General features: G+C 62.5%; 382 protein-coding genes, 4 tRNA genes, 1 other RNA gene, 8 pseudogenes and 1 riboswitch (2 of these 396 cut by a window edge). Of the genes and pseudogenes, 200 read left to right on the forward strand and 195 right to left on the reverse strand.

What is annotated here, in order from left to right; genetic code table 11:
• Positions 1-3004, forward strand: partial view of a tandem-95 repeat protein gene (locus tag J7302_RS04920; protein ID WP_215371314.1) — the 3' portion only. Its footprint begins 791 nt before the window's first position; only the last 3004 of its 3795 coding nucleotides appear in the window; its start codon lies off the left edge, out of view; it ends in the stop codon at positions 3002-3004.
• 96 nt (positions 3005-3100) lie between these two features.
• On the opposite strand, the gene J7302_RS04925 is transcribed toward J7302_RS04920, so the two are convergent.
• Positions 3101-8017: an alpha-2-macroglobulin family protein gene (locus J7302_RS04925; protein ID WP_215371317.1), complete on the reverse strand. Its 4917-nt coding sequence runs from the start codon at positions 8015-8017 to the stop codon at positions 3101-3103.
• A gap of 119 nt (positions 8018-8136) precedes the next feature.
• Between J7302_RS04925 and J7302_RS04930 the strand changes: the two genes are divergently transcribed.
• On the forward strand, positions 8137-9483 hold the full coding sequence (locus J7302_RS04930; protein ID WP_215371319.1) for an MATE family efflux transporter: 1347 nt from the start codon (positions 8137-8139) through the stop codon (positions 9481-9483).
• Between the two features lie 51 nt (positions 9484-9534).
• Positions 9535-9987, forward strand: coding sequence for a DUF2214 family protein (locus J7302_RS04935; protein ID WP_215371321.1), 453 nt, complete (start codon positions 9535-9537; stop codon positions 9985-9987).
• A gap of 130 nt (positions 9988-10117) precedes the next feature.
• Here the strand turns inward: J7302_RS04935 and speA are convergent, their stop codons facing one another.
• From speA to J7302_RS04955, 4 genes are all read right to left on the reverse strand, one after another.
• Entirely contained in the window at positions 10118-12031 is a 1914-nt protein-coding gene (speA, locus tag J7302_RS04940) for an arginine decarboxylase (protein WP_215371323.1), read from the reverse strand.
• Between the two features lie 132 nt (positions 12032-12163).
• Positions 12164-12535 carry a translation initiation factor Sui1 gene (locus tag J7302_RS04945; protein WP_215371325.1) on the reverse strand — a complete coding sequence of 124 codons (372 nt, stop codon included), beginning with the start codon at positions 12533-12535 and terminating at the stop codon, positions 12164-12166.
• Positions 12536-12901: 366 nt separating this feature from the next.
• Positions 12902-13429 carry an NUDIX hydrolase gene (locus J7302_RS04950; RefSeq protein WP_215371327.1) on the reverse strand — a complete coding sequence of 176 codons (528 nt, stop codon included), beginning with the start codon at positions 13427-13429 and terminating at the stop codon, positions 12902-12904.
• Positions 13429-14499, reverse strand: coding sequence for a DUF2333 family protein (locus tag J7302_RS04955; protein WP_215371329.1), 1071 nt, complete (start codon positions 14497-14499; stop codon positions 13429-13431). The genes J7302_RS04950 and J7302_RS04955 overlap by 1 nt, the downstream gene beginning before the upstream one ends.
• A gap of 278 nt (positions 14500-14777) precedes the next feature.
• On the opposite strand from J7302_RS04955, the gene J7302_RS04960 reads away from it, so the two are divergent.
• The 13 genes from J7302_RS04960 to J7302_RS05020 all read left to right on the forward strand — a co-directional run bounded on the left by J7302_RS04960 (position 14778) and on the right by J7302_RS05020 (position 33135).
• Positions 14778-16394 (forward strand): diguanylate cyclase, encoded by a 1617-nt coding sequence (locus tag J7302_RS04960; RefSeq protein WP_215371331.1) that lies wholly within the window; start codon positions 14778-14780, stop codon positions 16392-16394.
• Between the two features lie 159 nt (positions 16395-16553).
• Positions 16554-18518 (forward strand): methyl-accepting chemotaxis protein, encoded by a 1965-nt coding sequence (locus tag J7302_RS04965; RefSeq protein WP_215371333.1) that lies wholly within the window; start codon positions 16554-16556, stop codon positions 18516-18518.
• A gap of 272 nt (positions 18519-18790) precedes the next feature.
• Positions 18791-20566, forward strand: a complete 1776-nt coding sequence (locus J7302_RS04970; protein WP_215371335.1) for a protein-disulfide reductase DsbD — start codon at positions 18791-18793, stop codon at positions 20564-20566.
• 120 nt (positions 20567-20686) lie between these two features.
• Entirely contained in the window at positions 20687-21130 is a 444-nt protein-coding gene (aroQ, locus tag J7302_RS04975; protein ID WP_215371337.1) for a type II 3-dehydroquinate dehydratase, read from the forward strand.
• Positions 21131-21155: 25 nt separating this feature from the next.
• Complete coding sequence (gene accB / locus J7302_RS04980; RefSeq protein WP_215371339.1) at positions 21156-21617, forward strand: acetyl-CoA carboxylase biotin carboxyl carrier protein; 462 nt, start codon at positions 21156-21158, stop codon at positions 21615-21617.
• A 17-nt stretch (positions 21618-21634) separates the two neighbouring features.
• Positions 21635-22984 (forward strand): acetyl-CoA carboxylase biotin carboxylase subunit, encoded by a 1350-nt coding sequence (accC, locus tag J7302_RS04985; protein WP_215371341.1) that lies wholly within the window; start codon positions 21635-21637, stop codon positions 22982-22984.
• A 130-nt stretch (positions 22985-23114) separates the two neighbouring features.
• Complete coding sequence (gene prmA, locus J7302_RS04990; protein WP_215371343.1) at positions 23115-23993, forward strand: 50S ribosomal protein L11 methyltransferase; 879 nt, start codon at positions 23115-23117, stop codon at positions 23991-23993.
• A 65-nt stretch (positions 23994-24058) separates the two neighbouring features.
• Positions 24059-25456: a DUF3426 domain-containing protein gene (locus J7302_RS04995; RefSeq protein WP_215371345.1), complete on the forward strand. Its 1398-nt coding sequence runs from the start codon at positions 24059-24061 to the stop codon at positions 25454-25456.
• A 233-nt stretch (positions 25457-25689) separates the two neighbouring features.
• The gene (dusB, locus tag J7302_RS05000; protein WP_215371347.1) at positions 25690-26688 is read left to right on the forward strand and encodes a tRNA dihydrouridine synthase DusB; all 999 of its coding nucleotides are present in this window, start codon (positions 25690-25692) and stop codon (positions 26686-26688) included.
• The gene (fis, locus tag J7302_RS05005) at positions 26685-27005 is read left to right on the forward strand and encodes a DNA-binding transcriptional regulator Fis (protein WP_215371350.1); all 321 of its coding nucleotides are present in this window, start codon (positions 26685-26687) and stop codon (positions 27003-27005) included. The genes dusB and fis overlap by 4 nt, the downstream gene beginning before the upstream one ends.
• Before the next feature lie 115 nt (positions 27006-27120).
• Positions 27121-28728: a bifunctional phosphoribosylaminoimidazolecarboxamide formyltransferase/IMP cyclohydrolase gene (gene purH, locus J7302_RS05010; RefSeq protein WP_215371352.1), complete on the forward strand. Its 1608-nt coding sequence runs from the start codon at positions 27121-27123 to the stop codon at positions 28726-28728.
• A gap of 223 nt (positions 28729-28951) precedes the next feature.
• Positions 28952-30241, forward strand: coding sequence for a phosphoribosylamine--glycine ligase (gene purD, locus J7302_RS05015; RefSeq protein ID WP_215371354.1), 1290 nt, complete (start codon positions 28952-28954; stop codon positions 30239-30241).
• Positions 30242-30357: 116 nt separating this feature from the next.
• The gene (locus J7302_RS05020; protein WP_215371357.1) at positions 30358-33135 is read left to right on the forward strand and encodes a hybrid sensor histidine kinase/response regulator; all 2778 of its coding nucleotides are present in this window, start codon (positions 30358-30360) and stop codon (positions 33133-33135) included.
• A gap of 100 nt (positions 33136-33235) precedes the next feature.
• Here J7302_RS05020 and J7302_RS05025 read toward each other — a convergent pair whose 3' ends face one another.
• Entirely contained in the window at positions 33236-34315 is a 1080-nt protein-coding gene (locus tag J7302_RS05025) for an exo-alpha-sialidase (protein WP_215371359.1), read from the reverse strand.
• A gap of 23 nt (positions 34316-34338) precedes the next feature.
• Positions 34339-34608: a MoaD/ThiS family protein gene (locus J7302_RS05030; RefSeq protein ID WP_215371361.1), complete on the reverse strand. Its 270-nt coding sequence runs from the start codon at positions 34606-34608 to the stop codon at positions 34339-34341.
• 142 nt (positions 34609-34750) lie between these two features.
• On the opposite strand from J7302_RS05030, the gene J7302_RS05035 reads away from it, so the two are divergent.
• The 12 genes from J7302_RS05035 to ureC all read left to right on the forward strand — a co-directional run bounded on the left by J7302_RS05035 (position 34751) and on the right by ureC (position 45511).
• A complete protein-coding gene (locus J7302_RS05035; RefSeq protein ID WP_215371363.1) occupies positions 34751-35347 on the forward strand; it encodes a MarC family protein in 597 nt (198 codons plus the stop codon).
• A 58-nt stretch (positions 35348-35405) separates the two neighbouring features.
• Entirely contained in the window at positions 35406-35693 is a 288-nt protein-coding gene (locus tag J7302_RS05040; RefSeq protein ID WP_215371365.1) for a hypothetical protein, read from the forward strand.
• Positions 35694-35777: 84 nt separating this feature from the next.
• Entirely contained in the window at positions 35778-37043 is a 1266-nt protein-coding gene (gene urtA, locus J7302_RS05045; protein WP_215371368.1) for an urea ABC transporter substrate-binding protein, read from the forward strand.
• A gap of 212 nt (positions 37044-37255) precedes the next feature.
• Complete coding sequence (gene urtB / locus J7302_RS05050) at positions 37256-38827, forward strand: urea ABC transporter permease subunit UrtB (protein ID WP_215371370.1); 1572 nt, start codon at positions 37256-37258, stop codon at positions 38825-38827.
• A gap of 11 nt (positions 38828-38838) precedes the next feature.
• The gene (urtC, locus tag J7302_RS05055; protein WP_394359078.1) at positions 38839-39915 is read left to right on the forward strand and encodes an urea ABC transporter permease subunit UrtC; all 1077 of its coding nucleotides are present in this window, start codon (positions 38839-38841) and stop codon (positions 39913-39915) included.
• A complete protein-coding gene (gene urtD, locus J7302_RS05060; RefSeq protein WP_215371376.1) occupies positions 39915-40775 on the forward strand; it encodes an urea ABC transporter ATP-binding protein UrtD in 861 nt (286 codons plus the stop codon). The genes urtC and urtD overlap by 1 nt, the downstream gene beginning before the upstream one ends.
• Positions 40776-40972: 197 nt before the next feature.
• Positions 40973-41671, forward strand: a complete 699-nt coding sequence (urtE, locus tag J7302_RS05065) for an urea ABC transporter ATP-binding subunit UrtE (RefSeq protein ID WP_215371379.1) — start codon at positions 40973-40975, stop codon at positions 41669-41671.
• A 68-nt stretch (positions 41672-41739) separates the two neighbouring features.
• Positions 41740-42579 (forward strand): urease accessory protein UreD, encoded by an 840-nt coding sequence (locus tag J7302_RS05070; protein WP_215371381.1) that lies wholly within the window; start codon positions 41740-41742, stop codon positions 42577-42579.
• On the forward strand, positions 42579-42881 hold the full coding sequence (gene ureA / locus J7302_RS05075; protein WP_215371383.1) for an urease subunit gamma: 303 nt from the start codon (positions 42579-42581) through the stop codon (positions 42879-42881). The genes J7302_RS05070 and ureA overlap by 1 nt, the downstream gene beginning before the upstream one ends.
• A gap of 8 nt (positions 42882-42889) precedes the next feature.
• The gene (locus J7302_RS05080) at positions 42890-43390 is read left to right on the forward strand and encodes a GNAT family N-acetyltransferase (RefSeq protein ID WP_215371385.1); all 501 of its coding nucleotides are present in this window, start codon (positions 42890-42892) and stop codon (positions 43388-43390) included.
• 5 nt (positions 43391-43395) lie between these two features.
• Positions 43396-43701 (forward strand): urease subunit beta, encoded by a 306-nt coding sequence (locus tag J7302_RS05085; protein ID WP_215371387.1) that lies wholly within the window; start codon positions 43396-43398, stop codon positions 43699-43701.
• A gap of 109 nt (positions 43702-43810) precedes the next feature.
• The gene (ureC, locus tag J7302_RS05090; protein ID WP_215372451.1) at positions 43811-45511 is read left to right on the forward strand and encodes an urease subunit alpha; all 1701 of its coding nucleotides are present in this window, start codon (positions 43811-43813) and stop codon (positions 45509-45511) included.
• Positions 45512-45568: 57 nt separating this feature from the next.
• Here ureC and J7302_RS05095 read toward each other — a convergent pair whose 3' ends face one another.
• The 3 genes from J7302_RS05095 to J7302_RS05105 form a co-directional block, all read right to left on the reverse strand.
• A complete protein-coding gene (locus tag J7302_RS05095) occupies positions 45569-45835 on the reverse strand; it encodes a DksA/TraR family C4-type zinc finger protein (RefSeq protein ID WP_215371388.1) in 267 nt (88 codons plus the stop codon).
• A 97-nt stretch (positions 45836-45932) separates the two neighbouring features.
• Positions 45933-46799, reverse strand: a complete 867-nt coding sequence (locus J7302_RS05100; RefSeq protein ID WP_215371390.1) for an isocitrate lyase/PEP mutase family protein — start codon at positions 46797-46799, stop codon at positions 45933-45935.
• A gap of 191 nt (positions 46800-46990) precedes the next feature.
• Positions 46991-47263, reverse strand: a complete 273-nt coding sequence (locus J7302_RS05105) for a PsiF family protein (RefSeq protein ID WP_215371393.1) — start codon at positions 47261-47263, stop codon at positions 46991-46993.
• Positions 47264-47392: 129 nt separating this feature from the next.
• Here J7302_RS05105 and J7302_RS05110 point away from each other — a divergent pair, with 129 nt between their 5' ends.
• The 3 genes from J7302_RS05110 to osmE (J7302_RS05120) all read left to right on the forward strand — a co-directional run bounded on the left by J7302_RS05110 (position 47393) and on the right by osmE (J7302_RS05120) (position 49716).
• On the forward strand, positions 47393-48658 hold the full coding sequence (locus J7302_RS05110; RefSeq protein ID WP_215371395.1) for an Hsp70 family protein: 1266 nt from the start codon (positions 47393-47395) through the stop codon (positions 48656-48658).
• A gap of 108 nt (positions 48659-48766) precedes the next feature.
• Positions 48767-49132 (forward strand): osmotically-inducible lipoprotein OsmE, encoded by a 366-nt coding sequence (gene osmE / locus J7302_RS05115; protein ID WP_215371398.1) that lies wholly within the window; start codon positions 48767-48769, stop codon positions 49130-49132.
• 245 nt (positions 49133-49377) lie between these two features.
• A complete protein-coding gene (osmE, locus tag J7302_RS05120) occupies positions 49378-49716 on the forward strand; it encodes an osmotically-inducible lipoprotein OsmE (RefSeq protein ID WP_215372453.1) in 339 nt (112 codons plus the stop codon).
• On the opposite strand, the pseudogene J7302_RS05125 reads toward osmE (J7302_RS05120), so the two are convergent.
• Positions 49713-49976, reverse strand: a pseudogene (locus J7302_RS05125) (AsmA family protein); the annotation flags it as partial. The gene osmE (J7302_RS05120) and the pseudogene J7302_RS05125 overlap by 4 nt on opposite strands.
• Positions 49977-50215: 239 nt before the next feature.
• Here J7302_RS05125 and J7302_RS05130 point away from each other — a divergent pair.
• The 7 genes from J7302_RS05130 to J7302_RS05160 all read left to right on the forward strand — a co-directional run bounded on the left by J7302_RS05130 (position 50216) and on the right by J7302_RS05160 (position 55261).
• Positions 50216-50575, forward strand: a complete 360-nt coding sequence (locus tag J7302_RS05130; RefSeq protein WP_215371399.1) for a phage infection protein — start codon at positions 50216-50218, stop codon at positions 50573-50575.
• A gap of 251 nt (positions 50576-50826) precedes the next feature.
• A complete protein-coding gene (locus tag J7302_RS05135) occupies positions 50827-51462 on the forward strand; it encodes a TetR family transcriptional regulator (protein ID WP_215371401.1) in 636 nt (211 codons plus the stop codon).
• A gap of 170 nt (positions 51463-51632) precedes the next feature.
• Positions 51633-52133 (forward strand): urease accessory protein UreE, encoded by a 501-nt coding sequence (gene ureE / locus J7302_RS05140; RefSeq protein WP_215371403.1) that lies wholly within the window; start codon positions 51633-51635, stop codon positions 52131-52133.
• Positions 52130-52804, forward strand: coding sequence for an urease accessory protein UreF (locus J7302_RS05145; protein WP_215371405.1), 675 nt, complete (start codon positions 52130-52132; stop codon positions 52802-52804). Before ureE ends, J7302_RS05145 begins: the two co-directional genes overlap by 4 nt.
• 14 nt (positions 52805-52818) lie before the next feature.
• A complete protein-coding gene (gene ureG / locus J7302_RS05150; protein ID WP_215371408.1) occupies positions 52819-53433 on the forward strand; it encodes an urease accessory protein UreG in 615 nt (204 codons plus the stop codon).
• Between the two features lie 102 nt (positions 53434-53535).
• The gene (locus J7302_RS05155) at positions 53536-54108 is read left to right on the forward strand and encodes a HupE/UreJ family protein (RefSeq protein ID WP_215371410.1); all 573 of its coding nucleotides are present in this window, start codon (positions 53536-53538) and stop codon (positions 54106-54108) included.
• A gap of 238 nt (positions 54109-54346) precedes the next feature.
• Positions 54347-55261, forward strand: coding sequence for a glycerophosphodiester phosphodiesterase (locus J7302_RS05160; protein ID WP_215371412.1), 915 nt, complete (start codon positions 54347-54349; stop codon positions 55259-55261).
• Here J7302_RS05160 and J7302_RS05165 read toward each other — a convergent pair.
• From J7302_RS05165 to amaB, 9 genes are all read right to left on the reverse strand, one after another.
• Positions 55239-56003, reverse strand: a complete 765-nt coding sequence (locus J7302_RS05165) for an SDR family oxidoreductase (RefSeq protein WP_215371414.1) — start codon at positions 56001-56003, stop codon at positions 55239-55241. The two genes, J7302_RS05160 and J7302_RS05165, sit on opposite strands and share 23 nt — an antisense overlap.
• A 535-nt stretch (positions 56004-56538) precedes the next feature.
• Entirely contained in the window at positions 56539-57477 is a 939-nt protein-coding gene (lhpI, locus tag J7302_RS05170) for a bifunctional Delta(1)-pyrroline-2-carboxylate/Delta(1)-piperideine-2-carboxylate reductase (protein ID WP_215371417.1), read from the reverse strand.
• Between the two features lie 102 nt (positions 57478-57579).
• Complete coding sequence (locus J7302_RS05175) at positions 57580-58296, reverse strand: ABC transporter ATP-binding protein (RefSeq protein WP_215371419.1); 717 nt, start codon at positions 58294-58296, stop codon at positions 57580-57582.
• Entirely contained in the window at positions 58293-59168 is an 876-nt protein-coding gene (locus J7302_RS05180; RefSeq protein ID WP_215371421.1) for an ABC transporter ATP-binding protein, read from the reverse strand. Before J7302_RS05180 ends, J7302_RS05175 begins: the two co-directional genes overlap by 4 nt.
• Positions 59165-60451 carry a high-affinity branched-chain amino acid ABC transporter permease LivM gene (livM, locus tag J7302_RS05185; protein WP_215371423.1) on the reverse strand — a complete coding sequence of 429 codons (1287 nt, stop codon included), beginning with the start codon at positions 60449-60451 and terminating at the stop codon, positions 59165-59167. The genes J7302_RS05180 and livM overlap by 4 nt, the downstream gene beginning before the upstream one ends.
• 2 nt (positions 60452-60453) lie before the next feature.
• Positions 60454-61368 carry an ABC transporter permease subunit gene (locus J7302_RS05190; RefSeq protein ID WP_215371425.1) on the reverse strand — a complete coding sequence of 305 codons (915 nt, stop codon included), beginning with the start codon at positions 61366-61368 and terminating at the stop codon, positions 60454-60456.
• Between the two features lie 374 nt (positions 61369-61742).
• Complete coding sequence (locus J7302_RS05195; protein ID WP_215371427.1) at positions 61743-62864, reverse strand: branched-chain amino acid ABC transporter substrate-binding protein; 1122 nt, start codon at positions 62862-62864, stop codon at positions 61743-61745.
• Between the two features lie 358 nt (positions 62865-63222).
• Positions 63223-64506, reverse strand: a complete 1284-nt coding sequence (amaA, locus tag J7302_RS05200) for an L-pipecolate oxidase (protein WP_215371429.1) — start codon at positions 64504-64506, stop codon at positions 63223-63225.
• 82 nt (positions 64507-64588) lie between these two features.
• The gene (gene amaB, locus J7302_RS05205) at positions 64589-66079 is read right to left on the reverse strand and encodes an L-piperidine-6-carboxylate dehydrogenase (protein WP_215371431.1); all 1491 of its coding nucleotides are present in this window, start codon (positions 66077-66079) and stop codon (positions 64589-64591) included.
• A 219-nt stretch (positions 66080-66298) separates the two neighbouring features.
• Here amaB and J7302_RS05210 point away from each other — a divergent pair, with 219 nt between their 5' ends.
• Both J7302_RS05210 and J7302_RS27105 read left to right on the forward strand, forming a co-directional pair.
• The gene (locus tag J7302_RS05210; protein ID WP_215371434.1) at positions 66299-67198 is read left to right on the forward strand and encodes a LysR substrate-binding domain-containing protein; all 900 of its coding nucleotides are present in this window, start codon (positions 66299-66301) and stop codon (positions 67196-67198) included.
• Between the two features lie 256 nt (positions 67199-67454).
• Positions 67455-67760, forward strand: a pseudogene (locus tag J7302_RS27105) (transposase family protein); the annotation flags it as partial.
• A 229-nt stretch (positions 67761-67989) separates the two neighbouring features.
• Here the strand turns inward: J7302_RS27105 and azu are convergent.
• Complete coding sequence (azu, locus tag J7302_RS05215) at positions 67990-68439, reverse strand: azurin (RefSeq protein WP_215371436.1); 450 nt, start codon at positions 68437-68439, stop codon at positions 67990-67992.
• Between the two features lie 118 nt (positions 68440-68557).
• Between azu and J7302_RS05220 the strand changes: the two genes are divergently transcribed.
• The 5 genes from J7302_RS05220 to J7302_RS05240 all read left to right on the forward strand — a co-directional run bounded on the left by J7302_RS05220 (position 68558) and on the right by J7302_RS05240 (position 71343).
• Positions 68558-69181, forward strand: coding sequence for a LysE family transporter (locus J7302_RS05220; RefSeq protein WP_215371438.1), 624 nt, complete (start codon positions 68558-68560; stop codon positions 69179-69181).
• 251 nt (positions 69182-69432) lie between these two features.
• On the forward strand, positions 69433-70020 hold the full coding sequence (locus J7302_RS05225; protein WP_215371440.1) for an LOG family protein: 588 nt from the start codon (positions 69433-69435) through the stop codon (positions 70018-70020).
• A gap of 52 nt (positions 70021-70072) precedes the next feature.
• On the forward strand, positions 70073-70504 hold the full coding sequence (locus tag J7302_RS05230) for a DUF3465 domain-containing protein (protein ID WP_215371443.1): 432 nt from the start codon (positions 70073-70075) through the stop codon (positions 70502-70504).
• A gap of 16 nt (positions 70505-70520) precedes the next feature.
• Positions 70521-70892: a thiol-disulfide oxidoreductase DCC family protein gene (locus J7302_RS05235; protein ID WP_215371445.1), complete on the forward strand. Its 372-nt coding sequence runs from the start codon at positions 70521-70523 to the stop codon at positions 70890-70892.
• A gap of 4 nt (positions 70893-70896) precedes the next feature.
• The gene (locus J7302_RS05240; protein ID WP_215371447.1) at positions 70897-71343 is read left to right on the forward strand and encodes a GNAT family N-acetyltransferase; all 447 of its coding nucleotides are present in this window, start codon (positions 70897-70899) and stop codon (positions 71341-71343) included.
• Between the two features lie 138 nt (positions 71344-71481).
• Here J7302_RS05240 and J7302_RS05245 read toward each other — a convergent pair whose 3' ends face one another.
• From J7302_RS05245 to J7302_RS05265, 5 genes are all read right to left on the reverse strand, one after another.
• Positions 71482-72330 carry a mechanosensitive ion channel family protein gene (locus tag J7302_RS05245; RefSeq protein WP_215371450.1) on the reverse strand — a complete coding sequence of 283 codons (849 nt, stop codon included), beginning with the start codon at positions 72328-72330 and terminating at the stop codon, positions 71482-71484.
• A gap of 172 nt (positions 72331-72502) precedes the next feature.
• Positions 72503-73438, reverse strand: a complete 936-nt coding sequence (locus J7302_RS05250) for a transglutaminase family protein (RefSeq protein WP_215371454.1) — start codon at positions 73436-73438, stop codon at positions 72503-72505.
• On the reverse strand, positions 73438-75936 hold the full coding sequence (locus tag J7302_RS05255; RefSeq protein ID WP_215371457.1) for a circularly permuted type 2 ATP-grasp protein: 2499 nt from the start codon (positions 75934-75936) through the stop codon (positions 73438-73440). Before J7302_RS05255 ends, J7302_RS05250 begins: the two co-directional genes overlap by 1 nt.
• Before the next feature lie 90 nt (positions 75937-76026).
• Positions 76027-79314 (reverse strand): transglutaminase family protein, encoded by a 3288-nt coding sequence (locus J7302_RS05260; protein WP_215371460.1) that lies wholly within the window; start codon positions 79312-79314, stop codon positions 76027-76029.
• 457 nt (positions 79315-79771) lie between these two features.
• On the reverse strand, positions 79772-82063 hold the full coding sequence (locus J7302_RS05265) for a YgiQ family radical SAM protein (protein ID WP_215371464.1): 2292 nt from the start codon (positions 82061-82063) through the stop codon (positions 79772-79774).
• A gap of 208 nt (positions 82064-82271) precedes the next feature.
• Between J7302_RS05265 and J7302_RS05270 the strand changes: the two genes are divergently transcribed.
• Positions 82272-84179 carry a diguanylate cyclase domain-containing protein gene (locus J7302_RS05270; RefSeq protein WP_215371468.1) on the forward strand — a complete coding sequence of 636 codons (1908 nt, stop codon included), beginning with the start codon at positions 82272-82274 and terminating at the stop codon, positions 84177-84179.
• A gap of 55 nt (positions 84180-84234) precedes the next feature.
• On the opposite strand, the gene alr is transcribed toward J7302_RS05270, so the two are convergent.
• The 8 genes from alr to rnr form a co-directional block, all read right to left on the reverse strand.
• On the reverse strand, positions 84235-85311 hold the full coding sequence (gene alr, locus J7302_RS05275) for an alanine racemase (RefSeq protein WP_215371472.1): 1077 nt from the start codon (positions 85309-85311) through the stop codon (positions 84235-84237).
• Between the two features lie 70 nt (positions 85312-85381).
• Positions 85382-86776, reverse strand: a complete 1395-nt coding sequence (dnaB, locus tag J7302_RS05280; protein ID WP_215371475.1) for a replicative DNA helicase — start codon at positions 86774-86776, stop codon at positions 85382-85384.
• Between the two features lie 112 nt (positions 86777-86888).
• Complete coding sequence (rplI, locus tag J7302_RS05285) at positions 86889-87335, reverse strand: 50S ribosomal protein L9 (protein ID WP_215371477.1); 447 nt, start codon at positions 87333-87335, stop codon at positions 86889-86891.
• A gap of 21 nt (positions 87336-87356) precedes the next feature.
• On the reverse strand, positions 87357-88250 hold the full coding sequence (locus J7302_RS05290) for a YybS family protein (RefSeq protein ID WP_215371479.1): 894 nt from the start codon (positions 88248-88250) through the stop codon (positions 87357-87359).
• 34 nt (positions 88251-88284) lie between these two features.
• Positions 88285-88515, reverse strand: coding sequence for a 30S ribosomal protein S18 (gene rpsR, locus J7302_RS05295; RefSeq protein ID WP_016495030.1), 231 nt, complete (start codon positions 88513-88515; stop codon positions 88285-88287).
• A 28-nt stretch (positions 88516-88543) separates the two neighbouring features.
• On the reverse strand, positions 88544-88951 hold the full coding sequence (gene rpsF, locus J7302_RS05300) for a 30S ribosomal protein S6 (protein WP_215371481.1): 408 nt from the start codon (positions 88949-88951) through the stop codon (positions 88544-88546).
• Positions 88952-89290: 339 nt separating this feature from the next.
• Positions 89291-90040 carry a 23S rRNA (guanosine(2251)-2'-O)-methyltransferase RlmB gene (rlmB, locus tag J7302_RS05305; protein ID WP_215371484.1) on the reverse strand — a complete coding sequence of 250 codons (750 nt, stop codon included), beginning with the start codon at positions 90038-90040 and terminating at the stop codon, positions 89291-89293.
• Entirely contained in the window at positions 90037-92745 is a 2709-nt protein-coding gene (gene rnr, locus J7302_RS05310; protein WP_215371486.1) for a ribonuclease R, read from the reverse strand. Before rnr ends, rlmB begins: the two co-directional genes overlap by 4 nt.
• Before the next feature lie 207 nt (positions 92746-92952).
• On the opposite strand from rnr, the gene J7302_RS05315 reads away from it, so the two are divergent.
• Both J7302_RS05315 and J7302_RS05320 read left to right on the forward strand, forming a co-directional pair.
• Positions 92953-93039: transfer RNA gene (locus J7302_RS05315), tRNA-Leu, on the forward strand.
• 109 nt (positions 93040-93148) lie between these two features.
• A tRNA-Leu gene (locus J7302_RS05320) sits at positions 93149-93235 on the forward strand.
• 141 nt (positions 93236-93376) lie between these two features.
• On the opposite strand, the gene J7302_RS05325 is transcribed toward J7302_RS05320, so the two are convergent.
• The 13 genes from J7302_RS05325 to J7302_RS05385 all read right to left on the reverse strand — a co-directional run bounded on the left by J7302_RS05325 (position 93377) and on the right by J7302_RS05385 (position 108423).
• Positions 93377-95197, reverse strand: a complete 1821-nt coding sequence (locus tag J7302_RS05325; RefSeq protein ID WP_349814425.1) for a methyl-accepting chemotaxis protein — start codon at positions 95195-95197, stop codon at positions 93377-93379.
• A 269-nt stretch (positions 95198-95466) separates the two neighbouring features.
• Entirely contained in the window at positions 95467-96762 is a 1296-nt protein-coding gene (locus J7302_RS05330; protein WP_215371488.1) for an adenylosuccinate synthase, read from the reverse strand.
• 103 nt (positions 96763-96865) lie between these two features.
• A complete protein-coding gene (locus J7302_RS05335) occupies positions 96866-98050 on the reverse strand; it encodes an ATP phosphoribosyltransferase regulatory subunit (RefSeq protein WP_215371491.1) in 1185 nt (394 codons plus the stop codon).
• Between the two features lie 34 nt (positions 98051-98084).
• The gene (locus J7302_RS05340; RefSeq protein ID WP_215372455.1) at positions 98085-98270 is read right to left on the reverse strand and encodes a DUF2065 domain-containing protein; all 186 of its coding nucleotides are present in this window, start codon (positions 98268-98270) and stop codon (positions 98085-98087) included.
• A gap of 105 nt (positions 98271-98375) precedes the next feature.
• Positions 98376-99245: a protease modulator HflC gene (gene hflC, locus J7302_RS05345; RefSeq protein ID WP_215371494.1), complete on the reverse strand. Its 870-nt coding sequence runs from the start codon at positions 99243-99245 to the stop codon at positions 98376-98378.
• The gene (hflK, locus tag J7302_RS05350; RefSeq protein ID WP_215371495.1) at positions 99245-100411 is read right to left on the reverse strand and encodes an FtsH protease activity modulator HflK; all 1167 of its coding nucleotides are present in this window, start codon (positions 100409-100411) and stop codon (positions 99245-99247) included. The genes hflC and hflK overlap by 1 nt, the downstream gene beginning before the upstream one ends.
• 96 nt (positions 100412-100507) lie before the next feature.
• Positions 100508-101809, reverse strand: a complete 1302-nt coding sequence (gene hflX, locus J7302_RS05355) for a ribosome rescue GTPase HflX (RefSeq protein ID WP_215371498.1) — start codon at positions 101807-101809, stop codon at positions 100508-100510.
• A 12-nt stretch (positions 101810-101821) separates the two neighbouring features.
• Positions 101822-102076 carry an RNA chaperone Hfq gene (hfq, locus tag J7302_RS05360; protein WP_003453015.1) on the reverse strand — a complete coding sequence of 85 codons (255 nt, stop codon included), beginning with the start codon at positions 102074-102076 and terminating at the stop codon, positions 101822-101824.
• A gap of 102 nt (positions 102077-102178) precedes the next feature.
• Entirely contained in the window at positions 102179-103153 is a 975-nt protein-coding gene (gene miaA, locus J7302_RS05365) for a tRNA (adenosine(37)-N6)-dimethylallyltransferase MiaA (protein ID WP_215371500.1), read from the reverse strand.
• A 2-nt stretch (positions 103154-103155) separates the two neighbouring features.
• Complete coding sequence (gene mutL, locus J7302_RS05370; RefSeq protein ID WP_215371503.1) at positions 103156-105027, reverse strand: DNA mismatch repair endonuclease MutL; 1872 nt, start codon at positions 105025-105027, stop codon at positions 103156-103158.
• Entirely contained in the window at positions 105024-106460 is a 1437-nt protein-coding gene (locus J7302_RS05375; protein WP_215372457.1) for an N-acetylmuramoyl-L-alanine amidase, read from the reverse strand. Before J7302_RS05375 ends, mutL begins: the two co-directional genes overlap by 4 nt.
• An 8-nt stretch (positions 106461-106468) precedes the next feature.
• Positions 106469-106936 (reverse strand): tRNA (adenosine(37)-N6)-threonylcarbamoyltransferase complex ATPase subunit type 1 TsaE, encoded by a 468-nt coding sequence (gene tsaE, locus J7302_RS05380; protein WP_215371506.1) that lies wholly within the window; start codon positions 106934-106936, stop codon positions 106469-106471.
• Positions 106924-108423, reverse strand: coding sequence for an NAD(P)H-hydrate dehydratase (locus J7302_RS05385; protein ID WP_215371508.1), 1500 nt, complete (start codon positions 108421-108423; stop codon positions 106924-106926). Before J7302_RS05385 ends, tsaE begins: the two co-directional genes overlap by 13 nt.
• Before the next feature lie 68 nt (positions 108424-108491).
• On the opposite strand from J7302_RS05385, the gene queG reads away from it, so the two are divergent.
• A complete protein-coding gene (queG, locus tag J7302_RS05390; protein WP_215371511.1) occupies positions 108492-109556 on the forward strand; it encodes a tRNA epoxyqueuosine(34) reductase QueG in 1065 nt (354 codons plus the stop codon).
• A gap of 9 nt (positions 109557-109565) precedes the next feature.
• On the opposite strand, the gene orn is transcribed toward queG, so the two are convergent.
• Positions 109566-110108, reverse strand: a complete 543-nt coding sequence (gene orn / locus J7302_RS05395; protein ID WP_215371513.1) for an oligoribonuclease — start codon at positions 110106-110108, stop codon at positions 109566-109568.
• Between the two features lie 97 nt (positions 110109-110205).
• On the opposite strand from orn, the gene rsgA reads away from it, so the two are divergent.
• Positions 110206-111237: a small ribosomal subunit biogenesis GTPase RsgA gene (gene rsgA, locus J7302_RS05400; RefSeq protein WP_215371515.1), complete on the forward strand. Its 1032-nt coding sequence runs from the start codon at positions 110206-110208 to the stop codon at positions 111235-111237.
• A gap of 305 nt (positions 111238-111542) precedes the next feature.
• On the opposite strand, the pseudogene J7302_RS27110 reads toward rsgA, so the two are convergent.
• From J7302_RS27110 to motA, 3 genes and pseudogenes are all read right to left on the reverse strand, one after another.
• Positions 111543-111844, reverse strand: a pseudogene (locus tag J7302_RS27110) (ISL3 family transposase); the annotation flags it as partial.
• Positions 111845-111962: 118 nt separating this feature from the next.
• Positions 111963-113003, reverse strand: a complete 1041-nt coding sequence (gene motB, locus J7302_RS05410; RefSeq protein ID WP_215371518.1) for a flagellar motor protein MotB — start codon at positions 113001-113003, stop codon at positions 111963-111965.
• A gap of 10 nt (positions 113004-113013) precedes the next feature.
• Positions 113014-113865, reverse strand: a complete 852-nt coding sequence (gene motA, locus J7302_RS05415) for a flagellar motor stator protein MotA (RefSeq protein WP_215371520.1) — start codon at positions 113863-113865, stop codon at positions 113014-113016.
• A 119-nt stretch (positions 113866-113984) separates the two neighbouring features.
• Between motA and J7302_RS05420 the strand changes: the two genes are divergently transcribed.
• From J7302_RS05420 to J7302_RS05440, 5 genes are all read left to right on the forward strand, one after another.
• Positions 113985-115508, forward strand: a complete 1524-nt coding sequence (locus J7302_RS05420) for an HDOD domain-containing protein (protein ID WP_215371522.1) — start codon at positions 113985-113987, stop codon at positions 115506-115508.
• Positions 115509-115553: 45 nt separating this feature from the next.
• Complete coding sequence (gene rhdA / locus J7302_RS05425; protein WP_215371524.1) at positions 115554-116369, forward strand: thiosulfate sulfurtransferase; 816 nt, start codon at positions 115554-115556, stop codon at positions 116367-116369.
• 25 nt (positions 116370-116394) lie between these two features.
• Complete coding sequence (gene asd, locus J7302_RS05430; protein ID WP_215371526.1) at positions 116395-117261, forward strand: archaetidylserine decarboxylase; 867 nt, start codon at positions 116395-116397, stop codon at positions 117259-117261.
• 148 nt (positions 117262-117409) lie between these two features.
• A complete protein-coding gene (locus tag J7302_RS05435) occupies positions 117410-119221 on the forward strand; it encodes a molecular chaperone (RefSeq protein ID WP_215371529.1) in 1812 nt (603 codons plus the stop codon).
• Positions 119222-119280: 59 nt separating this feature from the next.
• Positions 119281-121350 carry an EAL domain-containing protein gene (locus J7302_RS05440; RefSeq protein WP_215371531.1) on the forward strand — a complete coding sequence of 690 codons (2070 nt, stop codon included), beginning with the start codon at positions 119281-119283 and terminating at the stop codon, positions 121348-121350.
• A 327-nt stretch (positions 121351-121677) separates the two neighbouring features.
• Here J7302_RS05440 and serB read toward each other — a convergent pair whose 3' ends face one another.
• On the reverse strand, positions 121678-122892 hold the full coding sequence (serB, locus tag J7302_RS05445; RefSeq protein WP_215371534.1) for a phosphoserine phosphatase SerB: 1215 nt from the start codon (positions 122890-122892) through the stop codon (positions 121678-121680).
• A gap of 136 nt (positions 122893-123028) precedes the next feature.
• On the opposite strand from serB, the gene J7302_RS05450 reads away from it, so the two are divergent.
• The gene (locus J7302_RS05450) at positions 123029-124564 is read left to right on the forward strand and encodes an AhpA/YtjB family protein (protein WP_215371537.1); all 1536 of its coding nucleotides are present in this window, start codon (positions 123029-123031) and stop codon (positions 124562-124564) included.
• Positions 124565-125062: 498 nt separating this feature from the next.
• On the opposite strand, the gene J7302_RS05455 is transcribed toward J7302_RS05450, so the two are convergent.
• The 9 genes from J7302_RS05455 to J7302_RS05495 form a co-directional block, all read right to left on the reverse strand.
• Complete coding sequence (locus J7302_RS05455; protein ID WP_215371539.1) at positions 125063-125776, reverse strand: PqiC family protein; 714 nt, start codon at positions 125774-125776, stop codon at positions 125063-125065.
• Between the two features lie 143 nt (positions 125777-125919).
• On the reverse strand, positions 125920-128184 hold the full coding sequence (gene parC, locus J7302_RS05460; RefSeq protein ID WP_215371541.1) for a DNA topoisomerase IV subunit A: 2265 nt from the start codon (positions 128182-128184) through the stop codon (positions 125920-125922).
• A 7-nt stretch (positions 128185-128191) separates the two neighbouring features.
• Positions 128192-128716 carry a retropepsin-like aspartic protease family protein gene (locus tag J7302_RS05465; protein WP_215371543.1) on the reverse strand — a complete coding sequence of 175 codons (525 nt, stop codon included), beginning with the start codon at positions 128714-128716 and terminating at the stop codon, positions 128192-128194.
• A complete protein-coding gene (locus tag J7302_RS05470) occupies positions 128713-129696 on the reverse strand; it encodes an esterase-like activity of phytase family protein (protein ID WP_215371545.1) in 984 nt (327 codons plus the stop codon). Before J7302_RS05470 ends, J7302_RS05465 begins: the two co-directional genes overlap by 4 nt.
• Positions 129693-131582, reverse strand: coding sequence for a DNA topoisomerase IV subunit B (parE, locus tag J7302_RS05475; RefSeq protein ID WP_215371548.1), 1890 nt, complete (start codon positions 131580-131582; stop codon positions 129693-129695). Before parE ends, J7302_RS05470 begins: the two co-directional genes overlap by 4 nt.
• A gap of 14 nt (positions 131583-131596) precedes the next feature.
• Entirely contained in the window at positions 131597-132214 is a 618-nt protein-coding gene (locus tag J7302_RS05480; protein WP_215371550.1) for a YqiA/YcfP family alpha/beta fold hydrolase, read from the reverse strand.
• Positions 132215-132273: 59 nt separating this feature from the next.
• The gene (gene cpdA / locus J7302_RS05485; protein ID WP_215371552.1) at positions 132274-133089 is read right to left on the reverse strand and encodes a 3',5'-cyclic-AMP phosphodiesterase; all 816 of its coding nucleotides are present in this window, start codon (positions 133087-133089) and stop codon (positions 132274-132276) included.
• Between the two features lie 103 nt (positions 133090-133192).
• On the reverse strand, positions 133193-133648 hold the full coding sequence (locus tag J7302_RS05490) for a DUF1249 domain-containing protein (protein WP_215371554.1): 456 nt from the start codon (positions 133646-133648) through the stop codon (positions 133193-133195).
• Positions 133639-134256, reverse strand: coding sequence for an NUDIX domain-containing protein (locus J7302_RS05495; RefSeq protein ID WP_215372461.1), 618 nt, complete (start codon positions 134254-134256; stop codon positions 133639-133641). Before J7302_RS05495 ends, J7302_RS05490 begins: the two co-directional genes overlap by 10 nt.
• Positions 134257-134450: 194 nt before the next feature.
• Here J7302_RS05495 and J7302_RS05500 point away from each other — a divergent pair, with 194 nt between their 5' ends.
• Positions 134451-135194 (forward strand): DUF3298 and DUF4163 domain-containing protein, encoded by a 744-nt coding sequence (locus tag J7302_RS05500; protein WP_215371557.1) that lies wholly within the window; start codon positions 134451-134453, stop codon positions 135192-135194.
• On the opposite strand, the gene cytX is transcribed toward J7302_RS05500, so the two are convergent.
• A complete protein-coding gene (gene cytX / locus J7302_RS05505) occupies positions 135151-136449 on the reverse strand; it encodes a putative hydroxymethylpyrimidine transporter CytX (protein ID WP_215371559.1) in 1299 nt (432 codons plus the stop codon). The two genes, J7302_RS05500 and cytX, sit on opposite strands and share 44 nt — an antisense overlap.
• A gap of 84 nt (positions 136450-136533) precedes the next feature.
• The gene (gene thiC, locus J7302_RS05510) at positions 136534-138417 is read right to left on the reverse strand and encodes a phosphomethylpyrimidine synthase ThiC (protein WP_215371561.1); all 1884 of its coding nucleotides are present in this window, start codon (positions 138415-138417) and stop codon (positions 136534-136536) included.
• A 76-nt stretch (positions 138418-138493) separates the two neighbouring features.
• Positions 138494-138600, reverse strand: a riboswitch (TPP riboswitch).
• A gap of 218 nt (positions 138601-138818) precedes the next feature.
• On the opposite strand from thiC, the gene J7302_RS05515 reads away from it, so the two are divergent.
• Positions 138819-140267, forward strand: coding sequence for a TolC family outer membrane protein (locus J7302_RS05515; protein WP_215371564.1), 1449 nt, complete (start codon positions 138819-138821; stop codon positions 140265-140267).
• A 144-nt stretch (positions 140268-140411) separates the two neighbouring features.
• Here J7302_RS05515 and J7302_RS05520 read toward each other — a convergent pair whose 3' ends face one another.
• Entirely contained in the window at positions 140412-141527 is a 1116-nt protein-coding gene (locus J7302_RS05520) for an ABC transporter substrate-binding protein (protein ID WP_215371566.1), read from the reverse strand.
• Between the two features lie 161 nt (positions 141528-141688).
• Here J7302_RS05520 and J7302_RS05525 point away from each other — a divergent pair, with 161 nt between their 5' ends.
• The 3 genes from J7302_RS05525 (at position 141689) to J7302_RS05535 (ending at position 144687) form a co-directional block, all read left to right on the forward strand.
• Positions 141689-142039 (forward strand): cupin domain-containing protein, encoded by a 351-nt coding sequence (locus J7302_RS05525; protein ID WP_215371568.1) that lies wholly within the window; start codon positions 141689-141691, stop codon positions 142037-142039.
• Between the two features lie 26 nt (positions 142040-142065).
• Complete coding sequence (locus tag J7302_RS05530) at positions 142066-144027, forward strand: oxidoreductase (protein WP_215371570.1); 1962 nt, start codon at positions 142066-142068, stop codon at positions 144025-144027.
• Positions 144028-144090: 63 nt separating this feature from the next.
• Positions 144091-144687 (forward strand): cupin domain-containing protein, encoded by a 597-nt coding sequence (locus J7302_RS05535; RefSeq protein WP_215371572.1) that lies wholly within the window; start codon positions 144091-144093, stop codon positions 144685-144687.
• A gap of 31 nt (positions 144688-144718) precedes the next feature.
• On the opposite strand, the gene waaA is transcribed toward J7302_RS05535, so the two are convergent.
• A complete protein-coding gene (gene waaA, locus J7302_RS05540) occupies positions 144719-145993 on the reverse strand; it encodes a lipid IV(A) 3-deoxy-D-manno-octulosonic acid transferase (protein WP_215371574.1) in 1275 nt (424 codons plus the stop codon).
• 48 nt (positions 145994-146041) lie between these two features.
• On the reverse strand, positions 146042-146932 hold the full coding sequence (locus tag J7302_RS05545; protein ID WP_215371577.1) for a LysR family transcriptional regulator: 891 nt from the start codon (positions 146930-146932) through the stop codon (positions 146042-146044).
• Between the two features lie 96 nt (positions 146933-147028).
• Here J7302_RS05545 and J7302_RS05550 point away from each other — a divergent pair, with 96 nt between their 5' ends.
• The 4 genes from J7302_RS05550 to J7302_RS05565 all read left to right on the forward strand — a co-directional run bounded on the left by J7302_RS05550 (position 147029) and on the right by J7302_RS05565 (position 150427).
• Complete coding sequence (locus J7302_RS05550) at positions 147029-147361, forward strand: DMT family transporter (RefSeq protein ID WP_215371579.1); 333 nt, start codon at positions 147029-147031, stop codon at positions 147359-147361.
• 137 nt (positions 147362-147498) lie between these two features.
• On the forward strand, positions 147499-148674 hold the full coding sequence (locus tag J7302_RS05555; RefSeq protein ID WP_215371581.1) for an FAD-dependent oxidoreductase: 1176 nt from the start codon (positions 147499-147501) through the stop codon (positions 148672-148674).
• Positions 148671-149480 carry an aldo/keto reductase gene (locus tag J7302_RS05560; protein ID WP_215371583.1) on the forward strand — a complete coding sequence of 270 codons (810 nt, stop codon included), beginning with the start codon at positions 148671-148673 and terminating at the stop codon, positions 149478-149480. Before J7302_RS05555 ends, J7302_RS05560 begins: the two co-directional genes overlap by 4 nt.
• A gap of 41 nt (positions 149481-149521) precedes the next feature.
• On the forward strand, positions 149522-150427 hold the full coding sequence (locus J7302_RS05565; protein ID WP_215371586.1) for a metal ABC transporter ATPase: 906 nt from the start codon (positions 149522-149524) through the stop codon (positions 150425-150427).
• A gap of 91 nt (positions 150428-150518) precedes the next feature.
• On the opposite strand, the pseudogene J7302_RS05570 reads toward J7302_RS05565, so the two are convergent.
• From J7302_RS05570 to msbA, 5 genes and pseudogenes are all read right to left on the reverse strand, one after another.
• Positions 150519-150803, reverse strand: a pseudogene (locus J7302_RS05570) (acyl-CoA dehydrogenase family protein); the annotation flags it as partial.
• A gap of 42 nt (positions 150804-150845) precedes the next feature.
• On the reverse strand, positions 150846-151001 hold the full coding sequence (locus J7302_RS05575) for an acyl-CoA dehydrogenase family protein (protein ID WP_215371588.1): 156 nt from the start codon (positions 150999-151001) through the stop codon (positions 150846-150848).
• A 336-nt stretch (positions 151002-151337) separates the two neighbouring features.
• A complete protein-coding gene (locus J7302_RS05580) occupies positions 151338-153086 on the reverse strand; it encodes a carbamoyltransferase C-terminal domain-containing protein (RefSeq protein WP_215371590.1) in 1749 nt (582 codons plus the stop codon).
• Between the two features lie 151 nt (positions 153087-153237).
• The gene (gene hldE / locus J7302_RS05585; protein WP_215371592.1) at positions 153238-154662 is read right to left on the reverse strand and encodes a bifunctional D-glycero-beta-D-manno-heptose-7-phosphate kinase/D-glycero-beta-D-manno-heptose 1-phosphate adenylyltransferase HldE; all 1425 of its coding nucleotides are present in this window, start codon (positions 154660-154662) and stop codon (positions 153238-153240) included.
• A 146-nt stretch (positions 154663-154808) separates the two neighbouring features.
• Positions 154809-156617 (reverse strand): lipid A export permease/ATP-binding protein MsbA, encoded by a 1809-nt coding sequence (gene msbA / locus J7302_RS05590; RefSeq protein ID WP_215371595.1) that lies wholly within the window; start codon positions 156615-156617, stop codon positions 154809-154811.
• A gap of 149 nt (positions 156618-156766) precedes the next feature.
• Between msbA and J7302_RS05595 the strand changes: the two genes are divergently transcribed.
• Positions 156767-157426, forward strand: coding sequence for a phosphotransferase (locus tag J7302_RS05595; RefSeq protein ID WP_215371597.1), 660 nt, complete (start codon positions 156767-156769; stop codon positions 157424-157426).
• Positions 157427-157461: 35 nt separating this feature from the next.
• Here J7302_RS05595 and J7302_RS05600 read toward each other — a convergent pair whose 3' ends face one another.
• From J7302_RS05600 to glnE, 12 genes are all read right to left on the reverse strand, one after another.
• Positions 157462-158913: a hypothetical protein gene (locus J7302_RS05600; protein ID WP_215371599.1), complete on the reverse strand. Its 1452-nt coding sequence runs from the start codon at positions 158911-158913 to the stop codon at positions 157462-157464.
• A gap of 53 nt (positions 158914-158966) precedes the next feature.
• The gene (locus J7302_RS05605; protein ID WP_215371601.1) at positions 158967-159869 is read right to left on the reverse strand and encodes a glycosyltransferase family 2 protein; all 903 of its coding nucleotides are present in this window, start codon (positions 159867-159869) and stop codon (positions 158967-158969) included.
• Complete coding sequence (locus tag J7302_RS05610; RefSeq protein ID WP_215371603.1) at positions 159859-161616, reverse strand: carbamoyltransferase family protein; 1758 nt, start codon at positions 161614-161616, stop codon at positions 159859-159861. Before J7302_RS05610 ends, J7302_RS05605 begins: the two co-directional genes overlap by 11 nt.
• Positions 161617-161621: 5 nt before the next feature.
• Complete coding sequence (locus tag J7302_RS05615; RefSeq protein WP_215371605.1) at positions 161622-163079, reverse strand: lipopolysaccharide kinase InaA family protein; 1458 nt, start codon at positions 163077-163079, stop codon at positions 161622-161624.
• Positions 163076-163831 carry a lipopolysaccharide kinase InaA family protein gene (locus J7302_RS05620; protein ID WP_215371607.1) on the reverse strand — a complete coding sequence of 252 codons (756 nt, stop codon included), beginning with the start codon at positions 163829-163831 and terminating at the stop codon, positions 163076-163078. The genes J7302_RS05615 and J7302_RS05620 overlap by 4 nt, the downstream gene beginning before the upstream one ends.
• A complete protein-coding gene (locus tag J7302_RS05625) occupies positions 163828-164565 on the reverse strand; it encodes a lipopolysaccharide kinase InaA family protein (protein ID WP_215371609.1) in 738 nt (245 codons plus the stop codon). The genes J7302_RS05620 and J7302_RS05625 overlap by 4 nt, the downstream gene beginning before the upstream one ends.
• Positions 164562-165377 (reverse strand): lipopolysaccharide core heptose(I) kinase RfaP, encoded by an 816-nt coding sequence (rfaP, locus tag J7302_RS05630; protein WP_215371611.1) that lies wholly within the window; start codon positions 165375-165377, stop codon positions 164562-164564. The genes J7302_RS05625 and rfaP overlap by 4 nt, the downstream gene beginning before the upstream one ends.
• Positions 165374-166498 carry a glycosyltransferase family 4 protein gene (locus J7302_RS05635; protein ID WP_215371614.1) on the reverse strand — a complete coding sequence of 375 codons (1125 nt, stop codon included), beginning with the start codon at positions 166496-166498 and terminating at the stop codon, positions 165374-165376. The genes rfaP and J7302_RS05635 overlap by 4 nt, the downstream gene beginning before the upstream one ends.
• Positions 166498-167559 carry a lipopolysaccharide heptosyltransferase I gene (gene waaC, locus J7302_RS05640; protein WP_215371616.1) on the reverse strand — a complete coding sequence of 354 codons (1062 nt, stop codon included), beginning with the start codon at positions 167557-167559 and terminating at the stop codon, positions 166498-166500. The genes J7302_RS05635 and waaC overlap by 1 nt, the downstream gene beginning before the upstream one ends.
• Complete coding sequence (gene waaF / locus J7302_RS05645; RefSeq protein ID WP_215371619.1) at positions 167560-168603, reverse strand: lipopolysaccharide heptosyltransferase II; 1044 nt, start codon at positions 168601-168603, stop codon at positions 167560-167562.
• A gap of 93 nt (positions 168604-168696) precedes the next feature.
• A complete protein-coding gene (gene ilvE, locus J7302_RS05650) occupies positions 168697-169620 on the reverse strand; it encodes a branched-chain-amino-acid transaminase (RefSeq protein ID WP_215371621.1) in 924 nt (307 codons plus the stop codon).
• 42 nt (positions 169621-169662) lie between these two features.
• The gene (gene glnE, locus J7302_RS05655; protein ID WP_215371623.1) at positions 169663-172608 is read right to left on the reverse strand and encodes a bifunctional [glutamate--ammonia ligase]-adenylyl-L-tyrosine phosphorylase/[glutamate--ammonia-ligase] adenylyltransferase; all 2946 of its coding nucleotides are present in this window, start codon (positions 172606-172608) and stop codon (positions 169663-169665) included.
• 279 nt (positions 172609-172887) lie between these two features.
• Between glnE and aceE the strand changes: the two genes are divergently transcribed.
• The 4 genes from aceE (at position 172888) to msrA (ending at position 181477) form a co-directional block, all read left to right on the forward strand.
• Entirely contained in the window at positions 172888-175533 is a 2646-nt protein-coding gene (gene aceE / locus J7302_RS05660; RefSeq protein WP_215371626.1) for a pyruvate dehydrogenase (acetyl-transferring), homodimeric type, read from the forward strand.
• A 156-nt stretch (positions 175534-175689) separates the two neighbouring features.
• Positions 175690-177696, forward strand: coding sequence for a dihydrolipoyllysine-residue acetyltransferase (aceF, locus tag J7302_RS05665; protein ID WP_215371628.1), 2007 nt, complete (start codon positions 175690-175692; stop codon positions 177694-177696).
• 374 nt (positions 177697-178070) lie between these two features.
• Positions 178071-180767: a putative bifunctional diguanylate cyclase/phosphodiesterase gene (locus J7302_RS05670; protein WP_215371630.1), complete on the forward strand. Its 2697-nt coding sequence runs from the start codon at positions 178071-178073 to the stop codon at positions 180765-180767.
• A gap of 62 nt (positions 180768-180829) precedes the next feature.
• A complete protein-coding gene (gene msrA, locus J7302_RS05675) occupies positions 180830-181477 on the forward strand; it encodes a peptide-methionine (S)-S-oxide reductase MsrA (protein ID WP_215371632.1) in 648 nt (215 codons plus the stop codon).
• Positions 181478-181515: 38 nt separating this feature from the next.
• Here the strand turns inward: msrA and J7302_RS05680 are convergent, their stop codons facing one another.
• Positions 181516-182361, reverse strand: a complete 846-nt coding sequence (locus J7302_RS05680; protein WP_215371635.1) for a 23S rRNA (adenine(2030)-N(6))-methyltransferase RlmJ — start codon at positions 182359-182361, stop codon at positions 181516-181518.
• Positions 182362-182508: 147 nt separating this feature from the next.
• Between J7302_RS05680 and J7302_RS05685 the strand changes: the two genes are divergently transcribed.
• From J7302_RS05685 to arcC, 5 genes are all read left to right on the forward strand, one after another.
• Positions 182509-184311: an acyl-CoA dehydrogenase gene (locus J7302_RS05685; RefSeq protein ID WP_215371637.1), complete on the forward strand. Its 1803-nt coding sequence runs from the start codon at positions 182509-182511 to the stop codon at positions 184309-184311.
• Positions 184312-184768: 457 nt separating this feature from the next.
• Entirely contained in the window at positions 184769-186196 is a 1428-nt protein-coding gene (gene arcD / locus J7302_RS05690) for an arginine-ornithine antiporter (RefSeq protein ID WP_215371639.1), read from the forward strand.
• Between the two features lie 19 nt (positions 186197-186215).
• Positions 186216-187466, forward strand: a complete 1251-nt coding sequence (arcA, locus tag J7302_RS05695) for an arginine deiminase (protein ID WP_215371641.1) — start codon at positions 186216-186218, stop codon at positions 187464-187466.
• Positions 187467-187558: 92 nt separating this feature from the next.
• Positions 187559-188569: an ornithine carbamoyltransferase gene (locus J7302_RS05700; protein ID WP_215371642.1), complete on the forward strand. Its 1011-nt coding sequence runs from the start codon at positions 187559-187561 to the stop codon at positions 188567-188569.
• 167 nt (positions 188570-188736) lie between these two features.
• Positions 188737-189663, forward strand: coding sequence for a carbamate kinase (arcC, locus tag J7302_RS05705; protein WP_215371644.1), 927 nt, complete (start codon positions 188737-188739; stop codon positions 189661-189663).
• Here arcC and J7302_RS05710 read toward each other — a convergent pair.
• Complete coding sequence (locus J7302_RS05710; protein ID WP_215371646.1) at positions 189654-189869, reverse strand: hypothetical protein; 216 nt, start codon at positions 189867-189869, stop codon at positions 189654-189656. The two genes, arcC and J7302_RS05710, sit on opposite strands and share 10 nt — an antisense overlap.
• A gap of 110 nt (positions 189870-189979) precedes the next feature.
• On the opposite strand from J7302_RS05710, the gene J7302_RS05715 reads away from it, so the two are divergent.
• Positions 189980-191887, forward strand: coding sequence for a beta-ketoacyl synthase (locus J7302_RS05715; protein ID WP_215371648.1), 1908 nt, complete (start codon positions 189980-189982; stop codon positions 191885-191887).
• Between the two features lie 166 nt (positions 191888-192053).
• Here the strand turns inward: J7302_RS05715 and cysQ are convergent, their stop codons facing one another.
• Both cysQ and nudE read right to left on the reverse strand, forming a co-directional pair.
• Complete coding sequence (gene cysQ, locus J7302_RS05720) at positions 192054-192875, reverse strand: 3'(2'),5'-bisphosphate nucleotidase CysQ (RefSeq protein ID WP_215371650.1); 822 nt, start codon at positions 192873-192875, stop codon at positions 192054-192056.
• On the reverse strand, positions 192872-193438 hold the full coding sequence (gene nudE, locus J7302_RS05725; RefSeq protein WP_215371653.1) for an ADP compounds hydrolase NudE: 567 nt from the start codon (positions 193436-193438) through the stop codon (positions 192872-192874). The genes cysQ and nudE overlap by 4 nt, the downstream gene beginning before the upstream one ends.
• A 131-nt stretch (positions 193439-193569) precedes the next feature.
• Here nudE and yrfG point away from each other — a divergent pair, with 131 nt between their 5' ends.
• Positions 193570-194232 carry a GMP/IMP nucleotidase gene (gene yrfG, locus J7302_RS05730; RefSeq protein ID WP_215371656.1) on the forward strand — a complete coding sequence of 221 codons (663 nt, stop codon included), beginning with the start codon at positions 193570-193572 and terminating at the stop codon, positions 194230-194232.
• Positions 194233-194267: 35 nt separating this feature from the next.
• Here the strand turns inward: yrfG and lysM are convergent, their stop codons facing one another.
• Positions 194268-194708 (reverse strand): peptidoglycan-binding protein LysM, encoded by a 441-nt coding sequence (lysM, locus tag J7302_RS05735; protein WP_215371658.1) that lies wholly within the window; start codon positions 194706-194708, stop codon positions 194268-194270.
• Between the two features lie 136 nt (positions 194709-194844).
• On the opposite strand from lysM, the gene J7302_RS05740 reads away from it, so the two are divergent.
• The 5 genes from J7302_RS05740 to J7302_RS05760 all read left to right on the forward strand — a co-directional run bounded on the left by J7302_RS05740 (position 194845) and on the right by J7302_RS05760 (position 200630).
• Positions 194845-195747 (forward strand): LysR family transcriptional regulator, encoded by a 903-nt coding sequence (locus tag J7302_RS05740; protein WP_215371661.1) that lies wholly within the window; start codon positions 194845-194847, stop codon positions 195745-195747.
• 208 nt (positions 195748-195955) lie between these two features.
• Entirely contained in the window at positions 195956-196801 is an 846-nt protein-coding gene (gene fdhD / locus J7302_RS05745) for a formate dehydrogenase accessory sulfurtransferase FdhD (RefSeq protein ID WP_215371663.1), read from the forward strand.
• The gene (locus J7302_RS05750; protein ID WP_215371666.1) at positions 196798-199119 is read left to right on the forward strand and encodes an FdhF/YdeP family oxidoreductase; all 2322 of its coding nucleotides are present in this window, start codon (positions 196798-196800) and stop codon (positions 199117-199119) included. Before fdhD ends, J7302_RS05750 begins: the two co-directional genes overlap by 4 nt.
• A gap of 468 nt (positions 199120-199587) precedes the next feature.
• Positions 199588-200073, forward strand: coding sequence for a hypothetical protein (locus tag J7302_RS05755; RefSeq protein WP_215371668.1), 486 nt, complete (start codon positions 199588-199590; stop codon positions 200071-200073).
• A 170-nt stretch (positions 200074-200243) separates the two neighbouring features.
• Positions 200244-200630 carry a hypothetical protein gene (locus tag J7302_RS05760; protein ID WP_215371670.1) on the forward strand — a complete coding sequence of 129 codons (387 nt, stop codon included), beginning with the start codon at positions 200244-200246 and terminating at the stop codon, positions 200628-200630.
• Positions 200631-200977: 347 nt separating this feature from the next.
• Here J7302_RS05760 and sstT read toward each other — a convergent pair whose 3' ends face one another.
• From sstT to J7302_RS05780, 4 genes and pseudogenes are all read right to left on the reverse strand, one after another.
• The gene (gene sstT, locus J7302_RS05765; RefSeq protein ID WP_215371672.1) at positions 200978-202225 is read right to left on the reverse strand and encodes a serine/threonine transporter SstT; all 1248 of its coding nucleotides are present in this window, start codon (positions 202223-202225) and stop codon (positions 200978-200980) included.
• 319 nt (positions 202226-202544) lie between these two features.
• Positions 202545-202982 (reverse strand): acyl-CoA thioesterase, encoded by a 438-nt coding sequence (locus tag J7302_RS05770; protein WP_215371674.1) that lies wholly within the window; start codon positions 202980-202982, stop codon positions 202545-202547.
• 22 nt (positions 202983-203004) lie between these two features.
• On the reverse strand, positions 203005-204168 hold the full coding sequence (locus tag J7302_RS05775) for an iron-containing alcohol dehydrogenase (RefSeq protein WP_215371676.1): 1164 nt from the start codon (positions 204166-204168) through the stop codon (positions 203005-203007).
• Positions 204169-204201: 33 nt separating this feature from the next.
• Positions 204202-204889 (reverse strand): annotated as a pseudogene (locus tag J7302_RS05780) (acyl-CoA dehydrogenase C-terminal domain-containing protein); the annotation flags it as partial.
• Between the two features lie 180 nt (positions 204890-205069).
• Here J7302_RS05780 and J7302_RS05785 point away from each other — a divergent pair.
• Entirely contained in the window at positions 205070-206005 is a 936-nt protein-coding gene (locus J7302_RS05785) for a LysR family transcriptional regulator (RefSeq protein ID WP_215371678.1), read from the forward strand.
• A gap of 166 nt (positions 206006-206171) precedes the next feature.
• Here J7302_RS05785 and J7302_RS05790 read toward each other — a convergent pair whose 3' ends face one another.
• The 4 genes from J7302_RS05790 to hslO all read right to left on the reverse strand — a co-directional run bounded on the left by J7302_RS05790 (position 206172) and on the right by hslO (position 211622).
• A complete protein-coding gene (locus J7302_RS05790; RefSeq protein ID WP_215371681.1) occupies positions 206172-206774 on the reverse strand; it encodes a nitroreductase family protein in 603 nt (200 codons plus the stop codon).
• Between the two features lie 113 nt (positions 206775-206887).
• On the reverse strand, positions 206888-208831 hold the full coding sequence (locus tag J7302_RS05795) for a RecQ family ATP-dependent DNA helicase (protein ID WP_215371683.1): 1944 nt from the start codon (positions 208829-208831) through the stop codon (positions 206888-206890).
• A 158-nt stretch (positions 208832-208989) separates the two neighbouring features.
• Positions 208990-210534, reverse strand: a complete 1545-nt coding sequence (locus tag J7302_RS05800) for a phosphoenolpyruvate carboxykinase (protein WP_215371685.1) — start codon at positions 210532-210534, stop codon at positions 208990-208992.
• Positions 210535-210728: 194 nt separating this feature from the next.
• Positions 210729-211622, reverse strand: coding sequence for an Hsp33 family molecular chaperone HslO (hslO, locus tag J7302_RS05805; RefSeq protein WP_215371687.1), 894 nt, complete (start codon positions 211620-211622; stop codon positions 210729-210731).
• Positions 211623-211976: 354 nt separating this feature from the next.
• On the opposite strand from hslO, the gene J7302_RS05810 reads away from it, so the two are divergent.
• The 9 genes and pseudogenes from J7302_RS05810 (at position 211977) to J7302_RS05850 (ending at position 223098) form a co-directional block, all read left to right on the forward strand.
• Positions 211977-213329, forward strand: a complete 1353-nt coding sequence (locus J7302_RS05810) for a UDP-glucose dehydrogenase family protein (RefSeq protein WP_215371689.1) — start codon at positions 211977-211979, stop codon at positions 213327-213329.
• Positions 213326-214076: pseudogene (locus tag J7302_RS05815) on the forward strand (NAD-dependent epimerase/dehydratase family protein). Before J7302_RS05810 ends, J7302_RS05815 begins: the two are co-directional and overlap by 4 nt.
• A 29-nt stretch (positions 214077-214105) precedes the next feature.
• Entirely contained in the window at positions 214106-214336 is a 231-nt protein-coding gene (locus J7302_RS05820; RefSeq protein ID WP_215371691.1) for a hypothetical protein, read from the forward strand.
• Between the two features lie 157 nt (positions 214337-214493).
• A complete protein-coding gene (locus J7302_RS05825) occupies positions 214494-217565 on the forward strand; it encodes a type VI secretion system Vgr family protein (RefSeq protein ID WP_215371694.1) in 3072 nt (1023 codons plus the stop codon).
• Positions 217562-217966: a hypothetical protein gene (locus tag J7302_RS05830; protein WP_215371696.1), complete on the forward strand. Its 405-nt coding sequence runs from the start codon at positions 217562-217564 to the stop codon at positions 217964-217966. Before J7302_RS05825 ends, J7302_RS05830 begins: the two co-directional genes overlap by 4 nt.
• Positions 217967-218015: 49 nt before the next feature.
• The gene (locus tag J7302_RS05835; RefSeq protein WP_215371698.1) at positions 218016-219890 is read left to right on the forward strand and encodes a phospholipase; all 1875 of its coding nucleotides are present in this window, start codon (positions 218016-218018) and stop codon (positions 219888-219890) included.
• A 32-nt stretch (positions 219891-219922) separates the two neighbouring features.
• Positions 219923-221161 carry an SEL1-like repeat protein gene (locus tag J7302_RS05840; protein WP_349814426.1) on the forward strand — a complete coding sequence of 413 codons (1239 nt, stop codon included), beginning with the start codon at positions 219923-219925 and terminating at the stop codon, positions 221159-221161.
• Between the two features lie 25 nt (positions 221162-221186).
• Positions 221187-221812: pseudogene (locus J7302_RS05845) on the forward strand (phospholipase D-like domain-containing protein); the annotation flags it as partial.
• On the forward strand, positions 221812-223098 hold the full coding sequence (locus tag J7302_RS05850; protein WP_215371704.1) for an SEL1-like repeat protein: 1287 nt from the start codon (positions 221812-221814) through the stop codon (positions 223096-223098). The pseudogene J7302_RS05845 and the gene J7302_RS05850, both read left to right, overlap by 1 nt.
• Positions 223099-223128: 30 nt before the next feature.
• Here J7302_RS05850 and J7302_RS05855 read toward each other — a convergent pair whose 3' ends face one another.
• The gene (locus tag J7302_RS05855; protein ID WP_215371706.1) at positions 223129-223527 is read right to left on the reverse strand and encodes an RNA-binding S4 domain-containing protein; all 399 of its coding nucleotides are present in this window, start codon (positions 223525-223527) and stop codon (positions 223129-223131) included.
• 91 nt (positions 223528-223618) lie between these two features.
• Here J7302_RS05855 and rimB point away from each other — a divergent pair, with 91 nt between their 5' ends.
• The 5 genes from rimB to selO all read left to right on the forward strand — a co-directional run bounded on the left by rimB (position 223619) and on the right by selO (position 231973).
• Positions 223619-224083, forward strand: a complete 465-nt coding sequence (gene rimB / locus J7302_RS05860) for a retropepsin-like aspartic endopeptidase RimB (RefSeq protein WP_215371709.1) — start codon at positions 223619-223621, stop codon at positions 224081-224083.
• Positions 224080-224985, forward strand: coding sequence for a 30S ribosomal protein S6--L-glutamate ligase (gene rimK, locus J7302_RS05865; protein ID WP_215371711.1), 906 nt, complete (start codon positions 224080-224082; stop codon positions 224983-224985). Before rimB ends, rimK begins: the two co-directional genes overlap by 4 nt.
• Before the next feature lie 224 nt (positions 224986-225209).
• A complete protein-coding gene (locus tag J7302_RS05870; RefSeq protein WP_215371713.1) occupies positions 225210-226952 on the forward strand; it encodes a potassium/proton antiporter in 1743 nt (580 codons plus the stop codon).
• 177 nt (positions 226953-227129) lie between these two features.
• Positions 227130-230459, forward strand: coding sequence for a mechanosensitive channel MscK (gene mscK / locus J7302_RS05875; RefSeq protein WP_215371715.1), 3330 nt, complete (start codon positions 227130-227132; stop codon positions 230457-230459).
• Positions 230460-230512: 53 nt separating this feature from the next.
• The gene (gene selO / locus J7302_RS05880) at positions 230513-231973 is read left to right on the forward strand and encodes a protein adenylyltransferase SelO (protein WP_215371717.1); all 1461 of its coding nucleotides are present in this window, start codon (positions 230513-230515) and stop codon (positions 231971-231973) included.
• Positions 231974-232058: 85 nt separating this feature from the next.
• On the opposite strand, the gene J7302_RS05885 is transcribed toward selO, so the two are convergent.
• Entirely contained in the window at positions 232059-232751 is a 693-nt protein-coding gene (locus tag J7302_RS05885) for an aspartate/glutamate racemase family protein (RefSeq protein WP_215371719.1), read from the reverse strand.
• Between the two features lie 236 nt (positions 232752-232987).
• Between J7302_RS05885 and J7302_RS05890 the strand changes: the two genes are divergently transcribed.
• From J7302_RS05890 to J7302_RS05905, 4 genes are all read left to right on the forward strand, one after another.
• Positions 232988-234775 carry an SLC13 family permease gene (locus J7302_RS05890; protein ID WP_215371721.1) on the forward strand — a complete coding sequence of 596 codons (1788 nt, stop codon included), beginning with the start codon at positions 232988-232990 and terminating at the stop codon, positions 234773-234775.
• A 56-nt stretch (positions 234776-234831) separates the two neighbouring features.
• A complete protein-coding gene (trxC, locus tag J7302_RS05895; RefSeq protein WP_215371723.1) occupies positions 234832-235266 on the forward strand; it encodes a thioredoxin TrxC in 435 nt (144 codons plus the stop codon).
• 91 nt (positions 235267-235357) lie between these two features.
• On the forward strand, positions 235358-235801 hold the full coding sequence (locus J7302_RS05900; protein WP_215371726.1) for a YiiD C-terminal domain-containing protein: 444 nt from the start codon (positions 235358-235360) through the stop codon (positions 235799-235801).
• Between the two features lie 73 nt (positions 235802-235874).
• A complete protein-coding gene (locus J7302_RS05905; protein WP_215371728.1) occupies positions 235875-236699 on the forward strand; it encodes a universal stress protein in 825 nt (274 codons plus the stop codon).
• A gap of 109 nt (positions 236700-236808) precedes the next feature.
• Here J7302_RS05905 and J7302_RS05910 read toward each other — a convergent pair whose 3' ends face one another.
• From J7302_RS05910 to J7302_RS05965, 12 genes are all read right to left on the reverse strand, one after another.
• The gene (locus J7302_RS05910; protein ID WP_215371731.1) at positions 236809-237573 is read right to left on the reverse strand and encodes a ParA family protein; all 765 of its coding nucleotides are present in this window, start codon (positions 237571-237573) and stop codon (positions 236809-236811) included.
• A 112-nt stretch (positions 237574-237685) separates the two neighbouring features.
• Positions 237686-238753 carry a uroporphyrinogen decarboxylase gene (gene hemE, locus J7302_RS05915; RefSeq protein ID WP_215371733.1) on the reverse strand — a complete coding sequence of 356 codons (1068 nt, stop codon included), beginning with the start codon at positions 238751-238753 and terminating at the stop codon, positions 237686-237688.
• A 118-nt stretch (positions 238754-238871) separates the two neighbouring features.
• Complete coding sequence (locus tag J7302_RS05920) at positions 238872-240290, reverse strand: FAD-dependent oxidoreductase (protein WP_215371736.1); 1419 nt, start codon at positions 240288-240290, stop codon at positions 238872-238874.
• Positions 240291-240325: 35 nt separating this feature from the next.
• On the reverse strand, positions 240326-244771 hold the full coding sequence (gene gltB, locus J7302_RS05925; protein ID WP_215371738.1) for a glutamate synthase large subunit: 4446 nt from the start codon (positions 244769-244771) through the stop codon (positions 240326-240328).
• A gap of 250 nt (positions 244772-245021) precedes the next feature.
• Positions 245022-246665 (reverse strand): AAA family ATPase, encoded by a 1644-nt coding sequence (locus tag J7302_RS05930; RefSeq protein WP_215371740.1) that lies wholly within the window; start codon positions 246663-246665, stop codon positions 245022-245024.
• A gap of 8 nt (positions 246666-246673) precedes the next feature.
• Positions 246674-247777, reverse strand: a complete 1104-nt coding sequence (aroB, locus tag J7302_RS05935) for a 3-dehydroquinate synthase (protein ID WP_215371743.1) — start codon at positions 247775-247777, stop codon at positions 246674-246676.
• Between the two features lie 52 nt (positions 247778-247829).
• Positions 247830-248348, reverse strand: a complete 519-nt coding sequence (gene aroK, locus J7302_RS05940; RefSeq protein ID WP_215371745.1) for a shikimate kinase AroK — start codon at positions 248346-248348, stop codon at positions 247830-247832.
• Between the two features lie 5 nt (positions 248349-248353).
• Positions 248354-250489 carry a type IV pilus secretin PilQ gene (pilQ, locus tag J7302_RS05945; RefSeq protein ID WP_215372463.1) on the reverse strand — a complete coding sequence of 712 codons (2136 nt, stop codon included), beginning with the start codon at positions 250487-250489 and terminating at the stop codon, positions 248354-248356.
• 54 nt (positions 250490-250543) lie between these two features.
• Entirely contained in the window at positions 250544-251077 is a 534-nt protein-coding gene (gene pilP / locus J7302_RS05950) for a type 4a pilus biogenesis lipoprotein PilP (RefSeq protein WP_215371748.1), read from the reverse strand.
• Positions 251074-251697 carry a type 4a pilus biogenesis protein PilO gene (pilO, locus tag J7302_RS05955; RefSeq protein ID WP_215371750.1) on the reverse strand — a complete coding sequence of 208 codons (624 nt, stop codon included), beginning with the start codon at positions 251695-251697 and terminating at the stop codon, positions 251074-251076. The genes pilP and pilO overlap by 4 nt, the downstream gene beginning before the upstream one ends.
• The gene (gene pilN / locus J7302_RS05960; protein WP_215371752.1) at positions 251694-252299 is read right to left on the reverse strand and encodes a type 4a pilus biogenesis protein PilN; all 606 of its coding nucleotides are present in this window, start codon (positions 252297-252299) and stop codon (positions 251694-251696) included. The genes pilO and pilN overlap by 4 nt, the downstream gene beginning before the upstream one ends.
• The gene (locus tag J7302_RS05965) at positions 252299-253363 is read right to left on the reverse strand and encodes a pilus assembly protein PilM (protein ID WP_215371754.1); all 1065 of its coding nucleotides are present in this window, start codon (positions 253361-253363) and stop codon (positions 252299-252301) included. Before J7302_RS05965 ends, pilN begins: the two co-directional genes overlap by 1 nt.
• A 181-nt stretch (positions 253364-253544) precedes the next feature.
• Between J7302_RS05965 and J7302_RS05970 the strand changes: the two genes are divergently transcribed.
• Positions 253545-255968, forward strand: a complete 2424-nt coding sequence (locus J7302_RS05970) for a penicillin-binding protein 1A (protein WP_394359075.1) — start codon at positions 253545-253547, stop codon at positions 255966-255968.
• A gap of 95 nt (positions 255969-256063) precedes the next feature.
• Here the strand turns inward: J7302_RS05970 and J7302_RS05975 are convergent, their stop codons facing one another.
• The 4 genes from J7302_RS05975 to rpmE all read right to left on the reverse strand — a co-directional run bounded on the left by J7302_RS05975 (position 256064) and on the right by rpmE (position 259920).
• The gene (locus J7302_RS05975; RefSeq protein ID WP_215371760.1) at positions 256064-257332 is read right to left on the reverse strand and encodes a malic enzyme-like NAD(P)-binding protein; all 1269 of its coding nucleotides are present in this window, start codon (positions 257330-257332) and stop codon (positions 256064-256066) included.
• Positions 257333-257432: 100 nt separating this feature from the next.
• On the reverse strand, positions 257433-258884 hold the full coding sequence (locus tag J7302_RS05980) for a M48 family metalloprotease (protein WP_215371762.1): 1452 nt from the start codon (positions 258882-258884) through the stop codon (positions 257433-257435).
• Positions 258881-259681, reverse strand: coding sequence for a thermonuclease family protein (locus J7302_RS05985; protein WP_215371764.1), 801 nt, complete (start codon positions 259679-259681; stop codon positions 258881-258883). Before J7302_RS05985 ends, J7302_RS05980 begins: the two co-directional genes overlap by 4 nt.
• A 26-nt stretch (positions 259682-259707) precedes the next feature.
• The gene (gene rpmE / locus J7302_RS05990) at positions 259708-259920 is read right to left on the reverse strand and encodes a 50S ribosomal protein L31 (protein ID WP_215371766.1); all 213 of its coding nucleotides are present in this window, start codon (positions 259918-259920) and stop codon (positions 259708-259710) included.
• Positions 259921-260108: 188 nt separating this feature from the next.
• Here rpmE and J7302_RS05995 point away from each other — a divergent pair, with 188 nt between their 5' ends.
• The 10 genes from J7302_RS05995 to J7302_RS06040 all read left to right on the forward strand — a co-directional run bounded on the left by J7302_RS05995 (position 260109) and on the right by J7302_RS06040 (position 272895).
• Complete coding sequence (locus tag J7302_RS05995; protein WP_215372464.1) at positions 260109-262316, forward strand: primosomal protein N'; 2208 nt, start codon at positions 260109-260111, stop codon at positions 262314-262316.
• A gap of 211 nt (positions 262317-262527) precedes the next feature.
• Entirely contained in the window at positions 262528-264267 is a 1740-nt protein-coding gene (argS, locus tag J7302_RS06000) for an arginine--tRNA ligase (protein WP_215371768.1), read from the forward strand.
• Between the two features lie 6 nt (positions 264268-264273).
• Positions 264274-264960 (forward strand): SPOR domain-containing protein, encoded by a 687-nt coding sequence (locus tag J7302_RS06005; RefSeq protein WP_215371771.1) that lies wholly within the window; start codon positions 264274-264276, stop codon positions 264958-264960.
• A gap of 95 nt (positions 264961-265055) precedes the next feature.
• Positions 265056-265586 (forward strand): ATP-dependent protease subunit HslV, encoded by a 531-nt coding sequence (gene hslV, locus J7302_RS06010; RefSeq protein WP_215371774.1) that lies wholly within the window; start codon positions 265056-265058, stop codon positions 265584-265586.
• Between the two features lie 30 nt (positions 265587-265616).
• A complete protein-coding gene (gene hslU / locus J7302_RS06015) occupies positions 265617-266954 on the forward strand; it encodes an HslU--HslV peptidase ATPase subunit (RefSeq protein WP_215371777.1) in 1338 nt (445 codons plus the stop codon).
• A gap of 67 nt (positions 266955-267021) precedes the next feature.
• Positions 267022-267396 (forward strand): gamma-butyrobetaine hydroxylase-like domain-containing protein, encoded by a 375-nt coding sequence (locus J7302_RS06020; RefSeq protein WP_215371779.1) that lies wholly within the window; start codon positions 267022-267024, stop codon positions 267394-267396.
• 272 nt (positions 267397-267668) lie between these two features.
• Positions 267669-269348 carry a class II poly(R)-hydroxyalkanoic acid synthase gene (gene phaC / locus J7302_RS06025; protein WP_215371782.1) on the forward strand — a complete coding sequence of 560 codons (1680 nt, stop codon included), beginning with the start codon at positions 267669-267671 and terminating at the stop codon, positions 269346-269348.
• Positions 269349-269500: 152 nt separating this feature from the next.
• Entirely contained in the window at positions 269501-270358 is an 858-nt protein-coding gene (phaZ, locus tag J7302_RS06030; RefSeq protein ID WP_215371784.1) for a poly(3-hydroxyalkanoate) depolymerase, read from the forward strand.
• Positions 270359-270525: 167 nt separating this feature from the next.
• The gene (gene phaC / locus J7302_RS06035; RefSeq protein ID WP_215371786.1) at positions 270526-272208 is read left to right on the forward strand and encodes a class II poly(R)-hydroxyalkanoic acid synthase; all 1683 of its coding nucleotides are present in this window, start codon (positions 270526-270528) and stop codon (positions 272206-272208) included.
• Between the two features lie 72 nt (positions 272209-272280).
• The gene (locus tag J7302_RS06040) at positions 272281-272895 is read left to right on the forward strand and encodes a TetR/AcrR family transcriptional regulator (protein ID WP_215371790.1); all 615 of its coding nucleotides are present in this window, start codon (positions 272281-272283) and stop codon (positions 272893-272895) included.
• 98 nt (positions 272896-272993) lie between these two features.
• On the opposite strand, the gene J7302_RS06045 is transcribed toward J7302_RS06040, so the two are convergent.
• From J7302_RS06045 to J7302_RS06055, 3 genes are all read right to left on the reverse strand, one after another.
• Positions 272994-273851, reverse strand: a complete 858-nt coding sequence (locus tag J7302_RS06045) for a phasin family protein (protein WP_215371792.1) — start codon at positions 273849-273851, stop codon at positions 272994-272996.
• 10 nt (positions 273852-273861) lie between these two features.
• Positions 273862-274293, reverse strand: a complete 432-nt coding sequence (locus tag J7302_RS06050; RefSeq protein WP_215371794.1) for a phasin family protein — start codon at positions 274291-274293, stop codon at positions 273862-273864.
• 295 nt (positions 274294-274588) lie between these two features.
• The gene (locus J7302_RS06055) at positions 274589-274864 is read right to left on the reverse strand and encodes a polyhydroxyalkanoic acid system family protein (RefSeq protein ID WP_215371796.1); all 276 of its coding nucleotides are present in this window, start codon (positions 274862-274864) and stop codon (positions 274589-274591) included.
• Between the two features lie 141 nt (positions 274865-275005).
• On the opposite strand from J7302_RS06055, the gene ubiE reads away from it, so the two are divergent.
• From ubiE to J7302_RS06105, 10 genes are all read left to right on the forward strand, one after another.
• Positions 275006-275776 (forward strand): bifunctional demethylmenaquinone methyltransferase/2-methoxy-6-polyprenyl-1,4-benzoquinol methylase UbiE, encoded by a 771-nt coding sequence (ubiE, locus tag J7302_RS06060; RefSeq protein WP_215371798.1) that lies wholly within the window; start codon positions 275006-275008, stop codon positions 275774-275776.
• Positions 275776-276393, forward strand: coding sequence for a ubiquinone biosynthesis accessory factor UbiJ (locus J7302_RS06065; RefSeq protein ID WP_215371801.1), 618 nt, complete (start codon positions 275776-275778; stop codon positions 276391-276393). Before ubiE ends, J7302_RS06065 begins: the two co-directional genes overlap by 1 nt.
• Entirely contained in the window at positions 276390-277982 is a 1593-nt protein-coding gene (gene ubiB, locus J7302_RS06070; protein WP_215371803.1) for a ubiquinone biosynthesis regulatory protein kinase UbiB, read from the forward strand. The genes J7302_RS06065 and ubiB overlap by 4 nt, the downstream gene beginning before the upstream one ends.
• A gap of 81 nt (positions 277983-278063) precedes the next feature.
• Entirely contained in the window at positions 278064-278465 is a 402-nt protein-coding gene (gene hisI, locus J7302_RS06075; protein ID WP_215371806.1) for a phosphoribosyl-AMP cyclohydrolase, read from the forward strand.
• Positions 278458-278793 carry a phosphoribosyl-ATP diphosphatase gene (locus tag J7302_RS06080; RefSeq protein WP_215371807.1) on the forward strand — a complete coding sequence of 112 codons (336 nt, stop codon included), beginning with the start codon at positions 278458-278460 and terminating at the stop codon, positions 278791-278793. Before hisI ends, J7302_RS06080 begins: the two co-directional genes overlap by 8 nt.
• A gap of 22 nt (positions 278794-278815) precedes the next feature.
• Entirely contained in the window at positions 278816-279076 is a 261-nt protein-coding gene (locus J7302_RS06085; RefSeq protein WP_215371810.1) for a twin-arginine translocase TatA/TatE family subunit, read from the forward strand.
• Positions 279077-279082: 6 nt separating this feature from the next.
• Positions 279083-279514: a Sec-independent protein translocase protein TatB gene (gene tatB, locus J7302_RS06090; protein WP_215371813.1), complete on the forward strand. Its 432-nt coding sequence runs from the start codon at positions 279083-279085 to the stop codon at positions 279512-279514.
• The gene (tatC, locus tag J7302_RS06095) at positions 279511-280305 is read left to right on the forward strand and encodes a twin-arginine translocase subunit TatC (protein ID WP_215371816.1); all 795 of its coding nucleotides are present in this window, start codon (positions 279511-279513) and stop codon (positions 280303-280305) included. Before tatB ends, tatC begins: the two co-directional genes overlap by 4 nt.
• Positions 280302-281009: a 16S rRNA (uracil(1498)-N(3))-methyltransferase gene (locus tag J7302_RS06100; protein ID WP_215371819.1), complete on the forward strand. Its 708-nt coding sequence runs from the start codon at positions 280302-280304 to the stop codon at positions 281007-281009. Before tatC ends, J7302_RS06100 begins: the two co-directional genes overlap by 4 nt.
• Before the next feature lie 50 nt (positions 281010-281059).
• The gene (locus J7302_RS06105; RefSeq protein WP_215371824.1) at positions 281060-281482 is read left to right on the forward strand and encodes a UPF0158 family protein; all 423 of its coding nucleotides are present in this window, start codon (positions 281060-281062) and stop codon (positions 281480-281482) included.
• Between the two features lie 181 nt (positions 281483-281663).
• On the opposite strand, the gene J7302_RS06110 is transcribed toward J7302_RS06105, so the two are convergent.
• The 5 genes from J7302_RS06110 to pip form a co-directional block, all read right to left on the reverse strand.
• Entirely contained in the window at positions 281664-282398 is a 735-nt protein-coding gene (locus J7302_RS06110; RefSeq protein ID WP_215371827.1) for an amino acid ABC transporter ATP-binding protein, read from the reverse strand.
• Positions 282391-283353: an amino acid ABC transporter permease gene (locus J7302_RS06115; RefSeq protein WP_215371830.1), complete on the reverse strand. Its 963-nt coding sequence runs from the start codon at positions 283351-283353 to the stop codon at positions 282391-282393. Before J7302_RS06115 ends, J7302_RS06110 begins: the two co-directional genes overlap by 8 nt.
• 104 nt (positions 283354-283457) lie before the next feature.
• Positions 283458-284249, reverse strand: a complete 792-nt coding sequence (locus tag J7302_RS06120) for a transporter substrate-binding domain-containing protein (RefSeq protein ID WP_215371834.1) — start codon at positions 284247-284249, stop codon at positions 283458-283460.
• A 122-nt stretch (positions 284250-284371) separates the two neighbouring features.
• Entirely contained in the window at positions 284372-284809 is a 438-nt protein-coding gene (gene dtd / locus J7302_RS06125; RefSeq protein ID WP_215371838.1) for a D-aminoacyl-tRNA deacylase, read from the reverse strand.
• Positions 284809-285783 carry a prolyl aminopeptidase gene (pip, locus tag J7302_RS06130; RefSeq protein WP_215371841.1) on the reverse strand — a complete coding sequence of 325 codons (975 nt, stop codon included), beginning with the start codon at positions 285781-285783 and terminating at the stop codon, positions 284809-284811. The genes dtd and pip overlap by 1 nt, the downstream gene beginning before the upstream one ends.
• Positions 285784-285905: 122 nt before the next feature.
• On the opposite strand from pip, the gene J7302_RS06135 reads away from it, so the two are divergent.
• On the forward strand, positions 285906-286379 hold the full coding sequence (locus tag J7302_RS06135) for an NUDIX domain-containing protein (RefSeq protein WP_215371844.1): 474 nt from the start codon (positions 285906-285908) through the stop codon (positions 286377-286379).
• A 36-nt stretch (positions 286380-286415) separates the two neighbouring features.
• Here the strand turns inward: J7302_RS06135 and hutG are convergent, their stop codons facing one another.
• The 6 genes from hutG to hutC all read right to left on the reverse strand — a co-directional run bounded on the left by hutG (position 286416) and on the right by hutC (position 291800).
• Complete coding sequence (gene hutG, locus J7302_RS06140) at positions 286416-287219, reverse strand: N-formylglutamate deformylase (RefSeq protein ID WP_215371847.1); 804 nt, start codon at positions 287217-287219, stop codon at positions 286416-286418.
• A gap of 61 nt (positions 287220-287280) precedes the next feature.
• Entirely contained in the window at positions 287281-288147 is an 867-nt protein-coding gene (locus J7302_RS06145; RefSeq protein WP_215371851.1) for a quaternary amine ABC transporter ATP-binding protein, read from the reverse strand.
• Complete coding sequence (locus tag J7302_RS06150) at positions 288144-288995, reverse strand: ABC transporter permease (RefSeq protein ID WP_215371854.1); 852 nt, start codon at positions 288993-288995, stop codon at positions 288144-288146. Before J7302_RS06150 ends, J7302_RS06145 begins: the two co-directional genes overlap by 4 nt.
• 140 nt (positions 288996-289135) lie before the next feature.
• Positions 289136-290137 carry an ABC transporter substrate-binding protein gene (locus J7302_RS06155; protein ID WP_215371856.1) on the reverse strand — a complete coding sequence of 334 codons (1002 nt, stop codon included), beginning with the start codon at positions 290135-290137 and terminating at the stop codon, positions 289136-289138.
• Between the two features lie 368 nt (positions 290138-290505).
• A complete protein-coding gene (locus tag J7302_RS06160) occupies positions 290506-291093 on the reverse strand; it encodes a HutD/Ves family protein (protein ID WP_215371858.1) in 588 nt (195 codons plus the stop codon).
• Entirely contained in the window at positions 291090-291800 is a 711-nt protein-coding gene (hutC, locus tag J7302_RS06165) for a histidine utilization repressor (RefSeq protein WP_251701929.1), read from the reverse strand. Before hutC ends, J7302_RS06160 begins: the two co-directional genes overlap by 4 nt.
• A 225-nt stretch (positions 291801-292025) precedes the next feature.
• Between hutC and J7302_RS06170 the strand changes: the two genes are divergently transcribed.
• Positions 292026-293390, forward strand: coding sequence for a formimidoylglutamate deiminase (locus J7302_RS06170; protein ID WP_215371863.1), 1365 nt, complete (start codon positions 292026-292028; stop codon positions 293388-293390).
• Positions 293391-293534: 144 nt separating this feature from the next.
• On the opposite strand, the gene J7302_RS06175 is transcribed toward J7302_RS06170, so the two are convergent.
• From J7302_RS06175 to J7302_RS06205, 7 genes are all read right to left on the reverse strand, one after another.
• Positions 293535-294104, reverse strand: a complete 570-nt coding sequence (locus J7302_RS06175) for a lipocalin family protein (RefSeq protein ID WP_215371865.1) — start codon at positions 294102-294104, stop codon at positions 293535-293537.
• Positions 294101-294355 (reverse strand): outer membrane protein assembly factor BamE domain-containing protein, encoded by a 255-nt coding sequence (gene bamE, locus J7302_RS06180; RefSeq protein ID WP_215371867.1) that lies wholly within the window; start codon positions 294353-294355, stop codon positions 294101-294103. Before bamE ends, J7302_RS06175 begins: the two co-directional genes overlap by 4 nt.
• Positions 294356-294421: 66 nt before the next feature.
• Complete coding sequence (locus tag J7302_RS06185; RefSeq protein ID WP_215372467.1) at positions 294422-295024, reverse strand: DUF924 family protein; 603 nt, start codon at positions 295022-295024, stop codon at positions 294422-294424.
• Complete coding sequence (locus tag J7302_RS06190; RefSeq protein ID WP_215371869.1) at positions 295025-296035, reverse strand: class 1 fructose-bisphosphatase; 1011 nt, start codon at positions 296033-296035, stop codon at positions 295025-295027.
• A 123-nt stretch (positions 296036-296158) separates the two neighbouring features.
• Positions 296159-297847, reverse strand: coding sequence for a histidine kinase N-terminal 7TM domain-containing diguanylate cyclase (locus J7302_RS06195; RefSeq protein ID WP_215371872.1), 1689 nt, complete (start codon positions 297845-297847; stop codon positions 296159-296161).
• Between the two features lie 203 nt (positions 297848-298050).
• Entirely contained in the window at positions 298051-299433 is a 1383-nt protein-coding gene (locus J7302_RS06200; protein ID WP_215371874.1) for a DUF3999 domain-containing protein, read from the reverse strand.
• On the reverse strand, positions 299430-303029 hold the full coding sequence (locus J7302_RS06205) for a DUF2339 domain-containing protein (protein ID WP_215371877.1): 3600 nt from the start codon (positions 303027-303029) through the stop codon (positions 299430-299432). The genes J7302_RS06200 and J7302_RS06205 overlap by 4 nt, the downstream gene beginning before the upstream one ends.
• A gap of 275 nt (positions 303030-303304) precedes the next feature.
• Between J7302_RS06205 and J7302_RS06210 the strand changes: the two genes are divergently transcribed.
• On the forward strand, positions 303305-303700 hold the full coding sequence (locus J7302_RS06210) for a YkgJ family cysteine cluster protein (protein WP_215371879.1): 396 nt from the start codon (positions 303305-303307) through the stop codon (positions 303698-303700).
• A 201-nt stretch (positions 303701-303901) separates the two neighbouring features.
• Here the strand turns inward: J7302_RS06210 and J7302_RS06215 are convergent, their stop codons facing one another.
• Positions 303902-304816 carry a DUF808 domain-containing protein gene (locus J7302_RS06215; protein ID WP_215371881.1) on the reverse strand — a complete coding sequence of 305 codons (915 nt, stop codon included), beginning with the start codon at positions 304814-304816 and terminating at the stop codon, positions 303902-303904.
• Between the two features lie 79 nt (positions 304817-304895).
• Positions 304896-306668 carry a phosphoethanolamine transferase CptA gene (gene cptA / locus J7302_RS06220; protein ID WP_215371883.1) on the reverse strand — a complete coding sequence of 591 codons (1773 nt, stop codon included), beginning with the start codon at positions 306666-306668 and terminating at the stop codon, positions 304896-304898.
• Positions 306669-307256: 588 nt separating this feature from the next.
• Between cptA and J7302_RS26410 the strand changes: the two are divergent.
• Positions 307257-307967, forward strand: a pseudogene (locus J7302_RS26410) (IS4 family transposase); the annotation flags it as partial.
• Between the two features lie 288 nt (positions 307968-308255).
• Here J7302_RS26410 and typA read toward each other — a convergent pair.
• Both typA and thiI read right to left on the reverse strand, forming a co-directional pair.
• Complete coding sequence (typA, locus tag J7302_RS06235; protein ID WP_215371892.1) at positions 308256-310073, reverse strand: translational GTPase TypA; 1818 nt, start codon at positions 310071-310073, stop codon at positions 308256-308258.
• A gap of 127 nt (positions 310074-310200) precedes the next feature.
• Positions 310201-311655: a tRNA uracil 4-sulfurtransferase ThiI gene (gene thiI / locus J7302_RS06240; protein ID WP_215371895.1), complete on the reverse strand. Its 1455-nt coding sequence runs from the start codon at positions 311653-311655 to the stop codon at positions 310201-310203.
• Between the two features lie 334 nt (positions 311656-311989).
• Here thiI and glnA point away from each other — a divergent pair, with 334 nt between their 5' ends.
• The 5 genes from glnA (at position 311990) to ntrC (ending at position 317600) form a co-directional block, all read left to right on the forward strand.
• Entirely contained in the window at positions 311990-313393 is a 1404-nt protein-coding gene (gene glnA, locus J7302_RS06245; RefSeq protein ID WP_215371897.1) for a glutamate--ammonia ligase, read from the forward strand.
• Positions 313394-313715: 322 nt separating this feature from the next.
• Positions 313716-314267, forward strand: coding sequence for a DUF4124 domain-containing protein (locus J7302_RS06250; RefSeq protein WP_215371899.1), 552 nt, complete (start codon positions 313716-313718; stop codon positions 314265-314267).
• Positions 314268-314270: 3 nt separating this feature from the next.
• Entirely contained in the window at positions 314271-314885 is a 615-nt protein-coding gene (locus tag J7302_RS06255; protein WP_215371902.1) for a DUF4124 domain-containing protein, read from the forward strand.
• Between the two features lie 196 nt (positions 314886-315081).
• The gene (glnL, locus tag J7302_RS06260) at positions 315082-316167 is read left to right on the forward strand and encodes a nitrogen regulation protein NR(II) (RefSeq protein ID WP_215371904.1); all 1086 of its coding nucleotides are present in this window, start codon (positions 315082-315084) and stop codon (positions 316165-316167) included.
• Positions 316164-317600 carry a nitrogen regulation protein NR(I) gene (ntrC, locus tag J7302_RS06265; protein ID WP_215371906.1) on the forward strand — a complete coding sequence of 479 codons (1437 nt, stop codon included), beginning with the start codon at positions 316164-316166 and terminating at the stop codon, positions 317598-317600. The genes glnL and ntrC overlap by 4 nt, the downstream gene beginning before the upstream one ends.
• Before the next feature lie 1084 nt (positions 317601-318684).
• On the opposite strand, the gene J7302_RS06270 is transcribed toward ntrC, so the two are convergent.
• Positions 318685-319125, reverse strand: coding sequence for a hypothetical protein (locus J7302_RS06270; RefSeq protein ID WP_215371908.1), 441 nt, complete (start codon positions 319123-319125; stop codon positions 318685-318687).
• Here J7302_RS06270 and J7302_RS06275 point away from each other — a divergent pair.
• Positions 319124-319585 carry a tRNA (cytidine(34)-2'-O)-methyltransferase gene (locus J7302_RS06275; protein ID WP_215371910.1) on the forward strand — a complete coding sequence of 154 codons (462 nt, stop codon included), beginning with the start codon at positions 319124-319126 and terminating at the stop codon, positions 319583-319585. The two genes, J7302_RS06270 and J7302_RS06275, sit on opposite strands and share 2 nt — an antisense overlap.
• Positions 319586-319959: 374 nt before the next feature.
• Here J7302_RS06275 and secB read toward each other — a convergent pair whose 3' ends face one another.
• From secB to J7302_RS06290, 3 genes are read right to left on the reverse strand one after another with little or no spacing between them, the layout of a single operon-like run.
• Positions 319960-320445: a protein-export chaperone SecB gene (gene secB / locus J7302_RS06280; RefSeq protein WP_215371912.1), complete on the reverse strand. Its 486-nt coding sequence runs from the start codon at positions 320443-320445 to the stop codon at positions 319960-319962.
• 14 nt (positions 320446-320459) lie between these two features.
• On the reverse strand, positions 320460-320735 hold the full coding sequence (grxC, locus tag J7302_RS06285) for a glutaredoxin 3 (RefSeq protein WP_215371915.1): 276 nt from the start codon (positions 320733-320735) through the stop codon (positions 320460-320462).
• 1 nt (position 320736) lies between these two features.
• A complete protein-coding gene (locus J7302_RS06290; protein WP_215371917.1) occupies positions 320737-321150 on the reverse strand; it encodes a rhodanese-like domain-containing protein in 414 nt (137 codons plus the stop codon).
• Positions 321151-321316: 166 nt separating this feature from the next.
• On the opposite strand from J7302_RS06290, the gene gpmI reads away from it, so the two are divergent.
• From gpmI to J7302_RS06310, 4 genes are all read left to right on the forward strand, one after another.
• Complete coding sequence (gene gpmI / locus J7302_RS06295; RefSeq protein WP_215371919.1) at positions 321317-322852, forward strand: 2,3-bisphosphoglycerate-independent phosphoglycerate mutase; 1536 nt, start codon at positions 321317-321319, stop codon at positions 322850-322852.
• A 128-nt stretch (positions 322853-322980) separates the two neighbouring features.
• On the forward strand, positions 322981-324243 hold the full coding sequence (locus J7302_RS06300) for a murein hydrolase activator EnvC family protein (RefSeq protein WP_215371922.1): 1263 nt from the start codon (positions 322981-322983) through the stop codon (positions 324241-324243).
• Between the two features lie 31 nt (positions 324244-324274).
• Positions 324275-325594 (forward strand): S41 family peptidase, encoded by a 1320-nt coding sequence (locus J7302_RS06305; RefSeq protein WP_215371924.1) that lies wholly within the window; start codon positions 324275-324277, stop codon positions 325592-325594.
• Between the two features lies 1 nt (position 325595).
• Positions 325596-326393, forward strand: a complete 798-nt coding sequence (locus J7302_RS06310; RefSeq protein WP_215371926.1) for a divergent polysaccharide deacetylase family protein — start codon at positions 325596-325598, stop codon at positions 326391-326393.
• Between the two features lie 286 nt (positions 326394-326679).
• On the opposite strand, the gene J7302_RS06315 is transcribed toward J7302_RS06310, so the two are convergent.
• The 7 genes from J7302_RS06315 to hisB all read right to left on the reverse strand — a co-directional run bounded on the left by J7302_RS06315 (position 326680) and on the right by hisB (position 331627).
• Entirely contained in the window at positions 326680-327435 is a 756-nt protein-coding gene (locus J7302_RS06315; RefSeq protein ID WP_215371928.1) for a substrate-binding periplasmic protein, read from the reverse strand.
• 132 nt (positions 327436-327567) lie between these two features.
• A complete protein-coding gene (locus tag J7302_RS06320; RefSeq protein ID WP_215371930.1) occupies positions 327568-328323 on the reverse strand; it encodes a substrate-binding periplasmic protein in 756 nt (251 codons plus the stop codon).
• A 135-nt stretch (positions 328324-328458) separates the two neighbouring features.
• The gene (gene hisF / locus J7302_RS06325) at positions 328459-329229 is read right to left on the reverse strand and encodes an imidazole glycerol phosphate synthase subunit HisF (RefSeq protein WP_215371933.1); all 771 of its coding nucleotides are present in this window, start codon (positions 329227-329229) and stop codon (positions 328459-328461) included.
• Between the two features lie 125 nt (positions 329230-329354).
• On the reverse strand, positions 329355-330092 hold the full coding sequence (gene hisA / locus J7302_RS06330) for a 1-(5-phosphoribosyl)-5-[(5-phosphoribosylamino)methylideneamino]imidazole-4-carboxamide isomerase (RefSeq protein WP_215371935.1): 738 nt from the start codon (positions 330090-330092) through the stop codon (positions 329355-329357).
• A gap of 41 nt (positions 330093-330133) precedes the next feature.
• The gene (locus tag J7302_RS06335; RefSeq protein ID WP_215371937.1) at positions 330134-330391 is read right to left on the reverse strand and encodes a DUF2164 domain-containing protein; all 258 of its coding nucleotides are present in this window, start codon (positions 330389-330391) and stop codon (positions 330134-330136) included.
• Between the two features lie 4 nt (positions 330392-330395).
• A complete protein-coding gene (gene hisH, locus J7302_RS06340) occupies positions 330396-331034 on the reverse strand; it encodes an imidazole glycerol phosphate synthase subunit HisH (protein ID WP_215371939.1) in 639 nt (212 codons plus the stop codon).
• Positions 331034-331627 (reverse strand): imidazoleglycerol-phosphate dehydratase HisB, encoded by a 594-nt coding sequence (gene hisB, locus J7302_RS06345; RefSeq protein ID WP_137821381.1) that lies wholly within the window; start codon positions 331625-331627, stop codon positions 331034-331036. The genes hisH and hisB overlap by 1 nt, the downstream gene beginning before the upstream one ends.
• A 131-nt stretch (positions 331628-331758) precedes the next feature.
• Between hisB and J7302_RS06350 the strand changes: the two genes are divergently transcribed.
• The 11 genes from J7302_RS06350 to J7302_RS06400 all read left to right on the forward strand — a co-directional run bounded on the left by J7302_RS06350 (position 331759) and on the right by J7302_RS06400 (position 341355).
• Positions 331759-332157, forward strand: a complete 399-nt coding sequence (locus J7302_RS06350) for an acetyl-CoA sensor PanZ family protein (RefSeq protein WP_215371941.1) — start codon at positions 331759-331761, stop codon at positions 332155-332157.
• A 346-nt stretch (positions 332158-332503) separates the two neighbouring features.
• Entirely contained in the window at positions 332504-334732 is a 2229-nt protein-coding gene (locus J7302_RS06355) for an AsmA family protein (RefSeq protein ID WP_215371943.1), read from the forward strand.
• Positions 334729-335796 carry an A/G-specific adenine glycosylase gene (gene mutY / locus J7302_RS06360; protein ID WP_215371946.1) on the forward strand — a complete coding sequence of 356 codons (1068 nt, stop codon included), beginning with the start codon at positions 334729-334731 and terminating at the stop codon, positions 335794-335796. Before J7302_RS06355 ends, mutY begins: the two co-directional genes overlap by 4 nt.
• The gene (locus J7302_RS06365; RefSeq protein ID WP_215371948.1) at positions 335793-336065 is read left to right on the forward strand and encodes an oxidative damage protection protein; all 273 of its coding nucleotides are present in this window, start codon (positions 335793-335795) and stop codon (positions 336063-336065) included. Before mutY ends, J7302_RS06365 begins: the two co-directional genes overlap by 4 nt.
• A gap of 76 nt (positions 336066-336141) precedes the next feature.
• Positions 336142-336217 (forward strand) — tRNA-Phe (locus J7302_RS06370).
• A 356-nt stretch (positions 336218-336573) separates the two neighbouring features.
• On the forward strand, positions 336574-337347 hold the full coding sequence (locus tag J7302_RS06375; RefSeq protein WP_215371950.1) for an ABC transporter ATP-binding protein: 774 nt from the start codon (positions 336574-336576) through the stop codon (positions 337345-337347).
• 17 nt (positions 337348-337364) lie between these two features.
• The gene (locus tag J7302_RS06380; RefSeq protein WP_215371952.1) at positions 337365-338117 is read left to right on the forward strand and encodes an ABC transporter substrate-binding protein; all 753 of its coding nucleotides are present in this window, start codon (positions 337365-337367) and stop codon (positions 338115-338117) included.
• A 47-nt stretch (positions 338118-338164) separates the two neighbouring features.
• Complete coding sequence (locus tag J7302_RS06385; protein WP_215371955.1) at positions 338165-338860, forward strand: ABC transporter permease; 696 nt, start codon at positions 338165-338167, stop codon at positions 338858-338860.
• Complete coding sequence (locus J7302_RS06390; RefSeq protein WP_215371957.1) at positions 338857-339546, forward strand: ABC transporter permease; 690 nt, start codon at positions 338857-338859, stop codon at positions 339544-339546. Before J7302_RS06385 ends, J7302_RS06390 begins: the two co-directional genes overlap by 4 nt.
• A gap of 85 nt (positions 339547-339631) precedes the next feature.
• The gene (locus J7302_RS06395) at positions 339632-340846 is read left to right on the forward strand and encodes a methyltransferase (protein WP_215371959.1); all 1215 of its coding nucleotides are present in this window, start codon (positions 339632-339634) and stop codon (positions 340844-340846) included.
• Between the two features lie 433 nt (positions 340847-341279).
• Positions 341280-341355, forward strand: a tRNA-Thr gene (locus J7302_RS06400).
• Positions 341356-341440: 85 nt separating this feature from the next.
• Here J7302_RS06400 and nhaA read toward each other — a convergent pair.
• Positions 341441-342796, reverse strand: a complete 1356-nt coding sequence (nhaA, locus tag J7302_RS06405; protein ID WP_251701884.1) for a Na+/H+ antiporter NhaA — start codon at positions 342794-342796, stop codon at positions 341441-341443.
• Positions 342797-343444: 648 nt separating this feature from the next.
• Here nhaA and J7302_RS06410 point away from each other — a divergent pair.
• The 22 genes from J7302_RS06410 (at position 343445) to J7302_RS06515 (ending at position 369957) form a co-directional block, all read left to right on the forward strand.
• Entirely contained in the window at positions 343445-344104 is a 660-nt protein-coding gene (locus tag J7302_RS06410) for a S1C family serine protease (RefSeq protein ID WP_215371960.1), read from the forward strand.
• A gap of 1538 nt (positions 344105-345642) precedes the next feature.
• Entirely contained in the window at positions 345643-346077 is a 435-nt protein-coding gene (locus J7302_RS06415; RefSeq protein ID WP_215371962.1) for a low molecular weight protein-tyrosine-phosphatase, read from the forward strand.
• A 22-nt stretch (positions 346078-346099) separates the two neighbouring features.
• A complete protein-coding gene (locus tag J7302_RS06420) occupies positions 346100-348340 on the forward strand; it encodes a polysaccharide biosynthesis tyrosine autokinase (protein ID WP_215371965.1) in 2241 nt (746 codons plus the stop codon).
• A 203-nt stretch (positions 348341-348543) separates the two neighbouring features.
• The gene (gene rfaH / locus J7302_RS06425) at positions 348544-349050 is read left to right on the forward strand and encodes a transcription/translation regulatory transformer protein RfaH (protein ID WP_215371967.1); all 507 of its coding nucleotides are present in this window, start codon (positions 348544-348546) and stop codon (positions 349048-349050) included.
• An 868-nt stretch (positions 349051-349918) separates the two neighbouring features.
• Positions 349919-351310, forward strand: a complete 1392-nt coding sequence (locus tag J7302_RS06430) for an undecaprenyl-phosphate glucose phosphotransferase (RefSeq protein ID WP_251701931.1) — start codon at positions 349919-349921, stop codon at positions 351308-351310.
• 266 nt (positions 351311-351576) lie between these two features.
• A complete protein-coding gene (locus J7302_RS06435) occupies positions 351577-353040 on the forward strand; it encodes an MBL fold metallo-hydrolase RNA specificity domain-containing protein (protein WP_215371969.1) in 1464 nt (487 codons plus the stop codon).
• Between the two features lie 207 nt (positions 353041-353247).
• Positions 353248-354612: a lipopolysaccharide biosynthesis protein gene (locus J7302_RS06440; protein ID WP_215371971.1), complete on the forward strand. Its 1365-nt coding sequence runs from the start codon at positions 353248-353250 to the stop codon at positions 354610-354612.
• Positions 354609-355316, forward strand: coding sequence for a CatB-related O-acetyltransferase (locus J7302_RS06445; protein ID WP_215371973.1), 708 nt, complete (start codon positions 354609-354611; stop codon positions 355314-355316). Before J7302_RS06440 ends, J7302_RS06445 begins: the two co-directional genes overlap by 4 nt.
• A gap of 122 nt (positions 355317-355438) precedes the next feature.
• The gene (gene gmd / locus J7302_RS06450; protein WP_215371975.1) at positions 355439-356560 is read left to right on the forward strand and encodes a GDP-mannose 4,6-dehydratase; all 1122 of its coding nucleotides are present in this window, start codon (positions 355439-355441) and stop codon (positions 356558-356560) included.
• Positions 356561-356562: 2 nt separating this feature from the next.
• Positions 356563-357540: a GDP-L-fucose synthase gene (gene fcl, locus J7302_RS06455; RefSeq protein WP_215371977.1), complete on the forward strand. Its 978-nt coding sequence runs from the start codon at positions 356563-356565 to the stop codon at positions 357538-357540.
• A 90-nt stretch (positions 357541-357630) separates the two neighbouring features.
• Positions 357631-358368 carry a glycosyltransferase family 2 protein gene (locus J7302_RS06460; RefSeq protein ID WP_215371979.1) on the forward strand — a complete coding sequence of 246 codons (738 nt, stop codon included), beginning with the start codon at positions 357631-357633 and terminating at the stop codon, positions 358366-358368.
• A complete protein-coding gene (locus tag J7302_RS26780; protein ID WP_215371981.1) occupies positions 358365-358898 on the forward strand; it encodes an acyltransferase in 534 nt (177 codons plus the stop codon). Before J7302_RS06460 ends, J7302_RS26780 begins: the two co-directional genes overlap by 4 nt.
• Positions 358899-359032: 134 nt before the next feature.
• On the forward strand, positions 359033-360226 hold the full coding sequence (locus J7302_RS06470; RefSeq protein ID WP_215371983.1) for a hypothetical protein: 1194 nt from the start codon (positions 359033-359035) through the stop codon (positions 360224-360226).
• Between the two features lie 11 nt (positions 360227-360237).
• Complete coding sequence (locus J7302_RS06475) at positions 360238-361383, forward strand: glycosyltransferase (protein WP_215371985.1); 1146 nt, start codon at positions 360238-360240, stop codon at positions 361381-361383.
• Complete coding sequence (locus J7302_RS06480; protein ID WP_215371987.1) at positions 361380-362654, forward strand: glycosyltransferase family 4 protein; 1275 nt, start codon at positions 361380-361382, stop codon at positions 362652-362654. Before J7302_RS06475 ends, J7302_RS06480 begins: the two co-directional genes overlap by 4 nt.
• A complete protein-coding gene (locus J7302_RS06485; protein ID WP_215371989.1) occupies positions 362655-364067 on the forward strand; it encodes a mannose-1-phosphate guanylyltransferase/mannose-6-phosphate isomerase in 1413 nt (470 codons plus the stop codon).
• A 116-nt stretch (positions 364068-364183) separates the two neighbouring features.
• Positions 364184-364546 carry a hypothetical protein gene (locus tag J7302_RS06490; RefSeq protein WP_215371991.1) on the forward strand — a complete coding sequence of 121 codons (363 nt, stop codon included), beginning with the start codon at positions 364184-364186 and terminating at the stop codon, positions 364544-364546.
• Positions 364547-364790: 244 nt separating this feature from the next.
• Positions 364791-365897, forward strand: a complete 1107-nt coding sequence (locus J7302_RS06495) for a polysaccharide biosynthesis/export family protein (RefSeq protein WP_215371994.1) — start codon at positions 364791-364793, stop codon at positions 365895-365897.
• Positions 365898-365908: 11 nt separating this feature from the next.
• Positions 365909-366565 (forward strand): YjbF family lipoprotein, encoded by a 657-nt coding sequence (locus J7302_RS06500; RefSeq protein WP_215371996.1) that lies wholly within the window; start codon positions 365909-365911, stop codon positions 366563-366565.
• A 142-nt stretch (positions 366566-366707) separates the two neighbouring features.
• A complete protein-coding gene (locus J7302_RS06505) occupies positions 366708-367478 on the forward strand; it encodes a capsule biosynthesis GfcC family protein (protein WP_215371998.1) in 771 nt (256 codons plus the stop codon).
• Positions 367475-369565, forward strand: coding sequence for a YjbH domain-containing protein (locus tag J7302_RS06510; RefSeq protein WP_215372000.1), 2091 nt, complete (start codon positions 367475-367477; stop codon positions 369563-369565). Before J7302_RS06505 ends, J7302_RS06510 begins: the two co-directional genes overlap by 4 nt.
• Positions 369562-369957 (forward strand): VanZ family protein, encoded by a 396-nt coding sequence (locus tag J7302_RS06515; RefSeq protein ID WP_215372003.1) that lies wholly within the window; start codon positions 369562-369564, stop codon positions 369955-369957. Before J7302_RS06510 ends, J7302_RS06515 begins: the two co-directional genes overlap by 4 nt.
• A 1571-nt stretch (positions 369958-371528) precedes the next feature.
• Here the strand turns inward: J7302_RS06515 and J7302_RS06520 are convergent.
• Positions 371529-373469, reverse strand: a complete 1941-nt coding sequence (locus J7302_RS06520) for a phosphoethanolamine transferase (protein WP_215372005.1) — start codon at positions 373467-373469, stop codon at positions 371529-371531.
• Positions 373470-373715: 246 nt separating this feature from the next.
• On the opposite strand from J7302_RS06520, the gene J7302_RS06525 reads away from it, so the two are divergent.
• A complete protein-coding gene (locus J7302_RS06525) occupies positions 373716-375152 on the forward strand; it encodes an O-antigen ligase family protein (RefSeq protein ID WP_215372007.1) in 1437 nt (478 codons plus the stop codon).
• On the opposite strand, the gene J7302_RS06530 is transcribed toward J7302_RS06525, so the two are convergent.
• The 22 genes from J7302_RS06530 to rfaH (J7302_RS06635) form a co-directional block, all read right to left on the reverse strand.
• A complete protein-coding gene (locus tag J7302_RS06530) occupies positions 375134-375493 on the reverse strand; it encodes a VanZ family protein (RefSeq protein ID WP_215372474.1) in 360 nt (119 codons plus the stop codon). The genes J7302_RS06525 and J7302_RS06530 overlap by 19 nt on opposite strands.
• 54 nt (positions 375494-375547) lie before the next feature.
• A complete protein-coding gene (locus J7302_RS06535; protein ID WP_215372009.1) occupies positions 375548-376957 on the reverse strand; it encodes a mannose-1-phosphate guanylyltransferase/mannose-6-phosphate isomerase in 1410 nt (469 codons plus the stop codon).
• Between the two features lie 30 nt (positions 376958-376987).
• Positions 376988-377458: a GDP-mannose mannosyl hydrolase gene (locus tag J7302_RS06540; RefSeq protein WP_215372011.1), complete on the reverse strand. Its 471-nt coding sequence runs from the start codon at positions 377456-377458 to the stop codon at positions 376988-376990.
• Positions 377459-377544: 86 nt separating this feature from the next.
• Positions 377545-378522 carry a GDP-L-fucose synthase gene (fcl, locus tag J7302_RS06545; protein WP_215372013.1) on the reverse strand — a complete coding sequence of 326 codons (978 nt, stop codon included), beginning with the start codon at positions 378520-378522 and terminating at the stop codon, positions 377545-377547.
• Positions 378523-378524: 2 nt separating this feature from the next.
• Entirely contained in the window at positions 378525-379649 is a 1125-nt protein-coding gene (gene gmd / locus J7302_RS06550; protein ID WP_215372016.1) for a GDP-mannose 4,6-dehydratase, read from the reverse strand.
• Between the two features lie 55 nt (positions 379650-379704).
• A complete protein-coding gene (locus tag J7302_RS06555) occupies positions 379705-380472 on the reverse strand; it encodes a WecB/TagA/CpsF family glycosyltransferase (RefSeq protein WP_215372018.1) in 768 nt (255 codons plus the stop codon).
• Positions 380465-381730, reverse strand: a complete 1266-nt coding sequence (locus J7302_RS06560; protein WP_215372020.1) for a glycosyltransferase family 4 protein — start codon at positions 381728-381730, stop codon at positions 380465-380467. Before J7302_RS06560 ends, J7302_RS06555 begins: the two co-directional genes overlap by 8 nt.
• Positions 381731-382001: 271 nt before the next feature.
• Entirely contained in the window at positions 382002-383279 is a 1278-nt protein-coding gene (locus J7302_RS06565) for a hypothetical protein (protein ID WP_215372022.1), read from the reverse strand.
• 32 nt (positions 383280-383311) lie between these two features.
• Positions 383312-384412, reverse strand: a complete 1101-nt coding sequence (locus J7302_RS06570; RefSeq protein ID WP_215372024.1) for a glycosyltransferase family 2 protein — start codon at positions 384410-384412, stop codon at positions 383312-383314.
• A gap of 35 nt (positions 384413-384447) precedes the next feature.
• The gene (locus J7302_RS06575; protein WP_251701885.1) at positions 384448-385974 is read right to left on the reverse strand and encodes an oligosaccharide flippase family protein; all 1527 of its coding nucleotides are present in this window, start codon (positions 385972-385974) and stop codon (positions 384448-384450) included.
• Between the two features lie 84 nt (positions 385975-386058).
• Complete coding sequence (locus J7302_RS06580) at positions 386059-386475, reverse strand: GNAT family N-acetyltransferase (RefSeq protein ID WP_215372026.1); 417 nt, start codon at positions 386473-386475, stop codon at positions 386059-386061.
• 291 nt (positions 386476-386766) lie between these two features.
• The gene (locus J7302_RS06585) at positions 386767-387537 is read right to left on the reverse strand and encodes a WbqC family protein (RefSeq protein WP_215372028.1); all 771 of its coding nucleotides are present in this window, start codon (positions 387535-387537) and stop codon (positions 386767-386769) included.
• A gap of 201 nt (positions 387538-387738) precedes the next feature.
• Positions 387739-388854, reverse strand: a complete 1116-nt coding sequence (locus J7302_RS06590; RefSeq protein WP_215372030.1) for a DegT/DnrJ/EryC1/StrS family aminotransferase — start codon at positions 388852-388854, stop codon at positions 387739-387741.
• Positions 388851-389723 carry a glucose-1-phosphate thymidylyltransferase RfbA gene (gene rfbA, locus J7302_RS06595; RefSeq protein WP_215372032.1) on the reverse strand — a complete coding sequence of 291 codons (873 nt, stop codon included), beginning with the start codon at positions 389721-389723 and terminating at the stop codon, positions 388851-388853. Before rfbA (J7302_RS06595) ends, J7302_RS06590 begins: the two co-directional genes overlap by 4 nt.
• A gap of 342 nt (positions 389724-390065) precedes the next feature.
• Positions 390066-391436, reverse strand: coding sequence for an undecaprenyl-phosphate glucose phosphotransferase (locus tag J7302_RS06600; RefSeq protein WP_251701886.1), 1371 nt, complete (start codon positions 391434-391436; stop codon positions 390066-390068).
• A gap of 317 nt (positions 391437-391753) precedes the next feature.
• On the reverse strand, positions 391754-392518 hold the full coding sequence (locus tag J7302_RS06605) for a hypothetical protein (protein ID WP_215372037.1): 765 nt from the start codon (positions 392516-392518) through the stop codon (positions 391754-391756).
• Complete coding sequence (locus J7302_RS06610) at positions 392515-393240, reverse strand: tyrosine-protein phosphatase (RefSeq protein WP_215372040.1); 726 nt, start codon at positions 393238-393240, stop codon at positions 392515-392517. Before J7302_RS06610 ends, J7302_RS06605 begins: the two co-directional genes overlap by 4 nt.
• Positions 393241-393601: 361 nt before the next feature.
• The gene (locus J7302_RS06615) at positions 393602-395842 is read right to left on the reverse strand and encodes a GumC family protein (protein WP_215372042.1); all 2241 of its coding nucleotides are present in this window, start codon (positions 395840-395842) and stop codon (positions 393602-393604) included.
• A 100-nt stretch (positions 395843-395942) separates the two neighbouring features.
• Positions 395943-396482, reverse strand: a complete 540-nt coding sequence (locus tag J7302_RS06620) for a polysaccharide biosynthesis/export family protein (RefSeq protein WP_215372044.1) — start codon at positions 396480-396482, stop codon at positions 395943-395945.
• Between the two features lie 75 nt (positions 396483-396557).
• Positions 396558-397628 (reverse strand): outer membrane beta-barrel protein, encoded by a 1071-nt coding sequence (locus tag J7302_RS06625; protein ID WP_215372046.1) that lies wholly within the window; start codon positions 397626-397628, stop codon positions 396558-396560.
• Positions 397629-397825: 197 nt separating this feature from the next.
• Positions 397826-398557 carry a hypothetical protein gene (locus tag J7302_RS06630; protein ID WP_215372048.1) on the reverse strand — a complete coding sequence of 244 codons (732 nt, stop codon included), beginning with the start codon at positions 398555-398557 and terminating at the stop codon, positions 397826-397828.
• Positions 398558-399431: 874 nt separating this feature from the next.
• Positions 399432-399938, reverse strand: a complete 507-nt coding sequence (rfaH, locus tag J7302_RS06635; protein ID WP_215372480.1) for a transcription/translation regulatory transformer protein RfaH — start codon at positions 399936-399938, stop codon at positions 399432-399434.
• 357 nt (positions 399939-400295) lie between these two features.
• On the opposite strand from rfaH (J7302_RS06635), the gene rfbB reads away from it, so the two are divergent.
• From rfbB to J7302_RS06665, 6 genes are all read left to right on the forward strand, one after another.
• Positions 400296-401360 carry a dTDP-glucose 4,6-dehydratase gene (gene rfbB / locus J7302_RS06640; protein WP_215372050.1) on the forward strand — a complete coding sequence of 355 codons (1065 nt, stop codon included), beginning with the start codon at positions 400296-400298 and terminating at the stop codon, positions 401358-401360.
• Positions 401357-402229: a glucose-1-phosphate thymidylyltransferase RfbA gene (rfbA, locus tag J7302_RS06645; protein ID WP_215372053.1), complete on the forward strand. Its 873-nt coding sequence runs from the start codon at positions 401357-401359 to the stop codon at positions 402227-402229. The genes rfbB and rfbA (J7302_RS06645) overlap by 4 nt, the downstream gene beginning before the upstream one ends.
• The gene (gene rfbC / locus J7302_RS06650) at positions 402226-402771 is read left to right on the forward strand and encodes a dTDP-4-dehydrorhamnose 3,5-epimerase (RefSeq protein WP_215372055.1); all 546 of its coding nucleotides are present in this window, start codon (positions 402226-402228) and stop codon (positions 402769-402771) included. The genes rfbA (J7302_RS06645) and rfbC overlap by 4 nt, the downstream gene beginning before the upstream one ends.
• Positions 402768-403631 carry a dTDP-4-dehydrorhamnose reductase gene (gene rfbD / locus J7302_RS06655; protein WP_215372057.1) on the forward strand — a complete coding sequence of 288 codons (864 nt, stop codon included), beginning with the start codon at positions 402768-402770 and terminating at the stop codon, positions 403629-403631. The genes rfbC and rfbD overlap by 4 nt, the downstream gene beginning before the upstream one ends.
• Before the next feature lie 197 nt (positions 403632-403828).
• Positions 403829-405640, forward strand: coding sequence for a sensor histidine kinase (locus tag J7302_RS06660; RefSeq protein ID WP_215372060.1), 1812 nt, complete (start codon positions 403829-403831; stop codon positions 405638-405640).
• Positions 405637-407010 carry a sigma-54-dependent transcriptional regulator gene (locus J7302_RS06665; protein WP_215372062.1) on the forward strand — a complete coding sequence of 458 codons (1374 nt, stop codon included), beginning with the start codon at positions 405637-405639 and terminating at the stop codon, positions 407008-407010. The genes J7302_RS06660 and J7302_RS06665 overlap by 4 nt, the downstream gene beginning before the upstream one ends.
• A gap of 670 nt (positions 407011-407680) precedes the next feature.
• On the opposite strand, the gene J7302_RS06670 is transcribed toward J7302_RS06665, so the two are convergent.
• The 3 genes from J7302_RS06670 to ompR form a co-directional block, all read right to left on the reverse strand.
• Positions 407681-411463 carry a bifunctional diguanylate cyclase/phosphodiesterase gene (locus tag J7302_RS06670; protein ID WP_215372064.1) on the reverse strand — a complete coding sequence of 1261 codons (3783 nt, stop codon included), beginning with the start codon at positions 411461-411463 and terminating at the stop codon, positions 407681-407683.
• A gap of 182 nt (positions 411464-411645) precedes the next feature.
• Complete coding sequence (locus J7302_RS06675; RefSeq protein ID WP_215372066.1) at positions 411646-412959, reverse strand: ATP-binding protein; 1314 nt, start codon at positions 412957-412959, stop codon at positions 411646-411648.
• A gap of 43 nt (positions 412960-413002) precedes the next feature.
• Positions 413003-413734 (reverse strand): osmolarity response regulator transcription factor OmpR, encoded by a 732-nt coding sequence (gene ompR, locus J7302_RS06680; RefSeq protein WP_215372068.1) that lies wholly within the window; start codon positions 413732-413734, stop codon positions 413003-413005.
• A gap of 219 nt (positions 413735-413953) precedes the next feature.
• Between ompR and J7302_RS06685 the strand changes: the two genes are divergently transcribed.
• The 3 genes from J7302_RS06685 (at position 413954) to gshA (ending at position 418395) form a co-directional block, all read left to right on the forward strand.
• Entirely contained in the window at positions 413954-416272 is a 2319-nt protein-coding gene (locus J7302_RS06685) for a Tex family protein (RefSeq protein WP_215372070.1), read from the forward strand.
• Positions 416273-416276: 4 nt separating this feature from the next.
• Complete coding sequence (locus tag J7302_RS06690; RefSeq protein ID WP_215372072.1) at positions 416277-416660, forward strand: PaaI family thioesterase; 384 nt, start codon at positions 416277-416279, stop codon at positions 416658-416660.
• Positions 416661-416808: 148 nt separating this feature from the next.
• Positions 416809-418395 (forward strand): glutamate--cysteine ligase, encoded by a 1587-nt coding sequence (gene gshA, locus J7302_RS06695; protein WP_215372074.1) that lies wholly within the window; start codon positions 416809-416811, stop codon positions 418393-418395.
• Between the two features lie 347 nt (positions 418396-418742).
• Here the strand turns inward: gshA and argA are convergent, their stop codons facing one another.
• The gene (gene argA, locus J7302_RS06700; RefSeq protein ID WP_215372076.1) at positions 418743-420041 is read right to left on the reverse strand and encodes an amino-acid N-acetyltransferase; all 1299 of its coding nucleotides are present in this window, start codon (positions 420039-420041) and stop codon (positions 418743-418745) included.
• 124 nt (positions 420042-420165) lie between these two features.
• Positions 420166-421305, reverse strand: a complete 1140-nt coding sequence (gene argE / locus J7302_RS06705) for an acetylornithine deacetylase (protein ID WP_215372078.1) — start codon at positions 421303-421305, stop codon at positions 420166-420168.
• Positions 421306-421440: 135 nt separating this feature from the next.
• Between argE and J7302_RS06710 the strand changes: the two genes are divergently transcribed.
• The 7 genes from J7302_RS06710 (at position 421441) to J7302_RS06740 (ending at position 429583) form a co-directional block, all read left to right on the forward strand.
• Complete coding sequence (locus tag J7302_RS06710) at positions 421441-422805, forward strand: CYTH domain-containing protein (protein WP_215372080.1); 1365 nt, start codon at positions 421441-421443, stop codon at positions 422803-422805.
• Between the two features lie 15 nt (positions 422806-422820).
• Positions 422821-423504 carry a DUF502 domain-containing protein gene (locus J7302_RS06715; RefSeq protein WP_215372082.1) on the forward strand — a complete coding sequence of 228 codons (684 nt, stop codon included), beginning with the start codon at positions 422821-422823 and terminating at the stop codon, positions 423502-423504.
• A gap of 212 nt (positions 423505-423716) precedes the next feature.
• The gene (locus J7302_RS06720; protein WP_215372084.1) at positions 423717-426464 is read left to right on the forward strand and encodes a hypothetical protein; all 2748 of its coding nucleotides are present in this window, start codon (positions 423717-423719) and stop codon (positions 426462-426464) included.
• Positions 426457-426960, forward strand: coding sequence for a hypothetical protein (locus J7302_RS06725; protein WP_215372086.1), 504 nt, complete (start codon positions 426457-426459; stop codon positions 426958-426960). The genes J7302_RS06720 and J7302_RS06725 overlap by 8 nt, the downstream gene beginning before the upstream one ends.
• Before the next feature lie 57 nt (positions 426961-427017).
• Entirely contained in the window at positions 427018-427494 is a 477-nt protein-coding gene (locus J7302_RS06730; RefSeq protein ID WP_215372088.1) for a hypothetical protein, read from the forward strand.
• A gap of 197 nt (positions 427495-427691) precedes the next feature.
• Positions 427692-427943 carry a hypothetical protein gene (locus tag J7302_RS06735; protein WP_215372090.1) on the forward strand — a complete coding sequence of 84 codons (252 nt, stop codon included), beginning with the start codon at positions 427692-427694 and terminating at the stop codon, positions 427941-427943.
• Positions 427944-428317: 374 nt separating this feature from the next.
• Entirely contained in the window at positions 428318-429583 is a 1266-nt protein-coding gene (locus J7302_RS06740) for a hypothetical protein (RefSeq protein ID WP_215372092.1), read from the forward strand.
• Positions 429584-429735: 152 nt separating this feature from the next.
• Here the strand turns inward: J7302_RS06740 and J7302_RS06745 are convergent, their stop codons facing one another.
• A complete protein-coding gene (locus J7302_RS06745) occupies positions 429736-430203 on the reverse strand; it encodes an Lrp/AsnC family transcriptional regulator (RefSeq protein WP_215372094.1) in 468 nt (155 codons plus the stop codon).
• Between the two features lie 126 nt (positions 430204-430329).
• Here J7302_RS06745 and J7302_RS06750 point away from each other — a divergent pair, with 126 nt between their 5' ends.
• The 6 genes from J7302_RS06750 to J7302_RS06775 all read left to right on the forward strand — a co-directional run bounded on the left by J7302_RS06750 (position 430330) and on the right by J7302_RS06775 (position 436903).
• The gene (locus tag J7302_RS06750; protein ID WP_215372096.1) at positions 430330-430665 is read left to right on the forward strand and encodes a hypothetical protein; all 336 of its coding nucleotides are present in this window, start codon (positions 430330-430332) and stop codon (positions 430663-430665) included.
• 119 nt (positions 430666-430784) lie between these two features.
• A complete protein-coding gene (locus J7302_RS06755) occupies positions 430785-432569 on the forward strand; it encodes a GspE/PulE family protein (RefSeq protein ID WP_215372098.1) in 1785 nt (594 codons plus the stop codon).
• 114 nt (positions 432570-432683) lie between these two features.
• Positions 432684-433604: an SPFH domain-containing protein gene (locus tag J7302_RS06760; RefSeq protein WP_215372100.1), complete on the forward strand. Its 921-nt coding sequence runs from the start codon at positions 432684-432686 to the stop codon at positions 433602-433604.
• A gap of 3 nt (positions 433605-433607) precedes the next feature.
• Positions 433608-434054, forward strand: a complete 447-nt coding sequence (locus J7302_RS06765; RefSeq protein WP_215372102.1) for an NfeD family protein — start codon at positions 433608-433610, stop codon at positions 434052-434054.
• A gap of 125 nt (positions 434055-434179) precedes the next feature.
• Positions 434180-436489: a tetratricopeptide repeat protein gene (locus J7302_RS06770; RefSeq protein WP_215372104.1), complete on the forward strand. Its 2310-nt coding sequence runs from the start codon at positions 434180-434182 to the stop codon at positions 436487-436489.
• 105 nt (positions 436490-436594) lie between these two features.
• Complete coding sequence (locus J7302_RS06775) at positions 436595-436903, forward strand: DUF2388 domain-containing protein (RefSeq protein ID WP_215372106.1); 309 nt, start codon at positions 436595-436597, stop codon at positions 436901-436903.
• 485 nt (positions 436904-437388) lie between these two features.
• On the opposite strand, the gene gcvP is transcribed toward J7302_RS06775, so the two are convergent.
• From gcvP to J7302_RS06820, 9 genes are all read right to left on the reverse strand, one after another.
• Complete coding sequence (gene gcvP, locus J7302_RS06780; RefSeq protein ID WP_215372108.1) at positions 437389-440265, reverse strand: aminomethyl-transferring glycine dehydrogenase; 2877 nt, start codon at positions 440263-440265, stop codon at positions 437389-437391.
• Positions 440266-440328: 63 nt separating this feature from the next.
• Positions 440329-440718: a glycine cleavage system protein GcvH gene (gene gcvH / locus J7302_RS06785; protein WP_215372110.1), complete on the reverse strand. Its 390-nt coding sequence runs from the start codon at positions 440716-440718 to the stop codon at positions 440329-440331.
• A gap of 43 nt (positions 440719-440761) precedes the next feature.
• Positions 440762-441844: a glycine cleavage system aminomethyltransferase GcvT gene (gene gcvT, locus J7302_RS06790; protein ID WP_215372112.1), complete on the reverse strand. Its 1083-nt coding sequence runs from the start codon at positions 441842-441844 to the stop codon at positions 440762-440764.
• Between the two features lie 156 nt (positions 441845-442000).
• The gene (locus J7302_RS06795) at positions 442001-443620 is read right to left on the reverse strand and encodes an ABC transporter permease (protein WP_215372114.1); all 1620 of its coding nucleotides are present in this window, start codon (positions 443618-443620) and stop codon (positions 442001-442003) included.
• Between the two features lie 71 nt (positions 443621-443691).
• Positions 443692-444696 carry an extracellular solute-binding protein gene (locus J7302_RS06800; protein WP_215372116.1) on the reverse strand — a complete coding sequence of 335 codons (1005 nt, stop codon included), beginning with the start codon at positions 444694-444696 and terminating at the stop codon, positions 443692-443694.
• A 310-nt stretch (positions 444697-445006) separates the two neighbouring features.
• On the reverse strand, positions 445007-446230 hold the full coding sequence (locus J7302_RS06805; RefSeq protein WP_394359076.1) for a 2-octaprenyl-3-methyl-6-methoxy-1,4-benzoquinol hydroxylase: 1224 nt from the start codon (positions 446228-446230) through the stop codon (positions 445007-445009).
• Positions 446231-446276: 46 nt separating this feature from the next.
• Entirely contained in the window at positions 446277-447461 is a 1185-nt protein-coding gene (gene ubiH, locus J7302_RS06810; protein WP_215372119.1) for a 2-octaprenyl-6-methoxyphenyl hydroxylase, read from the reverse strand.
• Position 447462: 1 nt separating this feature from the next.
• Entirely contained in the window at positions 447463-448797 is a 1335-nt protein-coding gene (gene pepP, locus J7302_RS06815) for a Xaa-Pro aminopeptidase (RefSeq protein WP_215372121.1), read from the reverse strand.
• Positions 448798-448841: 44 nt separating this feature from the next.
• Positions 448842-449396 carry a YecA/YgfB family protein gene (locus J7302_RS06820; protein WP_215372123.1) on the reverse strand — a complete coding sequence of 185 codons (555 nt, stop codon included), beginning with the start codon at positions 449394-449396 and terminating at the stop codon, positions 448842-448844.
• 202 nt (positions 449397-449598) lie between these two features.
• Between J7302_RS06820 and J7302_RS06825 the strand changes: the two genes are divergently transcribed.
• The 4 genes from J7302_RS06825 to J7302_RS06840 all read left to right on the forward strand — a co-directional run bounded on the left by J7302_RS06825 (position 449599) and on the right by J7302_RS06840 (position 450946).
• Complete coding sequence (locus J7302_RS06825) at positions 449599-449805, forward strand: TIGR02449 family protein (RefSeq protein WP_215372125.1); 207 nt, start codon at positions 449599-449601, stop codon at positions 449803-449805.
• Positions 449805-450119 (forward strand): cell division protein ZapA, encoded by a 315-nt coding sequence (locus J7302_RS06830; protein WP_215372127.1) that lies wholly within the window; start codon positions 449805-449807, stop codon positions 450117-450119. The genes J7302_RS06825 and J7302_RS06830 overlap by 1 nt, the downstream gene beginning before the upstream one ends.
• Positions 450120-450153: 34 nt before the next feature.
• Positions 450154-450333, forward strand: a non-coding RNA gene (gene ssrS, locus J7302_RS06835) — 6S RNA.
• Positions 450334-450340: 7 nt separating this feature from the next.
• On the forward strand, positions 450341-450946 hold the full coding sequence (locus J7302_RS06840; protein ID WP_215372129.1) for a 5-formyltetrahydrofolate cyclo-ligase: 606 nt from the start codon (positions 450341-450343) through the stop codon (positions 450944-450946).
• 39 nt (positions 450947-450985) lie between these two features.
• On the opposite strand, the gene J7302_RS26785 is transcribed toward J7302_RS06840, so the two are convergent.
• On the reverse strand, positions 450986-451117 hold the full coding sequence (locus J7302_RS26785; RefSeq protein WP_285899527.1) for a hypothetical protein: 132 nt from the start codon (positions 451115-451117) through the stop codon (positions 450986-450988).
• 202 nt (positions 451118-451319) lie between these two features.
• Between J7302_RS26785 and J7302_RS06845 the strand changes: the two genes are divergently transcribed.
• A complete protein-coding gene (locus J7302_RS06845; protein ID WP_215372131.1) occupies positions 451320-451769 on the forward strand; it encodes an EVE domain-containing protein in 450 nt (149 codons plus the stop codon).
• Positions 451770-451820: 51 nt separating this feature from the next.
• A complete protein-coding gene (locus J7302_RS06850) occupies positions 451821-453665 on the forward strand; it encodes a sensor domain-containing diguanylate cyclase (RefSeq protein WP_215372133.1) in 1845 nt (614 codons plus the stop codon).
• Here the strand turns inward: J7302_RS06850 and J7302_RS06855 are convergent.
• A complete protein-coding gene (locus tag J7302_RS06855) occupies positions 453656-454072 on the reverse strand; it encodes a flagellar basal body-associated protein FliL (RefSeq protein WP_215372136.1) in 417 nt (138 codons plus the stop codon). The two genes, J7302_RS06850 and J7302_RS06855, sit on opposite strands and share 10 nt — an antisense overlap.
• A gap of 184 nt (positions 454073-454256) precedes the next feature.
• Here J7302_RS06855 and J7302_RS06860 point away from each other — a divergent pair, with 184 nt between their 5' ends.
• Positions 454257-455234 carry an NADPH:quinone oxidoreductase family protein gene (locus J7302_RS06860; protein ID WP_215372138.1) on the forward strand — a complete coding sequence of 326 codons (978 nt, stop codon included), beginning with the start codon at positions 454257-454259 and terminating at the stop codon, positions 455232-455234.
• Between the two features lie 128 nt (positions 455235-455362).
• Here J7302_RS06860 and J7302_RS06865 read toward each other — a convergent pair whose 3' ends face one another.
• The 4 genes from J7302_RS06865 to trxA form a co-directional block, all read right to left on the reverse strand.
• On the reverse strand, positions 455363-456331 hold the full coding sequence (locus tag J7302_RS06865; RefSeq protein WP_215372140.1) for a CDP-6-deoxy-delta-3,4-glucoseen reductase: 969 nt from the start codon (positions 456329-456331) through the stop codon (positions 455363-455365).
• Positions 456331-457797, reverse strand: a complete 1467-nt coding sequence (gene ubiD, locus J7302_RS06870; protein WP_215372143.1) for a 4-hydroxy-3-polyprenylbenzoate decarboxylase — start codon at positions 457795-457797, stop codon at positions 456331-456333. Before ubiD ends, J7302_RS06865 begins: the two co-directional genes overlap by 1 nt.
• Positions 457798-457927: 130 nt before the next feature.
• Positions 457928-459187 carry a transcription termination factor Rho gene (gene rho, locus J7302_RS06875; protein ID WP_215372145.1) on the reverse strand — a complete coding sequence of 420 codons (1260 nt, stop codon included), beginning with the start codon at positions 459185-459187 and terminating at the stop codon, positions 457928-457930.
• A 266-nt stretch (positions 459188-459453) separates the two neighbouring features.
• Entirely contained in the window at positions 459454-459780 is a 327-nt protein-coding gene (trxA, locus tag J7302_RS06880) for a thioredoxin TrxA (RefSeq protein WP_215372147.1), read from the reverse strand.
• Positions 459781-460144: 364 nt separating this feature from the next.
• On the opposite strand from trxA, the gene ppx reads away from it, so the two are divergent.
• Positions 460145-461373, forward strand: partial view of an exopolyphosphatase gene (gene ppx, locus J7302_RS06885; protein WP_215372149.1) — the 5' portion only. It continues 274 nt past the right edge of the window; the window shows 1229 of its 1503 coding nt (coding positions 1-1229); the start codon lies at positions 460145-460147; its stop codon lies beyond the right edge, outside the window.

A 461373-nucleotide genomic window follows, 5' to 3' on the forward strand; every position in this document is an offset into this window, starting at 1 on the left:
CCTGCCCAGCGCCAGTGACGTCGATGGCGACAGCGTCAGCTATGCCCTCGGCGCGACCACCGCCGCCCACGGCAGCGTCACCGTGCATGCCGATGGCACCTTCGACTACACCCCCGACGCCAACTTCAACGGCGCCGACAGCTTTTCCTTCATCGTCGACGACGGCCACGGCGGGACCAATGAATACACCTACGAGCTGACCGTCAACCCGGTCAACGATGCCCCGGAATCCGCCAACGGCAGCGGCGCCACCGACGAGGACACCCCTCTCACCGGCGCGCTCCTGCCCAGCGCCAGTGACGTCGACGGTGACAGCGTCAGCTATGCCCTCGGCGCGACCACCGCCGCCCACGGCAGCGTCACCGTGCATGCCGATGGCACCTTCGACTACATCCCCGACGCCAACTTCAACGGCACCGACAGCTTCTCCTTCATCGTCGACGACGGCCACGGCGGAACCAACGAATACACCTACGAGCTGACCGTCAACCCGGTCAACGATGCCCCGGAATCCGCCAACGGCAGCGGCGCCACCGACGAGGACACCGCGATCCTCGGCAGGGCCCTGCCCAGCGCCAGCGACGTCGATGGTGACAGCGTCAGCTATGCCCTCGGCGCAACCACCGCCGCCCACGGCAGCGTCACCGTGCATGCCGATGGCACCTTCGACTACACCCCCGACGCCAACTTCAACGGCACCGACAGCTTCTCCTTCATCGTCGACGACGGCCACGGCGGGACCAATGAATACACCTACGAGCTGACCGTCAACCCGGTCAACGATGCCCCGGAATCCGCCAACGGCAGCGGCGCCACCGACGAGGACACCCCTCTCACCGGCGCGCTCCTGCCCAGCGCCAGTGACGTCGACGGTGACAGCGTCAGCTATGCCCTCGGCGCGACCACCGCCGCCCACGGCAGCGTCACCGTGCATGCCGATGGCACCTTCGACTACATCCCCGACGCCAACTTCAACGGCACCGACAGCTTCTCCTTCATCGTCGACGACGGCCACGGCGGGACCAATGAATACACCTACGAGCTGACCGTCAACCCGGTCAACGATGCCCCGGAATCCGCCAACGGCAGCGGCGCCACCGACGAGGACACCCCACTCACCGGCGCGCTCCTGCCCAGCGCCAGCGACGTCGATGGCGACAGCGTCAGCTATGCCCTCGGCACAACCACCGCCGCCCACGGCAGCGTCACCGTGCATGCCGATGGCACCTTCGACTACATCCCCGACGCCAACTTCAACGGCACCGACAGCTTCTCCTTCATCGTCGACGATGGCCACGGCGGAACCAACGAATACACCTACGAGCTGACCGTCAACCCGGTCAACGATGCACCAACCAATTCACTCCCCGGCAAACAGACCACCGCCGAGGGGAGTACCAAGACCATCAGCGGTCTGAGTATCGCTGACCCAGACGCCGGATCTGGCAACATGACGGTGACGCTCCAGGTCGCCCATGGCACCTTGTCCGCACAGGCCCTTGCAGGAGGTGCAAGCATCACCGGCTCTGGCAGCGCCTTGCTCTCGCTGAGCGGCACCCTTGCCCAGATCAACGCAACACTCGCGGCCAACCTCAGCTACATGCCAAGCGGCAATTTCCACGGCGACGACACCCTGACCATGGCCACCAGCGACGGTGCCGCCAGCGACACCGATACCCTGACTATCGAGGTAACCCCGGTAAACGATGCGCCGGTAGCGGCCACTGACACGATTTACGTGTCCAGGAACACCAACGGCATCGTGATATCGGTGGCCGCACTGCTTGGCAACGATACGGATATCGATGGGTCATTCCTGTCGCTAACCGCCCTGGGTGGAGCAACGGGCGCGGTTTCCAATCTGCAGTTCGTTGCGGGGTCGAACAACAGCCTGATCAGCTTCGATGCCAGCAACGCGGGCTTGGGCGCATTCACCTACACACTCTCGGATGGTGCCGGGGGAACGGTCATGGGGAGTGTGACGGTTAACACCGTGTCCACTAACGGGGGTTCCGTCGTCGACCTGTCTACGTTCGCCACTTACCAGGCCTCCTATCTCGACGGTGGCAGCAACCAGGATGGCCTGACTGGCACCGGAGCGCCGGACGTCTTCATTGGTGGAGCTGCCAACGACACCCTCACCGGCGGCAACGGCGACGACCGTCTTCGCGGAGGCGCAGGCGACGACACGCTGGACGGTGGCGCAGGTGTCGACCTGCTCGACTTCTCCGATGCGTCAGGCGCGCTCAACTTCACCCTGGTTCAGAGCAGCAGCAACACCGTCGTCAATCTTTCCTCCATTGGATTGGGCAGCGATACGTACAGGAACATGGAAGGCGTAATCGGTTCGGGCAACAACGACACCCTCACCGGCAGCAGCGGCAACGACATCATCCGCGGCGGCGCGGGCAGCGATACGCTGGACGGCGGAGCTGGCAACGACCTGCTGGACCTTTCCGATGCCTCGGCTGCGTTAAACCTCACCCTGGTACAGAGCAACACCCTCACCGTTATTTCCGCCGGAGGCCTGGGCAGCGACAGCTACAGGAACATGGAAGGGATCATCGGCTCCGCATTCAATGACAGCCTCACCGGCTCCATCGGCAACGATGAACTCCGCGGAGGGGCCGGCAACGACACGCTCAATGGCGGGGACGGCGCCGACATACTGGTTGGAGGCCTTGGCGCTGACTCGCTGACAGGGGGCAACGGTGCTGACCTGTTCAGGTTCGGCAATCTCAGCGAGGCTGTGGACAACATCCTCGACTACAGCTTGGCGGAGGGAGACAAGCTCGATTTCTCTGCACTGCTCGGCACCAGCGCCCCATCCGGGGGATTGCTCTCCGAGTATGTCCAGGTGGTGCAGTCGGGGGCTGACATGGTCGTTCAGGTGGATGTCGACGGCAGTGCTGGAGGGACGACCTTCGTCGAGGTGGTCACCGTCACCGGCGTCAATCAGATACAGGCCTCGTTCTGGGGCAGCGACCACATATTGCCGAGCTGACAACGCAGGCGGGGGCGGAGTTACCCGCACTCTCCCCCGCCCCACTCCATTTAGGGGAGAGGCGGAGGGAGTGCACCGCTTAACAACGCCAGCCCCCTACTTCCCCTTCACCACCAAATCACCCGGCGTTTCGCCGATGGCCTGCCAGTTCGGCCGGTACATCGACTCCACCTGCGGCGGCGGCACGCGATAGCGGCCGGGCGTCACTGCACGGGCGAGGTACAGCAGATGGGTGGTGCCGTAGTCACTGACGTCCAGCGCCGCCACGTAGCGGTCGTCGCGAAACTCCTGGTGCTTGATGGCGGCGTTCTGCATCGACTTCTGCCACTCCTTCACCGTGCTGCTGGCGTTGTCCAGGCTGGCGGAGCTCTGGGCGAGGTTCTGGTTTTCCAGCTCCAGGCCGGCGGGTAGTAGATCCACCACCAGGGCATCGGGCACGCGTTCCTTGGCCTCGATGGCCAGGTGCACCAGCACCAGTTCGCCGCTTTCCAAACCGCCCTCGTTCAGGCGCTGGCCATCCAGGCCGAGGTATTCGCGGCGGATGTTCAGGTTCTCACCACTGGCAGTCGGGGCCGCCAGCGGATAGCCGGACAAGGTCAGTTGCTGGTACAGCGGCTCGCTGCTGCTGGAAGCGATGCTCAGCGGCTCACTGAGCAGGGTACCTTCCAGTTTGAGGCCGGGCTGCAGGTTGCTCAGTTCGCGCTGCTGCTCACCCACAGTCAAGCGCGCCAACCAGTTCGGCTCAGGCTTGACCAGGTATCCGCGACCAGCGAGGTAGAGCGCATTGCGCTCCTGAGTCGAAAGCCAGCGCTCGCCCGCCACCAGATCGGCCAACTCGAACAGCCGCTGCTCACGGGTACCAGCAGCCAGGTTGTGCTCCTCCAGCAGGGCGAGGATCAGCGCCTGGTCGCGCAGCGGGCTGCCATAGTCGGCCAGCCAGTCGCGGCTCTCGCGCCGCTGGGTCAGGCCCAGTTGCAGGGCCTGCTCGGCGCGCGGGGCGTCTCCCATCAGCTTGAAGGCCACCGCCAGTTGCACCAGGGGTAGCCCCGAGCGGGCGTCGGCGCGGCGCTCCCACAGGCTGCGCAAGGCCCCCAGCGGGGCCTGCTGGCTGCGCGCCAACACGTAGCCGGCGTAGGCCTGCACGGCAAAGCGGGTGTGGTCGGCATTCTGGCTGTAGCTGATCTCGATCAGGCTGCGCTCCTGCAGGTATCGCAGCAGGCGCTCGCTGGCCTTCTTCAGCGCCTCGGGCGGTACGGCGAGACCCTGCTCGCGAGCGCGCAGGAGGAAGTCCGTGACATAGGCGGTCAGCCAGTATTCCTCCTCGCCCTCGGCGCCCCAGAGGCCGAAGCTGCCGTTGTAGCGCTGCATGCTCAGCAGGCGCTCGATACCCAGTTCGATGGCCTTGCGCCGCTGCTCATCCGGTTCGCTTTCCAGCCCCAGGCGCTTGAGCAAGGCGGCATCGGCATAGAGCGAAGGGTAAAGGCCGCTGGTGGTCTGCTCGGCGCAGCCGTAGGGGTAAGCCTTGAGTGCGCGAATCTGCTCGCCCAGGTTCAGCGGCGGGCGGCTGGAGAGCTGCAGCAATGCCTCGCGGCCATCTGGCTCGAAGGCATCCAGGCTGCCAATTGGCAGGTTCCACGTATCGCCCTTGAGCACGGCACGGAACTGTTTGAGCTGGGCCGGATAAGCCGGGCGCACGCCGAGGGTCCATTCGCGGCTGAAGGGCGGCAGGTTCTCGCCGGGCAGTTCAAGGCCATTCACCGTCACCTTGATCTTGCCCTGCCCGTAGCCGCCGACGGCGCGTACCGGAATGTGCAAGGTGGTGCGCTGGCCCTCGGAAAGCTGGATCGGCGCCGTCTGGCCCCCTGCGCTTTGCCCGAGGTCGAGCTGGCCTTCGCTGCTCAGGTTCACGTCCAGGCGCTGTGGCTTACCAGAGAGGTTGGTCAGGTCCAGTGCCAGGGTGGTCAGGTCACCGCCGGCGAGGAAGCGTGGTGCGGCGATCTCCGCCACAAGCGGCGCGGCGACCACCGTCCTGGCTTCGGCCATGCCGTAGCGCTCGTCGGTCCAGGCCTGGGCCATCAGGCGCAGCTCGCCATTGAAGTCGGGGATATCCAGGCTGACCTGGCCCCGACCCTGTTCGTCCAGGGCCACCGGAGCGCTTTGCAGGGCGACGATGGTGACGCTGGTCTGCGGCCGCTTGCCGCCACCGGCCAGGGCTGCATCACCACCGAAGGCCAGGGAGGCCAGGCGGCCCTGCCCGGCTTCGATCAACTGGCCGTAGACGTCGAGCTGGTCGGCACCGTAGGCCTTGCGGCCGAACAACGCGGCGAATGGATCGGGCGTCGCGTAGCGGGTGATGTTGAGGATGCCCACATCCACCGCCGCCACCAGCACGTGCACCTGCTTGGGAATACTGCCGTCGGCGTTCTTCGCCTGCACCTGCACGGCGAGTGGTTGCTTGGGCCGCATCTTCTCCGGCGCGGTCAGGGTCAGCGCCAGCTTGCGCGGAGCACGCTCCAGCGGCAGGTGCAGCAGACCCACGGCACGCTTGGGCGTGACGTTGGCCTTACGCTCGCCGGGGCGGACCACCAGGGCGCTGACATACAGGTCATGCCGCGCCCAATCCTTGGCCAGCAGGATGTCGAAGGTCCTGCCTTCGACGGGCACGTCGATCGGCTGCCACCAGAGCGGACCATCGGCGGATTCCACCAGTAGGTAGCCGCTGCCCGGCGCCGGCGGAGTGATGGTGACCTTGGCCATGTCACCCGCAGCATAGGCCGGTCTGTCCAGCGCCAGCTTGACCTGGTCCGGGCGGACTGCGCCGCCTTCGGCGTTGTCCTGCCAGCGGTAACCGGCCCAGAAGCGCAGGCTGCTGGTGATGCCGGTCTGCGGATCCTCCACCTCCAGGCGATACGGGCCCCACTCCACCGGGAAGCTCACCTTGGCAGTGCCGCCGGCGGCGACCGAGACGCTCTCTTCGGCGAGGTTCAGGTACTTCTCATTGAAGTGGTAGGTCCAGCCATCGCTCTCGGAGTAGTTCCAGTAATAGTCGCGGCGCTCGCGCACCAGGCGCACCTTGAGGTCGTCGGCGGCCAGCTTGTTGCCGGCCGGGTCGGCTACCAGCAGTTCGAACTCGGCGACGCTGTCGGCATCGGTTTCCTCGCCCTCGAACAACGCACGCAGCCCCGGCAATCGCCCGGCCGGCCACACCGGCTGCACCAGCCGGCGGGTGATGGGGCGACCACCGGACTCTTGCAAGCTGGCCTGAAGAATGATTTGCAGCGGCGACTTGGCATCGCCCCAGCGAGTCTCGATGTCCAGCTGGGTCTTGCCATTGGCATCAAGGGTGGTTTCGTCCAGCTCGATGTCCTGGCTCAGTTCACCCTCGGTCACGGAGCCGAACTGATAGCCGGGCAGTGCCTGCACCGCTTCGCGCAGCGGGCGCACGTAAAGCTGCCCGGTCAGACGGTTGCCGGAAGCTGGCGCGCCATAAAGGTAGCGCCCCTCGATGGCGAATCGGGCGTTGTCAGTGGGCGTGAAAGGCTGGTCGCTACCCTTGAGATCCAGCGCCAGGCGCTCGGGAAGGAAGTCCTCGACGAGGAACTCATAGAGCTGCGGCTTGCCGTCACCCAGGTCGAAGAGCAGCTGCCACCGCCCGGTAGGGGCTTCGCCCGACAATTGCAATTGGTATTGGTAAAGCCCACCCTCCCCGGCTTCCCAAACGAAGCGGCGACTGACCTGCTCGTCTGGACGGCGCACTTCCACGGTAACCGGCTGGCCCTTCACCTCATGACCATCAGCATCGCGCAGCAGGGCGTTAAGCAGCACGGTCTCGCCGGGCCGATAGAGGTCGCGCGGACCGAAGACGAAGAATTGCAGGGCATGGCTGGCCGGTCCGGCGATGTCGAACTCGGCCAGGTCCAGCGCCGGGGCGGAAAGCCGCAGCAGGCTGGTCTGTTCGCCTTGGTGGGCGATCAGCACTTCTGCCTTGGTCGACAGTGGCAATTGGGCGTGCCCCTTGGCGTCGGTCTTGCCCTCGGCCAGCACGCGCCCGTCGCCATTCAGCAACTCCAGGGTGATATCGCCTTGGGCAGCGCCGCCCTCCAGGGCTTGGGCGAACACGTCCAGACGGTCGCGATAGCGGTGCGCGGAGAGGCCGATGTCGCTGAGGGTAAAGAGGGTCGCGGGGTTCGAATAGTCGTAGCTACCGGCCTCCTTCATCACCGCCAGGTAGACGCCCGGCTGCTTCATGGGCTCCAGGCCGGCAATGGGCAGCAGCAGGGTTTCGCGCGTATTACGTGCGGGGTTGAGGTCGAAGCGGCCGGTGTACACCAGGTCGGCCAGCTTAAGCAGCTCGCGAGACTGCCAGATGTCGAGACTGCCGCGCTTGCCCCAGCGGGCAAGGAAGGCGGGCAGCGCCTCGGCCTTGACCCGGAAGAAGTCGACATCGATCTTGTCGACGTTCAGCGCAATCACCGGCAGGCCTTCGGCCAAGCGCGTCGGCAGCAGCGAGCCGCGACTGGCGAAACCGACCGCGGCCTGCAGGTCGCGGGTTTCCAGGCGGGTGACGTGCTCCTCGGCGAGCAGCGCGTCATTCACCGCGCGCAGGCCCGGGTCGATGGTCAACACCAGCTTGCGCTTGGGCTCCAGATGACGCAGGCGCAGCTCCATCAGGTTGTCGGAGAGCTCCCAGGCGCCGTCCACCTTGCCACTCGTGGTGTCCACCAGGTGTAAACGTTCGGCGAACTTCTGCTCCGGATCCAGCGGTACCGAGAGGGTCACCGACAACGCACTGGCGCCATCGAGTTGCACTTCGGAAACATCGATGATCTTGAGCTCGCGGCCGGCATAACGCTTGGCCAGCAAGGCGGTATCGAGCACCGGGCGCGCGGCCTGTTGCTCAGCCTGTTGCTCGGCAACGGCCGGAGCCTTACTCACCGGCTGCTCGGGGGGGGAGGAATCGCAGGCGCTGAGCAGGCTCAGCACCACGGCCAGAAGTGGTCCTTTCTTCCGCATGGCAGGCTCTCGAATAGAGTGCATTCAAGCCGCGAACTATAGACCAGCGCGTCGCTTCGTGGCGTGCGGATAGCACCCTGCCGGGCCCGCTATACTGCGCAGCCGTTCTGGAGCCTTGCATGATTTCGTTCCTCGATGCCTGGCGGCACAAGCCAACCCATCGCAGGGTGTGGTCGATGGCCGCCCCCATGATCCTTTCCAACATTTCCGTGCCGCTGGTGGCTCTGGTGGACAGCGCGGTCATCGGCCACCTGCCGCATGCCCATCAGCTGGGTGCAGCGGCAGTTGGCGGCAGCCTCTATACGCTGCTGGTCTGGGCCATGGGTTTCCTGCGCATGGGCTCCACCGGCTTCGCCGCCCAGGCCGCGGGCCGGGAAGATGGCGGCGCGCTGCGCCAGGTGTTGCTGCAAGGGCTGTTATTGGCCTTCGGCCTGGCGCTGGTGCTCGGTGTACTGGCGGTTCCCTTCACCGGCCTTGCGCTCGGGCTGATGCAGCCGTCTGCCGAGTTGGATGCGCTGGCCCGCGAGTATTTCCACACCCGGCTGTTCGGTCTGCCGGCCGCGCTGGCGAGCTATGCGCTGGTGGGCTGGTTCCTCGGTACGCAGAACGCCCGTGCGCCACTGGCGATCCTTTTGACCACCAACCTGATCAACCTGGTGCTCGACCTCTGGTTCGTGCTTGGGCTCGACTGGGGCGTGGCCGGCGCCGCGCGTGCCTCGGTGGTCGCTGAATGGTCTGGAGCCCTGCTCGGCTTGGCGCTGACCCGCAGGGCCCTGCGCCGGCATCCCGGCCACCTCGACCCGACCAGGCTGATGCGCTGGCATAATTGGCGGCCTCTGCTGGCGGTGAATCGCGACATCTTCATCCGCACCCTGGCGCTGGAGTTGGTGTTCTTTCTGATCACGGTGCAGGGCACCCGCTTGGGCGATGCCACCGTGGCCGCCAATGCTCTGCTGCTCAACGGCCTGCTGCTCACCGCCCACGCCCTGGACGGTCTGGCACATGCGGTGGAGGCGCTGTGCGGTCATGCCATCGGCGCGCGCGATCGCCTTACCCTGCGCCGTTCCCTGATGGTCGCTGGGGCCTGGTCACTGCTGGCAAGCCTGTGCTTTGCCCTGTTCTTCATGGTCGGCGGCGGGCTGTTCATCGATTTGCAAAGCGATATCCCGGCGGTGCGCGACGTAGCGCACCGCTTCCTGCCCTACCTTGCAGTACTGCCGATGGTGGCCGTCTGGAGCTACCTGCTCGATGGCCTGTTCATCGGCGCCACCCGCGCCCGAGAAATGCGTAACGCCATGCTGATTGCCGTACTGCTGAGCCTGCCTGTCGGCTGGGCACTGCAGCCCTTGGGCAATCACGGCCTGTGGCTGGCCTTTCTGTGCTTTATGCTGATACGCGGCCTCAGCCTCGGCGCCATGGGTTGGCGACTGGGCAAGCGTGATGCCTGGTTCGGCGCGGTATGCTGACCCGGATGGAGAATGAGAAGAATCAGTCCGTGACGACCACAAGGAGATCCCATGGCCCAAGCCATTGCCGCGTACCTGCACTACCTTTCGATATTCGTGCTGTTCTCGCTGCTTACCCTGGAACACGTGCTGTTCCGGCAACCTCTTGATCTGGACCGGGCTCGCCGCCTGGTGCGGGTCGACATCTTCTACGGCATCAGCGCGGGCGTTGTACTGGCCACGGGCCTCGCGCGGGTGTTCTGGTATGGCAAGGGGCTGGACTACTACCTTAACAACAGCCTGTTCCACGCCAAGGTCGGGCTGTTCGTGCTGATCGGGTTGCTATCGAGCCTGCCGACCTTCGTTTTCCTCAACTGGCGCAACACGCTGAAAGCCGGCCAGGTACCCGAGATCAGCGCGCGCATGGCGAAACTGGTGATCATGACCATCCGCCTGGAACTGCTACTGGCGCTGGTCCTGCCGTTGCTGGCGGCGCTGATGGCGCGGGGGGTGGGGAGCTTTTAGCTGGAGGCTGGAAGGGTAGCGGAACGGGGTGAGCGCGAAATTCCATTGGCCGCCGTAGGAGCGAGCTTGCTCGCGAATGCCGCGCCGGGCCCTTCGCGAGCAAGCTCGCTCCTACAACGAGGTCCGCCCGTCAGGACGACAGGTACGAAGACCGCGTCAGACCCAGGCGCAGGGCATCGACGAATTGGGTGCGCTCGCGCGGGCTCAGCTTGGCGCTGGAGACCTTGTCGCGGTAATGCGCCATCAGCTCCTCCGGCGACAGATGCACGTAGCGCAGCATGTCTTCGATGGTGTCGTGGGTCTCGATGCCGGCGTGGTACACGCTGCCATCTTCGCGCTGGTAGACGTTCACCGAGTCGGTGTCGCCGAACAGGTTGTGCATGTCGCCAAGGATTTCCTGGTAGGCGCCCACCAGGAACACGCCCAGCAGGTAGTCCTCGCCCTCGCGCACTTCGTGGACCGGCAGGCTGGTCTCGATGCTCTGCTCGTCGACGTATTGCTTGATCTTGCCGTCGGAATCGCAGGTCAGGTCCTGCAGCACAGCGCGGCGCAGCGGCTCTTCGTCCAGGCGATGGAGCGGTAGTATCGGCAGCACCTGGCCGATGGCCCAGGTGTCCGGCAGGCTCTGGAACACCGAGAAGTTGCAGATGTACTTCTCTGCCAGCTTGTCGTTCAGCTCATCGAGCACCTGGCGGTGAGAACGCTGACGTGCCTTGAGCTGGTTGTGCAGGCGGCGGCAGATGGCGAAGTAGGTCTGCTCGGCCAGGGCCTTCTCGGCGAGGGTCAGCTTGCCTTCAGCGTACTGCGCAGCGGCATCGCTCATGTAGTGGGTGGCGCGCCAGTAGGTCTCGGTGACCATTTCAGCATCCGTCGGGCCCAGCAGTTCGGCCAGCCAGCGGACGATCTCTGGCTGCTCTTCAAGATTGGCGAACTTAGGCACTTCATCGTTGTGGCGCTCGACATCGGTCACCTGCATCACCAGCACCGCGTGGTGCGCGGTCATGGCCCGGCCACTCTCGGAGAAGATGTGCGGGTGCGGCAGGCCCTGCGCGTCGCAGAACTCCTTGAGCATGCCCACTACGACGCCAGCGTAGTCATCCATGTCGTAGTTGATCGAACTGGCGTTGCGCGAGTGGGTGCCGTCGTAGTCCACGCCCAGGCCGCCGCCGACGTCGATGTGATCCACCGGCAGGCCAAGGCTGCGCAGCTCTGCGTAGTAGCGGATGGCTTCCTTGAAGCCGTGCTGGTAGTCCGCCAGGTTGGCGATCTGCGAGCCCATGTGGAAGTGCAGCAGGCGCACACCCTGATCCAGACCGGCCTTGCGAAAGCGCTCGACCACCGAGAGGATCTGCGCGGCGGAGAGGCCGAACTTGGATTTTTCGCCACCGGTGTCGGCCCACTTTGACGACGCCAGGGACGACAGGCGCACGCGCAGACCGACCTGCGGCGCGACTTTGAGTTCGGCGGCAACGTCGATGACGAATTCGACCTCGGCTTCCTTCTCGATGACGATGAAGACGTTGTGGCCGAGCTTCTGGCCCATCAGCGCCAGGCGGATGAATTCGCGGTCCTTGTAGCCATTGCAGACGATGGTGCCGCCTTTCGGTGCCAGCGCCAGCACTGCCAGCAGCTCCGGCTTGGAGCCGGCCTCAAGGCCAATCGAGACGTTCTGGGTGGCAATGATGTTCTCCACCACCGCTTCCTGCTGGTTGACCTTGATCGGGTAGAGGGCGGTGTAGCGGCTCTGGTATTCCAGGCGCTCGATGTTGGCGTCGAAGGCGCCGGTCAACTGGCGCACGCGCTCCTGCAGGATGTCTGGAAAACGCACCAGCAGCGGCAGGCTGAGACCGGCCTCACGCAGGGCGTCGACCTGCTCGAAGAGGTCGATCGGTGCGCTGCCCGGGCCGCGCGGGCGCACTTCGACGCGCCCCGCCTGGTTGATCCCGAAAAAGCCGGCACCCCAGTGGCGAATGCCATAGACACTGCGGCTGTCGGCTACGGTCCAGCTGCTGCCATCGTCCTTGCGCGTGCGTCGTGCAGACATCGGTTTCCCCCTGTGGGATAGAAAAGGGCCAGGCCCGCCGGATCTGGCCGGGCGGGCATGAGCAAGTTAATTCGGTCGTATGACGTTGGAGTGTTGACCGCACTGGTAGCGGTCAGTTTAGAAAGCCGTGGCTCAGCCGCCGGATTTCTTGGCCTTGAAGCCGCGCTTGGCGAGCTCTTCGAGCAGCAGGTCCACGTGGTCGCCCTGGATCTCGATCACGCCGTCCTTCAATGCTCCACCGGTACCACAGCGACGCTTGAGTGCGCTGGCCAGCTCCTTCAGGGCGTCTTCGGCCAGCGGCACGCCGCTGACGCTGGTGACGGTCTTGCCACCTCGGCCCTTGGTTTCCCGGCGTACGCGGGCAATGCCATCGCCAGCAGGCACAACTGCTTGCTTGCAGATACAGGCATCTATGGGCTGGCGGCATTCCGGGCAGTGCCGGCCGCTGTCTGTGGAGTACACCAGGCCGCTGAGGGCGGCAAAGGACGAAGCTTTCTTGACCACCGGCTTTCCTCGTAGGGGTCAGGATAGCGACTGGCCGGCAGGAGCCGACCGCGAAGCCCCACTCTGGCAGGGGCAGCGCAACCTGGCCGGGAAGCCAGGGTTGAAAGGCGGCGAAATTTAGCAGCAATCGCGGCAAATGCTAAGTACGAAAATGCGCCATTGATCGACAAAATGGCGACTCCGTGCAGCATTCCGCACGAAATCGCCGGGAATCCTGCACAAAGCCGCGCCCGGCGTGGGTTTGGCGGGGGTGATTGTCCGATGAAAACAGCACTTGAACTGTAGGAGCGAGCTTGCTCGCGAAGGGCTTGCCCCCATATTCGCCAGCAAGAACTCGGCGTCCCCCTGGCTCCTATAGGGATGCCACTACGAGCACGAAGCCAGGTACAGCTTCAGCGCCTTGAGCGAATCGGGGCAGCAAGGCTGCTGCACCTGGGCCTGATCGACCGTCATGAAGCGTGCTTCCAGCACTTCCTCCGGCTGCAGCCGCAACGGCGCGTCGGAAATCGCAGAGAACACCGCGCCCCATAGACGGTTGCCCGGTTCGTCGAAGAAGAAGCGGCCATGCTCACTCAGGGGCACACCGGCAATGCCGAGCTCCTCTTCCAGCTCACGGGCAGCCGATTCGGCATAGTCCTCGCCTTCCTGCACCATGCCGCCGGCGGCAACATCCCAGTAACCCGGATAGAGCGCCTTGCTCAGGGTGCGCCGATGCACGCAGAGTTCGCCGCGGCTGTTGAACAGGAGGATGAAGGTGCCACGGGAAATCAGCCCCCGCTCGCGCAGCTCGGCACGTGGCAGGCCGCCGAGAGGGCGGTCCTGCTCGTCGACCCAGGCCACCTGCTCGGCATCGGAGGCAGCCCGGTGGGCCGCCTCGCGATCATCCATCGCCATCAGCCCTGCTCCAGCAGCTGACGCAGGTCGATGACGGCTGCGTTGGCGCGGGAGATGTAGTTGGCCATCACCAGCGAATGGTTGGCGAGGATGCCGTAGCCACTGCCGTTGAGCACCATCGGGCTCCACAGCGGTTCTTGGGCGGCTTCCAGCTCACGAATGATCTGGCGGACGCTGATGGTGGCGTTCTTCTTCGCCAGCACATCGGCGAAGTCGACCTCGATCGCACGCAGGATATGCGACAGCGCCCAGGCCTGGCCGCGCGCTTCGTAGAAGACGTTGTCGATCTGCAGCCAGGGCGTCTCGACGATCTCCTCGCTCACCGCCGGCACCTGGCCCTCGGCGACAGGAGCGCCACCGGTGACGTCAGTGTTCAGGCGCACGCGACCAACGCTGGCGGACAGGCGCTGGGACAGCGAGCCCAGGCGGGTGGCAACATCGCCCAGCCAGTTGTTGAGGTTGTCGGCGCGGGTATAGAACTGCGCATTAGGCTGGCTCGGATCGGAGAGTCGGGCCAGGTAGCGATCCAGCGAGCGGATGCCGTCCTGGTACTCGGCCTCGGCGGCCGGTAGGGCCCAGCTCTTGTTGTCGAAGTTGAAGCGCGGCTCGGCCTTGGCCAGGTCCGGGTCTTCAGTGGACTGCGACTGGGAACGGGCGAAGTCCTTGCGCAGGGCGCGGGACAGGTCACGCACCTGCACCAGCACGCCGTACTCCCAGCTCGGCATGTTGTCCAGCCAGAGGCCGGGCGGCGCCAGGTCGTTGGAGAGGTAGCCGCCGCTCTTGTCGAGCAGGGTCTGGGCCACGGTCTTCAGGGTCTCAACCGTGGTGTAGCCACTGACCATCTGGCGCTGGGCACGCTCGGCAGCAGCCTGGGCATTCTGCTGCACCGGGATCAGGTCGGGCTCCTGGCTCCAGTACCAACCCACCACCAGGGCCCCGATCAGGTAAAGCCCCAGCAGGCTGCCAAGGGCGCGGCTGACCCACAGGCCACCGAAGTAGCTGCGAGCATCATCCACCGAGTCATCGACGCGTTCGCGCGCCTCGCCCATCCGCTTCTTCCAGTCCAGCATGGCAGTGTCCTTCAATAATCATTCAGCACGGAAAGATAAGACCACAATCGCCGGCGCAGGTTGTGATCGAGCGCAGCACTATAAGGGAAGCGCGAGCGCTGCGCAGTGGCTCAAAGCCAAACCATAGGCCGGTCGGGCGACAGGGCCAAGTCCCAAGGAGGTGCGTTGTCGCATTGGAATTATTCAGCGTCGCAGGCACTGGCGTCGCCGACCTCAAGTGATAGCATGAGGCCACCATTCGATCGCTATCGAAGCGACGCCTAAAAAGAAGCCGGGCCATGACCGAGCACGACGATCCCAGCCGCGACCGCCTCAAGCATCATTTCGCCCAGCGCGTCATCCATCAGGCGCGACATGTGCTGGAGATCTGGCAACGTCTGCAGCGCAGCGAGTGGAGCAGCGCCTGCATGGCCGAGCTGGCCGAGGCTAGCCTCAACCTGCAGCGCCATGCCGAACGCTTCGAGCAGGCCGAACACGTCCGGCTGGCGTTGGCTATCGGCAACTGCCTCAAGCGGATCGAAGCGAACCGGGGCCGACTCTCCAGCGACCTGATTACCGAGCTCAGCCTGCTGATCCAGCGCCTTTCGCGCACAGGCCTGCGGCAGGGCGACCATTTCGAGCAGACCTTCCTTCCTCCGCTGCGCAAACCCATCTACCTGGCGCTCCAGGACCGGGAACGCGCGGAACGCCTGATCCAGCAGCTGGAATTCTTTGGCCTCAGCGCGCAGCTCTGCGACAGCGCCAACGCCTTTCGCTCAGCCATGTCCGAACGCCATCCGGCCGCGATCGTCCTGGAAGTGGATTTCGCCGGCCCCGGCACCGGGCTGACCTTGGCGCGGGAAGCACAGCAGGGCCTGGGGCAGAAACTGCCGATCATCTTTTTCTGTGAGAAGGAAACCGACGCTTCGGCGCGTCTGGCGGCCGTACGTGCCGGCGGCCAAGAGTTCTTCACCGGTACACTGGACGCCTCGATCCTGCTGGAAAAGCTCGAAGCCCTCACCCGCACTGCCCATTACGAACCGTACAAGGTGCTGGTCGTCGACGACTCCCGGGCCCAGGCGATCCACACCGAGATGCTGCTGAACGCCTCGGGCATCGTCACCCGGGCGATCACCGAACCGGTACGGGCCTTGGCTGAGCTGGCCGAATTCCAGCCGGACCTGATCATCCTCGACATGTACATGCCGGACTGCCAGGGGCCTGAGCTGGCCAAGGTGATCCGCCAGCATGAGCGCTACGTCAGCGTGCCGATCATTTACCTGTCGGCCGAGGACGACCTGGACAAGCAACTCGGCGCCATGAGCGAAGCCGGCGATGACTTCCTCACCAAGCCGATCAAGCCGCGCCACCTGGTCGCCACGGTGCGCAACCGCGCCGCCCGTGCGCGGAGCCTGAAAGCCCGCATGGTCCGCGACAGCCTCACCGGGCTGTTCAACCACACCCACACGCTGCAGTTGCTGGAAGACGCCGCCTCCCGCGCACGCCGCGACGGCAAGCCGCTCAGCTTCGCCATGCTCGACATCGACCATTTCAAGAGGGTCAACGACACCTTTGGCCACCCCGTGGGCGACCGGGTGATCAAGAGCCTGGCACTGTTTCTCAAGCAGAGGCTGCGCAAGACCGACCACATCGGCCGCTACGGCGGAGAAGAGTTCGCCGTGATCCTGCCGGATACCGACCTTGCAGCGGCGCACCGGGTGCTGGAGGATATCCGCCGGCGCTTCGCTGAAATCCGCTACCCGGCACAACCCATTGATCTCTCTTGCACCTTCAGCTGCGGGATCGCCGAACTGCGCGAAGACACCGACATCAGCAACCTGTCGAAACTGGCGGACGAAGCGCTGTACCGGGCCAAGCATAGTGGCCGCAATCGCATAGCCCTCCATCAGGACTGATGAAGAAGGGCCGCCTGCCCCATCAATCAAGCGCCTCCACTCTTCCTATCACGGGAGATGGCACTGGTTTCTGCAGCGCCAGCCCAGGTAGCGCGTCACAGGACTGTCATTAAACAGCAATATCATTTGGCCATCCCTCAGTTGCTTGTCGAGTCCAGGATGCGCCTGAAGTTGCTCACCAATCTCATCACCCTGCTGCTGGTCACGGTGTGTCTCGCCCTCGGCGCCACCCTGTGGTGGTCGCAGCGTGCCCTTGAGCGCCCTTACCAGTTGATGGAGCAGTACCTCGACCTGGCTCAGCGCTTTCGTGGCGAAGTGGCGGACAACATCCAGGCCTACCTCTCCAGCGGCGATGCCTTGCGCCACAGCAGTGCCAGCCAGGGTATCGACAGTCTGGAGCAGAGCCTCGGCAATCTGCCGAGCGGGTTCAGCGACTCGCTTCGACCCAGCCTCAACGAATTGCGCGAATTCACCCGCGACGAACTGCTCGCGGCCGGCAAGTTGGCAGGCGACCCGCAGGGACTGCTGATTCAGGCGGAGCGAGAAATCGCCGGCTCCCTCGACCGACTCGCCCAGTACACCGATAGTGCCAGCAACACCTCCGCATCCGAATATCGCCCGCTGCTGTTCCGTGCCGCCCAGCACCTCAGCCGCCTCAGCCAGGCACGCGACAAGCTGGTGACCAGCGGCCGCGACGAGCTGGCCGCCGATGTCGAGCGCGAACTGGCCGCCCTGGAACGCCTGCACGGGCAGCTGGAGCAATTGCCGCTGCTCGGCGTAACCGACAGCACCAGTTCGGCCTCCGACGATTTTGCCGCCCTGATGGGGCTGAACAGCGGCAGCGATGCCGGTCAGGCAGAAGACCGCGGCATTGCCCTCAAGCGCGAATTCGCAAGCCTGCTCAAACGCTACCCAGCCGAACTGGCGCGCACCCGCGATCTGATCCAGCGACGCGCAGCGCTCGCCACCAGTACCTCCGCCCGCGTCGATGCCTTGCAGCGGGCGCTGGCGGAACTGGAGCCGCAGGTGCGCGCCGAACATGGCCGCATCCAGGCCGAAGTCCGCGTGATGCAAGGCCTGATGATCGGCCTGATCCTGCTCATCGCCCTGTGCATCGACCGCATCCAACGTCGTCTGACCCACCTGCTCGGCCGCCTCGTAGGCGCCCTCACGGCCTGGGCCGCCGGCGACTTCAGCCGCCCGATCCAGCTCGACTCGCGTACGGCCGATCTGCGCCGCATCGAGGAATCTCTTAACCGCCTGCGCGCCTACCTCGGCGAACTGGTCGGCACCATCCGCCAACACGCCGAACAGGTCGCGGGCAGCAGCAACGTCCTGGCCGAATTGAGCAACGGCTTGCATGCCGGCGCCGAACGCCAGGCCGGCGGCACCGCGCAGATCCGCGATGCCCTCGGCGAACTGGAGACAACCATCCAGCAAGTCGCTGGCGACGCCAGCCACGCCGCCGACGCCACCCGCGATGCCGGCCGCGCCATCCTTCAGGGCCAGAGCGTGATCGACCAGAGCCTGGCCGGGCTGCGCCAACTGGTGGGCGAAGTGCAGAACAACGCCCAGGCAGTAGAAAACCTGGCGCAGGAAACCGAGACCATCGACAAGGTGCTGACAGTGATCCGTGGCATCGCCGAACAGACCAACCTGCTGGCGCTGAATGCCGCCATCGAAGCCGCCCGAGCCGGCGAAATGGGTCGGGGCTTTGCCGTGGTAGCCGAGGAAGTCCGCTCCCTGGCGCTACGTACCAGCGGCGCCACCGCAGAAATCCAGCAGTTGATCGCGCGCCTGCAACAGGCCGCCCGCCAGTCTGTGGACGCCATGCGCGTCCAGGTCGAACACGCCGAAGCCAGCGCCGAGCAGGCTGCTGCTGCCGATGGCGCGCTGGTGGAGGTAGTGACCTCGATCCGCACCATCGCCAGCATGGCCGAACGCATCGCCGACGCCACCGCCCAACAAAGCGGAGCGGTCAGCGAAATACGCGACTACAGCGAGCAGATCCACCAACTCGGCGGTGATAACCTGGAACGCATTGGTGAGAGCCGCAGCCAGGGCGAGCACCTGCAAAAGCTGGGTGGCCAGCTGCATACGGCGGTACAGGCGTTCCGCCTCTGAAGACGATCAATCGCACTTTGTACCCCTGTAGAAGCCAGCTTGCTGGCGAGCTGAGCACAACGCTTCGCGAGCAAGCTCGCTCCTACAGGGGGGCGGTAATCTTGTAGGAGCCAGCTTGCTGGCGAATGCGCGGCAATGCGCGGCTGGGCTTTGCAAGCTCGCTCCTACAGAACAACCTTACGCCTTGAGGACAAAACATCTTACAGCCTAGAACCTGCAGGAAAGGTCCAAGGTCCGCTATGATGCGAACGTTTTCTGATCAAGAGACCTCCATGCGCCGTCTGCTGAGCCTGATCCTGCTGCTGGTGGCCCTGCCCGCTGCCGCAGGGTTGCTGGACAAACGCCCCGACTCGACCCTGGGCGCCCCGCTGAACAACAGTGCCGACTTCCTGCCCGTGCGCGAAGCCTTCCGCCTGAGCCTGGTGGAAAGCACGCCCAGTTCGGTGAAGTTGCGATTCACCAATGCCGAGGGCTATTACCTCTACCGCCACCGCTTCCAGTTCCGCAGCGAGCCGTCCGACATCGGTCTGGGCCAGCCCACGCTGCCGCCTGGTACGCACAAGACCGACGAATACTTCGGCGACGTCGAGGTCTACTACGGCGTGCTCGACGTCGACCTGCCGCTCAACCAGCCGCAGCCGAAACCATTTGATCTGAAGGTCACCTATCAGGGCTGCGCCGACAAAGGCCTGTGCTACCCGCCGGAAACCGAAATCATCAAGGTCGGCGGCGGCCTGCCCAGCGACAGTTCCGATACAGCAGGCGGCTCGGGCTCGAATGCCTGGAGCTGGCACGAACTGGCCCTGTTCTTCCTGGCCGGCCTCGGCCTGACCTTCACCCCCTGCGTATTGCCGATGCTGCCGATCCTCTCCGGCGTGGTGCTGCGCGGCCAGACGGGTGGCAGCCGAGGCCTCGTGCTCTCGCTGGCCTACGTCTTGCCGATGGCCGCCTGCTTTGCGGTGCTCGGCGCGCTGATGGGCCTCTTCGGGGCCGAACTCAACCTCCAGGCTCGCCTGCAGTCACCCTGGGTGCTGGTTCCCTTCGCCGCGTTCTTCACCGCATTCGCCCTGGCGATGTTCGGCCTCTTCGAGTTGCGTCTGCCACATGCCATCAGCGGACCATTAGGCACCCTGGCCGGCAGCACCAAGGGCGGCTCGATCTGGAGCGCTGCGCTGCTGGGCGTGATTTCCAGCCTTTTGGTATCGCCATGCGTCTCCGCACCACTGGCGGGCGCCCTGCTCTATATCAGTGCGAGCGGCGATGCCTTGGGCGGCGGCCTCAAGCTGTTCGCCCTGGGATTGGGCATGGGGGCACCACTGGTGCTCTTCGCCACCGGTGGCGGAGCGCTGCTGCCGAAAGCCGGCCCCTGGATGGTGGCCGTCCGCAACGCCTTCGGCGTCCTGTTGCTGGCCGTGGCCGCCTGGATGCTAGAACGGGTCCTGCCGGGACCTTTGGCTCTGGCCCTGTGGGGCCTGCTGGCGGGTGGCGTGGCCTTGTTCCTCGGCGCGCTGGAGTTCACCGTCAAGGCTCCAAGTGGACGCCTCGCACAACTGGCCGGGCTGGTTCTGCTGGTGTATGCCGTCGCCGCCTGGACCGGCGCCCTGCGCGGCGAATCCGACCCACTCAGACCGCTGGGCCGTCCTGCGATGATCGGCACGCAGTCCAGTGCGCCAATAGCCAATCGCTGGCAGACCGTCACGACGCCCCTGCAGCTGGAGGCCGCCCTGCTGGACGCCCGCAATGCTGGCCAGCCAGTGCTGCTCGACTGGTACGCCGACTGGTGCATTAGTTGCAAGGTGATCGAGCGAGAAGTCCTGACGGCGCCGGAGGTCACCGCCCTGCTGACTGGCCATAGACTGATCCGTTTCGACATGACTGAAAGCAACGCCGAGCAGCGTGCCCTGCTCGATCGCTACAAGCTGTTCGGCCCGCCCGCCATCCTGTTCTTCGATGCACGGGGTGACGAATTGGTCGAAGCGCGTGTCGTAGGGGAAGTCGATGCCGCGACCTTCACCACCCGTCTGCAACGGGTAAATGCATCACGCTGAGGTCATGACGTCACATATTTGCCGCAAACACCGGGCATCTTGTCGACTATTGTTGACATCTGGACAGCCCACCGGCTCTCCGGCATAGTTTCGCCCGGCCTCAAATAAGGAAGACATCGCATGGCCACTCTCCTCGTGCTGCACGGCCCCAACCTCAACCTGCTGGGTACTCGCGAGCCCGGCACCTACGGCGCCACCACCCTGGCCGAGATCAACCAGGATCTCGAGCGCCGTGCGCGTGAGGCCGGCCATCACCTTCAGTACCTGCAGAGCAACGCCGAGTACGAATTGATCGATCGAATCCACGCCGCGCGCAGCGAGGGAGTGGACTTCATCATCATCAATCCTGCTGCTTTCACGCATACAAGTGTCGCCCTACGTGACGCGCTGCTCGCAGTGAGCATCCCATTCATCGAAGTGCACCTGTCCAACGTGCACAAGAGAGAACCTTTTCGCCATCACTCCTACTTCTCCGACGTTGCGGTGGGAGTGATCTGCGGTCTGGGTGCCACCGGCTACCGCCTGGCCCTGGACGCGGCGCTTGAACAACTTGAACGCCCCTGACCTCACCCCTGGGAGTTGATGATTAATGGATATCCGTAAAGTCAAAAAACTGATTGAGCTGCTGGAAGAGTCCGGTATCGACGAACTGGAGATCCGCGAGGGCGAAGAGTCCGTGCGCATCAGCCGTCACAGCAAGCAGGCCTTCGCTCACCAGCCGATCTACGCCGCCGCACCTGCTCCGGCCGCCGCCCCGGTTGCCGCCGCAGCCCCGGCCGCCGCTGAAGCCGCTGCCCCGGCCGCGCCCAAGCTGAATGGCAACGTCGTACGCTCGCCGATGGTCGGCACTTTCTACCGCTCGCCGTCCCCGACTACCGCCGCCTTCGTTGAAGTTGGCCAGAGCGTGAAGAAAGGCGACATCCTCTGCATCGTCGAAGCCATGAAGATGATGAACCACATCGAGGCCGAGGCCAGCGGCGTGATCGAATCCATCCTGGTGGAAAACGGTCAGCCGGTTGAGTACGACCAGCCGCTGTTCACCATCGTCTGAACCGCGGAGAGCCTGCGATGTTGGAAAAAGTCCTGATCGCCAACCGTGGCGAGATTGCCCTGCGCATCCTGCGCGCCTGCAAGGAGCTGGGCATCAAGACGGTGGCAGTGCATTCCACAGCCGACCGTGAGCTGATGCACCTGTCGCTGGCCGACGAGACCGTCTGCATCGGCCCGGCCTCGGCAGCCCAGTCCTACCTGAGCATCCCGGCGATCATCAGCGCCGCCGAACTCACCGGCGCTACCGCGATCCACCCGGGCTACGGCTTCCTCGCCGAAAACGCCGACTTCGCCGAACAGGTGGAGAAATCCGGCTTCGCCTTCATCGGCCCGAAAGCCGACACCATTCGCCTGATGGGCGACAAGGTGTCCGCCAAGGACGCCATGAAGCGTTCCGGCGTACCGACCGTGCCGGGCTCCGACGGCCCGCTGCCGGAGGACGAGGAAACCGCACTGGCCATCGCCCGCGAAGTGGGCTACCCGGTGATCATCAAGGCCGCCGGTGGCGGTGGTGGTCGCGGCATGCGCGTGGTCTTCGAGGAAGAAGAGCTGATCAAGTCGGCCAAGCTGACCCGTACCGAAGCGGGTGCCGCTTTCGGCAACTCCATGGTCTACCTGGAGAAGTTCCTCACCAACCCGCGCCACGTGGAAGTGCAGGTACTCTCCGACGGCCAGGGCAATGCCATCCACCTCGGCGACCGCGACTGCTCCCTGCAGCGCCGTCACCAGAAGGTCCTGGAAGAAGCACCCGCCCCGGGCATCGACGAGAAGGCCCGTGCCGAAGTGCTGGACCGCTGCGTCCAGGCCTGCATCGAGATCGGCTACCGTGGCGCCGGCACCTTCGAATTCCTCTACGAGAACGGTCGCTTCTACTTCATCGAGATGAACACCCGCGTGCAGGTCGAACACCCTGTCACCGAGATGGTCACTGGTATCGACATCGTCAAGGAGATGCTCAGCATCGCCGCTGGCAACAAGCTGTCGATCAAGCAGGACGACGTGGTCATCCGCGGTCACGCACTGGAATGCCGTATCAACGCTGAAGACCCGGACAACTTCATGCCCTGCCCGGGCAAGGTGACCTACTTCCACGCACCAGGCGGTAACGGCGTCCGCGTCGATTCGCACCTGTACAGCGGCTATACGGTTCCGCCGAACTACGACTCGCTGATCGGCAAGCTGATCACCTACGGCAACAGCCGCGACGAGGCTTTGGCGCGCATGCGCAACGCCCTCGACGAGATCGTGGTCGACGGGATCAAGACCAACATCCCACTGCACCGCGACCTCACTCGCGACAAGGGTTTCTGCAAAGGTGGTGTGAACATCCACTACCTGGAGAAGAAACTCGGCATGGATAAGCACTGATACCCTTCAGGGCTGACTCCACCACACAGGGGCTGCCATATGGCGGCCCTTGTGTTTTTCCGGCGTGGCCTCAAGTAAGCTTGCGCGCCTGCCGGAAGCGCCATTACGAATCGATCAAGAGGTTCCCGCCATGCCCTGGTTACAAGTCCGTCTCGCCATCACCCCGGAACAGGCGGAAACCTATGAAGATGCCCTCCTGGAAGTTGGCGCGGTTTCCGTAACCTTCATGGACGCCGAGGACCAGCCGATATTCGAACCCGACCTCGGCACAACGCCCCTGTGGACGCATACCCACCTGCTGGCGCTGTTCGAGGCCGACACCGACGAAGCGAGCCTGGTCGCGCACCTGGAGCTGCTCACTGGCGCCGCGCTGCCAGAGCACCAGATCGAGCGAATCGAGGACCAGGACTGGGAACGCAGCTGGATGGACAACTTCAAACCGATGCGCTTCGGCCGTCGCCTGTGGATTGTCCCCAGTTGGTACGACGCCCCGGAGCCGGATGCGGTAAACCTGCTGCTGGACCCGGGCCTGGCGTTCGGCACCGGCACCCATCCGACCACCGCACTCTGCCTGGAATGGCTGGATGGCCAAGACCTGGCCGGCCGCGACGTCCTGGACTTCGGCTGCGGCTCGGGCATCCTCGCCATCGCTGCGCTGCTGCTGGGCGCTCGCGAAGCCGTGGGCACCGACATCGATCCACAGGCCCTGGAAGCCTCCCGCGACAACGCCTTGCGCAATGGCATCGAACCCACCCGCTTCCCGGTCTACCTGCCTGCAGACCTGCCGGCCAAGCCCGCCGAAGTGGTGGTTGCCAATATCCTCGCCGGCCCGCTGGTCTCCCTCGCACCGCAGATCACCGCCCTGGTGGCGCCTGGCGGCCACCTGGCATTGTCCGGCATCCTCGCCGAGCAGGCCGAGGAAGTCCGCGCAGCCTATGCCGATGCCTTCGAACTCGACCCGACGGCGGAGAAGGAAGGTTGGGTGCGTATCAGCGGCGTACGCCGCTAGCGAGAACAGAGCCAGAACAGTGCCGGATTGAGTAAAATAACCCTTCGTTTCCACCGGATCACCGCATGACTGACAGCTTCGTCACCCAGTGCCCACATTGCCAGACCAGCTTCCGCGTAAGCCGTGCGCAGCTGGCAGTGGCCAACGGCGCCGTGCGCTGCGGTGCCTGCCTGCATGTGTTCAACGCTGCGCAGCAGTTGCTGGCGGCAGCCGGCCAAGCGGTACCACCCCAAAAGCCCGAGCCGCACCAGGAAGCCCCTCGTCCAGCGTCGACGCAGACCAAGCCGGCCCCGGCCCCAGCGGCCCCCCCGCTGCCGGCCAGCGCGGTTCCCAGCGTCGCCGCCGTCCTCAACCAGGCTATCCAGCCTCCGGCCGACAGTCCCAGCGACTCGCCGACCAGCGATACCCAGTGGATCCACGACGATCTCGACCTGGACAGCCTCGATCTCGACGAAGAGCTTGCCAAGCTGGAGCAGGAGGAGCGCCGGCTGTCCCGTGACCTCCTCGGCCACGAACCACCACTGCGCTCCGGTCTGGAAGTGCCAGAACCTGCCCCCACACCAGCACCAGCACCTGCGCCAGCCCCCGAAGAAGCAGCCGAGCAGCCTGCCGACGAAGGCTGGGCTGAGGCCCTGATCCGCGAAGTCGAGGAGCGCGGGACCCAGCGCCCCGAACCGCCTCTCGCCCCGGAACCCGTCGCCATCACCCCGACCGCCCTCAGCAGCTCGGCTACACCGACCCGCACCGAGCCCAGCCTGTCACTGGATATGGTGGAGGATGAACCGGGCCCGGACTTCAGCCTGGGCGGCGCCCGTGACGACGAGCCAGAGATTCTTGCCGACGACGATCACGACGACGAGCCGGAAGCACAACCCCGGGAGTCCGCACGCGCACAGCGCAGCGAACCCGGATTGCGTGATGACGGCCTGCTCAACCTCAACGACGAGCCCTTGCAACTCGACTGGCAGCAGCCGAAGCGCCCATGGGGTCGGTGGATCGGCTGGGGCCTGCTGAACCTGCTAGGCGCTGGCGCCCTGGCCACTCAGTACGTGTGGTACCACTTCGACGAACTGGCCCGACAGGACCAGTACCGCCCCTGGTTCGCGCAAATCTGCCCGGAAATCGGCTGCCAGCTGCCCTCCAAGGTCGATATCGACCTGATCAAGAGCAGCAACCTGGTGGTACGCAGCCATCCGGACTTCTCCGGCGCGCTGGTCGTCGACGCGATCCTCTACAACCGCGCGTCCTTCTCCCAACCCTTCCCGCTGCTGGAACTGCGCTTCGCCGACATGAGCGGCCAATTGCTGGCCAGCCGTCGCTTCAAGCCCGGCGAATACCTCTCCGGCGAACTGGCGGGCCAGGGAGAAATGCCGCCGCAGACGCCCATCCACATTTCCCTGGACATCCTCGACCCGGGCGCCAAGGCCGTTAACTACAGCCTCAGCTTCCATTCCCCCGAATAGCCTGCAAGCGCCGGAATTCCGGCGCTTCAGCGCTTCCCAAACGCTTGGTGATAAGAGCCTGGCTGCTCAGAATTTGTTCAAAACAGCCTTTATCCAGTCATCGAGAGCGGGTATCATGCCCACCCTTTTTCGAACTCCCCGGATATCACCAAGAGCCTGTTTTTGAATCCGCATGGCCGACGTGCCGCAGATCGAGTACAGGCTCCTAGCAGGCCCCAAAACAGGGAAGACTTATGTCGGCGGTACGCATTGGCCCTTACGCCTTGCCCAACCCCGTGATACTTGCCCCGATGGCGGGTGTCACCGATCGACCGTTTCGCCTGCTGTGCCGTCGCCTTGGCGCCGGCATGGTGGTATCGGAAATGGTCACCAGCGACGTGCGCCTGTGGAATAGCCGCAAGTCGCGGTTGCGCCTGCTCCACGAGGGGGATCCGGAGCCGCGCTCCGTCCAGATAGCCGGGGGTGATCCGGAGATGCTGGCGGAAGCGGCACGGGCCAATGTTGCTCTCGGTGCGCAAATCATCGACATCAACATGGGTTGCCCGGCGAAAAAGGTATGCAACAAGGCTGCGGGCTCCGCGCTGATGAAGGATGAGGCCCTGGTGGCTGAAATCCTCGAAGCCGTGGTCGGCGCCGTTGACGTACCTGTCACGCTGAAGATCCGGACCGGCTGGGACAGATCGAACAGGAACGGGACACAAGTGGCGAAAATCGCCGAGCAGGCCGGCATCCAGGCACTGGCTGTGCATGGCCGTACGCGGGCCGACCTGTATACAGGCGAAGCCGAGTACGACACGATCGCCGCGATCAAGCAGGCCGTGTCGATCCCGGTATTCGCCAATGGCGATATCGATTCGCCACAGAAAGCCCGGCAGGTCCTCGACGCTACAGGCGCCGACGCCCTGCTGATTGGTCGAGCGGCCCAGGGACGTCCCTGGATATTCCGCGAGATCGCGCATTACCTGGCGACGGGCGAACTCCTGCCGCCGCCGGGGCTGGTAGAAGTGGAACGAATACTGCTGGAACACCTTGCCGCACTGCACGCCTTCTACGGCGACGAAATGGGCGTACGCATCGCCCGCAAGCATGTCGGCTGGTACCTTGCAACCCTGCCCGGGGCCAGGGAGTTTCGCACCAAGTTCAATCGTTTGGAGTCCACGGACGCGCAGTGCGCCAACGTTCGGGAGTTTTTCATCGAACGTCACAACGAAGGAGAAGAGGTGGCCGCATGACGACGATGACCGAGAATTTTTTTGATGGGGCAACACCCGTGAGCGACAACGCCAACCTTAAACAGCACCTGACTGCAGCAACCGCCGAGGGCCAGACCCTGCGCGGCAGCGTGGAAAAGGCGCTGCACAACTATTTCGCCCATCTTGAGGGCGCCGCCGTCACGGACGTTTACAACCTGGTGCTCTCCGAAGTGGAAGCGCCGCTGCTGGAAACCGTGATGAATTACGTCAAGGGTAACCAGACCAAGGCTTCCGAAATGCTCGGCCTCAACCGCGGCACACTGCGCAAGAAGCTCAAGCAATACGATCTGCTCTGACGAGCCGGAGCCCGAGCCGGAAGCCTGAAGCTGGACTAGCCGCCAGCCCTTCGAGCTTCCGGCTTATCGCTTCCAGCTCACCCTCAATTCCTCTTCCCAATCGAATGGCTCCGAAATGACCGACCAGACCACCCGCCTCCCCGTTCGTCGCGCCCTGATCAGCGTTTCCGACAAGACCGGCATTGTCGACTTTGCCCGCGAGCTGGCAGCGCTCGGGGTGGAAATCCTCTCCACCGGCGGCACCTACAAGCTGCTCAAGGAAAACGGCATCGCCGCCGTAGAAGTCGCGGACTACACCGGCTTCCCGGAAATGATGGACGGTCGGGTGAAGACCCTGCACCCGAAGATCCACGGCGGCATCCTCGGCCGTCGCGACCTCGATGGCGCGGTGATGGAACAGCACGGCATCAAGCCGATCGACCTGGTCGCGGTCAACCTCTACCCCTTCGAAGCCACCGTCGCCAAGCCTGACTGCGACCTCCCCACCGCCATCGAGAACATCGACATCGGCGGCCCGACCATGGTTCGTTCCGCGGCGAAGAATCACAAGGACGTCGCCATCGTGGTCAATGCCAGCGACTACGCCAACGTCCTCGAAAGTCTCAAGGCCGGCGGTCTGACCTACGCCCAGCGCTTCGACCTGGCGCTCAAGGCGTTCGAGCACACCTCCGCCTACGACGGCATGATCGCCAACTACCTGGGTACCATCGACCAGGCGCGCGACACCCTCACCACCGAAGGCCGCGGCGCCTTCCCGCGCACCTTCAACAGCCAGTTCATCAAGGCCCAGGAAATGCGCTACGGAGAGAACCCGCACCAGAGTGCGGCATTCTACGTTGAAGCCAAGCCGGCCGAGGCCAGCGTTTCCACCGCCATCCAGCTGCAGGGCAAGGAACTGTCCTTCAACAACGTGGCTGATACCGATGCCGCGCTGGAGTGCGTGAAGAGCTTCGTCAAGCCGGCCTGCGTCATCGTCAAGCACGCCAACCCCTGTGGTGTTGCCGTGGTACCTGAAGATGAAGGCGGCATCCGCAAGGCCTATGACCTGGCCTACGCCACCGATACCGAGTCCGCGTTCGGCGGCATCATCGCCTTCAACCGCGAACTGGATGCCGAAACCGCCAAGGCGATCGTCGACCGTCAGTTCGTCGAAGTGATCATCGCGCCGAAAGTTTCCGCCGAAGCTCGTGCCGTCGTCGCTGCAAAAGCCAACGTGCGCCTGCTGGAGTGCGGCGAGTGGGCCGCCGAGCGCGCCCAGGGCTGGGACTTCAAGCGCATCAACGGCGGCCTGCTGGTGCAGAGCCGCGACATCGGCATGATCACCGCGGCCGACCTCAAGGTTGTGACCCAGCGCGCACCGAGCGAGCAGGAAATCCATGACCTGATCTTCGCCTGGAAAGTGGCCAAGTTCGTCAAATCCAACGCCATCGTCTACGCCAAGAACCGCCAGACCGTCGGCGTCGGCGCCGGCCAGATGAGCCGCGTGAACTCCGCGCGCATTGCCGCCATCAAGGCCGAGCATGCTGGCCTGGAAGTCAAAGGTGCAGTCATGGCCTCCGATGCCTTCTTCCCGTTCCGCGACGGTATCGACAATGCCGCCAAGGCCGGTATCACCGCGGTGATCCAGCCGGGTGGTTCCATGCGTGACAACGAAGTCATCGCCGCTGCCGACGAAGCCGGCATCGCGATGGTCTTCACCGGCATGCGCCACTTCAGGCACTGAGTAGGGACGCGCTGAAGCAGGCATCTGCTGTGTTGTCCGGCCCTTTCCCAATGCTCATTGCCAGAAGGCAAATCCGCTTGGTGAAGGACCGGACGCCTTGCATCTACCCGCTCCATCGCGCCCCCGACGGTCCGTCGTAGAAGATTCGTAGCTTTTGTAGGGTGGATAACGCTCTTCTTATCCACCGTTCGGGCGGAAGGCCCGCCTCCTCAAGGAGAACTCAATGAACGTACTCATCATCGGCAGCGGCGGTCGTGAACACGCCCTGGCCTGGAAAGTGGCCCAGGACCCGCGCGTTGCGAAGGTCTTCGTTGCCCCGGGTAATGCCGGCACCGCTACCGAGGCCAAGTGCGAGAACGTCGCCATCGACGTGCTGGCCCTGGAGCAACTGGCCGACTTCGCCGAGAAGAACGTCCAGCTCACCATCGTCGGCCCGGAAGCGCCGCTGGTGAAAGGCGTGGTGGACCTGTTCCGCAGCCGCAAGCTCGCCATCTTCGGCCCCACCGCCGGTGCCGCCCAGCTGGAAGGCTCCAAGGCCTTCACCAAGGACTTCCTGGCCCGCCACCAAATCCCCACCGCCGACTACCAGAACTTCACCGAAGTGGAGCCGGCCCTGGCCTACCTGCGTGAAAAAGGTGCGCCCATCGTGATCAAGGCCGACGGCCTGGCCGCCGGCAAGGGCGTGATCGTCGCCATGACCCTGGCTGAAGCCGAAGACGCCGTACGCGACATGCTCGCCGGCAACGCTTTCGGTGACGCCGGTTCGCGCGTGGTGATCGAGGAATTCCTCGATGGCGAAGAAGCCAGCTTCATTGTCATGGTCGACGGCCAGAACGTGCTGCCCATGGCCACCAGCCAGGACCACAAGCGCGTCGGCGACGGCGACACCGGCCCCAACACTGGCGGCATGGGTGCTTACTCCCCGGCCCCGGTGGTCACCGCCGAAGTGCACCAGCGCGTGATGGACGAAGTGATCTACCCGACCGTGCGCGGCATGGCCGAGGAAGGCAACGTCTACACCGGCTTCCTCTATGCCGGCCTGATGATCGACAAGAGCGGCGCGCCCAAGGTCATCGAATTCAACTGCCGCTTCGGCGACCCGGAAACCCAGCCGATCATGGTTCGCCTGGAGTCCTCCCTGGTGCTGCTGGTGGAAGCCGCACTGGCCCAGGCCCTGGATAAGGTCGAAGCCACCTGGGACCCGCGCCCGACAGTCGGCGTGGTGCTGGCGGCTGGCGGCTACCCAGGCGACTACGCCAAAGGCGATGTCATCGAAGGCCTGGCCGACGCCGCTGCTCTGGACGGCAAGGTGTTCCACGCCGGCACCGCGCTGAAAGATGGCCAGATCGTCACCGCCGGCGGCCGCGTGCTCTGCGCCACCGCCATTGGTCGCAGCGTCTCCGATGCCCAGCAGCAGGCGTATCGCCTGGCGGAGAAGATCCGCTGGAACGGATGCTTCTACCGCAAGGACATCGGTTACCGAGCCATCGCGCGCGAACGCGGCGAAGGTTGAAGGTAAAAAACAGGTAAAAGCCTGGATCAAGGCGGCCGACTGGCCGCCTTGATCATGTTCCGTACAGCCAGGCCTTGGCTATAATCGGGCCACTCACCCACGAAGGGACTTCGCCCGTGCGTCGGCTCAGGATTGCCACCGTCTTTCTTGTCAGCATGCTGCTGACCTCGCTCTTTCTGTTGCCTGCACAGGCTGCGGACGATCGGCAATGGAGCATTCTGCAAGACCCGTCCTCAAGCCTGCGCCTCGAAGACGTGCGCACCCAACAGGCCCTCTCGCAGTTCACCCCGATCGACCTCCAGCAACTCTATACCTCCGGCGGCGGCAGCGCAGTCTGGCTTCACTACCAGCTTCCCCCCAGCGAACACGAGCAACTGCTTCGCGTCTTCGCGCCCTACCTGGCCTTCCTCGACCTCTACGTCCTCAAGGGCGAAGAACTCATCGACCACACCCGCACGGGGAGCAGTCTGCCCTACAGCAACCGCCCCTTGCCCAGCCGCGACTTCCTGCTGCCGCTGCCGGTGGCGAAAGAACCGCTGGACCTCTACCTGCGCCTGTCCTCCAAGCATGCCCTGCGCCCGACGATCGACCTGCAATCCTCGGCGTTGATGGCGGCGGACGATACCCGGCCTCTGCTCTACGGCCTGCTGCTCGGCAGCTTGGGCATGCTGGTGTTCTACAGTCTCATGCGTTACGCCTACAGCCGCGACAGCAGCTGCCTGTGGCTGGCCGCCGCGCAAAGCTGCCTGATCGTCACAGGACTGAGCCTGCTTGGCGTCAGCTCGCCCTGGCTCGGCGAATGGCAAAGCGCCCAGCCGCAGATCGCCAACCTGTCGATGCTGGCGGCAATGGTCTGTGCCCTGGCCTTCACAGCCAGCTTCTTTCACAAGGTCTGTCCAAGCACGCCGCTGACCAAACTGCTGATCGGCGAGATCGTATTGATCTGCCTGATCGGTGTCCTGCTGATACTGGTCACCAGCCTGCAGTTCAATCAGCTGGTCTATATCCTCGCGGCCATCGCCAGCATCAGCATGTTCGTCGTGGCGGTATATCACTGGCGCCATGGCTATCGGCCTGCGGGGCCGTTCACCCTTGGCCTGGCGGTATTCTGTATCGCAATCCTCGGCGCCCTGCCTGCGCTGTTCGGTTACTGGCGCCTGGAGTCCGAATGGCTGGCCTACTCGCTCCTGGCAGTGTCTTCGTTCAGCGGCGTCATGCTCAGCCTCGCCCTCAGTGCGCGCCAGCGGCGAATCCAGCAGGAAGCCTTCATCGCCAGCCGGGAGCGTGCAGCCAACTCCGCCGAGCTCAAGGCCAAGGGCGAGTTTCTCGCCAAGATAAGCCACGAGATTCGCACCCCCATGAACGGCGTACTCGGCATGACCGAGTTACTGCTCGGCACTCCCCTTTCGGCCAAGCAGCGCGACTATGTGCAGACTATCCACAGCTCAGGCAATGAACTGCTTACCCTGATCAACGAGATTCTCGACATCTCCAAACTGGAGTCCGGCCAGATCGAGCTGGACGACGTGCAGTTCGACCTCAACGCCCTGATCGAGGATTGCCTCGATGTCTTCCGCGCCAAGGCCGAGCAGCAGCGCGTCGAACTGATCAGCTTCATGCAGCCCCAGGTTCCGCGGATCATTGGTGGCGACCCTGCGCGCTTGCGCCAGATTCTGCTCAGCCTGCTGGACAACGCGTTCAAGCAGACCGATGAAGGTGAGATCCTCCTGGTGGTCGCCCTGGACACTGCGGGCAGCGAGCCACGCCTGCGGATCGCCGTGCAGGACAGCGGCCGTCCCCTGGAGGCCGGCGAGCGCGACGCCCTGCTCAATGCCGAGCTGCAAAGCCGCGACTTCATGGCCGCCACCAAACTGGGCGGTCGCCTGGGACTGGTCATCGCCCGTCAACTGGTCCGCTTGATGAGTGGCGAATTCGGCATCCAGAGCGGCGGCGGCCAGGGCAGCACCCTGTGGATCACCCTGCCGGTCGATAGCCAGCGCCTCGAGCAACCCTCCACCGACCTCGACCAGCCGCTTGATGGCGCACGCCTGCTGGTGGTCGACGACAACGACACCTGCCGCAAGGTGCTGATCCAGCAATGCAGTGCCTGGGGACTGCAGGTCAGCGCCGTGTCCTCCGGCAAGGAGGCCCTCGCCCTGCTGCGCACCAAGGCGCATCTGCGCGAATACTTCGATGTGGTGCTGCTCGACCAGGACATGCCCGGCATGACCGGCATGCAGCTGGCGGCCAAGATCAAGGAAGACCCTAGCCTCAACCACGACATCCTGATCATCATGCTCACTGGTATCAGCAACGCGCCGAGCAAGATCATCGCGCGCAACGCCGGCATCAAACGCATCCTCGCCAAGCCGGTTGCCGGCTACACGCTCAAGACCACGTTGGCCGATGAACTCAACCAGCGCAAAGCCGGCGGCTCGACGCCGCTGCCAGGTTCCCAGGTCAGCGAGCCGCTGCGTGTTCCGGATGATTTCCGCATCCTGGTGGCCGAGGACAACAGCATTTCGACCAAGGTCATCCGTGGAATGCTGAGCAAGCTCAAGCTGGAGCCGGATACCGCCAGCAACGGCGAGGAAGCGCTCAACGCCATGAAGGCCAAGCACTACGACCTGGTGTTGATGGACTGCGAAATGCCGATCCTGGACGGCTTCACCGCCACCCAGATGCTGCGCACCTGGGAAGCCAGCGAGCACCGCCCACGCACGCCGGTGGTAGCCCTCACCGCGCACATCCTCAGCGAACACAAGGAGCGCGCACGCCAGGCCGGCATGGACGGCCACATGGCCAAGCCGGTGGAACTGTCGCAGCTGCGTGACCTGATCGAACATTGGGTCGCCGAGAAGGAACTGCGCGGCCAGCACGCGATGCATTCCTGATCCCGCATTTCTTCTCGGCCTGTCCGCACAGGGGACGCTTTTCCTATAAGGACGAAGTCATTCCCCAAGCAGGCCAACGGCCTGCCTGAAAAAAACCGGCCTACGCAAACCGCACCGCAAAGATCGGTGGCAGATACCCCGCCACCAGTTGCCAGCTATCACCCTGATCCTTTGATACCCAAAGGTGTCCGGTAGTTGAGCCCATGGCCAGGCACTGGCCGCTGGAATCCACATCCAGGCCGTGGCGGTACACAAGGTCATAGCAGTGCTGCTGCGGCAAACCTTGCTCCAACACATCGAAACTCTGCCCGCCATCGCGGGTGCGGGTCACGCGCAGGTGCTGATCCGCAGGCACCCGGCATTCATCCTTCACCGCCGGGACGAACCAGGCGCAGTCCGGATTTGACGGGTGCACCGCCACCGCAAAACCGAAAGTGGAGGGGCCGGCGTGTTCGATTTCCTTCCAGTTCAGGCCCCGGTCGGCGCTGACGAAAATCCCATTGTGATGCTGCACCCAGAGCCGTTCCGGTTCCACCGGGCAGGCCACCATGCGATGCGGGTCCTGGATATCGGGTTCCTCAACACGCTCTGGCGGCATGTAGGCCGCGCGCATGCCGCGGGTCCGGTAGTTCCAGCTTGCGCCTTCATCCTCGCTGTGCCACACGCCACCGCAGGACACGGCTAGCGTCAGCCTACGGCTGTCCCGCGGGTCGACGCTGATGGAGTGGATGCCCGGCTGGTCGTAGCCGCCACCGAACCAATTGGCCCGTTCCGGCCGCTGCCAGAGACTGTCGACCAGTTGCCACGAGTCCCCATGGTCACGGGAGCGGAATAGTCCGCCGGGAATGGTGCCCGCCCAGAGCGTTCCGGGTTGGTCGGTGCCGCCCGGCTCCAGGCACCAGATCATGTCTACCGAGGGACCGTCCTCACCTTCGTCAGCAGCCGCAAAGGCGGGGGCGGGAATCTCCTCCCACAGCTGCCCGCCATCTGCTGAACGCCAGAGCTTGGGCCCGAAGTGGCCGAGGTGAAGTGCCGCATAGAGGCGGCCATCGCGCGGATCGGCGAGTACCATGCTCACCGGCTCACCGAGGAAGTCCTGGCGCACCAAACGCCAGTCGTTGCCCGCCGGCTCGAACTGCAGCAGGCCCTTGCGGGTCGCCACATGGATGCGTTGCGACATCTGCGTATCCTCCTTGCGCAGCCTCAACCACCGGACAGTGCCTGCACCACGAATACATCGCTGCCGGCGGCAAGTGGGTCGGAGAGCCCGCGTCGATCATTGACCTGCCTGCCATCGACGAAGATCGCCACATGCCGCCGCAGGCGCCCCTGGTCATCGAGCAGGTAACTGCGCAGGCGCGGGTTGGCGGCAAAGGCCTCGGCCAGGGCGGCGGCCACCGTGGCGCCACCCACGTCCAGTTCGGGGACATCCAGGTGGCGTTGCAGGTTGGGGGTGAAACTGAGGTGTGCCATGGGTGACTCCCGATGCGACATCACGCCCCGGTGCAGGAAGGTATAGACGAAGCCTCCGGCGCGGTTATAGTTGAGCGCCCAATGGCAGGGCTGGCTCTACACTGAGCAGGCGGCCCTGGCAGTCACGAACGGATGCCCCACCATGCTTGAAAGCCTTTCCAGCCTGTATCTGAAGATGCTAGTGCTCTACAGCCCCTTCTTCGTACTCTCCTGCTTCATCGGCCTGACCCGCGGCTACACGGTGAAGGAGCGCAAGAGACTCGCCTGGAAAGTCGCCCTCGGCACCCTCGTGGCCAGCGCCCTGCTCTACCTGTTCGGCCAGGGGATCTTCAAGATCTTCGGCATCACCATCGATGCCTTCCGCATCGGTGCTGGCGCCGTTCTGTTCATCTCCGCCCTGGGCATGGCCCAGGGCAACTCGGCGGTGCAGTCGGATAACGTGCAGCAGGACGTCACCATCGTGCCGCTGACCATTCCCCTTACGGTCGGCCCCGGTACCATCGGCGCCATGCTGGTGATGGGCGCCGGCCATGTGCAGTGGGACGACAAGCTCGTCGCCCTGCTCGCCATCGCCGTTGCCAGCGCCACCGTGGGGGTCATCCTTTACCTTTCCGACCGCATCGAGCGGCTGCTTGGCGACCAGGGACTGCAGATCGTCAGCCGTCTGATGGGACTGTTCGTCTGCGCACTAGCGGCTCAGATCATCTTCACCGGGGTGAGGAACTACATGGTGCCCTGATGGGTGACGCCACACCGCCCGCCCCACCAACGATCACCGCCCGGCACTGAAACGGGACTTGCGCACCCCGATAGTGCGCAAGACACTCGATTCGAGCGCCGCCGGCTTATCGCCCCCGCCTCTGTTCCCTCCCTTCGCTGAACGCCACACGACGCATCGCGCGGGCGTCTTCACGCGCCAAAGCCCTATCCGCCCGGTGCTGCTACGGCGCATTTCCATCCATCCGGTCAACAAGGCACAGCAATTGCTGAGGACTCAACCCGAAGTCAGCAACCCTGAAGTGCGCAAGATCACCCTGCACCTGTTGCACAACGCGCGGCCAGCGCCGCAGCCCGACCAAGGGTGACGTGGAAGACCTTTGAATACTGCCCAGCACACCAGACCAATAAACGCAGTTATTTCAAATACTTGTGAGAATGGAGACCGACCCATGCAACGTCGCAGCCTGATCAAGGCCTTCACGCTTTCCGCATCCATCGCCGCCATGGGCATGTCCTGGACCATCCAGGCGGCCGAGACCATCAAGGTCGGCATCCTGCATTCGCTGTCCGGCACCATGGCGATCTCCGAGACCTCGCTGAAAGACATGGCGCTGATGAGCATCGAAGAGATCAACGCCAAGGGCGGCGTGAACGGCAAGCAACTGGAAGCCGTGGTGGTCGACCCGGCCTCCAACTGGCCGCTGTTCGCTGAGAAAGCCCGCCAGCTGCTGACCAAAGACAAGGTGGACGTGGTGTTCGGCTGCTGGACCTCGGTATCGCGCAAGTCCGTACTTCCGGTGTTCGAAGAGCTCAACGGCCTGCTTTTCTACCCCGTGCAGTACGAGGGTGAAGAACTCTCGCCCAACGTCTTCTACACCGGCGCCGCGCCGAACCAGCAGGCCATCCCCGCCGTCGAGTACCTGATGAGCGAAGAAGGCGGCAGCGCCAAGCGCTTCTTCCTGCTTGGCACGGACTACGTCTACCCGCGCACCACCAACAAGATCCTGCGCAGCTTCCTACACAGCAAGGGCGTGGCCGACAAGGACATCGAAGAGGTCTACACCCCCTTCGGCCACGCCGATTACCAGACCATCGTCGCCAACATCAAGAAGTTCTCCGCCGGCGGCAAGACTGCGGTGATCTCCACCGTCAACGGCGACTCCAACGTGCCCTTCTACAAGGAACTGGCCAACCAGGGTCTGGAAGCCACCGACGTACCGGTGGTGGCCTTCTCGGTCGGCGAGGAAGAACTGCGCGGCATCGATACCAAGCCGCTGGTAGGCCACCTGGCCGCCTGGAACTACTTCGAGTCAGTGGATAACCCGGTCAACGACACGTTCGTCGAGCAGTGGAAGGCCTATGCCAAGGCCAAGAACCTGCCTAACTACCAGACCGCAGTAACCAACGACCCGATGGAGGCCACCTACGTCGGCATCCACATGTGGGCCCAGGCCGTCGAGAAAGCCGGCACCACCGATGTGGACAAGGTTCGCGAAGCGCTGGCCGGGCAGACTTTCGCAGCACCGTCCGGCTACACCCTGACCATGGACAAGACCAACCACCACCTGCACAAGCCGGTGATGATCGGCGAGATCCAGGAAGACGGTCAGTTTTCCGTGGTCTGGCAGACCGAGGGCCCGCTGCGCGCCCAGCCCTGGAGCCCCTTCATCCCCGGTAACGACAAGAAGCCGGACTATGCGGTGAAGAGCAACTGAGCTGAATGAGGACGTCCGGGGAATCCGCGCCCGGCATGGCCTCCCTCCCCCCCGGCCCCTCTCCCAGGGGGGAGAGGGGTGACGCGGAGCCAAACTCCGAGCCGTCCCCGAGACGCCAGACGGTTCCCCTCTCCCTCCGGGAGAGGGGTTAGGGGTGAGGGCAGTGTCAGCCGACACGCTCCTCCAACCGCCCGATGAACCAGGACCACCCAATGCCGACAGTCCTCTACCGAATCCTCCTCGCCCTTACCCTGCTGCTCCCCCTCGCTGCCCAGGCCGGCGACGCCAATGACTTCGCCGCCGCCAACCCGGCGCAGCAGGCGAAACTCCTTGAGCGCTGGGCCGCTGAGCCCGATACCGCGCGCCAGCCACTGCTCGACGCCCTGCAGCAGGGCCGCTTCGCCAGCGACCGCGAGAAGCTCGCCTTCATCGAACAGGACGGCAACTACACCCCTGCCGAAGGTGAAGCCCTACCCGCCGGCACACCGAAGAAGCTGCGCCTGAACAACAGACTGCGCGGCCTGTTGATCACTGCCCTGGCCAGCCACCAGCTGCTGGCGACAGACAGCGCCGCGCGCCTGGAGGCCGCCCGCCAACTGCAAAAGAGTGCCAAGCCCGCGCAGCTGCCACTGCTCAACCAGCGCATGGTGGCCGAGCAAGACCCAGGGGTGCGCGACGCCATCAGCCTGGTCCTGGCCAACCTGCAAATGGTGGACCCGGACCCGGTGATTCGCCTGAACGCCGTGCGCCTGCTTGGTGAAACCGGTGACCCGCAGGCCCGCACCCGGCTGGAAGCCCTGCTGCAACCTGGCATCGAAGTCGACGCAGCTGTGCGCACCGCCGCGGAAACCAGCCTGGCCCAGGTCAAGCGCCGCCTGCTGGTGGGCGAACTGCTTGGGCAGGCGTTCAGCGGCCTGTCACTGGGCTCGATCCTGCTCCTGGCTGCCCTTGGCCTGGCCATTACCTTCGGCCTGCTCGGGGTGATCAACATGGCCCACGGCGAGATGCTCATGCTCGGTGCCTACGCCACCTACATCGTGCAGCTGACGTTCCAGCGCCTGGCACCCGACCTGCTGGTGCTCTACCCGCTGGTGGCGCTGCCAGTGGCCTTCTTCGTCACTGCGGCCATCGGCATGGCCCTGGAGCGCACGGTCATCCGCCACCTCTACGGCCGCCCCCTCGAAACCCTGCTAGCCACCTGGGGCATCAGCCTGATCCTGATCCAGCTGGTGCGCGTGATCTTCGGAGCGCAGAACGTCGAAGTGGCCAACCCGGCATGGCTCTCCGGCGGCATCCAGGTGCTGCCCAACCTGGTGCTGCCTTACAACCGCATCGTCATCATCGGCTTCGCCCTGTTCGTGGTGCTGCTGACCTGGTTGCTGCTGAACAAGACCCGCCTCGGCCTCAACGTCCGCGCTGTCACCCAGAACCGCAACATGGCAGCCTGCTGCGGCGTGCCCACCGGCCGCGTGGACATGCTTGCCTTCGGCCTCGGCTCCGGCATCGCCGGCCTGGGCGGCGTGGCCCTCTCGCAGATCGGCAACGTCGGGCCCGACCTGGGCCAGAGCTACATCATCGACTCCTTCCTGGTGGTGGTGCTGGGCGGCGTCGGTCAACTGGCCGGCAGCGTACTGGCGGCCTTCGGCCTGGGTGTGGCGAACAAGATCCTCGAGCCGCAGATTGGCGCCGTGCTGGGCAAGATCCTGATCCTCGCGCTGATCATCCTGTTCATCCAGAAGCGCCCCCAAGGGCTCTTCGCACTGAAAGGACGGGTGATCGACTGATGACTCAGCCACTGAACCAAACACTGCTGATGCGCGCTACCGCCACCCTCGGCCCCCGCGTCTCAATGGCCCTCGGCGGCCTGGTGCTGGTCCTGCTGCTGGCCCTGCCGCTGCTGCACCTGCTGCCGACCGACAACCCGCTGCAGGTCTCGGCCTACACCCTGACCCTGGTGGGCAAGGTCCTCTGCTACGCCGTCGTCGCCCTCGCCCTGGACCTGGTCTGGGGCTACGCCGGACTGCTGTCGCTCGGGCACGGGCTGTTCTTCGCCCTCGGCGGCTACGCCATGGGCATGTACCTGATGCGCGAAGCGTCAGGCAACGGCCTGCCAGCCTTCATGAGTTTCCTCGCCTGGACCGAGTTGCCCTGGTACTGGGCTGGCACCCAGCATTTCCTCTGGGCGCTGTGTCTGGTGGTGCTGGCCCCCGGCCTGCTGGCTCTGGTGTTCGGCTTCTTCGCCTTCCGCTCGCGGATCAAGGGTGTGTACTTCTCGATCATGACCCAGGCGCTGACCTTCGCCGGCATGCTGCTGTTCTTCCGCAACGAGACCGGCTTCGGTGGCAACAACGGCTTCACCGATTTTCGCCGCATCCTCGGCTTCGACATCACTGCGCCGGGCACCCGCGCCGTGCTGTTCCTCGCCACGGTGGCGCTGCTGCTGGGCAGCCTGCTACTCGGCTGGCGACTGGCGCGGAGCAAGTTCGGTCGGGTGCTCACTGCCCTGCGCGACGCGGAGAACCGCCTGATGTTCTGCGGCTACGACCCGCGCGGCTACAAGCTGTTCATCTGGGTGCTGTCTGCCGTGCTCTGCGGCCTGGCCGGCGCGCTCTACGTGCCGCAGGTGGGCATCATCAACCCCAGTGAAATGTCGCCGACCAACTCCATCGAAGCGGCCGTGTGGGTCGCCCTCGGCGGACGCGGCTCGCTGATCGGCCCGCTGCTCGGAGCCGGCCTGGTCAACGGCATGAAGAGCTGGTTCACCGTGGCCTTCCCGGAATATTGGCTGTTCTTCCTGGGCGCCCTGTTCATCGTCGTCACCCTGTACCTGCCCAAGGGTGTGATCGGCCTCGTGAAAAAGGGAGACAACTGATGCGTGTAACCCCGGTCCCCGAATTCATGCTCGAACCTGCCTACGACCCAAACAGCGATGCCGGAACCGGCCGGGATGCCCTTGGCCTCGGCCAAGTCGCCCAGCAAGGACTGGATGTGCGCCACGGCACTATCCTCACCCTGGAAGACATCAGCGTCAGCTTCGACGGTTTCAAGGCGCTGAACGACCTCAACCTTTACATTGGCGTCGGCGAGCTGCGCTGCATCATCGGCCCGAACGGCGCGGGCAAGACCACGCTGATGGACGTGATCACCGGCAAGACCCGGCCAAACGCCGGCAAGGCCTGGTTTGGCGAAACCCTCGACCTCACCCGCATGAGCGAAGTGGCGATCGCCCAGGCCGGGATTGGCCGCAAGTTCCAGAAGCCCACGGTGTTCGAGGCGCTCTCGGTATTCGAGAACCTGGAGCTGGCGCAGAAGACCGACAAATCCGTCTGGGCCAGCCTGCGCGCCCGGCTCAGCGGTGAGCAGAAGGACCGCATCGACGAAGTCCTCGCCACCATCAAGCTCGACGTCTCGCGCCATCGCCCGGCGGGCCTCTTGTCCCACGGCCAGAAGCAGTTCCTCGAGATCGGCATGCTGCTGATGCAGGACCCTCAACTGTTGCTGCTCGACGAGCCGGTAGCGGGCATGACCGATGCCGAGACGGAATTTACCGCCGAACTCTTCAAGCATCTCAAAGGCCAGCACTCGCTGATGGTGGTGGAGCACGACATGGGCTTCGTCGGCTCGATCGCCGACCACGTCACCGTGCTGCACCAGGGCCATGTGCTGGCCGAGGGCTCGCTGGCCGAGGTGCAGGCGGATGAACGGGTGATCGAGGTCTACCTCGGCCGCTGACCCAGTTGAAGGACGGATACCACGTAGGTCGGTGCAGAGCGAAGCGAAGCCCAACAACCGGCCCGCAGGACCGGCCATTGGGAATCCGATGAACACATGGGAGCGCTGCGCGCTCCACGTAGGGCTTCGCAGGCTCAAGCCAGCGTGGCCCGCACCAACATACGAATGGCCAGCGCCAGACAGAGGGGAACAGACACATGCTCCAAGTCGACAAGCTCCACCAGTACTACGGTGGCAGCCACATCCTCCGTGGTCTCTCCTTCGAGGCGAAGGTTGGTGAAGTCACCTGCCTGCTCGGGCGCAACGGCGTGGGCAAGACGACCCTGCTGAAATGCCTGATGGGCCTGGTGCCGGCCAAGGAAGGCGTGGTCAATTGGGAGGGCCGCGCCATCACCGGCCACAAGCCGCACCAGCGCGTGCACGCAGGCATCGCCTACGTGCCCCAAGGCCGCGAAATCTTCCCGCGCCTGACGGTGGAGGAGAATCTGCTGATGGGGCTTTCGCGCTTTCCCGCCGGTCAGGCCAAAGCGGTGCCAGAGTCCATCTACGAGCTGTTCCCGGTGCTGCGCGAGATGAAGCATCGCCGTGGAGGCGACCTCTCTGGCGGCCAGCAGCAACAGCTCGCCATCGGCCGCGCCCTCGCCAGCCAGCCGCGCCTGCTGATCCTTGACGAGCCCACCGAAGGCATCCAGCCGTCAGTCATCAAGGAGATCGGCGTGGTGATCAGGAAACTCGCCGCACGCGGCGACATGGCCATCCTTTTGGTTGAGCAGTTCTACGACTTCGCCGCCGAGCTCGCCGACCAGTACCTGGTGATGAGCCGCGGCGAAATCATCCAGCAAGGCCACGGCGAGAACATGGAAGCCGAGGGCGTGCGCGGCCTCGTGACCATATGAAGTACCCGTACCCCTGCACCGCGTGGGTTACGCCGCTTCGCGGCTAACCCACCCTACAGGAACGCCCCATGAATGCACCTGCCGACACTGACCTCCTCACCCCCTGCTGGCACGCCGAGCTGGAACTCGGCTACGCCCGCGATTGCGCCGCCACGCGCCCGTCGCTGCGCCGCCACAAGGGCCCGCTGCGGGTGCAGAAGCACCTGCACGCCGAAGGCCCGGAAGTCTGCCAGCACATCATCGTGCACCCGCCTGGCGGCATTGCCGGTGGCGACCGCTTAGGAATATCCGCCCGCGTTGGCGAACGGGCCTGGGCCCAACTTACCAGCCCCGGCGCGGCCAAGTGGTACCGCGCCAGCGGCCCTGCCTACCAGCGACTCGACCTGAAGGTAGAAGCCGGCGCCACCCTCGAATGGCTGCCGCAGGAGACCATCGTCTTCTCCGGCGCCCAGGCCGAACTCAGCACCCGTATCGAGCTGGCCGAAAGCGCCCGCCTGTTCTACTGGGACATGGTCGCCCTCGGCCGCCCGGCCAGTGGCGAGTGCTTCGCCGAAGGCCATTTCCAAGCCCACCTGGACATCCACCGGGGCGGCAAGCTTCTTTGGCACGAACGCCAGCGCATCACCGGCAACGATGGCCTGCTCGACTCGCCGATCGGCCTCGCCGGCCAGCCGGTGTTCGCGACCCTGATCGCAACCGGTACGATCGACTCTGAGCTGCTGGAGCGCTGCCGGGAACTGCCCTGCCAAGGCCGTGGCAACCTCACCCAACTGCCCGGCCTGCTGGTGGCGCGCTGCCTCGCTGGCCAAGCCCTGCACGCACGCACATGGCTGATCTCACTCTGGCGCCAGCTGCGCCCGGCTTTACTCGGACGCGACGCCGTCCCCCCAAGAATCTGGAGTACCTGATGGACCTGACGCCAAGAGAGAAAGACAAGCTGCTGATCTTTACCGCCGGCCTCGTTGCCGAGCGGCGCCTGGCCCGCGGCCTCAAGCTCAATTACCCGGAAGCCATGGCCTACCTCTCCGCCGCCCTGCTCGAAGGCGCCCGCGACGGCCAGACTGTGGCCGAGCTGATGCATTACGGCACCACCCTGCTCAGCCGCGACCAAGTGATGGAAGGCATACCGGAGATGATCCCGGAGATCCAGATCGAAGCCACCTTCCCGGACGGCACCAAACTGGTGACCGTCCACCAGCCCATAGCCTGAGGCCTGCCATGGCTTATGTGATCCGCAACGCCCAGGAACAGGACCTCGAAGGCGTCCTGGCGATCTACAACGACGCCGTGCAGAACACCACGGCAATCTGGAACGAAACCCTGGTGGACCTGGCCAACCGCCGTGCCTGGCTGGCCGAGCGCACAGCCGCAGGCTTCCCAGTGCTGGTGGCGGTAGACGACTCCGGCGCGGTGCTCGGCTACGCCAGCTATGGCACCTGGCGCAGCATCGAAGGCTTCCGCCACACGGTCGAACATTCGGTCTACGTGCGCAATGACCAGCGCGGCCAGGGCCTGGGCCCTGCGCTGATGCAGGCATTGATCGAACACGCCCGAGCCGCCTCACTGCACGTGATGGTGGCCGCCATCGAGAGCGGCAACGCTACCTCCATCCGCCTGCACGAGCGCCTCGGCTTCATTACCACCGGGCAGATGCCTCAGGTCGGCCGCAAGTTCGGCCGCTGGCTAGACCTCACCTTCATGCAGCTCATTCTGGAGTGATCCCCATGATCCCCGGCGAATACCAGATCCAGGACGGCGAGATCGAACTCAACGCCGGCCGTCGCACCCACACCCTGACCGTGGCCAACACCGGCGACCGCCCCATCCAGGTCGGCTCCCATTACCACTTCTTCGAAGCCAACGACGCGCTGACCTTCGACCGCGCCGCCGCCCGTGGCATGCGTTTAAACATCCCGGCCGGCACTGCCGTGCGCTTCGAGCCCGGCCAGAGCCGCGAGGTGGAACTGGTCGACCTGGCGGGCAAACGCCGCGTGTTCGGCTTCGCCGGCCGCGTGATGGGCGAGCTGTAGCACTCACTGAAATTCCTAGGATGGGTAGAGCGGAGCGAAACCCATCACCCCTAAAAAACGATGGGTTACGCCACTTCGCGGCTAACCCATCCTACGGACAGGACCCATGATGAAGATTTCCCGCCAAGCCTATGCCGACATGTTCGGCCCCACTGTCGGCGACAAGGTGCGACTGGCCGACACCGACCTGTGGATCGAAGTCGAGAAGGACTTCACCACCTACGGCGAAGAAGTGAAATTTGGCGGTGGCAAGGTCATCCGCGACGGCATGGGTCAAGGCCAGCTCCTCGCTGCCGACGTAGTCGACACCCTGATTACCAACGCCTTGATCATCGACCACTGGGGCATCGTCAAGGCCGACGTTGGCCTCAAGGACGGGCGCATCGCTGCGATCGGCAAGGCCGGCAACCCGGACATCCAGCCCAACGTCACCATCGCCGTCGGCGCCAGCACCGAGGTGATTGCCGGTGAAGGCATGATCCTCACCGCCGGAGGCATCGACACCCACATCCACTTCATCTGCCCGCAGCAAATCGAAGAAGCCCTCATGAGTGGTGTCACCACCATGATCGGCGGAGGCACAGGGCCGGCCACTGGCACAAACGCCACCACTTGCACTTCCGGCCCCTGGCATTTGGCGCGCATGCTCCAGGCCGCCGATGCCTTCCCGATGAACATTGGTCTCACCGGAAAGGGCAACGCCAGCCTGCCCGAACCGCTGATCGAACAAGTGAAAGCCGGCGCCATCGGCCTAAAGCTCCATGAAGACTGGGGCACCACGCCAGCGGCCATCGACAACTGCCTCTGTGTGGCGGACCAGTACGATGTGCAGGTGGCCATCCACACCGACACGCTGAATGAGTCGGGATTCGTCGAAACCACCCTGGGCGCGTTCAAGGGCCGCACCATCCATACCTACCACACCGAGGGTGCCGGTGGCGGCCACGCGCCAGACATCATCAAAGCCTGCGGCTTCTCCAACGTGCTGCCGAGCTCCACCAACCCGACTCGGCCCTTCACCCGCAACACCATCGACGAACACCTGGACATGCTGATGGTCTGCCACCACCTGGACCCGAGCATCGCCGAGGATGTGGCTTTCGCCGAAAGCCGCATCCGCCGCGAGACCATCGCCGCCGAAGACATCCTCCACGACCTCGGCGCCTTCAGCATGATCAGCTCCGACAGTCAGGCGATGGGCCGCGTCGGCGAAGTCATCACCCGCACCTGGCAGACCGCCGACAAGATGAAGAAGCAGCGCGGCGCCCTGCCCGAAGACGCGCACGGCAACGACAACTTCCGCGCCAAGCGCTACATCGCCAAATACACCATCAATCCGGCGATCACCCATGGCATCAGCCATGAAGTGGGCTCGGTCGAGGTGGGCAAATGGGCCGACCTGGTGCTCTGGCGCCCGGCCTTCTTCGGCGTCAAACCCAGCCTGATCCTCAAGGGCGGCGCCATCGCGGCCAGCCTGATGGGCGACGCCAACGCCTCCATCCCCACCCCGCAACCGGTTCACTACCGGCCGATGTTCGCAAGCTTTGCTGGCAGCCGTCACGCAACCAGCATTACCTTCATCAGCCAGGCAGCACTGGACGCCGGCATCCCAGAACAACTCAACCTGAAGAAGAAGATCGGCGTGGTGAAAGGCTGCCGCGGCGTGCAGAAAAAAGACCTGGTCCACAACGGCTACACCCCGACCATCGAAGTCGACGCGCAAAACTACCAAGTGAAAGCCGACGGCCAACTGCTCTGGTGCGAACCGGCCGACGTGCTGCCGATGGCGCAGCGGTATTTCCTGTTCTGACGCGCCGTTGGGCCTCGCTGCGCCCTGCGCAGCGGGGCCCAAGGCCAGGCCCCGGCCCTAACGCAACTGACTGTCCTTGCTCCCCCGCCGGTTGTACCCGGTGAAGGCGGCATTTTCCTTGTCATGCTCGGTCTGGCAGGCGACACACAGTCGCACGCCCTTGATTGCCTTGCGCCGGGCTTCGGGAATGGGCGCGTCGCATTCTTCGCAGTGCGTCAGGCTCTCGCCCGTCGGCAACTGGCTGCGCGCGCGCTGAATGGCATCTTCGATGGTGCTGTCGATCTGTTCCTGTACCGCACCATCACCTGCCCAACCACTGGCCATGCTGACCTCCCGCTTGCTTTCGGCCCTGAAAGAGATTTGGGCTTTCCTGTGGCGTTTTGCAAGGGGGCGGGTCGGCGAGCGACAAGTGGAGGTCGCGCTATTCCTTCACATTCATGAACTCTTCCGCCCAGACGATGTAGTCCTCCGGCAGGGTGTACTTGTGCGTCAGTTCGGTGGCGCTGAGTTCGGAGCCGGTGGCGACCTGGCGCTGGTCGCGCAGGCAGTCGTAGGTCGCCTTGATGGCGGCGAAGTAGGCGGCGTGGCCGTTGACCACGATGCGCACGCCAAGACGGGCGAGGCGCTCGTTGTCGCGCAGCTTGGGGTTGCCATAGGTGACCAGCATCAGCGGGATGTGGAGGTGCTCGGCGATCTTTTCCAGGTGATCGAAGTCGGCCACACCAACCATGCAGATGCCATCCGCCCCGGCTGCCTGGTAGGCCTTGGTGCGCTGGATCACCTCCTCGACATCGAGCACGCCGGCGTGGGTCCGGGCGATGATGGCGAGGTCCGGGTCAACGCGCGCTTCCAGGGCCGCGCGGATCTTGCCGACGCCTTCTTCCACCGGAATCAGGTCGGTGGACTTGCGGCCGAACTGGGCCGGCAACAGGGTGTCTTCGATGGTCAGCGCAGCGATGCCGGCGCGTTCCAGTTCGACTACGGTACGCATCACGTTGAGGGCATTGCCATAGCCATGGTCGGCATCGGCAATCACCGGCAGGCGGCTGACGCGGCCGATGCGGGTAGCCTGTTCAACGAACTCGCTGAGCGTGATCAGGGCGAAGTCCGGCGCCGCCAGCACTTGCAGCGAAGCGACCGAGCCGCCGAGGATGCCCACCTCGAAGCCGAGGTCCGCGGCAATCCGCGCCGACATGGGGTCGAACACCGAGGCGGAGTGGAAGCAGGATTCGGAGTCCAGCAAGGCACGAAAGGCCGTGCGCAACTGATGGTGAGAGGCTCTTCGCATAATGATTTCCAAGGCTGAGACAGGCTCGCCAGAAGCGGCCGGACGAACGGCGGCCAGGATTGCGGACGGGAAAAGCTCATCACTTTACTGCATCAATCTTTCACCTGCCTTTACCGAAAACGCGGAGCTGCTGTGCGTAATCGGCAAACTCTTCACCGCCGACGCGTAGCGAGTGCCTGCCAAGTCAGTCGCTACTTCGCCTTCAGGCACTCGCTCATGAAGCTCTTGCGCGCATCGCCCTTGAGCTCCTTGGTCGAAGCGGTCTTGTTGCAAGCGGTCATACGCTCCTGCTGGGTCATCTTCAGGCAACCGCTCATGAAGGTCTTGCGGGCGTCGCCCTTGAGCTCCTTGGCCGTGGCTTCAGCGTTGCAGGTCTTCATCTTTTCCTGCTGGGCGGTGTCCGCCACGCTGTGAGATGCCGCGAGCAATGCCAGTATCAGCAAAGGAAGGCGAATCGAGCTCATGGAATGATCTCCCAGGTTACCCATGCGTATTGCAGTCTAGCCGTCGCGACGAAGTGCGCTGGCCGACGGGAGCATTCACCGGCGCGCTCGCGTAAACTGCGCGGCCGTTTTTTCCGGAACACCCGCAGCATGAACAACGCCCTCCCCGCCCGCGCCCTGGGCATAGACTTCGGTACCTCCAACTCTACCGTCGGCTGGTGGCGTCCGGATGCCGAGCCATTGATCGCCCTGGAGGACGACAAGATCACCCTGCCCTCGGTGATCTTCTTCAACTTCGAGGAACGCCGCCCCGTCTATGGCCGACTGGCCCTGCACGAGTACCTGGAGGGCTACGAAGGCCGCCTGATGCGCTCGCTGAAGAGCCTGCTGGGCTCGCCGCTACTGAAAAGCGAAACCACAGTGCTGGGCAGCGCCATGCCCTTCAAGGATCTGCTTGGGCTGTTCATCGGCGAGTTGAAGAAGCGCGCCGAAGCTGCCTCCGGCCGAGAATTCGAGCAAGTGGTGCTGGGCCGCCCGGTATTCTTCGTCGACGACGATGCAGAGGCTGACCAGGAGGCCGAGAACACCCTGGTAGCCGTAGCGCAGAAGCTTGGCTTCAAGGACGTGTCCTTCCAGTACGAACCGATTGCCGCGGCCTTCGATTACGAGCGCAGCATCGAGCGCGAGGAACTGGTGCTGATCGTCGACATCGGCGGCGGTACCTCGGACTTCTCCCTGGTTCGCCTGTCACCGCAGCGCCGCGAGGTGGCGGATCGCCAAGCCGACATCCTGGCCACCGGCGGCGTGCACATCGGTGGCACTGATTTCGACAAGCAACTCAGCCTGCAAGGCGTGATGCCGCTATTCGGCTACGGCAGCCGAATGAAGAGCGATGCGCTGATGCCCACCAGCTACCACCTGAACCTGGCCACCTGGCACACCATCAACGCGGTGTACGCGCAGAAGGCGCAACTGGCGCTGAAGAACATGCGCTACGACATCGTCGACAGCACCGGCATCGACCGCCTCTTCAGCCTGATCGAACAGCGCGCCGGCCACTGGCTGGCGATGCAGGTCGAGGACAGCAAGATCGAGCTGACCCAGATTGAGCAGCGCACCATCGACCTGAACCGTATCGAGCCGGGCCTGGCCGTGGACCTGACCCGGCCGATCTTCGAGGACGCCATCGAGCCGCTGCTGGTACGTGTGCGCGCCAGCGTCGAGGGCCTGCTGGTCCAGGCGGGCGTCACGGCCGATGCAGTAGACACGCTGTTCTTCACCGGTGGCTCCAGCGGTATCCCGGCACTGCGTCACGGCGTGGCGGCGATGCTGCCCAATGCCCGCCAGGTCGAGGGCAATCTGTTTGGCAGCATCGGCAGCGGTCTGGCCATCGAAGCGATGAAACGCTACGGCTGAGCGGACGACCGTTCATCGGCACCCGGGCCGCTCCCCAGCGGTAGGCTCGGGAGCCGAACTAACCTGACTCCATCGCGGTTCAACCCGCGCGAACATGGAGGCTTCCTGATGAGCAAGCATGGGCTGGTCATCGCCTGCGCCCTGGCTACGCTGGCCGGCTGTGCGGGCAAGATGGAAAACCCCACGGATTACTACACCTACCGCGACGAGCCGCTGGTCAAGCAGGTGGAGGAAGGCATGACCGTGCAAGAGGTGAAGACCATTGGCGGTCCGCCCTCGTCGAGCACGCGCCGCAAGGTCAAGTCAGGTACCTGCAACAACTACATCCTCACCAAGGACGGGCATAAGCAGGCCTACCACGTCAGCTTCGATAGCAGCGGACGGGTCGAGGAGACAGGCTTCATGACCTGCGAGCAGCGGGAAACCGCTGATCGCGAAAAGGCGGAAGGAAGCGGAGGCGGTGGCGGCTACTGACGCGACGAAACGGCAGGATGGAGCAGGCGCATCAGCACCAATGGCATGGCTGCGCCCAACCTGTGCTGCCCGCCACACTCCACCCGAAAGCTGCGCTAGCCGTGGTTTGCAGGTAACGCTCCGGGCACTTTGCCAGTTACTGGCCGGTTGCCGTCCATCGTCTGCTCAGGACTCGGGCGAACTCTCCCCACTTTTCGATGTTCCAAGGGCCATGTTTCAGATGCGTTAACCCTTGAGGACCCATGATGTACAAGCAAGCGCTTGTCATGGCTTGTGCCCTGGCATCAATGGCGGGCTGCGCCAGCAAGATCGAGAACCCGACGGACTACCTGACCTTCCACGACCAGCCACTGGTCAGGGACGTAGAGCCCGGCATGAGCCGCCAGCAGGTGCTGATCATCGGCGGTCGTCCTTCGTCGATCGTGCAACGCAGCGTGCATCCAGGGTCATGCAACAACTACATCCTCAACGAACATGGTCACCAGCAGCCCTACCATGTCAGCTTCGACAGCAGCGGCCGCGTTCGCCACAAGGGCTTCATGACCTGCGGCCAACGCGAACAGGCCGAGCGTGACCGGCTCTAGCCCTGCTTGAGACGCTGCAACAAAGGCGCACATTCGCTCCCTTCTTCATTCCCACCGGCCGGTGCCACCAGCGCCAGCAGAGCCGCCGCCGGCGCCACCGCAACACCCAACGCCAGCATGCCCGCGCCCCGAACCGCCGGGGGTACCGGCTTCACCCCCGCTTCCGGCCGTTTGAAGGTGCCGCGCACATGGAGCGGCGAACGCAACGAAAAGACCCGCCCCCCCTTGGACTCCGGCTCGATGCCAAGGTCGAGGCTGGCGAAGGTCGGGCCTTTGGCCCAGCCCGGGTTGCCCAGGCGGACATTTTCTGCGGCGAAATGCGGCCAGGGCACCCAGGCATGCAGGCCTCCCTCACCCGGCTCGCGTTGCAACACCACCTGCAGGCTGCCATCAATGGTGTCGATGTTCTCTATCGCAACTGTTCACTTTTTAATCGACAGGCAATCCGTAACATAGGCCCCGTAGCCAGTTTCCAGCCCCCTACGAGGAGCTTTAGATCATGAAAGCACACGCCCTTGCCGCCCTGTTCATCACCGCTCTTAGCACCAGCGCCTTTGCCCTGCCGTCCGACCCCCAGCCGCTGCTGGGCGAATCCAAGGACGGGACCTTTATCCAGGTCCTGGACCCGGTAGCTGCAGAGGGTTCGTTCATGATCCTCGACCGCGTGGCCGAGGGTGGCGCTGACCGCACCCTGGAACGCATCGCTGAAGGTGGTGCCGACCGCGCCCTGGAGCGCATTGCCGAAGGCGGTGCCGAGCGCACCCAGGACCGTATCGCTGAAGGTGGTGCCGACCGCGCCCTGGAGCGCATCGCTGAAGGTGGTTCCGACCGTCTGCTGGACGATCAGCGCGTGATCTGACGAATAAGCGCTGTCACCCTCGAAGCCCGGCGGACGCCGGGCTTTTTCATGCCAAGTCACAAAACCTGAAGCACCAGGCTCCAGGCGTTTCTCCAACCCCACAGAACCGCAGCCGAAGCCCAACCCCTGTGGGCGCGAATTCATTGGCCAAGTAAGCCGCAGCTCTGCCCATTCGTTCCCCCTGGCAATCGACCTTCCCAAACCCCATTTGCTAGAGTGCCCGCCACCTCCGCCTCCGCCCTCTTCCAACCATGACGCCACGCTCCGCACAGAAGCAGCACACCCGCCATGCCCTGATGGACTCCGCGCGCCTTCTGATGGACAACGGCCGAGGCTTCGGCAGTCTTAGCCTGCGCGAAGTGGCCCGCACCGCCGGCATCGTTCCCGCGGGGTTCTATCGTCATTTCGAAGACATGGACCAGCTCGGCCTCGCTCTGGTGCAGGAGGTGGGCGAAACCTTCCGCGCCACCATCCGCGAGGTCCGACGCAACGAATTCGAACTGGGCGGCATCATCGACGCCTCGGCGCGCATCTTCCTCGCTGCGGTGGCAACCAATCGTGGCCAGTTCCTCTTCCTCGCCCGTGAGCAGTACGGCGGCTCGCTGCCGGTGCGCCAGGCTATTGCCGCCCTGCGCCAGGCCATTACCGATGACCTGGCCGCCGACCTCAAGCTGATCCAGCGCATGCCGAACCTGGACGATGAAGGTCTGGACCTGGTCGCCGACCTGGTGGTGAAAACCGTATTCGCCACCCTGCCGGAACTGGTCGACCCGCCTGCGGCCGACCGGCCGGCACATCTCACGCCGGAAACCAAGATCATCCAGCAACTACGCTTCATCATGATCGGCGGCAAGCACTGGCTGTATGCGGGCAAGCCTGGAAGCTGATCATCCGGCCAGCCTGATCGCCCCCGAAACGCGCACTACGCACCATTTTCGGCCAATCGAGCGCCCCAGACACAGGCACGATCCCATTCAGCCCCGCGGCATCCGGCATTGGGCTGTCTTGGCAAGCACCTTGCTCTAGCGACTGCATTGCCCACTGCCGGAACACCGCAATGCTGGTCATCCAGGAACGTATCGAAGCCCAGGAGAGCTGGGATGAAGAACTGCTGCTGACTTTCGAAGCGCGCAGCAAGAGCCGCTTGCGCTGTTTCACCGTCAAGGGCGAGGACGTCGGCCTGTTCCTCGAACGAGGCCAGCCGCCCCTGCACGATGGCGCCTGCCTGCGCAGCCAGGATGGCCGGGTGGTGCGCATCAGCGCCCGCCCTGAGCCGCTTCTGCATGTCACCTGCGCCAATGCCTTCGAGCTGACCCGCGCGGCCTATCACCTGGGTAATCGCCACGTGGCCCTGCAGATCGGCGACAACTGGCTGCGGCTCCTGGACGACTACGTGCTAAAAGCCATGCTCGAACAGCTCGGCGCCCGAGTAGAGAACATCGAAGCAGGCTTCCAGCCCGAACACGGCGCCTACGGTGGCGGCCATCACCACTCCCATCACGGCGAGGCTGATTTCAACTACGCACCGCGGCTGCACCAGTTCGGTGTTCGGACGTGAACAACGCCTGGCAGCTACTTCGTTTGGCCAGCCCGCAACTGCCGATCGGCGGCTACAGCTACTCACAGGCAATGGAACTCGCGGTGGACCAAGGCCTGGTGCAGGACCCAGCCAGCGCCGCGCGCTGGATCGAGGACCAGTTGCTGCTCAACCTCGCGCGCTTCGAGGCGCCGCTGCTGTTGGCTCATTGCGTGGCCGCAGCCGATGAAGACTGGTGCGAACTGAAGGCGCTCAACGAATGTCATCGTGCCAGCCGCGAGACCCGCGAGTTGCACCTGGAGAGCCGGCAAATGGGCTACTCGTTGCAGCAGCTGCTGGACGATCTGCCCGAACAGGACGACGCGGCGCGAGCCCTGCTCGCCGATCTGGAAGAGCCCGCACTCGCCGTCGCCTGGTCGCTGGCCGCCCGCGCCTGGCGCATTGCCCCACAGGATGCCCTGAGCGCCTGGCTCTGGGGCTGGCTGGAAAACCAACTGGCGGTGCTGATGAAAACCCTGCCGCTGGGCCAGCAGTCTGCCCAGCGCCTGACTTCGCAACTGCTGCCGAGCCTGGAACATGCCCAGCGCACAGCCAGCGAACTCCACCCGTCCCGCTGGGGTAGCGCCGCATTTGGCCTGGCCCTGGCGAGCATGGCGCACGAGCGCCAGTACAGCCGTCTGTTCCGTTCCTAGGAGATGCACCAATCATGAACAGCCAACCCCTGCGCGTCGGCATCGGCGGCCCGGTCGGTTCCGGCAAGACCGCCCTGACCCTGGCCCTCTGCCGCGCCCTGCGCGATCGCTACAACCTGGCGGTGGTGACCAACGATATCTACACCCAGGAAGACGCCCAGTTCCTGGTCCGCAACGAGGCCCTCGATCCGGAACGGATCATCGGCGTCGAGACCGGGGGCTGCCCGCACACCGCCATCCGCGAAGATGCCTCGATCAACCTGGAGGCAGTGGACCAGCTCAACCGCCGTTTTCCTGGCCTGGAGCTGATCCTGGTGGAGTCCGGCGGCGACAATCTGTCGGCCACCTTCAGCCCGGAACTCTCTGACCTGACCCTCTACGTGATCGACGTCTCCGCGGGTGACAAGCTGCCGCGCAAGGGCGGACCGGGCATCTGCAAGTCCGACTTGCTGGTGATCAACAAGGTGGACCTGGCGCCCATGGTCGGTGCATCGCTGGAAGTCATGGATCGCGATGCCCGAAAGATGCGCGGCGATCGGCCCTTTGTGTTCAGCAATCAGAAAGTCGGCCAGGGCCTCGACGACATCATCGCCTTCATCGAGAAACAAGGCCTGCTGACCACCGTCTGAGAAATCATCCCCCTCTCCCTCCCGGAGAGGGGCCGGGGCGGGCCGCGTTCGGATGAGGGATGCATCTCGCCACTCCCTCCGCCCAGTGAAAGGAGCCACACCATGAAACTGTGCAAGACCCTCTACACCATCGCCCTGTTCCTCACCCCGGCCATGGCCTTCGCTCACCCGGGGCATGAGAGCTCGGGACTGATGGCCGGCATCGCTCACCCCATCGCCGGCCTGGATCACCTGCTGGCCACGCTGGCAGTCGGCTTCTGGGCAGCCCAACACCAAGGCACGGCAAGCTGGGCACTCCCCGTCACCTTCGTCGGCGCCATGTTGCTCGGTGGCCTGATGGGCTTCGAGGGGTTGGAAATGCCGCTGATGGAAACCGGAATCGCCGGCTCGGTATTGGCGCTTGGCCTGCTGGTGGCCATCGCCGTGCGCCCGCCGGTCTGGCTGGCCGTGGGCCTGACCGCCCTCTTCGCCCTGAGCCACGGCATTGCTCACGGCCTTGAGCTGCCCGAGCTGTCCAGCCCCTGGGGCTATGCCGCCGGCTTCGTGACCGCTACCGCCGCCCTTCACGCCGCCGGCTACGGCCTGGTCCGCGCCCTGCCACAGGCTGCCGCACCCCTGGTGCGCATTGCCGGAGCGGTTTCGGCGGGCGCCGGAGTCTGGTTGCTGGCGGGTTGATCCCACATCCAGGCAATGCCATTTCCCTTGTGAGGGCGAATTCATTCGCTGAGGGGGGGCGCGGCTGCCCCCTTGGAAGTCAGACAAGCAGACCTGCGGTCTGCTTAGCGATCGAAATCGCCCCCACGGAAACGCCATCCCATCTCACTCGCTTCCCGCTCGCCTCACCTTCACGTCTTTGTCATAGTCTCCGCGTTTGATTCGGCACGCCCGTCCACGTCTTACGGATAAGAACAACATGAAGCGTCTCGCCCGATTTTTTCTCGCGCCCCTTTTCCTCTTGGTCGTCGCTCTGCTGGCCCTCGCGCTGACCAGCCGGCCGGCTGAGCATCCGCGCGTGCTGGCCGACCTCGGCAACCACCCCCTGGTGATCGCGCATCGTGGCGGTCGCGGCCTCTGGCCGGAGAACACGCTGTTCGCCTTCGAACGTGCCAGCGACCTCAAGGTAGACATGCTGGAAATGGATGTGCGCCGCACGCGCGACGGCGAACTGGTGGTGCTGCACGATGCCGAGGTGGACCGCACCACCAACGGCAGCGGCAAGCTCGCGGACCTGAGCCTGGCGGAAGCGCAGGCGCTGGATGCCGGCTACCGCTGGAGTGCCGACGGCGGCGAGAGCCACCCCTATCGTGGCCAGGGCATCCGCATCCCGACCCTCGCCGAGGTGCTGGAACGATTCCCTGAAAAACCCAAGGTGGTAGAAATCAAGGTGCCGGATATCGGTCTTGAGGAGCAGCTCTGTGACCTGCTGACCGAGCACGGCCAGCGCGACAAGGCGCTGGTGGGCAGCTTCTACGAACGCAGCCTGAAGCGCTTCCGCGAAGTGTGCCCGGAGGTCGCCACCTCAGCGGGACCGACCTCCGTACGCCTGTTGGTAGCGCTGGACTGGATCGGCCTGGGCCGCCTGATCACCCCGTCCTACCACGCCCTGCAGATTCCCGAACACAGTGGCGGTCTGGACGTTGCCACCGCCGGGCTGATGGAGACCGCGCAGCAACGTGGGCTCAACGTGCAGATGTGGACCATCAACGAACAGCCGGCCATGCAGCGCCTGTTGGACATGGGCGCCCATGGCCTGATCACCGATTACCCGGATCGCGCCCTGCAACTGCTCGGACGCTCGACCCGCATCACTTCGCTGAGCGATCGATAGAGAAGCCCGCCCAGGTCTGGCTGACCGGCATCAACTCCAGGCTGTTGATGTTGATGTGCGGCGGTTGCTCCAGCACCCAGTGGATGGTCTCGGCGATGTCTTCCGGCTGGATCGCTTCGGCCCCGGCGTAGGTCGCATCGTACTTCGCCTGGTCGCCACCGAAGCGCACCAGGGAGAACTCGCTTTCGCACAGCCCCGGCTCGATGTTGGTCACGCGCACGCCGGTGCCCACCAGGTCGTTGCGCAGATTCAGCGAGAACTGGCGGACAAACGCCTTGGTGGCGCCATATACGTGGCTGCCCGGATAGGGCCAGGTGCCAGCGATGGAACCGAGGTTGACGATGCCAGCGCCACGGCCATGGGCGATCAGCCGGGGCAACAGCAGGCGTGTGCTGTAGAGCAGCCCCTTGATGTTGGTGTCGACCATGGTGTCCCAGTCATCCAGGTTGCACTTGGGTGCCGGGTCGGTACCCAGCGCCAGGCCCGCGTTGTTGATCAGCCCACGCAACTTGTCGAACTTGGTCGGCAACGTGGCAATGGCCTGCTCCATGCCATGCCGGTCGCGGACGTCAAGTTCCAGGGTATGCACATCGGTCAGTGCCGAGAGCTCATCGCTGAGGGCCTGCAGGCGAGCCGCGCGGCGCCCGGTCAGCACCAGCGACCAGCCAGCCCGGGCAAAACGGCGGGCACAGGCCTCACCAAATCCGGAGGTGGCGCCGGTGATGAAAAGGGTGGAAGTCATGCTGTTCTCCTTGCTCAAGGGTAGGCGGAGCAGCCTCCGCCCACCTGCGAAATGACTCGCATAGGGTACGCCATCCGCACGTGGCTGCGGCACGTGGATAGATTTCGAGCACTTCCCCGCAGGCCTCGCCAAACATGGCCCAGCGCGGTTCCTCCCAAGCTTATCCACAGTTTTGCGCACAGCAGTCGTGGACAAGTCAGTGCGAGTGAAAGTTGTTGCTTTTTTTGCTAAGCCACTGTTTTAGCGGTACATAACTTTAATGATCAATTTTCATACGGCCTGTTGGAGGCGGCCAAACGCGGGAGCTTCCGAAAGCCACCCCCAAGTTATCCACAAAGTGTCCCACAGACTTTGTGGGCAAGGCACATACCGGAGATGTGCCTGAATCCCGTGGGAGCGGATCCATTCACGAAGAGCCGCAGCACGGGCCTATAGACGCCAGGGAGCGCACGCAACGACCTGCGTCGAGGGTGAATTCGCTTCCACAATGAACCTGGCCCCAGGATTATCCCGGACTGGCGTCCGGGATACGGATCTACGCAGGAATTGCGTTCGACAGCAGCAAGCGCGCAGCGATCAGGTCTTCCAGGGCGAACCCTACCGACTTGAACAGCGTGATCTCACTATTGATCTGTCGGTGTCCGCGACCGTGCAACAGGTCGCTCAGCTCGAAGTGGATGTTGTGTTCGGTGATTGCGCCATCGGCGATGGCGAAAAGCAGGTCGCCCGCCTCCTCCAGCGCGCCGGCACGGGTATCGACGACGATGCGCGCACGGGCCACGGCGGCGCTGTCGGTCTCGCGCATGGTCGGCAGGAAAGCACCGACAAGGTCGAGGTGGACGCCGGGCTTGAGCCAGTCACCGAGGATCAGCGGCACCGTGGACGTGGTGACGCAGCTGATGCAGTCGGCCTGTTGGGCGCAGGTTTGCAGGTCGGTCGCCGCATGGGCGGGGTAGCCTTCCTCGGACAGTTGCCTGGCCAGCTCGGCGGCCTTGTCCGGATGGCGCCCCCAGATATCCACACGCTCGTATTGGCGCACCACGCAGTGGGCGCGCACCATGTGCGCGGTCAGGGTGCCGGTGCCTACCACCAGCAGCCGCTTCGCGTCGTGTCGAACCAGCGAACTGGCGGCCAACGCCGAGGCGCAGGCGGTGCGCCGGGCCGTGAGTTCGGAGGCCTCGAGAATGGCCAGCGGTTGGCCGGTAGCATCGTCGAACAGGGTGAACAATGCAGCGACCGAGGGCAGGCCTTTTTCGCTGTTGTGAGGAAACACGGTGACGAGCTTCACGCCGACGCCCTGGCCCGTCTGCCAGACCGGCATGCACAGCAGCGAGGCATCGCCCGGCAGCGCGTGACTCGCCCGCACTGGGGCTTCGCAGGGGTCGGCCAGGCCTTTGCGCAAGGCACCGATCAGCTGTGGATAATCCAACGCAGCGGCGACATCGGCGTTGGTGAAGAAACGCAGGCTTTGCATGGTGAAACTCCTTCGCAGGACGAAGCCCTGTAGTACCTGACTTGCCTCACCCCCGACCCCTCTCCCGAACAGAGAGAGGAGGCAGGCGGGAGTGAGGAAGGTTCAGTGACCGCCGAGATACGCGTTGCGGACTTCCTGGTTACCCAGCAACTCCTCGCCGGAGCCGCTCATGCGGATTTCCCCTGTGACCATCACATAGGCGCGGTCGGAGAGCTTCAGCGCATGGTTGGCGTTCTGTTCGACCAGGAAGATGGTCATGCCGGTCTGCGCCAGCTCGCGCAGGGTCTGGAAGATCTGCTTGACTACGATGGGCGCCAGGCCCAGCGACGGCTCGTCGAGCAGCAGCAACTTGGGCCGGCTCATCAGCGCACGGGCGATGGCGAGCATCTGCTGCTCGCCGCCGGACATGGTCATGGCGCGCTGATTGCGCCGTTCCTTGAGGCGCGGGAACAGCTCGAACATGCGCTGCATGTCTTCATCGGCATGGTCCATGCCGATGGGAATGGTGCCCATCAGCAGGTTTTCCTCCACGCTCATGTCGGGGAACACCCGGCGCCCTTCCGGCGACTGCGCCACCCCGTTGGAGGCGACGAAATGCGCCGAGCGGTGGGTGATGTCAGTGCCGTGATAGATGATCTGTCCGGCCGCGGCACGTGGCTGGCCGAAGATCGACATCAGCAGGGTCGACTTGCCTGCGCCATTGGCGCCGATCAGGCTCACCGTCTCGCCTTCGTTGATATGCAGGCTGACCTTGCGCAGGGCCTGGATTGGCCCGTAATAGACGTCGACGTCCCTGAACTCCAGCATGGGCGCGGTCATGCCACTTCCTCCTCTTCGGCGCCCAGGTAGGCGGCAATCACCTTGGGATCATGACGGATAGCGTGAGGCCCACCGTCGGCTATCACCTCGCCGTGGTCGAGCACCACGATGTAGTCGGAAATGCTCATCACCATGCCCATGTCGTGCTCGATCAGCAGTACGGTCAGTTCATGTTCGTCGCGCAGCTTGCGGATGATGCGGCTGAGCGCTTCAGTTTCGGCCGGGTTGAGACCAGCAGCCGGTTCGTCCAGGCAGATGAGCTGCGGCCGGGTGCACATGGCGCGGGCGATTTCAAGGCGACGCTGCTGGCCGTAGGACAGCTCCCCGGCCAGGCGGTTGGCGCAATCCACCAGGTCCACCACTTCCAGCCAGTAGAAGGCGTGGTTGAGGGCATCTTCCTCGGCCTTGCGGAAGCCCGGGGTGTTGAACACGCCGGCCAGCAGGTTGCGATTGACCCACATGTGCTGGGCCACCAGCAGGTTTTCCACCACCGACATCTCCCGGAACAGACGGATGTTCTGGAAGGTGCGCGCCAGGCCGGCGCGGTTCACCAGGTGAGTACCACCGAACATCTTGTAGTGCAGGCGGCTGGCGAACTGGGCGGGGTTGACGAAGTCGGTCGGCTGGAAGGGCTCGCCAAGTACCTTGATGATGTCGGTGCTACCACCGCGGGTGTTGAGCTGAATGCGCCCGCCGGTGGCCTTGTAGAAACCGGTCAGGCAGTTGAACACCGTGGTCTTGCCGGCGCCGTTGGGGCCGATCAGCGCGGAAATGGAATGGCGCTTGATCTTCAGGCTGACGTCATTGAGCGCCTTGATGCCACCGAAGTGCATCATCAGGTGCTCGACACTGAGGATGTATTCGTCGCTCATGGCGCTACTCCTTTACGCGGGGCGAAGCCACTGCGGCTGATGCGGATCAGTCCGCGCGGTCGCCAGATCATCATCAACACCATGAGCACGCCGAACAGCAGCACTCGATAGTCGGCAAAGGCACGCAGCAACTCGGGGGCGACCGTCAGGACGAAGGCGGCGATCACCACCCCGACGGTGGAGCCCATGCCACCCAGCACCACAATGGCCAGGATCAGCGCCGACTCGAAGAAGGTGAAGGACGAGGGGTTAACGAAGCCCTGGTAGCTGGCGAAGAACACCCCGGCCAGGCCGGCGGTGGACGCACCGATCATGAACGCTGAGAGCTTCACCAGCACGTGGTTCAGGCCCATGGCGCGGCATGCGATCTCGTCCTCGCGCAGTGCTTCCCAGGCACGGCCTACCGGCATGCGGGTCAGGCGGTGCTTGATGTAGAGCACCAGCATCACCACCAGGAAGAGCACGATGTAGATGAACAGGAACTTCAGGTTGGGGTTGTAGGCAACGCCGAAGAACTCGTGGAAGGGCACCCCGCCTTCCTTCGCCCGCCGGCCGAACTCCAGGCCGAGGAAGGTCGGCGCCGGCACCGACATGCCGTTGGGGCCGCCGGTGAACTCAAGCCAGTTGTTCAGCACCAGCCGGATGATCTCGCCGAAGCCCAGGGTCACGATGGCCAGGTAATCACCATGCATGCGCAGCACCGGGAAGCCTAGCAGCGCACCGGCCATCGCGGCCATCAGCGCCGACAGCGGCAGCACGGTCCAGAAGCCCAGGCCCAGGTACTCGTAGCCCAGTGCCAGGCCATAGGCGCCAATGGCGTAGAACGCCACGTAGCCGAGGTCGAGCAGGCCGGCGAGGCCGACCACGATATTCAGGCCCAGGCCCAGAAGCACGTAGATCAGCCCGAGGATCACCACGGTGAGCAGGTACTTGGTGGCCACGAAGGGGAAGAGCACCGCCAGGACCACGATCAGCGGCAGGATCCAGCGCAGCCGGCTCTTGTGACCTGGCGACAGCACGTGCACGCCGGAACCGGCGATCTCGAAGCGCTCGACCATTGCACTGCCCCGGCCCGACTGCAGGTACAGGCTGAGCAGGAAGCGACCGACCATGACGATCCCGGTCATCCAGGCTACACGGGCGAACTCCAGGTTGAAGCTGTAGCCGTCGAGCACCACGCCGACGATGGGGCCGAACACGATCAGCGCCAGCAGGCCGGCGATCACCGCATCCACCAGGCTCTTCTTGATATCGATAGGTTTGCTTGCGATAGCAGAGGACATGCTTACACCTTCGCTACATGCGGACGGCCCAGCAGGCCTTGAGGGCGGAAGATCAGGATCAGCACCAGCAGGGAGAAGCTGAACACGTCCTTGTAGTCGGTGTTCACCATGCCGGAGAACTGCGCCTCGGCGATGCCGAGGATGATGCCACCGAGCATGGCGCCAGGCAGCGAGCCGATTCCCCCCAGCACCGCGGCGGTGAATGCCTTGATGCCGATGATGAAGCCGGCATAGAAGTCGAAGGTGCCGTAGTTCATGGTGATCAGCACGCCGGCCAGGGCGGCCATGGCGGCGCCGATGACGAACACGTAGGAGATCACCCGATCGGTATTGATGCCGAGGATCGAGGCCATCTTGCGATCCTGCTGGGTAGCGCGGCACATGCGGCCGAGCTTGGTGCGCTGGATCACGTAGGTGAGCACGCCCATGCCGATGAAGGCGGCCACCAGGATGAACACCTTGGTGTAGGTGAGTTGCACGAAGCCGTCACCGATGTGGAGCTTGAATGCCCCGTCGAGCAGCGTTGGTACGCCCTGCTGGCGGGCGCCCTGGCTGATCTGCACGTAGTTCTGCAGGATCAGCGACATGCCGATCGCGGAGATCAGCGGCGCCAGACGCGTGGAGTTGCGCAGTGGTTTGTAGGCGATGCGCTCGATCACGAAGCCATACACGCCAGTCACCAGGATGGTGAACAGCAAGGTGCCGAGGATTATCAGCGGGAAGGATTCGAGGCCGAAGAAGGCCAACAGGGCCATGGTGATCGCGGCCAGGTAGGCGGAGATCATGTACACCTCGCCATGGGCGAAGTTGATCATGCCGATGATGCCGTAAACCATGGTGTAACCGATGGCGATCAAACCGTAGACGGACCCGAGGGTCAGCCCGTTGATCATTTGCTGCAGGATAATACCGTCCATCACTCTGTCTCGTCTTTTGGGGGACCGACCTTGGGTTCGGCCGGCTCCCGCGAGTGGAATCAGACGGGCACCACTGAATTACCGTGTCAGATCGGGTAGTCGCCCGCCCGGCTCAGAACCTGCTCACGATTTGCTACGTGCCGGAAGAAACCGTGTTGGAAATAGCCTCGAAATGCTCATTTACAGTTGTAAAATCCGCTTTCTCAGCCATTGCCGCCTAGTTTTTCCATCGCTCGCTAAACCCTGAACAGGCCCTCATCAGAAAAGGACTTCAGCAGTTTCCCGGAATACACCGACCGGCCAGACGCGGGTGGCGCCTGGCCGGTCAGCCGAGTCAACGGTTCGCGGCCCTTTCGGAGCACGCGAGCCGGTCATCACTGCTGGGCGTACTTACCCTTGTCGTCCCACTCGTAGATCACGTAGTCGGAGACTTTCAGGTCGCCCTTGGAATCCCACTCCTTCTTGCCCATCACAGTCTGCACCGGATGGCCCTTCAGCCATGCGCTGGCCTTGGCCGCATCGTTCGCGCCAGCACCATTGAAGCCGGCAGCCAGGGCCTGCAGGGTGGCGTAGGCATACAGCGTGTAGCCTTCGGGTTCGAAGCCGCCAGCGCGGAACTTCTCGATCACCGCCTGGCCGTCAGCAATCTTGCGCGGGTCGGCGCCGAAGGTCATCAGCACACCCTTGGTGTACTGCGGGCCGCCGGCAGTGGTGACCAGTTCGTCGGTAACGATGCCGTCGCCGGAGAGGAACTTGGCGGTCAGGCCCTGCTCGCGCATCTGGCGAACCAGCGGGCCGGCTTCCGGGTGCAGGCCGCCGAAGTAGACGACCTCCGCGCCGGTGGCGCGAATCTTGGTAACCAGGGCGTTGAAGTCCTTCTCGCCACGGGTCAGGCCTTCGTACAGGACTTCCTTGACGCCGCGCTTGGCCAACTGCGCCTTGGTGGCGTCGGCCAGGCCCTGACCGTAGGTGTCCTTGTCATGGATGATCGCGACCTTCTTGGCCTTCAGCACGTCGATGATGTAATCGCCGGCGACGATGCCCTGCTGGTCGTCACGACCACACATGCGGAACATGCCGGACAGACCGCGCTCGGTCACGGCCGGGTTGGTGGAGCCGGGGGTCATCGCGATGATGCCCGCTTCGTCGTAGACCTCGGAAGCCGGGATGGTGGAGGACGAGCAGAAGTGTCCGACCACGGCGATGGCCTTGTCCTGGTCGACCAGACGGTTGGCGACGGATACGGCCTGCTTCGGTTCGCAGGCATCGTCAGCCTTGACCAGCTTGATCTTCTCGCCGTTGATGCCGCCAGCGGCGTTGATGTCCTCGGCGGCCTGGGAAGCACCGCGCCAGTATTGCTCGCCAAAGGAGGCGTTAGCGCCCGTATGCGGGCCAGCGACACCGATTACTACATCAGCCTGTACTACGGAAGAAACGCTCAGAGCGGTGGTAACCGCCAGAGCCAGAAAGCCTTTTCTGAAAATCTTCTGCGACATGGAGTTTTGCTCCTGAGGTTTTTAGGGTTAGCGCTTGTATTCAGCAAGTGGCGTGCCATTAATTCTTGTAGTTGGTTAGCGCCCTGAAAGGCTTATCCCACCTCCTTTGTGCTTATTTTTCTTATTGCAAATCAGTGCCTTACGGAAAAACAAAGAAAACTTGCAGGCACACCAGAAAGCTGCGTGGCATCAGCCTGCCAGCACGATAAGTAACAATAGTCAGGCGGTACTTATCTGCACACCGCCGGTGCGAAAAAGTTACCGTAACGCACTGTTACTGCCCGGTTTTTCTTACCCTCCCCATCCTGCAGGAAGTTACCTGCAGCTTGATAGCTTTTCCTTGCAGTATTTTTGCGATCTAGATCACTACCCGTAGGCACTGGCCCGCGTGATAAAGCGAAAAGCCTGCCTCGTACAATGAACTGCGCAACCCCACCGCAGCCACGGCCCGCATCGGCTGGAAGGGCATCGGCAACACTTTTTCCTCACCGCTCAACAAGTAATTCGCGAACGCCTTGCCGACCACGCTGCCGGTGGTCACGCCGCGGCCGTTGTAGCCGGTGAACGCCAGCAGCCCCGGCGCCGGTTCGTACAGGCGCATCAGGTGGTCGGGGGTAAAGTCGATACAGCCGGTCCAGGTGAACTCCCAATCCACCTTGCCCAGGTACGGGAAGTAGTGGCTCTGGATGCGGTCGGCCCAGGCCCGCAGGAACCAGGCCGGCTTGCGCGAACCGTTGCCCAGGCTGCCCAACAGCAGGCGGCCATCGGCATCGCGACGGATGCTGCTCAGCACCTGGCGGGTATCCCAGGAGCCCTGGCCGCCGGGCAGGATGCGCATTGACGCCTCGCCGGACAGCGGCTTGGAGGCTACCTGGTAGTAGTAACCGGGGAAGAAGTGGCGGCGCAACTCGGTCCACTCGCCTTCCGTGTAGGCATTGGAGGCGATCACCACTTGTGGCGCGCTGACCGAGCCGTGCTCGGTGACGACGCACCAGTTGGCCCCCTGGCGCTCCAGGCGCTTCACGGGCGAATGCTCGAACAGCTGACCACCGAGATAGCGCACGGCACGGGCCAGGCCACGGGCATAGCCCATCGGGTTCAACGTTCCAGCGCGGCGGTCGAGCAGCGCAGCGGCGATCTTGTCGGTGCCGGTGGCTTCGCGGCAGGCAGCGCCGGTCAGCAGCTCCACCGGTGCGCCACGGCGTTGCCACTGCTCGCAACGGCTGGCGAGGTCCGCCTGGCCACGGGCGTTGTGCGCCATGTGCAGGGTGCCTTCGCGGCGCAGTTGGCAGTCGATGTCGTAGCGGTCGACCAGGGAGAACACCAGCGACGGTGCGGCGCCCAGCGTGCGATTGAGGCGGTCGCCCACCTCCTGGCCGAGGCCGGCCTCGATCTCGTCCGGCGGAATCCACAGGCCGGCGTTGACCAGCCCAACGTTTCGCCCTGAGCCGCCATGGCCGGGAGCATGCGCCTCCAGCAGGCAGACTCGCTTGCCCGCTTCGAGCAGGTGCAGCGCTGCGGACAGGCCAGTGAAGCCAGCGCCGATCACGCAGACATCCGCCTTCACCTCGCCATGCAGCACAGGGCCTTCAGGCGGCTGGGGAGTCAGGAATTCCCAGAGACACTCCTGGCGCAGAGTCATGCATGTTCCTTAGGCAAAGCCAGACGTTAAGAGCTTTTACCCCTCTGCCGCGAGCGGGAGAGGGGCTGTTCCTGCCGAAATATCAGTCGAAGGTAATACCCTGTGCCAACGGCAGCTCGTGGGAGTAGTTCACCGTGTTGGTCTGCCGACGCATGTAGGCCTTCCAGGCGTCCGAGCCAGACTCACGGCCACCGCCGGTTTCCTTCTCGCCGCCGAAGGCGCCTCCGATCTCCGCACCACTCGGGCCGATGTTGACGTTGGCGATGCCACAGTCACTGCCGACCGACGACATGAACAGCTCGGCCTCGCGCACGTCGGTGGTGAATACGCAGGAGGACAGGCCTTGCGGCACATCGTTGTTCAGGCGAATCGCCTCAACGAACTCGCTGTAGCCGACGACATAGAGGATCGGTGCGAAGGTCTCGTGGCGCACCACGGCGCTCTGCCCCGGCATTTCGACGATGGCCGGTGACACGTAGTAGCCGTTGGGAAACTGTTCGGCCAGCTGGCGCTCGCCACCGAAGACCTGGCCGCCCTCCGCACGGGCCTGGGCCAGGGCGTTCTGCATGGCGTCGAAACTCTGCTGGTCGATCAGCGGGCCAATCAGATTGCCTTCCAGGGGATGACCGATACGCACCTTGGCGTAGGCCGCCTTGAGGCGCTCAACGATTTCCGCCTTCACCGACTCATGCGCGATCAGGCGGCGCAGGGTCGTGCAGCGCTGACCAGCGGTGCCGACTGCACTGAACAGGATGGCGCGCACGGCCAGGTCCAGATCGGCGCTCGGGGTCAGGATCATGGCATTGTTGCCGCCCAGTTCGAGGATGCTGCGAGCGAAACGCGCGGCCACCTTTGGTGCGACCTCACGCCCCATCCGGGTGCTGCCGGTGGCGCTCACCAGGGCCACGCGCGAGTCGTCCACTAACGCTTCACCGGCCTCGCGGGCACCGATCACAAGTTGACTGAGGTGAGCCGGGGCATCACTGAAATTCTTCGCTACACGCTCGAACAGCGCTTGGCAGGCCAGGGCGGTGAGCGGGGTCTTTTCCGACGGTTTCCATACCACCGGGTTACCGCAGACCAGCGCCAGCGCCGCGTTCCACGACCAGACCGCCACCGGGAAGTTGAAGGCACTGATCACGCCGACCACGCCCAGAGGCTGCCAGGTTTCACGCATGTGGTGGCCAGGGCGTTCCGAGGCGATGGTCAGGCCGTAGAGCTGGCGCGACAGGCCAACGGCGAAGTCGCAGATATCGATCATTTCCTGCACTTCACCCAGGCCTTCCTGGGTGATCTTGCCGGCCTCCCACGACACCAACTCGCCCAGCTCGGCCTTGTGCTGACGCAGCGCTTCACCGTAGAGGCGGATCAGCTCGCCACGACGCGGGGCCGGCACCTTGCGCCAGGCCTCGAAGGCCTGCGCGGCCTGGGCGATCTTCTGCTGCACTTCGGCCCGGCTTTCCAGGCGTACGGTGCCGATGCGGCTGCCGTCGACAGGGGAATGAACAGCGTGATCGCCCTGCTGGTAGAGGGACGAATCGACACCGAGGCGGTCAAGCAATGCAGCAACCATGGGAACTCCTGTCACAGAAAATGGTGGCGCCATATCTGCAGGAGCGAGCTTGCTCGCGAAGCGTTCGCCAGCACGCTGGCTCCTGCAGATCAGAGCCAAGTCGGAATGACACCAGTATTAGCCGCACAGGGGGGTTGCCAACAAACAACCTTTCCTCCACATATCATTCCGGAAATTCATAAAACGGCCTGCATGGCTAACGCGACCTAGAGAAACCCGATGCTCAAACGCCACATGCCTTCGATCACCGCCCTGCAATGCTTCGAGGCGGTGGCCCGGCACCTCAGTTTCACCCGCGCCGCACAAGAGCTGAGCCTGACCCAGAGCGCCGTGAGCAAGCAGGTGGCGCAGCTCGAGGAGCTGCTCCAGCACCTGCTGTTCCGTCGCGTGCGCCGGCGCCTGCAACTGACCCCCGCCGGCTCGCTGTACCTCACCGAGGTGCGCAAGATCCTCGCCCAGGTGGAGATGTCCACCCACTACATGCTGTCCTACGGCGGCGACACCGAAGTGCTGCGCGTGGCGACTCCACCCACGTTCGGTGCGCGCTGGCTGATCCCCCGGCTCAAGGGCTGGCGCATGCGCCACCCGAACATTCACCTGGACCTGCGCAACGAACTTGAGCCCGACGCCCTGGCCCAGGGCCGCAGCGACGTGGCCTTTTTCTTCGGCCAGGGCGCCTTGCCCGGTGCCGAGTGCATCCGTCTGTTCAGCGAGGAAGTGGTACCGGTCTGCGCCCCCAGCGTGATGCCCGCCACCCCTTTCACCGAGCCGACCCAGCTCACCGAGTTGGTCCTGCTGCAGAACGCCACACGGCCGGAGGCCTGGCACGAATGGTTCCTCAGCCAGGACCGCCACACCGAGCACAGCTACCACGGGCCGCGCTTCGACACCTCCTATATGTGCATCCGCGCAGCCCAGGCCGGCTGCGGCGTGGCCCTGCTGCCGCGCTTCCTGGTGGAGGAGGAACTGGCCGAAGGCAAGCTGGTGATTCCCTGGGACCACCCCATGCCGAGCCGCAACGCCTACTACCTCGCCTACCCCGAACACGTAGCCGAAGTGCCCAAAGTGCGTGACTTCGTGCGCTGGATGCTGGAGCAGCTGGACGCTGAAACCTTGTAGGTCGGCGCGCTTTTTGTGCGGGCGAGTTCATACGCCCCTACAGAGAAGCCCAGACATCCCATCAGGAAAAAACGGAATGAATCCGTCCGCGTTTCCCGTTTAGCCCGACGCCGGCGCGCAGCCTGGATAGCCCGGATACCCCACGCCCAACAAAAAAGGTTCTTCGCAGAATCGGGGGGAAGAGCGAGTTGACAGTCGGGGAAGTGGGTAAATTGGCAATCGCCAAACATCCCAACCCCCACCCCCTGCTGCCACCGTGCATCCTATTGATCTGGCCCCTTTCTGGCCAGGCTACGAGGTCGTCGCCTGTCGCCAATCCACTCACGACACCCTGCTGATCAGTCTTGAACCCCAAACCGAGCGCTTCCCGATTTGCGGCCGCTGTGCCAAACCCAACCTGTTGATCCACGAGCAGCAGCACATCCGCCAGGTGCGGGATCGTGACCTGCAGGATCAGCGCGTCCTGCTGCAACTGCCGGTGCGTCGCGTCGACTGCCTGTACTGCGGACGCGTATCCGAGCGGATCGACTGTCTGGCGCCGGCTTCCCGCCTTCCCCGGAAAGCAGCCTGCAACACCTCCTTGGCGGACTTGTCGGGCGGAGTGAATCGAAGGCGCGCGAAACCTTGTAGGAGCCAGCTTGCTGGCGAATGGCGCATGTTCGCCCGCAAGCTGGCTCCTACGGAGAGAGTACCGGCTATCCGGCTGTCAACTCGCATCTCCCCCAGATTCCGCGATGAACCACAAAAAAGGCCGCGTCAAAGAGCGGCCTTCTCATACTCATCGGGTTCGGTCAGTCGACCAGGGCCAAGGTGCCCTTCATCATCGAAACATGGCCCGGGAACGAGCAGAAGAACTCGTAGCTCTCGCCCGCAGCCAGCTTGGCCACGTCGAAGCTCACCGAATCCGTCTCACCACCGCCGATCAGCTTGGTGCGGGCGATGATGCGCGCGTCATCGGCCTTCAGGTAATCCTTGTCGACACCAGCGGTCATGCCCTCGGTGGCGATCGCCTGGGCATCAGCCGTCTTGCTCAGGACCCAGTTGTGCCCCATCACGTTCTTTGGCAACTTGCCAACGTGCTTGAGGTTTACGGTGAAGGTCTTGCAGCTCTTGCTGACCGTGACTTCCTTGGTGTCGAAGGTCATCTGGTCCGTACCTTGCACATCCACGGAACATTCAGCAGCCAGCAGAGGTGCACTGGCCAGGGCCAGCACGGATGCAACGACGAGCTTGCGAATCATGGGAGTCTCCTTGGCAGTCTGGGCAACCCGCCCAGAACGGGAGACTGCCCCATTCGCGTGTGAGTTCCCATGACCTGTGGCAACAGGTCGCGACCCCGAACACAAGGAACCTGCCCCCATGCTGTCCTTCTTCATCGCCGCCGTGCTCCTCGGTTTCATCTTCAACGCGGCACCCGGCGCGGTGTTCAGCGAAACGCTGCGGCGCGGCCTGCGTGACGGCTATCGCCCGGCGCTGATGGTGCAGATCGGCTCCCTGGTCGGAGACGCCACCTGGGCGGCGCTTGGCCTTACTGGCCTCGCCCTGCTGCTGGACAGCGCCGCCGTGCGCTACCCGCTGACCGTGGCCAGTGCCCTGTATCTCGGTTGGCTCGGTCTGCAGTCACTGCGAGACGCCCACCGTCCGACGCAGCCTTCGGGGGACGAAAGCAGCGCCAGCGGCGGTGCCTTCGCTGCCGGTGCCGCGCTCTCGCTGACCAACCCGCAGAACATCGTCTACTGGGCCGCCATGGGCGGGGCGATGGCGGCAGTGGGCGTGGCCCAGCCGACACCGCTGCACCTGGCGGTGTTCTTCGGCGGCTTCATGCTCTCCTCGCTGCTCTGGTGCTTCATCTGCGCCGGCCTGGTGGATTGGTTCCGCCGCGCCGCCTCGACCCTCTGGCACCGCCTCACCTATCTGGCCTGCGGCCTTTGCCTGCTGGGCCTGTCCGGGATGACGGCCGTCGAATTGTTGAAGCTGGCCTGAGCTATCGGCTCCATCGAGAGGATCAACGGGCCGGACCATCGGCGTAGCCCTAGCATGGCGGCATCCACCGTTGAGGAGAACGCCATGAACTTCCTGAAAAACCTGCTTGCTGCCTACGCCGCAGGTGCCTGTGGTGCTGCGGCAGAATGAGCGTCCCCGCACGACCGTTCGGAAGCTGACCGTACACACAGCTTGGAGGCCAAGGTCGAAGCCGGTACTCTTGCGCGCTTTTTTCGCTCCAGGAGTCCCCCATGTCCTTGCGTTCCGTCTGCGTGTTCTGCGGCGCCAGCCCCGGTGCCAAGCCGATCTACCGTGAAGCCGCTGCCCTGCTGGGTCATACCCTGGCCGAGCGTGGCCTGACCCTGGTCTACGGTGGTGGCGCAGTCGGGCTGATGGGCACGGTGGCGGACGCTGCACTGGCTGCGGGCGGCGAGGTGATCGGGGTGATTCCGCAGAGTCTGATGGATGCCGAAATCGGCCACAAAGGCCTGACCCGCCTGGAAGTGGTGGACGGCATGCACGCGCGCAAGGCCCGCATGGCGGAGCTGAGCGATGCTTTCATCGCCCTGCCCGGCGGCCTCGGCACCTTGGAAGAACTGTTCGAAATCTGGACCTGGGGCCAGCTCGGCTACCATGACAAACCGCTGGGTCTGCTGGAAGTGAACAGCTTCTACGACAAGCTCACCGACTTCCTCGATCATCTCGTGGAAGAGCGCTTCGTCCGCGACCAACACCGCGGCATGCTGCAGGTCGGCGGCCACCCATCGACCCTGCTCGACCGCCTGGAAACCTGGCGCCCCAGCAGCGCGCCGAAGTGGGTCGACCGCAAGCCAAACTGATCAGGAACCGTCTGGTCCCACCTGGCTGGGCTTCGCACAGGACGCTGCGTTGATGAAAAAGCTTCTGTTGGTGCTCTTGATCGGCTTCGGCCTCTACGGAGTCCTCGACAAGCAATCGCACCTTTTCTCCCCTGTTGAGCAGCTCGCGCCTTCTGACGGCCAACTGCGTGAAGCCTTCGAGCAACGTCGTAGCAACCTGCAGGTGGAGGGCAGCGGCGTGGTGGCCAAGGTCCTGCGCGATGACCAGAAGGGCAGCCGGCACCAGCGTTTCATCCTGCGCACGACCGATGGACTGTCGCTGCTGGTGGCGCACAATATCGATCTGGCTCCGCGCGTCGAGGGTCTGAGCGAAGGGGATGAAATCATCTTCTTCGGCGAGTACGAGTGGAACGACAAGGGCGGTGTGATCCACTGGACCCACCACGATCCCCAAGGCCGTCATGTTGGCGGCTGGCTCAAGCACAAGGGCCGTACCTACCAATAGCGAGGCGGTGACGCCGATGGCCGGGAAAGGACGGATCAAGGTCTACTACAACAGCGCCTGCCCGGTCTGCAAAGCCGGCATCGACGGCCAGAAGGGCAAGACCACCGCCTGCCCGGTGGAGTGGACTGACATCCACCGGGACAACGCCGCTGTCGGCGAGATCGGGGAGAACCTGGAATACGTCCGCGAACGCCTGCACCTGGTGGACGAACATGGCGTGAAGCACATGGGCATGGACGCCTTCATCGTGCTCTGGCGGTACTCTCCTCGCGAGGCGTGGAAAGCACGGTTGTTCTCCTTGCCTCTGGTCCACGGCCTCGCCCAACTGGCCTACAAGGCCTTCGCTCGGCTGCTCTATCGCTGGAACAAAGCCAAGCACCACTGGTGATCCCATGCCCCATCGTGTCGAAGCCCTCCTCACGCTCACGACTGCCGACCGCCAGCGCCTGGTGGAGGTCTGGGAAAGCGCCGTGCGCGCCACCCATCACTTTCTCACCGAGGATGACATCCAGTTCTTCAAACCCCTGGTGCGCGACGCTTACCTGGACACGGTCAAGCTCGCCTGCGTTCGCGACGGTGAGGGCCGTATCACCGGATTCATCGGTACACACAAGATCGGCGTGGAAATGCTCTTCGTGGACCCGGCGCAGCACGGCTACGGTATCGGCCGCAGCCTACTGCGCCATGCCCTGGATCAGGGAGCATCGCAGGTCGATGTGAACGAACAAAACTCGCAGGCAGTGGGCTTCTACCAGCACATGGGCTTCGAGATCGCCAGCCGCTCGAAGGTCGATGGCCTGGGCAAGCCATTTCCGATCCTGCACTTGCGCCTGGCCTAGTCTTACGCGGGAACAGCTTGTGGGGGCGAATTCATTGGCGATATCCCAGTCAAGTGTTGCAACTGGCTGCATTCCCCTCACTCCCAGCCCTCTCCCGATGGGAGAGGGGTTGGCAGGTGCAAGAGAGTATTAGGTGCCCTACCCCTGCGCCTGTTGCACGATCACGGTCTGGGCCGGCATCGGTGCGGGGAAGTCGGCGCCCAGGGCGTCCTTGATGATGCGATTGGTATCGAAATACACCTGCCAGTAGTTGTCGTTGTGGCAGTGAGGGCGCACAGCCAGCACCGGACCGACCAGGTTGAACTCGAGGATCTCCACATCCACCGGCGGGTCGCTGAGCACATTGGGAACAGCTGCAATGCGCTGTTTGAGGACCGCGATGGCTGCCTGGTAATCGGCAGCACCGGACAGCTGGGCCTTCAGCTCAACGCGGCGGAAGGCGTTATGCGTATAGTTCTGGATGTTGTCGCTGAAGATCTTGTTGTTGCCCACCAGGGTCATCACGTTGTCCGGCGTATTGATCGCGGTGGCAAACAGGCCGATTTCCTTGACAGTGCCAGTCACACCCCCAGCGCTGATGAAGTCGCCGACCTTGAACGGTCGCAGCACGATGATGAAGCCACCCGCCGCCAGGTTGGCCAGCAGGCCCGACCAGGCCATGCCGATGGCCAGGCCCACCGCAGCGATGAGCGCCGCCAGGCTGGTGGTCTGGATGCCGAAGTAGCCGAGGATGCCCACCACCAACAGGATGTTCAGGGTCACCGTGATGAAGGAGCCGACGTAACGCAGCACGGTAGGATCGACTTTCTGCCGCTCGAGTGAGCGCTGCACCAGGCCGACGGCAAAGCCGATCAGCCAGCGACCGACCACCCAGAAGGCGATTGCGACAAGGATCTTGATGCCGAAGGTGGTCGCGTATTGCGTGACCATGGTCATGAACGCGCTGACCTTCTCCGTACCTACGTTGACGATGTTCGTTTCATCCATGGCAAAGCACCTGCAGGAGAGAAGTGACCCGGGAAAAGCTAGCACGGCCTCAGCAAAGTGCCCGGTGCCCCCCCGTAGGAGCGAGCGAGGGGGACGCCGAGTTCTTGCTCGCGAACAGCCTGAGGCACGTCGGTTCGCGAGCAGGCTCGCTCCTACAAGATTATCCGGCGAGTCAGACCGCCAGTTCCCACAGCGGCATGACCGTCACCCGTACCTCGGGGTCGTGGTTACCGCCGCCGAGGATGACCCCGCGCAGGGGCGAAACATCGGAGAAGTCGCGGCCCCAGGCCAGGGTGATGTGTTCCAGGTTCGGCAGGATGTTGTTCGTAGGGTCGAAATCCACCCAGCCATTGTGCGGGCAGTAGACCGACACCCAGGCGTGGGACGCGTCGGCGCCGATCAGGCGGGGCTGGCCGGGGGGCGGCTGGGTCAGCAGGTAGCCGCTGACATAGCGCGCTGCCAGGCCGCGGGAGCGCAGACAGGCGAGCATCAGGTGGGCGAAGTCCTGGCAGACACCTCGGCGGCGCTCCAGCACTTCGGTCAGGGGCGTCGCCACCTGGGTGGCTTCGGCATCGAAGGCGAACTCGCTGAAGATCTTCTCCATCAGCGCCGCCGTGCCTTGCAGTAACGGCCGGCCAGCCGGGAAGCAGCCGGCGGCGAACTCGGCGAACTGGCGTTTGATGCGCACGTAGGGCGACTCGACACGGAAGCGACACGCCTCCAGCTCGGCAGATGTCAGCGCGCGACCGGTATAGGCCAGGGTTGCCGGAACCTGCTCCCAGGCCGGTGAAGCAGCAAGATCCAATGGCCCATGGGGCAGCACTTCCACCTGCAGGCGCGTGTTGACCTGCAGCTCGTCATGGGGCCGTTCGAATGCGAGGCGCGTCAGCGGGTTGCCGAACACGTCGAGCACATCGTGGCGCAGCGTCGGCTCGGGGTTGATCAGCAGTTCACGGCCGGTGCAGAACTGCCACGGGCAGTCGCGCGGCCAGAGGTGCAGCAACTGCTGCGACAGCGAAACCGCCGCCGAATAGTGGTAATGGGTGTCATGGAACACCTGGTAGCGAGCGCCCTGGGCAGGGGCGATGGCGTGGGCTTGCGCGTGCATCAGGTGGATACCGTTTGCTGGCTGACGTCGTCGACGTGGGCAAAATAGCGCAATCCGAGGCGATCGGAGACCTGTCCGACGTTCTGTGCGATCTCCCGCAGGAGGCCTGAGAGGCCCGTGAGCACTTCGTCCAGGCTGTCTTCGCCGAACAGCGGGTTCTCCAGAGTGCCGAGGTCGAAGGCCAGCAGACGCCCAATCAGGCCGCTGAGCACCAGCTCCTGCGGGGCGCCGAACTCCAGGTGCAGGCGCCCCAGGGAGCGCTCCAGGGCTTGTAGCTGGAAGCGCAGGGCGTGCGGGTTCTGCTCATGCAGCAGGAGCAGGTCCAGGACCGGGATCAGCTGCGGCGAGGCCAGGTAGCGCGAGCGGTAGGTGATGGTGCTGTTACCCAGCTCCAACAGCCATTCGAGGGCTACGGGATCCCAGGCGGCGCCGCCTTCGAGGAAGCCGGCGATGCTTTCGGCGAAGAACTGTACGCGCTCGATACGCCGGCCGATCATCAGGAAGCGCCAGCCGTCGTCGCGTGTCATGTCGTCGAGGGCGAAGCCGGACAAAGCCGCCAGCGACATCAGCAAGCGGTTGAGGAAGTCCAGCGCCTCGCCAAGGTCCGTTCGCTCGGGGTCCAGCGCCTGAGCCTCGCGGTGCAGCTCCAGCACCGCGTGCCAGTTCTCTCGCGACAGGCGCCCGCGCACCTGGGCTGCTGCCCAGTGCAGGCGGCGCAGGTTCGCGCTGACGCTGCTCGGCCACTCATCATCGAGCAGGGCGGCCAGCAAGCGCTGGTCCAGCGGCTCGTCGCCCTTGGGCAGCAGGCCGATGGCCGCTGCCAGTTGCAGCGCCGATTGCAGCGCCTGCTCGTCGCCATCGGCGTCGACATAGCGCGACAGCACCACTCGCAACAGCCGCGCGCCGTCGTCGCAGCGCTCGCCATAGCGGCCGAACCAGTAGAGGTTTTCCACCACCCGCGAGGGCAGGTAAGGGTCCTGGCGGATCAGGTCGCGCACGCCGAGGGTGCGCGGGCGCAGCGGTTCGCCGGCCACGGGGCGATCAGCCAGCACCCAGGTGTCCTTGCTGGCGCCACCGCGCTGCATGGAGACCACTTCGGCATCAGCCTCCGAGGCCACCCGCGTAAGCCCGCCGGGCATGACCCAGTAATTCCCGTCACTGCCGGCCACGGCGAACACACGCATGCCGATGGCACGCGATTGCAGTTCGCCACGCTCGTTATCGCCCTGCCACACCGGTGCCTGGGAAAGCTGCGCCATGCGCTGGGTAACATAGGCATGGGGATGCGCCCGCAGGCGCTTGCGCAGCGCGGCCTGGGCATCGGCGTCGAGGGCATGACCGAACAGCGGCTCGAAGCTCTGCGAGGGGAAGGCCGGTTTGACCACCAGGCCATCCAGGTTTTCCAGCGCCCGATCGAGCACCTGCGGTTGGCCGCACCAGCTGGTGGCGACCGAGGGCAATGACAGGTCCTCGCCGAACAACCGCTGGCTGATACGCGGCAGGAAGCCGAGCAGACCCGGCGATTCCAGCACGCCGCTGCCCAGGGCATTGGCCACCAGCACGCGCCCCTGGCGCACTGCGTCCAGCAGGCCGGGCACGCCCAGGGCCGAGTCGGTGCGCAGTTCCAGCGGGTCGCAATAATCATCATCAAGGCGACGCAGCACCGCGTGCACGCGTTTCAGGCCGCCGAGCGTCTTGAGGTAGAGGGTGGCGTCACGCACCGTCAGGTCGTGCCCTTCCACCAGTGGGAAACCGAGCTGGCGCGCAAGGTAGAGGTGCTCGAAGTAGGTTTCGTTGAAGCGTCCCGGGGTCAGCAGCACCACCAGCGGCGTCTCGCCGTCGCTAGGGGCCTGGCGGATCAGGGTTTCCTGGAGCGTACGAAAGTAACCGGCGAGGTACTGCACGCGCAGGTCGCGGTACAGCTCGGGCAGCGCGCGGGAGACGATCTGCCGGTTTTCCAGCGCGTAGCCGGCGCCGGAGGGCGCTTGGGTCCGGTCGGCAAGCACATGCCAGCGGCCGTCGGCGTCACGAGCCAGATCCACCGCATAGCTGTGCAGGAAGATGCCACCGGGTGGCTGCACGCCCTGGCAGGGCCAAAGGAAGTTGGGATGGCCAAAGACCAGTTCGCTGGGCAAAAGCCCTTCGGCCAATAGGTGCTGCTCGCCATAGAGGTCGGCCAGCACGGCGTTTAGCAGATGCGCACGCTGCGCCACACCGGCGGCGATGGGTTGCCAATCCTCGGCCGAAAGCAGGTTGGGCAGCAGGTCCAGCTCCCAGGGGCGGTCAGTACCCTTGGGGTCGGCGTAGACGTTGTAAGTGACGCCGTTCTCCTGGATCTGCCGCGCCAACAGCTCCTGGCGCTGGCGCAGCTGCGCCGGGCTGCTGCGTACCAGCTGCTGGAACAGGCGCTGCCAGTGTAGGCGCACCGATCCATCGGCATCCAGCAGTTCGTGGTAGGCCGCGGGGGTCAGCGGGTAGTCGGCTAGCAGGTCGGACATCGAAGGCTCGGCAGAGTGGAGGCTTGAACACTTTAGCGGACGGCGAAGCGCCCGGTCAGGCAATCGCCGACCGGACTCTGTTCGTTGGCCCTAGATGCGGCGCAGGTCCAGGGTCATCGGCAGCTCATCATTGACCCTGGGCTGGCTCACTTCGAGCTTGCCCGGAGTGTGCCCATGGCGGAAGAAGCGCGCCAGGCGCCGACTCTCGGCCTCATAGGCATTCACCGGGAAGCTGTCGTAGCTGCGCCCGCCAGGGTGGGCTACATGGTACTGGCATCCGCCGAGCGAGCGCTGCATCCAGGTATCGACGATGTCGAACACCAGCGGCACCTGTACGCCGATGGTCGGCTGCAGGCAGGAGGCCGGCTGCCAGGCGCGGTAGCGTACTCCGGCGACGAACTCGCCGACCCGACCGGTGGGTCTTAGCGGCACTGGTTCACCGTTGCAGGTCACCACGTAACGGTCCGGCGCCATGCCGGTGACCTTGAGCTGCACCCGCTCAAGCGAAGAGTCCACGTAGCGCACGGCACCCCCCACGGCCCCCTCCTCGCCCAGTACATGCCAAGGTTCCAGGGCCTGGCGCAACTCCAGGTCGATACCCTTCACCGAATAGTCGCCGTATTTGGGGAAACGGAACTCGAAGTGTGGGGCGAACCATTCGGCGCGCAGCGGATAGCCTGCCGTATTGAACTCGTGGACCACGTCTTCGAAGTCCTGCTGGACAAAATGCGGCAACAGGAAGCGATCGTGCAGCTCCGTACCCCAGCGCGCCAGCTTGGGCGGTTGGTAGGGCTCATCCCAGAAGCGCGCCACCATGCCGCGCAGCAGGAGCTGCTGGGCCAGGCTCATGCGTGCGTGGGGTGGCATCTCGAACGCCCGCAGCTCCAGCAGGCCCAGACGGCCAGTGCTGCTGTCCGGCGAGTAGAGCTTGTCGATGCAAAACTCGGCGCGGTGGGTGTTGCCGGTGACGTCTACCAGCAGGTTGCGCAACAGCCGATCCACCAGCCAGGGCGGACAGTCGGCGCCTGGCTCGGGCATCTGCTGGAAAGCGATTTCCAGCTCGTAGAGGGCATCGTTGCGCGCCTCGTCCACCCGTGGAGCCTGGGAGGTTGGGCCGATAAACAGGCCGGAGAAGAGGTACGACAGCGACGGGTGGTTGTGCCAGTAACTGATCAGGCTACGCAGCAGGTCGGGGCGGCGCAGGAAAGGGGAGTCCGCCGGGGTAGCGCCGCCGAGCACGAAATGGTTGCCACCGCCGGTGCCCACATGGCGGCCGTCGACCATGAATTTCTCACTGGAAAGGCGGGATTTGCGGGCCGCCTCGTAGAGGAACTCGGTGCGCTCCACCAGCTCTTCCCAGTTGGCCGAGGGGTGGATGTTCACCTCGATCACGCCCGGGTCCGGGGTAACGCGGAAATTGACCAGCCGCGGATCGCTGGGCGGCTCGTAGCCTTCCAGCAATACCGGGCAGCCAAGCTCACCGGCAGTAGCCTCGATAGCCGCCACCAGCTCCAGGTAGCTTTCCAGCTCGGCCAGCGGCGGCATGAACAGGTACAGCCGCCCCTCGCGCGGCTCGGCACAGAGCGCCGTGCGGGTGATCCAGCCAGCCGATTGGTGCCGCTGCGGCTCGCGCTCGCCGGAGCGAGCCTGCGGTCCTCCCTCGCGCAGTTGCTGGCGGAGCTGCGCGGCTTGGCGCAGAGGCGGGAATGCCTGGCCAGGGTCGGCGGGATTGACATAGGGATAATCGGCCTCGCGAGCCCATGGTTGAGAGTCCAGTGGCAGGCGATAGCCCAAGGGCGAATCGCCGGGAATCAGCCGGCAATACTCGTCGCGCAGGAACCAGCGGCCGCTTTCCCACGCATTGCCGTCGGGACTGCGCGCCAGCGGCAGGACCTGGCCGACCACCTCGCCCAGGCCTCGCTCGAACACCTTGCGCAGGCGCTCGCGCTCCAGTGGGTCCGCCAGACGAGCATCCTCGGGGGTGACGTTTGCCGGCAGCTTGCGCTCGCGCCAGAGGTAGTAGAACCAGTCCTCAAAGGCCGGAAACAGGGACTCCCCGGAAAGCCCCAGGCGGCCGGCGACGCTACGGAGAAAGCGTGCCGCCAGGTCATTGTCGGCACCGTAACTGCGCGATTCGTCCGCGTGGAGCTCCGGCTCCTGCCAGATCGGCTCGCCATCGCGGCGCCAGTAGCAGTTCAGGGACCAGCGCGGCAGCTGCTCGCCGGGGTACCACTTGCCCTGGCCGAAGTGCACTAGGCCTTCAGGGGCGTAATGCCCGCGCAGGCGATGGAATAGCTCGGCGGCCAGGCGGCGCTTGTTCGGTCCCAGGGCGGCAGTGTTCCACTCGGGGTCATCGGGGTAGTCGATGGCGATGAACGTGGGCTCGCCGCCCATGGTCAGGCGCACGTCCCCGCGCGCGAGGTCAGCGTCGATGCGTTCGCCCAGCGCACGGATCGCCTGCCACTGCTCCTCGCTGTAGGGCTTGGTCACCCTTGGCGCTTCCCAGACCCGCTCGACGCGCATTTCATGGGAGAACTCGCATTCGGACTCGTCCACACCACCTGTGATCGGAGCCGCCGAGGACGGCTCCGGGCTGCAGGCCAGGGGGATGTGGCCTTCGCCGGCGAACAGGCCGGAGGTGGGGTCCAGGCCGATCCAACCCGCGCCCGGCAGGTACACCTCGCACCAGGCATGCAGGTCGGTGAAGTCCACTTCAGTACCACTGGGGCCATCGAGGGATTTCTGGTCAGCGGTGAGCTGAATCAGGTAGCCGGACACAAAGCGCGCCGCCAGACCAAGGTGACGCATCAGTTGCACCAGTAGCCAGGCGGAGTCGCGGCAGGAGCCGGAAGCCTTTTCCAGGCTTTCCTCAGGCGTCTGCACGCCAGGCTCCATGCGGATCAGGTAGCGGATATCCCGGGCCAGACGTTGGTTCAGCGCCACCAGGAAGTCGACGCTGCCCTTGGGCGTGAGGTCGATGCCGGCCAGATAGTCGGCGAACAGCGGCGTGGCCGGCAAGCAACTCAGGTAAGGCGCCAACTCACGCCGCTCATCGGCGGTGTAGGTGAAGGGAATCTGCTCGGCATAGGGCTCGAGGAAGAAATCGAAGGGGTTGAACACCGCCATTTCGGCGACCAGGTCTACCTCGACCTTCAGCTCCCGGGTTTTCTCCGGGAACACCAGACGCGCCAGGTAGTTGCCCTGCGGATCCTGCTGCCAGTTGATGAAGTGCTTGCCAGGCGCCACTTTCAGCGAATAGCCGAGGATCCGCGTACGGCTGTGGGGCGCAGGACGCAGACGGATGATCTGCGGACCGAGATTGACCTCCCGGTCGTAGCGATAGTGAGTGACGTGATGCAGTGCGACATGGATCGACACGGCGGGCCTCCTGCGAGCCTGGGCGATATCCGGGAGCGCGCAAGACTTGTGCCAGCCCCCAAGTATGGATTTGCGGCGGTTCCGACCCTTGAGGGCACCAGGACGGGGCCACATCTGCCCCCTGACGACCCGACCGCACAAGAATGGTTCGTCGGAGTGTCAGCCGCCCTTCCAGCCTAGCGGCCAAAGATGAAGGAGAAAGGAATTCGTGCGTGGCCGCTTAGGCCGATTGAGCATAAGCATCTTGGGGGAATGCTGGGATTGAAGCCCGACCCTCGCCCTGAAGCGGAGAGGGAAATTGTCCGTGCCGAGGTTGATACGGCGCCCGGCACGGCACTGAGCCAGGCAATGCTGCTCCAGAGCTTCAGGCGCGAGTCACCCGATCAACTCAAGGCAGAGGGGTTGGGGGAGGGGGCGCCTCCAAACAAAAACGCCAGCCCGAAGGCTGGCGTTCTCATCACCGTGGCGCGGCCGGCCGCTTGCCGGGCTTTTTCTTGCCGCCTTTCTCCGCGGCCGCGGCCTTGTTCTCGGCCTGCTTGCGGGCGAAGGCGGCGGCCTTGGCCTGCTCGCGCTTGTCCCAGGGATTGCTGCCGTCGCTGCCGCGTGGCGGCAAGCCGGTGTGCTGGGTCAACATGGCCTTGCCGACCTTCTTGCTGCCAGCTGGGGTCGAGTTCTTGCGGCGGGCGCTGTGGTACTCGTCAGTGGCCGGCTGGTAGGCCGGGATAAGCTGGTGCTTGCCGTTGCCGATCAGGTCGCCGCGCCCCATGCGCTCGAGCGCCTCGCGCAGCATCGGCCAGCCCTTCGGATCGTGGTAGCGCAGGAAGGCCTTGTGCAGCCGGCGCTGCTCCTCGCTCTTGACGATTTTCACCCCTTCGCTCTTGTAGGTGACCTTGCGCAGCGGATTCTTGCCCGAGTGGTACATCGCGGTGGCACTGGCCATGGGCGAGGGGTAGAAGGCCTGCACCTGGTCGGCACGGAAGCCGTTGCGCTTGAGCCAGAGGGCGAGGTTCATCATGTCCTCGTCCGTGGTACCGGGATGGGCGGCGATGAAGTACGGGATCAGGTACTGCTCCTTGCCCGCTTCCTTCGAGTATTTCTCGAACATCTGCTTGAAGCGGTCATAGGAGCCGATGCCGGGCTTCATCATCTTGCCCAGAGGCCCTTCCTCGGTATGTTCAGGGGCGATTTTCAGGTAGCCGCCGACGTGGTGGGTCACCAGCTCCTTGACGTACTCCGGCGACTCCACGGCCAGGTCATAGCGCAGGCCGGAGGCGATGAGGATTTTCTTCACGCCGGGCAGCGCGCGGGCCGAGCGGTACAGCTGGATCAGCGCCGAGTGGTCGGTATTGAGATTCTCGCAGATGCCCGGCCAGACACAGGACGGTTTGCGGCAGTGCTTCTCGATCTCCGGGCTCTTGCACGCAATACGGTACATGTTGGCGGTCGGCCCGCCGAGGTCGGAGATGACACCAGTGAAGCCGGGGACCTTGTCGCGGATCTCTTCGATCTCGCGGATGATGGACTCTTCCGAACGGTTCTGGATGATGCGGCCTTCGTGCTCGGTGATCGAGCAGAAGGTACAGCCGCCAAAGCAGCCACGCATGATGTTCACCGAGAAGCGGATCATCTCGTAGGCTGGGATCTTCTCCTTGCCGTAAGCCGGGTGCGGGACGCGGGCATAGGGCATGCCGAAGACGTAGTCCATCTCCTCGGTGGTCATGGGGATCGGCGGCGCATTGAACCAGACATCCACCTCGCCATGCCGCTGTACCAGGGCGCGGGCGTTGCCGGGGTTGGTTTCCAGGTGCAATACGCGGTTGGCGTGGGCGTAGAGCACCGGGTCATTGCGCACCTTCTCGAAGGACGGCAGGCGGATCACGGTCTTGTCGCGTGTCAGCCGCGGGTTGGGCAGCAGTTCGATGACCTTGGCTTCCTGCGGGTCTTCGCCGGCCGCCCCCTTCTCCTGCTCGATGGCGCAGGCGGCGGTGTCCTGAGTGTTGACGTAGGGGTTGATGATCTTGTCGATCTTGCCCGGACGATCGATGCGGGTGGAGTCGATCTCGAACCAGCCCTCAGGGGTGTCGCGGCGCAGGAAAGCGGTGCCGCGCACATCGGTGATGTCTTCGATCTTCTGTCCGTAGGAGAGGCGCTGGGCGATCTCGACCACGGCGCGTTCGGCGTTGCCGTATAGAAGAATGTCAGCGGTGGCGTCCATCAGGATGGAGCGACGCACCTTGTCCTGCCAGTAGTCGTAGTGGGCGATACGGCGCAGGGACGCCTCGATGCCACCGAGCACCACCGGCACGTGAGTGTAGGCCTCCTTGCAGCGCTGGCTGTAGACCAGGCTGGCGCGATCCGGGCGCTTGCCGGCCATGCCGCCGGGCGTATAGGCGTCGTCGGAGCGGATCTTCTTGTCCGCGGTGTAGCGGTTGATCATGGAGTCCATGTTGCCCGCCGCCACGCCGAAGAACAGATTCGGCTCGCCGAGCTTCATGAAGTCGTCCTTCGAGCGCCAGTCCGGCTGGGCGATGATGCCCACGCGGAAGCCCTGGGCTTCCAGCAGACGGCCTATGATGGCCATGCCGAAGGACGGGTGATCAACGTAGGCATCGCCGGTCACGATGATGATGTCGCAGGAATCCCAGCCGAGCTGATCCATTTCTTCCCGGCTCATCGGGAGGAAAGGTGCAGGACCGAAACACTCGGCCCAGTACTTCGGATAGTCGAACAGGGGCTTCGCAGCTTGCATATTTTTTGACCAGCGGGCTTTTCACGGGGCGCGAAATATAGCACAAATTTTGAGCAAATCCGACGCCTACGCTAGGTTTCTGCGTGCCAACCCACAAGCTGGACGTTCATCGACCGCCCTGTGATCACAGTTCCTGCAGGTCGCTATACTCCTGCCAAATTGCCGCCCGCCACGCCGAACAAGTCGTCACCAACAAGGAGCATGTGCGGTGTCACGCCTGACCTTTTCACTGTTCCTGCTACTTTGCTGGCTTGGCACCAATGTGCCTGCACTGGCGGCCATCGAACTGACCCCAGGCAGCAGCGGCGAGTCCCTGAATGCTTACATCGAGCTGCTCGAAGACCCGGACGGCAGCCTTGGGATCGCCGACATGGGCCGGCCCGAGGTGCAGCAGCGATTCATGCCAGCAGCCGGTCGCGCCAGCGTGGGCCAGAGCCGGAGCGTCTGGTGGGTCAGGGTACAGCTGACCCGCAGCCCCGAAGCGCCAAAGCAATGGTGGCTGGAGAACTCGGGCATCACCGTCCAGCGCGTCCAGCTCTACCTGCCGGACGGCCAGGGTGGCTGGACGGAGCGGGAGTCCAGCGAGGCCCTGCCCTTTGCCCGGACGCGCGACTATTCCTATCGGCGCATGCTGTTCCAGCTCCCGGAGATCGAGGGCCAACCACTCACCCTGTACTTCCGCAGCTATGACCCGGCGGGCAACTCGTTCCCGCTGAAGATCTGGCAACTGGATGACCTCAAGGAACTGAAGGCTGGCGAGAACCTCGGCTTCGGCTTGGTCTATGGCGTGATCCTGGCGCTGCTGCTGTACAACCTGTTCATCCTCATTGCGCTGCGTGACCGCGCTTACCTCTGGTACGTGCTGGCCACCGGCAGCGCGCTGGTGTTCATCCTCAGCATGACCGGCCACGGCTTCCAGTATTTCTGGTCCGACGCGCCAGTGCCGGTATGGCTGGACCGCATTACCCTGCCCTCGCTCTGGGGCATCTTCGTGATGCGTTTCACCCAGGAACTGCTCTGCGCACAGCGAGGCTTGCGCTGGGCTGATCGACTATTCAATGTCGCCTGCGCGCTCTACGCCGTCGCCATCCTGATCAACCTCTTCGGCTACCGCGCCGAGGGTGCCGTCCTGATCGCCGTAACTCCAATCGTGACGGTGCCCACGGCCCTGATCATCGCCGTCATCCGCTGGCGCCAAGGCTTCTTCCCGGCACGCTTCTACCTGCTGGGCTACGGCACGGTGCTGGTCAGCACTGCAGTCCTGGTAATGCGCGCAGCCGGCATCATCCAGCCGATCAATTTCACCGCCTACATGTTCCCGGTGGCCATCGCCGCCGAATCGATCCTGTTCTCCTTCGCCCTTGCCTACCGCATCCAGATGCTCAAACAGGACAAAGCCGCCGCGCTAGAACAGGCCGACCGCGAGAAGGCCGCACGCCTGGCGCAGATGCAGGCCAGCGCGGACGAGTTGCAGGCAGCCGTCACCACCCGTACGGCTGAACTGGCAGCAGCCAACCAACGCCTGTGCGAACGTGAACGGGCGCTCGAACATGCGGCCTTCCACGATGCCCTGACCGAGCTGCCGAATCGCCGTTATCTGATCGAGCGCACCGAATCGGCCCTCTCCAACGCCAAGCGCAATGAGGAATCGCTGGCCCTGATGCTGATCGATCTCGACCATTTCAAGCCAATCAATGACCGTTTCGGCCATGATGCCGGCGACCTGATGCTGCGCATCACCGGGCAGCGCCTGCGTGAGCACGTACGCGGCGGCGATGCCGTGGCGCGATTGGGTGGCGACGAATTCGCCGTACTGATTTGCGGGCCGGATGCCGAGCTACAGGCGCGCGAGCTTGCCCGACGCCTGCTGGAGGAGCTGGCCGTCCCGGTGGTCTACGGCGACGAGGAGCTGGTCGTGAGCATCAGCATCGGCGTGGCCTTGTTCCCTCGCCACTCCAGCCAGTTCGCCGGCCTTTACCAGACTGCGGACCGTGCCCTCTACAAGGTCAAGGCCCACGGCCGCTCGGGCGTGGCCGTATTCGGCGAAGACGGTGAGCACTCTGCGGAAAGCAATCTGCAGCTCGATGTCCTGAGGATTCGCAGCGGGCTGCTATGAGGGCAGGCTTGCCTAGGAAATGAATTCGCCCCACAGGCTTTGTGCATGACCTTACTTAGGCCAGGTAACGGCGCGGCACCCGGGCCGTCACCTTGGTCAGCAACTCGTAGCCGATGGTACCGCACGCCGCCGCCAGCTCATCCACCGGCAACTGTGCCCCCCAGAGCTCGACCGGGTCGCCCACGACGGCGCTCGGAAGGTCTGTCAGGTCCACGGCCAGCATGTCCATGGAAACGCGTCCAGCCAGAGGCACGCGCTGGCCATTGACGATCACCGGGGTGCCACTGGGCGCATGGCGCGGATAGCCATCGGCATAGCCGCAGCTGACAGTGCCAATGCGCGACGGTCGCGCGGCTTCCCAGGTCGCGCCATAACCGACGCTCTCGCCCATCGCTACCTCACGTACTGCAATCAGCTTCGCACTCAGGCTCATGGCTGGCTTGAGCCCCAGTTCATGGGCGCTGATATCTGCGAAGGGGCTGGCACCATAGAGCATGATGCCGGGACGCACCCAGTCCATATGGGCTGCGGGCATGGTCAGGATCGCCGCCGAGTTGGCCAGGCTGCGCCGGTCGAAATCCAGCTCCAGCAGGCCGAGGAAGCTTTCCAGCTGCCGCTCGTTGAGCTCGTGGCCGCGCAGGTCGGCGCAGGCGAAGTGGCTGATCAGGTTGAGTTCGGCGACTTGGGGGGCGCCCTTCAGGCGCGCATGGCAATGGCGCAACTCGTCCTCGCCGAATCCCAGGCGATGCATGCCGGAATCGAGTTTGAGCCAGACGTTCAGCGGCCGGCTGAGCGGTGCGGCCAGCAGCGCAGCAGCCTGCTCGCTGCCCTGCACCACGACATCGAGGCCAAGTTGTGCGGCCAACTGGTACTCAACGGCCTCGAAGCAGCCCTCCAGCAACAGGATGCGCGTCTGGTCATCCAGCGCCCGGACCTCGGCCGCCTCCTCCAGGCAAGCTACGGCAAAACCATCCGCCTCACCGTGCAAGACGCTGACGACTTCACGCACGCCGTGGCCATAGGCATTGGCTTTGACCACGGCAAACGCTTCCCGGCCCGGCGCGCAGCGCTTGGCAACGGCATAGTTGTGGCGAATGGCGGACAGGTCGATGGCAGCGATCAGCGGGCGCATGGGCGGGCTCTAGAACGAAAACGGGCGTCCATGATACCGCCTGGACGCCCGCGTTCATTGATCCAGCTTCTTACTCATCGTCGAAGTTGTACGCACCCGGCGCCAGGTTCTCAAAGCGCGAATACTTGCCCATGAAGGCCAGGCGAACGGTCCCGATGGGGCCGTTACGCTGCTTGCCGATGATGATCTCGGCAACGCCCTTGTACTCGGTCTCAGGGTGATAGACCTCGTCGCGGTACACGAACATGATGATGTCGGCGTCCTGCTCGATCGCTCCCGATTCACGAAGGTCAGAGTTCACCGGACGCTTGTTGGGTCGCTGTTCCAGCGAGCGGTTGAGCTGGGAGAGCGCGATCACCGGGCAGTTGAACTCTTTGGCCAGGGCCTTGAGCGAGCGAGAGATCTCGGAAATCTCGTTGACCCGGCTGTCGCCGCTGGAGCCGGGAATCTGCATGAGCTGCAGGTAGTCGACCATGATCAGGCCGATCTCACCGTGCTCGCGGGCCAGGCGGCGGGTACGCGCGCGCATTTCCGAAGGCGAGATGCCGGCGGTATCGTCGATGAACAGCTTGCGGTCGTTGAGCAGGTTCACCGCCGAGGTCAGGCGCGGCCAGTCATCGTCGTCCAGTCGGCCGGCACGCACCTTGGTCTGGTCGATGCGCCCAAGAGAGGCGAGCATACGAATCACGATGGATTCAGAAGGCATCTCCAGCGAATACACCAGGATCGCCTTGTCGCTGCGCATCAGCGCATTCTCGACCAGGTTCATCGCGAAGGTGGTCTTACCCATGGACGGACGACCCGCGACAATGATCAGGTCGGCCGGCTGAAGGCCGCTGGTCTGGGTGTCCAGGTCGTTGAAGCCGGTGGACAGGCCGGTGATGGCGTCGCCGTTGTTGAACAGCTCATCGATCCGATCGATCGCCCTCACCAGGATGTCATTGATGCCGACTGGGCCGCCGGTCTTGGGCCGTGCTTCGGCGATCTGGAAGATCAGACGCTCGGCTTCATCGAGGATTTCTTCGCCGGTGCGGCCCTGCGGCGCATAGGCGCTGTCGGCGATCTCGTTGCTGATACCGATCAGCTGGCGCAAGGTGGCGCGCTCGCGAATGATCTGTGCGTAGGCCTTGATGTTGGCAACCGACGGGGTGTTCTTCGCCAGTTCGCCGAGGTAGGCCAGTCCGCCGACCTGGGGCAGTTGGCCTTCCTTGTCCAGTTGCTCTGACAAGGTGACCACGTCGAATGGCATGTTGCGTTCGGCCAGTTTGAAGATGGCGCGGAAGATCAGCCGATGATCGTGGCGATAGAAGTCACCGTCGGACACCTGGTCGAGCACGCGCTCCCAGGCATTGTTGTCCAGCATCAGGCCCCCGAGGACGGCCTGCTCGGCCTCGATGGAGTGCGGCGGCACTTTCAGGGCGGAAGTTTGCAGGTCGAATTGTTCCGGGACGGAGATATCGTTCATGGGCTCGGAAAAATATTGGGGTAGAAAGACATCGGGCACGGCATCGCTGTTGCGATGACGTGCCCGATGTTAGCGGCCCTGCACCCAAGTGCAAGTCCACTCGACGGCTTGCTTAGCCAGCGATCACGATCAGCTTGACGGTCGCCTCAACGTCGGTGTGCAGGTGCACAGCAACGTCGTACTCGCCAACTTGACGGATGGTGCCGTTCGGCAGGCGGACTTCAGCCTTGGCAACCGGAACGCCAGAGGCGGTCAGGGCGTCAGCGATGTCGTGGGTGCCGATGGAGCCGAACAGTTTGCCTTCGTCGCCAGCGCTGGCAGTGATGGTCACTTCCAGTTCGGCCAGTTGGGCAGCACGAGTTTCAGCAGAAGCTTTCTTGTCGGCAGCCTGCTTTTCCAGTTCAGCGCGGCGAGCTTCGAACGCAGCAACGTTCTCAGCGGTAGCAGCGGTGGCCTTGCCTTGCGGCAGCAGGTAGTTACGGCCGTAACCGGCCTTGACGTTCACCTTGTCGCCCAGGTTGCCCAGGTTGGCGATTTTTTCGAGCAGGATGACTTCCATTTGAGTCTTACCTCTTAACTTTTAACCTTCACCGTTCGCGGGGCCAGGGCCGTTCTTGCGCGCTTGGCGCCCACGAAAATCAATCAGACTGTCGACGATGGCCAAAACCACCAGCAACGGATAGATCAGCTGCATGAACAGCAGCAGCGACACGTACAGCCCTACGAGCCAGAAACCAGCCAGCCCGCCCTGCTTGACCAGCCCGTGTATCAGGGCCAGTCCGGCAAAGGCCAGCGGTACGCTGCAAATCGGCGTCAGCATGGCGAGCTCCAGACCCAGGTTCGGACCTAGTAGCATCGCAGCCAGCAAGCCAAAGCTCAGCGCCGGCGGCAGCCTCAGCGCGCGAATTTCACGCCCGAAACCACCCGGGTTGTACAAGGCTGCCTGCCAGTAGCGGCCAAGCGTCAGGCTCAGCACGCAAAGCAGTTGCAGCAGCGCTGCGATCAAACCAGTCAAGACCGGTGCGATCATGGCATCCAGACGCGCTCGCTCGTCCTCCGACAACTGCGGATGGACACCCCCCATGACCTGCGGCAAGAGCTTCTGCAACTCCCCCGCCATGGCCATGATGGGCTCGCGGAACACCGCACCCAGCACCACGCTGAACAACAGCCCGAGCGCCACGCTAACCATCAGCACCCGCGTCCAGGACACGCTGGAACGCAACACCAGGGCCAGTCCGAGCGAGCCGAGCAGCACCAGGAGGGTGCGCGGTTCGCCGAAGTACCACCAGCCAAGAGCCGGTAGCAGCGCCCAGGCAAGGATGCCGACAGCGTCGTTCATGCCGCGCCGCAGCAGCACCAGGCTACCGGCGGCCGCGCTCAGCCAGAACATCATGGGCAGGGCCGCAGCCCCAGCCACCACGAGGGTGGCCTGGGTACGACCGCGCATGATGAACTCAGCCAGGGCGCGCATGCGATCTATCCCTTACTCAGTCGACCGCCCGGTCTCAACGGCCGTGGCTGTCGGTGTAGGGCAGCAGGGCCAGGTAGCGGGCGCGCTTGATAGCGGTGGCCAGCTGGCGCTGATACTTGGCTTTGGTGCCGGTGATACGGCTCGGAACGATCTTGCCGGTTTCGGAGACGTAGGCCTTCAGGGTGTTGAGATCTTTGAAGTCGATCTCTTTCACGCCTTCAGCGGTGAAACGGCAGAATTTACGACGACGGAAGAAACGTGCCATGAATGTGGCTCCTCAATAGATCCGTGGATTACTCGTCAGCGTTGTCGCTGTCGTCGCCTTCGGCAACAGCGTCAGTCTCAACGCGGTCGCGGCGCTCGCGACGCTCGCTGCGGTTTTCCTCGGCCTTGAGCATCTCGGACTGGCCGGTGATGGCTTCGTCGCGACGGATGACCAGGTTGCGGATAACGGCATCGTTGTAGCGGAAGTTGTCTTCCAGCTCAGCCAGGGCCTTGCCACTGCACTCGACGTTCAGCATCACGTAGTGAGCCTTGTGAACGTTGTTGATGGCGTAGGCCAGCTGACGACGGCCCCAATCTTCGAGGCGATGGATCTTGCCGCCGTCTTCTTCGATGAGCTTGGTGTAGCGCTCAACCATGCCGCCAACCTGCTCGCTCTGGTCCGGGTGAACCAGGAAGATGATTTCGTAATGACGCATAAATGCTCCTTACGGGTTGTAGCCTGCCAACGTTGTGGTCAGGCAAGGAGTGAATGTCTCGTTTTGGCTTGCCGGACCGAGGGCGCGAAAAAGCCTGCCCCCACGGCAAGGGGCGACATTCTAGAGAAGCCCCGATGACCGCGCAAGGCGAATTGGCGATTATTTGAGCAGCCCTGAAGTAGGCAATTTTCCCTGTCAGGAATTTCATTTGCCGAGCAAGCGGAGGGCCGGCCCTTCAAACCATGAGCGACGCTCGCCCTCTCCTACCCGCGCCCTCCCAAGGGGAGAGGGCGCGTGGAAGCGAATGCATTCGCGATAGCAGACCGAAGGTCTGCCGCCTCAGGTGCTGGAACGACCCCGCTGGCGAACCGCCTCGAACAGGCAGATGCCAGTAGCCACCGAGACATTGAGGCTGCTGACGCTACCCGCCATGGGCAGCTTGACCAGATAGTCGCAATGCTCGCGCGTCAGCCGGCGCATGCCCTTGCCCTCTGCCCCCATCACCAGCACGGTGGGGCCGGTCATGTCCTGCTGGAAGACCTCCCGCTCGGCCTCACCAGCGGTACCTACGACCCAGAGGCCTTTCTTCTGCAGTTTTTCCAGCGTCCGCGAGAGGTTGGTCACCGCCACCAGCGGCATCACTTCCGCTGCGCCGCAGGCGACCTTGCGCACCGTAGCGTTCAAGGTGGCGGATTTATCCTTGGGAACAATCACTGCCAGCACTCCCGCCGCATCGGCGGTGCGCAGGCAGGCGCCGAGGTTGTGCGGGTCGGTGACGCCGTCTAGCGCCAGCAGCAGCGGTGCGCCGGGCGTACGCTCGAGCAGTTCGTCGAGCATGTTCTCACCCCAGACCTGACTGGGACTGACTTCGGCCACCACGCCCTGATGGACGCCTTCGGCCCACTCGTCCAGCTCGTGGCGATCCTTGTGACCAACCGAAACGCGGTGCTGCGTCGCCAGGTCGATCAGGACCTGCACCCGCGGATCATGCCGGCTTTCGGCCAACCAGAGCTGCTTGACGCGTTTGGGGTGGTGACGCAACAACGCTTCCACGGCATGTACGCCGTAGACCTTTTCCAACTGACTCATTTCTTGACCTTGGTAGCGGGCGCCTTGGGTTTTGGCGGACCCTTGCGATGCTTGGAGGGTTTACTGGCGGCTTTGGCCTTCTTCTTTTGCGGCTTGCCCCCTTCCTTGGCCTTGCCTGGCATATCCAGGGCCTTCTGCGCTGGCCGCGAACCTTTGCTGGCCTTGGCGCCTTGCTTGGCCTCGCTGATCAGCGCCTGCTTCAATGCACGACTCTTGTTCACGTCGGTGTTGCCGAGCATCTCCTCAGCCTGCACGAGCATTGCTGGGGGTACCGCCGGCAGCGCCTGCACTTGCCCGACCTTGCGCCGACGAGGTGCAGTCGAATGCTGCGGATCATGCCGTGGCTTTTCCTGCGCGACACGGGCAGCTGCCTTGGCGCCGCGACCACGGCCCTTGCCGGTCCGGGGCGTTTCTAATGCCTTGGCGTTTTTTTCCGGCCCACGGGACTTGCGCCCCACAGGTGCGCTGAGCACATTTCCGGACAGCTCGAAATCGATCTTGCGCTCGTCCAGGTCGACCCGCGCCACCACCACTTCCACAGTGTCGCCGAGACGGAAGCTACGACCACTACGCTCGCCGGCAAGGCGATGGTGAATGGGGTCGAAATGGTAGTAATCACCCGGCAGCGCCGTGACATGTACCAGGCCTTCGACATAGATGTCGATCAGCTCGACGAAGATGCCGAAGCCGGTCACCGCAGAGATCACGCCGGGGAAAGTCTCGCCCACGCGATCGCGCATGTACTCGCACTTCAGCCAATTGGTGACGTCGCGGGTCGCCTCGTCCGCACGACGCTCGGTCATCGAGCACTGTTCGCCAAGCTGGGCCAGGGCGGCCTCGTCATAGGGATAGATGCGTGCCTTGACCATGCTCGCCGCACCGGCACGACGCACATGCTCGGTTGTCCGTTTGGAGCGGATGACGCTGCGAATGGCGCGATGCACCAGCAGATCCGGGTAACGGCGGATCGGCGAGGTGAAATGGGTGTAAGCGTCGTAATTCAGGCCGAAGTGCCCCTCATTATCCGGGCTGTAGACCGCCTGACTGAGCGAGCGCAGCATTACCGTCTGGATCAGGTGGAAGTCCGGGCGCCCACGGATCGACTCCAGCAATGCCTGATAGTCGCTCGGGGTTGGCTCGGCCTTGCCGCGGTTGAGCGTCAGACCAAGCTCCGCGAGGAACTGACGCAGCTTGTCCAGGCGCTCGCTCGGCGGGCCTTCGTGGATACGGTAAAGGGCCGGCACCTCATGCTGCATCAGGAAGCGTGCAGTCGCCACGTTGGCGCACAGCATGCACTCCTCGATCAGTTTGTGGGCGTCGTTACGCTGGGTGGGCAGGATTTCCTGGATCTTGCGATCGGCACCAAAGACGATGCGCGTCTCCTGGGTTTCGAAGTCGATCGCGCCACGCACCTGGCGCGCAGCTAGGAGCACTTTATAGAGTTTGTAGAGCTGCTGCAGCGGCTTGACCAGATGCGGCAGCTGTTCGCCGAACTGCTGGGCCTCGGCGGACTCAGGCGTCTCGAGGAACTGGCTGACCTTGGTGTAAGTGAGCCGCGCATGGGAATGGATGACCGCCTCGTAGAACTCATAGCCGGTCAGCTTGCCCGCACGGGTAATGGTCATGTCGCAGACCATGGCCAGGCGATCCACCAGCGGATTCAGCGAGCACAGGCCGTTGGACAGCACCTCCGGCAGCATCGGCACGACCTTCTCGGGGAAGTACACCGAGTTGCCACGCCTGGCACCCTCCTCATCCAGCGCCGACCCCACTTTCACATAGTGAGAAACGTCGGCGATGGCGACGATCAGGCGCCAGCCGCCGCCCTTGCGAGCCTCGGCATAAACGGCATCGTCAAAATCGCGGGCATCTTCGCCATCGATGGTAACCAAAGGCAGCTCACGCAGGTCGATGCGCTTTTCCTTGTCCTTCTCGACCACTTCCGGCTTGAGCTTGGCGGCCTCCTTGATAACAGCCTGCGGCCATTCATGGGGAATGTCGTAGCTGCGCAAGGCGACTTCGATCTCCATCCCGGGCGCCATGTAGTCACCCAGTATCTCCACGACTTCGCCCTGGGCCAGGCGGAAGCTGCTCGGCCACTGGTCGATCTTCACCTGGACGAACTGGCCGTGCTTGGCAGCGCCCTGCTTGCCACTGGGTACCAGCACTTCCTGCTGGATCTTCGGGTTGTCGGCCACCACCCGGGCGATACCACTTTCCTCGAAGAAGCGGCCGACCAGGGTTTCATGGGCGCGCTCGATGATCTCGACCAATGCGCCTTCGCGCCGACCGCGACGGTCAAGGCCGGCGACTCGCGCCAGCGCGCGATCGCCGTCGAACACCAGGCGCATTTGCGCCGGGCTGAGAAACAGGTCATCGCTGCCGTCATCGGGAATCAGGAAACCGAAGCCATCACGGTGGCCACTGATGCGCCCACAGATCAGGTCGAGCTTGTCGACCGGGGCATAGGTGCCGCGACGGGTATAGATAAGCTGGCCATCGCGTTCCATGGCGCGGAGTCGACGGCGCAAGGCCTCCAGCTGCTCTTCGCTGGTCAGGCCGAATTCTTCCACCAGCTGCTCACGATTGGCCGGTGCGCCGCGTTCGTCCAAGCGTTGCAGGATCAGTTCACGGCTGGGAATCGGGTTTTCGTATTTTTCCGCCTCGCGGGCGGCCTCGGGATCGAGGTTCTGCCAATCGACCATCAAAGGGTGATCACCTTTTCATACATAGTTGGATTTGCCATATGCCTATTGAAGCGCGAATTCCGTTTATCGGTCAGCTTTGCCTGAAGAATAATTTTTTTCGTGGTCAGGGGTTTACAACACAAAACTCGGCTCGTATAGTTCGCGCCCACAGCGTCGCTGAGACGTTGTAACACGGAAATTGGTGAGTAATCATCAACATCCAGTGCCCAGGTGGCGGAATTGGTAGACGCACTAGGTTCAGGTCCTAGCGGTGGCAACACCGTGGAAGTTCGAGTCTTCTCCTGGGCACCATTTTAAGAAGTTGAGCCAACGGCTCGACTTCGTACCAAACGGATTGTGTGGATCCGTATCGACTGAATCGATGAAGTCCATATAAGTCGATGAGCGATCATCGCAATGTGCCCAGGTGGCGGAATTGGTAGACGCACTAGGTTCAGGTCCTAGCGGTGGCAACACCGTGGAAGTTCGAGTCTTCTCCTGGGCACCACTCTTCAACACAAAGCCGAGCCATGCTCGGCTTTGTGCTTTCTGCACGCCTGAAATCGGCCTTTGAGCCTTGCCAGCCAGCGCCAAATTGCCTGCGGGGCGGCCAACCCCGCTCGACACATAGCAGGCCCTGGACGGTTGCCTACGCTTTGAACTGACCCAAGCTGGCCTTGAGCTGGTCCGCCAGCCCGGCAAGCACGCGCCCACTGCTGGCGGTCGCCGCCACCGCCTCCGCCGCCAGACTGGCCTCGGCATGAATGACATCAACCCGGCCACGAACTCCGCCAGCACCTTCGGCCTGATGCTCTGCCGCTCGCGCCGCAGCCTGCACCGCACCGTGCACCTGCTCCACCGCTTGCTGCACACCCAGCTGCAGGCGCTCACTGTCACGCAATGCCTCCAACCCCTGGACCGCACGCTCCCGCGCCTGGGAGATGGCGGCCACCGCTTCGCGGGCACCGGTCTGCAGGGCCACGATATGTGTCTGAATATCTCCCGTGGATTGCTGGGTCTTGCTCGCCAGGGCCCTGACTTCATCGGCCACTACCGCAAAGCCTCGCCCGCTTTCCCCAGCCCGCGCCGCCTCGATGGCAGCATTGAGCGCCAACAGATTGGTCTGCTCGGCGATGCCGTGGATGACAGACAGCACCATCTCGATCTGCTCGCTCTGCTGCGCCAAACGCTGAATGACTTCGGCTCCGTTCTGGACACGCTCTTCCAAGGCCTCGATCAGCCCCCCAACCTTGCGAGCGATCGCCGCGTTGTCCTGGGCCGCCTGGCGAATCTCGCCGACCTGGCGCAAGGCGCTTTGCATCGCCTGGCTTTCCGACTGCGCCTCGGCAACCATGCCAGCCAAGACATGCAGGCTGCCTTCCACCTCGCTGCGCTGACGCTGCGCCGCCGACTCAGCCGCTAGGCTGCGGTCGGACAAAGCCTTGATCTCGACCCCGGTCTGCCGCGCGACATCGCCAGCCTCCCGAACGATCGGCTGCAGCTTGTCGACGAAGCGGTTCACCGCACTGGCCATCTCGCCGAGCTCATCACGACTGTCCAGCTTCACGCGGCGAGTAAGATCACCCTCGCCCGCCGCCAGGTCGTCCAGAGCAACGATCAACAGGCGCAGCCGGCTGACCACTCGCCACCCCAAGACCACTGCCAGCACCAGCAGCGCGCCCAACCCGACCAGTGCCAAGCCTAAGCCGACGCGCCAACGGAGCCGATCCGCCGCCGACTCCACCGCATCACGGGTACCGGCACTCATGTTGCCGGCCGCCTCACGCGCCGACTGCAACCGTGCAGTCAAGGCCGCACTGCTTTCCGTAGCAGCGCCAGTCAGACTGTCCCCAACCAGCTCGCCGCCGCTCGCAATCAAGGCATCGAAACGCTTGTCCAGCGCATTGAGCTGCTGCTCGACAGACGCCGTGGAGACCCCCAGCCGAACCTTACCAATCTCAACGCCGTTGGGACTGATGGTAGCCTCGACCAGATAGACCGACGGGTCGCTGGCTGCCGCATGGAGCACCTTATCCAGGGCACGCTGCCCCTCTCCCTTGGCCAACAGCGTCTTGATCTGCGGGTTCTCTCGGTTGAGATAACGGGTCAGGTGCTGGCCATCCGCACCGTCGTAAACGACGAAAAGAACATTGGGATTGCGCTGGGCGCGGCGGGCGAACTCAGACAGCGTCGGCACATCGTTGTCCCACATGGCACGCGGCGCCACAGCGGCGAGCAACTGCGCCAGGTCATTGGCCGACTCCTTGAGGTTCTGCTCCAGCGTCTGTCGCAGCTGCCCCTGCTCCTGCTGCAGCCGCTGGCTGAGCGCAGCCGAAAGACGCTCACGGGTCCTGGTCGAAAGCGCTCCCAAGCTACCGGAGACCTCCTGCCCCGCCTGTTCCAGCTCGGCCGCCAGGCGCTGAGTATCACCCCCCAGGCGCACCCCGAGCTCATCCACCAGGGCACTCACGGTGCTTCAGGTCAGAACAACGGCCACCAACACTTGCACCAGCAGGGCAAGCCCCAGAGCGATGAAGGCAGGACGCAACAAACGACTTTGCAGCAGCGACAAGATGGCTGGCACGACGATGGACTCCTCAACAATCGTTACCGCTGTAACGGCGACAACCGGGATTTATTGAGTGTCAGCAAAGTGCGTGCCGACCAGTAGCACGATTTTCCGCATTGCCAGAACGACGAAGGGCCGCACTAGGCGGCCCTTCGGGAGAGTCTGGCGACTCAGGCGTATGGATGACGCAGCACGATGGTCTCGTTGCGATCCGGGCCGGTGGAGATGATGTCGATCGGCGCACCAACCAGCTCCTCCACACGCTTGATGTAAGCGCGGGCATTAACCGGGAGCTCTTCGAGGCTCTTCGCACCAACGGTGGAATCGCTCCAGCCCGGCAGATCTTCGTAGACCGGCTGGAGGCCGATGTAGCTGTCGGCATCGGTCGGTGCATCGATCAGCACTTCGCCGTTCTGGTCCTTGTAGCCGGTGCAGATACGGATGGTTTCCAGCCCATCCAGAACATCCAGCTTGGTCAGGCAGAGACCGGAGATGCTGTTGATTTCGATGGCGCGACGCAGGATCACCGCATCGAACCAGCCACAACGACGGGCGCGGCCGGTCGTAGAGCCGAATTCATGACCGCGCTTGGCCAGGTAGGCACCAGTTTCGTCGAACAGCTCGGTCGGGAACGGACCGGAACCTACGCGAGTGGTGTAGGCCTTGGTGATACCGAGGATGTAGTCCAGGTACAGCGGGCCGAAGCCGGAGCCGGTGGCGGTGCCGCCAGCTGTGGTGTTGGAGCTGGTGACGTAGGGATAGGTGCCGTGATCGATGTCCAGCAGCGAGCCCTGGGCACCTTCGAACATGATGTAGGCGCCCTGCTTGCGCAGCTGATGCAGGCGCGCAGCCACGTCGATCATCATCGGCTTGAGCAGCTCGGCGTAGGCCAGAGCTTCGTCCAGGGTCTTCTGGAAGTCGACCGCCGGTTCCTTGTAATAGTTCTGCAGGACGAAGTTGTGGTAATCCAGCAGCTCACCCAGCTTGGCGGCGAAACGCTCGCGATGGAACAGGTCGCCGATGCGCAGCCCACGGCGGGCCACCTTGTCCTCGTACGCCGGGCCGATCCCGCGACCGGTAGTGCCGATCTTGGCGTCGCCGCGGGCCTTTTCACGGGCCTGGTCCAGCGCTACGTGGTACGGCAGGATCAGGGTGCAAGCCGGACTGATGCGCAGGCGCTCACGCACGGGCACACCCTTCTCTTCCAGCTTGGTGATTTCACGCAGCAGCGCATCAGGCGCGACAACGACGCCGTTGCCGATCAGGCACTCGACGTTCTCGCGCAGGATGCCGGACGGGATCAGGTGCAGCACCGTCTTTTCACCGTCGATCACCAGGGTGTGACCGGCGTTGTGGCCGCCCTGGTAACGCACGACAGCGGCAGCCTGGTCGGTCAGCAGATCGACGATCTTGCCTTTACCCTCATCACCCCACTGGGTGCCCAGGACCACGACATTCTTACCCATAACACTTGTCCTCTTCGCGGAAGCTCGATGCCGGCAGCAGCCGGCGGAAAACTCGGAAACCCGTTACTGACCGGCCGCCTCGACCGGTCGTGAATTTACCTTCCTAGGAAAGCGGTACTACCTGCCAGCGCCCGCCCTGCAGGCTCAGCTGGCGATCACAACCCACTTCTTGAGCATCGGCCAGCCCTTGCCCCGGCAGGGACTGAACCACGCGCGCACCTTCGGCACGCAGGCGCTTTACCTCTCGCCAGAGGTAAAGATCGTGGCTGTCCGGAGCCCAGACGCCCGGCAGCTCTTGCGCCTGCGCCATACTGCCGAGGGTCACCAGCGTCTTCAGGTCGGTAGAGAAGCCAGTAGCCGGACGGGCACGACCAAAATCGGCGCCGATATCGTCATAGCGACCGCCCTGGGCGATTGACTGTCCGACACCCGGCACGAAGGCGGCAAACACCACGCCCGTGTGGTAGTGGTAACCACGCAACTCACCAAGATCGAAGTAGAGCGGCAACTCCGGATAGCGCAATTCCAGCGCATCAGCGATCGCGATCAACTCGTCCAGAGCACGATGCACCTCGGTCGGAGCATCCATCAGCACGCCTTGCGCCAGATCGAGAACCTCACGGCCACCACACAGCTCAGCCAGGGCACGCAGCATAGACGCCAGATCAGCCGGGAGCCCTTCAGTCAGCTCGTCAACCTCATCGATCGCCTTGCGCTGCAAGGCGTCGAACAGGCTACGCTCGACTTCGCCGGACAACCCAGCCGCCTTGGCCAAGCCGCGATAAATGCCAACATGGCCAAGATCCATGTGCACGTCAGGCACGGCTGCCAGCTCAAGCATTTCCAACATCAGACTGATCACTTCCACGTCACTTGCCGGACTGGCATCGCCGTAGAGTTCAGCGCCAAGCTGGATCGGGCTTCGCGAGGTGGACAATGCGCGTGGCTTGGCATGCAGGACGCTACCGGCATAGCACAGGCGATTCGGACCTTCCCTGCGCAGAGTGTGGGCGTCGATTCGCGCCACTTGCGGGGTAATGTCAGCGCGGAAACCCATCAGGTGGCCCGACTGCGGGTCGGTTACCTTGAAGGTACGCAGGTCGAGGTCCTGGCCGGCACCGGTCAAAAGGGACTCGAGATATTCGATATGCGGGGTGACCACGAAGTCATAGCCCCAACGCTGGAACAGGTCCAGCACCTGGCGGCGGGCTGCCTCGATGCGCGCCGCTTCGGGCGGCAGTACTTCTTCGATACCATCTGGCAGCAGCCAGCGATCTACCGTTGCCATTTCGCCACTCCCCTCTTATCCGGGCGGCAAGCCTTCAGTGAAGCAGATAAAGGAGGCCTGTCCCCAGCAACATGCTGGACAGACCCATCAGGCGGAGATGGCGATCCGTCAAATCCGCCAACCCGAGTACCGCGGCGCGCCAACGGCGCGGATAGAGGAAGGGCAGGACGCCTTCCAGCACCAGCATCAGACAAAACGCAATGCCCAATTCCTGCCACATGATTCCCGCGGACGCAAAAAAGCCGGGATTTCCCGGCTGACCCATGATAACACGTTTTCCCGGCCGGTCACCCCGGCGGACGATCAGCGTCCGCCGGGCGACAGGTCAGCGCGCTGTCTTGTCCAGGTAACGGAAGAACTCGCTACTTGGATCCAGCACCATCACGTCACTCTTGTTCCCGAAGCTCCCACGGTAAGCCTGGAGGCTGCGGTGGAAAGCGTAGAACTCCTGATCCTGGCTGTAGGCCTTGGCATAGATGGCCGCAGCCTTGGCATCGCCATCACCGCGGGTTTCCTCCGCCTCGCGATACGCTTCAGCCAACAGCACGCGGCGCTGACGATCAGCGTCGGCACGAATACCTTCGGCCAGCTCAGCACCCTTGGCGCGGTGCTCGCGGGCCTCACGCTCACGTTCAGTGCTCATCCGCTCAAAGACGCTACGGTTCACTTCCTTGGGCAGATCGATGGCCTTGACCCGCACATCCACCACCTCGATCCCCAACTCCTTGCTGGCCATGCGATTGAGGGCAGTCGTGATGTCTGCCATCAGCGCATCGCGCTCGCCTGACACGACTTCGTGCAGGGTACGCTTGCCGAATTGGTCACGCAGGCCAGCCTCCAAACGCCGGGACAGACGCTCGTCGGCGATCTGCTTGATACCCGAAGTCGCGGTATAGAAGCGCTCGGCATCAGCCACACGCCACTTGGCGTAGGCATCGACCATCACGGCCTTCTTCTCCAGAGTCAGGAAGCGCTGGGTCGGCGCGTCCAGAGTCAGCAGGCGGGCGTCGAACTTGCGCACCTGGTTGACGTACGGAATCTTGAGATGAAGGCCAGGCTGGACGTCCGCCTCGACGATACGGCCGAATTGGAGAAGGACAGCCTTCTCGGTCTGCGACACGATATAGAGACTGCTCCATACCACCAGGGCCACGATGACCCCCGCGATCAAGGTGAACAGCGATTTATTGGTCATCAGCGACTCTCCCTCGAACGCAGATTGCGCTGCTGCATATCAGAGCTGACACGCGAGCCCAGATCACTGCCGCTTGCGGAAGTCGATGCTGCCGGCGCCGCCGGACCGGAACCGGCGCCACGGCTGTCGATCATCTTGTCCAGCGGCAGATAGAGCAGGTTGCTTTGCCCCTCCTTGCCAGTCACCAGGACCTTGTTGGTATTGCTGAAGACTTCCTGCATGGTCTCGAGATACAGGCGCTGACGAGTCACTTCCGGTGCCTTGCGGTACTCGGCAAGGAGCTTGCTGAAGCGATCTGCCTCACCCTCGGCACGAGCGATCACTTCATCGCGATAACCGTTGGCATCTTCGATGATGCGCTGAGCCTGGCCCCGCGCCTCAGGCACCACGCCATTGGCGTACGCCTCAGCCTGGTTCTTGGCACGCTGCTCATCTTCACGGGCGCGAATCACGTCATCGAAGGCTTCCTGGACTTCACGCGGAGCCGCCGCACTCTGCACGTTGACCTGGGTGACGGTGATGCCGGTGCGGTAGGTATCGAGGAAGCGCTGCAGGCGCTCCTTGATTTCGCTCGCCATCAGTTCACGCCCTTCGGTCAGCACCTGATCCATCTCAGTGGAGCCCACCACGTGGCGCAGCGCGCTCTCGGTGGCATGCTGCAGGCTGACCTCAGGCTGATCGACGTTCAGCACGAAGTCCTGCAGGTTGCTGATCTTATATTGGACGGTCAGCGGAACCTCGACGATGTTCTCGTCCTCGGTGAGCATCTGGCCCTGCTTGCTGTAGGCACGCTCACGAGTCACGTTCTCCTGGAACCTGCGATCGATGGGCGGGAAGTAGAAGTTCAGGCCCGGGCCGACGGTTTCGTAGTACTTGCCGAAGCGCAGCACCACGGCTTGCTCCTGCTCATCCACGACATAGACGGCGCTATACAGCCAGACCACCGCGAGCAACGCGAGGCCGATGCCGAGCAGGCCGAAGCCACCCGACCGTCCGCCGCGATCATCGCCGCTCCGTTTCTTGCCGCTGCCAAACAACCCGTTCAGGCTGTCCTGCAGCTTACGAAAGGCCTCGTCCAGGTCCGGCGGTCCTTTGCGATCACCACCACGGCGACCACCCCAAGGATCCTGATTGTTCGAGTTGCCACCCGGCTCGTTCCAAGCCATAGCGCTCTCCATACTGATAAAGCAAAGACGCGCCCACGGCGCGCCCGCCCATGCTACCCAAGCCTGCGGCCCGCAGCAAAACCACTCATACAGGCTTTATTGCAAAGTGTGTTGCTCAAGGAACTCGTTCGGCTGCCAACCCTCTCGGCTGACCAGTCGATTCAACTCTACGCGCGGCAAGCGCACGGCCAAAAGGACGTCACCTGCTTCATCGTGCGCTTCTGTCTGCACCGCGCCCAAGGCGAAGAACTGAGCCCGCAAACGACCTAGACGCTGGGGCAAGCGCAGAGTCCCGACAAACATGTCTTCGCCCAGCAACTCGGCCACCGCCTGCTTCAGCAGTTCCAGGCCTTGCCCTTCACGCGCCGACAACCAGACTCGCTCGGGTTTTCCTTCCTCGTTCCGCTGGATATGCGGCTCGACATTCTCGAGAAGGTCAACCTTGTTATAGACCTCCAGCATCGGCAGCCCCTCGGCGCCGATCTCCCCCAGCACGGCCAGCACCTGTTCGATCTGCGCCATGCGCTCGGGCTCATGAGCGTCGATCACGTGCAGCAGCAGGTCGGCATTGCTGGACTCTTCAAGGGTAGCCCGAAAGGCTTCCACAAGCTTGTGCGGGAGGTGACGAATGAAACCTACGGTGTCCGCCAGGACGATTGGCCCCACGTCGTCCAATTGCAGACGGCGCAAGGTAGGGTCGAGCGTGGCGAACAACTGGTCAGCTGCATAGACCTCGGATGTGGTCAGGGCATTGAACAGAGTGGACTTGCCGGCGTTCGTGTAGCCAACCAGAGAGACCGCAGGAATATCCGCGCGCTTTCGCCCGCGACGTGCCTGCTCGCGTTGGCTGCGAACCTTCTCGAGACGCTGCTTGATCTGGCGAATGCGCACCCGCAGCAGACGACGGTCGGTTTCCAGCTGGGTTTCACCCGGGCCACGCAGGCCAATACCGCCCTTCTGGCGTTCAAGGTGAGTCCAACCGCGCACCAAGCGCGTGCTCATGTGCTCAAGCTGGGCCAGCTCGACCTGCAGCTTGCCTTCATGAGTACGCGCGCGCTGGGCGAAGATGTCGAGAATCAGACCTGTACGGTCAAGCACCCGGCATTCGAAGGCGCGCTCGAGGTTGCGCTCCTGGCTGGGTGTGAGGGTGTGGTTGAAGATGACCAGCTCGGCCTCTTCGGCCTTGACCAGGTCATGCAGCTCATCGACCTTACCGCTACCGATGAGGAACTTGGCCGTCGGCTGGTGGCGAGACACGGAGACAAAAGACACCGTGTCGGCACCCGCCGAACGTGCAAGCTCGAGAAACTCCTGCGGATCTTCGCGCGCCTCTGGGTCTTGGCCATCCAAGTGAACCAGGATGGCCCGCTCTCCACCGCCCGGGCGTTCGAAAAACAATGCAGTCTCCTATTAGGCGTTGCCTGGCTCTGGCTGCTCTTGCTCGGAAGCGCTGGGCAGACGTACCGGGCGGCTGGGCACCACGGTGGAGATGGCATGCTTGTAGACCATCTGGCTGACAGTGTTCTTCAGCAAAATCACGAACTGGTCGAAAGATTCGATCTGGCCCTGCAGCTTGATGCCGTTGACCAGGTAGATGGAAACCGGAACGCGTTCCTTACGCAGGGTATTGAGGTAAGGGTCTTGTAGCGAATGCCCTTTTGACATGTGCCGCTCTCCTTTCTGGATTAATCGTTTTAGTTTTCAAATGACAAGAAAATTGAATGGTATCCGCCCTACCCCCAAGGATAGACGGTAACCAGCAAGGTCTCAGTTCAATATGGAGACCGACTTCAGGTATTTCAAGGCGCGCGGCAGATTGTCGCAATCAAGGCTATCCAGCCAGTGCAGGTCGTCCCAACTGCGCAACCAGGTGAATTGCCGCTTGGCGAGTTGGCGCGTGGCAATGACTCCACGTTCCTCCATCTCTGACCGGCTCAGCGTGCCATCCAGATAATCCCAGACTTGGCGATAACCGACTGCCCTTATAGACGGCAGCCCTGCGTGCAGGTCACCTCGACCGCGCAGCGCTTCGACCTCTTCGACGAAGCCCTGTTCCAACATCAACTGGAAACGTTGCGCAATTCTTTCGTGCAACACGTGCCGCTGGGCCGGAGCAATCGCCAGGTGCGCAACAGTATACGGGAATTGCCCACCACCAGGCGTGCCGGAGCCAGGATTTTGCGCAGCCTGGCGCAACCTGTGGGCGGTCATGGTCAGACCGCTGACGAGATAGACCTCTAATGCCCGAGTAAGCCGCTGAGGGTCATTCGGGTGGATTCGTGCTGCGGACTCCGGATCCACGCTGGCCAACTCCCGGTGCAAGACATCCCAGCCTTCACGCGCGGCCCGTGCCTCCAGTTCGGCACGCACGGCCGGGGCGGCGCTCGGCATGTCCGCCAAACCTTCGAGCAACGCCTTGTAATACAGCATGGTGCCGCCGACCAGCAGCGGTATCCGCCCTTTCATCGTGGCCTCGGCCATCGCGGCCATGGCGTCGGTGCGAAACTCGGCGGCGGAGTAACTTTGTGCTGGATCGCGGATATCGATCAGGCGATGAGGGAACTCGACAAGCGTGGCCTTATCTGGCTTCGCCGTACCGATGTCCATGCCGCGGTAGATCAGCGCCGAGTCGACGCTGATCAGCTCGCAGGGCAGCGTGCGCGCCAGGGCCAAGGCTAGGTCGGTCTTGCCGGCGGCGGTTGGCCCCATGAGGAAGATTGCTGGCGGCAGGCGTTCAGCCATGCTCAGCGACCACGCAGGAAGAGTTTGTCCAGGTCGTCCATGCCCAGCTGGGTCCAGGTCGGTCGCCCATGATTGCACTGGCCGCTGCGCTCGGTGTTTTCCATGTCGCGCAGCAGGGCATTCATCTCCGGCAGGCTGAGCCGGCGATTGGCCCGGACTGCACCATGGCAGGCCATGGTGCCGAGGAGTTCGTTGAGATGCGCCTGGATGCGATCGCTGGTGCCGTATTCAAGCAAGTCGGCCAGCACGTCACGCACCAACTGCGAGGCCTCGGCCTGCTTCAAAAGGGCGGGAATCTGGCGGATTGCCAGGGTCTCCGGCCCCAGACGCTGCAGTTCGAAGCCCAGGCGGCGAAACCATTCAGCATGCTCTTCCGCACAATCCGCTTCGCGCTGACTGACCGCGAGCGACTCGGGCACCAGCAACGGCTGCCCCTTGAGCCCCTCACTGGCCATGGCCAGCTTCAGACGCTCGTAAGTGATGCGCTCATGGGCCGCGTGCATGTCCACCAGCACCAGCCCCTGGGCGTTCTCGGACAAGATGTAGATACCTTTCAACTGCGCCAACGCATAGCCAAGCGGCGGAATATCACCCTGGGTCTCGGGCAGGCTGACCGACGCTGCCGGCGTCAGCGGGGCAAAAAACTCGCGGTAAGCGCCCTGGGCTTCGGCTGCCGGTAACGGCGCAGCCGGGCGTGGAGGCTGATAGCCCCCCGACGGGCGCCAGTTCGATTCAGCGGCCGGACGCTCCAACACGCTGGCTGCGAGGCTCATTTCCGTCTGCGGGCCGAACTCACCGGCAGCTTGTCCGGTTGGCCGTACCACGCTTTCGGTACCGGCCGGGGATGCCAGCTGATCCTCAGGTCGCACTTCGCCGAGAGCGCGATGCAAGGTGCCATAGAGGAAGTCGTGGACCATCCGGCTGTCGCGGAAGCGCACTTCGTGCTTGGTCGGGTGCACGTTCACGTCCACAGCCGCGGGGTCGACCTCGAAGAACAGGACGAACGTGGGATGCCGGCCGTTGTAGAGAACGTCGCGATAGGCCTGACGGACCGCGTGGGCGACCAGTTTGTCGCGCACCATGCGGCCATTGACATAGAAATACTGCAGATCCGCTTGGCTACGCGAGAAAGTCGGCAAGCCAACCCACCCCCACAGATGCAGCCCGTTGCGCTCGATCTCGATGGGCAGCGCCTGTTCCAGGAAAGCCGAGCCGCAGACCGTGGCCACCCGCCGCGCCTTGGAAATATCGTCCGGCGCCTCATGCAGGGCGAAGATGGTCTTGCTGTTATGCCGCAGGTGGAAAGCGACATCGAAGCGAGCCAGAGCCAGGCGCTTTATGACTTCCTGCAGGTGATCGAATTCGGTCTTCTCGGCGCGCAGGAACTTGCGGCGTGCCGGGGTGTTGAAAAAAAGATCGCGAACCTCGACCGAGGTGCCCACCGGATGCGCTGCAGGCTGCACCCGCGCTTCCATGTCGCGCCCCTCGGTCTCGACCTGCCAAGCCTGTTCGGCATCGACTGTGCGCGAGGTCATTGTCAGGCGCGCGACCGAGCTGATGGAGGCCAGCGCTTCACCACGGAAGCCCAGGCTCATAACCCGTTCCAGATCCTCGAGATCACGGATTTTGCTGGTGGCGTGGCGAGCCAGGGCCAGCGGCAGATCGTCGGCCGGGATCCCACCGCCATCGTCGCGCACCCGCAGCAGCTTGATTCCGCCCTGCTCGACTTCGACATCGATGCGGCGGGCCCCCGCATCCAGACTGTTTTCCAGCAGCTCCTTGATGACCGAAGCAGGACGCTCCACCACCTCACCAGCCGCAATCTGGTTCGCCAGCCGCGGAGTCAGCAGCTGGATACGTGGCAAGCTGCTCATGGCTGGGCCGCCAGCGTCGCGGCCGGGATGCTCAGGGTCTGACCGACTTTGATGTTGTCGTCCTTCAGAGAATTGGCACTGCGCAACGCAGGGAGGCTGACCTCATAGCGCTGGGCGATCAACGCCAGGCTTTCACCGGAGGTCACCACATGCTCCCGCGGACCAGGCGCGATCTTGCCCTGGTCACGCAGCCAGGCAATGTAGGTGCCGGGCGGCGGGTTCTGCTGGAAGAACTGCTTGATCCCGGTCTGGATGGAGCGTGCCAATACTTGCTGGTGGCTCGGGTTGGCCAGCTTCTGCGACTCGTTGTGGTTGGAGATAAAGCCGGTCTCCACCAGGATCGATGGGATATCTGGCGATTTCAGCACCATGAAGCCTGCCTGTTCGACCCGGCGCTTGTGCAGCGGGGTTACGCGGCTGACATTGCTCAGGACCTTCTGCCCGACGTTCAGGCTGGAGGACAGGGTGGCAGTCATCGACAGGTCCAGCAACACGCCGGCCAGCATGCGGTCCTTGTCATCGAGGCTGACGCTGCCAACCCCGCCGATCAGGTCGGAGCGGTTTTCGTTATCGGCCAGCCAACGAGCGGTTTCGGACGTCGCCCCCCGATCGGACAGGGCGAACACTGAAGCGCCGAAAGCGCTGCGGCTGGGCGCGGCGTCGGCATGAATGGAGACGAACAGATCAGCACCCTTCTTGCGCGCGATCTCGGTGCGTTTGCGCAGGGGAATGAAATAGTCGCCAGTACGCACCAGCTCGCCGCGGAAGCCTTTCTCGCGGCTGATCTGGCGCTGCAATTCCTTGGCGATGGCCAGGGTCACGTTCTTTTCATGCTGGCCTTTGGGGCCGAGCGCACCCGGGTCCTCGCCGCCGTGACCGGCATCGATGGCGACAATGATGTCACGCTTGCCACCCGGAACCGGCGGCAGCTTGCTTGGTGCCGGCCGGGTCGGGGTCACAGGCGCCTGTGGCGCAGCCGGGGCGGTCGCCACCTGCGGCGCGCTGGCCTCATTGGCCGCCGCTTCCTGGTCGAACAAGTCGACCACCAGACGGTTGCCGTACTGCTGATTGGGCGCCAAGGCGAAACTCTTGGGTGTGACAGCGGTGGAGACATCGATCACGACGCGCAGGTCGGTCGGGCTGCGCTGGGCAGAGCGGACGCTGGTGATCGGCGTGTTGCTGAGCGACAGCTGCTCCAGCTTGGTAGCCAACTGGGCACCGTTGAGATCGATGACGATGCGATTGGGCGCAGTGAGCGTGAAGACACTGTGCTGCACCGGACCGGAAAGGTCGAAGACCAGGCGCGTATTGTCCGGCGCACGCCATAGCCGCACCCCGCGGACCTCCGCGGCAGCCAGGACATCAGCGGCCAATGCCGCAAGTAGAACCCCAATCCCGGCAAACAGTGCGCGCGAGCGCATACCCCACCCCATTCTGTTTTTCATACTCCAACCGCCAGGGCGGCACACCAGGCTTCGCCGCGCTCGGTGTGTGGCGACAAACGCAGCGAACGGCCGCCCGCTTGCGGGGTAATGGTAATGTCCAGGTCGGCCTTTGGCAAAACGCCCTCACCCCGTTGCGGCCACTCGATCAGACATAGCGCATCGTCCTCGAAGTAGTCGCGAATCCCCAGAAATTCCAACTCCTCAGGGTCGGCAAGGCGATATAGATCGAAATGAAAGGCGCGCTTATCGCCAATTTCATAAGGCTCGACCAGCGTGAAGGTCGGACTCTTGACGGCCCCAGCGTGGCCCAGCCCCCGCAGGATTCCTCGGGACAACGTGGTTTTGCCGGCACCCAGGTCGCCATGCAGGTACAGGATGCCGCGCCCGCCGGTCAGCTTCGCCAAGCGCCCACCGAGGGCCAGCATGGCCTCTTCGCCTTCGGCATTCAGGATCACTTCAGGCACGGCGAAATCTCCTCGAGCAGCTGACGAATGGTCGGGATCAGGTCGCTGGCCGCAATTCCCCGCCCCAGGGCGCCGAGCGTCTTCCCGGCACTGGCGTGCAGCCAGACAGCCAGACACGCGGCATCGAAACTATCCATACCTTGCGCCAACAAAGCGCCGAGCAGCCCGGCCAACACATCGCCAAGCCCCGCACCCGCCATGGCCGGATGCCCATGATCGCACAGGGCCAGTCGACCATTGGGCGCCGCAACCAGGCTGCCAGCGCCTTTGAGCACGACGCACAGGTTGAAGCGTTGCGCCAGGGCGAGCGCCGCTTTCGGGCGATCAGCCTGCACTTCGGCCGTGGAAATGCCCAACAGGCGAGCGGCCTCACCCGGATGGGGAGTCATGACCCCAGCACTGGGCGGCTGAGCCAGGCCCACGGCAAGCAGGTTGAGCGCATCGGCATCCCACACCTGGGGAACGGTGCAGCCGGCAGCGGCACTCAGCAGCGCACGCCCCCAGGCTCCTTGACCAAGCCCAGGGCCCACCACCAGCACATCGGCCTTTTCTGTAAGCGCCAGCAGCTGGTTGGCGGACGCCACGCCTGCACACATCACTTCCGGGCGCCTGGCAAGGGATGCGGCAATGTGCTCCATGCGAGTTGCCAGCGAGACCAGCCCAGCACCGCTGCGCAAGGCGCTTTCCGCCGCAAGCAGGGCAGCCCCGCCGAACCCCAGGTCACCACCCACGACCAGCAGGTGGCCAAACTGCCCCTTGTGCGCCGTGCGTGGACGGGGCGCCAGCCGCGGCAAATTGCCGAGCGCCAGGCGCACTGCCTGGCTTGGCGCTGTGGCCAGCAGATCGGGATCCGCCTGAAGATCGTCGAACACCAACTCGCCGACCTGGTCCGGCGCATCGGCGGTGAACAGGCCGAGTTTCAGCCCTATAAAGGTTACGGTCAGGTCGGCACGTACGGCGACGCCCAGCACCCGACCGCTGTCCGCGCAGAGGCCGGACGGAATATCGATCGCCAACACCGGCTGTCCGCTGGCGTTGAGCAGGCGAATCGCCTGGGCACAGGGCTCACGCACCGAGCCGGACAGGCCCGTCCCGAGCAGGGCATCCACCACCACGCCCTCAAGCGGCGCGCATTCAGTCCATGGCTGGACAGCGACTCCGACGGCAAGCGCTTCGTCGCGCGCCAGCGCCGCATCCCCAGCAAGCGCATCCGCCGCCCCGACTGCGAAAACTCGAACCTGCCAGCCCGCGCGTTGCGCCAGGGCGGCCACCAGGTATCCGTCGCCGGCATTGTTGCCACGGCCAGCCAGGACGCTGATGCAGCCCGCCTCGGGCCAGCGGCGTCGCAGTGCACGCCACGCGGCATGGGCGGCACGCTGCATCAATTCGAACCCAGGGGTGCCCGCCGCAATCAGGCGAGCATCAAGGTCTCGCACTTGTGCGGCGGAGTGAAGGCTGAGGGGCATTTCATCAGTGGGCAGCGTCATGTGCTTCGGATATGGCGATGAGGTCTGGCAGAATTATATCCACCTCAGCTGCCGTTTCCTGCCCCAGCATGCCCTTTTCAACGCCAGATCTCGCCGCACTCGCGCAATCCATCAAGGATTGGGGTCGAGAACTGGGCTTCCAGCAGGTCGGTATCTCCGGGCTCGACCTCGGCGAACATGAAGCCCATCTCCAGCGCTGGCTCGACGCCGGCTACCAGGGCGAGATGGACTACATGGCCGCCCACGGCAGCAAGCGTTCGCATCCGGAGCTGCTGGTACCCGGGACATTGCGGGTGATTTCACTGCGCATGGATTACCTCCCGGGCGATAGCCAGATGGCGAAAGTCCTGGCGACACCCGACAAGGCTTACGTATCGCGCTATGCGCTGGGGCGCGATTACCACAAGCTGATCCGCAAGCGCCTGCAGCACCTGGCCGACCGCATCCAGCAGGTGATCGGTCCGCTCAGTTATCGCGCCTTCGTCGACAGCGCCCCAGTCCTGGAAAAGGCCATTGCCGAACAAGCAGGCCTGGGCTGGATCGGCAAGAACACCCTGGTACTCAACCGCAAGGCGGGCAGCTATTTCTTCCTCGGCGAGCTGTTCGTCGACGCGCCGCTGCCCGTGGATCCGCCGCAGGCCAGCGAACATTGCGGCCGTTGCTCGGCCTGCCTGGACATCTGCCCCACCGCAGCTTTCGCTGGCCCCTACCAACTGGACGCGCGACGCTGCATCTCCTATCTGACCATCGAGCTGAAGGGCTCGATTCCCGAGCATCTGCGCCCACTGATCGGCAACCGTGTGTTTGGTTGCGACGACTGCCAGATCGTCTGCCCGTGGAATCGCTTCGCCCGGCCTAGCGGCGAAGGTGATTTCCAGCCGCGCCATGGGCTGGACAATGCCGAGCTCGCCGAGCTGTTCCGCTGGAGCGAAGAGGAGTTTCTCGGCCGGACCGAGGGCTCGCCGCTCCGTCGCGCGGGTTATGAGCGCTGGCTGCGCAACCTGGCTGTCGGCCTTGGCAACGCCCCCTCGACCATTCCCGTACTGGAGGCCCTGCGCGCGCGCCGCGAGGACCCGTCAGCGCTGGTTCGCGAACATGTGGAGTGGGCGCTAGCCCGCCATGCAGCGGGCTAGCCCTGAACCTCAGAACTTGAAGAAATTCTCGCGGTAGTGGCGCAATTCGGCGATGGAATCGCGGATGTCATCCATCGCCAGGTGGCTGCCGCTTTTACTCACGCCATCGCGCACCTTGGGCGCCCATCGCGCGGCCAGCTCCTTGATCGTCGAAACGTCCAGGTTGCGGTAGTGGAAGTAGGCTTCCAGCTGCGGCATGTGCCGATAGAGGAAGCGGCGGTCCTGGCAGATGCTGTTGCCGCAGATCGGCGACTTGCCCTTGGGCACCCACTGCTCCAGGAAGGCGATGGTTTGTGCCTCTGCCTCCGCCGCGCTGATGCGGCTCTCGCGTACGCGCTGCGTCAGGCCGCTCTGGCCATGTTGGCGGGTGTTCCACTCGTCCATGCCGGCCAACACCTCGTCGCTCTGGTGCACGGCAATAGTCGGTCCTTCGGCGAGTACGTTCAGCTCGCTGTCGGTGACGATGGTGGCCATCTCGATGATGACGTCCGAGTCCGGGTTCAGGCCGGTCATCTCCAGATCGATCCAGATCAGGTTCTGGGCATTTTGCATAAGGTCAGTCTCCTCGACAGGACGCGCATTCTAGCTTAGAGGCCGCCCGAGAGGCGCGCGTGCTAAACTCGCGCCGATTTTTCCAAGCGGATCCCCCATGGCCAAACGCCACCTAACGCGCCGGCAAAGCTGGCGCATCGAAAAGATTCAGGAAGAGCGCGCTGCCCGGGCAGCCAAGCGCGAGTCACGTGCGCTCGATGAACTCGAGGGCGGCGACCTGGGTCACGAGCAAACCGGCCTTGTAATTGCGCACTTCGGCGTGCAAGTGGAGGTGGAGGCACAGGAAGGCGAACTGGCTGGCCAGATTTTCCGCTGCCACCTGCGCGCCAACCTGCCAACCCTGGTCACCGGCGACCGTGTGGTCTGGCGCTCGAGCAACCAGGGCAGCGGGGTGATCGTCGCCCAGCTGCCGCGCACCTCCGAGCTCTGCCGCCCGGATATGCGAGGCCTGCTGAAGCCGGTGGCTTCTAACGTCGATCAGATCATCATCGTCTTCGCCCCGCTCCCTCATCCGCACGCCAACCTGATCGACCGCTACCTGGTGGCAGCCGAGCACGCCGGCATTCGCCCCCTGCTGCTGCTGAACAAGGCCGACCTGGTGGACGAGCAGAACAGCGCCATGCTCGATGAACTGCTGGGTGTCTATCGCCATCTCGGCTATCCGCTGCTGGAAGTTTCCGCCCGACAGGGTGGCGGCATGGAGGAGCTCCAGACGCTTCTGGACGGTCACATCAGCGTGTTCGTCGGGCAATCCGGTGTGGGCAAGTCATCTTTGGTCAACAGCCTGCTGCCGGGCGTGGATACCCGCGTCGGCGCGCTGTCGGAAACCACCGGCAAGGGCACCCACACCACCACCACCGCGCGCCTCTTCCACTTCCCTGGCGGTGGCGAGTTGATCGACTCTCCCGGCATCCGCGAATTTGGCCTCGGCCACGTCAGCCGCGATGATGTGGAAGCCGGCTTCATCGAGTTCCACGACCTGCTGGGCACCTGCCGATTCCGCGACTGCAAGCATGACCGCGAACCCGGCTGTGCGCTGCTCAAGGCACTGGAAGACGGCCGCGTCCATGCGCAGCGCATGGCCAGCTATCGGCACATCCTCGCCAGCCTCCCGCAGGACGAGTATTAACGCAACGGCGCTTGAACGAAAAAGACCACGCATTGCGTGGCCTTTTTTTTGGCTCATCGCGGAATCTGGGGGAGATGCGAGTTGACAGCCGGATAGCCGGTACTCTCTCTGTAGGAGCCAGCTTGCTGGCGAACATGTGCCATTCGCGATTCGCCAGCAAGCTGGCTCCTACAAGGTTTCGCGCGCCTTCGATGTGTCACTCCGCCCGACAAGTCCGCCAAGGTGGTGTTGCAGGCTGATGCGACAGAACGATTCCCGGTTCACGGACAGTCCCCATGCAGGGTGCCTTTTGGGGTTCATCATGCTTTCCGGGGAAGGCGGGAAGCCGGCGCCAGCCAGTCGATCCGCTCAGATACGCGTCCGCAGTACAGGCAGTCGACGCGACGCACCGGCAGTTGCAGCAGGACGCGCTGATCCAGCGGGTCACGACCCCACACCTGGCGGATGTGCTGCTCGTGGATCAACGGGTTGGGTTTGGCCCACCGGCTGCAAATCGGCAAGCGCTCGCCTGGGGCTCAAGACTGATTAGCAGGGTGTCGTGAGTGGATTGGCGACAGGTGACGACCTCGTAGCCTGGCCAGAAAGCAGCAAGATCAATAGGATGCACGGCGACAGCTGGGCGTGGGGGTTGGTGTGTTTGGCGACTGCCAATCTACCCACTTCCCTGACTGTCAACTCGCTCTGCCCCCAGATTCCGCGAAGAACCTTTTTTTTGAGGATTTGGATCACTGCCCCTTGGGCTCATCCATATTCAGAACACCGTCCTCGAAGATATTCAACTTCTGCCTCAATTCGCGCGGTTGGGCAGGCGCGGCCCCGGTATCCGGCAGTGCCGGCTCGGCAGCCGGCGGCTGCACCTCGGGGGCGCCTGGCGCCTGTTTGCCTTGCTCGGCTTCGCCTTCGCCCTCGATGGCGCGCTGCGCCTTCCTGGTGAGTACGGTGATGTCGATCCGGCGATTGACCGGATTGAACGGATCCTTGCGATCGAACAGGGCCGAGGAGGCATAGCCCACCACGCGAGCCACCTGCTCGTCCGGGTAGCCCCCGGCAATCAGAGCGCGGCGCGCAGCGTTGGCGCGGCTCGACGACAACTCCCAGTTGCCGAATTCACCATCGCCCGCGAACGGTTTCGCGTCCGTGTGGCCACTGACACTGATCTTGTTGGGCACGGCCTTGATAGTCTCGGCGAGGATCAGCAGGATGTCTTCGAAGTATGGTTGCAGACGTGCGCTACCCAGATCGAACATCGGCCGGTTGGCCGCATCCATGATCTGGATACGCAGTCCGTCCTGGGTGATCTCGAAGAGGATCTGATCCTTGAACTTTTGCAGTTCGGGATTCTCCTCGACCTTGGTCTGGAGCTCCTGCAGGAGCAGTTCGAGTCTCTCACGCTCGATCTGCTCGGCGAGGGTCTCGACCTGGTCGGCATCGACCTTTTCGGTATCAGTCGAATCCACCGCCGACTCCTGGGCGTCAGGCGCATCCTTCAGTTCCGGGTTGAGCGTGCGGTCCGGCGCCGGCGTCGGCGTGCCGCCCAGGTCGATCACGTAGGGGCTGGCGCTTTCCGTGAAGCCGATGGGGTCCTTGAAGTAACCGGAAATGGCTTTCTTCTGTTCGGGCGTCGCCGAAGACATCAGCCAGAGCACCAGGAAAAACGCCATCATCGCCGTCGCAAAGTCTGCAAAGGCAATCTTCCAGGCGCCACCGTGGTGACCGGCGGCATAGCGCTTTACGCGCTTGACGATGATTGGCTGGTTGTTCTCCATGACTCAGCCTTCAACTGCCACGCACGGCCTGCTCGAGCTCGCTGAAGCTGGGCCGATGCGCCGGGAACAGCACCTTACGCCCGAACTCCACGGCCAAAGACGGCGGCATGCCGGAGGCCGATGCCACCAGGCACGCCTTGATGGCCTCGAAGACATTGAGCTCCTCGCGCGCATCATGCTCGAGTGAAACCGCCAGCGGGCCGAAAAAGCCGTAGGCGGCGAGAATGCCGAGGAAGGTCCCCACCAACGCCGCGCCCACATGCTGACCAAGGGCAGCCTGCTCGGCTTCACCCAGCATGGCCATTGTCACCACGATACCCAGTACCGCAGCCACGATGCCGAAGCCCGGCAGGCCGTCGGCGATTCGGTTGACCGCATGCGATGGATGCTCCAACTCTTCCTTGAGGCTTGCCAGCTCCATGTCGAACAGCCCCTCGAGCTCGTGGGGCGCCATGTTGCCGGACGACATGATGCGCAGGTAATCGCAGATATAGGCCGTCATCCGCTCATCCTTGAGGACGGACGGGTACTTGCTGAAGATCGGGCTGGCAGCGGCGTCCTCGATATCGGCCTCGATGGCCATCATCCCTTCGCGGCGGCTCTTGTTGAGGATTTCATAGAGCAGGCGCAGCACTTCCAGATAAAAACCGTGGGAGAAGCGCGTGCCGAACATCTTCAACGACTTCTTGAAGACATGCATGGTCGTACTGCCGGGGTTCGCCTGGAGGAAGGCTCCCAACGCGGCACCGCCAATGATCATCACCTCGAAGGGCTGAATCAATGCGGCGATCTTGCCATGGGACAGAATGTAACCGCCGAGCACGCTGGCGAATACGACGATGATGCCGATGATTTTTGCCATAGAAAGGGGGGCTTGAAGAGTTAGTCGCAAGGGTTATGAAAAACAACCCTTCTAATTATCGGAAATTATGCGCCAGACTATAGCCTGTTCAGGCGAAAAGCCAGATTGGCGCCTCCCTCATGTCAACCGCAAAGCCCATGCCGCGTAGCCTCGAGTCCTGGATCAAACACCTTGATGGCGTGCGCCTGCCGGTTCCGGCAACCTGCCATGAGCGGGTTCGTCGCGCCTTGGGCGACAGCCGTCGCTCATTGCGCGATATCGCGGAGTTGACTCAGGACAGCCCAGCCCTGGCGCTCAGCCTGCTTCGCGAAGCCAACTCTTCCAGCAACATGCTGGCAAGCCCGGCGGAAAGCCTGGAAGTCGCGTTGACCCGCGTGGGTCTGAAGCGCGCAGAAACACTCCTTAACCGCCTGCCGGCCGTCCACGAGAGCGACATCCCACAAGGCCTGCGCCAACTCCAACTGATCGGCCAGCACGCCGCGCAGCAGGCCAGCGGTCTGTTCGCGGCGCGCCTGGCAAGGCTCTGGCAGGAGATTCACTGGAACAGCCTGCTCTTCCTTTCGCCCCTGTGGCCATTGCTGGCCAGCCAGCCGCAACTGTTCGAGTCCTGGGAGCAGCGGGTACTGGGCAAGGGCGAGCCGGCCCGCAAGGTCGAGTTGGAGCTTCTTGGAGTTCCACTGCTTACCCTGTGCCAGGCAGTAGCCGAGCACTGGCGACTTCCCGAATGGATCGTCCAGGGTTACCGCCTGCTGAACAGCGACCGCCGGATGCTGGTCAGGGCGCTGCACGTGGCCCGCGACAACGAACACCCCCTGCATCAGCAACAACTGCTTGATGCCGACCCCGCGCTACGCCGCTGGCTGACCCAGCCCAGCAATACCATCCTGCTCGCCAACGGTCTGGCACTTTCCGCCCACGATGGCTGGAACTGCGGACACAGCCTGCGCTGGCAGCGCCTGACGGGATTGTTCCTGCACCTGCCTCTGGCCGAGCTGCAGCAGCAAGTCCACCAACACTCCGTATCCAGCGCCCACCAACACGCGCGCAACGACCTCTGGCATCCGGCACTGGCCCTTCTCTGGCCCTGGAGCCGCCGACGTCTGCAAACCGAGCCCGCGGCAGCGCCGGCGCCTTCGTCCCAGGCCATGGAAAACTGGCGCAAGCACTGCGCCGAGTTGCTGCGCGAACCCAGCCCCTATGCCAACGTGGTTCAGTTGGCGGCCTGCGCACGGGATGCGCTGCAAGGCTGTGGCATGCGCCGCACCCTCCTCCTGCTGGCCGACCGCAATCACAGCCGCCTGCTTGCCCAGCAATCGGCCGGTCTGCCCGCAGAGGCGAACCGCCTGCAGCTGGACCCGAGCCAGAGTCAGGTCCTGCGCCGCCTGCTGACCCAGCCTGCCCAACTGCGCCTGGGACCGGACAACTTCGCCCAGTTTTCGCCGCTGCTGCCCGGACAGATCAAGGAGCTATTCCCCGGGCACCACCTGCTGCTGCGTTCCATCGCGATCAATGGTCGCACCGTCATGCTGGTGATCGCCGACCAGGATGGCGCACCCTTTTCCGATCTCAGCTTACGCGCCTTCACCAAGACCGCGCAGTGCATCGAGCGAGCGCTCGGCAACTTCGCCAATCGCGGCCGCTAGGCTTTCCGCTACAATCCGTTCCTTTTGCCCAATCCGGAGGCTCCCATGCCTGCCTTCCCCTCGCTTGCGCTGGTCATTGAACCAGCCGATCTGGCGCAATACCTGGGCGCCAGCGACCTGATCCTGGTGGACCTCACCAGCGCCGCCCGCTATGCCGAAGGCCACCTGCCCGGGGCCCGCTTCGTCGATCCGAAGCGCACCCAGCTCGGCCAACCGCCGGCTCCTGGCCTGCTGCCCTCCCATGCGGACCTCGAAGCACTGTTCGGGGAGCTTGGCCATCGTCCAGAGGCGACCTACGTGGTCTATGACGACGAAGGCGGCGGCTGGGCCGGTCGCTTCATCTGGCTGCTGGACGTCATCGGCCATCATCGCTACCACTATCTGAACGGCGGCCTGCACGCCTGGCTCGCCGAGGGTCGCGAAACCACCCAGGACACCCCCGCACCAGTGGGCGGCCCGATCAGCCTGACGCTGCACGATGAACCCACCGCGACGCGCGAATACCTGCAAGGCCGCCTGGGCGCTGCGGACCTGGCCATCTGGGATGCCCGCAATCCAAGCGAATACAACGGCACCAAGATACTGGCCGCAAAAGCCGGGCACATCCCCGGCGCGATCAACTTCGAGTGGACTGCCGGCATGGACAGGACCCGGGCCTTGAGGATTCGTGAAGACATGGCCGACATCCTGCGAGGACTGGGCATCACCCCGGATAAGGAAATCGTCACCCACTGCCAGACCCACCATCGCTCCGGCTTCACCTATCTGGTCGCCAAGTCCCTCGGCTACCCAAGGGTGAAGGGTTATGCCGGCTCCTGGTCCGAGTGGGGCAACCACCCGGATACTCCCGTCGAGGTCTGAGACTTCCGCCCGCCAAGGACTCCCCATGAAAGAACGCCTATTCATCATCAGTCAGTACCTGCTGCCCCATAACCTGCTGTCCCGCCTGGCCGGCTGCATCGCCGAGTGCCGCGTGCCCTGGTTCAAGAACGCCTTCACCACCTGGTTCGCCAAGCGCTATCAGGTGAACATGAGCGAAGCCATGGTCGAAGATCCCCAAGGCTACGAACACTTCAATGCCTTCTTCACCCGCGCCCTCAAGCCAGGCGCACGCCCACTGGATAGAACCCCGGGCGCAATCCTGTGCCCGGCCGATGGAGCCATCAGCCAAGTGGGTAGCATCGAGCACGGGCGCATCTTCCAGGCCAAGGGGCACAGCTTCAGCGTGCTGGAGCTGCTGGGCGGTAATGCCGAGCGCGCAGCTCCCTTCATGGGTGGCGAGTTCGCAACCGTCTACCTCTCGCCGAAGGACTACCACCGGGTCCACGCCCCGCTGGGCGGCACCCTGCGAGAGATGGTCTATGTGCCGGGCCGACTGTTCTCGGTGAACCAGGCCACGGCTGAAAACGTTCCGGAACTCTTCGCCCGCAACGAGCGCGTGGTCTGTCTGTTCGATACCGAGCGTGGCCCCATGGCGGTCGTCCTGGTCGGTGCGATGATCGTTGCCTCGATAGAAACTGTGTGGGCTGGCCTGGTCACCCCGCCAAAGCGTGAATTGAAGACGTTCAGCTATGACGAGCAGGCGCGAGCGCCGATCACGCTGGAGAAAGGCGATGAGCTCGGGCGCTTCAAGCTCGGTTCGACCGCCATCGTCCTGTTCGGACCCGACCAGATCAGTTGGGCCGAAGGAGTGTGGCCAGGCAGCCAGGTAACCATGGGACAGCTCATGGCTCTGCCCAAAACCACCAGTTGAACCTGGGCGCCTGGACGAGGCATGCCCCCGCCCAGGCGCTTCACCGCACCAAGGCCCAACCTTGGGATCTGCTGCCGGAGCTGGCGGATGCTGGTAGAGTGCAGAAACAGCGCTAAAGCGCCTTGAGACGTCGGAGTTGTCGAGTCGGATGGATTACCAGAGCCCTCACCTGCTATTGCGTGTCCCCACGCCAAGCAAGCAGAGCCTATCCTTCTGCGACGCCACTCCGCGCGGCCTGACACGCTGGATCGCCCATCTGCCCAAGGCCAACCTTGGCGAAACGGCACGGCAGCTCTACCAATGCCTGGCCGAACTGAACCAACTGGCGACCCCCTCGGAGAATCGACTGCAGCTCCTCGAACTGCTTCGTCCCGAGGTGCACTTCGTCTGCTTGCACCTTGAGCGGCATTTCCTCAACCAGGCGATCGTCCTCGACGAACGTCCGCGCAAGGTAGCCAGCCTTTGCCAGGCGCTGCAGAACCACCTGGCCATCGGTTACAAGCTCATTGTCGTGCACGAGGCCCCTCGCCCGGGACGCGAGCGCGCACAACTGCTGACGGTCGCCGTGCAGCGCGCAATGCACAGCCTCAACGGTCCGCTGATTCGCTCCAGCCAGTTGTACTGCCCCGCCCCCGAAGGGCTCTGGCTGGAACTCCACCAGCTTTATCAACTGGCGCAAAGCCGCCAACTCCAAGGTATCGTGGTGCGCGACCCACTCGCCCGACACACTCAGGGGCTGAGCGTCGAGCAGACCTATCTGGTCGCGCTGCTACTCGGTTGCGCACGCTGCAACCAGATGCGCCAGATTGGAATCGCGCGCCTTGCCGAATCACTCGAACCCTGGAGCGCACTGGTCACCTTGCAACGAGCCGACCAGCCCTCCAGCCTGTTCGCCGTGGCCCCCTTGCTCGATGGACCGCCCCGCTACAAGTCGCTGTTTCAGGACGTGGAGCCGCAAAAGCTACTTGGCCTTGACCCCTCGCCGCTGGTCCACGCCATCAAAGACCACTTGCTGCTTCCCGCAGAGCAACGCGAGCAATCCAGACTGCTGGTTCCCGAAGGGCTGAGCCTGGACCTGCTTCAGCATCTCAGCTCGGCGTGGGGCGACATTTCCGAGCGCACGTTCCAGCGTAATCCCGGCCAAGGCAGCCTGACCCTGTGCATCGGCATGAGCGCGTTGCACTTCTTCCTCGCCGGCAATACGCCGTTCAGTGACGTACTGAAGCTTCCCCAGGAAGCCGGCCAGGCAGTTTTCAACCCGCAACTCAGAAAACCCGCTGCAGATATCTGGGCAAAGGCCTTCGATGCCCAGCCGGCACGCACAACCTGGCATACTGATTTGCCCTTGGAGGAAATCGAGTACGCACGTCCAGCGTCCAGTGGCAATCAGCAGTCCACCGGCTTAGAGGACTATCCCACCTATAGTGTGGCCGTAGTCAATCACAGTCCTGGTGGCTACTGCCTCAGCTGGCCCAAGGACGTGCCTAGCCAACTGCAGGCTGGCGAACTGCTGGGTGTACAGGACGCTCCAGGTCAAGGCTGGAGCATTGCCGTGGTCCGCTGGATCCGCCTGGTTCGGGGCGGCGGGACGCAAATGGGCATCGAACTGATCGCCCCGCACGCGCAGTCATGCGGGGCACTGCTGCTGCGCAAGGATGAAAGAAACAGCCACTATCTGAGAGCCCTGTTGCTTCCGGCAGTCGGTGCCATCTCACAGCCTGCTACGCTGATTACACCCCGCCTTCCCTTCCAGGAAGGCAATAAGGTGCAGATCAACCTGCGCGGGGAAGAACACAAGGCCGTGCTGACCCGTCGTCAGACCAGCACCGCCAGTTTCAGTCAGTTCGAATACCGCACGCTTGAGCATTCCGCGCCACCAAATGGGAAGTCCAGCACAACCCTGGGAGGCCATGCCCAGAGCGGCGACGAAGACTTTGACTCGCTATGGAAGTCGCTGTAGATTCGCCAACCACTACCATTTGTCGCCTATTTGCGCCCGTCCGGCGCTAAGTGCAGGCCATGGCCATCGAAAAGAAAACGATCCGCCTGCTGATACTGGAAGACTCGCAGAACGAAGCCGAGCGTCTGGTCAGCCTGTTCCGCAATGCCGGTCGCGCGACCCGCGTCCACCGCATCCTCTCCAACGACGATCTTGTCGAATCTCTTCAGCAAAGCTGGGACATGCTGGTCGCGGCCCCCAGCAGCGAACTACTCGCCCCGCTCGAAGCACTCAACACCCTGCGTCGCCAGTCCAAGGACATTCCCTTCATCCAGCTGGTTCAGGGCAACGACTCCGATCTGATCACCGAAGCCCTGGCCCTGGGTGCCCAGGATGCCCTGCCCCAGGGAGAGGACGAACGCCTGGTGCTGGTGGCCAACCGCGAACTGGCCAACCTCGAACAGCGCCGCGGGTTTCGAGCTGCCGAAGTGAGCCTGCGCGAGGCAGAAAAACGCTGCCAGTTGCTGCTGGATAGCTCCGTCGACGCGATCGCCTATGTGCACGACGGCATGCACATCTACGCCAACCGGGCCTATGTCGAACTCTTCGGCTACGACGATGGTGAAGAGCTGGAGGGCATGCCGATGATCGACCTGGTCGCCAGCAACGACCAGGCCAGCTTCAAGGACTTCCTCAAGAACTATCGCGACGGCAATGGCGCGGGAGAGCTGACCTGCAATGGCTGCAAGGTCGATGGCCAGGCATTTCGCGCACACATGAGCTTCTCGCCCGCCACCTACGACGGAGAGCCGTGCATACAGGTGGTGATCCGCACTGAAACCGATAACTCGGAGCTGGAAGAAAAGCTCCGGGAGATCAGCAGCCAGGATCTCGTCACCGGCCTGTTCAACCGCGCTCATTTCAACGAACTGCTGGATGCAGCCGCCGAGCGTGCAGTGAAGAGCTCACAGCCCTCCAGTCTTGCCTATATCAAGGTCGACCGCTACGCAAACCTACTGGCAGAAATCGGCATCGCCGGCATCGACCTGCTGCTGACCGACCTGGCCAACCTGCTGCGCACCCACTTTGCCGGTGACGCAAAACTGGCCCGCTACGGCGATGACGTATTCAGCGTGTTGCTGCCCGGCCTCACGCCCGAACAATCGGAAGAAGGACTGCACGCCCTGCTTAAGAAGGTCGACAGCCACCTGTTCGATGTCAGTAGCCGTACCGTGCAAATCTGCCTGTCTATCGGCATCGCCGGCCTCAACGATACTACCCCCAAAGCCCAGGAAGTCGTCGACCGCGCCCACCGCTGCGCCGACGAACTCAGCAATGGCAATTCGCTGAAACTCTACGATCCGGCCGATGAACTGGCGGCAGCGGCAAATCGCGGAAGCCTGGTGGCCATGGTCCAGCAGGCCTTGGAAAACAACAGCTTCCGCCTGCTGTTCCAGCCGATCATCAGCCTTCGCGGCGACAATTTCGAACACTACGAAGTGCTCCTGCGCCTGCTCAGCCCGCAAGGCGAGGAAGTTCCGCCCGCCGACTTCCTGGACGCAGCCAGGAATGCCGGCCAGGCCGAGAAGATCGACCGCTGGGTGATCCTCAATTCGATCAAGCTACTGGCTGAACACCGCGCCAAGGGCCACAACACGCGCTTGTTCATCCACCTGTCCGGCGCGAGCCTGCAGGACCAGACCTTGCTGCCATGGTTGAGCGTTGCACTCAAGGCTGCCCGGCTGCCCGCGGATGCCCTGATCTTCCAGTTCAGCGAACCCGACGCCATCGCTTACCTCAAGCAGGCCAAGACCCTCACCCAGGGCCTTGCCGAACTCCATTGCCAGGTTGCCCTGAGCCAGTTCGGCTGCGCGCTGACTCCGTTCAACACCCTCAAGCACCTGAACATCGACTTCGTGAAGGTCGATGGCTCCTTCACCCAGGAACTCAACCGGGCCGAGAACCAGGAAACCCTGAAAACCCTGCTGGCAAGCCTCCATGCCCAGGCCAAGCTGACCATCGTGCCCTACGTCGAAACAGCCAGCGTGCTGGCGACGCTCTGGCAAGCCGGCGTCAACTACATCCAGGGTTACTACCTGCAGGGGCCCAGCCAGGCCATGGACTACGACTTTTCCTCCGATGATGAGTAGTCAGCCCCCACCCACAAGAAAGCCGCCCGATGGGCTAATGCTGTTCACTTAGGCATTGGCGGCAGCGCATATGAGGAGGGGCGTGATCGGCCTTCGGAGCAGTCTGCCACCTCGTAGCCCGGATGAATCCGGGTGCAGCGGTTGGACTTTTCCCGGATTTCATCGGGCTACCAAGCTGAAGGCCCCGTAGGAGAGATACCTGCCCAACAGAAACAACTTCGTGATGTAAAACCAAAAACGCCGCCCTCCTGCTGAAGGAAAAGCGGCGTATTTTCTTATGTGAACAGCATTAGCCCGATGGACGGCTTTTCCGTTCAGGCGCGGACCTCAGCCCTCACCATCACGGTCGCGGAACCCGAGCAGGTAGAGAATCCCGTCCAGCCCAAGGGTGGAGATCGCCTGCTTGGCCGACTGCTTGACCAGTGGCTTGGCGCGGAACGCCACGCCAAGACCGGCCAGGCCGAGCATGGGCAGGTCGTTGGCGCCATCGCCCACGGCGATGGTCTGCTCCAGGCGCAAGCCTTCCTTCTCGGCGAGCTCGCGCAGCAGGTCGGCCTTGCGCTGGGCGTCGACGATAGGCTCGACAGCGACACCAGTCAGCTTGCCATCGACGATCTGCAGTTCGTTGGCGAACACATAGTCGATGCCCAGCTTCGCCTGCAACTGCCGAGCGAAATAGGTGAAGCCACCGGAGAGAATCGCCGTCTTGTAGCCCAGGCGCTTGAGCTCGGCGAACAGCGTCTCGGCACCCTCGGTCAGGCGCAGCGACGCACCGATCTCTTCCAGCACATCCTCGGAAAGCCCCTTGAGCAGCGCCAGGCGCTCCTTGAAGCTGGCGCGGAAGTCCAACTCGCCACGCATGGCGCGCTCGGTAATTTCCGCCACCTGCTCGCCAACGCCCGCGGCCTTGGCCAGTTCATCGATGACCTCCGCCTCGATCAGGGTCGAGTCCATGTCGAACACCGCCAGCCGGCGATTGCGGCGGAACACCGAGTCACGCTGGAAGGCGATATCCACATTGAGCGCCTGGGCCACGCTAAGGAACTCGGCACGCAGCGCGACCGGATCGGCCGGCTCGCCGCGCACGGAGAACTCGATGCAGCCTTTGCCCTGGTCGGCCGGCATGTCCAGCGGCATACGTCCCGACAGGCGGTCGATATGATCGATATTGAGGCCGTACTTGGCAGTGATCGAACTCACGCTCTGCAGTTGCTCGGCGGTCACCTTGCGGGTCAGCAGCGTGACGATGTAACGGGGCTTGCCCTGGCCCTCGACCCATTGCTGGTAGTCAGCCTCGGAAACCGGGGTGAAGCGCACCTGCTGATCCAGCTTGTAAGCCGTGAACAGCACATCCTTGAGCACCGCCGAACCCATGCCGGTGTCGGGAATTTCCACCAGGATGCCGAACGACAGGGTGTCGTGGATCACCGCCTGGCCGATATCCAGGATGTTCACTCCACCCTGGGCCAGGACGCCGGTAATGGCCGCGGTCAGACCTGGGCGATCTTCGCCAGTGATATTGATCAGGACAATCTCGCGCAAGGCGCACCTCCCTCAGCGCATGAAAAGGCGCACATTCTACCCACTTTCCGAGCACTTCGAGCATGCCGAACGCTTTGCCGTGCAAGGGCCGATCGTTATACTGCGCCACAATTCCGTCCGAGAAGAGCCGCGCTCTGTGAACCGGCCCACGTCCGTCAAGCCCGATAATTTCTTCCTGCTGATCTTCCATGCACTGCGCCAGCGGCGGGTTCCCATCGCCCTGCGTATCGCCAGCCACAGCCTGTTGCTGGTGGCGCTGGCGCTGGTCATCTATGCCTGGGTCATGGGCATGCAGTTCAAGCAGGCCATGCAGCAGCAGGCCGACGCGCTTGGACAAAGCCTGACCATACAGACGGCCGCATCGGCTACGGAGCTGCTGGTGTCCAACGACATCCTCAGCCTCAACGTCCTGCTCAATAACCTGGTGAAAAACCCGCTGGTGGCCCACGCGGCCATTTACAGCGTCGACAACCGCATCCTTGCCGAAGCGGGCTCGCGCCCGAAACAAGGACTGCTGGGCGAGACCGAGGGACTCTACTCCACGCCCATCACCTTCCAGGAAGTGATCGCCGGACACCTGCGCCTGAGCCTGGACATGGAACAGTTCCAGCAGCCCATGACCATCAGTTTGCAGAGCATGGGCCTGCTGAGCCTGATCCTGCTGGCGCTGACCCTTTCCCTCAGCCTGCGCCTGGGCCGGCACATCTCTACGCCGCTGCTCCAACTGCGGGTATGGCTGCGTGATCCGGACGATCCCGCTCCCGGCGCAGGTCGCCAGGATGAGATCGGCGACCTGGCGCGCCAGCTGCAAACGCGTCTGGTGCCCGAGAAACCCGAACCGGAGCCGGACCCCGAGCCCGAGCCGATCCCGGAGGTCGACTATGCGGAGGCCGATGAGGATGAGCTCGAGGACCAAACGGACGAGGAGCCGAACTTTGAAGTTCGCGACCTGAGCGACAGCAGCTTCGACGAAGACGACGAGGGGACGCCCAGCAAGTTGTTCACGCCGGACGAGGAAGACCCCTTTGCCGACCTGCGCGATGAGCTGAACGAGCCTGCCAGCGCTTCTGCCGTCCCCGAGCAGCCACGGGAGCAGCCGCAGAGGAGTGCCGTGCTGGCAATCCAGTTGGGCGCCCAGGAGCAGCTACGGCGGTTGCCGCGCGCGCGTCTACTGGATCTGCTGCAACGCTATCGAGACTGCATGGACCAGGCGGGCGCGCTCTACAAGGGCCAGTTGCTGACGCTCAATGACGGCAGCAGTTTGATGCTGTTCCATAGCCGCCAGAGCGGAGAGGACTACCTGACCCACGCCTTGTGCTGTGGTGAGTTGATGCGCGCGCTCGGCCATGCCCTGCAGATCGAAGTCGCCGACAGCGGCATCACCCTCCAGTTGCAACTGGGCCTGACCCTAGGCGAAGACCTGTCGGGACTCGGTCAAGGCGATCTCCTGCTCAATGACGCGACGCAGAACGCCCTGGCCCTCAGCCAGCACAGCCGCAACCTGCTGCTGGTCGAACGCGCCATCGCCGACGCGCCACTGGTACGCGAGCGGGCCCGCGTCCGCGCCATCACCAGCCCCGAGGGGGCCTCCTGCGTTGAACGCCTGCTGGAGCCCTACCCATCCCTGCTGGAACGCCAGCTCGCCCGCATGCACGAAGCCCGCGCCCACTAGGGAGCGGCTTCGGCGCCCTCGTTGTTCTGATCACGCTGTGCGCTTTCATCCGTGATGTGGCGCCCCTGCGGGGGGCCTTGGCGATTGAATTGGCTATGTCTGCGTTAGCTGTTACTCGCAATCAATGGCCGGACTGAGAGCCTTGTAGGAGCGGGGGACGCCGAGTTCTTGCTCGCAAACCGGCCCCTTTCGCGAGCAAGCTCGCTCCTACAAGGAATGCCGCCACTTGCAACACTCAACGCAGACAGAGCCAGTGAATTCGCCTCCAAAGATATTGTTCCCACACTCAGCACCGTGGGATACGGTTCAGGGCAGCGATACCCAATCTGCACCCGGCCTTATACCTGCCATTGGGACCTGGCCAACCTACGCGCGCACTCGGCTCCGTTGCCTGGGCTTCGGTCTGGGCCAGAAGGGCCAAAGCACTCAGTCTCAGGACTCAAACGCCCATGAAAAAGCCCGCATCATGCGGGCTTTCATCAACTCGATGCCTGGCAATCAGAAGCGAAAAACTTCCACATCCGTCCTCACCGGCGCCGCCATGGGTATCTTCGGCTGCTGAGGCGGCTTCGCCTTGGCAGGCGCGGCAGGAGCAGGTTTGCGGGCGGGCTCCTCGGCGGCGGCCGCCTGGCCTTCCAGCGGTTTTACCGCCGCCGCCAGTTGTTCCGCCAGTTGCTGCAACAAGTGGCTCTGGGCGCGAACCTGATCAGCCGCCGTGCCGGTATGCGGCTCTTGGAGCCTCACCAGTCGGCTGTCGCGCAGCTTCCCGGCTCGGTCGAGCAAACGCCATTGAGCCTCCAACACCGCCGGGAGTTGGGGACCGGAATCCAGGCGGCTGATAGTCAGCAGTACCTGTACTTCTGGAGTGAAGCCCGGGTTGCCCGGCGCGAGGACCAGGCGCTGACTGTCGAGACGCCAGGAAAGCTGGCGCAGCAGAAGCTGATCGATATCCGCTGCCAGACTGCCGGCCCAGCGACCGTCCGACGCGGCGGTGAGGCTGCCGTCAACCTGACGTTGCAACAGGGTCTCACGCTGCAGGTAATCAGCCACCGTCACTGGCCCGAGCAGGACCGACATGCCGGCTTTCTGCGAAGGAACCTCTGGCGAGCCGGCATCCAGCTGATACATGGGAACAGGCGGACTATGCACACAGCCAGCCAGGCCGAGCAGGCCGGCAAGTACTACCACCAATCGGAAACGCACCACTTTCATCACTCTCATCCACGGCCGCGGTCATTAACGGCCTGCAGTCGAACCCAGGAATTCCGCTTGCGCCTGCAGAATGGCGCAAAGAAGGTGCTTATCATCCGTGAATGTGACGCTGGACTCCAGAGCCCCGCGTCACTTGGTTGGTGTCAGGCCTGGACAATCGGCTCCACCAGGAGCGCATCGACCCGCTGAAAACCGCGCGGAAGCTTGTTGCCACGCCGTCCACGCTCACCTTTGTAATGTTCGAGATCATCGGCCTTCAGCGAGAGCGTACGCTTGCCGGCCTGCAGCACCAAGGTTGCACCTGCAGGCAGCACAGCGAGGTCAGTCAGGTATTCCTCGCGGCTGGCTACGCGCTCGCCAGGGATGCCGATGATCTTGTTGCCCTTGCCCTTGGCCAGTTGCGGCAGGTCACGCACGGGGAACAGCAACAGGCGACCCTCGGTGGTCACAGCGGCCAGCCAGTCATCCTCCAGGCTCCGCAGCGGGCGCGGCGCCACGACCTTGGCCCCATTCGGCAAGCTGAGCAGCGCCTTGCCGGCCTTGTTCTTGGCCTGCAGGTCGGCACCCTTGACCACGAAGCCATAACCGGCATCCGACGCAATCACATAGGTCGCCTCGTCATCCGGCAGCAACACGCACTCGAAACTCGCGCCGGGCGGTGGGGTCAGCCGACCGGTCAATGGCTCGCCCTGGCCCCGTGCAGAAGGCAGCGAATGGGCCGCCAGGGAATAGCTGCGGCCGGTTGAGTCGATGAACACCGCGTACTGGTTGGAGCGCCCCGGCGCGGCCGCCCTGAAGCCATCGCCAGCCTTGTAGGAGAGACCGGTGGCATCTATGTCGTGACCCTTGGCGCAGCGCACCCACCCCTTCTCGGAGAGGACCACGGTCACCGGCTCGGTCGGCATCAGCTCGGTTTCCGACAGCGCCTTGGCCTCGGCCCGCGCGACGATCGGCGAGCGGCGAGCGTCGCCGTAGGTTTCCGCGTCCTTGATCAGCTCCTCGCGCACCAGCTTCTTCAGTTTTGCTTCGCTGCCGAGCAGCGTCTGCAGCTTTTTCTGTTCCTTGAGCAATTCGTCCTGCTCGCCGCGGATCTTCATTTCCTCCAGCCGTGCCAGCTGGCGCAGGCGAGTATCGAGGATATAGTCGGCCTGGACCTCGCTGAGCTGGAAACGCTCCATCAGCACCGACTTGGGCTGATCCTCGGTCCGGATGATGCGGATGACTTCATCCAGGTTGAGGAAAGCGACCAGCAAACCGTCCAACAGGTGCAAGCGCCGCTCCACCTTGTCCAGGCGGAACTGCAGGCGCCGACGTACCGTGCCGATGCGATAGGTCAGCCACTCCTTGAGCAGGGTCCGCAGGTCCTTCACCTGGGGCTTGCCGTCGAGGCCGATGACGTTGGTGTTGACCCGGTAACTCGACTCCAGGTCGGTGGTGGCGAACAGGTGCTGCATCAGCTCATCGGCATCGATTCGATTGGAACGCGGGATGATGACGATGCGCGTCGGGTTCTCGTGGTCAGACTCATCGCGCAGGTCAGCGACCATCGGCAGCTTCTTGGCCTGCATCTGCCCGGCAATCTGCTCCAGCACCTTGGCCCCGGATACCTGATGCGGCAGCGCGGTAACCACGATGTCACCATCCTCGACGCGGTAGACGGCGCGCATACGCACGGAGCCGCGGCCGGTCTCGTAGATCTTCAGCAACTCGGCGCGCGGCGTGATGACTTCCGCCTCGGTGGGGAAGTCAGGGCCGAGGATGTGCTCGCAGAGCTGCTCGACAGTCGCATCCGGCTCGTCCAGCAGTCGCACGCAAGCCGCCGCGACCTCGCGCAGGTTGTGCGGCGGTACGTCGGTGGCCATTCCCACGGCGATGCCGGTGGTGCCATTGAGCAGCAGGTTGGGCAGGCGCGCCGGCAGGGTCGCTGGCTCGTTCAGAGTGCCGTCGAAGTTGGGCACCCAGTCCACCGTGCCCTGGCCGAGTTCCGACAGCAGGACCTCGGCATAGCGCGACAGGCGGGCCTCGGTGTAACGCATGGCGGCGAAGGATTTGGGATCGTCAGGTGCACCCCAGTTGCCCTGCCCGTCCACCAGCGTGTAGCGGTAACTGAAGGGCTGGGCCATCAGCACCATGGCTTCGTAGCAGGCGGAGTCGCCGTGGGGGTGGAACTTGCCGAGCACGTCGCCGACGGTACGCGCCGACTTCTTGTGCTTGGAGTCCGCATCCAGGCCCAGTTCGCTCATGGCATAGATGATGCGCCGCTGCACGGGCTTCAGGCCGTCGCCGATGTGCGGGAGGGCGCGGTCCATGATCACGTACATGGAGTAGTTCAGGTAGGCCTGTTCGGTGAAGTCGGCCAGGGAGCGACGCTCCACGCCTTCCAGGCTCAGATCGAGGGATTCGCTCATGCGTGCCTCACGGGGAAGTGACTTGGCGCAGCACCAGGGTGCCGTCGCGCTGGGTGAATTCGAGTTGTTTGAGAGCGCTCATGCCGAGCAGCACCTCGTTGCCATCCAGTCCCGGGACGATGATCGCCGGTACCTGGGTCAGGCGGATGTCACCCAGGCGCAGCTCGCGCAGCCGGGTGCGGTGGCCGGTCACCCGGCCGTTGGCAGTGCTCACCGTGATCGGCGCACCTGGCTCAAGGCCGAGGCGCTCGGCCAGGGCAGTGGGTACCGCCACCTGGGTGGCGCCCGTGTCGAGCAGGAAGGTGACGCTGGCGCCGTCGATGCGCCCGTCCAGCAGGTAATGCCCTTGGCGGCTGCTGGCCAGGCGCACTTCGATGTAGCCATCGCCATGCACCGACTGTGGCGCCCGGTTCGGGTTGCGCTGCTCCGCTTCCCAGATGCCAAAGAAGTGCGCGGTGAGGAACAGGCCGATACCCCAGGCGAGCACCAGCATGACCCTTCCTGCGCGCCTGCCCGGCGTCTGTGTCGTCATTTCGCGCCCCAACCGTCCTTGGGTGCGCTGAAGCGCCAGACAATCGGCCGGCGCTCGCCATCGGCGCGTGCCTTGCCGCCGTTGTCGAGGCCTATCCAGGCGCCTCTCGCATCGATCCAAAGCCCCTCAGCGACACCGAAAGGCATGCCGTAGCCCCGCGTATCGGCCATGGCCTCTTCGACGAACGACCAGCAGCGCTCGACAACACCCTTGCCTGGCGTGCGCCGGCAGATTCGATGGGCCAGGCGCTCGAGGGTGAACAGCTTGTCGTTGAAGAAGGCGACATCCGAGAAGTCCCGGGCGATCTGCCTCTCGCTGCCAGAAGGTGCCGGTGGGAGTTCGGTACCGCCCTCGGTGAAGAGTACGCAGCTTCCGACGCAGCGCCAGCTGGTCTGCTGCTTTTTCACCACCATCAGGCCACGGCGCTCGCGCTCTGCCGCCAACCAAAGGCGCTCACCCGCCAGGTCGACGGCTATGCCTTCGAGCAGGGCGTTGAAGTTCAGCAACATGCCGCTTGCACGCGCCTGGCGCACCAGGGCATCGGGCAGGAGTAGCCAGTTTGGTTCGCCGGCACGCGGCACTTGCAGCACCGCCGCATGGGTTTCACTCACCAGGTAGCGATTTCCGAGGGAGTCGCAGCTGATGCCTTCGAAATCCAGCTCGTTACCACGCACCAGGCTGAGCAGCTGACCTCGCGCACGCACGCCCCAAGGCAGGTTGCTGGGCGGTGGAGGCGGCGCAATGAAAGGCTCCGCTTTGGCCTGCATCAGGCCGCCCACCGGCGTGAGGTGGAAAATGCGGTCATCGATCCGATCAGAAACCACCTGCAACTCACCATCGCAATAGGCGAGCCCCGACAGGTTGCCGTCGGGCATGCCGGCCACCGGATACTCGGCTTCGAGCCTGAGTTGCTCCGGCGCCTCGGAGGCCCAGAGCGGAGCGATCAGGAACAGGCCAAGCAGGCTGAGGATCCCCCTCACACCATGACCTCGGCCAGATTGCCTTTGGACTCGAGCCAGGACTTACGATCGCCCGCACGCTTCTTCGCCAGCAGCATATCCATGACCTCCACCGTGCCCTCGGTATCCTCCAGGGTCAGCTGGACCAGGCGGCGGGTATTCGGGTCCATGGTGGTCTCGCGCAATTGCAGCGGGTTCATCTCGCCCAGGCCCTTGAATCGGGTGACCTGCGGCTTTCCGCGTTTCTTCTCCGCAGCCAGGCGGTCCAGGACACCATCGCGCTCGGCCTCGTCCAGGGCGTAGTAGATTTCCTTGCCCAGGTCGATCCGGTACAACGGTGGCATGGCCACGTATACGTGCCCGGCTTCCACGAGCCGACGGAAGTGGCGAACGAACAGGGCACACAACAGGGTCGCGATGTGCAAGCCGTCGGAGTCGGCGTCGGCGAGGATGCAGACCTTGCCGTAACGCAACTGGGACAGGTCATCCGCGCCCGGGTCGACGCCAATGGCGACCGCAATGTCATGGACCTCCTGGGACGCCAGCACCTCGCCGCCGTCCACCTCCCAGGTGTTCAGGATCTTCCCGCGCAACGGCATGATCGCCTGGAACTCCTTGTCCCGTGCCTGTTTGGCCGAGCCGCCGGCGGAGTCACCCTCCACCAGGAACAGTTCGGAGCGCAGCGGGTCCTGGCCAGCACAATCCGCCAGCTTACCCGGCAGCGCTGGCCCCTGGGTGATCTTCTTGCGCTCGACCTTCTTGCCCGCCTTGAGGCGCCGGCCGGCGTTACTGATGGCCAACTCGGCCAACTGCAGGCCGAGCTCGGGATGGGCGTTGAGCCAGAGACTGAAGGCGTCCTTGACCACGCCGGAGACGAAGGCGGCCGCCTCCCGCGAGGACAAACGCTCCTTGGTCTGTCCGGAGAACTGCGGCTCCTGGAGCTTCATCGACAGCACGAAGGCGATACGTTCCCAAACATCCTCAGGCGCCAGCTTCACGCCACGTGGCAACAAGTTGCGGAATTCGCAGAATTCGCGCATGGCGTCCAGCAGGCCTTGGCGCAGCCCGTTCACGTGGGTGCCGCCCTGAGCCGTGGGGATCAGGTTGACGTAGCTTTCCTGCAGGGACTCACCACCCTCCGGCAGCCACAACAGGGCCCAGTCCACCGCCTCCTGGTTGCCGGCCAGACTACCGACGAAGGGTTCGTCGGGCAGCCGTGCATACTCGGCAACGGCATCCACCAGATAGGAGCGCAGGCCGTCTTCGAAATGCCATTCGACGCGCTCGCCACTGGCCTTGTCCTCGAAGCTGACCGACAGCCCCGGACAGAGCACCGCCTTGGCCTTGAGCACATGCTTGAGACGGCTGACGGAGAACTTGGGGGAGTCGAAATACTTGGCGTCCGGCCAGAAATGCACGCTGGTGCCGGTGTTGCGCTTGCCGACGCTGCCGATGCCTTCCAGCTCGCTGGCCTTGAAGCCATCGGCGAAGGTCATGCGGTACTCGCTGCCATCGCGCTTCACCCGTACTTCGACACGCGTGGACAGCGCATTAACCACCGAAATGCCGACTCCATGCAGGCCGCCGGAAAACTGGTAGTTCTTGTTGGAGAACTTGCCACCGGCGTGCAGCTTGGTGAGGATCAGCTCCACGCCAGGCACGCCCTCTTCGGGGTGGATATCCACCGGCATGCCGCGCCCGTCGTCGATCACTTGCAGCGAGTTGTCCTCGTGAAGGATCACCTGGACGCTGCTTGCGTGGCCGGCCAAGGCTTCGTCGACGCTGTTGTCGATGACTTCCTGGGCCAGGTGGTTGGGCCGGCTGGTGTCGGTGTACATACCCGGGCGCTTGCGCACCGGGTCCAGGCCGGAGAGGACTTCAATGGCATCCGCGTTGTAAGTAGCCATGGATTCCCTTTCGTTCAGAGGTCGGAAAAATCGATGTCACGCCACAGCTGCGCGGGAAAGCCGGCGAAGGCCAGCAAGGCGGGCAGATGGGCAGGGAAGTGTTGGAAACCGTGGTCGCCGCCGGCCTCGATGCGCAAAGCGCAGGCTCGGTAGTAACGCTCCGCCTGGCGATAATCCAGGGTTTCGTCGGCCGTTTGCAGCCAGACCTGGAAGCGGGCCGGATCCTTCGGCGCGGGCACTTCCAGCTCGGCCAGCGCCGCGACGTGGTCCAGTGTCAGCTCCCAAGTCTCATCGCTGTAGTAGTTCTTCTGTGGCCCCAGTCGCCCGTCGAACAGGCGATGCGGGCTCACCGCCGGGTTGATCAGCAGGGCTTTCAAGCCATGCCGTTCGGCCAAGTGGGTCGCATAGTAGCCGCCCAGGGAGCTGCCGACCAGCACCGGGCGCCCGAGCTCCGCGATCGCCACTTCGAGCTGGTCGATGGCCACGCGGGGGTGATGATGCAAGTCCGGCACGCGCAGTCGGTCGGCAAGGCCGATGCGCTGCATGACCACGCTCAGCTGGCGTGCCTTGAGCGATGCGGGCGAGCTGTTGAATCCATGGATGTAGAGCAAGCAGGGCTGATGGGTCGACACGCGGGTTCCTGGCAGGTCGGGGAAAGAATGCTACTTCTTGCCGTGCCGCAGGCCGCAGGTCAATAACCCTTGACGCTGTAGTCCACCTCGAAGGCGATCCCGGTGACCCGGGACACCCCGGTTTCCAGGCTGCCATCGGCATTCAGGCGCAGCCAGCGGTAGCCCGGCGCCTCGGTACTGACTCGGAAATCCTCGCTACCAGGCGCAAACTGCACGCAAGTCGACGGCGAAGCCAGGAGGCGCATGCCTTGGAACTGCTCATCGAACTCCTGGTGTACATGCCCCCAGAGCAGCGCGCGAACCTGCGGATAGCGTTCCAGGACGTTGAACAGCCGCTCGGCGTTGCGCACCCCGATCGGGTCCATCCAGGCGCAGCCAATGGGCACCGGGTGGTGATGGAAGGTAACGAGCACATGACGTTCCCCGGCGCTGGCCAGGGCCTGTTCGAGGAGTTCTAGCTGTTCGGCGGGGAAATGCCCTGGCACCGCGCCGGCGATGGTCGAATCGAGCAGGACGACACGCCAATGGGAAAAGTCCGTCACGCTGTCGAGCTGATCGCTACCGGCACACACATCACGCATCACAGGCACTTCGTCGTGATTGCCAGGCAGCCAGCGCGAAGGGGCGGGAATAGCCTCGATCAGCTCGCCAAAGCGCCGGTAAGACTCGACCGAGCCGTCCTGGGAGAGATCGCCCGTGGCCAGCACCAGATCGATTCGAGGTTGCTCTTCGAGAACCCGTGCGACAACCCGCTGCAAACTGTCCCGGGTATCCATGCCCAGCAACCGGCCGTCCGTTTCGGCGAACAGATGGCTGTCGGAAAGCTGCACCAGCAGGACCGACTCGTCAGTAACGGGAGGGAGTGGGCTCGGCAAGACCTTCTCCTTGCACGGAATGATTCCGATTATGGTAGTTCCAGCCAGCCAGGGTAAACCCGCGAAGCGGGACTGGATCACAGTTGAGTGAATCGTAGTGGCATTAAAGCACTACAGGTTCCAACTCGTGACCACAAGCCAGGCAATGACTGAGCCACTCACCGAGGAACAGGTTGAGCTGGCTCTTCTCGTCAGGCTGGTGCATGTCGGCATTGGGATAGGGATACACGCTGCGGAAACGCCGTGCATTCTCGGCACCGACCACTTCTGCCATGCGCGCGTCATGGTAGACGCGCACCTCCAGTTGCGGCGAAGGCAACCACGGCAGGCTGTGCTCTTGGCGAACGTGCAGGGTCGTGGTGTAGGGGCAAGCCTCCACGACATCCAGCGCAAGGACGCCGAGCAAGCGCTCGCCCTGGCTGACAGCGACCCGCCGGGACCCGTGAACCTCGCGCATTTCGGGCAACAGACGCATCAGGCGCGCGTAGTTCGCCTCGCAGGCTGCCTGCAGCCCGATGAGGTCGACCCGGTAGCGATCGCGCAACAGATTCACGTCCACAACCCCCTGACTTCGGTACGGTTCAATGCCAGCCACTGCAGGGCAATCATGCTCGCGGCATTGTCCAGTCGCCCTTCACGCATGAGGGCAAGAGCATCCGCCAGCGAAACCACGTGCACGCGGATATCCTCGCCCTCTTCCGCCAGGCCGTGAACACCTCCGGCCCCGCGACTGTCGCAACGGCCAATGAACAGGTGCACACGTTCGTTCGATCCCCCTGGAGAAGGATAGTAGGTGGTGATTGGCCACAGCGACGTCAATTCCAGATTGGCTTCTTCGATGGCTTCCCGACGAGCGACCTCTTCCGGCACCTCGTCCTTGTCGATCAGACCCGCCACCAACTCCAGCAACCAGGGGCTCTCGCTCTTGCCAAGGGCACCCACGCGGAATTGCTCGATCAACACCACGGCATCTTGCTGCGGATCATAGGGCAGAACACAAACCGCATCATGACGAACGAAGAGTTCCCGATGAATAACCGGCCCCATCGCTCCGGAGAACAAGCGATGGCGCAGGCTCAGGCGATCCAGACGGTAGAAACCCTGGAAACAATTCTCGCGCTCGATGAGTTCGACGGCGTCGGGGCCTGGTTTGAAAGTCTCGGTCATGCGCTGCTCGCTTGGATCGAAGGTCGGTGTTTCGCGCATCCTAACTCGGCTCGGAGCCCGACGCAGCCTCTTTGCAGATCGTCATTCGGCTGGGAAGATGTATGGCTATCACAAGCCTGCGCGCACCGAACTCCGAGCGGCCAGGACAGTCGAACCCAGCGATTTCTGCAATCCGAAACCTGAAGATCAAACCCATGCCCATTGCCAGACTCCTCGCCGTCGCCAGCCTTGGCTTCCTGCTCAGCGCCTGCCAGTCCCTGCTGCCGGGCGGCACCGACAAGCTGGAAGCTCAGCGCCAAGCCTGGGAGCATCTCAAGCCCGGCTGCCAGGGGCAGGACTGCCCCTTGGTGAACATCGACACGCTGAACTTCGCCGACGAACCGCAGCTCGATGCCCTGGTCGAACGACGCCTGCTGCAGATGACCCAGGACTCGCCCGACGCGCCGCTGCCGGCCTCGCTGCAATCCTATGAGCAGGACTTCCTGGCCAGTGCCGAGCCGGGCTGGAGCAGCTACCTGCAAGCCAAGATCCGCGAACAGCACGACAACCTGGTCCTGATCGAGCTGTCCAGCTACCTGTACACCGGCGGCGCTCACGGCATGCCCGGACGCGGCTTCATCAACTACGACCGCAAATTGGCCAAACCGCTGAACCTCAAGGACATGCTGCTGCCTGGGCAGGAAGCGGCCTTCTGGAAGCTGGCCGAACAGGCACACAAACGCTGGCTCGCCGCCAACAAGCTGGACCAGGACCCGGATTACGCCAAGACCTGGCCGTTCGAGCGCACCACCAATATTGGCCTGGGCTACGGCGCGATGCTGCTCAAGTATGACGTCTACAGTATCGCGCCCTACTCCGGCGGCCACCCGGAGCTGCATATTCCCTATCCGCAGCTCAACGGAATATTGAAGCCGCAGTATTTCCCCGGGCGCGGCTGAAGCGCCCGAAGAGGTATTGCAGGCCTCCCGCCAGCACCAGCGCCGGCAGGGTCGCGCCCAGCTCCGGCCAGAGGTTGGCCAGCAGGTGGTAGACGGTCACGCCGCAGGCCCAGGCCAGCAGCGTGTCCCAGCGCAGCCCGGTACGCGGTGCCAGGTCCGCACGGCGGCGACGCAGGACGAAATGATCCACCAGCACCACGCCGAACAGCGGGGCGAACACCGAGCCGATCAAGAGCAGGAAGTTCTGGTACTCGGCCAAGGGCGCCAGCAAGGCAACCAGTGTGCAGATCGCCCCGATGACGAGCGCAAGTTGCTCCACCTTGAACGGCAACAGGATGCCACTGGAAACCGCAGCCGAGTGGATGTCGGCGAACGCCTTCTCCGACTCGTCGAGCAAGATCAGCAGCAGCGGAATGCCCATTCCGGCACCGGCCAGTGCCAACAACAGCGCATTGACGTCGCCACCCTCGGCAAATGCCAGGGTGTAAGCCACGCCCAGCCCCATCAGCCACAGGCACCCAAGGAAGAAACCCAGGGCCGAGCCGAAGAAAACCCCTCCGCCGCGCCTGCCGAAACGCGAATAGTCGGCGATCAGCGGCAACCAGGACAGCGGCATGGCGATCGCAATGTCGAAACCCAGGGCGAAAGACATCGAGCCGTCGCCGGCGCGCGCCATCAGCGCGGACAGGTCGGCACGACGCAGCAGATCCCAGGTCAGCCAGAGGCAGGCGCCCACGAGCAGCCAGATTCCCCAGCGACGCAGGATGCGACGCACGAATGCCAGCGGCCCAGCGACCGCCAGCAGGGTGGCGAGCACGCCGAACAGCAGGGTCCAGAGGGTCGGCGACACCCACAGGCTGCCCTCCCCCAGGCCGCGTGTGGCCAGCAGGCTGGCGGCATCCCGCATGACGATGATCTCGAACGCGCCCCAGCCCAGCAGCTGCAGCAGATTGAGCAGCGCCGGCACGGTCGCGCCCATCGACCCCAGGCTCAGCTTCAGCGAGGCCATCGAGGCCAGACCGGTATCGCTACCGATCACCGCAACCGCGCCGAGCAGCAGCACGCCGACGCCCGTGCCGCAGAGGATAGCCAACAGCGCATCGCTCATCCCCAGACCGGGCGCGAGTAGAGCGCCGACCTGCAACACCATCAGGCCGAGACCGAGGGAAAACCAGAGGGAGAACAGGTCGCGCATTCCAAGTACACGCTGGTCGAAAGCGACCGGAACGGTTGGCGAGTAGTTAGGGGTATTCACGATGGCGGACGCCCTCGAAAGGAAGAAAGGAAAAAGCCGAAAGCCGGGTTCGATGCCCGGCTTTCGGCCTTGCTGCACAGGCTATCAGACCTGTTTGTAGATCACCGATCCCTCGTCCTTGAAGCGTGCGGCCTGTTCCTCGAAGCCGGCCAGGATCGCTTTGCTCTCGTCGCCCAGGCCGTTCTCCTTGGCGTAGTCTCGGACTTCCTGGGTGATCTTCATCGAGCAGAACTTCGGCCCGCACATGGAGCAGAAGTGCGCCACCTTGGCCGAGTCTTTCGGCAGGGTCTCGTCGTGGAACGACCGTGCGGTATCCGGGTCGAGGCCGAGGTTGAACTGGTCTTCCCAGCGGAACTCGAACCGCGCCTTGGACAGCGCGTTGTCGCGGATCTGCGCGCCCGGATGCCCCTTGGCGAGGTCGGCGGCATGGGCGGCGATCTTGTAAGTGATGATGCCGGTCTTCACGTCATCCTTGTTCGGCAGGCCCAGGTGTTCCTTGGGTGTGACGTAACAGAGCATGGCGCAACCGAACCAGCCGATCATCGCCGCGCCGATGCCGGAGGTGATGTGATCGTAGCCGGGCGCGATGTCGGTGGTCAGCGGGCCGAGGGTGTAGAACGGCGCCTCGTCGCAGCACTCCAGCTGCTTGTCCATGTTTTCCTTGATCAGGTGCATCGGCACGTGGCCGGGGCCTTCGATCATGGTCTGCACGTCGTGCTTCCAGGCAATCTGAGTCAGCTCGCCGAGGGTTTCCAGCTCACCGAACTGCGCGGCGTCGTTGGCGTCGGCAATGGAGCCCGGACGCAGGCCATCGCCCAGCGAGAAGCTGACGTCGTAGGCCTTCATGATCTCGCAGATTTCCTCGAAGTGAGTGTAGAGGAAATTCTCCTTGTGATGCGCAAGGCACCACTTGGCCATGATCGAACCACCGCGGGAAACGATGCCGGTGACGCGCTTGGCGGTCAGCGGTACGTAGCGCAGCAGCACGCCAGCGTGGATGGTGAAGTAGTCGACGCCCTGCTCGGCCTGCTCGACGAGGGTGTCGCGGAACAGTTCCCAGGTCAGGTCTTCGGCGATGCCACCGACTTTCTCCAGCGCCTGATAAACCGGCACGGTACCGATCGGCACCGGGCTGTTGCGGATGATCCACTCGCGGGTTTCGTGGATATGCTTGCCGGTGGACAGGTCCATCACGGTGTCCGAGCCCCAACGAATACCCCAGGTCAGCTTGGCCACTTCTTCCTCGATAGAGGAACCCAGAGCCGAGTTGCCGATGTTGCCGTTGATCTTCACCAGGAAGTTGCGGCCGATGATCATCGGCTCCAGCTCCACGTGGTTGATGTTGGCCGGAATGATCGCGCGGCCACGGGCGATTTCCTGGCGCACGAATTCGGGGGTGATCTCTTTCGGAATGGCGGCCCCGAAACTATGCCCGGCATGTTGCTCCTTGAGCAGGCCCGCCTCGCGCGCTTCGGCAAGCTTCATGTTCTCGCGAATGGCGACGTATTCCATTTCGGGCGTGATGATGCCCTTCTTGGCGTAGTGCATCTGCGTGACGTTCTGCCCGGCCTTGGCGCGGCGCGGGTTGCGCACGTGGGCGAAGCGCATGGCCGACAGCTCGGCGTCCGCCAGGCGGCGCTGGCCGAACTCGGAGGTCAGACCCGGCAGGCGCTCGGTGTCGCCACGGTCATCGATCCAAGGCGAGCGCACGTCGGCCAGCCCCTTGCGTACGTCGATGCTGACAGTTGGATCGGTGTAGGGGCCGGAGGTGTCGTAAACGGTGACCGGCGCATTGATCTCGCCGCCGAAGGCGGTGGGCGTCACGTCCAGGCTGATCTCGCGCATGGGCACGCGAATGTCAGGACGCGAGCCTTGGACATAGATCTTCTGAGAACGCGGGAAAGGCTGGATGGATTGCTGGTCGACCTGGGCGATTTCGCTCAGATTCTGTTGTTGTTTTGCGGTCATCGGCTGGCTCCTGGGGTGATGTCGGAGCGAACCTGAAGGCAGAGCGCACCTGGGCTGGTGCAGAGAGGAGCCGCCAGGGGCGACGCATCTTGTTCCCTACGCAGGCCTTAACCTGATCAGGTTCAACGGGATCCGGAACTCTCCGATCTCAGCCTCCGATTCGAGGCACCCCGACAAGAACCCGGCCAGTCTAATCAAGCTCGAACAAGAAAACCAACCCGATGGTCAGAATAAAATGACCGGACCGTCGGGAAATGACGCCAGCCACCTCGCACTCTTCCTTTGTTGCATCCAGGCAACATAGCTTGTTGCTAACTACACTGACACCGCCTGGGAGGCCGCTTGACCGGCCCCGATGGCCCCCGTAGCCTTGCCCGACACCACTGAATCCAGGATTGATCATGCTGCGCAGACTCTCTCTGGCTATCGCCGTGGCCTCCGCATTCGCCGGAAGTGCCTGGGCCGAAGATGCCCCCCTGTCAGCCCGGACGGACCTCGTGACCGTCTACAAGGATGCCGTCGACAACAACGCCGACCTGGCCGCTGCCCGCGCCAACTACGAAGCCCAGCGCGAGGCGGTGCCCCAGGCCCGCTCCGGCCTGCTGCCACAAATCAATGGCGGCGCCACAGCCAACAGTACCCGTACCGAACTGGATGAGCCGTCCAACACCAGCTCGCGCAGTGGCATCGCCTACCAGGCTACCCTGAGCCAACCTATATTCCGGGCTGATCGCTGGTTCCAGCTGAAAGCCGCGCAAGCTGGCACCGAGCAGGCAGCCCTGGAGTTCTCGGCGACCCAGCAGAATCTGATCCTGCAGACCGCCGAGAGTTATTTCTCGGTGCTCCGCGCCCAGGACAACCTGGCCGCCACCAAGGCCGAAGAAGCTGCGTTCAAGCGCCAACTCGACCAAGCCAATGAGCGTTTCGATGTCGGCCTCTCGGACAAGACCGACGTTCTCGAAGCCCAGGCCGGCTACGACACCGCGCGTGCCAACCGGATCATCGCCGAGCGCGACGTGGATGACGCCTTCCAGGCCCTGGTCACCCTGACCAACCGCGAATACAACTCGCTCGAAGGCATCCTGCATACCTTGCCGATCGTCGAGCCCGCGCCGAATGACGCCAAGGCCTGGGTCGACACCGCCGCCCAGCAGAACCTCAACCTGCAAGCCAGTAACTTTGCGGTCGACGCTGCCGAAGAGACGCTGCGCCAGCGCAAGGCCGGCCATGCCCCGACCCTGGACGCGGTGGCCAGCTACCAGAAGGGCGACAACGACAGCCTCGGGTTCAGTAACAGCAACTTCAATGGCGGAACAGGCACCACCTTCGGCAGCGACGTTGAGCAACGCAGCATCGGCCTCGAACTGAATATCCCGATCTACAGCGGTGGCCTGACCAGCTCCCAGGTGCGCGAGTCTTACCAGCGCTTGAGCCAGACCGAACAGCTGCGCGAAAGCCTGCGCCGCCAGGTGGTGCAGAACACTCGCAACTTCCACCGCGCGGTGAACACCGACGTCGAGCAGGTGAAGGCGCGCAAGCAGTCGATCATCTCCAACCAGAGCGCCCTGGAAGCCACCGAGATCGGCTATCAGGTTGGCACTCGCAACATCGTCGACGTGCTCGACGCCCAGCGACAGCTCTACAGTTCGGTGCGTGACTACAACAACGCACGCTACGACTACGTCCTCGACAACCTGCGCCTGAAGCAGGCCGCCGGCACCCTCAGCCCGGCCGACCTGGAGGCCCTGGCCGCTTTCCTCAAGCCTGACTACGACCCGGACAAGGACTTCCTCCCGCCGGACCTGGCCAAGGCCGCCGAAGCCAGCCTGAAGAACCAGACGGAATACTGAGGAATAAAGAAACGCCCCGCATTGCGGGGCGTTTCTATTCCAGGTGTCGAGCGGTCGGTGTGAGGCAGTGGGGGCCTTTCCTGTTGGGCTTCGTGAGCCCAACGGAGCGCTACCTCCGGAGACCAACCAACCCTCGTGCTGCCCCTACTTGGCGGCCCAGCCGTTGAAGCGCTGCTCCAGTTCCTCGCCATGGTCGACCCAGAACTCGACATTCATCGGCAGGGCCTGGGTCATGTTCTGCGGCGAACTCGGCAGCATCTGGGTCAGCGACGGGTCGAGGCTGGCCAGCGTCTTCTGATTGGTCGGCCCGTACGGAATCAGTTTCACGTAATCGGCTTGGTGCTCGGGCTTATTGATGAAGGCGATCAGGCGGTGCGCCTGGTCAGCATGACGCGAGCCCTTGATGATGGCCCAGTAGTCCATGCCGTAGAGGCTTCCCGGCCAGACCACCGAGAAGTTGCGCCCTTCCTGGCGCGCTGCCGCAACGCGGCCGCTGTAGACCGAGGTCATGCTCACGTCGCCCGCCGCCAGCCATTGCACCGGCTGCGCGCCGGCCTCCCACCACTGGATATGTGGCTTGAGTTCATCCAGCTTGGCGAAGGCGCGCTCTACGCCCGCCGGGGTAGCCAGCACCTTGTAGACATCTTCCAGCTTGACGCCATCGGCCAGCAACGCGAACTCCAGGTTGTAGACCGCACGCTTGCGCAAGCCACGCTTGCCCGGAAACTGCTTCACGTCCCAGAAATCGGCCCAGGACGCTGGCGCCTTGGCCAGTTTGTCGACGTCATAGGCCAACGCCACGCTCCACACCATGGACGCCGAGCCGCATTCCTGCGCGGCATCCGGAATCAGCTCGCGGGTATCGCCCAGCTTCTGCCAGTCGAGGCGTTCGAACATGCCCTCGTCACAACCGCGTGCCAGGTCGGGAGCCTCGATCTGCACCAGATCCCAATCGGTGTGGCCGGTATCGACCATGACCTTGATACGCGCCAATTCACCGTTGTACTCGCTCTCGACCAGCGGCTTGCCGTCTGCCTTGCCGAAGGGTTTGAAGAAGGCATCGCTGATAGCTTTCTGCCCGGCACCACCGTAGCTGACCACCACCATCTGGTCGGCGGCCTGGGCACCTCCGACCGCCAGCACAAGGCTGGCCAAGAAACCGTAGCAGGCAGATTTGATGCCTGGATGAGGGCGGCGCGTGATCGGCGACGCCGGGCAGTGGGGATCGGAATGCAGGACAGGCCTGGGCTTTCGACTCATGGCGGTTCACCTCTTGTTTTTGTTGTAGAGCGCCCGGGAAGAGGGCTGAGGGAAAACTAGCCAGCCATAAGTAAAAAAACAAGTTGATTTTTTACTTATGGTAAATTTCTAATGAAAACACAAGAACAACACCCGGCCGGGTCCGGCCGCAGGAGCCCCCCATGTCCGACGTCATTCACTTCAAGCGTGCCGAACAGACCTTCCAGCCTTACTCTGGCCAGCCGCTGGAGCGCGCCGCGATCTGCCGGCTGATCGGCACCGAAGCCAGCAGCACCATGGGCGCGGGCCTGGCACGCTTCGACAACTGTTCCATCAGCTGGACGGTGCTCTACGACGAGCTGATCGTGGTGCTGGAAGGCCGCTTCCGCCTGCGTCTGGGTGATCGCCTGATCGAGGCTGCGCCAGGCGACGTTATCTGGGTCCCGGAGCGCACGCTGTTGGCCTATGAGGGCGACCACGCCTGCGTGTTCTACGCGCTCTACCCCGTCGATTGGCAAACCCGCAACGCCTGATCGCCTCACTCAGAAGGATCCCGCCCATGACCAGTCCCGCATCGGCCTTTCCCCACCTCTTCGAGCCCTTGGAGATTCGCGGCAAGCGCCTGAAGAACCGCATCATGTCCAGCGGGCACGACACCTCGATGCCCGCCGACAACCTGGTCAACGATCAGTTGATCGCCTATCACCGCGCCCGCGCCGAGGGCGGTGTCGGCCTGATTGTGCTGCAGGTGGCCGGCGTTCACGACAGTGCGCGCTACACCTCCCATGTGCTGATGGCTACCGACGATGCCTGCATCGACGGCTACCGGCGCATTGCCGAGGCCTGCCACCAGCAGGGCACTGTCGTGCTCTCGCAGATATTTCACCCGGGGCGGGAAATCATGGAATCCAGCGATGGCCTGCTAGCCGTCGCCTGGTCCGCCTCGGCCTCGCCGAACGAGCGTTTCCGTGTCATGCCGCGCGCCCTCGACCAGGCGATGATCGATGAAATCGTCGCCGGCTACGGCGCCGCCGCCCGGCGTCTGTGCCAGGCGGGCCTGGATGGCGTGGAGATCGTCGCGAGCCACGGCTACCTGCCGGCGCAGTTCCTCAACCCTCGGGTGAATCGCCGAACCGATGCTTACAACGGCGACCTCGACGCTCGTCTGCGCTTCCTCCGCGAGGTGATCGCGGCCGTACGTGCCGAGTGCACCAAGGACTTCATCGTCGGCCTACGAATTTCCGCCGATGAGCGCGACATCGCGGGCCTGACCGAAGACGAATCCTTAAGCGCGGTGCTAGCTCTGCAAGGCCAGCTGGACTACGTGCACATCGTCGCCGGCACTTCCGCCTCCCTCGGCGGCGCCGTCCATATCGTGCCACCCATGGCCATCGAGGCGGCCTACCTGGCGCCGACCGCGGCCAGCTTCAAGGCACGCCTGGAGATTCCGCTGTTCGTCACCGGGCGTATCAACCAGCCGCAGGAGGCCGAACTGATCATCGCCCGCGGCCAGGCCGACGTCTGCGGCATGACCCGCGCACTGATCTGCGACCCGCTGATGCCGAACAAAGCTGCTGCCGGCCGGCATGACGACGTCCGTGCCTGCATCGGCTGCAACCAGGCCTGCATCGGCCACTTCCACCGTGGCTACCCGATCTCCTGCATCCAGCACCCGGAAACCGGCCGCGAACTGCAATATGGCAAACCCAATCCGACTACCCAGCGCAAGCGCGTAATGGTGGTCGGCGGCGGTCCGGCCGGAATGAAGGCGGCCGCCGTCGCCGCCCAGCGCGGGCATGAAGTCACCCTCTTTGAGGCCAGCACCCAACTGGGCGGCCAGGTCCTGCTGGCGCAACTGCTGCCCCGCCGCAGCGAGTTCGGTGGCGCGGCCACCAACCTGCAACGCGAAATGGAACTGGCCGGCGTACAAGTACGACGCAACACCCGCGTCGACCGTGCGCTAGTGGAACAGGAACGGCCCGATCTGGTGATACTCGCCACCGGCGCCAAGCCGTATTGGCCAACCCTGGAACAAGGCGGCGACCTGCAGGTGGTGGATGCCTGGCAAGTGTTGCGGGGAGAGGTACAACTCGGCCAATCGGTGCTGGTCAGCGATTGGCGCGGCGACTGGATCGCCCCGGGTATCGCGGAACGCCTGGCACGCGACGGCCATCAGGTGCGCCTGGCGGTCAGCGGTACGCATTGCGGGGAAAGCCTGCCGCTTTACGTCCGTGACCAGATGGCCGGCGAACTGCATCGACTGGGCATCGCCGTCACGCCCTACGCCCGCCTCTACGGTTATGACGACAGCACCGTCTACACACTGCACTCTGCCAGCGGCGAGGCCATGCTCTTCGAAGAGGTCGACACCCTGGTGCTCTGCCAGGGCCACGAGCCGGTGGACGACCTCGGTACCGAGTTGCAGGGCTTGGTGCCCTTCAAGCGGATCGGCGACTGCATGGCGCCGCGCACCGTGGAAGAAGCCATCTACGAGGGGCTGAAAGTCGCCTGGGAGATCTGACGGCCACGCGTGGTCGCGGCTGCCTTACAATGCCGCGATCGCCGCGCCCGGACCGGAGGAACCATGAGTCCCAGCTTGCCATCGCCGAATGCCGCCACCCCAGCCGAAAGCCAGTTTCTCGGCACGCGCATTCGCGCCCTGCGCAAACGCCGGGGCATGACCCTTAGCGAACTGGCCGAACAGAGCAACCTCACGGCCGGCTATATCAGCCAGTTGGAACGCAATCTGGCCTACCCCTCGATCCCTGCGCTGTTCAACATCGCCCGCAGCCTCGGGGTGACCATCCAGTGGTTCTTCGCCAGCGAGGCCAACACCACGGAAGCCGACAAAGGCTACGTGGTACGCCGCAACAGCCGGATGAGCCTGCATTACGAAGACGGCATCATTGATGAACTACTCAGCCCGCAGCCCAGCCGCCAGTTGGAAATTCTCCATTCGCGGTTCCCGCCAGGCGCCTACAGCGAAGAAAGCTACAGCCACGAAGGTGAGGAAGCCGGCTACATCCTCAGCGGGGAATTCGAGCTTTGGGTGGGCGACAAGCACTTCCTGTTGCAGGAGGGCGACAGCTTCAGCTTCTCCAGCCAGGAGCCACACCGCTACGGCAACCCCGGCGACCGCGACACCCTGGTGCTCTGGGTGATCACGCCGCCAACGTTTTGAGACAGATCACGCTCATAAAGAGCAGAAACGCCTATCGGGAGCCAAGCAAGCGCGAAAGTCCCGCCAGCAGCCTCTCCAGCGAACCCTGGTTGGCCCTCAGCACTGCCAGGCCGGCTTCACGCATGGCAGCCGTGCCGGCAGCATCGTTCCAGAGCCCGGCAACCTGAGTCGCAAGCTCTCCGGCATCCGTCACTTCGAGCAGCGCCCCCGCCTCGCGCAATTGCGCGGAGATCTCGAGGAAGTTGAACAGGTGCGGACCTGCCAGCACCGGCTTGCCAAGCGCGGCTGGCTCCAGCAGGTTGTGCCCGCCGTTGGGCACCAGGCTGCCGCCGACGAAGGCGACATCGACCAAGGCATAGAGGAAGAGCAGCTCACCCATGGTGTCGCCCAGCAACATCTGGGTTTCGCCCGTCACCGGCGCACCACTGGAGCGACGCACCGTGACCAGCCCCTCACGACGGCACAGCTCGAAGACAGAGTCGAAGCGCTCTGGATGGCGTGGCACCAGGATCAGCAAGGCATCTGGCCGTTCATGCAGCAATTGGCGATGGGCAGCCAGGATGACCTCGTCTTCGCCGGCGTGAGTGCTGGCGGCGATCCAGGTTGGCCGCTGAGTCGTCGCCCACTGCACACGCAACTCGAGCGCTCGGGCTGTGAGGTTTGGATCTATGTGGAGGTCGAATTTGATCGATCCGGTCACGCCAACACATTCAGGCCGCGCGCCCAAACGCCGGAAACGCTCCGCCTCGGCCTCGGTCTGAACGGCGATCCAGCTCAGCTCCGCCAGCATCGGCCCAGTCAGCTTTTGGAAACGCGCGTAGCCACGGGCCGAGCGCTCTGACAGGCGCGCGTTGGCCAGCGCGACCGGAATCCCGCGCCTGGCACATTGATGGATATGGTTCGGCCACAGTTCCGTTTCCATGATCACCGCCAGTTTCGGCCGCGCGCGATCGAGGAAGCGGGCCGCTGCCCAAGGCAGGTCATACGGCAGGTAGCAGTGCTGCACAGAGTCGCCGAACAGCGCCTGGATACGCTCCGAGCCCGTCGGCGTCATGCAGGTGATGGTGATCGGCAGGCCCGGATAGCGCGCCTGCAGGGCACGCACCATGGGTGCTGCAGCGATGCTTTCGCCCACCGAGACGGCGTGGACCCAGATGCCGCCAGGCTTGAGAGTCCCGAGGCCAAAGGCGAAGCGCTCGCGGATGCGCCGCGCATAGGCCGGCGCGCGCCAGGCCCGCCAAGCCAGGCGCGCCGCAACCAGCGGCAGCCCGAGATGGAAGAGCAAGGTATAGAGGGTGCGATTCATGGGCGCGGAGCTTAGCGTGACTCGACGTCGATGGCATCACCAACATGCTCAACCCATCGCGTGCAGGTGCTCCGCGAGGCTGTCTGCTAGCCAGAGTGCGGCAGGCCCCAGGGCCTCATCGCGCCGACACACCAACTCCACCACCAGCGACGGTGGCGTCCAGTCGCTGCGTAGTTCGATCAGATGGTCCTGGTAAGCCGGGTACTGCGCCACATGGCGCGGCAGCCAGGCCCAGCCCAGGTCGCGCATCAGCAGTTCGGCCATGACGTAGAAGCTGTCGGCGCGCCACACCTGCGGGCTGAGCTGTTCCCCGCCTGGGTAGTGACTATCCTGAGGCGACATCAACAACTGGCGATGGCGCGCCAGCTCGCGGCGATCGGCATAGGCGGAGGTGGAGGCGGCCAGGGGATGCCCCGCGCCGCAGACGGTCACCATTTCGATGGTGCCCAGACGCTGACGTTCCAGCGCATCGGGCATTTGCTCATGGTGGAACAGCAACCCCAGGTCGGCCCGCCGCTCGAGCAGTTTGCGCGCTACGTCGCCCTGAGCGCCACTGGCCAACTGTACTTCCAGCAGCGGGAATGCCCGGCCCAGCGCATCCAGGCTGGACAGCACCGGCTGGTAGGGCATGGCCTCGTCCTGTGCCAGGCGCAACCGCGCCTCTTCACCGCGTGCCAGTCCCAGGGCTCGTCCTTCAAGGCGCTGGCACTGGCGCAGGACCTCCCGCGCCTCTTCCAGCAGTGCTCGCCCAGCGTCCGTCAAACGCGGCTGCCGGCCGCTGCTGCGGTCGAACAACTGCACACCCAGATCCTCCTCGAGCAGCGCGATGCCGCTGCTGACCGCCGATTGCGCTCGCCGCAGCTGCCTGGCCACCGCAGAAAAAGACTGCCCTTCGGCGACACTGACAAAAAGTCGGATTTGCTCAAGATTCCACTGCATGATCAGATCAACCTATCTCATTAACAGATAGGTAATGACTTTACCCCATCGCTGGAGAACTTAGAATTCCTCCTCATTGAACGGGAGGACCTGACCATGACCGGCTACATCTACCTCGCTATCGCTATCGCTGCCGAAGTCGTCGCCACCACCTCCATGAAGGCCATCGACGGCTTCAACAAGCCGCTGCCGCTGCTGCTCGTGATCGGTGGCTACGCCATTGCCTTCTGGATGCTGACCCTTGTAGTGCGCAGCATCCCGGTGGGAATTGCCTACGCGGTCTGGGCGGGGCTGGGCATCGTGCTGGTCAGCATCGCCGCACTCGTTCTTTACCAGCAGAAGCTGGATGCACCGGCCGTGTTCGGGATGGGCCTGATCGTCTCCGGGGTGGTAGTGATCCAGCTGTTTTCCAACAGCACCGGCCACTGACCCACAACCGCCGCGTCTCAGCCTGTGTTCAACGCTGCATAACCGAACGCGGTAGTTTTCACACAGTCTGGGGCGCCCGTCTGACGCCTGCGGCCGACAGGTTATACTGCGCGCCTGTTTTCCCTTGAGGCGCTCCCATGCCCCAGCCCCTTTCCACCGACGTCCTCATCCTCGGCGGCGGCATCGCCGGCCTCTGGCTCAACGCGAGCCTCCGCCGCCAGGGCTTCGCCACCCTGCTGGTAGAGAACGCCAGCCTCGGCGGCGGCCAGAGCGTGAAATCCCAGGGCATCATCCACGGCGGCGCCAAGTACGCACTGCACGGCGCCCTCACCGGCGCCTCGGAAGCGATCGCCGATATGCCGCGCCGCTGGCGCGAAGCCCTCGCGGGCAACGGCGAACTGGACCTCACCGGCGTACGCCTGCTTTCCGATGCGCACTACCTATGGTCACCCGGCACCTTGGCCGGCAACCTCACCAGTTTCTTCGCCAGCAAGGCCGTGCGCGGCCGCGTCGACCAGGTCAAGGGCGATGCCCTGCCGCCGGCGCTGCAACACCCGAAATTCAAGGGCAAGGTCTACCGCCTCGCTGAACTGGTGCTGGACGTGCCCAGCCTGATTGCGCGGTTAGCGGACCTGGCCGGCGACGGACTGCTCGCTGCACGCGAGGTCGAGCCGCTGTTGGAAGAGGGCCTGTTGGCCGGCCTGCGCCTCGACGGCCGTGAAGTCCGCGCGCAGCGCATCGTGCTCAGCGCCGGCGCCGGCAACCAGGCCCTGCTGCATGCCCTGGGCCTGCAGCAACCCGCCATGCAGCGCCGCCCGCTGCATATGGTCATGGTCAAGGCACCGAGCCTGAAACCGCTCTACGCCCACTGCCTGGGCGGCGGGCCGAAACCACGCGTGACCGTGACCAGCCACCCCGCTGCCGATGGCCAGTGGGTCTGGTACCTCGGGGGCGACCTGGCCGAAGCTGACGGCGTAGCCCGCAACGAAACCGAGCAAATCGCCGCCGCCGAACAGGAGCTGCGCCAGTTGCTGCCGTGGATCGATCTGTCGGCCGCACAGTGGGCCACGCTGCGCGTCGACCGCGCGGAGCCCGCACAGTCCGGCCTGGTTCGCCCGGACAACGCCTTCCTCAGCGAACATGGTCGCCTGCTGGTCGGCTGGCCGACCAAGCTGGCCCTGGCACCCGACTTCACCGACCGCGTGCTGGCCGCCCTCGCCCGCGACGGCGTGGCCCCCTCTTCACATGCGCCTTTACCCGCCCTGCCCCGCCCACCGCTGGCGCAGCCGGCCTGGGAGGAACTGCTCGGATGACCAGCCTGCACCCCTTCCATCGCCCGCTCGGCAGTACCGGCCTGATGGTCTCGCCGCTGGGCCTAGGCACCGTGAAGCTTGGCCGCGACCAAGGCGTGAAGTACCCCAATGGTTTCACCATTCCCGACGACACCGAGGCCCGCCAGCTATTGGCCATGGCCCGCGACTTGGGCATCAACCTGATCGACACCGCGCCGGCGTATGGGCGCAGCGAGGAGCGGCTCGGTCCGCTGCTGCGCGGCCAGCGTGAAGACTGGGTGATCGTCAGCAAAGTGGGCGAAGAGTTCGAAGCGGGCCAATCGCGCTTCGACTTCAGCCCCGAACACACCCGTTTCTCGGTGGAGCGCAGCCTCAAACGCTTGGAAACCGACTTCATCGACCTGATGCTGATCCACTCGGACGGCAACGACGTCGCCATCCTGCAGGAGAGCGGAGTCCTCGAGACCCTCGCCGAGCTGAAACAGGCCGGCAAGATCCGAGCTTTCGGGCTCTCGGGCAAGACCGTCGAAGGAGGCCTTCTGGCGCTGCAACAGGGCGATTGCGCCATGGTTACCTACAACCTCGCCGAACAGGGCGAGAAGCCGGTGCTGGACTACGCGGCCCAGCATGGCAAGGGCATCCTGATCAAGAAGGCCCTGGCCAGCGGCCATGCCTGCTTGGGCGCCGGCGTCGACCCGGTGCGGGCCAGTTTCGAGCTGATCTTTGGTCACCCCGGGGTGACCAGCGCGATAATCGGGACCATCAATCCGCTGCATCTGTCCCATAATGTTGCGACGGCCGCCGCAGTGATCAGCAGCCTGAGCTAGCGCCGCATTCGCGGCCGACCCCGACGCAAGAAGGAGCCGACATGCCGCGAATCCTTGACCGGAAAGACCCCAGCGCCTTCAAGACACTGCCTCTACATGTCGAGGCCAGCGCCGACGCCCTGAGCTACCAGAGCCTGGGGCGGCCGCTGAACTTCTCGCAGATGCTGGAACGCCGCCGGCCAGTACAAGTGAACGACAGCCGGCGTTTTGCGGTGGAGTTGGCCAACCTGGGGGTTTCGGTGCGCCTCACCCTCGGCCTGCAGGGGCGCGATTATTGGCTGGTAGTGCGCCAGCGCCGCCAAGACCGCGGTGATACCGTCCTCAAGCTGATCTCCGGCTATGTGCCAGCCCACGAACTGAACCTGCCGCTGCTCACCGCCATTCAGGAAGTGGCTGAAGAGTGCCTGATCGAAACGCCCGAAGGCTGGCTGGCCGGTCGCTTCGGCGACACCTGGCTGCCGACGCCCTATCAGAAAACCCTGCATTATCGTCAGGCCAACCATTTCCGCCTGAGCCCGCTGTCAGGTGCCGCGCGGCCGGTACGAACCGGAAGCCTGACCCTGCTGGAGCGCCCCCAGGCCTATGTGCACCTGCCTACTGCGTCGCTGCAACTGGTCTACGACCTGCGCCTGGAGCTGCCTAGGGACAGCCGTCACGTGAGCCTCTTCCACGTCGACGAAACGCTGCAGGATGGCGAATTGGTGGCCTGCCTGCAGCGCCGCCGCCCGGACATCTACCTGCTGCCGCTGGCCCAGGGCAAACCCACGGGCGAGTTGCTGACATTGCTCAAGGGCGAGCTGAAACCAGCAAGCACCCGCGGCGTCTGGCTGTCGGAAAGCTTCGCCGAAGCCGATGGCTGGCTGGTACGCGAAGAACGGGTGCGTTGGAAGGACTGGTTGGCAAACAACGGTGCTGCAAAAGCCTGCAGCAGCCGCAAAGCCTGCTGAGCCAGGCGAACAAGATCCAGCGCCTTAGCCTGTAGTTCAATAGGGGAACCCGAACTGAAGTCCGGGCTACGATCAGGGCAGCGCCACCGGGCTACTTCAGCTCGCTGGAAGTCTTGCCGAGCAGCCGCCGCGCAACGATCAGCAGTTGAATCTGCTGGGTACCCTCGAAGACATCGAGGATCTTGGAATCACGGGCCCATATCCCCAGCAGCTCGTCCTCGCCGTACCCCAATGCCCCAGCCTTGGCTTTGGCGATGGAGGCCTCTTTCGAATTGGGCTGCTTGTTGTCGGCCATCCACGCAGCCTTCAGCGCCAGCAGCCGGGCCGCGTCCCATTCGGCCTCCAGGCGATGCCAGGTCGCCTCGGCATCACTCACGCCATACTGAGTCAGCCCCAGTTCATGGACGTGGTTGAGCCGTTACGCCGGAACGGTAGCCTGGGCGTCCACTTCATGAGCCGCCGGGCACAGCACGTCTTGGGCGAAGCCTTTGAGCATGCCGACGAGCATCTGCTGTTCATCGGAGAGCGTCAGCTCGAGCAGGTCGTCCGGGCTGCCCAGAAGTGGTGTTTTCACCGCGCGCCGGGCAGCCTGTCGGAAGCCGGCACGACTGCCGCTGTAGATGAGTTTTCAGAAAGCCTTGCGCAACTTCGGGTGATCCGGCCAATGGGCCTGGGCCACGAGACTCAGAACGGCCAGGGCGCGGCCCTGCGGGGAGGAGGCCCTGGTGTCTCATTCCCTGCAACTGACGATGTCAGGAGAATGCGCGCAGGGATTGTCGGCGACTATGACCGCCTTGCCTCTGGCAATTGGCAGGTCAGCCAGATCCAGCCTGGCTCTGGCCACAAACGACAACGCCCTGCGGATTCAAACCGCAAGGCGTTGTCGTCAGTGGCGTTCGCGGCTGGCGTGTCAGCTGGACGGTGCCGAGCGATCCGAGCCGTGTGCAGCGCCTGGGAATACCAGGCCGCCATCGCAGACCAGGAAGTCGATCCGGTTGTCGGCAAGGGCCTGCAGGGCCTCTTCCGGCGTATTGATGATCGGCTCTTCGTGGGCGTTGAAGCTGGTATTCACCAAGGTTGGCAGTCCGGTCTTCACCTTGAACGCCTGCAGGATGTCGTAGTACAGCGGATTGCTCGCGCGCTCGATGATCTGCGGTCTCGCGGTGCCATCGACATGCACCACCGCCGGAATCTTGTCTGCCCACTCGGGATTGACCTTGGTGGTGATCGTCATGAACCGGCAGGCGTATCGATTCCGCTGGTTGATGTCGTACACGCGCTCGGCATCGACATCCAGGACATAAGGTGCAAAAGGCATGAACTCAGTGCGCTGCAAACGCTTGTTGATGCTGTCGTTGACTTCACGCTGCGCCGGGCTCGCCAGGATAGTCCGCGCGCCAAGGGCACGTGGGCCCATCTCCATGGCGCCATAGAAGATCGCTCCCACCCAGTTATCAGCAAGTAGCTGGGCGGTTTTCTCGACATAGCCGGACTCGCGTTCGACCCGGAAGCCGAGCCGTTCGCCAGCGCTGAGCAAGTCCTCACCGGTGTAGGGCCATCCAAAATACAGGTGATCCAGGCGATCACGCGTCAAATTGGCGAGCCCACGCGTCGCCACCCAGTAGTCGACACAAGCACCGACTGGCAGCCCTTCATCGCCCATTGCCGGGAAAATGAAGACTTCTTCGATCTCCGGCAATGCCGCAACCAGCTGATTCAGGCGCACATTGGAAAATACGCCGCCACTCATGGCGATGTACTTGGCCGGGTTCTTCTTCAGCAGTGCCTGCAACCAGCGCAACACCACCCGTTCGGTACCCACCTGGATGGATGCGGCGATGTCTTCGTTGGAAAGGCCCCGGAACATTTCGCCAAGCGCTGCATGCAGGGCCTTGTTGTCCGCCAACTCGGTGTAGATTCGGCCGTCGTCATCGATCGGGAACAGCGCAACGATCTGATCGGCCACCTTCGGCTGACCGAAGGCCGCAAGACCGGTCAACTTGCCTTCATGGCGGTTTGGTTTGAAACCACAGGCAGCGGTCGCATAGGCGTAGGCCAGCCCAATGGAGGCGCCTTCGTTCTGTGGCTGGTCGAGCAGCGTTTCTTCGCCGCCCCAGATCAGTTTCAGTTGCTGATCGGCAAGCAGGTACGCTGAGTATTGCGCGGCATCGCCACCGCCATCACAGCTCACCAGGAGGGTATCGCCAGACCAGTCGCAATAGCGCAGTGACGACATCACATGCGCACGATGGTGGTTGGCGAAGTGCATGGCGACATCGGCCCGCAGGCCCATGTGTTGGCGCAACTTGGGAAGGTCGAGGAACGTTTCTGCATCCAGGTTCCTGGTACGCATCATCAGCGACCCCAGCGAGCGATCACGCTGCTGGTTGAGCATCTTCCGACGAACATCTCTGAACGGGAGTGCGCCGGTCTTGAAACAGGACACAGGGAACTTCATCCGCGTAAACGCGATCACATCAATCTGGGAACGGGAGATACCGGCAATCCGCAGCACTTCATCCACTGATTGCAGATCGAAGAAACCGCCATCATTCTTGACCCGATTCAGACGCTCCTCTTTGCAGAATGCCAGGAGCTTGTCGTCCGCAAATAGGCACGCACCCGCATCATGCCCCGTATGAATCCCCATGATGTACATAATTCAAAGTTACCTTTTATTGATCAACGACTGTCGATTGAAATAGTGAATTACAGATCGGCAGTCTTATCTTTGTGTCCACTTCATGGCGGCACGGATCAGCTACGCCCATGACAGCCCGCGCGTTCAAAAAAGAGCTCCCCAAGAGCCCTCAGGAACGATCGCGAATCCTGTTGACGATTGCGGTGGTCGAACTGTTCTCCACCAGTCCGAGCACCCTGACCTCACCGCCATAAGCCCGGACGATATCGGCGCCAACCACCTGATCGATGCCGTAGTCGCCACCTTTGACCAGTACGTCCGGCTTGATCTGGGCCAGCAACCGCTCGGGGGTGTCCTCGGTAAAGCTGACCACCCAATCCACTGCGCCAAGGCCAGCCAGCACGGCCATGCGTCGCTCCACGCTGTTGATGGGCCGGCCCGGCCCCTTGAGGCGGCTGACCGACGCATCGTCATTGACCGCCAGCACCAGGCGGTCGCCTTGAGCCCGAGCCTGTTCCAGGTAGGTCACATGACCCGCATGAAGAATGTCGAAACAGCCATTGGTGAAAACGATCTTCTCGCCGTGGGCCCGGGCATCCTCTATCGCGACCAGCAGCTGTTCCAGGCCAAGAACGCCGCGCTCCGAGCCTTGCTCGCGCTGTACCGCGCGACGCAATTCGGGAGCGCTGATGGCCGCAGTACCCAGCTTGCCGACCACGATGCCAGCAGCCAGGTTGGCCAGGGCCACGGCCTGCGGCAGGTCTTCACCGGCAGCCAAGGCAGCCGCCAGGGTAGAAATCACGGTATCACCGGCGCCAGTGACGTCGAACACCTCGCGGGCGCGGGCCGGCAGGTGCAGTGCCTGATGACCAGGGCGTAGCAGAGTCATGCCATGCTCGCCACGGGTCACCAGCAGCGCGCCCAACTCAAGTTCCTGCATCAGCGCGGCGCCCTTGGCCACCAGGTCGGCCTCGTCTGCGCAGTTGCCGACAATGGCTTCGAACTCGCTGAGGTTGGGGGTGATCAGGCTGGCGCCCCGGTAGATGCCGAAGTCCTTGCCCTTGGGGTCGGCCAACACCGGGACACCCGCGCGACGAGCGGCCTGGATCAGCACCTGATGGTTCTTCAGCGCGCCCTTGCCGTAATCGGACAGCACCAGCACCTTGGCCGTGGAGAGCAGACGCTCGACATCGGACGCCACCGCCTCGGCATCAGTGTCGAAGGCTTGCTCGAAGTCCATTCGCAACAGTTGCTGATGGCGGCTCAAGACCCGCAGCTTGACGATGGTCGGCTGCTGCGCGAGACGCTGAAAATGCACGGCCACGCCCGCGGCCTGCAAGCTGTCGGTCAGGCTATCGGCAGCCTCGTCGGTACCGGTGATACCGATCAGCGTGGCGGGTGCGCCAAGGGCTGCGATGTTCAGGGCAACGTTGGCCGCCCCGCCTGGGCGGTCCTCGATCTGATCGACCTTGACCACCGGGACCGGCGCTTCGGGCGAAATACGCGACGTGCCACCATGCCAGTAACGGTCGAGCATGACGTCGCCCACCACCAGAACGGGGGCCTGATCGAAACGGGGCATGGACAGCTTCATGGTGTCTCCGAGCGTCAAAAACGGCGCGGATCATAACATAGCAGCTCTACAGCCCAGAGTTCCCGAATCAGCTGGCAGACGGGTAGGAAGCGCTCGGAGCCCCCTGCCACACGGCATGTCCGCCCCTGGAGGCAATTTGCCGCCGATCATTTCGCTTCGGCAACACCTTCCTCAGCGAACTGATTGGCATGCAGGCGCGCGTAGTAACCATTCTGCGCCAGCAGCTCGGCATGGGTACCGCGCTCGACGATCCGCCCCTGATCCATGACCAGGATCAGGTGGGCTTTCTCGATCGTGCTCAAGCGGTGGGCGATCACCAACGTGGTGCGCCCGCTCATGACCCGGTCCAGGGCCGCCTGGATATGCCGCTCGGACTCTGTGTCCAACGCCGAAGTCGCCTCGTCCAGCACCAGCACCGGGGCGTTCTTCAGCAAGGCACGGGCAATTGCCAGGCGCTGGCGCTGGCCGCCAGAGAGCAACACGCCGTTTTCACCGACTTCGGTATCGAAGCCCTGCGGCAGCTTGTCGACGAACTCCCGGGCGTACGCCGCCTCGGCCGCGCGTTCGATCTCCTCGCGCGGCGTACCGGCCAGGTCACCGTAAGCGATGTTGTTCGCCACCGAATCGTTGAACAGGGTCACCTGCTGGGTCACCAGCGCAATATGCCGGCGCAGGTTGCGCAAGCGATACTGCTCGACATCCACGCCATCCAGCAGGATCTGTCCTTGATTGTGGTGGTAGAAACGCGGAATCAGATTGGCCAGGGTCGACTTGCCGCTGCCGGAGCGACCGACCAACGCCACCATCTGTCCAGGCTCGGCGGTAAAGCTGATGCCCTGCAATACGGGTTTGTCCGTGCCGGGGTACTGGAAGCTCAGGTCACGCACGTCGAGACGGCCACTGGTGCGCTCGCGCTCGACGGTGCCCTCGTCCAGTTCGGGTGTTTCGTCCAACTGCTCAAAGATGCTTTCGGCACCCGCGACGCCTTTCTGCACCGTGGAGCTGACTTCTGAAAGCTGCCGGATGGGCTTGGGCAATAGGCCCGCGATGGTGATGTAGGCCACCAGGTCCCCCGCCGAAGCATCGCCGCGCAGCAGCAGCACCAGGAACATCAACACCGCCATGGCGGAGAAGATCACCAGTTGCAGCATCGGCGTGTAGATGGCGGACGTCTTGGTCATGCGCAGCTGTTTCTTTGTATTACCCTCACTGGCGTTGAGGAAACGCGCCTGCTCGTAGGGCTCGCCACCGAAGCTGCGCACCACGCGATAACCCTGGATGGTCTCGGACGCCACGTGGGTCACGTCTCCCATGGCAACCTGGATCTTCTTGCTCTGCTTGCGGAACTTGCGACTGGCGCTGCTGACCATCAGTGCCACCAGCGGCAGGATTGCCAGCATGACCAGCGTCAGCTTCCAGTTCATCCACAGCAGCGTGGCGAACAGGAAGATCACGGTCATGCCCTCGCGGATCACCACCTTGATCGCATCGGTCGCCGCACCTGTGACCATGGTGACGTTGAAGGTGATCCGGGAAATCAGGTGGCCCGAGTTATGGCTGTCGAAGTAGCGGTTGGGCAGCACCAGCAGGTTGTTGAACAGGGCCACCCGCAGATCGTGCACCAGGCCAAGGGAGACCCTGGCCAGGAAATAGTTGCCCAGAAAGGACCCGAGACCCTGCCAGGCGGCAATCAGCACAATCAGCAGTGGCACGGCCTGCAGAAGCTTCAGGTCCCCGACATAGGGCACGTTGGGAAACAGCACGGCATCGGGGTTGGTCAGCCCGTCGACGAAGTACTTGAGCATCCCGCCCAGCATCGGCTGCGTGGAGGCGAAGATGATGAAGCCGATGATGCTGATGAAGAACAGGCCGATGTAGGGCCTTACGTAGCCCAGCAGTCGCAGGTAGATCTTGAGACTCGAGGCCCCGGAGGCGCTGAGGGGGTGATCGGACATGAGCTCACACGTCGACGTTGCCGAAAAAGGCCGAAAAGCTTACCACAGCGGTGGCTGCCCCTAAGCCGAGGATCAATTAAGATGCCGCCTGGCCGGTGGCTCCCCGTCACCGATCCCCGCGCACAGGCGCGATGTGAAGAGTCTGATTGATGAGAGCGCTGCGAGAAACCGAACTCGAGACCCTGCTGCAAGGCGCCAAGACCATCGAGGCCGATGGTCATGGGCTCAAGGTGGCGCGCCTGGCCAATGGCAGCTTCCTGAAGCTGTTCCGCCGCAAACGGCTGCTTTCTTCGAGCCTGTGGTCGCCTCCTGCGCAACGCTTCGCCGATAACGCCAGGCAGCTGGTCAGCCTTGGCATTCCCGCACCGGTAATCATCGATACCTTCCAGTTGCCCCGGAACCGAGCCAATGGCGTGCTCTACGAGCCGCTACCCGGCGACACCCTGCGTAATCACTGGCGAGACCTCGAGCCGGCCAGGCGCAACTCTGAAGTCCAGAGCTTCGGCCGGTTCCTCGCGCGACTGCATCAGCTCGGCGTGTACTTCCGCTCGCTGCACCTGGGCAATGTACTGCTGCTTCCTGACGGCCAGTTCGGCCTGATCGACCTTTCGGACATGCGCATCAGCGGACATCCACTGGCAGCCGGGAAGCGACGCCGCAACCTACAGCACATACTTCGCTACAAGGAAGACGTGCAATGGCTGGTCAAGGAGCATCGCCCTGCCCTGCTCGAAGGTTATGCGCAAGGCAGCAGCGCTGAGTCGGCCAAGTCCCTGGCATCCGCTATCCAGCGCCTTCACCCGAACTGAGGAGATCGTCTGCTCGACGCTCCCCTCACCCCGGATCACTTGCCGATCACCAGCACCGTGGCGCCTTTGGCATTTTTGAAGTCAGCCAGAATCCGACGCCCATGCTTGTCCAGCCAGGGCTTCAACCAGGGCTCGTCCGCCTTGACCTCGATCGCGTAGTAGCGGAACTCGGCAACGTGCTCATCGCTCATGGCCTCCTCACGGCTCATACCCGGGGTGTGATAGCCCCACCCTGCGTAATAGCGAATACGCGGATCTTCGTAGTAGATGGTGTCGCTGCGCTGGAGATTCTGCGCCAGCCAGTGGCCCGCTTCGACGTAGTGGGTTTTCTTAGCCGACAGCGAGATCACATTGGCCAGCATCACCACAACTGCAACCGATGCCAGCACCTTGATCCCGCGCGGGAAACGCCGAGCCAGTTCCGCCATCGCCAGGATCGCGAGCGGAACCGCCAACAGGTTGAGGAAGCTGGTGTAGCGAGAGTTGATGAAGAACTGCTGGACGTAGAAGACCATCAAGACGATGAAGTACAACCCGCCCGCCCAGGCAAATGGCGAAAAGGACTTCAGATAAGGGCGCAGGCTGCGCCAACCATCGCGGAACAGAAAGGGAACACCGAACGGACCAAGCAGCCTGATGAACATCAGCACTGAGGTGGCGAGAAAACCGAAGAACAGTATTTTCCCAGCATCGTCTGCCGAGTATTTCGGCAGAACTTCAGAGCCCAATTGCTCGGCAATTGCCGAGAAGTTATGGAACATCACGCGAGGGTCCAGCAGCGCCAGGTAGTACTGGGCCCGCTCCAGCGGGAGCCGGTCGGTCGCCAGCAGACCGCCAAGGACGGCGCCGCCGAGGAGCATCGGCATCAGCACCAGTTGCAGCATCGAGCGCAGGCCAGCGGCGCTGCGGAGGCCTGGCAGCCGCCACAGGAACAGGGCTCCCATCAACAGGATGGCCTCCAGTCGGAACAGGGCGGCCATCGCCACAGCGGCTGAAATCAGGATGCCGCCAAGCCAGCCACCTCGCTCCTCCCAACGCAGCGCCAGCCATAGCGCAAGTGTCGAGAAGAACCAGAAGCCGAACTCGCGAAGGATCTCACCACGAAACCCATTGAAGGCCGGCATCGCCAGGACCACGAGACACGCCCATCCCCCCACGCCAGGCACTCGTCGCGTTACCGCGTCCACCAACAATGCGCAGGTGCCGGCCATGAAAAGCGCGCACCAGAGATAGCCGATAGCCTCCAGGGAGACTCCGGTAACGCTATGGGTCACACCGATCAGTATCGGGAACCAGGGCCAGTTGAACTTGGCCAGTGTCGCCGCCACGCCTTGCTCGTTGAAGGTTTGCGCAGCATCAAGGTAGAAGGCCGCGTCCTTACTGACCGTGACCTCGAAGTGCACGGCAATCCAGGACAACACCAGACTGCCGATAAAGGCCCAATGGGATGGGCGCAATCTGTTCACCTGACCGAAAAGTCCTTGCATCACAGCTCCAGAATTCATGACCAATGGCTGCTTTGGCGGCCACTTTTACCCATTCAACGTTTCAACCAGAGGCGCAGCGCCTTGCGGCTGTAGGACAGATTGAACAGCACACGCCAGTCAGTCCGGACCGCCTCGCGATAATAATCACGGGCGCCGTCGTGCTCGCCAGCCAGCAGGCAGGTGCGGAACAACGACAGGCAGCGCTGAGCGCGATAGCGCGGTTTGAGTGACTGGAGATCGGGCGACAACTGGCGGAAGACCTCGTCCACCAGCGCCAGGCCGACCTTGCGGGCTGCTGTCGCATTGTGGCGCAGGCTGCCGGGATGCTTGTGGACACGCGCCAGCATCAGGTCGAGAACCTCGACCCGTCCGCGGGTCAGGGTGTAGGCAAACACCGGGATATCTTCGCTGTGGCGCAGATGTTCGGGATAGGGGCGCTCAAGCAGGAGCTCGCGCAGGAACACACAGGCGCCGTGGCTGAGGGCGATCTTCTTGTCCAGCAAGTAGGCCTGGAGCCTCTGTAACGGCGCTCGGGGCACCGGGCTTGCAGGATGCGCGCGCTCGCGACCATCCGGCTCCACGGATACGTGCCCGGCCAGCCAGAGCCCGACGTCCGCTACCTGGCGCAAGTGCTCGCACAGTTGTGGCAGCGCGCCGTGCACCAACTCGTCGTCGGCATCCAGCAACAGTACATAGCGTCCACTTGCGAGGCGTACGCCATGGTTGCGCGCGGCGGAAGGACCGGCGTTGTCCTGGCGCACCCCCTGGAAGCGAGCGCCATAGCGCTCGCCCAGGGCGGCAAAGACCGCCGGAGTGTCATCGGTGGAGCCGTCGTCGACCACCCAGAGTTCGACTTCTTCGGTGGCCTGGGCCAACACTGACTCGACAGCACGCGGGAGGACAGCCGCGTAGTTGTAGCTGGGAATGACGACGCTAAGCAGGGGCTTAGCCGACATTGTCATACCAATCCACACCATCCTTGACGACCAGGATGTCTTCCATGATCAGGTACTGGAGGTCCGAGCCGTAGAACATGTTCAGTGCGTCGGTGGGCGAGCAGATCATCGGCTCGCCACGGCGATTGAGCGAGGTGTTCAGCGACACACCGTTGCCGGTGAGGTTTTCCAGCTCCTTCATCAGGTCATACCAGCGCGGGTTGTGGCGGCGCTCCAGCACCTGGGCGCGGGACGTGCCGTCTTCGTGCACCACTTCGCAGACGCGAGTCTTCCACTCTTCATTGACCTCGAAGGTGAAGGTCATGAAGGGCGACGGATGATCGACCTTGAGCATTTGCGACGCGACGGTGTCGAGCATCGACGGGCAGAACGGCCTCCAGCGCTCACGGAACTTGATCTGCTCGTTGATGCGGTCTGCCACGCCAGGCACGCTCGGGCAGCCGATGATGGAGCGGCCGCCGAGGGCACGCGGACCGAACTCCATGCGGCCCTGGAACCAGGCCACCGGGTTGCCTTCGACCATGATTTTGGCGATGCGCTGCGGAGTGTTCTCGATGCGCTTGAACACCGGCTTGTTCGGGTGCTTGGCACAGGCAGCGATGACGTCTTCGTTCGAGAAGGACGGGCCGAGGTAGACGTGCTCCATCTTCTCCACCGGCACGCCGCGCTTGTGCGAGATGTAAGCGGCAGCGCCCACTGCGGTACCGGCGTCGCCGGAGGCAGGCTGGACGAACAGTTCCTTCACCTCCGGACGAGCGATGATCTTCTGGTTGAGCTTGACGTTCAGCGCACAGCCGCCGGCGAAGGCGATCTTGCCGGTTTGGCGGATGATGTCGCCCAGGTAGTAATCCATCATCTCCAACGCCAGCTTCTCGAACAGTGCCTGCATGCTGGCGGCATAGTGGATGTAAGGATCGTCAGCGATATCGCCCTGGCGCTTCGGCCCCAGCCACTCGATCAGCTTGGGCGAGAAGTAATAGCCCTTGCCGTTTTCCTTGTAGCGGCGGAAACCGATGACGTTGGCGTAGTCGGTGTTGATGATCAGCTCACCGTTCTCGAACTTCGCCAGACGCGAGAAATCGTACTTGGCCGCGTCACCGTAAGGTGCCATGCCCATGACCTTGAACTCGCCGTCGAGCATCTCGAAGCCGAGGTACTCGGTGATCGCGCCATACAGGCCACCGAGGGAATCCGGGTCGTAGAATTCCTTGATCTTGTGGATCTTGCCGTTCTCGCCCCAGCCGAAGAAGGTGGTGGCGTATTCGCCCTTGCCGTCGATACCGAGGATCGCGGTCTTCTCGGTGAAACCCGAGCAATGATAGGCGCTGGAGGCGTGGGCCAGATGGTGCTCGACCGGCTCGATCTTCACCTTCTTGGCATCGAAACCCAGTTGTTCCAGGCACCAGACGATCTTCTTGCGGTAGCGCTTGTAGCGGCGATTGCCCATGAGGATCGCGTCCAGCGCGCGGTCCGGGGCGTACCAGTAGCGCTTGGCGTAGTGCCAGCGGGCCTTGCCGAACAGGCTGATGGGCGCGAAGGGAATCGCCACCACATCGACATCGGAAGGCTTGATTCCGGCCTGCTCCAGGCAGAACTTGGCCGACTCGTAGGGCATGCGGTTCTTCGCGTGCTTGTCGCGCACGAAGCGCTCTTCTTCGGCGGCCGCGATCAGCTTGCCGTCGATGTATAGCGCGGCGGAAGGATCATGGCTGAGGGCGCCGGAAAGGCCGAGAATCGTCAATGCCACGGAGGTTAGCCTCTTTCAGGGCAGGTGCCGGGCACCTGCGGTAAACGTTTGTCCAGTAACTGGAACAGCGCCGAGTCGGCAGGCCAATTCCTCAAGAAGCGCGCGCGGTCGCGGGCGAAGGCCTTGGCGAACCCATGCTGGCTGCGGTGGTGGCGCACAGCGTCGAGATCGATCAAGGCCCAGCGGCCGTCCTGCCAGAACAGGTTGGTGCCCTTCAGGTCGCCATGGCTGATCCGTTCACGGATCAGTGCGGCAAACAGTTGGTCGAGGGCCTGCAATTCGGCTTCGGGAGGAACGCCTGCCCGGTCCGGATTGTCCAGATAGGGCTTAAAACGCGCGATTATATCTTGCCCGGAGAGATATTCGGTAATCAGGTAGGCGCGCCCGCGCAACCAGCAGAACCGGCGCTCGAGCACGGCCAGCGGACGCGGGGTGGCGATACCGAGGAAGTCCAGGCGGTTGCCCTCGCGCCAGCTGTGCCAGGCACGACTGGGGCGCCAGAAGCGTGTCAGCCAGTGCATCAGTCCCTTGATGTTGTAGCGCTTGATCAAGACATCGCGCCCCGCCACAAGAACCTGGGCGACCGTCGCGGTGGCGCCGTCCTTGAGCCGGCGACCTTGCTGCAGGGCGGCATCCGGTTCATCCAGCAGCGGCGCAAGTGTTGGCTCAGCCTCGCGGCGAACGGCCCGCAGGCTGAACGCGCTGCGAACTACGCTGAACAAGCTGCAATCACGGGCGACCTTTGCCATGAAGTCGCCAAGCCGCCAGCGTCTAACCCGGGCGATTTCCTTTTGCAGAGCCTCCAGCGGCAGCGCGTGCTCGCCATTGACCAGCAGGTAGTGCACCAGCAACTCCTCGAGGAAAGGATCGAGCGCCGTCGGCAGCTGAGCGAAGAATACGCCGAGGTTGGCCAGTACCTTGTCGCGCGACAAAGGTTCGCCCGGGCTTTCCGCCTTGATGCCACCGCCATCGATGACATACAGGGTGTCGCCGTGACGAAGCAGGTTGTCCAGGTGCAGGTCTTCCTGCGCCAGTCCCACCGCATGCATCCTGGCGATGGTTGCCAAGGCCTCACCCAGCACAGCCTGCTGGCCATCGGATAACGGCGTGTCGCGCTCGACCTCACGCCAGGCATCCCAGAGGCTATCGGCACCGCCCAGATAATCGAACAACAGCCAGCCGCCCTCGCCTTCCAGTGTTCCGTCCGCCAGCAACTCCGGTGTCGCGAGCCCTTGCTGATGCAGCGCGCGGACACCTGCAAGCTCACGCTGATAATGGCGCTGCGCCTTGCTACCCACCAACAACTTGGCCAGCACTTTGCGCCCCTCCCAGAGCGCTACGCCGACGTAGCGCTGCCCGGGCAGCACCCGCAGCAGACTGATCAGCTCGATGCCGCCAGCCATCTCCAGGCGCAATGGCAGCTGCGGATTGCGTCCGGCCTGGGCCAGTTCAGCCAACTTCACTGATTGCGCTCCTTGTTCTGTCGACGGCTGCTCAGGCGCGCAAGCCAATCGGCAACCTTGGGCGAGTCACTCGGTTGCTGCAGATAGAACCCCAGTAACTCGCGCACTTCAGACTCACCCCAGGCATCGGCTCGGCGCACCAGCGCCTCCAGATCCTTTACCCGATCTCGACGCCCCAACAACAGCGGACGGGTCTTCTCCAGGTCAATGACGCAGGCCTCGAAGCCGTCGCCGGCCTCTCGCAGGAACACGTGTTTGGGGTAGAAGCAACCATGCATCTGCCATGACTGATGAAGCCGCCACGCCAGGCCAGCCACCGCGACGAGCAAGGCTGAGCGCTGGGCGGCTGCAAGCATCGGCCAGGACGCCAGCCAGTCCGCCAGCTCACGCCAGCCATCCAGGGCCCGCGTGACGAGGATGGCCCGGCACTCGCCATCCACTTGGCGCGCACCGAAAAAGGCAGCCTGCAAAGCGGGTATGCCCAGCCGCTCGTAGCGGCGGATATTGCGGAACTCCCGGGCGAAGGTCGGCTCGCCCAGCGGCCGCGCCAGGCTACGACTGAAGAAGTTGCTCTGCCGTTTGAGGTAGTAGGCGGCCTCGCCCAGCTCCAGCCGGAACACGCTGCTCCAGCCGCCGCGCCCGGTGTTGGGTTCATCCACTGCTTGCAGCCGCGCAGCCCAGAGCGCATCGAAACTGTCCAGGCCATGGCGGGCGAGAATCTCGCGATCCGCCAGGGCGATGAAATCACTCATTCGCGCCCCTCGAAGAATTTTACGATCCGCAGCACTTGGCGCTTGTCCGCGGCATTGAGGCGCTGGCGCCCCTGGTACTGCAGGTAGAAACGCAAACGCTGGCTGCGCGTCAGGTGGTACTTGGCCACCTTGTCCAGGCACGCCAGGTCCTTGATCACCCGATAACGCAGGAAAGGTCCCCACCAGAAGGTCCCGGTAGGGCAATCGATCAGGAACAGGCGACCAGCCTGATCCACCAGCAGGTTGCGCCACTTGAGGTCGTTGTGGGCGAAGTGGTGGTCATGCAGGGTACGCGTTGCCCGTGCCAGCTGCCGACTGACGCCATCGACCCAATGCGGGTCAGCCAGGCGCGGGTCGTGCTGCAGAGCCATGACCGCCATATCGACCGTGCCAGCCAGCTCCCGAGTGATCAGTGCGCCACGGTGAAACGCCCCAACTCGGCGCTCCATTCCCCAGCCCACCAAGGGCGCTGTCGAGATACCCCAGTTGGCGAAGTGCTTGAGATTCTGCCACTCGGCCTTGACCCGTGGTCTGCCGATCCAGCGACGCAGCCCCTTGCCCGCAGCCCAGTAGCGTTTGACGTAATAGCGCACACCGCGATGCTCGACCCGCAGGACCTCGGACAGCGGATCACCGGTGATCCAGTCACCCTGCAGGGCAAATACTCTGTCCAGGTCACCGAACAGAGCGGCCACTTCGGCCTCCAGGCCCTCGGCAAGTTTCCATTGGCTCAAGCCTGGTCTCCCCCGGCGTACTTGCGCTCGTAGCGCGAAAGCAGGCGCACGGCCTTCTGCTCGAGCCACGCCAGCAGGCGGGCTTCATCGCGCAATACCTGACGCAACGGCTGGCGGAAGTAGGCCTTGAGAAAACGCAGCTTGTCACGCTGGGTCAGGCCAATGTTCAGGGCAGAGAAGTACAGCCCGGCCAGGTCCTTGTTACGCCAGCGAGTAGGCGTCCGCTCACGGGTTTGCGCACGATGCAGATCGATCACCGACAGCTTGAAATCGTCGGCACGCACCGGCCGCTCCGTGTGCAGGAGAAAATGGCAGATGTAGCAATCGCGATGATTGACCCCCGCCCGATGCATACCGCCGGTCATCCGCGCCACTTCATCGATCAGCGCCCACTTGAGACGTACAGGTGGAGGATTGCGCAGCCAGTCGAGGCAGAAGTCCTCCAGGCTGACCGTAGGCGCGAGCTCTTCGGTGATGATGAAGGAGTGCTGGCGCGCCGGATTGCTGCCGCGCTCACCGAAGGCTACGGCGGTCATGGTCGGCACGCCGACCTCATGCAGGCGCTGGATCGCCGCCCATTCCTGCGCTGCGCCGAGCACCGGCGCCCGCGCCGACACCAGGTTCTTGATGATCTCGCCCCAGCCGATGCCGCGGTGGATCTTGACGAAGTAGCCGCGACCCTCGACCTCGGTGCGCAGGGTCCGCCGGCCTTCCAGCTCGCGGTACACCTGTCCCTGCAACGCTTCCACCTCGGCGAAAGCATCACGCCCGGCCCACAGTCGCTCGAAGGGTGGCTTCAGCATCAGGTTCATGAAGATCGCTCCGCGAGGATCACGTCCGCGGCATGCTGCGGCATGCTGTAGAGGTCAGCGCTGTCGGCGAAGGCCAGACCATTGGCGCTCCAGCGCAGGCGTGCGGCAGGATCGGCAAGCATCTCTGCGAGCATGCGGTTCAACGCTTCTTGTTGGAACGGGCTAGACACTACGCGGCCGCTGTCCGCTTCTGCAATGTAATGGGCATAGCCGCAGACGTCGGTGACCAGCACAGGCAGCCCGGCGACCAGCGCTTCCAGCAGTACGGTGCCGGTGTTCTCGTTGTAAGCGGGGTGGATCAGCAGGTCTGCCCCAAGCAGGAAGCGCGGAATGTCGCTGCGTCCCTTGAGAATGTCGACCTGGTCAGAAATACCCAATGCCTTCACTTGCAGCAGGAAGGGCTTCGGGTCGTCCTGACCGATGACGATCAGCCGAGTGCGCTTGCGCAGTTCGCGGGGCAGGTCGGCCAGCGCCTTGAGGCTGCGATCCAGGCCCTTGGTCTTGAATCCAGAACCGATCTGCGCCAGCAACAGGTCGTCGTTACCCAACTTGAACTCGCGCCGGAAGTCGGCGCGAATCTCGGCAGCATTGGCCGGCGCGCGGCGATCTGCGGCAATCCCCGGCGGCAGCAGGTGGAAGCGCCGGGCCGGTGTGGCGTAATGCTTGACGAACAACGGCTGCTGCACTTCGGAGATCATCAATATCTCGGTGCGCGAATCCGGCGCGAACACCGCGCGCTCGTAGTCGGAGAAGTGCTTGTAACGTCCCCAGCGGCGATAGAGCCCATTGCGCAGCGTCTGCGCCTTGTCTTCGAAGCAGGGGTCGGCGGCGTAGTAGACGTCCAGCCCCGGCATCTTGTTGAAACCGATCACCCGGTCGACTGGGCGGCGCGCCAGGTCAGCCTCGACCCAAGCGGTGAACTTCTCGTTGCGCTTGTGATTGAACAGCGCCTTGACCGGTGCGATCAGCACCTCGAAGCCGTCCGGGACCTCGCCTTCCCAGATCATGGTGTAGACGCGAATGGCATGCCCCCGGCGTTGGCATTCCAGGGCAATGCGCATGAAATCACGTTGCAGCCCGCCGAAGGGGAAGTACTTGTAGAGCACGAATGCCAATTGCATCAGTGGATATCCTCGGTCAGCAGCAGGGCTTCCAGCTGGGTCGCTACGCGCTGCGGATTCAGCCGCGTGAAACATAGCGGCTGTTCGCGGTCGAGGTCGAACAGGCGGCGATCCTCCGCCGTCGGCTTATAGGCGCAGGTTTTCTTCAGGCACGGCGCACAGGGGAAATCGCTCCCCAAATGGATCTGCGCACGCCCATAAGCGCCGGTGAAACCCGGATTGGTCGGACCGTAGAGCGACAACGTCGGCACGTCGAGCGCGGCAGCCAGATGCCCGAGCCCGGTGTCGACGGCGACACAAGCACGCGCCCCCGCCACGACCTTGGCCATGCCCGCGAGGGACAATCTGGGGAGCACCGCGGCGTTTTCCAAGCCCTCGGCGATCCGCTCGGCGCGCGCCTTCTCGCTCGGATTGCCCCACGGCAGACGCACATGCCAGCCGTGCTCGCAGGCGCGCTCGGTCAACTCGCGCCAGTAGGCTTCCGGCCAGTGCTTGGTGTCCCAGGTGGTGCCATGGAGGAACAGCAGGTAAGGTGCACCACCTTGGGAATCGGCCAACTGCGCACGGCTCAGGCCGTAATCGCCGACGCCTTCCGGCAGGCGGTAGTCGAGGGCCTGCGCGAATAATTGGCGCACCCGCTCGACGGCATGCTGGCCCCAGGCGACCGGATAGGCTCGGTCATAGAAGCGGCTGGCCGCCGGTTCACGGGCAGAGTCACGGTCCAGCCCTGCCACCGGCGCCTTGGCGTAACGGCTCAGCAGCGCGCTCTTGAGCAGGCCCTGCGCGTCGATCACCAGGTCGTAGTCGACCTCGCGCAGGCGGCGCTTGAAGCGGCGCCACTCGCCATTCTTCAGGGTCTGCCAGAGGTTCTTGCGCCAGCGGCGGATGGCCACCGGGATGACCTGGGCCACCGCCGGGTGCCAGGCAGGAATTTCGGCGAAGCCTTCTTCCACTACCCAGTCGAACTGGATGCCGGGGATTGCCCGCCGGGCATCGGTCAACGCCGGAAGGGTGTGAATCACATCGCCCAGGGAGGATGTCTTGATCAGCAATACCCGCACTCAGCTAATCTCCGTCAGCTCGAGCGGGTCCGGCACCAGGCGGTCCAGCGCATCCACCACCGGGCGCGGCTGAAGCTCGCGCAGGCAGTTGTAGTGCCCGAAGCGGCAGGTGCGCTCGAAGCAGGGGCTGCAGTCCAGGCCGAGGCGGACGATTTCCACCTGCTCCGCCAGCGGCGGGGTGAACTGCGGCGAGGTCGAGCCGTAGACCGCAACCAGCGGGCGCGCCAGGGCAGCAGCCACGTGCATCAGCCCGGAATCGTTGGAAACCACCGCGGTCGCACAGGACATCAGGTCGATGGCCTCCGCCAGACTGGTCTGCCCGGCCAGGTTCACCACTTCCTCGCGCAGGCCAGGGATCAGCCGCATGCGGATGTCTTCGCCGCCGGGGTGGTCGTTCTTCGAGCCGAACAGCCAGACCTGCCAGCCTGAACGAATCTTCACCTCGGCTACCTTGGCATAGTGTTCGGCCGGCCAGCGCTTGGCCTCACCGAATTCGGCGCCCGGACAGAGCGCCAGAACCGGTCGATCCAGCCCCAGACCAAACTTGGCCAGCGCTGCGTCGCGGCTGGCCGGATCGATGCGCAGGGACGGCCGCGGGTAAGGTTTGGGCAACTCGGCACCCGGCTCGAACGCCAGCGCCATGAAGCGCTCGATCATCAGCGGCAGACGCTGCTTGTCCAGGGTACGGATGTCATTGAGCAGGCCGTAGCGCATCTCGCCCTTCCAGCCCGTGCGCTTGGGAATACCTGCGAAGAACGGCACCAGCGCCGACTTCAGCGAATTAGGCAGAAGAATCGCCTGGTCGTAATGCCCAGCCAGCGATTTGCCGATCTTGCGCCTGGCGGCGATATCCAGCACGCCATGGCCAAGCGGAAAACTCAGTGCCCGCCGGACTTCGGGCATGCGCTCGAGGATGGGGCGACTCCATTCGGGAGCCAGCACATCGATCTGGCAGTCGGGATGACGACTGCGCAGGCACTGGAACAGCGTCTGCGCCATCACCATGTCGCCGACCCAGGAGGGTCCTACGATCAGAATGTTCATAAAGGCAGCTTCAAGCCCCAAGCAACAAGCCGCAAGCGACAAGCAGCTTCCACCACTTGCAGCTTGCGGCTTGTCCCTTGCAGCCTTGTCGGTTTATTTGACCAGCGTACGCCATTCGGCGTGGGCCGAGGTCTTGCCGGTCACCAGGTCGAAGTAGGCTTTCTGCAGCTTCTCGGTCACCGGACCACGACGGCCGATGCCGATCTTGCGGCCATCGACTTCGCGGATCGGCGTGACTTCAGCGGCGGTGCCTGTGAAGAAAGCCTCGTCGGCGATGTACACCTCGTCACGGGTAATCCGCTTTTCCACCAGCTTGATGCCGTGCTCTTCAGCCAGGCGCAGCACGGTGGCGCGGGTGATGCCGTTGAGGCAGGCAGTGACTTCGGGGGTGTAGATCACACCATCCTTGATGATGAAGATATTCTCGCCGGAGCCTTCGGCCACATAGCCTTCCGGATCGAGCATCATCGCCTCGTCGGCACCACCGGAAATCGCTTCCTGCAGGGCCAGCATGGAGTTGATGTAGGCACCGTTGGACTTGGCGCGGGTCATCGAGATGTTCACGTGGTGACGGGTAAAGGAGCTGGTGCGCACCTTGATGCCCACTTCCAGGGCTTCGTCACCCATGTAGGCGCCCCAGTTCCAGGCAGCGACGATCACGTGGACCTTCAGGCCGGTGGCGCGCAGGCCCATGCCTTCGGATCCGTAGAAGACCATCGGGCGGATGTAGGCGCTTTCCAGCTTGTTCTCACGAACGGCGGCACGGGTGGCCTCGTTGATCTCGTCCTTGGTGTACGGGATCTGCATGTTCATGATGTGAGCGGAGTCGAACAGGCGGTCGGTGTGCGCCTGCAGGCGGAAGATCGCCGTGCCGTCCGGGGTGTTGTAGGCACGCACGCCTTCGAACACGCCCATCCCGTAATGCAGGGTGTGGGTCAGCACGTGGGTGGTCGCTTCGCGCCAAGGCACCAGTTCGCCGTCATACCAGATCACACCATCACGATCGGCCATCGACATATTGCCAGCTCCTCAAGAATTCGATTGGTTCAGCCAGGTGAGTCAGCTCAAGCCCAACTCGCGCCAGATCCGCATCACGCCGTGGCGCTCCGCCTGGAACTGGTCCCCACCCACTACGCCAGGCTGCTTCTGCAGGGCTTGGCGGTGGGCCGCCGAACGGTAGGCTTTGTAGGCTTCCTGCAGCAGGCGAACCTCGTCGCCAGCCAGCAGACCTGCCTGCTCCAGGCCATCCAGAATGCGGATGTTATCGGTGTAACGCACCAGTTCAGGGTGCTGTCGCGACCAGGCCAGGGCCGCATATTGCACCATAAATTCGATATCGACGATACCGCCGGCATCCTGCTTCAGATCGAAGGAGGCCGTAGCCGAGAAGGCATTTTCCGCCGTTCCGGCTGCGGTTTCGCGGGTGCCGAGGGTACTGCGCATCTTCGCGCGCATCTCGCTGACCTCGGTTCGCAGGGTCGGCAGATCGCGCTCCCGACCGAGCACCGCCAGGCGCACCTGCTCAAAAGCAGCAGCAACCCGAGGCGATCCCACCAACACGCGGGCACGCACCAAGGCCTGGTGCTCCCAGGTCCAGGCCTCGCTGTCCTGGTAGCGCTGGAACGCGCCCAGGGAGCTGACCAAAAGGCCGGAGGCGCCGGAAGGCCGCAGGCGCATGTCCACCTCGTACAGCGCACCCGATGTGGTCTGAGTGGTCAGCAGATGGATGATGCGCTGGCCCAGGCGGGTGAAGAACTGGGCGCCATCGATCGGCTTTGCGCCATCAGTCTCGGCCTGGGGGTCGCCATCATGGATGAACACCAGGTCGAGGTCAGAACCATGGCCGAACTCCAGCCCGCCCACCTTGCCGTAGCCAACGATGATGAAGTCCGGATCGCACAAGCTTCCGTCCGCGCGCTTGGGCGTACCGTAGCGCGCCACAGTCTGGCGCCAGGACAGGGCCAGCACCTGGTCGAGAATGGCCTCGGCCAGCCAGGTCAGGTAATCACTGACCTTCATCAAGGGCAGGGTACCGGCGATCTCCGATGCGGCGACCCGCAGGCCATGAGCCAGCTTGAAGTGCCGCAGGGCCTCCATCTGCTGTTCCAGATCGTCCTCGGGGATTCGCGTCAGCCGTTCGCGCAACTCCGCAGCCAGCTCCGGCGCCAGCGGCGGACGGTAGAGCCGCCCTTCATTAAGGAGTTCGTCGAGCAGCAGGGGAAAGCGCGTGATCTGCTCGGCGATCCAGGGACTGGCCGCGCACAGCTGGATCAAGCGCTGCAAGGCCCCCGGGTTCTCGGTAAGCAGCACCAGGTACGCCGAGCGTCGTGCCACCCTCTCGACCAGGGGCAGCACACGCTCCAGCACCAGGTCAGGGTTCGCGTGCTCAACGGTCATGTTCAGCAGGCGTGGAATGAAGGCATCCAGGCGTTCACGCCCCAGGCGCTGCATCGCCCGGACTTGCGGCCCGGTACGCAGGTCGGTCAGGCGCCGCCACGCCGCAGCGGGCTCGGCAAAGCCGGCCTCGGCCAACTGACGGCTGGCGCTCTCTTCATCCAGCGCCTCTTCCCAGAGCGGCAGCCATTCGCCACCAATGCAGGTCTCCCCGTCACCACCCTCTTCTTCATCCGGATCAGCGATGACCTGACGGAAGTGCCAATCGATCCGGCCGCGCCAGTAGGTCAGCCGCTCATGGAAAGCCATCCAATCATCGAAGCCCATGATGAATGCCACGCGCGCCCGGTCCAGCTCGCCATCCGGCAGCATCTGCGTCTGACGGTCGGCGATCGCTTGCAGGGCATGCTCCGTGTAACGCAGGAACTCGTAGCCCTCCTTCAACTCCGCCACCACCGGCGGCGGCAGGTAACCCTGCCCCTCCAGGGTGTCCAGCACCTTCAACAGCGGCCGCTGTTGCAGACTCAGATCGCGCCCTCCATGAATCAGCTGAAAGGCCTGAGCGATGAACTCCACTTCGCGGATCCCACCCGAACCGAGCTTGACGTTCTCGGTCATGCCCTTGCGTCGCACTTCCTGCTGAATCAGCTGCTTCATCGAGCGCAAGGCCTCGACGGCCGAAAAATCCAGGTAACGTCGATAGACGAAAGGCCGCAGCATTTGCAGCAACTGGCCACCCGCAACCTGGTCGCCAGCCACGACCCTGGCCTTGATCATCGCGTAGCGTTCCCAGTCACGACCCTGATCCTGGTAGTACTGTTCCAGCGCATTGAAGCTGAACACCAGGGGGCCGGAGGATCCGTAAGGACGCAGGCGCATGTCGACACGGAAGACGAAGCCGTCCACCGTGATCACGTCCAGCGCCTTGATCAGCCGCTGTCCGAGGCGAGTGAAGAACTCCTGGTTATCCAGCGCGCGCTTGGCACCCTCTGTTTCGCCTCCCTCCGGGTAGCCGAAGATCAGATCGATATCGGACGACAGGTTCAGCTCATGGGCACCCAGCTTGCCCATGCCGAGAACCACCAGATGCTGCGGCTGGCCGGAGCGGCGGCCGATGGGCGTGCCGAACTGCACACAGTGGCGGCCATATAGCCATTGATAGGCAAGATCGATACTGGCGTCGGCCAGATCAGAGAGATCGTTGCACGTCTCCGCCAGGTCGGCTTGCCGGGTCAGGTCGCGCCAGATGATGCGCACCTGTTGGCGATTACGGTAACGGCGCAGGCGACGCGCCAGCTCGTCCTCATCCGGACAATCATCCAGCAGCGACGCCAATTGCGCGCGCAGTTCGCCCGTCGCAAAGCTGCGCTCAAGCTCGCCGGAAGCTGTCAGGGCCAGCAACATCGAAGGATCGCGCGCAGCCTGCTCGGCGACGAAATCACTGGCACCGCTCACACGAGCAAAATCAGCCTGCTGCTCGTCGGGCCAGGTATCCAGTTCTGCAGCGGGAACGCCGGGAACTTGTGCGAGTGTAGTGCGAAAGGCCGCCAACGCCCGATCGGCGCTGGATTGGAGGGTGGCCGACAAGGCGGCCAGCGGCGGCAGGCTCATGGTCTATCCTTTTCTGGCTGCCGCCCCAGGGGCGGGCAGCAGGCTCAGCGACAGCAGAACGGCTCTAGATCAATGATTTCAGCCGAACACCCGTCGCAGTCTGTAGTTTTACTACGAAAGATTGTATCCAAGGTGCTGAAACCGTCGTCGATTTGTAGTAAAACTACACGAGCCCGGTTCTACCCCCGGTTAATCCAAGAATTTCGCCGCGGCCGCCCATAAGGCCGGCCGTGACCACTGGCATCCGATTCTGGAAGCCTTTCCGCCCTGGAGCAAGCCATGCAAGACCTCGATCCCGTCGAAACCCAGGAATGGCTGGATTCCCTGGAATCCGTACTCGACAAAGAAGGCGAAGACCGCGCGCATTACCTGCTGACCCGCATGGGTGAGCTGGCGACCCGCAGCGGCACCCAACTGCCGTACGCGATCACCACGCCGTACCGCAACAGCATTCCGGTGACCCACGAAGCACGCATGCCCGGCGACCTGTTCATGGAACGCCGCATCCGTTCGCTGGTTCGCTGGAACGCCCTGGCAATGGTAATGCGCACCAACCTGCACGACCCGGACCTTGGCGGTCACATTTCCAGCTTCGCGTCCTCGGCGACCCTCTACGACATCGGCTTCAACTACTTCTTCCAGGCGCCCACCGACGAACACGGCGGCGACCTGATCTTCTATCAGGGCCACGCCTCCCCCGGCGTCTATGCCCGAGCCTTCCTCGAAGGCCGCATCACTGAAGACCAGATGACCAACTTCCGTCAGGAAGTCGACGGTCAGGGCCTGTCTTCCTACCCGCACCCCTGGCTGATGCCGGACTTCTGGCAGTTCCCGACTGTTTCGATGGGTCTGGGCCCGATCCAGGCGATCTACCAGGCACGCTTCATGAAGTACCTGGAAAGCCGCGGCTTCATCCCCGCCGGCAAGCAGAAGGTCTGGTGTTTCATGGGCGACGGCGAGTGCGACGAGCCGGAATCCCTCGGCGCCATCTCCCTAGCCGGCCGTGAAAAGCTGGACAACCTGATCTTCGTCATCAACTGCAACCTGCAGCGCCTCGACGGCCCGGTACGTGGCAACGGCAAGATCATCCAGGAACTGGAAGGCGTCTTCCGCGGTGCCCAGTGGAACGTCAACAAGGTGGTCTGGGGGCGTTTCTGGGACCCGCTGTTCGCCAAGGACACCAACGGTTCCCTGCAGCGCCGCATGGACGAAGTCGTCGACGGCGAGTACCAGAACTACAAGGCCAAGGACGGCGCGTACGTCCGTGAAAACTTCTTCAACTCTCCAGAGCTCAAGGACATGGTCAAAGACCTCTCCGACGACGAGATCTGGAAGCTCAACCGTGGCGGCCACGACCCGTACAAGGTCTATGCGGCCTACCATCAGGCGGTCAACCACAAGGGCCAGCCCACCGTGATCCTGGCCAAGACCATCAAGGGTTACGGCACCGGTGCGGGCGAAGCGAAGAACACTGCGCACAACACCAAGAAGGTCGATATCGAGAGCCTGAAGCAGTTCCGCGACCGCTTCGACATCCCGGTAAACGACGACGACCTGGAAAAACTGCCGTTCTACCGCCCGCAGGAAGGCAGCGCCGAGCACAAGTACCTGCACGAGCGCCGTGCCGCGCTGGGTGGCTACGTGCCGCAGCGTCGCGCCAACAGCTTCTCCATCCCGACCCCGCCGCTGGAAACCCTCAAGGCGATCCTCGATGGCTCCGGCGACCGTGAAATCTCCACCACCATGGCTTTCGTACGCATCCTCGCGCAACTGGTCAAGGACAAGGAACTGGGCCAGCGCATCGTTCCAATCATCCCGGACGAAGCTCGTACCTTCGGCATGGAAGGCATGTTCCGCCAACTGGGCATCTACTCCTCCGTCGGCCAGCTCTACGAGCCCGTCGACAAGGACCAGGTGATGTTCTACCGCGAGGACAAGAAGGGCCAGATCCTCGAGGAAGGCATCAACGAAGCGGGCGCCATGTCCTCCTTCATCGCGGCAGGTACCTCGTACAGCAACCACAACCAGCCGATGCTGCCGTTCTACATCTTCTATTCGATGTTCGGCTTCCAGCGGATCGGCGACCTGGCCTGGGCGGCCGGCGACAGCCGTACCCGTGGCTTCCTGATCGGCGGCACCGCCGGCCGCACCACGCTGAACGGTGAAGGCCTGCAGCACGAGGACGGCCATAGCCACATCATGGCTGCGACCATCCCGAACTGCCGCACCTACGACCCCACGTACGGCTACGAGCTGGCAGTGATCGTTCGTGAAGGTATCCGCCAGATGGCGGAAGAGCAGCAGAACGTCTTCTACTACATCACCGTGATGAACGAAGCCTACACCCAGCCGGCCCTGCCGGCAGGTGTCGAAGAAGGCATCATCAAGGGCATGTACCTGCTGGAAGAAGACAAGAAAGACGCGGCCCACCACGTGCAGCTGCTGGGCTCCGGCACCATCCTGCGCGAAGTCCGCGAAGCGGCGAAGATCCTTCGCGAAGAGTTCAACGTCGGTGCCGACGTCTGGAGCGTCACCAGCTTCAACGAACTGCGCCGCGACGGCCTGGCCGTCGAGCGCCACAACCGCCTGCACCCGGAGCAGAAGCCTCAGCAGAGCTACGTTGAGCAGTGCCTGACCGGTCGCAAGGGTCCGGTAGTCGCTTCCACCGACTACATGAAGCTGTTCGCCGACCAGATCCGCCAGTGGGTACCGAGCAAGGAATACAAGGTCCTGGGCACCGACGGCTTCGGCCGTAGCGACACCCGCAAGAAACTGCGCCACTTCTTCGAAGTGGACCGTTACTGGGTGGTCCTGGCGACCCTGGAAGCCCTGGCAGATCGTGGCGAGATCGAACCGAAGGTCGTGGCCGAGGCCATTGCCAAGTTCGGCATCGACCCTGAAAAACGCAACCCGCTGGACTGTTAAGAATCGGTTTAAGAGCGTCGTGAGCGCAGCTCAGGCAAGGAGAGAACGGGCGAAGACGCGGAGTTTACATCCAGTAAATGAGCAGTCTGAGTCCGTTTTCGACACAGCATGAGCAAGCGCAACAGCAATTAAACAGGTTCTCTGAGGAGACGCATTGTGAGTGAATTGATTCGCGTACCCGATATCGGCAGCGGCGAAGGTGAAGTGATCGAGCTGTTCGTCAAAGTGGGCGACCGCATCGAGGCCGACCAGAGCCTGCTGACCCTGGAATCCGATAAGGCCAGCATGGAGATCCCGGCGCCCAAGGCCGGGGTGATCAAGAGCCTGAAAGTGAAGCTGGGCGACCGCCTGAAAGAAGGCGACGAGCTGCTCGAACTGGAAATCGAGGGTGCCGCCGCCGCGGCACCGGCGGCTGCCGCCCCGGCGCCCAAGGCCGAGAGTCAGCCTGCTGCCGCTCCGGCCCAGGCTGCCGCGCCGGCAGCCGTCAGCGAAAGCGTGCAGGACATTTTCGTCCCGGACATCGGCTCGGCCGGCAAGGCCAAGGTCATCGAAGTACTGGTCAAGGCCGGTGACAGCGTCACGGCCGAGCAGTCGCTGATCACCCTGGAGTCCGACAAGGCCAGTATGGAGATCCCCTCCCCCGCCGCCGGCGTCGTGGAGAGCGTCGAAGTGAAGCTGGACGCCGAGGTCGGCACCGGCGACCTGATCGTCAAGCTGCGTGTAGCAGGTGCTGCTCCGGCTGCGCTCGCCCAGACCGCAGCACCGGCACCGGCTGCAGCCCCCGCCACCGCACCGGCAGCGGCAGTGGCAGTGGCAGCGGCGCCTGTAGCTCCGACAGCAGCCTCCGTGCAGGACATCAAGGTTCCGGACATCGGCTCGGCCGGCAAGGCCAAGGTCATCGAAGTGCTGGTCAAGGCTGGCGACACCGTCGAGGCCGAACAGTCGCTGATCACCTTGGAGTCCGACAAGGCCAGTATGGAGATCCCCTCCCCCGCCGCCGGCGTCGTGGAGAGCGTCGAAGTGAAGCTGGACGCCGAGGTCGGCACCGGCGACCTGATCGTCAAGCTGCGTGTAGCAGGTGCTGCCCCTGCAGCGGCCGCTGTAGCGCCGGCCCAGGAAAGCCAGCCGGTGCACCGCGTGCCGGCCGGCGCCCACCCGCTCGTGGCCGCCGAGGTCAGCGCGATTGCCGCTCTATCAGCCGCAGCTGCGGGCAGCCCCGGCATGCCAGGGCGCTCGAGCGGCGCCAAGGTCCACGCTGGCCCCGCCGTCCGCCAGTTGGCTCGTGAGTTCGGTGTCGAGCTGAACGCCGTACCAGCCAGCGGTCCACACGGCCGCGTCCTCAAGGAAGACGTGCAAGCCTACGTCAAGGCAATGATGCAGAAGGCCAAGGAAGCTCCGGCAGCTGCTGCTGGCGTGACCGGTGGTGCCGGCATTCCGCCGATCCCGGAGGTGGATTTCAGCCGCTTCGGCGAAATCGAAGAAGTGGCCATGACCCGCCTGATGCAGGTAGGTGCTGCCAACCTGCATCGCAGCTGGCTCAACGTCCCGCACGTCACCCAGTTCGATTCGGCTGACATCACCGAGCTGGAAGCCTTCCGCGTGGCCCAGAAGGCGGTGGCGGAAAAGGCTGGCGTCAAGCTGACCGTGCTGCCGCTGCTTCTCAAAGCCTGTGCCTACCTGCTCAAGGAACTGCCGGACTTCAACAGTTCGCTGGCCCCGAGTGGCAAGGCGCTGATCCGCAAGAAGTACGTGCACATCGGCTTTGCCGTGGATACTCCGGACGGCCTGCTGGTGCCGGTGATCCGCGACGTCGACCAAAAGAGCCTGCTGCAACTGGCCTTTGAAGCCGCCGAACTGGCGGAAAAGGCGCGCACCAAGAAGCTCTCTGTCGACGCCATGCAGGGCGCCTGCTTCACCATTTCCAGCCTCGGTCACATTGGCGGCACCGGCTTCACGCCGATCGTCAATGCGCCGGAAGTGGCGATCCTCGGTGTTTCCAAGGCAACCATGCAGCCAGTTTGGGACGGCAAGGCCTTCCAGCCGCGCCTGATGCTGCCGCTGTCGCTGTCCTACGACCACCGTGTCATCAACGGTGCTGCTGCCGCTCGCTTCACCAAGCGTCTTGGCGACGTACTGGCGGACATACGCACGATGCTGCTGTAACCCCTTGCTTCATTGCGAGCACGCCACGCTCGTACCTCAACCCCGCCCAATACGGCGGGGTTTTTTTTCAGTTGTGTACACCAATCCGTGAAGCGCTGACTTTGCGCTGGATAGGCAATCTGGCGCGGAAGCAATTCGATATTTCATAAAAAGTCATTGAATCCATACAGTTGGAATCAAACGTTAAAAAAATACTTGAAATGCAGCGCATCAGCGCAAAACTCGGAACTACACTCCTTCAGGAACGCGAATGCTTGTGCCTACAGGCCTAGGGTTGCTTGCCAGTGCCAACAGCATGATGCACGCTTGCCCGATGGTTTAAGGAAGTTAGGCAGGGCCACGCCCCCGCCGGCCACGTGGATACCCAGCGCCGAATGAAAAGCCATCCCGATGCCACCAACCGTGCGGTGGCCGAGGTAGTGACGCAGTTGCCAGTGCCCTCCCGACTGGGCCTGATGCGTTTCGAGCGGCTCAATGAAGCGAGCTGGGCACTGCTTTTCCTCGATCCCGCCTGCGAGCGCAGCATCGGACTTCCCGCCAGCGAACTCTGCGGCTTCCTCGATGCGCCCTTCGCCAGCCTGATGGAGCCTCAGGTTCGCTACAGCCTGCATGACGAAGTCCAGCGGCAGCTGGCCGAACACCGACACTATTCCATCCATTACACGTTGCACAGTCCGAACGGACCGTTGCGTCTGCTGGAAATTGGGGAAGCCTTCCAGCAACACGGGCGCCAGTTGCTGCGCGGTTACCTGGTCATTCCAGGGGGCGTCGATGAGCCCCGGGCAGCGCAGAAAGGTCTCGACCTCGAAGCCCAGAATTCGTATCTGCGTAGTTCACTGGCGCGCTATCAACGCGCCCAGGAAGACCATGTGCAGCATCTGGTCCGCTCGCAGGCCCAGCAAAGTCTCATCGTTCGCCTGGCCCGTCATCGCTACACGTCCAGCGACCCGGCCCAGGAAGCCGCGCGCCTGATCTCCCAGGCCGCCTCGGAGGCCTACGACGTAGCTCGCAGCGGGATCTGGCTACTGGAAGGCAGCCAACTCTCGGCGATCAGCCTCTATCGCCGTGACCAGGCGCACTTCGAGCAACCGTTGTCCGTTGATATCAGCCTCTACCCCCGCTACCTCGAAGCCCTGCACAGTGGTCGCGCCATTGATGCGAGCGATGCCCTGAGCGACCCCCGAACCCGCGAACTTGCCGATACCTACCTGAAACCGGAAGGCGTCTCGGCGATGCTCGATGCCAGCATCCGTATAGGCGGTGAGGTGGTCGGCGTACTGTGCTTGGAGCACACCGGAGCCTCGCGAGTCTGGCAGACCGATGAAATTGCCTTCGCAGGCGAGCTGGCCGACCAGTTCGCCCAAGTGCTGGTGAACCAGCAGCGGCGTCACGCTACCAGTGCCCTGCACCTGTTCCAGCGCGCGGTCGAACAAAGCGCCAGCGCCTTCCTGCTGGTGGATCGCGACGGCCTGGTGGAGTACGTCAACCCGAGTTTCACCGCCATCACCCAATACAGCGCCGAAGAAGTCCACGGCCGCCGGCTATCCGAGCTACCAGCCCTGGAGAACTTCAGCGACCTGCTCTTCGATACCGGTTCGGGCTTGGCAGCCTGCAACAGTTGGCAAGGAGAGTTCCGAAGTCGGCGCAAGAATCTCGAGCCTTACTGGGGCCAGCTGTCGATCTCCAAGGTATTCGGCGAGGGCGGCGAGCTGACTCACTACATCGGCATTTACGAAGACGTCACCCAAAGCAAACTGGCCCAGCAGCGCATCGAGAAGCTGGCCTATTCGGACAACCTCACCGGCCTTGGCAATCGCCCGTATTTCATCCGTACGCTCGAGGAGCGCTTCCAGAGCGACCGCGAAACGCCCCTCTGCCTGCTGCTGGTGGACATCGACAACTTCAAGCGGATCAACGATAGCCTCGGTCACCAGACTGGCGACAAACTGCTGGTGAGCCTGGCCCGGCGCCTGCGCAACAGCCTGAGTCCTTCGGGCGTGCTCGCCCGCTTTGCCAGTAACGAGTTCGCCGTGCTGCTGGACGGCGCCGACCTGGAAAGCGGCCAGCAGATAGCCGGTCAGGTCCTCAAGACCCTGGACAAGCCACTGTTCGTCGATAACCAGCTGATCAGCGTCACCGGCTCGCTTGGGCTGGCCTGCGCCCCCGTACATGGGCGCGACCCGCAAACACTGATGAAGCACGCCGGTCTTGCCCTGCACAAGGCCAAGGCCAACGGCAAGCATCAGGTGCAGCTGTTCACCGAAGTCCTGAATGCCGAGGCAAGCTACAAGCTGTTCGTGGAGAACAACCTGCGCCGCGCCCTGGCCCAGAACGAACTGGAAGTATTCTACCAGCCCAAGCTGTGCCTGAAGACCGCAAAGCTCCTGGGCATGGAGGCGTTGCTGCGCTGGCATCATCCAGACAAAGGCATGATCAGCCCCGACCAATTCATCAGCGTGGCCGAAGAAACCGGAATGATCATTCCCATTGGCAAATGGGTGATCCGGGAAGCTTGCCGCATGAGCCACCGCCTCCAGTCCGCCGGGCTCGGGCAGTTACAGGTCGCGATCAACCTGTCCCCAAAGCAGTTCAGCGACCCCGACCTGGTCGGCTCGATCGCTGCCATTCTGGACGAGGAGCAACTGCCGCCCGCACAGCTCGAGCTTGAGCTGACCGAAGGGTTGCTGCTGGAGGCTACGGACGATACCCGGCACCAGCTCAACTGCCTGAAAGATCTCGGCGTCACCCTCGCCATGGACGATTTCGGCACCGGCTATTCGTCGCTGAGTTACTTGAAGAAATTCCCCATCGACGTAATCAAGATCGACCGCAGTTTCATCAAGGACATTCCCGAGAACCAGGACGACAAGGAAATCACCTCCGCCGTGATTGCCATGGCGCACAAGCTCAAGCTCAAGGTGGTCGCGGAAGGGATCGAGACGCCGGCGCAATTGGGCTTCCTACGGCGCCAGCAATGCGACGTCGGCCAGGGTTACCTGTTCGACAAGCCGATTGCCGGTCAGCAGCTGCTGCAATACCTTGGCCGTTATCCGTCACGCGCCGGGGCCTGAGTCGCGGTAACATCCTGGTCACTGTGGTTCCCCCCTCGGATCCCCCAACCAGGAGAAGGCTGATGGTCCTGCGTTCGCAAATTCTCGCTCACAAACTCGAGCTGCCTACGGAAGCACAAGCCCTGCCCGGGCGCGAGACTCCCATGCCGGTGCCCGACAGCCACTACGTCAACGGTCGCCCCCTACAACCGCCCTTCCCGCAGGGCCTGCAAATGGCGCTGTTCGGTCTGGGCTGTTTCTGGGGAGCCGAGCGGCGCTTCTGGCAGCAGCCTGGAGTCTGGACGACGGCCGTTGGCTACGCCGGCGGTTTTACGCCTAATCCGACCTATGACGAGGTTTGCTCCGGACTGACCGGACACGCGGAAGTGGTGCTGGTGGTGTTCGACCCGCAGCAGATCCGCTACGAAGACTTGCTGCGGGTGTTCTGGGAAGCGCACAACCCGACTCAGGGCATGCGTCAGGGCAACGACGTCGGGACCCAGTACCGATCGACCCTTTACTGCTACAGCCCCGAGCAACTGGCAGCTGCGCGCACCAGCCAGGAACGCTTCCAGGCCGAGCTGGAAAAGGCCGGGCTGGGTGCCATTACCACCGAGATCATCGAAGCCCCCACCTTCTACTACGCCGAGGCCTATCACCAGCAGTACCTGGCAAAGAATCCCAGTGGGTATTGCGGCCTGGGCGGCACCGGCGTCTGCCTGCCTGCCTGAGAAAGGCTGGACCAACGATGGGTGCAGCCCGTCGCTTTCTACGGTTTCGCTTCCTCGATCAACCAGTCGAGCTGCCAGCGCCCCTGGCTTTGCGCCAGGCGCTCGGCCAGCCAGGGCAGGACCTGACGTAGCTCATCCTCCAGGCCCCATGGCGGGTTGGCAATCGCCAGTCCTGAGCCATTGAGCCCAATTGCGTTGTCTGCCGGATGCACCATCAGTTCGGCGCGCAGCAGCTTGGGCGCCCCGCTTGTTTCGAGCCCTTGGTAGAAACGCTTGAGCTGACGCTGATCCTTGATCGGATACCAGATGGCCACCACCGTCTGGCGCATTCGCCCGACGGCCTCCTTGAGTGCCGTCACGCAGCGGCCCAGCTCATCGGCCTGCTCGAAGGGCGGGTCGATCAGCATCAACGCGCGCTTCTCCGCCACCGGCAATCGCGCACGTGGCATGTGCCAGCCTTCGCCCAGTTGCACGGCCACCCGACGATCGCCGGCCATGTTGTCCTTGAGCAGCAGGCCATCCTCCGGGTGCTTTTCGTTCAGTTGCAGGCGATCCTGGGGACGGGTCAGGCGACGTGCCAGTTCCGGTGAGCCGGGGTAGTAGCGCAGCTGGCCATCCGGGTTCAGCTCATGGATCACCCGCAGATAATCGGCCATGGGGGCCGGCAGGTCGGCCAGGCCCCAGAGGCGGCCGATGCCTTCGCGCCATTCGTCGGTACGACTGGCCTGGTCACCTTGCAGGTCGTACAGGCCCACGCCAGCGTGGCTGTCGAGGTAGGCGAAAGGTGCCTCCTTGCGCGACAGCAAGGCAATCAGGCGGGCCAAGGTGAAGTGTTTGAGCACGTCGGCATGGTTGCCGGCGTGGAAGGCATGGCGGTAATTCATTGGGTCAGGTCCTCGCAAGGTGCGCAGTTTACCAGCCGGAGCTCGTTTGATGACGGCGAGGTTTTGCTGCTTTATCACGCCAATGGATGTTGCTAGGAGACCTTCATTCACCGATCTAGACTCCAAACATCCAACCGGAGAGCCACCATGTCCGAGACCCTGCTTAGTTCCCGTAACCTGGCCTTCGAGCTCTATGAAGTGCTGGACGCCGAAGCCCTGACCCAGCGGGAGCGCTTTGCCGAGCACTCTCGCGAGACCTTCGACGCCGCCATCGGCACGGCTCGCGGCATCGCCGAAGAACTCTTCGCGCCGCACAACCGCAAGAACGACGAGAACGAGCCGCAGTACGTCGACGGTGGCGCCGTGCTGATCCCCGAAGTCAAACCGGCACTGGAAGCCTTCATCGAGGCCGGCTTCCTCAATGCCACCCGCGATTTCGAAGTGGGCGGTATGCAGCTGCCCAACCTGCTGTCCCAAGCCTGCTTCGCGCATTTCCAGTCGGCCAACATCGCCACCAGCTCCTACGCCATGCTGACCATGGGCGCCAGCAACCTGATCGAGAGCTTTGGCAACTCCGAGCAGAAGCAGCGCTTCCTCACCCCCATGATCGAAGGCCGTTTCTACGGCACCATGGCGCTCACCGAGCCGCATGCCGGTTCCTCGCTGTCGGACATCCGCACCCGCGCCGAACCGGCCGCCGATGGAACCTACCGCATCAAGGGCAACAAGATCTTCATCTCCGGCGGCGACCAGCCGATCTCCGAGAACATCGTGCATATGGTGCTGGCCAAGCTTCCGGACGCCCCGCCGGGGGTCAAGGGTATCAGCCTGTTCATCGTGCCCAAGTTCCTGGTCAACGAGGATGGCAGCCTTGGCAAACGCAACGACGTGGTCCTGGCCGGCCTGTTCCACAAGATGGGCTGGCGTGGCACCACCTCCACTGCGCTGAACTTCGGCGACAACGGCGAGTGCGTCGGCTACCTGGTGGGCAAGCCCCACGCTGGCCTCTCCTACATGTTCCAGATGATGAATGAAGCGCGTATAGGCGTTGGCATGGGCGCGATCATGCTGGGTTACGCCGGCTATCTCTACTCCCTGGAATACGCCCGCCAGCGCCCGCAAGGTCGCCACCCGGACGGCAAGAATCCAACTTCCGCCCAGGTGCCGATCGTCGAGCACGCCGACGTGCGACGCATGCTGCTGACCCAGAAAGCCTATGTGGAAGGCGCTTTCGATCTCGGTCTCTATGCCGCGCGCCTGTTCGACGATACCCAGACCCTGGCCACCGCTGAAGAACGCCAACAGGCCCATGAACTGCTCGACCTGCTGACGCCGATCGTCAAATCCTGGCCCTCGGAGTTCTGCCTGAAGGCCAACGAACTGGCGATCCAGATTCTCGGTGGACACGGCTACACCCGCGAATACCCTGTGGAGCAGTACTACCGCGACAACCGCCTGAATCCGATCCATGAAGGCACCCACGGCATCCAGTCGCTGGACCTGCTGGGCCGCAAGGTGTCGCAGAACAACGGCGCCGGCCTCAAGCAGCTGACGCGCCTGATCCAGGCTTGCTGCCAGCGCGCCGCCGCCTCTGAATCGCTCGATCCGCTGCGCCAGCCGCTGGAAAATCTGGTAGTGCGACTCTCCAGCGTGACCCTGGAACTGCTCGGCGACCTGATTCAAGGCAAGGTCAACCAGGCACTGGCCAATTCAGCGCTCTACCTCAAGGTCTTCGGTCACGCCGTGATCGGCTGGCGCTGGCTGGAGCAGGCAATCTGCGCCGAAGAAGGACTGGCCCGCGGTAACTCAGCGGATGCCGACTTCTACCTGGGCAAGCTGCAAGCCGCCCGCTACTTCCTGACCTGGGAAGTGCCCAGCTGCCACCACGACCTGGCCCTGCTCGTGGCCCGTGACGACACCTGCCTGACGATGCAGGACAACTGGTTCTGACCCCTTCCAGGGTTACTCATGCCCCGCGCACATGCGGGGCTTTTTTATCTTCGGTCCCGCCCCTCGCCTACCGCCTTTGAAATCCCGCATGTCTTGCCCCCCAACATTCATATCTCCTAAAAAAATTTCAAACCAACCTCTTATAGCCATTTAAAACTAATAGCTGACAGGGTTTTCCTTCAGCTGAAATAACGTTTTATCAGGCCAATCCATTCACACTAGTTACAACTTGAAGGGTCACGAAAACCAGCTAACGTGAACTTGGCATTGCCCAGGATGGCTCGCCGCCCCCTCTATCTTGCTCGCTTCGAGCAGCCATCTGCGGCAATTACCTTCGTCCCAGACAGTAAGGAAATTGTCACTCATGCTTGATCAGTCTGCTCTTGATCTGGATCAGAACGCGCCCCTCACTCCGAGCGCTCAATTGGCCAAGTTCCTACTCCAGATGGAGGTTTAGATGTCAGATTCTGCTGAGAAACTAAAGCTTGGTGCTCTAGTTGCGCTCGTGGTTGGCTCGATGGTGGGAGGAGGAATATTCTCACTGCCACAGAATATGGCCGCCAGCGCCGATGTGGGCGCCATCCTGATCGGATGGGCAATCACTGCGGTCGGCATGCTCACCCTGGCCTTCGTCTTCCAGACGCTGGCCAACCGCAAGCCCGACCTCGACGGCGGGGTCTACGCCTATGCAAAAGCCGGTTTCGGCGACTACATGGGCTTCTCTTCGGCGTGGGGTTACTGGATCAGCGCCTGGATCGGCAACGTCGGCTACTTCGTACTGTTGTTCAGCACCCTTGGCTACTTCTTCCCGATCTTTGGCGAGGGCAACACGCTCGCAGCCATCATCGGCGCCTCGATTGTGCTCTGGGGCGTGCACTTCCTGGTACTACGAGGTATCAGGGAAGCGGCGTTCATCAACCTGATAACCACTGTCGCCAAGGTGGTGCCGCTGTTCTTGTTCATCCTCATCTGCCTGTTCGCCTTCAAGCTGGACATCTTCACCGCCGACATCTGGGGTGCAATGAACCCGGACCTGGGCAGCGTGATGAACCAGGTTCGCAACATGATGCTGGTCACTGTCTGGGTGTTCATCGGCATCGAGGGTGCAAGCATCTTTTCCGCCCGTGCTGAAAAGCGCAGCGATGTGGGCAAGGCCACTATCCTCGGCTTCGTCATCGTGCTGCTGCTGCTGGTGCTGGTGAACGTCCTGTCGCTCGGCATCATGACCCAGCCGGAACTGGCCAAACTGCAGAACCCGTCCATGGCGGCCGTGCTGAAGCATGTCGTCGGTGACTGGGGTGCGGTGTTGATCAGCGTTGGTCTGGTGATCTCCCTGGCGGGTGCGTTGCTGTCCTGGGTACTGCTCTGCGCCGAGATCCTCTTCGCTGCGGCCAAGGACCACACCATGCCGGCCTTCCTTCGCAAGGAGAACGCCAAGCAGGTACCGGCCAACGCCCTGTGGCTGACCAACGCCATGGTGCAGTTGTTCCTGATCGTCACGCTGTTCAGCGCCGGCACCTACCTGTCGCTGATCTACTTGGCGACCTCGATGATCCTGGTGCCTTACCTCTGGTCTGCCGCCTATGCCGTGTTGCTGCCAATTCGCGGAGAGACCTACGAGCAGGACACCAGCGAGCGCAACAAGGACCTGGTCATCGCGGCCATCGCACTGATCTACGCCATTTGGCTGCTGTATGCCGGCGGCGTGAAGTATTTGCTGCTCTCCGCCCTGCTGTATGCCCCGGGCGCGATCCTGTTCGCCATGGCCAAACGGGAAGTTGGCCAGCCAATCTTCACCAATGTCGAGAAGCTGATCTTCGTCGCCGTGGTAATCGGCGCAGTCGTAGCGGGCTATGGCCTCTACGACGGCTTCCTGACCCTGTAACTCGTAAGGAGACCCTGCCATGTCCAAAGTCAAACTCGGCGTTCATTCCGAAGCCGGTAAATTGCATAAGGTAATGGTCTGCTCGCCGGGCCTCGCGCACATGCGCCTGACGCCCAACAACTGCGACGAGCTGCTGTTCGATGACGTGATCTGGGTCAGCCAGGCCAAGCGCGACCACTTTGATTTCGTCACAAAGATGCGCGAGCGTGGCGTCGAAGTCCTGGAAATGCACAACCTGCTCACCGACATCGTGCAGATCCCGGAAGCTTTGAAGTGGATACTCGATCGCAAGATCACCCTGGACCAGGTTGGCCTCGGCCTGACCAACGAAGTGCGTTCCTGGCTCGAAGGCCTGGAACCGCGCAAGATCGCCGAATTTCTCATCGGCGGGGTCGCCGGCTCCGACCTGCCGGACAGTGAAGGCGCCAGCGTCATCAAGATGTACCGCGACTACCTGGGCCACTCCAGCTTCATCCTGCCGCCGCTGCCCAACACCCAGTTCACCCGTGACACCACCTGCTGGATCTATGGCGGCGTGACCCTCAACCCGATGTACTGGCCGGCACGGCGCCAGGAGACCCTGCTGGCCTCTGCCATCTACAAGTTCCACCCGGAATTCACCAACGCCGAGTTCGAAGTCTGGTACGGCGACCCGGACACGGACCACGGCATGTCGACCCTGGAAGGTGGCGACGTGATGCCCATCGGTAACGGCGTGGTGCTGATCGGCATGGGCGAGCGCACCTCGCGCCAGGCCATCGGCCAACTGGCGCAATCGCTGTTCGCCAAGGGCGCGGCCCAGAAGATCGTCGTCGCCGGCTTGCCGAAGTCCCGCGCCGCGATGCACCTGGACACCGTGTTCACCTTCTGCGACCGCGACCTGGTCACCGTCTTCCCGGAAGTGGTCAGGGAAATCGTGCCCTTCGTACTGCGCCCGGATGAAAGCCGCCCCTATGGCATCGATATCCGTCGCGAGGAGAAGAGCTTCATAGAGGTAGTCGCCGCGTCACTCAACCTGAAGAAACTGCGCGTGGTGCAGACCGGTGGCGACGCCTTCGAGGCCGAGCGCGAGCAATGGGACGATGGCAACAACGTGGTCTGCCTGGAGCCCGGCGTGGTGGTCGGTTACGACCGCAACACCTATACCAATACCCTGCTGCGCAAGGCTGGCGTCGAGGTGGTCACCATCAGCGCCAGCGAACTCGGCCGTGGGCGTGGCGGCGGCCACTGCATGACCTGCCCGATCCTGCGCGACCCGATCGACTACTGATCTGACCATTCCCCCTCTCCCTCCGGGAGAGGGGTCGGGGGGTAAGGGAGGCCCTGCCCCTGCGCCGAAGCATCGTTGAAGGAGAAAGAGTCATGGCGTTCAACCTGCATAACCGTAACCTGCTCAGCCTGTTACACCACAGCACCCGCGAGCTGCGTTATCTGCTGGACCTGTCGCGCGACCTGAAGCGCGCCAAATACACCGGCACCGAACAGCAACACCTCAAGCGCAAGAACATCGCACTGATCTTCGAGAAGACGTCCACCCGTACGCGCTGCGCCTTCGAGGTCGCCGCCTATGACCAGGGCGCCAACGTCACCTACATCGACCCGACGTCCTCGCAGATCGGCCACAAGGAGTCCATGAAGGACACCGCCCGCGTACTCGGACGCATGTACGACGCCATCGAGTACCGCGGCTTCAAGCAAGAGATCGTCGAAGAATTGGCCCAGTACGCCGGGGTCCCCGTGTTCAACGGCCTGACCGACGAATACCACCCGACCCAGATGCTTGCCGACGTGCTGACCATGCGCGAGCACAGCGACAAGCCACTGCACGACATCAGCTACGCCTACCTTGGCGATGCCCGCAACAACATGGGCAACTCCTTGCTGTTGATTGGAGCCAAGCTCGGCATGGATGTGCGCATCGCCGCACCGAAGGCGCTGTGGCCGGAGGATGATTTCGTCGCCCAGTGCAAGAAATTCGCCGAAGAGAGCGGCGCACGCCTCACCCTCACCGAAGATGCGAAGGCCGCGGTCAAAGACGTCGACTTCATTCACACCGACGTATGGGTCTCCATGGGCGAGCCCGTGGAAGCCTGGGGCGAGCGCATCAAGGTACTGCTGCCCTATCAGGTGAACATGGAGCTGATGAAGGCCGCCGGCAACCCGCGAGTGAAGTTCATGCACTGCCTGCCCGCCTTCCATAATAGCGAGACCAAGGTTGGCAAACAGATCGCCGAGCAGTATCCGAACCTGAAGAACGGTATCGAGGTCACCGATGACGTCTTCGAGTCGCCGTATTGCATTGCCTTCGAGCAGGCGGAAAACCGCATGCACACCATCAAGGCGATCCTTGTATCGACTCTGGCTGATATCTAACCCGGACCCTCCCCTCTCCCGGCAGGAGAGAGCCGGGGTGAGGAAACTGCATCACGCACTGCGTAGGGTGGAAAAGCCACGACGTGGCTTTCCATCGCGGCCCCGCCCTGGTGGAGGAAGAGCGCCATCCACCCTACGCCACTTGCCCCTGACCAAGGAGAATTGCTATGCGAATCGTCATCGCATTGGGCGGCAATGCCCTGCTACGTCGCGGCGAAGCCATGACCGCGGAAAACCAGCGCGACAACGTGCGCATTGCCTGTGAGCAGATTGCCAAGGTAGCCCCGGGCAACGAACTGGTGATCGCCCATGGCAATGGCCCGCAGGTGGGTCTGCTGGCCCTCCAAGGCGCCGCCTACGACGCTGCCAACCCCTACCCGTTGGACGTACTCGGTGCCGAGACCGAAGGCATGATCGGCTACATGATCGAACAGGAACTGGGCAACCTGCTCCCCTTTGAAGTGCCCTTCGCTACCATCCTCACCCAAGTCGAGGTGGACCCGGCAGACCCCGCCTTCCAGAAACCAACCAAGCCCATCGGGCCGGTCTACACGAAAGAGGAAGCCGAGCTCCTGGCCAAGGAGAAAGGCTGGAGCATCGCCCCTGATGGCAACAAATTCCGCCGCGTGGTGCCGAGCCCGCGACCGAAGCAGATCTTCGAGATTCGCCCGGTCAAGTGGCTGCTGGAGAAAGGCACGGTGGTGGTCTGCGCCGGCGGAGGCGGCATCCCGACCATGTACGACGGTGGCAAGTTGAAGGGCATCGAGGCGGTGATCGACAAGGACCTCTGCTCGGCTCTGTTGGCCGAGCAACTGGACGCTGACCTGCTGGTGATCGCCACCGACGTGGACGCCGCCTACATCGACTGGGGCAAGCCAACCCAGAAAGGCATCGCCCAGGCCCACCCGGACGAATTGGAACGCCTCGGCTTCGCCGCTGGCTCCATGGGCCCGAAAGTCCAGGCCGCCTGCGAGTTCGCCATCAAGACAGGTAAAGCCGCGGTTATCGGCGCCCTGCCGGACATCGAGGCTATCGCCCGCGGTGAGGCCGGCACCCGCGTGAGCACGGCAAAACCTGGCATTACCTATCGTTGAGCCAACAACAGGGCCGCCTTGCGGCCTTTGGCAAATGAATTCGCCCCCAACAGGGTGAGCCGCTTCTTCGTGGGGGCGTATTCTTTTGCCATGCGGGTCAAAGAACCGCCCATCAACTCGCCCTCAAATGACCAAAGGAGTGACTTGATAGTCACGCCCCGCGTCAGGTAGACATCCCAATATATTTGAGCTGCCACCTGGCTCATGCCACCTGGCCCGTGACACTTGTCGCTGCGAATCCGCCACTAGAGCGGCCAAACACGCACCGCAGTGCACCCGCCGGCATGAGATGGTCCATTTGAGGAGTTCCTGAGTGATGTCCCGACTACCAGTCATTGTGGGTTTTGGTGGCTACAACGCAGCAGGGCGTAGTTCGTTCCACCACGGTTTCCGCCGCACCGTGATCGAGACCCTGGAACCGCAGGCACGCCAGGAAACCCTGGCCGGCCTGGCAGTGATGATGAAACTGGTCAGCGTGATCGATGGCCAGTACCGCAGCGCCGAGGGCCAGGCTCTGTCGCCGGCCGATATCGAGGCCCGCTACGCGACACAAATCCTCGACTCCACCCTGGTGCGCCGCGTCGAGAAGCAACACCTGGACGTCGACGCCGCCTATTGGCAGAAAAACGTCACCGCCTCCGCCATCGACGGCCAGGCCCTTTCCTTCACCACCCAACGCAAGCAACTGCCCGAGCCGCTCCCGGCCAACTGGTCGGTGGAGACGCTGGAGAATGGCGAGGTCAAAGTATCCATTCACGAGCGCTGCGACTTCAGGGTCGACAGCTACCGCGAGCTGCCGGTGAAGTCCGCCGGCCAACTGCCGACCGGCTTCGAGCCGGGCGAGCTCTACAACTCGCGCTTCCATCCGCGCGGGCTGCAGATGTCCGTCGTAGCTGCCACCGATGCCATCCGCTCCATCGGCCTGCCCTGGCAAACCATCGTCAACCATGTGCAACCGGACGAGATTGCCGTGTTCTCGGGCAGCATCATGAGCCAGCTCGACGAAAACGGCTTCGGTGGCCTGATGCAGTCGCGCCTCAAGGGCGGACGAGTTACCGCCAAGCAGCTGCCGCTGGGCCTGAACACCATGCCCGCCGACTTCATCAATGCCTACGTGCTGGGCAGCGTGGGCACAACCGGCAGCGTCACCGGCGCCTGCGCCACCTTCCTCTACAACCTGCAAAAGGGCATCGAGCTCATCACCTCAGGCCGTGCTCGCGTCGCCTTGGTGGGGAACGCCGAAGCGCCAATAACCCAGGAGTGCATCGAAGGCTATGGCGCCATGGGCGCCCTGGCCACCGAGGAAGGCCTGCGCCAGGTTGGTGGCCGTGAGGAGGTGGACTTCCGCCGTGCCAGCCGTCCGTTCGGCGAGAACTGTGGTTTCACCCTGGCCGAATCCAGCCAATATGTGGTGCTGATGGACGATGCCCTGGCCATCGAGTTGGGCGCTGATATTCACGGTGCGGTGACCGATGTGTTCATCAACGCCGACGGTTTCAAGAAATCCATTTCAGCTCCCGGCCCAGGCAACTACCTGACCCTGGCCAAGGCCGTGGCCAGTGCCACCCAGCTGATCGGCGCGGATGGCGTGCGCCAGCGCAGCTTCGTCCACGCCCACGGCTCCAGCACCCCGGCCAACCGCGTAACCGAATCCGAACTGCTGGACCGCGTTGCCGCTGCTTTCGGCATCGAGGAGTGGCCGGTTGCCGCCGCGAAGGCCTTCGTCGGTCACTCGCTGGCCACCGCCAGCGGCGACCAGGTGATCTCCGCCCTCGGTACCTTCAAGTACGGCATCCTGCCGGGCATCAAGACCATCGACCGGGTAGCCGACGATGTGCACCGTGATCACCTCGCCCTCTTCACCCGCGACCAGGTGCTGGGCGAGCGCCAACTGGACGTCTGCTTCGTCAACTCCAAGGGCTTCGGCGGCAACAACGCGACCGGCGTGCTGATCTCCCCGCGCCTGGTCGAAAGCATGTTGCGCAAGCGCTACGGCGAAGCCACCTTCGCCGCCTATTGCGCCAAGCGCGAGGAGACCCGCGCCAACGCGCAGGAATACGACCGCCGAGCCCTGCAAGGTCAGTTCGACATCATCTACAACTTCGGTAACGACCTGATCGATGAGCAGTGCATCGAGCTCAGCAGCGACGGCATCCAGATACCTGGTTTCGCCAAGCCGCTGATGTTCAAGAAAGACGAGCGTTTCGCCGACATGCTGGATTGAGCCACGGTCTTCCATCTCCCGCAGGGAGAGGCGACAGGCTGAAGGAATTGTGTGGGTGCGAAATCATTCGCAAAGCAGGCCACAGGCCTGCCTTCCCAGCCCATGAGGGACCGCTAGGCGGTCCTTTGCGAATGAATTCGCACCCACAGGCGATCGAACTGCGGAATCAGTCCAGCGCCCGTGCCAGTTGGATCAGCTCTGCACGCCATTCGGCTGCGACCGGCAGGGCAAGGAAGGACGGGTTGAGGAAATCCTCACGGGCCTCATAGGTCAACGCGGTGCCGGCCAGATCAAGCACCTCGCCCCCCGCCCCTTCGAGCACCCCCTGTGCGGCGGCAGTATCCCACTGTGATGTCGGCGCCAGACGCGGGTAACAGTCGGCGGTGCCTTCGGCCAGCAGGCAGAACTTCAACGAGCTGCCGATGTTCGCCAGCGCCAGATCACCAAACAGTTCGCCCAACCCATTCAGCAAACGCTCCTGCGCGGGGCTGGAATGGCGACGACTGGCGACTACCGTAAAGGCCTCGTCCGGTGCAATGCGAACGCTGATTTCATGCGCCTGCTCCGCCGGCTCGGCGCGCCAGGCGCCCAGGCCAGCACCGCCGTAATAGCAGCGCCCGCCCACCGGCATGCCGACCACGCCGAACACCACGCGTCCCTGCTCGATCAGCGCTACGTTCACAGTGAACTCGTCAGTACCGGCGATGAATTCCTTGGTGCCATCCAGCGGGTCCACCAGCCACCAGCGATGCCAACCCTTGCGCTCGGCCAGCGGAATGTCTGCCGCCTCCTCGGAGAGCACCGGGATACTGGGGTCAAGTGCCCGCAAGCCGGTATCCAGGATCAAGTGCGCGGCCAGGTCAGCTGCGGTCACAGGCGAGGCATCGACCTTTTCGGTCACGGTCAGCTCGCTGCGCCAATAAGGCAGGATGGCTTCACCGGCCTGGCGTACCAGATCGATGACGGCAGGTACGAGTGGGTGGTTCATGGTTTGAACTCTCCGCGCTGGCTGAGGATATCGCGGGTCAGATAGAGCGCCGCCAGGGCACGGCCTTCGCTGAACTGCTGGTGCTGGGCGAGGCTCGACAACTCGCGCAGGCTGATGCGATCGACCCGCAACGGTTCGGGCTCATCGCCCGGCAGGCTTTCTTCATAGAGGTCGCGGGCCAGCACCACCTGGATTCTCTGGCTCATGTAGCCTGGCGACAGCGACAGCTCGGTCAGGTGCTCCAGTTGGCGAGCACCGAATCCGGCTTCTTCCTTGAGCTCGCGATTGGCAGCCTCCAGCACGTCCTCACCGGGCTCGATCAGCCCCTTGGGCAACGAGAGCTGGTAGTCATCGGTGCCGGCACAGTACTCCTCCACCAGCAATACATGCTCGGCATCCGCCAGGGCCACCACCATCACGGCGCCATATCCGGTGCCCTGCCCCACCAGACGTTCGTAGGTACGCTCGACGCCATTGGCGAAGCGCAACTGCAACTCCTCGACGCGGAACAGGCGGCTGCTGGCGACGATTTCGCGGGCGAGCACCGTGGGCTTCTGACGCATAACGAACTCCTTGGCATGACCGGCGGGTTATCATACCCCGCCTTTGGCCATTGTCCCCGCCAGAGATTGTTTGGTGGCGACGGCCAACCCTGCAATTGCGACAGCCCCCACACAGCGGTCCTGTATCTCCTATGCCCCAACTGCCCTGGCCTGAAATCGACACCGTGCTGCTCGACATGGACGGCACTCTGCTCGACCTGCACTTCGACAACCACTTCTGGATGGAATACTTGCCGCAGCGCTACGCCGAGCACCACGGCATCAGCCGCGAACTGGCCGACGCCGAGTTGCTGCCGCTGTTCCGCGACAACGCCGGCCAGCTCAACTGGTACTGCACGGATTTCTGGAGCCGAGAGCTTGCCCTGCCGATCCGCGACCTCAAGCGCGAAGTGGCTCATCTGATCGCCCTGCGCCCGGGCTCTGATCTCTTCCTTGCTGCCCTGCGCCGCGCCGGCAAGCGCGTAGCGCTGATTACCAACGCCCATCGCGATTCGCTGTCACTGAAGATGGAGCGGGTGCAACTCGCGCCCTGGTTCGACCGGCTGATCAGCTCCCACGACTATGGCTTCCCCAAGGAGGACCAGCAGTTCTGGGACGCCCTGCAGCAAGACTTCGGCTTCGACCCGGCACGCAGCCTATTCATCGACGATAGCCTGCCAATCCTGCGCAGCGCCCGGCAGTACGGCATTGGCCACCTGCTGGCCGTGCGCGAACCGGACAGCCGCAAGGGGCCGAAAAACACCGAGGAGTTCGCTGCGGTGGACAGCTACCACACGCTGGTCGAGGGGCTGTAGCGAGACTGCCCCGCCCGTGCTGCGCAGCCTCGGCCCTACTCGGGGATGCGCAGCACCTGCCCTGGGTAGATCTTGTCGGGATGCGCGAGCATCGGCTTGTTGGCCTCGAAGATCTTCATATAGGCGTTGGCGTTGCCGTACTCAGCCTTGGCGATGGCGCTCAAGGTATCGCCCTTTTTCACCGTCACGAAGCGTGCAGGAACGGTAGCCGGTGCATTGACGGTGATGTGGTCCTCGACCTCACCGACGCCTTCAACGTTGCCCAGCGCCAGAAGAATCTTCTCCTTCTCTTCCTGAGTGGCGACTTCCCCGCGTACCACCACCTTTTCGCCTTCTACCGATACCTGGATCGCCGGGTTGCCCAGACCCACCTTGGCCACATGCTCCTTCAGCGAATCGGCGGCTTGCGCTTCCTGCCCGACCAGTGATTCCCACAGCTTGACTCCTGCTTCTTTGACAAAGGTGAAGATGCTCATGACGGCTCCTCTCGTTCCTCAGGGGAAACAGGCGCAGATGCGCCCGGGAGGTGCAAGTCTAGACGGCCGTTCCAGACTCTCTGGAGGACCTGCCCAACGGTGATGGCTAGAATGCTCAGGCACCCAAGGAGGCGGCATGGACATCAAGCAACTGAAGTTCCTCATCGCACTGGAGGAAACCCGCCACTTCGGCCAGGCCGCCGCGCGCTGCCACGTCACCCAGCCGACGCTGTCGATGCGCCTGCGCAGCCTGGAGGAAGAGCTGGGTCTGGAGCTGGTGATCCGGGGCCAACGCTTCGAAGGCTTCACCGATGCGGGCCAGCGTGTACTGGCCTGGGCTCGCACCCTACTCGCTGCCCACGATGGTCTCTACGCCGAAGCCGCCGCCTGCCGTGGCCAGTTGGTCGGCACCTTGCGCCTGGGCGTAGTGCCGCTGGCCGGCTTCGACCCAATGCGCCTGGTGAACGCCTTTGCAAGGCAGCACCCGAGCCTGCGCTTCCAGCTGTTCTCCCTCAGCTCCGAGCAGGTGCTCGAGGGCCTGGCGCGCAACCAGCTGGACCTGGGTCTGTCCTACCTGGATCGCCTCGACCGCGAGCACTTCGAGAGCCTGGAACTGGCACAAACGCGCATGGGCCTGCTGCACGACCGGCGGCATTTCACCTTCGACGATGCACCATTGGCCTGGGAAAGCCTGGTCGACCTGCCGCTGGGCCTGCTCTCGGGCGGCATGCACTTCCGCCAGTCCATCGATCACGGCTTTCGCAGCCGTGGCCTGTCGCCCCAGCCAAGGCTGGAGACCGACGCCGTCCATCAACTGCTGCAAGCCGTCAGTGCCGGCCTGTGCTGCGCCATCATGCCGCTCGACAGTGGCCTCGACGACTTCACCGAACACCTGGCCCTGACGCCCATTGCGGACGCTCGCACCCTGGCGCCGTTGGGCCTGATCCTGCGCCGTGGGGCGCCGCGCTCGGCGCTGGCGGATGCGTGTTTTGGGGAGGCAAAGGCGCTATTGGATCGACCCCTAACCCAGCCGCTGTAGGAGCCAGCTTGCTGGCGAGCCGCCCCGAGCACGCCCCTCCCAGTTCGCGAGCAGGAACTCGGCGCCCCCCGAGCCCCTACTGCGTGCTCATGACAGGTTGCTCCACGAACGATAGATACCATCGATCACCACATCGGAACCAACGATTAGACGCCCATGCCAGACAGGCCTAGGATGGCTAGGTCAATTCGTCGCAGGGGCACCCGCCATGCCACGCCCAGGCGCCAAACGCCATCTTTCCGCCGTTTCCATGCCTCCTCCGCCAATGGGCTATGCCTATGCCGAACTGGACCAGCCAGCCTGCGTCAAGGATGCGGTGTTGGCGGAGGAGTGCGCCCTGGCCATCGCCTATAACGGCATCAGTCATGCCGTGATGATGGTTTCCCCCAGCGCACTCGAAGACTTCATCACCGGCTTCAGCCTGAGCAGCGGCATCATCCAGTCCATCGACGAGATCTATGACATACAGATCCACGGTGAAGGGACGGCACTGCGGGCCGATGTGCAGATCAGCAACCGCGCTTTCTGGTCGCTCAAGGAGCAGCGCCGCCAACTGGCAGGCACCACGGGCTGCGGCCTGTGCGGAGTAGAAGCCCTGGAGCAGGCACTGCCCAACCTGCAATCTCTGGTTCCGGCGCCACTGCCTCCGGCCGAGCACCTGCACGAACTGCGCCCCCGCATTGCCGCCGCGCAGGACCTGGCTCGCCACAGCGGTGCCCTGCATGCCGCACTCTTCGTCGATGCGGCGGGCGAACTGCACCTGTGCCGGGAAGACATCGGCCGGCACAACGCCCTGGACAAGCTGATTGGCGCCCTGCTGCGCGAAGGCATCGAGCCTCGTGAAGGCTTTGCCGTGGTCACCAGCCGCTGCAGCCTGGAACTTATCCACAAAGCGGTGCGCGCCGGCCTGGCCACCCTGGTCAGCCTCTCGGCGCCCACCACCCTCACCGTGCAGTGGGCCCGCCAGCATCACCTCAACCTCATCCACCTGCCCCACCACAGCGCACCCCGGGTCTACAGCCCTGCGCCGCCACCACAAGCCACGATCGAATGAGCCTTCAACCCGCACGACCCCGCTACAAGCCTTACACGGGTGCAGCGGCCGGATGGGGCGCGCTGCGCAGCGTGACCCGCTTCTGGCTGGACAGCAAACAGCCGTTCAAGAACCTCCGCGCCCTGCTCAAGACCAACCAGAACGGCGGCTTCGACTGCCCCGGCTGCGCCTGGGGCGACTCGCCCGAAAACGGCCGGATCAAGTTCTGCGAAAACGGCGCCAAGGCGGTCAACTGGGAGGCCACCAAGCGCGGTGTGGGTGCAACTTTCTTCGCCCGCTACAGCGTCAGCGAGCTGCGCCGGCAAAGCGATTACTGGCTCGAATACCAGGGCCGCCTGACCCAGCCGATGCGCTACGACCGCCAGACTGACCACTATGTGCCGGTCAGCTGGGACGAAGCCTTCGCCCTGATCGCACGCCACCTGCACAACCTGGAGAGCCCTGACCAGGCCGAGTTCTACACCTCGGGCCGGGCCAGCAACGAAGCCGCCTTCCTCTATCAACTGTTTGTCCGCGCCTTTGGCACCAACAACTTCCCGGACTGCTCGAACATGTGCCACGAGGCCAGCGGCGTCGCCCTGGGCCAAAGCGTGGGCGTCGGCAAGGGCAGCGTCACCTTCGCCGACTTCGAGCATGCCGATGCCATCTTCGTCTTCGGCCAGAACCCCGGCACCAACCATCCACGGATGCTGGAGCCACTGCGTGAGGCAGTGAAGCGCGGCGCCCAGGTCGCCTGCTTCAACCCGCTCAAGGAGCGGGGGCTGGAACGTTTCCAGCACCCGCAGCACGCGTTCGAAATGCTCAGCAATGGTTCAAGGCCGCTCAATACCGCCTTTTTCCGCCCAGCCCTGGGTGGCGACATGGCGGCCCTGCGCGGCATGGCCAAGTTCCTGCTGCAATGGGAGCGCGAGGCCCAGTCCAAGGGTGAGGCGGCGGTGTTCGACCACGCTTTCATCGCCGAGCACACGGAGGGCGTCGACGCCTACCTGGCACAAGTGGACGCCACACCCTGGGCGCAGATCGAGCAGCAATCCGGGCTGCGCCTGGACGAGATCGAATGCGCCGCGCGCCTCTACCGCGACGCAAACCGCGTGATCATCTGCTGGGCCATGGGCTTGACCCAGCATCACCACTCGGTGCCGACCATCCAGGAAATCGTCAATCTGCAACTGCTGCGCGGCAATGTCGGTCGCCCGGGCGCGGGGCTGTGTCCGGTCCGTGGCCATAGCAATGTGCAGGGCGACCGCACCATGGGCATCAACGACCGGCCCCCAGCCGCCCTGCTGGATGCGCTGGAGCAGCGCTTCCAGTTCAGGGTGCCGCGTGAGCATGGCCACAACACCGTGGAAGCCATCAACGCAATGCTCGAAGGCCACTCCAAGGTCTTCATCGGCCTTGGCGGCAACTTCGCCCAGGCCACCCCGGACAGCCCACGCACCCACGCCGCGCTGCAGCACTGCGCGCTGACCGTGCAGATCAGCACCAAGCTCAATCGCAGCCATCTGACCACCGGGAACGACGCACTGATCCTGCCGTGCCTGGGCCGCACCGACATCGACCGGCAGGCGGAAGGCCCACAAGCAGTGACGGTGGAAGACTCCTTCAGCATGATCCATGCGTCCTACGGCCAACTCGAACCGCTGTCCGCCGAAATGCGCTCGGAGCCTGCCATCATCGCGGGCATCGCCAAGGCCGTTCTGGGCAACCACCCCGTGGACTGGGATGCGCTGATCGGCCACTACGACCGAATTCGCGAGCTGATCGCCGATACCATTCCAGGCTTCCACGACTTCAATCGCCGTGTGCAGCACCCAGGCGGTTTCCACCTGGGAAACTCGGCCGGTGAACGCCGCTGGAGCACCGCCAACGGGCGCGCCAACTTCGCTCCTCATTCGCTGCCGCAAAGCCTGCTGCACGAGAAGGTCCGCGAGACCGGCGAACAACCCGATCTGATCCTGCAGACATTGCGCTCCCACGATCAGTACAACACCACCATCTACAGCCTGGATGACCGCTATCGTGGCGTGCGGGGACTGCGCGAAGTGGTCTTCGCCAACGCCGACGACATCAATCGCCTAGGCTATGAGCCAGGACAGAAGGTGGACATGGTGTCGTTGTGGGCCGATGGCGTGGAGCGCCGGGTGTCAGGCTTCACCTTGCTGGCGTACGACATTCCACCGGGCCAGGCGGCTGCCTATTACCCGGAGACGAACCCGCTGGTACCGCTGGACAGTTTTGGTGAGGGCAGCTTCACGCCGACTTCCAAATTCGTCGCCATCCGCCTGGAGCCAGCACGGGATACAGGCCGCATTCTCTGACGGAGCGACCGTCAGAGAAATTTCCCCTGCATTCATTCGCCAGGGGTGCCCGGCAGCCCCTGGGCATCCATCCGAAAGGGCCACGGCCTGCCTGGTAAATTAATTCGCCTTCAGAATCCCCCTATATCTTCTGAGCCATTAAAGGCCGGGGTTAGATCGAAGTAATTAAATAAGTTCCGAACAACACTTAACTAAAATGAAACAAATTGAAACGCCAACTCAATGCGTATATAAAGTGCAAACACGCCACACACTCTTCAAGGCACTTTGCCAGCATCAGGCAGCCTGAAAGCACAAGGAAAACCGGAGGTTAACGACCTGTGACCGCGCTAGGCAAAAAAAGTTCTGTCATAATAAAACCCAATTAAAAATATATAAAAAATTGGTGTTTTTCGTCGGCCTCCACTTGCGCAAGTTAATTCCCACAGTAAATATCGCCTCACCAAAACCAATGAGGCGACCCTCACCATGAAGTACACCTCGATCCTTCTTCTGTCTCTTGGCCTTGCCAGCGGCAGCGTCTTCGCAGGCGGCAATACCGAAGCCGGTGTTGGCGGCGCGCTAGGCGGGGTCCTGGGTTCTGTGGTCGGTAATGCCGTAGGCGGCAGCACCGGCGCAGCCATCGGCGCCGGCGTAGGTGGTGCCGCAGGCGGTGCAGTAGCCGCCCCGCGCCGCAACCGTACTGAAGCCGCCATTGGCGGCGGCCTGGGCGCGGCCGGCGGCCAAGTCGTCGGCCGCTCCATGGGCGGCACCACGGGCGGCCTGATCGGCGCGGCCCTCGGTGGCGGCGCCGGTGGTGCACTGGGCAATGAATACGGCGACAGGAATCGCTATGACGATGACGACTGGGACGACGATGGTCATCGCCACTACCGCCGTGCCTACCGCGACCATCCGGGCCGAGGCCATGCCTGGGGCCATCGCAAGCACAAGCACCGTCACTGGGACGATTGATCAACATGACCAACCGAAAAAGCCCGCATCCAGCGGGCTTTTTCTGCGGGCTGAGGCCTGGTCGAGCGACGGCCGGCCCCCTGCCGATTCCATAATCCGACCTGCGTCATGGATGCCCCGGAGAAGCCGCGGGACCATGGACTTCCCCTTCGAAATGGAGACTTAGCAAGATGCGCAAAGCAGTAACCGCCCTCGCCCTCAGCCTGCTGGCGACCCAAGCCGTCGTGGCTGGTGAGACCACCAACAACGCCATCGGTGGTGGCCTCGGCGGTGCCCTGGGCAATGTCGTCGGCAACGCCATCGGCGGTGGCACCGGCGCAGCCATCGGTGCAGGCCTCGGCGGTGCCGCTGGCGGCGCCATGACTGCGAAGAGCGGCCGCAAAACCGAAGCGGCGATTGGTGGTGGCCTGGGTGCTGCAGGTGGCTCGGTGGTCGGCCGCTCCCTCGGCGGCTCTACCGGCTCCGCCATCGGTGCGGGCCTTGGCGGGGCAGCGGGCGGCGCTATCGCCACCGAACTGAGCAAGGGCGGCAGCCACCGCAAGCATCGTCACGACTGATCGATGCGCACACAAAAAGCCCGGCATTTGCCGTAAAGCTGTTCACATAAGAAAAACGCCGCTTTTCCTTCAGCAGGAGGGCGGCGTTTTTGGTTTTACATCATCACGAAGTTGTTTCTGTTGGGCAGGTATCTCTCGTAGGAGCGAGCTCTGCCCGCGAACCCGCCTCCTTCGCGAGCAGAGCTCGCTCCTACGGGGCCTCCAGCTTGGTAGCCCGGATTCATCCGGGCTACGAGGTGGCAGACTGCTCCGAAGGCCCGTCACGCCCCTCCTCATATGCGCTGCCGCCAATGCCTAAGTGAACAGCATTACGGCATTTGCCGGGCTTTTTCATTGCAGCGCAGTTCTCAGCCGATCTGACAGGCCTGCTGCTGGGCCAGCGTATCGCCATTGGCTTCGCAGGCCGCCGCGGTGAACAGGACATCAGTCGAGGAGTTCAGCGCTGTTTCGGCGGCATCTTGCAGGACGCCGATGATGAAGCCCACGGCCACGACCTGCATGGCCACCTCGCTGGGGATGCCGAACAGGCTGCAAGCCAGCGGGATCAACAGCAACGAACCACCGGCCACGCCGGAAGCGCCGCAGGCACAGATGGAGGCTACGATGCTCAACAAGATGGCGGTGGGGATGTCGACCGCAATACCGAGGGTATTCACCGCCGCCAGGGTCAGCACTGTGATGGTGATGGCGGCACCGGCCATGTTGATGGTCGCACCCAGCGGGATGGACACTGAATAGGTGTCTTCATGCAGGCCAAGCTTTTCGCACAGCTGCAGGTTGACTGGGATATTGGCCGCCGAACTACGGGTGAAGAACGCCGTGATACCGCTTTCGCGCAGACAGGTCAGCACCAGCGGATAAGGGTTGCGGCGAATCCTCCAGAATACGATCAGCGGGTTCACCACGAAGGCAACGAACAGCATGCAGCCGATCAGCACGACCAGCAGGTGCAGATAACCGAGCAATGCATCGAGGCCGCTCTCGGCCAGGGTGCTGGCCACCAGGCCGAAGATACCGAGGGGCGCAAAGCTGATCACCACTTTGACGATCAGTGAAACGCCATGAGACAGGTCGCTGAAGACGTTGCGAGTGGTCTCGCTGCCATGGCGAATGGCGATGCCCAGGCCAATGGCCCAAGCCAGGATGCCGATGAAGTTAGCCTCCATCAGGGCCTTGACCGGGTTGGCTACTACGCTGGAGAGCAGCGTCAGCAGGACCTCGGAAATGCCCGCTGGTGGTGCGACGCCAGTGGCGGCGGTATCCAGCGCCAAGGTGGAGGGGAACAAACTGCTGGCCAGCACAGCGACCACCGCCGCAGAGAAAGTGCCGATCAGGTAAAGCATCAGGATCGGCCGGATATGGGTGCGCTCGCCCTGTTTGTGGTTGGCGATAGCCGAAGTCACGAGGATGAACACCAGCACCGGCGCCACAGCCTTCAGGGCTGAGACAAAGAGGTTGCCGAGAAGGCTGACGGACCTGGCCGCCTCCGGCGAGAACAGCGCCAGCAAGATGCCAGCCACGAGGCCAATGATGATCCGAGTCACCAGGCTGGTGCATTTCAGGCGTTGCAGGATGGAGCCTTTTTCATGGGTCATGGCAGATACCGCTGAACAAGGGGTCGCGTCATGGAGGCGACCAAATGGGGTCATTGAATCCTGATAGCGCCTCTCGCTCGCTGCCGTAGATCAAACGAAAAGAGAAACCCGCGCCGCAGGGTGGATCACCCTGCAGTCTTGGGGGCGTTTCAGGTTTGGCGCGCATTGTGCGGGCTTGCGCCAAGGAAGGGTAGAGCGAGAGGACTATCGGTCCCACGGATGTCGCCATTTCGGCCGTTTCGGGTCGAACTGGTGAAACTTATCCACAAGAGCGACGGGAGCAAGAAGGGCAACTGTAAGAAACAAGCAGAACCTTGTCTCAGCCAGTAACCAGCAACTCCGTCAACGCCGCCCGCAATGGCTCGGGGATCGCCATCGGCCGGTTGCTGTCACGGTCCACGAAGACGTGGACGAAGCGTCCGGCGGCGCATGCCTCGCCCTCTCCCTGCTTGAAGATCGCCAGTTCGTACTGCACAGAGCTGTTGCCCAGCTTGCCCACCCGCAGGCCGACCTCGATGCGGTCGGGGAAGGCGATGGAAGCGAAGTAGTCGCAGGATGAACTGACCACGAAGCCCACTACCCCGCCCTCATGGATGTCCAGGCCGCCGCGCTCGATCAGGTAGGTATTCACCGCGCTGTCGAAGAAGCCGTAGTAGACCACGTTGTTCACATGGCCGTAGAGGTCGTTGTCGTGCCAGCGGGTGGTAATGGGCTGGAAATATCGATAATCGGCGCGCAGGTGCTGGGGTTGAGTCATCTCTGTTCCTTCTCGTAGCCCGTTAATAGGCCGCCTGGTAGATCGACAGCGCCTGGTGCTCGCTGACCTCGCGGGGATTATTCACCAACAGCCGTTGCTGCTGCATGGCATCGTGAGCCAGTTGCGCCAGGCTGTGTGCCGGCACGCCAGCATCCCGCAGGCGCGTCGGCAGGCCGCTGCGCTCGCTGAACTCGGCCAGCGCGACGATCAGCTGCTCAGCGAGGCAGGCTGCATTGCCGGGACGAAGCCGGCGGCCCAGCACAAGCGGTGCCAGCTCGGCATAGAGTGGTGCAGCCACCTCGGCGTTGAAGCCCAGCACGTGGGGCAGCACCAGCGCATTCGACAGCCCATGGGGAATGTGGAAGCGCCCGCCCAGCGGATAAGCCAGCGCATGCACGGCCGACACTGGAGCGTTGGCGAAAGCCTGGCCAGCCAGGCAGGCGCCCAACAACATGGCCTGGCGTGCCGCCCGGTTGCCGCCGTTGCGTACCGCCTCGTCCAGATTGGCCGCCAGCAAGCGCAACGCCTCGCGGGCCAGCAGGTCCGATAGGGGATTCTTCTTCAGCTTGCTGGTGTAGGCCTCGATGGCATGGACCATCGCATCGATGCCGGTGGCCGCCGTGACCGCAGGCGGCAGGCCGAGGGTAAGGTCGGCATCAAGTACTGCCAGGTCTGGCAGCAGCAGGGGCGAGACGACACCGAGCTTGGTGGTTCCGCTTGTGGTGACGATGGCGATCGGCGTCACCTCCGAGCCCGTGCCTGCGGTGGTGGGCACCTGGATCAACGGCAAACGTTTACCCTTGGCATTACCGACGCCGTAGAGGTCCGCCAGGGCCTGGCTACAGTCCGGATGGGCCAGCACGGCCACCAGCTTGGCAACGTCCATCGAACTGCCGCCACCGAACCCCACCACCAACTCAGCACCCAGCGCCCTGGCCAGTTCCACGGCTTGCATGACCACCGCCTCGGGCGGATCAGCCCGGACCTGGTCGAATACCGCCACCGAGACATTGGCCGCGACGAAGCCCGGGAGGATGTCGTCAAGCATCCCGAGGTGGGTGATGCCGGGGTCAGTGACGATCAACACCCGCGAGCCGCCGCGCTCGCGACTCAAGTCGGCCAGACGCAGGGCTGAGCCGGACTCACAAAGCAACTGGGCGGTGGTGGCGAAGCTGAAGGGCTGCATGGGGCGCTCCTTTTCTTGTTCGGGTTGATCTGGTCAGAAGGCGAAGTGCGCCTCGGGCAGCGCCATCAGGCACTCAGCACCGCCCAGCAGGGCCTCGCGGTGGCTGCTGGCGCGCGGCAGCACGCGACGTATGTAGAGCACTATGCAGCTTGGCCTGGTAGAAGTCCGCATCACCGCTTCCGGCCTCCAGCGCCGATTGGGCACAGGCAGCCGCCTTCAACCACAACCCAGCTAGCAACACATAGGCCGAGTACTGGAGGAAGTCCACCGAACAGGCACCGATCTCTTCCGGGTTCTCGCGAACGCGGTCCAGCACGGTCGCGCCGAGGGTGCGCCACTCCTGCAGGTGCGCCAGCACGGCACCGGCCAGCTCCTCGCGGTCGCATTGGCCTTCGGCAATCGCGGCCAGCTCGTCCTGCAGGGTCGCCAGCTCTGCACCACCGTCGCGCATCAGTTGCTCCATGCCCTACTCACTGATGAAACCGTGGCCGCCATAGACCTGCACGCCGAGGCTGGCGACTTCCTGACCCATGTCGGTGAAGAAGGCTTTGACGATAGGGATCAGGAGGGCCGACCGGCGGCCAGCGGCCTTTCGCCCTGCTTCGTCGGGGTGGCCATGCTCAAGGTCGAGTTGGCGCGCGCAATACAGGGCCAACATGCGGCTCCCCTCGACCAAGATCTTCTGGGTCAGCAGCATGCGCCGTACATCCGGATGGTGGATGCGCCTGGGATCACTGAATCCTCCTCTTCTTGTTCTTCGGGTCCGCCCCACGTAGGAGCCAGCTTGCTGGCGAATCCGGTGCGAGGCTTCGCGAGCAAGCTCGCTCCTACATCGCTCCACCGCGATCGCAACCGCCTCATCACAAAGCCGTCCAACACATTAAGGAAGCAGGTACTATTTTTGAAATTTAGTCTTGTGATAAACGGCATTCACCTGGCGAATACCTTCAACTTCGACCTCAACCTGCTTCGCGTGCTCGACGCCCTGCTGCGCGAGCGCAATGTCTCGCGCGCGGCCGAGCGGCTGGCCCCGAGCCAACCGGCGGCGAGCAATGCGCTGAATCGCCTACGCGAACTGCTCGACGACCCGCTGCTGGTGCGCGTTGGCAGGGCCATGCAGCCAACACCCCGAGCCCTGGAGCTGGAAATGCCGATCCGCGCGGCCCTACGGCAGATCGAGCAGAGCCTGGCCGGAGGCGACGCCTTCGCCCCAGCGCGCAGCCAACAGCGCTTCACCGTAGAGGTGACCGACTACGTAGAGTTGATCTGCATGCCACGCCTGCTGCAGCAACTGTCCGAGGAGGTACCCGGGGTGAAGATCGCCATCCGTCACCTGTCGCCCAGCCTGCCCGCCGCATCCCTCGATACGGGCGAACTGGACCTGGTGCCGGGACGTTTCGAAAGCATTTCCACTCACTTCGTCAGTCGACGCTGGATGAGCGAAACCCTTCGCCTGGTGGCCCGCCAGGACCATCCCGCCGTGCAACAGGCGCCGGACCTCGCGGCGTTTCTCAGGCTACGCCACCTGTGGGTGCACGGTGGCCAGACCAAAGGCATGGTCGATCAGTGGCTGGGCGAACAAGGCCTGGCGCGCGAGATCGTCTACACCACTCCCAACTACCTGCAGGCCGCGCATATCGTTGCCAGCACCAACCTCGCCGTGGTGCTGCCGGCTCAACCGGCGCATTACTTCGCGCGACTATTGCCGCTGCAGGTGCATCCCCTGCCCTTCGCCCTCGGCCCCTTCCACCTGGACCTGGTCAGCGTCGCCCAGCGCGAACGCGATGAGGCCCTGCAGTGGCTGATCGAGAAGGTATTAGCCATAGGCCGGATGTGAAAACGCCACCGCTGCACGGGGCAGTGGTGGCGTCGTTTCACTTGTTTGGTTGGTGCAGCGCCCAGAATGGGTCAGGCGGAGCTCCGTTGAGCACAGCGATACCCACCTTGCAACGCTTCAAGCTCGCTGGTGGACTAAAGCCCCCCCTTTTGCGGGGCAATCCACGTCAGAACTGGTTGTGGATCACCGCTTCGTCGAAGGCCAGCTTGCCAATGCGCGGCTTGGCCTCAATGGCCTGCTTGCCGACGGCGACCATCAGGCCGATGGCGTGGTTTTCCGGCAAACGGATCAGATCAGCCACGGCGTCGAAGTCGAAGCCGTCCATGGGGCAGCTATCCAGGCCCTTGCCGCGGGCTGCGAGCATCAGGGTCTGGGCCACCAGGCCGCAACTGCGCATCACTTCGTCGCGCTGCACACGGGGCTTGTCGCGGTAGTAGGTGTCGATGGCGCCAGCCATGAAGTCCTGCACCGGTTGCGGCGCGTCGGCCCAGACACGGGCTGCGTCCTTCTCCCAGGCGTCCAGGCGGGCGCAGACCACCACCAGCATGGAAGCCTCGGTCACCTGGGCCTGGTCCCAGGCCACGTCGCGGATGCGCTGGCGCAGTGCTGGATCACTCACCTCCACCAAGCGCACGTGCTGCAGGTTGAAGGCGGTGGGCGCGAGCAGCGCCAGCTGCAGCAGTTCGTCCTTCTCCTCGCGGCTAAGGCTGTGATTGGTGTCATAGCCCTTGATTGCGCGGCGGCTGCGGATAGCGTCATCGATATGCATGCAAAGCTCCTGGAAAAAGCGAGGTGAAAAAGTGGCGCCATCCTAAGCAGGCGCAATCCCCTGTACCAACACTGATTAACGATGGAATCGATCGAAAATTCAGGATGAGCCGGTCAGCCTCGGCCTAGCTGCCGCGCCACCCAGTCACGCACCGCGGCGTAGGGATAGGCCTCCAACGCTGCGAAGCCCGGCAGGCTGCGCGCCTTGAGCCGGGTAAATAGCGGCGCGGTGATGCCGCAGAGCAGGCGGGTCAGGCACTCGGCGCTGGACGGCATGCCCCGCTGCTCTTCGTAGCGACGGATGAAGGCTCCGCACAGGGCCTGGAAGTCCTGCTGCTCCAGCGGCGGCAATGCCGGCGGCTCTGGCAGGCGCGCCACCTGGCCCCGGCAGACTGAGCAGTGGCCGCAGCGCTCCGGCACCTCGCGATCACCAAAATAGTTGGCCAGCCTGGCGCTGAGGCAACGCTCGCTGGCGAACAGCTCCAGCATCGCGTGAATGCGGGCGATCTCGCTGCTTTCCTGCTGGCGGAAGTAGCGGTGCAGATCCTCGCTCAGCGCCTCCAGGTCGAAGCTGGGGCTCTGCACGGCGTAGACCTCGGTCATTTGCTTGCTTTCCAGTTCGATCCAGCCACGTTCCTGGAAGTAGTCCAGGGCCTTTACCACGCGGCTGCGTTCGGCCTTGTGCTGGCGATAGAGACTGTCGAAATTCACTGTGCACCAAGTGCGTGCGCGGGTGGAAGTCTGCACCAAGGCCTCGACGAACTGGCGACGTTCGCCCTCGAACTGCCGGACCAGCGCATCGGGCTCGAGCAGGTACTTGAACCGGTAATCGGCGAAATAGGCGAACAGCGGCGCGATGATGCCCCGGAGCTCCAGCTGCACCAGCAGCGTCTTCAGCGGTAGCTGGCGGATGTTGCTCTGCTCGGACAGCGCATTGAGCATCAGTTCCCAGCGATCGCCACGCAGCCCTGCGGTCTGCAGCTCCTCCAGTACCAGACGGATACCCGACAGCTCCGGCGTATCACCGTAGACGAAGTTTTCCAGCACGTTCAGGCTGTCGCGGTTGGCCAGCACCAGGCAGTCCGACGGCAACCCGTCGCGCCCTGCACGACCGATCTCCTGGCTGTAGTTTTCCACCGACTTGGGCAGGTCGTAATGCACCACCTGGCGGATATCGCTCTTGTCGATGCCCATGCCGAAGGCGATGGTGGCGACCATGATGTTGACCCCGCCAGCCATGAACCGACGCTGCAGGGCTTCCCGCGCCTCATGGGGCATGCCGGCATGGTAGGCGCTGGCGGCGATGCCGCGCTGGGTCAAGCGCTCGGCGATCAGTTCGGCGGTCTTCTGCAGGGTCACGTAGACGATGGTCGGCTGCCCCACGCGCGGCGCCAACCACTCCACCAGGCGATGCAGCTTGTCGCCGCCGGCCACCGGTTCGACCAGCAGGTTGAGGTTGCTACGGTAGAAGCCGGTGGTAATCACATCGGCGTCGGCGATGGCGAACTTGCACTGCATGTCGGCAATCACCGCGGGCGTCGCAGTGGCCGTCAGCAGCAGTACCTGGGGAATAGCGAACTGGCGCTGATAATCGGGCAACTTGAGATAGTCGGGACGGAAGTTGTGGCCCCATTCGGAGATGCAATGCGCCTCGTCCACCACCAGCAGGGATATCGGTACCTGTTGGATGAAGCTGCGGAAGCGCTCATTCTTCAGGCGCTCCACGGAGATCATCAGGATCTTCAGCTCGCCGGACCGCACCCTGGCCATGACTTCGGCGGCCTCTTCGCGACTTTGCGCCGAATCGATGCTGGCGGCGGCGATGCCATGCCGGTGGAGGAAAGCCAGTTGGTCCTGCATCAGCGCCAGCAGCGGCGACACCACCAGGGTCAGGTGCGGCAAGTGCAGGGCCGGCAATTGGTAGCACAGCGACTTGCCAGAGCCTGTGGGGAAGATGGCGGCAGCCGAGCGGCCGGCCAGCACCGACGCGATGGCGGTTTCCTGGCCGGGGCGGAAGCTGTCGTAACCGAAGACGCGGGCGAGGCTGGTGGCGGGCATGAGGTTCGCTCCGTTGACGGGGCCATGACCATAGACCAGGGCGGCATCAGGCGTGGTGCAGAGCGCCTGGAGGACTAGGCTGATCCCGGCGGCGAAAACCCGCCGGCACTGGAAAGAAGAAAGCCGCCCGAGGGCGGCTTCTTTCAACGCGGTGCGGCTTAGAGCTGCGGGCCGGCGTTCTTGATGGCGTCGGAAACGTCGAACTTCTTGAAGTTCTCGACGAACTGCTTGGCCAGGACCTTGGCGGCTTCGTCGTAGGCAGCCTTGTCAGCCCAGGTGTTACGCGGGTTTAGCAGGTTGGTGTCGACGCCCGGAACGGCCTTCGGCACGTCCAGGTTGATGATGTCCAGGTGCTCGGTCTCGGTGCCGACCAGAGCGCCGCTCTGGATGGCCGCAATCACGCCACGAGTGGTGGGGATGTTGAAGCGCTTGCCGACACCATAGCCACCGCCAGTCCAGCCGGTGTTGACCAGGTACACCTTGGAGCCGAAACCCTGGATGCGCTTGATCAGCAGCTCAGCGTACTCGCCAGCCGGACGCGGGAAGAACGGCGCGCCGAAGCAGGTGGAGAACGTGGACTTGATGCCGCCGCCGGAACCCATTTCGGTGGAGCCGACCAGAGCGGTGTAACCGGACAGGAAGTGGTAAGCGGCCTGCTCATTGTTCAGGATTGAAACCGGAGGCAGCACGCCAGTCAGGTCGCAGGTGAGGAAGATCACTGCGTTCGGCTCGCCGGCACGGTTGGCCTCAACGCGCTTCTCAACCAGCTCCAGCGGGTAGGCGGCGCGAGTGTTCTGGGTCAGGCTATCGTCGCTGTAGTCGGGCAGGCGGGTTTCCGGGTTGAGCACGACGTTCTCGAGAACGGCGCCGAACTGGATGGCTTTCCAGATAACCGGCTCGTTTTTCTCGGACAGGTCGATGCACTTGGCGTAGCAGCCGCCTTCGATGTTGAAGACAGTGCCCACACCCCAGCCGTGCTCATCGTCGCCGATCAGGTAGCGGCTCGGGTCGGCGGAAAGGGTGGTCTTGCCGGTACCGGACAGGCCGAAGAACAGGGTGGTGTCACCATCTTCGCCGACGTTGGCTGCGCAATGCATCGGCAGCACGTCTTTTTCCGGCAGCAGGAAGTTCTGCACGGAGAACATGGCCTTCTTCATTTCACCGGCGTAGCGCATGCCGGCGATCAGCACCTTCCTGGCGGCGAAGTTCAGGATCACGCAGCCATCGGAATTGGTGCCATCACGCTCCGGCTCGCACACGAAGTTCGGTGCGTTGAGGATCTGCCACTCCTGGCGGCCTTGCGGGTTGTACTGTTCAGGATTGATGAACAGGCAACGGCCGAACAGGTTGTGCCAGGCAGTCTCGGTGGTCATCTTGACGGCCAGGTAGTGTTCAGGATCAGCACCAACGTGCACATGCGAAACGAAACGCTCGTTTTCGGTCAGATAAGCTTCAACGCGAGTCCAAAGTGCATCGAATTTGTCCGCCGGGAACGGGCGGTTGATATTGCCCCAGGCGATGTGGGCATCAGTGCTCGGCTCCTGGACGATGAAGCGGTCTGCCGGAGAACGACCGGTGCGGTGGCCGGTCTTCACTACCAACGAACCGTTGGCGGCCAGCTCACCTTCACCACGGCGAATGGCCTCTTCGACCAGTTGCGCGGCGCTGATATCGGTGTACACGGCGTTATTGGCTTGCGTCATGTGGTTCCCCGTCGGCGAAAAGCCGAGTCCTCCAAACGTTTTGTAGTGGGTACTGGGACCCGCTACCGCGAAAAAAGTGCGCGCGATTATGCCAGAAAAGCCCGTAATGGGTAGAAACCTCCTGTCAGACAGGCATATTCCTGACCGATTATCGAACCTTGGTCATTCAGCGACCCCTTGGACGCTTCATTGATTCAGTGGCGTGTTTGCGATGGTGATTCGCTGCCGCCACCGGCAAAAAGCTGGGCAACGTCCGCCGCGTCGAAGCTGTAGCGCTGGTTGCAGAACTGGCAGTCGATCACCACGGTGCCGCCGCTTTCCTCGAGCAGCGCCTCGGCGTCGTGCTGGCCGAGGCTGACCAACGCATTGGCGGAGCGCTGGCGTGAGCAGCTGCATTTGAAATGGATCGGCTGCGAGTCGAACAGGCGCACAGTCTCTTCATGATAGAGGCGATGCAGCACGGTTTCGTTGTCCAGACCAAGCAGTTCCTCAGCGGTGAGCGTGTCGGCCAAGGTCGTCACGTGCTGCCAGTTGGCGGCGCGGGCTTCCGGGTCCTTGACGCGATCCGCCGGCAGGGCCTGGAGCAGCAAGCCACGAGCCATGCGACCGTCGGCGTAGAGCCAGAAGCGGGTCGGCAACTGCTCGGAGTTGGCGAAATAGCCGGAAAGGCACTCAGCCAGGGTGGCACCTTCGAGGGCGACGATGCCTTGGTAGCGCTTGCCCTCTGAGGGGTCGACAGTCAGGGTCAGCACGCCTTCGGGCATCAGCTCGCGCATACCGGCCCCCGCCTCCACTTGGCTCGCATGGTAGCGGGCGATACCGCGCACCTCACGATTGCTGGAGCATTCGACCATCAGCAACGGCACTGCGCCCGAAGAGCGCGCCTGCAGCACCAGCAAACCATCGAACTTGAGGGTCCCGACCAGCAGGGACGCCGCTGCGAGCATCTCACCGAGCAGTTGGGCAACCGGTTCCGGATAGGGGTGCTTGGCCAGGACATGGGCGTAGCTGTCGCCCAGGGAAACCATTTCGCCTCGTACATCGGTGTCATCGAAGAGAAAGCGTTGGGTGAAATCGAGATCGCGCATTTCGGCAGGCCACGGCAGGGAACAGGACTGGCATTGGCCAGGCTGTCGGGGTGGAAGGGCCGTCCAACGACCCTCTTGGAAGCGGAATTTTAAGGACAAAGAACGGCACTTCCAAGGTTGCGCCAAATAATCGCCGAACTCTACCGACTGCCAGATTCAAAACGACGTTTTTTTGTCGACTTTTTCGCTGTGCCTATCGCCCTAAACCCCAGGGAATTGAGGGACTCAGACGAAAAAACCTGGCGCCACTTTCACACTCATTAATAGCCATAGGCCATTTTTCCGCCTGTCGGAACACCCACCGATGACCTATATCTGAAGCTCGTAGTTTGACTTTTTGTGAGGCCAATCAGCATGGACGTCAGCGTCTTTGGGACCGGATACGTCGGTCTCGTCCAAGCAGCCGCATTAGCCGATGTCGGTCACCGGGTTCTGTGCATCGACATCGATGAGCACAAGATCGAGCAGTTGCAGAAAGCTGTCCCGCCGATCCAGGAGCCCGGCTTGTCCGCCATGATCGACGACAACCTGAGGGATGGACGACTGTCCTTCAGCACCCAGGCCAGCGATGCGGTGATCCACGGCCAATTGATCTTCATCACTGTCGGCACCCCACCTGACGAGGATGGTTCAGCCGACCTGCGTCATGTCCTGGCCGTGGTCCGCGAGATCGCTCAGCACATGCAGGACGACCGCACCCTGGTGATCAAGTCGACCGTGCCGGTCGGGACTGCCGCCAAGGTGACGGAATCCGCACGCGAGGAACTGAAGCAGCAGGGCAAGGGGCACCTGGCCATCCGGGTGGTTTCCAACCCCGAGTTCTTCAAGGAAGGCAGCGCGGTGAACGACTGCATTCGCCCGGACCGCATCATCGTCGGCACCGAAGACGAGAAGGCCCGCGAGCAACTCGCTGAATTGTATGCCCCCTTCTGCCGCAGCCGCGACAAGCTGATCTTCATGGACAACCGCAGCGCGGAGCTTACCAAGTACGCTGCTAACGCGATGCTGGCGACTCGCATCAGTCTGATGAACGAGCTGGCCAACTTGGCCGAGCTAGTGGGTGCGGACATCGAGTCGGTGCGCAAGGGTATCGGTTCGGACACACGTATCGGATACCACTTCATCTACCCCGGCTGCGGCTTTGGCGGCTCGTGCCTTCCCAAGGACCTGCGCGCCCTGCTGCACACCGGCAGCAGCAATGGCTTCCCGATGCGACTGCTGAAGACCGTCCAGGAAGTCAACGAGGATCAGCGCCAGGTGCTGTTTCGCAAGCTACAGAAACATTACACCGCTGGTCTGGTCGGCAAGTCCATCGCGCTGTGGGGGCTGGCCTTCAAACCCAACACCGACGACATGCGCGAAGCGCCCAGCCGCTACCTGATGGAAGCCCTGTGGCGGGAGGGCGCCACCGTCAGGGCATTCGACCCTGATGCCATGTCGGAATGCCGCCGCCTCTATGGCTATCGCGACGACCTGGTTCTCTGCGCCACCCGCGACGACACCGTGCAAGATGCCGACGCCCTGGTGATCTGCACCGAGTGGAAAGCCTTCCGCGTGGTCGATTTCGAGCTGCTTGCGCGCAAGCTGCGGGATCGCCTGATCATTGATGGGCGAAATCTCTACAGCCCTCAGCAGGTGGCAGCGGCAGGCCTCGACTACGTGGGCATCGGCCTGCCCTATCTCGCCCCGCTGGGTGGTGCGCCGTGAAAGTCCTGGTCACCGGCGCCGCCGGCTTCATCGGTGCGCACTGCGTGCGCCGTCTCCTGTGCGACGGCCATCAGGTCGTCGGCCTGGACAATTTCAGCACCTATTACGACCCGGCCCTGAAGGAGGCCCGCGTCCGCTGGGTCCGTGCCGAGGCCGGCGACTTCCTGCTCCATCGCCTGGACATCCAGGACGCCGCTGCGGTCACCTGCTCGCCATTCCCGCCACCGGCTTACGCTTGTTCACGGTCTACGGTCCCTGGGCGGCCGGACATGTCACCGATCCGGTTCGCCCCGGCTATCGTCGGCGGCCGCCCGATCGAGTTGTTCAACCACGGCCAGCATCGCCGCGACTTTCACCTTGATCGACGATATCGTCGAAAGCCTGGTGCGCCTGCTGCCACGCGCACCGCAGCCCGACGCGGCATGGGACCGCGATCAGCCCCGACCCGGCTCCAGCATGGCCCCGCGGCGCCTGTACAACATCGGCAGCCACCGCCCGGTGGCCCTCGCCGAGTACATCGACGTGCTGGAGCGCCATCTCGGACGTCCGGCGCTGCGGGTCCTGCTGCCACTGCAACCTGGCGATGTGATCGACACCTTCGCCGATGTCTCGGAGTCGCAGCGTGACATCGGCTTCCAACCCCAGGTCAGCCTCGAAGAGGGTCTTGCGCGTTTCGTGACCTGGTTCCGCCACTACTACATGAACGAACGGTCCGAAGCTCTGGGAGCGCAAGCGGCCTGGGACTGATCGTCAGTGAACGCGGGAGGAGTCGCGTCATGAGTGCTCCAGCCTCATCGCAAGAGGTACAACGAGGACGTGGTACAGGGATCGAGAAGCGTCTGGACCCGGCGCTGCACGAGAAGATCGACCAGTACCTCTGGATCCATAACCGTGGCTGGATGATCGGCGTACCAGATGGCGGCCCAGTGGCCTCGCCCTGGGTCTGGCTTACCGCATCTGGATGCAGCTCAAGCGGAAGAGGAAAAATACAACTTTTACTCTATTGATCAATTAGTTATCCAGAAAATTCAGCTTTACACAGGAAGACTCGTATTTACTTGTAGGACACTCCCGAACATCCCCCGTTCCTGCCCCTGCACCTGGCGTCGCTGGGTAGCATCCAGCCTTTCAGCCCCAAGGGGGCACCAGGGAGGATGGGACAGGATGAACGATCCCGCGACGCTGTTGTTCGACCACAGCCGCCACCAACTGAGGGTCAGGAACCTCGATGCGCCACTGGACGTGCTGGCCTTCTCCGGTGAAGAGGGCTTGAGCCAGGGCTTCCGTTACACCATCGAATTCACCAGCACGGTTCAGAACTTGCCCGTTGCACAGATATTGAACCGCGATGCCAGCTTCAGCCTGTACGCGCCACCGATCAAACCCTCCTACGCAACTACCGCCGCGCCGCCGGCGCTGCCCTTGCGCGTGCTGCGCGGCGTCATCACCCGCTTCAACTACCTGTCCACCTCCGCCGACGAAACCCGTTATTCGGTGCTGCTGGAGCCACGCCTGGCCCTGTCAGGGCTGGGAAAAGCCTGCCGGATTTTTCAGCAGCAGAACGTTCCGGAAATTCTGGAAAGTGTCTTGCGCGAGCGCCACGCGATGCGCGGCCAGGACTTCCTGTTCAAACTGAGCCGCGACTACCCCCGGCGCGAGCAGGTGATGCAGTACGGCGAGAGCGACCGCGCGCTGATCGAGCGGCTCTGCGCGGAGGTGGGCATCTGGCATCGCGTGGTCACCGACGACCGCCTCGGCATCGATGTGCTGGAGTTCTGCGACGACCAGCGCCATTACCAGTTCGACGTGAGCCTGCCGCTGCGTCCGTTGTCCGGGCTGGACGGCAACGGCCAGGATGGGGTGTGGCAACTGCAAAGCAATCAGCGCGTGGTGGAGCGGCAGGTTGCCGTGCGTGCCTACGACCACCAGCATGCAGCGGCCCATCTGGATGGCGAGTTCGACCTGACCCATGGCGATGCCACCACCTGCGGCGAGGCGTACCACTATGCCGAGCCTTACACCGAGCTGGGCGACCGCTACGCCCAGAATGACGTCGAGACCGAAAGTGGCTACCACTTCGCCCGCCTGGCCCATGAGCGCTATCTCAACGCCCGGCAGCAACTGAGCGGCGTCAGCAGCAGCGCCACCCTGGCCCCCGGCCAGGTGCTGAAAGTCGCGGGCGATGCGCCGGAAGTCTTTGCGCGGGGCGTGGTGATCACCTCGATCGAGACTCGCGCGGCGCGCGACCGCAGCCTGGAAGTGGCGTTCACGGCCATCCCCTATTCGGAGACGGTGTGCTTCCGTCCGCCCCTGCGGGAAAAGCCAGTCATCGCCGGCACCCTGCCGGCGCACGTGGTCAGCCCGGAAACCCATCCCACCTACGCCGAGATCAACGCCGAGGGCAAATACCGGGTCCGCTTCTGCTTCGACCGCGACCCCTGGCCGGCGGGACGGGACAGTCTGTGGCTGCGCCTGGCGCGGCCTTACGCCGGCGACACCCATGGCCTGCATATGCCGTTGCTGGCCGGCACCGGGGTGGGGGTGGCCTTCGAGCAGGGCGACCCGGACAAGCCCTATATCGCCCATGCCTTCCACGACAGCCAGCACCCCGACCTGGTCACCCTGAAGAACTACAAGCGCAACGTCCTGCGTACCCCGGCCAACAACAAACTGCGCCTGGACGACACCCGCGGCCAGGAACACATCAAGCTCAGCACCGAACACAGCGGCAAGAGCCAGCTCAACCTCGGCCACCTGGTCGACAGCCAGAAGCAGAAGCGCGGCGCAGGCTTCGAACTGCGCAGCGACGGCCACGGCGCCCTTCGCGCCGGCAAGGGGCTGTTCATCAGTGCCGACCAACAGCCCCGCGCCCAGGGGCAGGTGCTGGACATGCAGGAAGCGGTCACTCGCCTGCAGCAGGCCGGCGAGCAACTGCAGTCGCTGTCCACCGATGCCCAGAACGCCAATGCCGACCCGGCCGATGTGCAAGCGCAGTTGCGCCTGCTCAGTGAGCGACTCGACCAACTCAACGCCTCGGTTGCCTTGCTCAGCGCCCCGCAGGGCATGGCCCTCAGCAGTGGCGACCACCTGCAATTGGCGGCACAACGCAACCTGATGCTCAACGCCGGCCACGCAGCCGACATCAGCGTGGTCAAGCGGTTGTTCATCGGCGTGGGCGAAGGGCTGAGCCTGTTCGTGCGCAAGCTCGGCATGAAGCTGATCGCTAACCAGGGGCCCATCAGCCTGCAGGCACAGAACGACCGCCTCGAGCTGCTCGCCCGCCATGGCCTGGACATCACCAGCACCGAAGACGAAATCCGCATCGTTGCCAAGCAGAAGATCACCCTCAACGCCGGCGGCAGCTACATCACCCTCGATCCGTACGGCATCGAGTCCGGCACCCAGGGCGAACACCTGATCAAGGCGGTGCATTTCGATTGCCTGGGGCCCGCGAGCATGGGGGCCACGCACCCGGATCACCCTAAGCTCGAATCCAGCCCGACTTTGCGCCTGAGTATCCAGCAGGCTCCGAATGCGCCGGGTCTTGCCTGGGCCGGCATGCCTTATACGCTCTATGCCGATGGCGCGCCACTCAAGCAAGGCGTGCTCGACACTCGCGGCGAGATAACCATCGAGCATGCGGGGATCACCCGCCAGTACCACCTGAAGCTGGGCAACGGCGTGACCTACCAGTTGCCAGTGCCCAGCGAATACCGCAACCCCGATCAAGCACATTTGGCCAACAGAGGCCTGCACCACCACCGACTCCAGGCCGCCTCCCAAGCCCACCAACCCGCCGCGCACACGGACCACCGCCTCCTTTATGCATCGGTGCTAGAAGGGCTTGGCCAGGAAGGGAAACCGGATGAGCCGGGCCCAACCCAGAGTGGGCCGGGCAAGTGGGTGACGCAAGAAGTGGATTACCACGGTACACGCAATGCCGGGCAGATGTTTCTCAACCGTTTGACCTCCATGGGGGACGAAGGGCGGGTATTCGGTTCCGAAGGTAAGGACTACGAAAACACCAAGCGCGCCCTGATCCAGGCTTGGGAACCGTTAACGGTGGATGAGCAGCATCTCGCTGCAAGCTCTGCGGCTCACCGCTATGGGGAACTGCGCCAGATTGAACAAATCTACCTGGAGGGTCCTGACAGTTGGCACGTGTCCGGCAAGTCCTGCTACTGGCAGCCGGTCACGGCCGATACGGTTTACGAGACGAAGGAACCAACACCATGAGGTTTTCCGGGAAACAGGCGCTGCGGATATGGGGAGTGCTGGACCTGTTTCAGGTGGCTTGGTACAGCCTGAACAGTTGGCACGCGGGGCGGATTCCGTACTGGAGTGATCTATCCAGCACGCTGGCGTTGCACGACCAATTGGGGACTTCGCTATCGAGCGCCGGCCTTCTTGCCTGGACGGTACATCTCTCCATTGCAGTCACCGGGGTGCTGTTTGTCCTTGGCTATCGGCCCGCCCGCTACCTGGGGTTGGCGCAGATTCCGCTGCGATTGTTCTTTCTCTATCCCTCGGTGTCGCTGCTCCTGCCATTGGCCGGCCATGTACCGGGCCTGGTGATGCTCGTTCTGGTCATTGGGTCGGAACTACTTAAAGGCTGGAGCCTGTGGAGGCGCGTGTGATGGATGAACAGTTGCAGAACGCCTTGGCGTTCAAGGAAGGGAAAACAGTATGAACATTCGGTACGACATTGTGGTGCCCATTGCCCTGCAGCACACACGGACGGCCACCCTCACCTCACCCTGGTTTGTCCAAAAGACCGAGTACCCGCCAATGCTGACGGACTACCGGTACCTCATCAACGGCGAAGCCACCTTCAAAGCCGTGCATGAGGCCATCGAGAAGGCGCAAGCCTCCATCGACATCATCTGCTGGGGCTTCCAGCCCTCCATGTACTTCATCCGGGACGGTCAGCATCCCGCCCTTGGCAAACTGCTGGAGGGCAAAGCTCGGCAAGGCGTGCGGGTGCGGATACTGGGCTGGGAAATGCCGCTCAACGCCGCCGGTTTAGGAGGAGAGGCGAACCTGCCCGGCAAAAGCCCTAACCTCAAGCATCGCGCAGGACAGACCGCCGCCGACGAGCAGCACCGCGAAGACGAGCGCTGGTTCGATGCCTACGCAGTGTCCGATGGCAAGGCGGCGCAGCGCGTGAACAGTGGCGTGCCGGTGTTCGTCAGTCGTGGCTTCAGCATGTCGGAACGAGACCGTATCGAAGAGGATGTCAGGCAACACAGCCTGGACCGGGAGCTCAGCGGGCGCACCATCGCCGCCCTGAAATGGGCACCCACCCACCATCAAAAGAGCGTGCTGGTCGACTACGAGTTGCCAGAGCAAGCGGTAGGCTTCGTCATGGGCCACAACATGCTCGACGAGTATTGGGATACCGACACCCATTCGGCGCGGAAGCGCCCCGCCCCCCAGCGGCCCAACGCGGAAACCCACGCCCCTGACCGTGGTCCGCGCGGCGCCTTGCCACGCCAGGATATCTCCTGCCGCGTCACCGGGCCGATCCTCGAGCACCTGCACCAGAACTTCGCCGATGCCTGGCAAAAGGAAACCGGCGAGGACCTTCTCGCGGCACGCCAGGGTATGGCGCAGGGCAGAACGATAACCTTTGGTGCCGCGACGCTGCGCGTCCCCTACACGGAAACAGCGGACGCCGCTGGCGAAAGTACCCCATTGCTCGCCCAACTGCTGCGCACCCAGGCCCAGACTGGCGCGAAGGATATCCAGTCTGCCTACTTGCAGGCGGTGAACAACGCTACCCAGTTCATCTACATCGAAAACCAATACTTCCGCTGGCCGCCGCTGGCCGAGGCGATCAAGAAGGCCGCCGCCGATCAGACCGGAGCCGGCCGCGACCCCGGTCTGCACGGCGCCCTGCACCTGTTCGTCATCACCAATGTCACCGATGACGGCATCGGTGCCGGCACCGTGAACACCCAGCGCATGCTGGAAATCCTTGGCCGGACCGACACTATCCCCAAGGTCACCAAGCTGCGCCGAATCGAGCGGGTGAAGAACGATATGCCGCCCAGGCCTCGCCCCGACGGCCCCAATGATCAAATGGGGCAACGCGAATTGGCCGCTTGGAAGGCCAAACTGGAACGGAAGACCCAGCAAATCGAAGCCGAGACGCTGGTTCCGGAAGAAATTCCCGGCCTGAAGGTCCATGTCTGCTCGCTGGTCGCCCCCGATTCGCCGCCGGGGGCGCCCTGGATGCCGGTGTACATCCACTCCAAGCTGATGATCGTCAACGATGTCTTCACCACCCACGGCTCGGCCAATATCAACACCCGCAGCATGATGGTCGATAGCGAGCTGAATATCGCCCATGAGTGGTACGACGTGACGCGAAAGATGCGCAGGGAGTTGTTTGAGCTGCATACCGGTGGGAAGGGGGCGCAGGATGATCCAAAGCAGGCATTTGATGCATGGACAGAAATCATTGAGCGCAACAAGGACTTGCAGTCAGAAAAGTTAACGCCCAAAGCGCCTGTCATTGCTTTTCATTACGACCAGCCCACCATGAATAACCTCGACTGATGCGCCGGATACTTCTGCTGACCAGCCTGCTGGTGGCCGCCTGTGCCACAGACGGTACCTATTCAAAAAAGGATCTCTCCATGGACAGACTCTCTCAGATCAAGGCCGATCTGGCCTTCACCTGTAGGCACGAACATTTCCCCGACCCCTTGGCGGATACAGATACGCTATTCAAATACGCCCGCTGGCTGGAGAAAAACAACCAGCTCAAGCAGGACAAGACAGTGGATGCACAGATCGAACGGCTGTACCGCATTGCCGCCGAAAACGGCCATGCCAAGGCCAATATCAACTTGCAAAACGGCAGCATGCGTAATCGCCGTTACGGGCTTACCGGCGAAGAGAACCTGCGCCTAAGCCATCAACTGATCAATACCGAGGTCGCCACCGGCTACTACTTCGTGGGTATTTTCCTGAACCAGGGCTCGGCGGGTTTGCAGGAAGATAAGGAGATGGCCCTGCGTTACTTCCGCAAGGCCGCCGATGAGGGCAGCGCCAATGCCCAGGCCTATGTCGCTGACAAACTGGCACCGATAGATATTGCACCCGATATCGCCCGGCAGATGCGCCGCTGTGCTGCGGAGCAAGGTAATGGAAAAGCCGCAGTAGCGCTTGGTGTGAATCTTTCGGTGAAAGGGTGTTATCAGGAGGCTCTTGAGGCATTCCAGTTAGGTGTAGCAGCAGGAATTAGTGTCTCTGCGTCTTTTTTGTACAAAGCCTTTCGCGCCCCACCATCCTCTGACGAACTGCACTACCTTGCCCAGCAGGAGGATCTCGAACGCGCAGATCGCTACGAAAAAATCTGGAGCATTCTTGCGGACTACTCCTATGCCAACCCCAAGGTCCCCGAAATCAATGAAATCGTCCCGCTGCCGCCGGCCCCGCTGCCGCCCTGGGACGGCAAACTGCAATGGCTGGAAGAGCGTCTGGCCAATGTCCCGCCGCCCAAGCCCAGCGACGCGCTGATCCGCCAGCTCGCCGACGCCAAGAAGCTTGACCCCGCCACCGGCAGGCCGTTGCCGGATTCACCGGTATTCAGCGGTTACGGCTTCCCTGTGCGGACCTGCTACAGCGGTGCGTTATGTCCGCATACCGGCTACTGGAAGGTCATGTGGCCGCTACAGGTGGAATGGCGAGACGTGACTCGGTATTTCGAGGAAGGCGAAACGATGCCGGCCGAGATGGTCAAACGAGTCCATGAGCGCCCCTGGCCTTTCGCCGACAAGGTTACCGAGCGCCTCGAAAGGGTGCAGTGGGGAATGCTCGGTTAGAGCTTAATGCTGTTCAGTTAAGAACATCGGTGCCGGCACCGTGAACACCCAGCGCATGCTGGAAATCCTTGGCCGGACCGACACTATCCCCGAGGTCACCAAGCTGCGCCGAATCGAGAAAATGAAAGCAAGCATGCCGCCCAGGCCTCGCCCCGACGGCGCCAAGGACAGAGAGGGACAAGAGGCGCTCGCCGCCTGGGAGGCCAAACTGAAACAGCAGACCCAGGCCATCAAAGACGAGGAGCTGGTTCCGGAAGAAATCCCCGGCCTGAAGGTCCACGTCTGCTCGCTGGTGGCCCCCGACTCGCCACCAGGCAAGCCGTGGATGCCGGTGTACATCCACTCCAAGCTGATGATCGTCGACGACGTCTTCACCACCCACGGCTCGGCCAATATCAATAGCCGCAGCATGGAAGTGGACAGCGAACTGAATATTGCCCACGAGTGGGCGAGCGTGACCGAGGCACTGCGGCGGCGGTTGTGGGACAGGCATACGGCGGGGGAAGGGTACAGGATAGACCGGAAGAGGCGTACAGAGCTTGGCAAAAAATCATTGGTGACAACAAAGATCGCCAATCCGCCAAGGATTCACCAAAGGCATCGCTCGTGGAGTTCCATTACGACAAAGCCACCCTGTGGAACCTCGATTAATGCGCCCCATCCTGCTGCTTTCCAGCCTGCTGCTGGCCGCCTGTAGCGCCAGCAGCCCACTCATCAATTCGAAGAAGGACTTTCATGTGGACCGGCTTTCCCAGATCAAGGCCAATCTCGCCTTCACCTGCAAATACGAAACGATCCCCACGCCCTCGGCGGACAGCGATGTGCTCTTCCAGTACGCCCGCTGGCTGGAGAAGAACAACCGGCTCATACCAGACCTGAGCGTGGATGTGGAGATCGAACGGCTGTACCGCATCGCCAGCGAAAGCGGCCATTACAAGGCCAATATCAACCTGCAGAACGGCGCCATGCACGGGCATTACAAGCTCAAAGGCGCCGAGTATCTGCGCCTGAGCCAGCAACTGATCGATGCCGGTGTGGCCCGGGGCTACTTCTTCATCGGCTACTTCCTGCAGCGAGGGGCGGCCGGATTGCAGCAGGACCCGGAAATGGCCCTGCGCTACTTCCGCAAGGCGGCCGATGAAGGAAACGCCGAGGCGCAGTACCAGGTGGCAGAAAGGTTGGCGCCAATCGACATCGCCCCCGATATCGCCCGGCAAATGCGACGCTGTGCTGGTGAGCAGGGCCATGGTCAAGCGGCTGCCGCGTTGGGCATCAACCTCAAGAGAAAGGGGGATTACCGAGAGGCTCTTGAGGCATTCCAACGTGGCGTCGCTTCAGGTGACGAGACTGCGGCTGGTTTCTTGGACGATGGATTTCGGGGACCTAAGCCAACCGATGAGCTGAACTATATCGGCCAATCTGAGGACCTTGAACGCGCCGACCGCTACAAGAAAATCTGGAAGTTTCTCGCGGACTATTCCACCTATGCCCAACCCAAGGTCCCCGAGATCAACGAAATCGTGCCGCTGCCCCCGGCCAAGCTGCCGCCATGGGATGGCAAGCTGAAGTGGGTGGAAGAGCGCAAGGCCAATATCCAGCCACCCAAGCCCAGCGAGGCGTTGATCGAGGAACTGGCCAAGGCCAAGCTGCTCGACCCGAAAACCGGCCGACCCATGCCCGGCTCGCCGGCCTTCATCACGGCCGTGCCCACCGAAATCTGCTACAGCGGCGAAGCCTGCCCGCGCAGCGGTTACTGGCAGGTCGCCTGGATGCACACGCGCACGATAGTGCCCCGCGAAGTCATCCGCCGCTTCGAGCAAGGCGAGATCATGCCGGTGCAGGTGGTCGAGCGTTTCCATTCACGCCCCTGGCCATTCCCGGACAAGACCACCTTCACCGAGGAACGGGTGCAATGGAGGCTGCTCGGTGATGCCTGACCCACTGCCCGGGATGGGTTGGCCACCAGACTAGCGGTCCTGCAGGCGGAAGATCTGCCGACGCTGCTTCTTGGTCGGCCGACCGTCCGTCTGCACGCCCAGGGCGCCGGCCTTGCGCAGGGCCGCCGCCTCTTCGCGCCGCGCCACGCTGTCGGCGGTTTCCTCGTACAAGGCCTGGGCCTCGGGCGCACCGCGACGCACTACTGACAGAGCACGCACGACAACGGTGCGCTCGTCGAAGCCGGTGCGAATCACATATTCGTCGCCGACCCTGGGTTCCTTCGAGGGTTTGCAGCGCTCGCCGCGGTGATGGACCTTGCCGCCCTCGATGGCCTCCTTGGCCAGTGCGCGGGTCTTGTAGAAGCGCGCCGCCCATAGCCACTTGTCCAGGCGCACCTTGTCGTCGTCTTTGTGGTCTTTTGCACTCATAGGTTCGTTCGTCCTGGCAAGATCAATCCTGGCCGGATGCAGTTGTCACACGGGCCAACTAGAATGCGACAACTTTACCGGAAAGCCTGCCTTGAAGACTTTCGACAAACTCTCCGTGATTGGCCTTCGTGAGTGGATCGCCCTGCCCCAACTGGGCATGGTCGGCCTGCGCGCGAAGATCGATACCGGCGCCAGTACCTCGACGCTGCATGCCAGCGACATCGTCCCATTCGAGCGCGACGGCGAACGCTGGGTGCGGTTCACTGCGCACCTCGGCACCCTGGTGCAACGGCGCCATCGCTGTGAAGCGCAGGTCGTTTCGGTAAAGACCATCAGGAGTTCCAACGGCCAGGCCCAGACCCGCTATGTGATCCGCACCCAAGTCGCACTGGGCGACCGGGTCTGGCCGATCGAGTTCACCCTGGCCTGCCGCAAGACCATGCGCTACCGCGTACTGCTGGGCTCCAAGGCCCTGGTGCAGGCGCAGTTGGTGGTCAACCCGGCCCTCACCTACGTCCAAGACAAGCCGACCCTTTCCCTTCCCGGTGCCCAATGAAAATCGCTGTGTTATCGCGCAACCCGCGCCTGTATTCGACCCGCCGCCTAGTAGAGGCCGGTCAGGAGCGCGGCCATGAAATGGTGGTGATCGACACCCTGCGCGCCTACATGAACATTGCCAGCCACAAGCCGCAGATCCACTACCGGGGTCGCGCGCTGGAAGGCTTCGATGCGGTGATTCCGCGTATCGGCGCATCGGTGACTTTTTATGGCTGCGCCGTTCTGCGCCAGTTCGAGATGATGGGGGTGTTCCCCCTCAATGAATCGGTGGCCATTACCCGCTCACGGGACAAGTTGCGCTCCCTGCAACTGCTCTCACGCAAAGGTATCGGTCTACCGGTGACCGGCTTCGCCCACTCCCCGGACGACATCCCCGACCTGATCCGCATGGTCAACGGCGCTCCGCTGGTGATCAAGGTGCTGGAAGGCACCCAGGGCATCGGCGTGGTGCTCTGCGAAACCGAGAAAGCAGCCGAGTCGGTGATCGAGGCCTTCATGGGCCTTAAGCAGAACATTATGGTCCAGGAGTACATCCGCGAGGCTGGCGGCGCAGATATCCGCTGCTTCGTAGTGGGCGACAAGGTGATCGCGGCGATGAAGCGCCAGGCCAAGCCGGGCGAGTTTCGCTCCAACCTGCACCGTGGCGGCACTGCCAGCCTGATCAAGATCACCCCGGAAGAGCGCATGACCGCAATCCGCGCGGCCAGGGTCATGGGCCTGAGTGTGGCGGGCGTGGATATCCTGCGCTCCAATCATGGCCCGCTGGTGATGGAGGTGAACTCCTCGCCGGGCCTGGAGGGCATCGAGACCACCACAGGCCAGGACGTGGCGAACATCATCATCCAGTACCTGGAGAAGAACGCCATTCCGAACTCGACGCGAACCAAGGGGAAGGGCTGAGCCCTCTCCCGATGGGAGCGGGTGCAGGTGCGGGCAAACAACCACCCGACCCCATGCAAGTCGATCTCGGAACCCCAAGACCTGTCGACACGTCAGATGGCGTCCTGTCTCTGGCAAGAAATCTGCTTCAAATCTTGTAGTCCGCCTCAGGCGGCAGGTTAGAATTCCCCGGCATGCGCCCCTGCATGTCGTCGTGATACCCCGATTGCAAGGAGCCGCCCCACGTGGATGCCACCACCATCAATAGCCTGTTCCTGATCGGCGCGGCGCTGGTAGGCATGAGCATCCTCGTCAGCGCCTTCGGGTCGCGCTTTGGCATCCCCATCCTGGTGGTGTTCCTGGCAGTCGGCATGCTCGCCGGCAGCGACGGCCCTGGTGGCATCGTCTTCAACAACTATTCCCAGGCCTACCTGGTCGGCAACCTGGCACTGGCCATCATTCTCCTCGACGGCGGCCTGCGGACCCGCGCCGCGACCTTCCGCGTAGCGCTCTGGCCCTCGCTGTCCATGGCGACCGTGGGCGTGCTCATTACGGCTGGACTGACCGGCGTGGCAGCGGCCTGGCTGTTCGACCTGAGCCTGATGGAAGGCCTGCTGATCGGCGCCATCGTCGGTTCCACTGACGCCGCCGCGGTATTCAGCCTGCTCGGTGGACGCGGCCTCAACGAGCGGGTCAGCGCCACCCTGGAAATCGAATCCGGCAGCAACGACCCGATGGCGGTGTTCCTCACCGTGACGCTGATCGACATGCTCATCAAGGGAGAAAGCGGCTTCAGCTGGGGATTCGTCGTTCATCTGATAGAGCAATTCGGCCTAGGCACCCTGTTGGGCTTCGGTGGCGGCTGGCTGATGCTGCAACTGATCAACCGCCTGACCCTGGCCAACGGTCTCTATCCGCTTCTGGTGGTCGCCGGCGGCCTGATGGCGTTTTCCATCACCAACGCTGTGGGCGGCAGCGGGATCCTCGCTGTCTACCTGTTCGGCCTGTTCCTCGGCAATCGCCCGATCCGCTCGCGCCACGGCATCCTGCATATGCTCGACGGCCTGACGTGGCTGGCGCAGATCGGCATGTTCCTGGTCCTCGGCCTGTTGGTAACCCCTCATGAACTGCTCCCGATCATCGTGCCAGCCCTGGGCCTGGCCCTGTGGATGATCCTTTGCGCGCGCCCGCTATCGGTTTTCGTCGGGCTGTTGCCATTCCGGGCGTTCCACGACCGCGAGAAGGCGTTCATCGCCTGGGTAGGTCTGCGTGGCGCGGTGCCGATCATTCTGGCCGTCTTCCCGCTGATGGCCGGACTGCCCAATGCCCAGCTGTTCTTCAACGTGGCCTTCTTCATCGTCCTGGTATCACTGCTGCTGCAAGGCACTAGCCTGCCGTTGGCCGCGAAATGGCTGCGGGTAACGGTGCCGCCGGAGCCTGCACCGATTTCCCGGGCCGGCCTGGAAGTGCACCCGACCAGCGAATGGGAGCTGTTCGTCTACCGCCTCGGCGCAGAGAAGTGGTGCATAGGCGCGGCCCTGCGCGAACTTAAGATGCCCGAAGGCACGCGCATCGCCGCACTGTTCCGTGGCCGCGAGCTGCTCCACCCGTCGGGTAGTACCACACTGGAGGCGGGCGACATCCTCTGCGTGGTGGGCCACGAGCATGACCTTCCGTCGCTTGGCAAACTGTTCAGCCAGGCACCGCAACGCGGGCTGGACCTGCGCTTCTTCGGCGACTTCGTGCTTGAAGGCGATGCCCAGCTGTCCGCCGTTGCCTCGCTCTACGGTCTCAAGCTCGGCGACCTGGATGGCAGCCAGGCTCTTGGTCGCTTCATCGCCCATGAGATTGGTGGCGAGCCGGTGGTCGGCGACCAGGTTGAATGGAACGGCCTGACCTGGACCGTTGCTCTGATGGAAGGGAACAAGGTGCGCAAGGTCGGCGTCAAATTCCCCGAAGGTCATGGCCGCCCGGGGCTCTTCCTCTAGGGAAAAGCGTCTGGGACGGCCCTCTCCGGGTCACCCCGGAACCTGCAGGCCCCCGCCATGGAACGCATAGGTTCGCCCTTGCGCGAACCGAGATCACAACCGCTCATGCCGGGCAGCCCCGTAACGGCCTCCCTGGCATATCATTAGCCACATTTGAACCCGAGCTGCCCGATCGCGATGATTGCTTCCTTGCGCACCTTTTTCGCTGCCACCCTGCTGGGCCTGTGCCTGTCTCCCGCCTACCTGCATGCCGCGCCGGCGGTCGGTGTCCCCAAGCCGGCCACCGCGCCCGCCGCCGACAAGGCCGCCGAGAGTGAAGCCCCGGCCAAGCCATCGGTCGAGGAACAGACCAAGGCCTTTCTCGCCAGCCAGGAGGAAAGCCAGCAAGCGCTCACTGCCCTCAAGCGTCAGTTGAACGAGGCGCCGAAGCTGATCGGCGAAGCCCAGCGCGAACTGACGCGGCTCAAGGGCAGCCAGCCGACGGCGGTGAAGGAGCGCTACGCCAAGTCCGAGCTGACGCAACTGGAACAACTGCTGGACCAGCGCAGCAACGAGCTGGCCAACCTGCAGAAGGCCCTTGCCGACGCCAATAGCCTGATCATCACCTCGCAGACCCGCCCTGAACGGGCCCAGGCTGAGATCAGCACCAACCAGACGCGCATCCAGCAGATAAACAGCATCCTCAAGACCAGCAAGGACGCCGGCAAGGCCATCAGCGAAGAGCAGCGCGCCCTGCTCAACGCCGAGCAGGTCTCCCTGGCCGCCCAGACCGAGCTGCGCAGCGAGGAGCTGGCTGGCAACAGCCTGCTGCAGGACCTCGGCAACAGCCGCCGCGACCTGCTGATGGAACGCATCCGCCGCCTGGAACAGGAAACCCTGGACCTGCAGTCGCTGATCAACGAGATGCGTCGGGAAAACTCGGAGCAGACGGTGGCGGAGCTCTCCCGCGAAGCCGGCGGGGCCACGCCGGACAGCCTGGTGGCGAAGGAGAGCGCCATCAACATGAAGATGTCCAATTACCTGCTGCGCTCCACCGACCGCCTCAATGAACTGACCCAGCAGAACCTGCAGACCCGGCAGCAGCTGGACAACCTCAGCCAGGCCGACCAGGCCCTGGAAGAGCAGATCAGCGTGCTCAAGGGCAGCCTTCTGCTGGCCAAGATCCTCTACCAGCAGAAACAGGCCCTGCCCCAATTGAAGCTGGATAGCAATCTGTCCGACGAGATCGCTGACATCCGCCTCTATCAGTTCGAGCTGAACCAACAGCGCGACCAGCTGAGCAACCCCCAGGGCTATGTCGACAACCTGCTGGCCGAGCAACCGCCGGAGCAGGTGACTCCGGAGCTGCGCGCCAACCTGATGGATCTGGTCACCACCCGCAGCGAGCTGCTCGATCGTCTGAGTCGCGAGCTGAACACCCTGCTCAACGAATCCATCACCCTGCAGCTCAACCAGAAGCAACTGCAGGAAACTTCAAAGGCCCTGCGCAATACCCTCGACGAGCAGATGTTCTGGATTCCCAGCAACAAGCCGCTGGACCTGAACTGGCTGAAATCCGCCCCGCAGCTGCTGGAGCGCCAGTTGATCGAAATGCCCTGGGGATCGGGCGTGCGCGAGCTTGGCCAGGGCCTGGTGAACCGCCCCTGGCTGTTCCTGCCGCTGCTGCTGGTGATCGGCGCCCTGCTGTGGAAACGCCGCTACCTCCACGACCGCCTCAGGGAGCTCAACCAGGACGTCGGCCACTTCAAGCGCGACAGCCAGCTGCACACCCCGCTGGCACTCTTCCTCACCGTGCTGCTGGCGCTGCCGGTGAGCCTGTTCCTCGCGCTCGGCGGCTTCGCCTTGCAGATAGACGCCCGCGGCCAGAACGCCACCCTCGGCGCCGCGCTAATGGAAATGGCCCAGGCCTGGATGGTGTTCTACACCCTCTACCGCATACTCACCCCCGGCGGCATCGCCGAGCTGCACTTCCGCTGGGACCGCCCGCAGGTGGCCTTCCTGCGCAGCCAGATCCGCCGCCTCGGCGGCGTGGTCATGGCCCTGGTGGCTATCGTCACCGTAGCCGAACATCAGCCCGCGGCCCTGGCCGACGACATCATCGGCATCATCGTGGTGCTCAGCTGCTATGCCCTGATGACCCTGGTGCTCAGTAACCTGCTGCTGGCTGAGCCCATGCGCCAACAGACCTCGCCCTTCCGCCTGCTGATCGGCGTCGGCTTCACCCTGCTGCCGCTGGCCTTCATAGTCGCAGTGGGCTTCGGCTACTACTACACCTCGCTCAAGCTCACTGATCGGCTGATCAACACTCTCTACCTGCTGATCCTGTTCCTGCTGGTCGAAGCTGCCTTCGTCCGCGGCCTGGGTGTGGCGGCGCGGCGCCTGGCGTACCAGCGCGCGCTTACCAAGCGACAGGCGCAGACCAAGGAGAATGCCGAGGGCGAAGAAGTGGTGGTGGAGGAACCAACCCTCGATATCGAGAAGGTCAACGATCAATCGCTGCGACTGATCCGCCTCGCCTTGCTCGGCATCTTCCTTGCCGCCATGTATATGGTCTGGGCTGACCTGATCAGCGTCTTCGCCTACCTCGACCAGGTCACCCTTTACCAGTACTCCAGCGGCACGGGCGATGCTGCCACCCAGGTGCCCATCAGCCTGCTCGACGTGCTCGGGGCGCTGATCATCGCGGCCATCACCACCGTCCTGGCACGCAACCTGCCGGGCCTGCTGGAGGTGCTGGTGCTATCGCGGTTGACCCTGGCCCAGGGCAGCTCCTACGCCACCACTACCCTGCTTTCCTATGCCATCGCCGGCGTTGGCTTCGTCAGTGCGCTGTCCACCCTTGGAGTCAGCTGGGACAAGCTGCAATGGCTGGTTGCAGCCCTTTCCGTGGGTATCGGTTTCGGTATGCAGGCGATCTTCGCCAACTTCATTTCCGGCCTGATCCTGCTGTTCGAGCGTCCGGTGCGCATCGGCGACCTGGTGACCATAGGCACGGTCACCGGCACCGTGAACCGCATCCGCATCCGCGCCACGCACATCACCGACAGCGACCGCAAGGAAGTGATAGTACCCAACCAGACCTTCCTCACCAGCCAGCTGATCAACTGGACCCTGACCGACACCGTCACCCGCATCGTCCTGGTGTACAACGTCAACCGCGGCGCCGACCTGGAGCTTGTGCGCAAGCTGCTGTTGCAGGCCACACAGGAGAACACGCGGGTGCTGCGCGACCCGCCACCCAGCGTGCAGTTGAAAACCTATGGCGCCAGCACCCTGGAGCACGAACTGAAGGTCTACGTGCGTGAGCTGGGCGACCGCGGCCTGGCGACCGACGAGCTGAACCGGCGCATCGACCAGCTGTTCCAGGAGCACGACATCAACGTCTCTACAGTGCCGAAGATGGACGTTATCCTCAGCCGCAATACCGAAAAGCGCAGCGAGCCCGAAGCCGAAACTGTAGAAGCGCCGGCCAAGGAGAAGAAAGCGCGGGAGCCGGAGGCAAGGTGAACCGCATGTCTCCCGCCCTTCCAGCCGCAGCGGCGGCATGACAAGCTGAGTCCATGAAAAAACTCGACGAGCTGAAGTTCGACAACCGCTTTGCCCGCTTGGGCGACGCCTTCTCCACCGAGGTGCTGCCCGAGCCCATCGCCGAGCCGCGCCTGGTGGTGGCGAGTCCCGCTGCCATGGCCCTGCTCGACCTGGAACCGGACGAAGCCGAGAGCGAGGTATTCGCCGAGCTGTTCTCCGGGCACAAGCTCTGGTCCGAAGCCGAGCCGCGGGCAATGGTCTATTCCGGACACCAGTTCGGTGTGTACAACCCCCGCCTAGGTGATGGCCGTGGCCTGCTGCTGGGGGAGGTGCTGAATGATGCCGGCGAGCACTGGGACCTGCACCTCAAAGGCGCCGGCCAGACCCCTTACTCGCGAATGGGCGACGGCCGGGCGGTGCTGCGCAGCTCGATCCGCGAATTCCTCGCCAGTGAGCACCTGGACGCGCTGGGCATCCCGACCAGCCGTGCCCTGTGCGTGACCGCATCCAGCACGCCGGTCTACCGGGAGACCCGCGAAACCGGCGCCATGCTGCTGCGCCTGGCCAGCAGCCATGTGCGCTTCGGCCACTTCGAATACTTCTACTACACACGCCAGCATGATCGCCTGGAGGAACTCGGCCGGCATGTCCTGGAGTGCCACTTCCCCCACTGCCTTGAACAGGAACAGCCCTGGGCTGCATTCTTCCGTGACGTGGTGGAGCGCAACGCCGAACTCATTGCCCGCTGGCAAGCCTACGGCTTCTGCCACGGCGTGATGAACACCGACAACATGTCGATCCTGGGCATCACCTTCGACTACGGCCCCTACGCCTTCCTCGACGACTTCGATGCCAACCACATCTGCAATCACTCCGACGACAGCGGTCGTTACGCCTTCAGCAACCAGGTGCCCATCGCCCATTGGAATCTCGCGGCTCTGGCCCAGGCGCTGACGCCGTTCGTCGAGGTGGAAGCCCTGCGCGAAGCCCTCAACCTCTTCCTTCCGCTCTACCAGGCCCATTACCTGGATCTGATGCGCCGCAGGCTCGGCTTCAGCTGCGCCGAACCGGAGGACGAGGCCATGGTCCAGCGCCTGCTGCAACTGATGCAAGGCAGTGCAGTGGACTACAGCCAGTTCTTCCGCCGGCTGGGGGAGGAGACACCGGAGCAGGCATTGAGTCGGCTTCGCGAGGACTTCGTCGACCTGGCCGGTTTCGACGCCTGGGCGACCGACTACCAGGCCAGGGTGGTTCGGGATGGCGGCACGCAGGAGGCGCGCCGCGAGCGCATGCATGCCGTAAACCCGAAATACATCCTGCGCAACTACCTTGCCCAACGCGCCATCGAGGCCGCCCAGCAGGGCGACTACAGCGAAGTGCGCCAGCTGCATGCCGTGCTCTCGCATCCCTTCGATGAACAACCGGGCATGGAACGCTACGCCGAACGCCCTCCGGAATGGGGCAAACACCTGGAGATCAGCTGCTCGTCCTGAGTCGTTGACGCGGGCATCACTGCAGGAGCGAGCTTGCTCGCGAATGAACACCCGTTCGCAAGCAAGCTCGCTCCTACGGTGCCGCCTATCCCAACACCCACTCCAGCCCCATCGCCACGTGCCGCTCGGCGCTGTCTACCAGCGGCAGCGGCGACTCGCAGCCCTCCAGCAACAGACCGATCTCGGTACAGCCGAGGATGGCTGCCTGGGCACCGCTAGCCCTGAACTTCTCCAACTCGGCCAAGTAGAATTCCCGCGAGGCAGGCAGGAACCGGCCCTGGCACAGCTCCTGGAAGATCACCCGGTCGATCTCCTGTGCCGCAGCGGGCTCCGGTACCAGCACCTCGATGCCGAAGCGCCGTTCCAGGCGCTCGCGGTAGAAGGCCTCCTGCATGGTGAAGCGCGTCCCGAGCAGGGCGGCACGCTCGACGCCCTGCTGCCGCAGGGGCTCGCCGACGGCATCGCCAATGTGCAGGAGCGGAATGTCGACGACCGCTTCGATCGCCGCAGCCACCTTGTGCATGGTGTTGGTCGCCAGCAGCAGGGCCCCCGCTCCGGCCACTTCGAGACCTCGCGCCGCCTGCCCCAACGAACGGCCCGCTGCTGCCCAGTCTCCGGACTGCTGCTGCGCGGCGATCTCGGCAAAATCCACCGAATGAATCAGTAGCGGTGCCGAATGCAATCCGCCCAGTCGCTCCCGTACGCCCTGGTTGAGCGACCGGTAATAGGTCACGGTCGACTCCCAGCTCATTCCGCCCAGCACGCCCAAGGTCCGCATCACGAATCACCTCTCGCGGTAAAAAGGGCAGCCTACCCCAGGCCCAGGCGCAGCCAGGGATACAGTTTCCCGGCAAGACAGCTGCACAGCCGCCATCAATAACCAAATGGCATATAAACCTATTGAAATTGTCTTAGACTCTCTAAAAAAACCCCACTAAATTGGCGGCCTTGCGCGGGTGCCGAACAGGCGCGCCCGATACCTCACACGAGATTCGCACGCCTCAAAGGAACCCCATGCCGTCCTGGGATGCTTTCCCGCTCTACTTCGTGTCCGCCCTGTTGGTCTGGGTGCTCTACGCGTTCGTCCGTGAAAAGTGGAGCCCGGACGTGGTAGTGGCCATCGCCGTCGCCACTCTGCTCGCCGCCCAGCAACTGACGCCCCATGACGTGCTCGGTGTGCTTTCCAACTCGGCTCCGGTCACCATCGCCTGCATGTTCGTGCTGTCTGCGGCCTTGGAACGTACTGGTTGCATCGACGCCCTGGGCAACTGGCTCGGTGACCTGGTCGGTGACAGCCCGACACGTGTCCTCGCCGGACTGATGATCACCGCGCTGGTGGTTTCCGCCTTCCTCAACAACACCCCGGTGGTGGCGATCCTCACCCCGGTCGCCATCGCCCTGGCCAAGCGCGCCAGCAGCTCGCCCTCCAAGCTGCTGATCCCGCTGTCCTACGCCACCGTCCTCGGCGGCATGCTGACCATGATCGGCACATCGACCAACATCCTGGTGGACGGCGTGGCGCGCAAGGCAGGCCTCGAGCCCTTCGGCATGTTCGAGATCACTCCCGCAGCGCTGGCCTTCTGCGCTGTCGGCTTCATCTACCTGATGCTCTTCAGCTGGCGCCTTCTGCCGGATCGCGAAACCCTCTCCAAGCAGCTGCGCCCAGACCTCGGTCGCACCTTCATGAGCGAACTGCTGGTGCCTCACGACTCTCCGGTGATTGGCCGCACCATCAGTGAAGCCAACCTCAACGGCGGCAGCGGCCTGAAGGTGCTGAAGATCTTCCGCGACGAGTTGGAGATCACCGAGCCCGCTCACGACACCGCTTTGGCCGCCGGTGACCTGCTGGTGCTGCATGGCCAGGTCAAGGACGTGGTGGACCTGCGCGAGAGCAACAAGCTGACCTTCAACCGTGGCGAGGCCTTCGAGACTGTCAGCAGCCACGACGTGATCGTTGCCGAGGCCATCGTCGGCCGCAGTTCGCGCTACAGCAACCGCCCCATGCGCGACCTCGACCTCACCGCGCGCTATGGCATCGCCGTGCTCGCCGTGCACCGCCAGGACGAGAACGTACAAGGCAACCTGGACGACTTCCAGCTGCAGTTCGGCGACGTCATGCTGGTAGAGGGCACGCCGGCGCAGATCAAGCGTTTTGCCGACAATGGCGACCTGATCAGCCTCAATGCCGTGCAGGAACGCGCCTACCGCCGCGACAAGGCACCCATCGCCATCCTCGCCACCTTGGCCGTGGTGGTGCTGTCGGCGTTCAGCTTCATGCCCATCGAGGGCCTGGCGATCATCGCCTGCGCCATCGTCCTGGCCACTCGCTGCCTGGATGTGGACGACGCCTACAAGGCAGTCGACTGGAAGGTCCTCAGCCTGATCTTCGGCATGCTCGCCATCAGCATCGCGATGGACAACGTCGGCCTGATCGACCTGGTCGTGGCCAAGACCATGGCCACCATCCCCAATGCCAGCCCGCTGGTGATGCTCGGCTTCGTCTATCTGCTGACCACCATCCTGACCGAGATCCTCTCCAACAACGCCGTGGCGGTGCTGGTCACCCCGATTGCCATCGGCATCGCCCAGAGCCTGGGCCTCGACCCACGCCCCTTCGTGGTCGCCGTGATGTTCGCCGCCAGCGTCAGCTTCGCCACCCCAATCGGCTACCAGACCAACACCTTCGTCTACAACGCCGGCGGCTACCGCTTCAGTGACTTCATGCGCATCGGCATTCCGCTCAATATCCTCATGGTGGTGGTCGCCATGCTGGTGATTCCCCGCATTTGGCCGCTTCAATAGCCTTGAATTTCGTTGGGACGGCTCCAGAATCTCCCCACTCACCTCTGGAGCCGACCATGACCGACCCGCTGCTGATTCCCTGCGCCCACTGCGCGGGCCTGAACCGTATTCCTGCCACCCGCCTGGGCGACTCGCCACGCTGTGGCCATTGCAAGTCCTCCATCCTGCCCGCGACTCCCTTCGACCTCGATGAAGCCAACTTCGCCAAGCAATTGCGCGGCGACCTGCCCCTGCTGGTAGACGTCTGGGCCGACTGGTGCGGCCCCTGCAAGTCCTTCGCTCCGACGTATCAACAGGCAGCCCAGCAACTGCAGGGTCGCTGCCGCCTGGGCAAACTGGACAGCGAGCAAAACCGGCAACTAGCCGGGCAACTGGGCATCCGCTCAATCCCCACCCTGATCCTGTTCAAGAACGGTGTGGAAGCAGCCCGCCAGAGCGGCGCACTGCCATTGCCGCAGCTGCTGGCCTGGCTGCGCAGCCAGGGCATTTGAGCGATTCGGCCAAGGGCGGCGAGCGGACCGGTCATTGCTGCCTGCTATCCGCCAGCTACGCTGGTGCGATGCCAATGCCGGAGAACCCACCATGCCGATGCCCGTCGAACTCATTCGCCAACTGACCGAAGAGCAGATTGCCTTCGTCCACCGCAGCGGGCTCAAGGCCGAGGTGCTGGAGCCCGGGCACATCCGTCTGCGCATGCCCCTGGAGGGTAACCAGAACCACATCGGCACCATGTACGCCGGCGCATTGTTCACCCTGGCGGAAATCCCCGGCGGCGCGCTATTCCTCACGAGCTTCGACAGCCGCCGCTTCTACCCCATCGTCAAGGAAATGAACCTGCGTTTCCGTCGCCCGGCCAGCAGCGACGTCCACGTGGAAGCCCGCCTGGATGCCGAGGAGGTCGCACGCATCCAGGAGCAAGCCGTTGCCGAGGGCAAAGCGGAGTACGTGCTGGAACTGGCCCTGCTGGATGAGGCGGGCGAGGTGGTTGCGCAAAGCCAGGGGCTGTACCTGTTGAGGGCCCGATAGCGGGGCTTGTCCTGGATCAAGTCGCCACCGCACAAATTACCGCAGATTGGCAACCTGACCGGAGGTGCTCACCATGCCCAAGCACATTCTCATCGCCCATGATCTGAGCCGTGAAGCCGACATCGCCCTGCGCCGCGCCATCCAGTTGGCCCGGCAACATGGTGCCCGCCTGAGCCTGCTGCACGTGCTGGAAGACCACCTGCCGAATGCCGTTCAGTCCAACCTGCGCGAGGCGGCCCAACGCATTCTCGAGGAGCGTCTGGAACAGTTGGGAGCCACCGAGTGCAAGGTATTGCTGCGCAAGGGCCGCCCCGCCCAGCAGATACTGGAAGAGTTGGAAGAAAGCCAGGCAGACCTGCTGGTCATCGGCCGGCACCACCACAACGCACCTGAGCTGTTCATCGGCACCACCCTGGAACGCGTGGCCCGGCACATCACCGCGCCTCTGCTGCTGGTGGCCGGAGACACGCCGCAGGTTCCTTATAGCCATGTGGCCGTGGCCCTGGACTTCTCCCTGTGCGCATGCGATGCCCTGCGCAGTAGCTGCGAACTGCTAGCGCCCGGGGCGACCTTGACGGCACTGAACGTCCTGGAGTTGGGCAGTCGCCTTCTATCCCGCAGCTGCAGCTCGGAGGAGCTGCTGGACACTCAGAACGAACTGCTGGGGAGACTGCTCGAAGATGAAATGGCGGGGCTGGCCACTCCGGCACCGAAGATCGAAGTGCAAGTCGCTCGTGGCGCCCTGCCCAAGGCACTGGATGATGCCGTCAGCACCCTTAATCCGCAGCTTCTGGCCCTTGGCAGCCATGGCCGTAGCCTGATCTCCCAGGCCTTGCTGGGCAGCCTGCCCTTACGCTACCTGCAGAGCCCGCCCTGCGATGTGCTGATCGTGAAGTAGCCAGCGTTAGGGGCTGGGTTGAGTGCAGCGAGACCCGATGGCGGCGCGACGTGGGGAAAGCCAATACTCCGCCGACTCGCATCCCACGGCGCACTTCTTTCGGTGGTACTTAGCTTTCCAGCAGATCATGCAGCTCGACGAACTGTTGGGTGAGCTTGTGGCGCGGCTCCAGATAGATCAATGGCTTGCACGCCTGGTGCGACTCGCGCATTTTCACTGACGCCATCAGATTGACCGGCAGTACGGGCAGGCCCTCCCCTAGCAGTTCGTCCAGCAGTTGCTGAGGCAGGGATGCGCGAGGCTGGAATTGGTTGACCACGATGCCCTCCACCTCCAGGCCTTCGTTGTGGTCTTCCTTCAGCTCCTCGATCTCTGCGAGCAGGCCGTACAGTGCATTGCGCGAAAAGCTGTCGCAATCGAAGGGGATCAGGCAACGATCGGCAGCGATAAGCGCGGAAACTGTATAGAAGTTCAGTGCCGGCGGCGTATCCAGGTAGATCCGATCGTAATCCTCGTCCAGATCCTCCAGCAGCTTGCGCAGCTTGTTGATCTTGTGCTTGGCCTCGAGCTTGGGCTGCAGGTCAGCCAACTCCGCCGTCGCGGTGACGACGTGGAGGTTATCGAAGGGGGTTTCGTAGATATCTACCTTGCCCTTGCGGAAAGAGGTGGGAGACAGCGTCTGCTTGAAGAAGTCAGCGATCCCCATGGGAATGTCTTCCCCGGTGAGCCCCGTGAGGTAATGGGTGGAGTTCGCCTGGGCATCCAGGTCGATCAACAGGGTGCGATAGCCCTGGGAAGCGCTGACCGCCGCGAGGTTGCAGGCAATGCTGGATTTACCCACACCGCCCTTCTGATTGAACACCACTCGACGCATTGCACACCTCACTGAGCCTGGTTAGCCCTGGATTCTATGCAAAGCCTGTGACAAGGGCGAGGTATCTCTCCAGTAGAAAAGAAAAGGCCGCAAAAGCGGCCTTGTTGTTTCGTTACTGATGGTACTGCGCCGACTGCTCATGCACCGCCTCGAAGAAGGCGCCTGCATGGGCCGGGTCCACTTCCGGGGTGATGCCATGGCCGAGGTTGAACACATGGCCGGTGCCAGAGCCATAGGCAGCCAGGATACGCGCTACTTCGGCGCGAATCGCTGCTGGATTGGCGTAGAGCACCGACGGGTCCATGTTGCCCTGCAGGGCCACCTTGCTGCCTACACGGGCGCGGGCACTGCCGATGTCGCAGGTCCAGTCCAACCCCAGGGCGTCGGCGCCGGTGTCGGCCATGGACTCCAGCCACAGGCCGCCACCCTTGGTGAACAGGATCACCGGCACGCGGCGCCCGTCATGCTCACGGATCAGACCGTCGACGATCTTCTTCATATAGGCCAGGGAGAACTCCTGGTACGCTGCCGCCGAGAGGCTGCCGCCCCAGGAGTCGAAAATCTGCACCGCCTGGGCGCCAGCCTTGATCTGGCCGTTCAGATAGCTGGTAACCGACTGCGCCAGCTTGTCCAGCAGCGCGTGCATGGCCTGCGGGTTGTCGTAGAGCATCGCCTTGGACTTGCGGAAGTCGCGACTGGAGCCGCCCTCGACCATGTAGGTGGCCAAGGTCCAGGGGCTGCCGGAGAAGCCGATCAGCGGAACGCGGCCATTCAGTTCGCGGCGGATGGTGCGTACGGCATCCATCACATAGCCCAGGTCCTTTTCCGGATCCGGAATCGGCAGGGCATCGATATCGGCCTGGCTGCTCACGACCTTCTTGAAGCGCGGGCCTTCCCCGGCCTCGAAGTACAGGCCCTGCCCCATGGCGTCGGGGATGGTGAGGATGTCGGAGAAGAGGATCGCCGCATCCAACTGCGGATAGCGATCCAGCGGCTGCAGGGTCACTTCGCAGGCCAACTGTGGGTTCATGCACAGGCTCATGAAGTCACCGGCCTTGGCGCGGGTTGCGCGGTACTCCGGCAGGTAGCGACCGGCCTGGCGCATCATCCAGACAGGGGTGACATCGACGGGCTGCTTCTGCAGCGCGCGGAGGAAACGGTCGTTCTTCAGAGCGGTCATGGCAGGATTCCAACAAAAAAGTGCGGGCATTTTCGCAAAGCCCAACGCAAAAGGCACGGCGGGTGCCGTGCCTTTTGTCCATCGCGACGAAATGACGCGTTGCGCAGATGGGTACGCCTCAGACCTGAAGGTAGTCGAGGATACCTTCAGCGGCGGTCCGCCCCTCGAAGATCGCCGTCACCACCAGGTCGGAACCACGGACCATGTCGCCACCGGCGAAGATCTTCGGGTTGCTGGTCTGGTGCTTGAACTGCGACTGGGCAGGCGCCACCACGCGCCCCTGGTTGTCGATACGGATATCGAACTGCTCGAACCAGGGTGCCGGGCTCGGGCGGAAGCCGAAGGCAATCAGCACGGCTTCCGCCGGGATGATCTCCTCGGAGCCCGGGATCGGCTCGGGGCTGCGACGGCCACGGGCGTCCGGCTCGCCGAGACGGGTCTCGACCACCTTCACGCCTTCCACCTTATCTTCACCGACAATGGCAATGGGCTGGCGGTTGAAGAGGAACTTCACACCCTCTTCCTTGGCGTTCTTCACTTCCTTGCGCGAGCCGGGCATGTTTTCTTCGTCACGGCGGTAGGCGCAGGTTACGGCCTTGGCACCCTGGCGAATGGAGGTACGGTTACAGTCCATCGCGGTGTCGCCACCACCCAGGACCACGACGCGCTTGCCCTTCATGTCGATGAAGTCTTCGGCAGACTTCTCGAAGCCGAGGTTGCGGTTGACGTTGGCGATCAGGAAGTCCAGCGCGTCATGCACACCAGGCAGATCCTCACCGGGGAAACCACCCTTCATGTAGGTATAGGTGCCCATGCCCATGAAGACCGCATCGAACTCATCGAGCAGCTGCTGCATGGTCACATCCTTGCCGATCTCGGTGTTCAGGCGGAACTCGACGCCCATGCCGCTGAAAACTTCGCGACGACGACTCATCACGTGCTTTTCCAGCTTGAACTCGGGGATGCCGAAGGTCAGCAGGCCACCGATTTCCGGGTTCTTGTCGAACACCACCGGAGTCACGCCGTTACGCGCCAGGATGTCGGCACAGCCCAGACCCGCCGGGCCGGCACCGATCACGGCAACGCGCTTGCCGGTAGGCTTGACCTTGGACATGTCCGGGCGCCATCCCATGGCGAAGGCGGTATCGGTGATGTACTTCTCCACCGAACCGATGGTCACCGCGCCAAAGCCGTCGTTCAGGGTGCAGGCGCCTTCGCAGAGGCGGTCCTGCGGGCACACCCGGCCGCAGACTTCCGGCAGGGTGTTGGTCTGGTGCGACAGTTCGGCGGCTGCCAGGATGTTGCCTTCCGATACCAGCTTCAGCCAGTTCGGAATGAAGTTGTGCACCGGGCACTTCCACTCGCAATACGGGTTGCCGCAGCCAAGGCAGCGGTGAGCCTGGTCAGCCGCTTGTTGCGGCTTGAACAGGTCATAGATCTCGACGAATTCCTTCTTGCGCTGGCGCAGCAGTTTCTTCTTCGGATCCTTGCGCCCGACTTCGATGAACTGGAAGTCGTTGTTCAGACGTTCAGTCATGTAAAAACCTCATCAAACCACTTCAGGCGCTGTTGTTATTGCGGGTTGGCACGGGTGCTGGAGAGCAGCGAAGCGAGGCTCGCAGCCTTCGGCTTGACCAGCCAGAACCGACGCAGGTAATCGTCCAGGTTCTCCAGCAGGTGGGCGCCCCACTCGCTCGAGGTTTCCTTGACGTATTCGACCAGCACGCTGTGCAGGTGGCTCCGGTAGGCTTCCATGGCTTCATTGCTGATGCGCTGGATTTCCACCAGTTCGTGGTTGACCCGGTCGACGAAGCTGTTGTCCTGGTCGAGCACATAGGCGAAGCCGCCAGTCATGCCCGAGCCGAAGTTATAGCCGGTCTTGCCGAGTACGCAGACGAAACCGCCCGTCATGTATTCGCAGCAATGGTCGCCCGTGCCTTCCACCACAGCATGGGCGCCGGAGTTGCGCACGCCGAAGCGCTCACCTGCCGTACCGGCTGCGAATAGCTTGCCACCGGTAGCGCCGTAGAGGCAGGTGTTGCCGATGATGGCCGACTCCTGGCTCTTGAACGGACTGCCTTTCGGCGGCGTGATCACCAGCTTGCCGCCGGTCATGCCCTTACCCACGTAGTCGTTGGCGTCGCCCTCCAGGTAGAGGTGCAGGCCGCCGGCGTTCCAAACGCCGAAGCTCTGGCCAGCCGTGCCACGGAAGCGGAAGGTGACAGGCGAGTCCTTCATGCCCTGGTTGCCATGACGACGGGCGATCTCACCAGAAATGCGCGCACCGATGGAACGGTCGCAGTTGCCGATTTCGAGGTCGTAGACGCCGCCAGTCTTGTTTTCGACGGCCGCCTTGGCGATGCCCCACATTTTCTCGGCCAGCAGGCCCGGATCGAAGGGCGGGTTCTTCTCGACTTCACAGAACTGCGGTTTGTCAGCCGGGATGAGGTCGCTGCCGAGCAGCGGGCTCAGGTCCAGATTGGCTTGCTTGGCGGTATCGCCCGGCAGGATTTCCAGCAGGTCGGTACGGCCGATCAGCTCGCCCAGACTACGAACGCCCAGCTTGGCCAGCCACTCACGGGTTTCTTCGGCGATGTAGGTGAAGAAATTCATCACCATCTCGACGGTACCGATGAAGTGGTCCTTGCGCAGCTTGTCGTTCTGGGTCGCAACGCCGGTGGCGCAGTTGTTCAGGTGGCAGATACGCAGGTATTTGCAGCCCAGGGCGATCATCGGCGCGGTGCCGAAGCCGAAGCTTTCAGCGCCGAGGATCGCTGCCTTGACCACGTCGAGGCCGGTCTTCAGGCCACCGTCGGTCTGCACCCGGACCTTGCCGCGCAGGTCGTTGCCGCGCAGGGTCTGGTGTGCCTCGGAGAGGCCCAGTTCCCACGGGCTGCCAGCGTACTTGATGGAGGTCAGCGGAGATGCGCCGGTGCCACCGTCGTAGCCGGAGATGGTGATCAGATCCGCGTAGGCCTTGGCCACGCCGGCAGCGATGGTGCCGACACCCGGCTCAGCCACCAGCTTCACCGAAACCAGGGCTTCAGGGTTGACCTGCTTGAGGTCATAGATCAGCTGCGCCAGGTCTTCGATCGAGTAGATGTCGTGGTGCGGCGGTGGCGAAATCAGCGTCACGCCGGGCACCGCATATCGCAGGCGCGCGATCAGACCGTTGACTTTGCCACCAGGCAATTGGCCGCCCTCACCGGGCTTGGCGCCCTGGGCCACCTTGATCTGCAGCACTTCGGCATTGACCAGGTATTCTGGCGTCACGCCGAAACGGCCGGTCGCCACCTGCTTGATCTTGGAGCTGCGCACGGTGCCGTAGCGGGCCGGGTCTTCGCCGCCCTCGCCGGAGTTGGAGCGTGCGCCCAAGCGGTTCATCGCCTCGGCGATGGCTTCGTGGGCCTCGGGCGACAGCGCGCCCAGGGAGATACCCGCGGAGTCGAATCGCTTGAGGATGGCCTCGACTGGCTCGATCTGGTCCAGCGCCAGCGGCTGCGCAGCTTCCTTGACCTTCAGCAGGTCGCGGATCATCGACACCGGACGCTGGTCCACCAGTGCGCTGTATTCCTTGTACCTCTCGTAGTTGCCCTGCTGCACTGCAGCCTGAAGGGTATTCACCACGTCCGGGTTGTAGGCATGGTATTCGCCGCCGTAGACGAACTTCAGCAAGCCGCCTTGCTGGATCGGCTTGCGATTGTTCCAGGCTTCGAAGGCCAGCAGCTTCTGCTCGGACTCGATGTCGGTGAAGCGCGCACCCTGGATGCGGCTGGCAACGCCACGGAAGCACAGGTCGGTGACTTCGTCGGCCAGGCCTACGGCTTCAAATAGCTGGGCGCCACGATAGGAAGCGATGGTGGAAATACCCATCTTCGAGAGGATCTTCAGCAGACCCTTGGAGATGCCTTTGCGGTAGTGCTTGAAGACTTCGTACAGGTCGCCCAGCACTTCACCGGTGCGGATCAGGTCCGCCAGGACTTCGTAAGCCAGGAACGGGTACACGGCGGAAGCACCGAAGCCCACCAGCACAGCGAAGTGGTGCGGATCACGCGCAGTGGCGGTCTCGACCAGGATGTTGCAGTCGCAGCGCAGGCCTTGCTCCACCAGGCGGTGGTGCACGGCGCCTACCGCGAGGGCGGCATGGGCCGGCAGCTTGCCGGGGGCGATGTGACGGTCGGAAAGCACCAGCAGCACCTTGCCGGCACGCACAGCTTCTTCAGCCTGGTCGGCGAAGTTGCGTACGGCGGCTTCCAGACCAAGGCTCTCGTCGTAGTTCAGGTCGATGATGTGACGCTCGAAGCCCGGGCGATCCAGGCTCATCAGCGCACGCCACTTGGCCGGGGAGATCACCGGACTGCTGAGGATCACGCGGGTAGCGTGGTCGGGCGACTCACTGAAGATGTTGCGCTCGGCGCCGAGGCAGATTTCCAGGGACATGACGATCGCTTCGCGCAGCGGGTCGATCGGCGGGTTGGTGACCTGGGCGAACTGCTGACGGAAGTAGTCGAACGGCGAACGAATGCGCTGCGACAGCACCGCCATTGGCGTGTCGTCGCCCATTGAGCCAACGGCTTCCTGGCCTTGTTCGGCGAGCGGACGCAGGACCTGGTCACGCTCTTCGAAGGTGACCTGGAACATCTTCATGAATTGTTTTAGATGATCCGCATCGTAGCTGGCCGCGCCGTGGTCGTCGTCCAGTTTGGCCTGGATACGCACCGCGCTCTGGCGCAGCCACTGCTTGTACGGATGGCGCGATTTCAGGCGGTTGTCGATGTCCTCGGTGTTAAGGATCTGACCGGTCTCGGTATCCACCGCAAGGATCTTGCCCGGGCCTACGCGGCCTTTGGCGATGACGTCTTCGGGCTTGTAGTCCCAGACGCCGATTTCCGAGGCGAGAGTGATGTAGCCGTTCTTGGTGGTCACCCAGCGCGCCGGGCGCAGGCCGTTGCGGTCCAGCAGGCACACGGCGTAGCGGCCGTCGGTCAGGACCACGCCAGCAGGGCCGTCCCACGGCTCCATGTGCATGGAGTTGTATTCGTAGAAGGCACGCAGGTCGGCATCCATGGTTTCCATGTTCTGCCAGGCCGGCGGGATGATCATGCGCACGCCGCGGAACAGATCGATGCCGCCGGTGACCATCAGCTCCAGCATGTTGTCCATGCTCGAGGAGTCGGAGCCCACGCGGTTTACCAGCGGGCCCAGTTCGTCGATGTCCGGCAGTTGCTCGTTGGCGAACTTGGTGCGGCGTGCCACAGCCCAGTTGCGGTTGCCGGTGATGGTGTTGATCTCGCCGTTGTGGGCGAGGAAGCGGAAGGGCTGCGCCAGCGGCCACTTCGGCAGGGTGTTGGTGGAGAAGCGCTGGTGGAAGACGCAGATAGCCGTCTGCAGGCGCGGATCACCCAGATCCGGGTAGAACTGCTGCAGGTCGGCCGGCATCATCAGGCCTTTGTAGATGATCGTCTTGTGCGAAAGGCTGCAGATGTAGTGGTCGAGGTCTTCGGCGTTGGCTACCGAGGAACGACGACGGGCGCTGAACAGCTTGACCGCGAATTCCTGGTCACTCAGGCCGTCACCGCCGATGAAGACCTGCTCGATCTGTGGCAGGCGCTCCAGGGCAAGACGGCCCAGCACGCTAGTGTCCACCGGAACCTTGCGCCAGCCGATCAGCTGAAGCCCGGCGGCCTGGATTTCGCGATTCATGTTTTCGCGAGCCACTTCGGCGCGGACCGGATCCTGGTTGAAGAAGACCATGCCCACGGCATATTGCGCCGGCAGGTCGACCGCGAAGGTCTCCTTGGCGATCGCGCGCAGGAACAGATCGGGTTTCTGAATCAGCAGCCCGCAACCGTCACCCGTTTTGCCGTCAGCGTTGATACCGCCACGGTGGGTCATGCAGGTCAGAGCTTCAATGGCGGTTTGCAAAAGGTGGTGGCTCGCCTCACCTTGCATATGGGCGATCAAGCCGAAACCGCAGTTATCCTTGAATTCATCAGGATGGTACAGACCTGCTTTCATAGGGAACTCTCACCAGGGTTGCCTTCATAAAAAGGCAGAATTTCTTTTTAATTCAAACACTTACCACGCGCGCAGGACTTGGCGCCAGCTTTGCGCAGGCAAAAGGGAGGTCATTGTACATATCCACTTCGGCGACCACAAATCCGCGCGGCGAACAAGCGAAAATTAATGTCGCAAAAATGAAGGAATGAACCAAGGGGTCGTGATAGCGACCCCTTGGTCAAAAGGCGGGTGAGCGGGTTCGCAAGGGCTAGCGAGCCATCTCCTGCTGAATGCTGGCGAATGTCTTGGGCCAGGGTTTACCAGCCTGGATCTTCGCCGGCAAGGACTTGATGGCGGCTTGTGCAGCGGTGCGGCTGGCGAAGCTGCCATAGGTGACCACGTAAAGCGCCTTACCCTGGTGCACCTTCTTGAAGTAGCGGTACTGACCGCCATTCTGGCGCACGAATGCCTGCGCATTGCCTTCCGAACCGGTGCCCAGGATCTGTAGGGCAAAGTGGCTACCCGCCTGGGTGCCGTACCAGCCATTGGTGCTGGAACCCGTTGCGGCGGCAGGAGCCGGTTTGGTAGCAGGTTTCGCCGCGACGGCCGGTACAGGAGCAGGCTTGGTAACCGGCGCCGGAGCCACCGGTTTCGGAGCGGGCGCCGGAGCTGGCTTGGCCGCGGGCGCCGCAGCGATCGGCTGCACCGGGGCAGGCATCGGTTGGGCCATCGGGATAGGCTCAACAGGCGCGACGGGCGCCGCGCTGGCAACCGATCCCTGCGGCGGCGCCATGCTGGTCACGGTCGGCGGAACAGCGGACGGCGCCTGATTGGCCGCGCCATCCTCCGGTTCGCCCTGGCCTGCAGCCTGGGCCAAGGGTTCGCGGATCACCGGCTGCGACTCGCCCACCAGCGGCAACGGTAGCGGCTGGGAGGAGCCCGCGAACTCAACGGCCGGGGTACCACCGGCGTTTGTTGCCCCAGCAGTAGGATCGGCTGGCGCAGCAGCTTGGCCCAAGGGCAACTGTGCGGTACTCGGGACCACCTCGGCACCACCATCGCTGCGCCCTTGCATCAGCCAGGCGGCAATCACGCCCACACCCACGACGGCCAGAGCCGCCAAGTGCTTCTTCGGCAGGCTGAAACCGGGACCGGAACGCCGCGCCGCGCCGCGCTGGGCCAACATGGCTTCAATCAGCAGATCGCGTGCGATCTGGTTGATCCCACCCGGCCAACCACCGGACTGCAGATGGATGTCCTCGATCTGCTCTTCGGTCAGGGCGTCGAGGCCACGACCCGCCCCTTCCAGACGCTGCGCCAGATACTCGCGCGTTTCCTCTTGGCTATAGGGCTGCAATTCGATGACGTGAAAGCGCTCCTCGCCATCAGCGAGCGCATCGAGCCGCGCAAGCAGTTCGTCCTCGGCGAAGAGGAACACATGGGGACGCCCCTCCACATTGCCTTCAGCCAGAACCGCAAGGTTGGCAAGGGAAGCATCATCCAGCGCTTCTGCATCATCGACCAGCAGATAGACTTCCTGGCCAGTCAGCGCCAGCTGGGCAATTTGCGCCAGAATCGAGCGCGTGTCCGCCTGTACGACATTCAAACCTTGGGCAATCTGCCGAAGCAGACCGCCCGATTCCACCGCATTGCGCGCGGACACTACGACGCTCTGCACGCTCTGCTTGTTAGTGCTCGCCACGAGCGCCTGGCGCAGGAGCGTCTTGCCACTGCCATGAGGCCCGCTGACAACGAGCATGAGCTGGCTGTAACGCGCCAAATGATGCAATTGCCCCAGCACCGGCTTGCGCTGTGCCGGATAGAACTTGAAGCCCGGGACGCGTGGCGCGAAAGGGTCGTGGGTAAATTGATAGTGGCCGAGGAAGGCCTCATCGGCGTGCAAGCTGCTCATGGGATTCCTTACTCTCCAAGCTGGTCGGCCAGCGCGCGGTAGTCGGTGCTCAACGTGGCATCCAATACCTCACGCGGGAACTCTGCGGTGACGACGGCTTCCCCGATCTGGCGCAACAGCACCAGTCGCAATTGGCCATCGAGCACCTTCTTGTCTACGGCCATGTGTTCGAGAAAATGTTCCGGCGCCATTTCCACCGGCGGCACCACCGGCAGGCCTGCGCGGCGCAGCAATCGAATTGCATCATCACGCTCTGCGACGGAAATCCAGCCCAGTCGCCGGGACATCTCCAGGGCCATTACGGTGCCGGCCCCGACCGCCTCGCCATGTAGCCAGACACCATAGCCCTGATGCGTTTCGATGGCATGGCCGAAAGTGTGGCCCAGGTTGAGGATCGCACGCAGGCCGGACTCGCGCTCATCGACGCCTACCACGCGGGCTTTGGCGGCGCAGGAGCGCTCGATGGCTTCAGTCAGGGCTACCGCATCAAGGCCGCGCAAGGCGCTCATCTGCGAGGAAAGCCAAGGCAGGAAAGGCTTGTCACAGATCAGGCCGTACTTGATGACCTCAGCCAAGCCGGCAGACAACTCGCGGGGCGGCAGCGTGCCAAGTGTGTCAGTGTCGATGATCACGGCCTTGGGCTGGTAGAAAGCGCCGACCATGTTCTTGCCGAGCGGATGGTTGATGCCGGTCTTGCCGCCAACTGACGAGTCCACCTGGGACAACAGGGTGGTCGGCACCTGGATGAAGTCGACACCACGCTGGTAGCAGGCGGCAGCAAAGCCAGCCATATCGCCGATGACGCCACCGCCCAGGGCGATGACGGTGGTACGGCGGTCGTGCCGCGCCGTCAGCAAGGCATCGAAGATGAGTTGGAGCGTTTCCCAGTTCTTGTGGGCTTCGCCGTCCGGAAGAATTACCGGCAACACCGAGTATCCCTGGAGCGTATTGCTCAGCCGCTCGAGATAGAGTGGCGCGACCGTCTCGTTGGTGACGATGGCGACTTGTCGCCCAGCGATGTGCGGCGTGAATAACTCGGGCCGAGACAGCAGCCCCGAGCCGATGTGGATGGGATAGCTACGCTCGCCAAGATCGACCTGAAGTGTCCGCATGGGGCCCCCGAGACAAAAAAGGGCTAAAGAATAGCGCAGTTCCGCCCTCGCTTTAACGGGGCGGAAGCGCTTGTAGGCGCTCAAGGATTTCGTTGACTACCAATCGCGGCGGCCGCTCATCCGTTTCAATGATGATGTCGGCGATCTCGCGATAGAGCGGGTCGCGTATCGACATCAGATCGCGCAGCACCTTGCCCGGGTCCGCAGTCCGCAACAAGGGGCGATTGCGATCACGCGATGTACGCTCGATCTGCTGCTCTACCGAGGTATGCAGATACACCACACGGCCACCGCAGCGAAGCGCATGGCGATTGGCCGGGCGCAATACCGCTCCGCCACCCGTCGCCAAAACGACGCCGTCCTCCTCACAGAGTTCCTCGATCATCGCCTGCTCGCGATCACGGAAGCCTTGTTCGCCTTCCACATCGAAGATCCATGGGATATCCGCACCGGTACGCTGCTCGATTTCCTTGTCGGAGTCCTTGAACGGGAGACGCAGTTCCTTGGCAAGCAAACGCCCGATGGTGCTTTTCCCAGCCCCCATCGGGCCAATCAATATCAAATTTCGCACTGCACTCAACGACTCACAGCAATGGCCTGGCTGTTCATGATACGCGGAGTGAGAAATACCAACAGCTCAGATTTCTTGTCCTGCACAACATCACGACGGAACAGTCGACCAAGGAAGGGCAGATCCCCCAGGAACGGCACCTTGTCCACCGCCTTGATCTGGGTGTTGGAGAACACGCCACCGATGACGATGGTCTCGCCATCGTTGACCAGCACCTTGGCATTGACCTCGTTCTTGTTGATCGGCGGTACGCCGTTCAGGGCATTGGCGAAGTCCGGTGCATCCTTGGTCACTTTCACTTCCATGATGATGCGGTTGTCCGGGGTGATCTGCGGCGTCACTTCCAGTGACAGCGCCGCCTCCTTGAAGGATGTGGTGGTCGCACCGCTGGAGCTGGCCTCCTGGTAGGGAATTTCGGCGCCCTTGAGGATCTTCGCGGTTTCCTTGTCGGCCGTGACGACCTTGGGCTGCGAAACGATCTCGCCGTTGCCGGTCTTCTCCATGGCCGAGAGCTGGAGATCCAGGATGGCGTGGTTGGAAATGAAACCGATGCCGATACCCGAGGTGCTGTTCACTGCCCCCATGTCGACGAAAGGCACCGGCGAGTCACTTTCATTGGTCGGCAGCGTACAGTTGCCAGCGAAGGGACCACAGCTCGCGCCGTCCTGATCTTCGATACCAATGTTGCCGTCCTTGCCAAAGCCAGCCCAGTTGCCGCTGGTGAATGCCCCACCCCAGCGAACGCCCAATGCTTTGTCGTAGTCGACGTTGGCTTCGACGATGCGCGCTTCGATCATGACCTGGCGCACCGGGATATCCAGTTGGGTGACGATGCGGCGCAGCTCATCCAGTTTATCCTGGGTCTGGTAGGCGATGATGCTGTTGGTGCGGTCGTCGACGGTGATCGAGCCGCGCTCGTCAGCACCGGCGGCAGCCGGATCGCTGCTGGTAACCGACTGGAACAGCTTGGCGATGTCCGAGGCCTTGGCATAGTTCACCTGGATCAGCTCACGACGCAGGGGAGCCAACTCGGCAATCTGCTTCTGCGATTCCAGCTCCTGGCGCTCGCGAGCCGCGATCTCGTCGGCCGGCGCAACCAGCAGGACGTTACCTACTTTGCGCTTGTCCAGGCCCTTGGTTTTCAACACCAGGTCCAGCGCCTGGTCCCAGGGCACGTTCTGCAGGCGCAGGGTGATATTGCCCTGCACGGTATCGGAGGCCACAAGGTTCAGGTCGGTGAAGTCCGCGATCAGCTGCAGCACTGAGCGCACGTCGATGTCCTGGAAGTTCAGTGACAGCTTCTCACCGCTGTAGGCGAAGCGATCAGCCTTGCGCTTCTCGGCATCGCCCTGGCTCAGGGGCTTGATGCTGACGGTCAGTTTGTTGTCAGTCTGGTAGGCCAGGTAATCGTAGAAACCAGTCGGCTCGATGCTGATGCTCGCCTTGTCGCCCGAACCCGAGGCACTGACGAACTGTACGGGCGTGGCGAAATCCTTCACATCCAGGCGCACCCGGAGTGGCTCTGGCAGCTGGGTTTTGGCGAAGTCCAGACGAATCTTGCCGCCCTGCTCCTGGATATCAGGGCTTACGCTGGGGTCGGAGAGAGTGATGACGACGTTGCCTTCGCCCTGCTCGCCTCGCTGGAAATCGATGTTCTCGATGGCCTTGCCGATAGACGCATAGTTACGAGCGGGTTGCGACGTAGCCAGTGCTGCCGGAGCAGGGGCTGGCGCCGGCGCAGTGCGCGCGGCCTGGCCGGGTGCCGAGCCTCCGACCAGCACGTAAAGGTTTCGACCTTCGACGCGGGTGCTGTACGGCACTAGGCTGGACAGGTTAATGATCAGGCGCGTGCGATCCTTGGCCTCGACCACGGTCACGCTGCGCGCATTGCCAACACCGAGTTCACGATTCTTGCTGCCGAGCTTGCTGGACACGCCCGGCAGATCGAGTGCGATACGCGCTGGCTGCTCGATGGTGTAACCGCGCGGAGCACTGACCGGCTCGTCGAAGCCCAGCTTGAGTTCGACCCTGTCGCCCGGCAGGGCCGCGACGTCCAGCGCCAGCAGGTTCGCCGCCAGGACTGCTGGTGACAGCAGGGCAGCCAATAGCGTTATACCGAGGCGCGATAGCGAGCTTTTCATCATCTGGTTCCGTTGTGCAGACCGGTAGTTGTAATTCATCAGGTCACCTCGCCCTCAAGAGCGCTCCTTGAGCGCGAGACTCCGTGGCCGCTCCAGCCAGCCACCCTCCCCGTCCGGGACAATCTCGATCACTTCGACCTTGGCCTCGTCGATGCCGACGATACGGCCATGGTTGCGGCCGAGGTAATCCCCCACCTTGACTCGATGCACCCCTCCCGCGCCTCGAACCAATGCAAAGGTTCCACCTGTATTGGATAGCGTGCCCACCATCTCGAACGCCTCGATGTTGAAGCCCTCGAGGAACTGCTTGATTCGGGTCTCATCCGGACGAATATCCTTGGAACCCTTCTGTTGCTTGGCCAGTTCGATCTTGATCGGTGGCTGGAACGGGCTGCGCAAGGCGGCCGCGCCGTAGGTGAAGGCTTCGTACGGCAGAAACTTCGGCAACGGTTCGATGGAGCCCTTGGGGCGTGCGCGCACCTCGTCCATGTAGGCCTGCAAGTCGCTGAAATCGTTCCCTGCGCCACAGCCTGAAAGGCCTGCCAGCGCCAGGGCACAAAGGATCAGTCGGGCGCGGACACTACTCATTTCTGCAGCCCCTTATCGTTGTAGCGGTAGGTCTTGGCCAGAATGCTCATGCGCAACTTCGAGCCACCCTCCTGGCTCAATGGCTTGATCTCGAAATCATGCAAGGTGACGATGCGCGGCAGGCTGGCGACGCCGCTGACAAAAGTCGCTAGGTCGTGATAGCCGCCGACCACGGAAATCTGGATCGGCAACTCGATGTAGAACTGCTGAACCGACTCGGGCATGAGCTTGATCTGTTCGAACTCCAGACCACTGCCCAGGCCGGTGCGGGTGATGTCTTCGAGCAGCCCGGGCACCTCGGTATCGCTGGGCAACTGACGCAGCAAGGCGCCGAAGGAAGTTTCCATCTCCTTCATCTGCTCCTTGTAGGCCTCGAGGTTGGCCGCCTGGAAGGCTTTGGTGGCGAACTGCTGCTTGAGGGTCTCTTCCTCGGCTCGTTTCGAGTCCAACTGGAACTCGAGATCCTTCAGATGAAAGTTGTAACCAAGCGCCAGCACCAGGACCAACAACAACAGGCAGGCGATGACCTTGACCGCGATCGGCCAGGAGCCCAGGTTGTTCAGGTCGAGATCGGCCAGGTCGATCTTGCGCAAGCCATCAAGGGAGTCGGACAGGCTCATTTCTTCGCTCCTTGATTAACGTCCGCAGCCTTGACGTTGACAGCTTCTTCCTCAGCCCCTGGCTGGGTCTGCTGGACGGTCAGCTGGAAAGTATTGGCCTGATCGACGGCGCCGGCTGTGATTGCCTTGACCTCGGTCAGGTTTGGCGCCATGAGCCATTCAGAGGCATCCAGGTTGCGCATCAGGTTGGAAACACGGTTGTTCGATTCGGCCGCGCCGACGATCTCGATGCTCTTGCCGGTCATCTTCAGGCCGCTGAAGTAGACGCCGTCGGGCAGCGTTCTCACCAACTGGTCGAACACGCGACCGATTATCGGGCGGTTACCCTGCAGGTCCTGAATGATCTTCATCCGCTCCAGCAGCTGCTGGCGGCGTGTTTTCAGCTCGCTGATCTCCTTGATCCTGGCATCCAGGACGGCGATCTCCTTGCGTACGAAATCGTTGCGGGCAAGCTGGTTTTCGATTGCGCCATTGAGGTATTGGTCACCCAGAAACACCAGCCCCGCGGCCAATGCCAGCACAGCCCCCAAGGCAACCAGGAATCGCTGCTTGCGCTCCTCGCGCAGCTGCTCGCGCCAGGGGAGTAGGTTGATGCGTGCCATCAGTCGAAACTCCTCATCGCCAAACCGCAGGCAATCATCAGCGCAGGGGCATCACTGGCCAAGGCACCAGCGTTGACCTTGCTGCTCAGCGCCATGTCGGCAAAGGGGTTGGCGACCAGGGTCGGAGTCCCGATTTTCTGCTGTATCAGGCGATCCAGATCAGGGAGGGAGGCGGTGCCACCAGCCAGCAGGATGTAATCGACATCGTTGTACTGACCCGCTGCGAAGAAGAATTGCAGGGATCGGGAAACCTGCTGGACCACCGCATCCTTGAACGGTTGCAAAACCTCGCTGTCGTAGTCGTCCGGAAGACCACCCTGCTTCTTGGCAAGACCGGCCTCCTCCATCGACAGCCCATAGCGGCGCTGGATTTCCTCGGTCAGCTGACGCCCACCGAAAAGCTGCTCGCGGGTATAGATGGTGCGGCCGTTATGCAGGACGCTGAGCGTAGTCATGGTGGCGCCAATATCGACCACGGCAACGGTCAATTCGTCCTGGCCGCCGCCCAGCTGATCCGAGAGCAGGCCGTAGGCACGCTCCAGGGCGTACGCCTCGACATCGACCACCTTGGCGGTCAGTCCGGCCAGCGCCAGGGCAGCCTCGCGGACTTCGACGTTTTCCTTACGACAAGCGGCCAGAAGCACATCGACCCGCTCCGGGTTGCGGGCGGAAGGTCCCTGCACTTCGAAGTCGATTGCCACTTCTTCCAAAGGGTAAGGAATGTACTGATCGGCTTCGATCTTCAGCTGATTCTCCAAATCGTCATCGGAGAGTCCCGCTTCCATCTCGATCGTCTTGGTGATGACCGCTGAGCCGGCAACCGCAACCGCCGCTGCCTTGACGCCCGCTCGAGCCTTGGTCACGACACGTGAAATGGCTTGCCCGACACCTTCTAGCTCGGCAATGTTCTTTTCAACGACAGCATTGGGCGGGAGCGGCTCGACGGCATAGGACTCCACCTTGTAGCGGCTTCCCGAGCGACTCAATTCAAGGAGCTTGACTGAGGTCGAGCTGATGTCGATCCCCAACAGCGAATTCGCTTTCTTATTGAAGAGCCCTAGCACGACAGATTTCCTATCCACATCCGAGACTTACGGATGATTTATGTTTTTCCACATTAAATATCAGTCTTGACAGAAGCGCAAATGGCTACCCCTGAAAAAAAACGCTTATAATGTGAACGGCTTTTGCCTTTTCTAATCGCCTTCCGCTTAACTCATTCTTTTACTTGGAAATCCACAAGCCTTGATGCGCCTGCTGAAGTTTTTCTGGTGGTCCTTCGTTGCCGTTTTCTGTGGGCTGTTGCTCAGTTTCAGCGGCGCTTACCTCTATCTGAGCCCCACCCTGCCCTCTGTCGAATCGCTGCGCAGCATCCAACTGCAGATCCCCCTGCGCGTATACAGCGGCGACGGCAAACTGATCGCTGAATTCGGCGAGATGCGCCGCTCCCCCGTGCGCTTCGCCGACATCCCCCCGGACTTCATCCAGGCCCTGCTGGCCGCCGAAGACGACAATTTCGCGAACCATTATGGCGTCGACGTTACCAGCCTTATGCGCGCTGCCACTCAATTATTGAAGAGCGGCCACATCCAGACTGGCGGAAGCACCATCACCATGCAGGTGGCAAAGAACTACTTCCTGACCAGCGAAAGAAGTTTCTCTAGAAAGATCAATGAAATACTGCTTGCACTGCAGATTGAGCGGGAACTCAGCAAAGACGAGATCCTTGAACTTTATGTGAACAAGATCTATCTCGGGAACCGTGCATACGGAATCGAAGCGGCGGCGCAAGTCTATTACGGCAAGTCCATTCGCGATATCAGTCTGGCGCAGATGGCCATGATCGCAGGCTTGCCCAAGGCCCCCTCGCGCTTCAACCCGCTGGTCAACCCGACGCGCAGCAAAGAACGCCGCGACTGGATCCTCGGCCGGATGTTCAAGCTCGGTCGCATCGACGAAGCACGCTACCAACAGGCTATCAACGAGCCCATCGACGCCAGCTACCATGTGCCGACGCCGGAGCTCGCAGCCCCTTACATCGCCGAGATGGCGCGTGCCGAGATGGTGGGACGCTACGGCAGCGATGCCTACACCGAAGGTTTCCGGGTTACCACCACAGTCCCCAGCAACCTGCAGGAAGCCGCCAACGAATCCCTGCGCCAGGGCTTGCTGGACTATGACCAGCGCCACGGCTATCGCGGCCCCGAAAGCCGTCTGCCCGGCATGACCCGTGAAACCTGGCTGCAGGAACTGGCCAAGCAGAAAAACCTCGGCGGCCTGGAGCCAGCCATCGTCACCCAGGTCGAGAACAGCGGCGTACTGGTCCTGACCCGCAGCGGCCAGGAAGAAGCCGTGAGCTGGGACAGCATGAAGTGGGCACGACCCTTCCTCAACACCAACAGCCTCGGTCCTCGCCCACAGCGCCCCGCAGACGTAACCCAGGTCGGAGACCTGATTCGAGTCCAGCGTAAAGCCGATGGCAGCCTGAACTTCGTGCAACTCCCGGCAGCCCAGAGTGCCCTGGTATCGCTGGACCCGGAAAACGGCGCCATTCGTGCACTGGTCGGTGGCTTCTCCTTCGAACAGAGCAACTACAACCGCGCCGTCCAGGCCAAGCGCCAGCCCGGCTCCAGCTTCAAACCGTTCCTGTATAGCGCCGCCCTGGACAACGGCTTCACTGCCGCCAGCCTGGTCAACGATGCCCCCATCGTCTTCCAGGAAGCCGGCATGGAAGAAGCCTGGCGCCCCAAGAACGACAACAACACCTTCCTCGGCCCGATTCGCCTGCGCGAGGCCCTGTACAAGTCGCGCAACCTGGTATCGATCCGTGTGCTTCAGGCTATCGGTATCGACTACGCGCTGAACTACGTCAGCCGCTTCGGTTTCAACAAGGAAGATCTGCCGCGAAACCTTTCGCTGGCCCTCGGCACCGCCAACCTGACCCCGCTGGAAATCGCCGGCGGCTGGAGTGCTTTCGCCAATGGCGGCTACAAGGTTCAGCCCTACCTGATCGAGCGTATCGAAAGCCGCGACGGCAAGCTCCTGTTCACCGCCAACCCGCCACGCGTCCCGCAGGCAGAACCGCTGCCCGATACCGCAGCCCAACCCATGGCCGCACCGGATACCCAACTGTCCACGAATGCCGCACCAACCCCCGTAGCTGCCGAGCGAATCATCGACCCACGTACCACCTACATCCTCAACAGCATGCTGCAGGATGTGATCAAGCGCGGTACTGGCCGTCGAGCCCTGTCCATGGGCCGGGGGGACATCGCCGGCAAGACCGGTACCACCAACGAATCCAAGGACAGCTGGTTCTCAGGCTACAACGCCGACTTCGTCACCACCGTCTGGGTAGGCTTCGACCAACCGGAAAGCCTCGGCCGTCACGAGTACGGCGGAACCGTCGCGCTGCCGATCTGGATGGACTTCATGAGCACCGCGCTGAAGGACAAGCCGGCGCATGCACAGGCCGAGCCGCCGGGTCTGCTGACCCTACGTATCGACCCGCTCAGCGGACGCGCCGCCACGCCCGGCACGCCGAACGCGTTCTTCGAGCTCTTCAAGAGTGAAGATACCCCGCCACCCATGAGTGAGCTGGAGCCCGGCCTCGCGATTCCTGGCAGCCCACTGCCGGCCGACGAGGCTGCACCAATCGATCTTTTCTAAGCACGACGGACACCTGCTGGAGCAAGCTGCTTGCTCCAGCAGGATGAGCAGCCAATAAAAAACCCGCCTAAGCGGGTTTTTTATTGGCTGGAGGATCAACCGTTGAACACGTCATCCACCGACTTCAGCGGATAGTGCTTCGGATACGGCAGAGTCGCCACGCCGGACTCGATCGCGGCTTTGGCCACGGCATCGGACACCACCGTAATCAGACGCTTGTCCATCGGCTTCGGAATGATGTACTCACGACCAAACTCCAGGGAACCCACGCCGTAGGCATCGCAGACGTCCTTTGGCACCGGCAGCTTGGCGAGGTCACGCAGCGCCAGGGCAGCGGCAATCTTCATCTCTTCGTTGATACGGGTCGCGCGAACGTCCAGAGCACCACGGAAGATGAAAGGGAACCCAAGTACGTTGTTGACCTGGTTCGGGTAGTCGGAACGACCGGTCGCCATGATCACGTCTTCGCGGGTCGCATGCGCCAGCTCCGGAGCAATCTCCGGATCCGGGTTGGAGCAGGCGAACACGATCGGGCTCGGCGCCATGCGCTTGAGGTCTTCCGCACTCAGCAGGTTGGCACCCGACAGGCCGACGAACACATCTGCACCGTCGAGCGCTTCAGACAGGGTGCGCTTGTCGGTCTCGTGGGCGAAAACGGCCTTGTACTGGTTCAGGTCGTCGCGGCCAGCGTGGATAACGCCTTTGCGGTCGATCATGAAGATGTTTTCGACCTTGGCGCCCATGCTCACCAGCAGCTTCATGCAGGAGATCGCTGCAGCACCGGCACCGAGGCAGACGATCTTGGCCTCGGCCAGGTTCTTGCCGGCGATTTCCAGCGCATTGAGCATTCCGGCTGCGGTCACGATGGCGGTGCCGTGCTGGTCATCGTGGAACACCGGGATGTCACACTGTTCAATCAGGGTGCGCTCGATCTCGAAGCACTCGGGCGCCTTGATGTCTTCCAGGTTGATGCCGCCGAAGGTGATGGAAATGCGCTTGACAGTGTCGATGAAGGCTTGCGGGCTTTCTGCGTCGACTTCGATGTCGAAAACATCGATGCCGGCGAAACGCTTGAACAGCACGCCCTTACCTTCCATCACCGGCTTGGAGGCCAGCGGCCCGAGGTTGCCCAGACCGAGAATAGCGGTGCCGTCGGAGATCACTGCCACCAGATTACCCTTGCCCGTGTACTTGTAGGCCAGCTCGGGATCGCGTGCGATTTCACGCACCGGCTCGGCGACACCCGGGCTATAAGCCAGCGACAGGTCGCGGGCAGTGGCGGTCGGCTTGGTCAGCTCGACGCTCAGTTTTCCGGGGCGGGGCTGGGCGTGGTATTCGAGAGCGGCAGTTTTCAGATCAGACATTTTGGCATTTCCGCTTTTGCTGTGTGACAGACGTGACGGGCGAGCATACGCAAGATGCTGGGGGCTAACAAGACCGTTCAGCCACCCGACGTCAAGCCCTCTAGCGTACGACTTTAAGCCAGTCCCCTGGACGCGGCTCGCCAATTGGATACAAATTATTAAGCAATCGGATACGATTTTCCAGATCGACTTTTTCCCCCGGCAGGCCGCTGTCCCGGACGATGCTGGCGATACTCTGCCCCGCCTGCACCTGGATCAAGTGAAGGCGCAAAGGCTGGGCCAGCGCCAACTCATCCTTGCGCAGAGGACGAAAGCTCTTGATCACTGCCATGAAGTTCGCATCCTGGCTTTCCAGCGATGCTCGACCACGGATAGCACCGACGAACAAGTAAGCCTTGCCCTCCTTGTAAATGACAGCAACGCGCCGCGCCGGACTGCCTGGCAGCACGGCCGCGTGCCCCTGCAATCCCTCCTGCTGCAGAGGTTCCTCCATGGCCAGACGCTGTCCAGCGGCCTTCTGCCGGAGGAACTCGGCCGGCGGCACACTGGGCTTTGGTCCGGCGAGAGTCATGGCAATGAAAGCCTGCTGATCAGCACTGTGCGTGATCAACGCATCCGGTCGATTGACCACACCCCAGCCCTCAGGGAAGCGCAGGGTGAACCCCAGCTCGGCGTGATAGAACTGTTGACCCCGGCGCACGCCGGTCTCGGCCGAGTCGCCGAAAGGCAAGCCCTCCAACTGTTTGAGGAAAGTCTCGCGATTGACCAACTGGTTGCCGCCAACGAGGGCCTTGGCAGGCCCAACGACCTGCTGCAGGCGGGTGTCGTTGTCCGGGTGGCTGTCGAATATCCCATGGTAGCCGGAGGGCGGCGGCGCCTGCCCCTTGCGCTTCGCCTGATCACGGGCAAAGTCTTCTTGGTTCTTCAACACTTTGACCACTTCGATCATCGCTTGCGGGTCGTAACCGCTACGCTCCAGATATTGCGCCCCCAGACCGTCAGCCTCCAACTCCATGTCACGCCCGTAGCCACGGACAAAGGCCGTGCCCAGCACATTGGTCAGATCGCCTGCGGCGCCAACGCCGGTGCCGATCGCAACTGCCTGACCGAAGATGTTCCAGGCCGTGGACTGGCTCTGCTGCTGCACGCTGTGGCGCGCGGTGACATGCCCGACCTCATGGCCCAGGACCGCTGCCAATTCAGCTTCGGAGTTCAGGTAGGCCAGCAGGCCGCGATGTATATAGATGTAACCGCCGGGCACCGCGAAGGCGTTGATGTCCGGCGAGTCGACGACCGTGAAGCGGTAATCCAGATTGCTGCGATGGCTATGGCGGGCGACCCGCTGCCCCACCTGCTGCACATAGGTTTGCAGCTTTTCGTCGGCGTAGCGCGGGTATTGCCTGGCGATTTCCTGACTATAGCGATGCCCGAGATCCAGCTCCTGCTGTTCGCTCATCATCACGAAATTGGTCCGGCCGGTTGCCGGGTTGACCGCGCAACCGACCAGCAGTGACGGAATCAGCAGCGCCAAGGGGAGGGCAAACCATCTCATGGGAGTACCTCGAGCATTGACGCGTGAGTCAGGGGAAGCATCCAGCGTGATTGTCCTGTTTTTACGCCGCGCCCGCGCGAGCGGTCAATCACCCAGCCACGCGCCTCGATCCGGCGCCCGACCAACCCTTGCAGCGCCCCGACATCGAACTGCCGCAGCAGCCGGGGTTCGACGCGCAAGACCAAGGGCCCCTCGAGTTGCACCCAAAGCCCATCGCGATTGCGCTGGACCGCTGAAACGCGCCCCTGCAGCAAGGCAAAACCGCCCTGGCGCAACTGCCAGGGGGATTGCCATGGAGGCTGCCGCCAGATACCACGACCGCCCATGCGGGCCTGACGCTCAGCGACCCCCTGACAATCACTGAGCGCAGAATTCGGAGCGATCGCCACTCTGAGCCCCAGCCCATCGGCCAGCATGCGCTCTTCCAGGTTGCGCCCCTGGCTGTCGTAGAGATGAGCGAGGGTTCGGCCGTAGCGATCCTTCGGCTCTCGCCCGATACGTAAGCCGACCTGCCCTCGACTCTCCTGCACGAGTGCCTGCAAGCGTTTACGCGCAGCTTCGGCGTAAGGCTCCGCCGGCTTTCCCTTACGCGCTAACTCTGGCGCATTCAGACCAATCAGACGGACACTTCGGCCATCGACCAGGCGCAGAGTGTCGCCGTCGATGACTTTTTCGACTTTATAGGTAGGAAGCTTGCCCGGAACCGGGCAGGCAGCCAGCAATGGAAGACTGCTGGCCAGAAAAAAGAAAAAGGCGCCTATCAGAGGCGCCTTTTTCGTCAGCGGGGACCGGGTCATTCGACCTTCCCAGGCTGCTCGGCCAATTACTTGGCGCCGAACACACCAAAACGCTGCTTGAAGCGGTCGATACGGCCGCCGGTGTCCAGGACTTTCTGCTTGCCGGTGTAGAACGGATGGCACTCGGAGCACACGTCCAGGCTGATATTCTTGCCCAGGGTGGAACGGGTCTTGATCACGTTGCCGCAGCTGCAGGTAGCTTCGAGCGCAACGTATTCGGGATGGATTTCCGGTTTCATTGGTTGATCCTCAGGTCTGGCGTGCCGCCACCCGACCCTATGTCGAGCACCGCACGGAAACAGGCGGCGGATGATACCAGAGTGATAGGGCGTTGCAAGACACAGGCCACGCCGGCTGTCGCGCTGCGCCATGTTAAGATCGCGCCTCCCGCAGAAGGACCACACGCTTGCCTGACACCTCGCCCTGCATCCTGCGCCTCGCCCTGCCCTCCCCCCTGCGCCGTCTGTTTGACTACCGCGCGCCGGCCGGCGTATCGCGAGCGGCATTGCAGCCCGGGGTGCGCCTGCGGGTACCCTTCGGACGCCGCGAAATCATTGGCGTGCTGGTGGAGGTAGCGGAGCACAGCGAAGTACCCGCGGACAAACTGAAAGCCGCACTGGAATTGCTCGACAATCGCCCGCTGCTGCCGCCCGCCCTGTTCAAGCTGTGCCTGTGGACCGCGCAATACTACCAGCACAGCCTGGGCGATACCCTGAGTTGGGCCCTCCCGGTACTGCTGCGCCAGGGCGAACCTGCCGAGACCCGGCAGGAGCGCTTCTGGCATGTTGCCCCTGGTGCCCAGCTCGACGATCCACGCCTTGCCCGTGCACCACGACAGCGCCAGGCCCTGGCGACCATCGCCCAGCATCCCCACGGTGTCGCGCACCAACTGCTCAACCAGCTGCAACTGAACAAGGACAGCCTTGACCTGCTGCTTGAAAAAGGTCTGGTGAACGTGGAAGTGCGTCGCAGCGCCCCCGCCACACGCCATGGCGCCTGGCTGGCGCAACCTGAGCTACCGCTGAACCCGGAGCAACGGGCCTCGTTCGATGCAGTCCACGCCTCGTTCGGCCAATTCAACGCCCTGCTGCTCGCCGGTGTCACCGGCAGCGGCAAGACCGAGGTCTACCTGCAGCTCATTCGCCAGACCCTGGAAGCCGGCAAGCAAGCGCTGGTGCTGATCCCCGAGATCAACCTGGGTCCGCAGACCCTGGAGCGCTTCTCCCGACGCTTCAACGCACGCATCGCCCTGCTGCACTCGGCGGTGAACGACCGCGAACGCCTGGATGCCTGGCTGGCGGCCCGCGATGGCGAGGCGGATATAGTCATCGGCACCCGCTCGGCGCTCTTCACACCGCTGAAAAACCCCGGGCTGATCATCATCGACGAAGAGCACGACGCCTCCTATAAACAGCAGGAAGGTCTGCGCTACCACGCCCGCGACCTGGCCCTGGTGCGGGCGCGCCAGGAGAACATTCCGATTCTCCTGGGCTCGGCAACTCCGTCTCTGGAAAGCCTGCAGAACGCCCACTCCGGGCGTTATGGTTTGCTGCGCCTGACCCAGCGTGCCGGCGGCGCCAAGCAGCCGCGCTTCCTGCGCCTGGATGTGAAGAGCCTGCCGCTGGACTCGGGCATTTCCATGCCCCTGCAGCAAGCGATCACCCAGACGCTGGCCGCCGGCCAGCAAGTGCTCGTATTCCTCAACCGGCGCGGCTTTGCGCCGACCCTCCTGTGCCACGACTGCGGCTGGATCAGCCAATGCCCGCGCTGCGACGCCCGCATGACGCTGCACCAGCGTTTCAATGAACTGCGCTGCCACCACTGCGGCCATAGCCAGCGCCAACCGGCCTGCTGCCCGGATTGTGGCCGTGTAGACCTGCGCCCGGTCGGGGCGGGCACCGAGCGTGCCGAGGAACGCCTGTCGATCCTGTTCCCGAAGACGCCAGTGCTACGCATCGACCGCGACAGCACCTCGCGCAAGGACGCCATGGACAAGCTGTTCGCCACCATCCAGCGTGGCGAGCCCTGCATCCTGGTCGGCACCCAGATGCTCGCGAAGGGGCATCATTTCCCGCGGGTCACCCTGGTCGCCATCCTCGATGCCGACGGCGGCCTGTTCTCTGCCGACTTCCGCGCCAGCGAGCGAATGGCCCAGCTCATCGTCCAGGTCGCCGGCCGGGCCGGGCGCGCCGAAGAACCGGGCCGCGTGATTATCCAGACCCACCTCGCCGATCATCCGTTGTTGGTGCAACTGACCGAGCAAGGCTACTTCGCATTCGCCGAACAGGCCCTGAGCGAACGCCGCGCCGCCGGGCTACCGCCCTTCGCCCACCTGGCCCTGCTGCGCGCCGAGGCCCACCGACCGGGACAGGCCGAGGAATTCCTCGACGCCGCCTGCGGCGAAGCGGAGCATCTTCTGGGCGACCTGGGTCTGACCGGCGTGGAACTGCTCGGCCCCGTGCCCGCCCCCATGGAGCGCCGCGCCGGCCGCTACCGAGCACAATTGCTGCTACAGTCCAGCGCACGCGCGCCCTTGCACCGCCTGCTGACTCCCTGGAGCCAGGCGCTGGAACAGTTGCCTGGCGGCCGCGCGGTGCGCTGGTCGCTGGATATCGACCCGATTGACTTGTTCTGACCGCTAGCTTTCCGCAGGTTGGCGCCAAGCGTGGCGAAGCCCGATATTTTTGCCCCCTTGCCAGGTTTCGCCCAAGGCTCAAGGCTGTAGGATCAGGTTGAGACTTGAGTGAAACCTGATCCTACATAGCTTGCCGCTGCGCCCCCTGCCCGCCGATAATGCACAGTTTTCAACCAGCGCCAGCCCCACGGCCAGGCCGGAAGAGCAGAAGATGAAAGACACGATTCGCCAGCTGATCCAGCAAGCCCTGACCCGTCTCGCCAGCGAAGGCGTGCTGCCCGAAGGCCTCAGCCCGACCATCCAGGTGGAAAACACCAAGGACAAGAGCCACGGCGACTTCGCCAGCAACATCGCCATGATGCTGGCCAAGCCCGCCGGCATGAAGCCGCGCGACCTGGCTGAAAAATTGATCGCCGCGCTGCCCCAGGACGACCAGGTGGCCAAGGTGGAAATCGCCGGCCCCGGCTTCCTCAACTTCTTCCAGAACAGCGATGCCCTGGCTCAGCGCCTCGAGGAGGCCCTGGCGGACGACCATTTGGGCGTACGCAAGGCCGGTCCGGCCCAGCGCACGGTCATCGACCTGTCCGCACCGAACCTGGCCAAGGAAATGCACGTCGGCCACCTGCGTTCCACCATCATTGGTGATGCCGTCGCGCGGGTGCTGGAATTCCTCGGCGACACCGTGATCCGCCAGAACCACGTTGGCGACTGGGGCACCCAGTTCGGCATGCTGCTGGCCTACATGCAGGAACAGCCGGTAGGAAGCGATGCCGAACTGTCCGACCTGGAAGGTTTCTACCGCGCCGCGAAGAAGCGATTCGACGAGTCCTCCGAGTTCGCCGATCGCGCCCGTGAGCTGGTGGTCAAGCTGCAGGCCGGCGATGCCGATTGCCTGCGCCTGTGGACCCGCTTCAACGACATTTCCCTGAGCCACTGCCAGGCGGTCTACGACCGCCTGGGCGTTAAGCTCACCATGGCTGACGTCAAGGGCGAGAGCGCCTACAACGATGACCTGGCCAATGTAGTCGCCGACCTCAAGGCCAAAGGCCTGCTCACCGAGAGCGACGGAGCCCTGTGCGTGTTCATGGATGAGTTCAAGAATGCCGAAGGCAACCCGCTACCCCTGATCGTGCAAAAAGCCGGCGGCGGCTACCTCTACGCCACCACCGACCTGGCCGCAACTCGCTACCGCAGCAACGTGCTCAAGGCCGACCGGGTGTTGTATTTCGTCGACCAGCGCCAGGCCCTGCACTTCCAGATGGTGTTCGCCGCGGCGCGCCTCGCCGGTTTCGTCCCCGCGTCCATGGAGATGGAGCACATGGGCTTCGGCACCATGAATGGCGCCGACGGCCGCCCGTTCAAGACCCGCGATGGCGGAACGGTCAAATTGATCGACCTGCTCAATGAAGCCGAGCAACGCGCCTACGACCTGGTCAAGGCCAAGAATCCCGAGTTGGACGACGCCGAACTGCGCCAGATAGCCAGTGCCGTCGGCATTGGCGCCGTGAAGTATGCCGACCTGTCCAAGCACCGCACCAGCGACTACAGCTTCAACTTCGAGCTGATGCTGAGCTTCGAGGGCAACACCGCACCCTACCTGCTCTACGCCTATACTCGCGTGGCCAGCCTGTTCCGCAAGCGGGGCTTGGACTTCACCGAGGTGGAAGGCCACATCAGCCTCGCTGCCGAGCAGGAGCAAGCCCTGGCAGCCAAGTTGGCGCAGTTCGCCGACACCCTCAACAACGTCGCTGCCAAGGGCGTGCCGCATCTGCTCTGCAGCTATCTCTATGATCTGGCCGGCCTGTTCTCCAGCTTCTATGAGAACTGCCCGATCCTCGCCGCCGAGGACGAGGCCACCCAACAGAGTCGCCTGCGCCTCGCCGCGCTGACCGGCCGCACCCTCAAGCAAGGCCTTGAGCTCCTTGGCCTGCAAACTCTGGAACGCATGTAACGGACTATGGCGAAAAAGAAAGCAGCGCCCAAACGCGGCGCCAGCCGCTACCAGGCCCCCGCGCGAAAACCCGTGCCCGGCTGGGTATGGCTGGCCATGGGCCTGGTCATCGGCGCCTTCGTGGTGTTCCTGACCAAGCTCGAGCCCGGCCGCGACGAAATACGTAGACCACAGCCAGACCAGGCGGCCGCAAACAAGGCAACGGGCAAGCCAAGTGCCACCCCTGCTCCGGCGCAAGAACCGGCCAAGCCCAAATATGACTTCTACACCCTGCTGCCAGAGTCAGAAGTCATAGTGCCGCCCGAAGCCGTGCCGAAGGAAACTCCGCCACCACCTGCGCAAAAACCGGTTACACCCGAAGAGGCCGCCAAGATCGATGCCGCACGCGCCCAGGCGGCGCTGAATGGCCAAACGCCCCCGCCTCCGCCGGTGGTGGCCAAGGCTCCGGTCACCAACCAGTTCTTCCTCCAGGCCGGATCATTCCGCAAGCGGGAAGACGCCGACCGGGTGCGCGCGCAGATCATCCTGCTCGGGCAGAATGTCCAGGTCGAATCCGGCAAGATCCGCGAAGAAACCTGGTACCGCGTGCTGGTCGGCCCGTTCGCCAATCGTGCGCAGCTGTCAGGGGCGCAGAAGCAATTGGCCGCCAGCGGCTTCAGCAATCTTCTTTTGCAGCAGCGCCAAAGCCGCTGAGCAGAGAATCACCTTGCCCGGTTGAAAAGCCGGGCAAGGCCCCCCATCTGAGTTTCCATTCGGGCAATTCGCCCCGCTGCGTGGAGACTCCCCCCTTGACCACCATCGTTTCAGTCCGCCGCAACGGCAAAGTCGTCATGGGCGGCGACGGCCAGGTTTCCCTCGGCAACACCGTGATGAAAGGCAACGCCAAAAAGGTGCGCCGCCTCTACCACGGCCAGGTGCTCGCTGGTTTTGCCGGCGCCACCGCCGACGCCTTCACCCTCTTCGAACGCTTCGAAGGACAGCTGGAAAAACACCAGGGCCACCTTGTCCGTGCCGCCGTCGAGCTGGCCAAGGACTGGCGCACCGATCGATCCCTGAGCCGCCTCGAAGCCATGCTCGCCGTGGCCAACAAGGATGCCTCGCTGATCATCACTGGCAACGGCGATGTGGTCGAACCCGAGCAATGCCTGATCGCAATGGGCTCCGGCGGCGGTTTCGCCCAGGCCGCAGCCATGGCCCTGCTCAAGCACACCGAACTGTCCGCCCGCGACATCACCGAGACCGCGTTGAACATCGCCGGCTCCATTTGTGTCTTCACCAACCAGAACCTGACTATCGAGGAACTGGACAGCGCCGAGTAAGGCCGCCGTCCGGTACTGGAGCACCCTTTTATGTCCATGACGCCCCGCGAAATCGTCCACGAACTCAATCGCCACATCGTTGGCCAGGACGACGCCAAGCGCGCCGTCGCCATCGCCCTGCGTAACCGCTGGCGGCGCATGCAGCTGCCGGCCGAACTGCGCGCGGAAGTGACGCCGAAGAACATCCTGATGATCGGCCCGACTGGCGTCGGCAAGACCGAAATCGCCCGTCGCCTGGCCAAGCTGGCCAACGCACCGTTCCTCAAGGTCGAAGCCACCAAGTTCACTGAAGTGGGCTATGTCGGCCGTGACGTCGAGTCGATCATCCGCGACCTCGCCGATGCGGCAATCAAGATGATGCGCGAGCAGGAGATGCACAAGGTGCGCTACCGCGCCGAGGACGCCGCCGAAGAGCGCATCCTCGATGCGCTGCTGCCGCCGGCCCGCCAGGGCTTCGGCGAAGAGCCGGTGCGCGAGGACTCCAACACCCGCCAGCTGTTCCGCAAGCGCCTGCGCGAAGGCCAGTTGGACGACAAGGAGATCGACATCGAAGTCGCCGAGTCCCCAGCTGGCGTGGAGATCATGGCCCCACCCGGCATGGAGGAGATGACCAACCAGTTGCAGAACCTGTTCTCCAACCTGGGCAAAGGCAAGCGCAAGAGCCGCAAGCTGAAGGTCAAGGAAGCCCTGAAGCTGGTCCGCGACGAAGAAGCCGCACGCCTGGTCAACGAGGAAGAACTCAAGGCAGCCGCCCTGGAAGCGGTGGAGCAGAACGGCATCGTCTTCATCGACGAGATCGACAAGGTCGCCAAGCGCGGCAACGTCGGCGGTGCCGACGTCTCTCGCGAAGGCGTACAGCGCGACCTGCTGCCGCTGATCGAGGGCTGCACCGTCAACACCAAGCTGGGCATGGTCAAGACCGACCACATCCTGTTCATCGCCTCCGGCGCCTTCCACCTCTCCAAGCCCAGCGATCTGGTGCCGGAACTGCAAGGCCGCCTACCGATTCGCGTGGAACTCAAGGCCCTGAGCCCCGAGGACTTCGAGCGCATTCTCACCGAACCTCACGCCTCGCTCACCGAGCAGTACACAGCGCTGCTGAAAGTCGAGGGCCTGAACATCGAGTTCGCCCCGGACGGCATCAAGCGCCTCGCGGAAATCGCCTGGCAGGTCAACGAGAAGACCGAGAACATCGGTGCCCGTCGCCTGCACACCCTGCTTGAACGCCTCTTGGAAGAAGTGTCCTTCAGTGCCGGCGACCTCGCCGCCCAGCATGACGAAACGCCGATCCGCATCGACGCTGCCTACGTCAATGGCCACCTGGGCGAACTGGCGCAGGATGAGGACCTGTCGCGCTACATTCTCTGATGAGCGCGACCCACTCCGGGCGGCATCCGGCCGCCCGGAGCATGGGCCCATGACGGAGTTTTACCCCATGAAGATCCCCAGCGGCATCGAACTGCACAAGGCGTCGAGGACCCTGACCCTCAAGTACGGGGCCGACGAAAGCTACACCCTGACCGCCGAATTCCTGCGCGTGCATTCCCCGTCCGCCGAAGTCCAGGGACACGGCAAGCCCGTGCTGCAATACGGCAAGATAAACGTCGGCCTCACCAAGCTGGAGCCGGCGGGCAACTACGCCCTCAAATTGACCTTCGATGACGGGCACGACAGCGGCCTGTTCACCTGGGACTATCTCTACGAACTGTCCACTCGCCAGGAGTCGCTCTGGAGCGAATACCTGCAAGCCCTGGCCGCCGCCGGCCGTTCCCGCGACCCAGACGAGTCCGTCGTCAAGCTCATGCTCTGAGCTGGTGCAACGCACGCCCCATTTCCGATCTCTTCGCCCAAGGTTAGGGCGCTTTTTCTAATGCCGCTCGCCATACTCATCGGGCAGCGGCCTTTCTGCGATCCGCTTGCGCAAACTGAAAAACTCGGGTAACCAAACTCTGGCAGGTTCCATGCATTTGGCTACGCCAGATGATGAGAAATACGCGAAGTTCGCTTCGCCACCCGGTAACCCGAGCGATGTAACCCTACCCAGCGACAGGGCAATCGACTCAGGACAATGGAGCGTCGTAGATGAGCAACAAGAACAATGAAGACCTGCAGCGTCAAGCCTCGGAACACACCCTGAACCTCAACCCGGTGATAGGAATTCGTGGCAAGGATCTGCTGACTTCAGCCCGGATGGTGCTGTTGCAAGCCATCAAGCAACCCTTTCACAGCGCCAAGCATGTCGCCCACTTCGGCCTCGAACTGAAGAACGTCCTGCTCGGCCAGTCCGAGTTGCAACCCGAATCCGACGACCGCCGCTTCAACGACCCTGCTTGGAGCCAGAACCCGCTTTATCGCCGCTACCTGCAGACTTACCTGGCCTGGCGCAAGGAGCTGCACGAGTGGATCGAGGACAGCAACCTCTCGGGCCAGGACACCAGCCGTGGCCACTTCGTCATCAACCTGATGACCGAAGCCATGGCTCCGACCAACACCATGGCCAACCCCGCAGCGGTCAAGCGCTTTTTCGAGACCGGCGGCAAGAGCCTGCTCGATGGCCTCTCGCACCTTGCCAAGGACCTGGTCAACAACGGCGGCATGCCGAGCCAGGTGAACATGGATGCCTTTGAGGTCGGCAAGAACCTCGCCACCACCGAAGGCGCTGTAGTGTTCCGCAACGACGTGCTGGAGCTCATCCAGTACAAGCCCATCACCGAGTCGGTCCACGAGCGCCCGTTGCTGGTGGTGCCACCACAGATCAACAAGTTCTACGTGTTCGACCTGTCGCCGGAGAAGAGCCTGGCACGCTTCTGCCTGCGCAGCAGCTTCCAGACCTTTATCGTCAGCTGGCGCAACCCGACCAAGGCGCAGCGCGAATGGGGCCTGTCGACCTACATCGGAGCACTCAAGGAAGCCATCGATGTGATCCTGAAGATCACCGGCAGCAAGGACCTCAACGTGCTGGGCGCCTGCTCCGGCGGCATCACCACCGTTGCCCTGCTCGGCCACTACCAGGCTATCGGTGAGAACAAGATCAACGCCTTCACCCAGATGGTCAGCGTCCTCGACTTCAACCTGAATAACCAGGTCGCCCTGTTCGCTGACGAGATGACCCTGGAGGCCGCCAAGCGCCGCTCCTATCAGGCTGGCGTTCTCGAAGGCAAGGACATGGCCAAGGTCTTCGCCTGGATGCGCCCCAACGACCTGATCTGGAACTACTGGGTCAACAATTACCTGATGGGCAACGAGCCCCCGGCATTCGACATCCTCTACTGGAACAACGACACCACCCGTCTGCCCGCGGCCTTCCACGGCGAACTGGTCGAAATGTTCAAGACCAACGCCCTGACCCGGCCGAATGCCCTGGAAGTGTGCGGCACGCCGATCGATCTCAAGCAGGTCACCTGCGACTTCTTCTGCCTCGCCGGCACCACCGACCACATCACGCCGTGGGAAGCCTGCTACCGCTCGGCGCTTCTGCTGGGCGGCAAGTGCGAGTTCGTACTGTCCAACAGCGGGCACATCCAGAGCATCCTCAACCCGCCTGGCAACCCCAAGGCACGCTTCTCCACCGGCACCGAGCTGCCGGCAGACCCCAAGGCCTGGCTGGAGAAAGCCACCAAGCACGCCGACTCCTGGTGGCTGTACTGGCAGAACTGGATGGCCGAACGCTCCGGCAAGACCAAGAAGGCCAGCTTCAGCCTGGGCAACAAGGCCTACCCGGCAGGCGAGGCATCCCCCGGCACCTATGTACACGAGCGTTGATGGTTTGCGCCCTGCGCAACGCTGCCCACGGCACCAGGATGTGTCCAACGCGCCGCCCTGCCAGTCCGGCGGCGCAACCAGGCACCGCCTGGCGGTTGCAGGGGAGGCTCGAGCGGGCCTCCCACTGCGTTTTTGACTAAAGGGCCCTGCGCATGCCGCTACCTTTCGTGTTCCGCACCATCGAGCTTGATGGCCAAACCATCCGCACCGCTGTCCGCCCCGGGCAGTCGCACATGACGCCCTTGCTGATCTTCAACGGCATCGGGGCCAACCTCGAGTTGGTCTTCCCCTTCGTCCAGGCGCTGGACCCGGACCTAGAGGTGATTGCATTCGATGTACCTGGCGTCGGCGGCTCATCCACGCCCAGCACGCCATACCGTTTCGCCGGCCTCGCCAAGCTGGCGGCACGCATGCTGGATTACCTGGACTATGGCCAGGTCAGTGCGATCGGAGTGTCCTGGGGCGGAGCTCTGGCCCAGCAGTTCGCCCACGACTACCCGGAGCGCTGCAAGAAACTGATCCTCGCCGCCACCTCGGCCGGTGCCATCATGGTGCCGGGCAAACCCAAGGTGCTCTGGCGCATGGCCAGCCCAAGGCGGTACATCCAGCCGTCATACGGCGTCCACATCGCACCCGACATCTACGGCGGCGCCTTCCGCCGCGACCCGGGGCTGGCCATGGCGCATGCGAGCAAGGTGCGCTCGTCCGGCAAGATGGGCTACTACTGGCAGCTGTTCGCCGGCCTCGGCTGGACCAGCATCCACTGGCTGCATCGCATCCGCCAGCCCACCCTGGTACTGGCAGGGGACGACGACCCGATCATCCCGCTGGTGAACATGCGCCTGCTGGCCTGGCGCATTCCCAATGCGGAACTCCATGTGATCGATGACGGCCACCTATTCCTGGTGACCCGCGCCGAAACCGTAGCGCCGATCATCATGAAGTTCCTCGCCGAAGAGCGGCAGCGCGCGGTGATTCATCCCCAGGCCGTCCCGCTGCGTGGACATTGACGAACGCCCTGCGCGGGGGCGCGCCCATAACCTCTCGCCCCAGCCTGGTGCATGCTGTAACCAACTTGAATTCTGCCCACGATAGTCTGCAATGCACATCTGTCGCCGAATGGTACAAGCCTTGCTGTAAACCTCCCGAACCACGGACCGAATACGGAGCGTTGCCCATGCGAGAAAAACAAGTACAGGGCACCTTACCGGTGCCAGCAGCCTTCATGAACGCACAGAACGCCATTGTCGGGCTGCGCGGCAAGGACCTGCTTTCCACCGTCCGCAACCTGGCCTTGCAAGGGCTTCGCCATCCTGTGCACAGCGCGCGGCACATGCTGGCCTTCGGCGGCCAGGTCAGCCGTGTCCTGCTCGGCGACACGCTGCACCAACCCAACCCGCAGGACAGTCGGTTCGCCGACCCCTCCTGGACATTCAACCCCTTTTATCGGCGGGGCCTGCAGGTCTACCTCGCCTGGCAAAAACAGCTCGCTGCGTGGATCGAGGAAAGCGACCTCAATGATGACGACCGTGCCCGTGCACGCTTCGTCCTGGCTCAGCTCAGCGATGCCCTGGCGCCCACCAACAGCCTGCTCAACCCCGTAGCGATCAAGGAGCTGTTCAACACCGGCGGCCTCAGCCTGGTCAACGGACTGCGCCATATGGTGGACGACCTGCTGCACAACGACGGCATGCCCAGCCAGGTCAGCAAGCAGGCCTTCGAAGTGGGCCGCAACCTTGCTACCACGCCAGGTGCAGTGGTCTTTCGCAATGAGATGCTGGAACTCATCCAGTACAAGCCGATGAGCGAGAAGCAGTACCTGCGCCCTTTGCTGATCGTGCCGCCGCAGATCAACAAGTACTACATCTTCGACCTCAGCCCCGACAAAAGCTTCGTCCAGTACGCTCTCAAGAACGGCCTGCAAGTCTTCGTGGTGAGCTGGCGCAACCCCGATGCGCGCCATCGCGAGTGGGGGTTGTCCACCTACGTTCAGGCGCTTGAGGAGGCCCTGGATGTCTGTCGCGCCATTACCGGCAGCAAGGAGGTCAACCTGATGGGCGCCTGTGCTGGCGGCCTGACCATCGCGGCCCTGCAAGGGCATTTGCAGGCCCGCCGACAGCTGCGCAAGGTCAGCAGCGCGAGCTACCTGGTGAGCCTGCTGGACAGCCAGGTCGACAGTCCCGCCATGCTCTTCGCCGACGAGCAGACGCTGGAAGCCGCCAAGCGCCGCTCGTACCAGCAAGGCGTGCTGGACGGCAAGGACATGGCCAAGGTGTTCGCCTGGATGCGTCCCAACGATCTGGTGTGGAACTACTTCGTCAACAATTACCTGCTGGGTCGCCAACCGCCGGCCTTCGACATCCTCTACTGGAACAATGACAACACTCGCCTGCCAGCCGCCCTGCACGGCGACCTGCTCGACTTCTTCAAGCACAACCCGCTTACCCGCAGCGGTGGCCTGGAGATCTGCGGTACCCCGATCGACCTGCAGAAGGTCAACGTCGACAGCTTTAGTGTCGCCGGGATCAATGACCACATCACCCCCTGGGACGCTGTCTACCGTTCCGCCTTGCTGCTGGGTGGCGACAGTCGTTTCGTGCTGTCCAACAGCGGGCATATCCAGAGCATCCTCAACCCGCCCGGCAACCCCAAGGCCAACTACTTCGAAAACGGCAAGCTGAGCTCCGACCCGCGGGCCTGGTACTACGATGCCAAGCACATCGAGGGCAGCTGGTGGGCACAGTGGCTCGGCTGGATCCAGGAGCGCTCGGGAGAGCAACGGGAAACCCTGACCGCCCTCGGAAATCAGGACTACCCCGCCATGGAGGCTGCGCCCGGCACGTATGTGCATGTGCGCTGACCTTGAAACCGGCCGGCAGCGCCGCCAAAGGCGTACCGGCCACTACGTTCGTCAGCCCAACAAGAAGACTGGATGAAGACCCGCGACCGCATCCTCGAATGTGCCCTCGACCTGTTCAACCGCAACGGCGAACCCAACGTCACCACCTTGGAAATCGCTACCGAGCTGGGCATCAGCCCGGGCAACCTCTACTACCACTTCCACGGCAAGGAGCCGTTAGTGATGGCACTGTTCGAGCGTTTCCAGGAAGCACTGGCACCGCTCCTCGACCCACCGGCAGACGCGCAGCTGGATGCAGAAGACTACTGGCTGTTCCTTCACCTGATCGTCGAGCGGCTGGCGCAGTACCGCTTCCTGTTCCAGGACCTGTCCAACCTCGCCGGACGCCTGCCCAAGCTGGCCAAAGGCATGCGCAGCTGGCTGAACCACCTCAAGCGCACGCTCGCCACCCTGCTCGCCCGCCTCAAGGCGGAGCAACAACTGGTCAGCGACACCGACGCGCTCGGCCAGCTGGTGGAACAGATCACCCTGACCCTGTTGTTCTCTCTGGATTACCAGCGCGTGCTCGGTAGCGGTGGCGAGATCCGCCTGGTCGTGTACCAGGTGATGATGCTGGTGGCCCCGCACCTGCGGCCTGGATCCCGCCATGCCGCGGAAAGCCTCGCCCGGCGCTATCTGGAGGCCTGAGGTCCCAGGCAACATGCGAAAGGTCGCAACACGCAATGATACGTAGCTGAAAGCAAAACGCCCGGCGAAGCCGGGCGTTTGCGTTACTGCGATGAAACTCAGGACTGGCTGGTAGCCGGTGCTGCCGAGGGTGCCGGAACGGCAGCTGGTGCAGCGGTCGGGGTTGGCGCAGGCGCTGGAGCAGCAGCAGCCGGAGCGGCAGCTGGGACAGGGGCTGGTGCTGGTGCGGCAGGCTTGGCAGCCTTCGGCGCTGCGGGTTTCTTCACTACCGGCTTCTTCGCAGCAGCAGGTTTGGCAACCGCCGCTGGTTTTGCCGCGACCTTGGCTGCAGGCTTGGCTACCGGTTTTGCGGCGGCAGGCTTGGCAGCGGCAGCAGGCTTCGCGGCCGCCTTGGCCGCAGCGGGCTTGGCCGCAGCCTTGGGCGCGGGTTTGGCGGCTGCCACTTTTGCGGCAGGCTTGGCAGCAGGTTTCGCTGCGGCCTTGGCTGCCGGCTTCACAGCTGCCTTGGCAGCGGGCTTGACCGACTTCGCCGAAACACCAGTGATTTTCTCCAGCTGCTTGGTCAGGCTATCGACCTTGCTCTGCAGGTCCTTCACCTCACCGCGGCTGGGCACGCCCAGGCGGGAGATCGCGCTGTTCAAACGCTTGTCGAACGCCTCTTCCAGCTCGCTCCACTTACCGAACGCCTTGTCCTTGACCTCTTCGACCTTGGACTTGGCGGAGCCGACGCGCGAGCCGACCTTCGACTTCACGGCGTCAACCTGCTTGTCCACTTCTGTCTTGGCCAGTTTTTCGGCCTTCTCGCCATCCTTGACCAGCGTATCGAACAGCTTGGTGCCGTCGTTGCTGATTTTCGAGTAGGCCCCCAGGCCCGCCAGCCAGATCTGGCGCGAGTACTTCTCGACCTCGCCGATCCAGGAGTTGGTGTCTTTATCGGTTTTCTTCTTGCCAGCCATCCTGCTCTCCTTATTTGGTTCGCGCGACGTGTTCGAGCAACGCGCTCAGCTCATCAAGCTTAGCAGAGAGTACTTCGACGTCCTTGCGGGAGGGAATGCCAATACGATTGAGCGCGCTGGCCACTCGGTCGTCGAACGCTTTCTCGATCTTGTCGAACTGCACTTCGACCTTGCCCTTGACCACGGTGACGCTGCTCTTCACGGAGTCGAATTGGCTGTTGGCGGCTTCGACCTGCTCGTCGACCAATTTCTTGCCTTGCTCTTCGACGCCTTCGCCAGCCTTGACCAGCTCCTTGAAATAATCGACGCCTTCCTGACCAGCCTTGGCATAAGCGCCCAGGCCTGCCAACCAGATCTTGCGGGCGTAGAGCTTAACGTCAGCCAGAACGGTGGTCTTGCTTTCTACTTTCTCGACTTTCTTTTTGGCGGCTACTCTGGCCATGGTGCACCTCACGCGGAATGGACGATGACTCGCCCTTTCTCAGGGCTTGAGCGCAAGGTAGCGAGGAAAATTAGAAACCGCATACTAGCCGCGCAATGGGCTTGGTGGTGGGGGGCAAAATCATTCGCAAAACGGCACCGTAGGTTGGTGCGGGCCGCGCAGGCCTGAGCTTGGCGAAGCGGAACGCCGCCCGGCCCAACGATCCGGGGCACAACATGCAGCACCTGCTGGGCTTCGCTCCGCTCTGCCCAAACTACGTGGGTGTTTCAGCAGTCGCAAACGCCGGGCGAGCCCCTCAGACCAGATAGTCGTCCAGCGCCTTCTCGATCTCGCGCTTGATGCTGCCGCTCATGGCCGAAAGCAATAGGCCCAGCTTGACCTCCACGCGCACCTTTTCGTTGCTCACTTCGATCTGCCCATCGGCGCCGCTGCGCTTGAACTCCAGCGTGTCGCCACGCCACTGGTAGCGAACGTCGTACTCGCGCGCCAGGCGCTCAGCCAGCTTCTCGGCCTTCTCGCGCACCGCCTCGTGACCGAGATTATGCGAACGTTCGACATGGATACGGGCCATGGACTTCTCCTCACTGCGACCTATGGTCGCGCGACTATAACAGGCCTCGCGGGCCCTGGCCGTGCGGAGCACGTTCCGTCGCCAAGACAAAGCGGGGCGCGGGCATTAGAATGGCCGCCATTCAAATCCGGTGGCAGCGATATGAACGACCCGCGCAAAGGCAGCGATGCCGAACCCACGACCCACTTCGGCTACCAGCAGGTTCCGGAAAGCCAGAAAGCGGCCAAGGTCGCCGAGGTCTTCCACTCGGTGGCGGCCAAATACGACCTGATGAACGACCTGATGTCCGGTGGCGTCCACCGTCTCTGGAAGCGCTTCACCATCGAACTGTCGGGTGTGCGTCCGGGCAACCGCGTGCTGGATATCGCGGGCGGTACGGGCGACCTCACCCGCCAGTTCTCACGCCTGGTCGGCTTGACCGGCGAGGTGGTACTCGCCGACATCAACGCCTCCATGCTCAAGGTCGGCCGCGACAAGCTGCTCGACAGCGGCGTGGCCGGCAACGTCAGCTTCGTCCAGGCCGATGCCGAGAAACTGCCCTTCCCCGACAACCACTTCGATGTCGTTACCATCGCCTTCGGACTGCGCAACGTCACCCACAAGGACGAAGCCCTGCGCTCGATGCTGCGCGTGCTCAAGCCGGGTGGCCGCCTGCTGGTGCTGGAGTTCTCCAAACCTTCCAGCGCCCTGCTGTCCAAGGCCTACGACACCTATTCCTTCAGCCTGCTACCGCTGATGGGCAAGCTGATCACCAACGACGCCGAGAGCTATCGCTACCTGGCTGAGTCGATCCGCATGCACCCGGACCAGGAAACGCTGAAGGCTATGATGGGTGAAGCCGGTTTCGAGCGCGTCACCTACCACAACATGACCGGCGGTATCGTCGCCCTGCACCGCGGCATCAAGCCCTGATGCTGACCCAGGCGCTGCTCGCAGGCGTTGAGCTCAGCCTCAACCGGGTGCTGACCCTGGACAGCACCGCGTTGCCGCGCATGGCCGCTCTGGAAGGCTCGGTCATCGAGGTCGACTGCCAGAGCCCGGCGCTGAGGCTGTTCCTGCTGCCCGGAGGCGACGGCCTCAAGCTGGCCGCCCACTGGGCCGCGCCTGCCGACTGCCGCTTGCGTGCCCCCGCTTCCAGCCTGCTGCGACTGGCCACCACGCGAGAAAAGTCAGCCGTCCTGCACAGCCCGGAAGTCAGCCTGGACGGCGATAGCGCCGTGCTACTGGAGCTGGCCGACATCATCCAGGACCTGGAGCTGGACTGGGAGTACGAACTATCGCGCTGGCTCGGCCCGGTGGGCACCCAGCTGCTCGCCGGCCACCTGCGCAGCCGCGCAGGCTGGGTCGGACAAAGCCTGGACAGCCTGCGGCAGAACCTCGCCGACTACCTGGCAGAGGAATCCCGTACCCTGGTCGGCCGGCGTGAAGCCGACGCCCGCTTTGCCGAACTGGACCGTCTCAAGCTCGCCCTCGACCGTCTCGATGCCCGCGTCGAACGCCTGACCCCGAGAAACAAGCCCTCCGCATGAAGCTGCTCGCCATCCGCCGTCTGCTGCGCATCCAACAGGTCATTATCCGCTACCGGCTCGATGACCTGCTGCTCGACCTGCCGTTGCCCTGGTGGCTGCGTACGCTGAGCTATGCCCTGCCTTGGCGCTGGCTGCCCCGCAAGGAACTGTCGCTGAGCCGCGGCGAACGCCTACGACGCGCCCTGGAGGACCTGGGGCCGATCTTCATCAAGTTCGGCCAACTGCTGTCCACCCGCCGCGACCTGATGCCGCCGGACATTGCCGACGAACTGGCGCGCCTGCAGGACCAGGTGCCGCCCTTCGCACCTGAAAAGGCCGTCGCCCGTATCGAGGAGCAACTCGGTGCCAAGGTCAGCCAGATATTCGCCCGTTTCGACGTCGAGCCGCTGGCTTCCGCCTCGGTGGCCCAGGTGCATGCTGCCCAGCTGAAGAGCGGCGAAGAAGTAGTGGTGAAGGTCATTCGTCCCAACTTGCGACCGATCATCCGCCAGGACCTGGCCTGGCTGTTCCTGATCGCCCGCCTGGCCGAACGCGTCTCCAGCGATGCGCGGCGCCTGCGCCCGGTGGAAGTGGTCGACGACTACGAAAAGACCATCTACGACGAGCTCGACCTGCTCCGCGAAGCGGCCAACGCCAGCCAGCTCCGCCGCAACTTCGAAGGCTCGCCCCTCCTCTATGTGCCCCAGGTCTACTGGGATTGGTGCCGACCCAAAGTCCTGGTGATGGAGCGCATCTACGGCGTCCCAGTGACGGACCTCGCCACCCTCGCCGACCAGCGCACCGACATGAAGCTGCTGGCTGAGCGTGGCGTGGAGATCTTCTTCACCCAGGTGTTCCGCGACAGCTTCTTCCACGCCGACATGCACCCGGGGAACATCTTCGTCAGCACGCGACAGCCCTGGAATCCGCAGTACATTGCCATCGACTGCGGCATCATCGGCAGCCTCACCCCCGAGGACCAGGACTACCTGGCGCGCAACCTCATTGCCTTCTTCAAGCGCGACTACCGCCGCGTCGCCCAGCTGCACATCGACTCCGGTTGGGTGCCGGCCGAGACCAAGGTCAATGACTTCGAAGCGGCCATCCGCACCGTCTGCGAGCCCATCTTCGAGAAGCCGCTGAAGGACATTTCCTTCGGCCAATTGCTGCTGCGCCTGTTCCAGACCGCCCGCCGCTTCAATATGGAAGTGCAGCCGCAGCTGGTGCTGCTGCAGAAGACTCTATTGAACATCGAAGGCCTCGGTCGACAGCTCTACCCCGACCTGGACCTGTGGACCACCGCGCAACCCTTCCTCGAACGCTGGATGCGCGAGCGCATCAGCCCCCTGCACCTGCTACGCAATCTGCAGCAGCAGGCCGAGCAGGTGCCGCACTTGTCGCAGATGGCTCGCGAGACGCTGGAACGTTTGTCGCTGCCCGTCGCCGCCGCCCAGAAAAACGAAGCCCCGCGCGAGCCGCAATGGGCTGCGCGCCTACTCGGCGCCCTGCTGATCGCAGGTGCAGCCACCCACGGGCTCGCAGCCATTGTCGAGGCTTGGCCGAGCTGGCTGATGCTGGCCGGCGGTCTATATCTGGTGCTGCGCCGATAGCCAGCCCCGTGCTGCACTGGCACACTTATTCGATTCAAGCGCCGCGCCCAGGCTGGGGCGGCCCAGGTTGTGGAAGACCAAATGAACGACTGGCTGGAAGAGATTCACTGGAGTGCAGAAGGCCTGGTGCCGGCGATCGCCCAGGACCACAAGACAGGTCGCGTGCTGATGATGGCCTGGATGAACCGCGAGTCCCTCGCCCTCACCGTCGCCGAGCAGCGCGCCATCTACTGGTCACGCTCGCGTGGCAAACTGTGGCGCAAGGGCGAGGAGTCCGGGCATGTTCAAAAGCTCCATGAGCTGCGCCTGGACTGCGACGCCGACGTGATCATCCTGCAGGTCGAACAACTCGGCGGCATCGCCTGCCATACTGGCCGGGAAAGCTGCTTCTACCGCGTATTCGAGAACGGCGGCTGGAAGACCGTCGACCCTGTACTCAAGGACCCGCATGCCATCTACACCGCAGGACACAGCCATGAGTGACACCCTCAGCCGCCTGGCCGAGGTTCTGGAAGCGCGCAAGAATGCCGCGCCCGACAGTTCCTACGTTGCCAGCCTGTACCACAAGGGCCTGAACAAGATCCTGGAGAAGGTCGGCGAGGAAGCGGTGGAAACCATCCTGGCCGCCAAGGATGCCGCCACCAGTGGCGACAGCAGCGACCTGATCTACGAAACCGCCGACCTCTGGTTCCATAGCCTGATCATGCTCGCCGCCCTCGGCCAGCATCCCCAGGCCGTACTGGACGAACTGGACCGTCGCTTCGGCCTGTCCGGGCACGCCGAGAAGGCCGCCCGTCAGCCCTCCGCCTGACAACAATCAAGAGGAACGCACCATGGGTATCTTCGACTGGAAACACTGGCTAGTCATTCTCATCGTCGTCGTGCTGGTCTTCGGCACCAAGCGCCTGAAGAGCCTTGGCTCCGACGTCGGCGAGGCCATCAAGGGCTTTCGCAAAGCCATGAACACCGAGGAGGGCGGCGACAAGGCTCCCGAGCAGCCCGCCGCCCAACAGCCCGGCGCCAACCTGAACCAGCCGCACACCATCGACGGCCAGGCGCAGAAAGTGCAGGACCCGGTCACCCGCAAGGACTGATGACACATGTTCGGTATCAGCTTCGGTGAACTGCTACTGATCGGCCTGATCGCACTGCTGGTGCTCGGCCCCGAGCGGCTGCCCGGCGCTGCGCGCACGGCCGGCCTGTGGATCGGCCGCCTCAAGCGCAGCTTCAACACGATCAAGCAGGAGGTCGAGCGCGAGATCGGCGCCGACGAGATCCGCCGTCAGCTGCATAACGAACACATCATGTCGCTGGAGCGGCAGATCAAGGAAAGCATCGTGCCCCCCGCTGCCGATGCTGCTACGCCTGACAGCGCCCTGGCGCCCCAGGCCAGCGCCACGACTGCCCCGCCCGCCGCCAGCGCTGCCCAGCCTGCGCCGGAGCCGGTTCCGGCAGCCGCCGTGCAAGCCACCGACACGCCCACGACACCCCAGCCGCCCCTCGAACCGCAGCAGCCGTCCCGCATCCCATGAGCGACCAGAAGCCGGAACAAGACCAGGAAATGCCCCTGGTCTCGCACCTCACCGAACTGCGCACGCGCCTGCTGCGCTGCGTGGCGGCCATCTTCCTGATCTTTGCCGGCCTGTTCTACTTCGCCCAGAAGATCTACACCCTGGTCTCGGCGCCCCTGCGCCAGTACCTGCCGGAAGGCGCGACGATGATCGCCACCGACGTGGCGTCGCCCTTCCTCACGCCCTTCAAGCTGACCATGGTCGTGGCCCTGTTCCTCGCCATGCCGGTGATCCTGCACCAGGTCTGGGGCTTCATCGCGCCGGGCCTGTACAAGCATGAGAAACGCATCGCCCTGCCACTGCTGGTGTCGAGCATCGTGCTGTTCTACGGCGGCATGGCCTTCGCCTACTTCCTGGTGTTCCCGCTGATCTTCCACTTCTTTGCCAGCGTGACCCCGGAAGGCGTGTCGATGATGACCGACATCAGCAGCTACCTCGACTTCGTCATGACGCTGTTCTTCGCCTTCGGCGTGGCCTTCGAGATTCCAGTGGCGGTGGTGTTGCTGATCTGGATCGGCGTGGTGAACGTCGAATACCTCAAGCGCATCCGCCCGTACGTGATCATCGGCTGCTTCGTCGTCGGCATGGTGCTGACGCCACCGGACATCTTCTCCCAGACCCTGCTGGCCGTGCCCATGTGGCTGCTTTACGAGGTCGGGTTGTTCTGCGGCAGCCTGATCCGCAAGCGCGGCGACCACCCCGAAGATGGTGCCGAAGACTCCGGCGACCAGCCCCCCGCGACCCGCCCGTGAACCTGCTGCTTCTGGAGGACGCCGACTTCATTTCGGCGGATCGCGCGCGGCTTGAGGGCCGTCGGCTCAAACACCTGCATGAGGTGCACCGGGCCGAAGAAGGCGACAGCCTGCGGGTCGGCCAAGTCGGTGGCCAGATGGGCCAGGGGCGCCTGTTGCGCCTGGAGGCGGACTGCGCCGAACTCGAAGTCAGCTTCGACCAGCCTCCGCCGGGCAAGCTGCCCATTACCCTGCTGCTAGCCCTGCCGCGCCCGAAGATGCTCCGTCGCGTGCTGCAGACCGTCGCCGCCATGGGCGTGCCGCGCCTGGTGCTGCTGAACAGCTACCGGGTGGAAAAGAGTTTCTGGCAGACGCCCTTCCTCGAAGCGGCGAGTATCCGCGAGCAACTGATCCTCGGCCTGGAACAGGCCCGCGATACCGTGCTGCCCGAGGTGACCATCGAAAAGCGCTTCAAGCCCTTCGTCGAGGACCGCCTGCCGCAGCTGGCCCAGGATACCCTTGGCCTGGTCGGCCACCCCGGCAACTACCCGGCCTGCCCACGCGCAGTGGAACGCCCCATCACCCTGGCCATTGGCCCGGAAGGTGGCTGGATTCCCTACGAGGTCGAAAAGCTGCGGGAAGCGGGCCTGGAACCCGTCCAGCTTGGCGAGCGCATCCTGCGCGTAGAAACGGCCGTCACGGCCTTGCTTGCACGGTTGTTCTGAGACGCGGCGCTGGCGTAGGCTGAAGCCATTCCCTCGCTCTTGAGAAGCCTATGCGCCCGCTGACCATCGACCTCGACGAACTGGCCTTCGCCCTCAATACCGAAGGCCTCGACCATTACCTCGACCTGCTGAGCGGCAAAGTCCTGCTGATCCCCGAGGAGGATGCCGATCCGGAATTGGAAACCCTGCTGCGCGAAGAGCCGGAGCGCTTCCTGCTGGTGGAGCCGCTGGGCCAGGGCGAAGAACTGCGGCTGATGCAGGAATTCCTCCTCGAGGTGGTCCATCCCCATGCCTACGCCGCCCTGGAGCAGGCCTTGGCAGGCCGCAAGCCAGCGCGCACCTTCCGCCACGTGTTGATGGAGTATCCCGTGCTGCTGGAGGCCTGGCACGCCTTCGAAGCCAACAGGTTGCGCGAACTGGCGCAGGACTGGCTGGAAGAGAACCAATTGCAGCCCGCGACTCCGCTGCACTGATGCTGAGGTGCACGCGTGTAGGGGAGAACTCATTTTCCGAGCAGGACCCTGCACGTGGAGGCCGCGCGAACCTCAGCATCCCTCACCCCGGCCCTCTCCCAGTGGGAGAGCGAGCCAACCGTGCACGCCTGTGGGTGCGAGTTCATTCGCAAAGGGCCGCGTAGCGGCCCCTCACTCGCCGTCAGAGCACCTGCCGCAGGAAGCTCTGCGCGCGCGGGTCTTGGGGCTGGGCGAAGAATTGCGCGGGCGGCGCGTCTTCCAGCAGCTTGCCGTGGTCGAAGAACAGCACGCGGTCGGCCACTTCACGGGCGAAGCCCATTTCGTGGGTGACGCAGACCATGGTCATGCCTTCTACGGCCAGCGCCTTCATCACGTCGAGCACCTCGCCGACCATTTCCGGGTCCAACGCCGAGGTGGGCTCGTCGAACAGCATCACCTTCGGTTCCATGCACAGGGCTCGGGCGATGGCCACGCGCTGCTGCTGGCCGCCAGAGAGGCGCGAGGGGTACTCGTTGGCCTTCTGCGCAATGCCGACCTTGGCCAGCAGCGCGCGGGCCTTGTCCTCACGCTCGGCCTTGCCGCGCTTGCGCACCACCTTCTGGGCCAGGCAGAGGTTTTCCAGCACGGTCATGTGCGGGAACAGGTTGAAGTGCTGGAACACCATGCCCACCTCACGGCGGTAGGCGTTCACGTCGGTCTTCGGGTCGGCCAGGTCGACGCCGTCGATGCTCACCGAGCCGGAATCCAGCTCCTCCAGGCCGTTCAGGCAGCGCAGGAAGGTGGACTTGCCGGAGCCGGACGGCCCGATCACCACCACCACTTCACCGCGCTTGACGGTGGTGCTGACGTTATCCACAGCGCGTACTTCATGGCCACGGGCATCGAAAACTTTCACCAGGTTGCGGACTTCAATCACTTTTACCGAGCCTCCGCTCCAGACGGCTGGCGATTTGCGACAGCGGCAGGTTGATGACGAGGTAGAGCGCGGCGACGCAGAACCAGATCTCGAAGGTCGAGAAGGAGGTGGTGATCGCCTCGCGACCGCTTTTGGTCAGTTCGGTAATGGCGATCACCGAGACCAGCGAGGTGTCCTTGACCAGGCTGATGAACTGCCCGGCCAGCGGCGGCAGCACGCGCTTGAACGCCTGCGGCAGGATCACATGGCGCATGGACTGCCCGGCGGTGAGACCCAGGGACCGTGCGGCCTCGTTCTGCCCACGGGCGATGGACTGCACGCCGGCGCGGACGATCTCACCGACGTAGGCGCCGGTGAACAGTGCCAGCGCCGCCACCCCGGCGAACTCGCGGGACAGGTTCAGCACCGTGCCGATGAAGAAGTAGAAAATGAAGATCTGCACCAGCAGCGGTGTCCCGCGCACCAATTCGACATAGACGGTGGACAGGTCACGCAGGGTGGGATTATTGGAGAGCCGGCAGAGGCCGGTGAACAGACCGATGGCCAGGCCGAAAGCCCCCGACACGACCGATATCCACAGGGTGGTCCAGAGGCCCCAGAGCAGCGGGCCGGCTGTCCAATGGCGGGTGACACCCACCACATCGCCCTCGGAAATGTCGTCACCTCGGGTCACCTGCACGCTGTCGCGAGCGACTCTCAGCACCTGCTCCTCGCCGCCCTCGGCGGTGAGCGTCACCTGCGCTGTGTCGCCGTCCTCGGCGACCTCCGTTACCGTGCCGTATTCAGCGGCGCGCTGCGCCACTTCGGCCTGGTAAGCGAAATATTGAGGGACTCGGTTCCAGCGCCACTCATAGGAGATCAACGAAGTGGAGTACCAGAGGCTGTAGGCCATGACCACCAGGATCACTCCGGTCAGGACATGCCAAGGCCAGTTACGACGATGTTTTCTAGTCACGGTGAATCTCGCTCATGGCGATGCCATAAAAGACAAAGGCAGGCCCGGCCTCGTGAGCCGGGACCTGCCAGTTGCAGCTTGCAGCCTGGAAACTGCCGCTGCGTTTATTCCATTTCCTTCAGCCAGTCGGTCTTCTTGAACCACTTGGCATGGATGCGATCGTAGGTACCGTCCTGCTTGATCTGGTGCAGGTAGTTGTTGATCCAGTTGAGGCTGTCGTAGTCACCCTTCTTCAGGCCGAAGGCCAGGGGCTCGTAGGTGAAGGGCTCTTCGAGGAACACCAGCTTGCCGGCGCCGGCCTTGTTCACCGCCACCACGTTGTAGGGCGCGTCGTAGATGAAGGCGTCCGCCTTGCCGTTGACCACGTCCATCACCGCTTCCTGCTCGTTGTCGAAGCCGTGGTACTGGGCCTTGGCGATCAGTTTCTTGGCGACCATTTCGCCGGTGGTGCCAATCTTCGAGGTGATGCGGTACTGGGCGTCGTTGAGGTCCTTGTAGGACTTGATCTTGCCTTGCAGCTCCTTGCGGATCAGCAGGGTCTGGCCGACCACGATGAAGGGCTCGGAGAAGTTGATGCGCAGGTTGCGCTCCTGGGTCAGGGTCATGCCGGAGCCGATCATGTCGAACTTGTCGGTCAGCAGCGCCGGAATGATGCCGTCGTAGCTGGTGGACACCAGCTCCAGCTTCACGCCCATCGACTTGGCCATGGCCTTCAGCAGGTCGACTTCGAAACCGATGATCTCACCGCGCTTGTTGGTCATCTCGAAGGGCATGTAGGTGGGGTCCATGCCGACCCGCAAAGTGCCGCGCTTGACCGCATCGTCGACGACGCCGGCGTGGGCCAAGCCGGTCAGGGCACAAGCGGAAAACAGCAGGGACGCGAGAAACTTTTTCATTCTTTCTCCTAATTTGGCAGCTCGTTGTTCTTGTGGCGGCCCACGGCTGGCGGGGCATGGCGCGCATGCTAACCGCCCCGTGAGTGGATGGCGAGTCGAGAACGTGCAGGTGCTGCGTCAGGTCAAACTTGCAGGAGGAAGGTCACTGGCCCGTCGTTGACCAGGTGCACCTGCATGTTGGCGCCGAAGCGCCCGGAGGCCACCTGTGGGTGCTTGAGCCGTGCCTGTTGCAACAGATAGTCGAACAGCACCTCGCCCTGCTCCGGCGGCGCGGCGCTGGAGAAGCTCGGTCGCAGGCCGCTGCTGGTATCCGCGGCCAGAGTGAACTGGGAAACAAGCAGCAGGCCTCCGCCTACAGCGCCGACGGACAGGTTCATCTTGCCCTCGGCATCACTGAACACCCGGTAGTTGAGCAGTTTGTGCAGCAGCTTGTCGGCGCTGGCCTGGGTGTCCTGCGGTTCGACGCCGACCAGCACCAACAAGCCCTGATCGATGGAGCCGACGATCTCGCCGTCCACCTCGACTCGCGCACCACTGACCCGTTGCAGCAGCGCCTTCATCAGGCGTCCTCCTCCGGTGGCAGCTTCAGGAGACGGCAAGCGATCTGGTTCGCCGCACGCACCAGGGCATCGGTGATGCCCGCTTCGGAAGCGGCGTGGCCGGCATCGCGGACGATCTGCAGCTCGCTGTTCGGCCATACTTTGTGCAGGGCCCAGGCGTTGTCCAGCGGGCAAATGGAGTCATAGCGGCCGTGCACGATCACGCCCGGCAAGTGGGCGATCTTGTGCATGTCGCGCAATAACTGGTTGGGCTCGAGGAAGGCGTTGTTGACGAAGTAGTGGCACTCGATGCGTGCAATGGACAGGGCGCGCATCGGTTCGCTGAAACGGTCCACCACCTGGGCGCTGGGGCGCAAGGTGGCGGTGCGGCCTTCCCAGGTGGACCAGGCCTTGGCGGCATGCATCTGGGCGATCTGGTCCGGGCCGGTGAGGCGCTTGTGAAATGCGTGCATCAGGTCGCCGTGCTCCTCCTCCGGGATCGGTGCCAGGTAGTCCTCCCAGTAGTCGGGGAACAACCGGCTGCAGCCTTCCTGGTAGAACCAGCGAAAGTCCTCCGGGCGACACAGGAAGATGCCCCGCAGGATCAGCGCCAGAACCCGATCCGGATGAGTCTGCGCGTAGGCCAGCGACAAGGTGGATCCCCAGGAGCCGCCGAACAGCACCCACTTGTCGATCCCCAGGTGCTGGCGAATGCGCTCGAGGTCCGCCACCAGGTCCCAGGTCGTGTTCTTCTCCAGGCTGGCATGGGGTATCGAGCGCCCACAACCACGCTGGTCGAAGGTGACGATGCGGTAACGATTGGGATCGAAGAAACGACGACTCAGGGCATCGCAGCCGGCACCCGGACCGCCGTGGATGAACACCACTGGCAATCCATCCGGCGAGCCGCTTTCATCCACATAGAGTACGTGCGGTTCGTCTACTGCCAGTTCGTGGCGGGCGTAGGGTTTGATCTCCGGATACAGCGTCTGCATGGTGGGCTCCCGAAATATGCACGCACGGCCGCCTTAGGCGTATGCTCGCGCTCCTGTCGGAAATCATAACGGGGAAATTTGAGCATGTCGGCAAGGATGTTCGCATCACGGCAGGTCAGGCAATGAGCGCCCCGCTGCAGCACCGTATCCGCGCTGCCGGGCTGCTGGTCGAGCAGGGACGCATCCTGCTGGTCAAGCACGTAGTCGGCGATGACACCTACTGGATTCCGCCGGGTGGTGGCTTCGAGTCGCAAAGCGACGAGTCGACCCGCGACACGGTCCGTCGCGAGTTCCGTGAGGAAACCGGGCTCGTGGTGGAAGTCGGCCCGCTGGTCTACGTTCGCGAATTCGCCGAGCCGGCGATGGGCCGCTTCCACATGGAACTGTTCTACCGCATCGATGCCTGGCGCGGTGAACTCAGCCTGGCCAACCTCACGGGCCTGGGCGGTGACGAGTTTGAGATACGCGAGCTGGCCTGGGTCAGCCAGGCGGAACTGGCATCCCTGCCCTTCTACCCCGCCGAATTGCTGGAGGATGTCTGGGAGCGGCTGGCGCAGCCTGAGGTCGTCATCCGTCATCTCGGCTTACAACGCTGAGCGTTGAACCCGGACTTCAGTCCGGGACTCCCCCACTCAACGCCCATACCGCTCCCGCCCCCAGTCGAGCATCGCCAATAGCATCTGGCGCAGCACGGTCTGGGTCGGCACGGCGAGATCCTCGCGATAATCGAACGGCACTTGCTCGTCCATGTAAGTGCACTGCGCCAACTCCAACTGGACGGCGTGGATGTCCTGCGCCGGCTGGCCGTAGTGGCGGGTGATGTAGCCGCCCTTGAAGCGGCCGTTGAGCACGTGGCTGTAATCCTGCGCGGCAACACAAACAGTCATCAGTTTCTCGCCAAGACTCAGGTCGCAGCTCAGGCCTTCGTTCGTACCCAGGTTGAAATCCGGCAGGCGTCCGTCGAACAGGCGCGGGATGAAGGAGCGGATCGAGTGGGCGTCGAACAGCAGCGCGTAGCCGAACTCAGCCTTTATTCGCGCCAGCTCGTCGGCAAGCGCCTGGTGATAGGGAGTCCAGATTTCTGCCAGGTAGCGCGCACGCTCGGCGGCGCTCGGCTCCTCCCCTTCACGAAACAGCGCCGAACCGTCGAACAGCGTCGCCGGATACAGGCCTGTGGAGGCCGTGGCATAGAGCGGTGAGTCATCCGGCGGGCGATTGAGGTCAATGACGTAACGCGAATACTGCGCCGCCAGGGTGCTGGCCCCAAGGTCGAGAGCGAAGTCGTAGAGGCGCGGAATATGCCAGTCGGTGTCCGTCAAGTCCCAGCCCGCCTCCACCAGGCCCGCCTCGACGGCCGGTGTGAGGACGGTTCCGGGATGCGGCATGCTGATCAGCAGCGGCACGTGCCCACGGTTGAAGCTCAGTACGTTATCCACAGTCGCTCTCCTGTCCGAGTCGAGTCATTCGCAACAGCCGTTGGGCCCGGGTTGTTCCATCTCATGCCTCCCGACCAGTCGTTGCTGGAGCCGTGTTCTGAAGTGTGGCCCGACGGCGCCGAACGAAGCGTTCGACATACTCGTCGGCCGGCTGTTCGAGAATCTCGTCGGGCCGACCGACCTGGACCAGCCGGCCATCGCGAAGGATGGCGATGCGCTGCCCGATCAGCAGCGCTTCGTCGAGGTCGTGGGTGATGAAGACGATGGTCTTGCGTAGTCCCTGGTGCAGGGCCAGCAGTTGTTCCTGCATGTCCGCGCGAATCAGCGGATCCAGGGCGCTGAAGGCCTCATCCATTAGCAGGATGTCGGTATCGGTCGCCAGCGCGCGGGCCAGGCCGACGCGTTGGCGCATGCCGCCGGAAAGCTGCTGCGGGCGGGCCTGGTCATAACCCTCCAGGCCGACACGGCCGAGCCAGTCGCGGGCACACTCCAGGCGCCGTGTGCGCGGCTCACCCCGCACTTCCAAGCCATAGGCGATGTTGTCCAGCACGCTTCGATGGGGCAGCAGGCCAAAGCTCTGGAAAACCATGCTTACACGGTGCTGGCGATAATGCCGCAAGGCCTCCCGATCGTAGCCGAGAATGTCCTCACCATCGACGAATATGCTGCCGCTGCTGGGTTCGATCAGGCGATTGAGATGACGGACCAACGTTGATTTACCGGAGCCTGAAAGTCCCATGACGACGAAGCGCTCACCGGCGCCAATCGACAGCGACAAGTCCTGGACCCCAACCACGCATCCCGTGGCCTCCAGCACCTCCGTCTTGCTGTGTCCCTGGTCCAGCAGCGCCAATGCTGCTTCTGGGCGCTCGCCGAAGACCTTGCTCACACCTTGCAGGACGATCTTGTCGGGGGACTGGTCTGTCATGGATCGACTACCCGTTCCGGCCGGCCATAGGCCTGGGTGATGCGATCGATCGCCACAGCGAGGATGACGATGGCCAGGCCGGCCTCCAGCCCCTTGCCGACATTGAGTGTCTGGATGCCCACGAGCACTTCTTCACCCAGGCCACGGGCGCCGATCATCGAGGCGACCACCACCATCGACAGGGCCATCATGATCGTCTGGTTGAGCCCAGCCATGATGCTCGGCAGGGCCAGCGGCAGCTGCACACCGAACAGTTGCTGCCAGCGGCTGGCACCGAAGGCATTGGCCGCCTCCATCACCTCGCGGTCGACCTGGCGGATCCCCAGGTCGGTGAGCCGGATCAGCGGCGGCACAGCGTAGATCACGGTGGCAAAGATCGCCGGCACCTTGCCAAGACCAAACAGCATCAGCACCGGAATCAGATACACGAAGCTCGGCAGGGTCTGCATCACATCCAGCAGCGGTAACAGCATGGTCCGCACGCGATCGCTACGCCCCGCCAGCACGCCCAGGGGAATGCCGATCACCACGGCGATCGCCGTCGCCACCAGCATCAGCGCCAAGGTCTGCATCAGCTTGTCCCACAGCCCCATGACGCCGACCAGGAACAGCAGACCAACGATCAGCAATGCTGGCAGGACACGACGTGTGGCGTGCCAGGCCAAGGCGGCGACCACCAGCAGCACCAGCCACCAAGGCGTGGCCCGGAGCAGCCCCTCGAGCTGGACGACGGCCCAGAGCAGGCTATCGGAAAAACGCCGAAAGGCCATGCCATGCTGGGTCACCAGGGCATCCACCCAGGCATTGACCCAATGGGCGATGGAGAAGGTGAGGCGTTCGGGGAACATGCGCAGTGGCTCCGCTGGTTAGGTGCACCTCCTGCCACCCGGCCAGCAGATGGCGTCATGCCACCTCCGGCAAAACGGAGGTGGCAATGTTTCAAAGGATAGGCCCTGGTGACGACACCGGGCCTAGGGGAATAGACCACTCAGCGCAGCGAGGCATCGATGCGCTGGGCAACCGGCTCCGGCACCCAGCGTGACCAGATGTCCCGATGCTCACGGTAGAAGGTCTCGCTCACGATCCGGGCCTCGCTGCGTTGCTCGGCCATTTCCGCGAGGATGCGGTTGAACAGCGACAAGGGAATCTCCATCTTGCCGAAAGCTTCGACCAACTGCGGCGCACGCTCGCGCAGATCGCGTGAAACGCCGATGGAAATCTTCGCCGGCAGCGATCGGCTGCCTATCGGCTTCGGGTTGTTCGGGTCAATCAGCGTCTCCCAGGCCTTCTGGTCGAAGGGCGGTTCCTCCAACTGAACCAGGGGATAGCGCCCCATCAGCGGCGTGGGTGACCAGTAGTAGAAGAGGATCGGCTGGCGTTGGCGGATCGCCGAGGTGATGGCCGCGTCCAGGGCCGGGCCAGTACCGGTGCGGAAGTTCACGTAGCTGTCTTCGAGACCGTAGGCCTTGAGCTTCTGGCTGTTGACGCCTTCGCAGGTCCAGCCGGTGGGACAGTTGTAGAAACGCCCCTTGTCGTCTTCCTCCGGGTCACGAAACAGCGTCTTGAAGCGTGGCAGGTCGCTGACCGAACGCAGCCCCGCCGCTGGCGCACCCTCGCCTTTCACCAGATATTCCGGCACCCACCAACCTTCAGTCGCCCCCTTGACCGGCTCGCCAACGGCAAAAACCTCCCCTGCCGCCTCGGCTTTGCGCCACAACTCGCTACGCCCGGCCCACTGTTCGGCAATCACCTGCACATCGTTCTGCCGCAAGGCATTCTCCATGGCCAGGGTGTTGCCGGGCAGCACGTCGGTCTTGCAGCCATAACCCCGCTCCAGCAGGTAACGCAGAACTTCGGTGGTGAACATGCCGCTTTCCCAGTTGAGCCCCGCCAGGATCACGGGCTGTGGATAGGGACATTCGTCCGCTTGTGCGGCAAGTGGGAGGACAAGGCTGACAAGCAGAGCGGCAAGAGCGCTTCGACAGGGCATGCGTGGCTCCGAAGGGCGTGGCGGGCGATAAATGAGTTGTAGACCGCCCACCGCGATCCTGCCTGGCTCGCCGTTGGCCAGGCTCTTGTGCGTGCGAATTCATTCGCAAAGGGACGCGAAGCGCCCCTTGGGCATTCCGGCAGGCCTGCGGTCTGTTTGGTGAATGAATTGGCTATGTCGGCGTTAGCTGTTGCTAGCCATCAACGGTCGGCCTGAGAGCCCTTTAGGAGCGAGGGGGACGCCGAGTTCTTGCTCGCGAAATGAGCCCGTTCGCCAGCAAGCTGGCTCCTACAAGGGAGCCAGCCAGTGACAACACTTAACTGGGACAGAGCCAGTTCATTCGCCCCACAGAAAGCAGCCAGCCCCTGCTAGCGCGGTGTCAGCTCGATCAGGCAACAGGACGCGGAATTTGCACGCAGTCGCAATTCAGCGAGATGGCCGGAGGTCTCGATATGCAGGCAATCATGCCGGCCCAGTTCGCCGCAGTTGGCACCCTCCAGCTCTGCTGCAAGCCCACCCTCGGCACAGAACACCAGCATGGTGCTGGCACTGCTGAACAGCCCAACCTCGCCCTTCACGGTCAGCCACTGCAACCGCGCGTGGTAGCGCTCCGGGGCGTAGATCAGATTGAAGTCGCGAATCGGGCCATCGATCAATTCGCACTGCACTGCGCTGGCCCCGTCGAAGGCAAAGGCATCCAGCACGGTCAGGTCACGGGACTGCTGCCCGTCAACCGTCAGCCGCATGCCCTTGCCTTCCAGTACGGTGATCACTCGCTGGTAGCCGTCGAACGCCGAGAACCCGCCCGACTCGCCAACATCGGCGATGGACAAGCGCCAACCAAAGCCGTCCAGGCCGGAACCGGTGTCTCGGGTTATTTCCTGAGTCGAACCAGCACCGTTCTTCCACGGCATGGAGGGGTAGTCGGCGGCGTGCAGCAAGCGAGTAGCGGTCATGAACCAAAACGTCCTTCTAGGCGATAACGGGTACCGGGGTAGAGCAGGCGTGCGCTGGTCACCGTGTTGCGGCCGGACCAGGTGCGCCGACGAATCAATAGGCAGGGCTGGCCGCGCTCGATATGCAGTAGCTTGCACTCCTCGGCATCGGCCAGAATGGCCTCCACCACGTGCTCGCCCTCGGTGATCGGCGCCACCTGCGACAGGTAGACGTACGGGGTCTGCTGGGTGAAGTCCTGTTTCAGATAGTCCGGGGCCACGGCGGCATTGACGAAGCGGTCTTCGATCTGCACCGGCACCTCGTTCTCGAAATGCACGATGCGCGAATGGAACACCCGCTGCCCTTCCCGCACGCCTAATGCCAGCGCATGCTCCGGGCCCGCCTTCTCCTCGGTCAGGCTGACCACCTCACAGCTATGGCGGTGACCGCGTTGGGCAATTTCCTCGGCGATGTTGTGCACTTCGAACAGCGCTGCCTGGCCTTTGGGCTCGGCGACGAAGGTTCCAACACCCTGCATGCGCACCAGCAGGCCCTCGGCGGTCAGCTCACGCAGGGCGCGGTTGATGGTCATGCGGCTGAAGCCCAGCTCATTGACCAGTTCGCTTTCCGAGGGCACGCGGTAGTGGGGCGGCCAGGTGCCGCTCTGGATTTGCTGGCTGATCATCTGCTTTACGCGGGCATAGAGCGGCGCGGGGGTTTCCCCCATGCGGGCGGCCAGCGAAGTGGGCGCATTCGGCGAACTGGGCACGGATATCTCCTGGTCGGAAGGGGCAAGGCTCGGAAATCAGGCGCTGCTCGGAACATCGAGCCCGCCCCCGGCATGTACCGGATTCGACAACTCCAGACAAGTGTGCGACTAACGTGAGTTTACGCCAGCCACAAACGTCTGTATATGTATATACAAATAACAACCCCGCCAGGGTCACCCTCCATGTCTGCATTCTTCGCTGAACGCGCCCTGCTGCCTCAAGGCTGGGCCCGCAACGTCCGCTTCGCGGTTTCCCCTGCCGGCCTGCTCGAAAAGATCGAGACAGACGCCTCCGCCGAGGCTGCCGAGCGCCTGCAAGGCCCGGTGCTTGCCGGCATGCCCAACCTCCACTCCCATGCCTTCCAGCGCGCCATGGCGGGCCTGGCCGAAGTGGCTGGAAACCCCAATGACAGCTTCTGGACCTGGCGCGACCTGATGTATCGGTTGGTCGGTCGCTTGTCGCCCGAACAGGTCGAGGTCATCGCCCGGCAGCTCTACATAGAGATGCTCAAGGCCGGCTACACCAGCGTCGCCGAGTTCCACTACGTGCACCATGATGTCGACGGTCGCCATTACACCGACCCAGCCGAATTGTCGCTGCGTGTCAGCCAGGCCGCGACCGACGCAGGCATCGGACTGACCTTGCTGCCGGTGCTCTACAGCCATGCAGGCTTCGGCGGTCAGGCACCGAACGACGGCCAACGCCGCTTTATCCACAGCACCGACAGCTACCTGGCGCTGCAGGAACGCCTGCGCGGTGAACTGCAGCGACGAGCCAACCAGCGACTCGGCCTGTGCTTCCATTCCCTGCGCGCGGTGACCCCGGAGCAGATCGCCAGCGTACTGGCCGCCGACAAGGGCGATTGCCCGATCCACATCCACATCGCCGAGCAACAGAAGGAAGTCGATGACTGCCTGGCCTGGAGCGGCCTGCGCCCCCTGCAGTGGCTGTACGAGCATGCCCCGGTGGACGAGCGCTGGTGCCTGGTGCATGCAACCCATGCGCAGGCAAGCGAAGTCGCCGCCATGGCCGGCAGCGGCGCAATCGCAGGCCTGTGCCTGACCACGGAAGCCAATCTGGGCGATGGCATCTTCCCGGCGGTGGACTTCCTCGCTCAGGGTGGCCGCCTCGGCATCGGCTCCGACAGCCATGTCTCCGTGAGCGTGGTCGAGGAATTGCGCTGGCTGGAGTACGGCCAGCGCCTGCGCGACCAGCGTCGCAACCGTCTCTACCGGACCGACCAGCCACAGGTCGGCCGCACCCTTTTCGATGCAGCCCTCGCCGGTGGCGCCCAGGCCCTGGGACAACCGGTTGGTGCACTTGAGGTCGGCAAGCGTGCGGACTGGCTGGTGCTGGACGGCAATGACCCTTATCTCGCCACTGCCGAAGGCGACGCACTGCTCAACCGCTGGCTGTTCGCCGGCGGCGACCGTCAGGTCCGCGATGTGATGGTGGCCGGTCAATGGGTGGTGCGCGATGGCCGCCATCCGGCAGAAGAGCAAACCGCGCGGGCCTTTGCGGAGGTCTTGCGAGCGGTGTTGGGCTAGAGCTCCGAGACCTGGGTCAACATCCCCACACCCCTCTCCCTGAAGAGGAGAGGGGTGAGACACGACTGACGTACTCCAGCCCGCCGGCCGGCTCAGCGCGAAGCTGAGTGAAGCAACACTCCCCGCACGGACCAACTCCCCTCGTCAGGGAGAGGGGACGGACGAGAAGGCGCTGTCCGGGGTACGCCAGATCAACAGGTCAGTGTCGTAGCCCTGCCCCTGAGCCACCTCCAACAGCTGCTCACGGGTCTTCTGGGACACCACCGGAGTGCGCGAAAGCAGCCAGAGGTATTCCCGATTCGGATTTCCAACAAGGGCCGTGCGATAGCCGTCATCCAGGTAGAGCACCCAGTAGTTGCCCTTGGCGATGCCCGGGAAGAGTCGTGTGATCCAGTTGTCGAAGCGCACCCACAGCTTGTCAGTGCGCCCCTCGACCTGAGGTATGGCACGGCCATTGACTTGGATCCAGTCCCCCCCGGTGGTACGACAGCGGTTGAGAACCCCCACACTGCCATCATCCTGCAGACTGTAATGTGCCTCGGACTGCACGCACTTGCGCTGGAAGTACATCGGCAGGCGGGCCAGTTCGTACCAGGTACCCTGATAGCGCTGCAGGTCCACCATCCCCACAGTGCGGGGAGGCACCGGACCTTCTCCGCTGCTGGCACAGCCCGCCAGCAGCAAGGCTGCGAGCAAGGTGGTCAAGGGTCTCATTTGAGTCCTTTGCCGGAGAAAATCAGCACCTTGTCGCCGGCATACTGCACGCTGATGAAAGTGTTCTGGTCGCCCCAGGTACAGCTGCTGAAGCCCACGGCTCCGGCGCACTCTGTGGGGCTGCCGAGCAGCATCTCGACCTCGGCCTTGGTCATCCCGGTCTTGAGCTTGGAGTAATTCTCCTGGTTGAGCTTGTTGCAGGCCGCCAGCGCCAGGCAGCAAGTGAGCAGGGCAACGGTTCGCAGCGACATGTAGGGCTCCTGGGCGAGTAGACGCGACAAGCTTGGCACAGCCGTCGCGCGGTTGCCCATTTGAGCTCAGAAGCGTGAGCCGGGTTCCTGCAGGAACGCGATTTCTTCTGCGGTTGAAGGACGCCCAAGAATAGCGTTGCGGTGGGGGTAGCGGCCAAAGCGAGCGATCACTTGCCGGTGCCGCTCGGCAAAGTCGACGAAGCCTTCGAACAGCCTGCGCTCGGACTCATCAGCCCGCGCGAGCAAGTGGTCGAAGCGATACATGGCGCTCTCCTGACTGGCCAGGTCTTCGGCGTGCTCCAGCACCAGGAGGATGAATACTTGCTGGATCGGTGCCAGCTGCTGCTCACGACCACGCGCCAGGCCATCGGCCACCAACAACTGGGCACGGGCATCGCCGGCGAAGGCTCGCGGGGTGTCACGGAAGATCATGCGCGGCAGCTGGTCCAGCAGCAGCAGCACCGCCAGCCAGCCCTCCGGCTCTTCGAGCCAGCCACCTAGCCCACCCTCCAGTGCCGCTTCGACCAGGCTGCCGAAGCGCTGGCGGGCTTCATTGTCCTGGCTGTCCTGCTTACCGAACCACAAGCCCTGGCGGGCCGCTGCCGTCGCATTGGCGCTGGCCGGAGGGCCAAACCACCAGTCGATCAACGGCTGCCAGGGCTGCATGATTTACTCCTGGTGGTAACCGGTAACGCGCTCTACTTCTTCCTTGGAGCCAAGGAACACCGGCACGCGCTGGTGCAGCGAGCTTGGTTGGATATCGAGAATGCGCTGACGACCATCGGTGGATGCGCCGCCAGCCTGCTCAATGATGAAGGACATCGGGTTGGCTTCGTACATCAGGCGCAGCTTGCCGGGCTTCTCCGGCTCGCGGGCGTCCCACGGGTACATGAACAGGCCACCACGGGTGAGAATGCGGTGTACATCGGCCACCATGGAGGCGATCCAGCGCATGTTGTAGTTCTTGCCCAACGGGCCTTCCTTGCCAGCCAGCAGCTCGCTCACATAGCGCTGTACCGGGGCTTCCCAGTGGCGCTGGTTGGACATGTTGATGGCGAACTCTGCGGTGTTTTCCGGCACGCGGATGTTGTCGTGGGTGAGCACAAAGCTGCCCAGTTCACGGTCCAGGGTGAAGCCCTTCACGCCGTCGCCCAGGGTCAGCATCAGCATGGTCTGCGGGCCGTAGATCGCATAGCCAGCCGCAACCTGCTTGGTGCCCGGCTGCAGGAAGGCCTGCTCGTTGAGGCTGTCGTTCTGGCTCAGGTATTGGTCGGGGCAGCGCAGCACCGAGAAGATGGTACCCACCGATACGTTGACGTCGATGTTGGAGGAGCCATCCAGCGGGTCGAACACCAGCAGGTAGGCACCTTTCGGGTACTTGCCGGGAATCTGGTAGGCGTCGTCCATTTCCTCGGAGGCCATGCCGGCCAGGTGGCCGCCCCACTCGTTCGCTTCCAGCAGGATTTCGTTGGACATCACGTCCAGCTTCTTCTGCACTTCGCCCTGCACGTTCTCGGTGCCCATGCTGCCAAGCACGCCACCCAGGGCGCCCTTGGACACCGCGTGGCTGATTTCCTTGCACGCACGCGCGACAACCTCGATGAGGAAGCGCAGATCGGCAGGGGTGTTGTGGCTTCGGGTCTGCTCGATCAGGTAGCGACTGAGGGTAACGCGGGACATGGAAAACTCCGGAGGGTTAAAAATGCGCGCATTTTAGCGCGACTCGGGTTGCAATGCCTCACACCGAGATGGAAGGCGCGAAGTTCGGTTGAATCATGGGCGAACGCCGTGGGACGCCCGCCTTTATCTGACGCTTGCGGGCGCGCTGGGTTCAGCGCACCGCAGAGACAGGCTTGGCCACCCCCGTACCTGGTTGCGACCGTTGCGCTTGGCCTCGTAAAGCGCCGCATCAGCGACCTGCATCAATTCTTCCAGCGCCTGCCCCTGGGTCGGCCATACCGCCATGCCGGCGGACAGGGTTACCGAAACAGGACCATCGCGCGTCGGCAGTGGTGAGCCAGCCAGGCTACCGCAAAGTCCATCGAGCCGCGCATAGGCTTCATCACCCGTCGCTCCCGGCAGGATCAGCAGAAACTCCTCGCCGCCGATGCGAAACACTGCATCGCTGCTGCGCAGGTTGTGCGACAGATGACCGGCAACGGCCTTGAGCACGTCATCGCCCACCAGGTGCCCGTAGCGGTCGTTGAGCTGCTTGAAATGGTCGAGGTCGATCAGCGCCAGGGCGATAGGCGTCTGCTCGCGCTGGCTACGAGCCAACTCGCGACTGAAGAAGTCGTTGAGGTACCGCCGGTTGTAGAGCCCGGTAAGCGGATCGCACAGGGCCTGCTCCTGCATCTGTTCGTGTAGCCTGGTAATGGTGCGCAGACGTTCCTCGCTGGTGGCCAGGGCCTCCGCCAACTTGAGTTCGCTGCAATGCCGCTCGCTGACATCTCGCAGGTAGAGAATCTGCCCGAGGACGAATGGACCATTGCGGGTGGCACGCTCGATGTCCCGGCAACGGACCTCGAAGTAACGTGACGAGCTGGCCAGGGCGAGCAACTGTTCCTTGCCGCTTTCCGGCGTCCTCAGCATCAGCGCAAGGTCATCGCCATAGACAGGCCAGTCCGCCAGGGGCCGGCCTTGCCACTCCGAGCACAAGCCCGCCAGTTCGAGGGCGGCCGGGTTAGCGTCGATCACCCGTTGCCGGGGATCGATCACCAGCACGGGGTCCGGCAGTTCCTCCAGCAACAGATGACGGGCCACCGGCAACAGGTCGAAGAGCCGCACGCCCAGGATCAGGAAGGCAAAGGCCACCAGCGTGAACGCGAAGCTGAAGGGCGTCGGGTCAAAGCCGAACAGCGTCCAGCCATAGCCGACATAAGCAAAGTTGGCGACCCAGGGCACGCAGGTGACCAGCACGAAGGCCAAGTAATGCCGGCGGTGCAAACCCTGGCTTGCCAGCGCGGCGCGCGTCACCACGGCCAGGCAAAAGAGCATGAAGACATAGACATAGACCGCCACGATGTTGAACAGCAGGCCATGGTCGTAACGAATGGGCGATCCGGGCGCGCCGTCCACCGGCATGGTACCGGGCCCGTAGAAGAGCTGGTGCCAGGGATTGCTCAAGGCCAGGCACGAAGCCAGCAGCGGGGCGATGGTCAGCGCCAGGTAACCGCGCAGACTCAGCGGCTCGCGGATGCTGTTGACGTACTGCCAAAGGAAGACAGCCCAGAACGTAGGTACGCCGACGATTCCCGGCCAGGCCATGCTGGCCCAGAATACTTTGCAGTCCGGAGCCTGTGCGGCCAGCTCCAGCCCCGCGGCGGTCAGCCACCAGAGGATGCCAAGGTGCAGGACGATGAAGATTTCGCGGCCGGGGAAATAACGCTGGCGGCTGACCCAGAGGGCCATGAGCATCACCCCGAGCCCAACCAGGGCGGTGAAAACAACCGGTCCCCCCATGAACCAGTCACTGGCCAGGCAGGCGTTCATAATCGCCCCCATGAGGTGGACTGAACCGCGCCGGTCCTGCTGCGGATGGCAGGGGCCGGTGGTCGGGAGGTGTGATACCGCTCGTTATGGATTAGCACCGGCCATTCTGACCTGGAGGCAAGAGTCACGTACAGCGACCCGAAAATGACTGGCTAAAGATACATCAAAACGCTATTCCCACCGCCATCGGCCTGTGGTCTTTTTCAGGCCTTGCTCGTAGGACGACGCAACAGGCTGTAAGCCATCGCGGCCAGGAGACCCACACCCAGCAGCAACACTGCCCAAAGCCCGATGCGCTTCCAGACGAGTCCCCCAGCAGGCTCGCCGCCCGGCACAGCGTGGTCTCCCAAGGCCGGCTCGCCCACCAGTTCCGCACGCGCCATCGTCGCCAGGCGACGCTCCTCAAACCCCGGTACCAGCGTCGCCAGCGGCAATTCGACGCGGGCCGCTGACGGATTGCCCAAAGCCAGGATGAAGGGCGGCGTACCTCGGGCGAGGAACACTACGTGCGTGGCCTGCATACCGACCTCCAGGCGTGGAATCTGCTGACCGAAGCCACCGGCGCGCGGGTCTACGCTCAGACGCAGCTGCTTGACCGGCATCCAACCCGGCAGCTCCAACTCGTCCCGCACTACCTCCCTGCCACCTTCAGGCAGGCGGTAGAGCAGCCCGGAAGCAAGCGGTTGCCAATTCGGCGAACCGTCCCGACGCGCCTGCAGCCGGACCGGCAACAAGCTACCTGGCCGGTCGATGGGAATGCGCAGACGCTCGATGGACAGCCCCAGGGGCAGCTCCCAGAGGTATTCGTTGTCCTTGGCGCTGAGCGGCTCCAGCGCCGCCGACCAGGCCATCGCCGCAGGAAGATGCTCGCGGCTGGCGCTGGTCACGCGGACCTCGGACAGCTCCGGAGCCTGCGTCGGGCTGACCCAGAGCAGGCGCAGGTAGCGTGCCGGGCGACCAGGAAGGGTCACCTCCTGCTGGTCGATGCGCTCGTCGGCGTAGCTCAACCGGGCCACCTGCCCCTCCCCCCAGGAGGTCCAGTGCTGCAGGTCATCGCTGGCCTCGATCGAGAAGCGCTGAAAGCCCTCCGCACCGCCGTTCCAGTCCAGGCTCAGCTTCTCCAGCGGTAACTGAATGCCGCTGGTGTCCAGCAACCAGCCACGCAGCAAGTCACCCTTCGGCACCGCAGCGTCTGGCACTACCTGCACCAGGGTCCCCGTGGTGCTGCGCTCAATCCGCACGCTTGGCACGGTCATTCCGTCGTCGGCCAGGCCACGCAGCGGAAAGGCGCGCAGCCTGTGCTCCTGACGGGAGCGCCGCTCGTAGGCGCTGCTGCGGGTGAGGGCATAGGCCAGAGCCTCGCCCTCAGCGTTGAACACCCGCAGATCGCGAAGATCGGCATGTGCCGCGGTGAAATGCAGCGCCATGGGCAATTCCAGGCGGTACCACGGCCCTTCGCCGGCCACCTTCAGCTCAACGCGACTGGCGAAATCCTCCAGCCGGTCGGCTGCGAGCGACGATTGGCCCAACATCCCCAGGCCGGCTAGCAGGGCAAGGGCATTACGCAGGCAGGAAAGACCGATCATGCGTGGACCTGCTCCTGTTCAGAATCAGCGCGCCTGGGTGGCAGGGGCGCGAAATAGCCGACGACCAGCAACAGGACGCCGACGCCAATGAAAGACACGATGCGCTCCAGGCCGCCCCGGTTGCCCAGTTCGACGAAGAACAACTTGGCCACCACCACCGCGATCAGCCCTGCGCCCACCAGCCAGAGCTCACGCCGGCCACGCAGGTGCCCACCGACCATCAGGCCGAGGGCGATACAGGTCCAGACAATCGACAGCCCGGCCTGCACCAGCATGGAGTCGAGTTGTACCTGCAGGTCATAGGGCACGCCGCCCCAATGATGGGCGCTGCGGAATACTGCCGCCGTCGCCAGAACGAACAACGAAGCGCCCGCGACGACCGGAACCAGCCATCCAGGCAGAGCGACCGTGTCGAACTGCGGCAGCACCTCACGCAACCACAGGCACACGCTGACCAAGGCGAACAGCAAACCCAGTTCAAGAGGGTTGAGCAGCGGCAGATACGGCAGCGGATCGGTGGCGCCGTCGCTCCAGGCATTGGCAGTCCAGAACCAGACCAGCATCAGCAGGGCCAGCGGCAGTGAAGCCCATAGGCGATATTCGCGCGGGAAGGCGGCCACTGGCCATGGCAGCTTCAGCCGCAGGGTCATCAACAATAGCCAGGCACTGGGCAACAGCGCCCAACCCAGCCAGCGCCAGGCATTGTATTGCTCGGCGAGCAGCATCAGCAGGTAACGCAGTTCCAGAGCCAGCACGCCCAGGACCAACCAGCAGCCGAGCACATGGGCGGCACTGCGCGCCCCTTCGGGCAGCAGCGGGTCAAGCCTGCGCAATGCCAGCAGGTGCGCAGCAAACAAGGCGCCCCACCCCGCCCACCCCAGGTCAGCGGCCGGGTGATACTGCGGGTGCCAGGCCAACCACAGCCCCAGAAAACCGGCCGGCGCCAGCAACAGGCAAAGCAATGCCAAGGCCCGCCACTGCTCACGCCGCGCCAGCCACGTAGCGAAGGCAACACTGACGGCGGCCAACAGCAGCACCAGCGGCACCTGTTGCGCAGGCTCGGCAAAGCGACCGATCTCGGTCAGCAAGGTTACCGCCCACCAACCGCTGCCCCAGACCAACAGGAGCTGGGCCAGGTGTTCCAGGCTCAGGTTACCCATGGCTGCATCGTCACGCGCTGCACGTTGCAAACGCCACGCACCGACCAAGGCCGCAATGGCCAGCACTGCCGGCGTCCAGAACCCGGCATGGGCCAGCGGTCGCAAGCCCTCCGCGCTCAGCCCGCCGAAAAGCAGCGGGCTCACGGCCAGGAAGCTGATGCCGGCCAGCACCTGCAAGAACAGACCGAAGACGAAACTGGCCCGCTGTTGCAGGTGCAGGCTGAGCCAGAGAATCAACAGGCCGCTGCCACCCCATACCGCAGCCGCGGTACGCCACGGCAGAACGAACAGTACTGCCAGATTGACGAACGCCAGGCCCGCCAACAGCACGAGGGACAACGCGCGCAGCAGCCGGGCGTCCGCACGGACCTGCTCGTCCCGCGCCGCCAGCAGCATCCCGCCGATCAGTCCCAGTCCGATCAGCGAGGCCACCATCAGCCCCCGCCAGCCAGGCGTGGCGCCGCTGCCCAAGCTCGCGCCGTCCAGATCGAGGAGGAACAGCACACCACCCAGCAACTGCACGGCGAAGGCACTGAACAGGAAGCTCCGCGCCTGCAGGCGCAGGCCCACCCAGAGCGTGGCCAGGCCGGCCAGGCCCCAGGCGATGGCCGTGCCCTCCACCGCGAAGATCAACGGTGCGATCAGGTAGACGAAGGCCAGCCCCGCACAGGCCAGCACCGGCAAACCGCTGCGCTCCCAATCGCGGGAGGCATCTTCAGGGGCCTGGCGCAGTTGCCAGAAGCTGAACAGCAGTGCGGCGCCCAACATCAGGGCGCCCAGCGGAGAACCGTCGAGCAAGGTGAGGTCGCCATCCCGCAAACCGCCGAGGAACGCCAAGGCCGCGCCAAATTGCAGCAACAAGGCAAAGACACGGGCCAAGGGCCGGCTCTGGCGCAGCCCCAACCAGTAGATGCCCGCCCCTTCCACCGCCCAGGCTGCGGACGTCCAGCGCGAATCCAGCCCCAGCGGGATCGCCAGGCTGCCGAACACCACGCCCAGCGCCAGGCAGGTTTCCACCAGAAGCACTGCCCGCCCCGCCGTGCGCCCGGCCAGGGCCCGCGCCAGCAACAGGTAGAACAATCCCAGCGTCAAGGCACTGAAGGCTGCCCCGAGCTCCAGATGGCGAACCAGCGCCACCTGCAGGCCAAAGCCGATGATCGGTGGGCCGAGCAGGGCCGTACCGTCGATCATGTCGCCCTGGCGTGCCGACCAGCGCAACAGCTCATTGCGCGCCTCGGGTGCGCCTTGCGCCTCGAGCAACTTGCGTCGGGCAAAGAGCAGGCCGATCGCGACATACATCAGGAAGAACAGCACCAGGAATGGTTCAGTGCTGCTGAGCAGTTCCGGCCGATAGCTGCGCAGGCCCCAGGCGAAACCGATACCGAAGGTGCCGACGAAGCCGATCAGGTTGAGCAGGCGCCAGGCCTTGAACCAGGCAATGGCGAAGATGCCAGAATTGAGCAGGGCGAAGTAACTGAACAGCGCCACATGGTTGCCACTGCCGCTGGAGGTCAGGATGGGGGCAGCGAATCCGCCCAGTGCCGCCGCGGCGGCCAGCCCCAAGGCGTTCTGCGTCACGGCAAGAATCGCAGAGAACAGCGTCACCGCCACCAGAAGCCCGAACGCGGCCCCCGGGTCCAGTAGCGGGTGCAGGCGCATTGCCGCGAATACCGTCAGGTAGAGCACCGCGATGCCAGCGCCCTGGAGCATCAGGCCATAGCTGGGATTGCGCAGGCGCAGCCACCAGCCGAGGCCTAGCAGGACGACAGCGCTGCCCGCCACGCCGGCGTAGCGCAACTCGATTGGCACCACCATCCCCTCAGTGGCATAGCGCAGCAGGAAAGCCAGGCCGAGGAACAGCAACACCACGCCGACACGCAGAACCGTATTGCCGCCGAACAGCCAGTCGCGGGCGGCGGCAAAACCACGTTCGATGAGCGAGGGCTCGCGGGGTTTCGGCGGGCCGGGTGGAGCTTGGCGCGCCGGCTTGGGCGTGGCCTCGCGGCCCCAGGCATCCGTCGGACTGGCTGCCGCCATCGCGGGTGCTGGTGCTGGTTCAGGCGCAGGGGGCAGCGGCGCGGTCTCGTCCAGCAGGTCGGTCGGCAACTCCCAAACCAGCTCCTCGCCCTCTACCATCCCTTCGGCAGCTGGGGCGGGCGCTTGCGCAGTCGTTTCTGGCGGACGCTCTGGGGCAGTCGGGGCAATGCCTTGCTCGACCTTGAGCAAACGCTCGTGGATGGCCTTCGTGCCCTTGTCAAAACGAGAGGAGAACTCCTGCAGCGTCTTGCGCAGCTCGGCATTTTCCTTGCCCAGGCCATGCAGGCGGATCGCCTGCCCTATTCCCAGCCCCAGCAGCCCGCCCAGCAGGACGGCACTGAAGCCCTCATCGATCCCGGCCCCCAGGGCCAGGCCAACCAGCATGAATATCCATTGCATGCACTGATTTCCCGGATGATTGAGCGCGGCGGCTGCATCCCTTCGCAGCCGCTACCGGCTAGCGCAAGTCCCCGCTGTGAGGACGCACTTTGCTCGCCTTATACAGACGAACACAGCCTCGATTGCAGACACAGAAACTTCTTACAGCTCAGCACCAGAACCCGAGACCCGCCTCTCACTCTCAGGAAATTTCACATGAGCCGACGGGAAACTGTTCACTTTTTCACCGACATCGCTATGATGCCCGCCCCCCATTTCTCCTCAGCTCACCGCCCATGAAAACCATGATGATCGTCGGCGCCGACCTCGACCGGACGGACACCTGGATCAGATACGAAAAGACCATGTGCCATGCGTGCGTCTCCAGCTGCTGCCAGATGCCGGTCGAAGTGCGCCTGAGCGACCTGATCCGCCTGGAGCTGGTGGCCGAGTTCGAGCGCGGTGAGCCGCCGAAGAACATCGCCAAACGCTTGATGAAAGACGGCGTGGTGGAGCGCTTCAACCAGAAGTCCGGCATCTTCACCCTCACCCGGATGTCGAACAACGACTGCTACTTCCTGGATCGCAAGACTCGTCTCTGCACCGTTTACGACAAGCGCCCGGAAACCTGCCGCAACCACCCGAAAATCGGTCCGCGTCCAGGCTACTGCGCCTTCAAGCCAAAGGACTGAGCCGCCTTCTGCTCTCGTAGATCGGTGCACGCCGCGCTGGACTGAGCGGCGTGAAGCCCAACACTATCGCTCGGTTTGGCAACGCCACGTTGAGCTTCGTGCCTCAGCAGAACGCCGCCCCGCCCAACCTATCTCCACGAGCACAACCGATTGTGCGAGCGAATTCACTCGCGAGGGGCCGCGCTACGGCCCCGTGCAGCCTCAGCCCCTGACGGCTGACACCACTTTCTTTGCCAGGCTCACGCCCACCAGCACCAGGGCACCGGCGAGGACACCCACCAGCCCGTCGATCAGCACCTGCACCACCCCGGCCACCGGGCCGGCCGCCGCCAGAACAGGTTCGAGCAGGTGATGAGCAGCCGGAATGCCATGCAGGATGATGCTGCCGCCCACCAGGAACATCGCCGCAGTGCCCAGTACCGACAAGCCCTTCATCATCCAGGGAGCCGCAGCGAGGATGCCGCGACCGATGGCCTGCGCTGCTGCACTGGTCTTGCCACTGAGGTAGAAGCCCAGGTCATCCAGCTTGACGATGCCCGCCACCAGCCCGTAGACGCCGACCGTCATGATCGCGGCAATGCCCGCCAGTACCGCCACCTGCGTACCGAACGGCGCATCGGCAACGGTACCCAGGGTAATCACGATGATTTCGGCCGAGAGGATGAAGTCGGTGCGGATCGCGCCCTTCACCTTGTCCTTCTCCATGGCCACCATATCCACCTGCGGATCGGCCAGGGCCTCGGTCAGCGCGGCGTGGGCGCTTTCATCCTCCTCCGCGCTGTGCAGCCACTTATGCGCCAGCTTCTCGAAACCCTCGAAGCAGAGAAACGCACCACCGATCATCAGCAGAGGAATCACCGCCCAGGGCGCAAAAGCACTGATCAACAGAGCCGCCGGCACCAGGATCGCCTTGTTGACCAGCGAGCCCTTGGCCACTGCCCAGACCACCGGCAGCTCGCGGTCGGCACGCACCCCGCTGACCTGCTGGGCGTTCAGAGCCAAGTCATCGCCCAGCACGCCGGCCGTTTTCTTAGCGGCGACTTTGGTCATTACCGAGACATCGTCGAGGATCGTGGCGATGTCATCGATCAGGGTCAGCAGGCTGGCTCCGGCCATTTTGAGTCCTTGCAAGGGGAGTTGAGAGGGGGCGCTTCGCTGCGGCGCAGGCGAACTACAGACAAAAACGCCCTCGCGGTCAACCCGGCGGAGCCTTCCTGCCAATCGATTCGTGATCGCCGCTGACCACTTCCATGTCGCCCTCGGCAGATTTCGGCTTGATCAGGCTGAAGTCGATCATTGCCTTCGGCTGGTGCGGGTTGCCGATCAGCAACGGACGCGCCTTGAACTCTGCGTTCACGATGCTGCGAGTGGCATCGAAGCCCTCGAAGCTCAGGCCGGAAAGGTCAGCCCAGGTATGGATGAAGCTGGAGCTGCTATAAGGGCGGCCCAGGCTGGTCGCGAGAGGCTGCGGGTGACTGGCCTTCCATTGCTCGGAACTCCAGAGAATGAAGGGGATGGTGTACATGGGGGCCGTCGGCGCCGCCTCGTTGCGCCCCAATACCTCAGGCTGCTGCGGATCGAACACCGCCTCACCATGGTCGGACAGGTACATCAGGAAGCCATTGGCTCGGCTGCCAGAAAACCGCTCGATCAGGCTGGACACCACGTGGTCGTTGTACAGCACCGCATTGTCGTAGCTGTTGTAGGTGGGCAACTGGTCGTCAGTGACATTGGCCGGAGCGCCCTGGCGGTCGGTGAAGTGCTCGAACTCCGGCGGATAGCGGTACTGGTAGCTCATGTGCGTACCCAGCAGGTGCACCACGATGAACTTGCGCGGCGCCGAATCGGCCAGCACTTTCTCGAACGGCGCCAGCACATCACCGTCGTACTGACGGGCGTTCTGGTTGCGGTTGTTGTTCAGGTAGAACTGCTCATCCGCCTGCTTGGAGAAGGTCGTGAGCATGGTATTGCGCTTGGTCAGGGTCTGCTGGTTGGTGATCCAGTAAGTCTTGTAACCGGCCTGCCTCATCATGTTCAGCAGCGACGGTTTGGTCAGGTAGCGGTCCGGATTCTGCTCGTCGGCAAAGGTCAGCACCTGCTGCAGCGCCTCGATGGTGTAGGGGCGCGGCGTAATGACGTTGTCGAACACCTGCAGCTGATCACGGATGCGGTCCAGGTTCGGCGTGGTCTTGCGCGGATAGCCATACAGACTCATGCGCTGGCGGTTGGTTGATTCACCGATCACCAGCACCAGCGTTGCCGGCAGGCCGGCATTCTCATCCTTGAAGTTGCCCAGGGGCGCGATCTGTGCGTTGCCCTCCAGCAGTTCATGCATGTTCGCCAACTGCTGACTGTACTGCCGATAGCCCACCAGCAATTGCCACGGCACGGCCGGTTCCATGCGCTTCTCGAAGCTGTCGCGGGCGGCCTCGAAGGTTTCATTGCCGAGCCCCTGCTTGACCAGCGGGTACCCAACCAGCGCAGCCGCCAGCGCGATGCTGACAGCCACAGCCCTGCCCCGTGGCAGATAGACAGGACGCACGCGCGCCCAGAGGAACGCGGCGCCCAGCGCATAGGCAAGGAACGCCGGCACCATCCACCAAGCGAAGTATTGGGAAAGATATTCCGCCCCCTCGGCCACGTTCGACTCGAATAGGATGAAGATCACGCTTTGCGAGAATTCCTGCCCGTACACCAGGAAGTAACCAAAGGCCGGCAGAGAAGCCAGCCATAGCATCGCGCCGAGCCCGGCGGCGATACCCCGCGTGCGGCGGGGGAACAGCAGCACCGGAATCAGCCACAGACCGCTGAGCAGAAACGCCTGGCGAAAACCCGTGAATCCGCTGGTCCCCGTCACCTGGATCAGCAGTTGGGTCACGCCTGAGAAATACCAGAAAAATAGAAACAGCCAACCCAGCCCCGCCCAGTCGAATCGGCTTTCCCTGGTCATTATCGCATCACACTTCATATGAACCTGCATCAGTAGCCAAACGGCCCACTGCTGATTGAAAGACAGGGAATATGACTTCATTGGCGTGAAAAGTTCGTCACGCTGCTGCTAACGAACTCAAAACGCACCATCTCGTAGCTGCCACGCTTCCAGTCACTGATAGGCCGGAGCCAACGCAGGCGGATCAGCTTCGGGTTGCTTTCGACTACGCAATCAGCGCCCGGGGCTGGCGTGGAGCGAACGTCACCGAAAAATTAGAGTAGGGAAAATAAATCTGTCCTGGGCCGACCGCCGCATCGGCGCGCTTAAGTAGCAAGGCGAGGCCTGACTGCCGATTCGCGCCCTGCCGGGCTTTCTGGCGGAGAACCATGATGGCTCGCTGAGTAACTTGCCGTCCTGGCGGCGACTGGCGCAGTTGCGGGTGTGAATGAAAAGGCCCCTCGCCGAAAAGGGAGAAGCTTTGGCTGAGGGAATTAGAGTAGGAAAAATAACTCTGCCCTGAGGAATCCACACAAAATAACCAGCAGAATTAATCAGATAGATTGAATGGTCTGCATGAGTAGGGCAGTTTGGTAGTCGCCAAACACACCTACCACCCCGAGACTCATGCAGGTCGTCCGATTTTTGCACAGGGCATTTTCCCAAGCACTCCCAACGATCCATTCCAAGCGACTGACTGCCTTGATGAGCGGCGTTGCCGCTCTGCTTCACGGTCGGCGTCTGACCTTGACGGGTCTGGGCAGAGCCATGCCAGGTACAGCACACGTCAAGCACTCGATCAAACGTGCCGATCGCCTGCTCGGTAATCGGCAACTGCAAGTCGAACGACCGCTGTTTTACTGGAAGATGTTTCGGGCTTTGATTGGAGAACTGGAGCAACCAGTGATTCTGGTGGACTGGTCGCCAATCAATGCCGCTTCGAATTTGTACCTGTTATGAGCGTCCATTCCGCTGGCCGTTCGCGCCTTTCCGATCGTTGAAAGCATCCATGAGCAAGAAGGCTGCCCTGTGCGGCAAGGTCAGCTCCTGAACGCCCTGGAAGCCATGCTGCCCGCTGACTGCACCCCGGTATTGGTGACGGATGCGGGCTTCCGGCGCCCCTGGTTCCAGGCTGTCGAGGCCAAAGGCTGGCACTACGTAGGGAGGATTCGTAACCGCGACCTGTACCGCACGAGAAAGGGCGCCTGGGAATCGATCAAGACGCTCTACGCTAGGATCTGCTCCAGCCCCAAGGCGCTGGGACAAGTCTGGATCACACAGAGCAAGCCACATCGGGTTTCGCTATACGGCATTGATCAAACACCGAAGGGACGAAAAGGGGTATGTCAGCGCGCTCCGAACAGTCAGATGGAAATTTCCTGATTAGGTGTCTGAAGAGCTTCTGGTGGGTTGAAGCCCACCCGACACAGCAGATCCAATGCCCACGCCTGACGCCGGGTGATCCGCAAGCAAGGCCTGGTGCGCACAGCGCACCTAACGGGCGGCGGACCTGCGTGGTCCGGTGTTGGTCGGAAGCCCCTCGCCCCCGCCGCGCGGAGGTGCGGACCAAAGAAAAAGCCCCCGCCGGATCGCTCCGACGGGGGCTCTTCAGTTACTGCGCGAGGATCAGACCTTGCTGCGCTCGTAGCGCTTGCGGTCGTTCTCGTTCAGCATTTTCTTGCGCAGACGGATGGACTTCGGAGTCACTTCCACCAGCTCGTCGTCGGCGATGAATTCCAGTGCCTGTTCCAGGGTGAAGCGGATCGGCGGAACCAGGGCGATGACTTCATCCTTGCCGGAGGCGCGCATGTTGTCGAGCTTCTTGCCCTTGGTGGGGTTGATCACCAGGTCGTTGTCACGGCTGTTGATGCCACACAGCTGGCCTTCGTAGATTTCGTCGCCTGGGCCGAGGAACAGCTTGCCACGGCTCTGCAGGGTTTCCAGCGAGTAGGTCAGTGCGGTGCCAGTGGCCATGGAGACCAGTACGCCGTTCTGACGGTTGGTGACTTCGCCAGCCTTGATCGGGCCATAGTGGCTGAAGGTCGAGGTCAGGATGCCGGTACCCGAGGTCAGGGTCAGGAAGTTGTTACGGAAGCCGATCAGACCACGCGCCGGGATGGTGTACTCCAGACGGACGCGGCCCTTGCCGTCGGGGATCATGTTGGTCAGATCGCCCTTGCGCAGACCCATCTGCTCCATCACCGAGCCCTGGTGCTGCTCTTCGATATCGATGGTGACGTTCTCGTAGGGCTCTTGCTTCTCGCCATCCTTCTCGATGATCACCACTTCCGGACGGCCAACGGCCATTTCGAAGCCTTCGCGACGCATGGTTTCGATCAGTACGGAGAGGTGCAGCTCACCACGGCCGGAGACTTTGAACTTCTCGGCGGATTCGCCCGCTTCGACGCGCAGGGCGACGTTGTGCAGCAGTTCCTTCTCCAGACGGTCCTTGATGTTGCGGCTGGTGACGAACTTGCCTTCCTTGCCGGCAAACGGCGAGTCGTTGACCTGGAAGGTCATGCTCACGGTCGGCTGGTCGACGGTCAGCGGCGGCAGGGCTTCGACGGCGGTCGGGTCGCACAGGGTGTCGGAGATGTACAGCTCGTCCATGCCGCTGACGCAAACGATATCGCCGGCTTCGGCTTCAGGCACTTCGACGCGCTGCAGGCCGGAGTGGCCCATGATCTTCAGGATGCGACCATTGCGCTTGTTGCCTTCAGCGTCGATGGACACCACCGGGGTGTTGGACTTGATCTTGCCGCGGGCGATGCGGCCAATGCCGATCACGCCGAGGAAGCTGTTGTAGTCCAGCTGGGAGATTTGCATCTGGAACGGGCCGTCGACGTCCACCACCGGAGCCGGGACGTGGTCGATGATCGCCTGGAACAGGGCGTCCATGTTGTCGTCCATCTTCTCGTGGTCCATACCGGCAATGCCGTTCAGGGCGCTGGCGTAGACGATCGGGAAGTCCAGTTGCTCGTCGGTGGCGCCGAGGTTGTCGAACAGGTCGAAGATCTGGTCGATGACCCAGTCAGGACGCGCGCCCGGACGGTCGATCTTGTTCACCACGACGATCGGACGCAGGCCGGCCTTGAACGCCTTCTGGGTCACGAAGCGGGTCTGCGGCATGGGGCCGTCCTGGGCGTCCACCACCAGCAGTACGGAGTCGACCATCGACATTACGCGCTCAACCTCGCCACCGAAGTCGGCGTGGCCGGGGGTGTCGACGATGTTGATGTTGTAGCCGTTCCACTTGATGGCGGTGTTCTTCGCCAGGATGGTGATGCCGCGCTCTTTTTCCTGGTCGTTGGAGTCCATCACGCGCTCGCTTTCCGCTTCTTTGCGGTCGAGGGTGCCGGACAGCTTCAGGAGCTTGTCTACGAGAGTGGTCTTGCCATGGTCGACGTGGGCGATGATGGCGATGTTACGAAGATTTTCGATCACGTTTGTATCTCGATCAGAGGATTCGTTGTGCCGCAATGTCTAGGCGGCCGATATGAATGAAACAGGTCAGCCGGCCAGCCCGTCGGGAGGGCGATGGCGGATGCTGCCGCCGAACAGGCCGGGCTGTTTAAGCCGGGCGATAAACGCGCACATTCGCATGCCCCTCGCTGAGCAGGTGATGAGCATGCAGGCGGCTCATGACGCCTTTGTCGCAATAAAGTAGGTACTGGCGGTTGGCGTCCAGTTCCTTGAAGCGATTGTTCACCGCGTAGAACGGCAGCGCCTGGACCTCGATCCCGGGCAGCTCCAGGGGAGCGTCTTCCTGGGCATCGGGATGGCGGATGTCGAGGACGATCTGCCCCGGCAGGGCCTCGGCCACTTCTTCCACCTTCAGGTCCTGGCCGAGCTCGTCGATCACGCGGTCGATCGGTACCAGGCGGGCGCGCTCCAGGGCGCGCTCGAGGATGGCCATGTCGAACTGTTCTTCCTCGTGTTCGATGCGGCCCGGCTTCGCCTTGGTGGTCGGATTCACCGAAATCACGCCGCAGTACTCGGGCATGTGTTTGGCGAACTCGGCAGTACCGATCTGGGTGGCGATGTCGATGATGTCCTGCTTGTGGCTGGCGATCAGCGGGCGCAGCACCAGCATGTCGGTGGCCGAGTCGATCACCGACAGGTTGGGCAGGGTCTGGCTGGAGACCTGGGAAATGGCCTCGCCGGTGACCAGCGCATCGATGTGCAGTTGCTTGGCCATGTGCGTGGAGGCGCGCAGCATCATACGCTTGAGCACCACACCCATCTGGCTGTTGTCGACCTTGCTGAGGATCTCGCCCACCACTTCCTCGAAGGGCACACTGATGAACAGCACACGCTGGGAGCGGCCGAACTTCTCCCACAGATAGTGGGCAACTTCCATCACGCCCAATTCGTGTGCACGGCCGCCCAGGTTGAAGAAGCAGAAGTGGGTCATCAGGCCGCGACGCATCATCTGGTAGGCAGCAACGGTGGAGTCGAAACCGCCGGACATCAGCACCAGGGTCTGCTCCAGCGAGCCCAGCGGGTAGCCGCCGATGCCATTGTGCTGGTGGTGGATGACGAACAGGCGCTGGTCGCGCACCTCCATCCGCACTTCCACCTCCGGCTTCTTCAGCGAAATGCCGGCGGCGTTACACTCCTGGCGCAGGCGGCTGCCGACGTGGCGCTCCAGCTCCATGGAAGTAAAGGTGTGCTTGCCCGCACGCTTGCAGCGCACCGCGAAGATCTTGCCGGGCAGCTGGTCGGCGTAGTGCAGCTTGCACTTTTCCAGCACATCGTCGAAGTCGCCCAGCGGGTACTCATGCACTTCGAGGAAGTGGGTGATACCCGGGGTGCAGGTCAGGCGTTCGATCATCTCGCGCAGCAGCTTCGGCTCGGTCTGCCGGGTCTCGACTTCGAGGTTGTCCCAAACGCCGGTCACCACCAGCTCAGGGTCCAGGTCTTTCAGGACAGAGCGGATGTTCTTCGAGAGCTGGCGGATGAAATGCTTGCGCACCGGCCGGCTCTTGATGGTGATTTCCGGGAAGACTTTGACGATGAGTTTCATGAAAACAGCGCTTGCTGCGGCAGCCGAAAAAGAGGGGCGCGGATTATAGCGGAAATTGTTCAAGCTTTGACCAAAATCATTCAACAGGATTCTTTGTGCACCACAATGGAGCGCACGCACCATGATGGGCACGAAAACAGTGCGCAAAAAGCCGCCAGAAATCACCAGAGCCCCCGCCGTGCTTGAGTTTTGGGGCTTCAGCCCATTCCGGGGCACTGGCACGCAATTTGCTCTCTTGTGAGGCAGGTCGCCCTGGCGGACTATCCCGCTCCGGCTTCACCCCAAATTTTCTATGGGGGCTAAGGTTCCAGCCCCCGTCCACCTGGAGGACAACATGTCGAAGTCGCTTCAACTGATTAAAGAACACGACGTGAAGTGGATTGATCTGCGCTTCACCGATACCAAAGGCAAGCAACAGCACGTGACCATGCCGGCCCGTGACGCGGATGACGATTTCTTCGAACACGGCAAGATGTTCGACGGCTCCTCCATCGAAGGCTGGAAAGGCATCGAAGCCTCCGACATGATCCTGCTGCCGGACGACGCCACCGCCGTGCTCGATCCGTTCACCGAAGAGCCGACCCTGATCCTGGTCTGCGACATCATCGAGCCGAGCACCATGCAAGGCTACGACCGCGACCCGCGCGCCATCGCCCGCCGCGCCGAGGAATACCTGAAGACCACCGGTATCGGTGACACCGTATTCGTAGGCCCGGAGCCCGAGTTCTTCATCTTCGACGAAGTGAAGTTCAAGTCGGACATCTCCGGCTCCATGTTCAAGATCTACTCCGAGCAGGCGTCCTGGAACACCGACGCTGACATCGAAGGCGGCAACAAAGGCCACCGTCCGGGCGTCAAGGGCGGCTACTTCCCGGTACCGCCGGTCGACCACGACCACGAAATCCGTACCGCCATGTGCAACGCACTGGAAGAAATGGGCCTGGTCGTCGAAGTTCACCACCACGAAGTGGCGACTGCCGGCCAGAACGAAATCGGCGTGAAGTTCAACACCCTGGTTGCCAAGGCTGACGAAGTTCAGACCCTGAAGTACTGCGTGCACAACGTCGCCGACGCCTACGGCAAGACCGTGACCTTCATGCCGAAGCCGCTGTACGGCGACAACGGCTCGGGCATGCACGTTCACATGTCCATCTCCAAAGATGGCAAGAACACCTTCGCTGGCGAAGGCTATGCCGGCCTGTCCGATACCGCCCTGTACTTCATCGGCGGCATCATCAAGCACGGTAAGGCCCTGAACGGCTTCACCAACCCGGCTACCAACTCCTACAAGCGTCTGGTGCCTGGCTTCGAAGCTCCGGTAATGCTGGCCTACTCCGCCCGCAACCGCTCCGCCTCGATCCGTATCCCGTACGTGAACAGCCCGAAAGCCCGTCGTATTGAAGCGCGTTTCCCGGACCCGGCTGCCAACCCGTACCTGTGCTTCGCCGCGCTGCTGATGGCTGGTCTGGATGGCATCCAGAACAAGATCCATCCTGGCGATGCCGCCGACAAGAACCTGTACGACCTGCCGCCGGAAGAGGCGAAGGAAATCCCGCAGGTTTGCGGCAGCCTGAAAGAGGCGCTGGAAGAACTGGACAAGGGCCGTGCGTTCCTGACCAAGGGCGGCGTGTTCAGCGACGACTTCATCGATGCCTACATCGAGCTGAAGAGCGAAGAAGAAATCAAGGTGCGCACCTTCGTGCACCCGCTGGAATACGACCTGTACTACAGCGTCTGATCCAGTTGTCACCGCGCAAGCGGCATGATTGAGAGGCCTCCTTCGGGAGGCCTTTTTCATTCTTATGGAACTCCCTTGTTGGGCTCTTTGCTTTGAGGGCGAATTCATTGGCTCTGCCCTCGTTTGGTGGTGCAACGGGATGCATCTCTTGTAGGAGCGAGCTTGCTCGCTCCTACAAGGTTCATAGCCAATGAATTCGCCCACACCAAGTCCAAGGCCTTAGCCGTATTGTTGCTCGGCTGCACAACCACACCGCACCACGCTTGCCAGCCGGCCCCGCCAATGCAAGGCTTAGCAGGACTGCAAGAATGGAGATCGTGCGATGCGACCCCTGCTCGCCAGCCTGCTGCTGGTCCTGGCCCTGCCAGCCGCGGCACAGATCTACAAATACACCGACGCCAACGGCAACACGGTGTTCACCAACCAGCCACCGGATGGCACCGCCAGCGAACGGGTGGAGCTGGCGCCGACCAATGCGATCCAGGCGCAGCCGCCCAGCGCGCCGGTCAGCCCCCCCAGCGAGGCCGAAAGCAGGGTCGCCTATCAGGTGCTCGAACTGACCAACATCCCCGACGCGGAGGCCCTGCGCGCCAACAACGGCACCTTCAGCGTCGGCGTACGCCTGGAACCCAACTTGCAACCCGGCCATAGCCTGCGTCTGCGCCTGAATGGTCAGCCCTATGGCCAGGCCACCAACGCACCGCGCCTGCAACTGGTCAATATTGACCGCGGCGAGCACAGCCTTTCCGTGGACGTACTGAGCGGCACCATCGTGGTGCAGAGCAGCCCGCCGGTCACGTTCACCGTTCAGCGGGTCAGCACCAGCAGCCCGGCGCTGCGCCCGCCGACCCCGACGCCCCGCCAGAACAATTGACCGATGACCCGACTCCTGCTTCTCGCCCTTCTCCTGCTGGGCCAGCCCGTGCTGGCCGAGGTCTACACCTACGTCGACGAAGAGGGGAACCGAGTCTTCACTGACCGTCCCAAGCCCGGCGACGCCCAACGCATCGAGCTGGCGCCTTCCAACGCCATGTCCCCGACATCGCCGGCAGCCCCACCACCGATGGTGCAGGCACCCATCCCTCGAGAACTCGGCTATCAGCTTCTGCGCATCCTGGTTCCGGAGCCCGATGCCACGATCCGCGATGGCGAGGGCAACCTGATCGTCACAGCCGTTAGCGAGCCCGGCCTGCACCAGGGGCACAACTACCGGCTGCTGCTGGACGGCCAGTCCATGGGCGAACCGGGCCGCAGCCCGGTCTTCCCGCTGAAGAACCTGGATCGCGGCACTCATCAACTGGCTGTGGAAATCGTCGACGACCTGGGACGTACGGTTGAGCGAACCCCCAGCCAGCCGGTCCACATCGCGCGCATCTCGTTGGCCCAGAAGCGCATGATCAAGCCGTGCAAGAAGAATGATTACGGCGTGCGCCCGGAATGCCCGCTCAAGGACAAGCCCGAAGAAGAAGACAGCCTCCTACCCTTCCTGTAATCGACCCCGCTTGCGCACCACGATGGTGCACAAGCCTGCACCTCTTTCTATACTCTCCCCAAATTGGTTCATTCGCGTCCCGACCTTTTGCGCTGAAAGGTAGCCAGGACCCGCAAAAACCATGTTTTAGCGCGACTTTTCAGGGCTTTGGTTTGCTTCTTGCATTTTGTAACTCATCACCACGAGCGCCGAAGCCATGACCATCGACGACGCCCTGCACCGCCTTCTGCTCGACAACCTCACCACTGCGGTGATTCTGCTCGACGCCGACCTGCGCCTCGAGTACATGAACCCCGCAGCGGAAATGCTGCTGGCCGTCAGCGGACAGCGCAGCCACGGCCAGTTCATCAGTGAGTTGTTCACCGAATCGCCCGAGGCCCTCGCCTCGCTGCGCCAGGCGGTCGAACAGGCGCACCCCTTCACCAAGCGTGAAGCCCAGGTCACCTCGCTCTCCGGCCAGACCCTGACGGTGGATTACGCGGTAACGCCCATCCTCAATCGCGGCGCGACCCTGCTACTGCTCGAGGTACACCCGCGTGACCGCCTGCTGCGCATCACCAAGGAAGAGGCCCAACTCTCCAAGCAGGAAACCACCAAGCTGCTGGTACGTGGCCTGGCCCACGAGATCAAGAATCCGCTCGGCGGGATCCGCGGCGCGGCGCAACTGCTGTCGCGCGAGCTGCCCGAGGAGCACCTGAAGGACTACACCAACGTCATCATCGAAGAGGCCGACCGACTGCGGAACCTGGTGGACCGCATGCTTGGCTCGAACAAGCTGCCGCAGCTGGCAATGACCAACATCCATGAAGTGCTGGAGCGCGTCTGCAGCCTGGTGGAGGCGGAAAGCCAGGGCTGTATCAATCTGGTGCGCGACTACGACCCGAGCATCCCCGACCTGCTGATCGATCGCGAGCAGATGATCCAGGCCGTACTCAACATTGTGCGCAACGCCATGCAGGCCATCTCCGGACAGAACGAGTTGCGCCTCGGTCGCATCACCCTGCGCTCACGCACCCTGCGCCAGTTCACCATCGGCCACACCCGGCACCGCCTGGTCACCAAGGTCGAGATCATCGACAACGGCCCCGGCATCCCGGCCGAGCTTCAGGAAACCATTTTCTATCCCATGGTCAGCGGACGGCCGGACGGCACCGGACTCGGCCTGGCCATTGCCCAGAACATCATCAGTCAGCACCAGGGCCTGATCGAGTGCGAGAGCCATCCTGGCCACACCGTGTTCTCGATCTTCCTGCCGCTGGACAAAGGAGCCACTTCGTCATGAGTCGCAGTGAAACAGTCTGGATCGTCGACGACGACCGTTCCATCCGTTGGGTCCTGGAAAAGGCCCTGCAACAGGAAGGCATGACCACCCAGAGTTTCGAGAGCGCCGACAGCGTCTTGGGGCGCCTGAGCCGGCAGCAGCCGGACGTGATCATCTCCGACATCCGCATGCCGGGCGTCAGTGGCCTCGACCTGCTGGCGCAGATCCGCGATCTGCATCCGCGTCTGCCGGTCATCATCATGACCGCCCACTCCGACCTGGATAGCGCAGTGGCCTCCTATCAGGGCGGTGCCTTCGAGTACCTGCCCAAGCCGTTCGACGTCGACGAAGCCGTCTCCCTGGTCAAGCGTGCCTTCCAGCACGCCCAGGAGCAGCAAGGCCTCGAAGCGCCGGCCAGCCAGGCACGCACGCCCGAGATCATCGGCGAGGCGCCGGCCATGCAGGAGGTGTTCCGCGCCATCGGCCGCCTCAGCCACTCCAACATCACCGTGCTGATCAATGGCGAATCCGGTACCGGCAAGGAACTGGTCGCACATGCCCTGCACCGCCATAGCCCGCGCGCGGCATCGCCCTTCATCGCCCTGAACATGGCGGCCATTCCGAAGGACCTGATGGAGTCCGAGCTGTTCGGCCATGAGAAAGGCGCCTTCACCGGCGCCGCCAACCAGCGCCGTGGCCGCTTCGAGCAGGCCGATGGCGGCACCTTGTTCCTCGACGAAATCGGCGACATGCCGGCCGATACCCAGACCCGCCTGCTGCGCGTGCTGGCCGACGGCGAGTTCTACCGGGTCGGCGGCCATACGCCGGTCAAGGTCGACGTACGCATCATCGCAGCCACCCACCAGAACCTGGAGAACCTGGTTCAGGCTGGCAAGTTCCGCGAAGACCTGTTCCATCGCCTGAATGTCATCCGCATCCATATCCCGCGGCTTTCCGACCGCCGCGAAGACATTCCGGCGCTCGCCCGGCACTTCCTCGCTCGCGCCGCCCAGGAACTCGCGGTCGAGCCGAAACTGCTGAAGAACGAGACCGAGGACTACCTCAAGCACCTGCCCTGGCCGGGCAACGTGCGCCAGCTGGAAAACACCTGCCGCTGGATCACGGTGATGGCCTCGGGCCGGGAGGTGCATGTCGACGACTTGCCGCCCGAATTGCTCGTCCAGCCGCAGGACGCCACCCCGGCTACCAACTGGGAACAGTCCCTGCGCCAATGGGCCGACCAGGCCCTCGCTCGCGGCCAGTCGAGCTTGCTGGACAGCGCCGTGCCTTCCTTCGAACGCATCATGATCGAGACCGCCCTGAAGCACACCGCCGGCCGCCGTCGTGACGCCGCCGTGCTGCTTGGCTGGGGCCGCAACACCCTCACCCGCAAGATCAAGGAACTGGGCATGAAGGTGGATGGGGCCGACGATGATGAAGGCGACGAGGGCTAAGCGCCCTTCCTCGCTCTCCAGACCCCGCTTCGGCGGGGTTTTTATTGGCTGTATTGGGGCGGCTTTGCGGCCCATTCACGAATGATCCAGCAATGTCCGCGTTAAGAGTTGGAGGCCCTGCAATCCCTTGTAGGAGCATGGGGATGCCGAGTTCTTGCTAGCGAATGCGGACCCTTTCGCCAGCAAGCTGGCTCCTACAGGCACCTGCGCTCTCGGGCTGTCGTCCAGTGACAGCCAACACAGAGCGAATGAACCCGTTCCGACGAAGACAAGTTCCGTATCCTGGATTCCGCAAAAGTCCCGCCGTGGTGCCCCACAACCACCTTCGCCTCAAAAAAGTGCCCCAAGTGCATCCCTGCAAGCAGCTCCTTTTTCCATAAAAAACGCCCGTCGAGTTTCCTGAGAAACCCGCAATCCCCCGGAAAACGTGGCCTCCAGCGGTAGCCATGCTCTCTTCTGGCCAATTTCCAAAAAACTGGCACGCCCTCTGCATTAGTCCAGACAACAGCGATTTTGGGGCCCCCGGTACAGGCAGGCCGGGGAATCCCCACTCTTATGCAGGCAGGCTGACCCACAGCCGCCACGGCCCACAGGGGCCGGAGCAAGACAGCGACGCCAGCCCAGGCTGGCGACCAGGTTTCAGGGGGCCTTGGTACAGGCAGGCCGGGGAATCCCCTCTTTTATTCACAGGCGCGCTGGCAGTCCAGCCGCCAGCCCCCCGGCAACGGGGGGCCGCATGCAGAACAGCGTCGCCGGCAACCGCGGGCGATCACCCTTCAGGGGGCCTTGGTACAGGCAGGCCGGGGAATCCCCTCTTTTATTCACAGGCGCGCTGGCACTCCAGCCGCCAAGCCCCGGCAACGGGGCCGCATGCAGAACAGCATCGCCGGCAACAGCGGGCGACCACCCTTCAGGGGGCCTTGGTACAGGCAGGCCGGGGAATCCCCTCTTTTATTCGCAGGCGCGCTTGCACCCCAGCCGCCCGGCCCCGGCAACGGGGCGCATGCAGAACGGCATCGCAAGCAAGCTCAGGCGACCACGTTTCGGGGGCCCTTGGTACAGGCAGGCCAGGGGAACCCCTCTCTTATTCCTCCCGCAACTCGACAGCCAGGCGCCAGCGGCCCTCGCGCTCATCCAGTTGCCAGCCTCCACGCACACCACGCACGGACACGAACCGGAGCAGCATCCCGCCCTGGGAGGCCTGCAGGTGCCAGCTCACAAGGGCACTGCCCATGCGCAGTCGACCTTTCGCTGCCTCGCCTTCGGCACCCAACCAGACGGCATAGGCACCTTCCAACGCCGCTTCACGAACCTCTGGCTCGCCCTCGAACCACAACACCAAGGCATCCGGATGCACCTCGATCACCTTGAGCTGCGCGGGCTCCGGCGACGTCAGGCGGCCAATCATCAGGCCTACCAACAGGCCAAGAAGAGCAAGCGACAGCAAAAAGCGCGGCCACAGGCGCGGCCGTGGGTCCTCATCAGGAGTAGAATGCCGACCGTCTTCGGGCTCGGGGCCATGCATGTTCCACGTCATCCTGTTTCAACCGGAAATTCCGCCAAATACCGGCAACATTATCAGGCTATGCGCCAATTCCGGCTGCCATCTTCACCTGATCGAACCCCTGGGGTTCGAACTGGACGACAAGCGCCTGCGCCGGGCGGGCCTCGATTACCACGAGTACGCCACACTGCGCCGCTACCCCGACCTCGCCACCTGCCTGGAAAGCCTTGGCCAACCGCGCGTGTTCGCCTTTACCACCAAAGGCACGCGACTCTTCCATGAGGTCGAATATCAGCCTGGTGACGCCTTTCTCTTCGGCCCGGAAAGCCGCGGCCTGCCAGAAGAAGTCCGCGAGAGCCTGCCACCCGAGCAGCGCCTGCGCCTACCCATGCGCCCAGGGTGCCGCAGCCTGAACCTCTCCAACACCGTAGCCGTCGCCGTCTACGAAGCCTGGCGGCAGCAGGGTTTCAGCCTGGATTGAGCCTCGATACAGGAGAAGAGCGACCGGCTTCTCCGTGGGGCGAATGGATGGGCTCTGTCTGCGTTGGCTGTTGCCCGTCATCAACGGCCGGATTGAGAGCCTTGCAGGATCGAGGGGGGGACGCCGGATTCTTGCTCGCGAACCGGACCGAGAGCCTTGTAGGAGCGAGCTTGCTCGCGAATCGGACTTTTCGCGAGCAAGCCCGTTCCTACGGGAGATGCATCCCATTGCAACCCCTGGCAAAGAAAGCGTCCATTCATTCGCTACGCAGCCCACAGGGCTGCCTCCAAGCCCCCACGATGCTCCGCCCCGGCAGCGTTCACCCGGACAAAGAAAAAGCGCCCCGAAGGGCGCTTTTTCGTCAGGCTGAAGGGTCAGGCCTGGGCGGGGACTTCACCGGCGGCCTGCATGCGCGCCAGTTCCTGCGCGTAGAGCGCATCGAAGTTCACCGGGGAAAGCATCAGCGCCGGGAAGGAGCCACGGACAACCAGGCTGTCCAGAGTTTCACGGGCGTACGGGAACAGGATGTTCGGGCAGAAGGCGCCGAGGGTGTGGCTCATCGAAGCGGCATCGAGACCCTTGATGAGGAAGATGCCGGCCTGCTGGACTTCAGCGATGAAGGCGGTCTCTTCGCCGTTCTTCACGGTGACGGAGAGGGTCAGCACCACTTCGTGGAAGTCGCCATCCAACGCCTTTTGACGGGTATTGAGGTCCAGGGAAACGCTCGGCGACCACTCCTGGCGGAAGATTTCCGGGCTCTTCGGAGCTTCGAAGGAGAGGTCACGCACGTAGATGCGCTGCAGGGAGAACTGAGGGGTCTGGGAGCCTTGTGCGGCGCCGTTGGTCGCTTGTTCGGTCATGGTCATGCCTTGTTCTAGTGCGTTTCCGTTTGGGCTCGGGCCTGGAGCAAGGCGTCGAGCTTGCCGGCGCGCTCCAGGGCGTACAGATCATCACAGCCGCCCACATGGGTCTGACCGATCCAGATCTGCGGCACCGAAGTACGCCCCGCCTTGCGGGTCATCTCGGCGCGAACTGCGGGGTTGCCATCGACGCTGATTTCTTCGTACTTGACGCCCTTGCTGTCCAGCAGATGCTTTGCACGGATGCAGTAAGGACACCAGGCGCTCGAATAGACGACGATTTCAGCCATCTCACTTCACCAGCGGCAGGTTGTCGCCACGCCAGCTGCCGATGCCGCCGGACAGCTTGAGGGCGTTGTAACCGGCCTTTTTCAGCTCGCTGCAGACGGTGCCTGCATGCTGGCCCATGGCGTCGACCACGATGATGGCCTTTGCCTTGTGCTTCTCCAGCTCGGCGATGCGGCTGGTCAGCTTCTCGTAGGGGATATTCAGGGCGTCGACGATGTGGCCGCTGGAAAAATCCTTGCCGGCACGTACGTCCAGCACCACGGCCTGGCCACCGTTGACCATCGCCGTCAACTCACGAGGGCTGACACTACGGCCGCCACGGCGCATCTCATGGAGCAGCAGCAGCACCAACAGCACGACGAACGATCCACTCAGTACATAGTGGTTAGTGGCAAATTCAATCAAATGGGGCAGCATCAGTGGATTCCGGGACGGTAAAATGCTGGCCAGTATACACAGCCCCACAGGTCGGCCAAACCCCGTCCAGCGGTGACGCCAGCGGAACTTGACCGTAAAATGCCGGACCTTTTCCGGGGCCCCACCGGACTAATCCTCTTCCCTTTGCCGCAGACGAGTCGGACTTATGACAGCCACGCCAAAACCCCTTGTCCTGATCATCCTGGACGGTTTCGGTCACAGTGACAGCCCCAAGTACAACGCTATCCTTGCGGCGAACACGCCGGTCTACGACCGCCTGCGCGCCACTCAGCCCCACGGGCTGATCTCCGGCTCGGGCATGGACGTGGGTCTGCCGGACGGGCAGATGGGCAACTCCGAGGTCGGCCACATGAACCTCGGCGCCGGCCGCGTGGTTTACCAGGACTTCACCCGTGTGACCAAGGCGATCCGCGATGGCGAGTTCTTTACCAACCCCGAGATCACCGGAGCTGTGGATAAGGCCGTCGCCGCCGGCAAGGCCGTACACTTCATGGGGCTGCTGTCTGAAGGCGGCGTGCACAGCCACCAGGATCACCTGGTTGCCATGGCCGAGCTGGCCGCCCAGCGCGGTGCCGAGAAGATCTACCTGCATGCCTTCCTCGATGGCCGCGATACCCCCCCAAAGAGCGCCGAACCCTCCATCAAGCTGCTGGATGAGACGTTCGCCCGCCTGGGCAAAGGCCGCATCGCCAGCCTGATCGGCCGTTACTACGCCATGGACCGCGATAATCGCTGGGACCGCGTGGAAGCTGCCTACAACCTCATTACCGAAGGCCAGGCGGAGTTCACCGCCACCAGCGCCACCGAAGGCCTGGCCGCCGCCTACGAGCGCGGCGAGAGTGACGAGTTCGTCAAGGCCACTCGCATCGGCGAGGCCGTGAAAGTGGAAGACGGCGACGCCGTGATCTTCATGAACTTCCGCGCCGACCGTGCCCGCGAACTGTCGCGCGCCTTCGTCGAGCCAGGCTTCAGGGAGTTCCCGCGCCAGCGCGAGCTCAAGATGGCCGGCTACGTCATGCTGACCCAGTACGCCGCGAACATTCCGGCCCCCAGCGCCTTCAAGCCGGAGCCCCTGAACAACGTCCTGGGCGAATACCTGGCCAAGAACGGCAAGACCCAGCTGCGCATCGCCGAGACCGAGAAGTACGCCCACGTGACCTTCTTTTTCTCCGGCGGCCGCGAAGAGCCCTTCGAAGGCGAAGAGCGCATCCTCATTCCTTCGCCCAAGGTCGCGACCTATGACCTGCAGCCTGAGATGAGCGCTCCCGAGGTCACCGACAAGATCGTCGACGCCATCGAGAACCAGCGCTACGACGTCATCATGGTGAACTACGCCAATGGCGACATGGTCGGCCACACCGGTGTCTTCGCAGCTGCGGTCAAGGCCGTGGAATGCCTGGACACCTGCATGGGCCGCATCGTCACCGCACTGGACAAGGTTGGTGGCGAAGCGCTGATCACCGCCGACCACGGCAATGTCGAGCAGATGGAAGACGAAGTCACCGGCCAGGCACACACCGCCCATACCTGTGAGCCCGTGCCCTTCATCTATGTCGGCAAGCGCGCCGTGAGCCTGCGTGAAGGCGGCGTGCTGGCGGACGTGGCACCGACCATGCTGACCCTCATGGGCCTGCCGATACCTGCGGAAATGACCGGCAAGAGCATCATCGAACTGAAATAAGCGACGCCGACCGCGCGAATTCCACGCGTGTCATCAGGAAACGCCCCGAAGCCTCGGCCCGGGGCGTTTTTTTTGCCGTGCGCGACGGGCATACTAGGCCAGTCCTTTCCCCAGGTGCCGCCTGCCCCATGTTTCGCGCCCTCACACTCGCAGTTCTTGTCAGCCTGATCGGTCCGGTCATGGCCGACCAGCGCGCCGAAACCCAGCAACAGCTCCAGCAAGCCGAGAAGGACATTGCCGAGCTGAAAAAACTGCTGCAGCAAATCCAACAGGAAAAATCCGGTGTCCAGCAGGAACTGAAGAAGTCCGAGACGGAAATGGGCAACCTGGAGCAGCAAGTGAAGGAGCTGCAGCAGGAGCTCGAAAAGAGCGAAGGCGAAGTCAGGCGCATGAACGAGGAGAAAAAAAAACTCCAGGACGCGCGCCTTGAACAGCAGCGACTGATCGCTATCCAGGCCCGTGCGGCTTACCAGAGCGGGCGTCAGGAGTACGTCAAACTGCTGCTCAACCAGCAGCACCCCGAGAAGTTCGCCCGCACCCTCACCTATTACGACTACCTGAGCCAGGCCCGCCTGGAGCAGCTCAACGCCTTCAATGAAACCTTGCGCCAGCTGAGCAACGTCGAGCGCGACATCGTCGATCAGCAAAACCAGCTCAACGAGCAGAAAAGCGCTCTGGAAGGTCGTCGAGAGCAGCTCGCCGAACTACGCAAGGAGCGCCAACTGGCACTGGCCAAGCTCAACAAGGACCTCGGCGAACGCGACCGCTCGCTCAAGTCGCGCCAGGAAGAACAGGCCGACCTGGCCAAGGTACTCAAGACCATCGAAGAGACCCTGGCCCGCCAGGCCAGGGAAGCGCGCGAAGCCGAAGAAGCACGCAAACGCGCCCTTGCCGAACAACAGCGCCAGCTGCGTGAACAGCCATCCGGCTCGAAGCCCTCGACCAGCGGCCCGCTGGTTTCCAGCACCGGCGGCAACTTCGGCGGCCCCTTCGCCAAGGCCCGCGGCCAGTTGCCCTGGCCGGTGGATGGCCGCCTGGTGGCCCGCTTTGGCTCAGCCCGCGGCGGCGACTCGCGGACCAAATGGGATGGCGTAATGATCGGCGCTCCCGCCGGTAGCCAGGTACGCGCCGTGCACGGTGGCCGCGTGGTTTTCGCGGACTGGTTGCGTGGCGCCGGCCTGCTGGTCATCCTCGACCATGGCAATGGTTACTTGAGCCTTTACGGCCACAATCAACGTTTACTGAAGAACGCCGGCGATGTGGTGAAGGCCGGCGAATCGATCGCGACCGTCGGCGCCAGCGGCGGGCAGGAAACGCCAGCCCTTTATTTCGCCATTCGCCAACAGGGCCGCCCAACCGACCCGGCACAGTGGTGCCGAGCGCAAGGATAAGCGCCACCTCATTCAGCAGGAGTTAGTTCGCATGCCGCATCTGTCCCGCCTCACACCCCTGGCCATGGCGCTCGTGCTGCTTGGCGGCGCTCAGTACTCCATGGCCGCCGGGGAGCCGGCACCCCCTCCCGCGCCAGCGGTGAGCGGCAAGGCGCCCTTGCCCCTGGATGAGCTGCGCACCTTCGCCGAGGTCCTCGACCGGATCAAATCCGCCTACGTCGAGCCGGTGGATGACAAAACCCTGCTGGAAAATGCCATCAAGGGCATGCTTAGCAACCTCGACCCGCACTCGGCCTACCTGGAGCCGGAAGATTTCCAGGAGCTGCAGGAAAGCACCAGCGGCGAGTTCGGCGGCCTGGGTATCGAAGTGGGCGCCGAGGACGGCTTCGTCAAGGTCGTCTCGCCCATCGACGACACTCCGGCGTCCAAGGCCGGCATCCAGCCCGGCGACCTGATCGTGAAGATCGACGGCCAGCCCACCAAGGGCATCTCGCTGATGGAAGCGGTGGACAAGATGCGCGGCAAAGCCGGCAGCAGCATCGTCCTGACCCTCGTGCGCGACGGCGGCCAGCCGTTCGACGTGAAACTGACCCGCGCGGTGATCAAGGTCAAGAGCGTGAAGAGCCAACTGCTCGACAACACCTACGGCTACCTGCGCATCACCCAGTTCCAGGTCAACACCGGCGAAGAGGTCGGCAAGGCGCTGGCCAAGCTGCGCAAGGAAAACGGCAACAAGAAACTCAGTGGCCTCGTCCTCGACCTGCGCAACAACCCCGGCGGGGTACTGCAGGCCGCGGTCGAAGTCTCCGACCACTTCCTCAGGAAAGGCCTGATCGTCTACACCAAGGGCCGCATCGCCAACTCCGAACTGCGCTTCTCCGCCGACCCGGCCGACGCCAGCGAGGGCGTGCCGCTGGTCGTGCTGATCAACGGCGGTAGTGCATCGGCCGCGGAGATCGTTGCCGGCGCCCTGCAGGACCACAAGCGTGGCGTGCTCATGGGTACCGACAGCTTTGGCAAAGGCTCGGTGCAGACCGTGCTGCCGCTGAACAACGACCGTGCGCTGAAGCTGACCACTGCGCTCTACTACACCCCGAACGGCCGTTCCATCCAGGCCCAGGGCATCGTGCCCGACATCGAGGTGACGCGCGCCAAGGTGACCCGTGAACAGGACGGCGAAAACTTCAAGGAAGCCGATCTTGCCGGTCACCTCGGCAATGGCAATGGCGGTGCAGATCGCCCCAGCGCGGACAAGGTGCAGAGCAAGCAGCCGCGCCCGCAGGACGACGACTACCAGTTGAGCCAGGCCCTGAACCTGCTGAAAGGCCTGAACGTCACTCGCGAGAACTGAAGTGCGCTGCAGAACCTGGCTGCTGACGCTGTGGTTTGGCGTGCTGGCAGCCGGGAACTGTCTGGCGGTCGAACAGACCAGCCCGCCGAACCCACCGGCGCGCATCGCCCTGATCATCGACGACCTCGGGCAAACGCCGACACGCGACCGCCGCGTTCTCGCCCTGCCCGGTCCAGTTGCCCTCGCCATAATCCCGGACACGCCCCACGCCTTTGAGCTGGCCGAAGCCACCTACGCCGCCGGCAAGACCGTAATGCTGCACCTGCCGATGGACCCGGCCGACGGCCCATACGCCTGGCATCCGCAACTGACCATCGAGGAACTGCAGCACCGCCTGGAAGCAGCCCTGCAACGCGTCCCCCACGCGCGCGGCCTGAATAACCATATGGGCAGCCGCATGACGTCGCAGCGTCCAGCCATGGCCTGGCTGATGAAAACGCTCCAGCAACAGCACCGGTTCTTCATCGACAGCCGCACCAGCGCCACAACCGTGGCGGCCGCCGAAGCTCAGAAGATCGGCCTGGCCAGCCTCTCGCGGGATATTTTCCTGGACGACGACCCCAGCCCTGCGGCCATCGCTTCACAATTCGCCGCCGGACTGAAGCTGGCACGCAAGCAGGGTTCAGCCGTGATGATCGGCCATCCTTACCCGGCGACCCTTGAACTGCTGGAACGCGAGTTGCCGCGATTACGCGCGCAGGGCATCGAACTGATCGACGTGGAAATGCTCATCGCCCTGCGCGGCAACCGTGCCATGGCGGCCCATGGCAAGGGCGGGGTTTACAGGAATCAGTTGTAGGGGCAGGACAGTTCCTTGTGGGGACGAATGAATTAGCTCTGTCCGCGTTAAGCGTTGCAAGTGGCTGCATTCCTTGTAGGAGCGAGGGGCATCCCTCACCCCGACCCTCTCCCAGAGGGAGAGGGGATTAATCCACGCCACCGGGCGCATTTCTCGTGGGGGCGAATTCATTCGCGAAAGCAGGCCGAAGGTCTGCCCTCCAAGCTCCGAGCTCCGAGCTCCGAGCTCCGAGCAGGCTCGGACTTCCCTCACCCCCAGCCCTCTCCCTGAGGGAGAGCGGAGTTGCTCAGAGATAGTTCTGCGTGACGTCGTCGACGAAGCCTTCGCTGCGCATCTGGTCCAACGCTTTCTGCAGGCGCTCGATCACCTCGTCCGGGGTGTCTTTGTTGAAGGCCAGGTACAGCTCCGCTTCGTTGAAGCGCAGCACCGTCTGCAGACCGCTGACACCTTCCTGCTTGGCCAGGTAACGCCCAACCGGATCGGTGGTGGCCCACAGGTCGATCTGCCCCTTGAGCAGCTTCTTCACGTTCTCCTGGTCGCGCAGCGCGTTCTGTGGTGCGATGCCCTGGCTCTCCAGGTGCTGGCTGACCGCATCGTTCTTATAGGCACCGATGCGGTATTGCGCGGCACTCTTCAGGTCCTTGACGCTGAGGTTGTTGCCCGGTGCCGCCAGGAGTACCCAGCCGGTCTTGGCGATCGGACCAACCCATTTGAACAGCGGTTGACGCTCGGCGGTGAAGGTGGTCGAGAACAGGCCGTAGTTCGGCTTGTCCAGGGTCAGGCGATAGAGGCGGTCCCAGGGAAAGCGCAGCGTCAGGCTGTAATTGACGCCGGCCCGCTTGAACATCTCGCGCACGATATCCGCACTGATACCGTCGATACCGTCATCGCGGGCGAAGTTCTTGTCGTCCACCGCCATGTTGAAGGGCGGGAAATTCTCGGTGAGCAACACCACCTTGTAGTCGGCCGGCAACTCAGCGCGGGCCCCAAAGGCGAAGCACATCAGGCCCACGGTCAGGGCACGTTGTAACAACTTCTGCATTGTCATACCGCTCGCTTGGATTTGTGATTGTGGCTAGCGGCGTCCCTGCATGGGCCGGAGCCCACAGACGTACGACACGATCCGTCCTGCCTTCCATGGCAAGCGACCGGCTTGTGGCCGGTCGCTGGGGTCTTACAGATAGCTATTGAGAATCTCGTCGACGAAACCTTCGCTGCGCATCTGGTCGAGCGCGGCCTGCAGCTTCTGGACAACCGCATCCGGCACGTCCTTGTTCAGCGCCAGGTACAGCTCGGCCTGGTTGAAGCGCAGTACGGTCTTCAGGCCGGCAACACCTTCTTGCTTGGCCAGGTAGCGTCCAGCCGGGTCGCCCGTGGCCCAGAGATCGATCTGGCCCTTCTCCAGCTTCCTGGCGTTTTCCTGATCGCGCAGCGCCGTGATGGGTTCCAGCTTCTGCTGGGCGAGGTATTCGGCAATGGCATCGCCCTTGTAGGCGCCGATCTTGTACTTCCGGGCTTCTTCGAGGCTGGCCAGGCTGATCGGGCTATCGCCGCGCGCCAGCAGGATCCAGTCGTCCGGACCGATCGGGCCGACCCACTTGAAGGACTGCTCACGCTCTGGCAGCCGCGCGGTCACGAACACGCCATAACCCGGCTTTTCCAGCGCCAGCTTGTAGATACGATCCCAGGGGAAGCGAAGGGTCAGGCTGTACTTGACCCCGGCACGCTTGAACATCTCGCGCACGATGTCGACGGCGATGCCATCGATATTGTCTTCCTGGGCAAAGTTCTTGCCGTTGATTGCCATGTTGTACGGCGGGAAGTTTTCAGTCAGCAGGACGACGTTGTAATTCTCATCCACTTGGGCACGAGCCGCGCCAGCGAGCACCATCAGGGTACCGGCCAGGGCGAGCAGCAAGCGTTTCGGCATTTACGACTACCTTCCAGGGGAGATGGGAAATGTGCTGAGCTTAACCTCGCTGGCGCAAGATTCGGGCATCAGCAGCCCAGGCTGCGAAATCCGTCACGCGGCGCAGCCTGGGTGAGAGGGACGCAAGAATCGTGCTCAGCGCACCACGATGCCACGGCTGGCCAGGTAGGCCTTGGCCTCCGGCACGGTGTACTCACCGAAGTGGAAGATGCTCGCCGCCAGAACGGCGTCGGCCTTGCCTTCGAGAATGCCTGCGGCGAGGTGCTCGAGATTGCCGACGCCGCCAGAGGCGATCACCGGGATGCCCACGGCCTCGGAGATAGCGCGGGTGACGCCGAGGTCATAACCGCTCTTGACGCCATCCTGGTCCATGCTGGTGAGCAGGATTTCGCCGGCACCCAGGTCTTCCATCTTCGAGGCCCAGGCCACGGCATCCAGGCCGGTGGGCTTGCGCCCGCCATGGGTGAAGATTTCCCAGCGCGGTGTTTCGCCGGGGGCGGAGACCTTCTTCGCGTCGATGGCGACCACGATGCACTGTGAGCCGAAGCGCGACGCGGCCTCGCCCACGAACTCAGGGGTGAACACGGCGGCGGTATTGATCGACACCTTGTCGGCACCCGCGTTGAGCAGGTTGCGGATGTCCTGCACGGTACGCACGCCGCCACCCACTGTCAGCGGGATAAACACCTGGCTGGCCATGCGCTCGACGGTATGCAGGGTGGTGTCGCGGCCGTCGACACTGGCGGTGATGTCGAGAAAGGTGATCTCGTCAGCGCCCTGCTCATCGTAACGACGGGCGATTTCCACCGGGTCGCCGGCGTCGCGGATGTTCTCGAACTTGACGCCCTTGACCACGCGGCCGTTGTCGACGTCGAGGCAAGGGATGATGCGTTTTGCCAGTGCCATAACTGTGTTCTCGTTGGATGGGTCGGGCGGCGTTCTGCGGAGCGGAGCGATACCCATCAGCCTCGCTGATCGGGGCTCCTTCGGTGGGTTACGCCGCTGCGCGGCTAACCCACCCTACATGCTTGTTAACCCTTGTAGTTATCGCAGAAAGCCTGGGCCTCAGCGACGTCCAGGGTGCCTTCATAGATCGCACGGCCGGTGATGGCACCGATGATGCCCGGGGCCTTGGCGGCCAGCAGCTTCTCGATATCGCCGAGGTTGTGGATACCGCCCGAGGCGATCACCGGGATCTTGCTGGCAGCGGCCAGGGCGGCGGTGGCTTCGACGTTGCAGCCCTGCATCATCCCGTCCTTGGCGATGTCGGTGTAGACGATCGCGGCTACGCCATCGGCCTCGAAACGCTTGGCCAGGTCGACCGCCTGCACGGTGCTGACTTCGGCCCAACCGTCGGTGGCGACGAACCCGTCCTTGGCATCCAGGCCGACGATCACCTTGCCGGGGAACGCCTTGCACGCCTCGGTGACGAATTCCGGTTGTTTGACTGCCTTGGTGCCGATGATCACGTAGCTCACACCAGCGCGCACATAGTGCTCGATGGTTTCCAGCGAGCGGATGCCGCCGCCGATCTGGATCGGCAGGTTCGGGTAACGCTTGGCGATGGCGGTAACGACTTCACCGTTGACCGGCTGGCCTTCGAAAGCGCCGTTCAAGTCCACCAGGTGCAGGCGACGGCAGCCGCCCTCCACCCACTTGGCGGCCATGCTCACCGGGTCGTCGGAGAACACGGTGGAATCTTCCATACGGCCCTGGCGCAGACGCACGCAGGCGCCGTCCTTCAGATCGATAGCGGGGATAATCAGCATCGGTTCAACCTGTTCGAAGTCAGTGATATCGGGATCGGCGCTCAGCTCTTCTCGAGCGCCCACAAGTCGCTTTCGATGCTTTCGAACCTGTCTTTCAGGTGCGCCTGCACATCGGAAATCGCCTTGTTGTAGAAATGCGGCGCGAACTCCTGAGCGAAGAAATCCAGGAGTTCCTCAGCCTCGAAGGAGCCCAGCTCCAACTCGAAGCGGTCCGCCATGAAACGCTTGATCGCCAGCACGGCGCCTTGGGTCTGCTCAGCGTCGAGTCGCAGGGTCGGTGCCTTCTTCGCCCGGCTCATGGGCTTACCAGCGCCCGTCCCAGGCGGCGAAGTTCTGCAGCAACTGCAGGCCGTGGGTATGGCTCTTCTCCGGGTGGAACTGCACCGCGAAGCGCGAGCCCTCGGCCAGGGCAGCGGCGAAGTCCTTGCCGTAGTGGCCGCGACCGACTACCTGCTTGGGATTGCCGGCCTCGATGTAATAGCTGTGCACGAAGTAGAAACGCGCCAGATCCGGAATGCTGTGCCAGAGCGGATGGTCGACCGTCTGCTGCACTTCGTTCCAGCCCATGTGCGGCACCTTGAGGTGCTCACCGTCCTCGATCAGATCCTTGCCGAAGAAGCGCACCTGGCCAGGGAACAGGCCGATGCAATCGACGCCGTCGTTCTCTTCACTGTGCTCCAGCAGCGCCTGCATGCCGACGCAGATGCCGAGGAACGGACGATCCTTGCTGACTTCGGGCACCAGGGTGTCGAAGCCGAGGCGACGGATTTCCGCCATGCAGTCGCGAATCGCGCCCACACCCGGGAAGACCACGCGGTCCGCCTCGCGGATCACGCTGGCATCGCTGGTAACCAGCACGCGGCCGGCACCGACGTGTTCGAGGGCCTTGGCAACCGAGTGCAGGTTGCCCATGCCGTAATCGATGACTGCAACCGTCTGCATCAGAGCACGCCCTTGGTGGAAGGCATCTGCCCGACCATGCGCGGATCGCGCTCGACGGCCATGCGTAGGGCGCGGCCGAAGGCCTTGAACACGGTTTCGATCTGGTGGTGGGTGTTGTGCCCGCGCAGGTTATCGATGTGCAGGCTCACCAGGGCGTGGTTGACGAAGCCCTGGAAGAACTCCTGGAACAGGTCGACGTCGAATCCACCGACCACGGCGCGGGTGAACGGCACGTGCATCTGCAGGCCCGGGCGACCGGAGAAGTCGATCACCACGCGCGACAGGGCCTCATCCAGCGGCACATAGGAGTGGCCGTAGCGGACGATGCCCTTCTTGTCGCCGATGGCCTGGGTGAAGGCCTGGCCGAGGGTAATGCCGACGTCTTCGACAGTGTGGTGGTCGTCGATATGCAGATCGCCCTTGCACTCGATGTCCAGGTCGATCAGTCCATGGCGGGCGATCTGGTCGAGCATGTGCTCCAGAAAGGGCACGCCGATATCGAAGCGTGCTTTACCAGTGCCATCCAGGTTAATCGAGACCTTGATCTGGGTCTCCAGGGTGTTGCGTTCGACGGACGCCGTACGTTCGGCCATCACCAGCTCCACAAAAAAGGCTCACGAAAAAAGTTTGCCATTATAGGCCGCAGCCTGTGGACGCGGCTACCGACAGCGGTCGGCGGGGATTACACTGCCCGCCCCGCCCGCAATCGCCTCCTGGAGCCGCCATGCCCGTGATCGTCGAAACCGTCAGCGCCCCCTCCGCGCAGGATCGCAGCGACCTGGAGAAGATCTATGCCGATGCGCCGGACTGGCTCCTGCCGCCGTTCGCCGACGCCGGGGAACTGATCGGGCAGGGCATTGCTCGCGGCCAATTGCTGGCGGGGCGCTTCAACGATCGCCTGCTGGGCGCCGCGCTGCTGGAAAAAGGCGAAGACCACTGGCGGTTATCGCACCTCTGCGTCCGCAAGGTCACCCGCCAACGCGGTGTGGGCCGCCGCCTGGTGGACGAAGCCACGCGCCTGGCCCGTGAAGCCGGCAAGCCGCTGCGCCTCGCCGCACCGCGCGACCATCTGGAAACCCAGGCCCTGGCAGCGCGCCTGCACCTGCCGCTGGACCCACTTTGAACAACCACCTCTCGTAGGATCGAGGGGGACGCCGAGTTCTTGCTCGCGAACCGGAAAGAACAGGACAGGCGCTTCGCGAGCGAGCTCGCTCCTACAGCATGTGCATGCCCACGCCGCAGGTTGGGCAGGGCACCGCGAAGCCCAACACCTATTTCCACGCCGCTTCGCTGGCCTTCACTACGTTCAGCTCCAACCTGCGCCGAATCACGCTGAACCGTCGGCCGCTTTTGCCCTCCAAAGACCCAACTGCCGCAAACCGAGCCAGCGGCCGCCACACGCCATCGCCTTTGACCCGGCGCTATACTCGGCGACTTGAAATCCAACGATCCATCACAAGGACCGGTCAATGAAAGCCTTCGGCAAAATCCTGGGCCTAACCCTCCTCGGGCTGCTGTTGATCATCGTGGCCCTGGGCTTCGCCCTGACCCACCTGTTCGACCCCAACGACTACAAGGACGAGATCCAGCAACTGGCCCGCGACAAGGCCAACCTGGAACTTACCCTGAAAGGCGACATCGGCTGGAGCCTCTTCCCCTGGCTGGGCCTCGAACTGCATCAGGCCACCCTCGCCAGCGCCGTGACGCCTGAAAAACCCTTCGCCGACCTCGACATGATCGGCCTTTCCGTCCGCGTGCTGCCGCTACTGCGTCGCGAAGTGCAGATGAGCGACATCCGCGTCGAAGGCCTCAACCTGACCCTGCAGCGCGACGAAAAGGGCCAAGGCAACTGGGAAGATATCGGCCGTCCCGCGAAGGCCCCAGCCTCCGCGCCCGCCGGCAGTCCTGCGCCGACAGATCAGCCGGCCCAGGCCCCCGCTGCGAAGCAAGAGTCTCGCCCGATCAAACTCGATATCGACAGCCTCACCGTCCACAACGCACGCATCGATTACACCGACGCCAAGAGCGGACAGCAGTTCAGCGCCGAAGGTATCGAGCTGTCCACGGGCGCCATCCGCGAAGGCGCCAGCATCCCGCTCAAGCTCAGCGCCTTCTTCGGTACCAATCAACCAGTGCTGCGCGCCAAGACCGAGCTCACTGGCAAGCTACGCTTCGATCGTGCCCTCAAGCGCTACCAGCTCGAAGACCTCAAGCTCAACGGCGAGGCCTCCGGCGAGCCGCTCAAGGGCAAGACCGTCGCCTTCAGCGCGCAGGGCCAACTGCTGGCCGACCTGGCCGCCAACGTCGCCGAATGGGACAGCCTCAAGCTCTCGGCCAACCAGCTGCGCGCACTGGGCGAACTCAAGGTGCACGACCTGGACAAGACCGCGCGCCTGGAAGGCGGGCTGTCCATCGCCCCGCTCAACCTGCGGGAGTTCCTCGATGGCGTAGGCGTCGAGCTGCCCCCCATGAGCGATGCAGCCAGCCTGCAGAAGTTCGAACTGGTCTCCAAGCTTGCCGGCAGCCCGGACAGCATTGCCTTCGAGGGACTCAATCTCAAACTCGATGGCAGCACCCTCAGCGGTCGTGTCGCCGTCGCCAGCTTTGCCAACAAGGCCGTCCGCGTGCAGCTCAAGGGCGACCAACTCGACCTTGATCGCTACCTGCCGCCCAAGGCTGAAGAGAAGGAAAAGGCCGTCGCCAGCACTGCCCGCCAGGCCGAGGTAAAAAGCACCGTCGACGCTGCCAGCCAGGGCAATACTCCACTGCCCAATGCCCCGACCCAGCAAGCCTGGAGCGAAGACCCGGTCCTGCCCATGGACCAGCTGCGCAAGCTGGACCTCGAGGCCACGCTGAACTTCGGCCAGCTCACCGTGAACAAGCTGCCGATGAGCGACGTCAGCCTCAAGGCCAACGGCAAAGGCGGCCTGGTGACCCTGGAAGACATGCGCGGCGAGCTGTTCGGCGGCAACTACCAGGCCAGCGCACAGATCGACGTGCGCCCGGCCGTGCCGCTGATGACCGCGAAGAAGCGCGTCAGCAACGTCCCCGTGGACCAGCTGCTCAAAGCCATCGAGCAGAAGCCACCGGTCAGGGGCCAGATGGACATGAATGCCGATATCAGCACCAGCGGCAACAGCATGAAAGCCTGGATAGACGGCCTGAACGGCACCGCCAGCTTCGCACTGAATGACGGCGCCCTACTCGACGCCAACCTCGAACTGCAACTCTGCCAAGGCATCGCCACGCTCAACCGCAAAGTCCTGAGCAACGGCCATGGCGGCAAGGAAACGCCATTCGAAGAGCTCAAAGGCTCGCTCGTCTTCCACAATGGCGTCGCCAACAACCCCGACCTCAAGGCCCGCATCCCCGGGCTCACCGTCCAGGGCAATGGCGATGTCGATCTGCGCGTCCTCGGCCTCGACTATCGCCTGGGCATCACCATCGAAGGCGACAAGAGCGAAATGCCGGACCCGGCCTGCCAGGTCAATGAACGCTACGTTGGCATCGAGTGGCCGCTGCGCTGCCGCGGTCCGCTGGAACTGGGCGCCAAGGCCTGCCGCCTGGACAAGGACGGCATGGGCAAAATCGCTGCCAAGCTGGCCGGCGACAAGCTGAACGAGAAACTGGAAGAGAAACTGGGCGACAAGGTCAGCCCGGAACTCAAGGACGCACTCAAGGGGCTGTTCAAACAATGACCCCCGAGCAGTTCTCCAACGCCGTCCTCGACTGGTACGACAGCCACGGCCGCAAGGACCTGCCTTGGCAGCTGGGCATCACGCCCTACCGCGTCTGGGTATCGGAAATCATGCTGCAGCAGACCCAGGTCAGCACCGTCCTGGGCTACTTCGACCGTTTCATGGAAGCCCTGCCCAGCGTGCAGGCCCTGGCCGACGCGCCGGAGGACGAAGTCCTGCACCTGTGGACCGGCCTCGGCTACTACACCCGCGCGCGCAACCTGCAGAAGACCGCGCAACGCGTGGTTGCCGAATTCGGCGGCGAGTTCCCCCGCGATGTCGATCAGCTCGCCGAGCTGCCAGGCATCGGTCGCTCCACCGCTGGCGCCATCGCCAGCCTGTCGATGGGCCTGCGCGCACCGATCCTCGACGGCAACGTCAAGCGCGTGCTGGCTCGATATGTCGCCCAGGAGGGCTACCCCGGCGAACCGAAGGTGGCCAAGCAACTCTGGGATGTCGCCGAACGCTTCACCCCGCAGACCCGTGTGAACAACTACACCCAGGCGATGATGGATCTAGGCGCGACCCTGTGCACCCGGAGCAAGCCCAGCTGCCTGCTGTGTCCACTACAGAGCGGCTGCAAGGCGCACCAACTCGGCCGGGAGACCGCCTACCCTGCCCCCAAACCGCGCAAGGCAATTCCACAGAAACGCACGCTGATGCCCTTGCTGGCCACCCGCGACGGCGCAATCCTGCTTTACCGGCGCCCTTCCAGCGGACTCTGGGGCGGGCTCTGGAGCTTGCCCGAACTGGACGACCTCGACGCCCTCGCCCCGCTCGCCAGCCAGCACGCCCTCAGCCTGGGCGAACGCCGTGCACTGCCAGGCCTGACCCACACCTTCAGCCATTTCCAGTTGGCCATCGAGCCCTGGCTGGTCCAGGTGGCGGGCAGCGCCCCCGCCGTGGCCGAGGGCGATTGGCTCTGGTATAACCTCGCCACCCCGCCGCGCCTGGGCCTCGCCGCTCCGGTGAAGAAGCTGCTCAAGCGCGCCGCCGACGTGTTGAACGCAGGAGAGATGTCATGACTCGCACCGTAATGTGCCGCAAATACAAAGAGGAACTGCCGGGCCTGGCACGTCCACCATACCCGGGCGCCAAGGGCGAGGACCTCTTCAACCACGTCTCGCAGAAAGCCTGGGACGAGTGGCAGAAGCACCAGACCATGCTCATCAACGAGCGTCGCCTGAACATGATGAATGCCGAGGATCGCAAGTTCCTCCAGACGGAAATGGACAAGTTCCTTTCCGGCGAGGAGTACGCCAAAGCCGAGGGTTATGTACCCCCGAGCGCGTAAGCGCCCGGAATAACTAAAATTTTTTTCAAAAGGCGCTTGACTCCCCCCCGGCAAATCCGTTTAATAGCGCCCCGTTGCCCAGGTAGCTCAGTCGGTAGAGCAGGGGATTGAAAATCCCCGTGTCGGCGGTTCGATTCCGTCCCTGGGCACCACTAATACCGAACAAAAAGCCTCAGCCAAGTGCTGGGGCTTTTTGCTTTCCGGGGCAAGAATCCCGCTTTACCTGTAGGAGCGAGCTTGCTCGCGAAAAGGTCCGGTTCGCGAGCAAGCTCGCTCCTACGAGAACGATATCGCGCAACAGGATTGCCGGACGCCCCGACCGCATCCTCCCCCCTTCTTTTCCGATTCCGCGACAACCAACTGCAGCGATGCGACAACCTCGACCGCAGAGCCTGTCCGGGGCCCGCTGCACGCTTGGCGCTCAACAAACCGCTGTGCTAGCTTCCCGCATCGCCAGGACGGCTGAAAATAGCCGCCGGAGCGCCCCGAACAAGAAGAGGACCCCTTAATGGCCCAAGCCACGCCTGCGCTTGAAATCCGCAACCTGCACAAACGCTACGGCGACCTTGAAGTGCTCAAGGGCATTTCCCTGACCGCACGAGACGGCGACGTCATCTCGATTCTCGGCTCCTCCGGCTCAGGCAAGTCCACCTTCCTGCGCTGCATCAACCTGCTGGAAAACCCACACCAGGGGCAGATCTTCGTCGCAGGTGAAGAGCTCAAGCTCAAGCCCAGCAAGTCCGGTGAACTGGTCGCCGCAGACAACAAGCAGATCAATCGCATGCGCAGCGAGATCGGCTTCGTGTTCCAGAACTTCAACCTCTGGCCGCACATGACGGTGCTCGACAACATCATCGAGGCCCCGCGTCGCGTACTGGGCCAGAGCAAGGCAGAAGCCACCGAAATGGCCGAGGCCCTGCTGGCCAAGGTCGGCATCGGCGACAAGCGCCACGTTTACCCCACCCAGCTTTCCGGCGGCCAGCAGCAACGCGCGGCCATCGCCCGAACCCTGGCCATGCAACCCAAGGTCATCCTGTTCGACGAACCCACCTCGGCGCTCGACCCCGAGATGGTACAAGAAGTGCTTAACGTGATCCGCGCGCTGGCCGAAGAAGGCCGCACTATGCTGTTGGTCACCCACGAGATGAACTTCGCCCGTCATGTGTCCAGCGAAGTGGTGTTTCTCCACCAGGGGTTGGTGGAGGAACAGGGTCCGCCGCAGCAGGTGTTCGAAAACCCGCAATCGGCGCGCTGTAAACAATTCATGTCCAGCAATCGCTAAACACGGAGCAAGATCGAATGAAGAACTACAAGAAGATTCTGCTGGCTGCAGCCGCAACCCTGGCTTTCGGCACCAGCGCCGTAGCCGCCGACAAGTTGAAGATCGGTACCGAAGGTGCCTACCCACCCTTCAACCTGATCGATGCCAGCGGCCAGGTCGGCGGCTTCGACGTCGAGATCGCCCAAGCCCTGTGCGCCAAGATGAAGGCCGAGTGTGAAGTGGTCACTTCCGACTGGGACGGCATCATCCCGGCCCTGAACGCCAAGAAGTTCGACTTCCTCGCCGCCTCCATGTCGGTCACCGAAGAACGCAAGCAGGCGGTTGACTTCACCGACCCCTACTACACCAACAAACTGCAGTTCGTTGCCCCGAAAGGCACCGAATTCAAGACCGACAAGGCCAGCCTGAAAGGCAAGGTAATCGGCGCCCAGCGAGCAACCATCGCCGGCACCTGGCTGGAAGACAACATGGCCGACATCGTCGACATCAAGCTCTACGACACCCAGGAAAACGCCTACCTCGACCTGTCCTCCGGCCGTGTCGATGCCGTGCTGGCCGACAAGTTCGTCAACTGGGAATGGCTGAAGAGCGACGCCGGCAAGGACTTCGAGTTCAAGGGCGACCCGGTGTTCGACAACGACAAGATCGCCATTGCCGTGCGCAAGGGTGACCCACTGCGTGAGAAGCTGAACACCGCACTGAAGGAAATTGTCGCTGACGGCACCTACAAGAAGATCAACGACAAATACTTCCCCTTCAGCATCTATTGACCTGCCCACCGGTGCCGCCTGATGGCGGCACCGGCACCTGACCTCCTATGACCCTAGATCTCTACGGATTCGGTCCAGCCCTAGCCGCGGGCACACTCATGACCATCAAGCTGGCGCTGTCCGCGCTCTCGGTGGGTCTGGTGCTCGGCCTGCTCGGTGCGCTGGCCAAGACTTCCCCCGTCAAGCCTCTGCAATGGCTCGGCGGCACCTACTCAACCCTCGTCCGGGGCGTCCCCGAACTGCTCTGGGTCCTGCTGATCTACTTCGGCACGGTCAACCTGATGAACTCGCTGGGCGAATGGCTCGGCATGCCGGGGCTGGAACTCAACGCCTTCGCCGCCGGCACCATCGCCCTCGGCTTGTGCTTCGGCGCCTACGCCACTGAAGTGTTCCGCGGCGCCATCCTGGCCATTCCCAAGGGGCACCGCGAAGCCGGTATGGCCCTGGGCCTGTCCAAGAGCCGCATCCTCTGGCGCCTGATCCTGCCGCAGATGTGGCGCATCGCCCTGCCGGGCCTGGGCAACCTGTTCATGATCCTGATGAAGGACACCGCACTGGTCTCGGTCATCGGCCTCGAAGAGATCATGCGCCGCTCGCAGATCGCGGTTACCGCGAGTAAGCAGCCGTTCACCTTCTACATGGTCGCTGCCTTCATCTACCTCGGCCTGACCATCCTCGCGATGATCGGCCTGTACTGGCTGGAGAAGCGCGCAGGCCGCGGCTTCAAGCGGAGCGCAGCATGAACTGGGAAGTCATCATCAAGTACCTGCCGCAGCTATCCCAGGGGGCACTGCTGACCCTGGAGCTGGTAGCGATCTCCGTCATCGCCGGCCTGATCCTCGCACTGCCCATGGGCATCGCCCGTGCGTCCCGACACTGGTACGTGCGCGCCCTGCCTTACGGCTACATATTCTTCTTCCGCGGCACGCCGCTGCTGGTGCAGCTGTTCCTCGTCTACTACGGCCTGGCGCAGTTCGATGTCGTACGCAAAGGGCCGCTCTGGCCGTACCTGCGAGATCCCTTCTGGTGCGCCGTCATCACCATGACGCTGCACACCGCAGCCTATATCGCGGAGATCCTGCGTGGCGCCATCCAGGCGGTTCCGCCAGGCGAGATCGAGGCGGCACGAGCGCTCGGCATGTCGCGGGCGCAGGCACTGTTCTACATCATCCTGCCGCGTGCGGCGCGCATCGGCCTGCCGGCCTACAGCAACGAGGTGATCCTGATGGTCAAGGCCAGCGCCCTGGCCAGCACCGTGACCATGCTCGAACTGACCGGCATGGCACGCACCATCATCGCCCGCACCTACATGCCGGTTGAGATCTTCTTCGCCGCCGGCCTGTACTACCTGCTGCTTGCCTACATCCTGGTGCGCGCCTTCCGCCTGCTGGAACGCCGGCTGCGGGTCGACGCCCTGCAGGGCCGCTGATGCGGGGAGCCCCTCATCGCAATGCAGATGAGGGGCACTTCAAGCAACGCTATAATCGGCGCCCCCCTTCAACGCTCCACCCAGCATGACCAGCCCAGCGCCTCTACAAGGCCCGCAGCTGCGGGACCGCTTTGCCGCACTCGACCGCTTCCTGCGCGAGCACCAATCCCTCTGGCGCCCCACCCCGTTCACCGAGCGGGAGCTGCCGTGGGAGCGACAGTACCCGGAACTGGCACATTGGCTGCGGCAACGCACACTGGCCGAAGCCGACGCCATCCACAATCACCCGGAACGCCTCGATGCGCCTGCGCCTTATCCACAGCTGGCCGCGCAATCCAGCGAGCTGGCGAGAATCGGCGATCTGCCGGGTGCAGCTGTCGCTGAATTCCCTCCCCGCCTGGCTGTCGACGTGCCCGGGCGCAAATGGCAGCAGATCGAAGCCTTCGCCACCCGCCTGCAGTTCCGCGAAGCGCCTGGCCACTGGCTAGACTGGTGCGCCGGCAAAGGGCATCTCGGTCGGCTGCTGGCCCATGGCGGCACCCGCCTGACGTGCCTGGAACTCGACCCGGCCCTCGTTGCCAACGGCCAGCAACTCAGCCAGCGCCTGGACCTGACTGCGCGTCACGAGCAACAGGATGTACTGGCCGAAAGCGCCGCGAGCCGCCTGCACACTGAACACACGCCGGTTGCGTTGCATGCCTGCGGCGACCTGCATGTGCGCCTGCTGCAACTGGCCAGCGCCGCCGGTTGCCGACAGCTCGCCGTGGCCCCCTGCTGCTACAACCGCATCCAGACCACGCATTACCAACCGCTGTCCGAGACCGCCAAAACCTCGGCGCTGCACCTGACGCAAGCCGATCTGCGCCTGCCACTCAGTGAAACCGTCACTGCCGGCGCCCGCGTCCGGCGCCAGCGCGACCAATCCATGGCCCGTCGCCTGGCTTTCGACCTGCTCCAACGAGAGCTACGCGGCATTGACGAGTACCTGCCCACTCCATCGTTATCCACAGCCTGGCTGGACAAGACCTTCGCCCAATACTGCGCGGACCTCTGCGAGCTGAAGCAGCTGCCCGCTCCCGGCCTGCGCGATTGGGACGCCCTGGAAGCGCAGGGCTGGCAGCGCCTGGCCGAAGTTCGCAACCTCGAACTGCTGCGCTGCCTGTTCCGCCGTCCGCTTGAAGTCTGGCTGCTGCTGGACCGAGCACTCTTCCTGCAAGAACAAGGCTATAGGGTGAGCCTGGGCAATTTCTGCCCGCCACAACTCACCCCGCGCAACCTGCTGCTGCTGGCAGAACGCTGAGCCAGACACCCCGTCGTTCGCCAGCAAGCTGGCTACAAGCGGCGCCAAATGGAGCTCTTACCCCGTAGGAGCGAGCCTGCTCGCGAACGCCCGAAGGCAAAACCTTCGCCAGCAGCTGGCTCCCACAAGAAAAGACGCTGAACTTGCCCACAGAACCTGTGGATAACTCTGTTAATGAAATCTGGGCAAATGCCCCGAAGCCCTCTCCCTGCGCGGCTCCCAGCATCTGAGCGTTTTTTGGACAACCAAATAAAGCCGAAGAAAAACAGCAGGTTATGGATTTCTGCGAAACACCGCACAAAAAACATGTACTAAAGTGCCATTTTCATCGCCATTGTGCATAAGCCATTCCAAGCTCATTCGCGGTTCGAAGAATTGATCACGAGAGAGGTTTACTCGTAACGCCTAATCGCTATAATGGCGGCCCTTTCTAGCCGGTATAGCTCAGCTGGTAGAGCAACTGACTTGTAATCAGTAGGTCCCGGGTTCGACTCCTGGTGCCGGCACCATATAGAACAAGGCCCGCAGCGATGCGGGCCTTTTTCGTTTCTGGCGCAGGCTGGCGCCAGAAACGAAAGCGGCACTACACGAAAGCTATTTTCGGGCTGTCGCGCGACGGCTTAGCGCCCGTCCGAATCCAAGGCCGATGACCCCCGCTATCACTGAGGCGATCAGTACGCCCAGTTTCGCCGCGCTGAGCAGGCTGGCTTCGGCAAATGCCAAGTTGGCGATGAAGATCGACATGGTGAAACCAATCCCGGCCAGGAGACCGATCAGCCACATCCATGACCAGGTCATGCCCTCCGGGAGCCGGCACCAACCAAGGCGCACCAATAGCCAGCTGCAGAGCAGAATGCCGAGCGGCTTGCCCAGGACCAGGGCCAGCGCCACACCGAGCATCACCGTCATAGCCCCGCCTCCGGCCAGATCTACTCCGTCGAGGCTTACCCCGGCATTGGCGAGCGCGAACAGAGGCATCACCCCATACGCGACCCAAGGGTGCAGCGCCAGTTGCACACGAACCACCGGTGGAAGGAGCTCACGCTGTGCGTGGCGAAGCTGCTTGACCGGCGCCATCAGCTGATGCGCGTCGCCAGAATGGTTCTGCTCCTTCTCGGCAAAGTCATTGATGGCGCGAGCCGCGAGGTCCAGCGGGCGCTCGTTGTTCCTGACCGGAAGGACCGGCGTCATGAGCCCAAGCACTACCCCGGCCAGAGTGGGATGCGCGCCGGTCTTCAGCAAGCCGAGCCATAGCACAGCCCCTGGAATCAGGTACGCATAGGCTGAGCCAATGCCGATTCGTTGCAAGCCCAGCACGAGCAGAATGCCAATGCCGGCAATGAGGAAGCCCGTGGCATCGAGGCCTTCCGAATAGAACAAAGCAATGATCAGAACGGCAACGATATCGTCGATGATCGCCAACGCCAGCAAGAACACGCGCACTGAGCCGGGGATCGACTTGCCCAGCAGGGCCAGCACGCCTACCGCGAAGGCGATATCGGTGGCCGTCGGGACCGCCCACCCCTGGCGCAGCCCCTCCGCCCCATTGATCGACAGATACACCAATGCCGGTACCGCCACGCCTCCCAGCGCCGCCGCCATCGGCAGTGCTGCAAGCTTGACGCTGGCCAGCGCGCCCTCATGAATCTCCCGCCGGATCTCCATCCCCACCACCAGGAAGAACACCGTCATCAGCGCATCGTTGATCCAGAAATGCAGCGAGTGCGAGATGACAAAGTCGCCCAGCGCAAAGGACAACGGCATGTGCCAGAGGTGCGTATAGCTGGAAGCGGCAGACGAATTGGCCCAGATCAGGGCAGCAGCGGCTGCGATCAGCAGGACGATGCCGCTGACCGCTTCGATATGCAGGAAATCTTCAAGGGTGCTGAATGCTTTGTCGGCTAAACGTTGCGCAGCCGGCATCGCCTTGCGGGAAGGGTGTTGGTCCATGGTCGCTCGTACTCTGCAGCTGTGCGGCGGCCCGACCAACACAAGAAACCTGTCTGACTGCACGCGCAGACACGACACCCGGCCGTTAACTTACACAGGCGAACGCTGGTTGGCTAGCCGCAGGAGAAGCTCCAGTGGTTCGCCAAGGTGGTTTTGAGTGTTAAGCGCTGCAGTGTGACCCACCGCACCGCCCCATACGCTCCGGCACGGCAACGCAGAACCTTGAGCGATTCAGCACGCCGTAATCACGTGTCCGTCCGTCTAGAAACGAAATCGGGATGTTTAACCGCCTGGCCGACAGGCCCCGTCAAAATAACGACTAGCGGCAGCAACAAGTCGACTCATCGAACCTTCGTGATTGATTTTCCGACGAATTGTCAGTAACGCAACCCCTTGGAGCGAGGCCACTTTTGCAGCCGTAGCACCGAATGGCCAGGGGCGCATCCCGCACCAATCTCGAGCAAACCGCGATCAACGGTCATATGGTCAATCGTTATTTTTCCTAGAACGAGACGATCCAACGCCTCTACCGTTCGTCGCCCATAAGTGTTGGCAACGGGCTCAACCTGATGACGCAGTACAGGGGCACCGGCGGACATAACCCAGCCAGGAGAGGCGCCCCTTCAAGCCGAATTTCGGTGAGCTACGATGCGCAGGATCGCCGCCATCTTGATGGCAGGAGCCTTGTGTGCAGGATGCAACGGACTCGTGAAACCTGAAGTTTCAGGTCCAACCACAGATACTTACTTCTCGATTTTCTCGGGCTTTCCGCTGCCCTACTTCTATATGGCCTCGGCCGTGCAGTGGAACGAGGAATACGCCGTCACCACCGCTCACACGCCGCTGATTCCCTACGAGAAGTACCGCTGCAGCACGGGGTGCGACCTGGTATTCATTCGCCATAAGGCCAACGGCAAAGTGCCGACCTGGCGCACCGCGCAGCCCGGCGAAAGCATCACGGCCGCAGGTGCCAGCCCTTATCTCGTCGGCGGTAGCGGCCGGGGCAAGGTTTATCCCGCGCCCTTCATCAACAGCAATGAAGACAGCGGCGAGCTCTACGCCATTCATGACGCGCCCATCGCCAAAGGCATGTCGGGCGGCCCGGTGTTGGCAGAGGACGGCAGCGTCGTCGGCATCAACATGGGCATCTATTCGATCAGCCTCAACAACGTCGGTGACCACCCAGGCCTCCGGGGAGCCGAGCGAATCAGCGTGTTCATTCCCTACTCGGTCATCCAGCGGGAGTGGGCGCTGCTCCAGGCAAAACTGCAGCCGACGGATGAGCGACGCTTCGCCACCATCAAGTGACGCGTGAAGTGCGCCATCCAAAGGCCTTCCATGATGGGCCGGGTGGCGCCCCCTGCAACGCCGAAGCCACGTAGGCGCCCCCGTAGGAGCGAGCTTGCTCGCGAAAATGTGGCCCCGCTTTCGCCAGCAAGCTGGCTCCTACGAATAGCTTTTAGCCACGCAGGATGGGTTGAGCGTGCGAAACCCGTCAGCCCGGTCCGCATGGGTATCGCTCCGCTCCACCCATCCTACGAACTGTAGGCGCCCCCGTAGGAGCGAGCTTGCTCGCGAATGTGGCCCCGCTTTCGCCAGCAAGCTGGCTCCTGCGAATAGCTTTTGGCCACGTAGGATGGGTTGAGCGTGCGATACCCATCAGCCCGATCCGCATGGGTATCGCTCCGCTCCACCCATCCTACGAACCGTAGGCGCCCCCGTAGGAGCGAGCTTGCTCGCGAATGTGGCCCGCTTTCGCCAGCAAGCTGGCTCCTACGAATGGCTTTTGGCCACGCAGGATGGGTTGAGCGTGCGAAACCCGTCAGCCCGGTCCGCATGGGTATCGCTCCGCTCCACCCATCCTGCGAACCGTAGGCGCCCCCGTAGGAGCGAGCTTGCTCGCGAATGTGGCCCCGCTTTCGCCAGCAAGCTGGCTCCTACGAATAGCTTTTAGCCACGTAGGATGGGTTGAGCTTGCGATACCCATCAGCCCGGTCCGCATGGGTATCGCTCCGCTCCACCCATCCTACGAACTGTAGGCGCCCCCGTAGGAGCGAGCTTGCTCGCGAATGTGGTCCCGCTTTCGCCAGCAAGCTGGCTCCTACGAATAGCTTTTGGCCACGTAGGATGGGTTGAGCGTGCGATACCCATCAGCCCGATCCGCATGGGTATCGCTCCGCTCCACCCATCCTACGAACCGTAGGCGCCCCCGTAGGAGCGAGCTTGCTCGCGAATGTGGCCCCGCTTTCGCCAGCAAGCTGGCTCCTACGAATAGCTTTTGGCCACGTAGGATGGGTTGAGCGTGCGATACCCATCAGCCCGATCCGCATGGGTATCGCTCCGCTCCACCCATCCTACGAACTGTAGGCGCCCCCGTAGGAGCGAGCTTGCTCGCGAATGTGGCCCCGCTTTCGCCAGCAAGCTGGCTCCTGCGAATAGCTTTTAGCCACGTAGGATGGGTTGAGCGTGCGAAACCCATCAGCCCGGTCCGCATGGGTATCGCTCCGCTCCACCCATCCTACGAGCTGCTTAGCGAAGGAATTCGCTCCCACAAAGGAGGCTCCGGCCAATCCGGTCAGCCCCCTCTTCCTCTAGAAGGCTGGGATGTGGGATGGTGGGCAGCCAGCCGAAATCTCGAACACTGGCCCGCTCCAGTGGCAGAAAGCGACCAAGGAGTCTTGACCCTCATCCCGGCCCCCCCTACAGTTGCCCCCCTTCAAGCCTCCCCCGGTCGTTACACGACTCCCGGGGATGCCGTATCGGGATGCTGGAACGGAATCCGCTTTCCTTCTTCACAGCACACCCGCGCGGCTTAAAAACCGACCCTGCAACCCGTGCTGGCCCCTATGTTCAAGAACATCCTGGTAGTCTGCGTTGGCAATATCTGCCGCAGCCCCACTGCTGAAGCCCTGCTCAAGACCAAGCTCGCCTCGCGCGGCATTACCGTGAGTTCCGCCGGCATCAATGCCCTGGTCGGCAAGCCCATGGACAGTACCGCCCTCGAAGTACTGCGTGAGCATGGCGGCGACCATCCCGACCACCAAGGCCAGCAACTCAACCGCGAGCTGCTGCGCCAGTACGACCTGATCCTCACTATGGAGCAGGGCCACATCCAGCGGATTGTGCAACTGGCGCCGGAAGTGCGGGGCAAGACCTTCCTCCTCGGCAAATGGCAGGGCAACCAGGAAATCCCGGACCCGTATCGCCAGCAAAAGCCTGCATTCGAACACGTCTACCAGCTGATGGCGCAAGGCGTCGAAAGCTGGTCGCAAAAACTCTGACCCCTTTGAAGAAGCGCGCTACATGACTAGCCAAAACAGCCTGCCCGTGCAGGACATTCGCGACGATGACGACGATATCGACCTGCTCGCCCTGCTTGGTACCCTGCTGGACAGCAAGTGGCTCATTATCGGCATCACCTCCTTCTTCACTGTGATGGGCGTCGCCTATGCCGTGCTGACCCCGCCGGTGTACCAGGCCAATGCGCTGGTGCAGGTGGAGGAAAAGAAAGGCGGCATGGCTGCACTCACGGGCATGTCGGAAATAACCGAGATGTTCGGCGGCACCTCGGCAGCGGTTACTGAGATCGAACTGCTGAAATCCCGCGCCGTGCTGGGCCAGGCGGTGGAAAATCTCAAGCTCGACATCATCGTCGAACCGAACTATTTCCCCCTGTTCGGCCAGTTCATGGCACGCCGCTTCCAGCCGGATACTCCGCGCGAAGTTGCCGAGCCCCTGTTTGGCCTCAGCAGTTTTGCCTGGGGCGGCGAAACGCTGGATATCTTCCAGCTCGAAGTGCCGGACAGTTACCTGGGCCAAGGCCTCACCCTGCAGGCAAACGGCAACGGCGCCTTTACCCTGTTGAACGAAGACGACGAAACCCTGCTGACCGGCCATGTGGGCGAGCAGATCGAGCAGAACGGCTTCAAGCTGCAAATCGCCACGTTGGACGCCAACGCCGGTGCAGTGTTCAACGTCACCAAACAGCGCCGCCTGACCACCATCCTTCAATATCAGGAAGACCTGGGGGCAAGTGAGCGCGGCAAAGAGTCCGGCATCATCGGTCTTTCGCTGGAAAGCGAAGACCCGGCCCACGCCACCAACGTGCTGGATGAAGTCAGCCGGCTGTATGTGCTGCAGAACGTCCAGCGCAATTCCGCTGAAGCGGCGCAGAGCCTGGAATTCCTCCAGGGTCAGCTGCCGGAAGTACGCAAGCAACTGGAAAAAGCCGAGGCCCAGCTCAACGCCTACCAGACCAGCGCCCGCTCGGTGGATATCACCATCGAGACCAAAGCGGTGCTGGACCAGATCGTCGCCTTGGAAACCCTGATCTCCGAACAGAAACTCAAGCGTGCCGAAATGGAGCGTCGCTTCACCCGCCAGCACCCCAGCTACCAGGCGCTGATCACGCAGATGGGCCAGTTGGAGCAGCAAAAGCGCGAGCTGACGAAGCGCGTGGAAAACCTGCCGGAAACCCAGCAAGAGCTGCTGCGCCTGACCCGCGACATGCAGGTGACTACCGAGATCTACACCCAACTGCTGAACAAATCCCAGGAGCTGGACATCGTCCGCGCTGGCACCGTGGGCAACGTGCGCATCATCGACTCGGCCGACGCCAACGTCGAGAAGCCGGTAAAGCCCAAGAAGCCCTTGATCGTCCTGATCGCCACCCTGTTGGGCGGCCTGATCGCCGTGGCCTACGTGCTGGTGCGCAAAGCGCTGAACCGTGGCGTGGAAGACCCGGACGTGATCGAGCAGATGGGCCTGCCGGTGTATGCCTCCATCCCTCACAGCAAGGAGCAGGCCGCTCACGAGCTGAGCTTCAAAGGCAAAGGGAACGCCAGCAGCGGCTCCCATCTGCTGGCAGTGACCAACCCGGCCGACCTGGCCGTGGAGTCCCTGCGCAGCCTGCGTACCAGCCTGCACTTCGCCACCCTGGAGGCGAAAAACAATATCCTGATGATCTCCGGCCCCAGCCCATCTGTGGGTAAGTCCTTCGTATCGAGCAACCTGGCCGCCATCATTGCCCAGACCGGGCAGCGGGTGCTGCTGGTAGACGCCGACATGCGCAAGGGCTACGTCCACAAGATGTTCCGCCAGGAGGCGGAAAACGGCCTCTCCGACCTGCTGGCCGCCCGTATCGAACTGGACAAGGCCATCACCCACACCGAAGTGGAAAACATGGACCTGGTCACCCGCGGCCAGATTCCGCCTAACCCCTCCGAGCTGCTGATGCACGCCAACTTCACCCAGTTCCTGCAGCAGGCGAGCAGCCGCTATGACCTGGTGATCATCGATACCCCGCCGATCCTGGCGGTTACCGATGCTGCCCTGGTGGGCCGCCAGGCTGGCACCAGCCTGATCGTGACCCGCTTCGGCATGAACGCCGCCAAGGAAATCCTGCTGACCAAGCGGCGCTTCGAGCAGAACGGCATCGACCTCAAGGGCGCCATCTTCAACGCCGTGGAGCGCAAGGCCTCGGCCTACGGTTACTACGGCAACTACGCCTACTACCAGTACGAGTACAAATCGGACAAGGCATAAGCCCAATGTCCCTCTCCCGCCTGCGGGAGAGGGAACGAAAGGGTCTGTCCCAGTAGGAGCGAGCTTGCTCGCGAATGGGACCTTTTCGCCAGCAAGCTGGCTCCTACAGGCAGCTGCGCGCTCGAGTTGTCGTCTAGCAACAGCTAGCGCAGACATAGCCAAGCAAAACGCCAAGTCCCAGACCGATAACGCAGGTGAATCGCATGGCAAGCAAGCCGGCAGCACCGCGCTGGTACCTGATCCAGTGCAAGCCGAAGCAGGATGCGCGTGCTGAAGAGCACCTTGAGCGCCAAGCCTTCACCTGCTTCCGGCCCACACACTGCGTAACGCGTATGCGTGGCGGCCAAAAGCAGGCAAGGGTCGAATCGCTGTTTCCGGGCTACCTGTTCATCCGCCTCGACCAGGTGAAGGACAACTGGCACCCGATCCGCTCCACCCGGGGCGTGAGCCAACTGGTGTGCTTCGGCGAACAACCTGCCGCGATCTCGGACGAACTTGTCGAGCAACTGAAGCTGCGCCCTCACTCGCCACCGCTACAGGAACCCAACCTGAGCGCGGGCGACCGTGTGCGCATCAGAAGTGGCAATCTGAAAGAGCTGGAAGCCATTTTCCTGGCCAAAGACGGCACCGAGCGCGTGCTTATCCTCCTGCAATTACTGCAACGCCAGCACAGGCTCAGCGTCCCGCTGGATAGTATCGACGTGCTCTAAGCCCCCGCCTGCGCGCAACAAACCCCAGCCCCCAGCGAGACCCTTGCCGTCAAAGGTCTTGGCCATGCCTGCGTTAAGTCCGCCTTCGCCAGCAAGCTCGCTCCTACGGGCAGCTGTGCTCTCGGGTTGTCGTCTAGCCACAACCAACACAGACAGAGCAAGGTTTTCGTAAGCCTCGGATGGCGCAAAGCCTGCGCGGCTTTTTCTCGACCAATCAGTCACTGAGCACAATAAAGGCAAACTGCCAGCTTTATCTTTTCGACGAGCGGCACGCGTTGACGCACTTCACAATCCCGGTTGAATCCGTAGAATGCTCGCCCAGGAATAGGCAAGGACTATTCCTACAGGATGCAAGGCAAACTGCTTATAGGCAGTTTTGTCGTCAGGGAAGACCACCCCCCCTGCAAAGCCCAGCCGGGCGCAGACTCGGCACGCCCCCTTTCATCCACTCCAAACACTGCTGCATCGGGCCATGCCCGAGGCAAGCCATCGCCTGTGGCGAACGTTCTCAGGGAATCAACGGATAACCCTGGGGCGGTAGCGTGCCAAAAAGCACGATCGGACCAAAAGCCGAAACCCAGAGCAGCACAAGGCAGGGCCACAAGCCCCAGGTAACCCGGACCAGGTTCGGGAACAGACAAGGAAGCACCGCGGAATTTCGCATTGAAACCACACCGCTAGCCACAGGAAGGCAGGCTAGCTTCCCGATCGTAGCGTCGCACCCTCAGGAGAGGTAACAGTAGTGCCCACACACACTCAGGCAGCCGCTCACCCGCACCACGCCCAACGCCGCCCCGCACCTGGCGTTCCCCAGCACGCCGCTACGGCCCGCAACCAGGCCACTGGCGCACGCGCCAGCCATATCAACCTGATCAGCAAGCGTGAAAGCACAGCGCCGGAAAACCGTGGCCTGACGTTCTGGGGCCAGTGGACCGCCGCCATCGGCATGCTGACGCTGCTGCTCTGCGCCCTGGCGGTGGCCAAGACCGGGCATATCGAAACCCAGTACCGCATGCTCGCCCTATTCACGATGCTGGGGTCCGTGCCGGCCTATTCGCTGCTGCGCGTCTACCACAAGCACCATGGCTACGTGGTGGGCCTGGGCCGGTTGCTGGCCGGCTGGCTGATGCTGCTCTCGGGCCTGACGGTGATGGCCTTCCTCACCAAGACCAGCGAGCTGTTCTCCCGCGAGATCATGATCACCTGGGCGGGGCTCGGCTTTTTGATTCAGGCCTGCCTGTTCCTGCCCCTGCATGCGTTCTCCCGCCGTTACCACCAGCAACTCCACTCCGCCCGCACCTCATTGGTGGTCGGCACCGGAGACCTGGCCCAGGAACTGGCCGACAAGCTGGTGCGCAAACGCAACGAGCCGCTGGTGGGCCTGGTGACCGCCGACGATTATCCCCACCTGGATGACGGCCTCTACCCCATCGTCGGCAACCTGAGCCACTTGCGCGAGCTGATCAATAGCCACAAGGTGCGCCGCCTCTATATCGCCCTGCCCCTCTCCGCCGCGGAACAGATCGAAGGCCTCTACATCGACCTGCTGGACGCCAACGTCGACGTGGTGTGGATCCCCGACCTGCAAAGCCTGAAGCTGCTCAACCACTCGGTTTCGGATATCGAAGGCCTGCCGGCCATCAGCCTCAACGAAAGCCCCCTCACCAGCTACCCCACCGCGGCCTTCACCAAAGCCGCACTGGACCGCAGCACCGCCCTGCTGGCGATCATCGCCCTCAGCCCGCTACTGCTGGGCACCGCCCTGGCGGTAAAGCTGTCCTCCCCCGGCCCAGTGCTGTTCAAGCAAAAGCGCCATGGCTGGAACGGCAAGGTCATCAAGGTGTGGAAGTTCCGCTCCATGCGCGTGCATGCCGATACCCAGGTCAAGCAGGCCACCCGCGAAGACCCGCGCATCACCCGTGTTGGCCGCTTTATCCGCCGCACCTCGATCGACGAACTCCCACAGCTGTTCAACGTGCTGCAAGGCCGCATGTCCCTGGTGGGCCCACGTCCTCACGCCGTCGCCCACAACGATTACTACACCGGCAAGATCGACGCCTACATGGCCCGCCACCGCATCAAGCCCGGCATCACCGGCCTTGCGCAAATCAGCGGATGCCGTGGCGAAACCGAAACCCTGGACAAGATGGAAAGGCGCGTAGAGCTGGACCTGGCCTACATCAACAACTGGTCCATCTGGCTGGATCTCAAGATCCTGATCAAAACGCCCTTCACCCTGCTCTCCAAGGACATCTACTAACCCCGGGCACAGAGGCCCCTCGCCGCCTCCCCCGTGCCTGTGCCCTGTGCCCTGTGCCCCGTGCCCCGTGCCCCGTGCCCCGTGCCCCGTAGGAGCGAGCTTGCTCGCGAAAAAGGAGTTTCCTGCTCCTCATAAGCAGGCCCCCACTCCCTTCCATATACCCGGCACGCTAGCATCGTTTGTAACACCGCAACCCCAGGATGGGAGCGGGTCCACCCACCACCAGAACGGTTGGTGGCCAAACCGATGTTAAAGGACTAACACCCATGCTTTACCCGGATATCCAGCACCACGGCGCCGTCAGCGGCGTAACCGGCTCCTGCCATCAACTGTTGATGGATGCCCAGCACAGCCTGCTGGTGGACTGCGGCCTGTTCCAGGGCGCGGAAACCTCCGCCGAAGGCAAGGCCGATGCCAGCCAGCTGGGCATCGACTTCGCCATCAGGACCCTGAAAGCGCTGGTGCTCACCCACGTACACATGGACCACGTAGGCCGCCTGCCGTACCTGCTGGCGGCCGGCTACAAAGGCCCGATTCTCTGCAGCCAGCCCTCGGCGCACCTGCTCCCGCTGGTGCTGGAAGATGCCTTCCAGTTCACCTTCGGGCGCAACCCGCAGCAGCTGCAGAAGTACCTCAAGCTGATTCGCCAACGTTTGATGCCTCTCCCCTACCGCACCTGGCATAGCCTGATCGACACCCCCGATCTGCAAGCGAAGATTCGCCTGCAGCGGGCCGGCCACATCCTCGGCTCCGCCTACATCGAGTGCGACCTGCGCTACCCCAAGCGCGCCGAACAGAAGCGCATCGTCTTCTCCGGCGACCTGGGCGCCACTCACACGCCCTTGTTGCCCGCACCCAAATCCCCCTGGAAGGCCGACATCCTGGTACTGGAAAGCACCTACGGCGACCGGCTGCACGAAGATCGCCGCACGCGCAAACAACGCCTCAAGGCCATCATCGAACAAGCCCTGGCCGACAACGGCACCGTGCTCATCCCCGCCTTCAGCATCGGCCGCACCCAGGAACTGCTCTACGAACTGGAAGACATCATCCACCGCGCAGGTTTACCCCCCGAGGGGCCGGGGGCGAGGGAAACATCCGCAAACCCGGACCCAACCGCCACAAACTGGCCCACCCTGCCCATCATCCTCGACTCCCCGCTGGCCACGCGCTTCACCCAGGCCTACCGCGACCTCCAACCCTATTGGGACGCCGAAGCGCAGAAGCGCATCAAGGTCGGCCGCAAGCCACTGGGCTTCGAGCAACTGCTCACGGTAGAAACTCACGACGCCCACCTGCGCATGGTGCGCCACCTGGCCAGCACCGCCCGCCCAGCCATCGTGATTGCCGGCAACGGCATGTGCAGCGGCGGCCGCATCGTCAATTACCTGAAGACCATGCTCGGCGACAAACGCCACAACGTGCTCTTCGTGGGTTACCAGGCACGCGGGACACCCGGCCAGATCATCCAGCAGTTCGGCCCCAAGGGCGGTTATGTCGACTTGGATAACGAACGCTTCGAGATTCGCGCCGGCATCCACACCGTTGGCGGCTACTCGGCCCATGCCGACCAGCAGGGGTTGGTGAACTTCGTGACGCGAATGCGGCATTGGCCGAATGAGATCCGGTTGGTGCATGGCGAAACCGAGGCCAAGAAAGCCCTCAGACACCTAATCAGTAAGCGCTATGGAAAAAGCAACCACTCCGTAGCAATACGCACTTCATACTAACGTTTCGAAAAAGCCAACAGCACTAGAGTAATAGTGGCTTTATCTCCAGCCGGTTTTTCCTAAAAGGCCTTAAGAGCAGCTTATGACAGCCACATTTAGTGGGAGAAATTATAGCCACCCGGCTCAAGAGTATGCGCACAGCCCCTCAAAACCATCGATGGTAGTTTTAATAAAAATCACCCGAAATAATTCGACCTGGATTTCATAATGAATAAGGGCGCCGAAAAACAAGGCGAAGGGAAAATTATTGATAATTTTCTTTTGCGTTTACCTACGATCAATGAAAGAGACGCACGCCTGATTAAGTCAGCGGCATTTTCCTTGCTTTCAAAATCTGTTGGAATAATAGTTGCAATTATCACAATACCATTGACATCAGGCTACCTTAGCAAGGAGCTTTTTGGACTGTGGATGTTAATAACAGGAGTATTGGCGACGCTCACTTTTGTTGACCTAGGAATAGGAATAGGACTACAAAATGGCATCAGTAAATCCTTAGGCCTCAACACCCCTAAAATCGCAATAAACTACATTAAAAGCGCATACACAACAATCACAATTACAACGCTTGGAATAGCGACACTGACATCCCTCTTACTATATACAGCAGGACTTGACGGCGTCATAAAAGCCACAGAAATCTTAGATACAGACACGCGACTTGCGCTTGTCCTTGGCTGCTACCTTTATCTAGCAGGAATTCCAGCAAGCCTTATACACCGAATTTTAAACGGCTACCAAGAAAACCACACAACAAACATTCTAATAATCTACGGAAGTCTCCTGAGCCTTACAGGGATCTACACATCAGTTGCACTAGACCTTGGCTTCCCAGGAATACTTCTATCTTTCATAGCATCACCAATAATAGTCAACATAATTTACAGCCTGTATTTCTTCAGCAAAAAAAATGCATTTGAAACAACAGGAAATATAGAGCGCAGCATAGTCCAGAAGCTTCTTAAGGACGGCGGCTGGAGTCTACTCGCCCAAGCACTCTTCGCCATAAAAACAAATTCACCACCCATAATAATAGGAGTGGTGTCCGGAGTGATTTCTGTTGGCGAATATGGAGTAACACAGAAAGTCGTTTCAGTCTTCGGACTCATGGTTGCAGTTGCGCTACAACCTCTATGGAGCGCATATGGCGAGGCTTATCATCGAAAAGACAAACAATGGATAATTAAGACCTTAAAACGCTCAACGAGCCTGGTACTACTAATAACCGTCCCCGCCTTCGTCTTTTTGATAATTTTCGCACAGGACATTATAGAGCACTGGCTCAAAAGCCCACCCCCTCAAATTGGCCTAGTAGGAAGTCTATCCCTCTGGGTCATAATCTCCAATTTAAATGTTTGCTTTGCAATGTTCCTCAACGGGATTGGCGCATTCAGAAGGCAGTCAATGATATCCCTGCTATTTATATCAGCGTCAATCGTAACCTCCTACTACAGCGGCTTGACATGGGGCGATACTGGCGCGGTAATTGGCTTCATATTATTGGCAGAATTAGCCAGAATGCCGTTCCTTGCAAACGAAGTTAGACGTGAAATCAGGGGTATGACGGGATGAACCACCTAAGCAAAGACTTCTGGAAATGGACGATCCTCGAAAGAAAAAGAAGCATGGCGCGGATACCTGGATTCAATGCTCACTGGAACTCAATAGCAGTGAACTGTTCTTTCGACGAGTACTGCCACCTGATGAGGGAGTCAGAAGTATCCAACTCATCCTTTGGTAGGTTCACACGGATTAGTGGCGGCTCAGTTACCAATTCAAAAATTGGTTCATTCTGTGCAATATCAAAGGGCGCGATTGTTGGCGGTGGCGGCGATCACCCCCTGGATCAAATATCTTTCCACTCAATTTTCTACATGAGCAGCAAGGTACAGCATCCAAAAATACAATTCACAGAAAAACAACTCTACGATGACAAGTTAAAGGATGTCATAGTCGAAAATGACGTATGGATAGGATCGAACTCTGTCGTAAAGTCAGGAGTTAAAGTCGGAACCGGAGCGGTAGTAGGAAACAGTTCGCTAGTTGTAAAAGACGTACCCCCTTACGCTATTGTAGGAGGAGTCCCAGCTCGCGTTATAAAGTTTAGACATAGCGATGAGCTTATCAGTGAACTGCTGAGATCCCAATGGTGGAACTGGTCGATTCCGCAGCTAAAAGTAATCACCAAACACTTCTGCCAAGACAGATCAATGACAGTGGATCGCTTCCTTGAGATTGAGCAGGAAGCATTGAGCATCGCTCACCCCAATATTTAAAGTATAAATTGCTTGGACAACATAAGCAGCTCCAACCAAAAACACCAAGCAATGAGGCTTGGTTACCGCTTTTAGCAATAAACTCAAGCAGCTAAACCAATTTAATCACCAGGACAAAATAAATGGTCAAACGCGCCCTAATAACTGGAATTACCGGACAAGATGGATCTTATCTCGCGGAGTTCTTGCTGGAAAAAGGCTATGAAGTTCATGGTATCAAGCGCCGCGCTTCCTCCTTCAACACTCAGCGCGTTGATCATATTTACCAAGACCCGCACGTTGATAACCGAAACTTCGTACTCCACTACGGTGACCTGACCGATTCGTCCAATCTCACTCGGATCATTCAGGAAGTACAACCTGATGAAGTGTACAACCTGGGCGCGCAGTCCCACGTTGCGGTGAGCTTTGAAGCTCCTGAATACACTGCTGACGTAGATGCCATGGGCACGCTGCGAATCCTGGAGGCCATTCGCCTGCTGGGCTTGGAAAAGAAGACCCGTTTCTACCAAGCCTCCACCTCCGAGCTATATGGCCTAGTGCAAGAGATCCCGCAAAAGGAGACCACTCCCTTTTATCCTCGCTCGCCCTATGCAGTGGCTAAGTTGTATGCCTACTGGATCACGGTGAACTACCGCGAGGCCTATGGCATGTACGCCTGCAACGGCATACTGTTTAACCATGAATCCCCACGCCGCGGAGAGACCTTCGTAACCCGCAAGATCACCCGAGGCCTGGCCAACATTGCGCAAGGCCTGGAGCAGTGCCTGTACATGGGGAATATGGATGCTCTGCGTGACTGGGGACATGCGAAGGACTACGTGCGCATGCAGTGGATGATGCTGCAACAAGAGCAGCCCGATGACTTCGTGATCGCTACCGGCGTGCAGTATTCGGTACGCGAGTTCATTCGTTGGTCGGCGGCTGAGCTGGGCGTTTCACTGCGCTTCGAAGGCCAGGGTATCGACGAGATCGCTGTAGTCCAGCGCATTGACGGTGATAACGCTCCAGCCCTGAAAGTTGGCGACGTCATCGTTCGTGTCGATCCGCGTTACTTCCGTCCCGCCGAAGTGGAAACCCTCCTGGGTGATCCCGCCAAGGCCAAGCAGAAACTCGGCTGGGTGCCGGAAATCACGGTTCAAGAGATGTGCGCAGAAATGGTTCGCGAGGACCTGAAAGTCGCTAAGCGCTACGCCCTTCTCAAGGAACACGGCCACGAGGTTCCGGTGTCGGTGGAGAACTGAGCATGAACCGAGACTTGAATCAGAAGGTGTTCGTAGCCGGCCATGGCGGGATGGTTGGATCTGCCATCGTGCGGAAGCTGAAGGCTATCGGTTACAGCAACATCATCACGGCAAGCCGAGCTGAACTGAATCTCCTCGACCAGCAGGCCGTACAACAATTCTTCACCTCGCAGCAGATTGATCAGGTGTATCTCGCTGCTGCCAAGGTGGGCGGCATTCATGCGAACAACGTCTACCCTGCCGAGTTCATCTACGAGAACCTGATGATCGAGGCGAACATCATCCACGCCTCACATCAGAGCGATGTGCAGAAGCTGCTTTTCCTCGGCTCGTCCTGCATCTACCCCAAACATGCCGAGCAACCCATGCGTGAAGAAGCTTTGCTTACGGGTGTGCTCGAGCCTACCAACGAGCCCTATGCCATTGCGAAGATCGCGGGTATCAAGATGTGTGAGAGCTACAACCGCCAGTACGACAGGGATTACCGCAGCGTGATGCCCACCAATCTGTATGGGCCGCACGACAATTACCATCCCGAAAATAGCCACGTCATTCCCGCCTTGCTCCGCCGCTTCCATGAAGCGGTACAGCGTGGTGATGAGGAAGTCGTGATCTGGGGCAGCGGCAAGCCGATGCGTGAGTTTCTCCATGTCGACGATATGGCTTCGGCCAGTGTGCATGTTATGGAGTTGGATGAGAAAGCGTATCGGGCGAACACGCAACCGATGCTCTCACATATCAATGTTGGCACAGGTACAGACTGCACCATCCGTGAACTTGCAGAAACCATCGCATCTGTCAGTAAGTTCACCGGCCGCCTTACATTCGATGTCACTAAGCCTGATGGTACGCCGCGAAAACTAATGGAGGTATCTCGGCTCAAGGCGCTGGGCTGGGAGGCAAGTATCAGCCTGAGCGAGGGACTAAGTGATACATACCAGTGGTATGAAAATAACGTAGTCGGCGTACGAAGCAAATAACGTTCTCCAACTTGCACATAAAAGACGTGGAGCCCCCCTTCAGGCGGTGCTCCACTCAGCCTTTACTCACATCCAGCATCCTCAACTAATATGTCAGAAAAGCCAAAGTTCAGCATTATAGTCGCCTGCTTCAACAGTGAACGATACATATTTGACGCCCTAGCCTCGGTCAAGAACCAAACACTCCAAAACTATGAGCTTATAATCATCGACGGCGGCTCGACCGATGGCACCATCGGAATTATAGAGAAAAACTTCTCCGCCATAACAAAACATATAATCTCAGAAAAAGATGAAGGAATAGGCGACGCTTGGAACAAGGGTCTTAAAATAGCGTCTGGCGAGTTTGTGCTTTTACTTAACTCTGATGACTTCTGGCCACCTGAGTACTTAGAATCCATTGCGACTGAATCATCCGCAACCGAGAAAAAGGTTGTTTACTATGGCTCAACGACCATGGTGGACGATAATAAAAACACTCTTTCCTTCATCGACAAGAAATTTTCAAAAAACCTTCTATGTATAGGGTTTAGGTTCATTCACACGTCCTGCATAATTCCAAAGTCAACTTATGAACTTGTAGGCCAATTTGACAAAAACGTAAGAATAGCAGTTGATACCGACTGGCTACTCAGAGCACACAACGCCGGCGTTCCCTTCAAAAAACTTTCGCACAATAACTTCATGAGAATCGGTGGAGTTTCCGACAAGCATAAGGATCGTGCATTTTCCGAGTATATTTCAAGAGCAAGACACCACAACATACTGAAATTACCAGCAATACTCTACACCACCCTCATGAAGACAATTCTTTTCATAAAGAAATGAAGACTCAAATTTTTTTTATTTATGTAAGATCAATTAACTTAATAGCCAACCTAACCCCCCTCTTCCTAGTCAAGAACTTATTCCTAAGAATGCTGAACGTTCGACTCGGAAAGAACTCCGTCATACACTCTAGAGTGCGACTATTTGGCCTTTCCAAAGTAACAGTTGGCGAAAACTCAACCATTAACTTTGGTGTATACCTCGATAATCGAGCAAAAATTTCCATCGGCAAAAACGTATCAATTGCGCACGACGTAAAAATTTATACCGCTGGCCACAAGATCGACAGCGACCATTTTGACTTCTTCAAAAAAGATGTACACATAAATGACTATGCATGCATCTTTTCAAATGCACTTATAATGCCTGGAATTAGAGTCGGAAGAGGAGCTGTAGTCCTTCCTGGAGCCGTGGTAACAAAAGACGTTCAAGAGATGACTGTTGTGGGTGGAAACCCTGCCACCCCAATCAAGCCAAGAAACTCCAACTTAAGTTACGAACTAAAATATAAATACTGGATGGCAAATTAGCCCGTAGTCAAACCATCATCCAAGCCGCAATAACAATACAGCCACAAAAACACAAAAATGAAAGCCAACCGCCTCCTCAAAAACATCACCACCCATGAAACCAAAAGAGCAGACTGCTAAAGAGGAAGAGCCCCTTGAAAAGAAAAGAGCTACTACACTTAGCATTCCACCTTTCCGCGCTATCAATAATTCTTCTTCAGCAAATATCAGTACCCCAGATTAATAACATACAAATAATCACACCAATCATAATAGCAATTGGGGCAGCCTTAATTCTTACCGGAGCAGCAAAAGTCCAGAACAGCAAGTTACTCGCGACTGCATACATATTTGCCACAATTTCAACCCTTATATCAATAATTAAAAATCCAGATATAATCTCCCTACAGTCATACATTTACTTCGCCGCTTTATATTTAATTTTCTTTGTTCGCCCAACAAAAGAAAACAATTTAATCGAAAAGCTACCCAGCATCGGAATATTATTTTCAGCAATTGGGATCGGACAATTGCTGGCCCAATACATCGGAATTCCTTTTTTTGACGTTAGATCAATAGCACCAGAAAGCACAATCATCCAAAACTACAACTACTCATACGAAACAAGCTACAACAGTGGAATATTCAAACCAAACGGCGCAACCTTTCTCGAGCCATCCTTCTTCTCTCAATTTATGGCGTTATTCCTAATCGTTGAGTACCATAACAAAAGAAGAGCTTTATTTCTGGCGACCTTCGCATTATCTATATTGGCGTCTCACTCAGGAACAGGGATTATTATACTTTTGTTCTGGGCAATAAGCTTCCCAATCTTCATCAACCCAATGAGAACAAGCTCAATAATCGGATTGATGCTCCCCATCGCAGCAGTCCTAATTGCATTAGGCCAAAGCGAGTACCTCTATACAAGAGCCCTTGAAATCACACGGGAAGAATCAAGCGCCCACATCCGCTTCATTGCACCGCTCTTAAACTACCAAGCCCTTATAGACTCAACCGGAATCGCCACCCTTCTCTTCGGCGCAGGACCAGGATCATCCGAGAATATCATTCTTACCTATCAAGCAAATTACAGCGCGTTCTTCAAGGCGATATTTGAGTACGGATTATTCTTCTCATTATCCTATGTTTTCTGGTGGGCAATATTTCTTAAGCGAAATGCTCCAAACTACCTATTTGCTCCGCTTTTTGCCTTCATATTCATAGCCAGCGGGAGCTTTCTTCAACCACTCACGCTACTAGCAGCTTGGTTTTTTTGCTTTTTCGCAAGCCCCACTTGCCAGCAGCGCACGCTTCAGCCCCGTCCGTGTAATCAATTAGTAATCTAGCGAATCAAAAAATGCCAACAAATATACTTTTTATCACCTTCGGAGACTTTAGGACCCCTACCGACGGGGGAAGCAAATTCACGAACGAAATAGTCAGCATGTTGAGGCAAACGAGCAAAAAGGTAGAGATCCTCAACTATTACGATCACGCCCCGTCTAACTCAAAAACAATCAGAAAGATACTATCAATTTTCATTTCCCTCTTTCTTAGACTCCCTCTTCCGGCCTCATACTTCTATAGCAGGAGCCTGATAAATTCGGCAAGAAAGAAAATTCTCGACGAACTAAGCAAATCCGCCCCCCAGCAAAGGCGAATAAGCATTTTCGTGGACCACCTTGAGCTTTGCTATATCACAAGTTCTCTACGCCTAGAATTTGGCGATGAAATTGAAATAGCACATATAAGCCACAACATTGAACCGTCATTACTCAAGCAGAGGTTAGGAGAGGGGCTTGCCTATAAGTACTCCCAGTTATGCTGCGACTACAGCAAATTTGAAAAAAAATCCTTGTACTATGTCGACACGATATTTTCGATTTCTGATGAGGAAAAGCATCACTTCTCCAAACTCAATCCTACTTCGTCTCTCGGCTCTCCAATAAAAGCAATCACAATTCCGCCAACGTTCTCATACCTTCCCTTGCACAAGAGCACCAACGAAACTCCCTACAAAAAGATCGTATTCGTTGCAAGCTTTGACTGGTGGCCCAACCAACAAGCATTCCAATGGATCAGGGACTATCTATCACCCAGTCTTCCCACTGGCTTTAAGATCCATATATATGGCAAAAACAGCACGAAATTTTCCGCAGGCGCTCCGGAAAACCTCGTCTTTCATGGATATGTAGACAACATATTGGAAGTTTGGGATGACTGCTTTTTTTCTGTAGCACCCATTACTCGCGGGGCCGGCGTTAATATAAAAGTCTCCGAAAGTCTACACAACAGAGTCCCCGTAATAGGGTCAGAACTTTCCTTCAAGGGAATTTCAAAAGACTACCTGGGTGGAACGCTGAAACTAGAGCTTGATGTTGAGGCATGGATTAATGCCCTTGAGTTCTATTCAAGCAACCCCTCCGAGTATGAAAAGCTCAAGAGAGCCATATCATATCCCTCAAGGGAGAAAATCCTTGACAAGCTCAGAATTACACCATGAATAATACTAAGCCTAAAATTCTTTTAGTTCTTTCTCGAAGCCTATCAAGCAGCGATGGTGGACGCGAGGCTTTGATAATAGATTTTATCAAAAGAATGCATGCTTACTTCGATATAAGCACTGCAGTATTTAACAGCAAGTCAGAGCCAGATCAAGAGATCATAGCAAACCACAAAAAGCTTGGCGTAACATCTACTTTAATACTACACAAGACCAGCCTGGGCTCCATTGCAAGGAACCTCTTGACGTTAAATGGCGCTATTCAGGAAGCTTTCTTTTTCAGCAAGGACAACCTGCTGATCATAGAAAAGTTCGTCCGCTCAGAGAATATATCTGCCGTTTACTTCGACATGATAAGGCTCTTCAGGTATGCAGAAGAAATAAACAAAAGAACTTCCGCGAAAATAATTTTCGACCTTGACGACTTGCTTTCCTTACGCTATGAGCTTTTTTCAAAAACAACGCTAACACCGAGGCAGGTATTTGGAACCTACGGGGATTTTATTCCAAAGATCTTCACAAACATCCTAATAGGAAAAGTGCTTCCATACATTTTGCGATACGAAGCCAAAATGTGCAGGTTGCGCGAAAAAGCAGTCGCCGAGTTTTCGGACATAATATTAATAACTTCACCATCAGAAAAATCCACATATCAAGAATTTACCTCCAGGCAGCACAACATCTTCACAAACTTCCCGATCATTAGCGCTAAAGAGCTCTCCCTACCGCTTGATAGCGCTGGAGAAAAGGAACTTGTCTGGCTTGGAAACAACCATGTCGCCCATAACATGGAGGCCTTAGAACACCTAATTTCTAGGATACTTCCAAAAGCAAAAGGTTTTTCCCTAATAGTTGCAGGAAAAACCCCACATCACTTTGTAGAAAGGCACCAAAACAATGAGATGGTGAGCTTTGTTGGTTTCATACCCTGCAAGGACTCTTTTTTTCGGCCAGGAAAAATATTGATATCCCCCTTTAAATTCGGGACAGGGATAAAAATAAAACTACTGGAAGCGATGTCCGCCGGAGTCGCCGTGATAACGAACGACACTGGATTCCAAGGAATACCTAAAGATAACAATATCTTCTTCGCACCCTGCTCAAGTGACGAAGAAATGATTGAAAGAGCAAGCAAACTTGCATCCAGCCAAAACTATATTTCCGACTGGATAAGAGAGCAGCAGTCCACACTGAAAACTCATTTTTCTCACAGCCACGAAAAAGATATATTCCTAGCAATATCAGACAACTCAATAGAACGGACCTCTTAAATGCTAAAAATTTTCCCTGTCATCCTCGCCGGAGGCTCCGGCTCGCGTCTTTGGCCTCTTTCAAGACAGCTCAATCCTAAACAGTTTCTGCCGTTGGCCGATGTCAACCTATCCATGCTGCAGGCAACGGTCCAACGTATGTCCGGGCTAGAGACGGCTCTGCCAACTCTGATCTGCAACGAACAGCACCGCTTCCTGGCCGCAGAGCAAATGCGGCTATTGGGCATGGAGCAAGCCAAGATCCTGCTTGAGCCGGTTGGCCGCAACACCGCCCCGGCTATTGCAGTGGCAGCGTTACAAGCTTGCGAAAATGAAGATCCTGTTTTGCTGGTGTTGGCGGCGGATCACCTGATTCAGGATGTAGAGGCGTTCCAGGCCAGCATTCAAGCCGCGCTGCCGCTCGCAGAAGCGGGGAAGCTTGTTACCTTCGGCATCGTGCCGAGCCATCCGGAAACGGGTTATGGCTACATCGAGCGGGGCAGCAAGGTTGGCGACGGTGGCTTTGCAGTGAGCCGCTTTGTGGAAAAGCCAAACCTGGCAACGGCACAAGATTACCTGGCCACTGGCAGCTACTACTGGAACAGCGGTATGTTCATGTTCCGCGCCAGTCGCTATCTGGAAGAGTTGCAGCAGTTCCGCCCCGACATTCTTGCGGCATGCCGCAAGGCATTGGCCGGAGGCACACAAGACCTGCACTTCACCCGCGTCGATGCGGCAGCTTTCACCGAATGCCCTGAGGACTCCATTGACTACGCCGTAATGGAGAAAACCGAGGATGCAGTCATGGTGCCGCTGGATGCCGGCTGGAGCGATATTGGCTCATGGTCTGCGCTGTGGGACGTGAGTGAGAAGGATGAGCAGGGGAACGTCTTCAAAGGCGACGTATTGGACCAGCGCTCACGGAACACTTACGTGCATGCCGACAACCGGTTGGTTGCAACCGTTGGCGTAGAAGACCTGGTCATTGTGGAAACCAAGGATGCTGTTCTGGTTGCCCATAAAGACCATGTACAAGACGTGAAAAAGATCGTTGAGCAGCTTAAAAGCGGCGCACGCGGCGAGCACATCAACCATCGCGAGGTGTACCGGCCCTGGGGTATGTATGACTCCATCGACAATGGCCATCGCTATCAGGTGAAGCGCATCACTGTGCAGCCTGGCGCCAAGCTGTCGGTGCAGATGCATCACCATCGGGCCGAGCATTGGATCGTGGTCAGCGGTACCGCCAAGGTTACCAATGGCGACCAAACCTATCTGGTGACCGAAAACCAATCGACCTATATCCCGATTGGGCAGGTCCATGCTCTGGAAAATCCCGGGGTAATCCCACTGGAGCTGATCGAGGTTCAGTCCGGATCCTATCTGGGCGAGGACGATATCGTACGCTTCGAAGATAAGTACGGCAGGGCCTGACTGGGCACGAAGGCTGGATTCCGCGCGGTTTCCAGCTTGCATTGGCCACGCTTTATCCATACCCTTTGACACCATCCGTTCCTTAGGGACAATCCGCTCAAAAAAGGAGCAAGAACGTGAAAAAACTTCTGGCTTTGGCGCTCGCCGCCTCCGTTATCAGCACTCCCTTGATGGCCGCCGAAACTGCAGCCAACGCTAGCTCGACTGGCGCCAACAACGCCGCCAATGCGGGCTCGAAGGGCCTCAGCAAAGCTGGCGAGAAGGCGCCTACTGCGCCTGGCGCCACATCGTCCCTTGGGCTGTCCACCCCAGTTGTAGGTGGCGTGACCGTGGGCACCGGCCTGGCTGTCGGCGCTGCCGCCATTGCTGCTGGCGTTGCTGCGTCCAACAGCGGCGGTGGCGGCAACGACAGCACCCCGGGCGCTGGCGGCACCACTGGCACCACTGGCACCACGGGTACCACCGGCACCACCAACTAAGCCCTGCGCTTGGCTGCTGCACATTGAAAGCTCCCAGCATCGCTGGGAGCTTTCATATCTGGCCTGTAACTCCGGGCCCTGGTTGATCGTCACACCTGCCCAGCTTGCGTGCGCCACCCTGCGCACCGTTATCCGGCATTTTCCGCTGGCCAGGGCCTCAACCCTGTAACCATGACTAATGACTCCTGAGTCAGGCTCTACCGCATCTGGTACCGCCTGGATCACTGCACAAGACCACCCGACCATGACTCGCGCACTCCCCCTGGCCATGCTGCTTGGCCTTACCCTGCAAGGCTGTATGTTCTCTCCTGGCCAACACATGGATTCCGGCAATTTGGTGCGCGAAGGCTCGCCGGAAAGCAGCCGTATCGAGCTGGTGCCCATTACACCGAAGCTGGTGGCCATCGAGTCCGCGATGAATGGCGTCGAAGTGGCGCCTGAGCTGTTGAGCTATCAGCCCGAGGAATACCGTATCGGCGCGGGTGACCTGGTCTACATCACCGTGTGGGACCACCCTGAGCTCACCGCCCCCTCCGGCCCGCAGCAGCAGATCGAGGCCAACGGACGCCTGGTGCGCCCGGATGGCACGCTGTTCTACCCCTACGTCGGCACGATAGAAGCGGCAGGCAAGACCATCGAAGAGCTGCGCGCACTCATCGCCTCGAATCTCACCCGAGTGGTATCCGAACCACAAGTCGACGCCAGTGTGCTGCGCTTCGCCAGCCAGAAGGTGATTCTCTCTGGTGCCTTCGGCAAGACTGGCCCTGTGCCCGTTACCAATACGCCACTCAGCCTGCTGGATGCCGTAGGCCAAGGCGGTGTGCTAGCCGGTTCTGCTGACATTGCCGGCTTGGTACTCAAACGCGACGGCCGCGAGTATGTGATCGACCTCGATACGCTGAATCGCAAGGACTCGATCCTGCACAGCATCTATCTGAAGGACGGTGACCAACTCCACCTGCCCTACAACGACAACAAGAAGGTCTATCTGCTGGGTGAGGTGAATGCCGCCCGCGCCCTGACCTTCAAAGGTTCCAGCATGAACCTGACGGATGCACTGGGTAGCGTGGGCGGTTTGCGCCAGGAAACCTCCAGCGGCAAGGAGGTGTATGTGATCCGTGGGGTGGATGACCTGCAGCGCGACGTCGCCAAGGTTTACCAGCTGAACCTCAAGTCCCCGTCTGCCTTCGTAGTGGCCGAGCACTTCAAGCTGCAGCCGCAGGACGTGGTCTACGTCGGCCCGGCTGATGTCACCCGCTGGAACCGCTTTATCAGCCAGGTGTTCCCGACTGCCAACCTGCTGCGCACCGGGGTCGCCATTCAGGATGACATGAGCGACAACAGCAACTGAGAGCCAGTGACGTGAAATTAATGCGCCTGGCCATGCTGCCTCTGGCTGCTCTACTCAGTGCCTGCAACCCGTTGATGACGGCCAGCCTGGATACCCTCAAGGCTGCCGTGCAGGGGCCAGAGCCCCTGGAGCTGACCCGCGAGCAGGTAGAGGCCGTCCCTTACTACCAGATCATGATTACCGCCCCCACCGGGGAGGCGGTAATGGCCCTGGTGCGCCTGCAGGAAGGGGTGGAGTTCTATCTCGCCGCCACCCAGCAGGTGCTGATGCTGCAGGATGGCCTGGCCATTCGCAGCGTGGGCTTCAATGACAACCTGGATGGCACGCGCTTTGTCGGCGAGTCGCCCTTCCGCACCGGCCTGCACCGGATTCCGGATGGCCTGCGCGCCGAGCGCCAGGTGGATTTTGCCGGGCGCTACCAGATGGGTGCGCAGCTGATCAGCCATTTCGAGAAGCAGGGTCTGGAGACGGTGCGCATCCTCGATCGCAACCTGGAGTTGTTGCGCGTGGATGAGCATATCGAGATACCCGGCCTGGGCTTTTCAGCCCGCAACCAGTACTGGGTGGACCCCGCCGATGGCTTCATCCTGGCCAGCGTCCAGCACGTAACCCCCGAGCTGCCTTTGCGCATCATCCAGGTGCGCCCGATGAAACCTAACGCCATGTAGGAGCGAGCTGCTCGCGAAGGGACACCACCGATTCGCCAGCAAGCTGGCTCCTACGGGAGAGTCGTTGAACGCTGCGGTTCACGAGCGAGAACTCAGCGTCCCCCTCCCTCCTACGACAAGACATGGTCAAACAGAATTCACAATGAGCTTTCCCCCATCCTGGCTGCTGCTTTGCAGCGCCCTGTTCGTTTGCGCCGCCAGCGCAGCCCCTACCGTAACGGTTGAGGGCGATGCCGCCGAGCCCGGCCCCTATACAGTTAGTGCCAAGACCCGCCTGCATGATGTGCTGCTGCCTGCGCAAGTCAGCCCCAAGGCTTACCTGCTGGGTGCTGCCTGGCTGCATGGCCCGCTCCGTGAGGAGCAGGTGCGCCTGAAGCTGGGCGTGTTGTTCGACCTGGCCACCCTGGAGCGCAATGCGCTGCTGGATGACCGCCTGGCACTGGCCGAACTGGCTACCCGGCTCAGCGCCAAGGTGCAGGCCATGCCAGTCACCGGTCGCCGAGTGGCGGAACTCGACCCGGTGAAGGTGGAACTGAACCGCGAGCACAACCCCGTGCTCAGCGCTGGCGACCGCCTGCTCTACCCACCCAGGCCGGACTTTGTGGTGGTGGAGGGTGCCGTACAGGCGGAGTGTCGCCTGCCTTTCGTGCCATTCCTGCCTGCGCGGGACTATCTGGATGCCTGCCCTCGGCATGCCGAGGCAGACCCGGATGAACTTTTCGTGGTACAGCCTGATGGCCGCGTGCAGCGCCAGGGCGTGGCTCTGTGGAACCGCACCGAGGCCCCTGCACCGGCCCCAGGCGCACGCATTTATGTGCCCGTGCGCAGCGCCGGCCAGGGCGAGCCAACGCCAGACTTGAACGCAGAGTTCGCGGCCTTCATCGCCACCCAGCCGCTGGAGGTGGCCCCGTGAAGCGCCATTGGCTCCCGTGCCTGGTACTCGGCTGCGCGACCTGCGCCGTGGCTGAGCCCCGCTACACCCAGAATGACTTTGGCGGCGTAGGCCTGCTGCAAACGCCCACAGCACGCATGGCCCAAGCTGGCGAGCTGTCGGTGAATGCCAACCGCACTGACCCTTACAGCCGCTACAGTGTCTCGTTCCAGCCGTTCGACTGGCTGGAGGGCAGCTTCCGCTATACCGCCATCAGTAACCGTGACTACGGTCCTGAAAGCCTCAGTGGTGACCAGAGCTACAAGGACAAGGCCATCGACGCCAAGGTCCGCCTGCTCAAGGAAAACCGCTGGTTGCCTGAAGTGGCGCTGGGTGGTCGAGACATCGGCGGTACCGGCCTGTTCTCCAGCGAATACTTCGTGGGCAACAAGCGCCTGGGCGACTTCGACCTGAGCCTGGGCCTGGCCTGGGGCTATATCGGTAACCGCGGGGATATCGATAACCCCGCCAGCATCGTCCTTGGGGACAAGTTCGATGAGCGGCCCCAGGCTACTGGCACGGGTGATTTCAACGGCAACACCTATTTCCGTGGCAGCCCGTCCTTCTTTGGCGGGGTGAATTACCAGACGCCCTGGGACCCGCTCTCGCTCAAGCTGGAGTACGAAGGTAACGACTACCAGAACGAGCCGCAGGACAACGACCAGATTCAGGACTCCCCCATCAACCTGGGCATGGTGTTCAAGGCCAGCGACTCGGTAGACCTACATGCGGCCTGGGAACGTGGCAACACGGCGATGTTCGGCATCACCCTGCATACCAACTTCGCCACCCGCAAGGCGCCGGCCAAGAGCTTCGACCCGCCGGCAGAAAAGGTGCAGGCCAGCATGCCCAAGGTGGCGCCTGAAGATGTGCAATGGGCGGGTGTAGCCCAGCGTCTGCAGAAGAATGCCGGCTACCGGGTGGAGCGCATCGCCCAGCGTGACTCGGAGCTGATCGTCTATGGCGAGCAGACCCGCTACTTCCACGCGCCCAAGGCCGTGGGCCGTGCTGCGCGCATTCTCGACAACAGCGTGAACGACGAGATCGACTGGTTCACCGTGGTCGACAATCGCAATGGTTTGCCGGTGCAGGAAATCAGCCTGCCCCGCGAGACCTTCCGCGAGGTCGCGCAGAAGGATCGGCCGGTGGAAGACCTGCGCCGTGTCACGGAGCAGAACGCGCCGGTGCCACACCAGGAAAAGGAACTGTTCGAGCAGACACTGTCGCCGTTCACCTACGGCTTGGGCCTGGGCTACAAGCAGAACGTCGGTGGCCCGGATGGCTTCCTGCTCTACCAGTTCACCGCCGACCTGACTGCCGAATACCGCTTCCAGCGTGACCTGTGGTGGAACGGCATGCTCAGCGCCAACCTGGTGAACAACTTCGACAAGTTCAAGTACGACGCGCCGAGCAACCTGCCGCGCGTGCGCACCTTCCTGCGCGAGTACATGACCACCTCGGACGTGACCATGCCCACCTTCCAGCTGAACAAGGTGAAGCAGCTGGACGAGGACCTCTACGGCATGGCCTACGGCGGCTACCTGGAGTCGATGTTTGCCGGTGTGGGTGGCGAGTTGCTGTATCGCCCCATGGGCGAGCGCTGGGCCATCGGCGGCAACCTCGCTTGGGCCAAGCAGCGTGATTTCGAGCAGGACTTCGGCCTGCGCGACTACGACGTGATCACCGGCCATGTGACCGGCTACTACCGTTTGCCGTTCGAGGACATCCTCGCGGCGGTCAGCGTTGGCCGTTACCTGGCTCGCGACTATGGCGTGACGTTCGACCTGTCACGCGAGTTCCGCAACGGCGTGCGCTTCGGCGGCTTCATGACCCTCACCAATGTCACGCAGGATGAATATGGTGAAGGTAGTTTCAGCAAGGGCATCTACTTCTCGATTCCCTTCGACGAGCTGATGGCCAGCTCCACCATGCGCCGGGCCAACCTGGTATGGTCGCCGCTGACCCGTGACGGTGGTGCCAGCCTGGGCCGCAGCTACTCGCTCTACTCCCTGACCGAGGGGCGCAACATCGACATGTTCCACAACAACTTCGACAAGGTGGTGGAATGACAGACTCCCGGCTCATCTGGCTTGCGCGGTTCGCCTTCTGTCTCGTGCTGGCCGTGGTGCTGATGGCCGGGCTGAGCAGCGACCCGGTGCCGGAAGCTTTCGACAACCAGGACAAGCTGCACCATTGGGCGGGGTTTGCCTGCCTCACCTTGAGTGCGTGGCTGGCCTTTCCTCGGGCGCGGCTGCCGTGGCTGTTCCTGTGGCCTTTTCTGCTTTCCGTGGGGATCGAGCTGGGGCAGGAGCTGCTGCCGTTGCGCACGGCATCCTGGGCCGACATCGCGGCCAACGTGCTGGGCGTGCTGAGCGGCATCCTGTGCACGCTGGCGTTGCGCAGGCTCTGGCCAACGGATCAGGCCGACCGCCCCGGCGAGCCTGGGGCTGATGCGCTGTAGGGCGGGCCGCCCCGTAGGAGCGAGCTTGCTCGCGAATGTGACCCCGCTTTCGCCAGCAAGCTGGCTCCTACAAATGGCTTTTGGCCACGTAGGATGGGTTGAGCTTGCGATACCCATCAGCCCGGTCCGCATGGGTATCGCTCCGCTCCACCCATCCTACGAACCGTAGGCGCCCCCGTAGGAGCGAGCTTGCTCGCGAAAATGTGGTCCCGCTTTCGCCAGCAAGCTGGCTCCTACAAATAGCTTTTGGCCACGCAGGATGGGTTGAGCGTGCGATACCCATCAGCCCGATCCGCATGGGTATCGCTCCGCTCCACCCATCCTACGAACCGTAGGCGCCCCCGTAGGAGCGAGCTTGCTCGCGAAAATGTGGTCCCGCTTTCGCCAGCAAGCTGGCTCCTACAAATAGCTTTTGGCCACGCAGGATGGGTTGAGCGTGCGATACCCATCAGCCCGATCCGCATGGGTATCGCTCCGCTCCACCCATCCTACGAACCGTAGGCGCCCCCGTAGGAGCGAGCTTGCTCGCGAAAATGTGGTCCCGCTTTCGCCAGCAAGCTGGCTCCTACAAATAGCTTTTGGCCACGCAGGATGGGTTGAGCGTGCGATACCCATCAGCCCGATCCGCATGGGTATCGCTCCGCTCCACCCATCCTACGAACCGTAGGCGCCCCCGTAGGAACGAGCTTGCTCGCGAATGTGGCCCCGCTTTCGCCAGCAAGCTGGCTCCTACGAATAGCTTTTGGCCACGCAGGATGGGTTGAGCGTGCGAAACCCGTCAGCCCGGTCCGCATGGGTATCGCTCCGCTCCACCCATCCTACGAACCGTAGGCGCCCCCGTAGGAGCGAGCTTGCTCGCGAAAATGTGGCCCCGCTTTCGCCAGCAAGCCGGCTCCTACGAATAGCTTTTAGCCACGTAGGATGGGTTGAGCGTGCGATACCCATCAGCCCGCTCCGCATGGGTATCGCTCCGCTCCACCCATCCTACGAACCGTAGGCGCCCCCGTAGCAGCTTGCTCGCGAAAATGTGGCCCCGCTTTCGCCAGCAAGCTGGCTCCTACGAATAGCTTTTAGCCACGTAGGATGGGTTGAGCGTGCGATACCCATCAGCCCGCTCCGCATGGGTATCGCTCCGCTCCACCCATCCTACGAACCGTAGGCGCCCCCGTAGGAGCGAGCTTGCTCGCGAAAATGTGACCCCGCTTTCGCCAGCAAGCTGGCTCCTACGAATAGGTTTTAGCCACGCAGGATGGGTTGAGCGTGCGAAACCCGTCAGCCCGCTCCGCATGGGTATCGCTCCGCTCCACCCATCCTACGAACCGTAGGCGCCCCCGTAGGAGCGAGCTTGCTCGCGAATGTGGCCCCGCTTTCGCCAGCAAGCTGGCTCCTACGAATGGCTTTTAGCCACGTAGGATGGGTTGAGCGTGCGATACCCATCAGCCCGCTCCGCATGGGTATCGCTCCGCTCCACCCATCCTGCGAACCGTAGGCGCCCCCGTAGGAGCGAGCTTGCTCGCGAGTGTGGCCCCGCTTTCGCCAGCAAGCTGGCTCCTACGAATAGCTTTTAGCGCTCATTTTTTATCGCCAACAAGTTCAAGGTTATTACCAAGCCCGATTAAACTTAAGGACTTGCAGCCGCCTATTATCTGGCGCCTTCTTGCCGACTCGAAAGACAATTCCATTTTCTTGCAATAATCACTTGCCAGAATGCGCCCACCCTTGACGTCCAGGTAGCTCGAAGTATCGGCATCAGTTGAGTCAATAAAATTGAACTGGTCAAATTTAGGGCGCGCACGCTTCTCGGCACTTAAATTAACAAACGAAATACCATCACTTATCTCACGCACAACGATTGGCGGAAGCCGAGCCTCCTCTCCAATGACTGGCTTCAAATCCATTTTAGATGTCGCTGTGTTTTTCACTTGAACACCTGCAACATCCAGGATAGTAGCCGAGAGCTGGGCCAGGCTTGCTGTTCTGGAGCTTTTCGCAAGAGTCACGTACTTCCGATATAGCTCGGCCCGCTGCAGCCTGGCGGGCCCGTTAAAGTAGATGAAGAACGGCACCCGTGCCATTTCATGTGTGAACCGGGAAGAGTCATGCCCTTTTCCGGTAAAAACCGAATCTCCGTGATCGGAGAAATAGATCAGCACTGCTGGCGCATCTAACCCGCGAACATAGTCAATGGTCTTCGAGACGCTATAGTCTATATATTTGACTGCTGAATCATAGGCATCGACAGATTCAATTGAGATATAGTCAGCCTCTGACATCCTGACTCCAGAACCCGAAGAAAAATATCCATCAACTGGAACCCTCCACTCCTCCGGGATATTTGCAAGATATTCTCCATGCCCTGCATAAGAATGGAGAAACGTAACCGAGGCCTTGCTTTTGCTTGAAAAGTCCAGATTTTCAAGCTGCGCCTCGAAAAACGCATCATCCCACGGCCTTGCGGCCTTACCATCACTGTTGCCAAGCCGCCGCGAATCCGTGCTGAAGGTATTTTGGGCGTTCTTGAAGATGATGGAGGACGCCTGATTCCAGGTTCCAACCATGCCCTGGTTGCTTATCAGGCGAACATCCACCTTGGCCTTCCTTAATACATCTACAACAGAAATCCGCCGGCGCCGCTCAATTGGCAGAAAATCCTCTTCGCTGTGCAAGGCAAAAGAAAACGCCTCCAGCAGTGATGGGGACGTATGTGTGTGGGTAGAGAACACATTTTCAAAAAGAATGAAATTCGGATCTTCATCGAAGACCTTCTTGAGCCTTGGGGTCGTGTCTCGCGGATAGCCGTAGAGACTCATATTCATTACCGAGGTGGACTCCCCGACATAAACAAAGACATCAACCTTGCCTTCAGCCTGCACTGCCTCTGGCGGTTCATTTGAAAAGTTACTCTTTACCACCAGATAAGATTCTGAATTACTGAAAAACAATGAAGCGGAATCCAGAAACGTCAGCAGGATCGCACCAATAACAAGCAATCCAGACAGCGCCAACTTTATATGGGCATAGTATTGCTTGGTAAAGGTTCTTGAGTGCAGCCACCACTTCAACAAATAAAAACTTGAAACCGCCATCAGCAAGTAGAGCAGGTAGAGAGCAAGCGCTTTCATACGAAAATCAGGCTTGATCGTTTCCTGCATCGTGGCGAGCCAGAATTTTGCTTCCTCAAAATCAAAGTCCTTGGCCTCAGAGAATGAATCGACCCCGAGCGACCCGATGAAGCCTGACACCGGCTGATGAAAAAGCATCCAGGCCAAGCCCACTAAGAATGTAATTACGGCAGAAATTAACCTTCCCTTATGCAGCAGGAGTAGCGAGACATACGTCGCTCCAGCAAAGAACAGATACTCTGCCTTTCTTGAGTAGAGGATCGAGGCGACCAACTTGAGTTCCTCGCCTCTGCCCAAAAACAAAAGCCCCCCCACTGCCACGAGTGCCAGGAAAACCAGCAGGATCAGTAAAACAACAAAAACACGAACCGCGCTGCGACCCTTGATCATTTTTGATCTCCTTATGGCTCAAAGGAGTGACATGGCTACCAGTTGCTCTATGCCCACATTCCTGATCCAGATTTTTTAGGAGCCAGCTTGCTGGCGAATGCCAACCCTTTCGGGACCCGTTCGCCAGCAAGCTGGCTCCTACACGAACTATTTCGCCGGCGCGGTATCCCCCTCCTACACTTACGCCATTCACTCTCTGCCGCGCGCCGCGCATGGCTGCCAACTACCAAACGGAAGAGCCCGCCTATGCTCCGGTCCACCAGCCACCTTGAGCGCTTTCTGCTCGCCGCGATGCTGCTTGTGTTGGTGTGGCTGCCGATGCCCCTGGGCAGCAATCGCGAGTGGGCGGTTGGGCTGTTCATCCTGTTGATGGGCGGCCTGGGCTGCGCCTGGGCGATTGGCCAGTTTTTCGATGGTGCCGAACGAGGCCCGCAGAACAAGGCCATGAAGACAGCCCTCCCCTTGCTTGCGCTGCTTCTACTCACGCAGGCCTGGGTGGCGGTGCAATGGCTGGCCGGCCTGACTGTCGATATAGGGTCGACCTTCCAACACCTGATGCTCGGCCTGGCCTATTGCCTGCTGTTCCTGCTGGTGATCGCGCTGTTCCATACCCGCAAGCGCCTCAACCTGCTGCTCGGCACGCTGGTGGTCAGCGGTACGCTGCAGGCCTTCTTTGGCGCCTTCATGACCCTTTCCGATGTGGAGTGGCTGCTGGCCGGTCCCAAGGACAGCTACATCGGCGACGCGACCGGCACCTTCGTCAACCGTAACCATCTGGCCGGCTATCTGGAGATGACCCTGGCCTGCGGCATCGGCCTGCTACTGGCTCTGCGCGATGACAGCCCCTTCAGCTGGGCGAACCTGGTGGAACTGCTGATGGGCCCCAAGGCGCGTCTGCGCCTGGCCCTGGTTGTCATGGTCATCGCCCTGGTGATGACCCACTCGCGCATGGGCAACATTGCGTTTTTCGCCAGCCTGTTGCTGGTGGGTAGCCTGTTCGTCGTGCTGGAAAAGGAGAATCGCCTGCGTAACGGCCTGATTCTGACCAGCATCATTCTCATAGACGTCCTGGTGGTCAGTCAGTATTTCGGCCTGGAAAGACTCAAGGATCGCGTGCTCAGCACCCGCTTGAACGATGTGGTTGTGAATGGCGAAGTGGTCCAGCAGGCCAACGAAGTTCGCGACGATGTGTTCAGCTACGCCCTGCCGCTGCTCCGGGAACGTCCGCTGATGGGCCAAGGCGCCGGCAGCTTCGAAGCGGTGTTCCCCAGATACCCGGGCGAGGATATCCGCATCCATTTCGACCATGCGCACAACGACTATATCCAGTTCGCCGTCGAGTTCGGCCTGCTGGGAAGCCTGCCACTGGCTGCCTTCATCCTGGCGGCCTTGTGGTATGCACTCAGGGCGCTTTGGCGGCGCGAGTCGGTGTATCGCAGAGGAGTAGGTTTCGGCGCGGCGATGGGCATCGTCGCCCTGCTGATCCACTCCAGCACTGACTTCAACCTGCAAATCCCGGCCAACGCCGCGACCTTGGTCGTTGTCTGCGCGATAGCCGTGCTCGCCGGCAGCCAGGTCGCACCGCGCAAGCACGCAGAACATCCCGGCAGGGACGGCTCGCCCCATGGCCATGAACACCCCCTCGATGCACCGCGCCTTCCGCCTCAGCCAGCACAACCATAACGGCGAGCCCGCAACCAGCTTTTCAACCACAGCGAGCCAATCCAGCCCAGCATTACGCCGAGGGTGTTGGCGATCACGTCGCCCGTCGATGGCGTGCGGTTGGGCAGCAAGCCCTGGCCCAGTTCGATCAACAGTCCTGTCCCCAGGCAGATGGTCAGGAGCCAGATGAAATGCGCGCGGGGAAACGCCAGGCGCGAGGTCGCAGCCAAGGCAGCAAAGCCGAGTAAATGGTGCAGCTTGTCCTGCTGCTCAACTGCCTCTGGCAGCGGCTCAGGCTTCAAGCCGGCGAACAGGATGACCGCGAGGACGGCAAAAAAGGGCAAAACACGCAAATACCGCATGAGGGCTGGAGACATCCCGGTTGTCCGAATGAGTGCTGGATGCATGGGTGGCGCTCACGCCCGCCCGTACTTGTCTTCGAAGCGCACGATGTCGTCTTCACCCAGGTAGGAGCCCGACTGCACTTCGATCAGGTCCAATGGAATGACGCCTGGATTTTCCAAGGCGTGGACCTGGCCGACGGGGATGTAGGTGGACTGGTTTTCGGTTACCAGGTAGGTCTTGTCGCCATTGGTGACCTTGGCCGTCCCGCTGACGACTATCCAGTGTTCGGCGCGGTGGTGATGCATCTGGACCGAAAGCTTGGCGCCGGGCTGCACGGTAATTCGCTTGACCTGGTAACGCTGACCTCTGTCGATGGAGTCATACACGCCCCAGGGACGATAGACCTCGCGATGGTTGAGGTGCTCGTTACGCGAACAGCCTTTCAACTGCTCGACGATCTTCTTCACGTCCTGCACATGGTCCTTGTGTGCAACCAGTACGGCATCCTTGGTTTCGACGATGACCAGGTCGTCGACTCCAACGGTCGCGACCAGGCGGCTGTCGGCATGCACAAAGTTATTGCACGAGCGCTGGTGCAGTACGTCACCCTTGAAGACGTTGCCCTGCTCGTCCTTTTCACTGATGCCCCAAAGCGCCGACCAGGAGCCGATGTCACTCCAGCCCGCATCCAGCGGCACCATGGCCGCATCCTCGGTCTTCTCCATCACCGCGTAGTCGATGGAGTCTTCCGGGCAGGCGGTAAAGGCGGCTTGATCCACGCGGGTGAATTGCATGTCCCGGGAGGCTCCTTCCAGGGCCGTACGACAGGCCGCAAGTATGTCCGGCCGGAAGCGCTCCAACTCATGCAGATAGCGGCTAGCACGGAACATGAACATGCCGCTGTTCCAGAAGTAGTTGCCGCTGGCCAGGTACTCCTGGGCCTCGATCATGTTTGGTTTTTCGACAAAGCGGCTGACCGCAAAACCGGTATCACCTATGCCTTCACCCTTCTCGATGTAGCCATAGCCTGTTTCCGCATGGGTGGGGACGATGCCGAATGTCACCAGCTTGCCGTCCTCGGCCAGAGGCATGGCTGCCCGGACACTGGCATGGAAAGCCGATACATCCTGGATCTGATGATCCGCCGCCAGTACCAGCAGCAGCGGGTCATCGGCCTCGGCGCACGCCTGCAAGGCCGCCAGGGCAATGGCCGGTGCAGTGTTACGGCCGACGGGTTCGAGCAGGATGTTGGCCTTCGCCATGCCCAGCAGGCGCAGTTGCTCGGCAGCGAGGAATCGGTGCTCCTCGTTGCAGATCAGCCGGGGCAACCCGGCGTCGAGCCCCTCAAGGCGCCTGATAGTGGCCTGCAACATGGAGAGGCCAGCATCGGCCAACGGCAGGAACTGTTTCGGTTTGAGTTGACGCGACAGCGGCCACAGGCGGGAGCCTGAACCGCCGGCCATGATGACCGGTAGGAACATTTCGGGCGTCCTCTAAAGCTGTTGGAAGTGCTATTGCAGGGCATCCAGGTAGGCGCGAGCGTTGTCGTGCACCTGGGAGCTGGCCTGCATCTCGGCCACGCGCCACCAGCGGAAGCAGTCGTGCTGGGCGGCAGGGGTTATGAGCGTCGTAGAAGGGGGTAGGCGGAGCTGGTAACCCAGCACGACGTAATGGGTGTCGGGATGGGTTGGCGTATCGCCAAACACGCTATCGCTGTAGAAGTGCTCATAGACACCCAGCAAACGCGCCTGGCGTCGCTCGAACGCCTGCCCCAGCTCGTCCAGAGTCAGTCTCCGGAACGCAGCATCGAGACTCTCGTTCTTCAGGATCCGGCCCCCGGGTACGAACCAGTACCCGTGGGCTGGGCGGTTCAGCCGCTGGCCAAGGAGAATGGCCCCTTCGGCGTTCTGCACCACCAGGTCGATGGCGACCAGCGGAGTCAGTGCCACGACCGTGCGGAAAGACTCGTTACTCAGCCACATGATTGCTCCTGAAAAAATCCAGGCACGAAATCGACAAGGTGCGGGTAACGCCTGGACGGGCAGCCGTGTGGAGGCGGGAGGCACCGTCAGTGCATGCGCGCATGCTCCACGTTCTCGACGTACCAGCGGTAGGCATCGCGCAGGCCCTCCTCCAGTCCGATGCTGGCTTGCCAACCCAGCGCTTTCAGGCGGGACACATCCATCAGCTTGCGCGGGGTGCCGTCCGGCTTGCTGGCATCGAAGCCCAACCGGCCGGCGAAACCCGTAACCTTGGCGAGGGTTTCCGCCAGTTCGCGGATACTGCAATCGACACCGGTGCCCACGTTGATGTGCGAGAGCATCGGCTGGGTGTTGGCCTGATACGTTGCACTCTCCAACTCCATCACATGCACGCTGGCGGCGGCCATGTCGTCCACATGCAGGAATTCGCGCATCGGTTTGCCGCTGCCCCAGATCACCACTTCTTCGTCACCCCGCTGCACGGCTTCGTGGAAACGGCGCAGGAGCGCCGGGATCACGTGGCTGTTCTGTGGGTGATAGTTGTCGTGGGGGCCATACAGGTTGGTCGGCATCACGCTGCGGTAGTCGCGGCCATGCTGGCGGTTATAGCTTTCGCACAGTTTGATCCCGGCGATCTTGGCGATGGCGTAAGGCTCGTTGGTGGGCTCGAGGATCCCCGTGAGCAAGGCGTCTTCCCGCATCGGCTGCTCAGCATGCTTGGGATAGATGCAGGATGAGCCGAGGAACAGAAGCTTCTGCACGCCAGCCTGGTGCGCCGCCTGGATGACGTTGGCTTCGATCATCAGGTTCTGGTAGATGAAGTCCGCCGGATAGCTGTTGTTGGCGTGAATCCCGCCCACCTTGGCCGCCGCCAGATACACCTGATCAATACGGTTGGTGTTGAAGAAAGATTGCACGGCGGCCTGGTCGAGCAGATCCACCTCATCATGCGCGGCCACGAGAATATGGGTATAGCCCAGCGCCTTGAGGCGGCGGACGATGGCCGACCCCACCATGCCGCGATGGCCGGCGACGAAAACAGCCTGGTTCAGATCTCGGACCACGTTCAGTGCTCCCCTGCAACCGGCACTTCGTGGCCGTGCTGTTTGAGGAGCGCGTGACGCTGCGCGACCTTGAGGTCTTCACGAATCATCTCGGCGCACATTTCCTGCACCGTGATTTCCGGTACCCAGCCCAGCTTCTGCTTGGCCTTGGTGGGGTCGCCAAGCAAGGTTTCCACTTCGGTTGGACGGAAGTAGCGAGGGTCGACGCGAACAACCACATCGCCGATCTTGAGGGCCGGCGCCTTGTCGCCCGCAAGGCGTTCGACAATGGCCATTTCGTCCACACCTTCACCTTCGAAGCGCAAGGTGACCCCCAGTTCTGCCGCAGACCAGCGGATGAATTCGCGAACGGAATACTGCACGCCAGTGGCGATGACGAAGTCATCCGGCTGTTCCTGCTGCAACATCATCCATTGCATGCGCACGTAGTCCCTGGCGTGTCCCCAGTCACGCAGCGAATTCATGTTGCCCAGATACAGGCAGTGTTCCAGGCCTTGCGCAATATTGGCCAGGCCACGGGTGATCTTGCGGGTCACGAAGGTTTCGCCACGGCGCGGCGACTCGTGGTTGAACAGGATGCCGTTGCAGGCATACATGCCATAGGCCTCACGGTAGTTGACCGTGATCCAGTAGGCGTAGAGCTTGGCCGCCGCATAGGGTGAGCGTGGGTAGAAGGGCGTGGTTTCCTTCTGCGGGATTTCTTGCACCTGGCCGAAGAGCTCGGAAGTGGACGCCTGGTAGAAGCGAGTCTTTTTCTCCAGCCCAAGCAGGCGAATCGCTTCGAGAATGCGCAGGGTGCCCAAGGCATCCACATCGGCCGTGTATTCCGGCGACTCGAAACTCACGGCTACGTGGGACTGTGCGCCCAGGTTGTAGACCTCATCCGGATGCACTTCCTGGATGATGCGGGTGAGGTTGGATGAGTCGCTCAGATCGCCGTAATGCAGCACGAAGTTGCGATCATCGACATGCGGCCCCTGATAGATGTGATCCACGCGCTGGGTATTGAAGGAGGAAGCGCGACGCTTGATGCCATGTACCTCATAGCCTTTTTCCAGCAGGAGTTCTGCGAGATAGGAGCCGTCTTGGCCGGTGATGCCGGTGATAAGGGCTTTTTTCTGTGTCATCTATCAGTCCTCTTCAAGTCAGAGAGAGGTAATACCGCGGGGGCTGCGCAGTGAATCAACGACCCAACAGCTGTCGCACGGCATGCACAATGAAAAGGGTGTTGGTCACCAGGTAACGCTTCCACAAACGCCGTGGCTCGCTACACACCCTGTGAAGCCATTCCAGGCCGTGCTGTTGCATCCACAGCGGCGCACGCTGAATGGTGCCGGCGTGATAATCGAAGGCGGCACCGACGCCTACCATCACCGCATTGATCCGCCCGCAATGCTCAGCCATCCATTGCTCCTGCTTCGGGCAGCCCAGGCTGACCCAGACAGTGCCAGCGCCGGAAGCGTTGATGGCGTCAACCACAGCGGCATCTTCTTCGATGGTCAACGGGCGAAAGGGCGGCGAGCAGGCACCGGCAATCGTCAGCCCGGGAAACTGCTCCAGCAGCTTGCGCTGGAGAATCTCAAGGGTTTGCGGCATGCCGCCATATAGATAGATCGACTCCCCACGCTGCGCGGCCTCGGCGCAGTATTGCCACATCAGGTCGGGGCCATTGATCCGCTCCTGCCTGGAAACGCCCATACGACGCATCAACCAGGCCACGGGGGAGCCATCTGGCGTGGCCATATCCGCCTCGCGGATCACCTTGGCGAAGTCCTGGTTGTGATGAGCAGTAACCACCGAGTGGACGTTGCAAATACAGACATAGCGACTTTCCCGCGCCGCTGCCCAGATCGCGAGGCAGGTCAATACCTGCGACCAGCTCAACGAGTCGATGGGCGCACCGATCACCGAACTCACAGCCCGCTGATCGTTGTCGAGATGTCTATCCATTGCGCGACACCTCAATGGCCTGTTGATAAATGTCCATCAAAGAGGCGAAGTTGGCTTCTTCGGTGTACTGGCTCTCAAACTCGGCGCGTGCGCCTTGGCCAAGCTGCTCGAGGAGCCCTGGCGTCTCCCAGGCGGTACGCACTTCCTGCAACAACGACTGGGGATTGGATGGCTGGAAAACCACGCCACTTTTTCCGTGCTGCACGATCGTCGGCAGGGGACCAAGATCGGATACGCCAGCGGGTGTACCAAAGGCGAACGCTTCGCGGACGACCATCGGGAAGCCCTCAAAGCACTCAGACGACAACACCAGTAAACGTGCACCGGCAATCTGTGCTTGCGCCTGCTCTGCGCTGACCTGGCCCAGGAAACTCACCGGCAGACCCGCAGCCATACGCTCCAGCTCAGGTCGTAACTCGCCATCGCCCACCAAGCGGAGCTCAGGAGCGGCTGCACCCCAGGCCTGCCAGGCGCGGAGCAGGCTGAACAGGCCTTTTTCCGCAGTCAGACGCCCGGCAAAAATCACGTAGGGCTTTCGCTGTGCCCAGGCAGTGACCGGAGGATTGCCGGGATAGAAATTGGGTTTGACGTGCACCTTCTCGCTCGGCAACCCGGCGTTGATCATCAACCCGCGCTGGAACTCGGAGAGACAGATATATGCGTCCACCTGATCGCTCCAGGTACCGAGTGCGCGGTGCAAACCCACACTAAAGGCCAGCGGCAGCGTCGCAGCACGACTGCTGCGATAGCACCCATGAATCATCGCCGGCATGGGTGAGTGCTTATCGAGGCATTCGGTACAGACCTTCCCGTCACGCATGGGAATGGCGGCCGGGCAAAACAATCGGTAGTTATGAAGTGTCAGAACACGCGCTGCACGTTTGCCAATCGCATGGAAGATCCCAGGAGAAAGCAAAGGGAAAGTATTGTGGGCATGCACGACATCAGGCTTGAAGCGCTCTATCTCACGTAACAAGGCGGCAGATGCCCAAGGGTTCCACGGCGTTGCCAATGCGCCCTTTACTGTGCCCCAGCTTCCTTGCGCGCGAATTTCATCACTATGACGAACAAACTCAGACACCTCTTGGCCATGGGATCGCAGCAAATGCTTTTCCGTCTCGAAGACCTGGTTTTCACCCGACGGAAACTCTGACGAATAGTAGTCATGAACTAATAAAGACCGTATCTGCTTCGGCACATCTGGACTTCGAGATTCTCCCGGCAGATGGCATTCACCATGGATGACTTGTATTCCCATGAGAACTCCTTGACTCGAACTGAAGCAGTTTCGACAAAAGCGAAGCGCCTTGTTGGAACAGCAGATACAGAACGTTGAGAAGGCCACTTCCGAATCATCCGCCAGCTTGTTGCCAGCCGACTCGGAGCCGGTGGCGTAGCGCCGGAGATTGACCCAGGAGTTGATTTGACTACTTCACGAAATTGACACTACCTGGCAACCCGGAAAGAAATTGAAAGCCTGCCCGTAAAAACAGCATCAAGAAACGATACATATATTGACCAACCACACTCTAGCGTAGCCGAGAGTGAATCCAGAGCTGAACAGCGCCCAATTGGTCTTTGCCTGAACGGCGCACTGGCAAGCGCTTGTCAATCTCTATGACCGGCCTATCGAAGGCCCAGATCAGGCTCAAATACATGCACACACCATACAAGTATGCATAGCTCTCAATAGCCGGATTCTGGAAAGAAACAATGAAAAACGCAGCAAAAAGTGAGCACTTCAAGGCTTTTTCATTAAGCGGACCATCCGCTTTAACCTTCATAAGGGTCTGCCATAAGAAGACGAGCAGTGCAATGAACCCTACCAGGCCAACTCGAAAAGGTATGGCGGCAAACGAATTGTGCACTGAAAGGTGAATGAAACCTGCCTCTTCTTCATTGGCGAATACCGGACTATCGAAAACCAGGTAATAGTTCCTGATTGACTCCGTTCCAAACCCAACCCCTATGAAATTTGACCCGACAATGCCTTCCAGCGCATCTCGTAACAGCACGAGACGAACAGCAAGGTTTGCATCTATAAAAGCAACCGACAAAGGCGAACCAACCGTGGACGCATAGAGGAGGACACTACTGGAAATCAGCGCCACCAGCATCCAAAAAGCATATCTTGGGAATAGCCACATACCAGCGAAAATCAATGCATAGATTTTATTCTGCGAAAAAGGACTCATAAAGCTCATTGCAAGGAAAACCAATAAAAGACCGACCCTCTTACCCGGAGTCTTGATTGTACTCAAATAAAGAGAGGTTGCTGCAATGACGAGCGCAGGAACATTACCAAGACCACTGATACTGACCAAGCCTTTAAAGCTGAACGCATCTGAAGTCAGCATATCCAGATAATTCATCACCACCCATAGCAAAAATAGATTGGCCAACCCCCTGCGACCATCAGCTGCTTTGATCCTCTCTTTAAAGTAGAAAGTCATCACCAGAAAGGTGGTCGGGATTGCATAGGCAAAAAGTGCCTGCTGAGGTATTGCGGAAATCTGGAAGTAGCGCGTCCACACTGAAGGAAATACATTGAAAACAGACAACACCGCATAACACAACGAAATCGAACAGAAAAAAGCCAAAGCCCCTGGAAGCTTCTGCGCTCTTCGATTCAGGAAGGCAAATACAGCAAACAAAACAGCAAACAGAATAAGATTTACCCCGGAAACCAGCCTGGTAAAAGGAAGTGACAGGGTTAGCAGGGAGAGCAACGTTCCCGCGTAAAAAACGTTTCGCGCACTTACCGGGTAGCTTATCAAACTTGAATCGATGGCAGGCATGCTGTTCATTTAGCCTCCCAACTGACCTTTGGCATGGAATATCATTTTGCCGCCCACTTGCAGGACACTTTGAAGATCCTCACGAAGCGCAGCAACGACAAATAGCCCGACATTACATGTCGAATCAATATTGACCTAGGATCATGGGGGCTCTGAGCTGCCCTGTAGGCTTCCTTGACCATTACAGACTCAGGAATAAAGCTGATCAATCTTTCCTTGTGCGCTTTATCAATATACTTATTCAAAAGAACCGAAAGAATCATCAGATTTATGACCCCATCTATCTCATCGCCATACCTAGAAGAAAAATATAGCTTCAATTTATTCAGCGAATCTGCCATTTTTATACTATGAGCCACGCTAAATTCGCTAGATTTTGAAATTTTCTCCGACCAGGAGCCATCTGCAAACTTTCGATAGACGCTCATAACTTTAGGTGAGAACAGCGCCCCGCCAGGGTTGGCAAGAATAATCTGCATAAAATAGTCCCCAACCGGACAGGATGAAAACCAGTCTGGAAAGTTAATCATCTCTGTTTTTTTCATGAAAATCGATGCAGTCGGCATATAACCACCACCGTTCCTTATAATTTCTCCCGCATCAACAATTCCTACCTTTTTAGGATATAACAAGAATCTTTTCAAAAGCTGCTTGACCTGCGCCCCCCCAGTCTCATGGCATGTGTGAAAGCATATTTTAATTTCAGGGTTCAGCTTCATCATTGAAAACTGCGACTGCAATTTCACCTCATCGATCCAGAAATCATCGCCTTCGCATATCGCCACGTACTCTCCTGAAGCAACCTTGAAAGCTTCTGACATTACAGAGAATGGCGACTTCGAGTATTGATTCTCTGCCTGAATGACCGGCTTTATTATGTTTGGGTATCTTTCCTTGTACTCAAGTATTTTTTTGGCGGTCGAATCAGTCGATGCATCATCGTGAATGATCACCTCGAATGGGAAGCTCGTTCTTTGAATCAAAAACCCACGAATTGCATCCTCTATATACTTGTCCTGGTTGTATGTCAGACAGACCACGCTCACGACAGGTTTTATGGTATCCCCTTGCCACGATGAAATTATTTCCTCTTCTGTTGGAAGAGGTGTGCTAAGGAATTTATCCAGATTGAATTCTTTCATGGCTATTTAACCCGCCTACCTTGTTAGGTAATCCATTAGCTCTGTAAATTCTTGATCTTGGATTCACATGCGAACCTGCCGAGCATCCAGCTTTTCCAGGTTGTGGAGCCCGCCAACGCCCCAGCAATTGAAACAAGCCCTCCCATGACCACCATCGCCAGACTCAGCAACCTGGTCTCCGCGGTAACGCCCAGGCTGACGAGTATCAACGGCGGTAGCATTGCGAGCAGAATGATCTTCGCGACATCCTGGAAGAGCCAGGAGAGATGCAGACCAGGCTCGAGTTTATGGTGGATATACGCACCCCATAACAGGAAGGAAAAAGCGTTGATGCCGAGCCAGACGTAACCTGCTCCAATGCCCCCGAAGTGCATGGCGGCAAATACGATGCTTGGAATCAGTACAACGGCCATTCCGGCATTGCCAATCAGGTGATAACGCAGGTTCCCCTTGGCATATTGCAGGTAGTAGGTGAATGCGCCGACGACGAGCAAGCCATTACCGATCGCGTACAAACGCATGATAGGGGCGGCTTTGGCTGCAAGTTGCGCATCACCGGTCCAGGCAAATAACAGCGGTTCAGCGAAGGTAGCCAGGGTGATAGCCGCAGAGCCACCGATAATGCTGACCAGCTGGGTGGCGTTGCGGTAGACTTTGATCATCTCATCGTGCTTGCCCTCAGCATGTAGCTTGGCCAGACGCGGCATGATGGCACTGCTGATGGGGCCGCTAATGACCAGGATGCCACCGGCGACCAGCACGGCGAGGGTGAAGTAGCCGTACTCCTCGAGTGGCATAAAACCCGACAGCACTAACTTGTCGGTTTGCGTGACCAGTATCCAGACCGATGTAGTGATGGCGATGGTCAGGGCGAATTTCAGCAGTGGCTTTATTGGCCGGAATGACCAGCCGACGGGCTGATCCAGGCTGACCTGCGTGGGCAGTAGACGCCGGCTCATCAAGAACAGGCCCAGTAATTCCGCCAGCGCGATAACCAACTGGTGAATGAAGAAGACAAACGCTGAAAAGCCGAACAGCCACATGCTGGCGAAGACCGCAACAAAGCGCAGAGTGGCAATCAGGGCATTGAAAATACTGAGCCCAACCATACGTTCGGCGCCAGTAACCACGCCCCGGTATAGCCCCCCCATCCAGCGCAGGGCCACACTGATGCCCATGATTTTCATGGCCAGTACGACTTCAACCAGCGGCAACTCAGTGACATTCAGCCAACGGGTAGCAATCACCCCGGAGAGGAGCCACAAACCAGTACCCCCGATCACGGCAATACCGATAAAGATCAGGCTGAGTGCGCGAAATAACTGGCGATAGGCCAACGTGGACATGACGCCGCCATGGAAGCGGGCGGTTTCGCGGCCAATTGTGGGAGTCAATCCAAAATCCAGAAGAACAAACCAGGCTTGCAGCATGGTGAAAAAGCCCACAAGGCCATAGACTTCTGCCCCCATGTATTTGATATACAGGGGCAGGACCAGGATGCCTACGGCGGTGACATAAATCTGGCTCGCGTAATTAGCCAGGATATTATGCGCCAAGGACAATTTAGATCTCATCATAGAGAGGTATTCTTTTCATTTATCAAAATAATCACTTGTCGTTTTCTGATTACGATCCCGCCAATTATTTCAATCAATTACCCTTGACATTATATAACTAGACTCTTTAGTAGAGCATATTGAAAACCCAAGTCCTCTATATAATTTAATGGCTATTGCATTATTCTTGAAAACCTCTAGTTCGCAAAATTTAAATCCTCTTTCTCGGGCCAGGGCGATAACCCCAGCAACCAAACCCGTAGCTATCTTCCTCCCTCGCACTTCCGGATGCACAAGAACAAGTGTAATAAATGCTTTCTGGCTTTCTTGATGGTTACAATAGAACGCCACAAAGCCTACGCAACGCCCTTCTATATAGTGGAGATAAAACTCGGCTCTTTTTTCAAGCTTACTCAGATAGGCATCAATCGAATCGTTTCCTCTAAACAATCCAGCCTGAAGTTCTCTTTCTGCACTTATAATTAACCCTATTTCTTCGATGATCATTTTATTTTCCCGCGATATGGCAATTTATCTCTAGGGGAGGCATGAGCTTGCCGAATCTCCCAAATTAATACCAAACACTCGATACACCATCAAAAAAGCCTTTAACAATCCCATATAAAAAATCAAAAACCGGCTTGCACGCCTGGATTCGCAGAGATAACTTCTGGATTACAGGAGTTCTTCTATGGCGATCAGCAAGATTTTCGAGCCATCTACAGGCTAGAGTTTTCATATATTCAGTCAAGTCCAATTGCATTTTTCAGACCTACCAAAATATTCGAAAAATACCTTTCACATAGCGCAACCTTGACTATAGGGGCGATTCAATTCAAGTGATCTAAAGTCCTCTTCAGCAACCCCCAACGAAAACCTCTTCAACATATTTTGTATCTGATCAACACCATTAAACATCAACAGATCTATGATCGACAGGTTGGCTACAAACGGCTTCGTCAATTGCTTATATTCAATTTCATCAATGCGATGAAAATTTAGCTTTATACCCCGACTCATAAAATAATCAGGAGAATACAAACCGAGCCCACCAATTGGGTTGATGTATGAATTTCCACCCAACACCTCCATGGTCTGAATAACACGATCTTGATGGTCGACTGGTGGCGGTAGATGCAAGTCAGACGAACGTAATATAGGAGTGGTGATATGTAGATACGCACAGGTTTCACGAATAGCGTTTTCAGCATATCGCGCCAAATTTATTTGCGGGAACCGCATTACCTGCTCCAGCCAAGGCAGCACCTCGCTGAAAAAAGGTGCACGTGAATAGCTAAGGGTAATCATCCTAATTATTCGAGACAATTCCCCTTGGATATCACCACTCAAATAACGCTGATTTATATTCAACGTATGGCAATCTTTCTTAAGGGGAAAGGTTATAAATTTTGGTTCACCGTTAACGAGAATTCGATTGCGATTCACCCAACTTCCCTTGACATACTGCAAATCATCACCCAGCACAAACAAGTCCGAGGCCGCTATTAACTGGAAATACCCAAGGTATGGGAACAGATAGGGCTGCATCATTGCAATTGTTTTGGACATGACCACCGCCTTTAATCAATACGCTCTATATAAACAAGCCCCACACCCGGCTTTGGCGCCATTCTGAAATACTGAATTCGCTTACCTGAACTGACGTTACGAAGCTAGCGCGAGCAGATTGAAACCGAAGCGCCTCCGGATAATAGCTTGAGGTTTCTGAAGGCAATTCAAGCTCGAAATAACCGCCAACAGCTTTATTCATCACTTCGCACCTTGGTTAATGAGCTCCGCGACTGCGTTGATCGATGCTTCTTGAAGCGCTGGATAGATCGGCAGGCAGATCACTTTTTCAGCGACTGCGTTTGCTACCGGCAAGTTATTGCGCTGCGCCGAGGCCAGCCCACGGTACATTGGGAACTCACTTATCAGTGGGTAAAAGTAGCGACGGGCAAATATGTTGTTCTCCTTGAGCTTCAGGTACAGCTCGTCGCGACTCAGCGGATAGTCGGCTTCCAGCAGGATCGGGAAGTAGGAGTAGTTGGCGACCTTCTGACCGGTTTCCTCGACGATACGAATGCCTTTGACGTCTTTCAGGTGTTCGCGATAGGCCTGGCTTATTTCGCGCCGACGGGCCATGGCACGGTCGATGTGCTGCAGTTGCAGCAGACCGAAGGCCGCGTTGATCTCGCTCATTTTGCCGTTGATGCCGGGGGCCACTACGGTGACTTCATCGACAAAGCCAAAGTTCTTCAGCTGATCGATACGCTTCTTGGTCTTGGCATCCGGGCAGATAATGGCGCCACCTTCGAAGGTGTTGAATACCTTGGTGGCATGGAAACTCAGCACGCTGAGATCGCCATGGCGGAGGATGCTGCCCTCTTCATCCTGCACACCAAAAGCATGGGCAGCGTCGTAGATCACCCGCAGGTTGTAGTTGTCGGCTATTTTCTGGATGGCTTCGACATCACAGGGGTTGCCATAGCAATGCACCGGCATGATGGCGGTGGTCTGCGGGGTAATGGCGGCCTCGATCCTGGCCGGATCCAGGTTGAGGGTGTGCGGATCGATATCCACGAACACGGGTTTGATGCCATTCCACAGCAGGGAATGTGCGGTAGCAACGAAGGAGTATGGTGTGGTGATGACTTCACCCGCCACGCGCAGTGCCTGCAACGCAGTGAGCAGGGCGATGGTGCCATTGTTGAACAGGGCGATGTGGTCGACACCGAGGTAGTTGGAAAGCGCAGTTTCCAACTCCTTGTGCATCGGTCCGCCATTGGTGAGGATCTTGTTGTCCCAGATCTGTTGCAGATAGGGGATGAACTCATCCAGCGGTGGCAAGTAGGGTTGGGTGACGTAAACCGGTTTATCGCTCATACGCCCTCCCTGGCCAGGGCAAGCAAGTACTGGCCATAACTGTTCTTGCTCAAGGTCTGGCCGATACGCTGCAGGTCATCAGCGTTCAGCCAGCCATTGTTGAGGGCAATTTCTTCAAGGCAGGCGATTTTGTAGCCTTGGCGTTTCTCGATGGTTTCTACGAAAAGCCCGGCTTCCATCAGGCTTTCATGGGTGCCGGTGTCCAGCCAGGCGAAACCGCGACCGAGCAATTCGACGTAGAGCTCGTCACGCTCCAGGTAGATCTGATTGATGCTGGTGATTTCCAGCTCGCCCCGAGCGGAGGGTCTCACTTGCCTGGCGATCTCCACCACGTCGTTGTCGTAGAAATACAGGCCGGTGACGGCGAACTGGGACTTGGGCTTGAGCGGCTTCTCCTCGATGGAGATGGCGCGTTTGTTGTGATCGAACTCGACCACACCAAAACGCTCCGGGTCCTTCACCTGATAGCCAAAGACAGTGGCGCCTTTCTCGCGCTGAGCGGCTTGGCACAACATGGGCCTGAAGCCCTGGCCGTAGAAAATGTTGTCGCCTAGCACTAGGCACACCGAATCGGTGCCGATGAACTCTTCGCCAATGATGAAGGCCTGTGCCAGGCCATCGGGGCTGGGCTGCAAGGCATAGCTCAGATTGATGCCGAGCTCGCTACCATCACCGAGCAGCCGCTGGAACCCCCCTATATCTTCCGGAGTGCTGATCAGCAGGATGTCGCGGATACCTGCGAGCATCAGTGCCGACAAGGGGTAATAGACCATCGGTTTGTCGTAGATCGGCAGCAGTTGCTTGGACACACCGCGGGTAATCGGGGAGAGCCGGGTTCCGGAGCCGCCGGCCAGAATTATGCCTTTCATGATTCTCCAGTCCTGATCACGTTGGTAGTTACCGCGCCGCCCTTGACGGCATCGTTCCGATGACTCAGTTACCACTCGACGGTTTTGCGGATAGCGGTCTCGAAGATCTCCTGAGGAGACCTGACCAGTTGGCGATTGCACTTGCTCAAGTCGATGACGTACTGCGGGTGGTGGCCCGGATCGCCTCGGGCCAGACCACCGACCATTTCTGCAAACAGTCGCTTCGATGCGCGTGTTGCATCGCGAAGGGCTGGAGGTCTGTGAGGCTCTTATGGCCGCATCAATTTGAATCGGAGACCAAGCCGCTCAGAAAGGAAGCTTGGCTGCGGCTGGGACGCTTTATTAATAGATGTCTCTGGAGAACAGGGAGAAAGGCGTCTGGAACAGAATTTTTATATCCAGCCACAACGACCAGTTGTTGATATAGGCCAGGTCCAGTTCAACGCGTTTTTGCATTTTGTCGATTGTTTCGGTTTCGCCCCGGCAGCCACTGATCTGGGCCAGACCGGTAATGCCGGGCTTGATCCGGTGGCGGGCCATATAGGCGGAGACCTTGCCGGTGTAGTAGTTGTTATGCTCGATGGCGTGCGGGCGCGGGCCGACTAGGGACATCTGACCTTGCAATACATTGAACAGCTGCGGCAATTCGTCGATGGAAGTGCGACGGATGAAGCGACCGACGCGAGTGATGCGCGGGTCGTCGCGACTGGCCTGCTTGACCCGAGGGTCTTCGTGTAACTGCATGGAACGGAACTTCCATACCTGGATGACGGTTCCATTCCAGCCGTGGCGCTTCTGCTTGAACAGGATTGGGCCGGGCGACGAATACTTCACGGCAATGGCAGTGGCCAGCAACACCGGACTGAGGACAACGATCGCCAGCAGAGCCAATGTGCGATCCATCAGCGACTTGCTCAGGGCGGCACTCGGATAGACCGAGAGCGGGCATTTATTCAAGTGAATGGCCGGCATGCCTTCGATGTCGCCAACGGAGTGGTTGAGCGGCATGATGGTGTGGAGGTCTGGCAGCCAGACCACGTCGACATTGGCATCGAGCAGGTCGAAGTACAGGTCCTGGATCTTTTCGGCTGAAGCCAGTGGCAGTGCGATGTAGAGACGACTGATGTGATGGGAGACGATCAGCTCACGCACGTGCGCCAGATTGCCGATGACGGGGTACCGATTGCTGCTCGGGAGCTCTTCTTCACCCGCAGCGACCAGACCTGCCACCGGGCCGTACTTGTATTCCAGGAGCCTGTCCGCCAGATTGCAGGCCAGCTCGCCAGTGCCAATGATCAGTGAGGTGCGAGCGGCTTGCTGCTTGCGGTCATAACCCTGGGCAAAGGTATGCAACGGTATATAGGCGCCTGCCTGCAGGGCGAAGCCGAGCAAGGCCCAGGTGAATGTCACTTCACGGGAGAACAGCTCGCTGGTATTGGTGACATACGCGGCAGCCGCAAGGCCGCCCAGTAGAATCAACCAGCCACCGAGCAAACGGCAAAGGCCAACCAGGTAGCCATGCTTCTTGTGATAGACCCGCATCAAGGAGTAAACGGGCACGGAGCCGACCAGGGCAAGCAGCGCCAGCATGCGGTAGTGCAAGCCGATCTCTCCGGTCTTCATCAGCGCAAGGACACAGAGCAGCGTAATGAGCAGACTGACGGCCGCCAGCCATTGGCCCCAGAACGTCAGGCCACGCCCCAAGAAAATCAAGCGACGCCCTGTTTGAACACGGGTGTCGCGCCTGCTGGTAGATGCACCCTGGCGTGCTGGTGCTGTTGCTTCGGACTGTGACACGACGAATACCTGCAACGGTGCGCTTGCTCTTTACTGCCTGTGGCAAAGCGTGGGTCATGCGCTCCTTGCGGTTTTGTCCATTGGTGCCGACACATTCGGCGTTGTTACCTGGTGTGCTGCCTCGTAATAACTGTCCCGCGGCCCTGCAATTCCTTGTAGGAGCCAGCTTGCTGGCGAATGCCGACAGGCCAGCACTCACGGAAATGCACGAATCTCGACGGGTTGCTGTAGCACTAATGCACGCACGGCGCGAGCTTGCGCATGCTTATGAGCTCGTGGCTCAGGCTCTCGCACAGCACCCTGATCCGGCCAGTTCGCTGGGCGATCTCGAGTAGATGCTGAGCCTCTGCATTTCCGAAAGCCGCGCTGCGCCTGGTCGATTCGCGGGTTGCCTGACGCTGGGCTTCGTTTAACTGCGGCCAGGCGTCAAAGCCGATTTCGGCCAGCTCGAGGTTCACCCCGATACGCCATGGGCCGAGCCGGAATGCCTGGGCCATGGCCTGATCGAACTCGCTATCGAATTCCTGAAGGTAAAGTTTGCTGTGAGCCAGGCGCGCCCAGGTGTAAGGCCAACTCGGCCGTGCAGCTATCGCGGCACGGTATGTTTCGAGAGCGGCACGGCGAGAGTGCTGCGCAGCAGGGGCGGCATAGGGCTGACGAAATTGTTTCCAGCTGTAGATACGTCCGAGGCGGTCCAGCCGATCGCCATCAGCGACCGGGTAGAGTCTGATGGCGCGCTGTGCCGCGTTGTGGGCAATTTCCCAGGCGACAACACTGGGTTCTCTACCCTGTTTATCCCATGAGCTGATGAAAGCTTCGGCCTGATAGCTGGCAATGCCAGCCAGCAGCATGTACGCCCCCATGACCATCAGCACGAAGGACAACAGCACCAGCAACAGAACTGGCACGTGCTGCATGATCACGCGCTCACCTCGCGAACTCGCATGCGAGTGCCGCTTCCGGCTGCCTGGCCGGTCGAGCGATTGGCTGACGCTCATGCGAAATGGCTCTGGGCGATTTCCCAAGGTGTATGCAGAACCAAGGATTCGGCCCTGGCATCACCGACGATACGAACTGCATGCTGCATACCCTCGCTGAGCATGGGCGGGCGATGCTGCAGGTTGTGGGCATCGCTGGCGAGTACGGTGACCACACCTTGTTCCAGCAGGGCGCGGGCAAGCGCCTCGGCGGCGGGGCCAAAGCGGCCGGCCACGGACCCGGCCGTGACTTGGAGCAGGCAGCCCAGCTCAAGCAATGGCTTGAGCCTGGACGGTGTGCGCATGAGGTCCTTGTTGCGCTCAGGGTGGGCGATCATCGGCACGATGTTGCGTTGCAGCAGCCAGCTGATCAGACGCTCGGCGCCGAAAGGTATTTCTCCGTGGGGAAATTCGAGCAGCAGGACCTGCTTGCCCTGCCATCGGCCCAGGAAGGGAATCGCCCCTTGGCTGACACCCATCATCAGTTCCACGCCAAAGCGCACTTCCGCGGCTGCAGCCACCCGCAGGGGAATGCCCTGCTCCTTCAGCACAGCATCGAATTGAGCTTTTGCGTCCTGGATGCTGGCCAGTGTGTTGTCGTATCGACCTGGGTGGATATGCGGCGTGCAGACCAGGTGAGTGGTACCGTCCTGAACGGCTATGCGCGCCAGTGCAAGGGAAGCTTCGAGGTCGGGGGCCCCGTCATCGATGCCGGGTAGCAAATGGTTGTGCAAGTCGATCATGGCGGTTGTTGAAACCTTTCATCGAACGGGCAGGAGTGAGTCCTGATCAATCAGGAAACCCGACTCCTTGGCTGGTTTCTCGCGGGCAAGACATTGCCTGCAGCAGAGACTGCTGCTGGATATTCCAGGGTAGGGGTGCGTTGGTAGGCAATACGCTCAACGCGAATCAAAGCCTTAGCGGCTGGACGCCGATAAGGTCATGCTTTGATCTGACTTTCTGGAACCAGGGGGGCGCTTGGCTCTTGCTCGCGAAATCCGCTTGCGAGTGATTTCGCCCCTACAGGCCCTGGGTCTCGGCGGTCATGTGTCGTCCACAACTCAGTCAGTCAAAACCTTTGCACTTGCCACAAGGTGACTGTGCTCACACCTGCTTGATATTGCTGTAGCCGTAGTAGTCGTAGTACCCACCGTAGCTGTAGCCGTATCGCTTGGCCTTCTTGATATCTACCTGGTTGAGAACAAAGCCGTTCACCGGGACGTTGTTCTGCAGCAGCTGGCCGACGCCCCTCTCCACCAACGGAACGGCGGTGGCGGCTGACTTGACCACGTAGATCACGGAGTTGGCGAAGGTGGCCAGGAGCACGGTATCGCTGACCGCCTGTGTCGGTGGCGAGTCGATGATGATTCGCTCGTACTTGCCTTTGAGTGCTTCGAAGACCTTTGCAAAGCGTGGCGAGGAGAGCAGCTCGAGCGGATTGGGCGGCACGCTGCCTGCGCCAATCATGTCGATACCATCGACCTGCTTGATGCAGTCTTCCAGCGTGGCAGTGCCGGCGATCAGGTTGGCCAGGCCCGGGGTGCCTACCGGGAACTCGAAACTCCTGGCCAAGCTTGGTCGACGTAGGTCCGCATCGATCAGCAGAACCCTTTCCATCTGCCCCAGAGCGAAGGCCAGGTTGGCCGAGACGGTACTCTTGCCCTCTCCGGGAGCCGAGGAGGTCACGACGATTACCCGATGCGGATTGTCGACTCCAGAGAGCACCACCCCGGTCCGGATGGTCCGGATCGCCTCGGAAAAGCACTTGTCCGTGTCGGCGGCGAACATGCGGGCGAGCTGGCTGCGCTGCTTGCGCTTCAGGAGTGGCAGGATGCCAAGCACCGGAATGTTAAGGCGGCTCTCCAACTGCTCAGTGTTCTTGACGGTGTTGTTCAGCTTGTCCAGCAACAGGGTCAGCACGACCCCAAAACCCAGGGCAATCAAGGCTGCGACGGCGATGATCTGCGTCTTTTTCGGCGCGATCGGGGCGGTAGGCACTGCAGCCAGATCCACCACCCGGGCATTTGCGCTTTCCAGGTCAGAAGTGGCGGTGGTTTCCTTCAGGCGGGTCATGAAGGTGTCGTAGACCGCGCGGTTGGCATCGACCTCGCGCTGCAGCTCACGCAGCTTGAACTCCTTGCGCGAAATGTTCTGGATCTGCGATTTGTTGGCGTTGAACGAGGCCTGCAACGAGCCCTCGTTGGCTACCGCCAGTTGGTAGTTACGTTCGATGCCGGCCACCACCTGTTCGACCTGGCCGCGCAGGCTGGCGGAGGCTGCACTCAGTTCGGAGCGGGCGGCCTCCATGGACGGGTGGCGAGCGCCGTAGCGGCGAGACAACTCTTCGACTTTGGCCCTGGCCCTGGCCTCCTCTGCCTTGAACTGCTGGATGAGTGGGTGACCCAGCACCGCCGGCACGCTTGCCAGGCGCTGCCAGCCACTGCTGCGCATGGCCTGGACCTGACGGTATTGGCTTTCGGCTTCGGCACGCTGGCGGCGCGCGTCGATCATGCGGTCGCTGGTGCTGGACAGTTCGGCGGCGCTGATGGTGACCACGCCCTTCACGTCTACCAGATTCTCCGCTTCCCGGAAGGCCTGCAGCCGGTCTTCCGCGTCCTTGAGCTTGGTGCGCAATTCGCCCAGGCGACTGTTCATCCAGTTGGCGGCTGTCATGGACATTTCCATACGCGCTTCCAGCTGGCTTTCGATAAAGCCATTGGCCATGGCATTGGCAGCCAGGGCGGCCGTGTGCGGATCTGACATGTCCACCTGCACCCTGACCAACTGGCTTCTGCCTTGCGGCTCTACGCTGATGCGGTCCATGAAGGCCCTGGTAACCGAATCGAAGATTTGCGCTTCGGTGGGGCCGTCCCCTGCTTCCAGGTCGCCCGGCAGCGTCACAGGTACGACCTTATTGAAATCCAGATGGCCCAGCACACCACGGAAGTCGATCAGGGGTTCAGGCTGCTGCCGAGGGTCGAACTCGGAATGTGTGGTCAGGTTCAGCTGGCGTACCACGCGTTCGGCCAAAGCACGCGACTTCAGTAGCTCGAATTGTGTCTGCAGGTATTCGCTTCCAGCTCCCTCCGCGCCGTAGACTTGCTCGATGGAAAGGACCTTGGCGGTCTTCTCCTCGATTATCAGGGTGGCGGCAGCGCGGTAAATGGGGGTAATGGCGAACACCGCAAGGATGGTGACCATGGTGACCACCAGCACCAGGCTGAGAATGCTCCACTTTCGGTGCCAGACAGTGCGCCACAGTTTGAGCAGGTCAATCTCGTAGTCGACTGCTTCCGGACGTTGGCCAATCAGGCTGCGCTCGATGATATGCGTATTACTTTCCATGAGTGGGACACCCTGAAAAAGTTAACGGCGCTCAGGCATCAGCAGGGCAGGCCGCGTGATGCGGTCCGTTCCCAGGTTTGCCGGGACGATGGCTTGCTCTTTAGAAGAAGCCCTGGTCGATCGTGATGGTGTCGCCAGGCAAGACCAGCGTGTCGAGGGTGGCCGGCTCGGGAGTGCGGCTGGCATCGTGGTCGCGGATGATGGTGATGCGCTTGTCCGAGGCACGCTCGGTGAGTCCGCCGGCAAGAGCGACGGCCCGACGCAGGGTCAACCCTGGCTGGAAGGGGTAACCACCAGGGGTCTTCACCTCGCCACTGATGAAGAATTCTCGGTACTGCAGGACGCTGACCGATACGCGCGGATCGACCAGGTAGTCGCCCTTGAGCTTGTTGACGATGATCTGCTCGATCTCGGCAGCAGTTTTGCCTTTGGCCTGGACCTCACCAATGAATGGGTAGGAGAAGGTGCCGGCATCGGTCAGGCGGAGTTTTTCGAAACTGAGATCCTTCTCACCGAAGACACTGATGCGGATGACATCTCCAGAAGCGAGCTTGTATTGGGAATTGCCCTCCGCTTGCACAATGCCGCTGTTGAGCAGCAGTAGGCCGAGAATCAGTCTGGAAAAGAGTCGAATGATCATTTGGTTCGTTTACTCCTGAAGATATCGAAGTAACGAAAGGGGGCAAGCGCCCCCTGTTTTTCTACGGACGCAAAGTCAGAGACTGCCGGTGAAACGGATCATGTAGATGTTGCGTTCATAGCTTTCGCCAATGGCGGTGGAATCGTCTTCGGCGTATGTGTAGCCGACACCCACATCCAACCAACGGCGCATCTTGTAGGTCAGGCCCAGGCCCAGGCTCTTGATCTTGTCGTCACGATCGATGTCCTGGTACTCCTCGTCGGAGTAGCTGTAGCTGACGTCGGAGCTCAAGCGCTCGAGCCAGTCGTGCTTCCAGCTCAAGGTAGCGCTCTGGACCTTGATGGCGGAAGCACCATCGTCACCTTCGTCGATCGCACGACGGGTATTCAGGTTGAACGTCGAGTAGGTGCGCGGCTTCCAGCTGACCCCCACCTCCCACATCGAACCGCTCTGGTCGTCGACGCCGGATTCATCAAAACGCTTTTTCTCGCCACCAAACTTGACGGTGCCGCTGGTCTTTGCGGTGGCGTCCCAGGTCAGACCGCCGAGCAGAGCGATGTTGTTGCTGTTGAGGCGATCGTTCGAAACGTACTCGAAGTCGGTATGGCGTGCCTCGACCAAGGCGCGGGTCTTGGGTGCTACACGGTAGTAGAAGGTGCTGCTGAGTTCGGTAGTGTCACGCTCGTTCTCGGCATTGATGTGGTCGGTGTTTCGATAGCGCAGTTCCTCGTAATTGGCACCTAGATCGACCTGTGCACGGGCGGTCTTGGCACCGTAGGTGTACACGCCGCCAATATTGCTGGTGGTGGGCTTGTCGTTCTGGACGTTCTGGTCCTTCGAGTCCGTGTCCTCAACCTGTTGGTAGCCCGCGTTCAACTTAAGATTGTTGCGCGCATCGAACATGAACCCGGCATCTGCGAACAGGTAGTGGTCTGTGTTGTCGTCTTTGCGGCTCGAATGAAAAATGTCGCTGCTAGCCTTGTATGTCAGCGCATAAGCACTCTTGCGGCCTTTGGCGCCCAGTACGAAGGTCGGGGCGATCCTGGTTATCCAGGAAGACTCCTCATTCTCTTCAACTGCTCGGAAGTTGTCGTCGTACCACTCGCCCACTTCGAGCGTCGGGGTGAAGGTCAGGCTTTCGGACAACTTGATATATTGCGGCTCAATTGCCCAAGCATTTGCAGTTAGTGCTGCTGAAATGGCGGCAGCCAGTGAAATTGCTTTCAACCTCATGCACATAGGGCCCCCAATGATCCTTTTTGTGGCTTTGCTGGCGAAAATTGCAAAACTATGCGGACGCCTAAGGTAACGCATTGGTACTGTTATAGCTGAGTTTTAGTCGACTAATTTGGGCTGGCAGAGCCACCGCCACCGCTGCTGCTCGGCGAACTGGAGGTGGCGGCAGAACTGGTATCAGCCGAGGTAGCGCTGTTGTCGGCGTCGTTGGTCCCGGCAGTTTGGGCTCGGGCGGCGCTTATGGGAGCGGTATCAGGGCCACCGACGCTGTTAGGCGGGTTGGAGGTGGCAGTCGTGTTGGAGGAGCGGTTTTTGGCCGAGGCAGTGTTGTTGCCAGCGGCATTGTTTGCGGCATTGCTGATCGAGGCGGCTTGGGCTGGAGCGGCCGTTACGGCAGCGGTAATGATGGCCGAGGCCTGGTCTGGAGCGGCGGTCATGGCAGCAGCAGCAATGTCTGGGGCCTGCCCAGGAGCGGCAGCCACGGCTTCGGAAACGATGGCTGGGGCCTGGTCCGGAGCAGCGTTTATGGCAGCGGCAATGATGGCTGAGGCCTGGTCCGGAGCAGCGGTTATGGCAGCGGCAACGATGGCTGCAGCCTGGTCCGGAGCGGCACCTACTGCAGCGGCAACGATGGTTGTGGCTGCCTCAGAATTTGCGGCAACGATATTGGCGATGGCGTCGGCCAAAGCATCACCATGCGCAGCAGCCACGGTCCTGGCCTGGGCTCCGGTCAGGGCTATGCCTGCAGACTGCAGAGCGGCCAGGGTGGATTGGTCAGCGAAAGCCTGACCAGAAGTCAGCGCCATAGCCAAGGTAAGAACGGAAAGCGCTTTACGCATATCGAACGTCCTCATTGGATACTGCATGGATATCCGTCACCCTTGTGCTTTGAGTAGCGGGCGGTTATCGGGTGTTGCGACAACGCTGCTTTTCTCGAAGGCGCTTGTGAACAACCGCGAGCCACCTTCATCGATGTGAGTAGCCAGACACGCTACCGCCCCAAGTTTTTTTCCGCCTTAACCTGAGAGCGGTGGTGCTAGATCCAGATGCATGAGAAGCAAATCCTTACGACCCGGCGCGCCGAATACAGCTCAGCGCACCATGTCGTTTGGAAGGATAGTTGCGGGGAGATCACGTGAACTGACGCCTGTATTGCCCCAAAAACCGTCAGTCGGAATTCCCTCTGCTCCTCCTCCCCTCGACTCTTTCATCGGCCCAGGTGTCGTGGAGACCTGCACAACCTGGAACTGAGCCCCATCAGGAGGAGGCTCGGGCAACCCGTGTCATCCCGGTCAACTCAAGATCGAGACGGTCAAAGCCAGCGGCCGAAGATGGTCTGCCCATCGCCGATGGGGGCCGCCCACACGGGCACACCGGCGAGGTCTTCGAGCAGCGAAAAACAGGATGTCCGGTGTCTGAATGCCGCGCAGTACGGGCTGTCCGAGTGGATTTGCTGGCCGCATGCAGCTCGGTCTGGCAGCGCTTCTTCAAGGCCAATAGCCTGATAACAGCGTGAGACGGCAGGGTAGCTGCCAAGACAATGCAGAGGGGGCGATGCCATCGAGATGCCCATGACTCCGACCACCGCCAGGATGCATTCGCCTGTGGCATTTGAGATGCGCTATTTCAAAAGACTGGAGAGCGTCGGGAATAGCCGGAGCGATCCACCTCACTATTGACCGCTGGATTGACGCCTGAAAAACGACACACCCTTCAGAGCTTCCTGACTCCGGTCAGCGGCATGAGGAGCTTCTGCTCGCGCTGCAGGAAATTGAGCAGAAGAACGACGCGTGTTTCCCCATCCATTGCCAGGAAAATGGCCTCGAGGTCGGCGAACGGCCCCTCATTGATACGAACCCTTTCACCAATCGACAGCAATTCCTCTACGCAGGGCTCATGTTCGCGCCGCTGGAGTTGTTCGATCAGGCCATCACTGAGCACCGCCGGCTGGTTGCCAAAGCTCACGATACGATTGACACCCCGCGTCGAGCGCAAGGGCCCCCAGTTATCCTCCTGGCTGAGATGGACGAACAGGTAGCCTGGGAAAAGTGATTCTTCCGCGATCTCCCGCCGCCCTTTGACCAGGCGCTCGCGCCTGAATTTGGGGTGATAGCAGACATAGTCCTGACGCCGCAGATTTTCCTCAGCGCGCTCTTCCTGGCGCACCTTGCACTGGACCACGTACCAGGCTCTACCTGCGCTTTCCTTATTGGAGGTCATCCGCAAAAACTCCCCTGCTTATGTTGCGGGCAACAACATCGTGTGTTGCATCCCCTGACGTTAAGAACATAGGGCACACGGCGGGACGATGCCATTCATACGTCGCTGAAAACGTTACCCGCGCACACCGTCGTGTTTGTCATCCATTCTCAACCCGCCCGCCCCAGAGAAATAGAGCAGTCCTCTGCAGGCCCGCGTCTTGTTCGCGGCGACAGGCCCTGCTGATTCGTCGAGGCTTTCCGTCCAACGACGGTTCTGCCAGGGGGGTACAATTATTCCAGTCACAGGCCGCTTACGCGCAAGGCTGGATGCTGGTCCACAATCGATGCAGAAAATCTTCAAATTCGGGGAATAGACATGCGAATTCTGGTCACTGGCGGAGCCGGTTTCATTGGCTCGGCACTGATTCGCTACGTGCTCACGAAGACGAGCCACGAAGTGCTCAACCTGGACAAGCTGACGTACGCCGGCAACCTCGAGTCGCTTGAAACCGTGGCGGACAACCCTCGCTATCAGTTCATCCAGGCCGACATCGCCGATAGCAAAGCCGTGGACGCAGCCCTGGCCCGCTTCCAGCCGGACGCGGTGATGCACCTGGCCGCGGAATCCCATGTGGACCGCTCCATCGACGGGCCTGCGGCGTTCATCCAGACCAACATCGTGGGTACCTACAGCCTGCTGGAAAGCGTGCGCACCTATTGGCAGGGCCTGGAAGAGGCCCGCAAGGCGGCCTTCCGCTTCCATCACATTTCCACCGACGAGGTTTACGGCGACCTGCACGGTGTCGATGACCTGTTCACCGAAACCACGCCCTATGCACCGAGCTCGCCGTACTCGGCCAGCAAGGCGGCTTCCGATCACCTGGTCCGCGCCTGGCACCGCACCTACGGCCTGCCGGTGCTGGTGACCAACTGCTCGAACAATTACGGCCCTTATCACTTCCCCGAGAAGATGATCCCGCTGATGATCCTCAACGCGCTCGAAGGCAAGCCGCTGCCGGTATACGGCGATGGCCAGCAGGTCCGCGACTGGTTGTATGTCGAGGACCATGCACGTGCGCTGCTCGAAGTCGTAAGGCGCGGCACGGTGGGCGAGACTTACAACATCGGTGGCCACAACGAGCAGAAGAACCTCGATGTAGTGCGCGGCATCTGCGCGCTGCTGGAAGAGTTGGCACCGAACAAGCCCGAAGGGATCCAGCGATTCGAGCAGCTGATTACCTTCGTGAAGGACCGCCCGGGCCACGACCAGCGCTATGCCATCGATGCCGGCAAGATCAAGCGAGAACTGGGTTGGGTCCCGCAGGAAACCTTTGAAACCGGCCTGCGCAAGACCGTGCAGTGGTACCTCGACAACCTCGACTGGTGCCGCCGCGTGCAGGACGGCAGCTATCAACGTGAACGACTGGGAGTCTCGGTATGAAAGGGATCGTCCTTGCCGGGGGCTCAGGCACGCGCCTGCACCCCACCACCTTGGGCGTCTCCAAACAGCTGCTGCCGATCTATGACAAACCGATGATCTATTACCCGCTCTCGGTCCTGATGCTCGCGGGCATCCGCGAGATCCTGGTGATCTCCACCCCGAAGGACTTGCCGCAATACCGCAACCTTCTGGGTGACGGCAGCCAGTTCGGCGTCGAATTCAGTTATGCGGTGCAGCCGTCGCCGGATGGTCTGGCGCAGGCATTCCTGATTGGCGAGGAGTTCATTGGCGATGACTCGGTGTGCCTGATCCTCGGCGACAATATCTTCCATGGCCAGCACTTCACCGAGCAGCTCAGACGCGCGGCCAGCCAGCCGAGCGGCGCAACCGTTTTCGGCTATTGGGTAAACGACCCGGAACGCTTTGGCGTGATTGAGTTCGACACTGAAGGTCGGGCGGTCTCCATCGAGGAGAAGCCCATGCAGCCCAAGTCGAGCTACGCCGTCACCGGCCTGTATTTCTATGACAATGACGTGATCGAGATCGCCAAGGCGGTGAAGCCATCATGGCGAGGTGAACTGGAGATCACCGACGTCAACAATGCCTACCTCGCGCGAGGTGACCTACGTGTCGAGCGTTTTGGCCGAGGCTTCGCCTGGCTGGATACCGGCACCCCTGACAACCTGCTGTTAGCCTCCCAGTATGTGCAGACCATCGAGCAGCGCCAGGGGCTGAAGGTGGCCTGCCTGGAGGAAATAGCATTCCAGGCCGGCTGGATCACCAAGGAGCAGTTGCTGGCCAGGGCTGAGACCTTCGGTAAGACCGGCTACGGTCAGTACCTATTCAAATTGGCGGGAGAACACGTGTGAAGGTAACCGCAACTGCGCTTGCGGACGTATTGATCCTGGAGCCCAGGGTATTCGGCGATGAGCGCGGCTTCTTCTTCGAAAGCTTCAATGCACGCGAGTTCGCTCAAGCCACCGGCCTGACGCCGGAGTTCGTACAGGACAACCATTCTCTCTCGCAACGCGGCGTGCTTCGCGGCCTGCACTATCAACTGCAACAGGCCCAGGGCAAGCTGGTGCGTGTCGTCCAGGGCGAGGTTTTCGATGTGGCGGTGGATATCCGCCGCAATTCGCCGACCTTTGGCCGTTGGGTCGGGGCCTATCTGTCCGCCGAGAACAAGCACCAGATGTGGGTCCCCGAAGGCTACGCGCATGGTTTCCTGGTGCTCAGCGAGACGGCTGAGGTGCTGTACAAGGCCACTGATTACTATGCGCCGCAACATGAACGTTGCATCCGTTGGGACGATCCCGAACTGGCCATCGATTGGCCGCTGGCAGCTCCCCCCGTGCTTTCTGCAAAAGATCGGGTCGGTACCGACTTCAAGGGCGCGGACGTATACCCATGAAAATTCTGGTCACTGGCTACAGTGGCCAGGTTGCCTGCGAGCTGCAGATGAGCCTGGCCGACGCCGGCGAAGTCATGGCCCTGGGGCGCGATCGACTCGACCTGGCAAAGCCCGACGAGATTCGCCAGCACGTCCGCGCTCTGACCCCAGACCTGATCATCAATGCCGCCGCCCATACGGCCGTCGACCTGGCAGAGACCGAGCCGGACGTTGCCTTCGCGATCAACGCGACGGCACCCGGCGTGCTGGCCGAGGAAGCGGCGGTCCTGGGCGTTCCGCTGATCCACTACTCTACGGACTACGTCTTCGATGGCGAGAAAGACGGCGCCTATACCGAGGACGATATTCCCAACCCGCTTGGCGTCTACGGTCGCAGCAAGTTGGCCGGGGAGCAGGCGATTCAGGCGGTGGGTGGCGAGCATCTGATCCTGCGCACCAGCTGGGTCTATTCGCTGCATGGGCGCAATTTCCTGCTGACCATGCAGCGGCTGCTGCAAGAGCGCGACGAGCTGCGCGTGGTGAGCGATCAAATCGGTGCGCCGACCTGGGCTGGCAGCATCGCCCAGACAACGGCGCAACTGGTGCGCCAATGGCAAGCCGGCACGCGTGCATGGGGGGTCTATCACTTCACCGCCCAGGGCGAGACTTCGTGGTTCGGTTTCGCCAGCGCCATCGCCGACCACTTGCGCGCCGAGGGCAAACCCTGCGCGCGACTGCTGCCGATTCCGTCCAGCGAATACCCGACGCCGGCCCGGCGCCCGCTGAACTCGCGGCTGGATTGCAGCAAGCTGGCGCGGGATTGGCAGGTCCGCCTGCCGGATTGGCGCGCCGGCCTGGAGGCGTGCCTCAAGCAAGGTTGAGCGACTTCGCCGGCCCCTGGGCATTCGCCAGCAAGCTGGCTCCTACAGGAGTAGGCCGAACTTGATGTAGGAGCGAGCTTGCTCGCGAATGCCGCATTTTCACGAGCAAATACCCTGCGCCCCCCTCACGTACGAGGCAGGCTCACCGGGCCAGCTGATGCCATAATGCGCCTCATCGTCAGGTGCATTGAGTCCGCATGACAGCCGCTCCCCTCCCCCATCGCCCCCGCTGGCGCAGCCTTGTGCTGCTGGCTCTGCTGCTGGCCCCGTTGCTGTGGCCGGTGCAGCACCTGAGCGAGCGCTACTACAGCCAGTCTTTGGCGGAACAGAATCGCCAGACCCTCGACCTCTACGTGGCCAACCTGCTGGGCACCTTGCACCGCTATGAGGTGTTGCCACCGATCATGGCCGACCTGCCGCCGCTCAGGTCGCTGCTCGCCGCGCCGGACGATGGCTCTCTGCAGGACGAGGCCAACAGACTGCTGGCCGAGGTTCGCCAGGAAACCGGCGCTGATGTGATCTACCTGATGAGCCCGCAGGGCAAGACGCTCAGCTCATCCAACTGGGACCAACCTGACAGCTTCGTGGGCCGCAATTTCACCTTCCGCCCGTACTTCCGCGAAGCCTTGGCCGGCAAACAGGGGCGGTTCTTCGGCCTTGGCACCACGTCGCGCAAGCGCGGCTACTTCTTCGCCAGCCCGGTTCGCGAGGGCGCGAAGATCATCGGCATCCTGGTGGTGAAGGTGGACCTGGACGACGCCGAGACGCTGTGGGGGAAAACGCCGGAACAACTGATGGTGACTGACGCCAATGGCGTGGTGATCATCTCTTCCCGCAGCGATTGGCGCTTCCGGGCCACCCGGCCACTGGACAATGCCGAGCGTGCGGCCATCGCCGCCAACCAGCCATACCCGACCCAGGCCCCGGCCCCGCTTGAACTGGATGACAACGCCTGGCTCACGCAGAGTCGCGAGCTTAACCAAACCGGGCTGACCGCCAGCATCCTCACCCCGCGCCAGCTCATCGATCGCCAGGTCAGCACCACGGTCGCCATCGCTGGCGCCACCCTGCTGGCCCTGTTGCTGCTGCTCGGGCTGCTGATGCAACGACGCCGACACTACCTGGACCGCATCGCCCTGGATGCCAGTGCACGGCGCGAACTGGAAATGCGCGTGCTGGAGCGCACCCGTGACCTGGAAGCGCTCAACAGCCGCCTCAAGGAGGAAGTGCTGGAGCGCGAACACGCCCAGCAGGAACTGGTCAGCGCCCAGGATGAGCTGGTCCAGGCCAGCAAACTCTCGGCCCTGGGCACCATGTCCGCCAGCATCAGCCACGAGCTCAACCAGCCCCTGGCCGCCATCCGCAGCTACGCCGACAACGCGGGTGTGCTGCTCGACCATCAGCGGTTCGACGATGCGCGTGGCAACCTCAAGCAGATCAGTGAATTGACCGGCCGCATGGCCTCGATCATCGCCCATCTACGTGCATTTGCCCGGCGTGATCGACATGCCCCCGAGAGCGTGGCCCTGCAGCCCGCCCTGGACGACGCCCTGGCGCTGGTCGCCAAACGTCGCCGCGCCATGGAGGTGGAACTGATCCGCGACCTGCCGGATGCGCCAATCTGGGTCCAGGCCGGCGAAACCCGCCTGCGCCAGGTCCTCGGCAATCTGCTCGCCAACGCCCTCGACGCCTTGGCGGAGAAGCCGCATCCCCGGCGTATCTGGCTCAGCACCGTAACCACCACCGAGGGTGTCGAACTGCACATTCGCGACAATGGCCCAGGCTTTTCCGAAGACGCCCTGCGCCGCGCACGCGAGCCTTTCTTCACTACCAAGACCAGCACCCAGGGCCTTGGCCTGGGACTGGCGATTTGCGATAGCCTGATGCGCGCGCTGGGCGGCGAGCTGGTCTTTGCCAACCACCCTGACGGGGGCGCCCTGCTGACCCTGCGCATGCGTAACGCCGCCCCTGGTGTCACCTCCCTGCCTCTCGAGGATTCCCCTGCATGACCGCCACGCTAGACGCCCACACCCAGGTGCTGCTGATCGACGACGACCCGCACCTGCGCCAAGCCCTCAGCCAGACCCTCGACCTGGCCGGCCTCAAGGTGAAGGCCATGGGCGAAGCGCGTGGCGTGGCGGAGATGATCGACAAAGACTGGCCCGGCGTGGTGGTCAGCGATATCCGCATGCCCGGCATCGACGGCCTCGAACTGCTGGCCCAACTGCGCCAGCGTGACCCCGACCTCCCCGTGCTGCTGATCACCGGCCACGGTGACGTGCCCCTCGCCGTCCAGGCCATGCGTGCCGGTGCCTACGACTTTCTGGAAAAGCCCTTCCCCAGCGACCAGTTGGCGGACAGCGTGCGCCGTGCCCTCGATCTGCGCCGCCTGGTGCTGGAAAACCGCAGCCTGCGCCTGGCCCTGTCCGACCGCCAGCAACTCAGCGGCCGGCTGGTCGGCCAATCGCCCGCCATGCAGCGTTTGCGCGAGCAGATCGGCGCCCTTGCGGCGACCAACGCTGACGTGCTGATCCTCGGCGAAACCGGTGCCGGCAAGGAAGTGGTGGCGCGTGCGCTGCACGATCTGTCGGCCCGTCGCGATGGCCCGTTCGTCGCGATCAACGCCGGAGCGCTGGCGGAGTCCGTGGTGGAAAGCGAGCTGTTCGGCCATGAACAAGGCGCTTTCACGGGGGCGCAGAAGCGCCGTATCGGCAAGTTCGAGTTCGCCAATGGCGGCACCGTGTTCCTCGACGAAATCGAAAGCATGAGCCTGGACGTCCAGGTGAAACTGCTGCGCCTGCTGCAGGAGCGGGTGGTAGAGCGCCTTGGCGCCAACCAGCTGATCCCGCTGGATATCCGCATCATCGCCGCCACCAAGGAAGACCTGCGCCAGGCTGCGGACCAGGGCCGCTTCCGCGCTGACCTTTACTACCGCCTGAACGTCGCCAGCCTTCGCATTCCGCCGCTGCGCGAGCGTGGCGAGGATGCCCTGGTGCTGTTCCAGCATTTCGCCGACGCCGCCAGCAACCGCCATCGCATGGCACCGCGCAGCCTGGACAGCAGCCAGCGCGCCTTGCTGCTGACCCACAACTGGCCGGGCAATGTGCGCGAACTGCAGAATGCTGCAGAACGCTTTGCCCTCGGCCTGGACCTGGCACTCGACAACACGCCGCCGGAACTGCCGAAGACCGAAGGCGGCCTTAGTGAGCAAGTGGAGGCGTTCGAGCGTGCCCTGATTGCCGCAGAGCTGACCCGTCCTCACAGCTCGCTGCGCAGCGTGGCCGAGGCCCTTGGCCTGCCGCGCAAGACGCTGTCGGACAAGCTGCGGAAGCACAACCTCAGCTTCAGTGGCGGAAATCCCGCAGAAGAGCAGGACTGATCGGCAGGTTTTCGCTCATCGAGCGTCGAGCAATCGGCGCAAAGCCTCAAGGCAGAGCGTTCCGCCCGGCTGGCATGGCGCTTGCTCTTACCTTTGCACTCAATGCGTGCGTGCATTGCTTATGAGACCTTGGGCACGTGCCCCGGCCTCCCCTGGTTGCGCCACAAGCGTCTGCCGGGGTTTTTCTCTCGTGCAGCAGCCATTGCTGCCGCCTCCGGCTTTAGAGCCCAAGGCAACACCCGGCCACCCGCCAGGTGCGTGAACCCAGCCCGGCCCCTCTGAGGCCGGGCTTTTTTTCGTCCGCGAGTCCCCCCGGGGGGGGGGGAATGCCCTGGCGAAATACGCTGGAGTTCCAGCCCACCATCCCTCACCCCAACCCTCTCCCAGAGGGAGAGGGGGCTGACCTGAAGCGGTCAAGTGTTGCAGCTGGCTGCATGCCCTGTAGGAGCGAGCTTGCTCGCGAAGGAGGCGGGTTCGCGGGCAGAGCTCGCTCCTACGAGAGATACCTGCCCAGCAGAAACAACTTCGTGATGGTGTAAAACCAAAAACGCCGCCCTCCTGCTGAAGGAAAAGCGGCGTTTTTTCTCACGTGGACAGCATTAGGGCTTTGACCCGCTTTCGCGAATGAGTCCGCTCAACCCATCCTGCCGGGCGTCAGGGAGAAGGCGACTCAAAGGCTTCCCTCAACGGCCTGGCTCACCTGCCGCTCACGTAGCCAACCCAGGAATCTCGCCTCGTCCAGCGGGCGGCTGAAGAAATACCCCTGCCCCGATTCGCAGCCCCGCTGGTTCAGCATCGTCAGTTGCTCCTCGTTCTCGATGCCCTCGGCAATGCACTCCAACCCCAGGTTGCGGCCGATGGCGATAATGGTCTCCACCAGGGCCACATCGCTGGCATCGCTCGCCAGGCCATCGACGAAGCTGCGGTCTATCTTCAGGCGGTCCAGAGGCAGCCGCTTGAGGTAGGTCAGCGAGGAATAGCCCGTGCCGAAGTCGTCGATGGCGAAGCGTACGCCCAGGACCTTGAGCGCCTGCATGGCAAGGATGCACTGTTCCACATCCTCCAGCAGGCTACCTTCGGTTATCTCCAGCTCCAGCCGGCCCGGGGGCACGCCATGGCGGCGTAGCGCGTTGCTGATGCGTTCGACGAAGCCTGCCTTGCGCAGCTCCCGGGGGCTGACGTTGATCGCCAATACCAACCACGGCCAGTCGGCCTGCCAGCGAGCGAGGCTGGCACAGGCGTGCTCCAGCAGCCAGTCACCGAGTTCGACGATCAGGCCGGTTTCCTCCGCCAGGGGGATGAACTGCGCGGGCGGCACATCACCGCGCGTGGGATGGCGCCAGCGCAGCAGGGCCTCGGCCCCGAGTACGCGACCGTCCGCCAGCGCCAGCTGCGGCTGGAACGCCAGGCTGAGCTGGTCGCGGTCGATGGCCTGGCGCAGATCGCTCTGCATTTGCAGACGATGGTCGATGGCGGCCTGCATTTCCGGAGCGAAGAAGTGCAGCGCGTTGCGCCCGATCTGCTTGGCCCGGTACATGGCGGTATCGGCCTGTTTCAGGACGTCGGCGGCGACCTGCCCGTGGAACGGGTGCAGGGCGATGCCAATGCTCGCACTGACGGTGAGCTGGTGATTTCCAAGTTCATAGCTGCCGTGCAGGCTGTGCAGGAGTTTATCGCCCACTTCAGCGGCGAGTTTGCCGGCGTTTTCAGGGCTGTCCGCCATGGCTTCGAGCAGTACCACAAACTCATCGCCACCCAGGCGGGCCAAGGTGTCTTCGCTGCGCAGGCAACCCGCGAGGCGCGTTGTGACCTCTCGCAGCAGGGCATCGCCCACCGGGTGACCAAGGCTGTCATTGACGGTCTTGAAGTGGTCGAGGTCGATGAACAGCAAGGCGCCATAGCGCTGCTCGCGGATTTCCCGAGCCATGGCGTGCTGCAAGCGATCCAGGAGCAGACGACGGTTCGGCAAGCCGGTGAGTTCGTCGCTGTAGGCCAGGCGCTCGATCTCCCGCTGGTAGCGCTGGCGCTCGGAGATATCGGTGATGCTCAACCGAATCAGCGGCCGGCCGCCTCCGGGCAGGCGCACCAAGCGTACCTCGCAGGGCCGGATGCGCCCGGCAGCGTCGCGCATCAACCAGTCGAAGGTCGGTGTATCCCCGTTGAGTGCGGCGGCGGCATAGGCGCGTCCAACCTCCTTGGAGGATCGCCCGTCCGCCTGCAAGGCCGGGCTGAAACTGGTTGGCATGCGACCGATCAGCTTCTCGCGGGGCATGCCGAACAGGCGTGCGGCGTTGTCGTTGGCCTCGACTATGCCTTGCTGCAAGTCGAAGACCAGGATGGCCTCGGGCGCGTGCTCCACCAGGGTGCGATAGCGCGCCTCGGCCTCGCGTCGCGCGCTGATGTCCTCGACCAATGCCAGCAATGCGTAGAGCCGCCCGTCCAAGTCGCGCACACCGCGGATGTTGACCCGCGTATGCACCACGCTACCGTTGGGTCGCAGGAAGCGCTTCTCCAGCTCGTAGCCGTCACGCCGGGCGCTGCGGACCTCTTCGAGCAAGCCAAGCTCGGCCGCGCGGTCGTCCGGCAGCGTCATGCCCATCCAGTCTTCACCACGCAGCTCTTCGCGCGACCGCCCGAGGATGCTGCACAGCTTGAAGTTGGCCTCCTCCCAACGTTGGTCCGGTGAGCAGAGCGCCATGCCGATCAACGGCGCCTCGAAGAACAGGTGCAGGTGCTTGTCACGCTCGTGCTGCAGGCGCTCGGCACGTTTCTGCGACGTCAGGTCTAGCATTGCCCCGTAGATGCGTATGACCTGATCACCGTCGTGTTCTGCCAGTCCCTTGATCCGCAGCCAGCGCGAGCTGCCCCTGGCGCTCGGCATGCGGACCTCCACGTCGAAGGGCTCGGCGGTACGCAGGGTGTGCTCCAGGGTTTGTTCGAGCAGGCTGCGGCTGGCGGGGTCGAAGACGCTCATCATCTGGTCCAGCGAGGGCACGGCACTGCCCGGCTCCAGTTCGTAGAGGCGGAAGCTGCCTTCGCTCCAGGACATCCTCAGGCTGGCCACATCCAACACCCAGCTGCCGATGTCGGCAATCGCCTCGGTCTGGTTAAGCAGATGGGTCTGACGCAACAGTTCCTCGCGTCGCGTGTCCAGCTCCTCCGCCAGCATCTCGCGGGAGCTGACGTCGTGCTGCAGGGCAACGAAGTGGCTGATGCCCCGCTCGTCGCGCATTGGCGCCAGGGTGATTTCGTTCCAGAACAGCCCGCCGTCCTTGCGGTAGTTGCGCAGCACCAGATGGCAGGGTTGTCCACGCTCCAGGGCCGCCTGCAGACGCGGCAGCTCGGCCTGGTTGCGGTCGTGGTGCAAAAGGAAACGCCAGTTATTGCCCAGCGCTTCCTCACGGGAGTAGCCGCTCATGGCTTCGAAGGCCGGGTTGCAGTAGATCAGTGGCTGGTCCGCCTGCCGTGCATCGGCGATGGTCACCGCAAGGGGGCTGGCCTGCAGCGCCAGGTTGCTGAGGGCCAACTCTCGCTGCATCTCGTCGCGGCGGCTGAGGGCCAGGCGAAGGTCGCTGAGACTGCGGCCCACCAGCAAGGCCGAGAGCATCAGCAGAAGCACACTGAAATACAGCTCGACGCTCCATTGCTGCTCCGAACCGTCGGCTACTCCGCTCAACTGCCTCAGGGTCGGCATGGCCAGTACGGTGAGGGCGGTCAGTCCACCGCCACAGAGCGCGCCGGGGAACCCCCAGCCCAGGGCCAGGCCGATCATCACCAGGCCAATGGGCGGCAGAATGAGCATCGGCGGGACCACCGACAGCAACCAGGGGATGAATATCACCAACGCCAGGAGCAGGTACCAGGGCGGCAACTTGTGCATCGAGTCCGGCAAGGCCACGCCGGTATGGGCGCCCCAGCCCCGCCGTCCAAGCCAGGGTGTGAGATAGGTCAGCAACGGCAGGCTCACCACCAGGGCGGTCATGCAAGCACTCAGCCATGCCAGCAGGGCAGTGTCGGCCAAGCCGTCTGCAGGCGTCGCCCCGCTCATCATCAGGGCCGCCAGTTCACCAAAAACCAGCAGACTCGCAGGCAACAGGACGCCCTGCAGCATGAAGCGCAAGAGCTGAGCAAAATCCTGCAGGGCAACGGAGCTGCCGTTTCGCCGCAGCAGCCACCAGGCCAGCGCCACGCTAAGCGTTTCGGGGGCGGCATAGAGCGGTGCCCAGGGCCAGTCCAGATCCCAGAGCGATGCGCTGAGCAAGGCGTTCAGATAGATCGCCGGGAAGACCCGCTCACCCCACCACAGGCAAAACACCAGCCCGAGCGCGAACGGCAGGTACCAGGCGGTACCTCCTGCAGCTTGAGTGCCCAACGATAGCCAGGTTGCCAGGTACAGGAGTGGGAGCGGCAACCACCAGGTCCATTGGGGTAGTCGGTGGGGGACTGCGGGCATGCTGACCTCATGTCAATGCGCCACGTGAGGATAGCCCAGCCCGCTTGCACAGCCTATGTCGATTTATAGCCTCGATGCATTGCTCGGCCGGCGGTCCCGGCAGGATACCGAAACGCCCTATACCGACCGATTGAGAGGGTGTGCCCCTCGCCCATGAGCGGGCGAGGGGCGGATGGAATGGCTTAGACCGCGTCGCGCGGCAGTAGCAGGCCCAGTGGCAGGCAGACGCGCGCCTCCAGGCCACCACCAGAGCGGTTGCGCAGCTCGACGCTACCGCCGTGCAAGGCCGCGATGCGCTTGACGATGGCCAGGCCCAGGCCGGTGCCCTTGCCACCCCTGGCACGGTCGCCACGGATGAAGGGGTTGAAGATATCCTGGAGTTCAGCCGGATCGATGCCGGTACCGCGGTCGAGCACGCTGAGCACGACATAGGGCGCCGTGTGGTCGCCAGCAACGAACGCTGCTACTTCAACGCCGTTGCCACCGTAGCGCAGGGCGTTCTCGATCAGGTTGACCAGCAGGCGCTTCATCGACACCCGTCGCAGGGGGAAAGGCGGCAGCGGCTCAAGGCAGAGGCGCACCTGCTCCTCTTGCTGGTTGTAGGGTGCCACCACCTCGCGCACCAATTCGCCCAGGTCCAGCTCTTCTACCCGCTCGTCACGGCCGTCACGGATGAATGCGAGGAACTGGTCGAGGATGGCGTCCATGTCCTCGATGTCACGGATCATGTCTTCGGTCAGCTCCGAATCGCTGCTCATCAGTTCCAGCGACAGGCGCAGGCGGGTCAGCGGCGTGCGCAGGTCGTGGGAAACGCCCGCCAGCATCAGCTCGCGCTCACGGGCGCCACGTTCGACGTCTTCGGCCATCTGGTTGAAGGCGCGGTACACCTCGGCCATCTCGCTCGGGGTGTCGCTCACCGGCAGGCGCACGCTGCGCCCCTGGCCGAGTTGGCGGGCGGCGAACACCAGGCGTTTCAGCGGGGCATTGAGCTGGCGCACGAAGATCCAGGCGGCTGCCGTGGACAGGAGGCCGATGCCGAGGAACCAGCCCAGCACGCTCCAGATACGCTGCCCGCGCAGGGGGTGTGGATAAAGCGGGATGCGCACCCAGTCCGGCCCCAGTTCTGGGGCATGGACCCACAGCGCTGGCGGGCTCTGGGCACGCAGGCGCACTTCAGTGCCTGGCCCGAGTTCGGCCTGCATCTGCCGCTGGAATATCTCGCTGTAGGGCCAGTGCTGCTCGCTGGGAGGCACGGCATCTCGGGTCACGCGCTTGAGGCCGGCAGCCTTGGCCAGGTCGTGTCGCTCTTCTTCGCTGGCCGCCCAGTAGGCACGCAGGGTCAGCGCCGCGCCGTGGCTGTACTGGCGATCCACCAGCACATCTTCGTTCATCATCAGGTAAACCAGGGTCAGCGCCTTGGAGAACAGCACGACGATGAGCACCAGCCACAGGGTGCGGGAGAAGAAGCTCTGCGGGAACCAGTAGGGGGCTTTCACCCCCACCCTGGATTGCCCTGCGGCGGGAGCACCCGCCGCGCGATCACTTGTTGCCATCGGGAACGAACACGTAGCCAACGCCCCAGACGGTCTGGATATAGCGCGGCTTGGATGGGTCCGGCTCGATCAGCCGGCGCAGGCGGGAAATCTGCACGTCGATGGAACGCTCCAGCGCGTCCCACTCGCGGCCCCGGGCCAGGTTCATCAGTTTGTCGCGGGTCAGCGGCTCGCGCGCATGCTGCACCAATGCCTTGAGCACGGCGAACTCGCCGGTGGTGAGCATCTGCACGTCATCACCGCGCTTGAGTTCACGGGTGGCCAGTGACAGTTCGTACTCACCGAAGCTGACGCTCTCGTCCTCGCTCGCCGGAGCACCTGGCACCTGCGGCGCCTGGCGGCGCAGCACGGCCTTGATACGGGCGAGCAGTTCGCGCGGGTTGAAGGGCTTGGCCAGGTAATCATCGGCGCCCAGTTCCAGGCCCTGGATGCGGCTGGCTTCGTCGCCCTTGGCGGTGAGCATGATGATCGGCACCTGGTTGTTCGAGGCGCGCAAGCGGCGGCAGGCCGAGAGGCCGTCCTCACCGGGCAGCATGAGGTCGAGTACTACCAGGTTGAAGATTTCGCGGGCCAGCAAGCGATCCATCTGTTCGACGTTTTCCACCGCGCGCACGCGGAAGCCCTGTTCGTCGAAGAAACGCTCGAGCAGGCGGCGCAGGCGGGCGTCGTCGTCGACGATAAGGATTTTTTCACCTTCCGAGGTCAAGGTGTTGCTCATGTTCTCTCCTGATTCGACTAGCCACGCATTATCGCTTGCCGCCAACGTCCGGCGGGCTGCCCATTGTTAGCAGATTTTTCCCCGAACGGTTCCCTACCCGCCAAAGGTCGGTGTTTATAATGCGGCCCTTTCACTTCCGGCCGGGCTCACCTGGCTGGTCTGGTTTTCTGCGGCCCCCGCCGTGGCTCGTGCCGGGCGCTGCCTTTGCAGGTGTTTTCAATGGATAGCATCAACAACCGCATTGCTGAAGAGCTGGGCGTGCGCCCGCAACAGGTCGCCGCCGCCGTGGGCCTGCTCGACGAAGGCGCCACCGTCCCCTTCATCGCCCGCTACCGTAAGGAAGTCACCGGCAGCCTCGACGATACCCAGCTGCGTAACCTGGAAGAGCGCCTGCGCTACCTGCGCGAGATGGAAGACCGCCGCACGGCGATCCTCGCCAGCATCGAGGAGCAGGGCAAGCTGACCCCCGAGCTGGCCCGCGAAATCAAGCTGGCCGACACCAAGACCCGCCTCGAAGACCTTTACCTGCCGTACAAGCAGAAGCGTCGCACCAAGGGCCAGATCGCCCTGGAAGCCGGCCTCGGCGAGTTGGCCGATGCGCTGTTCAACGACCCGAGCCTGGCCCCGGAGGCCGAAGCCGAGCGTTTCATCGATGCCGAGAAGGGCTTCGCTGACGTCAAGGCCGTACTCGAAGGCGCCAAATATATCCTTATGGAGCGCTTCGCCGAGGACGCCACGCTGCTCGCCAGCCTGCGCAGCTTCCTCAAGGACAACGCCACCCTCGCCGCCCGCCTGGTGGCCGGCAAGGAGCAGGAAGGCGCCAAGTTCAGCGATTACTTCGAACACGACGAAACGCTCAAGGGCGTGCCTTCGCACCGCGCCCTGGCGATCTTCCGTGGCCGCAACGAAGGCGTGCTGAGCATCGCCCTGAAAGTGGGCGACGAACAGCCAGGCACCATGCACCCCTGCGAAGTGATGATCGGCGAGCGCTTCGGCATCAGCAACCAGGGCCGCGCCGCCGACAAGTGGCTGGCCGAGGTGGTGCGCTGGACCTGGAAGGTCAAGCTCTACACCCATCTGGAAACCGACCTGCTGGGCGAGCTGCGCGAGGCCGCCGAAAGCGAAGCGATCAATGTTTTCGCCCGCAACTTGCACGATCTGCTGCTGGCCGCTCCGGCCGGCCCGCGTGCCACCCTGGGCCTGGACCCGGGCCTGCGCACTGGCTGCAAGGTGGCTGTGGTCGACGCCACCGGCAAGCTGCTGGACACCGCCACCGTCTATCCGCACGTTCCGCACAACCGCTGGGACGAGACCCTGGCAATCCTCGGCAAGCTCTGCGCCAAGCACGGTGTCGACCTGATCGCCATCGGCAACGGGACCGCCAGCCGCGAGACCGACAAACTGGCCATCGAGCTGATCAAGAAATACCCCGGCCTGAAGATGACCAAGGTCATGGTCAGCGAGGCGGGCGCTTCGGTGTACTCGGCATCCGAACTGGCGGCCAAGGAATTCCCCGAGCTGGACGTGTCCCTGCGCGGCGCCGTGTCCATCGCCCGCCGTCTGCAGGACCCGCTGGCCGAGCTGGTGAAGATCGACCCGAAATCCATCGGCGTCGGCCAGTACCAGCATGACGTTTCCCAGCTGCAACTGGCGCGCAGCCTGGATGCGGTGGTGGAAGACTGCGTGAACGCCGTCGGCGTCGACGTCAACACCGCCTCCGCAGCGCTGCTGGCACGCATCTCCGGCCTCAACGCGACCCTGGCGCAGAACATCGTCACCTACCGCGACGCCAACGGCGCTTTCAAGACCCGTGACGAGCTGAAGAAAGTCAGCCGCCTGGGTGAGAAGACCTTCGAGCTGGCCGCCGGCTTCCTCCGCGTGATGAACGGCGACAACCCGCTGGACGCCTCTGCCGTACACCCGGAAACCTACCCACTGGTGCAGCGCATCGCCGCCGATACCAGCCGTGACATCCGCTCGCTGATCGGCGACTCCGCCTTCCTCAAGCGTCTCGACCCAGCCAAGTTCACCGACGAGACCTTCGGCCTGCCGACCGTCACCGACATCCTCAAGGAGCTGGACAAACCCGGCCGTGACCCGCGTCCGGAGTTCAAGACGGCCGAGTTCCAGGAAGGCGTCGAAAGCCTCAAGGACCTCAAGCCCGGCATGGTGCTCGAGGGCGTGGTGACCAACGTCACCAACTTCGGCGCCTTCGTCGACATCGGCGTCCACCAGGACGGCCTGGTGCACATCTCTGCGCTGTCGGAGAAGTTCGTCAAGGATCCGTACGAAGTGGTCAAGGCCGGCGACATCGTCCGTGTGAAGGTCATGGAGGTGGATATCCCGCGTAACCGCGTCGGCCTGTCCATGCGCATGAGCGACACCCCCGGCGAGAAGGTCGAAGGCCCACGTGGCGGTGGTCGCCAGGGTGGCGGCCAGCCGCGTCCGCAACAGGGCAGCCCGCGCCCCAGCGCACCGCCGGCCAGCGGTGCGATGGCCTCGCTGTTCGCCAACGCCAAACAGATCAAGAAGAAGTGACCTGATGGAGTTCACTGACGCACAGGCCAGCAGCCAGTTCAGCCGGATGCTGGGTATCGAAGCGGTGAGTCTCGGCGACGGTGTCGCCGAAGCGCGTCTGCCGATGGGCGAACACCTGCGCAATCGGGGTGGAGTGATGCACGGTGGGGCGATCTTCTCGCTGCTGGACATCGCCATGGGGCTGGCCTGCACCAGCCTCCACGGCTTCGACCGCAAGAGCGTGACCCTGGAATGCAAGATCAACTACCTGCGTGCGGTGGCCGAAGGGGAAATCCTCTGCCGCGCCAAGGTGCTGCACGCTGGTCGCCGCACATTGGTAGTTGAGGCTGAAGTGCTTCAGGGTGATGCCTTGGTCGCGAAGGGACAAGGCACCTTCGCCCAGCTGTAACAACCAGGCACCCACAACGCTCTATTCTGGACGAAGCGACAACGCGGGACGGGCGACGGATTTTTTCTGCCGCCCGTCCAGGTCCACCTCTTGTAGACAGTCCAGTCCACCCCCATATTGGGGCGACTGACGCGTGAAGGATTCCAAATTGAGCGATCTTCTTTCCCGCCGCCTGGCCCTGCTCGGCGAGCGCGCTAACCTGCCGCTGCTCACCCAGTGCCTGCATGGCATCGAGCGTGAATGCCTGCGCGTAGACGGCAATGGCCAACTGGCGCTGACACCCCACTCGCCTGCTCTGGGCTCGGCCCTGACCCATTCGCAGATCACCACGGACTATTCCGAGTCGCTGCTGGAGTTCATCACCCCGGCCGAAAAAGACCCGGCGGTGACCCTCGCTGACCTGGAGAAGGTCCACCGCTTCACCGTGGACAAGCTGGGCGACGAACTGCTCTGGAGCCCCTCCATGCCCTGCCGCCTGCCGGGGGAGGAAGACATCCCGATCGCCCGCTACGGCACCTCGTCCATCGGCCGCCTTAAATACGTCTACCGGCGTGGCCTGGCCGTGCGCTATGGCAAGACCATGCAGTGCATCGCCGGTATCCACTACAACTATTCGCTGCCCGAGAGCCTCTGGCCCCTGCTCAAGCAGGCCGAAGGCGATCCGCAGACCGACCGCGACTACCAGTCGGCGCGCTACATCGCGATGATCCGCAACTTCCGCCGCTACAGCTGGCTGCTGATGTACCTGTTCGGCGCCGCGCCTGCCCTGGACAAGAGTTTCCTGCGCGGCCGCCCGCACGATCTGCAAAGCCTGGACGCCGATACCCTCTACCTGCCGTACGCCACCAGCCTGCGGATGAGCGACCTGGGCTACCAGAACAACGCCCAGGCCGGCCTGACACCCTGCTACAACAGCCTCGACAGCTACCTGTCGAGCCTGCGCCAGGCCGTCTCCACACCGTATCCGCCCTATGCCGATATCGGCACCAAGCAGAACGGCGAGTGGGTGCAGCTCAACACCAATGTCATCCAGATCGAAAACGAGTACTACTCGAGCATCCGTCCCAAGCGCATCACCTATACCGGCGAACGCCCGATCCAGGCCCTGGCCTCACGTGGCGTGCAGTATGTCGAAGTGCGCTGCCTGGACATCAACCCTTTCCTGCCGCTGGGAATCGATCTGGTCGAAGCGCGCTTCCTCGACGCCTTCCTGCTGTTCTGCGCCCTGCAGGACAGCCCGCCGATGGCCGGCGACGAATGCCGTGGCGCCACCGACAACTTCCAGACAGTGGTGAAAGAAGGCCGCCGTCCAGGCTTGGAACTGCTGCGCCACGGCCAGCCGATCGGCCTCAAGGAATGGGCCACTGACCTGCTCGACCGCATCGACCACACCGCTGCGCTTCTGGACTTGGCGCTGGATACCCGCGAACACGCCGAAACCATGGCCGTGCAACGTGCCAGAGTGGAAAACCCGGACCTGACGCCTTCGGCGCAGGTACTCGCCGAACTGCGCGAACGTGGCGAGAGCTTCACTGAGTTCGCCCTGCGTCAGAGTCGCGCCCATGCCGCGTACTTCCGCAGTGAGCCGCTGAGCGCCGAGGACCAGGAACGCTTCGAATCCATGGCCCGTGAATCCCTCGCCGAGCAGGCGAGACTGGAAGCGGAGCCGGATGTGGATTTCGACACTTTCGTCGCCGCCTACCAGGCCAGCATCCTCGGACTGATCAGCAACTGAGACTGGGCAAAACCTCTCGCCTTGTGGGTGCGAACTCATTGGCTCTGTCGGCGTTAGCTGTTGCTAGCCATCAACGGTCGGGCTGAGAGCCCTGCAGGAGCGAGGGGGACGCCGAGTTCTTGCTCGCGAAATGAGCCCGTTCGCCAGCAAGCTGGCTCCTACAAGGGAGCCAGCCAGTGACAACACTTAACGGGGACAGAGCCAATTCATTCGCCAAGGGCAGCGCAGCTGCTCCCCCCGCGAGGCCGGATGGCAGACCTGTGGTCTGTTTAGCGATTGAAATCGCCCCCACAACGAAAGACAGCCCCGGACGGCTTTGGCAGGGAACTCCCGGGCTGAGGCCCGGGCTAAAGGGTTTTCTCGAAGATCTGCGAGTTGCGCTGGTAGTTATACAGCGACGCCCGCGCAGCCGGCAGCTGCTCGACGGCGCTGGGCTGGAAGCCGCGTTCGCGGAACCAGTGCGCGGTGCGGGTGGTGAGCACGAATAGGGTTTTCAGGCCCTGGGCGCGAGCGCGCTCCTCGATTCGCTCCAGCAGCTCGTCGCCACGACCGCCGTGGCGGTACTCCGGGTTCACTGCCAGGCACGCCAGTTCGCCGGCATCGGAATCGGCAATCGGATAGAGCGCCGCGCAGGCGATGATCAGGCCATCGCGCTCGACGATGCTGAACTGCTCGATCTCCCGCTCCAGCACTTCCCGCGAACGGCGCACCAGGATGCCCTGGTCTTCCAGTGGGGTGATCAGATCGATCAGGCCGCCCACGTCGTCGATGGTCGCCTCGCGCAAGGATTCGAACTGCTCCTGGTCCACCAGGGTGCCGCCACCATCACGGGTGAACAGTTCGGTGAGCAAGGAGCCGTCTTCGGCGTAGCTGACCATGTGGCTGCGCTTGACGCCGCCGCGGCAGGCCTGGGCAGCGGCATCCAGCAGTTCCGCCTGGTAGTTGTTGCCGAGCCGCGTCAGGTGCGCCGGCACCTGCTGCGGGCGCAGTTCACGCACCAGCTTGCCGGCGTCGTCGATCAGGCCGCGTTCACTGCCGAAGAGGATCAGCTTGTCAGCGCCGACGTCGATGGCAACGCGGGTAGCCACGTCCTCGCAGGCGAGATTGAAGATTTCCCCGGTGGGCGAATACCCCAGCGGCGATAGCAGCACGATAGAGCGCTCGTCCAGCAGGCGGCCGATACCCTTGCGATCCACCCGGCGCACTTCGCCGGTGTGGTGGTAGTCGATGCCATCCACCACGCCGATGGGCCGGGCGGTGACGAAGTTGCCGGTGCTCACCCGCAGCCGCGAGCCCTGCATGGGCGAGGCGGCCATGTCCATGGACAGCCGCGCCTCGATGGCGATGCGCAACTGGCCCACGGCGTCGATCACGCACTCCAGGGTGGGGCCGTCGGTGATGCGCAGGTCGCGGTGGAAATGCGGCGTCAGGCCACGGGAGGCGAGACGTGCCTCGATCTGCGGGCGCGAACCATGTACCAGCACCAGGCGCACGCCGAGGCTGTGCAGCAGCACGAGGTCGTGGACGATGTTGCCGAAATTCGGATGGGCAACGCCCTCCCCCGGGAGCATGACGACGAAGGTGCAGTCCCGGTGGGCGTTGATGTAGGGCGAAGCGTGGCGAAGCCAGTTGACGTAATCGTGCATGGGTTCCGTGAGCCTGTAGTTGGCGATAAGACGAAGTGCGGAGCTCGGTGAAGGAGCGAAATGGCGGCGCGTTATCGTCGTCGCAGGAACATCAACGGAAACCCTCTCAGTACGTGGTGGTGGATTACAGGCAGTAATGCTGGATGAGCTGGCGCAATAGCGCAACGGTAGGCTCGATCCGTGACAGTTCGAGGTGCTCGTCCGGCTGGTGGGCACAGGCGATATCGCCGGGGCCAAGCACCAGGGTCTCGCAACCGAGCTGCTGAAGATACGGCGCTTCAGTCCCGAAGGCCACCGCCTCTGCAGCATGACCAGTGAGACGCTCGGCCAGGCGCACCAGATCACTTTCCGCCGATTGCTCGAACGGCGGCACTGCCGGGAACAACGGTTTGTAATCGATCTTCACCGCGTAGTGTTCGGCCACGGGTCGCAGGCGCTGGCGAATCACCGCGCGCAGGGTTTCCGGGCTCATGCCCGGCAGAGGCCGCAGGTCGAACTCCAGGCTGCACTGGCCGCAGATGCGGTTGGGGTTGTCGCCGCCGTGGATGCAGCCAAGGTTGAGCGTCGGTTGCGGAACGTTGAACAGCGGATTGCGGAACTCCTGCTGCCACTCACCGCGCAGCTCGATCAGGTCGCTCATCACCGCGTGCATGGCTTCCAGCGCACTGTGGCCGAAGCGCGGATCCGAGGAATGACCGCTCTGCCCGAGGATATCGATGCGCTCCATCATCACACCCTTGTGCAGGCGGATCGGCCGCAGGCCGGTGGGCTCGCCGATCACCGCCGCGCGACCGAGTGGCCTGCCCGAAGCGGCCAGTGCGCGAGCACCGGCCATGGAGCTTTCCTCATCGCAGGTCGCGAGGATCATCAGTGGCTGGCGGAACGGCCGGTCCAGCAGCCCGCGCACCGCCTCGATGGCCAGAGGGAAAAAGCCCTTCATGTCGCAACTGCCCAGGCCATACCAGCGATCACCCACCTCGCTGAGCTTCAGAGGGTCGGTTTTCCACAGGGCCGCATCGAAAGGCACCGTATCGCTATGCCCAGCCAGCACCAGACCACCGGGGCCGCTGCCATAGGTGGCGAGCAGGTTGGCCTTGCCTGGCACTACCTGCTGGACCTCGCACTGGAAACCGAGATCGGTGAGCCAGCTGGCGAGGAGATCGATCACCGACTGGTTGGACTGGTCCCAGTTGGGCTGGGTGCAGCTCACCGACGGCGCGGCGATCAGTGCGGCGAACTGCGATTTCAGGTCTGGAACGGACATCGACGGCCTCCACATACGAAATTCCATCATAGGCACATGGCCGCTTCGGCGAAACCGCTTCGGCAAGGTCGGGACCGGTCCTGTAAACTTCACCGCCTTGGCAGCCACCCTGGCTGCGTCTGAAAGACTCCGGCCATGCAGAAAGAAACCGAAATCAAGCTTCGCGCCAGCCGCGAGACCCTGGAAGCCCTGCGCGACCACCCGCTGCTGAAGAAGCGCAACAAGAGCGGCTGGGAACGTCGTGAGCTGCTCAATCAGTATTTCGACACCCCGGAGCGTGACCTCGCCCAGGCCCGCGTTGCCCTGCGCCTGCGCCGCGACGGCGAGCAGTTCATCCAGACCCTGAAGACCCGTGGCCAGAGCGTGGCCGGGCTGTCTGAACGCAACGAGTGGGACTGGTATCTGGACAAGGCCAAGCTGGACCCGAAGAAACTCACCGACGACTGCTGGCCCGCCAGCCTCGCCGATCTGGACAAGAAGCAGCTCAAGCCGATCTTCACCACCGACTTCGCCCGCGACCGGGCCGAGATCGCCTGGGGTCGCGGCAAGGCCAAGGTGGTGATCGAAGCCGCCCTGGACCTGGGCAAGGTGATCGCCGGCAAGCAGGAAGAAGAGATCTGCGAACTGGAACTGGAACTGCGCCAGGGCGAGCCCGAGGCGCTGCTGGAACTGGCCGCGGAACTGGCCGCCGACCTGCCGCTGATGCCCTGCGACATCAGCAAGGCCGAGCGCGGCTATCGCCTCTACGACGCCAACAGCTACCACCTCAGCCTGCCGGCCCCGGTGCTGTCCATCGAGCTGTCGCTGGACGACGCCTTTGCCGCCCTCGCCTGGCACCTGCTGGGCGCCAGCCAGCGCCTGGCCGAGCAGTACCGCTTCAACGGCCACTGGAAGCTGCTGGCGGACTGGCTGCAGCAACTGGTGGACCTGCGCGCCCTGCTCGGCAGCCTCGGCCAGGCGGCGCCGCGCGCCAGCAGCCATGACCTGCGCGAAGCCCTGGACGCCCTGCTCCAGGACTGGCGGCCGCGCATCCAGGCCGGTGAACTGGACGAGGCCGCGCGCCACGCCGCCCCGCAACAGTTCGCCGAGGAACTCGCCGGTACCCGCTGGGGGCTGTTCTCCCTCAACGCCTCCCGCTGGCTGCTGACCCGCGCCTGGACCGTGGAGCGCAACGCCCGCGGCACCCGCCAGGGCCAGGCAGCGCTGGGCAACTGGCTGCCGCGTTTCCTCGGCGAGGAAGGCCAGGCGCTGAAACCCGAGCTCTACAAGCGCCAGCCCGAGGACCTGGCCGAGCAGCAGCCGCGCCTTGAACGCCTGCTGGTCTGGCTGCGCCTGGCGCGTCAGGTGCTGGACGTGGCGGAGATCGACCGCTGCTACGGCGAGCTGGCGAAGTTCGCCGAACTGGCCGGCCAGCCGCTGGACGCCGAAGTGCTGGCAACCCGCAGCGAACAGGCGCAGACCCTGATCAGCCTGCGCAGCTGGAAGGCGTTGACCCGCTAAGACGAGGGCCCCGGCATGCTCAGGCAAAGCTTCCGCTCCGTGGTCACCACCTGGCTCACCGGCCTGCTGGCCCTGTTGCCGCTGGTGCTGACCCTGGCCCTGCTGGCCTGGCTGGTCAGCCTACTGAACAAGCTGGTGGGCCCATCCACCCTGATCGGCCAACTCCTCGGCGCCCTGGGCCAACACTTCGCCAGCAATCCGGTCCTGGCCTACCTGGTCGGGACCCTGGTGCTGCTGGGCAGCCTCTACCCCCTGGGCCTGGCGGTACAGCTCGGCCTGCGCCGGCCGCTGGCCTGGCTGCTGGACATGACCCTGCGCCGCGCGCCGCTGATCGGCAGCCTGTACAACCTGGCCGACCGCTTCGTCAGCCTGCTGGACCGCAGCAAGAACGCCGACATCGCCGCCATGAGCCCGGTCTGGTGCTTCTTCGGTGGCGACGGCGCCGCGGTGCTGGCCCTGCGCCCGAGTTCGGAGGCCTTCGAACTGGACGGTCGCCCCTACTGCGCCGTGCTGGTGCCCAGCGCCCCCATCCCCGTGGGTGGCGGGCTGATCTACGTGCCGGTGGAGTGGGTTCGCCCAGCGGACATGGGCGTGGAAGGGCTGACCAGCATCTACCTGTCCATGGGCCTCACCCTGCCCCATCAGGCCGGCAAGCCGGCGAAGGAGCCGGCGGCGGTCGTGGACAACAGGTCATCTTAGGTTAGCGCCAAGTCTACAAGCCCCATCGCGTCCCTTCGAACTTCGCTCGGGCCCACGTAGCCCATCCCAACTACTCGATAGGACGTCCTACCCGCCCCTGACAGCCAACATCGACTGTTCCCGCGCTCTTTTCAGACTCATCTGGTAGCGCTGCCACGCAGCCGGGCAGCAGGCTCCTGTGTTCAATCAAGGACACCGAATGAGGAGCTGACATGGATACGCGGAGCCTGGCTCAGCGGATGGTCGACGCTGCCAATGCCATCAACGCCAACCGAGCCGCAGAAGAACGTCGGCGCGCAGGACGGCAAGCCACCGAGCCTACCTGTCTACCGCTGCCCAGCTACTGGGTCACCGACCCCGCCAGCGCCCACCTGCCGGCCATCCAGCGCTGGAGCCACCCTTTCGGCGACCGTGCCGACCCGCTGCGCCAACTCACCCAACTGGCCAATGCCGAACGCGGCTACTACCCCCTCGGACGCAACGGCTTCTGGCACCCCGGCGTGCATTTCGACGCGGGCACCGCCGGTACGCTGGACCAGTCCCAGGTGCTCTGCCTGGCCGACGGCGAAGTGGTGGCCTACCGCACCGACACCCAATCCCCCCGCACCGGCTACCTATTCGATGACGAGCCCGTGGAGTGCCCCTTCTCGCGCAACTTCGTCCTTGTGCGCCATCGCCTGCAGGCCCCGGAAATCCCCGGCCTCGACGCCACCCCGCCAAGCCTGACCCTCTACAGCCTGTACATGCACCTGGAGGACTGGACGGCATATCGGGAGGACCAGACCCTGAAGCGCCCGGCCTTCTGGCCGGAAAGCAACACGCGGCGGGTCAAGGACACGGAAAAGGATGCAGTACCCGATCTAACGGGCCACGTGTGGCTGCGCTGCCGCATCGGGCCAAACGGTGGCGCGGTGATCTCCGGGCTGGCCCGTGGCACCGAGGTCACCGTCAGCGGCACCGGTCGCTACCGCAAGATCGAGAACATCCCCGGCCCGCGGCAACTGCTGCAAGACGGCGCCCTGCTCGGCTATGTCGGCTTCAGCCTCCTCGAGCCCCTGCCCAACGGCGATTACCGCATCGCCACCTTGCGGGATGACGGCACACTTCCCGTCCGTCCCAGCGCCAGCGTCGAAGGCAAACCGCTGATGGCCCTGCCCAATGGCACTGAAGTCGCCATCAGCGGCACCGGTGACTACCGCAAGCTGGAGTGGGTCAATCAGTACGTCCACTTCGACTCACTGCTGGGCGAGCGCGAACCCCAGATCCTGGACGACATCTGCGTCCCCGAGGCGCCAGTGCCCATTCGCGCTGGCGAACTGATCGGCCACATCGGCGCCTATCAGGACCACGACGACGCCCAGCCCCGGCAACAACTGCACCTGGAAGTATTCAGCAGCGAAAGCCTGCAAACCTTCTTCGAGGTCAGCCGCGCCTGGGCACAACGCCTGCCGGCCAGCGCCCGGACCTGGTTGAAGCTGCCCAAGGGCACCCCTGTGGTGAAGCACCAAGCGCACTTCAGCGCCAGCGTCCCCCCCAAGGCCAGCGCGGATACCCCTTCCAGCGCCGCCGACCTGCACCTGCCGAAGCACCTGCTCGAGGGTCTGGGGCCGGACATGAGAATCCGCGTCCCCAACCGCGACGGCCAGGGCGGCTGCACCTGGTACCGCCTCGACGACCTGCTGCACGACAGCGAAGGCCAATTACTCCCAGGCTGGGTCCAGGTCGAAGACGACCACGCCCAATGGCACAGCCCCTGGGACTGGAGCGGCTATGCCGCCATCCTCAACGGCGACTCCCTGGAAAGCTGCCAGGCCTATGCGCTGAACCTGCAAGGCATTCTGCCCAGCGAACGGGACCGGGCGCAGGCGGCACTGCTGGCCGACCGCACCGACCAGGGGCCGATCCGCAGCCGCCTGTTCGACCTGATCGAACCTGACCGCCACGGGGTCATGACCGCCGAGGAGTTGAAACCGGCCCTCCCCGTGCCAGCACTGGCGCAATCCATCGCCCGCCTGGCGATTTACAGCGAAAGCGAATGGTACTGGCGGCCGGGCAAGTGGGATGCGCTGGACGACCTCTTCGGCCATAGCAGCCCATCGCCGAACCGTAACTGGCTGGCGGAGAAACAGCGGATTGAACAAATCTGCTGGTGGAATGAAGTGGCGCCAAAGTTGGGGCTGCCGGCGGATGGAAAAGTGTGGCATTTGCACCCGGTGGGGTTGGTGGGAAGCTTTGAGCGGAAGCAGCTTATAACTCTAGAGATGCTACTCGCAGTTGAACCGAATAACAAAAAAGAATATTACCAAGAAATTATAGACCTGCTGAATAAATTCGCGGAATCCTACCAAATTAACACTCCAAAAAGAATATCTCATTTCTTATCTCAAATTTCACATGAAAGTAATTTTCGATCTCATGAAGAAAACCTTTCGTACAGCCCAAAGCAAATGAGAAAAGTATACGGATGCCGTGGGGGTTTTAGAAACTATGATGAGCTCTGTGATGATTGCACAGCTGGGCGATTTAGAGAAAAGCTTTGGAGCCAGGCGGCGCATTATGCATACAACCCGGAAAACCTCGCGAGCTATGTTTACGCCAACAGGATGGGCAATGGAAGCGAAGAGAGCAAAGATGGTTACAGGTATAGAGGACGAGGCTTGATTCAGTTAACCGGAAAAGCTGGATATGAGAGTTTTCAAACTGAGCACAATAGAATTTTCCCTAACGACAAAATAGACCTCATCAACAATCCAGAATTGCTGAGCCAGAATTTAGAGTACAGCATAGAGTCCGCATTTGTTTTTTGGAGCATAAATAATCTGAATAAGACAGCAGAGTCAGCGACAGTATCGGACGTAACGAGGATTGTGAATGGCGGCCAGAATGGTCTTTCAGACAGAAAGAATCGCTATAACAGGTTGGCTAGGCTATTTAATTTGAAAGAAGAGAAATATGAATAATCTTAATCAGCTTTGTGCATTGTTACTACTTACTGCCTCTTCCCTCAGCTACGCCGTAGGGCCGTCCACGGTTCATAATCTCTGCACTAGTGGAGAAGAGGTAATTTTTAACTGCAGACTAAATGATGCAACCGCCTCATTTTGCTTTAGTGGGAGCAGTAAAATTACAACCTATAGATATGGGAACGCAAAAAAATTGGACTTGCTCATGCAGCAGGACGAGGCAAATAAGAGTACTTTTTTTATCAGCAATGCGACATATATCGGGGGAGGAGAAACACATGTAAGATTCAATAACAAAAATCACACATATATTATTTTTGACAAAACTATTAGAGAGGATGGCTGGCCAACATTCTCCGCTGGCATCGTAGTGTTCAAAAGCGGTCACAAGCAAGCTCAGCTTGAATGTACCAATGATGCATCTATCGGTGAACGTGCTTACAAAATTTTAATTCGAGAACAATTCATGAAAATCGAAGACTCACTAAAATGAAGCGGAGAGAGTCTATGCGAAAGTTGAGGGCATAACGAAGCCTATTAATGGGGGCATATGAGATTTTTTGCTCTTCTCTTCTTTGCCAGTGTTGCGTTTGGAAAGGACGCAGACTTGTGTGACGCAAATGAAATAATGATTGCCTCCTGCTTTTTTGATGAACCTCAGCGCCGAATATTATCAATTTGCGCTGACAAGGGAGGTGAAGAAATATTTTATAGGTTTGGGAGAAAAGATAAAGTCGAGCTTTCCACTGCCTTCTCAAGAAATAAAAAAATAAGTAGATGGATCGATCTGGGTACGTACACTACTTACTTCGGATTTAGAGTTGGCAAATATTCATACATATTTGGAATTCCGGAAGAGGCCTATGGCGCCAAGGCCTTTCTAAAAGTCAAGAAAAATCAAGATGAAATAATGTCCAGGGAATGCACTGAAAATACCTTTGGCGAAAAATTAATGGCAGCCCCGTCAATCAATGACGTTGATGATGAAATTATCAGAGATAGTGGATTCATTTTTCCGCCGAGGTGATTATTTAATTAACGGCAACGGGCCCTCCACCGGCCGGAGCTGGCGCAAGCCATCGCCTGCTTGGCGATCTACAGCAAGCCCCCTTATTCACAGCTCCGCCTACTTAGGCGATACGGTAGCCTTCGGAAGAGCTTTGTCTGATCGAGCATCCTGGCCTAACGTTCCGCAAGAAAGATTCTAGAGAAGGATTAATTACTATGAAGGCCGTTATTAGAGCTTCTATTTTATCTCTGCTTATACCAAATTTCGGTGCGGCGGCTTTTAGCGATATTGAAATAAAACAACTTGACGAAATCAATAAATCTTCCACAACCCAAATGAACGCAGCACACCTCTCATTGAGAAAAGCCATATCAACTGCGATTGAGGACAACCCAGAAAAAATCCAATTGATTATTGAGCTTGATACAGCATGGCGAGTCATGATTGAAAAAAAAATGCCAGCTTGAAATTTTTGAATCAGAAGGGACTGACGCAGAGATTGTGCAATACAACAATTGCATGGGGAAACACTATTCAGAAGAAGAGAAATATTTCAATTCTCTTCAACCTTAAAATTGAATTGCACAAAAATATAGCCCTCTCTCAGAGCGGGCTCACATAGGTGTTGTATTACGTATACGGACAGAAAAATGAAAAGGATTATTCACACAAGCTATAAATCTATCCGCCGCGCTTTGCAGGCCGGCCACGGCCAGACGGCAATCTGTGCGGCCCATTCAGACTTTTGCAGCACCTGCGTCCCAATAGCCCATCATGGGCACCGTTGTGGAAGTGACTACCTGCTGTTCTCTTCCCTACCCCACGTGAAGGCCCTCTAACCATGCCGGTCAGACTGGATCAGATTCCCGCCCCCGCGCAGCGGCCCGCGCTGCCGCGCGCCTGGCTGTGGTTCGGATTGCTGGTGCTCGGCTTGTTGCTGGGCACGGTCCTGACGCTTTGGCTGGGCGACGAGACGCTGACTCGGGAGCCTGGGCGCTTCTGGTTGTACGCCCTTGGTATTCCCTTGCTGGCCTGGTGTGGGCTGGGCGTCATCCGAGCCTTTGTATTCCTATCTTACGAAGGCTATGCCGTGGGCTGGGATGAGCGGCGGGAGGAGGTTTGGCTACGTGAGATACGTCGAGGCCGGCGCTCCCAGCAAGTCTTGGGCGTCAGCCTGTATACCGCCCTGTATGACGAGCGGGCGAGGGATGCGCAGGCGCCGCAGGTAGAGGCCTTGCGGGGCGGGAACAGTGCTTTGCAGGTGCAACAGGCCTGGCAGGGCAAGGCCCCCGTGCGCCATAGCCGTTTGCCGGCAGGCGATGAAAAGCAGCCCGAGAAGTTACTGCTGCAGTTGCTGACGCAGGTGTTGGCCGACCTGGCCCAGGCCCTGGCACCGCTACCGGCGGATCGCCCCTTGGCGTTGTTGCTGGAGATGGACAGCGGGCTGTCGGACGATCAGGTGGTTCAGGCCTGGGAACAAGCCTGGGCCGAGTCCGGCATTCGCCAGCCACTCACGCTGACCACGGGGGCGGGTCTAGCGGCGGTAGACCAGTGGCTGGATCAGCGTATTCACGACCAGGCGTTGTTGATGGTGGTTGCCTTTCAATTGGCGCCAGAGCAGGTCGAGGGTTCGGCCGAGGCGGCAGTGGGCCTGCTGTTCGGTAATCGTCTGACGCAAACGACCCTCGATCCCCTGGCCTACCTGTATCGCCCCGAGCAGGAGCGCGCCGCCTCGACCGAGGATCTGGACTACGCGACGCGCCAGGCCCTGAGCTGGGCCCAGGCCGAGGCTGGAAGCATCGCGGGGGTCTGGTTGGCGGGCATCGACCACAAGCGCCAGGCGGACCTGAGTACGGTGCTGCACCGACTGGCGATGCCGGTACAGCCTGGACGGGGCCATTACAACCTGGATTGGTCCCTGGGTCATGCGGGGCCGGCGACGCCCTGGTTGGCCATTGCCAAGGCGATCCAGGCGAACGGCCGACCGCAATTCGTTTTCAGTGGCGAGGGCTCCGCCAAGGATGGCCTGTGGTGTACGGCCATCCGGCCAGTGGCCGCAAAGGACCTCACTCAGGACCTGATGCCCGACTCGATTGCGGACCGGTGAAGCGTGGTCCAGCCTACGGACTACCTGTCCATGAGCCTCACCCCGCCGCACCAGGCGGGCAAGACACCGTAGGTTGGCGCTGAGCCTGCGAAGCCCAACATGGCGCGCGCAGCGTGCCCGGCAGCGTTGGGCCTCGCAGGCTCGGCGCCAACCTACTCGATGTGCAAACTAGTGGTGGATTTGATCTCCGACAGCGCCACGATGGAGTTCACCTCCTGGATGCCCGGCACCAGCGACAGTTTCTCGAAGAAGAAGCGCTCGTAGGCCTCGATGTCGCGGGTGACGATGCGCAGCATGAAGTCCACCGAGCCCATCAGCACGTGGCACTCCAGCACTTCCGGGAACTGGCGCATGGCTTCGGCGAACTCGGTGAGATTGGAGCGGCCGTGAGCGTTGAGCTTCACCTGGGCGAATATCTGCGCATTCAGACCAATTTTTCGACGGTCCAGCAGGGTCACCTGGCGGCGGATCACGCCCTCTTCCTTCAGGCGCTGGATACGCCGCCAGCAGGGCGACTGGGACAGGCCGACGCGCTCAGCGATCTCGGCCGTGGCCAAGCTGGCGTCCTCCTGCAGCAGTTCGAGAATGCGCTTGTCATAAGCATCCAGGTTGACGGACATAAAAATTCCCATCCAAGTGGCTCAAGCGAAAAGTTTATCCAAAAAATCTTGCAATTACCCTGAATGAGGTAGGAATTCACGGGCGCCGGCTGGAAAACTATCGTCGTCCAATTCAAGGAGCCATCCATGCTCAGCCTCCAGGAACCCGCCCGCACGCCCAGCCCAGTCCTAGCCAGCCTGCGCGAAGATCACTGGCATCCACGCACTACAACACTCCAGGCGCGCGAAGTGCGATTCACTATCCTCGCCGAGTCCGAGCCGGACATCCTTAGCCGCCTGCTGGGTTACTTCGCACAGCTGCAACTGGTACCCCGCTGGCTGGAGGCCACACAACAAGGCGATACCTTGCGCTTGCAGTTGCTCCAGCAAGGTTTGACGCCCCATCGCGCGGAAGTCATCGCTCAGAAAATGCGCTCCCTGGTGAGCGTGGACGCGGTGACCCTGGAGGTGCTTCCGGGCTGAATGCACCGGACTTTGACCGGGCGCTTAGTCGAGACGCGACGAATCGGGCATGCTTGAACGCTTTGTGGAAGGGGTTGTTGCTACTATTTCCGACTAAGAAGCATGAATTTGGAGCGTGCATGTCCGCCTTTGCCTCACCTGCCCAGGACCGCTGGCTTGAACTCAATGACCTGCTGCGCGAACTGGTGGCTCAGGGCCGCGTCGGCCAGGAGCAGGCCGAGCATTGCCTCGCCATCCGCCGCAGTGCGGTGAACAACCAGCAGCATCCCATCGAGTTCCTGGCCAGCCAGCAGGTCGATGACCTCCAGCGGCCGGGCAAGAAGCTCGACCTGGAAACCCTCAGCCTGTGGCTGGCCGAGCACGCCGGCCAGCCCTACTTGCGCATCGATCCGCTGAAGATCGACGTCGCCGCCATCACCCCATTGATGTCCTACGCATTCGCCCAGCGCCACAAGATCCTCGCCGTAGCAGTGGACAGCGAAGCCGTGACCATCGCCAGCGCACAGCCCTTCGTGCAGAGCTGGGAAAGCAACCTGACCCACGTGCTCAAGCGCCCGATCAGGCGCGTGGTGGCCAACCCGGTGGATATCCAGCGTTTTACCGTGGAGTTCTATCGCCTGGCCAAGTCGGTCAGCAGCGCCAACGCGGCGGACCAGAAGATCAGCGGCGTCGGCAACTTCGAGCAGTTGCTCAAGCTCGGCTCCAGCACCCAGGAACCGGACGCCAACGACGCCCACATCGTCAATATCGTCGACTGGCTGTTCCAGTACGCCTACCAGCAGCGCGCCAGCGACATCCACATCGAGCCACGCCGCGAGCAAGGCACGGTGCGCTTTCGCATCGACGGCGTGCTGCATACCGTCTACCAGTTCCCGCCACAGGTCACCATGGCGGTGGTCAGTCGCCTGAAGAGCCTCGGGCGTATGAACGTGGCGGAAAAGCGCAAGCCGCAGGACGGTCGGGTGAAGACCAAGACCCCGGACGGCGGCGAGGTCGAATTGCGCCTTTCCACCCTGCCCACGGCCTTCGGCGAGAAGATGGTGATGCGCATCTTCGACCCCGAGGTGCTGCTGAAAAGCTTCGATCAGCTGGGATTTTCCCAGGATGACCTGCGCCGCTGGCAGAGCATGACCAACCAGCCCAACGGCATCATCCTGGTCACCGGCCCCACCGGTTCGGGCAAGACCACGACCCTCTACACCACCCTCAAGCAGCTGGCCACCAGCGAGGTGAACGTTTGCACCATCGAAGATCCCATCGAGATGATCGAGGGCGCCTTCAACCAGATGCAGGTGCAGCACAACATCGACCTGACCTTCGCCAGCGGCGTGCGCGCGCTGATGCGGCAGGACCCGGACATCATCATGATCGGCGAGATCCGCGACCTGGAAACCGCCGAGATGGCCATCCAGGCCGCCCTCACCGGCCACCTGGTGCTCTCCACCCTGCACACCAACGACGCCCCCAGCGCCATCACCCGACTGCTGGAGCTGGGCGTGCCTTATTACCTGCTTCGCGCCACCTTGCTCGGGGTCATGGCCCAGCGCCTGGTACGCACCCTCTGCCCGCACTGCAAGGCGCCCATGGAGCTCAGCGAGGACGACTGGCAGGGTCTGACCAAGCCCTGGAGCGCGCCACGGCCCAACGGTGCCCACCGTGCCGTCGGCTGCCTGGAGTGCCGCGACACCGGATACCGGGGCCGCGCCGGGGTGTACGAGATCATGCTGCTGTCTGACAACCTGAAGCCGCTGATCACCGCCGATACCGACCTCATCGCCCTGCGCCGCCAGGCCTTCAAGGACGGCATGCGCAGCCTGCGGTTGTCCGGTGCGCAGAAAGTTGCCCAAGGACTGACTACCATCGAAGAAGTGCTACGGGTCACACCACAAAGCGAGCAGAAATGAAATGCTAGGTGGCTATGCAAACACGCCGTAGCCCGGGCTTCAGCCCGGGGTAATGCGCACAACCCGGACTGAAGTCCGAGCTACTGGAACAACTTGCCAACACAGGGAAACACCATGGAAATCGGCAGTGTCGTCATCCTGTTCGTCGCCCTTGCAATCGCCATTGTCTTCATGGGCTTCAAAGTGGTGCCACAGGGTTTCGAATGGACGGTAGAGCGCTTCGGCCGCTACACCAATACGCTCAAACCGGGGCTGAACATCATCGTGCCAGTGGTGGACCGCATCGGCCGCAAGATCAACGTCATGGAAAGCGTGCTGGACATCCCCCCGCAGGAGGCCATCAGCGCCGACAACGCCATCGTCACCATCGACGCGGTGTGCTTCTTCCAGGTGATCAACACCGCCCAGGCCGCCTATGAGGTGAATGACCTGGAGCACGCCATCCGCAACCTGGTGATGACCAACATCCGTACCGTGCTCGGCTCGATGGAGCTGGACGCCATGCTCAGCCAGCGCGATGCCATCAACGAGCGCCTGCTGCGCACCGTTGACGAAGCCACCGCGCCCTGGGGCATCAAGGTCACCCGCATCGAGATCAAGGACATCACCCCGCCGGCCGACCTGGTAGAGGCCATGGCCAGCCAGATGAAGGCCGAGCGCCTCAAACGCGCCCAGATCCTCGAGGCCGAGGGTCGCCGGCAGGCGGACATCCTCACCGCCGAGGGTGAGAAGCAGGCGCAGATCCTCAAGGCCGAAGGCGAGCGTACGGCGGCCTTCCTCGAGGCCGAAGCCCGCGAGCGTGCCGCCCAGGCCGAAGCCGAGGCGACCCGCGTGGTGTCCGACGCCATCGCCAACGGTAACGTGCAGGCAGTGAACTACTTCGTCGCACAAAAATACGTCGAGGCCCTGGGCAAACTGGCCAGCGCCAACAACAGCAAGGTAGTCCTGATGCCGCTGGAAGCCAGCCAAGTGATCGGCGCCGTCGGCGGCATCGGCGAAATCGTTCGCGCCACCTTCGACAGCAAGCAGGCCTGAGAAATGTTCGACTACATCCAGCACCTCACCTACTGGGACTGGCTGGCCCTCGGCACCCTGCTATTGATCCTGGAAGTCTTCGGCGCTGGCGGTTACCTACTGTGGATCGGCGTCGCAGCCGCCTGCGTTGGCGCCATTACGTTCGTCATGCCGGAATTGCACTGGGCCATCCAGTCCGTCCTGTTCGGCGTGCTGTCCATCCTCACCGCTGTTTTCTGGTGGCGCCGCCAGCGCAGCTCCGCCAAGCCCTCCGAACAGCCTGGCCTGAACCAGCGCGGCCAGGAATTCATCGGCCGCCAGTTCGCCTTGCATGAAGCCATCCACGGCGGCCGTGGCAAGATCCGCGCGGGCGACTCGGTCTGGCTGGTCAGCGGCCCGGACCTGCCAGCAGGCAGCCAGGTTCGGGTGGTCGGCCAGGATGGCGTGCTGCTGAAGGTGGAGCCAATCTGAGTTCGGTGCCTTCGATCGCGATCGGATTGAAGATGGGCAGCGTATTGGCGTAACGGTTTGACAGCTTCCGGCAGCATCATCGAAGCTGCCCAACCTTGAAGCGCGCCAGCACGGCGGATGTCTGCATGCCGAAGCCCTCCGACTCGCCACAACGCAGTCCTCGCTCTGCCCGCCCGGTCTATCCGGTGCTGGCCGGGCTCTTGCTGCTGTTAGGACTCAGTCTGTGGCTGGCCCTGCAGGGTGGGCGTGGTGAAGAAGCACCGCCGCTCGGGCAGTCGGAACCCGGCACGCCTCCCGCCGCCATGGTCGACGAAGCCCTGTGCAGTGGCTGCCACAGCCCGCAAACCAAGGCCTGGCAAGGCACCCACCATCAACTGGCGATGCAGGCGGCCAGCGAGTCCAGCGTGCTCGGCGACTTCAATGATGCGCACCTCCAGGAGGGTGAGGACACCACGCGTTTCTTTCGCAAGGATGGCGGCTTCTGGATCAACGCCAAAGGCCCGGACGGCACACTCGCGGACTTCAAGATCGCTTACACCCTGGGCGTGGCGCCGTTGCAGCAATACCTGATCGAACTGCCCGGCGGTCGCCTGCAGGCCCTGGACCTGGCCTGGGATACCGAGAAGCACGCCTGGTTCCAGCCAGCCCCTGGCCAGGGCGTGACCTTCAAGCATCCGCAGCACTGGAGCCAACCGCAGCAGAACGCCAACGCCCAGTGCGTCGATTGCCACAGCACTGGCTACAAACGTAACTTCGACCCAGCCAGCAACACATTTGCCAGCCACTGGAACAGCCTTGGCGTCGGCTGCCAGGCCTGCCATGGCCCTGCCTCCCGCCACCTGGAATGGGCAGCGAAAAGCCGCGACTCGGCCAATGCCGGCATTACCCAGAAGCTGTCCAGGGTGGACAACGTCACCGAGGTGGAAACCTGCGCCCGCTGTCACGCCCACCGCGCACCGCTGGGCGACGGCTCAGGCCACGCCCAGCGGCTGATGGACGACTACCTGCCCAGCGCACTCACCCGCGAACTCTATGAACTGGACGGCAAGATCAAGGATGAGGTGTTCGAGTATGGTGCCTTCACGCAAAGCACGATGTTCGCCAAGGGCCTGCGCTGCAGTACCTGCCATGATCCGCACAGCACGACGCTGAAGGCGCCGGGCAACGGCGTTTGCCTGCAATGCCACAACCCCGCCGAAAAGCGCCTTGCCGGCATCGACGACAAACGCCTGAAGGCCAAAGACTACGAGTCTCCCGAACACCACCACCACCGTCAGGGGCAAGCCGGCTCGCAATGCGTGGACTGCCATATGCCGGGCAAGCTTGCCAGGGGCAACGATTTGCGCCACGACCATGGCTTCAGCCTGCCCAACCCTGCGCGCGCGCTCAGGCTGGGGACGTCCGACGCCTGCCTCAGCTGCCACCGCGCAACGCCCGGGGACCGCTTGGCCGAGCAGTTCCGCCAGTGGTACGGCGATGACAAACGCGGCGCCCCCCGTTACGACGACAGCCTTTGGCTGGTGCGCAATGGCAAGCCCGGGGCTTCACGGGCCTTGTTCCAGCAACTGGAGACCAAGGACCTGCCAGCCATCCGCCGCGCCACACTTCTGGCGGAGCTGCCCACCTACCCCAGCGAACGCGCGCTCAAGGCCGCCGCCAACGACCTGGTGAACCCGTCGCCGCAGGTGCGCGAAGCCGCGGTAAAGGCTGTTGCCGCCCTGGTGCCGCCGGAGCAACGGCGCAACCTGCTGGCACCGTTGCTGATCGACCCCGTACGCGCCGTGCGCATCGCCGCGGCTTATGAGCTTCTGCGCCTGCGCGCCACTGGGCTGGGCAATTACGAAAAGAGCTGGACCAAGGCCATTGGTGAATACGAAGCCGCACTGCTGAGCCAGCAGGACCGCGCCGAGGCCAACCTCAAGCTGGCCGTCCTCTACCAGGCCAACGGTCGTTCCGATGACGTTGAGCACTACCTGCGTGCCGCCCTGCAGCGCGATCCGGACTACCTGCCGGCACTGGTCGGCCTGATCCAGTGGCTGGACAGCAATTTCCGCTGGGAAGAGGGCCGAGCGCTGCTGGACCAAGCCATCGCCAATCATCCGCAATCTCCCCTGCTACAGCAGGCCAACGGCCTGGCGCTCATGCGCAAGGGCGATCGCGAGGCCGCCTTGAAAGCCTTTGCAGAATCCACACGACTGGAGCCGGACAACGGCCAGTACGCCTACGCCTACGCCGTGGCGCTACACGACAGCGGACAATTGGAGCCCGCCTGCCAGCAACTGGAAAAGCTGCTGGAGCGTGAACCCGCCAACCGCGAAGCGCGCCTGGCGCTGATCAACTACTGGCGCGAGGCCGGGCAGATTCAGAAGGTGCAGGCGCTGCTCGCAGAACTGGAACAACTCAACCCGGACGATCCTTCACTGCGTCGCGAATGAACCGGAGCTCAGACTGGCGCCACGGCCGGCTGGCGATTTGCTGGAACTCAACGCCGGGCAGGTGAATCTGATACACGAGTTCACCTGTTTTTTGGAGTTGTTCCCATGCGTACTCGACTTTTTGCAGCGACCCTGGCCCTGATCGCCATTCCCATCGGCTCGGCGATGGCCGATGAAGACTTCTGGAAGAGTGTCATTTCCTCCGGCGCGACGACCGCGTCCACCTACGTCACCTTCAAGGACGACAAACTCATCGTCGCGGCCCAGGACGACGCCAGCAGCTTCGTGGCCAGCGGCGGCGAAATTCGCGGCCCGTACCTGGAGGCTGCGCTCAAGCAGATTCGCTCGGAAAACCCGGGTCTCCAGGCCAGCGACGAAGAGCTGGCCAGCGCGATCCTCGCGACCGAGAGGTGATCCCCAGAGCGCCAGGCAGGCCTGAGCATGCGGGCGTTTGACCACCGGCTCGACGGTATGAGAGTCGGGCCGAGCCATAGTGCAGGCACCTCAATCACCACGGAGGCAGTTTCATGCTCCGCTCAGTGCTTCAGGTCAGCGTGAATATCTCGGCAACGCTGGCCTTGCTCCTGTTCTTCGGTGCGAACCTGGTCATTCCTGCCTGGCCATTGCTCGACGAGCGTTCGTAAAGGACTAGTGTCCTGTCCGGTTAATTGGTTTATCTATCGCGGTCTTTGCAGGCTGCTTGCACTTCCCTCACCCGAACGCGGCCCGCCCTCCTCTCCCGGAGGGAGAGGGGAGACCAGCGCTCGCTCGGATTAAAGTCAACGAACTTAGCCAACAGGGCACCAGTGGCCCTGATTATCGAAGGGGCGGGCGTCCAAAAAGGTTGACGCAAGCCAGGAACCGGCCTGCGGTAGCGAGCTCTCCCGTGAATACGCACGTCACTCCCGGTACTCGTCCACTGGCACGCAGGCGCAGAACAGATTGCGGTCGCCGTAGACGTTGTCCACCCGGTTCGCCGATGGCCAGTACTTATGCGCGCGGGTATGCGCGGAGGGGGTCACGGCCTCTTCGATGCTGTACGGGCGCTCCCACACGCCGATGACATCCGCCAGAGTATGCGGCGCACGCTTGAGTGGGTTGTCCTCGGCCGGCCAGTCGCCGGCCTGGACCTTGGCGATCTCTGCGCGAATGCTCAGCATCGCCTCGATGAAGCGATCCAGCTCGTGTTTGTTCTCGCTCTCGGTCGGCTCAATCATCAGTGTGCCGGGCACCGGGAAGGACATGGTCGGGGCATGAAAGCCGTAGTCCATCAGGCGCTTGGCCACGTCCTCCTCGGTGATGCCGGTCTCTGCCTTGAGCGGACGCAGGTCGAGGATGCATTCATGGGCCACGCGACCATTGCGACCGCTGTAGAGCACCGGGAAGGCATCGCCCAGCTGCTTGGCCAGGTAGTTGGCACTGAGGATCGCCACCTCGGTGGCATCGGCGAGCTCGGGCCCCATCATGGCGATGTACATCCAGCTGATCGGCAGGATGCTGGCGCTACCCCAGGGCGCCGCGCTGACCGCGCCATTCTCAGGGTTGGGCCCCTTGAGTTCGACTACCGGGTGGTTGGCGACGAAGGGCGCCAGGTGCGCGCGCACGCCGATCGGTCCCATGCCGGGTCCGCCGCCGCCGTGGGGGATGCAGAAAGTCTTGTGCAGGTTCATGTGCGAGACGTCGGCACCAATGTCCGCCGGCCGCGCCAGGCCGACCTGCGCATTGAGGTTGGCGCCGTCCATGTAGACCTGCCCGCCCTCGCTGTGGATAACCTCGCAGATCTCGCGGATGCCCTCTTCGTACACACCATGGGTCGAGGGGTAGGTCGCCATCAGGCAGGACAGCTGGCCACCAGCCTCAGCGGCCTTGCGCTTGAGGTCCTCGAGGTCGACGTTACCCTCGGCATCGCACTCGACGATGACCACACGCATGCTCGCCATCTGCGCCGAGGCCGGGTTGGTGCCGTGGGCCGAAGCCGGGATCAGGCAGATGTTGCGGTGCCCTTCGCCACGGCTCTCGTGGTAACGGCGAATCGCCAACAGGCCGGCGTACTCGCCCTGGGCACCGGAGTTGGGCTGCATGCAGATGGCATCGAAACCGGTGATGGCGCGCAGCCAGGCTTCCAGCTCGGCGATCATCAGGCTGTAGCCCTGTGCCTGGTCACGTGGGACGAAGGGGTGCAGATGGGCGAATTCCGGCCAGGTGATGGGGATCATCTCGCTCGTGGCGTTGAGCTTCATGGTGCAGGAACCGAGCGGAATCATCGCCTGGTTCAGTGCAAGGTCCTTGTTCTCCAGCTGCTTGAGGTAGCGCAGCATCTCGGTTTCGCTGTGATGGGCGTTGAACACCGGATGGCTGAGGTAGTCGCTGGTCCGTGCGAGGTCGGCCGGTATGCCGGGGACGATCACCGCTTCGTCCAGCTCAGCGACACTGAGGCCGTGGTCGGCGCCGAGGAAGATGCAGAACAGCCGCTCGACGGTTTCGGGCGTGCTGGTTTCGTCGAGGCTCACACCCAGCTTGCCGCGGCCGAGGATGCGCAGGTTGATGCGCGAGGCCTTGGCGGACTCGATGATGGCGGTCTGGCTGCCGCCCACGTCCAGGGTCAGGGTGTCGAAGTAATACTGGTTATCACGATGCACGCCCTTGCGCGCCAGGCCCTCGGCGAGGATCGCAGTGAGCCGGTGCACGCGCTGGGCGATGCGTTTGAGCCCCTCCGGGCCGTGGTAGACGGCGTAGAAGGCGGCGATGTTGGCCAGCAGCACCTGTGCAGTGCAGATGTTGGAGTTGGCCTTCTCGCGGCGAATGTGCTGCTCGCGGGTCTGCAGGGCCATGCGCAGGGCCACATTGCCGCGCGCATCCTTGGAGACGCCGATGATGCGCCCGGGCATGGCGCGCTTGAATTCGTCGCGAGTGGCGAAGAAGGCTGCGTGCGGACCGCCGTACCCCATGGGCACACCAAAGCGCTGCGCGGAGCCGAATACCACGTCGGCGCCCAGTTCGCCCGGCGGGGTCAGCAGCAGCAGGCTGAGCAGATCGGTGGCAACGCAGACCAGGGCCTGTTGCCCGTGCAGGTGCGCGATCAGCGGACGCAGGTCGCGAATCTCGCCGTGGGTATCCGGGTACTGCAGCAGGGCACCGAACACCTGGTGCTGCGCGAGGTTATCCACAGCGTCGATCACCAGCTCGAAGCCGAAAGCATCGGCGCGGGTCTGCACCACCGAGATGGTCTGCGGGTGGCAATCCTCGTCGACGAAGAACAGGTTGCTCTTCGACTTGGCCACTCGCTTCGCCAGGGCCATGGCCTCAGCGGCGGCGGTGGCTTCGTCCAGCAAGGAGGCACTGGCGAGATCGAGGCCAGTGAGATCGATGGTCAGCTGCTGGAAGTTGAGCAGCGCTTCCAGGCGCCCCTGGGCGATCTCCGGCTGATAAGGCGTGTAGGCCGTGTACCAGCCGGGGGTTTCCAGCACATTGCGCAGGATCACGGTCGGCGTGATGGTGCCGTAATAACCCATGCCGATCAGGCTGGTCCAGACCTGGTTCTGTTCGGCATATCCGCGCAGCTTGGCAAGGGCACCCTGCTCGTCCAGCGCTGCCGGTAGCTCCAGCGTGCGATTGAGGCGGATTGCCGGAGGCACCGTCTGCACGATCAGCTCGTCACGGTTCGCCAGGCCAAGCTTCTCGAGCATGGCCTGCTGTTCGCGTTCGTCCGGGCCAAGGTGCCGGCGAAGGAAGGCGTCGGGCTGGTGGAGCTGGGACAACGAGGGCGTCTGGGACATGTTCGTGGCCTCTAGAAAACACAAAGCCTCGACTAGCGAGGCTTTGAAAGGATAGCGGGAGAATCAGCTATCGGCGTCGGCGGCTGCCTTGTAAGCGGCAGCGTCGAGCAGTTTGTCGAGCTCGGCGACGTCGCTCGGCTTGAGCTTGAAGAACCAGCTGCCGTAGGGGTCGCTGTTGACGCTCTCAGGGGCGTCGCTGACGGCGTCGTTCACCGCGATCACTTCACCGCCGATCGGCGAGTAGATGTCGGAGGCGGCCTTCACCGACTCCACTACGCCCGCTTCCTGGCCGGCGGCGAGGGTTTTGCCAACTTCCGGCAGCTCGACGAAAACCACGTCGCCCAGGGCTTCCTGGGCATGGTCGGTAATGCCGACGGTGATGGTGCCATCGGCTTCCAGGCGGGCCCATTCGTGACTGGGGGCGTAACGCAGTTCAGCGGGAATGTTGCTCATAGTGAGGTCCTCAGAGACTTTGGCGGATGGCCCGCCTGAAAATTTAGATCAAGGCTTTGCCATTGCGCACGAAGTTCGCTCGCACGACACGCACCGGATACCACTTGCCACGGATTTCCACCTCGGCGCGCTCACCGGTCGCCGCCGGCACTCGGGCCAGGGCGATGGATTTACCGAGGGTAGGCGAAAAACTGCCGCTGGTAATTTCGCCTTCGCCAACGCCCTCGACTCGCACCACCTGGTGGGCACGCAGCACGCCGCGCTCCTCAAGCACCAGGCCGACCAGTTTGCTGGCCACACCGGCATCACGCTCGGCCTCCAGGGCCTTACGGCCGATGAAATCGCGATCGGCCGGCTCCCAGGCGATGGTCCAGGCCATGTTGGATACCAGTGGCGATACCTCTTCGGTCATGTCCTGGCCGTAGAGGTTCATCCCGGCTTCAAGGCGCAGGGTGTCACGGGCACCAAGGCCGATGGGGGCGATGCCGGCACCGACCAGTTCACTGAAGAAGCCGGCTGCCTGATCGGCGGGCAGCATGATCTCCAGGCCGTCCTCGCCGGTGTAGCCAGTGCGGCAGATGAACCAGTCGCCCTCGGGCAGTCCCTGAAAGGGTTTGAGCTCGTGGATCAACGCGGCGCGCTCGGTGTTCACCAGCTCGGCAGCCTTGGTCCGGGCACTGGGTCCCTGGATGGCCAGCATGGCCAGTTCCACGCGCTCGCGGAGCTGGACATCGAAGCCCTGGCTACGCGCCTCCAGCCAGGCCATGTCCTTGTCGCGTGTCGCAGCATTGACCACCAGGCGGTAGCCGAAATCGGTGAGGTAGACGATGAGGTCGTCGACGATGCCGCCCTGCTCGTTGAGCATGGGGCTGTAGAGGGCCTTGCCAGGCACCAGCAAGCGCCCGACATCGTTCGCCAGGAGGATTTGCAACCAGGCCTTGGCCTGAGGCCCGCAGACATCGACCACGGTCATGTGGGAGACGTCGAAGACGCCACAATCGCGGCGCACCTGATGATGCTCCTCAACCTGGGAACCGTAGTGCAACGGCATGTCCCAGCCGCCGAAATCGACCATCTTGGCTCCCAGTGCCACGTGCTGGTCGTGCAGTGGAGTGCGCTGTCCCATGGGTTTCTCCTTCCGGGCTTGGCGAAGATGCGGTGGGCCGTCCTGGCCAGCTGGGCGGGTTGCCGCAGCGGGGTTCTGACGGGGTGGGCCGCAACGAATGGCGCGCATTGTAGCCGCAAGGTCGGAGACTGGACACTCCGGTCGGCGGCCGGTGATTCAGTGGCCGATTCGTCGCGCCGAGCGGCGTATCAGGCTGATTACCGGCAGCAGGCCAACCAGCACCAGTGTCAGCGCCGGCAGCGAGGCGCGGGCCCATTCGCCTTCGCTGGTCATCTCGAAGATGCGAACGGCCAGGGTGTCCCAGCCGAACGGACGCATCAGCAGGGTAGCCGGCATTTCCTTGAGTACGTCGACGAACACCAGCAGCGCCGCGCTGAGGGCGCCCGGCACCAGCAACGGAACGTAAACGCGCAAGAACAATCCGCTGCCGCCGACACCGAGGCTACGTGCGGCCTCCGGCAAGGAAGGACGAATCCGTGCCAAGCTTCCTTCCAACGGGCCGTAGGCCACCGCCATGAAGCGCACCAGATAGGCCAGTAGCAAGGCCAGTAGGCTGCCCAGCAAGAGCGGCTTGCCGGCACCGCCGAGCCAGCTGGACAGTGGGATCACCAAGTGGCTGTCGAGGTAGCTGAACGCCAGCATGATGGAAACCGCCAGCACTGAACCCGGGAGCGCGTAGCCGACATTGGCCAGCCCTACCGCCGCGCGGACGGGCCGGGTCGGCGCCAGACGTCGGGCGAACGCCAGCAACAGCGCCACGCAGACCGTGATCAGCGCTGCCATGCCACCCAGGTAGAGGGTGTGCAGGATAAGTCCGGCGTAGCGCTCGTCGAGGTCGAAGCGGCCACGCTGCCAGAACCACACCAGCAGTTGCAGCACGGGGATGACGAAGGCACAGGCGAATATCAGGCCGCACCAGGTGCTGGCTGCCAGGGCCTTGAGTCCTTTCAGCGGGTACAACGCCTTGCCCCGGGGGCGCTCGCTCGCCGGCCGACTGGCACCGCGCGCACGACGTTCGCCGTAGAGCACCAGGCAGACCCCGAGCAGCAGCAGGCTGGCCAGCTGCGCGGCACTGGACAGGCTGAAGAAGCCGTACCAGGTCTTGTAGATGGCCGTGGTGAAGGTATCGAAGTTGAACACCGCCACCGCACCGAAATCCGCCAGGGTTTCCATGACCGCCAGCGCAAGGCCTGCACCAATGGCCGGACGCGCCATCGGCAGTCCCACGCGCCAGAAGGCCTGCCAGGGCGACTGGCCAAGCACGCGCGCCGCCTCCATCAAGCCCTTGCCCTGGGCCAGGAAGGCACTGCGCGCCAGCAGGTAGACGTAAGGGTAGAAAACCAGCACCAATACCAGAATGACGCCGCCCGTGGAGCGTACACGCGGCAGCCGCAGGCCGCTGCCGAACCATTCGCGTAGCAAGCTTTGAACTGGGCCGGCAAAGTCGAACAGGCCGATGAAGACAAAGGCCAGGACATAGGCCGGTATCGCGAAGGGCAGCATCAGCGCCCAGTCCAGCCAACGCCGACCCGGAAAATCACAGAGGCTGGTGAGCCAGGCCAGACTGACGCCGAGCAGGGTCACGCCGACCGAAACGCCCAGCACCAGCACCAGGGTATTGCTCAGGAGCCTCGGCATCTGGGTATCCCAGAGGTGGGTCCAGATCTCGCCGTCCACTTCACCCCAGGACAGCACGAGCACGCTGAGCGGGAGCAGTACCAGGAAGGCGACGGCAAAGCTGATGGGATACCAGCGAAGCTGGGCGGAATGGGCCACGCAGAACCTCTCGGATCAAAACCAGACGCCCCGGATTAACCGGGGCGCCGAGTATGAAGTAGGAACCTCGATCAGTTCCAGCCGACGCGGTCCATCATCTTGATGGCTTCGGCCTGGCGTTTGCCGGCCACTTCCACTGGAATGCTGTCGGCCTTGAAGGCGCCCCAGGCGGCGACCTCGGCAGATGGCTTGACGGCCGGGTTGGCCGGGAACTCCTGGTTGATGCTGGCGAAAAGGCCCTGTGCCTCGTCGGTGGTCATCCACTCCACCAGGGCCTTTGCAGCTTCCGGATGCGGGGCATGCTTGGTCAGGCCGATGCCGGACAGATTGACGTGCACGCCACGATCGGCCTGGTTCGGCCAGAAGATCTTCACGCGCAGGTCCGGGTTTTCCTTGTGCAGGCGGCCGTAGTAGTAGGTGTTGACGATGCCGACGTCGCATTGGCCGGCGTCCACGGCCTGGATCACCGCGTTGTCGTCGGCGAATACGTCGGTGGCCAGGTTATTCACCCAGCCTTTGAGAATCTCTTCGGCCTTGGCGGCGCCGTGGGTCTCGATCAGTGTCGCAGTCAGCGATTGGTTGTAGACCTTCTTGGCGGTCCGCAGGCACAGGCGGCCTTCCCAGTTCGCGTCGGCCAGGGCCTCGTAGGTCGACAGTTCCTCGGGTTTGACGCGCTCGGTGGAGTACACGATGGTCCGTGCACGCAGCGACAGGCCGATCCAGCCCTGGGTGCTGGAGCGGTACTGGGAAGGAATATTGGTCTCGATCACCTTGGAGGTGAACGGCTGCAGGATACCCATCTGCTCGGCCTGCCAGAGGTTGCCGGCATCGACGGTGAGCAGCAGGTCGGCCACGCCGTTCTCGCCTTCGGCCTTGATCCGCTGCATCAGCGGGGCTTCCTTGTCGGTGATGAACTTGATGGGCACGCCAGTCTTGGCGGTGTAGGCGTCGAACACCGGTTTGATCAGCTCGTCGATGCGCGAGGAATAAACCACCACCTCGTCGGCAGCCTGGACCGATGTGGCAGCAGCGGCGGTCAGCGCCAGCAGCGCGAAGAGGGATTGACGTACCTGCATTGCGAGAGCCTCTGGATAGCAACGATGGCCTGAATGATAGTCAACCTCAGTTGCAGACAGAAGCGGTTTTTACGTCGGGGGTGTTTCCATTTTTCTCCCCTCTCGCGGAGTGAGAGGGGATCGGTCCGGATCCCGGCGAGGCCTTCCCTGTGGCAGCGAATTCATTGGCAATGTCTGCGTTAGCTGTCGCTAGCAATCAACAGCCGGGCTGAGATCCTTTTAGGAATGCAGCCACTTGCGACACTTGACGCAGGCAGCGCCAATTCATTCGCGGCGCTCAGCAGAGCGCCGCGATGCCCAACCAACTGACTCAGGCCCGCGCCAGCTCGGGCAAATCACCGGAAAGCCCCAGCGCCTGGCGCACGAACATTGCCTTGGCCTCGGGCATCCCGTCGACCCATTTCAGGCCGCTGTTGCGCAGCCAGCGCACGGGTAGCGGGTCAGCCTGGAACAGGCGCTCGAAGCCTTCCATGGCCGCCATCATGGCCAGGTTGTGCGGCATGCGGCGGCGCTCGAAGCGGCTCAACACACGCTCATCGGACAGGCGCTCGCCGCGACCGACGGCATGCAGCAGTACTTCAGCGAGCACCGCAGCATCGAGGAAACCCAGGTTGACACCCTGCCCCGCCAGCGGATGGATGGTATGGGCAGCATCGCCAATCAGCACCAGGCCTTCCTCCACGTAACGCTTGGCATGGCGCTGGCGCAGCGGGATGCACAGCCGCGGATCAGCGGCCAGCACCTCGCCAAGACGCCATTCGAAGGCCTTGCCGAGCGCCTGGCAGAACGCCGCATCGTCCAGTGCCATCAGGCGTTCGGCTTCCGCCGGAGTGGCCGACCAGACAATCGAGCACCAATGTTCGTCGCCTTCCCGGTCGAGCGGCAGGAAGGCCAGCGGCCCGTCATCGGTGAAGCGTTGCCAGGCCGTACGCTGGTGCGGTTCGGCGCAGCGCACGCTAGTGACAATGGCGTGGTGCAGGTAATCCCACTCACGGGTGGCGCAACCGGCGAGACGTCGCACAGCCGAGTTGGCGCCGTCGGCCGCCACCACCAACGGCGTGCGCAGCTCGCGGCCATCCACCAGGGTCAGCAGCCAGTCATCGCCGGAACGGCGCAGGCGCTCCAGGCGCGCACCGGGCATCAGGCCGATGTCGGTGTCATGCAGTGGCTCCATCAACGCATCCTGCACGACACGGTTCTCGACGATATGGCCAAGCACTTCGGCGTGCACGCTGGATGCGGAAAAGTGAATCTGCCCGGTGCCTGAGCCATCCCAGACGTGCATGTCGCTGTAGGGACTGCTGCGCCGCGCCTCGACACCGCGCCAGGCACCCAGGCGCTCGAGGATCCGCTGACTGGCAGCGGACAACGCGCTGACCCGCGGTTCGAAGGACGCGGCGCGATCGAAGGGTTTGACGCTGAGTGGGCTGCCGTCGATCAGCAGGATGTCCAGGCCGCTATCTTTAAGGGCAAGTGCCAGGGCACTGCCGACCATGCCGGCGCCGACGATGATCAGATCCGCTCGCATTTCCATATCAGGCCTGATGGCTCCCGTTTAGTCCGAATCGAGGCAAACCCGGTCAATCCGGGCGAGTCCCCAGGCCCATGGCCTGGCGGGCGAACCAGCGTTTCGCCGGTGGCAGCAGGTCGAGGCCAAGCAGGCCCAGGTTGCGACCAGCGGTAAGCAGCGGTTCGGCGTTGGAGAACAGGCGGGTCACCTGGTCGGAAAAACCCACCGTCAATTGCTGGTCCAACCGCTGACGTTGCAGGTAACCCTGGAGGGTGGCGAAGTCGCCCAGCGGTGCCGCGCCGGTCAGCAGCGTCTCAGCCAGGGCCAGGGCGTCACGCAGGGACAGGTTGTAACCCTGGCCGGCGATTGGGTGCAGGCTGTGGGCGGCATTGCCGAGCACCACCAGGTGCGAGCGCACCTGCTCCTCGGCCTCCACCAGCTCCAGCGGATAGAGGTGCCGCGCGCCAACCTGCTGGAAAGCGCCGAGGCGATAGCCAAAGGCATCCTGCAGCTCATCGAGGAAGCGCCGCTCATCGAGCTTGGCGAGGCGCTCGGCATCGTTGCCGGGGCGACTCCAGATCAGCGCGCAGCGGTTTTCCGGCAGCGGCAGCAAAGCCATTGGGCCAGAGTCGGTGAAGCGCTCGAAGGCCTGGCCACGATGGGCCTCCAGCGGGCTGACGTTGGCAATCAGCGCCGTCTGGCGGTAAGGCGTGCGCCGTACGCCGATGCCCAGCTGCTCACGCAGACTGGAGCGGCCACCGTCAGCGAGGATCGCCAGGGCGCAGTCGAGTTCGGTTTCGTCATTCAAGGTCAGGCGGTAGCCGTCCTCCAGGGCCTGCATGCGGGCGACCTCGGCCGGGCAGTGCCAGCTGACCACCTCGCTGTCCAGCGCCTGCCAGAGACACTGGCCCAGCCAGGCGTTTTCCACCACATAGCCCAGTGCCGGGACGCCCTCCTCAAGCGCCGAGAGACGCGCCGCGCCGAAGCGCCCGCGATCGGACACCTGGATCTGCAGGATGGGCTCGGCGCGCCGCGCGATGTTCTGCCAGAGGCCGAGGCGTTCGTAGATCTGCCGGCTGCCGAACGACAGCGCAGAAGAGCGCGCGTCGTAGCTCGGCTGGAAGCTGTCGCCGGGGGCGAAGGGCTCGATCAGGACGATCTTCCAGCCCCGCGCCCGGGCACCGTCCTGCAGGGCCAGGGCGAAACTGGCGCCGACCAGGCCTCCACCGATGATCGCGATCTGGTTCCGATGCATGTCAGGCGGCCTGGGACCGCGCTGCGGCCATCAGCGCTTCGATCTCGGCAACGGTCTTGGGCACGCCGCCGGTAAGGATCTCGCAGCCTGTGCGGGTCACCACCACGTCGTCCTCGATGCGCACACCGATGCCACGCCATTTCTTCGGCACGTTCTGGTTGTCCGCACCGATGTAGATGCCCGGCTCCACGGTCATGGCCATGCCGGGTTCCAGCACGCGCCACTCGCCGCCGACCTTGTAGTCGCCAACGTCGTGCACGTCCATGCCCAGCCAATGGCCGGCGCGGTGCATGTAGAAAGCCTTGTAGGCTTCGCTGCCGATCAGCTCATCAACCTCGCCCTTGAGCAGGCCCAGTTCCACCAGGCCGGAGGTGATTACCCGCACCGTGGCTTCATGGGCCTCGTTCCAGTGCTTGCCTGGGGCGATCTGCTCGAACGCCGCTTCCTGCGACTTGAGCACCAGCTCGTAGATCGCCTTCTGCTCAGGGCTGAAGGTGCCGCTGACCGGGAAGGTGCGAGTGATATCACTGGCGTAGCAATCGAGTTCGCAGGCGGCGTCGATCAGTACCAGGTCGCCATCCTTGAGCGGCGCGTCATTCTCGCGGTAATGCAGGATGCAGGCGTTCTTGCCGGCGGCGACGATGGAGCCGTAGGCCGGCATCTTCGCCCCGCCACGGCGGAACTCGTACTCCAGCTCGGCTTCCAGGTGGTATTCGTAGAGTCCGGCACGCGCGGCCTGCATGGCGCGAACGTGAGCGCGGGCGGATACCTCCGACGCCTCGCGCATCACCTTCACCTCCGCCGCCGACTTGTACAGGCGCATGTCATGCAGCAGGTGGTCGAGGGCGACGAACTCGTTCGGCGGCTGAGCGCCCTGGCGAGCCTTTGAGCGGATCACGTTGACCCACTCCATCAGGTGTTGGTCGAACTCGGTGTTGGTGCCGATGGAGTAGTAGACGCGGTTGCGCCCTTCGATCAGCCCGGGAAGGATGTCGTCGATATCGCCGATGGGGAAGGCATCGTCCGCACCGTACTCACTGATCGCGCCGTCCTGGCCCGCACGCAGGCCATCCCAAAGCTCGCGCTCGGGATCACGTTCACGACAGAACAGCACATACTCGCCGTGCTCGCGACCGGGGATCAGCACCAGCACTGCTTCCGGCTCGGGGAAGCCGCTGAGGTACTGGAAATCGCTGTCCTGGCGATAGACGTGCTCGACGTCGCGGTTACGGATGTAGACCGGCGCAGCAGGCAGAATGGCGATGCTGTTGGCTTCCATCTCGGCCATCAGCGCCTTGCGCCGGCGAGCGTACTCGGACTTCGGGATACGGGTCATGCGCGCTCCTTCTCGACGGGCGCCGCAGCGCCCGCGACACGGGTTCAATGCAACGAGGGTTTCGGCGCCGGTGCAGCCGCCTTGGCGCACTCGGTAAACAGCAGCAGCGGGGCGACGCGCAGATACTCCATCACCTCCATGTAGTCGGACTCGCCGTCGTCGGAGTCCTCGAGTGCGCTCTGCACCTGGGCAATCGACGCGAGGTCCTGCAGCACTTCGACGGCCTCGCCGGACAATGCGCCTTCACGCGCGGTCAGGCCGAAGCCACCGAGGAAGCCCTGGCACCACTGGCCCAGCGCAGCGGCACGCTCGGCCAGGGGCACATCGTCGCCCGGGAGCAGCAGCACGACAGTCATCTCATTGCCGGTGAGTTCGGCCTTGACCATTTCCTGGAGGCCGATCAGGGCCTGGCGCACGTTGTCCTGCGGAGCGCTACCGAGCAGCTCGGCGGCATCCTCCAGCCAGGGCTCGGGCTCGAAGCCAGCGCCAGCACAGCTGCGACCGAGCAGCATGCCGTGCAATTCGGCGGGGGAAACTGGCTGACCACTGGTGGCGAGCAGTGCGGAAAAAGCAGCGTATGGGGAGTTCGAACTGGGCATGGTGGCTAGGCGCCAGAAGGCGCAATCACTAGAATGAAGGCCTCGTATCCTAGCAGCCTGGCGCGGTGAAGACAGCATCGGTCGCCCGGGTACCCGCCCCGATGATTGAGCGTGCAATGTGTCACGCCAGCCGCCGACGGGTTTGACCCATCCCCGCGCCGGTCCTATATAGTCCCGGTCACTCCCAATCAAGTAGACGCCCATGGAAGACGCCCAACTGCATGCGCTGACCACCAAGCTGGAGCTGCTGATCCAGCGAGTCGAGCAGCTGAAGGCCCAGAACCGGCTCCTGCTTGCCAGCGAGAAGGCCTGGCGCGAAGAGCGCGCCCATCTGATCGAAAAGAACGAAATGGCCCGGCTGAAGGTCGAAGCGATGATTTCGCGCCTCAAAGCCCTGGAGCAGGATTAATGAGCCAGTCCAATACCGTCACCGTCCACATCCTTGACAAGGAATACTGCATCGCCTGCCCGGCGGACGAGCGCGCCAACCTGGAAAGCGCAGCCCGTTACCTGGACGGCAAGATGCGAGAGATCCGTTCCAGCGGCAAAGTGATCGGCGCAGATCGCATTGCCGTCATGGCCGCTCTGAACATCACCCACGACCTGCTGCACAAGCAGGAGCGCCTGGATCAGGAGGCCACCTCCACCCGGGAGCACGTGCGTGACCTGCTCATGAGGGTCGACCACGCGCTCGCCGCTGATCCGGATAGCCAAGAAGCCTGACGCCAGAGCCATTGCTTGGGGTATACTCGCGGCCAGCTCCCTGGTGTGTTGGCCAGTTGGTGATGTCCCTGAGCCGATACGCACAACCACGGGGGGTGCATGTTGGGGCCGGTGTGCATGTCCGCCTGACGGAAAGCCTTAACGCCTCCTGCATCCTCCACCTTGAACTTTCGGGTTCAAGGGCTAACCCGACAGCGGCACAACCGGGGAGTCTTTTTTTCATGATCAGCGCCGGCAATCTCTCCCGCCAGGCACTGCGCCGCCTGCTTCGCCAGGCTCGACGCGCACTTACCCCCACCCAGCAAAAACAGGCCGCCAAGGCACTCTACCGCCAGCTCGCGCAGGATCCGCTATTCCGCCGCTCCCGCCATGTCGCGCTGTACCTGCCGACCAATGGCGAGATCGACCCGCGCCCACTGCTGCGTGAAGCGCAACGCCGGGGCAAGCGGACCTACCTGCCCGTCCTGAACGCATGGCCGGCCGAAAAGATGGTCTTCCAGCGCTTGCATCCTGGGGAAAAACTGCGAAAGAACCGCTTCCGCATCCTCGAGCCGCGCGCCAATCCGGCGCTGCAGCGCAAGGTCTGGGCACTGGATCTGGTCATGCTTCCGCTGGTCGGGTTCGACGAGCAGGGCGGCCGCCTGGGCATGGGCGCCGGCTTCTACGACCGCAGCCTGGCTTACCTGGCGCGACGCAAGCAATGGCGCAGCCCCACCCTGCTGGGGCTGGCCCATGAGTGTCAGAAGGTCGACAGGCTGGAACTCGCGAGCTGGGACGTAGCCTTGCAGGCGACGGTAACGGACAAGGGGTGGTACGAGAGGCGCTGATGCGCACACCGCGATCCTTGCGGTGCGCACCAGGTGGAATCAGGGCTGCTGGGTCACGATCGTGGGTTCGCTGCTCTGGCGCTCCCACAGGCTCTGCGTGTAACCGGTAGTAACCACGCCCAAGCCGAAAATAATGACCAATACCCAGAGAATGTCTGGCTTGCGTTTCATCGATTGCCTCCCCCTTGCAGGCAAACTTCGCGCGATGACCGATGGCGATTAGTTGTTTTGGTAGGCCGTGCGGCGGCGATCAGCTTAAAGTGCGGCATTCTCAGGCAACGTGACCGAACACGCAATTTATGATGCCAACCGGCCGACAGCCGGGCCAAGCTTTGATGTCCGCAGAAATGACTTACGAGCAGGAGCAAAGTTCATGCCTTATTGGCTGATGAAGTCGGAGCCCGACGAGCTCTCCATCCATGACCTCCAGCGGCTCGGCACAGCGCGCTGGGATGGCGTGCGCAACTACCAGGCGCGCAACTTCCTTCGCGCGATGCAGCCCGGCGACCTGTTCTTCTTCTACCATTCCAGTTGCCCCGAACCGGGCATTGCCGGAATCGCCCGCCTCATCGGGGAGCCGTATCCGGACCCGACTGCACTGGACCCGCAAAGCCACTACCACGACGCCAAGGCCAGCGCGGAAAAGAACCCCTGGAGCGCGCGCGACGTGGAGTTCGTCGAGGCCTTCGCTCGTGTGATCCCCCTCGCCCGCCTGCGCGAACAGACAGTGCTGGCGGGCATGCCACTGGTGCAGAAAGGCAGCCGCCTGTCGGTGATGCCGGTCACCGAAGAAGAATGGAGCGGCGTGCTCGCATTGCGTTGAGTCGCCCATGGCCCTGTGCTATGACGAAGCTGTATTCCCAGGGGCTTGCCGATGCTGCATTCACCTCCCGTTTGGCTGCTACGACTGGCACTGGCCCTGTTGCTCCTGGTCCTGTCAGCCACCAGCCTGCTGCTCTTCCAGCAAATGGAGCGCGCCCAGCAGGACGCCATCAGGGAACGTGTCGGATTCCAGGCCAGGACCCTGGCCATCCGACTGGAAAACAGCCTGACCGATGAGGTCGAAGCCCTGCGCCGCATGGCGCTGCTGTGGAACCATCGCGGACGCATCCCCCATGATGAATGGATGCTGGAAGCCCAGTTCGCCCTGGACCACTTCCAGGGCTATCAATCCATCCAGTGGCTGGACTCCACCCTGAAGATGCGCTGGGTGCAGCCGCTCAAGGGCAACGAGGCAGCCCGCGGCTTCCGCCTGACGCCCAACCACCCCAATTTCAACCTGGCCATGCAGGCCAAGGCCAGTGGCCAGCCACAGCTCTCCAATAGTGTCGAGCTGGTTCAGGGGGGCCGCGGCTTCGTCCTGTACACACCGCTCTATATTGCCAACGACCAAAGTGCACAGACATTCGATGGCTTCCTCCAGGGCGTGTTTCGCGTCGAGCGCCTGATGGACAAGCTTCTCGAGGGCCTGGACAACGAAGATTTCAGCGTTCGCCTGCTGGAATCCGGAAAACCGCTATATCACCGTGAGCGCCCTCAGAGCCTGAACGAGCTCGAGCAGCAGGTCCCACTGCACCTGCTGAACAATCGCCATTTCGCGCTGCAGCTCAGCCCCACCTCCGCGCTGGTCAAACAACTCAGCTCGCCCCTGCCCCGCTTCGTCTTCGGTGCCGGACTGCTCACCAGCCTGCTGCTGGTCGCTGCCCTGGCCCTGGCCCTGGAGAACGCGCGGCGCGCCGATGCCCTGCAAACGGGCTATCGACGGCTCAACCAGGAGGTCAGGCAACGCGAGGAAGCCGAGCAGGAGCTACGCGAAAGCCGCGAGCGCCTGCAACTGGTCCTGGATTTGACCGACTCCAGTCGGGACGGGCTGTTCATCCTCGACCTCGCCAGCCGGGAAGTGCTGCACATGAACCAGGCCACTTACAGCAGCCTGGGCTACAGCGCCGAAGATTTCCGCCAGCGCCTGAAGGACGACCCTGAACACTTGCTGCCAGGCTTCCACGCCTGGCTGGAGAGCGTCCATCAGGCTCATCTGGATAAGCAGTCCACCATCTTCCAGCGCGAAATGCGGCGCAGCGACGGCAGCCTGCAGGCAGCCGAGATCAGCGCCCAACTGGTCAAGCGCAACGGGCGCGAGTACCTGATCGGCGTATCGCGAGACAACCGCGAACGGCTCGAACTGGAAGCGCGGCTGCAGCGGCTGTCGCATCAGGATGGCTTGACCGGGCTGTACAACCGACGTCATTTCGACCGCCAGCTAAGCGGCGAATGGCGACGCTTGCGCCGCGTCGGCGCGCCGCTGGCCCTACTCATGCTGGACGTGGACCATTTCAAAGCCTTCAACGATCGCCTGGGTCACCAGGCGGGCGACGATGCATTGCGCCGCGTCGCCGCGGTCCTCCAGGAGAGCCTCCAGCGAGAAGGCGATGTGGCCTGTCGTTACGGTGGCGAAGAGTTCGCAATCATCCTCGCCAACACCTCGGAACAGGGTGCGCTGAATGTGGCCGAGCGAGTCAGACAACAGGTCGAGACGCTGGGCATCCCCCACCCGGACGGTATCGGTGGTCGGCTAACCCTGAGCATCGGGATTGCGGTGTCAGACCCCGCACGCGAGGAGCAGCCCGACAGCCTCGTCGCGCGTAGTGACGCTGCGCTCTATCGGGCCAAGCACGAAGGGCGCAATCGCACCTGCCTGTGGGGCCCGAATCAGGGCTGAAAGATCAGGTTGTTGAACAGCAGGTCATCCACCAGCGGCTGCCCTTCCTCGCCGTGCAGGACCTGCTGGACCTGCTTGAGCGCCTCCTGGCGGAGCTGTTCCTTGGCCTCGGGAGAACCCAGCGTCTCATCGGTCTGCTGTGAAAACAGCATGATCAGCTGGTTGCGAATCAACGGCTCGTGACGGGTAACCTTGATCTCGGCATCAGTACTGGCGACACGCAGCGAGATATCAGCCTTGTAGTACTTCAAACGCGGCCCGGCGCCATAATTGCCCACCAGCGACGGGACCAGATCGATATAGGCGACCTTGGGCGTCTCGTCCCCCTTGGGCTCTTCCTCGGCCATGGCCAACAGGGGAAGGGTCAGGGCCAGCAGTAATGCAGTCAGTCTTTTCACCAGGGTCATTCCTCGGGACGAATGGCGCCTAGCATAGCCACAGGCGCCAGCGGGCCCAAGACCGAATGTTTATGCCGCCCTATCAGATCCGGGCATGCTGATTGACCACAAAGGCCCACTACCTACACTGCAAGGCCATGCGCCCGGGACCAAAGACTGCGGGCACACTTGCCCAACGCCCAGGAGCCTCCCGATGAAAGCTGTCCTCTGCAAAGCCTTCGGGCCCGCCAACACACTGGTGCTGGAAGAAATCGCCAGTCCGGAACTGAAAAAGAACGAGATCCTGATCGACGTCTTTGCTGCCGCCGTCAACTTCCCCGATACGCTGATCATCGAAGGCAAGTATCAGTTCAAACCACCCTTCCCCTTCTCGCCGGGCGGCGAAGCGGCCGGCATCGTCGCGGCAGTAGGTGAAAAGGTCAGCCATCTCAAGCCGGGCGACCGTGTGATGGCACTGACCGGCTGGGGCAGCTTCGCCGAGCAGGTTGCCGCGCCGGCATACAACGTGATGCCGATTCCCAAGGGAATCGACTTCAACACCGCGGCTGCGTTCGGCATGACCTACGGCACCTCGATCCACGCGCTCAAACAGCGCGCCAACCTGAAGGCAGGCGAGACGCTGCTGGTGCTCGGCGCATCGGGTGGTGTCGGGCTGGCCGCTGTTGAAATCGGCAAGGCCATGGGCGCGCGCGTGATCGCTGCGGCCAGCAGTGCGGACAAGTTGGCGGTAGCCAAGGCAGCCGGCGCCGACGCGCTGATCAACTACAACGAAGAGAACCTCAAGGAACGCGTGAAGGAACTTACCGGTGGCCAGGGGGCGGACGTGATCTACGACCCGGTGGGCGGAGACCTGTTCGACGCCGCAATCCGCAGCATCGCCTGGAATGGCCGCCTGCTGGTGGTGGGCTTTGCCAGCGGGCGTATCCCGGAACTGCCGGTGAACCTCGCGCTGCTCAAAGGCGCCGCGGTGGTCGGTGTGTTCTGGGGCTCTTTCGCCCAGCGCCAACCCCAGGACAATCTGGCCAACTTCCAGCAGCTGTTCGCCTGGTTTGCCGAAGGCAAGCTGAAACCCCTGGTGTCGCAGACCTTCCCCCTCGAGCGTGCGGCCGACGCCATCAACGCCCTGGCCACGCGTCAGGCTGTGGGCAAGGTGGTGGTGGAGGTGCGCTGAGGCACATCCATAGGCCGCGCCACGCGCACCAATGGCTCCGCGACGGGGTTCAGGTGCGCGCACGGCGGATCCTACGAAGCAGCAAAATAGAAGGCCGCCCTCCGGCGGCCTTTGTCATTTACGAGGCATCAGGCCCTGGGCGCATAGGCGAACACATCCGCGCGCATCTGATGGGCATCCATACCGGCCGCCACCAACGCATCCAGAGTGGCGTAGACCATGCCGGGAGAGCCGCTGGCGTAGACATGCAGTGGCTTGAGATCGGGGAAATCCTCGCAAACCGCCTCATGCAGCAAGCCGCAGCGCCCGGTCCAGCCGCACTGGTCGCTGACTACCTGGTGCAGGCTGAGGTTGTCCAGTTCCTGCCACTCGGCCCAATGCGCCAACTCGTAGAAATCTTCCGGCAGGCGCACGCCCCAGTAGAGATGCACCGGGTGCTTGAAGCCCGCTGCGCGGCAATGCTCGATCAAGCTGTGCATCTGCGCCATACCCGTGCCTGCTGCAATCAGCACCAGTGGGCCATCCGGCAATTCGGCGAGGTGGGTATCGCCGAAGGGCATGCGCACGCGCGCCATGCCGCTGCGTTGCAGTTGCTCGATCAAGGCCTGGGCGCTGGGTTCGCGGGCAAGGATGTGCAGCTCCAGGTCGCGCCCCTGCCATGGTGCCGAGGCCAGCGAAAACGCAGCACAATCGCCACTGTCGCGTTCCATCAGCAGGTACTGCCCGGCGTGATAGCGCGGCGGTTTCCCCGCCGGGGTCCGCAAACGGACCCGCCAGACATCGCCTCCCACCGGTACACACTCGCTGACCTGGCAGCTCAGCGAGCGCACCGGCAGCTCGCCCAGGGCCAGCACACCATCCCAATGCAGCACGCAATCCTCGAGGGGTTCGGCCAGGCAGGTGAACAGCTCGCCCTGGCTCAGTTCGACGCCGTTCTGGCGGACTCGCCCCTCCACCAGCAGAGCGGCGCAGATATGGCAGTTGCCATTGCGGCAGCTCTGCGGGCAGTCATAGCCGAGCCGGCGCGCGGCATCGAGGATGCGCTCGCTGGGAGCCGCCTCGATGATTGCGCCGGAGGGTTGCAGGGTGACACGCATCACTCGATTCCCAAAGATGACCAGAGTTCGTCGACGCGACGCTTGACCGCCTCGTCCTGGACGATCGCCCTGCCCCATTCGCGATTGGTTTCGCCCGGCCACTTGTTGGTGGCATCCAGGCCCATCTTCGAACCCAACCCGGAGATCGGCGAAGCGAAATCGAGGTAGTCGATCGGCGTGTTGTCGATCATCACCGTATCGCGCTTGGGGTCCATCCGTGTGGTGATGGCCCAGATCACGTCGTTCCAGTCCCGTGCATTGACGTCGTCGTCGGTAACTATGACGAACTTGGTGTACATGAACTGTCGCAGGAACGACCACACGCCCAGCATTACGCGCTTGGCGTGCCCCGGGTACTGCTTCTTCATGGTCACCACCGCCATGCGGTAGGAGCAGCCTTCGGGCGGCAGGTAGAAGTCGGTGATCTCAGGGAACTGCTTTTGCAGGATCGGCACGAAGACTTCGTTCAGCGCCACGCCAAGGATGGCCGGCTCATCCGGCGGCCGCCCGGTGTAGGTGCTGTGGTAGATCGGCTTCTGCCGGCGAGTGATGCGTTCCACGGTGAACACCGGGAAGCGGTCGACCTCGTTGTAGTAGCCCGTGTGGTCACCATAGGGACCTTCGTCGGCCATCTCGCTGGGGTGGATCACGCCCTCCAGGACGATTTCGGCTGTGGCCGGGACCTGCAGGTCATTGCCCAGGCACTTCACCAGCTCGGTGCGGTTGCCGCGCAGCAGACCAGCGAAGGCGTACTCGGAGAGGCTATCGGGAACCGGGGTGACAGCGCCCAGGATGGTCGCCGGGTCCGCGCCCAGGGCAACAGCCACCGGGAACGGCTGACCAGGGTGTTTCTCGCACCACTCACGGTAGTCGAGCGCACCGCCACGGTGGCTCAGCCAGCGCATGATGACCTTGTTGCGGCCAATCACCTGCTGGCGATAGATGCCGAGGTTCTGCCGATCCTTGTTCGGGCCACGGGTGACCGTCAGACCCCAGGTGATCAGCGGGCCCACGTCGCCGGGCCAGCAGGTCTGCACTGGCAGTTTCGACAGGTCGACATCGTCACCTTCCTCGACCACTTCCTGGCAGGGACCATCCTTTTGCACCTTCGGTGCCATGGCAATGACTTTCTTGAAGATCGGCAGTTTCGACCAGGCGTCCTTCAGCCCCTTGGGTGGCTCAGGCTCCTTGAGAAAGGCCAGCAGCTTGCCGATCTCGCGCAGCTCCGAAACCTCTTCGGCGCCCATGCCGAGCGCAACGCGCCCAGGTGTGCCGAACAGATTGCCAAGCACCGGGATGTCATAGCCCGTGGGTTTCTCGAACAGCAGGGCCGGGCCCTGCTTGCGCAGGGTTCGATCACAGATCTCAGTCATTTCCAGCACGGGCGATACCGGAACGCCGATACGTTTCAGCTCGCCACGCTTTTCCAAGCCGGTGATAAATTCGCGCAAGTCGCGATACTGCATGCTTGAGCCTCTTGGGGCGTGCAGGTCGGGGCGCAAAGTTTAGCGCCGAACTGGGTTATTCAGAAGGTCAAAGCGCTATTACGGAAACACAAAGGCCGGGTTTCCCCGGCCCTTGCGGCACATCCAAGACTTACTTGCGTCTCATCGACAGGAAGAATTCTTCGTTGGTCTTGGTGTCTTTCAGTTTGTCGAGCAGGAACTCGATGGCGGCGATTTCGTCCATCGGGTGCAGCAGCTTGCGCAGGATCCACATGCGCTGCAGCTCGTCCTCGGCGGTCAGCAACTCTTCACGGCGGGTGCCGGAGCGGTTGATGTTGATCGCAGGGAACACGCGCTTCTCGGCGATCCGACGGTCAAGCGGCAGCTCCATGTTGCCAGTGCCCTTGAACTCTTCGTAGATCACCTCGTCCATCTTCGACCCAGTCTCGACCAGCGCGGTAGCGAGGATGGTCAGCGAACCACCTTCCTCGATATTGCGCGCGGCACCGAAGAAGCGCTTGGGCTTCTCCAGGGCATGGGCGTCAACACCACCGGTGAGTACCTTGCCGGAGCTCGGGATCACGGTGTTGTAGGCACGCGCCAGGCGGGTGATGGAGTCCAGCAGGATGACCACGTCCTTCTTGTGCTCGACCAGGCGCTTGGCCTTCTCGATCACCATTTCGGCAACCTGCACGTGGCGGGTTGGCGGTTCGTCGAAGGTGGAGGCAACCACTTCGCCGCGCACGGTGCGCTGCATCTCGGTCACTTCTTCCGGGCGCTCGTCGATCAGCAGGACGATCAGGTGGCACTCCGGGTTGTTGCGGGTGATGTTGGCCGCGATGTTCTGCAGCATGATCGTCTTGCCCGCTTTCGGCGGTGCCACGATCAGGCCACGCTGGCCCTTGCCGATCGGCGCACACAGGTCGATGACGCGGCCGGTGAGGTCTTCGGTGGAGCCGTTACCGGCTTCCATCTTCAGGCGCTCATTGGGGAACAGGGGCGTGAGGTTCTCGAACAGGATCTTGTTCTTGGCGTTCTCCGGTCGGTCGTAGTTGATCGAGTCGACCTTGAGCAACGCGAAGTAGCGCTCGCCTTCTTTCGGCGGACGAATCTTGCCGACAATGGTGTCGCCGGTACGCAGGTTGAAGCGACGGATCTGGCTGGGCGAAACGTAGATATCGTCGGGGCCGGCCAGGTAGGAGGAGTCGGCGGAGCGCAGGAAGCCGAAGCCGTCCTGGAGAATCTCCAGCACGCCGTCACCGGATATCTCCTCGCCGCTCTTCGCGTGCTTTTTCAGCAAGGCGAAGATGATGTCCTGCTTGCGCGAACGGGCCATGTTCTCCAGGCCCATGGCTTCGGACATTTCCAGAAGTTCGGCAATCGGCTTTTGCTTGAGTTCGGTCAGATTCATAGGAATGACGTAGATAGATATGGAGAGAGGAAAGCATTGAGCTTTGGAGGCCGCGCCGCCGAGAAGGCGACAGAATCGCTGTGCTTATTCGAGTTAGGAGTGCGTCGGCGACGGCGTGCAGAGGGCTGCGTAGATGAAGCAGCGGTCCGAATGTAACACCAGTGCAACGGGTCGTCTAGTAGTGAAGTACGAAAAAGCCCCACTCAAGGCGGGGCTTTTTCGTACGATTCGATCACGTTCAGGCGACGCACAGGCCGCCCTGGCAATCAGATGTTGGCGTCAAGGAAAGCCGCCAGCTGGGACTTGGAGAGCGCCCCTACCTTGGTGGCCTCGACGTTGCCGTTCTTGAACAGCATCAGGGTCGGAATGCCACGCACGCCGTACTTCGGCGGGGTGTCCTGGTTCTCGTCGATGTTCAACTTGCAGACCTTCAGTCTGCCCTGGTAATCCTTGGCGATTTCGTCGAGGACCGGCGCAATCATCTTGCACGGACCGCACCACTCGGCCCAATAGTCGACCAGCACCGCGCCTTCGGCACTAAGCACGTCCTGCTCGAAGCTGGCATCGGTGACGTTGGTGATGAACTCGCTCATGGAAAATCTCCGTGGTTCGGAAGCAAAAAAGTGGAGCCATCATAGCCCGGCTTTCAGATGACCGAAAGCCGAGGGCGATTGAGCTTGCCTATGGCTGTAAGGGTAAAAACTGATGGAGCGGCGATTGCGCGTCAATTTCCTTGACGACGATCAGGCCCCGATACACGACCAACAGGCAACCTTGGCCCACACTCGCAGGTTACAGCCCGCCTATAGTGAGCTCTGCAAGCCAAATTCCAGAGACCCGCACCAGCCGCAGTCCTGTCCCGCCAACAGAGCTATTGGTACTGACGTACCGCTATTCACGTTGGCTCGACAAGGCAACCGTGGCAGGATTGCGCGGTTCAGCCTCGAGACCCAGACCATGCCCGATATCCCTGCCGAAACCCCATCCCTGATCGCTGCCATTGACCTTGGCTCGAACAGCTTCCACATGGTGCTGGCCAAGGTCGACCATGGTGAAATCCGCATTCTTGAGCGGCTGGGGGACAAAGTGCAGCTGGCTGCCGGCCTGGATGAGGAGCGCAACCTGAGCGAAGAGGCTATCCAGCGTGGTCTCGACTGCCTGCGCCGCTTCGCCCAGTTGATCATCGGCCTGCCGGAGGGTTCCGTACGGATCGTCGGGACCAACGCCCTGCGCGAGGCTGTGAACCGCAGCGAGTTCATCCGCCGCGCCGAGGAAATCGTCGGCCACCCGGTAGAGGTCATCTCCGGGCGTGAGGAAGCCCGCCTGATCTACCTCGGCGTCTCCCATACCCTGCCCGACAACCCCGGACGTCGGCTGGTCGCTGATATCGGCGGCGGCAGTACCGAGTTCATCATCGGCCAGCGCTTCGAATCGCAACTACGGGAAAGCCTGCAGATGGGCTGCGTCAGTTACACCCAGCGCTATTTCCGCGACGGCAAGATCACGCCGGCACGTTATGCACAGGCCTATACGGCCGCGCGCCTGGAACTAATGGGCATCGAGTACAGCCTGCGCCGCCTCGGCTGGCAGGAGGCCGTGGGCGCATCCGGCACCATCCGCGCGGTGGGCCTGGCGATCCAGGCTGCTGGTCTCGGCGGTGGCGAAATCAACCCTGAAGGCTTGGCCTGGCTGAAGCGCAAGATCTTCAAGCTAGGCGAGGTGGACAAACTGGAACTGGAGGGCATCAAGCCTGATCGCCGTCCGATTTTCCCCGCAGGCCTGGCGATTACCGAAGCGATCTTCGAAGCGCTCGAACTCAAGCAAATGACCCATTCCGAGGGCGCACTGCGCGAAGGCGTGCTGTATGACCTGCTGGGCCGCCACCACCATGAGGATGTTCGCGAGCGCACGCTGAGTGCACTGATGGAACGCTGTCATGTGGACATCGAGCAGGCGGCGCGGGTCGAAGCGAAGGCCCTGAAGGCCCTGGAGGAAGTGGCATCCAGCTGGGAGCTGGACGACGACTGGCACCGCGACCTGCTGTTGTGGGCTGCACGCGTTCACGAGATTGGCATGGACATCGCCCACTACCACTACCACAAGCACGGTGCCTACCTGATCGAGCATTCCGACCTGCCCGGTTTCTCCCGCCAGGACCAGCAGATGCTGGCGCTACTGGTGCGCGG

Origin of the sequence: Metapseudomonas boanensis (assembly GCF_018704125.1) — a bacterium.
GTDB classification, from domain to species: Bacteria; Pseudomonadota; Gammaproteobacteria; order Pseudomonadales; family Pseudomonadaceae; genus Metapseudomonas; species Metapseudomonas boanensis.

Coding starts and splice junctions, on each gene's coding strand:
- J7302_RS04925 (WP_215371317.1), bottom strand. CDS start 8,017: ATGCGGAAGAAAGGACCACTTCTGGCCGTGGTGCTGAGCCTGCTCAGC.
- J7302_RS04930 (WP_215371319.1), top strand. CDS start 8,137: ATGATTTCGTTCCTCGATGCCTGGCGGCACAAGCCAACCCATCGCAGG.
- J7302_RS04935 (WP_215371321.1), top strand. CDS start 9,535: ATGGCCCAAGCCATTGCCGCGTACCTGCACTACCTTTCGATATTCGTG.
- speA (WP_215371323.1), bottom strand. CDS start 12,031: ATGTCTGCACGACGCACGCGCAAGGACGATGGCAGCAGCTGGACCGTA.
- J7302_RS04950 (WP_215371327.1), bottom strand. CDS start 13,429: ATGGCGATGGATGATCGCGAGGCGGCCCACCGGGCTGCCTCCGATGCC.
- J7302_RS04955 (WP_215371329.1), bottom strand. CDS start 14,499: ATGCTGGACTGGAAGAAGCGGATGGGCGAGGCGCGCGAACGCGTCGAT.
- J7302_RS04960 (WP_215371331.1), top strand. CDS start 14,778: ATGACCGAGCACGACGATCCCAGCCGCGACCGCCTCAAGCATCATTTC.
- J7302_RS04965 (WP_215371333.1), top strand. CDS start 16,554: ATGCGCCTGAAGTTGCTCACCAATCTCATCACCCTGCTGCTGGTCACG.
- J7302_RS04970 (WP_215371335.1), top strand. CDS start 18,791: ATGCGCCGTCTGCTGAGCCTGATCCTGCTGCTGGTGGCCCTGCCCGCT.
- aroQ (WP_215371337.1), top strand. CDS start 20,687: ATGGCCACTCTCCTCGTGCTGCACGGCCCCAACCTCAACCTGCTGGGT.
- accB (WP_215371339.1), top strand. CDS start 21,156: ATGGATATCCGTAAAGTCAAAAAACTGATTGAGCTGCTGGAAGAGTCC.
- accC (WP_215371341.1), top strand. CDS start 21,635: ATGTTGGAAAAAGTCCTGATCGCCAACCGTGGCGAGATTGCCCTGCGC.
- prmA (WP_215371343.1), top strand. CDS start 23,115: ATGCCCTGGTTACAAGTCCGTCTCGCCATCACCCCGGAACAGGCGGAA.
- J7302_RS04995 (WP_215371345.1), top strand. CDS start 24,059: ATGACTGACAGCTTCGTCACCCAGTGCCCACATTGCCAGACCAGCTTC.
- dusB (WP_215371347.1), top strand. CDS start 25,690: ATGTCGGCGGTACGCATTGGCCCTTACGCCTTGCCCAACCCCGTGATA.
- fis (WP_215371350.1), top strand. CDS start 26,685: ATGACGACGATGACCGAGAATTTTTTTGATGGGGCAACACCCGTGAGC.
- purH (WP_215371352.1), top strand. CDS start 27,121: ATGACCGACCAGACCACCCGCCTCCCCGTTCGTCGCGCCCTGATCAGC.
- purD (WP_215371354.1), top strand. CDS start 28,952: ATGAACGTACTCATCATCGGCAGCGGCGGTCGTGAACACGCCCTGGCC.
- J7302_RS05025 (WP_215371359.1), bottom strand. CDS start 34,315: ATGTCGCAACGCATCCATGTGGCGACCCGCAAGGGCCTGCTGCAGTTC.
- J7302_RS05030 (WP_215371361.1), bottom strand. CDS start 34,608: ATGGCACACCTCAGTTTCACCCCCAACCTGCAACGCCACCTGGATGTC.
- J7302_RS05035 (WP_215371363.1), top strand. CDS start 34,751: ATGCTTGAAAGCCTTTCCAGCCTGTATCTGAAGATGCTAGTGCTCTAC.
- urtA (WP_215371368.1), top strand. CDS start 35,778: ATGCAACGTCGCAGCCTGATCAAGGCCTTCACGCTTTCCGCATCCATC.
- urtB (WP_215371370.1), top strand. CDS start 37,256: ATGCCGACAGTCCTCTACCGAATCCTCCTCGCCCTTACCCTGCTGCTC.
- urtD (WP_215371376.1), top strand. CDS start 39,915: ATGCGTGTAACCCCGGTCCCCGAATTCATGCTCGAACCTGCCTACGAC.
- urtE (WP_215371379.1), top strand. CDS start 40,973: ATGCTCCAAGTCGACAAGCTCCACCAGTACTACGGTGGCAGCCACATC.
- J7302_RS05070 (WP_215371381.1), top strand. CDS start 41,740: ATGAATGCACCTGCCGACACTGACCTCCTCACCCCCTGCTGGCACGCC.
- ureA (WP_215371383.1), top strand. CDS start 42,579: ATGGACCTGACGCCAAGAGAGAAAGACAAGCTGCTGATCTTTACCGCC.
- J7302_RS05080 (WP_215371385.1), top strand. CDS start 42,890: ATGGCTTATGTGATCCGCAACGCCCAGGAACAGGACCTCGAAGGCGTC.
- J7302_RS05085 (WP_215371387.1), top strand. CDS start 43,396: ATGATCCCCGGCGAATACCAGATCCAGGACGGCGAGATCGAACTCAAC.
- ureC (WP_215372451.1), top strand. CDS start 43,811: ATGAAGATTTCCCGCCAAGCCTATGCCGACATGTTCGGCCCCACTGTC.
- J7302_RS05095 (WP_215371388.1), bottom strand. CDS start 45,835: ATGGCCAGTGGTTGGGCAGGTGATGGTGCGGTACAGGAACAGATCGAC.
- J7302_RS05100 (WP_215371390.1), bottom strand. CDS start 46,799: ATGCGAAGAGCCTCTCACCATCAGTTGCGCACGGCCTTTCGTGCCTTG.
- J7302_RS05105 (WP_215371393.1), bottom strand. CDS start 47,263: ATGAGCTCGATTCGCCTTCCTTTGCTGATACTGGCATTGCTCGCGGCA.
- J7302_RS05110 (WP_215371395.1), top strand. CDS start 47,393: ATGAACAACGCCCTCCCCGCCCGCGCCCTGGGCATAGACTTCGGTACC.
- osmE (WP_215371398.1), top strand. CDS start 48,767: ATGAGCAAGCATGGGCTGGTCATCGCCTGCGCCCTGGCTACGCTGGCC.
- osmE (WP_215372453.1), top strand. CDS start 49,378: ATGTACAAGCAAGCGCTTGTCATGGCTTGTGCCCTGGCATCAATGGCG.
- J7302_RS05130 (WP_215371399.1), top strand. CDS start 50,216: ATGAAAGCACACGCCCTTGCCGCCCTGTTCATCACCGCTCTTAGCACC.
- J7302_RS05135 (WP_215371401.1), top strand. CDS start 50,827: ATGACGCCACGCTCCGCACAGAAGCAGCACACCCGCCATGCCCTGATG.
- ureE (WP_215371403.1), top strand. CDS start 51,633: ATGCTGGTCATCCAGGAACGTATCGAAGCCCAGGAGAGCTGGGATGAA.
- ureG (WP_215371408.1), top strand. CDS start 52,819: ATGAACAGCCAACCCCTGCGCGTCGGCATCGGCGGCCCGGTCGGTTCC.
- J7302_RS05155 (WP_215371410.1), top strand. CDS start 53,536: ATGAAACTGTGCAAGACCCTCTACACCATCGCCCTGTTCCTCACCCCG.
- J7302_RS05160 (WP_215371412.1), top strand. CDS start 54,347: ATGAAGCGTCTCGCCCGATTTTTTCTCGCGCCCCTTTTCCTCTTGGTC.
- J7302_RS05165 (WP_215371414.1), bottom strand. CDS start 56,003: ATGACTTCCACCCTTTTCATCACCGGCGCCACCTCCGGATTTGGTGAG.
- lhpI (WP_215371417.1), bottom strand. CDS start 57,477: ATGCAAAGCCTGCGTTTCTTCACCAACGCCGATGTCGCCGCTGCGTTG.
- J7302_RS05175 (WP_215371419.1), bottom strand. CDS start 58,296: ATGACCGCGCCCATGCTGGAGTTCAGGGACGTCGACGTCTATTACGGG.
- J7302_RS05180 (WP_215371421.1), bottom strand. CDS start 59,168: ATGAGCGACGAATACATCCTCAGTGTCGAGCACCTGATGATGCACTTC.
- livM (WP_215371423.1), bottom strand. CDS start 60,451: ATGTCCTCTGCTATCGCAAGCAAACCTATCGATATCAAGAAGAGCCTG.
- J7302_RS05190 (WP_215371425.1), bottom strand. CDS start 61,368: ATGGACGGTATTATCCTGCAGCAAATGATCAACGGGCTGACCCTCGGG.
- J7302_RS05195 (WP_215371427.1), bottom strand. CDS start 62,864: ATGTCGCAGAAGATTTTCAGAAAAGGCTTTCTGGCTCTGGCGGTTACC.
- amaA (WP_215371429.1), bottom strand. CDS start 64,506: ATGACTCTGCGCCAGGAGTGTCTCTGGGAATTCCTGACTCCCCAGCCG.
- amaB (WP_215371431.1), bottom strand. CDS start 66,079: ATGGTTGCTGCATTGCTTGACCGCCTCGGTGTCGATTCGTCCCTCTAC.
- J7302_RS05210 (WP_215371434.1), top strand. CDS start 66,299: ATGCTCAAACGCCACATGCCTTCGATCACCGCCCTGCAATGCTTCGAG.
- azu (WP_215371436.1), bottom strand. CDS start 68,439: ATGATTCGCAAGCTCGTCGTTGCATCCGTGCTGGCCCTGGCCAGTGCA.
- J7302_RS05220 (WP_215371438.1), top strand. CDS start 68,558: ATGCTGTCCTTCTTCATCGCCGCCGTGCTCCTCGGTTTCATCTTCAAC.
- J7302_RS05225 (WP_215371440.1), top strand. CDS start 69,433: ATGTCCTTGCGTTCCGTCTGCGTGTTCTGCGGCGCCAGCCCCGGTGCC.
- J7302_RS05230 (WP_215371443.1), top strand. CDS start 70,073: ATGAAAAAGCTTCTGTTGGTGCTCTTGATCGGCTTCGGCCTCTACGGA.
- J7302_RS05235 (WP_215371445.1), top strand. CDS start 70,521: ATGGCCGGGAAAGGACGGATCAAGGTCTACTACAACAGCGCCTGCCCG.
- J7302_RS05240 (WP_215371447.1), top strand. CDS start 70,897: ATGCCCCATCGTGTCGAAGCCCTCCTCACGCTCACGACTGCCGACCGC.
- J7302_RS05245 (WP_215371450.1), bottom strand. CDS start 72,330: ATGGATGAAACGAACATCGTCAACGTAGGTACGGAGAAGGTCAGCGCG.
- J7302_RS05250 (WP_215371454.1), bottom strand. CDS start 73,438: ATGCACGCGCAAGCCCACGCCATCGCCCCTGCCCAGGGCGCTCGCTAC.
- J7302_RS05255 (WP_215371457.1), bottom strand. CDS start 75,936: ATGTCCGACCTGCTAGCCGACTACCCGCTGACCCCCGCGGCCTACCAC.
- J7302_RS05265 (WP_215371464.1), bottom strand. CDS start 82,063: ATGCAAGCTGCGAAGCCCCTGTTCGACTATCCGAAGTACTGGGCCGAG.
- alr (WP_215371472.1), bottom strand. CDS start 85,311: ATGCGCCCGCTGATCGCTGCCATCGACCTGTCCGCCATTCGCCACAAC.
- dnaB (WP_215371475.1), bottom strand. CDS start 86,776: ATGAACGATATCTCCGTCCCGGAACAATTCGACCTGCAAACTTCCGCC.
- rplI (WP_215371477.1), bottom strand. CDS start 87,335: ATGGAAGTCATCCTGCTCGAAAAAATCGCCAACCTGGGCAACCTGGGC.
- J7302_RS05290 (WP_215371479.1), bottom strand. CDS start 88,250: ATGCGCGCCCTGGCTGAGTTCATCATGCGCGGTCGTACCCAGGCCACC.
- rpsR (WP_016495030.1), bottom strand. CDS start 88,515: ATGGCACGTTTCTTCCGTCGTCGTAAATTCTGCCGTTTCACCGCTGAA.
- rpsF (WP_215371481.1), bottom strand. CDS start 88,951: ATGCGTCATTACGAAATCATCTTCCTGGTTCACCCGGACCAGAGCGAG.
- rlmB (WP_215371484.1), bottom strand. CDS start 90,040: ATGAGTCAGTTGGAAAAGGTCTACGGCGTACATGCCGTGGAAGCGTTG.
- rnr (WP_215371486.1), bottom strand. CDS start 92,745: ATGGTCGATTGGCAGAACCTCGATCCCGAGGCCGCCCGCGAGGCGGAA.
- J7302_RS05330 (WP_215371488.1), bottom strand. CDS start 96,762: ATGGGTAAGAATGTCGTGGTCCTGGGCACCCAGTGGGGTGATGAGGGT.
- J7302_RS05335 (WP_215371491.1), bottom strand. CDS start 98,050: ATGGCAACGGTAGATCGCTGGCTGCTGCCAGATGGTATCGAAGAAGTA.
- J7302_RS05340 (WP_215372455.1), bottom strand. CDS start 98,270: ATGTGGCAGGAATTGGGCATTGCGTTTTGTCTGATGCTGGTGCTGGAA.
- hflC (WP_215371494.1), bottom strand. CDS start 99,245: ATGACCAATAAATCGCTGTTCACCTTGATCGCGGGGGTCATCGTGGCC.
- hflK (WP_215371495.1), bottom strand. CDS start 100,411: ATGGCTTGGAACGAGCCGGGTGGCAACTCGAACAATCAGGATCCTTGG.
- hfq (WP_003453015.1), bottom strand. CDS start 102,076: ATGTCAAAAGGGCATTCGCTACAAGACCCTTACCTCAATACCCTGCGT.
- miaA (WP_215371500.1), bottom strand. CDS start 103,153: ATGGCTGAACGCCTGCCGCCAGCAATCTTCCTCATGGGGCCAACCGCC.
- mutL (WP_215371503.1), bottom strand. CDS start 105,027: ATGAGCAGCTTGCCACGTATCCAGCTGCTGACTCCGCGGCTGGCGAAC.
- J7302_RS05375 (WP_215372457.1), bottom strand. CDS start 106,460: ATGGGGTGGGGTATGCGCTCGCGCGCACTGTTTGCCGGGATTGGGGTT.
- J7302_RS05385 (WP_215371508.1), bottom strand. CDS start 108,423: ATGACGCTGCCCACTGATGAAATGCCCCTCAGCCTTCACTCCGCCGCA.
- queG (WP_215371511.1), top strand. CDS start 108,492: ATGCCCTTTTCAACGCCAGATCTCGCCGCACTCGCGCAATCCATCAAG.
- orn (WP_215371513.1), bottom strand. CDS start 110,108: ATGCAAAATGCCCAGAACCTGATCTGGATCGATCTGGAGATGACCGGC.
- rsgA (WP_215371515.1), top strand. CDS start 110,206: ATGGCCAAACGCCACCTAACGCGCCGGCAAAGCTGGCGCATCGAAAAG.
- motB (WP_215371518.1), bottom strand. CDS start 113,003: ATGGAGAACAACCAGCCAATCATCGTCAAGCGCGTAAAGCGCTATGCC.
- motA (WP_215371520.1), bottom strand. CDS start 113,865: ATGGCAAAAATCATCGGCATCATCGTCGTATTCGCCAGCGTGCTCGGC.
- J7302_RS05420 (WP_215371522.1), top strand. CDS start 113,985: ATGTCAACCGCAAAGCCCATGCCGCGTAGCCTCGAGTCCTGGATCAAA.
- rhdA (WP_215371524.1), top strand. CDS start 115,554: ATGCCTGCCTTCCCCTCGCTTGCGCTGGTCATTGAACCAGCCGATCTG.
- asd (WP_215371526.1), top strand. CDS start 116,395: ATGAAAGAACGCCTATTCATCATCAGTCAGTACCTGCTGCCCCATAAC.
- J7302_RS05435 (WP_215371529.1), top strand. CDS start 117,410: ATGGATTACCAGAGCCCTCACCTGCTATTGCGTGTCCCCACGCCAAGC.
- J7302_RS05440 (WP_215371531.1), top strand. CDS start 119,281: ATGGCCATCGAAAAGAAAACGATCCGCCTGCTGATACTGGAAGACTCG.
- J7302_RS05455 (WP_215371539.1), bottom strand. CDS start 125,776: ATGAAAGTGGTGCGTTTCCGATTGGTGGTAGTACTTGCCGGCCTGCTC.
- parC (WP_215371541.1), bottom strand. CDS start 128,184: ATGAGCGAATCCCTCGATCTGAGCCTGGAAGGCGTGGAGCGTCGCTCC.
- J7302_RS05465 (WP_215371543.1), bottom strand. CDS start 128,716: ATGACGACACAGACGCCGGGCAGGCGCGCAGGAAGGGTCATGCTGGTG.
- parE (WP_215371548.1), bottom strand. CDS start 131,582: ATGGCTACTTACAACGCGGATGCCATTGAAGTCCTCTCCGGCCTGGAC.
- J7302_RS05495 (WP_215372461.1), bottom strand. CDS start 134,256: ATGACCGAGACTTTCAAACCAGGCCCCGACGCCGTCGAACTCATCGAG.
- J7302_RS05500 (WP_215371557.1), top strand. CDS start 134,451: ATGCCCATTGCCAGACTCCTCGCCGTCGCCAGCCTTGGCTTCCTGCTC.
- thiC (WP_215371561.1), bottom strand. CDS start 138,417: ATGACCGCAAAACAACAACAGAATCTGAGCGAAATCGCCCAGGTCGAC.
- J7302_RS05515 (WP_215371564.1), top strand. CDS start 138,819: ATGCTGCGCAGACTCTCTCTGGCTATCGCCGTGGCCTCCGCATTCGCC.
- J7302_RS05520 (WP_215371566.1), bottom strand. CDS start 141,527: ATGAGTCGAAAGCCCAGGCCTGTCCTGCATTCCGATCCCCACTGCCCG.
- J7302_RS05525 (WP_215371568.1), top strand. CDS start 141,689: ATGTCCGACGTCATTCACTTCAAGCGTGCCGAACAGACCTTCCAGCCT.
- J7302_RS05530 (WP_215371570.1), top strand. CDS start 142,066: ATGACCAGTCCCGCATCGGCCTTTCCCCACCTCTTCGAGCCCTTGGAG.
- J7302_RS05535 (WP_215371572.1), top strand. CDS start 144,091: ATGAGTCCCAGCTTGCCATCGCCGAATGCCGCCACCCCAGCCGAAAGC.
- waaA (WP_215371574.1), bottom strand. CDS start 145,993: ATGAATCGCACCCTCTATACCTTGCTCTTCCATCTCGGGCTGCCGCTG.
- J7302_RS05545 (WP_215371577.1), bottom strand. CDS start 146,932: ATGCAGTGGAATCTTGAGCAAATCCGACTTTTTGTCAGTGTCGCCGAA.
- J7302_RS05550 (WP_215371579.1), top strand. CDS start 147,029: ATGACCGGCTACATCTACCTCGCTATCGCTATCGCTGCCGAAGTCGTC.
- J7302_RS05555 (WP_215371581.1), top strand. CDS start 147,499: ATGCCCCAGCCCCTTTCCACCGACGTCCTCATCCTCGGCGGCGGCATC.
- J7302_RS05560 (WP_215371583.1), top strand. CDS start 148,671: ATGACCAGCCTGCACCCCTTCCATCGCCCGCTCGGCAGTACCGGCCTG.
- J7302_RS05565 (WP_215371586.1), top strand. CDS start 149,522: ATGCCGCGAATCCTTGACCGGAAAGACCCCAGCGCCTTCAAGACACTG.
- J7302_RS05580 (WP_215371590.1), bottom strand. CDS start 153,086: ATGTACATCATGGGGATTCATACGGGGCATGATGCGGGTGCGTGCCTA.
- hldE (WP_215371592.1), bottom strand. CDS start 154,662: ATGAAGCTGTCCATGCCCCGTTTCGATCAGGCCCCCGTTCTGGTGGTG.
- msbA (WP_215371595.1), bottom strand. CDS start 156,617: ATGTCCGATCACCCCCTCAGCGCCTCCGGGGCCTCGAGTCTCAAGATC.
- J7302_RS05595 (WP_215371597.1), top strand. CDS start 156,767: ATGAGAGCGCTGCGAGAAACCGAACTCGAGACCCTGCTGCAAGGCGCC.
- J7302_RS05600 (WP_215371599.1), bottom strand. CDS start 158,913: ATGCAAGGACTTTTCGGTCAGGTGAACAGATTGCGCCCATCCCATTGG.
- J7302_RS05605 (WP_215371601.1), bottom strand. CDS start 159,869: ATGTCGGCTAAGCCCCTGCTTAGCGTCGTCATTCCCAGCTACAACTAC.
- J7302_RS05620 (WP_215371607.1), bottom strand. CDS start 163,831: ATGAGTGATTTCATCGCCCTGGCGGATCGCGAGATTCTCGCCCGCCAT.
- rfaP (WP_215371611.1), bottom strand. CDS start 165,377: ATGAACCTGATGCTGAAGCCACCCTTCGAGCGACTGTGGGCCGGGCGT.
- J7302_RS05635 (WP_215371614.1), bottom strand. CDS start 166,498: ATGCAATTGGCATTCGTGCTCTACAAGTACTTCCCCTTCGGCGGGCTG.
- waaF (WP_215371619.1), bottom strand. CDS start 168,603: ATGAACATTCTGATCGTAGGACCCTCCTGGGTCGGCGACATGGTGATG.
- ilvE (WP_215371621.1), bottom strand. CDS start 169,620: ATGTCGATGGCCGATCGTGATGGTGTGATCTGGTATGACGGCGAACTG.
- glnE (WP_215371623.1), bottom strand. CDS start 172,608: ATGAGCCTGCCGCCGCTGGCCGCCTTGTCGGCCACCCTCCAATCCAGC.
- aceE (WP_215371626.1), top strand. CDS start 172,888: ATGCAAGACCTCGATCCCGTCGAAACCCAGGAATGGCTGGATTCCCTG.
- J7302_RS05670 (WP_215371630.1), top strand. CDS start 178,071: ATGAAAAGCCATCCCGATGCCACCAACCGTGCGGTGGCCGAGGTAGTG.
- msrA (WP_215371632.1), top strand. CDS start 180,830: ATGGTCCTGCGTTCGCAAATTCTCGCTCACAAACTCGAGCTGCCTACG.
- J7302_RS05680 (WP_215371635.1), bottom strand. CDS start 182,361: ATGAATTACCGCCATGCCTTCCACGCCGGCAACCATGCCGACGTGCTC.
- J7302_RS05685 (WP_215371637.1), top strand. CDS start 182,509: ATGTCCGAGACCCTGCTTAGTTCCCGTAACCTGGCCTTCGAGCTCTAT.
- arcD (WP_215371639.1), top strand. CDS start 184,769: ATGTCAGATTCTGCTGAGAAACTAAAGCTTGGTGCTCTAGTTGCGCTC.
- arcA (WP_215371641.1), top strand. CDS start 186,216: ATGTCCAAAGTCAAACTCGGCGTTCATTCCGAAGCCGGTAAATTGCAT.
- J7302_RS05700 (WP_215371642.1), top strand. CDS start 187,559: ATGGCGTTCAACCTGCATAACCGTAACCTGCTCAGCCTGTTACACCAC.
- arcC (WP_215371644.1), top strand. CDS start 188,737: ATGCGAATCGTCATCGCATTGGGCGGCAATGCCCTGCTACGTCGCGGC.
- J7302_RS05710 (WP_215371646.1), bottom strand. CDS start 189,869: ATGAGCCAGGTGGCAGCTCAAATATATTGGGATGTCTACCTGACGCGG.
- J7302_RS05715 (WP_215371648.1), top strand. CDS start 189,980: ATGTCCCGACTACCAGTCATTGTGGGTTTTGGTGGCTACAACGCAGCA.
- cysQ (WP_215371650.1), bottom strand. CDS start 192,875: ATGAACCACCCACTCGTACCTGCCGTCATCGATCTGGTACGCCAGGCC.
- nudE (WP_215371653.1), bottom strand. CDS start 193,438: ATGCGTCAGAAGCCCACGGTGCTCGCCCGCGAAATCGTCGCCAGCAGC.
- yrfG (WP_215371656.1), top strand. CDS start 193,570: ATGCCCCAACTGCCCTGGCCTGAAATCGACACCGTGCTGCTCGACATG.
- lysM (WP_215371658.1), bottom strand. CDS start 194,708: ATGAGCATCTTCACCTTTGTCAAAGAAGCAGGAGTCAAGCTGTGGGAA.
- J7302_RS05740 (WP_215371661.1), top strand. CDS start 194,845: ATGGACATCAAGCAACTGAAGTTCCTCATCGCACTGGAGGAAACCCGC.
- fdhD (WP_215371663.1), top strand. CDS start 195,956: ATGCCACGCCCAGGCGCCAAACGCCATCTTTCCGCCGTTTCCATGCCT.
- J7302_RS05750 (WP_215371666.1), top strand. CDS start 196,798: ATGAGCCTTCAACCCGCACGACCCCGCTACAAGCCTTACACGGGTGCA.
- J7302_RS05755 (WP_215371668.1), top strand. CDS start 199,588: ATGAAGTACACCTCGATCCTTCTTCTGTCTCTTGGCCTTGCCAGCGGC.
- J7302_RS05760 (WP_215371670.1), top strand. CDS start 200,244: ATGCGCAAAGCAGTAACCGCCCTCGCCCTCAGCCTGCTGGCGACCCAA.
- sstT (WP_215371672.1), bottom strand. CDS start 202,225: ATGACCCATGAAAAAGGCTCCATCCTGCAACGCCTGAAATGCACCAGC.
- J7302_RS05770 (WP_215371674.1), bottom strand. CDS start 202,982: ATGACTCAACCCCAGCACCTGCGCGCCGATTATCGATATTTCCAGCCC.
- J7302_RS05775 (WP_215371676.1), bottom strand. CDS start 204,168: ATGCAGCCCTTCAGCTTCGCCACCACCGCCCAGTTGCTTTGTGAGTCC.
- J7302_RS05790 (WP_215371681.1), bottom strand. CDS start 206,774: ATGCATATCGATGACGCTATCCGCAGCCGCCGCGCAATCAAGGGCTAT.
- J7302_RS05795 (WP_215371683.1), bottom strand. CDS start 208,831: ATGCCCGCCACCAGCCTCGCCCGCGTCTTCGGTTACGACAGCTTCCGC.
- J7302_RS05800 (WP_215371685.1), bottom strand. CDS start 210,534: ATGACGCAAGCCAATAACGCCGTGTACACCGATATCAGCGCCGCGCAA.
- hslO (WP_215371687.1), bottom strand. CDS start 211,622: ATGCGCGATCTCGATTTCACCCAACGCTTTCTCTTCGATGACACCGAT.
- J7302_RS05810 (WP_215371689.1), top strand. CDS start 211,977: ATGGACGTCAGCGTCTTTGGGACCGGATACGTCGGTCTCGTCCAAGCA.
- J7302_RS05820 (WP_215371691.1), top strand. CDS start 214,106: ATGAGTGCTCCAGCCTCATCGCAAGAGGTACAACGAGGACGTGGTACA.
- J7302_RS05825 (WP_215371694.1), top strand. CDS start 214,494: ATGAACGATCCCGCGACGCTGTTGTTCGACCACAGCCGCCACCAACTG.
- J7302_RS05830 (WP_215371696.1), top strand. CDS start 217,562: ATGAGGTTTTCCGGGAAACAGGCGCTGCGGATATGGGGAGTGCTGGAC.
- J7302_RS05835 (WP_215371698.1), top strand. CDS start 218,016: ATGAACATTCGGTACGACATTGTGGTGCCCATTGCCCTGCAGCACACA.
- J7302_RS05850 (WP_215371704.1), top strand. CDS start 221,812: ATGCGCCCCATCCTGCTGCTTTCCAGCCTGCTGCTGGCCGCCTGTAGC.
- J7302_RS05855 (WP_215371706.1), bottom strand. CDS start 223,527: ATGAGTGCAAAAGACCACAAAGACGACGACAAGGTGCGCCTGGACAAG.
- rimK (WP_215371711.1), top strand. CDS start 224,080: ATGAAAATCGCTGTGTTATCGCGCAACCCGCGCCTGTATTCGACCCGC.
- mscK (WP_215371715.1), top strand. CDS start 227,130: ATGATTGCTTCCTTGCGCACCTTTTTCGCTGCCACCCTGCTGGGCCTG.
- selO (WP_215371717.1), top strand. CDS start 230,513: ATGAAAAAACTCGACGAGCTGAAGTTCGACAACCGCTTTGCCCGCTTG.
- J7302_RS05885 (WP_215371719.1), bottom strand. CDS start 232,751: ATGCGGACCTTGGGCGTGCTGGGCGGAATGAGCTGGGAGTCGACCGTG.
- J7302_RS05890 (WP_215371721.1), top strand. CDS start 232,988: ATGCCGTCCTGGGATGCTTTCCCGCTCTACTTCGTGTCCGCCCTGTTG.
- trxC (WP_215371723.1), top strand. CDS start 234,832: ATGACCGACCCGCTGCTGATTCCCTGCGCCCACTGCGCGGGCCTGAAC.
- J7302_RS05900 (WP_215371726.1), top strand. CDS start 235,358: ATGCCGATGCCCGTCGAACTCATTCGCCAACTGACCGAAGAGCAGATT.
- J7302_RS05905 (WP_215371728.1), top strand. CDS start 235,875: ATGCCCAAGCACATTCTCATCGCCCATGATCTGAGCCGTGAAGCCGAC.
- J7302_RS05910 (WP_215371731.1), bottom strand. CDS start 237,573: ATGCGTCGAGTGGTGTTCAATCAGAAGGGCGGTGTGGGTAAATCCAGC.
- hemE (WP_215371733.1), bottom strand. CDS start 238,753: ATGACCGCTCTGAAGAACGACCGTTTCCTCCGCGCGCTGCAGAAGCAG.
- J7302_RS05920 (WP_215371736.1), bottom strand. CDS start 240,290: ATGACTGAACGTCTGAACAACGACTTCCAGTTCATCGAAGTCGGGCGC.
- gltB (WP_215371738.1), bottom strand. CDS start 244,771: ATGAAAGCAGGTCTGTACCATCCTGATGAATTCAAGGATAACTGCGGT.
- J7302_RS05930 (WP_215371740.1), bottom strand. CDS start 246,665: ATGAGCAGCTTGCACGCCGATGAGGCCTTCCTCGGCCACTATCAATTT.
- aroB (WP_215371743.1), bottom strand. CDS start 247,777: ATGCGGACACTTCAGGTCGATCTTGGCGAGCGTAGCTATCCCATCCAC.
- pilQ (WP_215372463.1), bottom strand. CDS start 250,489: ATGAAAAGCTCGCTATCGCGCCTCGGTATAACGCTATTGGCTGCCCTG.
- pilP (WP_215371748.1), bottom strand. CDS start 251,077: ATGAGTAGTGTCCGCGCCCGACTGATCCTTTGTGCCCTGGCGCTGGCA.
- pilO (WP_215371750.1), bottom strand. CDS start 251,697: ATGAGCCTGTCCGACTCCCTTGATGGCTTGCGCAAGATCGACCTGGCC.
- pilN (WP_215371752.1), bottom strand. CDS start 252,299: ATGGCACGCATCAACCTACTCCCCTGGCGCGAGCAGCTGCGCGAGGAG.
- J7302_RS05975 (WP_215371760.1), bottom strand. CDS start 257,332: ATGTCTGATCTGAAAACTGCCGCTCTCGAATACCACGCCCAGCCCCGC.
- J7302_RS05980 (WP_215371762.1), bottom strand. CDS start 258,884: ATGAGATGGTTTGCCCTCCCCTTGGCGCTGCTGATTCCGTCACTGCTG.
- J7302_RS05985 (WP_215371764.1), bottom strand. CDS start 259,681: ATGACCCGGTCCCCGCTGACGAAAAAGGCGCCTCTGATAGGCGCCTTT.
- rpmE (WP_215371766.1), bottom strand. CDS start 259,920: ATGAAACCGGAAATCCATCCCGAATACGTTGCGCTCGAAGCTACCTGC.
- argS (WP_215371768.1), top strand. CDS start 262,528: ATGAAAGACACGATTCGCCAGCTGATCCAGCAAGCCCTGACCCGTCTC.
- J7302_RS06005 (WP_215371771.1), top strand. CDS start 264,274: ATGGCGAAAAAGAAAGCAGCGCCCAAACGCGGCGCCAGCCGCTACCAG.
- hslU (WP_215371777.1), top strand. CDS start 265,617: ATGTCCATGACGCCCCGCGAAATCGTCCACGAACTCAATCGCCACATC.
- J7302_RS06020 (WP_215371779.1), top strand. CDS start 267,022: ATGAAGATCCCCAGCGGCATCGAACTGCACAAGGCGTCGAGGACCCTG.
- phaC (WP_215371782.1), top strand. CDS start 267,669: ATGAGCAACAAGAACAATGAAGACCTGCAGCGTCAAGCCTCGGAACAC.
- phaZ (WP_215371784.1), top strand. CDS start 269,501: ATGCCGCTACCTTTCGTGTTCCGCACCATCGAGCTTGATGGCCAAACC.
- phaC (WP_215371786.1), top strand. CDS start 270,526: ATGCGAGAAAAACAAGTACAGGGCACCTTACCGGTGCCAGCAGCCTTC.
- J7302_RS06040 (WP_215371790.1), top strand. CDS start 272,281: ATGAAGACCCGCGACCGCATCCTCGAATGTGCCCTCGACCTGTTCAAC.
- J7302_RS06045 (WP_215371792.1), bottom strand. CDS start 273,851: ATGGCTGGCAAGAAGAAAACCGATAAAGACACCAACTCCTGGATCGGC.
- J7302_RS06050 (WP_215371794.1), bottom strand. CDS start 274,293: ATGGCCAGAGTAGCCGCCAAAAAGAAAGTCGAGAAAGTAGAAAGCAAG.
- J7302_RS06055 (WP_215371796.1), bottom strand. CDS start 274,864: ATGGCCCGTATCCATGTCGAACGTTCGCATAATCTCGGTCACGAGGCG.
- ubiE (WP_215371798.1), top strand. CDS start 275,006: ATGAACGACCCGCGCAAAGGCAGCGATGCCGAACCCACGACCCACTTC.
- J7302_RS06065 (WP_215371801.1), top strand. CDS start 275,776: ATGCTGACCCAGGCGCTGCTCGCAGGCGTTGAGCTCAGCCTCAACCGG.
- ubiB (WP_215371803.1), top strand. CDS start 276,390: ATGAAGCTGCTCGCCATCCGCCGTCTGCTGCGCATCCAACAGGTCATT.
- hisI (WP_215371806.1), top strand. CDS start 278,064: ATGAACGACTGGCTGGAAGAGATTCACTGGAGTGCAGAAGGCCTGGTG.
- J7302_RS06080 (WP_215371807.1), top strand. CDS start 278,458: ATGAGTGACACCCTCAGCCGCCTGGCCGAGGTTCTGGAAGCGCGCAAG.
- J7302_RS06085 (WP_215371810.1), top strand. CDS start 278,816: ATGGGTATCTTCGACTGGAAACACTGGCTAGTCATTCTCATCGTCGTC.
- tatB (WP_215371813.1), top strand. CDS start 279,083: ATGTTCGGTATCAGCTTCGGTGAACTGCTACTGATCGGCCTGATCGCA.
- tatC (WP_215371816.1), top strand. CDS start 279,511: ATGAGCGACCAGAAGCCGGAACAAGACCAGGAAATGCCCCTGGTCTCG.
- J7302_RS06105 (WP_215371824.1), top strand. CDS start 281,060: ATGCGCCCGCTGACCATCGACCTCGACGAACTGGCCTTCGCCCTCAAT.
- J7302_RS06120 (WP_215371834.1), bottom strand. CDS start 284,249: ATGAAAAAGTTTCTCGCGTCCCTGCTGTTTTCCGCTTGTGCCCTGACC.
- dtd (WP_215371838.1), bottom strand. CDS start 284,809: ATGAAGGCGCTGCTGCAACGGGTCAGTGGTGCGCGAGTCGAGGTGGAC.
- pip (WP_215371841.1), bottom strand. CDS start 285,783: ATGCAGACGCTGTATCCGGAGATCAAACCCTACGCCCGCCACGAACTG.
- J7302_RS06135 (WP_215371844.1), top strand. CDS start 285,906: ATGAGCGCCCCGCTGCAGCACCGTATCCGCGCTGCCGGGCTGCTGGTC.
- J7302_RS06145 (WP_215371851.1), bottom strand. CDS start 288,147: ATGACAGACCAGTCCCCCGACAAGATCGTCCTGCAAGGTGTGAGCAAG.
- J7302_RS06150 (WP_215371854.1), bottom strand. CDS start 288,995: ATGTTCCCCGAACGCCTCACCTTCTCCATCGCCCATTGGGTCAATGCC.
- J7302_RS06155 (WP_215371856.1), bottom strand. CDS start 290,137: ATGCCCTGTCGAAGCGCTCTTGCCGCTCTGCTTGTCAGCCTTGTCCTC.
- J7302_RS06160 (WP_215371858.1), bottom strand. CDS start 291,093: ATGACCGCTACTCGCTTGCTGCACGCCGCCGACTACCCCTCCATGCCG.
- hutC (WP_251701929.1), bottom strand. CDS start 291,800: ATGGGGGAAACCCCCGCGCCGCTCTATGCCCGCGTAAAGCAGATGATC.
- J7302_RS06170 (WP_215371863.1), top strand. CDS start 292,026: ATGTCTGCATTCTTCGCTGAACGCGCCCTGCTGCCTCAAGGCTGGGCC.
- J7302_RS06175 (WP_215371865.1), bottom strand. CDS start 294,104: ATGAGACCCTTGACCACCTTGCTCGCAGCCTTGCTGCTGGCGGGCTGT.
- bamE (WP_215371867.1), bottom strand. CDS start 294,355: ATGTCGCTGCGAACCGTTGCCCTGCTCACTTGCTGCCTGGCGCTGGCG.
- J7302_RS06190 (WP_215371869.1), bottom strand. CDS start 296,035: ATGTCCCGCGTTACCCTCAGTCGCTACCTGATCGAGCAGACCCGAAGC.
- J7302_RS06195 (WP_215371872.1), bottom strand. CDS start 297,847: ATGAACGCCTGCCTGGCCAGTGACTGGTTCATGGGGGGACCGGTTGTT.
- J7302_RS06200 (WP_215371874.1), bottom strand. CDS start 299,433: ATGATCGGTCTTTCCTGCCTGCGTAATGCCCTTGCCCTGCTAGCCGGC.
- J7302_RS06205 (WP_215371877.1), bottom strand. CDS start 303,029: ATGCAATGGATATTCATGCTGGTTGGCCTGGCCCTGGGGGCCGGGATC.
- J7302_RS06210 (WP_215371879.1), top strand. CDS start 303,305: ATGAAAACCATGATGATCGTCGGCGCCGACCTCGACCGGACGGACACC.
- J7302_RS06215 (WP_215371881.1), bottom strand. CDS start 304,816: ATGGCCGGAGCCAGCCTGCTGACCCTGATCGATGACATCGCCACGATC.
- cptA (WP_215371883.1), bottom strand. CDS start 306,668: ATGAAGTGTGATGCGATAATGACCAGGGAAAGCCGATTCGACTGGGCG.
- thiI (WP_215371895.1), bottom strand. CDS start 311,655: ATGAAACTCATCGTCAAAGTCTTCCCGGAAATCACCATCAAGAGCCGG.
- glnA (WP_215371897.1), top strand. CDS start 311,990: ATGTCGAAGTCGCTTCAACTGATTAAAGAACACGACGTGAAGTGGATT.
- J7302_RS06250 (WP_215371899.1), top strand. CDS start 313,716: ATGCGACCCCTGCTCGCCAGCCTGCTGCTGGTCCTGGCCCTGCCAGCC.
- J7302_RS06255 (WP_215371902.1), top strand. CDS start 314,271: ATGACCCGACTCCTGCTTCTCGCCCTTCTCCTGCTGGGCCAGCCCGTG.
- glnL (WP_215371904.1), top strand. CDS start 315,082: ATGACCATCGACGACGCCCTGCACCGCCTTCTGCTCGACAACCTCACC.
- ntrC (WP_215371906.1), top strand. CDS start 316,164: ATGAGTCGCAGTGAAACAGTCTGGATCGTCGACGACGACCGTTCCATC.
- J7302_RS06275 (WP_215371910.1), top strand. CDS start 319,124: ATGTTCCACGTCATCCTGTTTCAACCGGAAATTCCGCCAAATACCGGC.
- J7302_RS06270 (WP_215371908.1), bottom strand. CDS start 319,125: ATGCATGGCCCCGAGCCCGAAGACGGTCGGCATTCTACTCCTGATGAG.
- secB (WP_215371912.1), bottom strand. CDS start 320,445: ATGACCGAACAAGCGACCAACGGCGCCGCACAAGGCTCCCAGACCCCT.
- grxC (WP_215371915.1), bottom strand. CDS start 320,735: ATGGCTGAAATCGTCGTCTATTCGAGCGCCTGGTGTCCTTACTGCATC.
- J7302_RS06290 (WP_215371917.1), bottom strand. CDS start 321,150: ATGCTGCCCCATTTGATTGAATTTGCCACTAACCACTATGTACTGAGT.
- gpmI (WP_215371919.1), top strand. CDS start 321,317: ATGACAGCCACGCCAAAACCCCTTGTCCTGATCATCCTGGACGGTTTC.
- J7302_RS06300 (WP_215371922.1), top strand. CDS start 322,981: ATGTTTCGCGCCCTCACACTCGCAGTTCTTGTCAGCCTGATCGGTCCG.
- J7302_RS06305 (WP_215371924.1), top strand. CDS start 324,275: ATGCCGCATCTGTCCCGCCTCACACCCCTGGCCATGGCGCTCGTGCTG.
- J7302_RS06315 (WP_215371928.1), bottom strand. CDS start 327,435: ATGCAGAAGTTGTTACAACGTGCCCTGACCGTGGGCCTGATGTGCTTC.
- J7302_RS06320 (WP_215371930.1), bottom strand. CDS start 328,323: ATGCCGAAACGCTTGCTGCTCGCCCTGGCCGGTACCCTGATGGTGCTC.
- hisF (WP_215371933.1), bottom strand. CDS start 329,229: ATGGCACTGGCAAAACGCATCATCCCTTGCCTCGACGTCGACAACGGC.
- hisA (WP_215371935.1), bottom strand. CDS start 330,092: ATGCTGATTATCCCCGCTATCGATCTGAAGGACGGCGCCTGCGTGCGT.
- J7302_RS06335 (WP_215371937.1), bottom strand. CDS start 330,391: ATGAGCCGGGCGAAGAAGGCACCGACCCTGCGACTCGACGCTGAGCAG.
- hisH (WP_215371939.1), bottom strand. CDS start 331,034: ATGCAGACGGTTGCAGTCATCGATTACGGCATGGGCAACCTGCACTCG.
- hisB (WP_137821381.1), bottom strand. CDS start 331,627: ATGGCCGAACGTACGGCGTCCGTCGAACGCAACACCCTGGAGACCCAG.
- J7302_RS06350 (WP_215371941.1), top strand. CDS start 331,759: ATGCCCGTGATCGTCGAAACCGTCAGCGCCCCCTCCGCGCAGGATCGC.
- J7302_RS06355 (WP_215371943.1), top strand. CDS start 332,504: ATGAAAGCCTTCGGCAAAATCCTGGGCCTAACCCTCCTCGGGCTGCTG.
- mutY (WP_215371946.1), top strand. CDS start 334,729: ATGACCCCCGAGCAGTTCTCCAACGCCGTCCTCGACTGGTACGACAGC.
- J7302_RS06365 (WP_215371948.1), top strand. CDS start 335,793: ATGACTCGCACCGTAATGTGCCGCAAATACAAAGAGGAACTGCCGGGC.
- J7302_RS06375 (WP_215371950.1), top strand. CDS start 336,574: ATGGCCCAAGCCACGCCTGCGCTTGAAATCCGCAACCTGCACAAACGC.
- J7302_RS06380 (WP_215371952.1), top strand. CDS start 337,365: ATGAAGAACTACAAGAAGATTCTGCTGGCTGCAGCCGCAACCCTGGCT.
- J7302_RS06385 (WP_215371955.1), top strand. CDS start 338,165: ATGACCCTAGATCTCTACGGATTCGGTCCAGCCCTAGCCGCGGGCACA.
- J7302_RS06390 (WP_215371957.1), top strand. CDS start 338,857: ATGAACTGGGAAGTCATCATCAAGTACCTGCCGCAGCTATCCCAGGGG.
- J7302_RS06395 (WP_215371959.1), top strand. CDS start 339,632: ATGACCAGCCCAGCGCCTCTACAAGGCCCGCAGCTGCGGGACCGCTTT.
- nhaA (WP_251701884.1), bottom strand. CDS start 342,796: ATGGACCAACACCCTTCCCGCAAGGCGATGCCGGCTGCGCAACGTTTA.
- J7302_RS06410 (WP_215371960.1), top strand. CDS start 343,445: ATGCGCAGGATCGCCGCCATCTTGATGGCAGGAGCCTTGTGTGCAGGA.
- J7302_RS06415 (WP_215371962.1), top strand. CDS start 345,643: ATGTTCAAGAACATCCTGGTAGTCTGCGTTGGCAATATCTGCCGCAGC.
- J7302_RS06420 (WP_215371965.1), top strand. CDS start 346,100: ATGACTAGCCAAAACAGCCTGCCCGTGCAGGACATTCGCGACGATGAC.
- rfaH (WP_215371967.1), top strand. CDS start 348,544: ATGGCAAGCAAGCCGGCAGCACCGCGCTGGTACCTGATCCAGTGCAAG.
- J7302_RS06435 (WP_215371969.1), top strand. CDS start 351,577: ATGCTTTACCCGGATATCCAGCACCACGGCGCCGTCAGCGGCGTAACC.
- J7302_RS06440 (WP_215371971.1), top strand. CDS start 353,248: ATGAATAAGGGCGCCGAAAAACAAGGCGAAGGGAAAATTATTGATAAT.
- J7302_RS06445 (WP_215371973.1), top strand. CDS start 354,609: ATGAACCACCTAAGCAAAGACTTCTGGAAATGGACGATCCTCGAAAGA.
- gmd (WP_215371975.1), top strand. CDS start 355,439: ATGGTCAAACGCGCCCTAATAACTGGAATTACCGGACAAGATGGATCT.
- fcl (WP_215371977.1), top strand. CDS start 356,563: ATGAACCGAGACTTGAATCAGAAGGTGTTCGTAGCCGGCCATGGCGGG.
- J7302_RS06460 (WP_215371979.1), top strand. CDS start 357,631: ATGTCAGAAAAGCCAAAGTTCAGCATTATAGTCGCCTGCTTCAACAGT.
- J7302_RS26780 (WP_215371981.1), top strand. CDS start 358,365: ATGAAGACTCAAATTTTTTTTATTTATGTAAGATCAATTAACTTAATA.
- J7302_RS06475 (WP_215371985.1), top strand. CDS start 360,238: ATGCCAACAAATATACTTTTTATCACCTTCGGAGACTTTAGGACCCCT.
- J7302_RS06480 (WP_215371987.1), top strand. CDS start 361,380: ATGAATAATACTAAGCCTAAAATTCTTTTAGTTCTTTCTCGAAGCCTA.
- J7302_RS06485 (WP_215371989.1), top strand. CDS start 362,655: ATGCTAAAAATTTTCCCTGTCATCCTCGCCGGAGGCTCCGGCTCGCGT.
- J7302_RS06495 (WP_215371994.1), top strand. CDS start 364,791: ATGACTCGCGCACTCCCCCTGGCCATGCTGCTTGGCCTTACCCTGCAA.
- J7302_RS06505 (WP_215371998.1), top strand. CDS start 366,708: ATGAGCTTTCCCCCATCCTGGCTGCTGCTTTGCAGCGCCCTGTTCGTT.
- J7302_RS06515 (WP_215372003.1), top strand. CDS start 369,562: ATGACAGACTCCCGGCTCATCTGGCTTGCGCGGTTCGCCTTCTGTCTC.
- J7302_RS06520 (WP_215372005.1), bottom strand. CDS start 373,469: ATGATCAAGGGTCGCAGCGCGGTTCGTGTTTTTGTTGTTTTACTGATC.
- J7302_RS06525 (WP_215372007.1), top strand. CDS start 373,716: ATGCTCCGGTCCACCAGCCACCTTGAGCGCTTTCTGCTCGCCGCGATG.
- J7302_RS06530 (WP_215372474.1), bottom strand. CDS start 375,493: ATGCGGTATTTGCGTGTTTTGCCCTTTTTTGCCGTCCTCGCGGTCATC.
- J7302_RS06535 (WP_215372009.1), bottom strand. CDS start 376,957: ATGTTCCTACCGGTCATCATGGCCGGCGGTTCAGGCTCCCGCCTGTGG.
- J7302_RS06540 (WP_215372011.1), bottom strand. CDS start 377,458: ATGTGGCTGAGTAACGAGTCTTTCCGCACGGTCGTGGCACTGACTCCG.
- gmd (WP_215372016.1), bottom strand. CDS start 379,649: ATGACACAGAAAAAAGCCCTTATCACCGGCATCACCGGCCAAGACGGC.
- J7302_RS06555 (WP_215372018.1), bottom strand. CDS start 380,472: ATGGATAGACATCTCGACAACGATCAGCGGGCTGTGAGTTCGGTGATC.
- J7302_RS06560 (WP_215372020.1), bottom strand. CDS start 381,730: ATGGGAATACAAGTCATCCATGGTGAATGCCATCTGCCGGGAGAATCT.
- J7302_RS06565 (WP_215372022.1), bottom strand. CDS start 383,279: ATGAACAGCATGCCTGCCATCGATTCAAGTTTGATAAGCTACCCGGTA.
- J7302_RS06570 (WP_215372024.1), bottom strand. CDS start 384,412: ATGAAAGAATTCAATCTGGATAAATTCCTTAGCACACCTCTTCCAACA.
- J7302_RS06580 (WP_215372026.1), bottom strand. CDS start 386,475: ATGATCATCGAAGAAATAGGGTTAATTATAAGTGCAGAAAGAGAACTT.
- J7302_RS06585 (WP_215372028.1), bottom strand. CDS start 387,537: ATGTCCAAAACAATTGCAATGATGCAGCCCTATCTGTTCCCATACCTT.
- J7302_RS06590 (WP_215372030.1), bottom strand. CDS start 388,854: ATGAGCGATAAACCGGTTTACGTCACCCAACCCTACTTGCCACCGCTG.
- rfbA (WP_215372032.1), bottom strand. CDS start 389,723: ATGAAAGGCATAATTCTGGCCGGCGGCTCCGGAACCCGGCTCTCCCCG.
- J7302_RS06605 (WP_215372037.1), bottom strand. CDS start 392,518: ATGAGCGTCAGCCAATCGCTCGACCGGCCAGGCAGCCGGAAGCGGCAC.
- J7302_RS06610 (WP_215372040.1), bottom strand. CDS start 393,240: ATGATCGACTTGCACAACCATTTGCTACCCGGCATCGATGACGGGGCC.
- J7302_RS06615 (WP_215372042.1), bottom strand. CDS start 395,842: ATGGAAAGTAATACGCATATCATCGAGCGCAGCCTGATTGGCCAACGT.
- J7302_RS06620 (WP_215372044.1), bottom strand. CDS start 396,482: ATGATCATTCGACTCTTTTCCAGACTGATTCTCGGCCTACTGCTGCTC.
- J7302_RS06630 (WP_215372048.1), bottom strand. CDS start 398,557: ATGCGTAAAGCGCTTTCCGTTCTTACCTTGGCTATGGCGCTGACTTCT.
- rfaH (WP_215372480.1), bottom strand. CDS start 399,938: ATGACCTCCAATAAGGAAAGCGCAGGTAGAGCCTGGTACGTGGTCCAG.
- rfbB (WP_215372050.1), top strand. CDS start 400,296: ATGCGAATTCTGGTCACTGGCGGAGCCGGTTTCATTGGCTCGGCACTG.
- rfbA (WP_215372053.1), top strand. CDS start 401,357: ATGAAAGGGATCGTCCTTGCCGGGGGCTCAGGCACGCGCCTGCACCCC.
- rfbD (WP_215372057.1), top strand. CDS start 402,768: ATGAAAATTCTGGTCACTGGCTACAGTGGCCAGGTTGCCTGCGAGCTG.
- J7302_RS06660 (WP_215372060.1), top strand. CDS start 403,829: ATGACAGCCGCTCCCCTCCCCCATCGCCCCCGCTGGCGCAGCCTTGTG.
- J7302_RS06665 (WP_215372062.1), top strand. CDS start 405,637: ATGACCGCCACGCTAGACGCCCACACCCAGGTGCTGCTGATCGACGAC.
- J7302_RS06670 (WP_215372064.1), bottom strand. CDS start 411,463: ATGCCCGCAGTCCCCCACCGACTACCCCAATGGACCTGGTGGTTGCCG.
- ompR (WP_215372068.1), bottom strand. CDS start 413,734: ATGAGCAACACCTTGACCTCGGAAGGTGAAAAAATCCTTATCGTCGAC.
- J7302_RS06685 (WP_215372070.1), top strand. CDS start 413,954: ATGGATAGCATCAACAACCGCATTGCTGAAGAGCTGGGCGTGCGCCCG.
- J7302_RS06690 (WP_215372072.1), top strand. CDS start 416,277: ATGGAGTTCACTGACGCACAGGCCAGCAGCCAGTTCAGCCGGATGCTG.
- argA (WP_215372076.1), bottom strand. CDS start 420,041: ATGCACGATTACGTCAACTGGCTTCGCCACGCTTCGCCCTACATCAAC.
- argE (WP_215372078.1), bottom strand. CDS start 421,305: ATGTCCGTTCCAGACCTGAAATCGCAGTTCGCCGCACTGATCGCCGCG.
- J7302_RS06710 (WP_215372080.1), top strand. CDS start 421,441: ATGCAGAAAGAAACCGAAATCAAGCTTCGCGCCAGCCGCGAGACCCTG.
- J7302_RS06715 (WP_215372082.1), top strand. CDS start 422,821: ATGCTCAGGCAAAGCTTCCGCTCCGTGGTCACCACCTGGCTCACCGGC.
- J7302_RS06720 (WP_215372084.1), top strand. CDS start 423,717: ATGGATACGCGGAGCCTGGCTCAGCGGATGGTCGACGCTGCCAATGCC.
- J7302_RS06725 (WP_215372086.1), top strand. CDS start 426,457: ATGAATAATCTTAATCAGCTTTGTGCATTGTTACTACTTACTGCCTCT.
- J7302_RS06730 (WP_215372088.1), top strand. CDS start 427,018: ATGAGATTTTTTGCTCTTCTCTTCTTTGCCAGTGTTGCGTTTGGAAAG.
- J7302_RS06735 (WP_215372090.1), top strand. CDS start 427,692: ATGAAGGCCGTTATTAGAGCTTCTATTTTATCTCTGCTTATACCAAAT.
- J7302_RS06740 (WP_215372092.1), top strand. CDS start 428,318: ATGCCGGTCAGACTGGATCAGATTCCCGCCCCCGCGCAGCGGCCCGCG.
- J7302_RS06745 (WP_215372094.1), bottom strand. CDS start 430,203: ATGTCCGTCAACCTGGATGCTTATGACAAGCGCATTCTCGAACTGCTG.
- J7302_RS06750 (WP_215372096.1), top strand. CDS start 430,330: ATGCTCAGCCTCCAGGAACCCGCCCGCACGCCCAGCCCAGTCCTAGCC.
- J7302_RS06755 (WP_215372098.1), top strand. CDS start 430,785: ATGTCCGCCTTTGCCTCACCTGCCCAGGACCGCTGGCTTGAACTCAAT.
- J7302_RS06760 (WP_215372100.1), top strand. CDS start 432,684: ATGGAAATCGGCAGTGTCGTCATCCTGTTCGTCGCCCTTGCAATCGCC.
- J7302_RS06765 (WP_215372102.1), top strand. CDS start 433,608: ATGTTCGACTACATCCAGCACCTCACCTACTGGGACTGGCTGGCCCTC.
- J7302_RS06770 (WP_215372104.1), top strand. CDS start 434,180: ATGCCGAAGCCCTCCGACTCGCCACAACGCAGTCCTCGCTCTGCCCGC.
- J7302_RS06775 (WP_215372106.1), top strand. CDS start 436,595: ATGCGTACTCGACTTTTTGCAGCGACCCTGGCCCTGATCGCCATTCCC.
- gcvP (WP_215372108.1), bottom strand. CDS start 440,265: ATGTCCCAGACGCCCTCGTTGTCCCAGCTCCACCAGCCCGACGCCTTC.
- gcvH (WP_215372110.1), bottom strand. CDS start 440,718: ATGAGCAACATTCCCGCTGAACTGCGTTACGCCCCCAGTCACGAATGG.
- gcvT (WP_215372112.1), bottom strand. CDS start 441,844: ATGGGACAGCGCACTCCACTGCACGACCAGCACGTGGCACTGGGAGCC.
- J7302_RS06800 (WP_215372116.1), bottom strand. CDS start 444,696: ATGCAGGTACGTCAATCCCTCTTCGCGCTGCTGGCGCTGACCGCCGCT.
- J7302_RS06805 (WP_394359076.1), bottom strand. CDS start 446,230: ATGGAAATGCGAGCGGATCTGATCATCGTCGGCGCCGGCATGGTCGGC.
- ubiH (WP_215372119.1), bottom strand. CDS start 447,461: ATGCATCGGAACCAGATCGCGATCATCGGTGGAGGCCTGGTCGGCGCC.
- pepP (WP_215372121.1), bottom strand. CDS start 448,797: ATGACCCGTATCCCGAAGTCCGAGTACGCTCGCCGGCGCAAGGCGCTG.
- J7302_RS06820 (WP_215372123.1), bottom strand. CDS start 449,396: ATGCCCAGTTCGAACTCCCCATACGCTGCTTTTTCCGCACTGCTCGCC.
- J7302_RS06825 (WP_215372125.1), top strand. CDS start 449,599: ATGGAAGACGCCCAACTGCATGCGCTGACCACCAAGCTGGAGCTGCTG.
- J7302_RS06830 (WP_215372127.1), top strand. CDS start 449,805: ATGAGCCAGTCCAATACCGTCACCGTCCACATCCTTGACAAGGAATAC.
- J7302_RS06840 (WP_215372129.1), top strand. CDS start 450,341: ATGATCAGCGCCGGCAATCTCTCCCGCCAGGCACTGCGCCGCCTGCTT.
- J7302_RS26785 (WP_285899527.1), bottom strand. CDS start 451,117: ATGAAACGCAAGCCAGACATTCTCTGGGTATTGGTCATTATTTTCGGC.
- J7302_RS06845 (WP_215372131.1), top strand. CDS start 451,320: ATGCCTTATTGGCTGATGAAGTCGGAGCCCGACGAGCTCTCCATCCAT.
- J7302_RS06850 (WP_215372133.1), top strand. CDS start 451,821: ATGCTGCATTCACCTCCCGTTTGGCTGCTACGACTGGCACTGGCCCTG.
- J7302_RS06855 (WP_215372136.1), bottom strand. CDS start 454,072: ATGACCCTGGTGAAAAGACTGACTGCATTACTGCTGGCCCTGACCCTT.
- J7302_RS06860 (WP_215372138.1), top strand. CDS start 454,257: ATGAAAGCTGTCCTCTGCAAAGCCTTCGGGCCCGCCAACACACTGGTG.
- J7302_RS06865 (WP_215372140.1), bottom strand. CDS start 456,331: ATGCGTGTCACCCTGCAACCCTCCGGCGCAATCATCGAGGCGGCTCCC.
- ubiD (WP_215372143.1), bottom strand. CDS start 457,797: ATGCAGTATCGCGACTTGCGCGAATTTATCACCGGCTTGGAAAAGCGT.
- rho (WP_215372145.1), bottom strand. CDS start 459,187: ATGAATCTGACCGAACTCAAGCAAAAGCCGATTGCCGAACTTCTGGAA.
- trxA (WP_215372147.1), bottom strand. CDS start 459,780: ATGAGCGAGTTCATCACCAACGTCACCGATGCCAGCTTCGAGCAGGAC.